We start from the raw sequence: 461,373 nt of genomic DNA, 5'->3' as shown, positions 1-461,373 counted from the left end.
CGCACACGATTGATCGACACCAACGGCCACCACCTGTGTTCGACTAGAGAGCATGCCGCGTTGTGGTGGAGCGGTCCACTGTTGATCACGCACCGCCAAGGCTTCGGCCATCACGCGAATATGTTCTGGCGTGGTACCGCAACAACCGCCGAGAACCCGCACACCCAGTTCAATCAAACGATCATGGCAGTTGGTCATCTGTTCGGGACTGGCAGGGAATACCGTTTCGCCATCGACTAAAATCGGCAAACCAGCATTGGCTTGAGCAATCAACGGCACTGAGCATACGGCACGCATCTGCTCAAGGATTTCGCACATCCCCTCAATACCGAGGCCACAATTAGTACCGATCACATCCACCTGTAATCCTGCTAAGGTGACCGCCGCTGCTGCGGGAGGCGTTCCTAGTACCGTGCGTCCGCCATCATCGAAGGTCATCATCGCCATAACGGGCAAATCGGAATACAAACGGCAAGCCATAATCGCTGCCTTTAACTCACGAATATCCAAAAATGTTTCGCAGGTAAGCAGATCGGCACCGCCATCAACCAGAGCGCGAACTTGTTCGCCAAAGATCTCCACCATCTCATCAAAACCGGCATCGCCAACGGGCTCCAAAAAACGACCAGTAGGGCCAATACTTCCGGCAACAAAATCGGTTTCAGGGTTCAATAACGATTGACGCACCAGTTCAACACCGCGCACATTGATCTCATGGACACGATCTTCTAAATCGTAATGCATCAGCTTACTGCGTGTGCCACCAAAGGTGTTGGTGACGACAATTCTCGCTCCCGCTTCGGCATATTCACGATGCACCCCCGCGACCACATCGGGCGCATCAAGATTCATCTGCTCAGGACAACCACCCGCTTTTAAACCACGCGCTTGAAGCATAGTCCCCATAGCGCCATCAAGAACGAGTACGTGCTGTTTTATCGCCGTTAAAAATCGACTCATTGTGGCTGATCTCCTGATGTTTGTGGGGCAACCTCAACAGCTTGCACCTCTGTTTCTTGACGAACCAATGAAAAATCGGCGACGATGGGCTGGCGCAGATCAACATGGCCGCGTAGCGTTGCAATGGCCTTGCCATCAACGCGGATCAATAGTTTACGAATATAGGGGAAATTTGCCGCAATGGTATTCACCAACGCATGAACGGTTAACAGTTCGGAGGTACTGCCACCAGGATGGTAGGAGATCAAAGACTGATTAAAATTCAGCTCGGCGGTGTCATCGACAATCTTTGCATCGAGCAATAACGCATGCTCTGGGAGCACTGGTACCAACTCCGAAGCTGGGCCAGAAATAAGTTCCTGCACCAACGCCATAACACACTCCTTATCGGTTGCGCATTCATCAATAAAGCGCACCTCCTGAACAAGGAATGAACTGGCAACATCACCAAAATAGAGTGTCACATCGCGTTGCACTGCGGTACTATCAATCACAACGTGAACAGGTTCAACCGTCTCTGGTGCCGAGGTTATGTTAAACGGGTTAAACACCACCGCCATGCCAGCAAAAAAAGCCAGCAAAGCCAGTACGCCAATCCAAATCATCATTTTTTTCATGCTACAGCCTCCTGGTTCACGGCGTTATATCGTCAACAAAATCCAAAGTCACTCGCTCAACATTCGGCAGTTCAGTTCCGAGAAAAGCCTCACCAACACGAATAAACCGATGCGGCACATCGGTGACATAAAACTGCCATCCCCCTTGGGTCTGATCATTTAACCAGCCGCGCTCAGCTAACAGATGAGCAACCGTTCGCGCGGTTTCCTCTGCGGAGTCCACCATCCGTATAGAATCGGGTAACAGCCGCGACAATGTTGGCTTCAATAAGGGATAATGGGTACAACCGAGCACCAAGGTATCTATCTTGCTCGCCAACAGCGGAGCTAAATACTCGCGCGCAGCTAACAGAGCCACCTCATGTTCAGCCCAGCCCTCCTCGGCTAACGGCACAAACAACGGACACGAAGCCGAAACCACCTCAACGCTCGGTTTAATATTTCGCAGAGCCTGCGGGTAAGCATCACTCGCTACCGTTCCTTCTGTACCAATAACGCCAACCACATCACACTGGGTTAAACTCATCGCTCGTTGCGCGCCGGGATCAATCACCCCAACGACAGGGACATCTAAGCGTTGCTGCAACAGCTCCAAAGCCACCGAAGAGGCGGTATTACACGCCACCACGACCATCTTCACCTGCTGTTGGATCAAAAAATTCGCCGCTTCAACGGCATACTTTCTCACGGTATCAGGGCTTTTGGTTCCATAAGGAACCCGAGCCGTATCACCCAGATAAACCAAGTTTTCACTGGGGAGCAAGTGCCGTACCTGCTGTAACACAGTTAAGCCACCAACACCTGAATCAAAAATACCAATTGCATGTTCGTTCACGGGAATCTTCTTCTATAAAAGTAACCCCATCACGTTAAACTGGGGATCAATGCTAATCTGACTTAAATAAACTACTCTTTCACTCAACAACAACCATCGTAGTACAAACTAGCGATAATAGGCATAAACACGCGATGAGTCAAGGTTTTCACACAATTTCACCCTTGTGTTTTTAGTGAAAAATGGTATGTTTTTCATTCGTATACTCGCTACCCACACATATTGCACCACTCATGGTTTAATGGTGTTCGCGATCAACAGAATTGGATACGGTTTATGGACGAGGCAACAGACTGGGCACAAGCGCTTCAAACACAGCAGATCATTGGTTATATCAACGATCTCGACCTGCTTCATAACCCGTGGTTTATCGCCGGGGCAGTTTTATTTGTTCTCATAAGCCTGTTTATGAAGTGGAGACTACTACTCACCGTCGCCATTAGCCTTGTAGCACTCATCACCCTCACCACTCTCGTCAGTGCACAAGGGACCGATGTCAGTAAATCATCGGACGGCATCTTCATATTCCTCGGCGGCGGCGCGGCCATTATGTTTTTTTTCATCTACATGCTATTTATGCGGGGCGATTGACCCCAGTAAGGAAACACGACCTGTGACAAAACGCGATATTATTACCCTAGCCATTGGCCTTGCCGTGGTTTTGTTTCTGCTGGCTGCGCCCGACGAGACAACTCCTCACCTGCCATCAGATGACACCCACGCTGAATTTCACATCCTGTTTCAAAAAGATGGCAAAAAAGCGGCAGAAAAATTTTGCAAAGATTGCCACGGTCAAGAGGGGATGGAATTCCCTAAGGACCATCCAGATCCCAACCGCTGCTTGTTTTGCCATAAAGCAAATCGTTAACGCTTAACAAATAGGCCCGACTCAATTTCAAACTGAGTCGGGCTTTTTTTTGCATCGCACGATAGTCTTTAATTTCTTCGGCACCGCCCTCCCCTCACCAATTCAAAACAAACTATTTGCCGCCTTAAATTAACATATCCTCTTGACAGCATTAACCGTGGCGCGGATAGTAAAAATCTCTTTGTTAGTTTTTTATGATTGTTTTGTTTTTATTGGGAGGTGCTTAGTGCGCTTAATTTTCGTTCACGGCTGGAGCGTTACCACCACCGAGACCTACGGCCAACTGCCTGAAGCCCTCGTTACTGCAACAGCCAACAGCCCTCTCCAACTCGACATCCACCATATCCAGCTCGGCAAATACGTGAGCTTTAACGACGAAGTCAACCTCGACGATATCGCTCGCGGCCTCAACCAAGCCCTGCTCGACCTTGACGACGATCACGATCAAATCCAGCCATTCTCCTGCATCACTCATTCGACAGGTGGCCCCGTCGTTCGCCATTGGATCGAGGAATTTTACGGTTCTGACAATCTCGATAAATTACCCCTTAAACACCTCGTCATGCTGGCACCTGCCAACCATGGCTCGGCACTGGCGGTACTGGGCAAAAAACGGGTCACCCGTATTACCTCATGGCTCAAAGGGGTGGAAGCAGGGCAACGAGTGCTCGATTGGTTATCCCTCGGTAGCCTCGGTCAGCGCAAACTCAACCGCAACGGGCTTGACTACCAGTATAGTGCCAACAACATCTATCCGTTCGTTCTCACGGGTCAAGGGATCGACAGAGAGTTATACGACTTCATCAACAGTTACTTAGTTGAGCCGGGTAGTGATGGTGTAGTTCGGGTCGCCGGTGCCAACATGAACTACCGCTTTTTTTCCCTAGAGCAAACCAATGAGGTTGTTCGCCAAGATCCGGCAACCACCCGCCTTGTTTATGACGATGACAACCACGTACAAATCGCCCCCAGTGTGCCCCTTGGCGTGTATCACCACTACAGCCATTCCGGTGACAAAATAGGGATTATGAAAAGCATTACCGCCGCCAAAGGGGAGTCTCAACCCGTGGTGGCCGATATTGTTAAATGCTTACAGGTTGACAACGAAGCCGACTATTTGCAGCGCGGCCACGAGTTAACTGAACTTACCGAAAACGAGCAACAACGTGCTCGCGCCATGCGCGGCACCGAACGCTACGCCATGCTTATTTTTCATATCCATGACGATCAAGGCAATCACCTCTCTTGTGATGATTACGACATCCTCCTCCTCGGTGGTAAGGACTACCAACCCTGCGATCTGCCCAAAGGTTTTTTCATCGATCGGCAGATGAACAGCTCTACCACTAACCTCGTTTATTACATCAATGTCGATCGCATGCATGACATCAAAGATGGCTTGTTTGGTATTCGCGTGTCAGCCCAGCCTGAGAGTGGTTTTGCTTATTACTGTATGGCTGAGTTTCGATCTGATGGGGTATCGATGGCTGATGTGGTGGTAGCGAATCAGACGACTTATGTGGATATTACTTTGACTCGTTGTGTGGATCGGAATGTGTTTCGGTTTGCGGATGCTGAGGAGCCTCGGGGCGAGTTTAGTGGGGTTGGGAGTGATGGGGGGCGGGTTGAGTAAACTTGGCTATTGTTTCGGCAATGTTAGCAAAAATGGGACTGTCCCCAGCTCCGTCGGGGGCTGTCCCGATCTTTTGCGGTATCAATAGCGATTAAGAAATTTAATACGGGGAGTGTCCCTAGTTTTCTTTGAAAAACTATATGACAGTGAACATATGTATTAAGAACACCAGCAATTTAAAGAAAATTTATCGAGTTTTCTTTAAGGAGGTACTATTAGGGTATTTATAGTTATATTTTTCTTTAGCTTTCTTTCTTTTATCCCAAGACTATCTAAATTACTTTCTCAATTTGGTGTACCACCCTTGTTTTCGTCTTTAGGTGCTTTCAGCATTTTGGGATTTATGATTTTCTGGCTAAATAAAGTTGAATACAAAGTTAAATTTAAACCAGAAGTTCAAACTGTTACGAACCTTCCAAAAGAGACACTTCTTAAATGTCCAGAATGTTCAATGGTCTGTAGTCGTGGTGATTTTACAGATGATTTTTGCCCCGATTGCGATAAGCCAATGTCCTAATTTGACAATAATTCGTAAGTGTCAACGACTTAGTTATCCGATACTTCTCAGGCTTACCGTATTGATGAGTATTTGTAGTTTTTGGGTGTAAAGATATAACCTGATCGGATTTAAACACTATCACATGCAAATTTTGTTCAATCTAGTTGTTAGTAATTACTAGAGAATGATAAAGGCTGAAACTTTCAATAACTTTAGATAGCTATAGCCCTAATTACTTCAACTTTGTAGTTAATTGGCAGTAACGACAAGAAAAAACACCAATTAAAATCGAGCAAATCGTGACGGCACTAACATTAAATGCTCAATTCATTCTGTCAAATTTTCAAGTCACGCTGCTAAAGAAAAAAATTCATTCAGTAACAACGTAATCAAGTGGGCGGTTGGGACATCTGCAATGGGGGCTGTATAGTTTGGTGGTTCTTATAGGTCGTCAAACCGCCGCTTATTCTGAATATTGAGGGGTAGAAATCATGAGAAAGCTAATAGCATACTTTTTCGGTTCGATTGGATTACTTATGCAAGGCGGTGCCTTTGGAATTCCTGTCTACGTGATATTTTTTAACGGGTCAGCATGGTGGAGTCCTGCTTTCTTTCTACTCGGATTTGCAGGCATGATACCTATAACGATAATGAATAAAATGCTCGAAGAAACTTCCAGTTAACCTCATGTATAATCTGGCCGGTGTAGTCGCGTAGTTGACTTTATAAGTATCAAACGTGTAAATGATCCTACACAAGCTTACAGTAGCAGGCCTAGCTTTACGCAACCCACTGCCCCCCCACCAGTAAACATATTCAGCAAAACCAAGGGTATATTCTATATCACCAACGTCAACTAAAATAATCCTCTCCGTAAAATCAGCAAGTTAAACATGTAGCCCTATTTTTTACATACTATTACTGCTATTTGGAAACCCCGAGGAGTCGCTGCTGACACAGTGGACAACTCCCCCATTTGCCGCAGCCGAACGCAATGAGCGTCAACGAGAAGGTTTCCGCTAACTGTTTGAACGAAGTGAGTTTTAGCGGATTCTCGTTGTAAGCGATTGGAGTGAGGGAACCCGAAGGGCAAGACAATTGCGGGTCATGTTTTGCCTACTTTTGGATGACGCTAAAAGTAGGGCGACGCCCGGGGGCACAACCCCGGTTTACTTCAGCCAACGAGAGTTATTATCCGCAGCCGGATATTGATCACGACCCACAAACCAAGTTCAAGTTCGCGGGTCTCGTCCCGCAGCCGACGTCCTTTTTTGGCTGGCCTCAAAAAAGTAAGCAAAAAACGGCCTTGAAGTTCACGCCTGCAGCGGGCAAAACTCTACCTACCATGAAGTTATTGCCCTCTTACATAGCATTGGCGGCTCGTCGGCCTCTCGACCTCCAAATCGGTTTTAATTCGTCATGTCGGTGTAGAGTATTTTGGATGTATGCGGCGCTCAACTTTTAGTGTGGAACCTAAATTTAGTGCGATTACGAAAACATTTGCAATGCAAGTGTTTGCCAGTGGTCGGTGACCACTTTTCGAAGCGTGGAAAAACTACCCAGCAACGCCGCCCCCCTCTTAATAACATACCAATTGACACTAGCACCAAAAAAGGTACAATAAAGCATGAATCAAACACCATTCAAGGTTAAATTTTTCAGGCAAACAAGCGGCAAAGAACCCGTTCGCGAATGGTTAAAAGAGCTTGACCAACTGGATAGGAAGTTACTCGGTGAAGACATCAAGACCGTTCAATGGGGTTGGCCGTTAGGGATGCCACTAGTTAGAAACCTCAAGGATGGACTATGGGAGGTTCGCACAACTCTCAACAACCGAATTGCCAGAGTGATTTTTTGTACAAAGGCTGGAAACATAGTTCTTTTGCACGGTTTTATAAAAAAGACGCAAAAGACACCGAAGGACGACATTGCCTTAGCCAAACAGCGCATGGCAAAACTGTGAGGATATTATGACAGACAAAAAAAATAAGCATATCGGCAGTGATTTTGATGATTTTTTAGAAGAGGAAGGGATTCTTCCTGAAGTTGAGCTTGTCGCGGTAAAACGCATTGTTGCTTTTCAAATTGCTGAACGGATGAAAGCCGAATCGATTTCTAAATCAGCTATGGCTGCAAAAATGCAAACAAGCAGGCCATCTCTTGAGCGTTTACTTGACCCAGAAAATCTCGGCGTTACGATTAAGACGATAGCAAAGGCTGCTGCAGTGCTTGGCAAACGGGTTCATATCTCTTTAAGCTGACCAATTCAGCACCAAACGCCCCCATTTGCCGCAGCCGAACGCAATGAGCGCCAACGAGAATGATACCCGTAAACTGTCTGAGCGCAGCGAGTTTTTACGGGTTTCTCGGCGGGCGCGATTGAAGTGAGGGAACCCGAAGGGCAAGACAATTGCGGGTCATGTTTTGCCTACTTTTGGATGACGCTAAAAGTAGGGCGACGACCGGGGGCGCAACCCCGGTTTACTTCAGCCAACGATGGTTATTATCAGCCGTTCAATGTTGATCACGACCACCCTCTTAAAACCAAAAAACCAAGTTCGCGAGTCTCGTCTCGCAACCGACGTACTTTTTTCACTGGCCAAAAAAAAGTAAGCAAAAAATGGCCTTAAAGTTCACGCCTGCAGCGGGCCACACCCTACCTACAATGAGTCCGTTTCCCTCTTACATAACATTGGCGGCTCATCGGCCTCTCGACCTCCAAATCGGTTTTAATTCGCTATGATGGTGTAGAATATTTTGATTGTATGCGGCGCTCAACTTTCGATTGCGGTTACAAATGAGATGATTACCAACCAGCTCATCGTAGTTACCGAAAACCGTAATTCTTATTGATTAAACATAGAACAATCAGGACTCCAGTTAACAATAAAACTAGATTGAATAGCACTACAGATCAAAGCATTTTCCAGCCATAAACCAGCGTCAACAGTACCGTGTAGCCGGTAACAGCGTAATACCAGCGACCAGCAAATTTAGGGGTCTTGATCGAAGCGACGTTGAGAGCAGCGAGAGCCATCAGTATCACGTAGATAACAGGGCCAAATACCGCAGGACTGAACAGCTCCTCGAAGAGGAACAAAAAGACCAGAATAATGACATTATTGTCGAGGGCTAACCCCCAATAGGTCGATTTATCCACCAGACCAAAAACATTAAAATAGCTCAGCCGGATCACGCCGATGGCGACAATGATAAAGGCTCCGGGGATGTACCATGGGCTGAAATGACCATAGCTTAGCAGGACAACAGCTGGACAAATTCCGAAGCTGACGATGTCAATCAGCGAGTCGAGCTGGCCGCCATACTCTCCCTGCTCTTTAGTTCGCCCTTTCATCCGCCGAGCAATAATGCCATCGCTCCAGTCGAAAAAAACCGCCCAAATCAAGCCAATCATCGCCGCTGGAAAATTGCCTAGGAAAGCATAATAGATTGCGAGTACTGCGCACAGCAGCCCGACCAACGAACAGAGGTTCGGCAGGTCTTTTGCGTAACAAAGTATGGCTTTCGGTGCTTCCGAGTTATTTGCTGATGCACTCATGACAAAGTTTCCGCGGCAACAATTGCCTTCAGCGCTTGCGCGACAAGGAGATTTTCAGCCTGGGTGCGGCTAGCAATACGGATGTAACGGTCGGACTCTGGCATGGTCTTGCCCTGACAGTGTTTGATGTAGATATTGTGATCGACAAACAACCTGCGGGCCACTTCGGGACCAGAAGCAGAGTGCTCAGGTAGACGACAGAAGATATAGTTGGCATCCGGCCGATAGACCGTTAATCCGTTGATGGCAGAGAGATCCTGATAAAATTGATCTCGATCGGCCCGTACCAGATCGCAACTGGCAAGGAACTCCTGTTGATATTCTGGAGCATGCACCAAAAAAGTTTCGGCAAAGCCGTTGAGGTTCCAGATATGCAGCCCTTGACGAACCTGATCGGCAAACAACGCATTAGCCGTCAACATATAGCCGATGCGCAACCCACAAATACCGTAGGCCTTGCTCATACTCTTGAAAATGGCAAGGTTCGGATAATTGGCGATATCCCCTTCTAGAGTTTCCTGATCACGATCCTGAGCAAAATCAATGAAAGATTCATCGACGATCAACATACAGTTATGCGCAGCCAGTTTGTCGAGCAGGCGTAAAAGATCGGCTTTAGGGACCAGCAGTGAGGTCGGGTTGTTCGGTGACACAACGACCGCCACGTCTGCCTTGTTGCGGATCGCTGCTGCCGCAAATTTATCGACGTCCAGCTGGAAGGATGGAGCTTCGAGGGCGAACTCAATGACGTTTTCAGTCGGCGCAGCATTCGCATATTCATTAAACGATGGTACTGGAACAATCAGCTTTTTGGCCAAATGCCCAGAGACAATCTTGATTAGCTCAGCCGCGCCATTACCGACCACAATCCGTTCAGCTGGTTGCGCAATCAAAGTCCCCACTAGCTCGGCCAATACATTCTGAGCCACCGGATAGTTGAGCACCAGTTCATGAATTTGACTGGTCAACTGCTGAAAGAAACGTTCAGGCGGGAAATAGAGATTATAGAGATAGGCGTGATCGATAAAATCATGCCGCCAATAGCCGCCATGAAGCTGTTCAATTTCATCAAATTGTTGCTGTTTGTCTATTACCTTGGTAACTGTTGTATTTTTCTGTGTCATATTTTATTTTCACTTTCTATCAAAACTTAAGTCGACAGGTGGCATTGATCAAAAAGACTGGTCACCAAGTCATTCTACTGCGTAACCATACCCAGGCTCACTCTCGAAAAGGTTGGCTTAACTCGGGGTCACCAGTGGTAATGGAAGAGGTAACGGGATAACTGCTTCTGCCACAAGCGGGACACTACCAATGCTCAACGCGTTCTTAGCACGGCTGCTGATCGCTTCGCGCAGGGGTAGCAATTTCTCATCCAAAACAGTCTTGATCCGGGAGGGCTCTGGAAACATTTTCTCTGCCGCACTGAGATCCTCTAAAGTATCAATCTCGTACCAACGGGCGGCATCAAAGAAGACCGGAGCAAAGGAGATAGTCCCTTCAGCGACCATTTCGGCGAAAACTTCTTCATAGTAACCGTTCACTTTTCCGGCAGAAATATATTGATCCAGACGTTCTTGAATCAATTTCCAAGTCTTGCGGGAAAAGTTATAGATATTCACTGTTTTATAGTGACTGGCATCATTGCGGCTTTTTGCTCCTAGGCACATCGCTTCCAGCTGCTTGGAACCATTAAGTGTCACCGTGGTACCGTTCATCCAAGGGAGCATTTTAGAAACAGCAATCCGATCAGGCTGTAGCATCGGCGTGAGGAGTTCCGGTTGAAAAACCAGATCGCTTTCAATCAACAGAAAAGGCTCATCGATCTCTTTGCCGGCCAACCACAAGGAGTAGATGTTGTTGGTGGTTTTATAGCGTGGGCTATCAATATAGGTGATTTCAATCCCCGAATAACAGCTACCAAGGTAAGCTTCAATCACTTCAGATAGGTGGCCAGTGACCACAAACAGACGCGTAAAACCATGACTGTGCAAGGAGCGCATCAACCTTTCAAGGATAGGGATTCTGTTAACTTCAACCAAACATTTCGGGGCTGAATCTGTCAATGGAGAGAGTCGACTCCCCATGCCAGCTGCCAACAACAAGGCAGTTTTAACCGAGGTACCATCATTTGAAAGGTTTCTGTGCATAAAACTCCAGTAAGCTAGTGATAGAGAAAGTAAATAAACGAAAACATTGATAGAAGTCTGGCCCAGCACGCGGTCCTTGTCTGTTTCGGTGCGCAAGCACGACAAAGAGCCTGCGCTTAGAGCAGACGTGTCAAAATGGGTAACGTGGGTCTTTTACGCAAGAACTAAAAAGAACCCGCGGTAAGAACTAAACAGCAAAAGTGTAGGTGTGTAGACGGGTTTTCTTCGCGAATGCGAGAAAAACCTAAGATGTAACCTGAAGGACTACAAGAATAGATATGTGTTATGGAAGGGGTCGTTGACGTTAATGAATACTCTATCCAGTGCATTCACGACAACCGGGACCAACTATTAAAATTATATCTATATTCGGCCAAAGTCAAGATCGATAATTTAATTTAATAAAACTACGGCACACAATAAACATTCAAAATACCTAAACTTCTCAATATATGAAGCCATTGAACGAACCCCAGAACCCCGAGGGGCCGTTGTTGACACAGTGCCCCCCATTTGCCGCAGCCGAAGATTGATCACGACCCACAACCACACAAACCAATAAACAAGTTCGCGAGTCTCGTCTCGCAGCCGACGTACTTTTTTAGTGTGGAGGCTATTGCAGTTACCGAATCTACTGCGAAAAAGACTGAATGGCCCATATTTCCGACAATCCTCAACAAATAGCCCTGCTATTCGCTCTCGAATTTTCGAAAATCTGGACTCACCCACCCTTCTTCTCGTGACGATCCGTTAACTTCAATACCCTCCATGCCAAAAAAAAGTAAGCAAAAAATGGCCTTGAAGTTCACGCCTCCAGCGGGCCGCACTCACCCTACAATGTTTCACCTTCCCTCTTACAACACATTGGCGGCTCGTCGGCCTCTCGACCTCCAAATCGGTTTTAATTCGTTATGATGGTGTCGATTATTTTAGTAGAGTTTGATTTTCTACTTTTAGGGTGGTACCTAAATTAATAGGGAAACCCCGAGGGGACGCTGCTGACACAGTGGACAAACTCCCCCATTTGCCGCAGCCGAACGCAATGAGCGTCAACGAGAAGGTTTTCCGCTAACTGTTTGAACGAAGTGAGTTTTAGCGGATTCTCGTTGTAAGCGATTGAAGTGAGGGAACCCGTAGGGCAAGACAATTGCGGGTCATGTTTTGCTTACTTTTGGATGACACTAAAAGTAAGGCGGCGGGCGGGGCCGCGTACCCCGCACTACTTCAGCCAATGAATGTTATTACCGCAGCCGAATATTGATCACGACCCACAATCACACAAACCAATAACCAAGGTCGCGGGCCGCACTTTACCTACAATGAGTCCCCTTCCCTCTTACAATACATCGGCAACTCGTCGGCAACTCGACCTCCAAATCGGTTTTAATTCGTTATGATGGTGTCGATTATTTTAGTAGAGTTTGATTTTCTACTTTTAGGGTGGTACCTAAATTAATAGGAATTACGAAAACTCAATCTATGTAGTCGTTTGCCAGTGGTCGGTGACCACTTTTCAGAGCAAGAAAAACACCCTCAGAAAGCAACCCTCAATGAACAAGCGAGATGACACCACCAAATCAACAACAGCAGAATCGCTCAATCAACAAGAGTGGGAAAACATCTGCAACCGCTGCGGTTTATGCTGCTTTGAAAAAATGCGCGACCATAGAGGGCTCGTCATCAGCACACCAATCCCGTGCCGCTATCTCGATCTCCATAGTCATGAATGTAAAGTCTATAACAAGAGATTTACCGTCGGCGAAAACTGCCAACAACTCACACCAGAGACCGTAACGACGGTGGCTTGGCTACCAGAGGAGTGTGCTTACCGTCAACGGCAATCACCTTTGCCACCCGTGAAGAAACAGACAGAGAAATTTAGGAGAAAGAAAGCGATCAGGCGAAAAGAGTCACCGTATTATCAAGACGACACCAATACGTAATCATTGATAACGCACGCAACACCGACAAAGGAGAGATGCTTATGAAAAAGATTTACCTCGCTGGCCCCGATGTTTTCGAACCAGATGCAATCGATGTTGGTGAAAAACTAAAAATACTCGCCTCGAAATATGGCTTTATTGGCCTATTTCCCCTCGACAACATGATCTCTAACCAAGGGACACCCCATGAAGTTGCCAGAGCTATCCGGGATGCCAATATCAAGCTGATAGAATCTGCTGATATTGTCATGGCAAACCTGAACCCTTTTCGCGGAATTGAACCCGACTCAGGAACCGTTTTTGAAGTTGGATACGCAACGGCACTGGGCAAGCCAGTGTACTGTTATTGCGAAGATTGCCGAGAGATGATCGTAAGAATCAGAGAAAAGCAGCAGCTCGATGCCAGTGCGTTACAGTGTCGAGACGGGAAAATCATTGAAGATTTTAAGCTTTCCCACAATTTAATGATGATTGATCAAGTGGTGGCAATGGATGCTGAATCGTGCTTGGCTTATATCAAAAAACAACAGGTTGAACATGATTAAGGGTGAAATCACGGTTCAAAGCGAGAGCTAACGCAACGCTGCTGACATAATGGGTCTGGAGTCAGGTCTTAAATTGACATATCTCCACCACTCTCCCCTATTTGCCGCAGCCGAACGCAATGAGCGTCAACGAGAACGTTTGCCCGTAAACTGTTTGAGTGCAACGAGTTTTTACGGGCTTCTCGGTGGTAGCGATTGAAGTGAGGAACCCCGAAGGGCAAGACAATTGTGGGTCATGTTTTGCTTACTTTTGGATGACACTAAAAGTAAGGCGGCGAGCGGGGCCGCGTACCCCGCATTACTTCACCCTATTTTTGTTGTTAGCAGTTGCTTAATGTTGACCGAATCCCACAAACTTCAAAACCAAAAAACAAGTTCGCGAGTCTCATCTCGCAGCCGACGTCCTTTTTTGCAAGGCCCCAAAAAAGTAAGCAAAAAATGGCCCTGAAGTTCACGCCTGAAGCGGGCCACACTCAACCTACAATGAATCCGTTTTCCTCTTACACAACATTGGCGGCTCGTCGGCCTCTCGACCTCCAAATCGGTTTTAATTCGTTATGATGGTATAGAGTATTTTAGTAGTGTTTGGTTTTCTACTTTTGGTGTGGAACCCAAATTGTTTTGATGAATGAAAAAACTTAGCCATGCAGGTGTTTGCCAGTGGTCGGCACCACTTTTCAGGACCAAAACAGTCGCCCTTAACAAACACGGTGATAGTTAACCGCAAAAAAATGGGACAGCCCCCGACGGAGCTATCCCATTTTTACACTCTATGCAGAATCAATATACCAGCAGACAAACCCACTCGTTTTATTCGGAATCGGTATCACAAAAAGAGATCTTGTACTTATCCCAAATATCAAGAGCAATCGCCATAGGTTTCATCATGGGAACAGTATAGGTATGGAACTTTTTACTGTACAAGTACTTGCGGCACTTTGATATGTATTCAGAAAAACCCCGTGGTGAAACGATCAGTGGTTTTTTCAATTCTGAACGGAGATCGGCAAGTTTTTCAGGCAGGTATTCTGTAAGGGTCGGCACCTGAAAGTAGATGGCACTGAGGATGATGTCGGTGTTGGGGTCTTCATCGATGATGCGTAACGTATCGATTAACCGCTCATCGCGGCAGTTGCCGAACAGGTCGATGGGATTGCCACCGATCCCCTGTAAAATATGCTCTTTATCAACGTGGTCTGCACTGCCCATATTGTCACTAATCAGTGCGCGCAATTTTTCTTGTGTTTGCGGGGCATAGCTTGCCAGCGGCAACCCGACGGACGTGACTTGGTCGGCTAATAAAATACCAGAACCACCACCAACACTAACGATGCCAACACGCTTGCCAGGCGCTAGAGGCTGAGTAGTTAGAATAGACAGAATGTTAACCAGTATCTTTGTATCTTCTGTTAACTCTTCGATAAGATACAGACCTGCTTGACGACACGCTGCGCGAAAGGCTTCATGGCTTCCGGCCAAGGTTGCAGTATGCGACAGCGTTGCCGCAGCCCCGCCACCAGAACCTCCTTTGACGACAAGGATCGGCTTCTTTTCAGCGACCTGTCGGGCGACATTCATGAATTCGTAACCGTTTTCAATGCCTTCAAGATAAATGGCGATAATTTTTATCCGCGGATCGTCACCCATGTGAGCAAGAATATTTGTCACGCTGACACTGCTGGCGTTACCGCATGAGACGCATTGGCCCAGATTGACTTCATCGGCCTTGAGCATCTCCTTTAATTCCAGGCTGACGCCGCCACTTTGGGAGATGATGCCGATGCCATTGGCTTCTTCAATGACGCTGGTTCGCTGTGCGGGGATATAAAAGGTATTAAGCCCGGTGAAATTGTCGATCACCCCCATACAGTTGGGGCCGATATAGGCCACATTGTATTTTTTGCTCAGAGAGACCAAGCGATCCTCAAGGTCGGTTCTTCCGGACTCGGCAAAACCGTCGCTAAAAATAATCGCCCCTTTACCTCCCATTTGGCAGAACTCTTCGAAACAGCGCACTGTTTCTTCCGCATTGATAGCAAAAACACCAACGTCTGGAACTTCAGGAAGGTCGCTCAGTGACGGATAGCAGGTTAGCCCTTGAATGGTTGTCAAGCGCGGATGAACCGGAAAAATCTTGTCAATTCGCATTGAGTTTTTCAAGATGATCCCACCCATTGTTCCGGGGCGCGATGCACCGACGATAGCCACCGATTTGGGCGAGAAAATGGCCTGAAGACTTTTAAGTTTTTCAGCTAAATGCTCACTTGGCTGAGGACGGAAGACGGGTTCTCCCTGAATGACCCGTGTATCGACAATGCTGACATCATTCTCATAAACGATGACGGGATTAAGGTCGAGTTCATGAATCTCAGGATGCTCGGCCATAAGACGGGAAATATTCATGGCCACAGTGATGATCGATTCTTTGTCGAACACGTCGCCGCGGTAGCCATCTAATATCTGACCTGCCTTGGTTTGGGACAGCATATCCAGCACATCTTCGCGGGTTAAAACTCCGACACCAATGGCAACATCAGCAAGCAATTCGACATTTTTCCCGCCGAGGCCAACCATAACGACTGGTCCGAAAGCCGGATCTTGCTTGGCGCCAACGAGTACTTCCAGACCGTTTTTAGCCATCGGCTGCACGAGAACACCATCCAGCTTTACGACTCCAACTTTTTGAACGTTAAACAATAGCTGTCCATAAGCCTTTTTTATTGCTTCTGAGTCTTGAAGGTTTAAAAAAACGCAACCAACATCGCTCTTGTGGATAATTTGAGAAGAGATCCCTTTCATGACAACAGGGAAACCTATTTTTTCTGCTGTTGCGAGGACCTCTTCAACGCTTTGCGCCATTTCTCCCGGCACAGAGATATGATAGCTGCTTAGTAGTTGTTTTGTTTCGTTGAAACCAATTTGATTTTGACTCATGTGCGCTCCTATTAACCATCAAATTTAAAAAAGTACATTTTTGGTATTTATAGCTGAATAGATCCATAAGATAAAGATTTAAAACGTGCTGATTTCATGAGGAAACTAACAGGACAATATTGCCTGTGGCCGGTGACCACATTTCAAAGCAGGAAAATAATTCACTTATTTCAAGCAACTCTTAACGACAACAGATATTGCCAGATCAAGATCACATTCCGGATCAAATACTGGCCCCAACAACTGAGCCAACCCAGGCCGAGTTTGCAGGCGATCATCCCAACATGCCGAATTACATAAGCGCCGCAACTCGGCGCAAATCCAATTGAAGTTTTCGCCGCGACTCAATTTGCATTCGGAACCAAGGGCCGTATAGTCGAGCATATCCTGACGCAGTACCATGGCGGGTAAATCTTGAACATAGAGATGGCAAAAAGGTTGGCGCTCAGAATCGACACTCTGGCTAGTACTGGTAACTTTCTTACGCATCATTAAGCCACCAGTAGCTAGTGCCCGACCGACAGCGAATTTTTTCGTGGTGATGGTCTCACATTGAACGGTATTGATAATTCCCGCGCCGCGCAGCAACAACACGATACTTGAGTAATTCAGCGTGAGTAGTTTTCCATTCTGATCCGACAGAATCAACCCTTCATCAGAAAAATTCAAGCGCTGAACAATAAACCGATTCTGATCATTTTCCAGCTCAATTGAATCAAGGCAAAGAGTATCAAAGCCCGCAGTACTCAAGTCTTTCGCACAATTAGCAGCGAGATCATCATTGGCAAAACTGGCCACTACGGCTGGGCCACCACTGGGAATATTAACCCGAGCGCGTGCTTCGTAAGGGGTAACACCCAGAACAGCGGCAAGTTCTTTCGCCCGCATAGCCATATCGCCCTGTATGTTATCGATCGCTATAATCTGCATAACTTCACCGTTATCGTTATCGTTAAAGAGTTCAGTCCCCTTAAATAAAGACACCATCGTCACCGACGATGAGTGTAACAGAATCCCCCTGTAGCAATCATCAACCAATAATTCAAAATGAACATTGCTAACGCAGACGACAGGCCCTCTATTTGCTATCGCAACGCAACAAGCTGTTTCGGGGCACATTCCACACTGTGCATCTACACAGCATCATTACGTGGATCATTAGCCGATCTTTTACGCGTCTAACTGTGGCCGAAGGTGAGTTGCTTTGTTAGAGTAACATCCATCAAGGCTTGTTGTGGCAGGCGAGACTTGATAAACCTCCTTTCTTCTTAGTTATAAAATAAACAAAGCCGATTCGGATGCCTCCCCGAATCGGCTTTGTTGCGTTTGATGAATAAATTTGTCCCATTTCAGACCAATTTAAATCAACCATAACAGTCTCAGCATCTCTTCCTCGTCGTGAAAAACCTAGCAGAACCAGCACTTCCGCAGACAAAAAACACCAAAAATAATCCTTTTAAATTGAACAGATAGCCATCAAGTTGATAAAGACTTTCATTTTCTTGTTGACACAGGCAGCGCACTTCTCTAGCTTAATGAAACCGATTATCAAAATCGTAATCATTCACAGTCTAGGAGTACAAACCATATGAGTCTCAGCGATCTTAGCCAAGGCCAAAAAGCCCGAATCAGCCATATCCCCGATGAAAATTTACGCACTCAATTACTCCGTTTTGGCATCACTACTGGCAGCGAAATCCGCTGCCATTGTCGTTTGCCCTTTGGCCCTGTGGTGGTGAAGTTTGCCGGCCAGGAGATCGCCCTCGGTCGCACCCTTGCTAACCAAGTCCACGTCGAACGCTAGTCAGGAGAACGACCCATGAATACAGCCCACAGCGCCGCCATCTTTGATGACCTAGCCGCCAAACGAAAAATTGTCTTGGTCGGCAACCCCAATGTCGGTAAATCAATCTTTTTCGGTTCCTGGAGTGGCATCTATGCTGATGTCTCCAATTTCCCCGGCACCACCGTCGAAATTCAGAGCAGCCAGATAGGCGACGATGCCCTGTTCGACACCCCCGGCGTCTACGGCGTATCGTCATTTAACGATGAGGAGCGTGTTGCTCGCGATGTCATCCTCGGTGCCGATGTGGTGGTCAACATCATCGATGCCACCCACCTAGAGCGCGATCTGTTCCTCACCTTACAGGTGATCGACATGCAGATCCCGATGGTGGTGGCATTGAACTTTTGCGACGAAGCGGAAGCCGCTGGTATTGAGATCGATATCCACGCTCTGGAACAGCAACTCGGTGTTCCTGTGATTGCTACCACCGCCATCAAGGGACAGGGAATTAAAGAGGTTTACGCGGCTCTTAATTTAGCGCGACCCGGTATCGCCAACGCTAAGATTGAAGAGCAAGTGGTACAACTTCTTAGCCGCGTTGATACCCGCCCCGAAGCGCTGCTAGTCCTTGAAGGTGACTGGAATGTCGCCCAACGCCACGGTGTCGAGCCATTGGCCGAGCGCGAGCAAAGCTACCTGTGGCGACGTCAACGTGCCGATGAGATCTTGACTGAGACGGTTAAACGTCCCGGTGAGCAACGTCAATTCCGTGATTTTCTTGGCCGCTGTTGCCTATCGCCATTGACCGGCATCCCCATTTTGTTTGCCGTATTGTGGGGCTGTTACGAATTGATCGGTGTTTTGGTGGCGGGCGAGATCGTCGGCCTCACCGAAGAGACCCTGATGCAAGGATACTGGGAACCGTGGATTCGTGATTTGGTTGGTGGTTGGGTCAGTGAGGGTTCGGTGCTCGGCCAGATTCTGATCGGCGAATTCGGCGTGTTGACCATGACCGTCACCTACCTACTCGGCCTGTTGCTGCCGTTGGTGCTCGGATTTTATGTCGCGCTATCGATCCTCGAAGACTCCGGTTATTTGCCACGACTGGCAACGCTGGTCGACCGACTGCTGAATACCATTGGCCTTAACGGTCGGGCGGTGATCCCAGTGATCCTCGGTTTTGGTTGCGTACAACTTGGCACCATCACCACGCGCATACTCGGCTCCAGCCGCGAACGTACCATCGCCACCGCGATTCTCAATTTCGTCATTCCGTGCAGTGCTCAACTCGGGGTGATCTTCGGCATGTTGGCCGCCGTCGGCATTCAGCTCAGTCTGGCTTATGCCGCGGTGATCTTTGTCTGCTTGGCGGTGATCGGCACCGTGCTCAACCACGTGCTCCCCGGTACCAGTTCGGCTCTGCTGATTGACCTACCACCGATGCGCCTGCCACGACTCGGCAATATCCTGCGTAAAACCAGCGTTCGTACCTACTTCTTCATGAAGGAAGCCTATGTCTGGTTCATCGTCGGTGCTCTCGGCGTTTCAACGTTACAAATAAGTGGTGGTTTAGCCCTATGGCAAAAACTGGTCGCACCACTCACTGTCAACTGGCTCCACCTGCCTGCTGAGGCCTCCACCGCCTTTGTTATGGGCATGGTCCGCCGTGACTTCGGCGCTGCCGGACTCACCGAACTGGCGCTGAGTCCGTGGCAAGTGGTGGTATCGCTGGTGGTTATTACGCTGTTTGTCCCCTGCATCGCCAGCTTGATGATCCTGTTCAAAGAGCGCGGCGTCAAAGAAGCTATGACCATCTGGCTCGGTGCTTGGGTCATTGCCTTTAGTGTCGGCGGCCTATTAGCACAACTGGTGCTGTAACAATTAGCCTCTTAACACACACCTAACTCTGTTGGAGGACAATGTAATGCTTAAACAAAATCAGCAAACCAGAACTGGCGCGGCGGCGACAAAAGCATGTCCCAACTGCGGCTGCGTGTTGGAGAACCATAGCTGGCGACACTGTCCGCGCTGCCAGCACGAACTGGCGGGATGCAGCGGCTGTGGTCAATGCCGCTGCGGCAAATAATTCTACTTTATATTTAGATACAGGAGGCACGCGTGATCAACCGAGCAACACTATTTATTGCAATGATAATGATTTTATCCCCATTCTGTCGTGCAGCATGGGCTGAACATCCCGACACCCAAACGGAAATCGCCAATCTAAAAAAACGGATTGAACAACTTGAGAAACATGATGTCGATCACCCACAACAAGCGTTTTCATTGATTAACGGCCAAAGCAGTCTCAGCATAACGGGGCTGGTGGAGATGGAAGGCAGTTACGAAAAAACCGAAGGTGGTGACGACAGCAGTGATCTGACCTTAGCCACCGTTGAACTGGGGGTCGAGGCCAGCCTCAACGAACAGGCACACGCCCACGTGCTCATGTTATGGGAAGATGGCGAACATGGTGTGACCATTGACGAGGCGGTGATCTCATTGACAGCGCCACAACCGATTCTTAACCATGAGTTAACGCTACACGCTGGCCGCCTCTACCTGCCCTTTGGCAACTTCAACACCAACATGATAAGCGATGGCTTAACCCTCAATCTGGCAGAAACCCGCGATTCAGCACTACTGCTTGAGTTCCACGGCGATAAAGTAACCTGCAAACTAGCGCTATTCAACGGTGATACTGACAGCGACGATAACAACGATCATGTTGATAGCTGGGTAGCAGCCATTGAATTCCATCCGCTCCCTGCCCTAACGCTTGGTGCCTCGTATATCAACGACCTTGCCGAAAGCGATATTGAACTGGTCGGCGACAGCTCACTCTACCGTCACGATGTTCCGGCCGCGGGTGCCTATGTCAACCTCGCCGTCGGCGAGTGGAGTTTCGATGCCGAAATCATCTCGGCGCTGCGCCACTTTGATGCGACCACGGTTGCTGGCGGTGAAGATCTCAGCGGTGACCAACCCTGCGCTTGGACCATCGAACTCGGTTGGCAGCCAACACGTGACCTTCTACTGGCAACCCGCTATGAACAAGCTGAAGATTTTCAGGATGATACAGTTCGTTATGGATTGACGGCGTCCTATGCGATTTTTGATCAAGTGATGCTAGCTGTGGAATATCTGCATAGTGATAGCAAAGGTGATGAGGGTGTACCGACTCATATTGGTACGGCGCAGTTGGCGTTGAGTTTTTAATGGCGTCGGCGTCGCGTGTCATTGCACCACACTGCCCCATTTGCCGCCGCCTAAATGCACTAAAGAAAAGGGGGCAAGCAGATCTTCTGCTTGCCCCCAGTGGTCATAGTTCTATGGCCGTAGTTCGACAGGATACTCTGGAACTGAGAAGTTGTGGATATAGAAAATCACCCCTAAAGCGTCATCAGCCGCCCTGACAAATTTGATCAAAGGCATTTCTGATGATGGCAACCACCAATCGCCTTCGAAAACATTCGTGTACATATTTACTGGAGTTATGAACCAATTTTGTGGGGGATCAATGTCTTCAGTTGGCTGGAGTAAATCTGTTTGATTTCCCACATCAGGTTTATCGTAAGCTGTTGAACGATCATAGCCGCAATCGACATAATCAAAATAACGCGTTAGATCAAAGACCTTTGCTGAAGGGCTATAAACCATACGATTAAGCCCTAATGCGGTATTGAGGGTAATGACTAGATCAGTATTAATATGGCTGGTTTTGTCGCCAGCACCAGCCACAAAGGATGCTGCCATCAAGAGATCCGCAGCGTCAGGTGGTGTTAGCTCGGCCCCACAAACCAGGTTAACTGGAAGCAACGCTTCAGCGCTTTTGTCCAGCCCTGTCAAGCAACCATCGCGCATGACGTACTGATATAAGGCGAGATTTTCGAGGGGAGCATCAATCGTTTTTACCACTTCAATATCGCCGCCAAATTCGTCTACTGCTGGTAGCGTCAATTGTAAACGACCGGCAGGGTCAAGTGCGATTGCCGTTGCTGAATTGATCGCTCCGATTGCCTCCCAATAGCGGGCATCGATAACTTCCTGAGTGCTACGGGCAATATTCAGCCGGCCCATATCGACCTCCATCACCTGATCATCCCAATCGAATAAATCCTGTGAAGCGTAGGCGTCGGGAATTTTCCCCTCGGTGGGATCCAAAGGGATCAGATAAACAGTGACAGAATCGCCATACGAATTAACATACTCAGTGTAGATGAATTGACCGTCTTCGTTTGGTCCGACAATGCCATCATTGGGAATATCGTCGCCAGCGTCGAAAGCGCTATCACCGACTAAGACCTCGGTGAAGCTTATTGGTTGGGCAAATCCTGTACCGACGCGATAGCCAATCGGATAGATTCCCACCGTGGGTTCAAAATCACCCTCGCCATTGTAAGCATCCTCAGGCCACACCCATTCAAAAAGAACGGGGTCGCCATCACAGCCAAGATTATCGTCCTCTGGTCTTACGGTTGGCCCTTCGCTGACATTTCGTACAACCACCCACAAGTCACCGAACAGATCACCTTGCTTGATCGCTTTGTCGTCATCATTTTTTCTACCGTGGTCCCCACTAGGTGCTGCAAAAGCGGTATCCACTTCTGGGCCGCCTATTAAACCAGAAAAACTCGTTACGACAACAGCCAGTAAGATCAGAATAAAAAAAGTCATCCCCGAAAAATGTTTGTTCTCTTTCATCCTCTTGCCCTCCATTAAGTGGTGTGATGCAACTCCCATTCGCATTCTATTAGGACTCAACACTAACAGAGTTCTTTAACAATGGAACCCCACCACAACTACCGCAACCTCTCGTTTTAGCAGCACTTTTAATTAAGAACGGGTACGGATGATGATTTAATTCAACCACTTTTATTTTTATTTTCAGGACCAACGGTATTTTTTTTGCCGTTGTAGTGTTCCACTTCTCAGAACGAAAAATGATAAAAAATCAACGATACGGGGGAGATATCTAGCATTGAGTCAATACAATGACGGGCGATCAAAGGTCAGTGGACAGTTGCTATCTCTGCAAGATTGGTAAATAGGGATAAATCGAAAGGATGAATTTTGAAATGGATTTTGATGCTCATGAGCCACCCAGATTAACAAGAACACATATTATAGTTTGCACGTTGAAACCGTAGGACTAATTAGACTAATCACGCCAGCGAGCAGTAAGTCGATAGAGTGCCCCGAGAGTTTGTGCTCTCGTTGCCATACCGCTACCATTCATAGATACTTTAATTTTGCGGCCACCTAGAGCCACGACAATGACTTAAAGGCAAGAGTCGCAGGGTACTTAACGCGCCATTGACTGCCGTTGAACCCAATACGCGTTAAAAGGCGAAAGTTGTCGCAATCCACCGACTAAAAAAAATAGTTAGACCCTACGCTCTCGTTTTATTGATTTATTCTTAGCTTAAATAGGATTACTATCAATCTGTTAATCGCGCATCACGTTCTGATCTCGTGACACGACAGGGACCTCTGATTCGGAATCCCATTCAACGGAGAGCAGCCATGTCAAACTCTTTGACTCCCCAAGGTTTTCATCACGCCCTACAACTTGACGGTTGTGGTGGTGCCCAGTCACTTGACTGGCAAGATGTTGCAGCAAATCCCCACACTCTGAATAGGCTTTGGGTTCACTGTAACTTTGAGGACAGTGCCATTCAACAATGGTTAAAAGATAAAACGCAACTTGATTCACTAGCGATTCAGGCACTCATTGATGAGGACACTCGCCCCCGCATTGCCAGTTTTGAAAAAGGGCTATTGCTCACCCTGCGTGGTGTGAATAAGAACATTGGTGAAGAACTTGAAGATATGGTGTCAATCCGAATTTGGTTAGAACCGGGACGGATGATCAGTGTCGCCAGAAAAAACTTAGCCTCTGTGAGTGACCTATGTGAGCAACTTCAGGCAAAACGTGGCGCTAAATCAACACCAGAACTACTGGTGGCACTCTGTGATCGCCTCGAATGGCATGTCAGCCAACTGATTGACGATTATGATGATGAAATAGAGAACATTGAAAACTGCAATTTAGAAAAAGAGCCGAAAATGTTACGCACAACTCTCTCAGCGTTGCGTCGGCGAGTTGTGATGCCACCTCTCGCCACAACGCGATGCCTTTTCACAACTGGCGGCCGAGGCTCCGGGATGGTTTGGTGACAGATCGGTGATGCGCTTACGCGAGGTACGCAACCGCCTGCAACGACATTTAGAAGATCTCGATGCGGTACGAGACCGCACCATTATCGTTCAAGAGGAGCTACAAGCGCACCTCTCTGACCAGCTTAATTCACGGATGTACGTGCTGAATATTGTTGCCGCAATCTTTTTACCGCTGTCATTTTTAACGGGTCTGTTCGGGATTAATGTCGGCGGAATTCCCGGGGCCAGTTACAACTATGCCTTCCCCCTGTTCAGCGGCATCACCCTGCTCATCGCTGTTGGTGTCTTGACCCTCTTCTACTGGAAGCGCTGGTTCTGATACCTGACGGGGCACGCCTGCCCACCCTTTCATCACATTATCAGCAACAGAATTAATATGCAGGTCGCGTTGTGGGAATGGGATGGTAATCCCCTCTGCGGCAAATCGCTTATAGATCGCCACCCCCAACTCACTCTTGGCACTGAGACCTTGATCAAAATTTGCCAGCCAAACGCGCAGTTGAAAATCGAGTGAACTTTCGCCAAAGCCAACAAACAGCGGTGACGGTTCTGGATATTTTAGTACCAAGGGGTGCTTCGCGGCCTCTTCGATAAGAATTTTCAAGATGCAGTCCATATCTTCGCCATAGGCAGCGCCAATATCGAGAACAATCCTCGCTCTGGGATTGGTGAGGGTCAGGTTAGTCACTTTTTCCGAAATCAATTGACTGTTTGGTACAATAATTTCAGCTTGATTATAGGTTTCAATCACCGTGGAACGCAGGCCAATTTTGCGCACAATAGCCCACTCACCATCAAGGATAATGCGATCACCAATTTTCACAGGGCGCTCAAAAAGCAAGATTAGGCCACTGATAAAATTATTGACAATGTTCTGCAAGCCAAAGCCGATACCAATACTTAGTGCCCCGGCAATTACGGCAAAGTTCTGCAAGCCAATCCCCGCAGCACCGAGGGTAAAAAGGAGACCGCATGAAATGATCATGTAATGCAGCAGAGTTTTGATGGAATCACGCACGCCACTATCCATATAGCGCGGGCCAACAATTTTAACATCCAGTGCTGAGCGCAATAACCACGACAACGTAAAAGCCAGATACATGACAACGATGACCATGATCAGGGTGTCAATGGTCAAAGACACCCCAGCCACGTTAACACCCATATCCTTTAATTTTAACCACGTGCTGGCAAAGTCATCACTACCACCCCAGATTTGAATGAGATAGAGTAACCCGTAGGAATACAGCAGCGCACGGAGCATGTGATTTAATCTCACCGCTAAGGAGTCACCGACTAATTGGATAAACTTCCAATTACGGCTGTTATGATGGGTTAACGAATAATCAACGCCGCCGCGCGCCAGGCGGTCAACCACGAGAATCATCAACACCAGAAAAACGGTTTTGATCGCTGAATCGATTAATTGAAATGACAGCGTACTAAAGCCACCCAACTGCGCGACCAAAGAGGTTAAAAGAAATAGGTTTCCACAGCGTAAAGCAAAGATAAGTTGCCACGAATCGCCATGACGACGCCCCAACACACACATCCAAGCGAGCAACGGCACACCCACAAGAGAGAGGCCAATCATATACAGTCGATAGATGGGCAACGGTAGCCCAGTGAGCTTAAAAAAAACGGATGAAAGATAGATTGCCGCCAGCAACCAAACCAATAGCTTGTGCCGCTTAGCTGTGACAATCTCCGAGATTAAGATACTGACACTGACAACACTGATGGCTAACAGATAAAAGGTCCATGATAGTGGCGGGGCTTTATACAGAGGACTCAAAATGGCAAAGGCGACAAACAACCCTGAAGCCCAAGGGTGGCGAAAGAGCACATTCCATTGTGAGGAATCATTTTTGGGCGAGCGATGGTTTCGTAAACGGGTCGCCAATGCGGCGAAAAAAGTGAGTTGAAGCAATAAAACCCACCAGTAATCCTTGAGATAGCTGCGGCGATACCATTCCACCAATTTGAAATTACTTTCAAGTTGAGCTCTTAGTTCAGAATTAAACTGAGAATAATATTCCGCATGGAAAAAGGACAAGGCTGATTTCTTAAAAATTTTGCCGCGCAACCCTTTTAGTCCGCCTTCGATTTGTCGCACCACAATTTGATTGCGATCCTGAACACCACGAACCTCTTGCTGGATGCTAACAATGGGGCCGCTCGCTTCATTGACCTGCTTTAAAATCGTGCTAAACAGTTGTGTTGCTTGCTCAACTTCAGTGCTGGGCAGCTCTTCCCCTTGGGCGCGCAGATATTCTTGCCAATCTAGCCAAAACTTCTTCTTTTGCTGCCACAAAACTCGCAACTCTTCAATTTTGGTCAATTGATCGGTAAGAGAAACGAAAATTGTGCCAAAATTATCATTTTGAATAGCGAGAACATTTTTATTCTCAAGCAAGCGTTCAAAGGACCACCCGTCTGGTTCGCCGAGCTCTTTTATCCTCTTTTCGAGAGCGTGTTGCCGATCTAAAAGTTTATCGAGATTGTCCTGAACCCGTTGCGTATCGGCAATATCTTCAAGTTGACTTTGGGTGTTCTCAACAAAGGTGGTCAGGTTTGCCAGCCGCGAGACAACTTCTGAGGCGCCAGGAAAGGTCACAGGGCTGTCGCCCACAACAGCAGGCTCGCTGGGAAGTTCAACCGCAAAAACGGGTTGACCGACAATTAAAGCCATTAAAAACAACGGGATAAATAGCAGAGATCTCATGACAACCCTCACGTTTCCACTGATAAGCAACCAGCAATAAAATGGCGAAAAACCCAGGTTAATGTCACACCAACACCATTAAACTCGTGTCGATGACGTTCGTTTCAGCCATTACGAACAAATCGGTACAGGGCTAGATAGCATTTGACTCGCCCGCAGTCCCGTCATCCTGCTGACCATAACTGGCAAACTTCTGTACTACCCGCTCCATCTCATCCGCCTCAACCAACACCGGCTTGCCAATCGACTGCGCCTGATAATAGATACGCGCCACCAGTTCAATCTCTTCAGCAACATTGAAGGCACTTTTCATATCGCCGCCAATGGCAACCAAACCATGATTCGCTAACAACAGGGCATTGTAACAACCGATATGGTCGGCAACACTGGTGGCTAATTCTTCGCTTCCAAAGGTGGCATAGGGAGCAAGGGGAACTTTATCCCCTGAAAATGCGACGAGGTAATGGACAGCGGGAATCTCCCAATTCAAACAGGCGATGGTGGTGGCATACACCGAATGAGTATGAACGACAGCGGTAATTTCGGGCCGTTGGCGATACAGGGCCAGATGGAAACTCAACTCACTGGAGGGCTTCCATTTGCCCTCAACAATTTGACCTTGGCGATCGACAATCACCACATCATCAACGCTGACATCGGCGTAATCGATACCACTTGGACCAATAGCGATGAGGTCACTTTCGGCATCAAGAATACTCAGGTTGCCACCACTGCCGGTGGTTAACCCTGATGTCACCATCTTCAAACCGTAATCGACAATGTGCTGCCGTACTGACATCAGCTTCATAGCTTAATGATCCCTTCAATATTGAGGAAAGCTAGCGTCGATGCCAAGGTGCGATTAACCACCTTATCAGGCGAGATTCCAGCTTGCTTCACCACATCGATGGCCGGAGCGACATCGCCGACAGCTTGGGCAATGTGAGCATCACTACCGATGGCAATCAATGCGCCGTGCTCGGCACAAAGTCGCGCAATCTCAACACAATTCGGCTTGCTTCCACAGCGGGCATTGGTAAACGATGAGCTATTGATCTCCAACGCGGTTCCCGTAGCGACCGCCTGCTTAACCACCGCTTCATAATCGATAGGGAATTCGGGATTACCCGGATGGGAGATAATATGCACCCGCGGATTCTCCATCACCTGCATCATCGTTTTAGTGTGATCGGCCTGGGTGGTTCCGGTATAACCGCAATCGGCATGAAACCCAGCCAGCACCACATCTAAATTACACAGGAACTCATCACCAAGATCAATCTGACCATTATCGAGGATATTGGATTCTACCCCTTTAAACACCCGAACACCGCCGAGAATTTCGGGGATAAAGCGCAACCCCATAAAGTGATAGTGATGAGGTGCTGCGGGCATGGATGGGCCGTGATCGGTCATCCCAACCCCTGTAATCCCTTTTTTCGCTGCCGCACGGGTGATCTCTTCAATCGTGCTATATGCATGCCCCGAAGCGACGGTATGAACATGGAGATCGACCTCGGGTTGCCGGATAAGTGTCGTCATTTTTGTGTTTGCCATACTCATTATCTTCCTTCTAAATCAGCTCCGACAGTGAAAGTGCTTGTCAGTGCCATTGCCACCATTGTAAGTTGTCCAATTACGATCATTTCAACTACGTATTTAGCCCACACAGGTTTAATTTAGACTTAAACCAACGTTGTGCGCTAATTTAACATGAACATCTCGAAAGACAACGAATGAATTCCTGTGATGCCCTGCTCCACGTAAATCGACCTGCTCGCTACCTTGGTGGTGAGGCGGGAACAATCATAAAAGATCAAGCCAATGTCGATGTCCGTTTTGCGCTAGCTTTTCCTGACACCTACGAGATCGGCATGAGCCACATCGGTTCAGCGATTTTGTACCATGTACTCAACCAGCCCGAGTGGCTGGCTGCCGAGCGCGCTTATTGCCCGTGGCCCGACATGGAAGAGTTGATGCGTGCCGACAACACCCCACTATCGAGCCTTGAAACCAGTACGCCTCTGGCCGATTTTGATATTGTCGGTTTCAGCTTACAGTACGAGCTTAGCTACACCAATGTTCTCAACATGCTTAACCTTGCTGGTATTCCGCAACAGCGTAGCGAGCGCGACGACAGTCACCCGCTGATCATTGTCGGTGGCCCGTGTGCCTTTAATCCTGAGCCTATTTCTGACTTTATTGATTGCGCCCTCATCGGTGACGGCGAAGAAGCGGTGATCGAACTAAGCACCGCTGTTCGCGATAGTCGCAAGGCCAACGAAACACGCGCGCAACTATTTGACCGCCTCCGCCAGATTGAGGGTATCTACCTGCCCCACCTGTTTGAAGTCAGTTACACCGAGCAGGGTCAAGTAGACCAGATCACCCCAGTGCGTGACGACTACACCAGCGTTAAGCGCCGCTTCGTTAAGGACCTTGATAAAGCCGCCTACCCAACCAAACCATTGGTGCCGTTCATGAATACCGTTCATGACCGAGTGGCGATGGAGATTGCGCGTGGCTGCACCCGTGGCTGCCGTTTCTGCCAAGCGGGTTACATCTACCGCCCGGTGCGTGAGCGCCAAGCGGCAACCATTACCGAGATTATCGATGCATCGCTGAAGGACAGCGGCTACGACGAGGTGTCGTTGCTCTCGCTCTCTACGGGTGACTACAGCGCCATAGAACCGTTATTGAAAAACTTGATGGATCGCTACGCCAATGAGCGGGTAGCGGTTTCATTACCGAGTTTACGTGTTGGCTCGCTCACCGATGAACTGATTGAGCAAGTGAAAAAAGTTCGCAAAACAGGCTTCACCCTCGCCCCCGAAGCGGGCACTGAACGCTTGCGTCAGGTGATCAACAAAGGGATTAAGGCCGAAGACCTGTTAACCACCAGCCGCACCATCTACACCCTCGGCTGGCGGATGGTCAAACTCTATTTCATGATGGGCCTGCCCACCGAAACCCGCGAAGACCTCGACGGCATTATCGACCTCGCAGTTCAGGTCAAGCGCAGCGCTAAAGGGACCGAAGGCGGCGGCGACGTCAATGTGTCGGTATCGACCTTTGTGCCTAAGCCACACACCCCGTTCCAATGGGACGCTCAACTCGACCTTGAACAAACCATCGAACGGCAAAAGTACCTGCGTAATGGGTTGCAAAAGAAAAAGCTACGTATGAAATGGCACGAAGCGAGCCTGTCGATTCTTGAGGGTGTGTTTGCCCGTGGCGACCGCCGCTTAGGTAAAGTGATCCAACGCGCGGTTGAACTCGGCTGCCGTTTCGATGGCTGGCGCGAACAGTTCAACTTCGAACTGTGGCAACAAGCGTTAACCGAATGTGGCCTTGACCCACTCTTTTATCTGCGCCAGCGGGAAGAAAATGAAACCCTACCGTGGGATCACATTGATTGCGGTATCCCCAAAGAATTTTTCATTGATGAGCGTAATAAGGCCCTAGAGTTACAATACACTCCCGATTGTCGCACTGGAGAATGTAGCCAGTGTGGGGTGTGTGATTTTGATCAACTTAAAATGCGCTACGCCGACGCGAAGCCACAGCTTGAAACGCCTGAGCCTGCGGCCAAACAGGGCGAAGAGCGCTACAAGCTGCGCTTGCAACTGCACAAAACAGGCAACGCCCGTTTTGTCAGTCATCTCGAATTTATGACGGTATTTCAACGCGCCCTTAAACGGATCGCCATCCCTTTGCGCTTTTCGCTAGGATACCACCCGCATCCACGGTTATCGTTCCCCGACGCACTGCCCACTGGCGTGCAGAGTCGCACCGAGATCGTCGACATTGAGCTATTCAGCCCATACGATGCCGAACTCGCCAAGCAGATGCTACACCAAGAACTCCCCGATGGCTTTGACGTCGGCGAAGTGAAGGCAGTGCATTGGCGCACTCCATCACCAGGAGCCAGCATCTTAAGCAGTGACTATCTGGTTCCACTCACCGATCAAGACCGTGAAGCACTGCAACTCAAGATCGATCAATTTTTGGCGGCGGAGCGGGTTGAACATCAGCGCCATAAAGGTGAAAAAATCACCATCATCGATCTACGCGGTGATGTCCAAGACTTGCAATTGAACGAGCAAGGGATGATGATGACCCTGACCAAAGGCAGCCCGATTGCCGTGGCCTCCCATCTATTAAATCTAGATGCCGATACGGTTCGAACTTTGGGAATTTGTAAAACCGATGTTTCGTTAAAAGAATTACCCGAAACCTACGAAGATTAACGACGGGGCGATCCCGATAAAGGAGTTCCATTATGGCCAAAAAACTGGTCATCAATAAAACGGCACACGAAACACGCATTGCGCTACAGGAAAACGGCCACATTGCCGAACTGTACATTGAGCGTACTCGCGAACTCGGCATTGTCGGCAACATATATAAGGGCAAGGTCATTCGGGTACTACCTGGCATGCAGGCCGCCTTTGTCGATATCGGCCTTGAGAAAGCGGGATTTCTTTACGTTGCCGATGTGATCGACCAGATGGAAGCAGTGGTCGACTACGTCGATGGCCGTCGCACCAGTGCGGACCCCAATGCTGAGATCAGCGAAGAACCACCACCGCTGCCACCCATTGAAGACCTCCTCCAAGAGGGACAAATTATTCTGGCCCAGATTGCTAAAGAACCCCTTGGCACCAAAGGCGCGCGCATCACTTCTAATATCTCCCTACCTGGGCGGCATCTCGTTTATATGCCCACCATCGATCATATCGGTATTTCACGGCGAATCGAAAATGAGGAGGAAAAAGAGCGCTTACGGGAAACGGTGGAGAGCATTCGCAAACCGGGCAGCGGTTTTATTGTCCGCACCGCCGCTGAAGGCAAGAGTGAAGACGATCTCAAAGCCGACATGCTCTACCTTGCCGAGCTGTGGAACGATATTGATGCCCGGCAAAATGAGATCGGAGCACCGGCTCTTATCCATTCGGATCTCGATGTGACCAGCAAGGTGCTGCGCGATATTTTGACCGAAGACATCGGTCATATTGTTGTAGATTCAGCCGTTGAACACGATAAGATCGTCAAATTTCTCAGCACATACATGCCCAAGCAAAAGTGTAATATCGAGCTATACACTAAAAAAGAAGCGCTATTTGATTCCTTTGGCCTCGAAATTGAGATTTCGCGCGCCCTTGGCAGCAAAGTGTGGCTCAAGAGTGGCGGCTATATCGTCATCGAACAGACCGAAGCCCTCACCGCTGTCGATGTCAACACCGGTCGCTTTGTCGGCAAACGCAACCTTGAAGATACGATCATCAAAACCAACCTTGAGGCGGTGAAAGAGGTCGCCTATCAACTACGGTTACGCAATATCGGCGGTCTCATCATCATCGACTTTATCGATATGGAAAAAGAGCTCCACCGCGAACAAGTGCACAGTACGCTTGAAGAGGCGCTGAAGAGCGATAAGAGCAAAACCAACATCCTCAAGATTTCCGAACTCGGTCTGGTGGAGATGACCCGTAAGCGGGTACGCGAAAGCTTGGGCCGCACCTTGAGTGAACCGTGTCCTTATTGCGACGGTAGCGGCTACGTTAAGAGCCGCACCACCATGGTGTTCGAAATTTCCCGTAAGCTTAAACGGGAGATTCAAACTTTCCAGGGTTACCGGGTCAACCTTCAGGTTCATCCCGATGTTGCGGCACTGCTGTACGATGAAGAGAGCTGTGTGATTGAGGAGATCGAAAAGAACTTCGAAAAGCAGATCACCATTATCGTCAGGCCTAATTTCCATATTGAACAATTTGAGATCGGCGAAGGCTAACATGGAGAGCAAGCCATTCGACACCGTCGGCACCTCAACGGAGGCGATCCTCGAAAGCATCTGTGATGGTGTTTTTACTGTTGATAGCGAATGGCGTATCACCTCCTTCAACCGTGCTGCCGAGCAGATCACTGGCACCAGCCGTGAACAGGCGATTGGTCAACGCTGCTCTGAAGTGTTCCGTTCGAGTATGTGTGAAGCCAACTGCGCGCTGCGTCAAACCCTTGAAAGCGGTCAGCCGATCATCAACCGTTCGGGCTATATCATCAGCGCTACGGGCAAAAAGGTACCAATCAGTATCTCCACTGCGGTACTGCGCGATAAAGAGGGCATAATTATCGGTGGCGCTGAAACCTTTCGTGACTTAAGCGAGGTCGAGGCACTACGCAAACAGCTCAAAGGGCGCTATCAACTCGGCGACTTGATTAGCCACAGCCCAACCATGCACGACATTTTCAACCTGATCGCGGCCGTCGCATCGAGCAATGACACCACGGTTCTTATTCAGGGAGAAACAGGAACGGGCAAAGAGCTGGTGGCGAAAGCGATCCACACCTTAAGTGCTCGAAAAAGTGAACCCTTTATCGCCCTCAACTGCGGCGCTTTGCCCGACAACTTGCTTGAATCAGAACTGTTTGGTCATAAAAAAGGGGCGTTTACTGGCGCGACAACAGACAAGCCGGGCCGTTTTTCCTTAGCGGGAAAAGGGACCCTTTTTCTCGACGAGATTGGCGAGATCAGCAGCGCGTTACAGGTACGACTGCTGCGTGTGTTGCAAGAACATAGCTATGAACCGCTTGGAGCCACCAAGTCACAAAAAAGCCACGCACGCATTATTGCTGCCACCAATCGTAACCTCACCGAGATGGTCAAAGCGGGAACATTTCGTCAAGATCTATTCTATCGAATTCAAGTGGTGCAAATCGACCTGCCCCCTCTGCGTGAGCGGATGGAAGATATCGCCCTATTGACTGAACATTTCATCAGCCACTTCAATCAATTACTCAACAAACAGATCACAGGACTCAGCCCTGAGGCGATGACGTGTCTCGTCGCTCATGATTGGCCGGGCAATGTGCGCGAGCTAGAAAACATCATCGAACGCGCTTTTGTTATCTGCCCCGATTCCGTTATCGCCAGACGCCACCTACCGGTGGCCCTACAAGCCGCTATCCCACGAGATGAACCTCACCTCGATATGCAAACCCACCGCGATAGTCACGAACGGCAACTTATCGTCAACGCCTTGGAACGCAATCATTACAACCGGACCGCTGCGGCCCGCGATCTCAATATTCACAAAACGACCCTCTACCGCAAAATCAACGCCCTCGCTATCCCTCTACCTGACACGGATGGCCGCCGAAAACCGTAGCACTAGCGCACCACTGCACCAGCCAACCGTCTCACTATCGCTACGTTCCGCAACATCTCCCCCATTCGCACCACCACAAAAAAACTTAAGATAACAGCATGTTACGAAAATTCGTCTCACATGGCACACTGGTTGCTATATCACTACATGTAACGCAGGGAGTCGCTCTGCAACCAATGCACCACTCATGTTGATGAAACGAAAGCAACACAATGAAAGCAGCCTTCACTATTTGGGACGGAAGAATCGCCCCAGTATTTGATGTCGCCGGACAGATCGTTGTAATCCAACGCTCTGATCCACACGGCATGCAGCAGTGCACCTGTTTGCCAACGGGATCAGCAACGGAGAAAATACGGTTTCTTCATCAACAGCAGATTGACGTTCTAGTGTGTGGCGCGATGACCCAATCGACACAGCGCGTTGCCGAGGCACACGGGATCGAAGTCCTACCTTTTATTGCCGGCTGCCAACAAAAGGTAATGGAGTGCTGGCTTAATGACCAGCCCTTTGAACAACACTTTGCCATGCCGGGCTGCAACGGCCGTTGTCGTCAGACACGACAGCGCTGTCGCCGCGGACGAGGTAAAATAAACCACTTCAAACAAGGAGAACCATAAAATGCCAAACAACGATAGAACAGGCCCAAACGGAATGGGATCGCAAACAGGGCGCGGTGCAGGATTATGTAACGATGGCGCAAATAGCGAGTCAAACAACAGCCTAAACGGGCAACGAATGGTTCGCCGCCAAGGAATGGGTCGCTGCCAAGGCGGACAAAAAGGTCAAAAAGGGCAAAGAATGGGAGGCGGTCAATTCAGAGGAATTAGCCAACTTGACAACAATCCGACAGCATCCGAACTGGGATTACAACAACAAATGAACGCGCTACAAAAACAACTCGAAACTCTTAGCGAAGCATTAGTTAAATAAATACAACCATCCCGTCGTCACGGATTGATGGCGACGGGGACACCATTGATAGGATTACATTATAATGAAAATTGCATTGACCACCACAGGTGACACTCTTGATGCCGACCTCGACCCCCGATTTGGCCGGGCGAGTCGGTTCTTAATTTACGATTGTGAACAGGAAAACTGGGTCACCATTGATAATAACCAAAACCTCAACGCTGCTCAGGGTGCAGGAATCCAAGCGGCGACAACCCTATGTAAAACCGGCGCAACAGTGCTGATAACAGGCCACTGTGGACCGAAAGCATTTAAGGTTCTCACTGCAGCTGGGGTAACAATTTATCCATGTAAAGCAAAGACCCTTACCGAGGCTTTGGAACAATTCAATAATCAAGAGTTAACTGAAACGAACGCAGCAACCAACGAAGGGCACTGGATTTAACCATGAAACTGTCCGCCCCGCAAACCACTGCTCAACCCATGAAACTCGCCATCGCATCGGGCAAAGGGGGCACAGGAAAAACAACGTTAGCGGTTGCTCTCGCTCAAGCGTGCTTAAGTCCTGTCCATCTTCTCGATTGCGATGTTGAAGAACCAAACAGTCACCTGTTTATTTCGCCTCACTTTGGCAAACAACAGCCAGTGACTGTCGCTGTCCCACAGATTGACGAATCGCTGTGTAGCCACTGTGGCCAATGCGCTGATTTTTGCCAATTTAATGCTATTGTCTCCCTGCCAAAACAGACGATTATTTTTTCGGAGTTGTGCCACAGTTGTGGCGGCTGCGTCCTAATTTGCCCAACCAAGGCTCTCACTGAAACAGATAAAAAGGTTGGTACCATTGAGCGCGGCCAAAGCGATCACATTACATTAGTTAAGGGAACCATGGATGTCGGCCAAGCGATGTCTCCTCCCGTGATTCGGGCAGTAAAAAAACAGTCCAACCCGAAATATTTGACGATCATCGATTGCCCACCGGGAACATCATGTCCAATGATTACCGCGGTACGAGATGCTGATTTTGTTCTGCTGGTCACTGAGCCGACCCCTTTTGGCTTGCATGATTTAACCTTGGCCGTGGAAACGCTACGCCAATTAAAACTCCCCTTTGGCGTTGTGCTCAATCGTTCCGACATTGGTGATCAAGGGGTGGTCAACTACTGCCGTGAGGAACCAATACCGATCATGCTACAGATTCCTGATGCACGGGAAGTTGCGGTCGCTTATTCGCGCGGCAAAGGATTACTTGATGCCCTGCCAGAATTAAGACCACAACTACAACGATTATTGAATACGATTTCCCAGCGCCAACAAGGAGGGCAAATATGAAAGAAATTGTCATCATTAGTGGCAAAGGGGGAACAGGAAAAACAAGCATCACCGCAGCATTTGCTGCTCTAGCCAATAAAGAGGCCATCCTCGCTGATTGTGATGTCGATGCGGCGGACATGCACTTGCTTCTCGCGCCAGTGCCACGCCAGACCCACTCTTTTTTTAGTGGTCATCGCGCCGAGATTGTCACCGAAACATGCAGCCAATGTGGAAAATGTGTACCACTGTGTCGGTTTGAAGCGATCACCAGCGAACCCAAAATTGAAATTATTCCATCGGCGTGCGAAGGCTGTGGCGTATGCGTACACATGTGCCCCGAACATGCCATCACCTTCGATGAGCAGCGCTGCGGAGAATGGTATCAATCGGACACCCGTTTTGGTTCACTGGTTCACGCCCGACTTGATATTGGTGCTGAAAACTCAGGAAAACTCGTCAGCCTCGTCCGTAAAGAGGCCCGCAACTTGGCGTTTAAGAATGGGTGCGAATTGATCCTCGTTGATGGCCCACCAGGGATCGGCTGCCCCGTTATCGCCAGCGTTACGGGTGCCGATGCTGTGTGCATCATTACCGAACCTACCTGTTCAGGTCAGCACGACCTGCAACGACTGCTAACGCTAACCAAGCATTTTGATATTCCCACATTTTTAACTGTCAACAAGTGGGATATCAACCCTGAAATGACCGCGACGATTCAACATGAAGCGCTCAAACAAGGGGTAAAATTATTAGGAATCATCCCTTACGACAACGAAGTGACCGCCGCGCAAGTAGCAGCACAAACCATTATTGAGCGAGACGAAAACTTTGCCGCAACAGCAATTACTGAGGTCTGGAACAACCTGTGTGACTACCTTAAATTAATCAATACCACTCTTTAACAACTCTGGAGAACCAAATGAAAATTGCAATTCCAACCGCTCAAGGAAAACTGGCCATGCATTTTGGCCACTGCGAAACATTTACCCTAATTAATGTCGACGACAAAAACATCACCACAACTGAAGAGGTTCAGGCTCCAGCCCACGAACCGGGACTGTTACCACGCTGGTTAGGTGAAAAAGGGGTGACCCACATCATTGCTGGCGGCATGGGTCAAAAAGCACAACAACTGTTTGGCAACCAAAACATCAATCTCATTATCGGTGCACCAGCCGAAGCAGCCAGCGAACTGGTGACACGCTACCTCGCTGGAAACTTAACCACAGGGATCAATCTCTGTGACCACTGATCTCCTCGCTGGTGTGCAGGAGGGAACAGGTCACGATCGCTGCCTAATGTGTGGAAACAATAACCCGCTGTCGTTCAAACTAGATTTTGATTGTGATGAGAACAACCGTGTCAGCGCGATCTTCCAAGGTCACGTGTGGTTGCAAGGCTACAGTGATATTTTGCACGGCGGGATTACCAGTGCACTGCTTGATGCTGCGATGACAAACTGTCTATTCAAACATAAGATTAAGGCAGTAACAGGCGACCTACGCATCCGTTTTTTGGCACCTATCCCTTGCGATGCCTGCGTTGAACTCACAGCGTTTTTAGAATCGCAAACACCACCGCTCTATGTCGTCAAAGCCGAACTCAGCTACAACGGTCAAGTGATGGCACGAGCGAAAGCAAAATTTATGAAATTTTCACCGCTATAAATTCACATCCATCAAACCTCAAATAGTGCAAGACAATTAACAGCGAGAAGACAAAAAGTACTTGACATAAACGTAATGGAACAGATAAAGTACGCCGTTACGAATAGAACGAAACATTTTGAGAGCGAGGTGAAAGCACATGTATGCGGTGATTATGACCGGAGGAAAGCAGTACAAAGTATCCGAAGGTGACACATTGAAAATTGAAAAAATCGCGGGTTCAGTCGGTGAAACGATTGAAATCAACGAGGTCCTCATGGTCGGCGGAGAAGAGGTTCAAATCGGAACACCTCTATTGCCTGGCGCAAAAGTAACTGCTCGTATTGTTGAGCAGGGTAAAGACAAGAAAATAATCGTCTTTAAATCTAAGCGTCGTCAAGGGTATCGCAAGACCTATGGACACCGTCAGACCATCACTCGTCTGAAAATTACAGGCATTGAAGCTTAAGGAGGCAACTCATGGCTCACAAAAAAGCAGGCGGCAGTTCCAAGAACGGCCGCGACAGTGCTGGTAAACGCCTTGGCGTGAAACGATTCGGTGGTGAAGATGTGACCGCTGGTTCAATTCTAGTACGCCAGCGCGGTACCACCTTCCATCCTGGCAACAACGTTGGCTGCGGTAAGGATTATACCCTTTTCGCACTCATTGACGGTGTTGTTAAGTTTGAACGTAAGGACAAGAAACGACAAAAAATTAGCATTTACGCTAACTAAGTCAACTCTTGCAGCACAAATTGGAAGGCCCGAAGTTCGTCGTTAGAACTTCGGGCCTTTCTGTGTTAAGTTTAACCCATCTAATTTAATTTTAGAATCACCCTACTTGGATACCCAGCACCATGCGATTTGTCGATCAAGTTAAAATAAATATCAAAGCAGGCGATGGTGGCAAAGGCTGTCTGTCGTTTCGTCGTGAAAAATTTATCCCTCTCGGTGGTCCCGATGGCGGCGATGGCGGCCATGGCGGCACAGTTTATCTGCTCACCGATTCGAGCCTAACCACCCTACTCGACTTCCGCTATAACGCTCACTATAAAGCGGGCAACGGTGTCCACGGCATGGGCAAACACAAGCATGGCAAAATGGGTGAGGATTTAGTAATTAAACTCCCCCCTGGAACCTTGGTCTACAACGCAGATACCGACGAACTCATCGTCGACCTAACTGAGACCAATCAAAAATACAAACTGATTGATGGCGGCATCGGAGGCCGTGGCAACGCTCGTTTTGCCACCAGCACCAACCGCGCCCCTCGCCATACGCAGCCAGGCTTTCCAGGTGAGCACATCACCTTGCGTCTTGAGCTGAAACTCATCGCCGATGTTGGTTTAGTTGGCATGCCAAATGCGGGCAAATCCACCCTAATTCGTGCGGTATCGTCAGCGCGACCCAAGGTCGCAGATTACCCCTTTACCACATTGGTACCGAATCTTGGCGTAGTGCGCTATGCCGGATTTAAATCCTTTGTTATGGCCGACATCCCTGGCCTTATCGAAGGTGCCAGCGAGGGCCACGGCTTAGGTACACGATTCTTACGGCATGTGGAGCGAACCGACTTCTTCCTCCACCTTGTTGATTTAACCACAGCACCAGAGGATGATTACCTGTGTCACTTTAACACCATCAACAATGAGTTGAAGCGTCACGATGAGACCATGCTCAAAAAACCACAGATTGTGATCCTGACCAAAAACGATGTCACGGAAGTTCGAGAACTCGCCAAAAAGGTGACGCCTCTATTCGAAGAACTAGGCTATCCTGTTTTTTCTGTTTCAGCCATTACCGGTGACGGCATTAAAGAACTGGTTGACACAATTGGCTCTCGCCTTGACCAACTCCGCGACACAGACGCATAGAACTAGGACGTTACAGCATGCGTAAAACGCTCATAGCACCAGCAAAACGGATCGTTATTAAGGTTGGCAGCGCCGTTATCACCAACCCTAACGGCCTCAATCGTCAACGAATGGAATCGCTATCTGAAGAGATCTGCGCCTTACGGTGTCGTGGCTACGAGGTAATTCTCGTGTCATCAGGTTCTGTTGCCGCGGGAAAAGGGGATCTTGGCATTGTCGGTCGGCCAAAATCGATCCCCCTTAAGCAGGCAGCAGCAGCCATCGGGCAAAGCCGTCTCATGCGCTGCTACCGCACGGCGTTTCGCGGCCGCGGTGAAAATGTTGCCCAGATTCTGCTAACACGTGATGACCTCGCCAACCGCCGCCGCTACCTCAATGCGCGCAATACGCTCATGACATTGCTTGAGTATGGCGTTGTACCGATTATCAATGAAAACGATACTGTTGTTGTTGACGAAATTCGCTTTGGCGACAACGACAACTTGTCATCAATGGTTACCAGTCTGACTGAATCGCATCTATTGGTCATCCTTTCTGATGTCGATGGTTTATTCAACAGTGATCCACACAACAATCCCGATGCGGTTCTCATCCACGAAGTGGAGCGGATTACCGAAGAGATCGAAGGCATGGCGGGACTCAGCAGTAACGATATCGGTACTGGCGGCATGTACACCAAAGTCCGAGCAGCAAAACGTGCGACGATGAACGGCTGTGGTGCGGCGATCATCAACGGCCTCGAACCTGGTAATCTTGCCCGTTTTTTTGACGGCGAAGATATTGGCACCTACTTCATTCCAAGCACTCATCCTATGGCCGCTAAAAAGCACTGGATCGCTTTTACTAAAAAACCGCGCGGAAAACTGTTCATTGACCAAGGTGGATTTAATGCCATCGTCAGCGATGGTCGCAGCTTACTCCCCGCTGGTGTCAAAGGTGTTGAGGGTGGTTTTGATCGCGGCGACGCGGTTCGATTATGTGATAGCGATGGCAACGAGTTTGCCAAAGGGGTGATCAACTACACCCTGGCTGAGCTATTACAAATCATGGGCAAAAAAACATCTGAAATTGAAACCGTTCTCGGCTATAAATATGGTGATGAAATCATTCACCGCGACAACTTGGTTTTGACCCAATCAGAAGATAAAGAATAACGAGACTAACAATCCATCCTGAATTTAAAAGGAGATGAGCGATGAGCGTCGCACAACATATTCAAGAACTTTCTTGTGAAGCAAAGCAGGCCGCAAACATTATGGCCAACCTATCCACGTCAGTGAAGAACGATCTCCTCTGCCGCATGGCTGACGCTCTAGAAAACGACGCGCCCCATCTCCAACAGGAAAACGAAAAAGACCTCAATGCAGCACGTGCAAACGGCCTAGCTCCTGCGATGATTGACCGTCTGGTTCTCAACGACGACCGTATTAAGGCGATGGCAGATGGCCTCCGTGAAGTGGCGAGCCTTCCTGACCCTGTCGGTGAGGTCAGTGGCATGTGGAAACGCCCGAACGGTATCCAAGTGGGACGTATGCGGATCCCTCTCGGAGTGATTGGCATCATCTTCGAATCACGGCCTAATGTTACTGCTGATGCCGCAGCACTTTGTCTTAAAAGTGGCAATGCGGTCATTTTACGTGGTGGTTCAGAAGCGATCCACTCAAATAGTGCCATCGGATCCATTCTCAAATCGCAGCTCACAGCTCTCGGTCTGCCATCAGGCGCGCTACAAGTGATCACCACAACGGATCGCAACGCTGTCAGAGAGCTACTCAAACGCGATGAAGAGATTGACCTCATCATCCCCCGTGGTGGAGAAAGCCTAATCCGCTTTGTCAGCGAGAACTCTCGCATCCCTGTCATCAAGCACTATAAGGGGGTTTGCCATACGTTTGTTGATGCCGATGCCGATGCGGACATGGCGAGTGAAATTTGCCTGAACGCAAAAGTGCAACGTCCAGGGGTGTGTAATGCAATGGAAACACTCTTGGTCCATAAGGACATAGCAGAGACATTTATTCCACGCATCGCTCACGAGATGCAACAAAACAAAGTGGAACTACGCGGCTGCCCTGTCACATGTTCCCTTGCTCCATCTGCAAAAGCAGCCACTGCCGCAGATTGGGACGAGGAATATCTTGACCTCATTTTAGCTGTGCGCGTTGTCGATAACTTAGATGAGGCGATTGAACATATTCGCCAACATACCTCACTGCACACCGAGGTAATTATCACCAATAGCTACGCCAACTCTCAAAAATTTGTCCGCAGCGTTAACTCAAGTGTCATCATGGTCAATGCTTCATCACGTTTTTCTGATGGTGGAGAACTCGGCCTTGGTGCTGAGATAGGAATCTCGACGACAAAGCTTCATTCATTTGGCCCAATGGGTCTTGAGGATCTCACCACACGTAAATTTATCGTTTTCGGTGATGGTCAGGTTCGCCCCTAGCGTGCGCAGCACCGCTAACGACGAGCTCGCAGCAAGCACTTAAGGTGACAGCAATGAGAACAGGGATCATGGGCGGTACATTTAACCCCATCCACAACGGCCATTTAAAGTGCGCGGAAGAACTGCTGTCCACCTGTGAGCTTGATCGAGTCATTTTTATTCCTGCGGCGCAGCCTCCCCACAAAAACAACAGCGACATTGACCCATTTAAACATCGTTTATCAATGACCAAACTGGCGGTATCTCCGTATCAACATTTTGAAGTGAGCGATGTCGAAGCCCAGCGCGACGGCAAAAGCTATACGGTTGAAACTCTTGCTATTCTGCATCAGCTCTATCCCGATGATCAGTTCTATTTTCTGATTGGAATGGACTCGCTTAACACCATCCACACTTGGCACAATTACTCACAACTGTTTGAGCTATGCCACCTTGTTGTCGCTCGTCGCCCTGGGGTGAAAATGCCAGCATCAGATACGGCGCTGCCCGTTGCTATCCGCCATCAGTTCTGTTATGATTCTGAACTTAAATCATTTTGTCACAGTAGTGGACAAAAATTGATCTTTCTTGAGCAGACATTTCTTGATATCTCCTCAACTCAGATCAGAGACAATGTAGCCAACAACCTATCGGTTAGCACACTGCTTCCCGCTACTGTTGCTGAATATATCAAAACGCACCATTTGTATGTGCGTCCAGAAAGGTAAAAACATTGGAATCAGATCGCCGCGCCCTTTTATGCGCCAAATATTGCCTCGACCGCAAAGCTCTCGACTTAAAGATTCTCAAAATCTCTGAGCTTTCGGCACTAACGGATTATATCGTTTTGGCATCAGGAACATCAGATCGTCAAGTTCAAGCGATTGCCGAATCGGTACGCTTAAGCTTCAAAGAGGAATACAACCTTGCCCCCCTTGCTGTTGAAGGGATGAACGAGGGCCGCTGGGTACTCCTCGACTACGGTGATGTCATGGTTCATGTTTTCCAACAAGATGTGCGCAAATTCTACGATTTAGATGGCCTGTGGATTGAAGCAACAGAGCTTGCCATCCCTGAAGAGCTCCACTAGAGGCCCAAGTGAAGATCACCCTCATTTGCGTCGGAAAACTCTCACTGCCCTTTATTAAACAAGGGGCAGAAGAGTACGAACAACGCCTCAAGCGATTTACACCTCTAAACATTATTGAATTAAAAGAGGAAAAAAGAGGCGGTAAAAAAGCGGATGTCAACTTTATCCGCCAAAGTGAAGCGGAACAGATCCTGGCAAAAGTTCCGAACGGTGCCTACCTAATCGGCTTAGACGAAATCGGTAAACAGGCCAGTTCAGAAAAATTTGCTAAAAAAATTGAGCAACACATGAACCAAGGCACAGCCAACATCTGCATCATCATTGGTGGGGCTTATGGGCTGACCGACAAACTCAGAAAACAATGTAACGAGCTACTTTCGCTATCTGAGATGACATTTACCCATCAGATGGCTCGATTGTTTTTACTTGAACAGATCTACCGGGGCTTCACGATTATACGCAACGAGCCCTATCACAATCGGTAATGAGGACGCAACACAAGCGCTTAATGCTTAAACATATGTTCGGCGAACGTGTCGACTACATTTTAATTTATCGGGTTTACACCCACTGGAGGACCGTATGACTCTCATGTCATTTCTTCTCGTTGTTATCATGTTTCTGGCGTTTTTTGTCTTTTTCTCGGGGATCAACCCGCAGGAGATGACCATTTTTTTCATGCCAGACAACTCTGTCACCTATCCGGTTACTGTCATTGTTATTGGCTGCGTTCTTGTTGGCCTTTTTATTGGTTACGGTTTCCACCTTTACGGTGCAGTCAGTTTTGGCTTGCGTTCATGGTTGCGTAGCCGGACGGAAAAAAAGTCCAAAGAGATCGATACGGTTTACCGTGATGGTGTTGGCCGCCTCCTCTCTGGCGACATTAAACGCGCTCATAGCCTGCTGCAAAAGGCCATTGATAAAAACCCCAACAAGGTCGAAAGCTACATTGCTCTCGCCAGTGTTTTCAGCCAAGAGGGTGACACACAAGGGGCCGTGGCTTTACTGCGTAAGGCAAAGAGCATCAACGGCAAAAGCCTTGAAGTTCTGTTTAAGTTAGCGGCTACGTACAAAACACTCGATCAAGATGATTCGGCGTGCAAAGAGTACGAAGAGATTCTTGAGCAGGAAAAAGACAACCGCAAGGCGATCCGAGCTCAACGCAATCTGCACATGAAGCACCAACGCTGGGAGGAAGCGCAAGAGCTACAAAAGCGCCTTCTTAAGGCAGGCCTAAGCGGCAACCGTATTCAAGAAGAAAAGGAGAAAATGCTCTCCATTCGCTACGAAGTGGCCAAGCAGAAAATGGCTAACGATGACAGCGAACAAGCGGTTGCAACACTCAAGCAAATCATTAAAGAGAGCCCTAACTTTGTTTCTGCTCGTGTCACCCTTGGTGATGCCTATCTGATGGCAGAAAACAATGATGAAGCAGCAAAGATATGGCAAGAAAGTTACAACAAGCTGGGCCGCAGCGTATTTCTTTCACGCCTTGAAAACCTTTACATTCAGCTTGAAGATCCAAAATCACTGCTTGAATTCTACAGCAACGCGCTGTCGGTGCGTTACAACGACCTCGTATTACGATTCTTTTATGGCAAATTGTGTTTACGACTTGAGATGGTAGATGAAGCGCTGGAGCACATTTATATTGTTGAAAGTTCGGCACCAGACTTCCCACAAATCCACTTCTTGCTTGCTGAAGCTCACCGTCGACGGAATCGTATCGATGAAGCGATTGCTGAGTACCAAAAAGCGTTGGGCGTAGACAATCAACTTAGCCTAGGATACGTGTGTGACGGCTGCGGGACAACTTCACAGGAGTGGATGAGTCGCTGTGACGATTGCGGAACTTGGGGTAGCTACAGCATCGCCTTCCGTACAATGATCGAGGATCGTGAAGTGATCTCTCCCATCGTCCCTCAGGCGGGAGCTTAATCATGAGCGCCCCAATGGAACGACATCACAAACCTGTCGTTCTCACCATCCTTGATGGCTGGGGCCTTAGCTCAAATACACGCGGTAATGCAGTCAAATTGGCCAACACCCCGTGCATCGACCACCTCTTCGAGAACTACCCACACTCAACCCTTCAGGCATCAGGTCTTGCTGTTGGCCTACCAGAAGGTCAGATGGGAAACTCAGAAGTGGGCCATCTCAATATTGGCGCAGGTCGAGTGATCTATCAAGATTTAACCCGTATCAGTAAAAGCATCGACGAGGGTGATTTTTTCACCAATACCACCCTTGTCGATGCTCTAAATAAAATCAAAATCAAAAACGGCAAACTTCATCTCATGGGTTTGCTTTCCGATGGCGGCGTTCACTCGCTCAATACTCACCTCTACGCACTCGTTAAGATGGCCGCGGATTTTGGTATCGACGAAATCTGCATCCACTCTTTCCTTGATGGCCGTGACACTCCGCCTCAAAGTGCAGCACTCTACCTTGAACAACTCGAACAGATGTTGACCTCCCTCAATGCAGGCCGAATTGTCACTCTTTGCGGCCGCTTTTATGCCATGGACCGAGACAACCGCTGGGAGCGGGTCGAAAAAGCCTACCGTGCCATGACGCTAAACGAGGGCACAGCCTTTGACAATAGCGCCAGCGCCATCGAAGCAGCGTACCTACACGGGCAAACGGATGAATTTGTTGAGCCGTGTATTATTGGCGAACCAGCACCGATCTGTGATGGTGACGGCATCATCTTTTTCAACTTTCGCGCCGACCGCGCCCGAGAGATCTCGCGCGCATTCACCACAACTAACTTCGATGGATTTGACCGAGAGAATATCCTTGAGCTCGCGGCATACGTTTGCATGACAGAGTATGATGAACAACTCAAGCTCCCCGTCGCCTTCCCCGCTGCCAGCTATGCCAATATCCTTGCTGAAGTTGTCGCTCAATCCGGATTAAAACAACTCCACATTGCCGAAACTGAGAAATACGCTCACGTTACCTTTTTCTTTAATGGTGGCAATGAAACAGCCCTTAATGGCGAAGATCGGATCCTTATCCCGTCACCACAAGACGTTAAAACATACGACGAAAAACCGGAGATGAGTGCTGATGAAGTCGCTGCTCGGGTGATTGAGCAAATCAATGACGCAAAACACGACCTCATCATCCTCAACTTTGCCAATCCCGACATGGTAGGACACACTGGAAACTTACCCGCTGCGATCAAAGCGATGGAAGCCGTTGATAGTAGCCTGAAAAAAGTTATTGATGCCACTCTCGCTCAAAATGGTGTGCTATTTATTACTGCGGACCATGGTAATTGTGAGCAGATGGAAGATGAACACGGTCAGCCACACACGGCCCACACCACAAACCCTGTCCCCCTTATCTATGTCGCCAATGATGCGGATCAATTTGCCCTCTGTGCAGGAAAACTTGCCGATATCGCACCAACGCTGCTAGCGACACTCGGCTTAACACAACCCGAAGAGATGACCGGCGACAACCTTCTTAATCTCGCCGAGTAATTGACAATGAGGTGGCCTTCCCCCATTAGCCATCCACGAATCAAACAACTATTTCAGCGCAGCCGTCAAGAACTACTCTGGCTTTCATACCAACTACTACCGCCACACTGCCCCCTGTGCAACGAGCCACTACAAACTAAACCTGACGGTTCCATTGCCACTCTCTGCCCCACTTGCACAGACCAGTGCCAACATCAAGCACTAGACTGCTGCCCACGCTGTCATGAGCCATATCAAGCCCAAAGCAGTACGCCACATCAATGCAGCCAATGCCTCAAGACACCGCCACCATTTACCTGGATCAAAACAGCAGGAATCTATACTGAAGTGATGGCCCAGGCTATGAACAAATTCAAATATCACGGTCGACCCACATTAGCCAGACCGCTCGCTCAGTGCATACTTGACCAACTGAGCGATGAGATCACCGCATACCAACCCGACATCATCATCCCCGTACCGTTACACCGAAAACGATTACGCGAACGGGGCTACAATCAGTCCTTGCTTCTTGCTCGACAGGTGGGAAAATCTCTAAACATTGACGTTTTGCCACAAGGGATGATACGCACCCGACCAACAAGCCCACAGTCACTGCTTAATGCGAATAAGCGGCAAAAAAACCTACACGGTGCATTCGAAATCAATTACAGTCTACCGTCACAACGGGTAATCTTGATTGACGATATCGTCACCACCACCACAACAGCCAGAGCATGTTCAGCGCTCCTTTCCCACCATGGTCATACCGTGGCTGTAGTTGCCCTAGGTAGAGCTAGCCTCAAATAATCACGAATCAGAATAAAGCCAAACACCTACAATAAAATATCCTTGCTAGCTTTACGCACGGTATGATAGACAATTTGATGGAGTTTTGCTCCACTAAACAAAATTAGAGATTCGGAGGATATACAACCATGGATATTCAGATTTTACCCGTCAACGAAACAAAACAACTCGTTAAGGACGAAAGCAATCTTGTTTTCGGTAAAGAATTTACCAACCGCATGTTTGTCATGGAATATGACACAGGTAAAGGCTGGCACTCTCCCCGGATCCAACAATACGGCCCATTCAGCCTTGACCCAGCGGCACTTGTTCTTCACTACGCCCAAGAGATCTTCGAAGGACTTAAAGCCTTTCGACGCTCCGATGGCGAGATTGCCTTATTTCGACCACGAGATAATTTTGAGCGATTCAATCTCAGCGCCGAACGCATGTGTATGCCAGAGCTCGATGTCGACTTTTGCCTTAAAGCACTCAATGAGCTCCTCAAGCTTGAGCAGGAATGGGTTCCACATAGCGAAGGAACTAGCCTGTATATCCGACCCACAATGATTGCAACAGAAGCTGTTCTCGGAATTAAACCTGCGGACAAATATCTGTTCTACATCATTTTATCACCCGTTGCAGCGTACTACTCTGGCGGATTAAGCCCAGTAAAAATCCTCGTATCAGATGAGTATTCGCGTGTCCCTGCTGGCGGCACAGGCGAAGCAAAAACTGGTGGCAACTACGCGTCAAGCCTCTATGCTTCAACTCTTGCCAGTAAAAAAGGTTATGACCAAGTACTCTGGCTCGACAGCGTAGAGCGCAAATACGTTGAAGAAGTTGGCAGTATGAATATTTGCTTCCTCTATGACGGCAAGATTGTGACATCACCACTAAAAGGTTCAATTCTCAACGGTATTACCCGCCGCTCAATTTTAACCTTAGTAAAAGAGTTTGGCTATGAGGTTGAAGAGCGGGCATTAACGATTGATGAGGTTCTCGAAGGGGCTAAGAACGGTCGCTTAACAGAAGCATTTGGCACCGGAACAGCTGCTGTGGTTTCACCCGTTGGCCAATTCACCTATCAAGACCAAGATGTCCTTCTCGGCAACGGCAGTGCAGGCGAACTGACAATGAAGCTGTACGATACACTCACAGGCATCCAATATGGCCGCTGTGAAGACAAACACAACTGGGTTAGCTTACTGTAAGAAGCACAGCCAAATTCAACGGTAGAACAGTACAATACTCTACAAACAAAAAACTCCCACCTCTCGTGGGAGTTTTTTTAGTTTGAGCAAAAAACGCTGACAGAGTACCCATATATCCGCCAACCTACTCACGTATACATCCACACCCCCCATCCTTCGCATTTCACCGTCAAAAATCCTCGCAAATACGCCGTTTTAACAAAATTAATTGCCTAACAAACAAGGCACAGTTATTGCTCAATAAAGATATCAACACGAAATTATAAAAACTAATGGAGGAAACTTACGAAATGTGTCGTATAGGTGCCATAAAGAGTAAAAATTACACTCACCCAAGTAAAGCCCTACTGTTAATGCAATCTCAACAAAAAGGGCACGACAATTCTGGCTTCGCCATGGTCATGCAAGACCTCGGTGGGATCTTTGAAGGTTACAAGCATCTGCCTACACTATCAATGGCATGCACCGACGAAGGACTAAACTTAGCCGAAAACATTTTGCACGAAGCCGGATTTCGTCGCATCCTGCAGTGGGTTCCTGAAACATTCCCCAGCGACGAACTTGATATCATCGCCATGCCTAACTACGTTTTCCAAACATTCTCATACCCAAAGAGCATTAAGAATGCCAGCCAAGAGGAGAAGGAAGAACTTCTACTTGATATGCGCTTAAAGATGCGTGCTGTTTTGGAGCCTGACGACCAAGGATATGTGTACTCATTCTGGCCCGACGTTGTCACCCTCAAGGAGATTGGCGATCCACGCGACATTGGCACCTTTTTCAACCTCTGGGAGCCAGATAAAAACTTTACCGCCAAAGTGATCACGGCCCAATGCCGTCAAAATACAAATTATGACATCGTTCGCTATGCAGCTCACCCATTCTTCCTGCAAGGCTACACCGGTCTCGCTAATGGGGAAAACACCTTCTATCAGAAGAATAAAGAGATGCAGAACAATCTCCACCGTGGCTACATTGGTTTTGAATCAGACTCACAATGCTTTTTATACAGCCTGCACTATGTCCATCGCCAACTCAAATGGCCGCTAAAGTACTTCAAACACGTGATCACCCCACTGCCGTTTGCAGAATTAAACGAACGTGAGGACTCCGAGCAGCTGATTGCTATTCGTCAATCGCTGGCAAACCTTGAGATCAACGGACCAAACACCATCATTGGCGTACTGCCTGACAACACCATGTTCACCTGCTGTGACGCTAAAAAATTGCGTCCTGTTGTTGTCGGTAGAACCGAGGACACCGTGGTAATTTCATCTGAAGTGTGTGGCATTAACGAGATACTACCTGATCGCGACTGGGCAACCGACATCTACCCAAATGAGCGTGAAATTGTTGTGATCAATGAAGAACTGGAGATTGCACGATGGAATCAGTAAAAATTAACGATATAACACCGAATGACCTTCCGTGGAAACTGCGCTACGACGCCAGTCGTTGCACCCTCTGCGGCTCCTGTGTTTCAGCGTGTTCATTCCGCGCCATTGAAGCTAAAATTGAGCGCCGGCGGATGATTTTCTCTGAAGGCGACCTACCTGATCCCCGTGCTCGGTTTTCTGCAGTTCCAGTCATTAAGCAGGTCAACTCACTGAAAAACTACTGCCGGGGTTGTGGTATTTGTGAAAAAGTATGCCCTAACGATGCCATTACCCCCGTACGCAATCCAGACACCCGCCACCCCATTGTTTCACGTTGTGCTGGCGGTGAGTCCATCAAACGTGGCGGGCGCAAAAACATATCTGGCAGCGCACGAACCCTTGACAAGCTCCGTGTCGGCCGCATCTCGCAAATGACTGACCCAAGTCTTGATGCACAGCGACACACATTCGACATGCTCGCCCCATTTGGCCGCACCCTGCCTGCCGACGAACTACCATTAAAGCTTGGCAGCGATGGCACATTGATCTCTTGTGGCCAAACACCTCCTGTTAGCTGGATCTATCCTGTCATCATCGGCGACATGTCCATCGGCGCACTATCCTGGCGAATGTGGGAAGGGATCGCAATGGCCGTTGCCTACCTCAATGAAGAGTGCGGACTTCCGGTACGCATGTGTTCTGGTGAAGGTGGCGTACCATCACGCCTACTCAAAAGCCGCTATATGAAATATATGATTCTTCAAGTAGCATCCGGCCACTTTGGCTGGAACCGAATCATCAAGGCGATGCCCGACATGATCGAAGACCCTGCTGGGATTTTGATTAAAATCGGTCAAGGGGCAAAACCGGGTGACGGTGGGATGCTTCAGGCCCAAAAAGTTGCTGAGCACATCATGGCCATCCGTGGTGTTCCCAAGACAGACCTCCTGAGTCCGCCGAACCATCAAGGATTATACTCCATTGAAGAGAGCGTTCAAAAAATGTTCCTCTCGTTTAATGCTGCGTTTAAGTTCCGCGTACCTGTTGCCATTAAAGTCGCCGCATCATCAACAAGCGTTTCAGTATTTAACAATCTCGTCCGCGACCCATACAATATTGTCGGCGGTTTCTTCCTCGACGGCATTGACGGTGGCACAGCGGCAGCCCACGAAGTATCTCTCGACCACACAGGGCACCCAATCGTCAGCAAGCTACGCGATTGCTACCTCGCGGCGGTCACTCAGGGTCGTCAAGGGCAAATTCCACTTTGGGCCGCTGGCGGACTCGGAAAAACAGGAGACCTCGCTGCTGACGCATTTAAGATGATGTGCCTCGGTGCGAGCGGTGTATTTACAGGCAAACTCATTTTACAAATGGCTGGCTGCGTAGGGAACGACCAAGGCCGCTGTAATGCCTGTAATACGGGTTTATGCCCCGCTGGAATCACCTCACAAATCCCTGCGTTAGCACACCGACTTGACCCTGAACGTGTTGCCGAGAACATCGTCAACTACTTCTTAGCCATGGATCAAGAACTGAAAAAACTCATGGCACCGATCGGCAACTCAACGCTACCAATCGGACGCTCAGATGCTCTTGTCGCCATGGATAAGGCTGTTGCTGATCGGTTACAAGTTCAGTATGTGTGTTAAGTAATTATTCGAAACCGCCCCGTTCATAGGGAAACGAATAGTTTTACAAGGAGATAAAAGAAATGGCTGCACAAATTAATGGATTTAACGCTGAAGGTCGGCGTATCTCCACCCAAATATTACTACAGCAGATCTACACTGAGCTTGACAATGGAGAGACTGAATTCGAAGTCCTCGCATCGGGTCATCACAACATTGGTGGACCGCTGTGGACCACAGACGGTAAACCTCTTAAATTCCGCGTCAAAAACCCTGGCCAACGTGTTGGTTCATTTGGCCTTGAAGGGACCGAAATCATTGTTGACGGCTCTGCCCCAGCTGATTCGGGCTGGCTCAACGCCGGTGCAACCCTAACAATTCTCGGCGACAGTGGTGACACCACTGCTCACTGTGCCGCCAGTGGTAAAATTTACATTGCAGGCCAAGTGGGCACCCGTAGTGGCTCACTAATGAAACATGACCCCGCCTTCGATGCACCTGAACTATGGGTACTGAAAAAAACGGGATCGTTCTCCTTCGAATTCATGGGTGGCGGAATCGGCGTCATCTGTGGTGTGGACTGTGAACACCTCGACTCGATCATGGGCGATCGCGCCTGTGCTGGCATGGTTGGCGGCACCCTCTATGTTCGTGGTCCTGTAGCAGGGATCTCAGACGACGTATGGCTACTCGATCTTGATGAAGCCGACCATCAATTTCTTGCAGCAGGATTACCTGAATTTTTAACTAAAATTCAGCGTAATGAATTACTCGACACCTTAAGCGACATGGGCCAGTGGAAGAAAATTGTTGCTAAGACCACTGAGGAGCGCAACGCCAAAGGGCGAATCTCCATGCACGAATTCCGCCTTGGCAAATGGGTTAAAGGGGGAATTTTCGGTGACATTGTTGACGATGATTACAGCCACGTTGCTGGTCTCGTTAACGCAGGAGATGACCGGTTAAAAATTCCTCGTTGGCTTGATAAGCGTTACGCGGCACCGTGCCAATCATCGTGCCCTTCGTTTATTCCAACGCAGGACCGGTTAAAACTGCTGCGCGAAGGCAAAGAGCAAGAAGCACTGGAACTGGTACTCCAATATTCACCATTCCCTGCCAGTGTGTGCGGCCAAGTGTGCCCGAACCTGTGTATGGATGCCTGTAGTCGCCGTTTTCTCGATTCAGCGGTATCAATGAAGCAACTTGGCTTAATGTCGATTGGTACTCCCGCTCCTCCAGTCGCCCCAGACACAGATAAAAAGATTGCCGTAATCGGTGGTGGCCCTGGCGGCCTTTCTGCAGCATGGCAACTCCGACTTAAAGGGCACGATGTTACCGTGTACGAGGCTGACAGCCGCCTCGGCGGCAAACTCTACCAAGCGATCCCTACCGAGCGACTACCGAGTGAGATTCTCGATGGCGAGATTCAACGGATGTTAGATGTCGGCATCAAAACAGAGCTCAACACCCGTGTCGATGCACCACTTTTTGAACAGTTACAACGGGAAAATCAGGCGGTAATTGTCGCAACAGGCGCTCATAATCCGGTGGTCATTCCATTCCCAGGACATCAACTTCTGGTTAAAGGACTCGACTTCCTCAAAAAAGTGAATGCCGGAGAAAAACCACCTGTGGGTAAAAAGGTGGTGGTCATCGGTGCTGGCAATGCAGGAATGGATGTCGCCCTAGGTGCCTACGCCATGGGCGCAACAAAAGTAACTGCCATAGACGTTCAGCGCCCTGCGGCGTTCAAAAAAGAGATTGATCATGTTGAAGCACTCGGTGGTTCAGTGCGCTGGCCAATCTACACCGACCACATTAGCGAAAAAGGTCTCCACACTAAGGACGGTGAGCTGATTGAAGCAGACATGGTCATCATCTCAATTGGTGAACGCCCTGACCTCTCCTACGTACCAAGTGAATGGCTTACCGATCGCGGTATGATGGATGTCAACGGCTGCTGGCAGGTCAACAAGTCTAAAAATGTGTTTGCTATTGGCGACACAACCAAGCCGGGGCTACTCACCCACGCCATCGGCCATGGACACGAAGCGGCTGACTTTTGCAATGATCTTCTCAATGGTCTAGAATTAATCGAACGTAAAAAGATGGAAGCGATCCCTCAGCATCGCCTAAGCAAAGAGCTGTTCCGGCCACGCAACCGAGGACGACTACAGGTGACAGATGCTCGTCAAGAGACCACTCGCTGTATCTCCTGTGGGACCTGCCGCGACTGCTCCATGTGCCTCGAAGCCTGCCCTGAAGCTGCGATACGCCGCGTTGAAAAAGAGGATGGCAGTTTTGATTACATCTCCGACGATCACATCTGCATTGGTTGCGGAATTTGCTCCGGCATCTGTCCGTGCGGTATCTGGACCATGGAGCAAGTGGTTTAATCATCACAGTTAAATATACGTGAGCCGTTCCAAACACGTCCAGGCAACAATAATTCGGGCTATATGACACTGTCATATAGCCCGTTATTTTACGCAAAACAGCACGTCATATCACCTAATCTAAACAGAAACAACTTCACAAAACAACGCAAAACAAACATAATCAACGCAAAAACAGGCAATTATAAAAACTGGCACAAATTGTGTTATACGCATATAAGAACATACAACTGTCAATATAACCTGACTCCATAAAAAACCATGGATGAAGGTACAATTAAAAACAGTGCTTTTAGCGTCGATTGTGGCGATACTGTCACATTGTCACAACCAATCGACTCGCAGTAGATGGTCTGCTGCACACCCGTTTACGTGGAACACCACGTTCCATACCAAACAAACGCACCACAAGGAGGCAACAACATGGTTAAAAGAACACTAGGCCTGATCTTGGCTGCTCTAATGCTCGTGCCTGCATGCGCATTTGCGGCACCTTCGACAGCCGATCTCGCGCGTCAAATTGAGATGCTGACGCAGCAACTCACTGTTCTTCAAGAGCAAGTTGCAGAAGTACAAGATGCTGCTGACGACAATGCTGACTCAGTTGAGCTACTCGAGGCTGGTTCAGAAAAATGGGACGAAGCGTCACGTTTTGAGTTCTTCGGTGACTACCGTTTCCGCATGGATTACAGTGATACAGACACCAAAGAGTACTGGGGCGCAATGGACGTTGCCAACGCGGTTAATGACATGAGTTATGTTATGTCGCAAGGCGGCACGCTACCAGCACCTAGCACTCAGGATCTTGTTGGCCTGATGAGTTCATTCTCAGCAGATGAGCGTAAAGGCATGATGGAAAATCTTCCTATGGCGCTGGCACAAATGGGTCTTGATCAACAACTGCAAGGAATGGGTTTAGTTCCTGGCACTGTTGCTTACGGTGACGCATTTAATACCTACTGGCAATCTGCAATTGATGGTGTTACAGGCTTAGGCGTAACTTCTGGCTACAACATGACACCTAAAAACAACTACAAGAACGACATCCTCTACACTAACCGCTTCCGTCTCGGCATGAAAGCACAAGTGTCTGAGAACATGACCTTCAAAGGTCGTCTGGCAATGTACAAATCTTGGGGAATGCAAGAAAACCCAACGACAAACGGCCCATACTTCATGAACAGTTTTTCACAGATGGACGGCGCCACAACTCGTCAGCCTGGCGACAGCGTCCTTCGTGTCGACCGTGCCTATATTAACTGGACTGCTATTGCTGATCTGCCAATCTGGTTCTCTGTTGGTCGTCGCCCTACTACCGATGGCCCACCAGCGCACCTTCGCCAAAACAGCAAGCGTATGGCTACCCCAACCAACTTCATGGACTATGCCTTTGATGGTGCTACAATCGGTGCCGTATTTGACAACCCATTCGACTTCATGGGCTACAGTAAGATCCGTTTCTGCTACGGCCGCGGCTTCGAAGCAGGCCCAACAGAAGACGGTAACAATCTTGACGACATGGACTTCGGTGGTTTGAACTGGGACATGATCAACAAGGGTGATCGTTTATTAAACGTTCAAGCCTTCTTGGCAGCAAACATTGTCAATGTACCTGCTGGCGTTGACTTCGCTAACCCTCTTGAACTCGCAATGGGTACAGGCAACGGAACTCTTGACACTGAGAACCTTGGCGACATCTATCACACCTCTTTCGTCTACATGGACAAATATGCTGACCTCAACTACTTCGTATCTGGTGGTTGGAGTCGTACTGATCCTGATGGCGTTGACGAGATGGGTTCTACCCTTCTTGGTTCATGGTGGGAAGATCCAGGCCAAAAAGATGGTTACATCGGCTATGTCGGTGTTCGCTACGACCTCGATGATAAAGGTCTAAAATTCGGTCTTGAGTACAACTATGGTACCAAAAACTGGATCTCCATGACTCCTGCTCACGACGACATGACTGCTGCCAAACTAGCGACTCGTGGTCAAGTTGGCGAAGTTTACATGGTATGGGATCTCCCTGTTGGCGACCTCATCAGCGACAAGTGCAATGCATTTATGCGCCTTGGCTACCAGCACTACGAATATGACTACACAGGTAGTGGTAACTGGTTAGGCGCTCCTGCTGACATCGATGAGCTTGACGATCCTTTGAATGCACAGTTCTTTGCACCAATCGAGAGCATGGACCAAGTTTACTTAACCATGGAAGCATCATTCTAGAGAATGACCATTCTGTTTCTACTTCCAATTTTCTGGGTGTGTGATATAGTCAATAAATTAGGAAAAAAGAGGCAAATGGCGAACATGGTTTATTTAATCAATTTACGTTAAGGAGAAAAACCAATGGCAAAGAAACTGATCGTATTACTTGCAGTAACCGCATTTATCGGCGGCATGAGCAGTGCAGCTCTTGCTAAAGCTTACAAAGGTACCGTTACCGCTGTTAAGGGCGACATGGTAACAGTTCAAGTTAAAGCTAAAGACGCTAAAAAAATCTCAGTTGGCGATTCTGCTAGCATGAAGATTAAAGGCGCTCCTGCTGCTGGTGGTGACGCTCTAACTGGCTGCTAATTTTTTTAGCACTCTGGTTTACTGATCCAATCTAGAAGCCCCTATTTTACAGTGGGGGCTTCTTTTCACGATTCCTGATAGGATATCCTTATGAAATACTTCAAAGTCATTAGCCTTACCGCTATTGCTCTGTGGTTAAGCGTCTCCATGGCGTTTGCTATTGGTGCTGGCGTAGGTCGTGACGGCACCATTGCCGCGACAAAAGGAAAAGCTGAAACCCTGCAACAGTTGATCGACATGTACGATTCAACAGGTTGTATCGATTGTCACGAAGAGATCCACGAAGACTGGGATGCTTCGCCACACGCTCGTTCAATCTATGGTACGGGTCGCGCTGCGGCTACCATGATTACAGCGATGAAAAATGGTTTCATGGCGTGGGAATATTCCGGCGTTGAAACGACAAAGGATGTAACCGTTGAGCATTTTATGGGTTGCATGAAATGTCACCTGCCTCAACTCGCAGACGCAACAGATGCTGTTGCGGTTGAACTCGCTGATACGTTGGTAGCTTGGCTTGCCGCTGCGAAAACAGCAGCTAAAGATCCTAGCGACGAAAAAGCCGTTGCAATTCGCGATCAACACCAAACCACCTTGACCAGCCTCAACATTAACTGCTTGGTATGCCACAACCGTATGGCAATCACCCACAAGTGGACCGATGGTTATCCTCAACACGACACCGTGTACGGATATAACACTGGCGAACACGAAGATGATACTTTCAACAAAATGAAAGTAAGTCCTATCATGGACGAGTCAATCTTCTGTGGCCAGTGTCACGGTCTGGGTCCCAACCTTGAGCTTGAAAACCCTACTCAGTGTGCTACCGCTTATGGTAGCTACATGTGGGCCTACAGAGCTGAAGGCGGCCAAGAAACTTGTCAAGAGTGTCACATGACAAAAAGTGGCCTCGGCCACAAGATCCTCAGCTACAGTGATGAGACTATGGCAGAGATGGCTGTTGACTTCCACGTTGAGAGCTATGTATCACAATGGCTTGACGGCAGCACTTTGCGGCCTAAAGCGGTTGTTAAAGTCAAAATGGTGAACCGCTCAGGCCACGCAATCCCTGATGGCTGACCGACCCCTAACCGACTGGTTCTGTCGGTAAAAGCGGAAACTGAAGAAGATGACGAGTTGTTTGAAGAAGAAATTATCTACATGGCAACACCTAAGTTAATGGCACGTGGCAACAACATGGGTCGTGGTCCCTACGAGAAGAGTTCAATTATCGAGGACACCGGCCTTGCTCCAGGTAAAGAAGTTGAAGAGCGTTTTGACATTTTCTACCCTGTCGTTGAGGGTGATGATGGCAAGCAAGTTGCTGAAGAGCGCGAGATGGACGTAACTGTTGAACTCTGGTACAAGCCTTTCGGCACTATGTCAGGTGCAGTACTATGGCGTGAGTGGGAACAAACGATTAGCATTGATAAAAAAGCTAAGCCGACCACTTACCGTTCAGGTAACGCAAAGTAACACGCTCCACAAGTAAGCTAAAAAGGGACAGTCTGAAAAGACTGTCCCTTTTTTTTGTGGAAATTCAAAGCACGTCACACTTCATCCCTTGCCATCTATTGATTAGTCGACAAACTGTTTGACAGAATTCAAACAACCGTTTAAATTACCCGTATGAATTACGTTAAGCTAACCAAATACAGCAAAACTCAAGAGACTATCCTCGACAGCGCCGAACATCTTTTTGCGTGCCATGGCCTCCACTCGACGACACTGCGCGCGATCACCAGTGCCGCTGACGTTAACCTAGCAGCCGTCAACTACCATTTTGGTACGAAAGAGCTGTTAATCCATGCGATATTGTTACGGCGCATGACCCCTTTAAATAATGAGAGACAGCAACAACTCGATACAGTATTAAGCGATGCTGTCGCTGAGGGACGACAAGCAAGTGTCGATGAGATTCTGCGCTCTTTTATCGAACCAACACTTAATTTTTCACTTAAAGATGGGCGACACAAAGATTTCATGTCAATCATCAGCACATTAATGATGAATCCAGACAATGAGTTCAGACAACTCTTCACCACGATCATGAAACCACTGATCTCCAAACTGTTCCAAGCACTCAGTGATGTACTACCGGCCTTGCCACCGGCTATCCTCCACATGCGCCTGCAATTTACACTCGGCACCATGGTTTTTGCCATGCGCGACATCGCTATACCAATCATCAATCATCATAAGACACTGGACATTGAATTAATGATCAACGAGGTTACTAAATTTGTCAGTGCTGGAATGGAACAGCCATGAAAACAACTCACCTATGGGTAGTCTTAATCGTGATGTTGACAGGCTGCAACACTCTGTCACCAAGCAAACCCCTTAATGTTGACCAACTAACAGATAGCCCATACCGCAACACGACAATCATAAGCCAAAAAGAAAACGGTTTATGGTGGCATCAGTTTCACAATAACCAACTCAACACGCTGGTTGAACAACTGCTCACCACGAATTTAACTCTGTTAACAGCGCAGGCGCGTTTAAAAGAGTCTCAAGCCAATCTATCAATAACCGAAGCAGCGCTGCTGCCGTGGCTAAACATATCGGCCACTGGCGAGCGCATACAAACACCTAGTGGCCTTCAAAACAGCACTGGAAATAACCTCTCAGTACAAGCGATGTTGGGCTACGAAGTTGACCTATGGGATAAATTAGACTTGCAACGCTCTGCTGCGCATGAGCAACAGCTTATTACAGATAACGAGATCGATGGGCTTTACCTCAGCTTAACAGCCCACTTAATCGGCCTCTACTTCAGCCACCAAGAGCAGCAACAACACAGCACTTTTGCCGAAAAGCAGCTAGCTATACGACGCAACTACCTCACCTTTATTCGCAATCGTTACAATCTTGGCTTAGAAAAGTCTCGAGCGATCTACATGGCCGAGCAAGCTGTTGACCTAGCACAAAATGCCGTACAAACGATTCAAATTAACCTAACCAGCACTGAACACTCCATCGCTCTACTCCTTGGAGTACGCCGCAACCAACTCAATCTAAAGCCATCGACACACTTTTTGGAAACAATGCTGGCTCCAAATATTGGTCTGCCTGCCGATCTACTGCTACAACGGCCCGACGTCATTGCAGCATGGCATCGGTTTGCTGCTGCAGACGCACAACATGCCGCAGCCATTGCAGAACGATTACCGACAATATCGCTCCAAGCAGGGGTAGGATTACTGCATAACACCCTTGGCTCGGCCTCAATCAATGATCTGTTTTGGTCATTAACAGCCAATGCTCTGCAACCGCTCATTGACGGCGGAAAACGACGCGCCGTGGTGCGTAAAAATGAAGCAATAGTTGAGCAACGCCGACATGAAGCTCAACAAACTCTGTTAAGTGCAGTCTATGAAGTGGAAGATCTTCTCGACAAGATGGCAGGAACAATCCTGATCATTAAACAGCTCGAGCACCGTAACCAACAGGCTGAATCCAACGCAACTCAAGTAGAGCAACAATATGGGTTAGGCCTTGCTGACGCTCTTCACTTTCTCGAAGCCGCCGATTCATCTCTAAGTACCCGACGACAACTCATTACGAGTCGTTATCAACTTTTATCCCTAACCATTCAACTCACCCGCGCAGTAGGTGGCGATTGGATGAACACCATTCGCTCTGAAAAGGAGCTATTATGAACCAGCCCATTAATGACAACGACAAGCAGAGATCTACATACAAAAAATGGATACCTGTACTCGTACTTATCCTCGCCGTTCTTATTACTGTAGTTTTGATTAAGTCACGAAAACCACCTGTTAAAAAGCCCTTCTTAGATCGCGGGACGTTAGTTGAGGTACAGCGGATATCAGCACAAGATATTGCCCTTAAAATTAACGCAACAGGGACCGTACAACCACGTCAGCAATTGCGTTTATCGCCCCAAGTCAGCGGTAAAGTGATCGCCCTACATCAAAACTTTCGTGTCGGCGGCGAGGTAAAAAAAGGGGACCTCCTTATCACTATCGACCCGAGGGACTATGCCTTGGCATTAACCAAAGCACAGAACACCCTAAGCGGTGCCATTCTAAATTATGAACAGGTTGCCAACTTAGCGCGAGTGGCTCGCAGCGAATGGCTAGTGATTAACGGCACAACACCGCCGCCACCCTTGGCAGCGTACGAACCACAACTCCAACAAGCTCAAGCAACAGTTAAAGCCGCTGAGGCAGATGTGGAACAATCCAAGTTGAACCTAGCTAGAACTAAAATTTATGCTCCATACAGCTGCCGAATCATCACCGAGAGCGTCGACTTAGGTCAAAACCTTACCACGGGGAGTGAGATAGCGATCCTCACCGGTACAGATCAATCTGAAGTGGTTATCCCAATTCCAATTGATGAGCTACCTTGGCTGCAATTCAAACACAGCAACAAGAGCAAGACAGCTCCAGCTACTGTTAGCATAACGACCTCAGCACAACATTTTACTTGGTTGGGGGAAGTAGATCGCATTCTCGCCAATGTCGATGAACAGGGGAGAATGAGCCGTATCGTTGTCACCATCAATGCGCCCTATTCCACCCACGCCGAGTTACCGTTACAACTCGGTATGTTTGTCGATGTTGAACTGCAAGGGATTACCATAAAAAATGTGTTTGCTGTTCCACGTAGTGCCATACGCGACGATAATGCCGTATGGCTCGTTGACAACAATTTCCGCTTGCACATGCAACCCATCACTGTGGTTCGTAAGGAATCACAACTGGTGGTCATAACAGGGATCACCAGCGAAGACAACGTAATCACGTCAGCGATAAGTGGCGCTGCAGAGGGGATGAAACTTCGTCTAATGAATCAACCCGCTTCGGGAGAGTTGCAGTGAAAAATGCCATAGCATGGATGACTAAAAATCATGTCGCGGCAAATTTGCTGATGCTGACCTTTGTTTTGGGTGGTTTGGTGATGAGCCTATCCCTTAAGCAAGAGGTATTCCCTGAAGTAAGTCTCGATATGATCTCTGTAGCAGTTGTTTATCCGGGTGCTGGGCCAGAAGAGATCGAAGAGGGAATTTTACTCAAGGTTGAAGATAACCTGACCGAGATTGATGGCATCAAGCAGCTAAAGTCGAGTGCTGTTGAGGGGCTGGGAACGGTACAAGCCGAACTGCGTAATGGCGCAGATCCTGATCTGATTTTACAAGAAATTAAAAGTGCTGTGGATCGGATCACCACCATCCCAGAAGATGCTGAAGAACCTATCATCACCAAAGTTCTTAACCGTCGCGAAGTGATCTCCTTAGTGATCTACGGTGATGCGCCCGAACGTAGTTTGCGTGAGCAAGCAGAAAATATCCGCGATGAGTTATTATTACTCCCCGATATCACTCAGGTTGATTTAAGCGGTGTGCGCCCTTATGAAATATCCATTGAGGTCGATGAAAACACCCTGCGTCGTTACAATTTAACTCTCGACAAAATTGCCAGTCGCATTCGTGAAGCATCGATAGATCTACCCGGTGGCTCCATTAAAGCAGCAGAAGGGGAGATTTTACTCCGCACCGTTGAGCGACGGCGCAACCAAATCGGCTATGAAAACATTGTCATCGTTAGTGAAACCGATGGCAGTCAAGTCAAGCTAGGCGATATTGCAACGGTAAAAGACACTTTTGCTGAGACGGACGAACACGCTCGATTTGATGGCCAGCCTGCTGCAATGATTCGCGTATATCGTGTATCAGATCAAAAACCGACGGAGATCTCCGTCGCGGTACAGAAATACATTCAAACAAAACAGCTAAGCTTGCCAACATCACTACAGCTTGCCGCATGGAATGACACCTCAGAGCTGTTAGATAGTCGCATGAACCTGCTCACCAAGAATGCGTGGCTCGGACTTATCTTAGTCTTTATCATCCTTAGCCTTTTCCTTGAAATTCGTCTGGCGCTCTGGGTAATGTTGGGAATTCCGATCTCATTTCTCGGTGCAATATTTATGGCCCCAACTCTTGGTGTTTCAATCAACATGATCTCGCTGTTTGCCTTTATTATGGCACTGGGAATCGTTGTCGACGATGCCATTGTGGTGGGTGAAAACATATACGAACAGCGCCAGCATCATTCTGATCGTCTCACGGCGGCCATCAAAGGGACACAAGATGTTGCTACCCCGGTGACCTTCTCTATTTTAACGTCGATCTGTGCCTTTACCCCGCTGTTACACATTAGTGGCAATATGGGTAAGTTCATGGGGGTGATCCCCGTTGTTGTTATCAGTATCCTCCTTGTATCATTGGTTGAATCACTGTTTGTCTTGCCCGCCCACCTTGCCTTGGGTAAAAAGTCGACCACGCCTGACCATCAAAAAAACCGCCTTGAACAATTACGCCTTCGTGTTGGCCACCAGCTCGAACGTTTTATTGATGGCCCATACCAGCGATGGCTGATTGCGTCCATGCACCATCGCTACTTAACCATCAGCATCTCAATCGCTATTTTGATGCTCTGTATTGGCCTTGTCGCTGGCGGTAAAATTAAATTCGTTTTCATGCCTGAGGTCGATTCCGATATCATCACCGTTACGCTACAAATGCCACAGGGAACCCCAGCGGCTGAAACCGCAAAACTCCTCCAACGCATTGTCACTTCTGGCAATCAAACAATTGAACAGATTGATGGTGAACAACCATCTCAACCAACCATCTTGCGCCATATTTACGCCCTTGCTGGTGGCACTCTTGCCGGGGGAGGCCCGACCGGCGGCAGTACCACCTCAGCACCCCACTTGGGCACCATTGCCATGCTATTGCAGCCGAGTGAGACACGTTCGATCACGGCTCCACAAATATCGGAACGCTGGCGGCAACAACTCGGCGAGATTGCCGGTGTCGATATGCTGACCTTCAAATCGAGCCTTGTCCACCTTGGTGCCAACATTGACGTCCAACTCTCTCACAACGATTTCACCGTTCTTGAAGATGCCTCCATCCGCCTCAAACAAGCGATTGAAGAGTATCCAGGTGTGAGTGATATTGAAGATAATTATGCCATTGGCAAAAAAGAGTTAAAAATCCGGCTGCGTCCAGAAGCTGAAACCCTCGGAATTACGGAACGAGACCTCGGCCGGCAAATTCGCGCAGCCTACTCAGGTTCAGAATCTCTCCGACTTCAACGTGGCCGCAACGAAGCAAAAGTGATGGTTCGTTACCCACAGCAGCAACGCTACCTCGCCAGCAGCCTTGACAATCTACGCATTCGTAGCCCACATGGCGGCGAGTTACCACTCAACCGCGCGGCTTTCATTGAAGAAGGGCGTGGCTTCAGCGAGATCAACCGCACTGACCGCCGCCGCGTCATCAATGTTCAAGCTCGCGTCGATAGTAGCAAGGGCAATGCAAAAGAGATTTTATCCGACATGGAAACATCGATTTTAGCCGAACTTTTAGCGGACTACCCGGGGCTAAGTTTTGATCTTGAGGGCGAAGAGAAAGAGCGCAAAGATTCGATGGCAAGCATGAAAAGTGGATTTTTGCTGGCATTGTTTGGAATCTATGCCCTACTTGCCATCCCGTTCCGCAGTTATAGCCAACCACTGCTGGTGATGGCAGCTATCCCCTTTGGTGTCGCCGGAGCGATTATTGGTCACCTACTCCTCGGCTTTGACCTAACCATCCTCAGTTTATTTGGTGTCGTGGCCTTATCAGGTGTGGTAGTAAACGATTCATTGCTATTGATCGACAAAGTGAACCAGGACCGTAAGAACGGTATGGAACAATTTCAAGCCATTGTTGACGCCGGCCGTCGACGTTTTCGGCCAATATTACTGACATCGTTGACAACCTTCTTCGGTCTAATCCCGATGATTTTAGAAACCAGCGTTCAAGCTCAGTTTCTCATCCCCATGGCGATTAGTTTAGCCTTCGGAATTTTATTTGCGACGGGGATCACCCTTATCTGCATCCCGTCGATGTATTTAATTTTAGAAGATTTACGCAGTGCAGTAGGGATCGCGCCGCGCAACTATGAACATCATTAATTACGCGACACCGAGTTCAAACAAACCATTAGTTTATCCACTTTTAGGGCAGCAATGAACGAGCAGAAAATTTTCAAACAGATGAAACGGTTAACGGGGCAAGCCATTGGTGACTTCGGCTTGATTGAGGACAACGACAGAATTTTAGTCGCTCTATCAGGCGGCAAAGACTCATGGGCGATGCTGTACCTTTTAACGGAACTATGTCGCCGCGCCCCCATTAACTACGAACTAATCCCCGTTACCATTGATTCAGGATTTGACGGCTTCGATACAACAGCCATCCTACACCACCTTGAACAAAACGGATTTTCTGGTCATATTGAGAAAACACGCAATAAAGAACGAATTGAACGCCACCTGAAATCTGGAACATCGTATTGTGCTTTTTGCGCACGCTTACGTCGTGGCGCCCTCTATGCAACAGCAACGAAGCTCGGCTGCAATAAGGTGGCTTTAGGCCATCACCTAGATGATCACATTGAAACACTGCTCCTCAATCAGTTTTATTCAGGAACCATTGCAGCAATGAGCCCCAAATTAAAAGCGGACAACGGTCTTCATACCGTTATCCGCCCTTTAGTTTACGTTGAGGAATCAATGATTGAGCAGTGGGCTCAAATAAAACACGTGCCACAAGTTGATTGCAGTTGCCCACAACTCGCACGACGTGATCAAAAAAGACAAAAAATGAAGAAATTGATTGCTGAATTACAGCAAGACAACCCATTATTGAAAAAAAGTTTACTTAAGGCGATGTCGTATGTTCAACCACGCCACTTGCTCGACCCAACAATTAGTTCTAGTCGAAATCAACCGAATTCTTAGTAGCTATAAACACGGGATATCAAGACAACAGCCCGCAAGAAACATAACAACAGCACATACCACACTTAATTTTGCAAAAAACATTCAACACTCCATGTAGAAAAAATTAAAAGATCGATTCACATCCCAGCGCAATTTCAAGAGCATTACTCAGAACAAAGATGTGAGTTAAAAATTGTCCGTATTTGTTCAGTAACCCGTTTATACTCAGTCATAAACTGGTCCTCGGGCAAAGAGGTCCCCCCCTGATAACCTAAGTGCTTAGCCAACTTGCGTAAATTAGCTTTATCCGTATCAACTTGATTAAACGATTGGTCATGAACCAAACGCAATTTATTCTCAAGACGACGTAAAAATTTATAGCCATCTGAAAGGTGGGCCACTTCATCATCAGGCAAAATATGTTGCGTCTTTAACGCATGTAACGCGCCCAGGGTATTGCATACGCGAATTTCGTGAACAGTCGCACCATGTAGTAGTTGAAAATATTGCACTAAAAATTCAACATCAACCATACCACCACGGCCCGTTTTGATATTAAACTGGTTCGACCCTTCGCGAGCAATCTCTTTTTCCATCCGCTGCCGCAGTCGATAAATTTCGGATTGCAACTCGGCTGGCAGCTCTTTTTCCCAGGTAATTCGTTCATTAATTCGATTAATGCGCTCGGTGATCTCTGGGCTACCAACAACAACTTGAGCCTTTGTTAGCGCTTGACGCTCCCACAGTTGCGCTGAAGATTGATGATAATTTTCGTAAGCCGCCAAGCTAGTAACTAATGGCCCTTGATTGCCCGACGGACGCAAGCGGGTATCAATTTCATAAACACGCCCCTCACGCGTAGCAAGGGATAGCACCGAGATAATTCGCTGCGCAAGCTTGGAAAAATACTCCTGATTACTCAGCTGCTTAAAGCGATCAGGATCAGTCCCCTTTACCTCTTTTGTTTTACCCTGACCGCTATACATGAAAATAATATCGAGATCTGAATGATAATTGATCTCCATGCCACCAAGTTTGCCCATACCTAACACCGCAAACTCCGCTTCGCTCCAACTTCCCGATGCGCTCTGGCAAAACGGCAGGCCAAAACGGGTGATCAATTCAGCGCGGGCAATATCTACCGCCGAGTCTAAACAAACCAAAGCTAAGTTGCTTAACTGCGTCAAGCTGCGCCCTTGCAACAGTTCGCCGCGCAGATCATTCAAAGCGATTCGCAAGAATTCTTCGTTACGGAAACGACGTAAGGTATCGAGCTGGTCTTCGTAATCGAGGGTATCAGCCATTTGTGCCGCCAGTTCATCGTGTAGCACCTCCGACGACTTGACACCAACCACATGACAGCTGGAGACTAATGAGTCCAAAATTTCAGGTCGCTGGATAAAAATTCGCGACAGAAACGTACTGGTACTGAATAATGAAATTAACAGCTGAATAATGTCAACGTTCTCAGCGAGAAGGGCATAGAGCGTTCCATGGCCACGCGCGCGTAACAAAAACTCTTCAAAATTATTAAACGCCATATCTGGCTCAGGCGAATCAATGATAGCCTGAATAATAAGTGGTTGAACGCGCACATAATAGCGCCGTACGCGCCGCGTCATATTGTTGCCAAATTTACCCTCACGAAAGCGTAACAGGGTTTCGTAGGCCGCATCAGGCTGGCGAAAGCCGTTCTCTTCTAAAACATCTTTGACAAGGTCGCCATCACTCTCTTCATCCAGTAAAAACCGAATGACGGGCTTAATCTCATCATCAGCTTCATCTTCACTGACATAAAATAAGCCGCGATAGATCCGGACCACCTGCTCTCGATGTTCGTCTAACACCTGCTTAAATGTTGGATAATCGTCAAAGCCACAACGGCGGGCAAGGCTAATCAACTCCGCGTCGTTGTTCGGTAAATTATGCGTTTGGCGTTCCTGAACCACTTGGATACGATGTTCAACAGTACGCAAAAATATATATGCTTGGCGTAGGGTTTGAGCATCTTCAGCGGGAACATGTCCTTCATCGCGTAGCAGACATAACGCACGTAACGTACTTCGTTCGCGGACCAGAGGGTTCTTCCCCGCATAAACGAGTTGCAGCGCCTGAGTGAAAAATTCAATCTCGCGAATGCCACCCTTACCGAGCTTCAGATTGTTTTCACACTCCTTTTGCTGCGCTTGATGACTATCGATCTTTTTCTTCATCTGCTTGAGATCATCGACCATACCGTAATCAAGATAGCGACGATAAATGAAGGGCTGCAAAGCTTTGAGCAGTTGTTCACCCAACTCAAGGCTGCCAGCAACAGGTCGCGCTTTCATCATCGCTGATCGTTCCCAGTTTTGCCCCCAACCCTCGTAATAGCCTTCGGCAGCGGCAAGGGAACACGCCATTTCGCCACTACGCCCCTCAGGGCGAAGATCTAAATCAACGCGGAAAACAAACCCATCAGCCGTTATTTGACCAATTGCGCGGGTCAAGCGTTCCCCGAGCTTGACAAAATAACTATGCAGTTCAATTTTGTTTTTTACCGTCCCCGTCGGGTCAGCAACGCCAGTGGTTGTTCCATGTGATGACGAATAAAAATAGATCAGATCAATATCAGATGAAAAGTTCAACTCCCAGCCACCAAATTTACCCATACCGAGAACAGTGAAGGTTGCTTGTTCAGGTGGCGAATCCTGTGGATTGTCCTCATCAACATCTACCAATGGCAAACCGTATTGAGCCTGCATCAACTGTTCACAGTGCTGGCAGGCGACCTGCAATGTTGCTGCCGCTAAACTTGACAGCTCGGCGGTCACTTCAACAAGGTCGGCAACATTACTTAGATCTCGTGCACTAATGCGCAACACTTCTCGGTATTTATAATGACGTAGACAGGTTTGCAGTTGTTCAAAATCAGCATCAGCAGGAAGTTGATCCTGCAATTCATCGTGCATGATCTCGGTATTTTTACAACGATCGACCTCACCCTTGCCAAACAACTCATAGAGGTAATTTGAATTACGGCAGAGGATACCTGTTAAAAAGCTTGAGGCACCGAGCATCAGCATCAATTGTCGGCAGTGGTTAGGATCATTTATACAGGAGAGGAATTGTGCCGGTTCAACCACATCGCTACAGCGCTCAAGATTATTGAGCGCCATATCTGGGTCGGAACAATCGAGGGCAACAGTTGCAAGCTCCACGACCAAAGCGGGATCATTTAGAGTTTCAACGAGCAGAGTTAAATTGGTCACGGTTTTACTCGGTTCATTGAAACCAAACTCTGCTAGCGCACGTTCAAAAGGGCCTTTTTGATCTGGATGACATGGAGTCAAAAAAGGGAGTAGAACCGTTCCAACCGCTACCATAGTTACCTCGTTGATCGTAAAAATCGTTATTGAGCGCCTTTTGCAACCAACTGGCGCAATTGGGTCAAATAATCCCCTTGGGCAATCCCTTGCTCTGTAATAATTGCCGTTACCAATCGCGCTGGAGTGACATCAAAGGCGGGATTGTAAACGCCAACACCAGCAGGGGCTAATTGTTGATCACCACAATGGGTAACTTCACGCGCATCGCGCTGCTCAATCGGGATCTGGCACCCATCGGTTAAGTTCAGATCAATGGTCGATAGTGGAGCCGCGACATAAAATGGGATACCGTGCTCTTTGGCCAAAACGGCAACGGTATAGGTGCCAATTTTATTGGCCACATCACCATTGGCAGTGATTCGATCCGCGCCAACGATTACCGCATCGATTTTACCCTGCTGCATTAAGTAGCCTGCCATATTATCGCAAATTACCGTCACCGGGATATCATCTTGCTGTAGCTCCCACGCGGTTAAGCGCGCGCCCTGCCAAAATGGCCGCGTTTCATCGGCATACACTTCGATCTTTTTACCTGCTTCAACAGCCGCGCGAATCACCCCCAATGCGGTACCGTAACCACCGGTGGCTAAGGCTCCAGCATTACAATGGGTCAAAATCTGCGCCTGTTGATCAAACAACACCTGACCATGCTGTCCCATTGCCTTATTGATCCGCACATCCTCAGCGGCAATTTCGATGGCTTCATCACGTAAACATTGCTGCAGTTGAGGCAGCGGCAGCTCGCGATGAGCACGAGCAACGCGCTTCATCCGATCCAAGGCCCAAAAAAGATTGACTGCGGTGGGCCTGGTGGCGGCAAGAACGTCACAGCACGGAATAAACTGCTGTTCAAAATCATCAAAGTCCGTTGCACTAATAGCACTAGCGGCAAAGGAAGCGCCAAACGCGGCGGCAACACCAATCGCTGGTGCTCCACGAACGACCATCGTTTGAATTGCCTCAGCAACACCTTGATAATCGGTGTAGTCGAGCCACACCTCTTGTGCCGGCAACAACCGTTGATCGATCATCCGACAGACGCCATCCTCATATAAAATTGGCTTGATCGCCATAGCTTCCCCTTTAAAAATTAACCGCGCAATTTTTTACACAATAACTCGTTAACCATGGCAGGATTCGCTTTGCCTTTACTGGCCTTCATCACTTGACCAACAAAGAAACCGAGCAGTTTATCTTTGCCTTCGCTAAATTCTTGAGCTTGATCAGGATTCGCTGTAATCACGTCATCGACCATCGCTTCAATAGCACCGGTATCCGTGACCTGCTTCAACCCTTTTTCATCAATAATGATATCCGCGGATTTACCACTGTTCCACATCTCATCGAAAACCGTTTTAGCGATTTTGCCTGAGATCGTTTTGTCAGCAATACGTGCCAACATGGCGGCGAGCATTTCGGGTGATACCGGCACTTGAGCAACAGCAAGGCCCTCATCATTACGACGACGTTGAATATCACCCATCACCCAGTTGGCACAGGCTTTGGCATCGCTATGTAAACCGGCGCAGGCATCAAAATAATCGGCCAATGCGTGCTCAGCAGTTAAAATCTCAGTATCGTGCGCTGCTAAGGCGTAATCGGACATAAAGCGCGCTTTTTTCGCTTCAGGTAATTCAGGCAAGCCAGCGCGTACGCGGTCGATCCACGGCTCATCAATCACCAACGGAACCAAGTCAGGATCTGGGAAGTAACGATAATCGTGAGCGTCCTCTTTACCACGCATAGAACGGGTTAAGCCGGAATTACTATCGTATAATCGCGTTTCCTGAACCACTTTGCCGCCATCTTCAATGAGGTCAATTTGACGGTCGATCTCAAACTCGATCCCCTCTTTGATAAAACGGAACGAGTTGATATTTTTCAATTCAGCGCGAGTACCCAACTCCTCTTGACCCCAAGGGCGAACCGAAACGTTGGCATCACAACGGAATGATCCCTCTTCAAGGTTGCCATCGCAAATACCGAGATACATGACAATTTGATGTAATTTTTTCAGATAGGCGATCGCTTCGTCACTGCTACGCATATCGGGTTCAGAAACCACTTCGAGCAATGGCGTACACGCACGATTTAAGTCAACCCGTGAGCCTGTTGCAGCATCATCGCTATGGAGCAGCTTACCAGCATCTTCCTCCATATGAATGCGGGTAATACCGATTCTTTGGGCACCGCGTCCTGTCGTTTCAACATCTAAAAAACCGTGCTCACAAATGGGCAATTCCATTTGTGAAATTTGATATCCCTTGGGAAGATCAGGGTAAAAATAATTTTTACGCGCAAAAATCGAGCGTGGCGCGATCTGGCAATTGGTCGCCAAACCTGCTTTGATGGCATTTTCCACCACCTGCCGATTGAGCACCGGTAACGCCCCCGGTAAACCTAAACATACAGGGCAGGTTTGCGAGTTCGGTGTATTGCCAAACTGAATAGAGCAACCACAGAAAATTTTGGTATTGGTGGTCAACTGGACATGAACTTCAAGTCCAATAACAACTTCGTATTTATCTCTCATTTTGTATCAACCTTTCAAACAGCGACTTATAGCTCTGGCTGTTGACTGTGCCAATCCGTTGCTTGCTCAAACGCATACGCAGTTTGCAACAGTTCTGCTTCACCAAATGCTTTACCCAATAATTGAACCCCAATAGGTAGCCCTTTTTGCGAGATACCACACGGCAAACTCATGCCGCAAATACCAGCTAAGTTGGCTGACAAGGTGAAAATATCACATAAATACATCTGTAATGGATCGGAAGTTTTATCGCCAAGGCCAAATGCTGCGGTCGGCGAAACAGGGGTCAAAATACAATCGACCTGCTCAAAGGCTTTGGTGAAATCTTGCTGAATCAAGGCCCGAACCTTTTGCGCCTTAATATAATAGGCATCGTAATAGCCCGATGACAGAACGTAGGTGCCAAGCATAATCCGCCGCTTGACCTCATCGCCAAAACCAGCCGCACGGGTTTGCGAATACATCTCGGCCAACCCATTGCCTTCATCAACACGATCACAATACCGGACGCCATCATAGCGTGCGAGGTTACTCGACGCTTCAGCCGTCGCAACCACGTAATAACAGGCCACAGCATATTTGGTATGCGGCAAACTGACTTCAACAATTTCAGCGCCGAGTTCCTTATACTTTGCCACGGTAGCATCAATCGCTTGTTTAACGTCGTCATCCAAACCATCAATAAAATACTCTTTGGGCAAGCCAATTTTTTTACCCGCAACGCCGTGGTCGATAGTGTCTAAATAATTGGGTACAGGCAGATCGACGGACGTTGAATCAGCAGAATCATAACCCGCAACGGCGCCAAGCATGATCGCACAATCACGGACATCGCGTGTTAATGGCCCAACTTGATCAAGGGATGACGCGTAGGCGATCACACCATAACGGGACACGCGGCCATAACTTGGCTTTAAACCGACAACGCCGCAATGGGAAGCTGGCTGGCGGATCGAACCACCCGTATCGGTGCCGAGAGTTGCGCCGGCTTGGCGCGCTGATACACAGGCTGCCGAACCGCCGGATGAACCACCGGGAACGCAATCGGTATTCCATGGGTTACGCACGGGTCCAAAGGCACTATTTTCATTGGAACTACCCATGGCAAACTCATCCATATTAAGCTTACCGACGATCACCGCACCCTGATCTTTCAGCTTGCGTACCGCTGTGCCATCATAAGGGGGAAGGTAATCACCCAATATTTTTGAAGCACAGGTGGTTCGAATGCCCTCGGTGACGAAAATATCTTTCAGGGCCACGGGAATTCCCGTTAGCGGTTGAACATTTCCTGCGGCGCGTTGCACATCGGCCTCACGGGCAGCGGCTAGTGCTTCCTGTTCACAAACCGTGATGAACGCATTGATCTGCTCATCAGTATCTTTGATCTGCTGTAGGAATGCTTCAGTCAGTGCCACAGCGGTAGTGGTACCAGCGGCTAACTGCTTTTGCATCTCATGAATGGTTAAATCAATTAAAGCCATTTCAACTCCACGTGCTGACCGTCTAAGGTCAGCTTAAATATAAAATAAACCCCTATCAATTTCGGGACGATTCCTACCGCCAAATCTCAAAGGATATTCTGCCTGTTATTATTCGATCACCGTAGGTACACCAAAGCAGCCATCGGCATTAATAGGCGCATTCGCTAAAGCTTTTTCAGCACCGAGTGATGGCGTTACCTCATCACAGCGAAAGGCATTTTCAAACGGAACAGCGTGAGCCATCGGTGTGATGTCATCGGTATTCAATTCGTTCAACTGCTCCACATGGCCTAAGATGGCATCCATCTGCCCAAGGATTGTTCCCATCTCCTCTTCACTCAGAGCCAAACGAGACAATCGTGCCACTTTTTCAACTTCAGCGCGGGTTATTTTCATCGATGTTCCTCCTGAAACATATTCAAAGCGATCACTGTCGCTAGCGTAGCGGGAATGCAATAACTAAAACGTTAAGATGACCCTGATAAATAACACATTTTAAGGGGTTGGTTCAACGCTATTGCTTATCAACAACAAAAGCCATGATCCTAAGACCATGGCTTTTGTTGTTAAATCACTAAATAAAAGACCGTACTCACTTCAAGAGAGGTTGAATCACCACCCAATCTGTGCCTGCACCTTTGCCTTTGCAGGGGAGAACACCCGTTGCTCAGCAGTTGCAATCCCGCTCGACTCTACTTTAAACTTGGCCAACATGCCGCGCAATTGCTCTGCTTGGCTCGATAACTCTTCGGCTGCGGCAGCACACTCTTCGGCGCTGGCAGTATTTTGTTGGGTGACTGTATCGATTTGGCTCAAGCCAATATTAACCTGAGAGATCCCTTCAGACTGCTCATTAGCTGAAGTGGAGATCTCCGAAACAAGATCAGACATCTTAGTAATAGAGGTCATGATCTCCTGTAGTGAACTCGATGTTCGTTCGGCAATCTTGGTACCGTTTTTCGCCTTAACAACCGAACCCTCAATCAGGGCTGCTGTCTCTTGAGCGGCCTTAGCACTTCGTGCAGCAAGATTACGCACCTCTTCAGCAACCACCGCAAACCCTTTGCCATGCTGACCAGCACGAGCTGCTTCGACTGCGGCGTTGAGAGCCAATAAGTTCGTTTGGAACGCGATCTCATCAATCACTTTAATGATTTTAGAGATCCCCTGCCCAGCGACATTGATCTCATCCATCGCTCCAACCATATCAGACATATTGCTATTGCCCTCTTCAGCGGAATGGATCGCATCCTTTGACAAGGTTAACGCAAAATTGGTGTTTTCAGCACTCTGCTTGGTTTGTGATTCAATCTGAGCCATCGAACTAGTAATCTCTTCCATGGATGCCGCTTGCTCCGTTGCGCCCTGAGAGAGCGACTGACTAACATCAGAGACCTGCGCCGAACCTGACACAATTTGACTACTTGCTTCGCTCACTTCATTAACAAGGCCACCCAGTTCGGTCACCATATGTTGTAACGCACCACCAAACTCATCATGATCAGAAGCGAGATTCACCTTTACAGTCAAATCTCCATCTGCAATCGCTTGAGCAAATGTCACGTTCTCGGCCAAGCTGTCGGTCATAGTGTTAAGCGCTCTAGATAGATCGCCCATCTCATCATCACGATAGACTTGCAGACGCTGACTCAAATCGCCCTCGGCAATGGCTGCCGTTGCCACGACAGCTTTTTGCAAAGGCGTAGTAAAAGAGCTAGTGACCACAAAAACAATACTACCGATAAGGATCAACAAGAACAATACACCGAGTAACGCATCGAGTTTCATCGTTTCAATCGACTGTTCACCAGTCGTTTGAATGCTGTGTAAACTAGCAAGAGTTTGCGTAACATCTTGCACCATCAGCAGAACCCCTACCTGCTTGCCCGAATAATCATTTATCGGGAATGCACTCACATACACATTATCAACCTGCTTAGATGATAGAGCTCTAGAACCCTGATCCAAAAATCCAGAATCAACAACAGGCTTGGTTACAGCGGCATCAGTTGTGGCACATAAAACATAACGACCATCTAGAACTGGGTACTTCAATGGATCTTGTAATTTTGTCGCAATGGGCAACAAATCTGCATTCATAAATACAGCGTAATTCTGTGTTTCAGATGTTTTTGAATTTTTTAGCAAATTATTAAAAGGCAACAGCACCTCTGCTGAGCCAAGGTGAGTCCCTTCACTGTCAGCAATAGCAGTCACACCTCGAATCGCAAAACCGCCACGGCCCACTTCAATACCCTTTAAAGGACGATGGTCCCCTTGATTGATCTCCACCACGGTATGGCGAAAACCGCGTAAATCATCGGATATATCAATTTTCTTTCCATCGCGCTTTGTTTGCCAACCATCACGCCATAACCGCGCAAGACTGCGTCCCGTAGGTAAATGGAAATGGAGTTTCAGTTCTTTAACCCCCATTGTTGACTTAAACGTGGCAATGAGAGGCTTAAACGTTTGCCGCAACTGTTGCCGTGCTTGCTGCGAGAAGGAATCATTTTCATCATTGAGCTGCCCTTGATGTGCCAAGCGGTACGCTTCGACGACACCTGGTATATTTGCCAAAACGACGGCTTCGCCTAACGCTCGATTGCTCATGCGCTGAATATTACCGTTAATCGCCTGCATCTTGGCAGCGGCACCTTCTTCTAGCCCACGGTTTAGTATCTCTTTAGTGGTCATCAGTTGATCGGTAACTAACGCGCTTACGCCACCGTTTAAAGCCCAAACTCCTAAGACAGAAGTAAGGATTAAAACAACAAAAACAGGTAACAATAATTTTGTCCTAATTTTTCTTATGTGCATAATCATACCCCCAACCTAATGGTGTTATATAAAGAATGGCAAACACAACTTAACTTGAATATTTGAATTTAATAAGCCTTCACAATCAGGAGATTAATCTATTTGTCAAAAACATTAAAGGCTAAAACATGATTCGATCTAGGATAAAACATCAGCGCCCAGCCCGTAAGGATTTACGGCTGGGCGCATTAAAGTAAAAACAATTCAATCTTTAACAAGTAGTTGATTTTATGCCACATATCCCCCTAAAATCACATGCCACGTATCACAATACAATCAACATACTCACCCGCAATCTCGGCAAAACGATCCATTACTTCCCCTGGATGAGGCAAACAATCTCTCATCTCCTCAGCCATCGCATGGAGAGGAACAAATTGTTGCAAAACCCAGCTCGGTTGTCCTGATAAAGTTTCACCAATTAATCGAATATCACCTTCCTCAACTAAACCAGGAGCACAGGTGGTACGAAACTCTACCTCAATGGTCGCCTGAATCAACAGATCGATGCTCTGTTGAACTAAAGCACCATCAATCGCAACAGTATGAAGCTCGCCATAACGCGGTAGCGCTGTTTTAATATCAAGACCAACAAAATCAACCAACTCATGCGCTAACAAATATGCCAACACCTTTGGTCGTAAACCATTGGTATCCAGCTTAACCTGCAAGCCCATTTGTTTAATCTGCGCCAAAAGCTGTGGCAGATCAGGATCAAGAGTCGGCTCGCCGCCAGAGATCACCACGCCATCTATAAAACCTTGGCGCGTTTTTAATTGTGCAAGAATATCAACGATTGACAGTTCAGGATACAAATGTGGTGTTTCAACCAACGAAGCATTGTGGCAATAAGGGCAGCGCAGATTGCAACCACCATAAAAAACAAGAGAGGCAACCCGCCCTGGAAAATCGAGCAGGCTGGTTCCCTGAAAACCTTTTATTGACATAAGAACTTACTTCTCAGTGTTACCATGATCAACAACATATTCACGGCGCTGGACAAACTCTTCCTGCTTACCTTTGTTCCATTGCTGAACAGGACGAAAGAATCCACATACACGGGAATATACTTCTGTTTTTTTCTGACATTTGCTCGACATGATTGATCTCCTTCAAAAGTTGACCTCTACAGCGAGAGGAATAATTAAAATCGAACCTACGCAGCCTTATCGCTATGATCGTAAGGACAGGAAAAATGTTCCCCGGCAATATAGCCATGCTCAGGACAAATGGTAAATGTGGGACTAAGGGTAAAATAGGGCAGACGGAAATTCTCGGCAATCCGGCGTACCAACAGCCGAGCACTCTGCCAGTCTTCAAGTTTTTCACCTAAAAAGCCATGAAACACAGTGCCGCCCGTATATTTAGTTTGCAGGCTATCCTGATGTTGGAGCGCTTGAAATATATCATCCGTGCTACCAACTGGCAGCTGGGTTGAATTAGTGTAAAAAGGTTGATCGTCTCCCGCAGTAATAATTTCAGGGAAACTTTGCCGATCCCGCTGAGCCAGCCGAAAACTTGTCCCCTCAGCAGGAGTAGCTTCTAAGTTGTACAATTGACCGCTCTCTTCCTGAAAAGCCTCGAGCTGCTTACGCATGAAGTCCAGGGTATCTTCAGCAAATTTCGCCCCTGCGAGAGTATCAATCCCTTCACCAATCAAATTCAAGGATGCTTCGTTCATCCCGATGAGACCGATGGTGGAGAAGTGGTTATCCCAATAACGACCACTACGCTGATGAATTGCACTCAAATAGTAACGACTATAGGGATACAGGCCTTCGTCAGTAAAACGTTCTAACTGCTTGCGCTTAATATCTAACGACTCCGCAGCGATCACCATCAACTCAGAGATTCTTGCATTGAAGCCCTCTTGATCCTCGGCAACATATGCCGCACGAGGAAGATTGATGGTCACTACCCCCGTTGAACCAGTCAGGGGATTTGAACCAAACAAACCGCCACCACGACGACGCAATTCACGATTATCGAGACGAAGACGACAACACATGGAGCGCGCATCTTCAGGGTCCATATCGGAATTAATAAAATTGCTAAAATAGGGGGTGCCGTATTTCGCTGTCATCTCCCAAACAAATTGCAAGCGATCACTCTCCCAATCGAGATCGGAGGTAATGTTATACGTTGGGATCGGAAAGGTGAAAATCCGACCTGATGAATCACCATCCATCATCACTTCACAGAACGCGCGATTAAACAGATCCATCTCTACCTGAAAATCACCGTAGCTTTCATCTTTTAGGACACCACCAATCACCACCGCTTCGTGGGCCACATTGCGTGGCGGCGTCAAATCGAGCGTAATATTGGTAAATGGCGTTTGGAAACCGACGCGAGTCGGCACGTTCATGCTAAAGATAAATTCCTGCATCGCCTGCTTCACCTCACCATAGCTGAGATTGTCATAGCGAATAAAAGGCGCTAACAAGGTATCAAAGCTTGCAAACGCTTGCGCACCAGCCGCTTCGCCCTGCAAGGTGTAGAAAAAATTAACGGCTTGGCCCAACGCAGTGCGAAAATGCTTAGCAGGAGCACTCTGCACTTTGCCGTAAGCGCCAGTAAACCCTTGCAGCAACAGATCTTTCAAGTCCCAACCACAGCAATACACCGACAACATACCGAGATCATGGATATGAAAATCACCATTTTTATGCGCCGCAGAAATTTTCTCGGGATAAATTTTATTCAACCAGTAATTACTGGTGATATTTGAAGCAATATGGTTATTCAATCCCTGTAACGAATAACCCATGTTGGCATTTTCTTTTACTCGCCAATCCTCTTGAGTTAGGTAAGAATCGATCGCGTCAATGGATTCCTGCATGAAAGAGCGTGTCTCACGCAACTGCTCATGTTGGCGACGATAAAGGATATACGCTTTAGCAGTTTGAGCATGGCCACTTTCAATGAGCTGTTTCTCGACAAGGTCTTGGACGTTTTCAACGGTCGGCACACGGTCACCTTTATAGATCACCTCAAGAATTCCCACCACCTGCCGAACAACGACATCAGCTCTATCCATATCCTGCCCATCAACAGCTTTGACAGATTTTTTTATCGCTTCAGCAATTTTTTTCTCTTCAAAGGCCACCAAACGACCATCACGCTTGCGAATATATTCCAACACGCTGTTCTCCCTTAATAAATCGGAATCGCCCTTAAAGTTCAACACGACTTCGATACGTCAACAATGATCTAAACCTACCACAGCAGCAAATCACCGGACAAGCGAAAACACCACATATAGACATTAGAATTCGAGACAGGCACTATATCTTGTTTAATGCCTGTGGTTAACTCTGTTGAAAAGTTTGGTAACCCTGCATAAAAAAAGGGCCGAGATAAATATCTCGGCCCACACCTAATCGGTATTAAATTGTCTTCAAAACACTACATATTTACATACTACTTCGGATAATAGTTCAAGCTCTATGGTCCTGATGCGTTGCTGGTGTATCTTTTTTTGAGAACAATCCCTTTATCAAACCTGCGCTGAGAATAACGCCTGGAATCAATTGTGACACCACAAACAGAGCAATAAATCCAACAAACAACCAGACCAACAACCCAGCACCAGTTCGTGTCGCAGAGGCTGCAGCAAAACCGTTGCTTGCAAATCCAAAACATAAAATAAATAATGAAAGCATTATCCGCTTCATAGTACCCCTCACTTTTATCTGCAACAGGTTGCGTCCCCCTATCGCTTGTCATTGATTCATGATAGGCCCCTTAGCGGCTATCCTATCTATATGTTTAATAATTAAAATGCACTATCGGTGCCAACTTATCTCCATGGGAGATTTAACTTCTTAAGCTACTGTTTTTAAATAACTAACAAAAAAAATACCTTAACCCATTCCAGATTAATACGATTTACAAACACGAACTGTATACAATTTATATTCAAAGATAGAGCGACAAGCGTCACCTCTGCTCTTTCGATACAGCTAACACCCCTAATCTACGGACTATTTCTGTCAAACCACTGATGTATAATTCTCCCATACACAGATTTTAAAATAAATATTTTCACCGACAAATCTGTCGGTTACGTTAAGACTATTGACAGAGGTTTGCGATTACGTGTTTATTTGATGAGGTAGCTCAACTTACGTGACAGCGTATCCGTCGTTTCGTGAATAAACTAAGGGGGTCATTTATTAATGTCTGACGATGAGACAACAACTCAACTGGCGGCAATCCGACGGAAGCGTTGGCAACTATGGCTTGTGTTCATCACCTACCTTCCAGCTATTGGTTTTGCATTAAGTGCAACAACAGGCAACACGTGGCCAGCAATCACCGCGGGGTGCTGGGTTGTTGCCGCAGGAATTGCTGGTGTTCGAGTTAGTCTGAGCCGTTGCCCCAATTGCGGCAACTTATTTCACATGCAAGGGGTCAGCACCTCATGGGGGAAAAAATGTCGCCATTGCAAGCTATCCCTCTAGCTTTAAAACACCCCAAGCAAGGTAAACCAGACAAAAAAATACCTGCTGAGGCAACGAACCAGCAGGTATTTTCTATTCTTATAAAATAAGCAGATCAAACTTAGCCAATATCATCGGCATCAACAACATCGCCTTTAGAACGAAATAGCTTTTTCATAATCGTGCGCTCGCGCCGGATAGCATCAGCAGAAAAACTTCTAATACTATAGTATTCAAGACCCAAGATAGTGACTCCCGCCACCAACACAGCCAATGAATTCACCCGCAAAGCATTCGACAACAAATAAAAGATATAAAACCCACTCAAGTAGCCGACATGCGCCCAACCACGATACACCTCGGTGCGATCAGACAGGCGTGATAGGGTTAAGATTAAAGCGGAGAAACTATATACAGCCAAAGCAATATTGATCATCTTCGGCGAAGGCGGCTTACCTAAAAAGTTTCTGGTCTCTTGTGAAACATTTGCCAGAAGATTGCTATCCTGAAAATAAACAGCAACCATGCTGATCAAAATAAAGACCAGCAACCCCCAAAGTCCCTGACGTGAAAGGATATGAAGGGAGTCAATATGTGCCTGCATCCTTGCCAGCCGCTGCTGGGAGCTTCGTGCATCACCTGAGTCTACATCAATATCTGACTTGTGGCCCAAAATGGTTCTCCATCTCGATACACGTACGCCAAGGCGGCGGCAGTGATCGCGCTATTTAAGCTCTTGTTTTTTAACTTTTGCAGCTAACTCCTTTACCGTTGAAGCAATATATTCTAATTCATAACTATCTTCAAGCTCTGGTTCAGCATAAATTCCACGTCGCAACTGCTTGGTGTAGCGGTAGAGTGCATCAATTGGCAGGAGAACATTCTTTTTCAAAATGGCTGCGACCAGTCCGATAGACAATAAAACAACCATAAACCAAAAGCCAACCAGCACCTTTATAATCCCATCCATATCATGAGACAACTGTTGCTGTGACATCCCTACATCAACAATACCCAGCAAAGATTTTTGCTCTTCCCCGACATGGCATTGCATCGTTGAACAACCTTCCTGCCGCGGAATTGGGTAAGATAAACCAAGTACTTGATGCTTATCCTCGCCCTCAAAAAAACGGATACGCTCTATACCGTCACCACTAAAAAGTGTTTCCTGATCAGTATGGCAAACATTGCAACTCTCAGCCTCATGATCAACGAGTTGACCAACCTCCTTGGGATCCTTTGAAAACCGAATGACCCCCTTTTTATCAAATACTCGCAGATGGACAACTCCCGGATTACTGCCAATATTTGACATAGCTTGCTTCAATGCTTCATGGTCATTTTGGAGCATGTCGTAGCTAATAGAGCGGACAATCGTTTTTGCCATACAGGCGACGCGCTTTGAACCAGCATCTTGCATCAACACCTGAATATAGGTGTACAGCAAAATAAAGCAGACGGTAATGAATGCTGCCATGATCACAGCAACAGGTACAATGGTTCGCGTTGTAATCCGTTTCGACATGATAAGATCCTCTAAAAAAGTAGCGAAGCACTCTCGCGCTTCGCTACATTGTATAACAAGTCAGTACAGATTAATGGTCAGAGTGATCTTCCCAGCCTGTCCACATTGGTTTGAAGTGAGCAAACGGTGTATGCCCCAAGGTTGCCAAATAAAAATGCGTAGGAATAAAGGCTCCTAAACCACAGGCAAGCAAAAAGTGCAACCCCGCCACAACGCGAACCCCGCCAACAAGAACAAGCACTTCACGTAACGGCTCTAGGTTCATCAAAACAAGCCCTGTCATGATCACCAACGGCACAAGGATCATCATAACCACCACATAAGCACCCTTTTGCATGGGGTTAAACTTGTTAGTAGGTGATTCTTCATGTGGATTACTCTTGGTGCCAGTAAAGAAATAGAAGAAATAATACAACGCCTGATTGATCACACCACCGGTGAGATCCTTCGTCGTTGGAATATAAAGCTTCACCATCATGCGCGCGATGACGACGTAATAAAATAACCACAACGCAAAGGATAACGCGACAACAATACCCGCTGTATGATGGAGACGAATAGCGGCCTTATACGTGCCAAAGATGTTAATATATTCAGGAAAACGGATCTGAGCGCCAGTCACACATAGCGTCACAATTCCTAGAGCATTAAGCCAATGCCAAATTCGAATCGGAGTCGGAGTTAGGTAAATTCTCTCTTGTACGTCCATGTTAGTGTTCCTTCCTTCTATTTTTACGTGTCAAAAAGCGCAAGCTGCCGTGACCGATTGGCATCGCTAATCCGCCAAGCAAAATGAGTAGACCAACGATACTCAAAGTCTTACTCCGTGTTGAACCAACCATATAAAAATCAGGGGTACCAAACAGAGCATCTAAGGTTGCGCCTTTTTCCATTGGTACACGTTGATAGGTGCCATTAGCGGTTGGGAAAGCCACAAAACTATTTTGCATTGAATCAGGACCCGCCGCGTGACAATAAGAACAATCCCAGCGGTTATCAAGAGTCTGGAAATTATGATCAACCTCTTCAGGTGTCATCATAGCCCATAAGCGAAAGCCTTTTTTATCCTTATCTGAATAAAAACCAGACAATTCATCAAGAGATACTTCACCACTTTGATCGAGATCAACAAGTGACGTTACGGATTGATCACCAATTTGCTGTTGCAGTTGTTGATAATTGACCAATTCATAATCGGCATAGGCGCGATTATCTTGGCGCTGAGTCACATACAACGTAATGACAAACTTATCTGACGAGATGTGACATGAGATACACGGTACCGAGCGAATATGGACATCAGCTTCTGGCAACCAGCGTGAGTGTGATTCCTCAACATCTGCCGATTCATGACACCCTTGACAGGATTCATTCATCTGCAAACCCGACAAGCTCGTTGGTGGTAACGCGTTATGAGCATTGTGGCAATCAGTACAGGCTGCGTTTTCTCCGTGAGCACTTGCAGCATAGGTTTCAGCAATAGTGTCATGACAGTCTTCACAACTTGCCGACATTGTTGGCGATTGCTCGTCGTCGGGATGGTCGTCGCTCACATCATGACAACCGGCACAACCTTCCTCAGCGTGTGAGGTTTGTGCAAACAAGGCACCATCAACGGCATTGCCTTCACCGACATCATCGGCACTGATATGGCACTCCATGCATTCATCGGTTTCCATTGCCCACACAGGGCTACCGACGGTGAGGCAGGCTAACATCGCAGCCAAAAATAAAATGTGTTTTTTCATTGTGTACTAAAGCTCCTTCTCCATGATTTTGCCAATTACATAACAATAAATTACAATCTAGCAGCCTAGATTGCGGTTTACACTCCCCAATTGTATACAATACAGTCACAAGCAGTTAGCATGCCAAGCTTCATAACCAGCTAAAACATCTAATATTTACGATTGGAGAGTCATAAAAGAGTACGCAAATCGAACTAAGATGTATACTATTTACATACAGATTATAGGTCAGATAATGAATTCACACAGTAGACACGCTCTAACCAGCCAAATTGTCAGCACAAAAGCACTGTATAGATTCGCTATGCAGCACAATTAGCACCATGCTGCATCTGTAGCAATATCGGACTTAACCGTAGCAATATCGGATTTAACCTTAAAGCTATTGGAAATCAACTAATAATTGAGCCATAGAATCAGTGCGAGAGCAGCCGGCAACCTTGACAACACTGTGCTGGTGGTATAAAAAGTGAAGTTGCTTTAAATTCTCAGCCTTTGGGCTGCCAGGAGGATAAGACCCATGTCCCAGCCGCGAATTCTAGTTGTTGACGACGAAGCTGTCATACGCCAAGCCGTTAAACGCATTCTCGAACAAGAAAACTATGAAGTTGTCACCGCGACCAGTGGCCACACGGCTTTAGAAAAGGTACAAAACAACAATTTTACCGTCGTCATCAGTGACCTAAAAATGCCCGGCATGGGTGGTATGGAAGTTCTAAAATCGATAAAGATTCTTCAACCCAATGTCCCAGTCATCATTATCACTGGCTACGCAACAGTTGAAACAGCCGTTGATGCAATCAAAAATGGGGCATTTGACTACCTTCCAAAACCGTTTAACCCACAACAGGTTAAACAGTTGGTCGAAAAAGCGATTGACCATCATCGGGTCAATACAGATCAAACAAACACCTACAACACCAAACAAGACCATCACGGATTCCATCGTTTTATCGGAGACAGTAAAGCGATGCAAAAAGTATATAGTCGGATTCTACAGGTCGCACCAACAGACAGTACTGTTCTCATTACTGGAGAAAGTGGCACAGGTAAAGAACTTGTTGCTCGCGCCATTCATGAAAACAGCTCACGCAAAGATATGCCATTTGTCGCTATCGACTGTACAGCGCTCGCCGAAAGTCTTTTGGAAAGCGAACTATTTGGCCATGAAAAAGGGTCCTTTACTGGTGCGACTCATACCAAAGTTGGTCTGTTTAAGGTTGCCAATGGCGGCACTCTTTTTCTCGATGAGATATCAAATATCAGCATGAGCTCACAGGCGAAACTCCTGCGAGTAGTTCAAGAACGCGTGGTCACACCACTCGGTGGCACTAAACCACAACCCATCGACATTCGCCTCATATCAGCGACGAATAAAAACCTACGCGACCTTTCTAGCGAAGGGAAATTTAGGGAAGACCTTTATTTCCGACTCAATACCATTCCGATCGACATGCCACCCTTACGCGAGCGTAGCGGTGACCTGCCTCTACTCGTCGGGTTTTTCTTACGTAAGTTCTCAGATGAGATTAGCAAAGAGATCAAAGGCGTTAGCCCTGCAGTGATGAACTTGTTAGAGGAATACGATTTCCCCGGCAACGTTCGCGAATTGGAGCATATGATCGAACGCGCCGTAGTTCTCGCAGCAGAAGATATGATCCAACCGGTCGACTTGGGTTTATGTGACGAAGAGATTTTGGCCCGCTGTGGCGATGAGAGCTATGTGCCCTCGACAACAGAAGAGCTGAAGGAGGTCAAGCGTCGCTTACGCGAAGAGGCTGTTATCCCCATAGAAAAGAGTTTTGTCCTTGAAGCACTCAAGCGTAATGATTGGAATATTACTCGCGCTGCGGGCGATGTAGGGATGCTACGGCCAAACTTTCAAGCATTGATGAAGAAACTTCAGGTCTCAGCTCGCGATCGCAAACTAGACTCGTAACAGATCAAGCAACAGATCAAGCAAACTAAATGCCGAGGCGATTACGCCTCGGCATTTTTGTTGTCATTTTCAAGAGGCAGACTTACCGTGAATGCTGTCCCCTTCTCAACGCTACTTTCAACGCGAATATCGCCACCGTGATTCTCTACGATCCCGTAAGAAACTGACAAGCCAAGCCCTGTTCCTTGCTGGTCTTTGGTGGTAAAGAATGGATCAAAAATCCGTTCAAGGTTCTCACCTGGGATTCCACAACCCGTGTCAGAGACGGTCACCATCACCCAAGGATCTTCGCGCCAACTACGTATGGACAATTCTCCGCCTGTTGGCATCGCCTGAGCGCCATTAATAAAAATATTCATAAACACTTGCTCAAGTTGATTCGGGTCGACCTCAAGATCAGGTAAATCATAGTCGTAATCGCGAATCACATTAACGTCCTGGAAGAGAGTCTGGTATTCAACCAAAGCCAAGGTCTTATCTAGGATCGAATTGACAGAGGTAAATGTCTTATGCGGTATTGATTCACGACCAAAATCAAGTAACCCCTTAACAATACCAGCGCAACGCTCTGTCTCGCGGGTAATGGTTGCCAGGTCGTCCTTAAGCTGTTGATCAATTCCTGATGTTTCGCCAGCCATAGATGAGAACATCAAGATCCCCGTTAGCGGATTATTGATTTCGTGAGCAATACCCGCAACAAGCTTACCCAGAGAAGCTAGACGTTCAGAGCGAGCCAGGGTACTTTGCATATTTTGGATCTGTTCAGTTCTCTCACCAACACGAGCCTCGAGGGTATTCGTCCAATTACGAATTTCATCCTGAGAAGCCTTGAGACTTCGCGTCATCTCATTGGCTCCACGGGCCAGCTCACCCAGCTCATCACGAGGGGTATCCTCAATACTACTGGTTAAATCTCCCGCCGAAATGCGCCGCTGATGTTCAAGGAGAACATTGACAGGAGTAATAATGAGTCGCTTCGTCAACAACAATAGAGCAACAAACAACAACACCAATAACACACAGGTCAAAACCACAAAGTAGTTTCGGAAAACATCGACCTGAGCCATCCGATTTTTCAGACTAATCTGAACATCGAGAATTCCATTGAGTTCACGATCTTGCGAATGGTAGTGACAATCGGCAGTGTAACAACTTGGATCGTTATAGATCGCCTTGGTAACACCGAGGAACATCTCGCCATTTTCGTCATAAAACGTCCGCCCACGGGCTGCGGTGGGTGCGTAAGCCAAAGGGGCTCCAGCATCTAAATGGCAAATACTACAGCCTTCAGAATTGTGTTGCAGAATCGTCCCGACCTCTTTCTTATCGGTCGAAAAATTAATCACACCATCTTTATTAAACAAGCGGATACGCCGAATACCTGGCATCGCGCCCACTTCATCAATCATCTGGTATAGCATCTCCCTATCATCTTCAAGCATTTGATAATAGGTTGAACGCAAAATGGTTTCACTGAAATAATCAGCTTCATGCAACGAGTTTTCTTGTGTTATCTGACGCTGAAAACGCACGTTCACCACAACAGAAATAAACATAGTTATCAATAATACCGCACTGATAACAGTCATAAATTTCACTAACAACGAGTGGCGTAACGACATAAAAACCCTTTAGATTTTTGAACTAGTGTTTCCATGAGGGCAAAGAAACGTACACAGACGAGGCATCCTCACACATATTTCGAAATTGATCAACGGCTTCGTGCGTAACGAGCGAGTAACACCCCTGTGAACACCAAGCACAAGCCGACACAAAAGAACAGATAGCCAAATGTTTTCGCATCGCCCCAACCAAACATCTCAATCCCCGATTTGAAGGCGATAAGGTAAACACCCCACAGAGTTGAAGCACCGCCAAGAGCATTTAAAACTAAACCAATGACACCAAATGAAACAGCAAACTTCTTCACGGCAACCTCCTAAAACCAAGCAGCAACTCGTTACACAATCAATAAAAAAGGGAGCTGCCGAAGCAACTCCCTTTTTATATCACAATTTACTTCACTGTGTTTAGTGAGTACCACCAATAATGGAGATAATCATTAACACCAGCAATGCAACACCAATGGCTACTGCAACAAATCCGAAGATTCTCAATGCAATACCATAGATTGGGCTAGATGGCTTCTCTTTGTAGAACTTTTCAGTAATACCCATCTGCTCATAACGCTTCCATTGATCGCCACGCTCTTCGACAAACTCCTCTTTGTGCATCTCGCCATTGAAGATAACGAAGTCCATTGGGAACTTCTCTGGGCGAAGGTGAGTATTGAAAAAGTGAACAGAGAAAATGAACCCTGTTGCCAACAACGCCTCGTCAGAGTGAACGATGGTCGCAACATTGAATACCCAGCCCGGCAAGAACAAGCCGAAGAACTCTGGGAACCATAGCATGAGACCTGAACCACCGATGGCAAACATACCCCAGAATACGGCGATGAAGTCAAATTTCTCCCAATAGTTCCAACGCTCAAATGTTGGCTTTGGACCTTTCCAGAGGAACCAACGAACCATACCCGTTACGTCTTTAATATCACGTAAGGTTGGCATCAATGAGTCTGGACCAAACAGACGCTGCAACCACATCCCTGGAATATCTTTGCGCAGGAAGAGGAAGTTGAAGCTAAGAGCCAGAGCCATACCAAAGTAAACAAATGTAATACATGCACCAATACGGTGGCCATACGCTGCATTAGCGGTACCGCCGTAGAAGTCCATCATCACTTGCGCCCAATGCTGGTTATAAAACTTCAGAGGGAGACCCGTAAGGGCCAAGATCAAGAAGCTGGTGACAACCAGTATGTGCATGAAAATATGGTAATTTTCAAAACGCTTATAAACACGATGGCCATCGGGAATTTCGATGTGCGCTTCACCCGCAGCAAGAGCTGCTTTTTTCTCTTTGTTCTCAGCAATACCACGGATCATCCATAGGATGGAGTGGAGCCAGAACACAGAGAAGGTACCAACAAGTAACGCTGTCATCGCCCAAAATGTTACCGCGAGAACAGGGTAGTTAGTAAAGTCAGAGTGATCGCCGTGAGAATAGAATTTACTAAACAAGCGAGTTGAACCATCGTGACACTTACCACAGGTATCCGCACGATTTTCAATATTTACCATTGATGCAGCATTGTCTTCAGGCATGATATCGTGGCTACCATGACAATCGGCACATGTTGCAGTAATTTCAGGATAACCTAAACGGAAACTCTTACCGTGATAGCTAGCAAGGTAGGTGTGAACAGCACCGCTGTACACATCGTTACGCTCCATCATCTCTTCGTTACCGTGGCAGGTAATACAGACTTCGGTGCGGAACATACGAGCTGTTTTCACATCACAAGTCGAAAGACTTACTATCTCATGCAGACCGTGACAGTCGGCACACGATGCACCATCTTGGTTGCCCGCAGCAACAGCAAGACCGTGACTTGATTCTGTATAACCGTCCATTTCGTGACAGTTTGTACAGCCATCAACAACCGATTGCTTGACATCAGCAGCAGGTGTTAGTGTATGAATTGAGGTGTGACACTCAGCGCAGCCAACTTCATTTTCAGCATGGACACTATTGCTATGTTCAGCCGCAACAGAATCATGACACCCTGCACAATCAACTGGCCCAGGAAGAACTCCATCATCTACGTGAGCATCCAGATTGTCGATACTGTGACAATCGAGACAGCCGATCTCGTTTTCACCATGAACTGATGACATAAATTCGTTAGCAACAATGACATCTTCATGACACTCAAGGCAGGTTTCCATATCTGCCAGAACACTCTGAGCACCCGTAAACAGCAACAACGCTGTCAGTGCGCTCAACAACATCCAATGCGATACCTTTTTCACCATCAAAAACTCCTTACTTCAGCAGATTGCTCGCTGACGATCTCTCTTACAGTGATCATCCACCAGCGCAAAAAAACGACCCCACACAGTTTCCTCTAAAACCGCGCAGTGCTGTATATTTTGAATATACAGTGCTACGCTTACTACCATGAACAATGGCCCAAGTCAAACAAACATTGTATACAATCGGCAACCATTAGAATGAATATTGATGCGTTAAAATGGGAGTTGTAATGAACTTGTACAGTGATGGATTTATTTACCTTGGTCCAGTTCAGCAACAAATTCAGCTAACGTTCGACACCGTCGTAAACGCTTAACCAAGCGTTGCAATGATGACTCAGCAAAGCACGACACCACCCCTTTTAGCTTGCCCAACACTTGCTGATCACCACAAAACAATTCCTGATAGGCAATCAAAACATGCTTCAAGTAGTCACACGCTTCTTGATTCTGCCGTTTTGCATCAACCCGTACTGGCGCACGACCACGCAATCGTTCAAAAATTAACGGATCAGCAATCGCCCCACGACCAATCATCAATCCTGCTGCGCCACTATCAGCCAAGAGTGCCAGTCCCTGTTTCGCCGTCACCACATCACCATTAGCAATAATTGGCATTGACGTTGCCGCCACCAATCTGCGGGTGATGGTATGATCGGCAATGCCTTCGTATTTTTGCACCACAGTACGCGGATGAAGAATCAAGAAATCGACACCTTCGGCCTCAAACATCGGCAATAATTCAAAAATCTGTTCGGGATTATCGTATCCCGCTCGAATTTTAACGGAAAAACTGCCGTTAACGACCTCACGAACCGCGCGCAGACATTCCGGCAACAGTTCGGGGACGCTCAGCATCGCGCCACCCGTCTTGCCCGAGGTGGTGCGACCAAAGGGACAGCCCATATTAATATTGATGTGTTGTACACCTTGATCTTGCACCATCTGCGCTGCATCAGCTAAAGACAATGCGGTGTGACCAATGAGTTGCACAACGAGTGGTGTATCTGAAATTTGTGCCGCAGATTCAAGGCGATCACTACGGGAGATTCGATGGTGAGTGGATTGTTTTATTCGCAGAAATTCAGTAAACAGGACATCGGGATGACCAATTTGATGCTGGACCGACCGCATAGCGCGATTTGTTAGTCCCTGCATCGGAGCAAGCATGAGGGGAACCTGCCCCTCAATCCATGGTAATTTCATAAATACTATAAATCGCTATTGGGCTTTAGAGGCGAAAATGTTTCTAAAAAAGTTGCCAACCTTGCTGCTTGATTGGTATCGAGTGAATCGAATTCGACACCACTACGTGACATACCGCTCTCATCGTCAACACAGTGTACAACTTCACCACCGAGCTCAACAATATTGTCACCAAGACCAACACTTAACATCAGTCTTTGCCCAATCGGCAATGGAACATGAGTTTGAATCAAAAGACCACGCTCACTCGCATCGAGTGTGCGTCCCATATTCTCGACCTCACCCTCCTCGCAGCCTTCAAGGGTATAATACACAAAGTTCAGCGTAGGAAACCGCTCACGTGATCGACGCTCATCTATATCCATATCAACTCCTCTGTGGACAAGCTGATATCAAATCAGCCTTGACACACTTCAAGATAATCAAACTATTCAAAGGTCTTAGTTGCCATAATAATATACACAGGGTTGCGCGCCTGAAACACCTTATAATCCGTATCACTATTGGTTCGAGCAATATTAAGTGTCGACACCTCAACTCGATATCCTGAATTTTCGAAATAATCGGTCGATGCTACAAGTGTATCCAATGTTGTCGCAGTGATTACCACCCGTCCTTCAGGGGCAAGGCGACCATCAACAGCGGCTAGGATTTCCCATAGGTTACCACCACTGCCGCCAATAAACACCCGATCTGGATCAGGAATATCTTCGAGACAAACAGGCGCTTCACCTTGAACAACTCGTACATTTCGCGTCTGGAAGGTATTCATATTGCGCCGCAACAACTCCAAGTACTCGTCATTGCGCTCAATGGCATAAATGCGCCCTTCGGGGAGCAAATAATCGGCCTCAATACTTACCGACCCACTTCCTGCGCCAATATCCCACAGAGTCATATCTCGTCGTAACTGTAACTTGGCTAAGGCAACAACGCGAACCTCTTCGCCAGTCATCTGCTTCTTTAGCGCCACAAACGCATCGTCGCTCAAGCCAAATACTCGCTGAGTTCCGCGAACATCGCCATCATAACTTTTAATGAGTATCAAAACATTCAACTCTGCCGCAGCCAGCGCAGGCAACTCTTGAATGTTCGTTTGAACAATCCGCTCCTGATCAGTACCAAGATCCTCGCACAAATATGCGGTGTAGCCATCGCGACCGCGCAGCATTAGTTCTGTAGCAATGGCCGCAGGTGTATGGATAGCATCGGTTAGAATTGCAGCTTTATTATTCGCCACCACCCGATCAATAATATCCGCCATCGAACGGCCTTCGGTTGAGATAAAAACCGCGTCATCCCAAGGCTCTTTAATTCGAGCAAAAGCAAACTGCACCGAACTGACATTCGGCACAAACTCTAATTTATCTTTCGGTAGGTTGCGTAGCAGGCTACGACCAATACTGAAAAAAAGCGGATCACCCGAGGTCAATACCACGGTGACACCCTCATGCTCTTTTACAACCGCCGACGGGTCGTCATGATCTTTAATGACCACTTTTTCAGCAGGCAACTCTGAGAACAGGTCGAGTAAACGCTGAGCACCATAGAGCACCTGCGCCTGACGCACTAATGTCAATGCCCGCGCACTAAAGCCCTCTTGACCCTCTACCCCCGCACCAACCACATAGACGACACCCATACAATAAACCCTTCTCTATTTAATTAAAGCACACCTGCACCTTAACCACTTCATCACTCATCGTCAAGTTCTGTTGAAGACGACTCTATCGCTACCTCGATCCGCTCCCAAACTTCATCACGACCATCCTTTGATAAGGCAGAGAACAACACAAAGGCATCTTCGGGCAAACCCGTTGCCTCAAGAATCGGCTCGATCTGTTTCTTACGCCGATTACGGCTCACTTTATCAATTTTAGTAATGACAGGGATGGTCGGAATATTAAATTCCTCAAGCCAATCCAGCATCTGCAAATCTTCATCACGTGGGACACGACGTACATCAAACAACATGACAACAACGCACAGGGTTTCTCGGGTTTCAAGATAAGTACGGATCATCGGCCCCCATTGCTTCTTAACCGACATCGGTACCTTGGCAAAACCATACCCAGGCAGATCGACCAGATATAACTCTTCATTCAGATCAAAAAAGTTAATCAACTGTGTTCGACCTGGGGTTGAAGAGGTGCGAACAAGGCTTTTACGATTGATCAAAACATTCAGCAACGAACTCTTACCAACATTACTGCGGCCGGCAAATGCAATTTCAAGCGGCCCTGCTTCAGGATAATTGCCCGGACGGGTCGCACTTTTAACAAAACTAGCGGATTTAATAATCACTTGAACACCCTTTGGATAATAACGTTTTTGGCCCCTGCTTATAGCACCGTTTAGCATGATACAAACATTGATCCGCTTTTCTTAATAATTGATCGTGCGATACTACCTCAGGATCTGGCAGGGACGCAATGCCATAACTTAACGACACAAATAGTTCACCACCGTCATGATCAACGGGAAGCCCGTGAAGGACTTCAGTCATTCGTCTCAATAACGCTCTCGCTTTGATTAAATCAGTTTCGGGCAAAATCAACACAAACTCATCACCAGCAAAACGGGCAACAAAATCACTTGACCGGCTTAACGCCTTAAGGTTTGTCGCAAGATGCTGCAACAACAGTCACCAACAGCATGACCATGGGTATCGTTAACGATCTTAAAGTCGTTGAGATCAATAAACACCACCGACAGTGGCACAGCATAACGAACGGCACGATTAAATTCACGTTGCAACGCTTGATCCATCACACGGCGATTAAACAACCCTGTCAACGGATCCAAACAAGCTAAGCCTTGCAATTTTTCATGCGCTGTCACATTTGACATGCAAATGGATACTTTCAATGCCAAGCGTTGCCAAGATCTTCAACTCAACCTGATAAAACTTTTCAGCTAACTGTTCATTCTCGCGAACTCGATCAAAAAGACTTTTATCGTGGCGGATGACACGCATCCTTCAGCATAAATAAAACCATCAAATATATCAGATAGTAAAATAAGCTGAATGCGTTACAGAAGCAAGAACCTCCATAGTATATTGAGATAAATTAACAACAAAGGGCCTAAATTGACAACAATTTAGACCCCTTGAACCATAATACTCACATAACACTAGCTGCTTGTTTCTGGCTACGGCTTGTAAGATCAAGCAAACGGCTAGGATTTAACTTTCACCTCAATCTGCTTCGGCTTCGCTTCCTCAGACTTTGGAATGGTTAGTTTAAGAATCCCATCCTTATATTCAGCCTCTACTTTTTCAGCCTTAACCGTTTGCGGCAAGGTAAAGCTTCGGATAAAAGATCCATATGAGCACTCTACTCGATGTTGTTTTTTATCCTCAACTTTGCTTTTCTTCTCGCCTTTAATCGTCAACACACCGTCATCAATTTTGACACTAACATCCTCTTTGTCAACCCCTGGCAACTCGGCCTTAACAAGATAAGCTTCCTTGTTCTCCTCAATATCGACAACGGGCATCCAATCGCCAACCTCAAAAATAGAATCACGGCTTTTAGTCAAATCTTTTCGTGATGATCGATTGTAACGATCAAGCAAATCTTCCATTTCGTGAAAGGGATCCCAAACTGATAAATTCATGCTATTCCTCCTAACAACAAGACAGTCACTATTAAACACCAACCCTACAAACAACTTCAATCGCTATGACACTGGAAACACCCCCTATTATCCATACAATTTGGCAACTAAACGCCATACTCATAAATGCTAACACTTAATTTCAACCTTGCAACAACGCTCAGAGAATTATGCCTATTAACAATATTATACCGAAAAACAGCCACTTATCATTTGCCAGCATCAGATTAATCATGTACGAATTATAAGATGGAAAACTGGTTGCAACAAACATTACTGACCCTGACCCACAGTACCAGCTATTACATTCTCATTGCAGCCATCGCTTGCGGAGAGGGGATTGCATTGGTTGGCTTAATTATCCCTGGCAGCGTGCTGTGTATCAGCGTCGGCCTTTTAGCGGCCAACGGCCACGGTGATTTCTGGTTCAGCTGTCTCGCCGCCATCGCCGGTGCCATCATTGGCGACCTCATCAGCTACCTTATCGGCAGTCGTAGTGGCCACCAACTTGTCAATCGGATACACTCAGCACGAGCCCTCAAAATACTGCGCCGTGCCGAACTATTCTTTGCTGCCCACGGCGGGAAAAGTTTACTGTTCGCCCGCTTCTTTGGCCCATTACGCGGGTTCGTTCCCTTCATTGCTGGCTCTCTGCGACTTGCGCCAAAAACCGTAATGTTTTATTCAATCAGCGGCGGAATTTTATGGGGGATCGGCTTTCCGGCTTTAGGCTATTACGGTGGACTGACATGGCAAAAAGTTCATCTCTCAGCCTATTCAGTAATCGGGATGATTGGTATTATTGTTGCGATGGTGGTTCTCTTTTGGCTTTGGCGCAAGGGGGGAGAAGAGTAGGACAATCCCAGCTTAAAAAAAACCTAGGATTGCCCCTTACCAATTACATGTCGCACACGCTTAAAAAAACTACTCTTTCTCTTTAGGATCCAAAAATGGCCGAATCATATCCATCGGTAATGGAAAGATAATGGTCGAATTTTTTTCGGTCGCGACTTCAGTTAATGTTTGTAAAAACCGCAACTGCAACGCTCCTGGCTGGGATGAAATATTACCTGCTGCTTCAGCAAGAGTAGACGACGCCTGCAACTCACCCTGTGCATGAATAACTTTCGCGCGTCGCTCACGCTCGGCTTCGGCTTGGCGAGCCATAACTCGCTGCATCTCGACGGGCAGGTCAACATGCTTGATCTCAACATTTGAGATCTTCACCCCCCACGGATCGGTCTGCCGATCTAAAATGGTCTGCAGTTTGGCGTTGATCTCATCTCGGTGGATCAATAATTCATCGAGTTCAGACTGACCAAGAATACTGCGCAGGGACGTTTGCGCTAACTGGCTCGTAGCATAAAGATAATTTTCCACCTCAATCAATGCTTTTTCCGGCTTTAGCACCCGAAAGTAAAGCACCGCATTAACCTTGATCGACACATTATCCTTGGTGATCACGTCCTGCGGTGGCACATCCATCGCTACAGTGCGCAGGCTGACTTTTTTCATTTTATCCACCACTGGGATAATAAAGCGCAAGCCCGGCCCCTTAACGGTTGAGAAACGGCCAAAGCGAAACACCACTCCGCGCTCATACTCGAACAAAATTCGAACAGCGCTGGCAATGACCATAATCACTGCAACAAGAATAACTACAAGACCGATAAATCCAGGTGGTATCATCATTTCCTCCTCCGTTCGGCTTACTTAAGTTAACGTTTCTTCTGTCTCGACCGGAACCGGCTGCACCCGTAATGTCAGTAACTCTGTCATCCCAACAACCTCGATTGAGTCACCTTCAGCCACTTTCTGGCTGGCAATAGCATCCCAATACTCGCCGTGGACAAACACCCGTCCTTGCAGATCTAATTCAGACAGAGCCACCCCCACCTCGCCAATCAATCCCTCTTCACCTGAAACTGGCCTTCGCCGTTGCGACTTCATCACAAATAGGATGACCAGCCCCATACAAGTGAGGATGGCGAGCACCGTCGCTCCGATCACCTCGATAGAGATGCGCAGCAGTGGATCGGGACTATCAACAAGCATTAATGATCCCAATATCAGCGCCAGCACACCGCCTACGGCAAGCATGCCGTAAGAGACAACAGTGACTTCGAGAATAAACAACACCATGGCGACAAGGATCAATAACATCCCTACGTAATTGATCGGCAAGGTCTGGAAGGCGAAAAAAGCAAGTAGCAAGCTGATCACTCCCACCACCCCCGGTAAGATTACCCCCGGCTGGGATATTTCGAAAAAAATCCCCATAAAACCGAGCATCAGAAGCAAATAGGCAACATCAGGTTGGCTCAACACATTGAGTAATCGCTCGCGTGGCGGCATCTCAACCTCGCTGAACACCACATCAGTACCATCAAAAACTAGCGGTTGGCCGTCGCGGAGGTAGGTGCTGCCATCGAGAACTTCCATCACCCGTTGTCGATCTGCAGCAATGGCATCGATCACCTTCAGACGTAACACATCTTCAGCAGTACTCGATAAGCTGTCGCGCACAATCTTTTCGGCCCAGTCGACATTGCGTCCGCGCTGCTCAGCAACCGAGCGTGCATAGGCCGCGGCATCATTGGTCACTTTTTCCATCATCGGCGTATCATCACCACCAGCCCCCCCAGCGCCAATACCGATGGCGACCGGATGAGCGGCACCAATATTGGTCCCTGGAGCCATGACGGCAAAATCCGCTGCCAGAGTAATTAACGCTCCCGCCGAGGCGGCACGCGCCCCCGATGGCGCAACATGAACGATGACTGGCACAGACGAGACGAGAATCGACTGGATGATGTTTCGCATGGCGGTATCCAATCCGCCGGGCGTATCCATCGATAACAAAATCGCCCGCTCGTTGCCGACATTCGCTTCAGTGATATTCTGACTGACAAATTCCGCAACAATAGGGTTGATCACCCCGTGAATAGGAATCACCCGCACCACCGCAGAACTGCTGGCATGAATTGCCGCAAGCGGAAAAAAAAGAACGCAGAAATATAAGAAGAATCGTAAGTATCGCATAGAATAACGATACCAAAGAGGTTGGAACTGTCAAATATGGGGTGGATAGATTGGTTGCTAAAGCATGATCTCCAGGCTAACAGTATTGGAGTTTCATTCCTCACTCGCAAACTAAAACTAATGACACTCCTGAAATTTAGTAGGCTTCCTTGTCATTTATTTTGACATATAAAGAACATAATCAACTCCATATCTCTGGATTGCGAGATATGGAGTTGATTTTCAGTCTATATCTCAATAAACGTGATATAACAGCAGTCACAATAGCCATATCTCACAAATGCGTGATATAGGAGAAAAATATGACTCGCAGTGGTGAATTCAAGAAAACAACAACAGGATACACAGCCTTCTATCCAACAAACCTACCGCCTCAACCACCAATCACGATTGACGGTGACCTACAGTTATTGCTTTCAGAAGCAGACCGTGCTTTGGGGGGATTAAATGTTGTCGTTACGGTATTACCTAATCCAGACCTTTTTGTCGGTATGTTCATTCAAAAAGAAGCTCTTCTCAGTTCACAAATTGAAGGGACACAATCCTCACTCGTGGATATTCTCGGTGCCGATGAGAGCCATGAACCGACAGCTGATGTTGGCGAGGTTGTCAATTATGTCAAAGCTATGCGGCACGGCTTAAAACGCCTCCATAACGATGATTTCCCAATGTCGCTTCGATTACTGCGTGAAATTCATGGTGTCTTAATGCAACAAGTACGAGGCGGAAAGCCCAATCTTACTCCAGGTGAGTTTCGTACAATGCAAAACTGGATAGGTGGTAGCAACCCTAGCAATGCGCGATTTGTACCTCCACCACCCGATGTTACCACTGAGTTGCTTAACGCCTTTGAGACTTATCTGCATGAAGATGACGATCTTCCACCACTCGTCAGGTGTGCACTCATCCACTATCAGTTTGAAACCATCCATCCATTTAACGATGGTAATGGCCGTATCGGGCGATTACTGATTGCATTATATTTAGTATGGCAAGGCGTACTTGAAGAACCAATGCTCTACCTGAGTGCCTACCTCAAAGCCCATCAACAGGAATACTATGACCGCCTCACCCAAGTAAGAACAAGTGGCAATTTTGAGGCTTGGATTCGCTTTTTTCTAGAGGGTGTCTGCGAAGTCTCACGAATGGTTCTTGAAACAACAAAGCGTGTTCAATCTCTAGAGCGAACAGATACAGATCGACTAATTTCTGAAGGTGAAGGGTCCCACGGTGTTTCTCTGTTAAGAGGATTACTATTGCAACCCGTGGTTATGGCAAAAGATGTCGCCACAATTGTTGGCGTGAGCTACACCAAGGCTAATTCTTTAATTGCAACTTGTGAGAAACTCGGGATTTTGAAACAGATTAATAAGGGGAAGAGAAATAGACGGTTTATCTACCAGAGCTATGTTGATATTCTTGCGGAAGGTACAGAGTTGGATATTGATTAAAACCAAGATATGATCGAATTTTTTCAACCATTGACACAAAGATCTAATACGGGTGGAGAGTTGTCCATGCTCAAAGATTCAAATATATCCACACCTAACAAACAACTTTCTAAAAATTTGTTACTCTCATTACCATAGCAAATGGAATCACTGCAGTTACAATATAAAAAGCAAGCTGAGGTAAGTATCTAAGAGCTAAAACCCAACAATACAAAGCAAGAAAGCAGAACATATTTTTTTTACGTTTGTCGTCTAATCTACTATTATTTTGACAAATAAATTGATAATAATCTAACCTACGATGATTATCATAACCATCGAGAATTTCAGCATAAGCAATAGAATATTTCTCTAAACTTTCAACATCAGAATGAAATTTCATATCATCTAATAATCTTGAAATCTTTCTACCTGATTCATAGTAGAGTACAGACTTTCTCTCTAGTTCACTTAAGTTAACCGCAAGACTTAAACATAAAATCACTAAAGATAAAAATATAGTAGCAAACTGACTCGCATCCAAACACTCAGGTTTAATTTTTCCCGAGTAGATAAGAATAGATAATATCGTCAAGTAGATTGATGAAAATAACAATGACCACCTAATGCATTTGGTCCAACTCTCAATCCTCTTTGCTGCATTAAAACGAGTAACGCTGGTTGACCAGAATTTACAATCAAGTGATTCTTTAATGCCCACAGTCATGTTGCTCCCATTTACTTAATAATATTGAGTAAAACTACTTACAGCAACTGGCCCCCTCAGGAAACATTAGACACGCCTCTTTGAAAAAAAATCAGAAGCAAAAACCCTGCGGTATAGATAACAAACACCCTTACCAAACGATAAGGATTCCCATAATGGGAGGAGGCCAGCATTTCAGTTCAAGAAATATCACCAATATCCTTTTCTAAATATTTCAAATTCTGCATTTTAATTTTCTCAAACAAGGTCGCAATCTCTTCAGCTGGATATATTAAATCAGGATTTAACAATCCTAACCGGTTAAGATATTTTATTTTGTCCTGCAAAGTTACATACCTATTGTAGTTATGGATATAGTTGCCATGAGCATTATATTTTGCTTCAAAATATGCCTTAGAAAGCCTCTTCAAATCAGCTGGAGGTCTATTGTCGAACTCAACCAATCTCGAAAAAAATGAATCGATTATTTTATCAATCTGATACAAAATAGGCATATCGTTAATTTCTAAGAAGTAAAAAAGCCAACCATATCTGCTAGTTTCACTAATCGCTCCAGTTATTTTTTCATTCAAGCTTTCAATAAATATTTGTTTTTTAGCCTCTTGATCCAACCACGCCTTACTTTTACTTGTTGAATGAAATTCATGTTTAAACGACGAAACCATCGATGCAATAGAATTTATAAAATTAACCTTGCTAGACTCACGAATTGTAATCTTAGGTAGATCAAACCTGTATCCAAGATATTCGAAGGTCCTATCCTCTTGTTTACAAATCGTCTTTTCCCATGCAAAGTAAGGCCAAGTTCACCAGCACAAGATTTAACTTTCAACCTCAAACAAGCCTTGGTCGGCCCCAAATTAAATAATATAATATCATCAACAAAACGATAATACTGAGCAGCCAAACCAGATAAACTTTCATCAAAATCACGCATATAAATATCAGCAAGTATATTTGAGATAGAAAGTCCTTGTGGCACACCAATGCTATTATTATTTTTCAGCTCAGTGCGTTTAGAGCCAAAACTAGTCGTCGGATTTTTTAACGCATTATAAACTAACCGTAAAAAGAAAGAGGATTCCACATTTGGACGTATTTTAGATAAGAGATGCTCATGCTCTATTGAATCATAAAACCGCCGAATGTCTGTCTTATAATAACAAAGCGTCTCATCAGAACCGTGCAATACAAAAAAGTCATTTATCTTTTTTATGTAGTTATTAGGCAACAGCCTATTGACTGACTCAGGAAATGCTTTTTGAAGAAGATCTTTTACAACGTGTAAAACAATTCTATCCCTAAGTGTTGCTATTGAGATAACCCTCGGCGACGCTCCCCTTCCTTTTAATTGCAACTTTTGAAGATATGGTGAGAATCGATAAGTACCATTACGACATTTTTTCTTTATTATTTCAAAATTTTCCTGTTTTTTTTCTGTAAATTTTTCAACAGTCGTACCATCTATGCCACGAGTTTTCTTTCGTGAAACAAACTCAAAGGCCTCTTCGAGGCTATGGTCATCAAATGCACCTTCCAACACTTCATTAGTTACAATTTGTGGTTTTATCAACAACTAGCCCCTCTCACAATGGTATGGGGGACTAGGGTACACCTAGACAACAAAAAGACAAGAGCTCTAATTAAATTATTGCCAACTCGCACAAATCAACTATAGTCCGTCACGTGACAAAAGCCTCTGACAACACTAGTCTCCACAGTCTTTTGCTTCAAGCGACGTCAACTTCGCCCCATATCCACCGCCACCAGGAGTCTCAATCCGCACTCTGTCACCGACCTGCACATCAACCATATTCTTGCCGCCCAAATCGCGCAACTCACCATCAGCAGCAATCAAGGTATTCACTCCACACGAACCAGCCTCACCGCCATCAACACCATAAGGTTTAAACACCCGTCGTTCAGAGAGAATCGCCGCTTGCAACGGTTGCAAAAACTCCAGCTCACGCACCAAACCATCACCACCGTTAAACTGGCCTCGGCCTCCCGATCCCATGCGCAAACCAAATTGACGCACTATGATCGGGTAGCGATTTTCCAACACCTCGACATCGGTAATACGGGTATTGGTCATGTGGGTATGTACCCCTGAACAACCGTGCCACGTTGGCCCTGCCCCCGCGCCTCCACCAATAGTTTCGTAATAACCAAAATGATCGTTGCCGAAGGTGAAGTTGTTCATACAACCTTGTGAGGCGGCGACGGTACCAAAAGCTTTAAAGATGACATCGACCACCCGTTGCGAAGTCAAGACATTACCACCCACAACTGCGGCATCAGCAGTGGGTGAAAGGATCGAACCTTCTGGCAATACCACTTCGACCGAGCGCAAACAGCCTTGATTCAGGGGGATATCCTCGGCAACGAGGCAGCGTAGACAGTACAGCACTGCCGACAGTGTCACCGCTTTCGGTGCGTTTAAGTTGCCCCAATGCTGCGGGCCAGATCCTGTAAAGTCAAAACGGGCCTCTCCTGCATGACTGAGATGAAGAGTGAGCGCGATAGGTGTACCATCATCGAGAAAATCTTTGGCCTCAACAGTCAGGGAACCATGACGTTGTTCAACCTGCCCAGCCAGTTGGCATAACCCTTGGCGTACCGCTTGCTCAGCGTGATCTTGCAGATAGCCCATATAAGCGTGAACGGTGGTCAAGCCGCTGGACGCAATCAGCTCCGTCAGTAAGCGAACACCACATTGATTCGCAGCGACCTGCGCTTTGAGGTCCGAGATATTATCGGCTAAACGGCGGCTGGCTGGAATCGACTGGCCCTGGTCATCAACGTTCGACTGACTGAGTATCGCCTCGATCTCGTGCTGTTGAAACGCCCCAGCTTGAACCAGCTTCATGCCGAGAATGGCGCAGCCTTCCTCTTTGAGCGAACGAGAAAACGGTGGCATCGAGCCGGGAGTGATGCCGCCAATATCGGCATGATGACCACGATTGGCCACCACCATCACCATTTGACCGCGCACCCATAGCGGGGTGATCACAGTGATATCGGGCAGATGACTGCCACCCGCTTGTGGATGGTTGCACAGCCACACATCTCCTTCAACCATGTCATCGCGGTAGCGCTCAAGCTGCTGACGCACCGCTTCACTCATCGCCCCAAGGTGAACGGGAGTGTGCGGCGCATTGGCAATCAGATCGCCCGTAGCACTAAACAGCGCACAGGAGAAATCGCAGCGCTCTTTGATATTGGTGGAGATCGCCGTGCGTTGCAACGTATAGCCCATCTGCTCGGCAACCGACATAAAACGGTGACTAAACAGGGCTAACTGAATTGGATCTAAGGCTGTCGTCATCGCTACGGACGCGGTTTCAACCTCAATCAACACATCACCCTGATCATTGATATTAGCGCAGCAATTCGGTTCGACCACAATGGTTGCAGTGTCTTGAATGACAATCGCTGGGCCAGCCACCTGAGAGCGCCGCGCTAGCAGCTCTAAACGATAAATCGGCACCTCACACCAACGCCCACCGAGGTGACAACGCGCTTCGGCAATCGGTTCGCCGTTCCGCTCACCAGACTCATCGCTAACATCAGTGATCGCTGAACCGCTATGGTAGCTAACACGGACCCGCACGTCATCGACCTCAATCGCGCTCGCAAGCTCAAAGCCAAATTCACGTCGATAGGCTTCAACAAAGGCGCGGCGGTAATCGCCATGTTCAGGACAACGCACCATCAAAGCAGTGTCGGTGCCAGCATAACGGAGGTTCAGGTAACGCTCGATCTCAACCTGAGTATCACCCGTTGCCGCGCAGCCTAACTCGGCGCAGGTTTGCTCAGTGAGTTGATCGAGATATTGATCGAAATACGATTGCCGTTCTGCCGTCAACTCACCGCTGGCCGCTTGTTGACGCTCGCGCACTTGACAGGCGATTCCCATGCCATAGGCGGATAAAATTCCCGCATGACGATGGATAAAGATGGTTTTCATCGCCAACTTTTGTGCCATGGCGCAGGCATGTTGCCCCCCTGCACCACCGAAACATGCCAGAGCATGAGCGCTTAAATCGTAACCGCGCTGCACTGATACCGCACGAATTGGCCGCGCCATCACCTCGTTGGCGACATCAATATAACCAGCGGCAATCGCTTCAACGGTCATCGGTTGGCGGCCCTTCTCGGTCAACCATTGATTGATTTCAGACGTCAATTCATCAAAGGCGCGTTTTGCACCATCAACATCAAGAGGTTGATCCTCATTGGGGCCGAAGATATGGGGGAAAAATTGTGGTTGCAAGCGACCCAAAACCACGTTGGCATCGGTGACGGTGAGATGACCATTTTTGCGATAACATACCGGCCCCGGATGGGAACCTGCCGACTCAGGGCCGACCTCAAACATGCCATGACGAAAAAACAACCGTGAACCACCGCCAGCGGCAACGGTTTCAATTTGTAATTGCGGTGCAGCAATGCGAACCCCTGCGACCACAGAACTCTGGGTTTGCTCATAAGTTCCCGCATATCGTGAGACATCGGTGGACGTACCTCCCATATCGAAGCCGATCACCGCCACATCGGGCAACGCTTGAGCGCAGGTTTGTGCATAACCAACCACGCCGCCAGCGGGGCCAGAGAGCAACGCACGGCACCCATCAAAAGCCACCTGCGGCACCAGACCACCATCAGAAGCCATAAACAACAGCTCCGTATTTTCCAAACCATCGACAAAACCCGCCGAAAAACTTTCTACATATCGTCGAATATGGGGCGTTAGATAGGCATTAACAACGGTAGTATCGCCACGAGGAACCATCCGTACCGTCGGCATCACGTGATGCGACAGCGAACAGTGATCAAAACCTACCTCGGCCACACATTGACCAATCAATTTCTCATGTTCAGGATAAGCATAACCATGCGCCAAGATCACCGCCACACTGGTGCAACCAAGCTCCTTCGCACGGCGAAGGTCAGTAATTAAAGCGGCTGATTGCAACGGTTCAACCACCACATAATCACGACCATTGGTGCCGATAATGGTATCAGTTTCTCCATCAAGGGCAGGTCGCACCCGTTCATCCACTTCAATCACATGGGAATAAAGCGGTTGTGGTCGTTGAATATTGAGATCAAACAGATCGGGACGCGTTTGATTGCCGATCTGTAACAGATTACTAAAACCACGGGTGATCACCAGCGCCGTTTTCGCCCCCTTACGCTCCAAGAGCGCATTGGTGGCAACGGTGGTTCCCATACGGATGGAGGTGATCATTTCAGCACTGAGTTGCTCGGCAGGCAGAGGTGAACCTTGTTCATGCTCAAGGATACGCCGTATCCCTTCACGTGGAGCATCGGGGTAGTTTGTTGGATCATCGGAAAGGAGTTTGAGTACCGCAGTACGGCCATTAGCAAATTCAGCGTAAATATCGGTGAAGGTGCCACCACGGTCGATTGAGAATTTAACGTTTGGCATTGTCATTGATGAACCTATTTTCACGGGTAATAACATATTGAAATCAGCAATGGTCCCCTTGTAAAGTGGTCACCGACCACTGGAGTAACCCTGAATGCCACGTGACTCGCAAAATGAAACAATTTAGGTGCCACTTAAAAACTAGAGAGGTACACATTACCAACACCCCCTACACCATCATAACGAATCAAAACTGAATTGGAGGTCGAGAGGCCGACGAGCCGCCATATTTGAGCAAGAGGGAAAAAGACTCACTGTGGGTAGAGTACGGCCCGCTGCAAGCGTGAACTTCAAGGCCATTTTTTGCTTACTTTTTTGGGGCCAGTCAAAAAAGTACGTCGCAGTGTGAGGGCGAGACCTCGCGAACTTGACCTTGGCTTTAAAGGGTGCGGAACCTGATCAACATTAAACGACTGATAACAACAATCACCGGCTGAAGTAAACTGGGGTTTCGCCCCCAGACCTCGCCGACGCTCATTGCGTTCGGCGTCGGCAAATGGGGGATCTTAGTGCAAATAAACACAGCTGTCTGGCTGTGCCCGACCTACCCTTGCTTCAACCCTTTACTCACCACCTCATACAAATCCGACGAAATCCCCACCGCAGAAAGCAACTCTTCCAACGCCTGCTTCATAGCAGCCGAACGCTGGGCATCATAACGCGGCCAACGCAGCAACGGCGTTACCAGTCGCGCCGAAATTTGTGGATTAAAGGTATCGAGTTGAGCAATCTGCTCTTGTAAAAAACGATAACCTGAACCATCCGCAGCGTGAAAGTTAACCAGATTACCGTGGCAAAACGCACCGATCAAGGAGCGAACCTTGTTGGGGTTTTTCAGATCGAAAGCCTCGGAATCGAGCAATTCACGCACTTGTTTTAAGCAATCGGAACGGCTTGAACGCGCTTGCATCGCCAACCACTTATCGACCACCAGAGGATCACACTGCCAGCGCTGATAAAACTCATCAAAAGCGGCTTGAGTTTTCGCACTCGGGATATCAGCCAAAATGGTTAACGCAGCGCTGACATCGGTCATATTATCGCCACGCTGATATTGCTCGTAAACCAGATCGAGCTTCGCCTCGTCATCAAGGCGACCCAAATAACTGAGGCAAACATTTTTCAAACTTCGCTGCCCAACAGCGAGTGGGTCAAGAGAATACTCACCATCAACATGGCAGCGTGCATAGCAAGCACTAAACTCCTGCTGCAAGGTACGAGCGAGGATCATCCGCATGAAGCTGCGCGCACCGTGAATCGCCAGCGGATCAATTTGCGCCATCTGTTCAGCGACATAACTCTCTAACGGCAACGTCAATGACAGCGCCAATAGGGATGGATCGCTGTTCTCATCTGTCAACAGCACCCGCACTGCTTCGATGTAATCGTTATCGAGGGCGAGAGGTCGATCGTTTTGAATATCGGCAATCAAATCCAGCATCAATTGCATGGCCAAACGCTGACCGGCATTCCAGCGGTTAAACGAATCGTTATCATGAGCCATCAAAAAGGCGAGATCACTAACACTTTGCTCCATCACCAATTTGACCGGTGCCGAGAAATCGCGCAACACTGAAGCCACCGCACCAGCGGGGATATCAACAAACGTGAAGCTCTGCTCGGCGGCGGTTAACTCTAACACCCGTTCCGTTGCCGAACTGCTGTCAGCGGCGTAGCGCAATGGTAGTGGTTGGCCATCGTTAGCGATCAAAGCGACCCGTACGGGGATATGGAATGGCTGCTTGTTCGTTTGCCCCGCCGTATCAGCACACTGCTGTTTCAGCGTTAGGGTCAAACTCGACTGCGCGGGATCATAACTCGATTCAACTTCGAGAGTTGGCGTCCCCGCCTGTGAGTACCAGCGTTTAAATTGCGTTAAGTTAACGCCTGATGAATCCTCCATCGCTGCGGCAAAGTGATCGGTGGTCACTGCTTGACCATCGTGGCGCTCAACATAGCAACCAATTCCGGCCATAAAGCGCTCGCGACCGAGCAAGGTTTGCATCATGCGGATCACTTCGGCACCTTTGTTGTACACGGTCATGGTGTAAAAGTTATTGATCTCAACGTAGGATTCAGGCCGTACCGGATGGGATAGCGGGCCTGAATCTTCGGCAAATTGATGAGTTTGCAGCAGGCGCACCTCTTCAATGCGCTTGACCGCGGCGGAGTTCATATCGGCAGAGAACTCTTGATCGCGAAACACCGTCAAGCCCTCTTTAAGGCTGATTTGAAACCAGTCTCGGCAGGTGATTCGATTGCCCGTCCAGTTATGGAAATACTCGTGACCGATCACCCCTTCAATATCGAGATAATCCATGTCGGTGGCGGTATCGGGACAGGCGAGGACATACTTGGAGTTAAAGACATTCAAGCCCTTATTCTCCATCGCCCCCATATTGAAATCATCGACAGCGACAACCATGTAGCGATCGAGATCGTATTCGAGTCCGAAGCGGTTTTCATCCCACTTCATCGCATTTTTTAGCGACAGCATAGCGTGGTCGCACTTAAGGCGATTGCGTTCTTCGACATAAATTTGCAACAGAATTTCGCGCCCGCTACAGGTGGTAAAACTATCGTCAATACAGATCAGATCACCGGCCACTAAAGCAAACAGATAGGACGGCTTCGGGAAGGGATCGTGCCACGTGGCAAAGTGACGGCCATCATCGAGATCACCGCTATCGATCAAATTTCCGTTGGAAAGCATCACGGGGAACTGCTGTTTATCGGCGCGAATGGTTGTGGTGTACAGGGCCATCACGTCGGGACGATCTTGAAAATAGGTGATGCGCCGGAACCCTTCTGGCTCGCACTGGGTACAGAAGTTACCACTTGAGAGATACAACCCTTCCAGTGCTTTGTTGGCCGCAGGATTAATCTGTGTCACCACGCGCAAGCAAAACTGTTGGGGCACGCTGTGAATCGTTAGACCACCATCGTTAACCTCGTAACGTGCTTCATCGAGTGTCACGCCATCTATTTGCAATTCGATAAGCTCTAAACCATCGCCGACGAGATTTAGTGCTGCACCTGAATCGGCCAGCGAGTCACGTTCCAAATAGGAGAGCGCTTCAACACGGGTTGTTTCAGGGGCGAGATCAAAATTTAACTCCACCCGTGACAAGGTATAAACTGGCCGTTGATATTCGTTCAGATAGATTGTTTTATGTTGTTTTGACATCAATTACTCCATTGGCAACAGCCAGCGTGAACGCTGATCCGTTTAGGCATAAGAAAACCCCGCTCCCGAGATAGGAACGGGGTCATCAGGACCACACTATTTTTTTACCACTTTAACGATGATCGCTATTCGATCAGAATCGCATCATTGTTATTATCATTGTTATTATCATTGTTATCATCGGTGTTATTATTACGTTGTTCGATTTGAGCAACATGATCGTGTGTTAGCAAGTTACCGTGTTGATCCATCACCCGATCATCATCAAGAATGATCAACCCCGTTTTATCAACCACATCTTTTTTGTATTTATATTGATATTCCATGCTCTTTTTACGCAAGCTATAGCTCATGAACATCCATACCAGACCGAGCACCACTCCAGCCACCAGTAACGCTGCCAAAGCGATCAGCAGATAGTAGGCCGTCCGTTCTCCAACATGGCCGATCACCGCTAAAATACCATCGAGTTTATACACAACCCCCGATAGCACCACCAACATCAACAAGCCCATGAGAAACGGCATTTGCCGAATCACATAGATAAAGGCATGAAATTTTTGCACCCGCCCCTGATGTTCCGAAGCAGAGAGGCCTAAGGAGCTCTCTGAACTTGACGGCTGGTGACCATAAAGGTAGCGATCAAAGCCCAGAACAATCACGCCGAGCAAAAAAGTGATGGTCAGCGGTACAACAAAGGCAGCAAAAAAATATGATTTCCATGGGAAGGGGGTATTTTCTGGGCCAAGCTGACTCAAAAAGCTGACAAAGAAGATAAACCCTTCAATCACACCGATTAGGATCAAATATTTAATAAACAGGTCTTTAAGTTCCTCTTTTTCAAACAGCGCCGCAATCCCTTTACGCGGAGCAGCTGTTGAAGTGGAACTCGACGCCTGAGAGTTTTGTGATGTTTTCTCACGCTCTGGCATGATGACAACTCCTGCAATGGTACGAACAACTCAATCGAACTGGGTTCTCACGTGAGATCCCTCAAACCGAATATTATAAAGCATTTTAAACTTGTTGTCTGTCGAAAATCGTTAGCACTGCGCTAACGCTTGATCAATATCGGCAATAATATCCTCAACACTCTCAATTCCGACAGATAAACGGATCAAATCGGGGGCAACGCCAGATTCAATCTGTTGCTCCTCTGTCAGCTGGCGGTGGGTAGTACTCGCCGGATGCAGGACACAACTACGCACATCACCAACATGAACCACCATAGCGATCAACTTTGTACTCTCCATGAAACGTCGCCCTGCTTCAACACCACCTTCGATACCAAAAGTGAGAACACCGCTGGCCCCTTTAGGTAGGTACTTGCAAGCTCTATCGTAACTTGGATGACTGTTCAATCCTGGATACGAAACCCATTTCACTTTAGGGTGAAGCTCTAACCTGCGGGCCACATCGAGGGCGTTAGAACAGTGACGGTCCATACGGACATGGAGTGTTTCTAGACCGTGATTGAACATAAAGGCGTTCAGCGGCCCTAAGCTGGCACCGATATCGCGCATTAGTTGCACTCGCGCCTTAACAATGTAAGCCATGCTGCCAAACTTTTCGGTATAGCGCAGACCATGATAACTTGAATCAGGTTCGGTCATCTCTGGGTATTTGCCATTGTTCCAATCAAAACGACCACTATCAACAATCACTCCGCCGACACTGGTTGCATGACCATCGATATATTTTGTCGCTGAGTGAATAACGATATCAGCGCCATGCTCAAAAGGGCGGCACAGATAAGGGGTCGGGAAGGTGTTATCAATAATCAGTGGCACCTGCATCTCATTGGCGACGGATGAAAACTTTTCAAAGTCGAGAACATTCAAGCCGGGGTTACCAATACTCTCAGCAAAGATCAGCCGAGTTTCAGGACGAAAGTGACTCTTAATCTCTTCGACGCTGGCTTCTGGATCAACAAAAGTGACCTCAATACCCATTTTCGGCAGAGTGTTGTAAAACAGTGAGTAGGTTCCACCATATAATGAATTTGCGGTAATAATATGTTGACCGCTGCTACAAATATTGAGAATCGACAACGTAGTTGCCGCTTGCCCTGATGAAGTTGCCAGTGCGGCAACACCACCCTCAAGGGCCGTCATCTTCGCTTCAAACGCAGCCCAAGTAGGATTACTGATCCGGGTGTACATGTGGTCGGCGCAGTCGAGATCGAACAGACTGGCAATGTGATCGGCATTATCATATTTGTAGGTTGTGCTTTGTACAATCGGCACAATACGGGGATCTGTTGCTTCAGGCTGGTAGCCACCTTGAATCACAAGAGTTTCTAAATTCCAATCGTTCTCCATAATCATCGGCTCCTTTTACTGTAACTTTATATATGATGTAAATTCATGACAAAACACGGTTACGCTTCAACGGCAGCGGATGTCAGCAGCCACTTTTACTAAGCAAGCGAGGCTACCGCTTTTTGGCTAAAATGTCGATAAACAATCGGCCCCATCAAGACAATGCCCACCGAATTGATTAAAAATCACAACCTTGGTCGATACAACAACCATTTTAGCAGCAATTTTCAGCGAAATATCGCTTATTCTGCGACAACTGACAGCTCCCTTGCGACAAAATTTTGATCATCACTTAACCACACGCAACGAAGTCACCCATCCGCCCACCTAAATGCAGTCTAAACACAGTCAAATGTTGATTTTTGCCCCATTTTCTGCTTTGATAAGCCACTCACAATTGACTCAATTGTGACCCAATGAAACACTTTTTGTTCGGCCACTGGCTGATATGATCTATTTTGATTTGTTGTTGGAGGAGGAAACCTTGATGAAGTCGATGAAACACACCCTACTGCTATGCTGTGCAGCCTTTGCCCTGCTAGGTCTTGCCCAACCTGCCCTTAGTTCAGAAACTCTTAGCGATGCTGACTGTGTTAAGTGTCACCTCGATGTGGTGAAAGATGTCGCTGACAACGGTGCTGCCCACAATGAGATGGATTGTCAGGATTGCCACCTTGAGCATGCTCCCCTTGGTGTTAACGTCATTCCAAAATGTAGCCTGTGCCACGCTGCCGATGAAACCCCTCACTACACCTTAGCTAATTGCGCAGGCTGCCACACCCCGCACCATCCCCTAATTATCGACTTTAGCGCATTAACTAACGTAAAATCAGCGTGCATTAGCTGTCATGATGACAAGGGCGAAGAGATGACCACTTATCCAAGTGCTCACTCTAGTCAAGACTGCAACGAATGCCATACGGGTCACGGTTTAGCAGAAGGACAATTTCTAAACTGCCTCGACTGCCACGAAGGGCACTCTGAGTCCATGACGCTTGCTGATTGCACCAAGTGCCACAAGCCTCACAGCCCAGTTGAAGTGACTTATAACGACCTGCCATCTGAGCTGTGCGCTAGTTGCCACGGTGAAATTGCCGCAACGCTAGCCCAATCGACTAAACTCCACGGCACGATGATGTGCTCTGAATGTCATGTTGATGAGCATATGACCATCACCACCTGTAATGATTGTCACGGTGAGCCACATGGAGTTATGCACCAAAAGTATCCCAATTGCGTCGAGTGCCACATTGACCCTCACGCACTCGCGGAGTAACACCCCTGCCTACCGAGAGTTACGCTCTCGGTAGGCATCTTTTATTTTTGCTCACAATGGTTGGTACGCATGATTCGCAACACCATCACATCAAAGTTGTCCCAAGCAATAGCCCGCCTCGCACCGTTGAGGTTACCGCTCGCGGTACGGCTGGCCCTGTTACTGCTATTCGTTATCGCTTCGCCAGCGTGGAGCGCGATTGAAGCACGTCCTCTTACTGACAGTGATTGCATTAAGTGTCATAAGCAACCCGTTGAGCAGCTCAGCAGCACTCAAGGGGGAAAACATAACAGTGAACTGAGCTGCCTTGAGTGTCACTCAGGACATCCGCCAGTCGGTGAAGCCCTCATTCCTGAATGTAGCGAGTGCCACAGTGACGGCGACTCAAACCACTTTGCTTTAGAAAACTGCAGTCAATGCCACCAGCCTCACGCACCTATTATCGATGATTTCACCACCATCGGTACCGTTAAAACAGGTTGTGTGAGCTGCCATGCTGACATTGATACGGCCATGAACACAGTACCGAGTCTTCATGCTGAGCAGGATTGCAGTGAATGTCACACACAACACGGTATCGATGAGGGTCAATTCCTCACCTGCCTTGAATGCCATGACGGCCACAGTGAAGAGATGACCTATCAGGACTGTCTGTCGTGCCATAATCCGCACCAACCAACAGCTTACCAATGGCAGGGTGATCCTTCTTCCAGCTTATGCCGTGCATGTCACAGTGAAACAGTTGATATGGTGATCAATCAAGGGGCGTCTCACGCAACAGAGCTAAGTTGTATTGAGTGCCACCAAAGTCATCCACCGCAAACAGAAGCGGTGATCCCAGAGTGTGCACAATGCCATCAAGCCGATGACAGTGATCACTTTAAGATTGAGGGCTGTGCAGCCTGTCACAACCCTCACGCTCCACTCAATATTGATCTAAGTGCGGTATCACCAATCAAACCGGTGTGCGTATCGTGCCATGCAAAACCAGGAAAACAACTCGACCAACACCCGAGTGCTCACACTGAGATGGATTGTAACGAGTGTCATCAGCAACACGGGGATGCCGTCGAATGCTTTGAGTGTCACAGTGGTCATTCCGACGACATGAACTACACTGATTGCCTGCGTTGCCACCAACCCCACCAACCGCTACAACTGCAATTTGGTAACAGGGGAGTGAAACAACACCTTTGCGGCAGTTGTCATCGAGTACAACTGACACAACTGAGTAACAACAGCAGCCTTCACGCTGAGCTAGAGTGCATTGTCTGCCATAAACGAACGCACAAAGTGATATTAACGTGCGACAATTGCCACGGTGAACCACACGATTCAAGAATTCACCAGCAATTTACCAATTGCTCAAAATGTCACAAGGGGCCACATAACTTACGCAATTAGCGACCTCACGCTGACTAAGGGATAGATGATGATTAACCAATCAACACTAAAAATAGCACTTACGGCATCCATTTTATTGATGAGTTTAAGTTCTATCGCGCTGGCAAATGAAGATGTTTTCGCTCAACCGATTGAACCACTCTCGACCATTGAGTGCGCCCGTTGCCATGAGGAGGTTTTTACCGACCTACGTGATTCAGGTGGCGCGCATAAGATGGTGTGCAGGGATTGCCATGACACGTTTCATAATTTCAAGCGAGGTTTAACTCTTGATGAGCGCCTACCCTCTTGCCAAGAGTGTCACGAACAGCCGCATGGTGACGATGAAGCAATTCTCGACTGCCTAAACTGTCACAGTAATGCGCACGCTCCGGTGGCCAGCCTGAATATTGATCACCTCGAACCTCTTTGCGCCAGCTGCCACAACGGCCCAGCTGAGCAATTGGCGCAACCGAGTTCCCATGCAGATATGAGCTGTAACGAGTGCCACCATGAGCAACATGGATATCTGCCAACATGCATCGAATGTCACGACGAGCCCCACTCAACATTTGAAAGCAGTGCCAGTTGCATGCAATGCCACCCCGTTCACAATGTCAGCATCATGCTTTATAGTGATGAGATCCCCAATCAACCCTGTGCCGGCTGTCACAGTGAAGCGTTTGACAAGCTTGCAAATGGGCACCTGGCTCACTCTGAACTCAACTGCACCTTTTGCCATGCCAACGAGCACGGCAACATACCCAGCTGTGAAGAGTGCCACGACACCCCGCACAACCCTGAAATGTTAGCGGAGTTTGACCAGTGTAGCGATTGCCACGGCAGTCCACATGATCTACTCCCCGGTGAGTAAGACCGTACAACTTTTTGCTGCATTGCGTGCGGCATGAACACCTAAAGAGGACAATGATCCGATGAGTTCGCGTAAAAAGATCATATTAAATATCGTATTATTTATCGGCTGCCTTTCTCTAGCCGGTGCCGCCATGCTCTACAACTACAACTATAAGTTGTGCTGGAAATGCTCAACCGTAGATTATTACGAGCGTGGTAAAGAGTTTGTTTGTCGCGATAAAGTGGAACTGCGCCAAACGGGTATCGACTTTCTCCGTTTAGCAGCCGATCAGGACAACACCGACGCGAAGATCCTCCTTGCAGAGTGCTATCTAGGTAAGCTGCCTGCTGGTTATATTAGCCGCGACGTAACAGCCTTCAACTGCCTCAACGATCAACTGCGGCCAAACCCAATAGCGGCTACGCAACTATTCAGTCAAGCTTTTACGCTACTAACCGATTCTGAATTGGTAGATCACCAACAGTTGTTTAACTTTGCTGTTCTAGTCGAGCAGGAGGTACTGAAGCGCTCCAACCCAGGTAAAGACGCGCACTCACTGTACCTTCAAGCTGCCAAGCACGGCAACATTATCGCTATGAACGCCCTCGGTTATGAATATCACCAGAAGTCGGATTACGTTGCCGCTAAAAAATGGTTACGCATGGCAGCCGAAGCCGGTAAAAGTGTTGAGCCCGCCCTAACCCTTGGTGACTATTTCTACTACGGAAAAGGGGAAACGATTAATTTCGAAAAAGCCATTCACTGGTATCGCATCGCCCTTAAAACGCAGCAAACCTTAACGGCAAAGCTGCCTGAACAACAACGTGTTGCCGCTCTCGATGCACCAAAGGCACGCATTGAGATGGCCATGCGCCAATTAAAAAAATCACGCATGACCGCCCCGATGTCGCTCCATTACCGTATTGCTGGCAACGCCACCCATTATGAGGTTCACACCGAAGACCGACCAGAGGGCGCCATTGGCACCGTCGACAAAACCTCCACAGGAGTTACGGCAAACATCGATGAAAGTATCACCCTTGCCCTGTCGATTCCAACGAGTAGAAAAACCTTTTCGTCCATGAACGACGGCATGGATTGGTTACTTCAATCTTATGCACGAAGTCGGTATGGCAGCTACACGCGCGTTAGTTTTTCCCTACAAAAATAATTAATCCTGCCATCGATCCCGATAATCACTAACGGGTTCGATGGTGGATAAATTCCCGACAATTTTTCCCATTGACAAAGCCCACCCTTCATACGAGAATGAACAATCATTCTTTCTATATATGGAGATACTATGAACAAGATACTTTCTGTCGTACTTTTTGTCGCGTTGATGATGACACCGCTTGTTGTTGCTGCCAGTAATGCTGCACCTGATGACCATAGAGCACTCGGTGGCCTGACCACCGGCAAAGTGGTGTTCGATGTCAATATCTCATCACCTGGCACCATGATTGTGTACTTAAATGTGGTGCAAAAAACCATTGCCACCCTAAAAGCTCAGGGCGTTACTCCCGATGTTATTTTAGCCTTCCGTGGCGGCGCGGTGTCGGTGATGAGTAAGAATTCGGAGCTGAACAACCAAGAGGAAGAGAACCAGTTGATTCACCGAGTACAGGAGCTAAAGAAAGCGGGAGCATATCTTGAAACCTGCAATGTCGCCGCTAAGATTTACGCGATCAACAAAGAGGATATCTTTCCGGGCCTTGTTCTCGTCGGCAACACCTTCGCATCGTTGACAGGCTACCAGAACAAGGGTTATGCCATGATTCCGTTGTACTAAGTTTCTATTTACCCGATAACAAAAATGCCCTGCACACAACCTGTGCAGGGCATTTTTAATTTACATGTTTATCGCTCATAACATCGGAGGCAACCAGCCCTCTTGATATCAGGAATTAAGTACGGGTCAGATCCCGATAACGGATGCGATGAGGTTGATCGGCATCACGGCCTAAGCGCTTATGGCGATCTTCATCGTATTCACTGTAATTACCTTCATACCACACCACTTGACTGTCGCCCTCAAAGGCGAGGATGTGGGTGGCAATTCGATCCAAGAACCAGCGATCATGACTGATGACGACGGCGCAACCAGCGAAGTTTTCTAACGCTTCTTCAAGGGCACGCATGGTATTAACATCAAGATCGTTGGTCGGCTCATCGAGGAGTAAAACATTCGCACCCTCAGTGAGAATTTTAGCCAGATGAACACGGTTACGCTCACCACCAGAGAGAGTACCCACTTTTTTCTGCTGATCACTGCCACCAAAGTTAAAGCGACCGACATAGGCCCGCGAGTTAACTTCCCGAGTTCCTAACGTCATCATCTCTTGACCACCACTGATCTCTTCCCAAACGGTCTTATCGCCATCGAGAACATCACGGCTCTGATCAACATAACCAAGCTTTACCGTGCTTCCGAGAGTCATGGTGCCGCTATCGGGTTGTTCTTGGCCGGTAAACATCCGCATCAGGGTTGTTTTACCCGCACCGTTAGGGCCAACCACGCCGACAATGCCACCGCGCGGCAGCATAAAATTCATATCTTCCATCAGCAAGCGGCCATCAAAGGCCTTTTGCACATGATCGGACTCAATGACCACAGCACCCAAACGCGGCCCTGCGGGGATAAAAATCTCCAACTCACGAGTCTGACTTTCACTCCCCTCACCAAGCAGTTTCTCGTATGAGCTAATCCGAGCCTTACTTTTAGCGTGGCGACCTTTTGGCGACATGCTAATCCACTCCAGCTCACGTTGCAGTGTGCGTTGACGAGCAGATTCAGACTTCTCTTCATTTTGAAGCCGCTTTTGCTTTTGATCCAACCATGAGGAATAATTTCCCTGCCATGGAATCCCGTGTCCACGATCAAGCTCAAGAATCCAACCGGCGACATTATCCAAGAAATAACGATCGTGAGTTACCGCAATAACAGTACCGTGGTAACGCTGTAGATGTTGCTCTAACCACGCCACGGTTTCCGCATCAAGATGGTTTGTCGGCTCATCAAGCAGCAGAATATCAGGTTTTTGCAGCAATAAACGACAGAGTGCCACACGACGACGTTCACCACCTGATAGCACTTTTACTTCGGCATCAGAAGGTGGACAACGTAAGGCATCCATGGCTAAGTCAAGGCGTGAATCGAGATCCCACGCATCAAGGGCATCGAGCTGGTCCTGCACTTTGGCTTGACGGTCACACAATTTAGCCATGGCGTCGTCATCCATCACTTCGCCAAAGGCCATATTGATCGCTTCGAACTCTTTGAGTAGATCAACGGTTTCCTGAACGCCCTCTTCGACAACTTGACGCACAGTTTTGCTGTCATCGAGCCGAGGTTCCTGTTCGAGATAACCAACACTGTAGCCATCAGATAAAACGGCTTCACCGTTAAACTCAGTATCGACACCGGCCATAATACGCAGCAAACTACTCTTACCTGAACCATTGAGGCCTAAAACGCCAATTTTAGCACCGTAATAATAAGACAATGAGATGTCCTTGATCACCGGTTGCTTGTTATAGCTCTTGCTGACGCGCATCATGCTGTAAATAATTTTTTTGGTATCTTCGCTCATCGGTACTCCTCTGCAATATGAATAGAACTCGTTATTCGATAAATAATTTATTGATAATTTAATGCGCAGTCATTGTACGGACTTTCCTCCGCTACGCCAATAGCCTATACTGCTTAGATGTCACTATTTTCCGCATCAAATTCACAATTCATCGCTTTCCTGGCCATTTTCGCTGGCATTGCTGCACTTTCGGTTATCGTGCTATGCGTGATCGCCTATCGCCATGCCCACCGTTTAACCTACTCAGCGCTTGAAAACCGGCATAGGCATTATGATAAACACCCCGAACTAGCACCCGCAACAGTCGGTCAACACTATCAACTCAACGCTCATCCACTCAGCTTGGTAACGCGTGATGGCCTCAATCTTTCGGCTCATTACACCCCCTCGCGCAATGGCGCGGCGATCATCCTAAGCCATGGCTATAAAATGAGCAGTAGCGAGATGATCCCTATTGCGGCCCTGTTTGCCCAAAATGGTTACGGAGTCCTGCTTCAAGACCAACGCGCTCACGGCATGAGTGCTGGCGAGCAGATCAGCTTTGGTCGCGATGAATGGTACGATCTCGACGCCGCTGTTAATTTTCTTGAGCAGCAGCTTGGCATCACCTCCATTGGGCTTTTTGGTAATTCAATGGGTGGAGCGCTGTCATTATGTTACGCCGCTCGTGATTTACGGGTTAAGGCCGTTATAGCCCAATCACCCTATGCATCGATTGGCCATAGTATTAAAAAAGGGGTGAAACAGTTTACGGGTTTACCACCATTCCCCTTCGCGCCACTGGTTCATTTCATGGCTCAACGAAAATTGAAAATCAACTCAAGCAAAATCGCGCCCCTCAACGCCATTGCTAAAATCCATCCTCGCCCTGTTCTATTAATGATGGGTGGACAGGACCACTATGTCGAGCCACAGGGAATATTTACCCTCCATGAGGCAGCAGGAGATAGTGCAGAATTGTGGTATGAGAACGATCTCGATCATGTCGAATTTTACGAAAAACACCCCGCAGAATTTGAGCGCCAAACTTTGGCCTTTTACGCTTGCCACCTACTTAAAACATCTCAACAAACCAACAAATAACTCATGAAGGCAATATGATCTTTATGATTCAAACCAATCTATGTTATGTATTCTGATTAGATAAAAAATATCACATTATCCCTATTTAAAAAGAAAGCTCACCTCAATGTTGCGAACCGTGTTCTCAATTCTATTTATGAGCTTAACTCTCCTCACAATTTTTCTGCCCGTCCAAACACTGCATGCCGCTAAGCTCGAATCGGTAAGCCTACAACTCGACTGGAAATATCAATTTGAATATGCGGGTTTTATTGTCGCCAAAGAAAAAGGCTTTTACGAGGCAGAGGGATTAGATGTCAGACTGTTAGAATATCAAGCGGGTATTGATATCGTATCAGACGTCCTTACGCAACAGACCAACTATGGCATTCACAATTCGAGCCTCGTCATCTCCAACAGGAGAATCGAACCGACAGTGTTGCTAGCAACCTATTTTCAACACTCACCATTGGTTTTCATCACACAAAAAGACATCACAAACCCAAGTGAATTAGTAGGTAAAACCATTATGGGGACAACCGATGAGCTGAAGTATAGTTCGCTCGCCCTGACACTAAAACATTTTGGTATCAATAACGAAAACAGTACCATCATCGAGCATAGCTTCAACATTCAAGATTTCATTGATGGTAACGTTGATGCCATGAGCGGTTTTCTATCCAACCAAATTTTTGAGTTAAATAAACGGGGCATTGAGTACAATATCATCCACCCTGCGCACTATGGTTTCTTTATGAGCGCAGTCAATTTATTCACCTCAAAAGAGGAGGTGAAAGAACACCCTCAACGAGTTCAACGCTTTCTCAAAGCAAGCAATGCAGGCTGGGAATACGCTCTCGATCATTCCGAAGAAACCATTCAACTTATTCATGACCATTATGCGCCCAATAAATCAATTGAATCCCTGACATTTGAAGCCAAAGTTACCGAAGAGATGTTTGTCCGCGGTCTTTACCCGATTGGCGCCGTCAATGACGAGCTCACCAGCCGAACCTACAAACAACTGTTAATGCATGGGATCGTTGATGAAGATGACCATCCTACCCCGTTTCTCCTTGATGAGATGATCGAAAATGAACAATCTTGGGCAGGGTTTAGTTACGAAGAGATTGAGTATCTGCTTAAAAAAGAAAAAATCACCATGTGCGTTGATCCAAACTGGATGCCCTTTGAAGGGATCAAAAATGGCACTCATTATGGCATTGCTGCGGACTACATGACTCTCTTCCAGCAAAAGCTTCCTGTACCAATTAAACTCATTGAAACATCATCATGGACAGAATCAATCATAAAAACACAACGGCGAGAGTGCGATATTTATTCCCTTGCGGCAAGTACACCTGCGCGGCGTAAATACATGGACTTCACCAGCCCCTACGTCACCCTACCGGTGGTGATTGCCACGACCAACGATAAAATCTACATCGAGAACGTCGAAGATATTCTCACTGAAAAGATCGGCATCGTTCAAGGTTACGCAATTGCCGAGAATCTTCGCATCAAATATCCTCAAGCGAACATTGTTGATGTTGCCTCGATCACGGATGGTCTAAAGAAGGTCGAGAGTGGTGAAATATACTGCTACATTGACAACTTGATGGTCATTGCCGAACAGATTCAGAAACAGTTCACAGGCACGATTAAAATTTCAGGCAGGATCAAAGATGAGGTCAGGCTTGCCATTGGCACTCGTAATGACGAACCATTACTCAATGGTATTTTTAACAAATTAATTCCTACGGTTACCCCGGATGAAAAACAAGCGATCTACAACAGATGGGTCTCAGTCAATCAGGAGATGGCCTTCGACTACCACCTATTTTGGACACTGTTTGGAGTTTTTACCCTCATCAGCGGATTTTACGCCGTCCACTCTTACCAATTGAACAAGTACAATCGGCTGCTACTTAAACTCTCGGAAACGGACAAACTCACCAATCTGTATAATCGCTGTAAACTTGACGAACTATTACTTGAAAAAGAACAGCTCTTCTACCGCTATCAGACAGCTTGCGGCGTCGCGATTCTTGACATTGACCACTTTAAGCACATTAACGATACCTACGGTCACCAAACAGGTGATTCGGTTTTGATTGAGTTGTCGGCCTTGATGACTGAAAATTTACGCTCTACAGATGTAATTGGTCGCTGGGGCGGGGAGGAATTTCTCATCATCGCGCCCAATAGTGCCACACAAGAAACGACGATTCTGGCTGAAAAAATGTTGGAACGAATTCGCTCGCACCGGTTTAAAAAAATTGGCGCCCTAACAGCCAGTTGCGGAGTTTGTTCATTTAATGACGGCAAAGATATTCAAAACACTCTGCGCCTTGCCGATGAAGCACTCTATAAAGCCAAAGCACTTGGCCGCGACCAGGTCGTCACCTCACTTTAATTCAATTTCGCTGAGTTGCTTCAACAACGCAGTGGCCTTTTTCTGTTGTTGTGGATAGCGTTGGGCATTTTCAAGAGCCTTTCGTGCTTGAGGCCACAACTTACCATTCCATGCGGCATAGCCTTGCATCAACCACGTCGATCCCGGTTTTTCCTCCAACTGTGCCAGCCGGCCAAACATCGCAACAGCTTCAGCGTAACGCTGAAGACTAAAAAGCAATTGGCCCTGTAGCATCAACAGCTTGACATCAACCGAATCACCCTGAGCTTGCTGCAACCAAAACAGTGCATCTTCAGGTTGATGCAAATTCAAACTGGCATGTGCCAAGCGGGCCAGAAGTTGTTCGTCATGAGGACGTTGTTGCTGCAATGTTTCATAATAGCGGATGGCCTCTTGCGGCACTCCCAATGTTAAATAGAGATCGGCCAACAGATGTTGCTCTTGCTCCGATAATGGCTGCAAGTAAGCTAATACCTTTAGAGCGACCAATCCTTTGCTATAGCGCCCCGCGTCGAGGTGAATAGAGGTCAACAACTTCCACCACAACGGTTCAAGACCATCAATTTTGGTATAGGCATCAACGGCGTGTAATGCCTTGTCGACCATTTTCAAAATCAAATAATGCTGAATTAACAGCTCACGCCAGCGCCGTTGGTCATCACCAAGAGTCGTATCCACTAAAAATTCGAGATGAGGCAACGCCAGTTGGAATTGACCTAAGCCATTATAGCCCTGCACAAGAGCCGCGCGCCACGGTACGCTATTTTGATCAGGAAAATCGATCACCAACTGCTTTAACAACGATACCGCTGCCGCAGGTTGTTCACCTTGCAGGTACGAAAGGGCAGCATTGTAACGCAGCTGAGACCTCGGCGGCGTGACGAGACGGTAGCTCTGTTCAAAGGCTTGTGCCGCGTCACCATAACGCTCTAACACATAATAGCACTGTGCCACATTGAGCCACGCGCCACGATACTCTGGCTGCTGCTTCACCACCGACTCATACCACTCAACTGCTTCAGAGTAACGTTCAGACAACAGGTAGATATTGCCAAGGGTAAAATCGACAAGATAATGTCGCTGCTCTCGTTGGCGTTGAGAATCAAGCACAGCCAATGCTTTCTCGTATTGGTGCTGATCCATCAACTGTTGGGCTTGAACAATCACTTTGCGAACGCGCAAGGGTAGCGTTTCACTGGCGTCAGACAATGTGGGACACCATATCAAGCTAAAAACCAACAGCGCCAAGAGCCAACAACGATTTATCACCATAGACCCCATTATGATTCCAACTCGAACCGGACCGTTGTCGTGACCCAGCTGCGTACAGGTTCACCATCGACAGTTCCCGGTGAAAAGCGCCACATCTTCACGCCACGCTTCACGGTCGATTCAAAGACATCCTTCGGCTGGGCATCGATCACAATCACCTGTTCCACATCCCCCTGTTTTGAGATCAACAACTTAATTCTGACCCAACCTTCAAGGCCTAACCGCTTTGCCCGCATGGGGTAGATAAAAGGAGATTGCGCCAACGGGGTTAACGGTTGATCTAATGCTGCACTATCAAACACTTCAGGCACCGGTGCAAGGCGAGCCAGCTGCACTTCAGGCAGAGAAACTGTACCTACAGCACGTGAAAATTCAGGCTGCAACATCAAGTCGAGTTTTAACTCTGGAGTTGGCTGTGCGGGTCGTGGTTGAGCCATCCGCGGCATCTGCTTAACAGGCTCAGGAGGTTTTTTATTCGCTTGCTGGCGTGGTGGCGGCTTAACGGGGGCCATTCGAACCACAGAAACAGCTGGCGCAAGAGTGCGAACGAGCAGGTCATCTTCCACCTGTGTCAAGTACGGCAATACCGAAAACAGCACCAGATTAAGCAGCACTGTTCCAATAATAGCAGCCAAAACTCTGACTAAGTTAGATTGATACATCTTCTGCCACACCACCAGTTAGTTTCCCCCAGCAGTCGGCACACCGGCAGCAATGGCAACATCCTCCGCCCCCGCTAGACGACAGGCATCCATCACTTGAATGGCAGTACCAGTACGGCTGGCACGATCAGCAACAATGACAACACTCCCTTCGGGATTTTCAGCTAACGCGCGCTCGACATAAATCCGCAATGCTCTAATATCAATCAAACTACGCTCAACATAAATTTGATCATCCGCGGTTACGGCAATTAATAACGTCGCCCGATCTTTACTCACCGCCGTCGTCGCACTTGGCCGTTGAACATCGACCCCTGTTTCCCGAACAAAGCTGGTGGTGACGAGGAAGAAAATCAGTAAGATAAAGACCATATCAATTAATGGCGCAATATTGAGTTCAAGCGATTGCCGACTCGCACGCCGTGCGGCGGTGATATTAATCATTTCCCCCCCTCTATCGATGCAGACAACGACCGCTTAAGGGCCATTGCCAATGAGACCACATCGTGCTTCACATTTTGTAGCCGCCGTTGAATAAAATTACGCATATACAACCCCGGAATCGCAATCAACAATCCCGTCTGAGTGGTAATCAGGGCCTGTGAAATACCACCCGCCATCGCTCTCGCGTTACCCGTGCCAAACAAAGTGATGGTATTAAAGGTATTGATCATGCCGAGAACCGTGCCGAGCAACCCCAGCAGTGGCGCAACCGCCGCCAACACACCGATTAACGTTAAGCCACGATCCAGCTTGCCATTCACCTCAGTCACCAATTCATCGACCACATAACCATCAAGGTCAGCATCACCCGTTCGCCGCTGACAAAAGATCGAGATTAACTGCATTGTTGCACTGGTGCACCCTTGACTGCGGGAGGTTAACTCCGTTGGGCTCCATTGGTCGATTTGGCTCGCAGTCATTCGGTCATTCGCACTGCCACGCAACGAGAGCAATTGCAACAGACAATACAAAACCATCCCCCACATCACCAACGATACAGCGACCAATGGCAACATAATCACCCCGCCACGCTGGAGATAATCTTCGAGCATATACCAGCCGACATCCATCATTTCACCGCCACTTTACCCAAACGCACCTGACAGACTAAATTAACAAAACGGATCGATTTCTCTTCAATTTGGGCAATGGATGTTTCAACACGGCGACTGAGTAGGCTATGACTCAACATGATTGGAATCGCCACACCAAGGCCTAACATGGTGGTAACAAGGGCTTCTGAGATCCCGCCCGACATCAAGCGTGGATCACTGGTGCCGTGAAAGGTGATCACTTGAAAGGTGTTGATCATCCCCGTTACGGTTCCCAACAGGCCGAGCAATGGAGCGATGGAAGCCAGCACTGCGAGGGTCGATAAAAAACGCTCCAATCGAGGAATTTCGGCTAAAATAGCTTCCTGCATGGCATTTTCGAGTTCTTCACGCTCTAAATTTCGAAACTTCAATCCCGCGCTCAACACCCGTGGCAATGCTTTTTTCTGGCCGACATGACACAATGCCTCACACTCTGGCCAGTTTTCAGCCATAATTCTAGGTTGCAACTCACGCATGAGAGAGGTGGCATCAAAGCGGTTTTGGCGTAAAAACCAGATCCGCTCAGCGATAAGAATGAGTGCAACCAGTGCAATAACAAGAATCGGCCAGACAATAAATCCACCCTGACTGAGCTGATCACCCACCGCCGTTTGGTAGGTCAGCTGTCTTAATGATGCACCGCGACCGACATCAACAGGCACACTTTCACTCTCACCATCTAAATAGCGTTCAATTTGACGTTGGTAGCGACCACTTGGTAAAACCGACAGGGCAAACAAACGACTACTGGGCTGAGAATAGAGCAAAAAACCTGTTTCATCATCCGTACGGTACGCGGCACTAAAGTCACCGAGAAGAACGGTTTCAGCGGAGGTAGATTCCCCTTGCCGGTCTAAAATCGACTGCTGAACAATTTGTACCTGTCCAGACTCTTGACATTGCGCCAACAGCAAATCGCGCAAAGCGCGAACATCATCCATCCCCGGAAAGCGTTGCTGTTCAAGCAAGGGCCGCAATACTTCGCCACGCTGCGGATTTAGGGCATTGAGCTGACTTTGGTGAATCAAACTATCCACGTCACGGGCAGCCATACGGATAAAGCCAACCAACTCTTGCAGTTGAGCGGTTCGTTTTGCCTTTTCAACCTCGAAGCGTTGATGTTGCGCAATCAGTTGTTTCTCTTGTTTCGCTAACGCTACAGTCTCGCGTGTCAAACGCTCGACATCGCCATGCGCCTGTTGTACAGCACGCTGCAGGGTCTGTTTATCCTTCGATACTTGCTGTTGGATTTCAGCGGCTTGAACCCGAGCAGTCGTTTCATCCTGCTGAGCCTGAGCCACGATTTGTTGTTGACGCTGTTGATAGTCTTGCGCACTCTGGCGCACATCTTCAGCAAAACTTAGAGAACAGGTGAGCGCAACAAAGCCAAGAGCGATTAAGGTAGTTCGTCGACAGATCATCGTGACACCACCTTGCCTAAAGGGAGCGTCAATAGATCGATAGGGCGATGTTTCTGGCCCATCTCTATGGCCCGCCCTAATTCCCGGTTGTACTGTGAGTCCAACAGTTGCCAACTCTGAAGTGCCCTATCATAGATGACGCTTTTCTCGCCGTCGAGAGATTGAGCAAACAGTGCCAAGCGGCCAATGCGCAATTGGTTCATCAACAGATCGCGACCGTCAATGGGCAACGACTGTTGAGCCACCTCAATATCAAGACCATATTCTGTTTCGACTCGCAAAACCTCCATCACACGGCGGAACTTTTCTCCGACAGCAATTTCCGGATCCGCCAACCCTTCACTGAGATGACGTAACCTCAATTGCCGCTCCTGTGGCAAAAAAGGTAGATCTTGTTCCACTTGTTGAGCAATCAAATCATAGGTTTCTGTTAGAAAAGGTGTCATCTCCCCCGTTAGCCGTTTAGATTCCGCTATAATGCGTGTGAGCTTCTCAATCGCTTTCAGTTCAGTATCAACACGAAGGGTCTGTACCGTTTTCTTTACCTCTAATTGCTGTTTCTGTTGCTGCAACCCCGCCAATTCAGCCACCAAACTGAGACGCTGAGCTTCCCAATCATCGGCTTGACGTTGACTGTGCTGCTGAACTGCGAGAGTATTTGCAACGGGTACTGTAACGTGTTCGGCAAAGGTCGCGGCCCAGCCACAGTTGACAGCTATAGCGAGAATTGTCACACTTAAACATATAGATCGTTTCAACATCATCTCCTAGGTGATACTTTTAACAAATATCTACACTTGATGGTCTCGGAAAAATGAAATAGATGGCTAAGCAAAAACTTCGTCCCCCAAGGCGCAGTGGTTGTTCAAGGGGGAAGGCATACATGTTGTATGTCGAAGTCTTGAACAAACGCTGCAACGCAGGTGGGCGGATTTTTTTCGCAACGCCATCACACTTAACTTTTTAGACTAACAAACCTGTTTGACTGATTCAAATGGATTCGTGCGAGTTCAAAACTGATGGTCTCGAAAAAACGAATTAGTTGGCTAAGCAAAAACTTCGTTCCCCAAGGCGTAGTGGTTGTTCAAGGGTGAAGGCATACATGTTGTATGTCGAAGTCTTGAACAAACGCTGCAACGCAGGTGGGCGGACTTTTTGCGACGCCATCAAAACTTACGTTCTACACAAAGGATAAAGATCAATGTCAACCACCCTCACACCAACAGGCCTTATCATCCAGATCCCCGGTCGCTCTGCCCTTGAATTACACCACTTAATTCTCGACTACAATGGTACCATTGCCTGTGACGGTCAGCTACTTCCTGAGCTAATCACACCACTCAATGAACTGGCACAACAGCTCACCATCCATGTTCTCACCGCTGACACCCATGGCAGTGTGGCAACTCAGGTGACACCGTTCCCCTGTACCCTAGCAATCATTGCCAAGGATAATCAAATTGTTGCCAAACAAAAATACCTACAACAGTACGCGGCACAAAACTGTGTAGCCGTAGGTAATGGTGCCAACGATCAACTGCTACTGAAAGATGCCGCGCTTGGTATCGCCGTAATACAACAGGAAGGGATTGCTATCCCCAGTTTAATGGCGGCCGATGTTGCTGTCACCAGTTGCCTTGCAGCTCTTGACCTTTTGCGCAGCCCACAAAGGGTCATTGCCACATTGCGCCAATAATCAACAGTATGTTACAAACAACCGAGAAATTCGAGTGACATCATCCATTTAATGTTGACAAAATCGCTCAACTTTCTATGATGTTGACTCGCGCGGCTAAAACAATGAAACGAACATACATTCTATAACTTTATTTTGGAGGACCATCTGTGAAATACACCCACCTCATCCTTATCGCCCTGTTAGCAACCAACTTAACAGCATGTAAAGAGAGCACGCCTGTAGATCAAGCTCCCGCACCTGAAGCAACAATAGGACAAACAGAACAAGCTCAAACACCTCCTGGCATGACACAACAGATGACAGGAAACGTTGTTGAAACAATGGACACCGCTGGCTACACCTATGTAAAAGTTCAAAGTGACGACAAAGTGATTTGGGCTGCGGCTCCCGAGTTTAAAGTTGCGGTTGGCGATTCAGTCATCATCCCCGAAGGGATGGCGATGCCTAACTACCACAGCAACACTCTCAATCGCGATTTTGATGTGCTCTATTTTGTTAGCAGCATCCTTGTTCCTGGTGGTGATATGGCTCTCAGCGCCGACGATGGTCACGGGGCAATGGGCGCTATGGGTTCAATGGCCGACGGCGCGGCGGGCCATCAAAAACCCGCAGCAGCAGCTATTGAGGTCGATTTTAGCGGGCTAACAAAAGCCGAAAACGGTTACACCGTTGCCGAAATTTTTACTCAACAAGCGGAACTCGCTACCCAAGAAGTTACCATTCGGGCAAAAGTGGTTAAGTTTAGTTCAAACATTATGAAAACAAACTGGATCCACCTTCAGGATGGCAGTGGCGCAGCAGGGACCAACGACCTGACCATCACCACCAGCGGTCAAGCTGCTCTCGGTGATACCGTTCTAGTTAAAGGGATCGTTGATCTCAATCAAGACTTTGGTTACGGCTACAAGTACGATGTAATTATTCAAGATGCTCAGGTTACCGTTGAGTAAAAAGCACTAGAACACGAACAAACTCTTTATAAATAAAAAAGCCTGCGGTAAAGACCGCAGGCTTTTTTGTATCCTATTCCGTTCAACTTAATCCGCTTGTGGATAAAAGTCATTACCACCATTTTCTTTCGCTTGATACATGGCACGATCAGCCGTAGCAATCAAGGTATCGGCACTGGTTCCATCATTTGGAAACAAACTGATACCAACACTCACACCAAGCACATGAGAAAGATGACCAAAAACAAACGGCTCCATGACAACGTCAATGATATTTTTTGCTAGCGTTCGCGCATCATCAGCACAGTTCAAGGCATTTAAAATAATGATAAACTCGTCACCACCCACCCGGGCCACAGTATCATCAGCGCGAAGAGATTTTTTCAACCTCGAACTAATTTCACACAGCGCTTTGTCACCAACCTCATGCCCCAAGGTATCATTCAGCGGTTTGAAATTATCTAAATCGAGATAAAGCAGCGCAAAGGTACGTCCGTGCCTAAGGCCATCAGATAACGCTTGTTCAATTCGATCAAAAAACAAATTGCGATTCGGTAGCCCCGTCAACGGGTCATGATGCGCAAGTTTCTTTAGCTTATTTTCAGCTTCCTTCATGGCGCGAATATCGTTAAAAACGCAAATGATCCCCTCAAGGTTTCCAGAATCATCGTACATGGCCGAGCCAGAGAAATGAGCAGGAAATGTCCCCCCTGAACAATGAGCACCACAAACCTCTACATCTTGTAGATCATGGACTTGTTTCATTTCATTGAAACACTCTTCAAGCTTCTCAGCATCATCATCACTATTTAAAATAAAATCGAGAGTTTTCCCTACTAACTCAGATTCCACATAACCAAAAAGGTGTGCGGCTTGAGTATTTATTTTGGTTATCGATCGCTCAGATGACAAAACCACTAAAGCACCAGACATGCTACGGACAATATTTTCAACATAGCGTTTCGATACGGTTGTTTGCTTTAATTGCTGGGTTAAATCCCAGAAAGATGACGAAAGCTGGCCAATCTCATCACCAGCACGAGCTTGCGGTGGTTTTTCAATTTCTATCCCGCGCTCAACCGACTTAAAGTCTCGTTGAAGTTTCACCAAAGGGCTCACTAGCAATCGCGCTGCAACACGGCCAACAATAAGAGTCACAAGCAATAAAACGACCAAAAATAGCGCAGCTAACACAACAATACTATGAATGCTGGTATTTCTATTACTCTCCATATCACTATCAAGAGCAACCTTTAGCCGATCAACAATCAGAACAACCTCAGCGAGCAACGCTTGTTGCTCCTGACCAAACTGCTGAATCTTTTTTTGCCCTTCAATAGAAAAATCACTATTAACACGATCAACATTCAACGTTTGCGCGACAGTTGAAAACTCCACATAACGCGCTTTGAATTTTCCAAGTTCCGGGATAGCGATCACATGTCTTACCGCTCCAACAGCCTGAATTAACAGATTAATTGACTCGACAACTTTCGGAGTTTCAGCGTTGGCCTGAACGAACAGTTCCTGTTCTCCAATAAGAAAGGCATCTTCGAACTCTTCAGCTTGCAACTCAAGATGTGTCTGGAGATCATGGCCCAGCATCACCAGTTCAAGGTGATCTTTTTGGAAATGAGACAAGCGTTGATACTGTGACACATTGGTATAAAAGCTCAGCAGCGTCGCGACAAAGTAGCCTAACAATGCGATGGAAACGCACAGCCAAACCTTTGAACGAACACTGGCAAAACGGGGAATCATGGCTTCACCTCAATCGCTTGAACACGCGGATCTAGCTCATCCGAATTCAAATAACTAATCGCATCGGGATGGCTTACCAAGTACTCTTTTACCTGTTCGTGTCCGTTAACGAAAACGGGTAACATGCTACGTCCACTGTATAGTTTTTTGCGCCAATAGGTTGAAACCTGACGCCAGCTACGGTGTAAATATTGCGCACTAAATGCTGTTTGAATATTTTTTTCATCATTGTACACAATGTTAACGACACTCCCGTCAGGCCACCTTTTCATTTTGCCAAGGAAGATACGCTCTACATCGTTAGCCGTAAGACTATTAATCATCTTGTTCGCATTGGCAACCACAACACACGGCTGCGCGAACACTTGAGCACAAACAACTAAGCTCAAGAACAGGAAGATTAAACAGATTGTCGTCGGCTTTTGCTTCAAATCAATCCCAATCAATTAAAACGACACAGAAAGTTTAACGGCCACATAGCTCCAATATCGAGCCACACCTTCGGGGTTCACCACACCAAGCTGCATCGCCGCGCCATCAATATAATGATATTCAGCTTTTAAATTACACATCTCGTTGAAATCATAGCGTGCTCCAACTGCCATATCTTTACGCCAACCCGATTCAGGCGCTGCCTTTGGCAAGCTATTACTGTGGTGGTCATGCTTCAAACGATAAAATTCATCATAAAGAAGTGAAAAGCTCCACGAATCATTTAAAGCATAACAAATCATGGCGTACCATGACTGAGAAGGGCCATCTAAAGTGACATGATCAAACATCGATGAAGTCCGGTCGGTTTGGCCATATTCGCCGACAAACATCCAGCTTTCAGTGGAATACTCTGCGGATAATACATACTTGCTGTTGATTGTCGCTTCACCAGCAGGGGTAGCTAAATCGTTTATTTTTATAATCGCTTTAGAGTGGAGCAATGTCGCCCCGAAACGCAACCCATCAATCATACCGTTAAAAACCACGGCTGCGCCGTACAGATCTTCACTTTCACGGTTAAATGAGGTGAGCTGACTGGGCATTTGCGGATCTCTTTTATTTAATGGGAGTTGGTTGTTGCGGGAAAGTAAAGATTCTACCGATTGCTCATTCTTGTAGGCCAGCATACTTTGGTCAGGATAGTCTGCTTCGCCGGTAAACAGGTGATAATCAATATCGCCTAGTCTTCCGAGGGAGATATTGCCATAGAGATCGGCACCGATAAATGCAAGATTCACATCGCGCCGACTCTCATCATAAATGCTTTGCGGCAAAAAGATCATCGGCTGCAAAAAAGACGAATCGCGCGTGTCATTATATAAACCGACAGGCAATTTGCACTTACCGACTCGCAGTCCAGCAGAATCAAACGGTTGATATTCTAAAATCGCCCAATCAACAACGACTTCATCTTCACTGTAATCACCAAGGTTACGGTAAAAGAGTTGTCCACCAATACGAAAATCTTGCCAGAGAGATACATTGGCATTGACAGCAACTTCAGTAAATTCTTCAGAGCCGGAACGGCTTGCGGCGAGAAAGTTATTATTTGAACTCTTGAGGTATCCCTGTGACAAAAAGCCATGAACTTGTACTTTTTGGCCAAAGCTTAAGGCAAAGACGGCGTGTGGGAGAGCAAGTAAAATCATCAATATACATAATGCAATCCAGCGCATAGTATTTGCCTACCTAGTTAGATAGTGAATTATTGGGCAAAATGAACATTCGATATACTTCTGTCATAATAGTATTAAAATTCATTAGTGGCAACCACAAACAGCCAAAAGAGTGTGACACACAGCTACTTAGCTATCACTGTCCTCTTCATGGAAATGGTGGTAAACGGACAATGCGGCGGACTCAGGCAAGCCAGGAACCTGACGTAGTGCATCAAGGCTCGACTGCTTAATTTTATTCACGCTGCCGCAATGCTTCAGCAAATTCTTCCTGCGCTCGGGGCCAATGCCATCAATTTTTTCTAACTCTGACTCAAGACTCGCCTTACTACGGATTTTACGATGATGAGTGATCGCGAAACGATGTGCCTCGTCACGCAATCGTTCAAGCATAAACAATGCTGGCGATCCTTGACGTAACACCACGGGATTTTTGCGAGCAGGTCGGAAAAATCGCTCCTCACTACGCTCCACAGCCTGACCGCGAACGTTGCGCTTAACGCGACTTTTGGCAATGGAGACAAGATCAATGCGCGACATCAACCCTAACGTGGTCATGACATCTTCAACCATCGACAATTGCCCTTTACCACCGTCGATGAGCACCATATCAGGCAGATCATTTTCCTCTAAGCCACGACTGAGACGACGGGTTAACACCTCGTGGAGTGAAGCATAATCATCAGAGCCTTCAACCGTTTTAATGCGATAGTGGCGATACGCAGCCTTATCCGGTTCCCCATCAATCGTCACCACCATGCTACCAACCGTATGCGTGCCCTGAACGTGGGAGATATCGTAGCACTCCATCCTGCTGGGCAACCGCTGCAAACCGAGGTGATTCCGGATCTCTTCAAGAACAGCATGACGAGCTTCACGTCGATCACCCCGTTCACGATAGCTATCGACGGCATTTTTGTTTGCCAGAGCCAGCATTTCAACCCGAGCACCGCGCTTCGGAACGTGCAAAGTGACTTTTTTCCCCAATCGATCGGTTAACCATTGCTGCAAGGCTTCGGAACTACTTGGCTCAAACGGCAACACAATTACCGGAGGGATGATGGTATCTTTGCCATAATATTGCTGAAGAAAACCTGCCAACAGCTCATCTTCATCTAACGACCAGCGGACAGCATAGCTGCGCCGCCCCACCAACCGACCACCACGGATAAACAACAGACACAATTCAACCTCGCCCCCTTCGCGATGCAGGCCGACAACATCGATATCAGCACTATCTTGACTGACCACTTTTTGCTGTTCTAACGTTTTCTCTATGGCATGAATTTGATCACGCAACCGCGCAGCTTCTTCAAAATTCGTCACCTTGGAGGCATCGCTCATCCGTTGACGCATCACCGTTAACACTTCGTCATGGCGACCCGACAAGAAGGAGATCACCGTATTGACCAAAGCGCGATAATCATCGCGAGAGATCTTATCGTGACACGGGGCACTGCATTGGCCAATTTGATAAAACAAACACGGTCGTTCACGCCGCCGACACTGCGACCAGCGATGATGGCGTAACGGAAAGATGCGGTAGAGCTCCTTCAGAGTCTCTTTCAGGGCCCCCGCCGAAGCATAGGGACCAAAATAAAGAGCGCCATCGCGGCGCACGCGCCGAACAATTTGAATACCGGGAAAATCTTCGTTCATGTCGATGCGCAGCGACACATACGTTTTATCGTCACGCAAATTGATATTATAGCGGGGCTTGTGTTTCTTAATCAGGGTGTTTTCGAGAATCAACGCCTCTTTTTCGGTGTCCGTGACAATGGTTTGAACTTGCACCACCCGGCGGAGCAAAAACTGGACATGAGCGCGGGTATCTTCACCACGAACATAGTTGCGCAATCGAGCACGTAAGTTTCGCGCCTTACCGACATACAGCACCTGCCCATCGGCACCAGACATTAAATAAACACCACTGGCTGTCGAAATTTTAGCGAGATCCAGATCTTGAATTTTTGTCGATTCCGTCGCCACAGTGGTCATCATTTTTCCTTACTAGCAGCCTGCTGCCCGCCTCAATAAAGTAAAAGACAGACAAAGAGTTGTTCATTTCATTGTTGCGACGTTAACAACGACCCGGTTGGCTGTCAATCATTGTCAGCTTCAACGCGAGGAACACAAATAGTTGGTCTCGCAAAACGAAATAGAATTGTCTGGTTTTGGTGCGCCATACTGTTATAATGAAAAATTAAGTATACATCATTATTTCAGATAGCCTGGTACAGGCTGGAGGCCGCTCAATGAACACGTTGTGGAACAATATTTTCCGTTCAAGTACCGAAGAGGAATCATTGGCAGGCTTTCTCGCCAAAGTTCCCGTATTTACTGAACTGGAAAAGCGCGATCTCGGCTACCTTGAAACGCTCATCCATGTCCGTAACTACACCGCCCAAGAAACCGTTTTCGAACAGAGCGACCCCGGTTCGGGGATGTATATCATCCGTACGGGCCACGTAGTGATATTCACCCGCGACAGCCATGAACTTGAAGAGGAGCTAGCGATTCTCGGCCCGGGTGATTTTTTTGGTGAGACCACCCTCGCCTCCCCCGCACCACGTACCGTTTCTGCTCGCACCACTGAAGGCACTGAACTTCTGGGCCTGTTCCGCTCTGACCTTTTAGCTACGGCAACCAAACACCCCGACATTGCCAACCGAATTTTATTTGGCTTAACAAAAATGATCAGTGAACGCCTTCAAACAGCCACCTTAGAGATTCGTGGGTTGCAACGAAAGCTGACAAAACAGCAACACTAAATTATCTTTAAATGGGCCAAAGTGAGCCATCAATGAACTTAAATAAAGCACAGTTTCTACTGTTTTACTTGACAATGACTGCAGCCATAGCCAGCGGCTTGGCGATCTTTTCATCGGCATCGACCATTACAGTTTTATTCCGTTCAGCGGTTTCAGGGCTATTCGTCCCACTACTGCTATCAATGGTCACTTCGTTTCTCCTCGACCCACTGGTCAGCTCACTTGAAAAGCGCCATATCCCCCGCACTCGTGCCATATTTGTCATGTTTTTTGTCGTCACAGCCCTTCTGTTCTTTACCGGAAGCTGGCTGATCCCCTACGGCCAAAATATGTGGAACTCATTATTAACCGATTTTCCCCGCTACAACTCACAACTGATCGCCTATCTGCGTGAAGCTCAAATCTCATGGCAAGCTCGGCTCCCCTTTCTAGAGCATTACGACTTAACAGGCACAGTGCGCAGCACTGCCGAACAAGCTCTGGCTTTCGTTCTCGTTGAGACACCGAAGTCGGCCCTTAAACTGGGCAGTTTGATGATCCTGTTACCCATATTCACCTTTTTCTTTCTCCGCGACGGTACCACCATCATGCGACGGCTCGTGGCCCTTGCGCCCAACCGTTATTTCGAGATGGCTCACGACCTGTCATTCTTAGTCAGTCGACAGATGGCGCATTTTATTCGCGGCCGCATCATTGAGGCCATGATTATAGGTGGTGTTGTCGCCGCAGGACTCAGTGTTACCGATATCCGTTATGCTCCCCTACTCGGTTTATTTGCTGGAATAACAAACCTGATTCCATATATTGGCCCATTGGTAGGGATGATTCCGGGCATTCTCATTGCCGCAGTCGACCTCGGTATTGGCGCTGAGTTTTGGTGGATTGTCATCCTTTACATTCTTATTGCTCAAGTGATTCTCGACAATTTCATCCTCATTCCAGTACTCATTTCACGGGTCGCTAATTTGCACCCATTATTAGTGATTTTAGCGATTGTTATGGGCGGCAAACTCTACGGAGTGATCGGCATGATTATTGGTGTTCCGATTGTCAGTGCATTTAAAATCGCCTTTATTGAAGTGCGTCATTATCGCCGCGCCTTCTCCTTGCCCGACACGGGTGGAGATCGCCATAGTTAAGCGACAATGAATTATTAAGCTTCATCTCAACACAAAGAAAGCAAAGCAGTTTCCTCTATGTCCCCATTCAAACGATTTAAAAATCAAAAACTGCGTGTGAAGATGTTGATCGTCGTATTACCGATGCTTATTATCCCGTTATTTCTCGTTGGTAGCATCGTCAGTTATAGTTCAGTTGAACAAGCGCGGCGCGGTATTAACCAAGCAATCATGAACGATTTAGAACATATGGCGACCTTTACTCGCCACCTGCTTGAAGCGCATCACCACCAATTTCAAGTCTATCAACAGCAACGTAAAGATGACTTTATCACTGAGTTAAAAACCTTGGCTAAAATTGCCGAGAACATGGTAGATGCCGAGAACAAGCTATATCAACAGGGGACAATCACTCTTGCCGAGGCCAAGAAACGGGCTCGCAAGATGCTGCAACAGGTGAGTATTGGCGAAACAGGCTACCTTTACACTCTGACCAGTGACGGAACACTTCAAATCCATCTGGCTCGCGAACAGGAGAATATCCTCAACGAACAAGATCGCGATGGCCGTTTTTTCATCCGCGAGATGATCGACACCGCCCAGCAAGCCCCATCAGGCGGATTAAACCTGATCCGTTATCCTTGGCGCAATGACACCCTCGGTGACACAATCTATCGCGAGAAACTGGCCGCGTATCTTTACTACCCCGAGTGGGATTGGGTTATTGCCGCCGCAGGGTACACCTCAGAGAGTTACTCCGATCTACTCTTTGAACAACAGGCCCTTAATGACCTGAAAGATAAAATCAAAGAGAAGAGTGTCGGTCAAACTGGCTACATCTTCTGTATGAACAGCAAGGGAACCTTCACGATTCATCCTGAGGATGAAGGGGAAAATTTCTACCAAATTCGTGACAATAACGGTCACGCCTTCATTCAGGAGATGTGCGAAGAGAAACGCGGTTGGATTCGCTACCCGTGGAACAACACTGGAGAGAGCGGTTCACGGATGAAAATTGTCCGTTACGACTACTTTGAACCGTGGGATTGGATCGTTGCCGTCAGTTGCTATGAAGACGAATTTTACCAAGCGGCGAATCTTATCAGCTGGAACAGCCTAAAGTTTACCGCGCTAATCACCCTGCTCACCTGCCTGGTGTCAATTTTACTGGTGAGCTATGGTTCAAAAGTACTGACCAAACCAATTCGCGATATGATCCGTGTTATCCGCCGCGTCAAATCGGGCCACCTCAATGAGAAGATGAAGATCAACAGCGATGATGAACTTGGTGAACTGGCACGAACCTTTAACCGGATGACCGAAATTATCGCCCAAAACCAAGAGATGGAAGCCAGCCTCGCCCAACAGGGAAAAATGGCATCGCTCGGCATACTATCCTCGGGCGTGGCCCATGAAATCAATAACCCTCTCGGCGTGATTCTTGGCTATGCGGGCTATCTTGAAAGCAAAATTGACGAAGATGACCCAAGTTACACCTATATCCACGAGATCAAACGGGAGAGCAAGCGCTGCCGCAAAATTGTTCAGGATCTGCTTAGTTATGCGCGCACCCCTCAATCGGTATTGGAGCAGACTGACATCAATCAACTCCTATCACAAATTGTTGATTTTGCCGCCAATCACACTGATATGCATCACGTAACGATCGATAAAAACTTTTCCGCTAACCTACCGATACTTAAAATCGATGGCGACCAAATGCGTCAAGTGGCCATCAATTTAATCCTTAATGCCGGTGGTGCAATACACGAAAAAGGCAAGCTGAGCATTGAAACAAAACTGGATGACGAACAAGTCCTCATCATTTTCCGCGATACGGGCGGTGGGATCGAAGAAGATATTTTAGAAAAGATTTTCGAACCGTTTTACACCACCAAAGAAAAAGGGACAGGTCTCGGTTTGGCGATCTCAAATCAAATTATTGAGCAGCATCATGGCAGCATCAGCATCACCAGTACCGTCGGCGTTGGCACAACGGTTACGGTTCGTCTACCCATTGAACGTGAGGACTACCTACTATGAGCGGAAAACGAATCTTACTGATCGACAATGAAGAGGGTTTATGTCGGATGATGGAAGCGGTCTTAACTGACAGCAACTATCAGGTCAAGTCGTACACACGCTCGTTTGAAGCGGTAGAAGACTTTCAATGCGGCGACTACGATCTGGTCATTAGTGACATCAAAATGCCCGGCATGGACGGCCTTGAAGTATTGCAACGGATCCGCCTCAAGGATCAAATTGTTCCAGTGATCATGATCACCGCCTACGCCACCGTTGAAACGTCAATTCAAGCACTGCGTAAAGGCGCTTACGATATGCTGACCAAGCCATTTGAGCCTGAGGAGCTACTCTACCGTGTCAAGAACGCTCTGAGTCACAACCAATTAGCGGAAGAGAACCGCGAGTTGAAAAAGGAACTCGCTGGTCAATTTTCATTTAAAAACATCATCGGCTCATCGTCGAGTCTTAAATCGATCCTTGAAACAGTGACTAAAGTGGCCGTACGCGACACCTCGGTACTCATTACTGGCGAATCGGGCACCGGCAAAGAACTCATCGCCCAAGCGATCCACCATAATTCGCCACGCAGCAAGCAACGCTTCATGGCGATAAACTGTGGCGCGTTGCCCGAATCGGTGCTTGAGAGCGAACTGTTCGGCTACAAAAAAGGGGCATTTACTGGAGCCAATGCTGACCGCAAAGGGATTTTAGAGTCCGCCGATGGCGGCACTCTTTTTCTCGACGAGATCGGCAACCTCCCCTTGACGGTACAGAAGACATTGCTTCGTTTTCTTCAAGAGCAAGAGTTTATGCGTATTGGTGACACCAAACCAATCAAAGTCGATGTGCGTATCATCTCAGCGACCAACGCCGACCTCACTCAAGAGATGACAGACGGAAATTATCGCGAAGACCTTTACTATCGCCTCAATGTAGTTAATATCCACCTACCACCTCTGCGTGAGCGCTCTGATGACCTACCGTTGCTCACCGCCCACTTTATTCGTCAACAAAACAAAAAATTTGGCACCTCGGTGGAAGGTCTCACACCTGAAGCGATGCAACTGTTGTGCGCCTACGACTGGCCAGGGAATATCCGTCAAATGGAAAACGTAATTGAAGCCTGCATGACAATGGAGAGTGCGGACCATATCGGACTGCCGGTATTGTCACAATTCATTACCGCTACCTCAACCATCGCCAGCAATTCAACGCAAAACGTCTCCCCTAGCGCAGCGGATTACGCCAAAGCCCTCGGCGACTTTGAAACGCGCTACCTCCTCGATCTACTCCGCTCTGCCGGTGGCAATGTCGAAGAAGCAGCAGGACTCGCTGGTATGAACATGGCCACCATTTACCGTAAATTAAAAAAATACCAGCTCTGCAAAGAAGACTACAGCTAATCACCTTGACAACCGCGTCCAGTTAAAAGTTCTGGGCGCGGTGAATCTTTTGCATTTATGCAATTTCCACACAGTATCCCCACCGCTTCACCCCCCTGAATGACCACACCTCCAAACATAACCTCGCGCAACACTACACACTTATAATTATTCATCAAAACTGGCACAAGATATGCTTTAAATAGCATTGAGTATTAACTACCTCAAAAGGTGCTACGCCATGAATACAAAAATCATCTGTCCTTTTTTTGCCAAAAATGAGGACGATTGCGATGTTGGCTGCGAATACATATCGAGCCACGATGTAAAAATGATTATTAGTTACTGCGCAAGCAACTGTACCGAATGCATCAAGTTCAAGGAGCTTGCGACCCGACACCCTGAAGTTCTACCCCCCGTGAAAGAGCTTCAAATTCATACTAAAGTAATGAACAAGGAGAACACCATGCAAAACATTTCCCTGAAGGACACCACTGGCAATCCCGCTCCACTTGGGCTTGTTGGCTTTGGCATGACCACAATTCTACTCAACCTGCACAACGCCGGCTATTTCCCCCTCGACGCCATGATTCTCGGCATGGGAATTTTTTATGGTGGCTTAGGACAAGTCATTGTCGGCATCATGGAGTGGAAAAAAAACAACACCTTTGCAGCGACAGCATTTACCTCATACGGCCTATTTTGGCTCACTCTTGTTGCCTTAGTGCTTCTCCCTAAAACGGGCGCAGTTGAAGCGTCTTCGCCGCTTGCAATGGGATTCTACCTCAGCTGCTGGGGTCTTTTTACTGGCGTCCTGTTTATCGCGACATTCAAACTCAACCGAGCTCTACAGGTTGTCTTTGGTTCACTCACCTTGCTGTTTTTCCTCCTCGCTGCTGGCGACTTTACTGGCAACCATGCGTTCAAAGTCATTGCAGGTTATGAGGGCATTTTCTGTGGCCTTTCAGCCATTTACACCGGACTGGCCCAGGTTCTGAACGAAGTGTTTAACCGTGAAGTTGCCCCCCTTGGTGTTATGAGTACAAACGAAGCAGTAGGTCAACTAGAGGAAGAAGAAGAAGACCTCGTGTTAAATTAAACAATTAGAATACTTGCAATTATGAACTTCTATGGTAAGGCTGTTTCGCATTCATGCAAAACAGCCTTATCTTAGTCTCTGCCAGCAGAACACTGGCCTTAAATGCAACAGATTGTCACAATCTGGAACACTCCAGCTGCACTATTCACTTTTTTTCGCATCCATGCAAAAAACCAATTTCATCGTGTCAAACAGTGCAGAGCATTCCACTAAAAATTAAACTCCAAAATTACAACCAGTTACACCATTAACATACAATACGCTGTCAACAATCAAACAATTGGCATACCCTCTGCAATTAAATAGGTTAATTAATCGCGGTCATCAACAACATCAAGCTAAATCCACGGCGACCCATACCAATCGCCTAAATTTAGTGTTGAAGATCTGCTGTTCTACCAAAACAGCGGCAAGCCGTTCAGCGTTATATGTAAAACCCATACCTATACCCATACCAAACCACATAACGCTATAATTACGAAAAGCCACCCGACACGGGTGGCTTTTTCGTTTTATCCATGACAATTGTTAGCCTGTGTGTTTAAATTATGACCCACTAAACAACAAGGAGTTCAATCTATGTATAGTTGTTCCGACCTGAAAAAAGGTCTTAAAATTTTGATTGATGGCGAACCACATGTCATTGCAGGTTTTGACTTCACCAAGCCCGGTAAAGGCCAATCCCTATATAAGTGCAAACTACGCAATATGATTACTGGCTCGCTCTTTGACCGCACCTACCGTAGTGGCGAAAACTTTACCCCGGCCCCACTTCAAGAACGCGAAATGCAGTATCTGTATCAAGATGATACAGGTTACGTATTCATGGACACCAAAACCTATGACCAAATTTCACTTAGCGCAGAGACCCTAGCCGACGATAAATATTTTCTCGTCGACAATATGGAAGTCAAGATCTTGATGTTTGACGAGTTAGGCATTGGTATTACCCTGCCTATTTTTGTTAATCTGCGCGTCACCCAATCAGAACCTTGGGTTAAAGGCGATACTGCTGCCGGCAACAACAAACCCGCAACAGTCGAAACAGGCTTCACCCTACAGGTACCATCATTTGTTGACGAGGGTGTTTTGATCCAAATTGACACCCGTACCGGTGACTACGTAACACGCGTCAAAGAGTAATATCAGCATGGCCGCGTACAACAATGGCCTTGCGTCAAAACAACAACGACTCATACAGAGAGCCCGAATTTTATCTGAAATTCGGGCTTTTTTTGTTCAACATCAGTTTCTTGAAGTGGAAACACCACACCGCATTCCATGCAACGCCCCCGAACTGTATATTGATCCAATCTCCAGCGGTGATCACAGCTTGCACACCTCACCAGAGTTGTGCATGAAACGCCTGCTCGCTGCGGGCTACCCACGAATATTTCAATTGTGCCATTGTTGGCGCTCAGCGGAACGGGGGCAAAAACATCTACCCGAATTCACCATGCTCGAATGGTATCGCGCCCATAGCGACTACAACGAATTGATGTTGGACTGTGAGGGTTTAATCCGTTCCCTTGTACCAACGAGAAAGTTCATCTATCAGGGCCAACATATTGATCTCAACGCCAGCTTTGAACGCTTAACTCTCAAACACGCTTTTTCACGTTATGCTCCAGTTTCACTACAGCAGGCGATTGAGTCAGACCGCTTTGAAGAGCACTACAGCGAACACGTTGAACCACAACTAGGCATCAACAAACCGACCATCATTTACGACTTCCCCACCAGCATGGCTGCGCTAGCCCGCATCAAAGACAATGATCCACTCCACGCCGAACGCTTTGAACTCTATATTGCTGGAGTTGAAATCGCCAATGCCTTCAGTGAACTCACCGATACTGAGGAGCAGCGTCTGCGCTTCACCGATGAGGAGCAGCAACGGCGCAACCTTGGCAAACCACCAACAGAGTTGCCCGAGCCATTCTTAACTGAACTGTCTGCTATGCCACCAGCGGCAGGCATTGCTCTTGGCATTGACCGCTTAGTAATGCTGCTAACCGATGCTAGCGCCATTGATCAGGTGGTCGCCTTTTGCCCTGAAGATCTTTAATCCTTCGCTCTAATTTAGTTTCCTCCACAGCTAAAGCCATATAAAATCATCATCAAGCTCACGATCATGTTATTCTGTTTTTCGCATTTCAGTCCAATAACACCATCGCCCTTCAACAGGAGATGCCGTGACCACACCGACTAAACCAACCGTAACAGACACTGCACCAGACGCCCTACCAACACGAGGTCGAGTACTGGTCAAAGCAGCAAAAGTATATGATGCGGTACAACCGTTTGTCACCTTAGGCCAAGAAGCACGCCTTAATAAATGGCTCGCACAGCAGGTCAAACTCCCCAAAGGAGCACAGGTACTTGACATCGGTTGCGGCACAGGACTACTCACCGTTCAAATTGCCGAAAGCGATAGCGATATTAACGTCATTGGTATTGATGCCTCAAAACCGATGATCGAGGTGGCGAACCGCAAGCGCAGCCGTGATAATTGCCATTTTCAACAGGCATTAGGTGAAGAACTCCCTTTTCCAGATAACCACTTCGACCTCGTTTCTTCAGCACTGTTTTTTCACCACGTTGATCAACAATTGAAGCATCAAACCCTAGAGGAGATTCGCCGCGTGCTGAAACCGAATGGCGAACTGCTTATTGCCGACATGGATAAACCTTACACCGCACTAGGCTGGGCGATGTCGTGGACCGCGTGGAAATTGCTGCGTCAACCTGAAATTAAAGAGAATATGGATGGCATATTGCGCCAAGAGATCGATGCTGTCGGCTTTGCCAACCTGACCGAACTCGCTCGTTTTTCAGGTTATATCCGCGTACTCCACGCGCGGAGGGGCGCATGAACAGTCGTGCCATAGAAACACCTGTGGCAACGCTGATAAATTGCCCACCATGGAAACGAGCGTTCACCATTCAGCAAAATACCGTGCGCCAATTCCACCAGTTATGCGCTGAATCGTTAGGAGATCGCTGTCCACTGCGACCACTAGACGATAAACACCTGACGGTGCAGCACAACCTGTTCTCAACCCTGTTTATCATGGCTGTCGAAGCTGCGGGAGTGCCCGCACAGCAACTACCGCTCTACGCACTGGTTAATCAATGCCTGAGGATACAGGTCACCGGCTGCGACAATATTCTCGACGATGAGTACAAAAGCGTTATCCCTTTCGCCTTAACAGGCAGCGGCACCCGTTTCCGCTCGGTATTAACCATCATGAGCGCCGACTCTGTGCTGGCACGAATTGTATTGGATGAAGTCGCATCAGGGCGAATGGATCTCTTTGAAGGCAAAAAATTGCTGAAGGCCGCGCTGGCCGTGTTGATTCCCAGCGGCATCGAAGAACACGAGGAGGAGTCGCTCAACAAAGAGACCATCCCCAGTGTTGATGTGATCCTGACTCAGATTCACCCACGTAAAACGGGGCTTCTATTTGAAGCACCAGTGCGTCTCGTTGAAATGATGAATATTGCCGACCCACAGCGCGCGCCAAAGGTTGCCCAAGCGTTAGGCGATTTCGGTGTCGGCTGCCAGATCTTGGATGACCTGAAAGATGTCGCCGACGATCTTGCCAATCAAAAATACAATGTGGTCATCTCGCAAGCCTTTCATGGCGACCACCCCGCTGAACAGCAGTTGATCAGCACAATCCAACAGCACACCATCACTCACACTGAAGCGGAAACAATTACCGCACAACTCAGTCAGGCTAAAGGTCAGTGCCTGACTCGCGCCATTAATTACTTTATCCGCGCAGAGAAAACCTTTAGCCAGTGTTTTCCAGACTTCGGCGCAGAACAGGCCGCAGCACTCGGCGCACTGGTTCACCATGCCATCTCATCGGAGCGTAACGACTCATGACCTTCTGGTTACGCTTTGCATTTCGTTCGGTACGCCGTCGATTACGGCGCACCTTAATTACGTTTATCTCGGTAGGGATGGGGGTAGCGATGCTGATCGTGCTCGGCGCAATCATGGTCGGTGTCAACGACACCATGATCAAAAATGCCGTAGCACTGCATTCAGGCAACCTGGTGGTCGAATCACCACCTCTACCGTTAAAGACAGCCATCGCCGAAGCAACCGCCTGGCAGCAGAGCATGCTACACCCTGCCATTGATACGTATGATACTACCGCTGCCATCGATGATCTCCTCACCCGCTACGCCTTGTCCCTCGTCATTCGCAACGGCGAACATGTTCAAGCGGTGCAACTGCAATTAGTTGATCCTGAAAATGAGCGCCGCCGCTCACCGTTGCCGGCAACCCTACAAGCTGGACAGTGGTTTAATGACCAACAAGGTCTCGTTATCGGCGATGCGGTGGCTAAAAATCTAGCCGTAACGGTAGGCGAAATGGTGACCATAGTCACCGCGAGCCAACGCTTCGAACTCCCCGTGGCAGGTATTTTTCATACCGGCGTTGCCGCCCTCGACAACCAACTGAGCTTACTGCCAACCCGCACAGCACAAGCGCTCAACCTTGAAGCTGCGGTGCGCCTCAATCTGGCCATCTTTACCAAAGCGGGTCACGATTCAACGGAGCTTAAACAACAGCTGCAACCACCTCTAGGCACCGCTGCCAAACTCTACACCTGGCAAGAGAAGCTGCCCGAAGTGGAACAGTTGATCAAATTAAACGAATTTTCGATGCAGATTATGATCCTGTTGGTCATTGCTATTCTGGCCTTTGGTGTTGCCAATTCACTACTCATCTCAGTGATGGATCGTTACCGCTACTATGGCATCCTTAAAGCTATCGGTGTGCCGCCACGCAATGTGGTCATTACCGTCATCGGCGAAGCGGTTATCATCTGCCTTGGCGCAGGGTTGATCGGCACAGCACTGGGGATCAGTGCCAGTCTAATTTGGGCTGAAATTGGCCTCGACATTAGCGCCTACACCTCCTACAACCCGCACTTCAGCATCAACGCCGTAATCTATCCGCGCCTTAAACCGTCGATGGTGTTACTACCGCAAGCATTGGCATTAATCACCGGAGTTCTGGCCTCACTATGGCCCGCGTTCATCGCCGCCCGCCGTCAAGTGAGTAGCAGCATGAGGGATCTATGAAAACACCCTTTATCCAACTCGATAGCGTGTCGCGCTGGTTTGGCCAAGGTCAAGCACAGGTGTGCGCACTCAGCGATATTTCACTGACATTGACCAAGGGGGTACAAACTGCCCTCGTTGGCCCGAGCGGTTCCGGCAAAACGACACTGCTAAACTTGATTGGTGCGCTGGATCGACCGACACAGGGAACGGTGATGATTGATGGAAAGGTGGTTTCAGCCTTTAACGAACGTCAAGCGTCAGAATATCGTCGTCATACGATAGGATTTGTATTTCAGGATGATGCGTTGATCCCCGAGCTAACCCTCGCTGAGAATGTTGAACTACCGCTAGTCCTTCTTGGCATTGACAAGCGCGAGCGTTATCAACGGGTGAATGAATTACTCGACACCCTCAATTTAACTAAGCGCCAATCGGCTTATCCGCCACTACTTTCAGGTGGTGAAAAGCAACGTGCTGCTGTTGCCCGCGCCGTGATCCATCGGCCCCACATTCTTCTTGCCGATGAACCTACAGCCAATCTCGACAGTGAATCAGCCGAGTTGGTATTACAGGTGATGCGCCAACTGGCAGAGCAAAACGATCTAACCGTACTCGTCTCTACCCACGATCCACGTGTGTACGAACAATTCGACCAGCTTGTGCGCCTTAAAGATGGCCGCCTAGACAGCACAACCAACTAATCTACTTGCGCAACAGCACCGTCCGCTGGCGCTTATGGGCGTAATCGACCTCGTGGGTTAACTTCCACACCACAACCAATTTACGCCACGACTTGCGCACAAAAACCAGCGCAACAATCGCTGCCGCAACCGCCCACAGTATCCCCGCTTGGCCTTGATAGGCAAAACGGAACTCACCCCACATCAGATTATCGCCTTCAGCCAACAAAAAGGTAAACAACGCGCCGAAAATTCCCGCTTTGAGCAGTTGACTCAGAATAATATCGTTGGAAATTTGCCCTGGAGTCGCTTTGTTTTTCAGCCATTTCCACCGGCTCAACAATAAGCCATGGAGGGAAAACAAAATCGCCAACAGGCTATCGACAGCACGCAGTATTAAATAGCCCGCTGCGGCGCCCCAGAAAAAGACGGCAATATTTAGTTCAATATTCAAGAGTGATCCTTTAGTTATGGAGTAGTTCAGGAATTAAATAGAGAAACGTAGTCACAAAGGTCTAACGCAGCAACCGGTTGAGCAGAACATCCTCAACATTTCGTCGGCAATCAAAAACAGATAAAACAAAAACAGTATCGCTCGATACGCGATACATCAATCTCCACGAATCGATAATTAACTCACGATATTGAACAACGCCATGAGCCTCTAACTCGGGAACAACACGCCCACGCAGCGCCTCATGATCTAGTTGCAGCGCTTTATCTTTTATTTTATATAAAACTTTCTTGGCGTTAGCTGGGCTATCGAGAGCAATATATTCAATAATTGCGGCCAAATCTCTATAGGCCGCTTTTGACCACACAACCTTTTTGTTATTAGCCATTATCGATTCAATAACTGTTCGAGATTGTCAAACACATCGCTCTGAGCGATAACCTCGCCATCTCTAACGTCGGTTTCACCTTGGGAGATTAACTTCAAAAGTCCAATAGCATTTCTCATATTTTCATAACTCTCAGGATCCTGAAGAACGGCCTTAGCTTCACCATTCTGAGTAATCACAACAGGTCGATGCGTCTCGTTGACCTGTTTGAGCATTTCAGCAGCATGAGATTTGAAATAGGTTACAGGCTTAATGTCATTTGCAATATTCATATTTGCACCTCCAGATCCTTATAACGTATCAAATTCAGTCCGAATGTCAAGCTGAGTTCGTTACTACACGAGCAAAGTGCTGGGCGAAGATATAACAACCTATGCGAAAGTGTATGATCGGTTCAGAGTAGCACTAATAATCAAGCGGACTACGCACACCCAGCCCCGGCTTGTTTAACACATGGGTATAGATCATCGTCGTTGATACATCGGCATGACCAAGCAGTTCTTGCACTGTGCGAATATCGTAACCAGCCTCCAATACGTGGGTAGCAAAAGAGTGACGCAAGGCATGGCTATTGACCCGTTTGACAATTCCAGCTTTCACTGCACAGCATTTAATCATCTTCTGCAAACCGGTTTCATGCAAATGGTGACGACGCTGCTCACCACTGCGCGGATCAGTAGAAATGCGCGAACTGGGGAACACATATTGCCAGCCCCATTCAGAAGGCACATTAGGATACTTTCGCGCCAACGCTTCGGGCACATAAACCCGACCTAAATCTTGAGACAAATCATCACCATGAATTTTCTTTACCTGCACAAGGTGTGCTTGCAACGGCTCAACAACCGTTTGCGGCAGTGGGACCACGCGGTCCTTATTCCCTTTGGCATTACGCACCACAATTTGGTTATAACCGTAATCAACATCCTGCACCCGCAAACGCACAACCTCCATCAAGCGCATGCCAGTACCGTACATCAACTGCGCCATCAAGCCAAAGGTTCCCTGCATAGCCCCAAGTAGCCGGCCCACTTCATCGCGCGATAACACAACGGGCAATCGGTGTGGCCGCTTCCCTCGGCTGAACACGCCCAGTTCACCTAAAGGCTGATCCAGAACGTTATCAAACCAAAAAACTAAGGCATTTAAAGCCTGATTCTGCGTACTACTCGCCACCTTGCGCTGCAATGCCAGAAATTCCAAAAAAGAGACCACCTCAGCGGGCCCCAACTTACTGGGTTGCTGATGATGACAATATGCAAGAAAACGGCACACCCAATCAACGTAACTCTGTTCAGTACGGTAAGCATAATGGCCGGTACGCATCACCTTAATCAGCGAATCGATAACCTCAGCATTTATTGTCCGTGCCTGCGCCAATGAGCCATGGCTGTAAACATCACCGCCAACGTTATCATTTGCCTCCATGGTCACAGGGCTATTATCACGCCCCACCGTCACATGATCAGCTTGCAGCTCGGTTGCACCGTTTTTCCAGTGATCCCAATCTATATCAAAGGCCCAATCAGGCTTAACCAGTTCACAAAACAAAATCTGTATAGCATGGACAGCCTGTTTGAATTGCCAGCTTTTTAGGTCATTTTTTCTGCCTAACGCATGAAGCCAACGCTCAACATCTTGACGACTATGCTGCTGTAATCGCTTACCCTCATAAAATTTTATGTACTCTTCAGCCCGAATCACATACCAGCGGTCAAACGGCTCCTTTACCTTATTGTGGCGCACGAGGGCGATAAACCTGTCCCAAAAACGTTCTACCATATCGGTATTTTTATCTTGCTCCATGATTGCCTCCGCTGTATTATCGTCAGCTATTAATAATAAACTAATTATCAAAAACATATCTTACTAGGCAGAATCCGTCAATATTGTAATAGGCGGATTTATTTCTGTCTAATACACTGTTAGGGGTAAAATGAATTGGCTTAGCAAAATAACTCATTCGTACAGATCTAATCCTGAACTTGCCGATGTGTTTGGAGTTGTCCTATACACCGACGAGCACCCCTATATAAAAAAAGTGCTCAGAGATCATGATTTCTGGGTAGCACTTGATGAACAATCTGGACCAGAATGGGCTATTTTTTCGGTGAAGCCCCAAAAGGGCACTTATGATTTCCCAAACTACAATTCGAAACCTGGCGTTTTATATCAAATGGTTGCAGTGTGGAAAGAACCAAGAGCGAACAAGGAACTCATAGATTATTTAGGCATCGATTCCACTAGCGACCTCCCATTATTGGTTTTATATACTCACACAGAAAATGGCGAGATATTAAGAATCAAATGGAGAATTGAAGAAACTTCACAGGAAGATGCCTACCAATCTCTATCGCAAGGAATAAAGATAATTCGCAAGGCCATAGACGGGGTCTTAGATGAAAACAAGAAATATGGTGAAGGCGTTTTTAGAGCCATTGAAATGGCAATAAGTAGTGAAGTTGAAATTCAAAGAATCAAAAAGGGAATTAATTTCTACGCTTATATAAAATCAATACTCCCCTAACAAACTAATAAACGCGGACGGAAGATACGTCTGCTACTTAATTCGAATAATTTGGTGGTATGCATAAGTCAGCCTGCCGCCGGTTATCAAAAACGTTAGGCATTAAGGGGAATAAATGACAGAAATTCAAGGCTTTATTCTTTCGCTGCTTTCGGCGGCAGGTGTTAGCGCCGCATTATCGGGTTTATTAATTTGGTTGGCCAGGAATTGGATTGGTGAAAGATTAAGAAATAGTATCAAACATGAATACGACCTCAAGCTCTCAGCTTTAAACAACGAGTTAAGGATTCAAGCCAATGCACAGGCAACGCAACTGAAGGCTTCCATTGAAAGTGAGGCAGAAAAGATCCGGTTCGCTACATCTTCTATTGGAGAGAGTCAAAAAGTCACCATTTCAAGAAAGCTAGATAGCATAGAAACACTTTGGGCGGGGGTCCTAAGTGCCCGAGAGAATGTGCCTATAGTTATGGGGTTCATTGACATTCTATCTGTAGATGAATACCTATCCATGGGCGACCATCCGCAATTCAAACAAATGGTCGGAGAATTCTCTCCTGAAAAATTAACAAAAATATTTATAGACAATATTGGCTCTCTTGAAAGAATTCGTCCCTATGTTGGCGAATATCTTTGGGCTATATATTCCACGTATCAAGCCCTAGTAACCCGAGTTGTTATGCTAATTCAGAAGGGCGAGAAAAATCCTCAGAAACTAAATTGGCACAAAGATAGTGGAGTGAGGCAACTTCTTGACTCGTCGCTTACAGAGCAAGAAGTTGAAAGGTTTGAATCCGCGCAAATCGGTAAATTTGGATGGCTTCAAAGAACCTATGAAACAAAAATACTACAAGCCATGCAAAAAGTTATAAGTGGGCAGGAGTTTGGCGAAGAAGCCTTAATGCAGGCACAGGAAATGGAAGCCAAAATACAAGAAATTAAACTAAATGCCTAACCATGCAATCAACCGGACGGTAAATACGTCTGCTACTTAATCCGAATAATTTGGTGGTGTGCAAACGTAAGTCTGCCGCCGGTTATAAAAACGTTAGGCAACTGGAGAACCCATGTCAACCGCAAAGCCCCTGTCCGTTCGATCCCCGACAACTCCCGGTTCTTGGTTAGTAAACGATAAGCGCTACTTCGAGAATGCGCATATGCTTCTCGCCGAGCTAGAGGTTCTGGTTGCAGAGGTCAACAAGGGATGGCCAAAGGCTCTCTCAGAAGCCGTCAAGGAAGACGAAACTACAAAAGCTCACTGGCGACTGGCGCGAAAGCGAGATCTGCTGTCGGATTCGGTGAAGGTCTTTTCGGCAATGTCGGTCGAAGCTTTCTTAAACTTTTATGGCGTTCTCCGTCTTGGACCTGTCCAATTTGATCGGAAGCTTGAGTTCCTTGGGCCAGTTGCCAAGCTAAAGAAGCTCTTCGAGCTCTGCGACGGAGTCACTCTCACAGACACCGATGCAATCGCTCAAGTTCTCGACAGGATCGCCAAACGCAGGAATCAACAAGTTCATCCTGTCGCGGTTGAGGTTACGGTGGCCCTGGCCTCCGAAGACCGCGAAGGAGACAAGATTCCTGACGTGGCAAGGGAAGCAGTCAGAGACATGGTTCATTTCTTCCAAGAGTTTGGGAAACGTCAACCCAATGTGGCACATCATCTGCCCGAGCCATATGTGGCAGATGCCTAACCCTTCCATCGAGGGTGCACAAAAGTTAGGCATTAAAATCAAAAAGAGGGAGCACTGAATGCAAAACATCATTGATATGCTTCAGGGTGCCATTGGCACCGAAACAGCTATTACTATCGTCTACAATGGCGGAAGTAATCCTGGCCAAGCACGCGAAATCATCCCTCTTTCCTTAAATGGTGAAAATTTATCGGCGCGTGAGCCTGCATCCAGAAGGGCAAAAACATTTAAGGTTCAAAAAATTGCTTCGGTAAACTTACTGAATGGCGAAACGGCAGAAAATTCAGAAGCATTACCTGCTCAAGCAAAAAAAGATTTGTCCCCTAAATTTAAGTCATTCGAAGAATACTCTTCCCATCTAAAAAAACTTTTGAAAAATTCAAACCTTAAGATAATTGAAGATGAGAATTATTTTGCAGTTTGTGAACTTTTCAAAAATGGAAAACCAAGAAAAACACCATCGGCATCAATTGAATATATTGACCGATCAATTGAAACAGTATTCAACATTGAAACTGGTGAATTTGAAGAAATAAAACGAGAACTAACGGGCAGAGAAAGACCTTGGCGTGTAGACAGTAAAAAGTTTAGTGAAGGAAAAACATTTTCACAACTACACAGCGCAATTGAATTGTTTCTTCAAGAAACTTCACTGGGAAAATTCTAAAAACATGCCTAACAATCAAATCAACGCGGACGGAATATACGGCTGCTATTTAATTCGAATAATTTGGTGGTACGCGTAAGCCTGACTGCCGCCGGTTATCAAAAACGTTAGCTACTGAAATATGAATTCAAAAATAATCATAATCACCATGGTAGCCATGATCATGCTGACTCATTTTACAAGCATTCAATGTTTTGCCGCCGAAACACCAAAAGAGGTAGTTGCTCGCTTTTGCAAACTTGACTTCGAAGGTAACCGATTAAGTTCTGCTTCATACCCCCAGATAGCTCCATTGGTTATGTATCCTGATGAGTCTGGCTGGGACACTGTTCTCGGTGTTAGTAAATATGTAATTAGAAACCAGACAATCGATGGCAATGCCGCAAAAGTAACGGTTCGCTACGAAATTGACCGTTCATGGCCACATGAAATTGAAATAGTAAATAAATTCAGTAATGAAACGTTCAACTTAAATCAAGAAAATGGTACTTGGAAAATTTCAAAATGTATTGGTTTACCTAGGGTTTCATCAGAGTATTTGTGCATTAAATATAAATACTGCTCAACGGGTAGCTAACCATGAAATCAACCGGACGGAAAATACGTCTGCTATTTAATTCGAATAACTCGGTGGTATGCGTAAGTCAGTCTGCCGCCGGTTATCAAAAACGTTAGGTCCCTAAATTGGATAAAATGTACATACTTGACATAGACAAGATAAAACCTGGCGATATTTTTCTTGTGTCAGGCAACCGCATAAGAAGTAAGTCAGTTCGGATTGCAACTGGTAGCAAGTATTCTCATGCGATCCTTTATGTCGGTGGTGGGAGCTATATTCACGCAGACGGAACTGGCGTTCACGCTCAAAACATCCAGCGGCTCTTGCTTGAAAATTCTTCCGAGTTAAAAGTATTAAGGCTCAAAGATCATATAAACAAAGAACACATCAATAAAACATGTGATTTTGCAAGAACCTTAATTGGAACGGAATACTCCGTTAAGGAAGCAATTACCACTAAATTTAAACCATCCGAAGCAATTAAAGAAAATAGGCAATTCTGCTCTCGACTTGTGGCTAAATCTTTCATGCATGCTGACATTCAATTGGTTGAGAACACTGACTACTGTTCTCCCGAAGAGTTGAACCAATCCGAAGAGCTTTCAGAGATATGCAATTGTTTACGGGTGGCGAACGAAGCCGAGGTTGCATTTTCGAAAGACGAAGCAAGAAACCCACTAAAAAAACAAGAAGAAGTCACAAATGACATTCTTCAACAGGCCAGAGACCTAACAAACAAAGACATTCAAACCTTTGAACAATTAACCCAGTTCGTACTCGACAACACTCAATATGACAAACAAATATGTGAGATCTTCGAACAGTCTGGCTACTTAAACCTGTGGGAACAAGACATAAATAATTGTCCATGGCGATATGAATTTTCTAAGTTCAAAGAAGCCTTTCCCGACCCAACAAAACGTTCAATGGTTGCCAAGGAATTCTTAGCTTCTGAGCAGGAGATACGTGAACGGTTCATGAAAATGTCTATTTTATATATGCAAATCCAGCATCTCGAACTTGGAAAATTACTACTTTGCCTCTACCAACACTTGTTAGATCTCAGCATTAGGCGAGAAGCCGTTTATAAAGTAGTTATACAAAATGCCTAACAATCAAATCAACCGGACGGAAAATACGTCTGCTATTTAATTCGAATAACTCGGTGGTGTTCGTAAGTTAGTCTGCCGCCGGTTATCAAAAACGTTAGCTTTCAAAATCATGGAGAAAATAATGATTGAACATCAAGAAAGATATGAAAGCTTCATCAAGGATAATGGTGTCGGCTCAAATGACAAAGTTGCAGATTCAGTGAAATCTTACATTTCTTACTTAAACAGTGTAGGCAAACATTTGAATGTAATCGTTGGTCCATCAATTTTAAGTAATGAGCACGACATACAAAATTTGTCGTTAAAGTTAAAACTAAAGAAAGTTGTTTCTGACAACACAATAAATAACTATAAATCGGCTATGGCGCATTATATCAGCATGGTTGAGAAATATTCTCTCAAATAAAGCTAACAAACTAATCAACGCGGACGGAAAATACGGCTGCTACTTAATCCGAATAATTTGGCGGTGTGCATAAGTCAGCCTGCCGCCGGTTATCAAAAACGTTAGCTTTCTAAAATTTTACGACACGTGGAGGGAAAATGATTTCCGACGAAATGATTGATGCAGCAAAAAAGAAAACGAACTACAGCCTGCCAAGCCCAACTCACGGACACAATGACAGTATTCGCATTGCCTACCAATGGCTCGACGCTCAGAAAAAAACTAAAAATAAAAGCAGCAGAGCATACGGCATCAAACACATGATTGAGAACTGGGCCGGAAGGTATGTTTCTACGTCAGACGTCGAAGTTGCTGCCGTCCTGCATCCAGAAATTCACGGTCAATACTCACGCTTCAACATCAGTACACGCCTAACAGAACCATCAACAGACAGACTAAAAGACATTTCAGAAGCGTTCAAGCACATGAACTACAGAGATAATTACGATTCTTCTGTTTATAAAATTCACGAATAAAAAGCTAACAATAAAATCAACGCGGACGGAATATACGTCTGCTATTTAATCCGAATAATTTGGTGGTAAGCGTAGGTCAGTCTGCCGCCGGTTATCAAAAACGTTAGGCATCTGAGGAAAAATATGAAGGAAATTTTAAAAAAACTATTCGATGGTTTCACTTACGGATTAGGCTTGTCTTTTGGCATTATAATTATAGTAGCTGGCACCTACCTATATGAACAAAGTCCCAAAGAAAGCGAACCCAATAAAACAAGGATCACATTTCCTGAAAACATGACAATTGAAAACCTCGAAAAAACTAGTGCCGCTGGAATGTTAAAAATAAAGGGAATAATCATAAATAATTCACAACGCGATTATGATTATCTTTCTGTCGCTGCATTAATTAAAGTTGGAAATGCAGATGTTGGCGTATGCACTTATGGAATAGATAATTTCAGAATTAATCAAAGCCGTAATTTTGAAATAACATGCGAAACAATAACAGCATCAGGTCTTCCTGATGGAATCGAATATTCATATTTAGTGAGACCTTATAATGCAACATATACAGAAAGGCCTAACAACTAAATCAACGCGGACGGAAGATACGTCTGCTACTTAATCCGAATAATTTGGTGGTGCGCATAAGTCAGCACGCCGCCCGTTATTAAAAACGTTATGTGCCTAAATAGCCCCTACTTTCATTGCCAATATCAAAGGTTAATCAAATTATGAAGCTAACGTTTACCAAGAGCTATGAAGAACTCTCGGAGATACTAAAAGATATCGGTGGCACATGGGACTCATCACAGCCAAGAAAAAAAGTACTGAGATATGAAGGTGGTATTTTAAATTGGTTTGAGACGACTGGAACTCTTTCGTTTCAAGGACCAGATGAAAAACGAAATATCCTAGAGGCAAAAGTTAAACACCTACTTTACCCTGAGGAATTCCCTGTATCACCAGAGGTAGTTGAACCTGAGCCGCAAGAAAAGCCGGTTCTTTCTGAGAGCTTCAGTTCCGCACCTAGCATCGGCGAACAATACTTAAAAGGAAACTTCAATGATTCGGAATTGGTTATTGGTATTGTAAGTGCGGTTGGTACGGAAACAAATCGGGTAATCACCCCACTTAAAGACCGTTTGTTGCGATTTGGATACACAGCAGTAGAAATTAAAGTGTCGTCGCTTCTTACAGGACAAGTCAACTCAGGTGAATACTGTCGCATAAAAAGCCTAATGGAAGCTGGTGATGATCTAAGACGGAGAACCAACAATAATGCCATATTGGCGTATGGTGTTTCCAAGCTGATTGGGGAAAAGCGTAAAGAGGTGTCAGGCAAAATAGCCTACATAGTTAATTCTTTAAAACACCCCGATGAAGTTCAAGTTCTAAGGAAAATTTATGGTCAAGGATTCTATCTGTTTGGCGTACATGCTGATAAAAAAAGAAGACTTCACTATTTAGAAAACGATAAAGGAATAAATGGTGCCCAGACGGCTGAGCTCACTGAAGTTGATGAAGATGAAAAACTAACTCATGGTCAACGAACTAGAGACACATATCATCTCGCTGACTTTTTTCTAAATTTCGGAAAAAATGACGATCAAATTAAGAACACTGTGCAGCGTTTTCTAGAGCTAATCTTCTCTCACCCTTTCAAGAACCCGACCTTCGATGAATTTTCAATGTTCATGGCATTTTCTAGCTCAGTTCGGTCGGGAGACCTTTCTAGACAAGTTGGTGCTGTCATTGCCAACAACCAACAAATAGTTGCTACTGGAGCCAACGAATGCCCCGCCTCAGGTGGTGGTCTTTATTGGGCACAAGTTGATAGCGAAAGCGGAATCGTTGAAGATGTGCCAGACGGGAAGGATTACACAAGGAATGAAGATTCAAATCGTGCAGAGCAGAATGAAATTATTAAAGGAATACTTTCAGGTATTAGCAACCTAGAAGGCATTCCCAGCACTGCTTTGCCAGAAATCGAGTCAGAGTTGCGAAAAAGTAGAATCAGCGATCTCACAGAGTTTGGCCGCGTTGTACATGCTGAAATGGAAGCAATCATCTCTTGCGCAAGGGGCGGAATAAGTTGCGTAGGTGCTACACTTTATTGCACTACATTCCCATGCCACAATTGCGCTAAACATATTATAGCGGCCGGAATTAAAAGGGTTGTGTACGTTGAACCTTACCCAAAAAGTAAAGCCCTAGATTTTCATTCAGAGGCACTAGAGCTGAAAACGACACTAGATGACAAAAAAGAATCCGAACAAGTAATCTTTGAGCCTTTCACTGGTGTAGGGGCTCGTCGCTTCTTGGACCTGTTTTCAATGAACTCGGGGCTCGGTGATAAGCTCAAACGTAAAAGCAAAGACGGAAACGCCGTTGTTTGGTCGCAGGACACAGCCCTGCCTAGGGTGGCCCTTCTTCCTGAGTCATACATCAATGTTGAGACTGCAGCCACAACGTTATTCAACCATGAAACCGGCACATAACCATAAAATAAACCGGACGGAATATACGGCTGCTACTTAATTCGAATAACTCGGTAGTATGCATAAGTCAGTCTGCCGCCGGTTATCAAAAACGTTAGAATGCGAAAATTATCAGGAGCCACAAAATGAATTTCATATTTTTCGGTGGTGTCATCTTCACCTTAGTTGCTCCACTGATCATCGGCATTCACTACGAAGATCCTTCAACAAGTTGGGTGGCAGCACTATGTGGAGCTTTCGTTATATTTATTGCAAAACTTGACAAAAGCAAACGGGGTCGGACCAAGCTAACTAGTTAAAATAATAATGATTAAGACCAAAACAAAGTAGTTTTTTGGTCTTAAACGCACCTTTTTATGGCTAAAAAACAAACTTTAAGGAAACTGATGTGGCTAGAGCTAATCGACATCATATACCTAGACAGGTCTGGCATATTACTCACCGGTGCCACAAAAGAGAGTTTTTGCTTAAGTTCTCAAAGGATAGAAGCCGTTGGATGCATTGGCTGTTTGAAGCGAAAAAACGCTACAAACTTCAAATTCTTAATTTTGCCGTGACTTCCAACCATATCCATTTACTGGTTGTCGACAGTGACAAGGATGTTATTCCAAACAGCCTTCAGTTAATTGCGGGCAGAACAGCTCAGGAGTTCAATAAACGAAAAAACCGTAAAGGTGCTTTTTGGGATGATCGTTACCATGCTACTGCAATCGAAACGGGTGAGCATTTACTGCGTTGCATTGTTTACATCGATTTGAATATGGTGAGAACCGGAGTTGTAGCACATCCATCACTATGGAAGCACGGCGGATACAATGAAATACAAGTAGCACCCGACCGCTATTCTTTACTTGATAGAGATAACCTCGTTGCTTTATCCGGCTGTAGTTCTGATGAGCAGTTCAGAATTCTACACAGACAACTGGTTGAAGAATCCATCCAATTGGAAAGTAAAGACCGACAACCAGAATGGAGTGAATCTGTGGCAGTTGGTGGTCAAGGTTATGTAGAGGGAATTAAAAAACAACTTAATCGTGGCTCATTTGGAAGAAAAACACTGTGTGGTGGCAAACGGGGTCGGACCAAGCTAACTAGTTAAACTAATAATAATTAAGACCAAAACAAAGTAGTTTTTTGGTCTTAAACGCACCTTTTTATGGCTAAAAAACAAACTTTAAGGAAACTGATGTGGCTAGAGCTAATCGACATCATATACCTAGACAGGTCTGGCATATTACTCACCGGTGCCACAAAAGAGAGTTTTTGCTTAAGTTCTCAAAGGATAGAAGCCGTTGGATGCATTGGCTGTTTGAAGCGAAAAAACGCTACAAACTTCAAATTCTTAATTTTGCCGTGACTTCCAACCATATCCATTTACTGGTTGTCGACAGTGACAAGGATGTTATTCCAAACAGCCTTCAGTTAATTGCGGGCAGAACAGCTCAGGAGTTCAATAAACGAAAAAACCGTAAAGGTGCTTTTTGGGATGATCGCTACCATGCTACTGCAATCGAAACGGGTGAGCATTTACTGCGTTGCATTGTTTACATCGATTTGAATATGGTGAGAACCGGAGTTGTCGCACATCCATCACTATGGCAGCACGGCGGATATAATGAAATACAAGGTGCCCCCGACCGATATTCTTTACTTGATAGAGATAAACTCGTTGATTTAACCGGCTGTAGTTCTGATGAGCAGTTCAGAATTCTACACAGGCAACTGGTTGAAGAATCCATCCAATCGGAAAGTGAAGACCGACAACCAGCATGGAGTGAATCTGTGGCAGTTGGTGGTCAAGGCTTTATAGAGGGAATTAAAAACCAACTTAACCGTGGCTCTTTTGGCAGAAAAACACTGGAGTGTGACGATTCTTTTATCCTTCGTGAATCATCAGTACCTTACAACTGTCATTTGGCCAATAAAAAGGGACTTTTAAACACTGAAAACAGCTATTATTTACCAATAAGAACTGTATGATTAGTAGATAGCTTGGTCCGACCTCTAATCGATCCCCAAGTAAACAGAAAGCAGCACTTACATTTTTTGAGAACCTACCAAATGGACAAACAACTCATTTTCAATTTTAAAACGGATATATCTAGGATCAATATCAACACAAAACTCAACAATCCATTTGCTGCATCTATTCCTGAAATTGCCATAGTAGCGACAACAGAATTTCAAGAATATATTGCCACCGAATCGATGAAGTGGAATCATGACTTTCATATTCAGAAAGGTAAAATGTTTGGAATTCTGGTGATTCAAAAAGAAGACTATAGTTATGGTTATTTAGGAACATACTCAGGTAAATTTCCTAAAAACATAAAAGGCCACAAATTCGTTCCTTCCGTCTTTGATGATTCTGTTGGTGATTTTTTCATTAATAAAGGGATGACTGAGCTGAGTGAAATTAGCAGTCAAATTAAAAATTCCGATAGTCCATCTGAAATCACATCACTAATAGAAACAAGAAAACAAAAATCGATTTCCTTGCAACAACGGCTTTTTGAGAATTATAATTTTCTGAATCTTTCAGGAAAGGAGAAAAGTCTATTGGAAATCTTTAAGATTTCATCACATGGGAAACCCCCAGTAGCAGCGGGTGAATGCGCAGCCCCAAAACTGCTGCAATATGCCATTGAACATCAATTAAAGCCCATCGCTTTATCTGAGTTTTGGTGGGGAAAATCGATTAAGAATAAAGAAAGAGAACACAGGGCATTCTACCCAGCCTGCAAAGATAGATGTCGTCCAATTTTAGAATACATGCTAGAAGATACGGAATTGTTTAACAGACGTGCACAATAAATTATGGACATCCCCCCCCTATTTATTGACTTTTAACCGTAACAATTCAACATTTCATCATGCCTAGAATAGCTCGCATCATCGCACCTCACTTTCCTCATCATGTAACTCAACGTGACAATAATCATGCTACAGATTTTTTGATGATGAAGAGAATAAGGCGATTAGTAAGGCAACTCAGACAGGACGACCATTTGACTCTGAGAAATTCATCGACAACATGGAGTTTCGCTTAAATCAAACACTGCGACCACGAAAACCAGATAGACCTAGAAAGAAATCAGGGGAGTGTCCCTAGTTTCTTAAAAACGTTAGCTTTCAGATCTAGTATTTTTAAAACAATGAAGGGGCAACATTCAAAATTATGAGAGGATATTTTGAGATAGGGATTTACCAAGGTAAAGATTGTTTAAATTTAGGCACCTTATGGAGATCGGCATATCAAATGGGAGCCTCAGGCATATTTACTATTGGAAGACAATACACTATACAAAAAACAGATACATATAACTCATGGAAACATATTCCTCTAAGACAGTTTGATGATTTTGAGCAGTTTAAAGCTTCAATACCGGATGATTGTACATTGATTGGAATTGAGTCTGGTGGTGAAAGGTTGACAGAGTTTAAACACCCCCAACGAGCAATTTATTTATTAGGATCTGAAGATAGGGGACTGCCAGATACGATCATAAAGCAGTGTAAAAATATCGTCAGCTTAGACGCTGTAAACAATAATAGCTACAATGTTGCGATTGCAGGTTCTGTCATCATGTATCACCGTCAGTACATCAAAACGGGCAATGTGTAATATGAGTTATTTAATCATATAATGAAGTGGACGAAAAATAGATGTGTGCGACCCGAAAGGAAAAAATTAGTGGTCCACGCAAGCTCGCGTCGCCGGCGCTTATCACTACCGTTAGGCAGCATAAAAAGGAAAGGATGAAACATGAGGTGGCTCCTTGCACTCACGATGGTCATAATTTCAAATTCCCCATTGCTTGCTGCTGAGACCAATCGATTCATCAAAACCACAGCACTCCCTTCAGGACAAACTGTTGTGATTGCAGAGGGTGATTTTGAAGCTCGATCTATTGGTAGTTTCAGTGTACGACTTTATGATGTGGCCCCACTCGAGGACAAAACGACCTTCTTCTCAACAGGTCTTATTCGTAGTCGCAATGGCACAGTTGAAAAGGTCGTACTCGCAGATGTCGATAATAACCAGGAACCTGAAGTCATTGTCATTGTGCGTAGTGTAGGGACAGGGGATTATCTCTCTGCCCACGCATTTTCGTTTGACAAGAAGAGTCTGAATTTCCTCGCGGTAGTAGAGGATCTACGACCGGACTCGGACCCAGTAGTCGCTCTGCGAAAATCTATAAGCCAGTCAAAGTAAATTACTGCCTAACAAAGTAATCAACCGAACGGAAAATACGTCTGCTATTTAATTCGAATAATTTGGTGGTGTGCGTAAGTCAGCACGCAGCCCGTTATCAAAAACGTTAGCAACTCGAAGAAAAAGGAAACAATGGTGGACGTTGAGGAAGTAAAAATTCGTAGAGCAATGCCGAGTGAGTTGGATGTCATTTATCAGCTAATCACTTGCAATGAAGAGTGGACTAAGTTTAATGGTCCATATTTCCCATACTCAAAACCATCATTAAATGAGTTTTCAAAAAGTACCTTCTCACGTTTATGTGATGGTTCAGATATCCAATTAATCACAGAAAATGACGTACCAGTTGGAACGGTTAGTTATTACTGGGAGTCTGAGGCGACTCGCTGGTTAGAAATGGGAATTGTGATTTACAATTCAAATTTCTGGGGCAAAAGCTTAGCTTATAGAGCGCTATCTCAATGGATTAGCCATTTATTTTCAGTTTTGGAAATCGAGCGAGTAGGTTTGACTACTTGGTCTGGAAACCCTCGCATGATGGCTTGTGCTGAGAAGTTAGGTTTTCAACAAGAAGCAAGGTTACGTAAGGTTCGTTACTATCAAGGTGAGTACTATGATTCTGTTAAATATGGTGTTCTTCGTAGTGAATGGGACAACGCAACGAACAAATTGCTTAAGACGGATTCCTAAACGCGTGCCATTTTTCGCTTTGCTCAAATTTGACACACATTTACTCACCACTTAGCGACACGTTAGCTGCAAAGAAAGAATAAATCCATGCCCCAAAAAGTTGATCTTGGCGAGATTCAATCGGCCATAAAAGAAAAGTACAAAAAGGTCTCTAACTCACCGGAAGGAAATTTCCGTTATCCAACGGGTAGAACTGGGGCGGAAACACTCGGATACGATCAAAACTTAATCAATTCAGCGCCAAAGGAATTAAGTGCCCTCTTTTGCGGCGTTGGCTGTCCATTCACAATAGGAAAAATTAAACGTGAAGAAACCGTACTCGATATCGGCTGTGGTGGTGGTTTTGACATGTTCTGCTCAAGTGAATTGGTCGGCCCAAAAGGGAAAGTTTTCGGCCTAGACTTATCCATTGAAATGTTAGAAAAAGCGAAAGAAAATCTAGCACTTGCTGGTGTTAGCAATGCCACATTCCAAACGGGAAGTTCAGAGAAGTTACCGTTTAAAAACAATACATTTGACGTTGTTACCTCAAATGGTGTTTTCAACCTTTCCCCAGAAAAAGAAAAAACCTATTCAGAAATATTTCGTGTATTGAAACCGGGTGGGCGTCTTCAGTTTGCAGATATGGTCTTAAAAGAAGGCTTGCCGCCGGGGGAATTAAGTGCAGAAGCATGGTCACATTGAATTGGCGGTGCGATCTCGGTTCGGGATCAAATCAAGTTAATTCAAAATGCCGGATTCATTGACGCTGAATGCGTGGACTACACAGAATTTAGCACGTCAAAGTTCACACTTGGCGCTTTGTTTTTTGCACGTAAAAGCAGCGAACCAACGAATCAACCGGACGGAATATACGGCTGCTAATTAATTCGAATCACTTGGTGGCGTGCAGTGGTCACCCTGCCGCTGGTTATCCAAACAGTTAGGTGTCAAAAGAATATGAATCATGTTTTATAAAGAAATTTTGAGTGCTATTGCCATTGTGATTACGCTTGTCGCGTTTTTGCCATATATCCGTTTGATCATTAAGAACAAAATTAAACCACACGTATTCACGTGGATTATTTGGGGAACTACAACATTTGTGGCTTTCCTTGCACAGCTCGAAGACAACGGTGGCGCTGGTGCTTGGCCAATAGGTGTCTCAGGAATTATCACACTATTTATCGGCCTATTGGCCTATTCAAAACGAGCAGATATTTCCATTACCAACACAGATTGGCTGTTTTTTTCCCTAGCAATGATGTCTTTACCATTCTGGTATTTCACCTCTGACCCACTGTGGGCTGTCGTCATTCTCACAACGGTAGATGTTCTCGGGTTCGGTCCAACATTCAGGAAGGCATATATAACACCTCGTTCTGAGTCCGTACTGTTTTTTTCGTTATTGACGGCGCGCAACCTCATCGCTATTGCAGCACTTGAGAATTACACGATAACAACAATATTGTTTCCCGCTGGGATTTCAGTTGCGTTTATTTTGTTAATTGCAATGGTTAGTTATCGAAGACGCCTAACACTTATCGAGGCTCTTGATGCGAAGGGTTGAGCTTTTGCTCAATCTCACTTCGCCACCTGGAAACACTTGCGTACCCTTATGCCGTCCCATTCAATAAATCGCGGTTCAGCAGTTTACGCTGACCAGAGTTAGTAGCGGGCTCGGGGACGGGGCAGAATCCGGCGCTGACCTCGTTGGATCATCGCGCGAATATGTTGGAGCGAGACGGACCTCAAATCAAAAAGACAGGATGAGGGCCATAAAGCATCGTAAGCGGTGGGTTTGCATTGTTCTCAAAGGATACAGGATGGTCCTGTCTCTGTGGAGGGGGCCTGCACGCGTATCATAAAATCAACGCGAGGAGAAAACTCGCCGAGTACATTTGAATGGAAAAAAATATGCCGTGGTTATATCTGATCGTCGCAGGTCTGTTTGAATGCGGATGGGCCATTGGGCTCAAATACACAGAAGGGTTTACCAAGCCTATTCCGTCCCTACTCACTGTTACTGCAATGGCAATTAGTTTGTGGATGCTATCTGTCGCGATGAGATCAATTCCAATCGGTACCGCGTATGCCATATGGACAGGAATTGGCGCTGTTGGGGTGGCGATAATGGGAATGGTGCTGTTCGATGAATCGCGAGATATCATGCGAGTCATGTGTTTGCTGTTAATCGTTGCAGGGATCGTGGGTCTTAAAGTGGTTTCTTCAGCGCAAGGCTCTGCCTAACCATCAAAACAATCTACGTGTTACAGAGTACGCAGGCATTCCGTTTGAGGCTGGAGACCACGCCTCGTAGGTGTGTCCATGATAGTGACAGTTGGTACAATCAACTAAGTTTTTATCTGGCGGTCTATCGTTAACGTGACACGACATACAGCTGTAGCGGCTATTGAATGAGTCATCTAAATCGGAGCGTACAGCATGATGCTGTGGCCGCAAGGAGGTACTGTGACAACGACAACAGAGCTGACGGGTATCTTTATCTCCCGGTGGTAACACTACTGGACCAGCGGGATAATTGGGATCACCATTTTTATCTGCCAGACCATTGACATAATTACGAATCAAAAAAGCGTTGGATGACCCATGTGGTTCGTGGCAATCGGTGCAAACGAGAGTATAGCTGCCAGCATAGTACGAGCTGTAAGGGGTTCTTAGGCCAACACTGCCCGCACTACCACCACCATGTTTTTCGGTATCCCAATCAAAAAGATAAAGGGAACGGTTGAGCGTGGTACTGGGAATTTCTGAAGTACCATTATGACATTCACCGCAAAACTCATTGTAATCGGGCGTTTTAAGAGCTTGTATGGCCCGACTACTGGTTCCACCATCGGGTTCATAGTTATTATTAACATCGTAAGGTTGTTGATATACGGCTGAATCCATCCGCTCTTGGGGTGCATCATCGCCCCATAATTGATCATGTTGGGACGGTTTTGAGATTGCGGCATAGGTTGGCTCACCGGGGTGGCGTTTATTGGCTTTAGCGATGTGAACATTGTGACACGCCGTGCAGGGACTCGTTGACAACTTGAAGGGTACGAACTCAAGGTTTGCACTGGTTTGCCCTGTTATATACTGCTGAATGTCATATAAGTTATGATAGGAGGCTTGGTTAAAGGCTTCGTAAATTCCTGTTGAAGTCGACGGTGCACCACCAAAGTTAACACTGTAATAATCATTGTCGATCCCTCCTGATTGAAGAGACCCCGTTGTGGCGTGACAAAGAAAACACACATTATCTTTTTGCTCATAAGGATTATAGCGCACGTTAGACTTAAACCCTGCACCGATTAATAGAGACGGGTCGGCACTCGCTTTGGGACAGATATTACCACTATCCATACTTGCATGCTGTTCGTGACAGTGGGCACAGTTACCTTCAACATAATGTGCAGAAAGTTCCTGGCGGAAAACCCCATCTTCAGGATCACCGTGAGCACTGGTTGAATACTTCACAGTCGCATGGACTAAACATGGCCAAGATAAAAACAGCACGCACCAAATCAAATTCTTCATCACATCTACATTCCAAATCGTACACGTATCGATTAACCACAACGCACAATTACATCACGATAAAAACACTCACATGAGCCTTTTACCCCACAATTTTCATCAGCAGGGCATAGCGGCCCAATATCAATTTAAAAAACACAGATTCATCACGCCACTTAATTAAGCAACAATCATGCTAACTCACGGCACAAAGAATCAATGAGGTAAATTCTAACAAAAACCCAACAGTGCATTAGTTTCCAAGTAATTCTAACGGTGAATTCAACTCCACAGTCAAAGCCATAAACGCTGGAGCAGAAGCGACCGTTTTTAGCAAAACAACTTGTGCAGCGGTATGTTTTCTAATACTCTTTCACCTCATCACAATCAATCTGATCTCAATGGCGAGCTCAACAACCTCCCCCCCCCCCTCACGCATGAAAGGACCCACCTCAAATGCCAACAGCTACTGAGCCCCAACTGAATGTTGAAATCGTTGATTCAAGTTTCGCCTACTCGGGTTTTTTAAGTATCTTGAAAGTCAGGTTACGCCATGAATTATTTAATGGAGGGATGTCTCCCGTTATCACCCGTGAACTGATGGAGCGCGGCCAAGCAGTCGCTGTGCTGCTCTATGATCAGCAGCGCGACACGGTCATTATGGTGGAACAATTCCGTATTGGCGCTATGAAAGATTCCGATGGAGCATGGTTATTAGAGCTAGTGGCGGGGATGATTGAGGAAGGGGAACAGCCCGAAGAGGTGGCGCGGCGCGAAAGCATGGAGGAGTCGGGCTGTGAAATAAAAAAACTCGAATTAATCGGTAATTATTATGTATCGCCCGGCGGCTGTAATGAACGGATCATGCTCTATTATGCATCGATTGACAGCCACGGACTAGATGGAACCATTGCAGGTGTTGATCATGAATCAGAAGATATTCGTGTGCGTGTATTGCCGTGGGCAAAAATAGAGGCAATGCTGACGGCGGGACAAATCAACAACGCTACGTCACTCATCGGCTTACAGTGGTTGCAGATACAAAAGCTCTCGCAAACATTATAGGTCGCTCGCTCCATAGCTCTTTGAGCAAATAATAAATAAGGCGCCGTGCATAACGCACGGCGCCTTATTGTCTTTGGCTTGCTGTTCACAATCGACTTAGCGTGGAGACGCTCCATGCCGATTATCAATAAAAAGCCAAAGGGATGTATCAGCCTCATCTTACCCCTGAAAAACTCAGGGGTAAGATGGGAAGAGAGGCAGATACAAAGTTTAGAACACCACCTGAATTTGGGCGGTTAAGCTGTCGAAATCTTCTGAAGTTGCTGTCTCGGTATCATACTCTACGGTTGAGTACTCAACTGTCAGCTTCAAGTTCTGACCACGCAGGTAATAATTGATGCCACCACCATACCAGTCAACGTCCTGATCGATCACACTATCAAGATTGGCAAACGACCAACTCTCGGCACGAGCAAAGAACTGCAACGGTGTGTTGGGTAGCATGTAAGCAATTTTGGTGTAACCACCATTTTTTTCACCGGTAATGCCAATAACGCCAGCATCAGGATTCGCGCCTTGATAGGCATCATCGAGATCATAATCGGCATAAGCTGTTGACACGGTAAAGGTACCGATATCTTCAAGTGGGTACTCGAAGAACAGATCAGCAGTCCACGCTTTGTAGTCCACGGCATCTGTTTGATCAACGGTGTTCGCATACGCGACATCTTCTTCTACCGAGTAAGCCGCCCCAATGGTCAGTACTTTTTTCTTACCCATGTAAGTTCCCTTGTAGCCATAGCCTTTTTCAGGATCTAGCAAGCTAACGTGAGCACGGGCAGTGTAGCGGAAATTTGAATCGGGTGCCGAAACAGAATCGTTACGACCATTCATAGCATCAACACGGTACTGAAACTTGTTATCGAACAGGTTGCCGAACACAGCGACACCTTTATCACGGGTTCCAACATAGGGAGCGCGAATCAGTACTGAACGATCAAGCGTCAGCGGTGCTTCGCATGCTTCGAGGTTTTCGCGAGTAAGGTTGTACTTCATCTTACCGGCACGTACCTGAACCGCATTGCTAAATTTATAGCGGATCTGGGCATCGAGCATTTGAAAGTTGTTGCCACTGCCGTCAGAAACAGAGAATGCTCCAACGTTGACATCTTCGGAATATTCGGTTTGAACATAGATACCCAACTTACCGTAAGCACCCATTAGTGCGATGCGGTTACGACGGAAGTTGAACTCTGTTGTATCGTTATCATCGGCACCAGCACCGTTATCGCGCCAATCGAGTTGGAACTGACCTTTGTACTCAAGCTTTAACAGACCTTCATCTTCAGGACCAAAGGTCCAAGTTGGACCAGCAAAAGCAACTGAACTGGTCAGCAAAACGGCACTAACACACAGCAGTAGTGAACGTAATTTCGTTAACTTCATTATCCGTTACCCCTTTTATTGCATCCCTTCCCCGTCCGCAGACGAGGAAGGGTCACATTCTAAATGTAATTAACAACCACCCGAGTAATCATCGCCACCAGCAGAAGGTGGAGTCGATGGAGCAATGGCAGATGCTGAGGAATCCTTATAGGCTTCGTCGGTATTCTCAATCTGATTCGCTGCTTCATCACTTGGGAACAGATTCAGCAGTTCAGCATCAGGGTTGAGAGATTCGATGCCATTGGTGTGATCAGCATTGTAGTTGATAATGCTCATGTAAAGACCATTGCCATCGATATCAACTGCATCAGCAGCCCAAGCGCTGAAATCATCATCAGCGGTAACAAGCAGTCCACCCTTAGCCGCATTGTCCGACATTTGACCCATTTGGCTCCAAGAACCATCGTAGATCATTGTAGGAACGTTGAGGATACCATCCATGATGAGGAAACCCGTTGAAGCTGCGTAGCCACTTGTGCAGTAGGTGATAGCAGGTGCGGCAAGAGTTAAACCATCAATATCAATACCAGCGGCTTCCATTTCAGCTTTGATTGCCGCAGCTGTTTTGAAGCTGCCGTCGGCGTTGACAGCGTTGCCACGACCGTAGAAGGCACCGTTGAGCAACGTACCTTCAAAGACAACAAAGGTACCATCAGCAGAATTGAGACCAGGAGTTGTACCAGTCGAGCTACCATCTCCACGGAAATCGATGGACACGCCACGGTCATCACGTGCAGCATCGAGAACTTCAGACAAGGTTGCACGTAAGTTGAGTTGAACACCCGCCAGATCAGCTACAGAAACTGAGCTTGCACCCGCCGCTGGCGCAGCAGCGTCAGTCAACATTGTTGCATAGGCGTGATTGTAACCGTTAAGCACCTTAATGCGCTCTTTAGGAAAGCCCCAGTAGCGTAGGTTGGTGTAAACACGGTTGGGGAAATAATTGTCAGCCATCTCAGAGGTGGTGATGACAACAGTGGTGTCTTCGTCGATACCGTGATTAGCGAACAGAGCATCCATCTTCTCAGCGGTTAGCAGCATGTTTTTGGTTTGAACCACACCGTCAAGGCGAGTCATACCGTTTTCGCTACCAATATCTAACCAACGAGCACCAGGGATATGGCTGTCAGTGAAGCTACTGCCCATTGATGCATCGAGAATAACGACGCGCTCGCCGGTTGTCTTGTTAACAAGAAGAGCATCTTGCCATTCTTTCAACTTCGCAGCACTGATGAGAACTTCTGGTGTTGCAGTAACACCAGCTGGGAGCATTACTGTGACATGCGCCGGAGCGGCTGCAAGGTCAGCAATTTCCATCTGACTTGCATTGATATCGGTAATGCCGTCAACATCAGAACTAAAAGGTGCAGCTTGAGCAGCGGCATCAATAACCAGTGTTTCAACTGGCAACGGAGTCGACTTAAGATAATCGATGTTGTAACGGTAGCCACCGTCAAGATCAAGGTACTGATCGCTCGACCAAGCTGAACCGACAGGCAATTCGCCTTTAGCACTGCCAACATCGGAGTACATGCCGAACTGAGTCCAAGAACCATCATACAGACGAACTTTACCGCCAAGAATGGTATCAACAGCAAAGAATAACGGTGTTGCCGAATAACCAGAAGTACAGTAGACAGTCGTTACCTTGTCCATGCTCCAGCCTTTAGCAACAAACAGTGCTTCAATATCAGCTTTGGTTTTGAAACGGTAATCACCATTTGCCGGATCGACAAACAGAGACACCCAAGAAAGAGTTTGTCCCCCTTCAGGGTGGCCATCATAAACAACCAAGTCACCATTGCTAGTGTATGCAGGGCTGGAACCAGCACCGGCATACGGACCAGGACGCGCATCGAGGACAACATCGGTATCAGAATCGAGATCAGCGACCAGACCAAGCATGTCACCAACTGACAGACGCAAGTCGCCTTGCAGCTCAGCATCTAAATCACCAACACTGAAATCAGATGCTTCAGGTGTTGGCACATCCATGGTCATCAACTCAGGATGGTCGGCAGCAAAAGCATCATTACCACCGTTGAGCAATTTCAGGTTTTCTTGAGGGAAACCCCAGTAACGGAACATCCAGTACGCACGGGTCGCGAAGTACATGCTGAACTCATCGTCGGTCCACTCTGGAATCCAACTATCCGTAGTGAAAACAATGGTGGTATCCGCATCGATGCCTAACCGTTTAATGACAGAATCAATCTGCTCACCGGTAGCTACCATTGGGAACGCTTCAGCAACACCCTCAACACGACGGGAGCGCAAATCGTTGTTATGAACTCGGCAAGCGCCTTTAATTCGCGCTGGGCCGTCTGCTGGGTTTTCTAAGTCATAAACGCCATAATCAAGGATCACAACCTTTTTATCAAAGGATGCTCCTGCGGCAACTTGACCATTATTAATCCAAGACGCTAAGGTGTCACTATCCACCAGCACACTACTGGCCGCACCATCAACAACGACACTGCTTGTGTCTGCTGGGGTGTCGTAGCTATCGCTACCGCCACCACCTGAGCCACAACCACCAATAACCAGGGCTGCACTCAATGACACAGCTGTCATCAACAACTGCATCTTACGATTAAACAACTTCCCTTTGCTCATGTTGCCTCCAAGTCTCTTACGGTTAAAAAGAGCTGCCCGTGGCCTTGCCATAAAATTTCTAATGACAACGAGCAGCAAAGGATTAAACGCATTGAACCTACATTAGACACTACGGGATCGAGTATCGGGAAAACCCTAATTCTTCCGAAGGAAAACCCTAGTTTTAATAAAGGCGTAAGAGAAGATAAAAACGCAGACGGAGGATGGAAAGTGACTTGGGTAATGACGTTCTTTTAGGATGGCACAGCTCGGTTTTAACGTCATGAAGACATCTTTGATTGTCATAAATAATTTAAACACGTCAGCGGTGACGGTGGAAATTACCCACAAGCAATGAGTGAACATTTAGATAAATTGGAGTAGAAAGTGGATGAGAGTCAGTCTAACCTAGGGATTACGGCAATAACAATCCCCAGCTTCTTAGCCTCTATTTATAAGGGAATCCCTTAATGTCGGTTATTTCATTTCTCAGCCGAGTGCATATCAACATGCTATTCTGACGTAGTCAGAGAGTTAATTCACCAACCAACACAGACGAAAAACGCACCTGCATTAAATTGAAAAGGCAAGTTGAGATGGCGTGGTGATATTTGGTTGTAGCTGGTCTGTTTGAGTGCGGATGGGCTATCGGGATCAAATACACAGATGGAGTTACCAAGTTTATCCCGTCCATGCTCACTGTGTCTGCAATGGCAATTAGCGTTTGGTTGCTGTCTGTCGCTATGAAATCAATCCCAATCGGCACAGTTTATGCCGTATGGACAGGAATTGGGGCTGTTGGGGTGGCGATAATGGGAATGGTGCTATTTGATGAATCGCGGGACATCATGCGAGTCATTTGCTTGCTGTTAATCGTGGCAGGCATCGTAGGGCTTAAATTAGTTTCTTCATTGCAAGGAACCACCTAACTATCAAAACAAGCAGAGGGGAAATAGCTCGGTGTTTCGCGAACACTAAATCAAACTGGTTTCGCATTGCATTTACATCGTGAATCCACCCTCTTTTTAAAACCATCAAACATATCAGCCATAGTGCGGTGACTCGCTCCACTTTATTCACCTAACGTAACAGCGAAAGCCTATTTTTGTACCGACAGGGACTCCTTAACAAGCAATTATTTTCAGCTAAAAAACTTATGCAACGGTATGTTTTCCAATACTCGTCCACCTCATCACAATCAATCTGATCTCAATGGCGAGCTCAACAACCTCCCCCCCCCCCCTCACGCATGAAAGGACCCACCTCAAATGCCAACAGCTACTGAGCCCCAACTGAATGTTGAAATCGTTGATTCAAGTTTCGCCTACTCGGGTTTTTTAAGTATCTTGAAAGTCAGGTTACGCCATGAATTATTTAGTGGAGGGATGTCTCCCGTTATCACCCGTGAACTGATGGAGCGCGGCCAAGCAGTCGCTGTGCTGCTCTATGATCAGCAGCGCGACACGGTCATTATGGTGGAACAATTCCGTATTGGCGCGATGAAAGATCCCGATGGAGCATGGTTATTAGAGCTAGTGGCGGGGATGATTGAGGAAGGGGAACAGCCCGAAGAGGTGGCGCGGCGCGAAAGCATGGAGGAGTCGGGCTGTGAAATAAAAAAACTCGAATTGATCGGTAATTATTATGTATCGCCCGGCGGCTGTAATGAACGGATCATGCTCTATTATGCATCGATTGACAGCCACGGACTAGATGGAACTATTGCAGGTGTCGATCATGAATCAGAAGATATTCGTGTGCGTGTATTACCGTGGGCAGAAATAGAGGCAATGCTGACGGCGGGACAAATCAACAACGCCACGTCACTAATCGGCTTACAGTGGTTGCAGATACAAAAGCTCTCGCAAAGTTTATAGAGCTATTTAGCGGGTCTGTTGGGTTGCAGTACATCCCACTTAATAGCCCTCTTTTACGACCATCATCGTTACGAGTAAAAGATCGCTAACCACACGGTCACAACGTTGGGATCGGTCCATGAGACTCGATGCTTGGTGTGTGCAGGGATATTGAGATAATCGCCCTCGTTAAGCTGAACCTGTCGATCCTCGGCAAAGACAACGGTTCCAGCCCCTTTTAACACCACCACCCACTCATTCTCATCCTGGTCATACCACTCATTTTTGCCAGAGCAGTGCCCCTTAGAGCAGATTCTCTCAATTCTTACGTTGTCGTTTTTAAACAGATCTTCAAATATCTCTTGATCAAGAGTGGTGGGGATTGCTGTGAAAAGATTGTTCATGGTTATGTGCCTCTCTACAATGGAATCAATCAAAGCTTCTTACTCTAGGAGTTTAGATTGTCCCTAAAGATTGGCCAACGGTGCAACACAACCTCTATAGATCTTGTGTTTTCCCTTCAAACCAATTCTGGTAGGCATCGTAGTTCCATTCTCTTCCTAAAAAACCTGTTATTGCTGCTTCGGAATCGGGACCGCAGTTTTCCAAAATATGGGTGCGGTAGCGCTCTCCCAGTTGTTGATCAAAGATCGATTCTGATGACGCTTCAAATAAACTCAAGATATCAACACTGATAACATCGCCAAGCACATATTGATAATAGCGTACATCGGTACTCGGGTTGACGAAATAGGCAACATCATAGAAAGGCTGAGAGGCACTAGAATAAGGAAAGGAGTACCGCTCCAAATTACTCTTTACGACTTCGGCAAGATCGCTCGGCAGACCACCTTGCCAAGCAGTCAGATCAATAGCCGTGGCACTTTTAGCCAGCCGAGAACGCTGAGACTCACAAAAGCGTACAGGAGACTCCCGTTCATATTGCCAAAGGGCTGCAAAGTCAGCGGGAAGTTGATCTAAAGGTTCATCTGGATTCGAGCTTAAAACAGCCTTCAAAAATTCAGGATGTTTCACTAGTTTTTCACAGAACATGGATGGAATTTCTGCAAAATCAGACTGATATGACGAGGCATCTGGTGCCAGCAACATAAAATGCAAGGCATGGCCAAGCTCGTGGCCAAAAGCTCTATAATCAAAAGTGGACATAGTGGTTGTGGCCGTTGTGGATTTAGTCAGGTTTAAGTTAACCACGACCACCGGAACCTGCCTTTCTCCTGAATCCAGCAGTCGTGACGACATAATTTTGCTGCAACTCGCAGAAGCACTAATGTCATCGATCTGATAAGGATCCACTAAAAAGGTGGCAACAGGAGCGTTGGTCATCTGGTCATAGACACGATATTCTACAACATCTGGATTCCAGCCATTCTCCAGCTGACCTGTCTTAACAAAGGACACGCCAACTATTTTCCCGACCAGATAAAGCATACGTTCAAAGGTGTCTGGAAAGATGAATAAATGCGGATTGACTAGTGGCGGAGTTAACAGTTGCGCTTTGACTGTGGAGTAGTAACGATCTCGATTCCAAGCAAAAACCGTTGTAGGAGCCACCCCTTCTGCAGTGGCTTGAGCATCGAGGTAGCGTTGCTCCAATCGCTCAAATGCAGGAGTCGTGATGGCATCAACTTCAGTAATCAAAGCTCTAACATTGGCAGAACTCAGTAGTATCGAATTTGACAATCTCATTGAGGCAAAATCATCATAACCAAACAACTCGACATACGATAATCGTTGTTGCTGAATCATTGGCCACAATAACGAGTTTTCTGCTGCTGCTTTTGAGGTATCTACAGCATGCAATCGTTCTCGAACCGTCTCATCGAGACAGGATCGTGCAAGGGTAAAATAAAGAGGGCTATTGGCATCGAAAATATAATTGCCTGAGGAGTCTGTTGGCAATTGAGCCAGTATCTCTTCAGACAAACAGCTAAACTCCTCAGCAGTAAAGGTTGCCAAAGCAGATTTGGTCACAGCATTGTTGTAGTAGACAAGAGAAACATTCGTTAAGTTTTCATTGGCATCTAATTGAGCCGCTTGTTCTGCTGGTGAATACTCACTGGTGAATATGGCAGACAGATAGTCGGCTGTAGCCTGCTGTCTGGGTGTAGTTGGCGTCAGTTGACTCAGTGCACGCTCAACGACCACCTTCAGCTCGGCGTCCAACGTTAGAGTTACGGTAAGTTGAGGGAATTGCACATAACCCACATAGGCCAGCGCGCGAACCTCAGGAACAGGACTTCGTGTCATAAGCTGCGCGTTATACGAAGTGGCAACCCTAAGATCCATAAGAAAATCATACAATGGAGTGAGGTCATGTTGCCAATCTGGCGATTGTGCGGTGGTAATTTGAACCCGCATCTGTTCTGCTCGTACCACAAAATCGGCAAACCATGCCTCAACCTCCTCAACCGTCGCTGGTGTGACGACTGTCGCGAAAACATTTGCCGGTTCGCTCGATGAATGGCTGCTATCGCTGCAGCCAGTAGCAAGAAGGGTGGATAATAAAAGAAAAAAAGTCAGTAGAGTGTTTTTTATCAATGTTGAAACGTAGCTCATAAAAGGTCCAATCGTTTTATTTAAAAGGCCACTAGCTGCCCTGACATTTTTCCCAAGGAAAGACGATTGATACACCATCACATATCACCGACAGACAGAACAGTCAAAAATTACCATTGCGGATAATCAATTATCGTCCCATCGGCTGCACGTAGTTGCGCCTGCTCGCCCAATTTCTGAACATAGTCGGGGGTGACAGGAACTTTACCGTTGCCACCGGGAAGGTCGACAATATAAGTGGGAACGGCTAACCCTGACAGCGGCCCACGCAATTGATCCATGATGGCGATGCCATCTTCTAAGCGGGTACGGAAATGACCGGTGCCGCAGGTTAAATCCATTTGGTGGAGATAATAGGGACGGACACGAAGACGGTGCAAAGAATAAAATAATTGATGGAGTACCGTAGCGTCGTCGTTGACACCGCGCAACAACACGGTTTGATTGACGACAGGAACACCTGCGTTAACAAGTTTGCGACAGGCATCAATGGCTTCGGCGGTTAATTCTGTTGGATGGTTAAAATGGGTGAGGAAATAGAGTGGTTGATAACGACCAAGAAGTTCACACAATGCTGGGGTGATCCGCTCGGGTAACACTACGGGAGCGCGGCTACCAATGCGTACCACTTCAACATGAGGGATACGCTGCAAGCGGTGAAGGATATCTTCGAGCAAGCGATCCGACATGGTGAGGGGATCACCGCCGGAGAGGATCACTTCGTTGACTTCAGAATGGTTGGCAATATAGTCGATCCCTTTGAGGATATCACCAAAGGAGACCACCATATCATCGCAGCCGACTTTGCGCTTACGGGTACAAAAACGGCAGTAACTAAAACAGCTTCCCGCAACCAGTAACAACACGCGATGGGGATAGCGATGAACCAGATGAGGAACAGGTGACAGCACCTCTTCATTGAGCGGATCGACAAGCTGGCCAGCGTCGTTCGCGAGTTCAGCAAGCTGAGGAATAAACTGCCGACCAAGAGGGTCGCTACTGGTGGAGATTCTTTCTAAAAGATAAGGGGTCAAACGCAAAGGGTAGCGCTGCGCCACTTGAGCCAACTCACTCGCTTCCAGACCAAAATGGTCGGCGAGTTGTTGTGGATCGGTGATCGAGTTTTTGTGCTGCGCTAACCACGGTTCCATCATGCTTGTACCTCTTGTTTATCAACAACATTATCAGGGGGTGTCAGCAACAGATAAAGGGAGAATGCTAACAGGGCAATGGCGCGTAATAGAGCCACTCCCACTGATGACCATGCTCCGGCGCTGGAACCAAAACAACCGCAATCAATCGACAGGCCGCGCACGGCAGCGGAAAGTAGAGCGAGACAAAACGCACTACACATCAAAATAGACAACCAGATTGCCGCTCGTTGCCACAGGCCCGATAACAACAACAGTGCCGTATAAATTTCAAGATAAGGCAATACCGCTGCAACAATAAAGTTTACCATTTGTGGCATGAGATCATAACGACCAATGGCTTGACTAAAGGCGTTCACGTCGAGAGCTTTGGTCATACCAGCGTAAAGAAAAACCGCTGCCAACAGCAGCCGTAAAACGGTTACCACACGTGTTGTCGTCATCACTCGTTCTCCCCCTGTTGCCAACCAGAAAAACCTGCTTCGTAGAGATAAATCTCGCTAAATCCAGCTACATATAGTGCCTCGCCAACGGTGAAAGAGTCGGTGCAATCAAAGCCACTGCAATAGACCACCACCTGTTGACGGTTCAAGCAGCAATCGACGAGAGCCTTCAACGCTTGGAGATCACCCGCGGCAACAGAATACGCTGTTGGGATATGAGCCAACTGGTACTCGTCATGTGAGCGCGCATCGACAATCAAATTGCCGTCATTCTGCCACTGTTGCACAAATCCACGTTCAACAGGTTGCGGCGCATACGCTTCAGCAGCATGAATTTCGGCACTATTCCACAGAATAAAAAGTGACGAGCCGTGCACAACAAGCCCCGTAATGACAGCCAAAGCTACAATCAATGCTATTTGATTTAAAAGTGATTTCATAACCAACGGTCCTATGCGTATGGGTGGGGAAAAAACCAACACAATTCCGGTAAACCACTCTTGCGAGAATTGCTCTTTAAGCCGTGCGGCATGGTAACAAACACCACCTCCATTGACAATCACGACTTGGTTAAGCCAAGTTTGCATGATATATTTATTTTTAACTTAAATAGAATCTACTTGGAGGAACTTATGCAACACTTTGCCTTAACCATCATTGGCCGAGATCGCCCCGGCATTGTTTCCAGTACCGCTGAAATTATCTACAAAATAGGCTGCAATGTTGCCGACTCAAGCAACAATATTCTTGGTGGTCAATTTGCCATGATCCTCATTTTATCTCACCCTGAGATTTCAAGCATTGAAGAGCTGGAGAAAGCCTTTCAACCTCTTGAGGAACAAGAGCTATCGGTATTTATCCGCGCGCTTAAACCTGGCGGAGAAACCCGCCCTGACCTTCCCGGCGAGCTATGCATGATCTCAGTCTATGGTTCAGACAAGCCCGGCATTGTCTATGAAGTAACCAAAGTTTTAAGCGACAACAGTATTAATATTCTCGACCTAAACACTAAACTCATCGGTTCGAAAGAACGCCCTGTATATGTCATGATGTGTGAAACAGTGTTACCTGAAAACCTTGATACGGATGACTTAAAAGCGATAATGAATACCTTGAAGGAGCAACTTCAGGTTGATATCTCGGTACGCACTGTCACCCCAGTGGAGTTGTAAACGATGGCTGAACGCGAAGTATTGGTTTACCCCGACCCGCGCTTAAAAGAGGTGTGTAGCCCCGCAATTATTGGCAGCAGTGATGCCAATGAGGCGATAACGGACTTAGCCGACACCATGTATGCTTCGGGTCATTCAGTTGGCATTGCGGCACCACAAATTGGTATCTGCTTGCGTGTTGCGGTGGTTGATGTATCGCATAACAAATTGGGCAAAAAACACAACCACGGTTTAATGGTACTGGTTAACCCTGAGATCATTGAAGCCAACGGCAGCAAAGTGATGCGCGAAGGGTGCATGAGCGTTCCGGACTATACTGGTAACGTGGAGCGCGCGCGTGAAATTGTGGTGCAATACAGTAATCAGGATGGTGAAAATCAGGTGGTGCGCTGTAAGGGTTTTGAAGCGGTGGCCATTCAGCATGAACTGGATCACTTAGATGGCTTGCTGTTTCTAGATCGTGTCAGTAACAGCAAAGAAGATATTTTTAAGCGAAAATAAGAACAATGACGAAACAAAAAATGGCAAATTGTCGAATCTGCATCTTAGTGCTCATCATCTTCACCTTGGGGAGCACTCCTGTCGAGGCGCTGCGACTACATAGTCGCAGTGGTGATGTTGACTTCAACCATGAAGAACATAAGATGTTTGTTGATTGTCAGGTGTGCCACCATAAAAAACGGGAGAGTTGCGCGAACTGTCACCCCAAAAGCAATGCTTTGGGCCGTTCGCGCATCTTCCATCTCCTCTGCCGCAGTTGCCACGCCCAAAAGAACAACGGGCCAACGCAATGCGATCAGTGCCATATCCCATGTACCCATAAAGAACTTGGTGACTGCTAACAGCGTTGTTGTAAGTACTCAACAAGCAGGCGAACACCAACTCCCGTTCCACCAGTGGGTTGCCCAGCTCGGCCTTTATCTTCCCAAGCGGTTCCAGCAATATCAAGATGCGCCCACGGCGTTTCACCGACAAATTTCTGCAAGAATGCCGCTGCGGTGATGGTTCCCGCTGGCCGACCACCAATATTTTTCACATCGGCAACACTACTTTTAATCTGCTCGGCATACTCTTCAAACAGTGGTAACGGCCACAGTCGTTCATCAACGCATTCACCCGCCTGCTGAAGATCATCAACCAAGGTCGAGTCGTTGCTGAGAATGGCACTGGTGTGATGACCAAGAGCAAGGATACAAGCTCCTGTCAGGGTGGCTAAGTCGATGATGAGTTCAGGATTTTTGTGTCCGACCCATGTTAATGCATCGGCCAAGATCAAACGCCCCTCAGCATCGGTATTGAGAATTTCGATGGTTTTCCCTGATAACGAGGTCACAATGTCGCCTGGCCGGGTCGCGCGGTCAGAAGGCATATTTTCAACGGCAGGAACCACACCGATTACATTGATGGGCAGCTCAAGACGGGCAATGGTCGCCATGGTGGCAATCACTGTTGCGCCACCGGCCATGTCCATCTTCATCTGATCCATTCCTTCACCGGGTTTCAGCGAGATACCACCACTATCAAAGGTGACCCCTTTGCCGACCAACGCAATAGGCTGCTCATCCGCTTCACCACCATGATATTCGAGAACAATCAAGCGTGGCGGGCAGATACTCCCTTTTGCTACCGCCAACAATGCGCCAAAGCCTTGACGTTCTAACTCCCTTTGACCAAGTACCGTACAGGTTAGATCTAGCGGCCCAGCTAAATTCCATGCCGTCTTGGCTAGAAACTCGGGAGTTTTAACATTGCCAGGTTCATTGACCAGATCGCGTGCCAACCACACACCGCGACTAATCATCTCTCGCTGGCTAAGCGCTTGTTGCACAAGGCTGACATCTTCATCGGCAACACCATTAAAGCTACACTGAATATCGCACGGTTTTTCCTTCGTTTCATCATCGGTTTTATAACGATCAAAACGATAAATTTCGAGTAAAGCACCATCCCACAACCAATCGACCAGGGTGGTCACATCTTGGGAACCAATACTCTGAAGGTCAAATGCCCACTTTGTCAATTTACGCTGACATAATTGCTGTGCCGCTAACGACGCTGCGCTACGGTAATGCTTGGCAGTGCGCTTTTCTTCCTCACCCAAACCAACAAACAATAATCGCCGACAGCGCTCATCGCCATGAACCAATAGAGTTTGCTTATATTTTCCTTCAAATTCACCATCGCTGCTGATTCGCGCTAAGAGGTCGGCATCAAGGTAAGGGAAATCTGTGCTCGCCAGAGTCGCCCAACTTTCCTGTGTCAGAGGGAAAATGACGCAATCGACAGAATCTGCCGCGAGTTCGTTACACATGCCGTTAACGGTTATATTCATAGTTTCCCCTTAGGAGTTTTTTTAAAACAACAACTCAAAACAGATGACTCTTAGCAGTGTTCACGTGTTTTATGAAAGACAATATCGGGCCACTGATCAATGGTGTGCTGTAAACGCCATTCGCTGGAAGCCAAAAAGGTTAAATTCTCTTCGGCATCGGTGCAGACTTGCATCCGGTTTTTCTTCACAAACTCATCAAGGTGCATCTTGTTTTCACAGCTCACCCAGCGTGCCGTTGCATAAGCTACCGCTTCATACACAGCATCAACATTATATTCTGCGCGTAAACGCGACATAATAACTTCAAACTGCAACACACCCACCGCGCCAAGGATATAATCGCTGCCACTAATCGGACGAAACAGTTGCACGGCACCCTCTTCCGCCAATTGGTTCAATCCTTTATCGAGTTGCTTGGTTCGCATTGGATCTTTTAAGCGCACGCGGCGAAAGTGATCTGGAGCAAAACTCGGGATACCAACAAATTTCAGCACCTCTTTTGAGGTAAAGGTATCACCGATTTTGATCGTGCCATGGTTGTGGATACCGATAATATCCCCAGCATAGGCATCTTCAACATGGCTGCGGTCTTGCGCCATAAAGATGGTAGCATTGGCCACAGTGATCTCTTTGCCGATACGGTGGTGACGCATCTTCATGCCACGTTGGAAATGCCCAGAACAGATGCGGAAAAATGCGATCCGGTCGCGGTGAGCAGGATCCATGTTGGCCTGTATTTTAAAGACAAAACCACTGAAATCCTCCTCGTAAGGGGAGACTTCACGGGTGGTTGTTTGACGTGAGATCGGTGTCGGTGCCAATTCAACAAAAGCATCGAGCATCTCTTGAACACCAAAGTTATTGACGGCACTACCAAAGAATACTGGCGTCTGACTGCCGCTAAGGTAATCTTCGAGACAGAATGGGTTTGCCGCCCCTTCGAGTAATTCGATATCTTCACGCAACTCATCGGCCTGATCGCCCAATAATTCATCAAGGCGAGGATCATCTAAGTCATCAATAACAATCCCTGCGCTGATGCGTTCATTACTGGATGCTGAGAACAGGTGGAGTTGCTTTTTAAACAGGTTATACGTCCCCTTAAACCGTTTCCCCATACCAATAGGCCACGATAACGGTGCACATTCGATCTGAAGGGTTTCCTCAATATCTGACAGAATATCCAGCGGCGCCAATCCTTCACGGTCTAATTTATTGACAAAAGTCAGGATGGGGGTGTTACGCATCCGGCACACCTCCATCAATTTACGCGTTTGTGCTTCAACGCCTTTCGCACTATCGATTACCATCAGGGCACTATCTACAGCGGTTAGAACACGATAGGTATCTTCAGAGAAATCTTGGTGACCAGGAGTATCAAGTAGATTAATTTCATAATCACGATAATTAAACTTCATGACCGAGGAGGTCACTGAGATCCCCCTCTCTTGCTCCATCGCCATCCAGTCGCTCGTGGCATGCCGCGAGGACTTACGCGCTTTAACCGCACCTGCCATCTGAATCGCACCACCATAAAGGAGCAACTTTTCAGTGAGGGTTGTTTTACCAGCATCAGGGTGACTGATGATTCCAAAAGTGCGACGCTTATCAACTTCTTGTTGAAAGTACTTCTGCATAAAGTAGCCTATCTAATATAGTTTACAAAAAAAACAAGAACGAGTATTCTGATTTTCAGTTCTATAGGTATTTTGTGGCAAAATAGCGCAACCATCTCAGCGGGTCAACCGTTTCACTCGATTCAACAGTTTACAGAACAGTTTCACCAGCAATCCCACGTAAACAAGACGAGCAAACGCATTTTCACCCTAGATACTCATTACATAAAAAATTTTAATAAGAACTACTAACTGGAGATTAAATTACCATGCTAAAATCGATGCAAATTGGCAGAAAACTACTTCTCTCTTTTCTATGCTTAATTGTTCTAACTCTTATTGTCGGCCAAATTGGCAAATCAGGCATGAAGAGTGGCAACATTAGCATGGGCGAGATTGAATCCGTAAACAGCCTTATTGTTGAATTTAATCAAGCACGTATCAATGAAAAGGACTATACCTTTTCTCCCACCGCCGAAATTGCCACAGAACTCCGTAATCACCTAACCAACCTACAAAACACAGCTCAAACCCTGCAAAACAATCTCACCGAAGAGGACGCCATCACCCGAGTTAAAGAGGCAAGTCGTCAAGCGACAGCATACAGTGATTCGTTTGACAGCTACGCCTTGATTAGCAGCCAGCGTCAACAAAGTATGCACGAGATGAAAGCAAGCTCGAATACAGCGTTTGCAGAAATTAAAGCTCTGAAGAGTACACTCGACGAAACCCTCGACACTGTGCTCACATCTCGTGACGAGTATGATGACGATGAAGATTACGAAGACGCTTTAACCGATGTGTTAGAGCAATTCACCTACACACAAAATATCAGCCTCTTGTTCATCAACGCGCGCAAATTTGAGAAAGAACATATCATCACGAAAGATGAGAAATTCCTCAAGCGAGCGCGCCTGAGCATACAAGCGGTTCTGAACCAAATAGAAGAACTTGCCGATACCTTTGATGATGATGCCTCGATTGAGCAAGCAGTTACAACAAAGGTGACCGTTGAGGGCTACCAACAAAGTTTTGAGAATCATGCATCACAGATGGCCGAGCAGCAACAGCTGAGCCTATCGATGAACCAAGATGCCATCCAAGCTCAGGAATCATGTACTAAGGCCTTATTAGCCATTCAGGAATCAAGTAATCAACAAATGGCCACTGCTGACAAGCAGCTATTGATCATCAGCATTATTTCCGTTCTCATCGGTTTAATTTTAGCGGTACGCATCTCTCGCAGCATTGCAAATCCATTGAATCAAACAGTCAAAATGATTGAAGCTATGCAACATGGCAAGCTCAGTGATCGTCTTCGTCTTGACCGCCAAGATGAGATTGGTCAACTCGGCAGCACCATGGACCGCTTTGCTGATAATTTGCAACAAGAAGTCGTTGAGCCACTAAATGCTCTCGCTTCAGGCAATTTAAATTTTGATGTCACACCACATAGCGATCAAGACACACTGCGTACTGCGCTGAAAACACTTGGCAACGATCTCAACGAAATTATGGTTGAGATTCAGGGCGCTGGAGAACAGATTGATTCTGGCGCAAGTCAAGTCTCAGATTCAAGCCAATCACTCTCGCAAGGGGCGACGGAGCAAGCCAGCTCCCTTGAAGAGATCAGCAGTTCATTGCAAGAGGTTGCCAGCCAAACGCGACGCAATGCCGACGATGCTCTTCAGGCCAGTAAAATGACCGAACAAATGCAACAAGATGCTGAAACCAGCAATAGCCAAATGGGCCTACTTAGTACCGCCATGGTAGATATTAACGATGCGAGCAAAAGCATTTCTAAAATCATCAAGGTTATTGATGAGATCGCGTTCCAAACTAATTTGCTGGCATTGAATGCAGCGGTCGAGGCTGCACGAGCAGGACAACACGGCAAAGGGTTTGCTGTCGTTGCTGAAGAGGTTCGTAACCTTGCCGCACGAAGCGCTAAAGCGGCACAAGAGACCACTCAACTGATTGAAGGGTCTGTTGCTAAGGCAAATGCTGGAGCTAAGATTGCTGAGCGCACCGCAGAATCCTTAGCAAAAATTGTCAGCGGTGTCACTGAGGCAACAAACCTCGCGTCAGAAATCGCTAAAGCCAGCAATGAACAAGCTCAGGGGATTTCACAAATTTCAATTGGCGTGTCACAAATTGATGAAGTGACTCAACAAAATACGGCGGCCTCGGAAGAGACTGCAGCTGCGGCTGAAGAACTACGCAGTCAAGCCGATATGCTGCAACAACTATTGCAACGATTCCAATTACGTAAATCTTCTGGAAGGGGAATGATTCGCAACCAAAATGTCTCGTCACCAGCGCCAAAACCCTATCGGCCACAGCCTGCAATTGCAGCACCTGTGAACAACGCTGCGAGCACGGATAACTGGGGCGGCCAAAACGATAACCCACAAATCTCTTTAGATGATGATGAGTTCGGTAAGTTCTAAACAATAGAGTCCCTGATTAGCACTGACCTTTCGCTATCAACAAAATTTCGAGACCCCCGCGAAGGCGGGAGTCTCGTTAAACCTCTGGATACGTGCCTTTTGGGTATGACGGATTTACAGAACAGAACCCCTGCACAAGGTTGATACTAATCAGGAAATAGACCAACAGAAAAGGCCCCACACCGAAACATCGGTGTGGGGCCTTTTTATTAAGTATATGCAGCGATAAAAAGGTTCTAAACGCTATTCACTCCGAGCAATAAAGGCCATAGCTTGGCGAGCTGTTTTTTGAGCATTGCTCACGCAATCATTCAAGCCAATGCCATCATACGCATTACCCGTTAAAAACAATCCGGGAGAAACTTCCAACTCACTGCGAATCTGTTTTACCAAGTTACCATGGCCACTAACATATTGAGGTATTGCGTGTTGATGACGAAAAATTCGCATAAATTCTGGATCAACCTTAATCCCCATAATGCGTGATAGATCAGCCTGAACCAACACCTGAACTTGATCATCAGTAAAACTTGCAGCACGGGGGTTTGTTGCCCCACCCATCATCGAACGCAACAACACTTTGCCTTCAGGTGCACGATGAGGGAAAATACTCGAATCCCATAATGTCCCTAAAACCGAACAGCCCTCTTTACGAGGAATGAGATAACCAAAACCATCTAAATCACACGCAAGTTTCTCGCGATCGTAACCCAAGCAAATAACATTCATCGCAGCATAAGGTATTTTGCTTAACAACGATGACGCCTCAGTACTTATTTTTTTGACGATACCAGACAAAGCGTTTGCCGGAGCAGCACTAATCACCACATCAGCATCCAGCTGACTGCCATCACTTAGCCCTAAAACATAATTGTCAAAATATTCAATACTTTCGACAGAAACTCCGCTACAAAATTTTGCCTTAAGGCGTTGTACTACGCCATCGGAGAGTTGCTGAATACCGCCATCAAACGAGGTTAAAACACCACCCGGACCAGCAGCACTAGCGACCTGCTTCCCCGCCTTACGTTCGCGGCTTTTTTGCCGTGCCATCTTAATCATCGCCTTAAGAAGGCCACCGTATTGCTCTTCCAACTGAGCAATACGCGGGAAGCAACTTTTAACACTCATGGTTTCGGGATCACCGGCAAAGATTCCCCCAGCCATCGGTGCAATCAACTTATCGAGGGCTTCCGCACCTAAACGACGACGGCCAAAGTCGGCCAACGTTTCGTCTCGATCACCCCGTTTTGCCGCCACTGCGAGTTCACCAACAAGGCGTAACTTTCCCGGCCAACTCAACAATTTTGACGAGAAAAACATCGGTCCATTTTCAGGGAGACGGTGTAGACTATTGTCACTAAAAATAAAACGCTTTCGAGCATTATCGTTTGACCGGAGCAACGTATTATCAATCTCAAGCTCAGAACACAGATCTAATGTAGCGGGCTTATTATCAAGAAATCCGTTTGGCCCCCACTCGCATAGGTAACCTTCTTCGTTACGACTCCATATTTTTCCACCACAGCGTGACTCTTTTTCAATAATGGTAACTTGAATTTCTCGTTGTTCAGCCTTAGCTGCTTGCTCTAATGCATAAGCAGTGGTAAGACCTGAAATACCCGCACCAATAATCACAATTCGCGTCATTCGTGTTACTCCTTATATAAAACAATCAACGTACCCTGATATGCTATAAACCTATGCTATGACTATATCATTATTTATTACATAAAGGACAAAATCTATCGCAACAGCTTGACGTTATCCCCTAGCATCCCTATATTACATCCGGTACCCAGCACCATTACAAACAGCAGAAACGGGAGTTTTCATGGCAACAGATTATTATGCAACCCTCGGTGTCGATAAATCGGCATCGGATCCAGAGATAAAGAAAGCGTACCGCAAGCTTGCAGTGAAATATCATCCTGATAAAAATGCTGGCGATAAAAAGGCAGAAGAGCGTTTTAAGGAGATCAGCGAGGCGTATGCGGTACTGAGCGACTCTGAAAAGAAACAACAATATGATCAATTTGGCGATAGCGGATTTCATCAACGTTATTCTCAAGAAGATATTTTCCGCGGCGCAGATTTTGGAGACATTTTCGGTGGCGGGGGGGGCGATGATATTTTCAGCCAACTGTTTGGCGGCGGCCGAGGTGGACAAAGACGGTCTAACTACCAGCGCCAACCCGCTAAAGGTCAAGATTATGTAATGCGCTTAAACATCCCATTTCGTCAGGCGGTAAGCGGTGGCGAACGGATGGTGAACTACCAGCACAATGGTCAAACAGAGAAAATTCAAGTTCGGATTCCTGTTGGCATTGAAACGGGACAAAAATTACGTGTATCAGGCAAAGGTGGCCCAAGCCAATCAGGCGGAAAAACGGGTGATCTGCTTTTAGAAATTACGGTAGACAAAGACCTTAACTTTACTCGCGACACCAACAATCTTACGGTACAAGTCGTTGTGCCATTCACTGGGCTATGCCTCGGTGCCAGTGCAAATGTCACCACCTTGGATGGCGAAAAACGAATTAAAATTCCTGCCGGAACAAAAAATGGCAGTAAAATTCGGCTTAAAGGCCACGGTGTTCCTAAGCATGGGAAACATGCCGCGGGTGACCTCTTTGCCCAAATCATTGTCGACATTCCCAAAGAGTTAGATGATGAACAACGGCAGCTTTTAGCACAACTTAAAGAGCTGGGGCTGTAACTAAAAAAGCCCTGTTTCACTTTGAAACAGGGCTTTTCCCGTATAAAATCAAGCAACTTAAATTTCGATCTCTTTCAGAGCAAAACGGTTTTTATCCTGCGCTTTCAAATAGGCTTCCTCTTCACTAATCAACTCTTGCTTCTGATAATCCATCAGCACATCATCCATCATCTGCATCCCCAGCTTTTTTCCGCCTTGGATAATATTACGGATATTACTAATATTATTTTCGCGAATGCTGGCAGAAAGACCTGTTGTACCAATCAAAATCTCATTGGCGGCAATGCGACCACCACCCTGTTTTTTGAGTAATAATTGAGCACAAATTCCACGCAAAGAATCGGCCAGCATTGTACGGGCCATCCCTTGTTGATCTGCAGGGAACACGTCAATAATTCGGTCGATGGTTTTTACCGCAGAATTGGTGTGTAGCGTACCAAACACTAGAGTACCCATCGATGCAGCAGACAGTGCCAACGAAATGGTTTCATAATCACGCATTTCACCAACCAAAATAACATCGCAATCCTGACGACAGGCAGTGTGTAGGCCTTCACCAAATGTGCGGACATCGTCACCCACTTCACGTTGACAAAAGACACTTTTCTTATTGGGATGAACGAACTCGATTGGCTCTTCAATGGTGAGAATATAACGCGAATAGTGATCGTTGATATAATCGATAATTGCGGCGAGGGTCGTCGATTTACCGCTACCCGTTGGCCCAGTAACAAGAACAAGGCCTGAACGCAGGGCAGCAAACGACTTGAGAACTTCGGGCAGATTCAGGTCTTCGAGGGTTAAAATTTTGGTCGGGATCACCCGAAATACCGCACCGAAACCATGTAATTGGCCATAGTAATTGGCGCGAAAACGGAAGGTTTCATCTTTTTCGTAGGCAAAATCTAGATCTTTGCGTTCTAGAAACTCTGTCCAACGCTCGGGAGCACAAATCTCCTTGAGATAAGCGGTCATCTCCTGTTCAGAGATACTTGCTTCGCCCGCTAAAGGAACCATCCGCCCATGTTCACGAATTTTCGGTGGCTGCCCCTGCAACAGGTGTAAATCAGAGGCTCCGCGCTCAAGCATGAGATCAAACAATCGATCAATCTTTGCCATTTCTATCCTCCACCATGACATTAGTGCTCTGTCACCGCTAAATCTTCGAGTCTGACTTCGCCTCGCACAGCCTCTGCTGCGTTCCAAAAACCTTGAAGTGGCGTTGCCATTCCTGCGCTTTTTGCGCCTTGCATTGACTGCACGATTCTGTGTCATACCCGAATTTTCAACAATGACAGAACACTAGTGCATCACGTTTAACACTGCATTAAATACTACAACCGATCTGTCGTCGCGGCCAGCGCATCGAAACGAACCTCAAACTCTTTGAAAGGCGATTTATTGGCGGCCTCATGCCAAGCCTCAACACCTTCAATCACATCGCTCTGTACCAGTTCCTGTAATGAATCTTCCAGTTGGCACATCCCTTTATCGCGATTAATCTGCATCATGGTTGGCAACTGAAACATCCGGTCTTCGCGAATTAAATTACCGATTGCAACATTATTGAACAACACTTCAAGGGCAAGAGCACGTCCTTCGCCATCTTTACGTGGGATCAACCGTTGACAAATAATCCCACGAATCGATTCACTAATCATCGAGCGAATTTGACCTTGTTGATCAGCAGGAAAGAAATCGAGAATACGACTAATGGTTTGCGCCGCCCCAGTAGTATGTAATGACGCAAACACTAAGTGGCCTGTTTCCGCCGCAGATATCGCCAATGTCGCCGTTTCACGGTCACGTAATTCACCGATCATCATGACATCGGGATCTTCGCGTAATGCGGCGCGCAACGCGGCGGAAAAGCTTTCGGTATGCGCTCCGACCTGACGCTGACTAATATGTGATTTCTCTGGAGTAAACACATATTCAATGGGGTCTTCCATCGTAATAATATGCTCTTCACGATTTTCATTAATCAATTGAATCATTGCCGCCATAGTCGTGGTTTTTCCGCAACCACTTGGCCCCGCAATGAGGACAAGCCCTTGATGATATTCGGTCAAAGACTTAATGTTTTCCGGTAATTGTAATGACTCAAAGCTTGGTACGTGTTGATCGACAATCCGAAATGACCCATCCCAACCACGACTTTGATGAGCAAAACAACTACGATAGCGCCCTAAGCCAGGGAGGTCACAACAGGTATCCAAAGACAACGTCTCACGTAAGTGTTCCTTTTGTTGGCCATTGAGTGCACTAAATATTAATGTTTCAGCCTGTTGAGCGGTGAGGGGCGGTTGATTTAACGGGATAAGTTGGCCGTTTTTGCGCAGCAACGGAGCAGAACCCGCGTTTATATGAAGATCCGATGCACCTTCGTTACGCGCATAACCAAGATACTGTTCTAGGGTGGTAAACTGTTCAGGGGAGTGCGTGCTGGTGGCAACCACATCCTTATCTGGTTTTCCCTCAGCCTCAGCTGGGGCGGTAGGTTGCTTAACGGCAGCGGCTAACGTTTCAGTTGCCTTAAATTTGTTGCGAATGATCTCGACCTGCTCAGGCTGCACCACATTGGCACGTATAAGAAGGTCAGCCAATTCAAGTTCAGGGTGACTGACTAAATACTTTTTTGCCTGTTGCAACAACTCGTCCGTTGCTAACTTGTTATGCAGAACAACTTTTTCAACGAACTGATCAAATGCTGCCATACCACTCTCCACCTGCATGATTAATCAATATCGAGATCAAGACCCAGATTCGCTTGCTCGGATTCTGCTTCAGCATCACGTTGTTGCTGTAAAAACCATGTGCCGAGACTACCGATATCGCACCCATCGCATCCCACTTCATCGGCAGGGAGAATGATTTCTATCTCATCGCGACTGACATTTATAAAGCCAGCATGGAGTAAATTATTGCCGCTTTGGCGTTCCCACACTTGGGCCGCAGCCACTGCAATAAATTGACGCGCTTCACACACCACGTCGGTAAGTCGCGTCCCCTTCTTCACGTAGACTTTACCCACTACGCGATAATTATGAGTTAAGATCACAACTTCCATCATAGTATTCGGTTCACGACCAACACTAAGGCTCATGCTACGTACCTCCTTTTATGGCTCTATCGAGCGTTCGACCAATTTCTGTAATGCTGTAATAAACAATACACGATCATTTAAGGCTGGAACGCGACCAAACCATGTAACACCATGTTCACTCGCGTGGTCACGAAATTCGACATCGACCTCTTCAAGGGTTTCGATATGATCGGAAACAAACGATACGGGAATAACCAATAACGCCCGCTGATTGGCTCCTGCCCCTGCGATTAAATCAAGGGTATCTGGCGACATCCATGTTACAGGGCCACTACGACTTTGAAAACCAATTTGATGCTCACCGCCACCAATACGCGCCATCACCCCAGCAACGGTTTCCTCAACATGGCGTTGATACGGGTCGCCACGGTCGATAAATTTTTGCGGTAGAGCATGGGCTGAAAAAAGCAGTGTCAAACGCTCGCGTTGGTCCGCAGGCACCGTATCGAGCCCTTGCTGGACGCAATCTGCCAACGCATCGAGATAAGCGGGCCAATCATGCCATTGCTCAATATAGTGGCAACGTAGTTGTGGGTAGTGTTGGGCCACGGCACGCTTAAAATCTTTGACACTACTGCCTGTCGTCGCCCCCGTATAATGAGGATAAAGGGTTAGCACTGTCGCTTCGATAATGCCATCACTTTTAAGCTGCTTAACCACCTCATCGGCACGTGGGTTCCAGTAGCGCATGGCAACATAACCACGCCATGAATCACCCAATTGCTCGGCGGTATTCTCTGCTTGCAAACGGCTCCAATGTAACAACGGCGATTTACCACCGATACGGCGATAATTTTCACGCACTGTTTTAGCGCGAAAATAGGAGATGAGCCGCGCAAACGGTTTCTGCAACAGTGCACCAAGAGGTAGCTGAATCAAATCGCGGTCTGAAAACAGATTATAGAGAAACGGTTCCACCGCTTCAATGGAATCAGGGCCGCCCATATTTAACAAAACCAATGCTTTTGTTTTTTGCTGTTCCATCTCTCATCTTCTCCAAAAAAAAGCGATGCCGTCAAGCATCGCTTTTTTATGTACACCTTTACCGTATCAACCGTCAGCCTACTTCTGGCTTAAGCGATGAACTGCATCAACCATAAAGATTGCATTTGCAGGTGGAACAGAAGGCGTAATACCGTGACCGAGGTTGAAGATAAAACCAGGACGATCGGCATTGGCATTTAAGATACGCTGGACTTCTTTTTCAATATAATCGTGCGGTGCGAACAAGACTGAGGGATCAAGATTACCTTGAACCGCCACATCATCGCCAAGAATATCGCGAGCCTTACCAAGATCAATATGCCAATCAAGACCGATTACGTCACTACCCGCCTCTTTAACCAACTCAAGCATGGTGCCTGAATTTTTAACAAAGTAGATGATCGGTACATCTTTGCGATTCAAACTGGCGATCAATTTTTTCGTGTAAGGGAGAACGAATTTCTCGAAATCGTGTGGCGCAACCAAGCCACCCCAAGTATCAAAAATTTGAATGGTTTGCGCACCCGCCTCAATTTGCATATTGAGATAACGGACACTCATCTCGGTGATCTTTTCCATCAAGGCATGATAGAGACCTGGATCGGTGTACATCATCTTCTTGAGTGCAGCAAAATCTTTACTGCCCTGACCTTCAACCATGTAGCACGCCAAGGTAAACGGAGCACCACCAAAACCAATGAGGGGAACACGCCCTTCAAAGGCTGTGCGTAAACGCTTAATAATGGCAGGAACATAAGAAACCGCTTCAGCCATATTTTCAGGAACAATCAACGCATCGACGTCGGCTTGAGTGCGAATCGGGTTGGCGAAAACAGGGCCAGGAACAAAATCAAGGGCCATCCCCATTGGCTCAATCGGGGTGAGGATGTCAGAGAACAAGATTGCCGCATCTGCATCGAGAATATCGATGGGCTGAATCGTTACCTCAGCGGCGCGCTCAGGATCTTTACACAGATCAAGAAACGTCCCTTCGCCGCGTGCGCGAACAGCACGGTATTGTGGTAAGTAACGGCCAGCTTGGCGCATAAGCCATACAGGGACACGGTCAACAGGTTGGCCCCAACAGGCTTTGATGAAATTGTATTCTGACATAGTGGTCAATTCCTTTATCGTTAAGTTGAAGTAATTTTATTTTGCGCTATTTTCAGCGGCTTCTTTTTCCATCCGCAAACGAGTTTTACGAGGGATATAGTTACAGAACGGCTCTTCAGCCATATAATCCCCATACACAGCATCGGCACGAGCACGACAGCCACCACAGACGTTAATAAATTCGCACTCGCCACATTTCCCTTTATACTTTTTGAAATCACGCAAGTCATTAAAAACTTTGGAGTTAAACCACAAATCCTTGAACGGAACTTGCTTAATGTTGCCCACCGATGAGTGGAAGTAGGAGCAAGGCTTGAGGTTACCGAAGCAATCGATGAGGCAGATGCTTTGCGCGGCAATACAACCCTTGCCGCCGCCAGTAGAAAAAGTGAGGCTGCGGCGTTTGAACTCAACCCCTTCAGCTTTGGCCATCTGTGGCACAATGCGGTAGTAATGTGGCGCACAGGTTGGGCGCATCAACAACTCATCCTCATTTTTTTCCTGCTGATAATGCCACGTCAGGATCTCTTCGTAATCGTCCTTTGAGACCAGCTCATCCATGATCTCTTCACCACGACCAGTGGGAACAATCATAAACATATACCAAGCGGTCGCACCCAATTCTTTAGCTACCCGAAAGGTATTGGCAATATCGTGCTGATTTCTTTTGGTAAAGGATGAGTTGATCAAAAACTTGATACCGTTGCGAGTCAAGGTTGCAGCAGCACGCTTAACCCCTTCAAACGCTCCGGGACATTGACGGAAATCATCGTGGATTTCAGCAGTAGAACCATCGAGGGATAACGAGACCATCTTAATATCCGCTGAGATCATCTCAGCGCACACCTCATCAGTAACCAATGTACCGTTGGTAGCGATACACATGCGCAAACCTTTTGAGGTGCCATAGCGGGCAATATCAAACAAATCAGGGCGCATCAAAGGTTCGCCGCCAGATAACACCATAACGGGCTTAGACACCTCGCAGATGTCATCGATCATCTTATAGGCCTCTTCAGTGGAAAAATCGCCCTTGGCAGCTTCCAAATCGGAGGAGCAGCGGCAGTGTACGCAACTCAAGTTACAGCGACGTGTACTTTCCCAAGCGATCCACTTGGGGATATATTTCTCTTCTTGATCAGCCATGCAGAAGTTCTCCTAACGAATTAAATACAACGTAGTATATAAACGAATTGTTCAACAAATTTCAGAGTAAATGACCCCACTTTTGTGTGTGGCCTATCGCAACGCCGTAGTTTAACCCAGATTGCCCGCGCTGACAAGGTGTGCAATTGATTCAGCTATCTGCTCTTGAGAGGCATGGCACCCCTCAATGGTAATGTCGGCATAGCGACGATAAAGGAGTAATCGTTCCTCAAATAACTCTTCAAACGTCTGATTTTCAGCGCAGGCTATTCCACGCGTATCAAAGTTATGGATGCGACGACAAATTTCATCAAAGGTGACATCGAGAAATACCACCGTTGAGATCGTTTTAAGATGATTCATCGCCTTCTCACTGTAGACTGCACTGCCACCTGTGGCAATCACTTGGTGATCAATATTGAGGCGTAAAATCTCCTCCTCTTCGATCTGGCGTAAGTTAAGATAACCTGTCTCATCTAAAATTTTTTGCAACGGTTGCTGACGGTTGATTTGAATCAATATATCGGTATCAACAAAACCCAGCGACATGTGTTTTGCCAAAATGATGCCGATGGTGCTTTTACCAGCGCCAGGCATTCCGATCAGAGTAATGTTTGTTTTCATCAAAGCTTCTTTCTCATCATTCAATTCGTATAAAATTAGCGCGGCCAGCTTATCCCACCACGAGAAAATTCAGCCCAAATCCAGCCATAGCCGCCCGCCGGTAAGCGTACATAATACCACCGTGGTGCCGTAGCAAGAACAATCAACACATCAGCGCGTGCCACATGATCGACCACAGGATGAAGGCGACTTGGGCCAGAACGCACATTCAAAACATCAACAGCAACGGTCACCTGCCCTAACGCATTGGCTGGGATAGCCGCAACATCGGGCTGCGGCTCAGGAGGCGCGCTAGGTGGAGGTTGTACCACCATATAACCTCGTGATACAGGGCGGTAATAAACATCATTATAGCGAGCATAGACCCGATTTCCAAAATAAAGATCGATGTAGCCTAGCGGCAACGAGGCAATCACTAAACCAACGGGTGGCCTAATAACCCGATACCCGCGATCAATATTTCGATAATAGATTCCGTGTGAGTAATAGTGAACACCATGGCGGCTATGCAATGTCCGGTGCCCACGTGGAAGCTCACGAACTACTTTGCCATAATTGGGTCGCGAGTGTCTTTTTTTTGCAAACACTGGACTCGCGGAAAATATAAGAACGCTAGAAACCAACAGGAGCAGACAAGAGAATAAACATCGAAGCAAAGAACGATTCAACATGATGAACTCCTTTTATAGAGAAAATATTCAACACCAATTGAAGCCTCCTTCCACTATAAACAAAAACAGCGGATCAGCAACCAAGCCGACCCGCTGTTTTTTATTCAGTTAACGGTGCCATTGTGCTACGTCTAATCAAATAACTCGGCAAATATATTGGCAACCGTTGTAATTTTATCGGACTTCCAAGCGTTCGTTCCGCAAAAGATCAAACCTGTTTCACGGTCACCGCGCTGGGCACGATCAAGCGCATGAACAATACAGAAGCGTTCCTTCTCTTTACGATAACTACATTTTTTCAAACAGCCAGAAGAACATCCTCGGTTTTGATCAACATCAAAGGCACGAATTTTATCAATATTGCCTTTAATCGCACGGCCAGGTAGCCCCGCAGGACTCATGACCAGGCCGATATCCTCTTGGGCACAATCAAGATATGCCTGTTTAAAAGCATCATCGGCATCGCATTCCTCGGTACAAACAAATCGACTCGCCATCTGAACGGCATCGGCACCTGAAGCTAACGCACATTCTAAATCGGCGCGATCCCACACACCACCAGCGGCGATAATAGGGATATCGAGTTGCCATGTTTCACGGAAGTACTCTTTAACTCCGCGAACCGTCGCGTACTGATCATAATCACCAGTGCCAATGTTCTCCAGCTTTTCACCGAGATGCCCGCCTGCGGTATCAGGATCTTCAACCACGACAGCATCAGGTAAACGATTGTAGGATTTGTGCCATTTACGCGCAATAAGTATTGCCGCCCTAACAGATGAAACAATCGGCACCAGTGCGACATCGGGATAATCGACAGTCAAACCAGGCAGATTAAGCGGCAAGCCCGCTCCGGTAACAAGGACTTTAGCGCCCCCTTCACAACTCGCACGAACGACATCATCGTAATTGGTGACGGCCACCATACAGTTGGTACCAATAACACCATCGGGTGCGATTTCGTAGGCTTTGCGTAGTTCATCTTTCAAAGCTAACAGGTCAGCTTCAAAATATTTATTCCCTTCACGGCGTTCGCTATTCAGAGCTAAACCCGCCGTAGCAATCAAACCAACGCCACCACACTTAGCTACAGCACCAGCAAGTTTGGCAGCAGAGACACGGACTCCCATACCACCTTGAATGATGGGATGAGCAACGGTATGCTTTCCTATTGTTAAAGGCACAATATTGCCTCCTTGTAGATCAGTATTATCGTAAGATATCGTAAAGAACTAGGCTGATCATGCTACCAGAACAACCCCCATTCTAATGTAATAGTTGTGTAAAATTCTGAAATCAGCAGCAACGTTACGCCCCGTAACGTGTGAGTTGCACCTTGTTTTCGCGCCCTGAACAGTGTACATATTTGTTATGAAGTTTCAACGTCGCGCCATCAATCCTTTACTCGCCTTTATTGCCATCCAATTTGCTTGGGTGATTGTCGTGGTGTTTTGGATTAATTGGTTTCTTGGTAGCCACCGCCGCTTGCGAAATATTGCAGAAAAGTACAGCCCCGAGCTTTTACAACCTGGGATCGACTGGGTCATTCTTAGCGAAGGGTTGCTTCTACTCGCAGTTATCCTTGCTGGGGTCTATATCATCTTTATCTATTGGCGACGCCAACTCTCCTTAAACCGTGAGCAAAAAAACTTTGTCTCTCAAGTCACTCACGAGCTTAAGTCCCCAGTCGCCTCGGTCCAACTTCACCTTGAAACCATCCGCCGCCATCACCCTGAAGCAGAACAGCTCGATAGCTTTATTGATACCATGCTGGCGGACACCGCACGACTCAACAACCTCATTAATAAAATGTTGACAGCTAACCGCCTAGAACAAAGTCGATGGCGCTTAACGTTGCGCCCCTATGATCTGTCACAATTCTTAACCGACTACCTCACCCTGTGGCGCAATGCTCAGGATAATCAGATCGAACTAACGACGTCAATTACACCAAATATCCAAGCAAAAATCGAACCCGACACCTTCGATATGATTTTACGCAATTTGCTTGAAAATGCTGTTCTGTATTCAAATTCACCTGTTAAAATTGATGTCACCCTGACGTCATCACGTGGATATTGCCACCTTCTTATACGGGATAACGGTCGAGGTATTGCCCCTAGCGATCACCACAAAGTATTTCGATTATTCTACCGACTGCAACACCACGATAGTCACATTAAGGGCTCAGGCTTAGGGCTTTTTATCGTTCGCGCTCTTGTAAAACGCCATAAAGGGAAGATCTCCCTTAAAAGTGAAGGGCCCAATCAAGGCACGACATTCCACATCACCTTACCTCAAATTATGGAGCCACTATCATGACGGAGGACAGTCCATGCATTCTCCTTGTTGAGGATGAGCAGCACATCGCCCAAGGTTTAATTTTCAACCTTCAACAAGAGGGTTACCAAGTCATCCACACGGTTACCGCTGAAGAAGCGATGGCACGTTTTGATCACTACCAATTTTCGTTGGCGATTCTTGACCGTATGTTGCCTGGCAAGATAAATGGACTTGAACTTTGCCGTCACATTCGGGCCTCAGACTCACAACTGCCCATTTTAATGCTAACAGCAATGAATCGCGATCAAGATCGCATCAAGGGCCTTGAAGAAGGTGCCGATGATTACATCGCCAAACCATTTATCCTCGATGAGCTACTCCTACGCGTGGCGGGCATGTTACGCCGTTCGGGCTGGTACCGCCCCGTACTGACAGAGAAAGATCAATACGGCTTTGGACCCTATACCATCAACCTTAAATCCGGTGAAGTCTCTGGCGCGCGCCAGCCCATTCAGCTCACAGAATTAGAGATTAAAATGCTGCGGGTATTTTTTAGTCACGAAGGAGAAACACTTTCACGCGCGTTCTTGCTCCAATCAGTGTGGGAGATTGACCCCGATACAGCAACCCGTACCCTCGACAATTTCATAGTTCGGTTGCGCAAATATTTTGAGCCCAACCCATCACAACCACTTCATTTTACCACCGTACGCGGTCAGGGTTACTGCTTTCACCGTCATCCCGCATAAAAAGAGACTCTTTTTTATTGCATCAATGGCGATGAACAGCGATAATCCGAAAATTCACACAGTGTTCTATTTTGTCACTCATATATTTTAATGTTATTTAAAAGGAGACGATCGCATGAAAGCTGTATTACTCGATGAATTTGGTGGTATTGACGTATTAAAAGTTGGTGAAATTGCCAAGCCTTCCCCAAAAGCAAATGAAGTGCTCATCAAAGTTGTGGCGACCAGCATCAACCGCCCAGACCTCGTTCAGCGGGCGGGAAACTATCCTGCACCAGCTGGCGACTCTGAAATTCTCGGCCTTGAAGTTTCTGGTGTCATTGAGGAACTTGGTAGCGATGCCAAAGGCTGGAACGTTGGCGACCGTGTTATTGCTCTTGTGGGCGGCGGCGGTTATGCTGAATACGCTGTCGCGTACGACAACCATGTTATGCCATTACCCGAAAGCATGAGCTTTGAAGAAGGCGCATGCGTATGTGAAAGCTATATCACCGCATTCCTCAACGTTTTTATGATTGGCGGCCTTGAAGATGGTCAAACCGCAATCTTCCACGGCGGCGGCGGCGGTGTTAATACCGCAGCAATCCAACTATCTAAAGCCCTGACTCCCAATACTAAAATGGTGATCACAGCGAGCCCTGCGAAACTTGAGCGCGTTAAAGCACTCGGCGCTGACTTGGTCATTGACTATACACAAACTCCCGACTTCTCTGGAGCTATCAAAGAATTTACCGGCAAAAAAGGGGTGGATGTGATCCTTGATCACGTTGGTGCGAAATACCTCGGACCGAACATGAAGTCACTCGGCTACAAAGGGAAACTGATCATTATCGGCATCATCAGCGGCATTAAAGCCGAGCTTAACCTTGCTTTGATGATGGTAAAACGTCAGCAGATCATTGGTTCAGTTCTGCGCTCACGCCCGGTGGCTGAAAAAGGCGACATCATTGCTGAGTTTACCCGGCGCGCATTGCCCAAGTTTGCTGACCGCACCATCGTGCCGATCATCGAAAAGGTATTCACCATTGATGAGGTCGTACAAGCACATCAAATGATGGAAGAAGATCAGCATTTCGGTAAGATCGTTATGAAGATTGGCGAAGCATAGATCCTCGCTTCGGTTATCGGTTTAATCTGCATATAATATAAAAGCGCCATCCACAATCAGTGGATGGCGCTTTTTTTTAATCATCTCCCGCTAAAACTCTCTGGTGTCATAGCATTTGGCAGTAGTAGCCACATCTGACCCTGCTGCTTCATCTTTTTGGCGTAGTGTCCCGCATCATCACCAACACCCCAAAAAAAATCAACTCGACCTCGGCCCTTTATTGCCCCACCCGTATCTTGTGCAATCATCAACCGCTGCAATGGCTTACTACTATTTGGCCATGAGGTTGACAAAAACACGGGTGCGCCTAGGGGAACAAAGCGAGGATCAACAGCAATGCTGCGCTGAGCAGTAAGCCCAACACCCAGCGCACCTGGCGGCATCAGGGTGTTCATCTTTAGTTGACGAAAAAACACATAACTAGGGTTTTCGCTGAGTAATTGGTGTAATTGGTGTGGATGATTACGCCACCATTGATCAATGTTAGGAGTTGGCTCTCCTCGCTCCAGAAGCAACTTACCAATGGAACGATAAGGATGGCCATTTTGATCGGCATAACTCACCATCACGTGAGAACCATCGTCAAGATTAATTCGACCGGAACCCTGTATTTGCAGGAAATACAAAGCAACAGGATCACGCACCCAAAACAGTTCACTGCCAAGCAGTGGTTGTTTTAACCCATCAATTTCATCCCGATCCCAATAAGGGACAACACGATTCCCTTCGAGTCTGCCGCGAAAACGGTAGTGACTAAGCTCAGGATAAACGGCAGAAACATCAATCGCCAGTAGATCATCAGGCTTACTATACAGAGGATAGCAATACTCATCACTCGCCTGCCGACTGCCCTCCAAGTCGGGGACATAGTAACCGGTAATCAACCCATTTTCACCACCATCCTCATTGAAAACCTGCCATGGCGTAAAATGATGCTGAAAGAAGTTTCGCGCCGCTCTCTTATTGTCACCAATATTGTCAGAAACACGACAAACATCCTGCCAATCGGGACGATATTTCAGCGAAGCACAACTAGCTTTGAATGCGGACAGAGAATTGCGTGGATCATCTTCGAGCCAACCGGGTAGATCCATCCACTGAACACGTTGAAACGTTGATTTTTGATCCACCAACACTGGCGGTTTCACATCGTCAGTGATCAGTTCTACTGGAGGGAGAACAGGCTGAGGAGTGCAACCCACGCTCACGGTGCAACAATATGCTACGACGAGAAGAACAAGAAAAAATTTCAGCTGTTGGGCCATGGTGACAAGCCTTATTTGGGTAGAACTTGACATAATTAACCCCTTACAAAGATACGATTAAATTATGATCTACTTATGCAAAGAGATGCTACAGCCTCAGTACTGCTAAAACAATACTGAAGGTTGATTAGCGCCTCTCGCCTTCGACGGCCTCTGCCAAACTGTTCAGATTAAGCTGGGAGATTATCGAAAGGGCCTAACCACACCGCACACAACTATTGAACAATCATAAGAATCAGTCCTCGAATATTTTCAACCAATCGCCATAGCCCTGTTCAGCCATCTCATCCTTCGGAATAAAACGCATGGACGCTGAATTGATACAATATCGCAACCCTGTCGGCTGTGGACCATCGGAAAACACATGGCCAAGATGTGAATCGGCCCAACGGCTACGAATCTCTGTGCGGACACTAAACAACCGACGATCCTTTTTTTCTGTGACGGCACTATCCTGTATCGGGCGGACAAAACTCGGCCACCCCGTTCCTGACTCAAACTTATCCTTCGAACTAAAAAGTGGTTCTCCTGAAACAACATCAACAAAAATCCCCGCCTCCTTGGTGGCGTTATAACGATTGTTAAAAGGTGGCTCGGTACCCTCCTCTTGAGTGACACGATACTCTAAATCAGACAACATCTCCTTGAGTTGGCTATTCGTCGGCTTAAGATACTCACAATCGTTCGCGTAAGTCGGATTTTGTTGTAAGTCGCCACCCACCCTGACTTGTTCATTTTTCACACCATGTTCATCCGACCAGATCTCGCCTAAAAATTGATCACGACCTGAATTTTTTCGATACGAATTGTAGCGTTGACTTGATTTACAGTAAAAATTTTGATGATAGCCTTCAGCAGAATAAAAGTTGGCAAACGGTTCGATCTCCGTAACAATCGGCGCTTGATAACGACCACTTTCATCTAATTTACGTTTTGATTGTTCCGCCATAAGCCGCTGCTGATCATCATGATAAAAAATAGCGCTCCGGTAGTGATCTCCACGATCGACAAACTGACCACCTTCATCCGTTGGATCAACTTGACGCCAAAACAGATCCAACAACTGTTGATAACTTACCTTTTGCGGATCATAAACAACCTGAACCGCTTCAAGATGTGATGTTTTTCCGGAAGCAACCTGCTCATAGGTCGGGTCTTTTTCCTGTCCACCACTGTAACCTGACACCACCTCTTCGACGCCTTCAATTGCGTCAAAAGGATGCTCCATACACCAAAAACAACCACCTGCAAACGTTGCTTTAGCACGCCTCGCTGCCGTTACGGGGGTTGGAAGTGGTAAAAGAACCAGCAGCAATATAATTAAACGACGATAAATTCGGCACATAATACCCTCCAAAAAAGCGTAGCCAAATTAATGACCAATCAAGTAAACAATTTCATAAACTATACACTAAAAAGCCCACAGAACAAGTCCTATGGGCTTTTTTATCATCGTATTTTTTTTGCGAGCAATGGCTGATAGAACCTATCGTTGCGATTCAAGGTCAGCAATAAACCGATCGGCCTCATCGACCGCCTTTTCTAACTCTTGCACCAAACGAGCAACATCATTTTGCACATCACTCAACTCGTTACGTAACGCAGCGACCGCACGCGCATTAAGATTATGCTTTAAGTACAAAACCTGATCGCGCAATGGTGACAACACGGGTTCAATTTTCTTTTCAGCGCGGCGCATACTTACCACCAACTGAGCGCAACGCCGCTTCGTATCGTTAAGTTGCTGCTCACTTGAACGGCGCATACTGGCACTGCTATACAGCTCCAGCTCATCTTGCCACTCATCAAACAACGCTTCAGCAACATCTTCCACAGCATTGATACGCTGATGAACTTCATCTGCCTTCTCTTCACTACGATCGAGGACTTCCTTGAGATCATTGTAGCGATCTTCAAGATCGCCACCATCAAATCCCGTTAACGCTGAAAACGCTTCTAGAGCGGACTGAAACTGCTCCTTGGTTTCCTGTTGGGCCTCGCGCGCATCTTCAACTCGATCAATCAAAATATCGCGTTTATGAATCCCAACTTTCTCCATAGCGGAGAAATACATACTTTGACACCCCACACACATTGAACACAGCAGGCTTAACACAATTATCTTTCGAACGACTGTCATAATTCCTCCATCAGTCACTACATCATCACGCAAATCAGCAATTCTTCGATTGCTTAATACTAAATAATCTCCGCAAATACTCAACAAAAAAATCGTATTGATATTTTCCACAAAAAAGCAACTAAATTTGAGCTGTTTTGTTTTCACACACAAATGGCCATGTTATAATTTCAGATCAATTTCAAGCTGATATTTAATACACTTAAGGAGTTTATAATGCCGAACGATCAACGCGTTAGCACTGGTTTTCCCGACATTGACAACATCCTCGACGGACTACGTATTGGTGACAATGTCGTATGGAAGGTTGATCGCATTGAAGACTACCAACATTTTGTCACACCATTTGTCAATGAAGCCTTAAAAAATAATAAAAATGTTGTCTATATGCGCTTCGGTCAACACCAACCGCTACTCCCTGAGCGCGACGGCATCACCATCTATGAGTTGGATGCCTATTGTGGCTTTGAATCCTTTGCCACCCGTGTACATCAAATTATTACTGATGAGGGCGTCGGGACTTTTTATGTATTCGATTGCTTAACAGATATCCTTTCGGCGTGGGCAACGGACCGCATGCTCGGCAATTTCTTTCGTATCACCTGCCCTTACCTGTTCGAACTCGACACCGTCGCCTATTTTTCATTTAAGCGTGAAAGTTTATCCCTCAAATCAGTCGCCAAAATTTTAAAAACAACCCAGCTACTCCTCAACATCCCCTACGAAGAGGGACAACTGCAATTCCAACCGATCAAAGTATGGCAACGTCATTCGCCAACCATGTTCCTACCTCACATTCGCCAAAATGACCACTTTGTTCCGGTAACTAACAGCAGCGAAGCTACCGACATGTTGCGCAAGCGCCGTGTTTCGACACCGAGCCGCCACCTTGATCACTGGCACCACCTGTTTATGCGCGCTGAAACATTATTAAACAGCAACCCAACTGATGCCGAAAAAGATGAAATGGTGCGCGAGCTGTGCCGCCACATCATCGGTCGTGAGCCACGCGTTCTAGAACTAGCCGAAAAATATTTCAGCCTAGAAGGTTTGTTGAAAATAAAATCACGAATTATCGGTACCGGCTATATTGGCGGTAAATCTGTCGGCATGTTACTCGCGCGAAAAATCCTCCAACACGACAACCAACGAAATTGGGATGAAAGTCTCGAACATCATGATTCATTTTATGTTGGATCAGACGTCTACTTCTCCCACCTGATCGATAACGGCTGGTGGAAACTGTTTATGGAGCAAAAAACAGACGAGGGTTACTATCGCTGCGGCGCTGAGCTCCATGACAAATTATTACATGGTGAATTCTCAGAAGAGACCAAAACTGAATTGAAGAAAATGCTCGACTATTATGGCCAATACCCCATCATTGTCCGCTCAAGTAGCCTTTTAGAGGATAGCTTTGGCAACGCTTTTGCCGGCAAATACGACAGCTTTTTCTGTGTCAATCAAGGCTCGCCGGAACAACGATACGAACAGCTCGAAAGTGCCATACGGCGGGTTTTTGCTAGTGCCATGAGTGAAGACGCGTTGATCTATCGTAAGCAACGCGGACTGGACAAAAAAGAGGAGCAGATGGCTCTGCTCATCATGCGTGTTTCAGGTTCCTACCGTGGTAAATACTACTTCCCTGAACTCGCCGGTGTTGGCGTTTCCCACAATACCTTTGTTTGGGATAAGGAGATGGACCCCACAGCGGGGATGTTGCGATTGGTTCTCGGCATGGGAACACGGGCCGTTGATCGTGTCGAAGGCGATTATCCACGTATCGTTGCCTTGGACTACCCACTGAAAAAACCGTACGCTGGCTTTGATGATGCCCGTCGCTTTGCTCAACGCGATGTTGACCTCCTCAACATCACTGACAACGCTCTGCAAACGATCTCACTGCTACAACTCAACCGTGAAATCGACGATATTCCAATGGAAAAATATGCCGTTCGCGATTACGAGACCATGCAACTCATGGAGCGACGCAGCAACAACAGACAGGATGCCTGGCTATTAACCTTTGACCAACTGCTCTCTGAAACACCTTTTAGTACCATGATGCAGCAGATATTAAAAACTCTGGAAAAAGCTTACGACTATCCCGTCGATATCGAATTCACCGTCAACATGGTGGATGAACAGCCTAAAATAAACATTGTTCAATGTCGACCACTACAAACCCAAGGGCACGACAAACGTGTCAACCTGCCCGAGAATGTTGATGACTCTGAGTTATTCCTGTCAACCAAGAGTAACTTTATGGGCGGTAACATCTCCCATAAACTCAATTGGCTGATATGGGTTGAACCTGAGGAGTATGTCAAACTTTCAACCAGCGCAAAACATGATATCGCTCGGCTTATTGGCCGTATCAATAAGCGGGTATGCGATCGCCAAGACAACCAAACACTACTCATGGGCCCAGGTCGGTGGGGGACATCGACACCTGAACTTGGCGTACCGATTAGCTTTGCCGAGATCAGCAACATCACTGCCTTATGCGAAGTCGCATTCACAACCGGCGGCCTCATGCCCGAGCTATCGTTTGGCTCGCACTTTTTTCAGGATTTAGTCGAAGCCGATATCTTTTATTTAGCCCTGTTTCCAGAAAAGAAAGGGATCCATTTCGATAAAGAGTGGCTTGACCAGCAGCGCAACAGTCTTGAGGGGATTTTACCCTCATATTCCAAATATAAACGGGTGGTTAAAGTGGTCAAACTTGACCAACCGCTGCAACTGATGTCAGATATTTTGAGCCAAAAACTGATCTGCCTCTACAAACACGACGACTAAACAAAGTCGCATTTTTTAGACACAAAAAAAGCCCGGGTTTCCCCGGGCTTTTCTGTATTCACAATGCAGCAAAAAGGTTTAGATAACACCCATTGCAACCATCGCCTTAGCAACCTTAATGAAACCAGCGCAGTTTGCACCGTTAACATAGTTACCAGGAGTACCAAACTCATCAGCTGTCTCGTAGCAAGACTGATGGATGTTTTGCATGATTTTTTGCAGACGCTCTTCTGTGTATTCGAAAGACCAAGAATCACGGCTGGCATTTTGTTGCATTTCAAGAGCCGAGGTTGCAACACCACCAGCATTCGCTGCTTTACCTGGACCGTATGCGATCTTAGCATCCAAGAAGATTTTAACACCTTCGGGAGTTGTAGGCATGTTTGCCCCCTCACCAACAGCGATACAACCATTTTCAACTAACATCTTCGCATCTTTACCGTTGATCTCATTTTGGGTTGCAGATGGCATGGCCACGTCACAAGGAACTTCCCAAATATTACCACCAGCAACATATTTAGCATCTTTGTGATAATTGACATAATCACTGATACGACGACGCTCAATCTCTTTCAGTTGCTTAACGAGATCAAGATCAATACCGCTTTCATGGTAGATGTAACCGTTTGAGTCAGAGCATGCAACCACTTTACCACCGAGCTGAACGATCTTCTCAGTTGTGTAAATTGAAACGTTACCTGAACCAGAAACAACACAGGTTTTGCCTTCAAGGCTGTCGTTGCGAACCTTGAGCATCTCGTGTACGAAGAATACCGCACCGTAACCTGTTGCCTCAGTACGAACCAACGAACCGCCCCAAGCCAGACCTTTACCTGTCAGTACGCCAGCTTCCCAGCGGTTAGTAATACGCTTATATTGACCAAACATATAACCGATTTCACGACCACCAACACCGATATCACCCGCAGGGACATCAGTGTGCTCGCCAATATGACGATACAACTCAGTCATAAAACTTTGGCAGAAACGCATCACTTCGCCGTCTGAACGACCTTTAGGATCAAAGTCAGAACCACCTTTACCGCCACCGATAGGTAGGCCAGTTAACGCATTCTTGAAAATCTGCTCAAAACCGAGAAATTTAACAATACCGAGATAAACAGAAGGGTGAAAACGTAGACCACCTTTATAGGGACCTAATGCACTATTGAACTCAACGCGGAAACCTCTGTTGATTTGAACACGATTGTTATCATCAACCCAGGGTACTCGAAAGATAATTTGACGCTCGGGCTCGCAAATACGTTGAATAATTTTTTGTTGACTAAACTCAGGATACTTAACCAAAACAGGCCCAAGAGACTCAAGAACTTCGAGTACGGCTTGATGGAATTCCACCTCACCAGGATTACGATTCAGAACTTCTTGATAAATAGGGGCAACTTTTTCGTCAATAACAGGTGACATTAGGCTCTCCTTTGAGCTTTCAGTTAAATAGATCATGCCAATAAATAAAACCTTCATTGCACACTACTGCAACGAATGAATCGGCAAAGAAATCGAAGGCTTACCTATTAAGCACTAAGCATACCAATTTTATTCAAACTAAAAAATCAACAGGTAAGCGACCGTTATGTCATGTTTTTATTATTTAAAGAAAGAAGTCCTTTGACGACGGGGCGACCAACACGCAAGCCACAAAACGGATATTGAGTACTCAATATCCGCACAAAAGTACTCACAAAGTAAAATCACATCATGTCAACGGGGTCGACATCTAAAACCAATGTCAAACGCGCATTAAGATACGTTTTCCACTGCGGAGCATAAGCGATCAAGCCACGCAGCGCCTTACGACTTTGTCCCTTAAGGAGAATTTGCATACGGTAGCGATTTCGCAAACGAAACAAGGGACACGGTGCAGGCCCTAACACTTCGACATCACCACACACTTCGGCCTGCGCTTCCAGCCCAACCACCAACGCTTCAGCAGCCTTCTCAACCTCATGACGATCAAGCCCCGACAGCACGAGGTTTGCAAGACAGCCAAAGGGGGGATAAGACAACAGTTGCCGCAAGGGCAATTCCTGCTTGGCAAAACGTAGGTAATCATGGTCAATGGCACACTGTAACACCGGGTTGTCAATCGAGTAGGTTTGCACAACAACACGACCAAGCAGATCAGCACGACCCGCACGGCCAGCCACCTGAGCCAACAGGGAAAAACTACGTTCAGCTGAACGAAAGTCGGGAAAATTCAAAGCGGCATCGGTATCAACGACACCAACCAACGTCACGGCGGCAAAATCATGCCCCTTAGCGATCATCTGCGTACCAACAAGGATATCTACGTCTCGCTGCTCCATACGTCCCACCAAGGCCTGCTGAGCGTTCTTAGCCGAAGTGGTATCGCGATCCATCCGCTCTATTCGAGCATCAGGGTAAAGCAGCTGTAGCTCATCGGCCAAACGCTCTGTCCCCATCCCTTCGGGGTCCATGGCAGCACCACCACACTGTGGGCATTCATCGGCGGGTGGCTGGTGGTAATCGCAATAATGGCAGCGCAGCTGACCCAGCTTGCGGTGCCACGTCAAGGTGATCTCGCAATTCGGACAACGATAACTAGCACCACAATCACCACAGAGAAGAAAAGGGGAGTAACCACGGCGATTCAACAACAGCAAGCACTGCTGTTTGCGCTCCAAGGTTTCCGTAATTGCCTCGCGCAGCTCGGCCGACAACCCACCTTCGACTTCGGCCTCTTTCATGTCAACCAACGCCACTTCGGGCAAGGGACGATCACCGACGCGTTGCGTTAACGATAAACGACGCAGTAACTGCACCTCGGCTCGTTGCCAACTACCCAATGACGGGGTTGCACTGCCCAACACCACGGCAACGCCCTCCATCTGTCCACGCATCAGAGCCAAATCGCGGCCTTGATAGCGAAAGCCTTCACTCTGTTTATAACTATCGTCATGCTCTTCGTCGACAACAATGATCCCCAAACGGGTCAACGGTGCAAAAACTGCCGAACGAGCACCAATAACAATATCGACCTCATCGCGTACGACAGCACGCCACATATCAAAACGTTCCGCAGCCGACATCCCTGAGTGAAGAACACCAACACAGATCTGTTGCTGCTCAAAGCGAGCGCGAAAACGACCAACGAGTTGTGGGGTTAAGGCGATTTCAGGTACCAACACCAACGCCTGTTTCTTAGCGGCCAGTACCGCACGAATCGCCTGCAAATAAACTTCAGTTTTCCCGCTTCCCGTCACACCATGCAACAAAAACGGCTCAAATTGTCCAGCCGTTGTCGCCGCTGTAATCTGGGCCACGGCCTCCGCTTGCTCATCATTTAGCGGCCAATCCTGATCGGCAACGACATCGATACCGACAAACGGATCGCGCTGGCACTCCTGCTGCTTACAAGAGATCAGTTCAAGAGCTTCTAAACGCTGCAAAACAGTATAGGGCGAGGGGAACTGCTGGCGCAATTCATCGAGATCAATTGGCCCATGATTTTCAATCCAAGCCAGAACCTCTTTTTGTGCCGAACCGCGTAAGGTCAACTGCATATCAGTACGGGAATAAACACGAACGTGCTTAACCTTGGGAGCTGCAGTCAACGAACCCAACCCCGCGGGAAGCGCTGTTTTGAGAGCTAAGCCAAGGGGAAAAGCATAATAGGCACTGGCGCGGCGAATAAACGTTAACAACTCAGACTGAAGCAGGGGTTCATCATCGAGCACCTCTGCGACAGGTTTCAACTTTGCAACATCTTCAAGTTCGATAGCTTCCAGCACCACACCCACCGCATACCGCCGCCCCAAAGGGACGCGTACACGGCGACCAACCATAACAAGATGGGTTTGAGCTTCAGCAACAAGATAATGTAACGGCTTAGGCAGTGGCGCTAAGACTGAGACAACAACAACTTTGGACACAAATACCCACTCCACTCACTAAAGCGTAACAAACAAAGATGACACCCCTGAAGAACCGATCAAAAAAAAGCACTCGGCACTGAGGACTAATTTATTGGCAAACTAAACATTTGCTTTCATCGTCGAAGAATCTAAATAATTCTGCAAGCCATCCAACTCGGCCATCAACACTTTAAAATCGGCCCCATCAAGACTCTGAGCCCCATCGCACAACGCCCGCGCTGGGTCGTGATGCACCTCAACCATTAAACCATGCGCTCCAGCAACCAACGCTGATTTTGCCATCACCGGGACCAACGACCGCACCCCCGTGGCATGACTTGGATCGACGATAATCGGCAAATGGCTCAATTGACGCACCAATGGAACAACGGAAAGATCGAGCGTGTTACGGGTGGCACGTTCAAACGTACGAATCCCGCGCTCACACAAAATCACCTGCGAGTTACCCTCGGCAAGAATATATTCAGCGGCAGCCAAGAACTCCTCAATCGTCGCACTCATACCACGCTTCAACAATACTGGAAAATTAAGCTTGCCAACCTCTTTCAGCAAATCGAAATTTTGCATATTGCGCGCACCAATCTGTAACAGATCGGCATAACGGCAAACATCGTCAAGCTGGCCGATTCGCATCACTTCGGTTACAACGGGCATCTGCATCGCATCACCTGCTTGGCGAAGCAGCCTTAAGCCATCAACACCCATCCCTTGAAAAGAGTGCGGTCCAGTCCGCGGCTTAAAGGCTCCACCGCGAAGGATTTGTGCGCCAGCCTGCTTAACAGCTTCGGCACTGGCCATCATCTGCACTTCACTCTCTACCGAACACGGCCCCGCCATCATCACCGCTGCATGACCGTCGCCAATACTAACCGCGCCAACCTTAACCACAGTCGGTTGAGGGTGAAAATCACGCGAAACCAATTTATAAGGTTTGCTCACATGGATCACCTCACGCACTCCCGACAGATTGCGAATGGTTGCATCATCAACATAGCCCTGATTGCCAAGAACACCAATCGCCGTACGTTCGCTACCCGGAATAGGTTCTGGTCGTAAGCCCATCGCACAGACCGCCAGCTTAACCTGTTCAACATCACAATCTTGAGCACTATGATCCATAACAATAAGCATGAAATGATTCTCCTTAAATATGAAAAAACAAACTGTAATTTTTATAAATTCAACAAACAGTACACACTAACGATGACACCAGATGAATTCAAGAGTATTCACCTTTCAAAATACACTTAAATGACATCCACGCCAATCAACCAATCACTTTGGTGCACCCTTTCCATCAAACTCGAATCATCATCATTCCACCACGCCCCAATTTCTTAGGCAGACGACACCCCGAACTTGCAAGGACACTGCACCCAGAATCATTGCCTTTCGCAAAAGGCCATGATAATGTCCCGCGTAATTCTGGCATACTATCTAACATATTTAGAATATGCCAACCGACCCACTGCATTAAACTGGACAACATCATGACTCAACGAAAAATCCAAATCCTTTCACCTACCTTTATTGACTCGGCAGACCTCCCCGCCGATCAAGATCTCAACCAACTCTTCCCAGAAGTGCAGCCCTTGGCACTGGAGATCGGTTGCGGCATTGGTGACTTCATTATTCAACGTGCAGCTCAACAACCTACGACCAATTTTCTTGCCATCGATATCTATAACAAGGGCTGCTATAAAACATGCCGCAGGGTTGACGAATGCGGGCTAACCAACGTTCGCGTAATGCGAATGGAAGCGCGCTACCTCCTTAGCCATTTTGGTTTTGCGGACATGTTGACGGCAATCTACATCAACTGCCCCGATCCATGGCCGAAGAAACGTCACCTAAACAGACGACTGGTTAACCACACTTTTTTGACGCAAATGCTTTACTACATCAAGCCAGAGGGCGATCTCTATTTTATTACCGACGTTGAAGACTACGCTCAACAGGTCGCAGAAACTTTCCCGACAATTGACGGCTACAGCAATCAATTGCCAAGCCCCTACACTCTTGAGCTTGCAGAATATCCGCAATCTAAATATATGCGTCGTTTTTTAGGACAAGGATTACCCATCCATTTCCAACACCAGCAACGCCATGCCAATTTCGTTCTTGAGACAGAAAAAGTTCCTGCAATTGAAATGGGTTTTCGCAACCGACATACCCTGGAGGGATAATGAGACCCTATCTAACTCGCGCATTTGCAGGAACTGCCGGAACCTTTAAAGATACACCAGAGGACTTTATCGTCGAAGAGATTCCCGCTTACGAACCATGCGGCACGGGAGAGCACCTATTCCTACGTGTTGAAAAACAGGGGATGAGCACTTTTGCCATGCTGCAACGCATCGCCAGCGCCCTGGGGATCAAAGAAAATGAACTTGGCTACGCGGGACTAAAGGATGCCCAAGCAATCACGCGACAATGGATCTCCCTCCCCCAGGTTGCTCAAAACAAAATTGATGCACTTGACCTTGATGACATCACCATCCTCTCCAGTAGTTATCACACCAACAAACTACGCATTGGCCATTTACGCGGCAACCGCTTCCACATCCGTATTCACAATGTGGTGGAAGATGCTGAGCAACGTGCCCTAGACACTCTTCACGTGCTTGAACATACCGGCGCACCAAATTTCTTCGGCGAGCAACGCTACGGCTCTCTGGCCTGCAACCACCTCATTGGTCGGGCGATCCTGCAAGAAGATTTTATACGAGCGGCAGAATTAATCATTGGTGACCCGGACAAGATCTCCAATGACCGCTGGCACATGGCCGCGACAGCCTACGCACAAGGAGATACAGAGGGAGCGCTCGCGGCTCTGCCCGGTCGCTTTCGGGACGAACGACGCCTACTTCACACCCTGCTGCGCGGCAAAGATCATCGTCAAGCAGTATTAGGCCTACCACGGAAGCTATTGCGCCTTTACTTATCGGCCTACCAATCGCATCTATTCGATTCCCAAGTTGCAATGCGACTTGACTCCATCGACACTATTTGGCCGGGTGACATCGCTTACATCCACAACAAAGGGGCTTGCTTCCGAGTTGAAGACCCCGAAATCGAACAGATTCGAGCAGATCGACTTGAGATTAGCCCATCTGGTTTACTGGCAGGGCACAAAGCAATGATTGCCACCGACCAAGCAGGTGTCATTGAACATTCGATCCTGGATAAAGAGAATCTTGACAGTGGTGCCTTCACCAAATTAACAGGTCTTAAATTGAGCGGCGAACGACGCCCCCTTAGAGTGCCCGTTGAACACATTCAATGTCACAGCCATAAAGTTAATGATGAAATGGCACTTGAACTTAGCTTTGAACTCCCAGCAGGGTGTTTTGCAACAACTGTGCTATATGAAGTAATGAAGAACTCGGCTCAATAAAACAGGAGGGGGTGTCTTTACGCGTCTAATTAAGCTAAAAAACGGACTGTTATATTTTCAAAATCAATCGTATACGCCTAAATACGACAGCTCACGCCCTTTAAGTAATTTAATAACTGATATTTTCACTTAACGACTTGACAGTTATAAAACAACATTCTATATTTCTGTAAAGAGTTCTTAAGCACGTACCAAATATGGTGAATACGTGAGGCTAACTCAACCGATAAAAGCGACGAAGTTTAAATAAAAATGCAACAAGCAGTGGCATGTGTTCATTTTTTATTTACAGCATATTTCGCAATATTTACCATCTGTACTTGACAAGAGAAAAACATTTCTATACATAGGCCAGCAGTCGTTTATTTAAGTTATCGGTCACACGCATTCGGGGAACATAAAAATGCCCGCCAAAAAAGACAAATCAGAATATATCATTCAAGCCGTATCGCATGCCTTGGACTTGTTAGAACAATTCCACGACGAAGTCGATGAACTCGGCGTTACCGAGTTGAGCAAACGGCTTAAACTTCATAAAAATAACGTATTTAGATTGCTTGCTACGTTAGAATCTCGTGGCTACATTGAACAGAACAAGGCAACTGAAAACTACCGCCTTGGCTTAAAATCACTGGAGCTCGGTCAAACCTTTATCAAACAAATGGGTTTACTACGCCAAGCAAAACTCACCCTAGAGACACTGGTTCATGAGTGTAATGAAACGGCGTATGTAGCGATCTTCAAGGAAAACCACGTCGTCTACCTTGATGTTGTCGAAACAGATATGACGGTACGTGTCGTCTCACGAGTCGGTTCACGCTTGCCAGCTTATTGCACGGCAGCTGGAAAGGTTCACCTTGCCAACCTTTCCGAGGAAGAACTCGACACCTTGCTGCAAAAAAACCTTGAAGGCTTTACCCCGAACACTCACACGACACTTGCTGGTCTCAAAAGTGACCTTGATGCGGTACGGGAACAAGGATATGCCTTTGACAACGAAGAACTGGACCCAGGTGTTCGCTGTATAGCCGCACCGATCCGTGACTACACCCGCCGTATCGTTGGCGCGATTAGCCTATCAGGACCATCTATGCGCTTCACAAACGAACGGATGGAAAAAGAGCTCACCCCATTAGTTATTGAAGCGGCGGCAACCCTATCAATACGCTTAGGCTATCGCCAATAAACTAATCTAAATTTTCAAGCTAAAAAAGGGCCTACGGATAACCGTAAGCCCTTTTTTTTATCCTCACACCTTGCACCTTACTCTGAGCACAACTCCCTATAGACATTATCGACTTGGCGCTGCAGGTCCAACAAACTTTTTGAATTATCAATTACATAGTCAGCACGGCGAGCTTTCTCATGTTGAGGCATCTGAGAATCAACTCGGTTCTTGGCCATTGCCACATCACATTGATCACGCTGACGTAAGCGTTTAAGTTGAACAGCAGAATCAACGATTACCGCTAAAACCTTGTCAACTCGTGATTCGGCACCCGCTTCATAAAGAAGCGGCGCCTCATATACGACCAACCCCCCCGAGGCCCCCTGCGTTTCCACTGCCTGGGCTAAACACTGTTGTGACAAAAGGGCAATAGCAGGATGCATCACACGTTCTAAATCTTTTCGTGCAACAGAATCGGTAAACACCTGATCACCTAATTTTTGTCGGTTTAACGCGCCATCGTCGTTTAATATCTCGGCACCAAAACGTTGAACCAACTTTATCAACACAGGGCTTCCCGGCTGAACAAGTTGTCGAGACAACTCATCGGCACTGACCACTATTGCACCTTTTTCAGCCAACATTTTAGCCACAGTACTCTTTCCCGTTGCAATACCACCTGTAACACCCAATATCATACCCAACTCCATAGCTAACCTACTAAAACTAGGGGACTATCCAACTCCAGCAGTATTGACATCGCATCTGAACCATGATAGCGTTCGTTGTTCTACTAAATACACATCAAGTAGTTTATCAACTTCAATTCGTTATCACCAATATGTCACTCAAGGAGAACCGATGAAACACGAACAGTCTAACACCTATTTTTCTCAGGCTAAACAGGTTATTCCCGGTGGAGTCAACAGCCCCGTTCGTGCCTTCAAGTCCGTTGGTTGCAACCCACTTTTCATCGAGAAAGCTGCGGGTTCACGCATCTACGATGCCGACAACCAATCTTATATTGACTATGTTGGCTCATGGGGGCCAATGATCTTGGGTCACTGTCACCCAAAAGTAGTTGAAGCCATTCAAAGTGCAGCGAGCAGCGGTGCTTCTTTTGGCGCTCCAACCTACAAAGAGATTGAGCTCGCTAACCTGGTCTGTGAAGCGTACCCAAACATTGAAAAAGTACGCATGGTTTCTTCAGGAACCGAGGCAACCATGAGCGCAATTCGGCTCGCGCGCGGCTGTACCGGTCGAGATAAGATTCTTAAATTTGATGGTTGCTATCATGGCCATGCAGATTCTTTGCTTGTTAAAGCTGGCAGTGGTGCTGCAACATTCGGCATACCGACCTCCCCAGGAATTCCAGCAGATGTGGCGAAACATACCCTTACAGCTACGTACAATGACCTCGCCGACGTAAAATCAATTGTCGCACTTAACAAAGATGAGATCGCGTGCATTATCGTAGAGCCAATCGCTGGCAATATGGGCTGCGTTCCACCAGCGGAAGGATTCCTTCAAGGACTTCGTGACCTTTGCACAGCTGAGGGGATCGTGTTAATCATTGACGAAGTTATGACAGGATTTCGTGTCGCCTACGGCGGCGCTCAAGAGCGTTTCAACGTTCGTGGTGACCTCGTTTGCTTAGGCAAAATAATTGGTGGCGGATTACCCGTTGGTGCTTTTGGTGGCAAAAAGGAACTAATGGACCAACTCTCACCCGAAGGTGGTATCTATCAAGCTGGCACACTTTCAGGAAACCCACTTGCAATGAGTGCAGGAATTGCCACACTAAAGCTTCTGAAAGAGGAAGGTTTCTACCAACAAATTGAGGAGAAAAGTGCATTCCTTGAAGCAGGACTACGTCAGGCAGCCACAGCGGCCGGCGCAACAACTTGCTTGCAACGTGTAGGTGGAATGTTCTGCACCTTTTTCTGCGCTGGCCCCGTCAACAACTTTGATGATGCACTAACCAGTGATACCGAAGCCTTCAGTCGCTATTTCCGTTCCATGCTTGAATCAGGAATCAATTTAGCCCCCTCTCAATTTGAAGCTGGTTTTATGAGTATTGCACACAGCCAAGAGGATCTCGAACAAACCATTGAGGCGGCAGCAAAAGCACTTACTTCCCTATAACTCCAGCTCGCCATTTAACGCTATTCGTGGTGTCTGTGGGGCATTTGACCAGAGGCACCACCTTTATCGAGAATTTATTTACAAATACAACAACAACAGTTAGAGTCGGAAAGTAGGAGCCCGCAGCATCAAGACTGGGCCACAGATTCTAACTCAAATGATTTGATTTGAACCTGTATCACCAAGCCACCCAACGGCACACTGATTCAGTGTTAAAGCCTACAGAGGCCTTATGGAAACAATTCTCAATCAAACTGCTGAAGATGCTTTAATTGGCCTCGCCAAGCTGTTAAAGAGCGTCAGCTATTATCCTGACGGACACCCTTCACTCAATGGTGCAATCAATCAATCATTAGAGTTGTTTTCAGCAGTTACTTCCGTCGATCAAACAGCTTTCACCCTAACGGTTTCCCGACAGGGCTTCTCATTCAAAGAATCACTTCTCGTATTTAAGAGCCCGCTACCCAAGACTCTAGCCGAGCGTTTATTTTTCCATAAAATTAAAACCATTACAATTCTACCTGACCTCATTGATCGCCACCTACTTACCTTTGCTCGAACCTTATGCAGTGAGCCTGTAACGGTTACAGCACAAGGTGGCATCCATGAAATCTTAGACCAGCACCGTGTTTCGACGATTGCGGTGAACGAATTGAACCTTACCTCAATTCTCAACCGTAAAAAAATCCTTGAACAACACAATAGCGGTAACGATAGAAATCTAAAGAACTACTCGGCAGAATCAAATTCAAGTTCTGAGATTTCTGCTCAGGAAATTTCATTAAATGAGTTGCTGCATCGACTTGATGAGATACTACAATCACCATCCAAAAAAAATGAAGGTCCATTTCTTCACGGGTTAAAACAGTTAATCCAAACAGTGCAACAGTCGTTGGCTCGAGCCGAACGACTACAGACATTACGCATAATCCAACACATTGATTCGTGGATACAAAATCCATCGTCACCAAAACGTTACGTTACGGTTCTCTCTCAAGCGATTGGTTCAATCAGCAAAAGACCAATTATCGACCTGCTCATTGATAATGCAACAGACACCAAGGGACAGATTCTTGCTCAACATATCATCCTCCACTTTGACGGCACACTACCAGTACTTCTAGTAAGCCGCTTAATAGAAGAGATCGACCATAAATTACGCAAATTTCTCAGCCAACAACTCATTGACCTTGGTGAGCAAGCCTTTCCAGCATTAATTGAAACCCTTGATGATGATCGATGGTTTGTCGTACGAAATTCCGTTGCGATCTTATCGGAAAGCCGCTGTGAACAACTCATACCAGCGTTTGTTTCCCACCTTAACCATCCAGATGGCCGAGTGGTTAATGAAGCAATTCGTGCCCTTGCGCGGATCAATGCACAAGAGTCAAGTCAAGCACTCATCAGTCACCTCAAATCAGGTTGCTGCGACTTCCCCAACCAGATCATCCTAGCGCTAGGAGCGTTGGGTAACAGCATAGCCACGCCTGAACTGTTACGAATCGCTGGCCAGCGCGACACGTTTCTACATGAGAAGGCGACAACAAAAGTGGCTATCGTGGCCCTGAGTGAGATTGCGGACCCTGACAGCACGCCAACGCTCATCCATCTGCTAAAAAAACTTAAGTTCATCAAAAGAAAAGAGTACAATGAAATTCGTTGCCAAGCAGCATTGGCACTTGGCCGTTTTGACGACGAGAAAAGCCTCGCAGTTCTTAAAAAACATGCTAATGCATCGCAACGTAATCTTTCATCGGCTGCGCGACAAGCATTACGCCTAAGAAATGAATCCCAATGAGGAACCTAAACCACTACGCTTTATTTCTCCATGCTTTCAACGGCGCACTGAACGGATTAAAACTTTATCCGCCACAACATCCTGCGTGCTTGAATCTTTACCAATCTCTCTGGGACAATTTGCAAAACATCCTCGTAGAGGAGCGAACAATGACACTTGGCATCGTCGATGACACTCTATTTATCGGCGACCACCTCTACACTGACGGCAATGCCGCTGCAAACCATATAGCCGAAAGACTTACCCAGTTAAACATTGAGGGGATTGAATTTTCAATTGGGTTACAGCAACAGCGTTTAAACCAATTTGTAGATCTTTTCAGTACGGGAGTGTTGCAAGGGGGGAATTTTAACAACAACGTTCAGCGGGCGAATATCACACATATACGCCACGTACAGCGTGACAACGGCGCCACGAGTGGCAGTACCGCCAAAAAAGCCTATGATGATGCAATTTCAGCAGTTCAGGAGCTATCAGAGGAGATTCTTAACGGAGAAATTCCTCAATCTGATAAAGTGATCACCTCTGTCGACAACATGATCCAACAAATGGTCAAAACGCCCTATGCTCTTCTTGCCCTAAACATGATCAAAGATTACGATGATTATACCTATGCTCATTCGGTCAATGTTTCCGTCATCGCCCTAACCATCGGACGAGTGTGCCAGTTAGATCCTGAGTCATTGAATATTCTTGGTGTAGGTAGCTTGCTACACGATTTAGGGAAGCTTAAAATTGATCCAAAAATCATAAAAAAAGCAGGACAACTTTCCTTTGTGGAATATGAGAAAATTAAGGATCACCCTGAGCTCGGTGCACAAATTGCTCGAGAAATGGACAATATAGATCCACGAGCCATTGATATCATATTGGGACATCATCTTCACTTTAACCACAGTGGATACCCACGTAGCGCACTAACCTCAATGGGTTCAGACACAACGCTCACTGATATCACCACCATCGCTGACACCTATGATGCCATCACCACATTAAGAGCCTACCGTCGCCCCAGCACTCCCCGCCAAGCTATTGCAATCATGAAAAAGCTCGCTGGAGTTCAGCTACACCCTAAATATTTACAACTCCTCGAACAAACACTTGGCTCATTTCCCGTTGGTAGCCTGGTTAGATTAGTTAACAATGAAATCGGCCTCATCGTCGATATGGATGCGCTTAATTTAGAGAACAGTACCATCCGTATCATCAAAGACAACAAAGGGCGTAATATCAGCTCCCCTTACGACTTCCAGTTAACCAACAGCAGTCTTAATATTGCTGGTGAAGTTGATCCAATCAGCCACAATATCGACTTAAAAACTCTCCTATAGTTTTACACAGAGATTATATATCTTATAATGGATGAAGCAAACCCAAGGCTTTCACTGCCGCCACCCTCACCTCTGCCCTGGGATCATCAATGTAACCACAAACACAATCCTCTGCTTGGATAAACCCAAGCTGGCCCAATGCTTCCAGCGATGCACAGAGCAATTCCGTATCAGCCTGACTGCAGATGGCTTGCAGATAAGGAACCAAACGCTCATCGTTATATTGCCCAAGCGCTCCCGCAGCATATACGGCAACAGAAGCACTCTCTACCTTTAGGCACTGAACCAGTAAAGGTAAAGCCTCTGGTAAACGCCTTGTCCCAGAAATTTGTATCGCAACCGCACGAACATCGTCATCATCATCCTTTAACGCCACCATTAACAAAGCATTCGATGCCGCACAATTCAAAGATTCCAATACGTACACCGCAGCAACTCGATCCTGTAGAAGACCAGACACCAAAACCTGCTCAAGGCGACCTAATCCTTCATACCGCTCTAGCAGTTCAAGCGATTCTGCCGCAACCTTCCGCACGCCATTGTCACTATCTTTTAGTGCTGCCAACAATACTTCTCTTCGACTTGATCGCATCACTTCCCCCTCAACTCGATCACTTTAAGTAGGTTTGTTGATCCGGGCTGCCACAAGGGTGCCCCTGCTGTCACAACAATGCGATCTTTTTCAGTTGCAATGTTTCGCGCCAAAACTTCTTGGCGAGCACGGTTGAACATCTCATCGGTATCATGACACGCTTCAATTAATACGGGCGTTACCCCCCAAAGTAAATTCATCTGCCGACAACTCAGCGCATCTGGAGTTAAGGCAACAATAGGACAAGTAGGCCTAAACCTCGACACACATGATGCGGTAAACCCTGATTGAGTGTAAGCTAAAATTGCCGAGGCCTGTAAGTCACGAGCCAACCATCCTGCTGAGCGGCCAACGGCCCATGACACAGAAGGGGGATCAACTTGATCTGTCTGTTTCATCTCTAAATCATGACCAACATGTGGCTCCGTTGCCCGAGCAATTCGATCTAAAACCCGTGCTGCTTCGACAGGATAATCACCCGACGCCGTCTCGTCTGACAACATCAAGGCATCCGTGCCATCATAAATTGCATTAGCAACATCGGTGGCCTCAGCACGAGTAGGACGCGGACTACTCACCATGCTAGAAAGCATTTGAGTCGCAGTAATCACACTGCGCCCCCTTAACCGCGCACTGCGAATAAGTTGTTTTTGCAAAACTGGAACCGTTTCAAGGGGCACCTCAACGCCAAGATCGCCGCGAGCAATCATCACCCCATCAACTAAATCCAAAATCTCATCGATATTTTCAACCGCTTCAGGTTTCTCAATTTTAGCAATGAGCTTAGGGCGAGATTCAGCGGTCGCCAACATGGCACGAATCTCTTTCAAGTCATCAGCCTTACGCACAAACGACAACGCTACAATATCAACGCCCTGTTCAAGGCCAAACATCAGATCAGCACGATCTTTATCCGTAAAAGCAGGGATACTTAAATCACTTGATAATAAATTAACCCCCTTGCGCGAATAAGCAACACCGCCTGTGATGACAACGCACTCCACTCGAACACCTACAATTGATGTCACCCGAAGTTCCATCAAACCATCGGCAATCATGATCGCATCACCAACATGAACATCTGCGTGCAACGATGAATAATCGACAGGCAAGGAGCCTTCAAGTTTCTGATCACTAGCACACAGAGTTAGAGATTCGCCTGGAACCAATTTAACACCTGACTCAGCAACCATACCGAGACGTATTTTGGGGCCACAGAGATCTTGTAAAATAGCAACAGGCTCTCCATATTCATTCGAAAAGTTCCGAATTGACTTGATCAGTTTGCCATGTGACGAATGATCACCGTGAGAAAAATTGAGTCGAGCGACATTCATTCCGGCTTTTATCATAGAGGACAACACATCATCGCTTGATGATGCTGGCCCGACTGTACATACAATTTTAGTCCGTCTCATACTATTTTCTCCACGACAACCATTGCAAAAAAAGAGCTCAACTAACTCACACTGAAATCAAGGGCAAAAAAGACTTCAACAAACAGTCACATGACAACAATATGCCATATTACGTTAAACTTTCACTGCATCTTCAAATAAAATCATGCTATAAATGAAATTGCTAATTTCTTAATACCGTTGGCGCTGATCTTATTAAATACGTCAAACGTTTACGAATCATCCTCTTACTGCAAAATAGGCGACTTACTGATGGCTCAACACCGCACCCTGAACCTTCTCGCAGCAATCATCTGGTATGTCGGCAGCATTATCCTGCTCATCAAGTCAGTTGATTTAATCTGTGCAGCACAACAACTTCGGCCTACGGAGTATTGCCACTGGCTCATCCCTAGCTTCGGTTTCCCTATCGGTGTCCTTAAGGGTTACACCTTCTTCTCCCGCACCTGCAGTAAGAACTTGACCCGCATTGCCCTGCTCACAAATCCTAAACCGTGGCAGTGCTACAGGCCCCGTTTTCTTTTGTTCCTAACACTAATGATTGCCCTCGGTGCCACACTCTCTCGCATATCACAAAACAATTACTGGTTACTGTGTGTTGTTGCAGCATTGGACATCAGCCTATCAACTGCATTGCTGACAAGTGGGCGAATGTTTTGGCAACGTAAGGCCGTCAACCATGAACCATCGCCACCATCAAACTCACTCACTCAACAATAAGTGAATAGCGGCCAGCACTTTGTGTCAGCGCCTGAAAAACCTCATCATTAAAGCAAACAAAAACAACTTGGATTACTGTATCACTGTAGCGGATGGCATTCCACACTTCCCGCATGGCAATTTCGGCGGCAATTTTGATAGGGAATCCATAAACACCACAACTCACTGCAGGGAACGCAATCGTTTCAATTCCACGAGCTATCGCATGCTTTAAACTTTCCCGATAACATGAAGAGAGTAACAATTCCTCATTGTTTTGCCCGCCACGCCAAACTGGCCCCACGGTATGAATAACAAAGGGGGCCGGTAATCGATACCCTTTTGTTAGTTTTGCGCAACCAACTTCACACCCCCCCAAGGTACGGCATTCTGCTAGAAGAGCTGGCCCTGCGGCTTGATGTATTGCACCATCGACTCCACCACCACCTAAAAGGCTTGGATTTGCTGCGTTAACAATGGCATCAACCGCAAGCTGAGTAATATCGCCTTTAACAATCTCTATCCTATTCATCATCGCCTTATCAGCTCAGGACTTCCAAGTTCAAGACCAGAGCTTCATCCTCTAGTTTAAACAGTTGAATAGAACTGCTTCATCCTCGGATGAAGCAGTTCTATCACAACCAGCAGCAACGTTACTTTACGTGACAACCACTACACTTCGTTGGACCGTTTTGGAGTTTATGACACCCTTTACACATAGTATGAGCTTTGCTCTTACCCAGATCAAAGGGCCCTGGTGTCGCGTCACCATGACAAGACTGACAACCATATTTCTCACCATGAACAGCATGTGTTAGAGTGACATTAGCCTTATTATTACTAATGACAATAATTGTTGTTACCGCCACTTCAGGTACCGCTACTTCAGGTACTGCTACTTCAGGTACTGCTACTTCAGGTACCGCCACTTCAGGTACCGCTACTTCAGGTACTGCTACTTCAGGTACCGCTACTTCAGGTACCGCTACTTCAGGAACTGTTACTTCTGGAACTGATACTTCTGGAACTGATACTTCTGGAACTGATACTTCTGGAACTGATACTTCTGCGGCCAGTTGCTTAACCGATGCATCAACAATCGTTGCAACGTGCTCGATCATTTTTTCTTTATCTTGCGTCTCTGACTTAACAACATCATCAATTCGTGCCGAAAGTTCTTCAATTACAACAACGCCTTCCCCTGCCGAACCCTCAACTGCTGGTACCTCAACTGCTGGTACCTCAACTGCTGGTGCCTCAACTGCTGGTGCCTCAACTGCTGGAGCCTGTTCCTTTTGTTGGCAACCCGACATCAATAATCCACATACAATAATAAAGCTAAGAAAAATTCTCATTGTTTCCTCCTTAAAAAATTAATTAAACAAAAAAGTCGCTTTTCCTATTAAAGAAAAAGCGACTTTATTAAAAAACGAGCCATTAACTATTTGTGCGAATCAACCTCATCGCTCATATGACCCATAGCTGAAGAAAGTGCATCACTGCCCTCTTTTTCTTTATCTGTGGCACTATCCATAAGATCATTCACCATATGAGAACCTTCTGCACTTACTTTTGCAGCAGCATCAGCAACTTGAGTTTCTGCCTGCTCAACAACTTCAGTCACAACTTCTGTCGCCTGCTCGACAACTTCAGTGGCAGCCTGTTGAGCCTGCTCTACTACCGATGCACTTTCGTGTGCAGTCTCTTTTACTTCAGTCGAGGTAGATACCTCATCTTTACAACCACCTAAAAATAAACCACACGCCAGGATTGTAATCAAAAATAATTTCACTCTTTCCTCCATTTTAATTTTGCTAGAAATGTTAAATAACAAAGTTTTATACAACACATGAATTTTCGGTAAGTTTAATCTCTTTAGTCGCAACTGTCTAGATACATAATCAAACATTAATACTCTCAACAGACAATATGAGTAAGGTGCATCTTAAACACAAAATCATTCAAGACAACCCGTATGGCAAGCCCCTGGTATTGTAGACACACTGATAGTGTTATGATCACAACATCAGGAGGGTTTTACTGGTTGCACAATCAGTCATATTGCGCCAAACACCTTAAATCGCCAAGTTGAAGTCGATAAACCAAATCAATCGCGGGTAACCGACTTCACTTATATTCGGACCCATGAAGGCTAGCCTTATCTGACGATGGTACTCGATCTATTCTCACGTCGAATCGTTGATTGGAGCATTAAAAACAGTATTTTCGGAAACTATTGAGTGTCTAGGATGATAGGGGCTTGCCAAGCACTGTGGATCACTTGGAATTTTCGTTGAGCAAATAACGGCGGAAGGTCAATGCTGGAATTGCATTGATAAGACGAGCCAGAGCCATGATCACGATAAGAGAAAAAATAAACCTGCCAACCAGTAACCCACTATAGTGCCCACCAAAGGCCATAACAAACAGCGTGTCTTCCAACAGACTATGACACAAGCACATAAAACAGACAGAAAGGAAAATATCCTTCTCAGACAAAGAACCTGAACGAGCCTCTTTGATGATCAGGGCGCCACCATAAGAAAGCCCCAGCATTACTCCCACCATTGTCATAGCGGTCGCTTTTTCTCCGATCCCCATAATTCTCAAAAAAGGAGATAAGACCTTTGCTATGAGTGGAGTAATCTTCAATACGTCAAGCATGTTCAATACGAACAACAACACAAGAATAATCCAAAAGATTGACAGAAGTGATTTGACACTACTTAGCGCCCATGGCAGCCAATCTTGTGGTGCTGGATGAATAGAAAGAAAAACAACTTCAGCCGGCTGTTGAAATTGCGTAACGCCTGCATAGAGGACAGATAGCAGCATTCCGTAACCGAGTGCGCAAACCAGACGCAGGCACGTTGTGAACAGAATACCAGCCCCTGCTTTCTGGGCAACTCTCAGCTCTATTGGCATAGAATGGGCAATTAATATCATGGAGCCAAGCACGGTTGCTTGAGCGACAGTCAAAGGGTGTTGCGGCAGCAGGGTGATCAAGGCCGCTGCTCCACCATAAATATTAACAACCATGGCAGTAACCCAGACAAAGCCCATCTCACCAGGAAGTCCAACCAACTGCATCACGGGAGAAATAACTCGTCCGAGCACCTCAATAACCCCAAATTCGACACACAGGCGTACCAATATCATCACAGGGACCATGATTTTAATCAGTTCCCAGTACAGAGAAATGGTGTCGCGCAACAATTTTTTAGTAGCGGGTACAATCCTGCTCATCCGAAATCTCCTAACAATGAAGTGAATGACACGATATGCTATTTTGCTCAGAATTTAGTTTTAAATATTGTGCTAATTTGAGATATAATTTTAAAAAACTGACACAAACGGAGGGAAATTGCGAATGGACGCAATTGACGGAAAGATTGTCGAAATACTACAACACGATGCAAGCTTAACCAACATTGAGTTGTCGGACCGAGTGAACTTATCTGCTTCAAGTTGCCTACGTCGGGTTCAACGTTTAAAAGATCAGGGGGTATTAGTTAAAACGGTCGCGTTGGCAGATCCCGACAAACTTAATCGTGGGCTCATGGCAATTGTCGATGTAACGCTAGAACGTCATGGAGCTGATGCTCGCCAGATATTTATAGATAAATTGATTTTGGAGCCCGCAGTGGGTCAAGCTTATGGTGTTACCGGAGAGACTGATATCGTACTGATCATGAACTTAACGGATATGAAAGAATATCGTGATATTTGTGATCGACTGTTTACCCATGACGCCAATATCGTCAAATTCCGCACTCTGTTTGCAATGGAGTGCCACAAATACGATACAGCTATTCCAGTCAATGCGACCTAACAGGCTGGTGGATTGATCCCGACGTATCGCGCGCGCAGCCGTATTGGTTAGTCTTGGCTGCATGGCTTCAAGACACGAGCGATCAAAACTGCACGTCACCCCCTGCAAAACAGGAGTGAAAAATGAACAACAGATGTAGCTGGTGTGGAAATGACCCATTATATACCGCCTACCATGATGAGGAATGGGGCATTCCTGTTCATGACGACCGCCTACTGTTTGAATTCCTGATTCTGGAAGGCGCTCAGGCTGGACTGAGTTGGCTGACAATCCTAAAAAAGAGAGTAAATTATAGGAAAGCATTTCACTCTTTTGATTGCCAAACAATTGCCAACTATAGCGAAACAGACGTGAAGCGCTTGCTTGCCGATTCCGGCATCGTACGCAATCGCCTTAAAATCCAATCAGCCATCAAGAATGCTCGGGGCGTTCTGAATATCCAAGAGGAGTTTGGCTCATTGGACGCATATCTTTGGCGCTATGTTGAAGGCGTAACGAAGCAAAACGAATGGAAATCCATGGCTGAAATTCCGGTAAAAACAGAACTATCGGAGATGATGAGCAAGGATCTAAAGAAGCGTGGACTGAACTTTGTCGGCCCCACGATCTGCTATGCCTTCATGCAAGCAGTGGGAATGGTAAACGATCACACCACTGATTGCTTTCGCCATGAGGAGATCAAGAGACTTGGCTGCCTGAAAGTTTAATCTGACCTCACCATTCCGAACACAGTATCGAACCTAATACATAAAAAAGCCCAACAGGCGCTCGGCCTGCTGGGCTTTTATTTACACTTTAAATACCTGGCCCCCTAAAACGGAATTTCATCATCAGGATTAAATGCCGGCTCTTCATACACAGGTGCTGGACGTTGTTGAACAGGCTGAGCAGGTTGAGGCGCAGCATAACCTTGATTCTGGTTCTGGCCGCCACTTTGTACAGGTTGAGCTTGCTGAGGCTGGGCAGGTTGAGCTTGACGCTGTTGACCGCCGCCATATCCACCAGCGTTATCGTGCTGACCGCCACCTTGGGAGTCATCACCAGCACGACCGAGCATTTGCATCTGATCAGCAACAACTTCTGTCGAATAGCGGTCATTGCCATCACGATCTTGCCACTTGCGCGTCTGTAGCTTGCCTTCAATATAGACTTGCTTGCCTTTGTGTAAATACTTGCCACAAATTTCAGCCAACTGACGCCAAACAACAATATTGTGCCACTCCGTTTTGCTCTGACGGTTTCCTTCGCGATCTTTATAACTTTCAGTTGTCGCGATAGAAAAATTAGCTACAGCAGCCCCAGCAGGTGTATATTTGAGCTCGGGGTCTTTGCCTAGGTTGCCAACGAGAATAACTTTATTCACTGACATCAGTATTCGTCCTCCATTCGGTAGGAAATAGTCGTAAACTATTGCTAGAAATCTATCGTACTTAACATGAACCTACTGCGAAACATCCGGACTTGGTCCATATCTCCGACTATTTTCGACAAATAGGTTAGCTATTCGCTCTCAAATAATCGAAAATCTGGCCTCAAGCCGAGTGTTTCTCGTTACGGTTCGTCAAGCTCGACAGACTCCTAAAAAAGTAATAGTAAAAAGTAAAAATTGATTGCGGCGATAATACATGCGTAACGGCTAAAGTTAAAGTCAATTCTGCGCTAAAATCAGTACTAATGGCACTGTTTGATATAACATTTGACTCACCGACAGCGCTCCAATACACTGCCGTCATTGACGGATCATTTATCATAATCACCAGATACCAACACACAATCTAGGACAGCCTCCTAACCCTACCATGCGAGTTCAATGTGACCTTTGAATCTGAACAACCTATCAACCCCGACCTGCTGCGTATTGTTGCGCTTGGCGGCCTCGGTGAAATAGGTATGAACATGATGGCAATTGAAGCAGAAGGTAAAATTCTATTGATCGATTGCGGCCTGATGTTTCCCGAAGCACACATGCTCGGAATCGATCTCGTTTTGCCCGACATCACCTCACTTGCTGAGCGCACTGCCGACATTTGTGCTCTGGTGCTGACTCACGGCCACGAGGATCATATCGGCGCTTTACCGTACCTCTACCAGCAACTTGGTTCACCGCCTATTTTTGCCAGCCGATTCACCTTAGGTCTGCTCAAAAAAAAGCTGGAAGAGTTTGATTTGAGTTTGAATAAACAACTCCACCAAATTGAAGCACGAACCACTTTTAGCGTTGGCCCATTCACCGTTGAACCTTTTAGGGTGGCCCATTCTGTCCCAGATGGCTTTGGCTTAGCGATCCGCACCCCTGCTGGTCTCATTATCCACAGTGGTGACTTTAAGCTCGACACGACACCTCTAGATGGTGAACGTACCGACCTTGCTCGGTTAGGACAACTCGGCGACGAAGGCGTTTTACTGCTGATGGCCGACTCGACCAACGTCGAAAGTTGTGGCTACTCGGGTTCAGAACGGCAGGTCGGCCCACGCTTTGTTGAGCTGATGAAGCAAAGTCGCGGCATGGTGTTTGTGGCAACATTTTCCTCAAACATCCACCGCATTCAACAAGCCGTTGATGCGGCTCGTGCCAGTGGCCGCAAGATCATCCTTCACGGTCGCAGCATACTTAACAATGCTTCTGTTGCAAGGCAACTCGACCAATTGACCATCCCTGAACATGAGATGATCGACATCACACAGCTTGATCACTATCCGCGCCACAAAATTGCCGTGATCACTACCGGTAGCCAAGGAGAGCCACGCAGCGCCCTGACGCGAATTGCGACGGATGAACACCCCGATTTTTCGATCACCAGTGATGATTGCGTGATTTTATCTTCGCGCTTTATCCCTGGAAACGAAAAAGCGATCACTGCGGTGATCAATCAGCTCTACCGCCGTGGGGCGACGGTACACTATCAACGCACCAGCGGCGTTCATGTCTCAGGTCACGCCTGCCGCGAAGAACTTAAGCAACTTCTGGCGCTGGTCAGACCAAAAAATTTCATTCCGATCCACGGTGAATACCGCCACCTTGCTCAACATGCACAACTGGCACACGAACAAGGCGTTGACAACAACCATACGGCTATTGTAGAAAACGGTCAGCCAGTGTTAATCTCACGCCACGGTATAAAACGCCTTGAGTCAGTTGCTAGCGGACGGATACTTGTCGACGGCAAAGGGGTGGGTGATGTTGGTGAAATTGAGTTACGCGATCGCCATCGCCTTGCACGCCACGGTACGGTTCTCGCGGTATTAGCGATACGCCAAAGTAGTGGAGCGATCCTACACGGGCCAGAGCTGTTTAGTCGCGGTTGTATCCCTGAGTTCGATCAAGACCATTGGCTGCAAGGTGCGACGCACAAAGTTGAGCAGATGCTTGAAGAACAGCATATTTCATCTAAAACAGATTGGGATGATCTGCGGATCGAGATCCGGCAAACGATTAGTCGCTTTTTTAAACGTTCTTTGCAACGTCGCCCCCTGATATTACCCATCATTATTCAACTGTAACGCTTACACCATTTATTTAAGGAAGATACTGCATGAACCTGCTCCACGCGATACTACTTGGACTTCTACAGGGAGCCACCGAATTTCTCCCCGTCTCATCATCGGGCCATCTCGCTATCGCCCAACATTTTATTGATGGTTTTTCTCAACCCGGGATCCTATTCGATGTTGTCCTCCACGTTGGGACCTTATGTGCGGTGACCATCTACTTTTGGAACGACATAGTAAATATTACCACTTCGCCGTGGTGCAAAAAGCCAGAAGGCCAAGATCATCGACATATGTTGCGGTTGATTCTACTTGGCTCAATCCCGACGGCGGTTATCGGTTTAACGTTCAAAGATTTCCTCACCGAGCAGTTTCACAATATCCCCCTTGTTTGCGCCATGTTGGTCGTTACAGGAATCCTACTTTTCAGTGCTGAACGTTGGCGCAGCAGAACGCGACCACAATCACAACTGACCATGGCCGATGCCCTCATTACCGGACTCGTTCAGGGACTTGCCATCCTGCCGGGGATTTCGCGTTCGGGATCAACGATCGCAACGCTGCTTTTTCGCGGCGTTGATGGGACAACCGCAGCACGGTTTTCTTTTTTACTCTCCATGCCAGCCGTCGGCGGTGCAGCGCTACTCTCGTTGCGCGACATCAATGGCTTAGCCGCAGATCAACTCCCTATTTACCTTGCCGGTGGCGCAACAGCATTTCTTAGTGGCTTGATATCAATCCACCTGCTGATGGCGGTGGTGCGCAATAAACGCCTCGCTGGCTTTGCCGTCTATTGCTGGGCTGTAGCCGCGCTCGTTTTTATGATATATTAGCTCAATTGAACGAATCGACTTTCAGCACTATCAACCGTTGATGGTCTCGAAAAAACGAATTAGCTGGCTAAGCAAAAACTTCGTCCCTCAAGGCGTAGTGGTTGTTCAAGGGTAAAGGCATACATGTTGTAAGTCGAAATCTTGAACAAACGCTGCAACGCAGGTGGGCGGATTTTTTTGCAACGCCATCAACTCTTAGGCTAGGAATGCCCTATGGATGTAGAACCAAAAAATACGCGTCGCGAACATCTAAAAAAAGAGATCTCTGCCCTATTCTGGCTGGCGTTCGGCACGTACTTACTTCTATGTCTTGTCTCATTTGATAATAACGATCCATCGTTTAACAATAACCTGCATCCACAACTGGTTAAAAACTACGGTGGTCCGCTTGGTGCACACCTGGCCGACCTCATGTATCAACTTTTCGGTCTATCAGCACTCATTTTACCACCCGCATGTTTTTTGTTTGCGTGGCGGTTGTTTCGTTTTCGCGATATCCACGTGCGCCTGTATAAACTTGGTGCATTTTTGACCATGCTATTTTCCCTTGATGGACTCATTGCTTTAAAACTTAACCACATCAATGTGTTTAGTCAAACATTGACTGAAGCGGGCGGAGCTATTGGCCGAATGCTTTCGACAACCCTTGTCAGCGCTTTAAATATTGGTGGAGCGGCACTGGTTCTCACTGTCTTTTTCTTAGTTTCAACCATGCTACTGACCCGTTTTTCGTTGGTTCTATTTCTTGAAGGGCTCAGCGTACGATTTGGCGCCCGCCTTGAGCGACGACGCGAACGACAACAACAAAAGAAAATTCAAGCAGGTAAACAGAAAACAGCTGGCCCCGTTATCGCGTCACCGCAGCAACCAATACAACCGGCACAGAAACCAGCCAAAGCTAGCCGCGCTCAAGCAAAAGCTAAAGCGAAGAAAGTAATTCCAGTTGAACAGGAATCGTTCGACTTCCTCGACATTAGTGGCAGCTACCAACTGCCACCATTATCTCTTTTAGATTACGATGCCGAACCGCCACAGCCGCCAGACCGTGACGCACTCATGGCCATGGCACGAATTCTTGAATCGAAACTGAAAGATTTTAACGTCGATGGTGAGGTGGTTGAAGTCAAACCTGGCCCCGTTGTTACCATGTTTGAGTTTGCTCCCGCACCAGGAATTAAAGTCAACAAGATCTCAAATTTATCCGATGACCTATCCATGGCCCTGCGCGCAACATCGATTCGGATCGTTGCCCCCATTCCAGGTCGCGGCGTTGTCGGCATCGAGATCCCCAACACTAAGCGCGAAATTGTTTACCTTAAAGACATTCTTGAATCGGAGCAATTCCGCAAAAGCGGCGGCCGTCTACCCATGGCATTGGGCGCAGATATTTTTGGTCAAACCCGCGTCAGCGACTTAGCAAAAATGCCCCACCTACTCGTCGCCGGTTCAACTGGCAGCGGTAAATCAGTTTCCATCAACACCATGATCCTGTCACTGCTCTATCGCGCCAACCCTGAAGATGTTCGCATCATCATGGTCGATCCGAAAATGCTTGAATTATCCATCTATGAGGGAATTCCCCATCTACTTCTCCCTGTTGTCACCGACCCTAAAAAAGCGTCACTGGCTCTCGGCTGGGCCGTGCGTGAAATGGAGCGCCGTTATCAACTGATGGCCAACAAAGGGGTGAGAAACATTGATGGCTACAATAAGAAGATCGCAAAAGAGGAGAAAGACAAAGAGCGTTTAGCTCGACTCGCCGCAGTAGAAGCATCAAATAAAGTCCAAGATGACGAGTTTGATGAAGAACCGATTGCCCCCGTTGATGTTCCACCAGCAACCGAAGCAGAGCTGGATCATGGCCACCTACCTTATATTGTGGTCATTGTCGATGAGCTTGCAGACTTGATGTTGGTGGCGGGACGTGAAATTGAGGAGCATATTGCCCGCTTAGCACAGATGGCGCGGGCCGCAGGAATCCACCTCATCCTGGCAACGCAGCGCCCCAGTGTCGATGTTATTACTGGGCTGATCAAAGCTAACTTCCCTACCCGTATTTCGTTTAAGGTATTTTCCCGTATCGACTCACGCACAATTTTGGATACCATGGGTGCTGAAAGCCTGCTCGGCATGGGCGACATGCTGTTTCTCCCCCCCGGCACCAGCAGCCTGAACCGTGTTCATGGTGCATTTGTATCAGAGCTAGAAGTACAAAAAGTGGTTGATTTCTTAACCAAACAGGGCTCACCAAGTTACGACAGCTCAATTCTTACCCCACCGCCAACTACTACGGGTGACAGTAACGATGACCAAGACTACGATGAACGTTACGATGAAGCCGTCGCCCTTGTCGCCCAGGCCCAACAGGCGTCAATCTCAATGGTTCAGCGTCGCTTACGCATTGGGTACAATCGTGCAGCACGAATCATCGAGAAAATGGAACAGGAGGGAATTGTTGGCCCTTCAGATGGCACAAGCAAGGGCCGCGAAGTATTGATTCAATCGGCAGATAACGAATTAAGATAGTTAAGCCCTCAGCGCTACTATCAATAAGTATAAAAGTGACCCGCCTCAACGTTCTTACGCTAGCGAGAATGGGTCACCAAGAATATACTTCCCTCTATATTGATCTCCTGCCCTACCTTCTGAGGCAAACTAGGAAAGCCTAACCTTTCCGCCAATCTCAATTATTCCGGCCACCTAAACCAGTTCTTTCGTATCATCCATCAAAAATAGAAAAACACACATTGACAGCTGATTAATAAAAAATTACTATCATTAATGTTTATCGGACAATTAAATCTTGTCTCATAGTTTAACTTAACTTAAAAACTGCAACACATTGAAATTCATTAAAAGGAAGCCAGATGTTTAAACGACTCAAAATTGCGACAAAAATTCTTTTACTTGCAGGATCGATCTTATTCTTGCTACTGGCCACACTCTTTTGTGGCGTCAACGGCCTAACTCATTCAGTGCGTAATGGTGAAGAGATGGCGGCAGGGAACGGTCTACGAGGGGAATTATTGGCTCGGGAGATTGATCACCTCAATTGGGCCAAGAATGTTTCGGTGTTCTTAACCGACGATAGCAACCAAGAACTATCCGCTCAGCTCGACCACACGCAATGTGCTTTGGGGCAATGGTTATACGGTGAAGGACGCAAACACGCCGAACAGCTGCTACCTCAACTTAGTGGCGATCTCGCTGCAATTGAGACGCCTCACCGCTTACTTCATGAATCGGCTCAAAACATCAAACGGGTCTTTAGAAATGCTGACCCTGAACTGCCACAATTCCTAACAGAAAAAGCACTCGACCACCTTGCGTGGGTAAATGCTATCCAAAGCGCAATCATCTCGAACGACACACAATTAACAATAGAATTCAACCACCAGCTATGTGGCTTTGGCCAGTTCCTTTACAGTGAACAAAGTCAAACTGCGGAACAAAACAACCCTGAGTTAGCCAGCATATTTTCTGAAATTAAATCACCGCACGAATCACTTCATCAACATGGAAAATTAATTTCTCAATTACTGGCGACAGGAAAGCAAGCCGAGGCTCGCAGCTACTTTACTACCAACATCATCCCAACGCTTAAAAAAACAACATCATTACTACAGCAAGCAGAACAGATCGCCAGCGAAGCGTTACAAGGTCAGAAGCAAGCCAACACTATTTTTTCAACACAGACACATCAGCACCTCCACGACGTGCAAATGCTGATGCACCACATGGAAAAGACTGCTTCAGAGCATATTATGTCGGACACTCAAATGATTGCCGAGGCGACAACAACACGGACCGAGATGGGCATCATCGGCGGGTTAGCTGTTGCACTGGCCCTCATTCTCTCTTACTTCATCTCATCAAGCATCACAAAACCACTCAAACGCGCCTTTACCGTCGTCGGCCAATATGGCAAAGGGGACACCAGCGATCAAGACCTGCCCATGGGTAAAAAAGTCAACTGCTCAGCTATTTTCAACTGCGGCGAAACCAACTGCCCAAGTTACGGCAAAGAAGATACTTGCTGGGTTGAAGCGGGAACATTTGGACCGACTCCCGTCTGCAAGTATTTAACCAACGGCACCCATAAAGATTGCCGTGACTGCAAAGCATTTCAAGCCAAAGATGAGATCACTGAACTCGGATCTGTGCTCGTCGGAATGGCAAAAAGCCTCCAATGCCGTAGTGAGCTGGCGGAAGCGATCGCTCAAGGTGATTTAACTCAGGATGTTGCCATCACCTCAGAAAAGGACCAACTCGGTCACGCCCTCAAAAAGATGCTCGATGGCTTGCGAGAAATGGTTGGCAGCATCCAAATATCTGGCGAACAGATCGCCGCAGGCTCTCATGAAGTTTCTGACGCGAGCCAGGCATTGTCTCAAGGGGCAACAGAGTCTGCCGCATCTCTTGAGGAGGTCACAGCATCCATGAACGAGATGGCAGGACGCGTTAGCTCAAGCGCCGACCATGCAACATCGGCCAATCAACTTTCCAGTGAATCGCAGCAGGCCGCCGAAAAAGGGGATCAACAGATGGGTGCGATGGTCTCAGCAATGGACGAGATCAACAATGCCAGCCAAAACATCTCTAAGATCATCAAAGTAATTGATGAGATTGCCTTCCAAACCAACTTACTCGCCCTCAATGCGGCCGTTGAAGCAGCTCGTGCTGGACAACACGGCAAAGGGTTTGCAGTGGTCGCGGAGGAGGTTCGCAACCTTGCAGCCCGCAGTGCAAAAGCAGCCGAGGAAACAGCGGAACTCATTGAAGGTTCTGTTGCCCTCAGTGATCGCGGCACTCAAATGGCTCAACAGACAGCTAAGGCTCTTAAAGATATTATGAGTGGAACAACTCAGGTTTCTGACTTGCTTGAAGAGATCGCCATAGCATCTAACGAACAGGCACAAGGTATTAATCAAGTGACAATCGGCCTCTCACAAATCGATACAGTCACCCAACAAAACACCGCCACAGCCGAAGAGAGTGCTGCTGCTGCAGAAGAGTTATCAAGTCAAGCGGCGCAAATGCAGCACATGTTGAAGCGATTTACCCTAAAGCAGAGGTAGCCTCAGCGCAACAGCGATCACTACGACCAGAACACGATCGTTACATTATAATTAGCTGAAACTACGAGTGCTCTTATTCACCCGATTTATCGTCCGCGGCACAATCCCGTTGATACTGTTTATGTGTGTCGTTTTGGCAGGATTTTCTGTGGCACATCTGTGCCACAGAAAGTTTCATCTTTTCGATCCGCAGCGGGATCAATACGTGATTAACGCCATCGGTAAAAGCCTCAACCTCAGCGTTATTGCCGAGGTGATTGAAACCTTAGATCAAACCAATTTCTTGACGCAAAAGGGCTGGGATGAGGGACAAGGCTCTCTCTACAGCCGCCATGTTTCGGCAAACAAGATTGAAGCAATGCTAAAAAACAACAGAACGAGTTAACCATTAGCCACCCTATACAAACCAGCTAAAACACGGTAGAATACCCGTTTGAATCATCCTATTCTGCCCTGAGGTGGCCATGGCACAACCAACAACCGCTGAAAAAAATATTATCCAAGCTATCATCGCCGTAGTGAAAGAGCGCCCCGGTCTTGATGCTGAATATATTATGAGCGACCCCAATTATGAGGCAGAACTATCGCCTATTTTTAGTGGCTCCTTACGCATCTTTGGCGAGTGGGGTAGCGTAGCACTACCGATATTTCTCGCTTGGCGCATCACGCCACAACAGGCGAAGTTGCTTATCTTTCAGCTTCAAGCATTCAAAGATCAACACCCGCTTCTATTGGCTGACTACGTACCTGAAAGCCTAGCAACTCAACTTCGCCAGCACCAACTCGACTACTTGGACACCATCGGCAATGGCGCCGTTTACGCATCGCCGTTGTTCTATGAGGTCAGTGGTAAACGGAAAAAAGCGCCTAAACTACTGACAAATCGTAGTCTGCAAGCTTCTGGTTCCAAGATCCTTTATCAACTGCTCAAAGATCATCAACTTTGCAATCAGCCTTATCGCACTATTTCTCAACGTGCCAATGTAGCGCTAGGTGCTGTTGGCCCAGTCATCAAAGAATTACAGACTAAAAAACTCCTGATCAACGACACACAAAAACAACGCCACGTCAGTCACCGCACGGCGCTACGCAACCTATGGGAAACCGCCTATCTCGGCCATTTGAGACCAAAGCTTGAATTTGAGCGCTGTGCCCTGAGTGCCCCATGGACACTGGACAACCTCCCATCACTGATCAAACAACAACACCTTGAAGACCAAGTGATTATCGGCGGCGAGCTCGCGGCTTCATTTTTTTGCGAAAACATTCGCCCCGAAACCGCAACACTGCACCTTGAAAAGGCAGCGGCGCTAAAGCTCATGCTACGCTTACGTCTTACCCCCTGTGACGATGGTCCAATAACTATTATTCACCAATTTGCCCACAACAATGCCTTTGATCAACGCTCCCCAGAAGGTCTACAACTCGCCGATCCACGTCTGGTGCGTTGCGAACTGCTCTATGGTGAACAGGCGGAGTCCGTCGCCATTGCTGGGGCCATCGAACAACTGTATCTGTTTACTGAAGAACACGAAATTGACAGCTCCGTTTAACAAAGGACTTCCATGAATAAAATCATTCTCTTTTTTGCAACCAATGCAGGCCTTGGTTATGCCCCTGTGGCCTCAGGCACCTTTGGCACACTCATGGGAATCCCTCTTTTCTATCTCATGGCTCCATTGTGCCCTGAACTTTTCGCTCTGACATGGTTAGCGATATTACTCCTGTCATTCTGGAGCGCTAGCGGCGCTGGTAAAATTTTCAAAGTGACCGACGACGGCCGCATTGTCATTGATGAGCTGATTGGCTATCTCACCACCATCGCCTTCTTACCCTTCAATTGGCCGATAGCCATTGTCGGATTTCTCCTGTTCCGATTTTTTGACATTGTCAAAATCTGGCCCGCATCATGGTTTGATACCAAGGTTAAAAATTGCGTTGGCGTGGTGATGGATGATGTCGTTGCTGGCGTTTATGCCGCAGTGTGCTTACGCTTGCTGATAAAATTTGCACCACAACTCTTTTAACCGTAACAATGAGGCCAGCAATGAAACTTGCAATTGTGACCATTGGCGATGAACTTCTCAATGGCGATGTCATTGACACCAACACCGCCGACATTGCTCAGGCGCTGCGCCGTAGGGGCTATGAGGTTGATCAAGCCTTAACCCTAAAAGACACTCCACAGCAGATAGCCGCCACCTTGCAACATCTCAACAAAAACAAGACCATTGCCATCGTCTGTGGTGGACTCGGCCCGACCCGTGACGACGTAACCGCGCGCGCTGCGGCCCAAGCCTATCACCTAACTTTAGCTCTCAATGATACCGCCCTCGGACAAATCAAAGAATTTTTCCAGCGTTCGGGTCGCACAATTCCTGCAGGCAATGAAAAACAAGCCCTTATTCCTCACAAAGCAAAAGTGCTAGAGAATCGTTGTGGCACGGCTCCTGGCTTTATCATTAGCCACAACAACTGCCCTGCTTTTTTTATGCCTGGGGTTCCCCATGAAATGCGCGAAATGCTCCACCGTCATGTGATTCCAACCCTTCAACACCTATTCAAACCATCTCTATATTGCGCGGAGCGAGTCCTTAAAGTATTTGGCCTGCCTGAAAGCAGCATTGAACGTGAACTGCCTGCTAACATTTTCCCCGCTGAGGTCTCGCTATCATTTCGCCTTGAGTTCCCATTGGTACTGGTGAAGTTAAACTCTAAGGGCCACGACGAAACACTTCTTGACCAAGCGGAGCAACTGGTTCGGCAAAAACTCGGCCAACATGTCGTCGCTCAAGGTGATGAGAGCTTGGCTGAAGTTGTCGCAAAAAAACTCATCGGTGCAGAAAAGAATCTCGCCCTTGCTGAGTCGTGTACCGGTGGACTGATTGCAAAACTACTCACCGATTGCGCCGGCAGCTCGGCTTTTTTTGAACGTGGTGCTGTGACCTACGCCAATTCAGCCAAACATGACATGTTGGGAGTCTCTGATCAATTATTGCTCGATAAAGGCGCGGTAAGCGCAGAATGTGCCCGAGCAATGGCGAACGGCATTCGTCAGCGCGCAAAAACAGACCTTGCCCTCGCGGTAACTGGCATTGCTGGTCCAGGCGGTGGTACCGTTGAAAAGCCCTGTGGTACCGTTTTTATTGCTCTAGCAAACCACCAAGAAACAGAGGTTCGAGAGTGCCATTTTAGTGGCGACCGCACACAGGTCCGAATTAAAACAGCCTACACCGCCCTCGACTGGTTACTTCGGAGTTTATAAGCACCACTGAATGTAAGAAAGTATTGAATTAATCACACTTTTCATGCTATCGATTAACGTTTAAGAAAAACAATAAAATACCTCACCAGTTTACAATAATGAAACAACGCTTAACCTGGCGAGTTCACCCATTATTTCTCATAGGAGAACGCATAACCATGGCGACAGACAACCGAAAACAAGCGCTTGACTTGGCAATGGGTCAAATCGAAAAACAGTTTGGCAAGGGCAGTATCATGCGCTTGGGTGAAGACAATATCATGCGCGATATCTCCACCATTCCAACTGGCTCTCTTGGTTTAGATGTCGCCCTCGGCATAGGTGGCGTTCCCCGTGGACGAATTGTTGAAATCTACGGCCCTGAATCATCAGGTAAAACAACGCTGGCCCTGCACATTATCGCTGAAGCGCAAAAAACAGGCGGCATTGCTGCGTTTGTCGATGCCGAGCATGCTCTTGATATGACCTATGGCCGTAAACTCGGTGTTAACGCTGATGATCTCCTCGTCTCGCAACCTGACACCGGTGAACAAGCTCTTGAGATTGTTGAAGTTCTTGTCCGCAGTGGCGCGATTGACGTACTCGTCGTCGACTCCGTTGCTGCTCTGGTTCCCCGCGCTGAGATCGAAGGCGAAATGGGCGATTCACACATGGGCCTTCAAGCCCGCCTAATGTCACAAGCGTTACGCAAGCTCACGGGAACCATTAGCAAATCGAACTGCTGCGTTATTTTCATCAACCAAATTCGGATGAAAATTGGCGTGATGTTTGGTAACCCTGAAACCACTACTGGCGGTAACGCGCTGAAATTTTACGCATCGGTACGGATGGATATTCGTAAAATCGCGACCCTTAAGCAGGGCCAAGATGTGATCGGCAACCGTACCCGCGTTAAAGTGGTTAAAAACAAAACCGCTCCCCCTTTTAAAGAAGCGGAATTTGACATCATGTTTGGTGAGGGGATCTCAAAAGTGGGTGAACTGGTTGACCTTGGTGTCGCTAACGATATTGTCACCAAAGCTGGTGCATGGTTTTCTTGCGGCGATGAGCGGATCGGTCAAGGACGTGAGAATTCAAAACAGTACCTTAAAGAGCATCCTGAACTGGCTAATAGTATTGAAGAACAAGTTCTCGAACTTTACGGTCTCTCTGATATTGATGAACCTGAAACTCAGGAGTAATCGAATATGGAACTAAATGACATCCTCGCTATGGCGATCAAAGCGAACGCATCGGATATACACCTCAAAGTGGGACTACCACCGGTATATCGAATTGACGGCTCACTGCGCCCTCTACCCAAAGCACCACGCTTAACTCCCGAAGAGATTCGCAAAATAGCCTATGCGATGATGAATGAGCAGCAACGTGAACGCTTTGAGCGCTCCAACGAACTGGACCTCGCTTATGGGGTTGCCGGGATGGGCCGTTTTCGTGTCAATATGTTTACCCAACGTGGCTCAATCTCGATGATTCTGCGGACCATACCTTTTAATGTGCAGACACTTGAAGAGTTAAGGATGCCCGCTGTCATCAAAAAGCTCACCCTAGAGCAGCGCGGCTTAATTCTCGTTACCGGAACCACAGGTTCGGGTAAGTCGACCACTTTAGCGAGTATGATTGACAGTATTAATGCCAACCGTACTGCTCACGTGATCACCATTGAGGACCCTATTGAGTTTTTGCATCGTGACAAAAAAAGTATCATCAACCAGCGTGAAGTGGGTGTCGATACCGAGACTTTTGCTGGTGCCTTAAAATCCGCCTTACGCCAAGACCCTGATGTCATTCTTGTCGGTGAGATGAGAGATTTTGAAACGATTGAAACCGCTTTAACGGCAGCCGAAACGGGTCACTTGGTTCTTTCAACCCTACACACCATTGATGCTCAAGAGAGTATCAACCGGATTGTCGGCGCCTTTCCACCGTTCCAGCAACGACAAATTCGCTTGCAATTGGCATCGATCCTCAAAGGGGTTGTGTCACAGCGGCTTGTCCCCTGTGCCGATGGCAAAGGGCGAGTTCCGGCAGTTGAAGTGATGGTTTCCACCGCTCGAATTCGTGAGTTGATTGACGATAAAGAGAAAACAAAAATGCTGCGTGACACCATTCAGCAAGGCTACGATACGTACGGTATGCAGACCTTTGACCAATCGTTAATGGGCTTACTTAAAGATGGCCTCATCACTTTTGATGAAGCGCTTCGCCAAAGTTCGAATCCTGATGATTTCAGGCTCAAGGTTTCGGGTATATCGTCCTCTTCCGACCTCAGCTGGGAACAGTTCGGCACCAATACTGAGCAGGAAGATGAAAACAACTAATCGTGTCGACACCTCCGAAGGCATACCCTCTTGCCCTGCGCTGGTTGACACTGCGCTCTCGTAGCGAAGCAGACCTGCGCCAACGGTTACAGCAAAAAGGCTGCGATCACGATGAGATAGAACACGCCTTGCAGCGCTGCTGTGAGCTTGGCTATATCGACGATCAACGTTACGCCATTGAGCGCGCAGGACAACTGATGCGCCGCGGTCGCGCCGTTGGTGTTCGACTGAAACATGAATTAAAAAAAGAGGGGATCAACGAACATCAGGCACTGCAAGCCATTGAGCTGTGCTGCCATGATCTCGACGAGGGGCAGATTCTTGCTGACCTCGTGCAACGGCGCTATGCGAACACCGACTTCACGCATCTCGACCAACGTGAACAGCGCCGAATCGTCAATTACTTACAACGCCGAGGGTTTCCCCTCGGCCTGATTTTGGATCATCTTAAAGAGAAAAAGGACACCCCATGCTAAGCGCTAACGACATTCGTGCCCGTTTTATCCAGTATTTTGAAAAACAAGGCCATCAGGCCGTTTCATCATCATCTTTGGTGCCACACAACGACCCCACCCTGCTTTTCACCAATGCGGGTATGAATCAATTCAAGGACCTTTTCCTTGGTGCTGAAACCCGCGACTATGTTCGCGCCACCTCATCACAAAAATGTGTTCGCGCTGGCGGTAAGCACAATGATCTAGAAAATGTTGGTCGTACTGCACGTCATCACACCTTTTTTGAGATGCTCGGCAATTTCTCCTTCGGTGACTATTTTAAAACCGACGCCATCCGTTTTGGCTGGGATTTCCTCACCAAAGAGATGGGACTGCCCATCGAACACTTGTGGGTTTCAGTCTTTGAAGATGATGACGAGGCATTCAACATCTGGCGCGATGAGATGGGTGTTCGTGAAGAACGCATTTTACGCTTGGGTGAAAAAGACAACTTCTGGGCGATGGGCGACACTGGACCATGCGGCCCCTGTAGTGAAATCCATATCGATCAAGGGGAAGAGATGACCTGCGGTCCTGATTGCGCTCTGGGTGTTTGCGATTGCGACCGCTATTTAGAGCTATGGAATCTGGTCTTTATGCAGTATGAGCGCGATGCTAGCGGTACCCTGACTCCTCTACCAAAACCATCTATCGATACCGGTATGGGACTTGAGCGCATCACTGCTGTCGTCCAAGGGGTAAAGAGTAACTATGATACCGACCTCTTTCGCGCCATTATTGGCAACATTGAGAAATTGGCTGGAAAAACATACGGTGACAACGAAGAGAACGATGTCTCGATGCGTGTCATGGCCGACCACAGTCGTGCTACCGCATTTTTGATCTCTGACGGCATCCTACCCAGCAATGAGGGCCGCGGTTATGTCCTGCGTCGGATCATGCGGCGGGCGGCTCGTCATGCCAAGATGATCGGTTTCGGCGAACCAGTACTATTCAAAACCTGCCGTTTCGTTATGGAACTGATGATGGATGCCTACCCTGAGTTGGAAGAGCGGCTTGACTATGTGGCTAAAGTGGTTAAAAACGAGGAGGATCGCTTCATCCAAACCCTCGACAACGGCCTACGGATTCTCAATGAGGAGATCGCTAGCCTCAAACAACAAGGGCAAAACATCATCCCCGGTGAAACAGTTTTCCGCCTGTATGACACCTTTGGCTTCCCAATTGACCTCACAGCAGACATCGTTGAGGGGGAAAAATTTACCCTCGATGAAGCAGGATTCCATGTTTGCATGGAGAAACAACGCAGCAATGCCCGCGCTAACTGGAAAGGTTCTGGCGAAGAGGGCATTGGCGCTATCTACAAGCAGCTCACCGAGCAAGGGATAAGCAGTGAATTTACCGGTTACGACAAGCTTGATGACTTTGGTACGGTTTTGGCGATCATTAAAGATGGTGCCAAGGTTGATAGTGCGACAGTAGGCGACTGCGTTGAAGTGATCACCAGCACCACACCATTTTATGGTGAGTCGGGCGGTCAAAGTGGTGACAGCGGTATCCTTGCAACGGATTCTGTTCAGGCTAGCGTCAGCAACACCCTGAAGCCATTGCCACAGTTACTGGTTCACACCACTACCATCACCCAGGGAACGCTCAACTGTGGTGACGCAGCAGAACTTCATGTCGATGCCCAAAGGCGACAAGCCTGTGCCATCAACCACAGTGCAACCCACGTATTGCAAGCAGTTTTATGTGACGTTCTCGGTGAGCACGTTGAACAGGCTGGTTCACAGGTTAGCCCTGAGCGGTTACGGTTCGATTTCATCCACTTTACAGCTATGACTGCCGATGAAGTTACTCACGTTGAAAATGAGGTCAACCGTCGCATTCGGGAAAACGCTCAGGTCAAAACTGAGGTGATGGACACCGATGCCGCCGTTGAAGCAGGTGCGACAGCGCTATTTGGTGAAAAATATGGCGATAACGTCCGCGTTGTCCGTATGGGTGAATTCAGCATGGAACTCTGCGGTGGCACCCACGCTGAAGCGACAGGCAACATTGGCTTGTTTAAAATCATTCAAGAGGCAGGAATTGCCGCGGGTGTTCGCCGTATTGAGGCCACCACAGGTGCCCAAGCGATCACAGCCGTGCAAGATCAAGAGCAAATGATCGGCAACCTCGCCGCACTGGTCAAGAGTGATCCAAGCCAACTTGAAACACGATTGAAAAAGTTGATGGAGCAACAAAAAGAGATGGAACGCGAAATCTCTACCCTGCAAGACCGTCTCGGTGCCGATCGTGCCAGCAGCTTAATTGAACAAGTGCAAACCGTTGGTGACATCAAACTGTTAGCCGTTCGTATCGACAACCTCGACGGCAAACAAGTGCGTGAGCAAGCCGATAAACTTCGTGATCAACTACAATCAGGCATTGTGGTGCTCGGCAGTGTCAGCGAAGGCAAAGTGGCGCTGCTGGTTGCGGTGACCAAAGATTTAACCAAACAAGTCAAGGCAGGCGATCTCATCAAACCACTCGCAGAAATCGTCGGTGGTAAAGGTGGGGGCCGTCCTGACATGGCGCAGGCAGGCGGTTCAAAGCCTGAGCAACTGGATGCCGCTATTGCAGCCGCCACAGACGTACTCAGCGCGGCATTATAGCCTTGAGCCACACATGGTCACATTAAACAGGAGAGATCATGAACGAACAACAAGCAACTGCTGCGATCATTCGTACCGCTGAGCAGCCAGAGTATCTCCACCCAGATCATACGTTGTTCTTTTTACGCGATGTGATCACGGCAGAGGTGAACCCTACGCTATCGCTTCACCGAGGTCGAATCGAACCCGATGGTGAAATAGTAAGTAAGCTTATTGAACGTACTGAAACCATTTACATACTCTCTGGCGATGCCTTATGTAAACTCGTTGGCAAAGAGTCGCGTCTTGGAGCGGGCAGCTGCATTGTGGTTCCGGCCCAAACCCACCTCAGTCTTAAAAACTGTGGTGAGCAACCCATCGAACTATTAATTGCCATGACACCACCACAACCGCAATCACATACGTGATCTACCATAACCAACTGAATCATGAATATACAGTCCCGTCGATTAGGCGAGGCTGTTTTTCTTTTTGCCTCTGCTCGATGCAGGTGGTATAAAAATAGTTTACTCTTGAGAATAAGTGCTCAATATCCAACCACATACTGAGTTTGCAGCTCTGGCTCAGGTAAGGATGATTAGATGTTTAAAGGTACTACGATTGTTTGCGTTCGCTGCCAAGATCAAGTCACGTTAGCAGGTGATGGTCAGGTGACCCTCGGTCACACGGTCATGAAACATGGCGCGTGTAAAATCCGCCGCATGCACAATGACCAGATCATTGCTGGTTTTGCTGGCAGTACCGCCGATGCGTTCACACTTTTTGAAAAATTTGAGGCGAAACTGCAAGAGTTTCGCGGCCAATTAGCGCGCGCGGCAGTGGCTTTAGCGAAAGACTGGCGCAGTGATCGCGTATTGCGTCGCCTTGAAGCACTGCTCATTGTGGCCGATGAAGATCAAACATTGGTGATCTCCGGTGCTGGCGATGTCATTGAAACAGATGACGGTGTTGCCGCGATTGGCTCAGGTGGTTCCTATGCTCAAGCTGCAGCACGGGCGCTGGTTCGCAACACCGATATCGCTTCGGATAAAATTGCCGAGCAATCGTTAAAAATTGCCGCTGAGATCTGCATCTACACCAATGATCACATCAGCATGGAAACTCTATCAAAATCAACAACAGGAACACCATCATGAACAACTTTACTCCACGTGAAATCGTTTCGGAGCTAGATCGTTATATCATCGGCCAAAACGGCGCTAAACGTGCTGTCGCTGTCGCCCTGCGCAACCGCTGGCGTCGCCAACAGGTTCCAGCTGAATTGCGCGATGAGATTTCACCTAAAAATATCATTATGATCGGCGCAACAGGTGTCGGTAAAACCGAAATCGCTCGGCGGTTAGCCAAGCTTGCTCAAGCTCCATTTATAAAGGTTGAAGCCAGCAAATTTACCGAAGTTGGCTACGTTGGCCGCGATGTTGAAAGTATGGTGCGTGATCTTGTTGAACTCGCCATCATCATGGTGCGCGAAGAGGAAGCAAAAAAAGTACGCATTAAAGCCGAAGAGCAAGCGGAAGAGAAACTTCTCGATCTGCTACTCCCCGGTGAGCGCGACACCCTCAACGACGATGATGATGCTGTCACACCAAGTAGCAGTTCTACGCGCGACAAACTGCGCCGCCTGCTACGCATGGGTGAACTCGATGAGCGCTTCGTTGAACTTGAAACCGAAGAGATCAACATCCCTGCCATGGAGGTCCTCACCCCTCCCGGTGCCGAGGATATGGGGATCAACATCAAAGAGATGTTTGGCAACATGTTCCCGAAGAAAAGTAAGCGCCGCCGGATCGCTGTCAGTGAGGCACGCCAAATCATTATTGATCAGGAAGCCGAAAAGTTGGTCGACATGGACAACGTGCAACAACTGGCGCGTGACCTAACAGAGCAGTGTGGCATTATCTTTATTGATGAGATCGATAAGGTCGCCAGTCGTGGTGGTGGCCAAGGACCAGAAGTATCACGCGAAGGGGTTCAACGTGACATTCTGCCGATTGTTGAAGGCAGCACGGTCAACACTAAGTATGGCTCGGTAAAAACCGACCATATCCTCTTTATCGCCGCGGGCGCCTTTCATGTTGCCAAGCCGTCAGACTTGATCCCCGAGCTTCAGGGTCGTTTTCCGATTCGTGTTGAACTCGACAGCCTTGGCGAAGAGGAGTTTGTCCGTATTTTAACGGAGCCGAGAAATGCGCTGGTCAACCAATATCAAGCGTTGATGAGAACCGAAAAGATCGAGCTACATTTCAGCGATGAGGCCATTGCCGAAATTGCCCGCACCGCAGCACAGGTCAACGAACAAACCGAAAATATCGGCGCACGACGACTGCACACCATTATGGAGAAACTGCTTGAGCAGATCTCGTTTGATGCACCCGAGCTCAACGAAAAGAGCATCAACATTGATGCCGATCAAGTGCGTAGCAGCCTTGCAGAGATTGTTGCCGACGAAGATCTTTCACGCTTTATTTTGTAAATTTGGCCACCAACCTTCACCCGTAACGCAAGGTGTGACAAAGGATCAAACAGATGCAAAAACTGATCGACAAAGCCAATATACTCATTGAAGCACTGCCATATATCCAGCGCTTTACCAATAAAACCATTGTCATCAAATATGGCGGTAATGCCATGGTTGATGAGCGCCTTAAAGAGAGTTTTGCCAACGATATTATTTTGCTCAAGTTGATCGGCATCAACCCTGTGATTGTTCACGGCGGCGGCCCACAAATTGGCAAAGTATTGGAAGAGATGGGCCGCAAAACCAATTTTATTCAGGGAATGCGTGTCACCGATTCTGAAACCATGAACGTTGTCGAAATGGTTCTAGGTGGTAAAGTCAATAAAGAGATTGTTGGTAATATCAATCACTTTGGTGGTAAAGCGGTAGGACTTTCAGGCAAAGATGGCAACCTCATCTTCGCTAAGAAGATGGAGATGAAACGGATCAACCCTGACACTCTGACACCTGAGATCATTGACGTCGGCATGGTTGGTGAGGTGGTTAAGATCAATCCTGCCGTACTGACAGCACTCGAAGAGAGCAGTTTTGTTCCTGTTATCGCTCCCGTTGGCGTTGGCGTCAATGGCGAGACATTTAACATCAACGCCGATCTCGTTGCTGGTCGTGTTGCTGGAGCCCTCAATGCCGAAAAGCTCATCTTACTGACGGATATTGAAGGGGTCAAAGATAAGCAAGGACAACTGATTTCAACCATAGACATTGACGAAGTGGCGGGATTAATTAACGATGAAACCATCAGTGGCGGTATGATCCCAAAAATAAATTGTTGCGTGGATGCCGTCAACGAAGGGGTTAAAAAAGCGCATATAATCGATGGTAGAATGGAACACGCCTGCCTATTAGAGATCTTCACTGATCTCGGAATTGGCACAGCTGTAGCGAGGTTTAAATCATGAGCACAACATCTGAACAATGGATCGAACGCGGAGATAAGCACATCGCGACCACCTATGGCCGTTATCCACTCGTTGCCGTAAAGGGCGAAGGCTGCTGGTTATGGGATGCTGAAGGGAAAAAATACCTCGATTTTCTCGCTGGTGTCGCCGTCAACAATCTCGGTCATTGCCATCCTAATGTGGTTAAGGCGTTACAGCAACAAGCTGAAACTCTGATCCATTGTTCCAACTATTACCATATCCCTAGCCAGATCGAACTAGCTGAGATCCTCTGCGACAACTCCTTTGGTGATCGGGTTTTCTTTTGCAACTCTGGAGCCGAAGCCAACGAAGCGGCGATGAAGTTAGTACGCAAACACAGTGCTGACACTCATGGTAAAGATCGTTTTGAAGTGATTACGGCTCTGGCCTCGTTCCATGGCCGCACCATCGGCACCATTAGCGCAACCGGGCAAGATGCGGTACGCAAAGGGTTCACCCCCGTGGTTCCAGGATTTAAATACGTCCCATTTGGCGATATCAATGCCATGGAGAACGCAGTCAGTGAAAAAACCTGCGCTGTAATGCTCGAACCTGTTCAAGGTGAGGGCGGTGTCAATGTTGCCCCTGCGGGTTACCTAAAGGCGGTTCGCGAATTATGCGACAAACACAACCTGCTGCTGGTGTTTGATGAAGTTCAGGTTGGCTGTGGCCGTACAGGTAAGTTGTTTGCTTACCAGCATGATGAAGGTGTTGCGCCCGACATTATGACTCTGGCAAAAGCGCTAGCGGGTGGTCCCCCGATTGGTGCAATGGTCGCCACGGAAAAGGTTGCAGCAACCTTTGTTCCCGGCACTCATGGCTCAACATTTGGTGGCAACCCACTGATGGCAACCGCTGCGGTAGCAGCGATGAAAACTCTCATTGGTGATGGTGTTCTGGACAACTGTGTTGCTATGGGAGCATATTTACGTGACAAACTTGAACAACTCAGCCAACGGTACTCGTTTGCAGGTGATGTTCGTGGGCGCGGCTTGATCCTCGGCATGAAACTCGATATCCCCGGTGCTGACATTGTCAAAGAGGCGATGTCCAAAGGGTTGCTAATCAACTGCACCGCTGGCAGTGTGTTACGCTTTGTACCACCGCTCATTGTCAGTCGCGAAGAGATCGACACAGCAATGGAGATTCTCGACGAGGTTCTCAGTGCTATTAACGTTGAAAACGGGTAAACTCAAAATCAAATATTAATTTTCAGGAGATGATAATGAAGCAACCAAAAGAGGTGATCATCCTTATCACTGTCATTATTGTTATCATGATTATTGCGATCGCCTGGACAATGACCCATAACAGTCGTGGCAAGTACCATGCACCCTATAAGTATTACGAGGGTGATCGCCCCAACTATAATCCAAGATAAGTAGGCCATCAGTTGCAACACACGGCCCTAAAATAGGAGTATTATTGTGAAAAAACATTTTCTCTGTTTATCCGACTGGTCGGTATCTGAACTCGATGCCATTTTAACCCTGACTACTGAATTGAAAGAGAAACAAAAACAAGGGATCGCCCACCCACTTCTTGCGGGTAAAACCCTCGGAATGATCTTCGAAAAAAGCTCAACCCGCACCCGCATCTCATTTGAAGTGGGCATGTACCAACTCGGCGGCCACGCACTGTTTCTTTCCTCACAGAACACCCAAATTGGCCGAGGCGAACCGATTAAGGATACTGCCCGCGTCATGTCGCGCTATGTCGATGGCATCATGATCCGCACCTATTCCCAAGCCGGGATTTCAGAGCTAGCGGAATATTCAGATGTCCCTGTCATCAACGCGCTGACCGACAGCTACCATCCTTGCCAAATCATGGCTGACCTGTTTACGGTGCTGGAACATAAAGGCAGCTATAAAGATCAGGTTTATTGCTGGATCGGTGATGGCAACAACATGGCCAATTCTTGGATCAATGCCGCTGCGGTATTTGGTTTTGAGTTGCGTATCGCCACACCTCGCGGCTACGAAGCCGATGCCTGGGTCATTGAACGAGCGCAACAACGCGGAGCGAAACTAATCTTCACCAACGATCCCCTCGAAGCAGCGGCCAACGCCGATGTGCTCAATACCGATGTTTGGGCAAGTATGGGTCAAGAGGAGGAGCAAGCAAAACGGGAACTTGATTTTGTTGGCTTCCAACTCAACTCTGATGTCGTTGCCGTTGCTAACAAGGACTGCCTTGTCCTCCATTGCCTACCTGCTCACCGCGGCGAGGAGATCACCGCCGAGGTGATTGAAGGGGAACATTCTGTTGTTTTCGATGAAGCGGAAAATCGCCTTCACGTACAAAAAGCAATTATGGCGACCCTGATGGCAAAAGGATAACCGATGAACATTTTATGCCCACACTGTCAATTCAGCAAAGAGGTCAGTGACGCTGCATTACCACCACTACCAAGCAAAGTAACCTGTCCTCAATGTTCGCAACAATTTACCCTTGAGGCACCACCAGAGGAACCACTTTCCTTCGCGACCGGTTCGAGTGAAGAGATCATTACCCCCGTAATTACTTCAACCGCTGCTACAGTGCAAATTGAGGATGAAGTGCCTGCTGGTTTTTGGCTAAGGGTTATTGCAGCCGTGATCGACAGCATCATCTGCAATGTCCTCGTCTTCGTTATGGGCTTCGGTGTTGGCTTCCTCATCGAAACCAATAACTACTCCTTCAACGAGATGGCACAATTACTCATTGTGGCAATGGGAATCATCGTTACTCTGTTTTATTATATCTTTTTTACAGGTTACGGTGGACAAACTCCGGGGAAAATGGCACTACAGATAAAAGTGATTCACAATGACGGCTCAGAGATCGGCTATGGTCAAGCTTTTGTGCGTGAAACCATTGGTAAAATGATCTCCTATCTATTATTGTGTATCGGTTACCTGATGGTCGGCTTTCGCCGTGACAAGCGAGGTTTGCACGACCTACTCGCTAGCACGAAAGTAATTCGACTTTAAACGCACCAACAAATTAATTCTAGCAACCCCAACAATCGATAATCGTGTGGGCAATGCCCACCGTATAATACGATCTGTCACAAGGAGACACTCATGCAAAAAAAAGGAACCATCAAAAAAGCAGTCCTCGCCTACTCTGGCGGCCTGGATACTTCAATCATCCTCAAATGGTTGGGGGAAGAATATGGTTGTGAAGTCATTGCTTTCGCTGCCGACCTCGGTCAAGGTGAAGAACTTGATTTTATCCCTGAAAAAGCAAAAAAAACTGGCGCGAGCAAGTGCTTTATCGAAGATCTACGTGAAGAGTTTGTCCGTGACTTCGTCTTCCCAATGTTCCGTGCTAACGCCATTTACGAGGGTCGTTATTTCCTCGGCACCTCAATTGCTCGTCCGCTTATCGCTAAAAAGCAGATGGAGATCGCTCTAGCTGAAGGGGCGGATGCCGTTTCTCATGGTGCGACAGGAAAAGGCAACGATCAAGTTCGCTTTGAACTCGGCTACTACCACTTTGACCCTAGCGTTACCGTCATTGCGCCATGGCGTGAGTGGGACCTTAACAGCCGTACCGCACTAGAAAACTATGCTAAGAAGCATGACATTCCAGTACCAACTAGCAAGAAGAACCCTTGGAGTAGTGACCGTAACCTGCTGCACATCTCGTTTGAAGGTGATGTTCTTGAAGATCCTTGGGCTGAAGCTCCTGAGCACATGTACGTAATGAGCGTTTCCCCTGAAGATGCACCTGATCAAGCTGAATATATTGAGATCGAGTTTAAAAACGGCGACCCTATTTCAGTCAACGGTGAAGAACTGTCACCTGCCAACTTACTCGCTAAGCTTAACGAGCTAGGTGGCAAGCACGGTATTGGCCGTGTTGACCTGATGGAAAATCGTTTTGTCGGTATGAAGAGTCGTGGAGTCTATGAAACACCAGGCGGCACCATTCTCGAAGAAGCGCATCGCGGCGTAGAGTCGATCACCATGGACCGTGAAGTGATGCACCTACGTGACTCACTGGTTCCTCGTTATGCTGAGATGGTTTACAACGGTTTCTGGTTCGCACCTGAGCGTGAGGCCCTGCAAACTCTTATCGACGATACTCAAAAAACCGTTAACGGCAAGGCTCGCGTCAAGCTGTATAAAGGCCACTGCCGCGTTGTTGGTCGTCATTCCGATACCAACAGCCTGTTCAATGTCGACTTTGCGACCTTTGAAGCAGACGAAGTGTACAACCAAGCTGATGCAGAAGGTTTTATCAAGCTCAACGCTCTACGCCTGCGTATCCGCACCATGATGAACAACAAGCGTTAAATCGCATTAGAGAACGACCCATAAATCATCGCTGGAGTTGTATGAATAGACTCCAGCGATGGTGTTCGTCAAACCCTGCGTTATTGCCCAACACCACAAGGTGGGCTTTATGGCTTATCCCCTACAAAAGCAGATCAAAACCTCCGTTGTTGCCTGCATCATCGATGGCCAACAACGTATCCTCCTCACTAAGCGCAGCATTCCGCCTTTTTTTGGTCAATGGGTGATGCCTGGCGGGAAAATTGACCACGGCGAAGCGATAAAACAAGCGTTATGCCGTGAAGTTGAAGAGGAGGTCGGCCTAACAGTAACCATTGATACTCTCGTTGATGTCTACGAACACCTCGCTATCGGCGACCACAACGATCACTACATCATCCTCTATTATCGCGCCACACCACTTACTTTCGAGCTCCAAACGAATCCCGATGAGCTCAGTGAAGCGGTGTGGTTTGCACCTGAAAAACTACCCGACCTCGACATACCGCCCGGTAGCCGCCATATTTTATCCCTCATCTACCCAGAACAAACATGGCCCCACCTCGAACCGCCCGGTGACGATGCCGAGTGTGAAATTCCTGGGGTGTGTTCACTGCCATGCGAGAGAGGGTAGCGGATGTTTCATATTGTCGATAAAAGGGTAACCCTCAACTATCTCCTTGGCCATCATCTCCATTGCATGATTAGCCAGATTCCTAATCATATTCGCTTTGATGATGAACAAGACCCCGAGTCCATTACTCAAAAGAAGTGGCTGTTGGTTCAATCAGTCCTTGATCTGGTTGCAACAGGATCTGGGAATCTGAAAAAACTTCATTTTTTACTATTCCCTGAATCAACCTTGCCCTGCTGCCACCTCGACGATGCCCTTGAATTGATTGACAGCCGATTTCGCGCCAACACGGTAACCATGTTGGGGATGGAACACATTGCCCTGCACCAATTTAAAACCATCGTTGAATGCTATCGTGCCGATAACGCCGAATTGCTCGAATCGATCACAACCGATCAGGATTGCGGCGATATCGAACACTTACGCGTTAATTGGGCTGTCATTGCCATAAAAGAGGGTGATGGAACATTACGCGTCTTTATCCAGGCCAAAAGTCACCCCTTTGCCGGCGAAGAGAGTCTCGATCATCGAGATCTGTACCATGGCAAGATTTTTCCGCTGTTTCATAGCCAACCCACTGGGTTTAACTTTATGGCGATGATCTGTTTTGACTACATCTACCGCACCATCTATCATTCTAATATCACCACCGTAATTCAGCGCGCCAACGAGTTATTTTTCAGTTCGCGCCAGCATCTTGATTTTTTGGCGATTCTTGAGTGCAACCCGAAGCCAGAACATGATACCTTTCGCGATGTCATCAACGGTTTTTATGGTGAGCACCTTGCGGCGGCACCCGGAGTACGCGAAACGATTACCACCTTTTGCAACAGTGCCAGCGAAACGCGCGAATCATTACCCCACAATGGTGACCAAGATACCTTTGGCCATTCGTCGGTTTTCATCCATAAAAACCATAAGATGACCGCAGGACAACTCGGCGAATTCACCATCGATGATTTTTCAGGACTTCCTGTCTGTCGCTTACGCTTTGGTGCAAAGTGCCGTTTATACTATTTTAATTTACCGGTATTTCACGAGTTCGACCCACGAACAACGCGAATGCCACTCAAAGTGCACACGATATTTAAACCTACAACGCAAAACGGCTGGCAATCGATCAACTTCAACCCCGATGCGTTATCACATTTGTAAGGAGCACAAACATGAGTAAAAAACTCTGGGGTGGTCGTTTCACCCAGCCAACCGATAAATTTGTTGAAGAATTCACGGCATCCATCGACTTTGACCAACGGATGTTCCGTTACGATATTCAAGGTTCTAAAGCCCACGCGCGGATGCTCGGCCGTCAGGAGATCATCAGCAGCGACGAGGCAGAGCAGATTTGCACTGGTCTTGATGACATTTTATTCGACATCGAAGCGGGGAAAATTGAGTTTTCAGTAGCTCTCGAAGATATCCACATGAACATCGAAGCCCGACTCATCGAGCGTATCGGTAGTGTTGGTGGCAAGCTGCATACGGGCCGCTCACGTAACGATCAAGTCGCAGTGGATATCCGTCTTTATCTACGTGATGAGATGAAAACCATCCTCGATTATCTAGATAAACTTCAGGGCGCACTGCTCAGTCAAGCAGAAGCCAACCTGACCACCATCATGCCGGGCTACACCCATTTGCAAACAGCGCAACCCGTCCTCTTTGCTCACCACATGCTCGCTTACTACGAGATGTTCGTTCGCGATAGCGGTCGCATGAAAGATTGCCTCACACGCATGAATGTACTCCCTCTGGGTGCTGGCGCGCTGGCTGGAACCACCTTCCCTATCGACCGGGAATCGGTTGCCGCTGATCTTGGTTTTGATGGCGTGACCCGTAACAGCCTCGATTCGGTATCTGATCGTGACTTCGCCCTCGAATTTTGTGGCGCTTCGGCAACATTAATGATGCACCTGTCACGCTTAAGTGAAGAGTTGGTACTCTGGTCGAGCGCTGATTTCTCATTCATCGAACTCACCGATGCTTTCTGCACCGGTAGCTCCATCATGCCGCAGAAAAAGAACCCTGACGTGCCAGAACTGGTGCGCGGCAAAACAGGTCGTGTGTACGGCAACCTCATCAGTCTACTGACCTTGATGAAGGCGCTACCACTGGCCTACAACAAAGATATGCAAGAAGATAAAGAGCCACTTTTCGATACCATTGACACCGTTAAGGGTAGCTTGAAAGTTTTCGCTGACATGATCGCTCAAATGAATGTCAAAGCCGAGAATATGCGCATCGCTGCGGCACGTGGCTTCTCAACCGCCACCGACGTTGCCGATTACTGCGTCACAAAGGGAATCCCTTTCCGTGATGCCCACGAAATTGTTGGTAAAACAGTGCGCTACTGCATTGAGAACAACAAAGATATTCCGGAACTCACCATCAATGAATTTAAGCAATTCAGCCCATCGATTGAAGAAGACATCTACGAATTTGTAACCCTTGAGGCCTCCGTTAATGCACGCCGCGCTACAGGCGGAACCGCTCGCTGTGCTGTCGAACGTGAGATCAAACGTGCACGTAGCCAACGTGAGGAGGGTTCATGATCCAGCGTACTGTCTCTCAAATTGCAGCTGTTTTGGCATTTGTACTTCTTGTGGCGTTAACGGGTTGCGGTAATGTTGGACCCGTTCAGCCACTGCTCAAAACCTTGCCAAAAGGGGCTGATTCGATCACCCTGGAGCAAAAAGGTAATGCCTTGCTGCTGTCGTGGAAAATTCCAACCCTGAATCAGGACGGCACAGCGTTAACGAACCTTGCAGGCTTTGCCATCTACAAATCGGATTACGACCTCGCTAAGGGTTGTCCCGAATGTCGGCCACCAAAAAATCTGTATCGTAAAATTGATTTGGCCTACTTTCGCAGCAACAACCGCAATAGCAATCGTATCCACCTATGGGACAACGCTGTTGAAGAGGAGATGGGCTTCCGCTACAAGATCGTCCCCTATACGACAGAGGGTCTCGATGGTGCCAGCACACTCGTTCATCGACCGTGTTTTACCCCACCCGATTCACCAGCGAATCTTGTTGGCACAGGTCTGGACCGCCAAGCCCGAATTACGTGGGATGCCGCGAGCGAAACTCGTCAAGGGGTGAAATTGATCGGCTACAACCTGTACCGTCGTAGTGGTAACACTTACTTTACCTCTACCTCCCTTAACAAGGCACCGCTCACCAGCCTAAGTTACGAAGATTCAACGGTTAAAAACGATATTGTTTACAGTTATGCGCTTCGCAGTGTGATTGCCATTGGCGAGCAACAGCTTGAGAGTTCCTTTTCAGCTGAAGTGAAGGTGGAGCCAAAACGCCCTTAGCAGAGAGCCAGCCACTTTACTTTAAACAAAAGTTATGCTATCAGCTTAAGATTGTATTTATTATTTCGCTACGTGTGGCTACTTCGCGACACGTTCGATGCTTTATACCGTGACTGGTTTGTCTTGAGGAGGACACAATGATTAGAGGATCAATGGTAGCCATTATTACCCCGTTTAACGAGGATGGCTCTGTAAATGAAGATAAATTCCGTCAATTAGTGGAGTTCCAAATTGAGAGCGGCACTGATGTCATTGTCCCTTGCGGCACCACGGGCGAGTCGGCAACACTGAACTACGATGAGCACGACCTTGTGGTTCGGGCCTGTATTGATCAAGTAAATGGCCGCGTTCCTGTTGTTGCTGGAACCGGGTCAAACTCAACAGCTGAAGCCGTTGAGATGAGCTTGCACGCTAAAGAGATGGGCGCAGATGGTCTTCTCCTTGTCAGTCCTTACTACAACAAACCTTCGCAAGAGGGCTTATATCAACACTATAAAACCATTGCTGAAGCGGTTGGACTCCCTCAGGTGCTGTATAACGTACCAGGGCGCACAGGGATGAACATGACTGCGGAAACCACCATCCGCCTCGCTGAAATCGACAACATTGTTGCCGTGAAAGAAGCTTCTGGCGATGTCACACAGGCGAGTGAAATCATCTCTAAAGCGGGCGATAAAATTGATGTGCTTTCTGGCGACGATTTTCTCACCTTACCGCTTATGGCCTGTGGCGCAAAAGGGATCATCTCTGTCACCGCCAACATCATGCCTAAAGAGGTCAAAGCGATGGTCACAGCCATCAACGAAGGCCGTTGGGATGATGCTCGTGCCATGCACTTAAAGATGCTCGATATCCATAATGCTATGTTTATCGAATCCAACCCTGTACCAGTTAAAACGGCTTTATCACTCATGGGTCGTTGCAGTGAAACGATTCGTCAACCATTGGTTGACCTGCAACCTGCAAGCCTAGAGGTACTTAAATCAGTCATGAAAACCTACGGCTTGATTTAACACGAACCACTATTTAATAAAGACACACTCTACCTATCCGAGTCCGTACGCGAACTCGGATAGGTTGTATTTAGCCACTTGGCGAAAGGGAAGATCATGTTGAAAATTGCTGTAATTGGAGCCGCTGGCCGCATGGGAGGTTTCCTAATTAAGGCAGTAACGGAAGCGGAAGGGATTACTCTCACCGCTGCCATTGAGCGCGCTGGCCACCCGATGGTCGGACAAGATGCTGGCCTCATCGCTGGTTGCGGTGCTCTCGACGTGATCATCGGTGACAAACTGGAGCAAGAACTTCTTGCTGCCGATATCCTAATCGATTTCACCTTCCCTGAAGTCACCCTAGCCAACGCCAAAGTGTGCGCTGAACTCGGCAAAATGATGGTGATCGGCTCAACAGGTTTCACCCCTGAGCAACGGCAACAGCTTGCTGATATCACCAGCAACATTGCAGTGATGCTGGCACCCAACATGAGTGTTGGAGTTAACGCCTGCTTTAAACTGCTCAAAGAGGCGGCCAATATTCTTGGTGAAGACTTCGACGTAGAAATTGTCGAGCTGCATCACAATAAGAAAAAAGATTCCCCTTCTGGCACTGCGGTACGCATGGGCGAAGTGGTTGCCGATGCCCTTGATCGCGACTACAACAAAGTGGCCAACTATCACCGCGAGGGGATGTGTGGCGAGCGTAGTCATGAAGAGATCGGCATGCAAACTGTTCGTGGTGGCGATATTGTCGGTGAGCACACCGTCTATTTCATCGGCATGGGCGAGCGGATTGAGATCACTCACCGCGCCATGAGCCGTGAGATGTTTTCCCGTGGTGCGGCCCGCGCGTGTCAGTGGATGCAAGGCAAAGAACCCGGCATGTACGACATGCAAGACGTTCTCGACCTGAAATAGGTCCATTTCGCACAGGGTAGAACAGAGGGGACGGTGAAAACAACACTCAGCGTGATCACACGCGTTAGTTCTAACTCTCATGTTCTCCGGCTGCAAAACATGGCAGGGATGAGGTCACGACGTTAGAGGACTAACCCGCTGGGGCTGCAGCGATTGCGCAACAGAGCAAAACGCCGTGCAAGTGAGCGACCCGCCCGCACAACCTGAACAACAAACAAAATAAATAAAATCATATAAATTTCGATTGTCACTTACTTTTATTGGAGGTCTTCGCACCATGGCTCGTTTAAACGATAACTATCTTAAGCTTCAAGCTGGCTACCTTTTCCCTGAAATTAGCCGCCGCGTCAACGAATTTGTTGCCGCCCACCCGAACGATCAAGTGATCCGTCTCGGTATTGGCGATGTCACCAAGCCCCTCGTTCCTGCGGTACTTAAGGCATTTCACGCTGGCGTTGACGACATGGCACAAGCCAGCTCATTTCACGGTTACGGCCCAGAGCAAGGCTACTCATGGTTAGCACAAACCATCATTGATAAATCCTATGCACCACTCGGTGTTGAGCTTAAAACCTCTGAGGTGTTCATCTCTGACGGTTCAAAATGCGATAGCTCAAACATTCTCGACATCTTTGATCTGAGCTGCAAAGTCGCTATCGGCGACCCTGTCTACCCTGTTTACAACGACACCAACGTTATGGTTGGTCGCACAGGTCAAGCTAACGAGCAAGGCTACTACGAAGGCCTCGTTTACATGCCATGCACCGAGGAGAACAACTTCTCCCCTGCTCTGCCCACTGAAAAAGTGGACATCATCTATCTGTGCTACCCCAACAACCCTACAGGCACTGTAGCAACCAAAGAGCAACTCAAAGTATGGGTCGATTACGCCCTGGCTAACGATGCAGTCATTCTATTTGATGCGGCATACGAAGCATTCATTACTGAAGCGCACATCCCTCATTCAATCTACGAGATCGAAGGCGCTAAACAGTGCGCTATCGAGTTCCGTAGCTTCTCAAAGACCGCTGGCTTCACTGGCGTACGTTGCGGCTTGACCGTGGTTCCTGAAACATTAATGGGCACCACCGAAAACGGCGAAAAGGTATCCCTCAATCAACTGTGGAACCGTCGTCAAGGCACAAAGTTTAACGGTGTATCGTACCCAGTACAAAAAGCAGCTGAAGCCGTTTACTCTGACGAAGGATGGGCACAAGTCAAAGAGATCATCGATTTCTACATGGCGAACGCTAAAATCATCCGTGAAGGCCTCGAAGCGGCTGGCATTACCTGCTACGGCGGCGTAAATGCCCCCTACATTTGGTTAAAAACTCCAGAAGGGATGACTAGCTGGGATTTCTTCGACAAACTCCTTAACGAGTGTTTTATTGTCGGCACACCAGGTAGTGGTTTTGGCCCAAGCGGTGAAGGTTACTTCCGTCTCAGCGCGTTTGGTGAGCGAGCAAATGTTGAAGAAGCGGTTAAGCGGATTGTGGAGAAATGGGGTAAGTAAACTCTATTTGTTTCTGTAATTTTAAAGCCCTCTGCCAAATTGGTAGAGGGCTTTTTTATTTGGTGAGAATTAAAAAATTGGGATGCTATAAATCCTACGGTGCTACCTTCCACTTGAAACGATTTTGACCACCAATTCTGATATTCAAAAGTAAAACAGGCTCCGCTGTTTCAGCAGGAATACAATACAAAACTAAAAAATCTCGCGCCCCAGCATTGAGCACATATTCTCGCACGGTGAGACTCTTGCCCTGAATCACCCTTCTTCGAGCAGGAGATATATCTTGGAAAGTGGTTATATTCTCCACCCTCTCAACATAGCTGTGCCGTAATCGCTCAACAAAACGGACAGCACCGAGTTCAGAATACTCATCTAAAAACTCTTGCAAATTACGTGAAAATAACGGTGTCGCGATAACATTACGCGCCATCAGCGCAACCCCTTTTCCACGTGTTTCGCCTTGGTAAGAGCACTATCGAACATGGAATCAATATCATCAGACGACACACGAACACCTGTCAGCTCATAATCCTCCCACGCTTTTAATGCCTGCGCTTCGAATTGGATATCCTCTTCAGCAGATTCAATCGCCTGGCCGGCCACAGCTTCTAACACGGAGGCCATCGACCGCCCTGTTCTTTTTGATAAACGTTCTAGTTTATTGGCAAACTCATCGTTTACCCGTAGGTTCAATTGTCGACTCATACGCTTCTCCTTTGGCAACAAAGCTCACTTCACAATGCTAGCATGTGCTAGCGCTGTATCAAACTGTCTAAATATGAGAAACAAAAGGATTACATCAAGAACAATGCATTGCACCCTGCTAAAATTTTAATATGGGAAGTGACCTGCTTTTGTATTCGGACCAGTTAATCACAGTAGCCTAAATGATTCTTATTCTTGTCACTGCTTTTATCTTGCCCAACTAATGCCACGGTTGTACTGTTGGACGTTATTAACGATTACTGTTAATTATACAAGCATATTTTACTAGATAGAAACTATTGATATGGTTTTAGACCGAAACCATATAATCAATTCCTGTCTAAAACACTTTATGTTCAATATGGAGCTATGTAAATGCCTGTAAAGATTTTCGGGAATAAAATATCAGATTGTGGCACTGGAATTGGCACCCCAGAAGATGCCAATGTTGAAATTGGAGCAAATGACATCACAAACTGCGGTACGGCAATCGAACTCCGAGACAGACCAAGCTTTATAGAAACTATCGGCCTTAATAAAGATACACCCATTGATAAAGTTGTTTCTGTATTGGAAGCTATATCAAACGGAGCTACGGAAAAAGAAGTCATAGAAGCAGAAGTTCGGAAAGCTGGACTTCTGGACTACCTGTCTGGTACCGCCAACGTAACTACCGTAGTGTCTGCTCTTTATCAATTATCAACTTCCTCGCTGGTTGAACAAGCGTTGGCATTGCTACTAAAATAAACATAACAATAAAATCAACCGGACGGAAGATACGGCTGCTATTTAATTCGAATAACTCGGTAGTATGCGTAAGTCAGTCTGCCGCCGGTTATCAAAAACGCTAGAGTGCGAAAACAATTATGGCACAAAAAACCAACGTAACCAGAGAACTAGCCAAGCTTCAGCAGTCAGTAGAAGCACTGCGCACAGAAAAAATAAGCGTACCAAAAGAGCCGCCAAGAACATTTCTCTCAAAAATGGGAAAATGGCTTGGTTTTCTAGCAAACATATCTTCATTGGGAATACCAATCATTACGATCTACTTGTCCTTTTCTAACTTTATATATGTTCCACCTACAGATTCCTTAATAGAAAACGACCCTCTTACCATTCCCTTTGTTATTGAAAATAATAGTTATGTTAATTTAAAAGACATCAAAATTATGGTTCAAATGCTTAACGTGAATGGAGAATCTCAAACTGGGACAAAAATTACCTATACAAATGTTGGGATAATAAATAATTTCCTCGAAAATATGACTTCCAACAGTAGTCATACTTTACTTTTTAAGCCAGACACGGTTATCGCACCCAAACTCACAAAAATTTATCAAGCCGATGTTCAAATAAATATTTCATATCGGGCATTCTTTTTTTCAAAATCATTCAACCAAAAATTTAGATTTGTTGCGTTGCCTTCGCAAGAAGGTTTTTATAGGTATTTTCCTATTCAAAGTACACTCTAACCATCAAATCAACCGGACGGAAAATACGTCTGCTACTTAATTCGAATAACTCGGTGGTGTACGTAAGTCAACCTGCCGCCGGTTATCAAAAACGTTGGCTGAAGGAAGAGAACCATGCCGTATAGATGGCGAGCGACTTATAATTTTGACTATCCATTGCTTGACAAACCCGTGAGTATTGGAGACATATGCTTTTATCCCGGGTCACCTGAGTTCGACAACAAGCCCCACGCGGTTCACTATTATGAATTTGAAACGTCAACAGTTGATAGGCAGGGCCAAGAAGAGGCAAAAACAAAATACAGTTCACGCCTAGAAGAGCTGCTTGAACTTAGCGTGCTTCTTCCATATTACACTGAAGTATCTTTTCATTCCGCCGTGTTGCTGAACAGTCAAGAGGAAACAGGCTTTCCCGCCAGTGGAATAAATTTTGAATTAGGGGGTGGTAAGCCATACATCCCTCCCGGTCAATCCCCAAAAAAATTTAGAGAAGAACTCGCTAATTCGGGTGGCGTTTTTTCAGATATCCAGTCGATGAGTAGTGACCGCAAGGAATCTTTTTCAAGGGCGCTCCGTTGGTTGTATCGCGCTAACGACTATCGTATATTTGGGGACGAAAAACTTATTTATAGATGGATCGCATTTAATAGCTTATATAATTTATACAATCAGATTTCAGGAAACAATAATAGAGGTGAAAAAGCTAGCGTAGTTGCATTTGAAGAGGAATTTAGGTTGGCAGTTGGTCAAGTGTCAGATCACACAAACCTTCTTGCCTCTTTTAACCTACAACTTGACCGGGGCCAAAACCGAGACGTGAGCGCTGAGCTACAGAATGCAATAAATTCTAGAGATGCGTCCTTAACGCAATGGGCATTAGTTTGTGTATATGCAGCCCGGTGCTCCTTGTTTCATGGAGAAGAAAAGCCGGTAACACATGTGTCAAATAGGATTATTAATGTTTCGGCGACGTACCTTGAGGGGTATCTAAAAAAGGTACTGCCAGAGTTCGTGAAATTTTGCATACAACACAGCTAACAAAACGCTCAAGCCGACGGCCAAAGGCGCGCGCGGTTTAGCGTAAGCGTTATAAGCCATGGGAGAGATTGGTTGACAAATATTGAAGACAGAAACCGTGTATTGATTAAATTCATGGACGAAAAGAATGTTGATACTTTCGTCAACGAAGGTCTTCTTTATATGAATACCATTCAATATTTTAGAGAAGATGAAGATGATGACCCCGCCCTGAGAGCGGACTCTAACGAGGGATTGTCCTCAAGTTTTATACCTGAAAATGTTGTATTAGAATTGAATGGTCATGTTATCACTGCCGCTGTAGACAAAATAGACATGAGAGAATGTCATAATGATGAGACAAATATCTACTGTATGACAATTATCAGTGATAAAAATATTCTTGATGCTGGGGAAGATGGTTTGTACTTATCTAGTAAATTCTCAAAATTCGGAAATAAAGCAGTATTTATTGGTGGTAACGATATCAATAAATTTTTTAATCGTATAAGTGATGCAATAAAAGGCCACCCTTCTATATATACCCTAGAAGAAAATTATATCGTAGGTAGAAAGGTTACATATCTAGATAGACGAGATCATCATAGTAGATTAAGTGTATTCAACAAATTCTCGGAGTATGAATGGCAACTCGAGTGGAGGCTAGCATTGAAACAGAATAATACTAGGCATGCATTTGAACTTAGGATTGGCGACTTATCCGATATTGCTCATATAGCTGATACTGAGTCTCTTGTAAGTGAGCCAATTAAGTTCATGGAAAATGGCTTATAACAATAAGCCCACCCGATTCGTCACCGCTGGCGGCTCCTCTCGGGTGAGCTTAGTCGTAATGCATCTAATAAGTTGCTTTGACGTTCATTGCGTTCGCGGCGGCAAATGGGTAACTTCGACGGTAAGTGACAAAAATAAAACCGTCGGACAGTGCACAACCTACCAAAAGTTACATACCATAGAAAAAATTGAGAGCCTCCCGAACAAAAAACCCTCTATACCAAAGCAACAAAAGGGCACCAACTTGGAGGCCTAAAGGCCGACAAACCACGATGCTATGTAAGCGGAAACAGATTCATTGTAAGTGTGAATGCGACCTGCGGAGGGAAGAGCTTTAATCCCATTTTTTGCATACTTTTTGGAGGCCAGCAAAAACACTATGTGATTTTGGTTGCGAGGATTTCAAGGTCAGCTTTTTCATGCTACGCCAGATATTCAGACAACGTAGTTGCTATGTGATTGATGTGCTCCGGTTTGTGCAAAAAAACCGGAGCACGATCTACCAATTAGAAATTAACGCAAGCGGGCATGATATTCTTGCAAGCTGCGCACTTCACCTTTGCTACTGAGACGCGCGGCGATCCCTTTGGCGGCGGCAATGGCTGCGGCCGTAGTGGTGATATAGGGAATACGGCTTTTTATCGCTGCCTTGCGGATGTAGGAATCATCGTGATTACTCAGCCGGCCTGATGGGGTGTTGACCACCAGTTGAATTTCACCATTGGTGATGGCATCGGCAATGTTAGGTCGTCCTTCATGCATTTTGCTGATGGTCTCACTGGCGATACCATGTATCGCGAGGTAGGCTGCCGTACCGGAAGTGGCGCGCAGGGAAAAACCAAGATCGGCAAAGCGGCGAGCGACCTCAAGAGCGCCAGCGCGGTCATGTTCGGCGACGGTGATTAATACGGTTCCCTGTTGTGGCAAGCTTGCGTTGGCCGCGTCTTGAGCTTTAAAGAAGGCCAGACCATAGTTATCGGCCAGACCCAGCACCTCACCGGTGGAACGCATTTCCGGTCCAAGGACCGGATCAACTTCTGGGAACATGTTGAACGGGAACACTGCTTCCTTGACACCAAAGTGGGGCACCGAGCGGCGCTGCAGTTTGAGGTCGGCCAGTTGTTGGCCGAGCATCATCTGGACCGCTAGCCGTGGCATGGGGATGTTACACACCTTGGAGACCAACGGCACAGTACGGCTGGCGCGTGGGTTGGCTTCAAGAATGTAAACCCGATCATCGGCAATCGCATACTGAATGTTCATCAGTCCGACCACGCCCATTTCAACAGCTATCTTGGCGGTGTACTCCTCAATGGTGTCGATGTGACGCTGAGGAATATTGACCGGCGGAATCACGCAGGCCGAATCACCGGAGTGAACCCCAGCCATTTCAATATGCTCCATCACTGCTGGGACAAAGGCGTCCTTGCCATCGCAGACAGCATCGGCTTCAGCTTCAATGGCATTTTCCAAAAAGCGGTCGATGAGGATCGGACGCTCAGGAGAAACATCCACGGCCTTTTGCAGATACAGGCGTAGGCTGGATTCATCGTAGACCACTTCCATAGCCCGACCACCGAGAACATAGGAGGGACGCACCATCAGTGGATAACCAATGCGCTTCGCGATCGCCAGAGCTTGATCCAACGTGCTGGCCATCCCTGATTCCGGCTGCGGGATGTTCAGTCTCTGCATTACTTCGTTAAAGCGTTCCCGGTCTTCGGCCAAATCAATGGTCTCTGGGCCGGTACCGATGATTTTGACTCCGGCTGCTTCCAATTCAGCGGCGATATTCAGCGGCGTCTGACCACCAAACTGTACGACCACCCCTTCCGGCTGTTCCTTGGCATAGATCGACAGCACATCCTCAACGGTCAGCGGTTCAAAATAGAGCTTGTCCGAGGTGTCGTAGTCGGTGGAGACCGTTTCGGGGTTGCAGTTAACCATGATGGTTTCATAGCCGGCGTCGCGTAGTGCCATGGCGGTATGAACGCAGCAATAGTCAAATTCAATCCCCTGCCCAATGCGGTTAGGTCCGCCACCGAGGACCATGATTTTTTTCCGGTCGCTGACGGCAACCGTATCGGCTGCGTTGTAGGTGGAGAAGTAATACGCGGCATCTTCAACGCCGCTGACTGGCACGGCCTCCCATGCTTCACCCAGACCAAGCGCCAACCGTTTTTCGCGGATTTCAACCTCGGTGAGTTCGAGAATTTTTGCGAGATATTTATCGGCAAAGCCGTCTTTTTTCGCTTGTAGTAGCAGCGCATCCGGTGGCAATTGGCCGCGATAGCCGAGCAACTGCTCTTCCAACTCAACCAGTTCCTTCATCTGTTGCAAAAACCACGGTTTGATATAGGTCTTCGCGTAGAGCACATCGATATCGGCCCCTTTTCGCAGTGCCTCGTAGAGGATAAACTGACGTTCACTGGACGGCTCAACCAACTGTTCCATCAGGCGTTCCAGGGTCTGACTATTGAAGTCGGCGGCAAAGCCCAAACCGTAACGGCCAATTTCCAGAGAGCGAATCGCTTTCTGTAGTGCCTCTTTATAGTTCTTACCGATGCTCATCACCTCGCCGACAGCTCGCATCTGGGTGCCTAGCTTGTCTTCCACCCCTTTAAACTTTTCAAAGGCCCAACGGGCAAATTTGACCACCACGTAGTCGCCGCTCGGCGTATATTTTTCCAAAGTACCGTCGCGCCAGTAGGGGATCTCATCTAAGGTGAGTCCAGCCGCCAGTTGGGCAGAAACCAGCGCAATGGGGAAGCCAGTAGCTTTACTGGCCAACGCCGAAGAGCGTGAGGTACGGGGATTTATTTCAATGACGATCACCCGGTCATCTTTAGGATTGTAAGCAAATTGGACGTTGGTGCCGCCAATCACCTCAATCGCATCGACGATATCGTATGAATAGTCCTGCAAGCGCTGCTGTAACGGTTTACTGATGGTCAGCATTGGCGCGGTGCAGAATGAGTCGCCAGTATGAACGCCAACGGCATCCACATTTTCAATAAAACAGACGGTGATCTTTTGTCCCTTGGCGTCACGTACCACTTCAAGTTCCAACTCTTCCCAGCCGAGTATTGATTCCTCTATCAATACTTGGGTCACCGGACTTAACGATAGCCCACGGCTGACGATGGCTTCCAACTCTTCCATGTTGTAGGCAAAACCTCCGCCGGTGCCGCCCATCGTATAGGCAGGACGGATCACTACTGGCAGGGCGATCTCTTTAATGATCTCTTTCGCTTCATCAAGGGTGTTGGCGATAGCACTACGTGCCATCTCGATGCCGAGACCTTCCATGGTCTGCTTGAAGATTTCACGATCTTCGCCGCGCTCGATCGCCTTAAGATTGACGCCAATAACTTTCACTGCGTACTTATTGAGGACACCGCGTCGCTCTAATTCCATGGCCAGATTAAGCGCCGTTTGACCACCGAGGTTCGGCAGTAAAGCATCAGGACGTTCTTTCTCGATAATCTCGGTGATGGTTTCCGGGGTCAAGGCTTCAATATAGGTGATATCAGCCATCTCAGGATCGGTCATGATGGTGGCGGGATTAGAGTTGACCAGTAAAATCTCGTAGCCTAGTTTGCGCAGGGCTTTGCAGGCTTGTGTGCCGGAATAATCAAATTCACAAGCTTGGCCAATAATGATTGGGCCGGAGCCGATGATTAATACTTTTTTGACATCGTCGCGTCTGGGCATGAATCTCTCCTTTGAGGGGTATAAACTACAACAAGGTGAAGCCATAGGTAGAGCTTCACAACACTATGCCAAAAAGAACAGCAACCGACAAGCAAGTGTGTGATATGGGTGCATTTTTTTTGGCATCCCTAGGCGAATTTTGTTCGAATTTTAAAAAAATATCTTCTCAAATGTCTCCAGTATTAAAATTATCCCTACAAATAATGATTTTACGGCTGAACCCATCACGTTTTCGTCTGCCAATGTAGCGTTCAGGAGATCGAATAAAAGCAGAGCCACGATGGCTTTTCCCGTTACCGATAAAAATCAACTCGCTCTATAAGAAAAAACTAGAAAGGCTTGATTTGCACGAGAAAGATAGCTCTCCGACTTCCAAGCAATATGCAGATCAAGATGGAGCCGAGGTGCAAAAGAAACAGGAACAACGTTGACTTCATCAACAACCACCATACGCAATAAGGTTGCCCCCCCTTCACCAACCAATGATCTCACCAAAGAGTACAGGTTTGTCTCAAAAACAACTTGGGTTTTCGTAGAGAGTTCCTGCTGCAAAGTCTGAATCAGCTCACGCATGTAATAGCCTTGCTTGAACGAGATTAACGGTTCAATCAAAAACTCTTGAACGGTAATACTTTCTCATTTAGTGAAGGGATGATCAGTGGCAACACTTGCGACAATCTCCTCATGTAATAAGCACCGAGAGTCAAAGCCCTCAGGAATACGACTGCCTGGGATGCCCCCCATATCGATACTTTCTGATCCAATCAGCTCTTGAATTCGGGCAGCACCATCACACCATCACACCATCACACCATCACACCATCACACCATCACACCATCACACCATCACACCATCACACCATCACACCATCACACCATCACACCATCACACCATCACACCATCACACCATCACACCATCACACCATCACACCATCACACCATCACACCATCACACCATCACACCATCACACCATCACACCACCACACCACCACATCTAAAGAGCCATCACCTTAACTGCAAATCAGTCGTGAACAAAATGAACAAAATAAACAAAAAAGAATCAATACTTTTTAAGTGCACAATATTTACAGTTAAGCTTGCAACCCCTTAAACTAGCGATAGAATTAATCAGAACAACGATTGTTCTTTCTTTCCGAGCTAGGGACACGCTGTCAACTAAGCTCTCGCACAAGATTCAGTAAACGCACCACAAGACAAACTGAGGAGGCTAGTATGTATTCAAGAAAAAAAATATCATCACTATTGGGAGCAGGAATGTTGTTGACATTGTTGCTGAGTTGGGGTTGTAGCAATACATCCAGAACGACAGACACAGTAACTGACCAGCCACCAGCCAAACAAGAGGCGTTGGCTGATTTTCACGTTGCGAATGGGAGTTGTCAAAGCTGCCATGGTACAGCGGTTGGGCCAACAAATGATAATCTAACCCATGAAAATTCTCAGTGTATTAGCTGTCATGGCACCATGGATCAGATGGCGACTATTGAGCGTCAAGGGATTGTTTCACCGCACAAGTCTCACCTCATCGGCGATATCGCCTGCACAACCTGCCACAAGGGGCATCAGAAATCAGTAACGTACTGCGATGCTTGCCACAGTTTTAAATACGAACTACCGTTTGCCGGCAAATGGCAGCGAGAATTCGTCCCTGTCGATGCAGATAAAGCGGCCCAAGATATTGCCATCGCTGCTGGACCAAGAGAATCTACCGATGTTGTCATTATTGGTTCAGGTGGTGCCGGACTATCAGCTGCAGTTTCTGCACGCGATGCTGGTGTTAACGTCATTTTGTTAGAAAAAGAACCAATTCCTGGTGGCAACACTAAACTGGCAGCCGGTGGTATGAATGCGGCGGCAACCAAATCACAAGCGGCACTTGGCATTGAAGATCAAGAACAAATTATGATCGACGACACTATGAAGGGCGGCCGCGGCATCAACAATCCTGCACTGGTTAAGGTTCTCGCCCACAATTCACCTGCTTCAATCGACTGGTTAACCAGCCTCGGCGCAGATATGACCGATGTTGGTCGCATGGGCGGTGCAAGTGTTAACCGTAGCCACCGTCCAACGGGTGGTGCTGGCGTTGGCGCACATGTAGCACAGGTATTGTGGGATAACGCGGTCAAGCGTGGAACCGATATCCGTTTCAACAGCCGGGTTGTCAGAGTATTAAAAGATGATTCAGGCCAGGCTGCAGGAGTTTTGGTCAAGGGCGAGACGACTGGGTACTATGTAATCAAGGCTGATGCCGTGATCATGGCAACCGGCGGCTTTGCTAGAAACAACGAACGCGTTGCCAAGTATGATCCGAATCTGAAAGGATTTAAAGCGACCAACCATCCCGGCGCAACAGGCGATGGCCTCGATGTAGCAGCTCTCGCTGGTGCTGCAACTCGCGACCTTAAGTACATTCAAGCCCATCCCACGTATTCCCCAGTGGGTGGCGTGATGGTCACTGAAGCGGTACGTGGCAATGGTGCAATTTTGGTCAATCGAGACGGTCAGCGGTTTGTGAACGAAATTACCACTCGCGACAAGGCTTCGGCAGCGATATTGGCGCAAAAAGGTGCCAGTGCCTACCTTATTTTCGACCAATCGGTTCGTGACAGCCTAAAGAAAATCGAAGGTTATATCAACCTACAGATTGTCAATGAGGGGCAAACAGTTGCTGAACTCGCCGCCACGTTTGGTGCCCCAGCAGCTGAACTGGAGAAAACACTGAACACCTACAACGGTTTTGTCGTTGCTGGCACAGACTCCCAGCTTGATCGTCCTAACATGCCTCGGCAACTGAACAAAGCTCCGTTCTACGCCATTGAGGTAACCCCGGCGGTTCACCACACAATGGGTGGCGTGGTTATTGATACCAAAACACAGGTAAAAGGACAGGATGCAGAAAACATTGACGGACTTTTCGCCGCAGGTGAAGTCACCGGTGGCGTCCATGGCGCCAACCGTCTTGGTGGTAACGCAATTTCTGACATTGTCACCTTTGGCCGCATTGCCGGCAACCAAGCTGCTCAATATGTAAAGAAACACAAGTAATTTAGAAAACTACCACAGTTGATTTCCGACTTAACAAGGGCGAAGTGATGTTGTTGCTCCGCTCTTGTTAAGTCACATCGGAACCTCAACAGACATTCTTTTTATTTTAAAGCGCAATGCTGGGGCCAGCATGTTTAATCCGCCCCCCAGCCAATGAAGCGATCAAGCCAGAGGTGCAAACGTTATCCTTGCGATACCACAGCAAAGGAATGAACATTCTTTCGATATCGCTTTGGCACCCCAACAAAAAGAGTGACACGAGGAGGGAATTGTTGGCAAAGAAGTTTGCCATCGAATTCAGTCAACAAACTTAAAGTAGAAATCACCCAGCACATTCAGGAGGTATTAACTCACATGAAGAAATTTTATAACAGTTGTTTTGTTTCTTTAGTGTTTGCTCTAGTGGCAATCGCATTTACGTCAATCCCAGCGGCAGCCTTTGACGGAATCACAAATCAGGACCAGCTGTCCTTGAAACTTAGAACCATTTATTTTGACCGCGACTACGAAAAAGATTCATTAGACGATACTACCTTGGCACAAGGGGTAGAGCTTAACTATGAGTCCGGATTTATCGCTAACATCATCAGTTTCGGTGCATCAGCGTACATGGTTCAAGATATCAACTCAAGCGGCAGCGCAGGAAACAACATTATGCCTAAAGGCGATGACGATGGTGGCATCGACAGGCACCTTTCGAAAATCGGTCAACTATTTGTCAATTTCAATTTGGCTGATCAAGGCAATGTGAAAGTTGGTGCCCAGCGAATTAAGTACATGCTGGTCAGCAGTTCCGGAACGCGGGCAATCCCCAACACCTACCGTGGCATAACGGCTAATTACACGTTAGATAAGTTCAAGTTTTATGGCTATGCTTTCGACGAATGGAGCCGCCGCCATGACGATAAATGGGAAATCTTCACCACCGAACTCGGTGAAGAGATTGATACGGTATGGGGGGTTGGAACCAGCTACAAACATGGCGGATTTAAAGGTGATATTGAATACTTAACCGCTCAAGATTACTTAGCGAAACTTGGTTTACGCGGCAGTTACACCTGGAACCTGGACGGCAGCAAACTGAAGTTGTCAGGTGGCTATTTCGCGTCACAAGACGATGGCAGCCTGTTTAAGTCGGGTGCTGAAAAAGATATCGATGGCAATGACGACAATGATGGCTCGGCCTATTATGTTGACGTGGAGTGGAAAGTAAACATGTTCACTCTCGGGGCTGCGTACACGCAAGTTTTTGATGCATGGATTGAAGATAACTTTTCTGGCGATCATGGCACCAACCCCTTCCCAACCCGCCACCTGATTGGCCCAGACTTCACCAACGAAAATGAAAAAGTATGGCTGGCACGTGTCGGCTTTGACTTAAATCAATTTGTTCCCGGTCTCTCGACTAACATCAGTTACATAAGCGGCACTGGTGCTGAAAACTCACTGACCGGCAAGACGGGCGGTGAAGCGGATGAACACTTTTTCGTTATTGATACCAAGTGGAAAATTCCATACGTAAAAGGTTTGAGTTTCCGTTGGTATTACACCGAGTACAACTCGGATGAAGTTGGTACGGTTGCCGGCGTAAAAGGCGACGAAAAAGATCATCGTCTCTATTTGGACTATGTCGTCAAGTTCTAATTAAGATCAATAGCAATGGTTTTGGTGTTCCGAGGACAGTATCGCTAATTTAAATTATTATGGATGCTTCACGCCGTAATAAAGGAACACCTTGCCAAAGAACACAAAACGCCTGTACTCCAACACGGAGTGCAGGCGTTTTTTTATATTGCCGCCAAATAAACAGGTCAATCACCGCTGACCAGAAGCTTAAAAAGCTAGGGACAGCCATGACAAGTAAAATCAACAACAAAACCTTCCGCCGCGACGCATCTGAGGAGATGGCATCTACCTCCGAAGAACTTAATAGCCAAGCAGAACATTTACAACAGAGTATTGCTTTTTTCAGCATCACCTCGCGTACATAGTAAGTCTTCAATAAAAAACCTACGAATTAAACCAGAGGCACTGTCGGTTATGCCGTTGCCTCTGGTTTTACAGCACTATTTTTTTTAGAATACACGCATGCACTTACAACTTTAATCCTCCGGTAACCACCTTGTCACTCAATGTCACAACCTATCGTAGTCGTCATTGACAGGTCTCGTTTCCATGTTAGATTTAATCAATATGGTGCTGCTGCAGCACGTTAAGTGGTGACACCAATCTGAACGTCGGTCAGCTCTTTAATCTGGAGCTGATCGCTACGTCAAACATGATGCGCAATGGAGGCAAGCCGATGAAAAAAACCGTATTTTACCTTTTGCTCGTGCTGATTACAGGATTGGGAGTTACTGGGTGTAAAGCTGAGAAAGTGGTGCCACAGGTTTCTGGAGCAGATTACTATCAGTACATTACCCAGACGGATGATTACAAATCGTGGGCAATGTGGCCGGGAAAAAATGAATTATATCCAGGTACACAACCTCATGGTGCGTTTCTGACCACCTATGTCAATGGGATTGCCCTCAAGGCGATTGAACAACAGGCAGGCACACTACCTGATGGAGCCATTGTCGTTAAAGAGAATTTTTCGCCCGATAAAAAGTTAGCCGCCATTACGATCATGGTTAAAAAAAGCGGATATAATCCTGCGGCTGGTGACTATTTCTGGGTAAAATATGCTCCTGACGGCACAGTGTTAAAAGAGGGAGCACCTAATGGCTGCATTGGTTGCCATACCGCTGTAGCAGAAAACGATTGGTTGTTTACCGGTAATCTTCGTAAGGCCAAAAAGAGCGGATATGACTATTGATTGACGATTGAAGAAGCAAAGCGGATCGTGAATAAATGGCAGAAACAAGCCCACATTTATTTCACCGATACTTGAAGCCTTCTGCTAATTTGCAGAGGGCTTTTTTATTGGACTATTGAGCGGATAATGGCAGAAATTTCGCCACATACTTCAGCCAATAATTGTTACCATTACCTACTTAAATGTCCTGAATCAATCGACAGACGGCTGTTGCCGGTTACAGGAATAGTAAAAAGCCACCACCACCACAATACTGGTAAAAAAAGCAAAGAAACCACATGCCAACATGAGTGCATTACCCCAATTTGACCTATCACCCACCCAACCATTAACGGAAACAGCGCGGTAAATATCACATAAACCAGAAACATCCGTACCGACAACACCGTGGCACGGATATCTGACGTAGTGTGATCGTTGATGTAATTTTTCAAGATTGGAGTGGCCAAGCCGCGAACGCAGTAAAAGAGAAACATTAACGCAATGGTCAGAGAGGTAGGGGCGTAACCGAGTGGCTAATTCCTAGAGTATAGGCGAGAATTTGTATTGGAGTACAAATTCCAAGTTGAGAAGGTAATAAGTCAAATAGTCGGTATTTAGTTTTATCGTTGCGAGCAAACCTCTTTTGAAAACATTTAAGGTGTAGCATATCCACATATCGTAAGTATAATAATTATATGGCTTGATCTATTTTAATGGTGAGAGATTAACGACTGCTTTCATAGCTAAAAAACGTTCAATTTTGGTAAATTAAATGCCGAACACCACTTTAATATAGAGCGGGCCAAGCACACATGAGAAATAGTCAAACGCACGGTTGACTTGAACACCTCAAGAAGATGCCATCAAAGCGACTTTGCTGGATTGGTACGGTGGCCTATATCGGCGTCGACGCTCCACCGAAGATTGCCAAAGAACCGCATGAACAGGGCGCATCGCAACATGAGCAACGAGATACGCGAGGTTGTCGCAACACGCCCTGATTAAGGACAACAATGATGAGCAAGCACATTTATCCAGAAAATAACCGCCAGATGACCAGCCTGTTTGAACGCTACCTGACCATCTGGATTGGATTATGTATTATCGCCGGAATACTCCTCGGTAAAATTGCCCCTGATCTAGCCCAAACATTGGACGGCATGGCTATCCACGTCAATGGAGCGCCCGTCGTTTCCATCCCTATTGCCATCTGCCTCTTTTTTATGATGTATCCGATCATGGTTAAAATAGACTTTGCCACGGTTGTCAAAGCGGGCAAGAGCGGCAAACCTGTTTTTTTAACCCTGTTCATCAACTGGTGCATCAAACCGTTTACCATGTATGCGATTGCCTTGCTATTTTTGGGGTTTTTATTCAAGGGGTTGATTGGCATTGAGGCGATAGATGTCGTAAAGATGCCGTTCGGCCTTGATTTGCCGGTAGGATCGGAGCACGGAGTTGGAACGGTTGTGCTTCAGGACGGGATAAAAATGCTTCAGATCCCCTTATGGCGCAGTTATTTTGCGGGTTGCATTCTACTCGGTATCGCTCCCTGTACCGCCATGGTGCTGGTGTGGGGATATTTGGCGCGGGGCAATGATGGATTGACACTTGTCATGGTGGCGTTAAACTCTTTAACGATGCTCGTTCTCTACGGCGTTCTGGGCGGGTACCTGCTTGGAGTCGGCAGACTTCCGGTGCCATGGCAGGCATTGGTGCTCTCTGTTGCGATCTATGTGGCGCTACCGATGGTGGCGGGATACTGGTCACGCAAATGGATCATCGGTCATAAAGGGGAACAATGGTTCAAAGAAAAGTTTTTGCACCTACTGACACCAATCACCATCAGCGCACTGCTGTTGACTCTGATTCTGCTGTTCAGCTTTAAAGGTGAAACTATTCTGGCAAATCCGCTCACCATCCTCTGGATATCGATCCCGCTCTTTATCCAGACCGTTTTCATTTTTGGCCTAGGTTACGTCGCGGCAAAGGTGATGAAACTAAAGTATGAGGATGCTGCACCTGTCGCCTTGATCGGAGCTTCTAATCATTTCGAAGTGGCCATCGCCACTGCCGTTATGCTCTTCGGCCTCTCCTCTGGGGCGGCACTGGCGACCGTAGTCGGAGTATTGATCGAGGTTCCCTTGATGCTAATGCTCGTTGGTCTCTGCAAGCGCACTACCGGTTGGTTTGAAAATTAACAAAAAAACATGGCCCCCTGTCGAAACAGGGGGCCAGCACATATCACCCGCATCATCGCACTGTATAACCAGTTAGATGTGGAGGCAGGAAGAACGGCTAATCAGTAACGCATTGCCGGTGCATCAATCTGCACGCATCGCTTAGAAAATCACCTGAAGCTGAGCAGTAATGGTGGCGAAATCTTCGACCAATGCTGTTTCAGTGCCAAACTCGACAGCTGAATACTCAACAGTCAATTTCAAGTTCTGACCACGGAAGTAGTAGTTAACACCACCACCATACCAATCAACTTCTTGGTCGTAAACGCCGTCTAACTGAGCAAAAGACCAGTTTTCAGCACGAACAAAGAATTGTAATGGTGTATTTGGCATCATGTAGGCAAGCTTAGTGTAACCACCATTCTTCTCGCCGTTAAGGCCGATGACGTTATCATCAGGATCGATCCCTTTGTACGCATCATCCAAGTCATACTCAACATAAGCGGTAGAGAAGGTAAAGGTACCGATATCCTCGACTGGATACTCAGCAAAGAGGTCAACAGTCCACCCTTTGTAATCCACAGCATCAGACTTACCTGCGTAATCAGCATAAGCAACATCTTGCTCCATCTGATAGGCACCGCCAAGGGTGATCACTTTTTTCTTGCCCTGATACGTACCTTTGTAGCCATAGCCTTTTTCGCCATCTAACAAAGTAACGTGAGCACGTGCACCATAACGGAAGTTAGAATCAGGTGAAGAAACTGAATCGTTACGACCATTCATGGCATCGAGACGATACTGGAAGAGGCCATCAAAAAGGTTCCCCCAAAGAGTGACCCCTTTGTCGCGAGTTGCAACAAATGGCGCACGAATCATCAGTGAGCGATCCAAGGTCAATGGTGCTTCACACGCTTCGAGGTTTTCACGGGTAAAGTTATACTTATACTTACCTAAGCGAAACTGAAGGGCGTCGTTGAACTTGTAACGGATCTGAGCATCGATCACGCGGAAGTTACCATCGGCGCCATCATTAACAGAGAAGCTGTTGATGTTGTTATCTTCGTTGTACTCGGTTTGAAAATAAAGCCCTAAGCCGTTGTACGCAGCCATCAAAGCCACACGGTTACGACGAAAGCTAAACTCCGAAGTATCGGCATCACCCTGTGCGCCAGCACCAGTATCACGGTAGTCTAACTGAAATTGGCCTTTGTACTCCAGTTTCATCAAGCCTTCATCTTCAGGGCCGAATGTCCATGTTGGGCCAGCAAAAGCTGTTGATGCCATTAAAACCAAACCAGCAGCAGCAGTTGCCAGCACACCTATTTTAAGTTTGAACATATATATCTCCTTTATTTTATTACTTAATCAGTTAAGTCGTGCGATTAACAACCACCACCAGCAGGAACGAAGGCAGTAGGAGCATCACTGCCACTGGATGTTCCAGTACCCGGAACATAAGCTTCATCTTGGCTGCTGATTTCGTTGCCGTCGCCAGCGTAATCTGGGTAGGTCTTGAAGGAAGGCCAATCCGTTGCGCTGTTATAGGTGATGGTGCTGAAAAGGCTAGTAGGCGCAACGACTGAGCTATTTAAGCTTGCAGTCGGACGGAACATGACATGGTCAGAACGAGTGATGGTGTCCCAAGTGACATTACCGTCTAATCCACCACCAGCGACGATATCAGTGTTTATAACTGCACCAGTGCGGGTATCGACAAACTGATCTGAAGTTACATCGTACTCAAAATAATTATTCATTCCAGCAAACACTGGAACTTTAGGAGATCCTGCAGGGTAAGCAGGAAAAACGTTATAATCATCAGTCATGACGTATTTGGTTGTCGCTGGTTCAAAGGCTGTTAAGCTGGCCCATTCCTGCCAAGAGCCATCATACATAAGTACAGCGGAGAAACCGCAGACCTCTTTGAGAACATAGTAGTAAATTGCGGCTAAAGCCCCTGAGTTACAGTAGGTGATAATCGGCTTTGTACCGTCGATACCAGCTGTGGCAAACAATGGCAAAAGTTGTTCTTGAGTTTTGTAGCTACCGTCTGCATTGGTAAACGTTGGGATTGTGATGTTGAGAGTAGGGGTCTTGGTGATCTTAGCGCCTTTGATAGTTCCTTCAAAGGCTGCTGGCTTAGCACCCAAAGGAATAGCAATTGGACCTATTACAGGAGCGGCATTGATACCGAAATATAGACCGGCCAGATCAACTGGTGGATTTGCCATCTTAAATTCTTGGTTCAGGTAGTCAGCACCGAAAACAAATTCACTCAGAGTGATATGAGTTGTTCCGTTAGAAAAATCTTTTGTTGTCGCGTCGTAGCTATAACCATCGGCAACAGCTTCAAAGACCTCCGGGATACCATTGGCATTGCCATCTTTAAAGAATAAAGCGGCTGGCGGTTGACGAGCGTCAAGTACAATCACTTGATTGGGGTCAGTATCAGGCAGTACGGTTCGACCTGAATCGACCAACGAGATCAACTCACCAAGGCCAATACGCGTATCAAGAAAACGTTTCCCTAAATCGGTAGGACAGAATGTCGATGGGATGATGGTTGGTAAAGTCACACCGGTTTGCAACGTGCCACCCGCATTAACATACGCTTTATTGCCACCATTTAAGACCAACAGGTGGTCGCGAGCAATGCCCCAATAACGTAAAGTCCACCACAGGCGTGCTGGACAAAAGCCAGGATAATCGAGTCGCGACGTGGTGAAAACGAGGACATCATCTTTGGTAATACCAGAATCTTGGATCATCTGATCAATCAAGCTTCCAGTACCAACTTCATGATCCGCCAGAATTGGACCGTCATTGCGCGCGGTGACTTCATAGCCTTCATGTGAGACATTGATAATGGCTCCAGGAATATGACCGAGGTAACCAGCACCATTCAGCATATCGATCATTTTGTATTGCGGAGCAGTTGTTCCACCATACTGGGCCGCCATATTAACTTTAATCTTACCGACATCGCCGGCAAACCATGAATCCATATCAGAGTTAGGAAAGACTCCGGCCGGGTTTGGTACGCAGTCGATCACAACAACACGTTGACCACTTTCGGTCATCATACCATTTTCTACCCACGACTTAACTGTGGCAGCATCAATCGTCGTGCTGCCAGAAGCATCATTGGCGTAATACTCAGCTTGTGGATCACTATAACTGTCTGACGAACCACCAGAGCCAGTACCACAGCCACACAGCAATATCGCGCTCATCAAGCATGCACCTAACGCATACCAACTACTAAGGCTTTTCCTCGGTCTTACTTCCATCAATACCTCCACTGATTTGTTCGCAAAAATAGGGACTTCTAACTTTTAATCCTAAATAACCATTGCAAAGTACCGCGGGAAAACCTTATAAATAAAGTGAAACGAATTCATACTCACTATGCGCATCACGCATACCGTACGTATACAATAAGGAGTGATTCTAAATGGATCTTCTCAATCTCAAAACACTGATTGAAGTTGCCGCAATAGGAAACATCTCAAAAGCGGCATCAAAGCTGTGCGTCACCCAGTCGGCGGTGTCACGGCGGATTAAATCACTCGAAGATCACTGCGGAAAACAACTATTAGACCGAAGTGGGTCAAAACTCACCTTGACCGAAAATGGTCGTGTGGTCCTAGAAAAAGCGCAGCGCATGCTGGCCATGGAAAAGGAACTGCTCAGCAGTCTTAAAGATGTGGAAGAGAAAGACAGTTTTTCTTTTGGCTGCACTCCGGCTTTTGCCATTGCTCATCTTCCCAATATCATGAAAGATTTCATGCTGCAAAGTGGCCATGTTTCAGGTTTGGAATTTATGTTTGATATTCCCGAAGCGATTCTTGAGGGATTGAAGAGAGACAACTTCGATTTAGCGATCATCGAGCACTGTCAGTGTCTGGATCTTTCTGAATTTATCACTGAGGAGTTGCCTGGCGATGACATTGTTTTTATTAGCTCACCCAAGCTGGGGCTACCAACAGGGAAAATCAGCATTGATGACCTCACCAGCCTAACCCTGTATGGCCGTCAGGAAGGATGCTGCTCGCGAATTTTTCTCGACAAAAATCTGTCGTTTATTGGCAGGGATTTTTCTGAATTTAAACGTTTCATTGTCTACGACGACATCCACTTAATTATCAACGCTGTTATTAACGGCGATGGCATCGCCTTTATCTCTTCGGACGTTATCGCTGAGCAACTAAGATCAGGTCAACTCCAAAAGAATACGGTGCAAGGGTTTCAGCACGCCAGGCAGCGCACCTTGGTACAAACCAACCCTAACGCCACCAAGGAAGCACTCCTCATGTTTCGCCAAGGGATTTCGGCATATTTTGACTGTTTAAACACTGGGGCAAGTTCGTGTGAATAACCTATAGATAATCAAAAAGATGGTTTAGCCCGCCGGGTTGGTGAGTTAGCCGGGAAACACTCTGCCGTTGGCGGGCGGTGCGAATCACGGCATCACCCGCCAATCATATGGAGAGGAAAAGACAAATAATGCTCCACCTAGCCAGCCGTATTGTCGTTTACATTATGAATGCAAGCCCCGCTACTGTCTTTTGTGTTTATTCTTAAACGCACAATCACGAGATAAATCAAACCAAGGTCCGCCACGAGGATGCTGCTAACTCGGTAAACTTCCCAGTTTCCACACGACCCTACTCAGCCTCTGCCCCTTGTGCCCTCTGTACACAGTAAAATACAACCACCGCAATACTTGTAAAAAAAGCAAAAATAGTCCCCGCCAATATCAACGCATTACCCCAATTCGATAGCTCTCCCACCCAACCCATTAACGGAAACAGCGCGGCAAATATCACATAAACCAGAAACATCCGTACCGACAACACCGTGGCACGGATATCTGACGTAGTGTGATCGTTGATGTAATTTTTCAAGATTGGAGTGGCCAAGCCACGAACGCAGTAAAAGAGAAACAGTAGCGCAATGGCCAGATAGGTAGGGGCGTAACCGAGGCCAATAAAGCTTAACGAGACCACGAAACCAATGATTGCCATAAAAACCAAACGATTGATTTTACGTTCCAAGCGATAGGCATAAGCCGAGAACAGTGCCGCGCTCAGATTTAGGGCGCTCCAGAACAATCCTAACTCGAGTGCTGAGGATTGCACGGTTTCGTTATACCAATACGGGATTGATTTCGCCATGGTGTAGGTTCCGCCACCAATCAATGATGAAAAGCCAACCAGCAACAGCAGCTTGCCATCCAACAACAATGACTTTTTCAACGCTGGCAGCAAGTTTGCCGAACGACCTTGGGCCGACAACTCCCCTTGCGGTTCAACTAAGGTCAACGCAGCAGGCACAGCGATAAGCGCAACGACGGCTTGAGCAATAAAGGGGTAGCGTAAACTCATCACGGCAAGCAATCCACCTAACGGCGCACCGATGGTTTCCATTAAACTACCAAAGGCGATCACTCGCCCTTCGTATCGAGAGTACTCCCCCGCTTTTTTCATCGACATCAGAGTCTCATAAAGCATGGCTGAGTCCGAGCCAGAGATCAGGCTTTGGCCTAAGCCAAGAGTAACCAGTGCCAACAAAAAACCAACAAAGCTGAAGGAAAGTGAATAGATGACATAACCCAAAGCGCCTAGCATAGAACCAATTACCAACGTCCTCTTGCGGCCAATGGCATCAGCAAGATAGCCAGAGGGGATTTCAAAAACGATAATCGACATGGCATGGATCGCTGCCAACAAACCATAGCTGGCTTTATCAATACCGTTGTCCCCCATGAATAAAGGAAGATAAGGGGTGGTCAACATCAACCAGCGTGCCGTTTTAATCAGATAGATCTTAGTGATATTATGTTCAATTTTATTCATTTAGGCAGGCAATCTAATGCAGGGACAAAGAGTTATGGTATTCAGTTCGCTTAGGTTGACGATGTAGATTAAATTAAAACTTCGAGCTAGAGGCCTTTAGACGACTTCACCTTCTGTCATAATTTTCTTTAAACTTAAAATTTATTGATAATCGAGTGAAGATTCAATGCTATCATTCCACTGATTAAAAAATTGAATTATGACAAAAAAGAACTGCCAGAACCAAACCAAGCCTTATACGACAATCGCTAAGATGGCTAGGAAGAATTTACCATGAACTCAGTAGATCAAAACAGCACCATCGCGCATATTGAGCAAATCATTCACGATTTCTGGGCCAGTTCCCCAACCAATAGTTTACATCTCTATGATGATGAACAAGCGTGGTGCAAACCACATGTTGCCATTGCCGCAGGGAACGATCCGCTGTTTGCTACGCTAAAAGAACAGATCGGCCCATTTCTTTGGACCCCCCAAGAAGCTTATGCGCTGGCGTTTCCCGATACCCCAGTATCAGCCGCTGAACTGCGAGTGATCAGTTACGTACTGCCGCAAACCGAAGCGACTCGCAACGACCAGCGACAGGAAAAAGAATTTCCTGCCAAACGCTGGGCAAAATCTCGCTTTTATGGCGAGGAGTTCAACTGCGCGCTGCGCTCACATCTGGCCAAAACTCTCACGACCTCAGGTTATCCAGCGCTAGCGCCAGAGCGCCTACCTGACTTCGGCACCCATAACTCAAAGAACTTTGGTATCGCTTCTAATTGGTCGGAGCGTCACGTTGCTTTCATCGCCGGACATGGCACCTTCGGCCTCTCGGATGGCTTGATCACCCGCTGGGGCAAAGCGGTTCGCTTCGGTTCAGTGGTGGTGAAAGCCGACCTGCCACCGTCAAAACGGGACTACGGCGACAACCATCACGCTTGGTGTCTATGGTACGCTAAAGGCAAATGTGGAGCCTGTATTTCTCGGTGCCCAGCCGCTGCGATTACCACCGATGGCGGCCATGATAAATCAGCATGCTTCAACTACATTCGTGAGGTAACCGCCCCGTACGCGACAAAAACTTACGCCACTGGCGCTACCCCTTGCGGGCTGTGTCAGGTAAAGATTCCATGTGAAGCTCAAATTCCGCCCGTACTGCTAGCGTAGTGGTCCAAAGCAACCAGCTCAACCCATGGCATTGATTAAACTCCATTTTTTCATACGGTAAATTTATACAATGAGGTTAACTTTTATGAAATTCATACTAAAAATAGTTTTATTTTTACTGAGTCCACTACTACTTCAAGGATGCTCTACTCATAACTTCCTCAATCTAGTAGGGCTATCAGGTCTAGCAGCCAATGAACAGTTAGCAGAGGTTGACCAGCTGTCGCTACTTGAAGGTAAAGTAAAAAACAACCTCGGCGGCGAAGGACCTATTGTGCTGTTAGTCATCGCCCTTGATGAAACAGGGAAGAAACCCAAATCAATTGTCGGTGAGCGTTTGATTTATGGTGACGGTTCATTTCGCTTTAGGCAGGCGAGCGGAAACTTTTTCCTCTTCGCATTCCAAGATGAAAATGAAGATATGGAGTTCCAATCTACCGAGCTTGTTGGCTGGAATGGCGATGCAAGGATGACAAGAGTCACCGCTGGAGTAGATATTCTCGATCTTCTGATAGAGATGCGCCCGATTGAAGTCTCGCGTAAAGAGCTGCCTCAACTCTACATTCCACACCTTGAGCCACTACCCGTTAAGATTCCACAAATGGTTTTTGGCGAAGTGGTGACTCTCGATGATCCGCGCTTTACTGCCGAAAATGGCAGCCTCGGCATGTGGAAACCGAGCAAATTCATGAAAACCATCGAGTCAGGAATCTATTTTCTCGAACCCTACAATCCCGACAAGATTCCAGTGCTGTTTGTGCATGGTGTGGGCGGAAACCCCAGTGAATGGCGCACGTTAGCGCAAGGACTTGACCGCGAGAAATTTCAGCCATGGTTTTATTATTACCCATCAGGATTACGCTTGCAGGCGCTTGGTGAAGTGCTCAGTGAAGAGCTACAATATATACAAGAGGAATATGAATTTACCCAGATGGCGGTTATCGCTCACAGTATGGGCGGGCTGGTCTCGCGCGCAGCGATTAACGACCTGGTCTATGAGGAGCGCAGCGATTTCATCCACTATTATTTAACGATTTCGACACCGTGGATGGGTCACGACATGGCTAGCAAGGGAGTGGAGTACTCTCCAGTCATTATCCCCTGCTGGTACGACATGGCCCCCGGAAGCCCTTTTTTACAGCAGTTATTCACTAAATCTCTGCCACGGGAGCTTCCTTACCACCTTTTGTTCAGCTACGGTGGTGAGCAAAGTATGTTTATTAACGAGAGTAGTGATGGTGTCATTGCATTACGCAGTCAACTACGCACCGAGGCGCAGAATGCTGCCGTCGACATTCGCGGATTTAACGCCGATCATGTCGGAATTCTTCATGATGCTGAGGTGGTAGCGCAATTAAACGGGGTATTGTCGAACCAAAAGTGATGGGATAAGTATAATTACTCAGCAATGATGCAAAAAGTTCGGCCCAATCCAAATAATTTCAAAAAGTAAAATACAATTTTGAATATTCATGCGCCTAAATAAATCAAATCATTTTATCGGTATCTGCAGAACGGATACCGATAAAATGCAACACAGCTATAATAAAGTATTTATCTCGGTAAAGAACTCAGTCACTATTTTTATCGGCAGCTACGGATTCAACCGTTCCAACTACATCACTTCACAAACACCCTACTTTTACTTAAGTAATTCAAAGTTAAAAACACCTACAAAACCCCTTAAATCCACAACACAAAAATCGACACGACAAAACAACATCGACGACAGATATCACTTAGTTAGCAATCGAAACAGCAGAAAAACAGTTACAAACAAACCTCAATTTACACAGATCATCGGTGGCTTAATTTTAGAGTAAAATCAAAACAAATAAAAATTGACCCGCCCTCTTCTCCCACACGTACAACACCATCTATTTCAGAAAATTAGATAAAAATTGACATTTAAAGCGAAACATAAAATTATATCTAATCAATTAAACTAAAAACATTATATTCTCAATTTTATAAAAATATTCACAAAATTGCTTTTTTGCGTTAAAAACCGCACTTTTCGCCAAAAGAACCCCCAATTTTAATCTTTCTGAGCAAAAACACCCAATCGAATTCCTTATACCTTCATGGATAATACTTATACCCCCTCTAATGAAGCGCAAACAGGCGTATGAGAATTACATACACCGAACTGGCACGCTCAATGCAAAAAGGTTGAATGAACGTTCGATTTCCAACAGATTTCAAACTTTGTTCTGATATTGCTGCTAACTCACCTTATGGGAAGGAGAGCATCTGAACGAAGTGCTTCACGGGGCAGCAATCTTTCAGTTGTGTACCACCGAAGAAGAGGAGTAAGTAGATGAAACGAACTAAAAACTTAATTTCAACAGCGGTTGCTATTGGAGTCGCTCTCGGCACCATGGCAACATTTAATGCCGCCGAAGCATCTCAGGTTACGGGATGGGATATGGACGCTGTTGAGATTGGGCCTGCCACCAACGTTACAAACCCTGCTTTTGTTTTTGATCAGTACAATTACATTCCCGAAGGGTCTTTGGTTGATCCGACTACAGGTTCCGTAGCAACCGGCGGTTTCATGCCAAGCGGTTATGATAAATACGGTGTTGGCACGAACTTCTTCACCAATGGTGCGATGACCTGGAAAGAGCGCGACACTCAAGGCCCCGGGCTAAGCGTTGTCAATAACGATGACTCAACTGGCGAAAACTGCATTATGTCAGCAGGATGGAACCCAGATTCAACTCCTACCGCCACCGAGATGAGCGACTGGTGGGGCGTTGACCTCAAGCAATGTTCTGATCCTTGGCAGTCAAGCAAGCGTTTTAAAATGGTCAGCTATGTTATTGATGGCCCAGTTGATTTAACTTTTAACGTTTCCGATACAGGCAGTGAAGATATCTACCGCATTTTGCAAAAATATGGCAATCAAACAACTGAGCGCATGACAGGCTACACCACTCAACTCGGTTTTGTTGATGCCAACGGCAACTTCGTTGAAGCGCAATCGGGTCAAGGACTCGCCTTTGGTCTGCGCGACGGCACCAAGTTCTCCAACAGCGCTCCGACAGCGAGCAGCATGGCTAACCAAGGTGAGCTCGACTCGCTGATGGCTCACGGCCTATTTGGCGCTCCTGACAAGCACCACGCAACGGCAGGATACTTCTACCCATACGCCCGCGCATCATTTGGTCTTCTTGCTGGTGAAACCAACATCGTTACAACAGGCTTAAGTCAAGTCCACCGCGATCTATTCGGCGAGTGGCTCCCTTCAAACCAAATGAAGGGTGGCTATTTCTTCGACATGGACGGCATCTCCTACACTGACAACTCTCTCATGGCGAGTTGCGATGGTGCTTTTGACGAAGAAGCCGCTCTAGCTGGTGCAGCGAATGCTGGCTGCGACGGCACATGGGTAACCTATCGTGAGTCTCTTGATGTCGTTGATAATGGTGACGGCACATGGACCATTCCACCATCCGTTGGTACGGACATTCGCCAGCCAGTTGCTGTTGACGCAGCAACACTCGCAGCATGGGCAGCAAACCCACTCTGGGGCCCTGCCGATATCGACGACCTCGGTAACGTTAACATCAACACCTACATCACTGTTGGCAGCACAAATGATTGGCCAACCAGCGATGGCAACGGCAATGCAACATTCACTCTACGCATGACTCCAATCTTTGATGCGGCTGCCGCCCAGGCTGAGCCTGGCACAACTGATGCGCAGGACTTTATTGTCACCGTTACCGCACCTACAACGGTCATACAGTAACGGCCACGACGGTCACTGAAACTTAAAACGTATCGAACCTTGGAGGATAGAATGAAATTGTCAAAAGTACTACTTTTTGCGCTGGTATTCGCATTAGCAATGGGCACCATGGCACACGCTGGAAGCCAAGTTCAACTCAACCAAGCAGCACTGGTTAAAGCGGCCATTCAGAACACAACTAACACCAACGTTAGCGCTGCGGTGAAGCTGACGGGCTATGACGATGTGGGCACTATCATCGGCCACCTATGTCAAGAGACCTATCTCGGTGCAAATAGCACTCAAAGCCTAAGCTTCAACTGGCAAGCACCAAGTTATGCTACCGGTATTTACTGGTCACCGAAGGTTGTTGTCGGCGGCAGCTGCGAGACTCAAGATGTTAGCTATGATCGTGACAGCGACAGCGACAGCGATAGTGATGGCGACAGCCATTAAGGTTCCAAGATTAACATCGGCCCTTGTCGCCACCATTGCGGCAAGGGTCTTTTTACCCTCAACATGGAGCACACATGAATTCAACAAAAGAGTCCGTCACCCCATACGCTTTATTCATTTTGCTTATGACCTCTTTTGCTGTGATTGCCGTGCAATTTCCAACACTGTATATCTGGCTTACCTACGAAGATCTTTTCGGCGAGTGGTGCCAATTTTACTTGTTTGCCATCGCCCTTATCATCAGTGCACGACTGGCATTCTCGCGTTCAGAGTTTGGAATTTTCTTTGCGCTTCTCGCCGTTTCCTGTTTTTACGTTTGCGGCGAGGAGATCTCATGGGGACAACGATTATTCAATCTTGAAACACCGCAGTTTTTCCAACAACACAACCTGCAACAAGAGACTAATCTGCATAATTTCATTACTGGCCCTTACGACACTGGACTCAAACGAACAATTGAAACCGTTCTCGCACTCGGGCTGATCGGTTTCGGTGCTATTTATCCGCAACAGTGGACCAATGTTTGGCGCCCAGTTCGGCTACTAAAAAAATTCATCCCGCCTGCTCCCATCTATTTATGGCCTTTTTTCTGTGTGGGTGCGTTACTTGAGTTGCGTTTACTGCATTTCAATGAGGCTGAATTGGCTGAAATTCTCATCTCGCTTGCCCTCGCCCTTTATGCACAACATTATTGGATGCTCCATAAACAGCAACAGGTAAAAACGTATCGCGCCACAAGCAACAAAACTATCATCGCCACAACAGCCATCGCTCTCACATGTGCCGCACTAACCAGTACCGCACTTTTTTCTAGCCCAAACTTTCGCCCCCAAATAGACAACCGTATCAATAAAGGGATGAGTAAGTTTGCTGAGCGCTATCAACGCTACAATCAATGGCAACACAGTCAGTTTTTGTATGTCGAGCTGCTAAAAAAGAAACCCAAATCAGTCTCATTATTACGCAAACTTGCCCTAACGCAGCACCAACTGGGCCACGTAGACCAAAGTCAAACAACACTGACAACAGCCATCCGCCTTGACATGATTAAGTACTCTAAAGACCCCAGCAACACTCCGCTCAATCTCTCCCTCGCACGCAGCTTTAAGCAGGCGAACAATGAGGAGCGTGTTGCATTTCACCTACAAAAAGCCATCGATAGCAGCCTACGCATAACCAACCTCCAGCCTGACAATGCCAACGCAATGTACTGGCTCGGCCGTGCCCACCTACAGGCGGGTGATAGCGCAGCAGCAATCAAATACTATGAACGGGCGTGTCACCTCAAACCAAGCACTCCGCGCTACTTAAGAGCCCTGTATAAGGTGCGCAACTCGTAACCTGTACAAAATTACTTCCCAACAAAAAGGGGCAATTGCGCGCAAAAAAGCCCGCCACTGAAAAGTGACGGGCTTTTTTCTAACAAGAGGAATAACAGTATCTAAAAGTGGTGCACAAAACGGATATTATAGCGCTCACCTTCGGTTCTATTTTCAGCACCAGATTCAAAATACGAATTAAAAAATAGATGATTATTCTGATCTAAATGCCACACCAAACCGGGGCCAACGGCAAAGACCTTTTCACCGGTACTTGGCACATTGTGCCCATTAGCTTTAGAGCTGCCAATTTGCTTGAAATAGTAACCGTTGATACCAATACGTAACGCATGAGGAATCACCTCATAGGCGACAGCAAAATTTGCGTGAGCCGCTTCACCGGCCTGAGTATCGTCAGCACCAGAAACAACAAACGGATCGTCATTCTCTCCATTCCACAAATAATGGATACGCCATGTTGCCGTCAACTTGGGGGTCACAAACAACGTTGCCGCCCAATAGGGATTAAACGCCCAAGCGTTACTTCCCGGATTTAAGACTTTATCATCGTCGTATTTACCCGTAGGGAGTATGGTCTGCAATTCGATGCGGTGCATAAACACAGGACCATTTTCACCCATAATCGGATCCCACTGAATAAATGGTCCAATGAGAAGGTCACCAACACCGGCGTTATTGTCTGGAATAAATTGCGATGGATCACTTTCCAAACCCACCACAGGGACAATCACATCAAGACCCCATTTCCCACCAAACAGCACGGGAGTGTCGGATTGATAGATCAACTGATTAAGGCTGACCCACGCCTCAATATCAGCATCGGTTAGGCCAGTGTCGGCAAAACGATCCGCTTGATAGTATTGAATATATTCCGTAAAATACAGACCAGGGCCAGCAGGAGGTCCACCATCAACGAAGCTAGTAAAACCAAGGTTAACGGATGGTTGATCGTAAGACCACGCTGGTGTCGTCATCACTCCAAGTAGACAGATCAACACCAAACAAAAACCAGAACAACATAAGCGCATAGAACATCCCCCAAATTATAATTCAATTCTAAACGTCATCAATAAATGTTGGATAGAGCCGCCAAGGCAGATGGTTATGTCAATCTGTTTTACTGCTACAATATTACTGAAGCACAAGTTCCACCCCTGGATTTCCTGTCTCCACAGCAGCCGTTGGTCGGCACAGCAACACCTGTGCGGCCTCAACTCCACCTTCTAACAACAACTCTTTGACCATCACAGCACGCTGGTCAGCAAGCTCTCTCCGCATTTTTCGAACCAGTTCAACATCGCTCTCTTCCAACATGAACACCTTATGATCGGACTCAGTAAAAACACCACAGGTTGAAATAGATAATTGTGGCCGCTCATTCAACAGAGTCGTGATGTTCGCCAAGTAGTCCCTTGACGTCGTTATGATGACAGCCGTACCCGGTTCAAACACCACTCGTTCAAAATTGAGAGCATTACCAATACCAAGCAGATTACCCGCCTTAGTTACAATTCCCAAAGGAGCAAGGGGAAGCATGACGGTATTATGCAGAGTATGGATGATTGCAGAACGAACGATTGACCCAATACGGATACTCGGATCATTAATTTTTCCATGAACAGGCAGGTGCAAATCAATATCACCACTGCGATCACGTAGCAGAGACAATGCAAGATTGACGGGCAAGCCAATATTTTGTGAGGCTTTCATTTCGTCTTCAGCGGAAAGAGCTTCGAGGCGGAGCTGCTTAAAATTAATATCACTTTCGAGGGCCATTATTCCATTTTCAATCGGCAAAGTGAAATCAAGATTCATCTGCCCTTGCTTAAGCTGATAGCCAATACTTTTTTCGCTGTAGGGTGAAATCGTTGCCAGATTGAACTCACGCAATGTACCCATAAGTTCAAGGCCAAGAGGTTGCATAAACGGCTTAACATGACCGTTAACTGCAATACTCGAGTAATTCCCTAATTTCGATGAAAAGACGACAGAACTCTGCTGCTGTGGCGTATTGCTGTCGAGATCATTGATTTGCAGCAACACGTTATTTAGGGTCACAGGGATCGGCGGGTTCATGGTTGAATCGACGAGGCGCACTTGGCTGTTTTGATCAATTTTAATTTCATCAATCCGAACAGCAAAGGGTGACTCAGTCTTTTCCTGCGGCTCAACCTGCGGCTCAACCTGCGGCTCAACCTGCGGCTTACTGACGTCATCTTCTGCCGCTGGTGAAAACCACTCCTGTAGATCAAGCGCACCATTAACGGTACGCTTCAGACCAACCCGTAGCCCAGCAAGATGGAGGGCAGACACATGAAGTTGATCCATTTCAGCCAGTGCCAGAGTAGAGAGAGAAGTCCGCTCAATCGCCACACTGTGCGATGAGTCTGCTTCAGCTCCACGCTGCAAGGCCTGAATACCTTGCGCAACAATAGTGCCGATATTTATTTGCTCTAGACCATCAATTGACAGTCCGCTTAGATCAAGTTTCTTAAGCGAGAAAAGCTGACGCTGTTTGGCTAAATCCGTAACTGAACTCTCTGTCAAACTCAGATCGGCAGACAAAGTTAGTTTGTCGCCAACGACTGCTCCCTTTCCTCGCCAAGTAACATGCGGTTGTTCAATTTTCAGTCCCGAAGCAACCAAATCAAGATCAACATCAGCGAGAGAGAGAGCACCATCAAACGTCAATTCAGGCGTTGTTGCTAGATCCACGGTGACATCACCCGCCCAATGACTGCTAAGTCGATAGAGAAACGCCTGAGGTGTTCCAGCGCGTAAATCTGTCGCCTGAATCTCGCCAGAGATCGCAAGGCTCACAGTCCGTGCCTCATCATTTGAGTTTGATACGGTCAGCTGCAAAGCACACGCAACAGCTCCAGCGGCCTCACTTAACCCCGAATGATCGAGCGTTTTAGCGATAGTATTGAGGTTAAAGCCCGTCAAACCGATAGAGGTATCCACTAGAACATCAGCCGCAAAAGGTGAAATCGCCCCCTCAAGCTTAAGCGCGCCACCATTAACTACTAAATCAGCACTAATCTGGCTAGCGAGGTCACTGCGCCAACTGACAACAGGCGCTACAGAAAGCTGATTAACAACAACGTTCAGTTCGGTAGTCGGTGTTTGATAGCGTAGTTGGAAGTTATGTGCCGAAACGTGACCACTATGAATTCCCCATTCAGGAGTTTCTGCTGCCGCTGAGGTGTCTGGCAACACCGCAGGTTCTTGCGTTGAACCATCGGCTAAAGAAAAACCTGCAATAACCAGTTGTGCGTCGTGTTCTTGAGTTAGGTAAAGGACCCCCTCATCAACGACGACCTGTTCAACATACAATCTTCGCTGCAACATCGGCCACCAGCTGATTTGAACCTTCATCTTTTTGGCCGCAAAAACGCGCTGCTGAAGATGATAGATCTCAAAATCTTCTAACTGAACTGTGCCGTTAAAGAAGTTTAGATCAACATCGCCAAGCTGGGCGCTCATATCGGGTTGTTCATTCAACCAATACTCGCCACCAAGGCGTAAACCAATCGGCAGCGCGCACAGCAACACGGCCAACAACGCTATCAACCACAGCAATAATCGCAACCAGCGGCGATCACGAAGCAACACGTTCGCCGGTGGCACTATCCCTGACATCGGATAGCACCAGCGGATTCAGTACCGCCCTTTTGCTGATCAAATTCATGCCCCCACTCGCACATCAAATTGAGGATAGGGATCACACTGCGACCTAGGTCTGTCAGGGAATACTCAACCCGTGGTGGTACTTCAGCGTAAACTTTCCGATGCACTAAGCCGTCTCGCTCCAAATCTCGCAGCTGCTGGGTAAGCATCTTTTGTGTCACTCGCGTCAAACGCCGCTGAAGCTGACTAAAACGCAACGTTTTCTCCCGCAAATGCCACAAGACAAGGCTCTTCCATTTGCCACCAATCACCTCTAATGTCACCGCGACAGTACAACGGTACTCCTCAACTTCACTCATAATCCCTCGCTATTCTCCATTAGTATCTTTTTCGACACTACAATCCTTAACAACGACTACTTTCTTTCAATCTACATTCATCAGGATAGATTTGCAACGATGCCGACGGCATCAATTCGCTATATTAAATTAATTATGACACCTCGACACTGACAATATATAAGCGGGACCCAAGCAATGCCTTGCTTTTCAACCGCTACGATTATAGAATTCTAGTAATGTATATGGTAGCCACACTGCCTTGCGTTAACAAAGCCAAAGGAACTAGGAGCGCCCATGCCACTAGCACCCACGTCAACAGCACACAACAGCCCAGCCACTGAACTCACTTCACGCCGTGAGCGCACGCGGCTGATCGTTGGGGTTCGCACCCAAATCCTTAGTGCAGTGGTCCTTTTTTGTATCACATCAGGGCTATTATTATTCAATAGTGATTCCAGCTTTCACCTCAGCATTCTACAACTATCCCTACTGCTTGGCACCCTGTCTACGGTCAGCCTATACAATCTTGTCTATCGTTTTTATTACCACCGCATTGAACATTTTCTCTATATCGACCACATCCATATCCTCTTAGATATCATCGTTATTACGGTGCTTATCCACTTCACAGGCGGTGGTTCAAGTTGGCTGTGGCCACTCTATATGGTTACCACCATTGAAGCTGCGATTCTACTTGAGAACCGCCGCGATGTACTCGGTATTGGTGCTCTCAATGCCCTATTTTATGGTTGGGTACTCATTGCTGGCTATTATGACATTCTGCCCTATATCTACCGGCCGATTTCTGCTGAGACAGGTAGCCAAGATTCAATCTTCTTATTACTGCTGTGGTTTTGGGTCAGTTTTATCAACACCACGGTTGCCTTCATTTGTACCTTTTTGATGCAAGCATTGCGTCGCCACTCAAACGAAGCGAACCAGTGGGCAAATCAATTAAACAATTTTCTCGACAATGCCAACGATCTCATTTTTAGCTTTAGTGCCGATGGCTCCCTCAAATACGCCAATCAAGCCTGCAAAAATGCACTCAATCTAAATAAAAGCAACGCCCAGTTAAACATTCATCAACTCATCGACAACAATCACCTCGTCCGTTGGAAAGACCACCTAAACAACCTTGAGGACAAAGGTCTCTTTGAATTGGGTGAATTTTCACTTACACCATCCGAGCAGCAACATCACGTACACATTCTCGGCAGCGTCACTCAGGACAACTCGGAAGAATCTACTTTACTGTGGGGGATATTCCGTGATGTCACTGAAACTAATAAAGCGCAGCAACAACTCGACAAGCTTAACAACTTTGATCACCTCACTGGCACAGCAAACCGCAATAGTTTTATAGAACGTGCCAGCCAAGCGACGCTGATGGCTAAACGCGATAAACGTAATATAGGTTTTGCCGTCATCAATATTGACCGCTTTAAAATGATTAACGATACCCTTGGCACAGCGATAGGTGACTTGGTGCTAAAACTCTTTGCTCATCGACTCATGCGCAATGTACGTGAAGTTGATGTTGTCGGTCGCCTTGCAGGAGATGAATTTATTGTGATGCTTGTCAATGTTGACAGCGTATTGATTGTTGATCAGTTGGCCAACAACTTAAGCAAAGTACTCGCTGCCCCCATGCAGATCGAGAATCACGAACTCTATTTAACATCGAGTGTTGGCCTTTCGCTATTCCCCCATGACAGCAACGATCCTGAAATTCTCATCAAAATGGCTTCTCTGGCCCTTTATCATGTCAAAACAAGCGGTCGAAACAATATTCAATTTTACACCGATAGTATGGATCAAAAACGTGACAACCACCTACAGCTACTCAATGCCCTTCATCACGCCCTCGACAACGATGAGCTAGAGGTTTTTTATCAGCCAAAGGTCAATATTCAAAGCGGCAAGATCAACTCGGTTGAGGCTCTTTTACGCTGGCAACACCCACAACTTGGACAAATTATGCCGGGCGATTTCATCCCGCTCGCTGAAGAGTCTGGATTAATCAATGTCATTGGTGAATGGGTATTGCGCCAAGCATGCCGACAAAGTGTTGCATGGGAAAAAGCGGAGTTACCGGGCATAAGAGTGGCAGTCAATGTTTCAGGCTACCAACTACAATTCCACAGTTTCTTAGCAACGGTGACCAACATTCTTGCTGAGACAGGGCTGGATGCTGATCTACTTGAACTAGAAGTGACGGAAACTGTGGTGATGCAGAATCCTGAATCGGCACACAACATCCTAACGGCCATTCAAAAATTAGGTGTCCACTTGGCGATTGATGACTTTGGCACAGGCTACTCATCATTAGCGCACTTAAAGCGGTTCCCAATTTCCTCGCTTAAAATTGACCGTTCTTTTGTGATTGATATCGAAACAAACAGCCAAGATGCTGCCATCGCATCAGCGATCATCGACATGGGGAAGACGCTTGAACTGAATATCATAGTTGAAGGGGTCGAAACCTCGGGGCAACTACACTTCTTTAAAGAACGGCAGTGCCATGAGATCCAAGGTTTTCTCTACAGCGCGCCCGTTTCGGCAGATCGATTAACTGACCTGCTCGAAAACGGGTTCAAAGCACAAACATCTTAATACCACAAACACCAACGGGGGCTATTTGAGACGAATCTGTTGATCTTCGAGGACAATCAAGCCCTCCTTGTACAGAGCGCCAACGGCTCGTTTAAACGCTTTTTTGCTTAAACCAAGTAACGCCTCAATTTCCCCGGGCGAACTTTTATCGGTCAAAGCCACAACGCCACCTTCACTCTGCAAATATTCGAGTAAAAATTGGCGCGCATCCTCTCGACCTGCCTTGCCAACTTTTTTCAAAGTTACATCAATCAGGTAATCTTCACGAACACGTTTTATATAGCCCTTAACGGTAATGCCACGGCCCATATCTTTGGTTAATTCATCGCGATAGAGTAAGCCACCATAACGATTATTGATGATCACTTTAGCGCCAAGATCCGTTAACTTCCACAACAGCAGATCAACCTCTTGGCCGACAGTTAAATCAAGATGTTCGATTTCCAAATGGCGATCAATTCGAGCACTGCCGATCAAACGTCCGGTATTATCTATGCAGACGCGCACCAAATAATAGCGGTCAATGCTCATTCGATCAGGTTGTTCGCTAAAGGGAACAAGCAATTCCTTATCGAGGCCCCAATCTAAAAAGGCACCAAAGTTATTGGCCTGACTGACCCGCAACATCGCAAATTCACCAACCTGAGCAGCTGGCGGGGTAAGGGTCCCGACGAGACGGTCTTGACGACCGCGATAAACAAAGACGTCCAACTCCTGACCAACATGCATCGTTGGCAATACTTCGCGGTGCGGCAACAACAGCATCTCATCGCCAAAAGGCAAATGGGCTCCACTTTCGTCGATTTGACTAATCGGTAACGTATGAACGCGGCCAATTTCTAACATAAATAATCTCCACAGCTAAACAGCAGCAAGCATATCAAAGTGATGTCATTTTATTTATACGAACACACATATTCGGTAACACCATCGCTGACTTCAATTTCAAAATAAGAGTTTGCTGGCACATCAAACCAATTATCATCTTCAAAACCGATCCACTCTCCTTGCCCAGCAATCTTTACGCGACAGGAGCCAGCGATAATTTCCATTCGCTCGGCGGCATCAGTATCAAATTTATACGTTCCCGGAAAAATAATTCCGAGGGTTTTTTTTTGCCCATCAGCGCAAACCACACTGCGGCTAACCACTTTACCATCGAAATAAAGATTCGCTTTACAGGTAACAACGACATTTTCAAATTGGTGCGGCGAACAATAATCCATTTAACAACCCTCCAAATTAAAGCTATTCCCAATCCATATTCGTATTTCCATCTTTTATTGACTTCTGCTTTGGTAGCACAACTTCCTGCAACTTCACAAGATATTTTGGTACAGCCGAGAAGTAACGGCTCACCTCTAGATTTTCACCATCTCATGCGCTAACCGCCCAAGAAGAGCTACCCCTTGCGCTAAACGATCATCCCACACCCCATTACAACTAATACGGATAAAATTGGCGTATTTTTCTTGCGTGGTGAAAATTGGCCCCGGTGCAATACCAATCCCGTTTTCCCGTGCACGGTAAAAATATTCAGTTGCATCAACGCTATCGGGCAACTCTAACCACAATACGCCACCACCGCCAGGCCGAGTAACCTTGGTTCCAATCGGAAAATGGCGGCTCAATTCCAGCTGCATGGTTCTCATTTGCTGTTGTAATGCATGACGTAAGGTTCGCAGCTGTCGCGTGTAATAACCACCATCGAGATAGGCTGCTACGGCTTTTTGGGTTGGCGTAGCACAACACACGTTGGTGGTATATTTCACTTCGAGGGCTTTATTATAATAGCGCCCTGGCAGCATCCAACCAAGACGATAACCTGGAGCCAGTGTTTTTGAGAACGAGTTACAGTGAATGACACCATTGTGCCGATCAAACTGCTTGAGTGTTGTCGGTCTATGGTCGGTGAAATGAAGGTCGCCGCCAACATCATCTTCAACCAAGGGCACATCATAATTTGCCAAGAGTTCAACAACCTGCTGCTTGCTTGCATCATCCAACTGACTGCCATCAGGGTTATTGAAATTTGCGGCAAGAATACACGCCTTAACCTCATGACGTTGAAGTATTTTTTCAAGCTGTCCTGGACAAATCCCCCGTTGCGGGTCACTGGGTAATTCAACGGCGCGCAAGCCACAGTTTTCAAGCAGTTGTAAAAAACAGTGGTACACTGGTGATGCAATGACAACGGTATCACCGGGACGGGTCAAGGTGCGTAAAGCAATGAACACAGCTTCCATAGCACCACAGGTAATAATCACCTCATCAGCATTGACCTGTATTCCTATTGATAGAGCATGTAGAGCGATTTGTTGCCGCAAATAAGTATCGCCACTAATGCCGCTATAGGCAATCCCCTCGGCATCGTTGGCACGCAATTGCTGGGTCATTAAACGGGTTAACATTTTAGCAGGCAACAGCGATGCATCGGGGCAAATTACCCCCAGTGGCAAAAGATCATGTTGACCTAAAGTATCCAGAACTTCGCGCGTTAATTGATGGCGATTGCTCATCCTCGGTTGCAAATCTAAGATCGCTGGTCCTTGCGGTTCAGGCAACTGTGGCTGTGTAGGCAAGAGATAAAATCCCGACCGATCTCGTGCCTGAATAATACCACGCCGCTCCAACTCGACATACGCCTGACTTACAGTTGAAATAGATACCTGTAATCGCTGACTTAATTGGCGTAATGACGGCAATTTTCCATCAACGCTAATCGTACGGTTTTCAACCATCTGCAAGATATAGTGTTCCACATGTTGATAACGAAACCGTTCCTCTTTCATCGCCCCTCCTAGAAAACTGTACTGCTTGATTTTTAAAGTATCTGCATCTGTTTTGCAAACAGATTTTGTAGTTGAATCTCTGCAACGCAATTAAAAGGGGTAATCTAATTCTTGCTTTAGGGAGGGGGAACAAACATGAAAGGAATATGGATCGTATTACTATTGATCTTAATGGTGTGCCTCAGCTGCCAATTGAACATGGAGCAGCAAGAGAACAACACAAGCAACCGCTCTGTTGAGGAGCTCAAGCTCGCACCACTATAAGATCGCGACAACCACCAGATAACGGCCGAGTTTGCCCACGGTGACTAACGCCATAAACAACCAAAGAGGCGTTCGCATCCCACCAGCAATAACAGTTAGCGGATCACCGATCACGGGAACCCACGCCAACAATAAGCTCACACTACCATAACGATTAAAACGATCACGAGCCTGTATAAGCTCTCGATCTGAAAGTTTCAGCCAGCGCTGCAACACAGGCTGACTGGCCCACCAGCCGAGAGCATAGCAGGTCAGTGAGCCAAGCACGTTGCCAACTGTTGCCACGGTAACCACTAAAACAGGATCGGCACCATTGGCCACTAATAGGCCCAGCATAAATTCAGAGCTTAATGGTAGGACTGTGGCGGCTAGAAATGCCGCAAAAAACAAACCGATCACACCGTAATCGAGCAACCATTCCACTCTGAACCTCTTTTTCTGTATAACGAGATAAATCAACATAACGCAACAAAGCCGATTCGGAGGAGGTATCCGAATCGGCTTTGTTTAATATACTATTAGGAAGAAAGGAGGTATCAAAACTTGCCTGCCACGCCAAGCTTTGATGGTCGTGACTCTAGCAAAGCAAATCAACAACGAACACCGTCACTTTCGCATTTATCCGATGGTCGAGCCACATCGTGAGACTGTGCTGATGCACAGCTTAACCTCAATATAACCCTTAACGCTCCAACGGAAAGCCGTTTCGCCGCCACGTCATCATATGACCATCCAAAAGTTGAACCGGCTTTTTACCCACCAAAGACAGCAACCCTCTTGCCAGCACTGCACGACTACCCGATTCACAATAGATCACAGCGGGCGATTTCTCAGAGGTGACAATCTGTTGGCGCCGCAGAATCACAGCCCAAAATGGGATATGGACAGCACCAGGGATATGGCCATTTTGATACTCTCCCTGACTGCGAACATCAATAATCATTGGAGTATTTTTTTGCTTTAATTGTGTCTTCAATCTTTTTGATGAAACCTGATCACTACACCCCGTTACGGCAAATAACATCAACAATGAACAACTTACCAACGGACGATTTAAGTGTTGACATCCAACCATAAAAGATTCTCCAAATCGAAAGTAGGATCGATCGGTTATTGCAAAAGAACAGTTAATAGGTCATCGTAGTGAGCTGGTTATAACGAATTGAAACAAAAGATGCAACAAGGAGCTCACAATGGACCTGTTTGAACGTTTGACTCAATCAATCATTGAAGAATATGACAATGGTGAACTGCCCCTTAACCTCGTTGCCCCGCTACAGCAGGTAGCGAACAATTCTGATCAATTCAGCGATAAACTTAGTATTGTTGAACTCCTCCTCAAGCAGGTTAATGCGTTTGAGCCTTATTGTGATTGCGGCTGCTTCGCCGAAGGGTTCAATGCCAAAGATGTACTTAAAACATTATCACAACTTGGAATCAATCCAGAGCTTTAGACCGCCCGAAATCGCAACGCCGTTACAACCAGTAAGGACTTTCTTGCGAGTGGCCACTGCCCTCGTCAACGGTCTGCCATACCTGTTGCACCATATCGACCACGGCGCGAATACGCGACTGGCTGGCATTCTTGCTTGACCACGCAATCCCCAGCGGTAAAGTCAGCCAGCCGGGCTCCCAAATTTTCACCCGCCCCCGCTTTACCAACGGCAGTGCTTCATCTTCACGCATCATTGCAACACCCTGACCATCAGCAACCAGCTCACGAACGATCTGCTCGTCGACAGCGATAATTCGCCGATGTGGCATCAACTGTTGCCGCTCTAAGCGCTCCATTAGCATGGTATAAAATGGGCAATCGTTGCCGACCCATATCCACGGTAGATCAGCAAGTCCTGACCAATCAAGTTGGCTCATATCGGCAACCATCCGCGTGGGAACCACCACACACACACGCACCTGAGCCACCACTTGATGAACAATATCGCCCTCATTCATTCGACCATAACAAAATCCAACATCAATTTGACCATCACGTAACATCTGGGCGGTGTTGATCGTTTGACTAATTTGAAACACCGGCTGTACTTCACCATGCAGTTGGCCCAACCGGCGGCTAATATCGGCAATACGCAAAAAGGCGGGGCTGGCGTTTAGGCCCAAAGTCACCATCTCACCGGCTTGATGATGTAATGATTGCGCCTGCTCCCTCAACTCGCGCACAGAAGCTAACACCGTCGTCGCATGTTCAAGAATCTGCTCCCCCTGCAGAGTCAAACGCATTCCGCGAGCGCCGCGTTTAAACAATACCATCCCTAAATCCTCTTCCAATGCTTTGAGCTGACTGGATAAGGCCGACTGGCTTAAATTAAGAGTTTTCGCCGCCCGCGTTAGGTTTTGAGTCTGAGCAATAACAACAAAAGATTGCAATTGATAGAGTTCCATCGTTTAATCGTTCGAAAATATCGAACGCTCCATTCGAAAGGTTCAATTGGATAATTTATCAAAATTCCTATATAAAATAAGAAGATACAACGTTTGACAGTTTTCTGTAAACACAAATCACCACAATCGTCAATCAATTACAAGGATGACTAAAATGCTTGGACTCGAAGGCACAATGGTTCCTCTCGGACTTATTTTAACACTGGCAAGCACCATCGTCTGTGTGATCTATGGTATTCGAAACTGGAACAAAGGCTATATCACCAAGGAAGAGTTGGCGCGTGAAGCACAGTGGGATAAAGAGCAAGCCGAAGTCGAAAAACAACTCTAATCGTTCAACATCAACCTGCCTGGATCTGATTTTATATAAACGACCACTGCACCACGGAGAACAAAACATGAGCATCCCTTTACTCACCAGCGTTGTTGTTGTCTATCTCGCCATTATTGGCTTTTTATCGCTACGCGCATGGCGCACCACCACCAGCACGTCGGACTACCTTATCGCGGGCCGAGAGATCCACCCGTTTGTGATGGCAATATCATACGGCGCAACCTTTGTCAGCACATCTGCCATCATCGGTTTTGGTGGTGCCGCAGCGGTATTTGGTATGAGCCTACAATGGCTCACCTTTCTGACGATCATTATCGGTATATTTATCGCCTTTGTATTCTTCGGCCGGCGAACTCGGATTATGGGCCTCAATCTTAACGCCCACACCTTTCCCGAATTAGTCGGTATGCGCTTTCAATCCACCCGCCTTCAGGGTGCGATGGCAACTCTAATCTTTATCGCCATGCCACTTTATGCCAGCGTGGTGCTGATGGGCGGGGCAAAATTTGTCGCCCAAATCCTTGCCATTGACTATAATATCGCCCTGTTTTTTCTCACCATCATTATCGCCATCTACGTCATTATGGGCGGCCTCAAAGCGGTGATGTACACCGATGCTTTTCAGGGAAGTATCATGTTTTTAGGCATGGTAACTCTGCTCTGCGTCACCTATTACAAACTAGGCGGCATCATCACAGCTCATGAAAAATTGACGAGCATGAAAGAGATCGCCATCACCATCTTTGGCGCCAAAGGACATACTGGCTGGACCAACTTTCCCGCCTTCGGCTCGGAATATTGGCTAGTTGTGGTCACCACCATCATTCTTGGGGTGGGCATCGGTGTCTTGGCCCAACCGCAACTTATTGTCCGCTTCATGACAGTTAAAAGTAATCGCGAACTCAACCGCGCAGTGTTGATTGGTGGAATTTTCATCTTGGTTGTCGTCGGTGTTTCATTTGTCATCGGCCCGCTATCAAACGTATTCTTCTACTATGAGAACCCCGACACTTTAGGCAAAATCTCTCTCATCGCCGCAGACAAAAATGTGGCGCAAATCATTCCGCTCTATATTAGTGCGGCCATGCCACAATGGTTTACCGCCTTGTTCATGATCACCCTCCTTTCGGCAGCCATGAGCACCTTGAGTTCACAATTTCATGCCATGGGCGCAGCTCTTGGCCGCGACATCTACGAAAAAGCTCTCGGCCAAACAGGTAACACCATCGTCCTAACTAAAGTGGGTATCCTGTTTGCAATTTTAATCAGCTACATTTTAGCTTGGGCGTTACCAACATTTTTTGAGGGTGGAACAGCAATTATTGCTCGCGGTACGGCCATCTTCTTCGGTATCTGCGCCGCAGCATTTCTCCCCATGTACTTTGGTGCGCTATACTGTAAGAACATGACACGCCGCAGTGCTTGGGCGGGATTCTTCACGGGCACCCTCGTCAGTGTCTTCTGGCTATTCTTTATCCACATTAAAGAGTCAAAACCGTTACTTCTTTGCCGCAACCTATTTGGTGTCGATTCCCTTGCCGAAGGAACCCTGTGGACAGTGGTTGATCCTCTGGTGATTGCCCTGCCCGCGGCAATTATTGTCACGGTTCTTTTTAATATCAACCAACAGACAGAGTGCAGCAAAGCACACATTGATGCCTGCTTCGACAAGATAAAATAATGCACCAAAACGGGGACAGCACCCTGCTGTCCCCGAGCAAATCTGCTGATTCGACCTTAAACGGTTGCCGGCATCGACCACCTCACCTATACTACCTGATGATCTCTCACCCTTGATCTGAGGATATTATGGAACAACTTCATCCGTGGTTTAATCTCGTCTTTTTCGGTATCAGCGTTAAACAATACGCCCTCGCTGGTGCCATTTTACTGATCTGCCTAATCTTCAAGAAACTACTCAGTGGCCTCCTGTCGCGCGTCATTTTCCCATTCGTTGATCGCACCGAAAATACCTTTGATGATCTATTACTGCAAAGCATTCGCCGTCCCCTTGAACTACTAGTACTCATCAGCGGCCTCTTTATCGCCTTGCAAGTATTACAATTGCCGACGGAACCCATCAATCTTCAGCAGCTGGGGCAATCTCTGGTCAAAGGGTTATTCACCTTCAATATCGCCTGGGTGCTATTTAATGCCGTCGACATCCTTGAACAAACCACAGCGCGCTGGGCAAGAAGAACAGGCTCGCCACTGGATGAGCACCTACTGCCATTTATTCGCAAAACAACGCGCGGCTTCATCGTCGTACTGGCGATTATTCTCGTTATTCAAAACCTCGGCTATTCGATCTCGGGACTCCTTGCTTCGCTTGGGATTGGTGGCTTAGCCGTCGCTTTGGCGGCCAAAGACACCCTATCGAACATTTTCGGTTCGATCATGATTCTCCTCGATCGACCATTTCGTGTCGGCGATTGGGTTAAAACAGGCGACCTTGAAGGGGTTGTTGAAGAGATCGGCTTTCGCTCGACAAAAATCCGCACCTTCGCCAAAACCATGATCACCGTACCCAACAATATTATTGCGACCACGGCAGTCAACAACTTCAGCCGTATGCCAAAGCGACGCATCAAAATGACCATTGGCGTATCCTATGACAGCAGCCCGCAACAGATGCGTGATGCCGTGACGGCCATCCGCACCATGCTTGAACAGAACCCCACCATCAACCAAGACTTTATGTTGGTCAACTTCACCGCTTTCAGTGCCTCGACTCTTGACATACTTGTTTATTGTTTCACCTCAACCACCAATTGGGGCGAATACCTCCAAGCGCGTCAAGATGTTTGTCTAAAAATCATGGATATAGTCGCCGACCTCAAAATGGAACTGGCCTTCCCAAGCCAGAGCCTCTATCTACACGATATGGGATCAGCAGATGAAACACGTGAGCCGAGCCAACAGCAACAGGAGAGATTGACACCATGAAGAACGAGCAGATCAAAGGACGATTAATTAAAGCGATGGTCGGTTTTTTTGAGCACGACTACCGCCGAATTAACCATGCCATTGAAGTGCTGAAATATGCCGAGCAAACGGTTGAGAACACTCCTGAAGCCGATGAAGAGATCATGATTGCCAGCGCCATCTTACATGATGTTGGTATCAAGCCATCTGAATCAGAACTCGGCTACAACAATGGCAAAACACAAGAACAGTATGGCCCGCCGATTGCGACAACACTGTTAGAAGAGAACGATTTCCCTGCTGAGAAGATCGAAAAGGTTGCGCAGATTATCAGCAACCATCACTCAGTCTCACGCTACGATTATGTTGAACTTGAAATTTTAAAAATAGCGGATCGGATCGTCAACAACCTCGATGCCGAACAACAGGCGTAACGCTATAGAGACCGAAATGAAAACCTTGACCAACCAAATTGAAGCAAACAAAACCCCAGACCTTGCCGAATTAAACGCTCTCAAGCTCGAAGACCGAGAAGATTACGATCTCGCAGTGACGTGTTAAAGAGAGTCAGAAAAGACGAGGAGGAGATTCTTTCATCGGCTGAGTTAAGGAGGTCTCCCGACCTGAGCGACTGAATACACCAAAATAGTGGCACATCGTACTGTGCAACCACACAGAAACGATGCGTTAATTAGGTGTCAAACTTATACGGGTGTGACCGTAGGCGAAGATAATTTGGTTTGTTAAAGTAACAACCATCAAGGCTTGTTGTGGCAGGCGAGACTTGATAAACCTCCTTTCTTCCTAGTTATAAATAAAACAAAGCCGATTTGGACGCCTCCTCCGAATCGGCTTTGTTGCGTTAAAAATAAAAATCATAAGATAAAATGGACCAGACAATGAAAGGCTGATAGCCTTGCAGGCTAAATTGGCCCAGCACAAAGGAACATCCATGCTAGCAACCATCACCTTTCTTTTTCCACTGTGGGCACTGCTCTGTTCGGCTCTCGCCTTCTTTGCCCCACACTATTTTATCGCTCTTAAGCCCTACATCATCCCCCTGTTGACCTTTATCATGTTCTCGATGGGGATCACCCTGACACCCAGTGATTTAGTGCGCGCGCTGACTCGGCCCAAAGCAATTATCCTCGGCGTTAGCTTACAATATTTAATTATGCCTGCCACGGCCTACCTCATATCACGTCTTCTTGGACTCCCCACCGAACTGATGGCTGGAATGGTCCTCGTTGGCAGCGTGGCTGGCGGTACAGCATCAAATGTCATCACCTTTCTAGCCAAGGGAGATGTTGCCTTATCCATCACAATGACCCTAACCTCAACACTACTTTCCGTACTAGCAACGCCATACCTCACCCTACTTTACGTCGGTCAAACGGTTCCCGTTCCAGCAACAGCAATGTTAATCAGCATCGCCAAGATGGTCCTCATCCCTCTGCTTTTTGGTGTGCTATTCAACAGAGTACTCGGTGAAAAACGTCAGCGAGTTGAACCCTGGATTCCTCTTTCCTCCATGATTGCAATCGTTACCATCATCGCCATCGTTGTCGCTTTAAATCGAACAAACCTCGTTACCGTTGGCGTCCTCGTTTTTGTCGCCGTCATCCTCCACAATGGTATCGGTTTGTGTATCGGCTACAGCGCAGCCCGGTTAATGAAGTTTGACAAAAAGGTCGCACGTACCATCGCCATCGAGGTCGGCATGCAAAATTCCGGTTTAGGTGTCGCGCTGGCGAGCAAATATTTTGCCCCACTGTCAGCTCTCCCCGGAGCGGTATTTAGTGTCTGGCATAACATTTCAGGATCACTGCTAGCGGGTTACTGGAGCAAACGAATTTAAGTTAAAACACCACCCGCTGCCGCCACAGCAAAAAAATCTATTGCACTCGCCCTATCATTTTATCTATTATACTTGATTATAATTTTTCACATTCACTGCACTGTATACAGTGCGGATAAATTTAATACTAAAAGGAGATCAACCCATGCCCATGTCTGAGGGTTTTAAACAACGTCTATTTAAAGCACTACCTGAAATTGCTGCACACTACGGCACCCCTTTTCACATTTACGATGAGCAAGGTATTCGTGAGACTGGCGAGCACCTAAAGCAAGTTTTTTCTGGCATTGACGGTTTTCGCGAGTACTTTGCCGTTAAAGCTCTGCCTAATAAGCGCATTTTAGAAATCATGAAAGAGATGGGCTTCGGTTTTGATTGCAGTTCGATCCCTGAGCTAATTATGAGCCGTGAACTCAACGCAGGGTTGGAGGAGATCATGTTCACCTCCAACAACACCAGTGATGAGGAATTTGCTTTTGCTGAACAAGGTGAGGGCTGTATCCTCAATCTTGACGATATTTCACTGATCGACAAAGTTCCTAATTTTCCTGAGCTGATCTGCTTCCGCTACAATCCAGGGCCACGCCGTACCGGTAACGTGATCATCGGCAACCCTGTTGAAGCAAAATATGGCGTTAGTCACGAACAGGTTGTTGAAGCCTACCGTAAGGCGCAACAACGTGGTGCAACCCGTTTTGGTCTGCATACCATGGTCGCTTCAAACGAGTTAGACTACAGCTACATGGTGGAAACATCACGTATGGTTCTCTCTCTTGCTGAGCTGGTGAAGAGCGAGTTAGGCATTGAGTTTGAATTTGTCAACATCGGTGGCGGCTTCGGTATCCCTTACCAGCCTGAGCAAAGCGCTTTGGATATTGACACCATGGCTCAAGAGATCACCGCTTTGTTTGATGCGTTTAAAGCTGAGCACGGTTTTGCCCCGCGCATGTACATGGAGAGCGGTCGCTTTATGACTGGACCTCATGGCTGCTTGGTCACTAAGGCGATCAACTTTAAAGATACCTATCGCCAGTATGTGGGCGTCGATGCCTGCATGTCAGCGTTAATGCGGCCAGCACTGTATGAGGCGTATCATCACATTGATGTGGTCGGCAAAGAGGATCAAGCTGCTGACACCACCTATGATGTTGTCGGCTCACTGTGTGAGAACAACGATAAGTTTGCCGTTCAGCGTCAACTACCAAAAATTGATGAGGGCGATCTGCTTGCTATCCACGATACCGGCGCACACGGGCACGCTATGGGCTTCCAATACAATGGCCGCTTACGTCCACAAGAGTTGCTACTGCGCAGCAACGGTAGCGTTGAACTGATCCGTCGTGCTGAAACAGAGGCGGACTACTTTGCTACACAGAACTTTACTAGCAACGAGTTTTCTCCTGCTAAGTAATTGAGAATACATACAGTTGACCAGTGCCCCCTTTGAGGCGCTGGTTAACGTATTGAAACACCTCTGAATGAAATGAGTGATATCCCATGACCACGTTTGAAGTGCATTATCAAAAAGGAACTGAATACGGCGAGGCACTGGTTGAGGCTGAATACCCCGAACAGGCACGCCAAAAATTCCTCATCGAGACTGAAGAGAAAGACCTCATCGTTCTGTGTGTCCTGCGGCACCAACTTCCCTACTAAGACGAGGAGAGAACAATGGTTCTCCACCCATTTCACACGTCAGTTAATCACGTTTTTGATAAAATAGAACACGCCTTTGAAGGGGTCAAAGGTCAGCGCAATGTTGGCAACCTACTTGTTCTTGTCTTCATCTTCGGCCTTGCAGGGATTCAACTCAACCGCTTCAACATGTTACCTGAAGCCGTTGCCGCGCTCACGCCAACCAATCACCTCGAAGCCATCGAACTGGTGTTCACAGTATTACTTGCCTTTGAGGTTCTTAGCTTACTATTTAGCCTTGTTTATTCCGTCTCAATCTCGGTGGGTAAACAGGTAGAAATTCTATCGCTGGTATTGTTGCGCAATATTTTCAAAGAGATTTCAACACTCCACGAACCGATCATTTGGAGCGAAGTGTCCCTTTTTATGGTCGACATCGGCGCTCTTGCTCTGGGGTCGTTACTCATTTTCATCATATTAAGCTTTTACTATCGCCAAATTGAACAAAAACCCCTTAACAATGACGAACGAGATACAGCAACATTTATTATCATAAAAAAGTTAATTGCCTTAGTGATGCTCGCTGGCTTCTTAGTTATCTTAGGAATGAATTGGTGGTCTTCTCTGTTCTATGGTCTACCAAACAAGACCTTTGAGTCATTCTACACCCTACTTATTTTCAGCGATATCCTCATCATGCTGATCTCAATGCGCTATGGTTCATGTTACCGCGTCGCTTTTCGCAATAGTGGCTTCGCCATTGCCACCCTTATTATTCGGGTCGCATTGATTTCACCACCCCTTTACAGCGCTATTATTGGTGTCGGTAGTGCCTTGTTCGTACTCGGCATCCGCATGGCATACAATAAATACATCCCCTCAGACTATCAACAGCAACGTGAAGACCGCCGTCGCACAAAATGCCATGGGCCCAACTAAGGAGTTAATTCAATGAATCAAACACCCGACAATAGCAACGCTCCAACAGCTGAAGGTTTTTTCGGTAACTATGGCGGTCAAGAGATTCCACCAGAGCTCAAGCAGGTAATGGATGAGATCTATCAATCTTATAACGAGATTAAAGATTCTGACGAATTCAAACAGGAATTACACGATCTACAACGTCATTATGTTGGTCGCCCCAGCCCTGTTTACTTCTGTCGCCGCCTCAGTGCTCAACTCGGTGGTGCTGAGATCTACCTGAAACGGGAAGATCTAAATCATACTGGCGCGCATAAAATCAACCATTGTCTTGGTGAAGCACTTTTAGCTAAAAAGATGGGTAAAACTAAAATACTCGCCGAAACAGGTGCAGGCCAACATGGTGTTGCCCTCTCGGCAGCCTGTGCACTGGTAGGCATTGACTGCGAGATCCATATGGGCGCGGTAGATGTTGCCAAGCAAGCTCCCAATGTGACTCGCATGAAAATCATGGGCGCAAAGGTGATCTCCGTCGAACGCGGAACAAAAACCCTCAAAGATGCCGTAGATAGCGCCTTTGAAGAGTACCTAAGAGATCCACAACACTTTTTCTACGCTATTGGTTCAGTCGTTGGTCCTCACCCCTTCCCACAGATGGTTCGTGACTTTCAGCAAATTGTCGGCATTGAAGCGCGTCAGCAATTTCAAGAGATGACTGGCGAGCTACCCGACACCCTCGTTGCGTGCGTGGGTGGCGGCAGTAACGCAATTGGTCTCTTCACGGCATTTCTTGACGATGAGGTTGAGTTGGTTGGCGTTGAACCAGCAGGCTTAGGACTCGACACCCCTGATCACGCGGCAACCATGGCCCTTGGCTCTCCAGGCGTACTGCACGGCATGCGCTGCTATGTATTACAAGATGATGCGGGTGAACCCCTGCCTGTCTATTCCATTGCCTCGGGTCTTGACTACCCCGGCGTTGGCCCACAACACAGCCACCTAAAAGATATCGGTCGCGTTAATTACCACAGCGCTACAGATACCGAGTGCATCGAAGCCTTTTTAGCCTTATCGCGCACAGAAGGAATTATCCCGGCCCTTGAAAGTGCTCATGCTGTCGCCTACGCCATGCGTGTTGCGCCACAGATGCCCGGGAAGAGAATCCTGATCAACTTAAGTGGTCGCGGTGACAAAGATATCGATTTTGTTGCTAAAAAATTAAATCTGTAGATGCTATCTATTTCGGGATGGTGGCGGCACTGGCGACTGCGCCGCTCAGGTAAAGAGTTGATTTTAACGGGGCAATGCCGCCAATGTGGTGCGTGTTGCCGTCGATTACAACTCCAATCAGGCAAAAACTGGCTTCGTTCTAAGCGCGACTTTAAAGCATTAGTAAAAAGCCATCCAGAATTTAGCCGTTTTGAAATCAGTGGCCGCGACCCGCAGCGGCTCTTGGTCTTCAACTGCACCAAACTTGGCAGCGACAACCGATGTCAAGACTACGAAAACCGACCGCAACTATGTCGCGACTTCCCCAACAAGGCCATCTTCTTTTGCGGTGGCGCGTTGCCCGAGGGCTGCGGTTACACACTAAGCGAAGGAATTCCATTTAGCACCCTGCTCGATGAAAAGCAACAACAGTATCAGCCTGACACTACCCGTTAAATCCCACCAACCATCGCGTTTGCCATTTGACACAAATTAGGCTTTACTATAGCGTTATTAATAACTTTGTGGCCCTTTTAATTGGTAGCACTTATGACACAGTCACATGACGTAATAGATAAAAATCTCCAGCCTGACCTAACAGGTGATTTGCGTGGTGCAGTCCTCAATGGTATGGACTTGCGGCAGGTGAACCTTGCCGGTCGCGACCTCAGTGGAGCGCAATTTTTTCAGGCCGATCTTCGTGGCGCGAACTTTCAGGATGCTAACCTTGAAGGAGCAGAGCTTTCAGCTACCAACCTAGAGGGAGCTAACTTCGATGGTGCAAACTGCCGCCGGGCGGGATTTGGTCGCGCGAACCTAAACAACGCGAGTCTTTTCCAAACCAATCTTGAGGAGGCCAGTTTTTCACAAGCCAGCCTTATTGGTGCCAATCTCCATTGTGTTAATTTAAACCATAGCCGCTTACGTGAAGCCGATCTGTCTCACGCGGACCTATCAGAATCTGATCTTCGTTACGCCGACATCTCCATGTCGAAAGTGGTTAACACTACCTTCCGTAACGCAGATTTGCGCCATTTGCGCTTGAGAATGATCCGTGGTTTTAAATCAGCCGATTGGATTGGTGTCGATATCCGTGATATTAATTTTGCGGGTGGTTATATGGTACGCCAAGAAATTATCGACCAAAATTTCATTATGGAATTTCGCTCTTACAGTAAAGTATCCAGCCTAGTCTATTACCCATGGTGTATTACCTGTGACTGTGGTCGGAGCATGTTTCGTTGGTGTTGCTGTATCGGCTTCCTACTGGTTGTCTTTTCTTACCTGTACACCTTGGTTGGCATCGACTATGGCCCCTATACCACAGCGATCTCGCCGCTTTACTTTAGTGTTGTCACCATGACCACCCTTGGCTTTGGCGATGCCGTACCAAAAAGTTTAGCGGGGCAAATTTTGACTATGATTGAAGTCTCAACGGGCTATATTATGCTCGGCGGATTGCTTTCAATTTTTTCTAATAAGCTGGCACGCCGCGGCGACTGATAGGGTCCTGATGTTTGGTTTTAATAAAAAAAAGAAGTCCGATGCGTTGTTGGCACAATACGACATCCCGACGTTCCCCTCTACGGTGCTCAATATTCTCAGCAAATTGCGTGATCCTGAGGTTTCAATCAACGAACTGGCCTCATCGTTAGAAATTGATCCGGGTTTACATGTTCGGGTACTAAAAACGGTTAATTCCGTTGCTTTTGGACTGTCTCACAAGGTCAATAACATTAGCCACGCTGTGAATCTTCTCGGTCGAGGTCGACTTGAATCTTTAGTCCTCTCGGTGGCAGTAAAAGATGGGCTAACAAAAAGCAATCAGGCTCAATGGCTGGACATGTCAAAATTTTGGGCCATTTCGGCACGGCGTGCCGCTATGGCTCGTGGCTTGTCAAACATTCTTCATCCGAATGTTCAAAGTGATGTGTTTACCATCGGCCTACTCCAAGATATGGCGGTGCCCGTACTGGCCAATTCAGGTGGAGACCGCTATCGCGACATCTACCAGAGTTGGCTCGGCTGCACTCAGTGTGACCTGACAGAACAAGAACAGGATCAGCTCCAGATGAACCATGCTCACCTTGGTGCTCAGATGGCTGAATATTGGGAGTTCCCTCAACCTCTGATCGATGCAATCAAGGGCCACCATGAGCTATCGGACGAAGCACCGCTATCGGTACGCATCGCAGCACTGATTAAGGGTTCTTCTGAAAACGATACCAGTGAGATCATCGTAGAGAAAGCACAACAAATGTTTCATATCGGCTCAGCCATCACAACAGAGATGGTTGATGAAATATTAAATGAAAGTAGCGCCCTCGCTGCAGCCCTCAACTGAGATGGTCTCGCAAAAACGAAATATATGGCTAAGAAAAAACTTCGTCCACAAAGGCGTAGTGGTTGTTCAAGGGTGAAGGCATACCTGTTGTATGTCAAAGTCTTGAACAAACGCTGCAACGCAGGTGGGCGGACTTTTTGCGACGCCATCAACTAACACCTGAAGGATAGGGGTATAGAGATGAATAAATCAACAATTCTAGATCAGATAGGCAACACGCCACTTATCCGTTTACAAGCGATGGAAACAGAAAACAGTGCCGCAATATGGGCAAAACTTGAAAGTGCTAACCCCGGAGGTAGCGTTAAAGATCGTATCGCTCTCGGAATGATCGAACAAGCCGAAGAGGATGGCCTTCTTTCTCCTGGGGCAACGATCGTCGAACCAACCAGTGGCAATACGGGTATCGGCCTCGCATTGGTCAGTGCCGTCAAAGGCTACCGCGTTGTCCTAGTCATGCCCGACAGCATGAGTGTCGAACGACGACAACTATTACACGTCTATGGCGCTGAGCTCATCTTAACCCCTGGCAGTAAAGGGATGGCGGGCGCTATTGCCAAAGCGGAACAGCTCAGTGCGGAAAACGGCTATTTTTTAATCCACCAGTTCTCAAATCCAGCAAACCCCGCCACCCACCAACGCACCACTGGCCCTGAAATTCACCGACAACTAGGTGGCAAAGTAGATGCATTTGTCACAGGAGTTGGCACAGGTGGAACCATCACGGGGGTTGGTCATTATCTGCGGCAACAAAACAAAGAGGTCCGAATCGTTGCAGTAGAGCCTGAGGCTTCAGCCGTTCTGTCTGGCAATCCTCCTGCGCCCCATCTGATTCAAGGTATTGGTGCAGGATTCATCCCAGACGTTCTCGACACAACCATCTACAATGACATCATAAAAGTCAGTAACGACGATGCGATTTCAACGACTATCACTCTGGCGAAGAAAGGTGTTTTTTGTGGTATTTCCAGTGGCGCAAATATTTTTGCGGCACAACAAGTTGCCGAGCAACTAGGTTCAGGGAAACAGGTAGTAACCACGATCTGCGACACGGGTGAACGTTATCTTTCTACTGGGCATTTTGGCTCATGCTAACCAACGATAGTCGCTCCCCCATATACAGTGCTGCACTTAGCATAGCGCTAGTGCTTCTAGTCATTGCGCCAACACTACTTTGGGCCAACGGACAACACGCCAGGCAGGGACGGGTCACATGGGTCAACGATGGGGATACAATTCAGGTTCAAGGGATTGGCACCATTCGCCTCATTGGTGTTGATTGTCCTGAAAAAGAGCCAACCGACCGCGACTGGAAATACCTGCGTCACGGCTGCAGTAACCAAGATCACTTGCGCCTCAGTGCCGCATCAACCCTGAAACGGGTAATCCATCTATGTAAAGGGAAGCAGGTTAAAATTCAGGTTGGCGGTGACAAACGCGACCGTTACGGACGGACACTTGCCTATGTGTGGCTGCCCGATGGACGCATGTTGAATCAACTGCTACTTGAGGAGGGGCGAGCCATGGTCTATCGCCGCTTTGACTTTAACCATAAAAAAGAGTTTATCCGCCTTGAAGCAACTGCGAAGCGAAGCCGCGCTGGGATCTGGCAATAAACTACCGACCAGATTATTTCTGACCATGACCCGTCAAATCCGGCAGTCATCTAGGCAAATAATAATGATCCAATAAGAATCGGGCGATGCTGCGCTTTGATGGCAACGATGGGAGATCATCGCGTGAGAACCAGCGCGCATCCTCAAGTTCATCGGTATCTACTTGCAGTTCTCCGCCAGCATATTCGGCGACAAAGCCAGTCATGATTTGGCTGGGAAACGGCCACGCCTGACTGCCAACATAGCGGATATTTTCAACTTCGATGCCCGTCTCCTCTTTCACCTCACGAACAAGAGTCTCCTCTAAACATTCACCCGGCTCAACAAATCCCGCCACCAAACCGTAACGGCCTGCGACCCAATGTGGCGCTCGTGTCAACAGCACTTCATCACCGCGCGTAATCAACACAATAATACACGGATGGATATGCGGATAATGCTGTCTTCCGCACGTACCGCACTCACGACCCCATTGACCTGTCAAATAGGACATTGGGCCACCACACGCCGAACAGTGTTGACTACTCTTTTGCCAACGCACCATCTGCTGACCAAGGGCGGCAAGGGATAACAATGCGAGGGTTATATCTGGGTTTTCGGCCATTAAATCAATGGGCACCAAACCAGTAGGTGTTGATGACGTGAAGGATAATGTCACAACACGGCACGCTTTTTCTTGCCATAAGCCGATAAAAACAGGGGCAGAGCTTTCCTGTTCTGGCCGTTTTGATGGCATCGATCGCGTTGATTCATCAACGAGCAAACACCCCTCTTGAAATACCAGCCACAGGTCATCTGTTGAAATCGCTGGATCACGATTGGGTGTGAGAAATTCAAACTCGTCTTTCAGACTTTGCGCGTTAAAGGGCAGATAGAGCGTTGACTCATAGGATTCAGGATACATGAAATTTAAATCTCCGTCGGCTTGGGAACATTGATCCCAGTCCAAAGTTCTTAGTTATCTTTTGATCGCCGCAGCATATCACCAACCTGTGCCCCAGCAGGCAACACCATCCACACTTGAGCATTGGGTTGAATTACCGCGAGCGGTTGATCATTTTTATCGACACAGGCGGGTGCGGTAAAGGAAACCTGCCACATCTTTGGCCCGATTAATTCGATAGGGTCGCCGACAAAAAAGCGATTACGCCCTTCAACACGGGCAAGATTGCACTCATCGATCTCACGAACAATACCGATAAAATCATACGTTCGGATATAACTTGAATCCTGTGCGTGTACAGCGGCATCGGCGACAGGGAGAAAGTCAGTGGCGTAAGGGCGATGGCTGACTTTTTCTAGTTCCTCGCGCCAAAGGGGATCACATTGATAGTTCTGCGGATCAGCAAGGTAGCCATCTATGGCAGCACGATACACCCGCGTGACTGCAGCAACATAATAGAGTGTTTTCATGCGCCCTTCGATCTTTAAACTATTCACTCCTGAATCGATCAATTGCGGCACCTGCTCGAGTAAACACAGATCCCGGCTGTTCATAATATAGGTTCCGTGCTCATCCTCCTCGATGGGAAACTGTTGTTCGGGGCGCTTCTCTTCGACAAGATGATAATTCCATCGGCAAGGTTGCGCACAGGCGCCTTCATTAGCGCTGCGGGCGGTCAAAGCCGTCGAAAGCAGGCAGCGCCCTGAGTAGGCGACACACATTGCACCATGAACAAACACTTCTAGCTCAATATCGGTTTCGTCACGGATAGAGGAAATATCGGCCAAATCCAATTCTCGCGCCAAATTAACTCGCTGAACACCTTGCTGCATCCAAAACTGACACGCTGAAGCATTAATGGTATTGGCCTGAGTCGAGAGATGAATCTCCCGGTGAGGGTCTTTGTTCTTGATGCGACTCAACACACCGGGATCGGAAACAATATAACCATCGATCGCTAGAGGGGATAACTGGTCGAGATAGAGATCTAAGGCGTAAAATTCGTTTGGCTTCACATAGGCATTCAGGGTCAAAAAAATCTTTTTACCAACACAATGCACTTCCTCAACCGCTTGCTGCAAGCGTTCTAAACTGAAATTACCGGCACTGGCACGCAAGCCAAATTGATCACCACCGACATACACGGCATCGGCGCCGAAACGTAATGCCACCCTTAATTTATCCATATCGCCCGCAGGGACGAGCAATTCAACCTTTTGCATTAATTTTCACCCTTTCAACACCAATTGAAGCCCATTAAGTTGTTCACAACCAACGGCCGTACTATATACTATGCGTGCATTGACTTCGACCTTGATATTTTAAAGACGAAATGGTTACGCCTACCTAGGTCGCTACAATCACGGTTTCGTCCTTGACAAGGTTAGAAAAAGACTATAAAAATTAGAATGTTTTGCATTATACAGGCAGACTGTCGGACTTAACATGGACCTACTGTTAAATAGCCTGACTTGGCCCATATTGCCGATAATTTTCGACAAATAGGCGAACTAATCGCTCTCAATTTCTCGCTACGGCCCGTCAAATCCGACAGCGACTAGCCAGAGATCGACGGCCGGCAGTAGTCATTAATTCAATCCATTATCCCCATCAAATTGCGGGATTTTCATCTATTCCATTTAGCGGGAAGGCATGCTTCATGCGTTGCACGGTACTAATCCTCACTTGTTTATTCGTTACCCTGTTCGCTGGTTGCGCACCCACCACTGCTCCATCACGAAGCGTGGTTGCATCATCGCGCCCACTTGAACAAAAAGTGATGGCCCAAGAAAAGCAACTTGTCGCTCTTGATACAACGGTTCAGCAACTCTCCACAGCCCTAGAAACCACTCAAAATGAGCTAACAGAGTTACGCCGTGAAGTTTCTTTATTAAAAAAGCACCCCACGACACCGTTACAAAACGAGCAATGTCTCCCCCCTGTAACCGTCACTTCAGGTACTGGCAGCACTCAACCGTCGGCAACCGACACATATTTGCAAGCGTTCTCAGCCTATACTGCCGCAGACTATAGCGCAGCAACTCAAGGCTTCAGTACATTTATTCAACGCTATCCACGTAACCCCTATATTTCCAATGCTTATTTTTGGAATGGTGAGGCCCTACTCGCCCAAAACAACTTAGAACAGGCCGTTGAAGCATTTTCAGCCGTTGTAACGGAATACCCCGAAGCGCACAAAGCACCGGATGCGCTGGTTAAGTTGGCACAAATCTACGCCCAGATCGGCCAAAAATCTCAAGCGCAACAATTACTACGTCAACTTGAGCTGAAGTACCCAAAAAGTGCGGCACGCAAACGGATTCCTCAAACATTACTTGATACGTTAGCGCAGTAAATTCTTTCGAAATACACAGTCTCCGCGAGACTGAAACAGACAAATACCACGCTGTCTGTGAACAAAAAAAGGAGATCACCATGAGTTTACGCAAACTGATTATTTTAGCCTGCTTAGTGATTTTACCCTCTGTAGCCAGTGCTAAAGAAAATCCCCGTATTTACACCATCCAAAAGGGGGATACCTTATGGGGGATCTCACAGCGATTTATTACCGATCCGTTATATTGGCCAAACCTGTGGGCTAACAACCCCTTCATTCGTAACCCGCATCTGATCTATCCCGGCCAAAAAGTTGCCATCTATGATGGCAGACTTGAGCTACTTCCCAAATATCAACAACAGGAAGAAGCCGTCGCAGCTATAGAGCAGCCAAAAGAAAAGCTCCCCGTCCCCGAAGAAGTTCTTACTTTTAAGGCTTACGGTGACATCAATAGTTTTATCAGTATCGACGCACTCGAAAACGCAGGCAGAATTGTTGACACCGTTGATAATCGCATCATGATGACCCAAGGGGATGAGGTGTTTATTCAGATGACGGACAACACCGCTGAAGTCGGCTCTGAATACAGTGTTTTTTCAGTTGGAAAGATGATCACTCATCCACAAACAAATGAAAAACTTGGACACCAAGTCACATGGCGTGGTCAAGCTCAACTTACCGCTGCCCATGAGCAGGTTTACTCTGGAACCATCACCCGCGCAGTAGGCGAAATTACTCGCGGCACCATTTTATTAGCCGTCCCTGAGCAACAAACAACCATCGTCCTGCAACGCGCACAGCAGCCTCTTGATGGTTACATTATTGCCGCCCACCCTGAAAAGCTGACGTTCGCTCAACACGACATTTGCTATATTGATAAGGGCAGTGATGATGGCTTAGAGGTTGGCAACATGCTGACGATTGTTCGCCCACGTAACGCCAGTGCCCTTGCGCTTCAGGATCGCAATATTGTTCTGCCTGACACCTTACTCGGGCGCGCTGTAGTTATCAAAACAGATCGCAGCGTCGCAGCGGCTCTGATACTTAAATCGTCAGAACCAATCCACCGTGGCGACCTGATCTATACTGAAATGAATTAAGTTACACGCAATACGCTTCACCATAAGAAAAGGATTGGACAACCGTTCAATCCTTTTCTTTTCAACTTAACATTAGCAAAAACCAACCGGAGGTGGCAATGAAGATACAACAACAGAAAGACTGGCTACGTCTCCACCTCACGAAAGGGGTCGGTCGGGTCGGAATCATCAAGCTCATTAAAGCCTTTGGTGATGCCAATACCGCGCTGGCTAAATCTCGTCAAGATTGGCATCATTGCGCAGGGTTAAAATCATTACGAATCGGATCACCACCCGCAGAAGAAGACAAGCAATTCATTGCCGCATGGGACAAGTTGATCGCACTCCAAGGTCAGATTATCAGCGTATGGGACGATCATTACCCAAGCCAACTACGCACCATCCACGACCCACCGGCACTCCTTTATGTGTGCGGCACCATTCAGGAAACGCTACGCATTGCCATTGTCGGCTCGCGTAAGTCAACAGCAGAAGGCAGAAGGCTGGCCAACGAAACAGCCACCACCTTATCTAATTACGGTGTTACTGTGGTCAGTGGATTAGCACGTGGAATTGATACCGCCGCCCACTCGGGTGCCGTTTCAGGGCAAGGATCAACCATCGCGGTTCTTGGCGGTGGGATTGACATCATCTATCCTCCAGAGAATTACGCCCTATTCGAACAAATTAAAACCCAAGGCGCAATTATATCTGAGTACCCACCAGGGACAGAACCCCTTCCCGGACACTTTCCTGCACGCAATCGTATCATCAGCGGCCTGAGTCACGGGGTATTTATTGCTGAGGCAACCCTTGCCAGCGGCTCCCTGATCACCGCTGATTTCGCATTAGAACAAGGGCGTGATGTTTATGCCGCACCAGGGTCTGTTTTCAGTAAGTACTGCCAAGGAAACCTTCAACTTCTTAAACAGGGGGCAATATTAACGACCGAAGCAGAAGATATTTTAAACTTTTGCCACATCGACACCTACCCTCAGCACATAAAACAACCACCGAAGCATGATCAAACAAAACTCACTGCGGAACAAAACAAGGTATTCGACTTACTCCATGCAACACCACTCCATCTCGACCAGCTCGCTCAGGAAAGTGGCTTGACAGCTATGGAGGTTTCGGCTATCGTGCTGCACTTAGAGCTAGAAGGACTGGCTTCATCACAACCTGGAGGCCGCTACATACGTGGTTCTGCGGCTTAAACATAGGGTCTACAGCACGATGTTCGACCTAACGATCGTAGGTATATTTTGAACGAACGAGTACTGATTATTGTTGGAATTATTGCTCAATATTTCATGAATGAGCATGATTTTTCCAATGAACGTGAAATTGTTGAAGAACTTCTCGGTGCAGGATTTAAAGAGGAGGAGATCAATGAGGCGTTCACGTGGATGGAGACAATAACGCTCAACCCCAGCCATCCGCTGCTAAAACAACTCAGAACACCCCAATTGAGAGTTTTTTCCCCCTTAGAACAAAAAAAACTCTCAATTGAAGCACAAGGTTTTCTGACTGACCTACGCATGAAAGGGATCCTCCCCAGTGACATTGAAGAGGAGATCATTATTAGAGCGTGTCAGGATGATGAAGGTCAAAACAGCTTGGAAGAGATCAAATCGATCACAATCCTAGCGCTATTTGCAAGCATACAGCATGATCACTCTCGCGAGATTGACTGCATCTTCGAAGACAAACTCGACAAACTATATCATTAAGCTCGTCGTTCTGCTGGTACTGCCAGCAGTTTTTTGTCCAGCTTAAATTGTTGTGCAACGACCCTTTGCACTGACTAACCACTCAAGGACCAATTCATGGCACGCTCACTGGTAATTGTGGAATCACCGGCAAAATCGAAAACCATCGAAAAATTTCTCGGCGAAGGCTATAAAGTCCTGGCCTCCTATGGCCACGTGCGCGCCTTACCTAGCAAACAAGGTTCGGTTGATGTTGACGCAGGGTTTGTCCCCAACTACCAGATTATGCCTGAAAGCAAAAAGCATATTGATCTACTTAAAAAAGAAGTAGCTGAATGTGAAGAACTGCTTCTCGCAACTGACCTCGACCGCGAAGGTGAAGCCATTGCATGGCATCTTCTCGAAGCGCTTGGTGTCTCGGAAAAAGGGAAAAAACCCGTTGTAAAACGGGTAACGTTTCACGAGATCACTAAGCCTGCTATTCTCGAAGCCGTTGCTAACCCACACAAAATTTCTCACGAACTGGTTGATGCTCAACAGGCCCGAGTTATTCTTGACTACCTTGTCGGCTTTACACTGTCACCATTTCTATGGAAAAAAATACGCTATGGTCTCTCTGCCGGTCGCGTGCAATCAGTGGCATTACGCCTAATTTGTGAACGTGAAAAAGAGATCAGCGCATTTAAGTCGCGTGAGTATTGGAGCATTGAGAGTCAGCTTGCCAATAACCTTGGTAAGGGGTTTGAAGCCAAACTACAATCAGTAGACGGCGATAAGCTAACCAAATATGCGATTCCCGATAGCGATTCGGCTCAAGCACTTGTTGATGCAATTAATGGCCACCCACTTCATGTTGAGTCAGTCGTCTGTAAAGAGAAAAAACGCACCCCGGCAGCACCTTTTACCACCAGTACGCTGCAACAGGAGGCGAGCCGCAAACTTGGATTCTCAGCGCGAAAAACCATGACGATAGCGCAAAAGCTTTATGAAGGAATCAACATTGGTGACGGCGCAGTCGGTTTAATTACCTATATGCGTACCGACTCGGTCGCCCTTTCTACTCAGGCTACAGACGAAGCACGTGAGGTGATCACTGCAATGTACGGTGAGGAATATTCCACCGCTAAACCGCGTGTGTTTAAAAGCCGGGCAAAAAATGCCCAAGAGGCGCATGAGGCAGTACGACCTACTGGCATTGCCAACCATCCTGAAAAAATCAAATCTTCTCTGAGCTCGGACCAATACAAGCTCTACCGTCTTATTTGGATGCGTACTGTTGCGTCACAGATGGCACTCGCTCGCCTTGATGCTACAAGCGTCGATATCATTACCCAAGGTGCCGACAAAGTTTATAGTTTTCGTGCCACAGGTCAAATTATCCGCTTCGCTGGATTTATGAAGCTCTACATTGAAGGAACGGATGACGAAGACCAAGAGGACGAAGAGGGAATGCTGCCCGCCTTGGAAGAAAACGAGGAGATCTCGTGCCAAGAACTGTGTCCGAACCAACACTTTACCCAGCCGCCACCACGTTACACTGAGGCAAGTTTAGTGAAAAACCTTGAGATACATGGCATTGGCCGGCCATCAACCTATGCCTCAATCATGAATACTCTCGTTACCCGTAAATATGTCCGCCTCGAAAAGCGTGCATTTTATGCCGAAGATATTGGTATCGTTGTCAGCGATTTACTCAGTAACCACTTTGCCAAATATGTAGATTACGATTTCACCGCGAAATTCGAAGAAGATCTCGATGCGGTCTCTCGTGGTGAGAAAAAATGGAAACCGCTACTTAAAGAATACTGGGAACCATTTGTCGCCTTGCTACAACAAAAAGACAAAGAGATTAACAAGGCAGATATTACCACCGAAAAAACAGATAAAATTTGCCCAGAGTGCAATAAAGAACTGGTCATTAAACTTGGTCGCTCTGGCAAATTCTTAGCCTGCAGTGGTTTCCCCGATTGCCGCCATACTGAGCCACTCGATGGTGCCGAACAAGAGGAACCAGAGATTTCAGATCAAAAGTGTGAAAAATGTGACGCACCGATGCTGATTAAAATGGGCCGTTATGGCAAATTTCTCGCATGTTCAGGATATCCAGCGTGCAAAAACATACAGCCATTGGTTAAACCTAAAGCACTCGGCATCAACTGCCCCAATTGCGATGATGGCGAACTGATGGAGAAAAAAAGCCGTTATGGCAAAATATTCTTCTCCTGTAATCAATATCCAAAATGCAAATTTGCTTTATGGGATCAACCATTAGAGCAACCTTGCCCTAAGTGTTCTTTCCCGCTGACGGTTGAAAAAACAACCAAACGCTTTGGCACGGTCCATAAGTGTCAACAGGAGGAATGCGATTGGGAGGTTGTGATCGTTGAGCCGGTGAAAAAGCCAACCAAAGCAGCAGCCAAAAAAGCTCCGGCGAAAAAGGCAGCGGCGAAAAAAACACCCGTTAAAAAGGCTCCTGCTAAAAAAACAGTGGCTAAAAAAGCTCCTGCTAAAAAAGCACCCGCTAAAAAAGCTCCGGCTAAAAAAACAGCCAAAGCCAAAACAACTGAAGAGTAGTTCAATCCCTCTCGTTTCGGATTAACGTCAACGTGTGTGTCTTTACAACAAAGACACACACGTTTTTTTGTTGTACAACGTTACTATGAGCACTCAAGATAAAACCTGGATAAGGAACTATCGATGCAAAAATTAACCATTATTGGCGCAGGACTCGCGGGGTGCGAAGCCGCATGGCAAGCCGCACAACTTGGGATCTTCGTGACCCTCATTGAGATGAAACCTGAGCATTATTCTGAAGCCCATGAACTTCCCGGACTTGCTGAACTCGTTTGTTCTAACAGTCTACGCGGTATGGGGATGAATAATGCTGTAGGGTGCCTTAAGGAGGAACTGCGTCGCGCGAACAGCTTATTCATGCAGGCTGCCGATGCCACAGCTGTTCCCGCAGGTGGTGCTCTAGCGGTTGATCGCGCTGCTTTTAGCGACTATGTCAGCCAACGCATCGAAGAGTGTCCGCTGATTGAAGTCATTCATCAACAGGCCTGTCGCATCCCAGATGAGGGACCAGTCATTGTCGCCAGCGGTCCGCTCACCTCAGCTCCCCTTGCCCAGCACATTGCTGAACTGACGGGTGACGAGGATCTCTATTTTTATGACGCTATTGCCCCGATCGTTAGTGCCGACTCAATTGACCACAGTGTGATTTGGCGTGCTTCACGCTACGACAAAGGGGATGCTGATTATCTCAATTGCCCCCTTGATGAGCAGCAATACAAACAGTTTGTCGCTGAACTCTGCGCAGCAGAAAAAGTCCCTGCGCGTAATTTTGAAAAGATGATCCACTTTGAAGGCTGTATGCCCATTGAGGAGATGGCCGAGCGTGGCGAACAAACGCTAGCCTTTGGCCCGATGAAACCTGTCGGCCTACCCGATCCACGCACAGGAAAAGTTCCCCATGCGGTGATTCAACTACGCCAAGACAACCACCATGCCACCAGTTACAATATCGTTGGCTTCCAAACAAAGTTGACCTATCCAGAACAACGACGCATCTTTCGTACGATTCCTGGACTCGAACAGGCCGAATTTGAACGCCTTGGCAGCGTCCACCGCAACACCTTTATCAATGCCCCGCATTGCCTCAATGGTCGACTACAACTCAACAGCGACCCACGGATCTATTTTGCCGGTCAAATAACAGGAGTCGAGGGTTATGTTGAATCTGCGGCCTGTGGTTTTCTCGCTGGACTCATTGCCAGTTATGACCTGCTGGAACGTGAGCTGCCGTTACCTCCGGCGGTAACAGCCTGCGGTGCCCTGCTGAACCACTTGAGCAACAAAGATCAACCCAAGGGCACCTTTCAACCACAAAATGTTAACTACGGCCTCTTCCCGCCACTTGAAGGGGGCAAAATGAAACGGGCACTCCGTCGGCTAGCTATGGCCGATCGCGCCCTTGACGCGTGGGACAACTGGCGCGCTACCCTCACACAGGAGAACGATCATGCCTAATCAATACCCGCAAATTGTCCTTGCTTCAGCATCGCCTCGCCGTCGTGAACTACTGGCTAGCGTCGGCATTCAATTTCAAATCATTCCAAGCAATATTGATGAGATACAACAGCCCGATGAAAAACCTGAAGACTTTGTCTTGCGCTTAAGTCAGGAAAAAGCTGCTGAAGTCGCACAACGATCAACAGTTTCTGGCCGCTGGTTTATCGGTAGCGATACGATTGTGAAATGCGATGATCAGATTCTCGGCAAACCAGACTCCCGTGAAGATTCTGCCACCATGTTGCGCATGCTGTCTGGCCGCAGCCATCAAGTGATTTCTGGCTATGCGATCCTTGATCGCAACACCAACCAGTGGCTGAGCCGCAGTATCACCACCGATGTCACGTTCCGAACATTGACAGACCATGAAATTGATGGGTACATTGCCAGCGGTGAACCCGCAGATAAAGCAGGTTCGTATGCCATTCAGGGACTAGGGGCGTTCATGGTAACAACGATCAACGGTAGCTACAGCAGCGTGGTCGGCCTGCCTTTAGCGCAAATATTAGATGACCTACAACAACTTGATGCCTTTGATCTGTTCGCCAAATAAGATCAACGGGAACCCCATTAGCGAGTACTGTTATGCCAATTGATATCGCCACCAATCTCCGCACCATTCAACAACGCATTGATCATGCGTGCCAGCGCAGTGGTCGTGACCCACAACTGGTCTCCCTCATTGCGGTATCAAAAAAGAAACCTGCGGACTTGGTTATTCAAGCTGCCACGGCTGGACAACCACTGTTTGGTGAAAGCTACGTGCAAGAATTTGTCGATAAGCACCAGCAGATCTCAACTCCAGTACGCTGGCACTTCATCGGTGCACTGCAAAGCAACAAAGTTAAATACCTGCGTGGCACAACAGAACTGATTCATTCCGTCGATCGTTACTCACTCGCCAAAGAGATCAATAAACAGTGGGCAGCCATCGAGCAAACGGCCAACATCCTCATTCAGATCAATGTCGGCGCAGAACAAAGTAAAGCCGGCGCGACACCTGATAATGCAGAGGAGCTGGTTCGGCGTATTGCAACACTGCCAAACGTAAGAATTCAAGGGCTCATGGCCCTGCCGCCATACCATGACGACCTGGAGCAGGTACGGCCATGGTTTCGCCAGCTGCGCCAACTTGCTCAGCAGATTGATGATCTACACATCCCAAATGTATGTATGGAGACATTGTCGATGGGGATGAGTCACGATTTCGAAGTCGCTATTGAAGAGGGGGCCACCCTCATTCGCGTCGGGACAGCTATCTTCGGTGAACGGGAGTAAAAAATGACTCAATCGACCACTAACCGGCCAATGTGGGGTTCACGACTCGGATTCATTCTAGCTGCGGCAGGAAGTGCTGTCGGCCTAGGTAATATTTGGAAGTTTCCTTATATCGCCGGCGAAAATGGTGGCGGTGCGTTCGTTTTAGTTTACCTCATCTGTATTGTCGTTGTCGGCCTACCCATCATGATTGCCGAGCTAATGATTGGCCGTCACACGCGCAAAGATGCCATCGGTGCCTTCATCGCCTTAGAGCACAAAAATTCGTGGTGGCAAACCCCAGGTTGGATTAGTGTCGGCGCCGCCTTTATCATCAGCTCCTACTATTCAGTCGTCGCAGGCTGGACACTCGATTACATCTATCGCTCGCTTATTGGTAGTTTTAATAATAAGAGTACGGTCGTCATTGAAGGGATGTTTGACTCACTCATTGCCGATGGTGGGCGGCAAACACTGTGGCATTTTATCTTCATCATCCTATGCTTAGCGATTGTTATCAGCGGCATTCAAAAAGGGATTGAGCGCTGGAGCAAGATCCTTATGCCCGTTTTGTTGCTCTTGCTTACCTTACTGTTCGTCAATGGCATGATGAGTCCTGGCGCGCAACAAGGTCTAGCGTTTATGTTTCGACCTGATTTTGCCAAACTCACGCCAAGTTCCATTCTCGAAGCGATGGGTCACTCATTTTTCACCCTATCCCTTGGTATGGCAGCGATGATCACCTACGGCTCCTACCTGAAAAGTGATGAGGACCTATTTGCCGTTGGCATACGCGTTGCCGGCCTTGATACTCTCATCGCCATCATGGCGGGACTGGCCATCTTCCCAATCGTTTTTGCCGTCGGCATGGAACCCGCTGCGGGGCCCGGCTTAATCTTCAAAACCATCCCGGTGGTTTTCTCGCAAATCCCAGGTGGCTCAATCTTAGCAATCCTGTTCTTTCTCTTACTTGCTTTTGCGGCACTCACCAGTAATATTTCCCTTATCGAAGGGCAGGTTGCCTACCTAATTGATGAGCGCAAGTGGAGCCGAAAACGCGCCACCTGTACCATTGCATCCCTTGCCTTTGTCGTCGGTATCCCGACGGCGTTATCATACAATTATTTTTCAGGTTGGACCCCCATCGGCGATCTGTCGTTTTTTGATTCAGCCGATCTCATTGCATCAAACTACCTCCTGCCCATTGCCGGACTACTGACCGCTATCTATGTCGGCTGGTTTTGGCGTGGCGGTGAAGAAAAAGAGGAGTTAATGGCCGGTGGTGCGGGCTGGGTTTATCCCTTATGGCACTGGCTTATTCGCTTTGTCGCCCCTATTGCCGTCACCATCGTTCTTTATTACAAAATTCAAGAAACAGGATTATTCAGCTACTTCGCTGGGTTGTTCTCCTAACATGGATATTCACGCTTTTTTATTTGATCTCGATGGCACCTTAATCGATTCGGCACACGACTTAGCCAGTGGCGTGAATCGCTTACGTCAGCACCTCGACCTGCCACCACTTGATCAAAACACAGCATTAAGTTTTGTTGGCGATGGCGCCACAAAACTGGTGCAACGTGCCCTGCCTGAAGGGATGTATCACCCTAAACATCTAGCTCTTTTTTTACACTTATATGAGCAACATCTCGTTGAGCACAGTGCTTGTTATCCCGGCATCCGTGAGTTTTTGCACCATCACCGCGCACTGCCCCTTGCGGTAGTTAGTAACAAGCCACACCATCTCGCCGTGGCACTGCTTGAACAACTTGACCTGATCAAGCCGTTTTCACTGATCATCGGTGGCGATAGCCTGAGCGAGAAAAAGCCGCACCCGCTGCCGATTCTGTACGCAGCAAAGCAACTCAATGTTAAGCCACAACACTGTGTCATGATCGGTGACCATCATACTGATCTCTATAGTGCTCAGGCTGCAGGGTGTGCCAGTTGTTATTGCCATTACGGCTTTGGTCAACCAGCGGATGCCCCGATGACATGGAGCGTGAATAAGGCTGATGAATTATTGACGTTGTTCCCATGAACAACACACCAACAAAGCCCACCATCACGTTAGCAGAGATCAGTATCTTTTTCTTTCCACTACTGCTCAATATTCAACTGATGAGCGTTTCCCACTCAATCATCAATGCCGCGCTCGCCCGTGTTGATGATTACGTCCTCGCCCTCGCTTCATTTTCAGTGGCGATGGTCGTTCACCTACTGTTTGCGTCGCCATCCTATCAAAACCACACCATCACCATCGCTATTGTCCGTGGCAAACGCTCGCTACGCGGCATGGTGATTTGCGTTGTCCTTATCGCCTGCTATGTTTCAATCATGCTCAACCTGATCGCCTACACCTTTGTCGGTGACATCCTGTTACAAACAATTCTCGGTGTATCTGAACCTGTCGCCAAAGGGGCACAACGCGTATTAATGCTACTAGGACTCCTGCCATTTTTCACTGGATTTCGTGGATTATTTCAAGGATTAGTCATTAAAGCACGACGAACCAACCTTGTTTCCATTGCCACAGCAGTACGAATTGTAGCCCTACTTGGTTGGCTCTATGCTGGACAACGCTGGTTTAACGGCCCAGAATTGGGAGCCTTTGCACTATTGATGTGCATCATTGTTGAAACAAGCTTGATGGGATTGTTTGCCTGGCGCTATCATATTCTCCCCAGCGAAAACACAGCCGTCGATGAAAAATCGACTGGCGAAATTCTACGCTTTGCCCTACCCGTTGCATTTTCGTCAGGACTACAACAAACAATTCCTGTGGTTATTAATGCCATCATAAGCCGCCTACCCGATGCCAATTTAGCTTTAGCATCGTTTGGTATAATTCGGGCGCTACTGTTTATGCTTTCAGGCCCAATGCGTAATTTACAGCAAGTGTACTTGACTCTTATTGAAACTGCTGAAGACTACCGCGTTCTGTTCCGTTTTTTCCTGTGGACCAGCTTAGGCATGGCTGTATTAACCATCGCCATCGCCGTACCAGGAAATCAACTTATTTTCGAACGTGTTTTTGGCTTAGCTGATGAGTTACGCCACTACATTGTTCTACCATTGAGTCTGTGTGCGATCTATCCACTCATTTATGGTGGCACTAACTTACTGCGTGCTTATTTTACCGCAAATCATCACACTGTTATTTTAGGCCAAGCAACCCTAGTAAAATTCGGCTATCTTCTTTTTTGCTGGCTGGCAAGCCTCATTATATCAGTCCCTATTTCAGGGATTATTCTCGCAATATTTCTCCTTATTAGTAGTGAAATTGCTGAAGGATGTTTTTTGCGAGCAAAACGGTTTAAATATCTGACCCGTTAACCATTGCTCTCATGCCAACAATTCCGTATAATGATAGGATCATTGATTATTAGTTTTCGTCGCGTGGAAATGAAATATAAAGAGTTCTTATATGATCAAAAAAATCCTTAATTCTCATAAAATAGAGTCGATTTCAAGCGCACGATTTCTAATCATGATTTTCATCGTCATTTCTTTATTTGTCACTCTCACGGGAGGGCTGTTTTACCAATACCAAAAACAGGCCACCATCACAGCGGCACGAACAAATCTTATCATGCTCGCCGACCTTAAAGCGCGACAAATTAGTCATTGGCGCCAGCAACGAATTTCACTTGCACGACTACTTACATCAAATTCCTCCATTAACGACCAAATCGTACGTTACTTGAATGAGCCTACGGTTGAGATAAAAGAAACAATCAGCAACGCTCTTTGGCCGACGTTAAACGAATCAGAGGGACACACGATCTTCTTGGTTGACAACGAAGGTAACGTTCAACTTAATATTGGTGATGTGTACAACGAGGGAGAACATATTGATCACCAGCAACTGACTCTAGCCCTTCAACAACATCAAATTGGATTTGGTAAAATCTACCATTCTCATGAAAATCCAAATGATATGGCGGCGAATCACGACAATCATTTACATATGAACCTGATTGCTCCCATCTATCTCAATAACAATCAAAACAATCCCTCTGTCGGGGCATTAATTATCGTCATTAATCCTAACCACTTTCTGCTGCCCCTCATGACATCGTGGCCAGTGCCAAGTGAAAGCGCCGAGTCTGTTCTTGTGCGCAAAGCAGGAGACCAGATTCAACGCCTTACCCCTGTACGCGGCATGCCAAACGAGGAAGCTCTTAACACACGCCAGCCACCAGAAGGGGTAGCCTCTCCAGGAAAGTATCTCAGGGAGGACAAAGAGGGCTTTTTGGAAGGTTACGACTATCGGCGCGTTGCTGTTTTTGCGGTGATCAAGAAAGTGGCCGACTCACCATGGATTCTAGTCGCGAAGGTGGCACAAAGCGAAACAACCAAGCCTCTTAAAACGTTACAACTGATCATCTTTGTTGTCACGGCGATCATTCTATCAATTACCGCCATCATTTTAAGATTATGGTGGCTGCAACAGCAGGCTGAAAACCAAGCAGCCTATTACCAAAATGAGTTACAGAACCGCACGATCATCAGCCGCTTTAACAATCTTACCCGCTTTGCCAACGATATTATTCTCCTGTGCGATGAAGAGGGGACCATTATTGAAGCAAACGAGCGTGCAATTGAAGCGTATGGCCAAACGCTTGACGAACTACGACAAAAAAAATTGCGCTCCATCTGTGATATGGGCGATGAAGAGTGTAGTTTACTGTGGCACCAATTAGCTCATAACACAGAGATTAAATTCCAATCCATCCAGTTTCGCGGTGACAATTCAACCTTTCCCGTTGAGGTCAATGCCAACTGGATCGAGATCGAAGATCGAAAACTTTTACAAGCGATCATACGCGACGTATCAGAGCGTGAGCTGGCGCAAGAGCGCTTAACTCACCAAGCGGAGCACGACCACCTTACCGGGCTACCAAACCGCACCTTGATTACTGCGTTGATCAAGCAAGCTCTGGCAAAAGGGGTTCGCAACAACACTAAAACAGGTTTGTTACTGCTTGACATTGATCGCTTCAAAAACATTAACGACACCCTTGGTCACACCATTGGCGATAAACTGCTGACAACGCTGTCCGAGCGCATAAGTAAGACCTTACGCGACACAGACACTGTGGCACGTTTTGGTGGTGATGAGTTTGTGGTAATGGTTGAAAACATTCAAGAAATTTCTAATCTGGCCCTCTTGGCTACGAAACTTTTAAAAGTGATCTGCAGTCCTATTTTTATCGACGATCAAGAGATGTATGTTACCACGAGTATTGGTATTAGTGTCGCACCAGACGACGCAACGCGTTCAGACCGATTGATACAATTTGCCGATACAGCGATGTCTCGTGCAAAGGAATTGGGCCGCAATAATTTTCAATTTTTCACCTCTGACATGAATGCCCACACCCAAGAGCGATTACAACTTGAAACAAGCTTGCGCAAAGCTCTCGACCGCAATGAGTTTGTTGTCTATTACCAACCTCAGTTTGACCTGAATACTCAACAGATTCTCGGTAGTGAAGCACTCATTCGCTGGCAACATCCTGAGCGGGGCCTTGTGCCCCCCAACGACTTTATTCCCCTTGCTGAAGAGACAGGATTAATCGATCAAATTGGTCAATGGGTTCTCGAACAAGCATGCAAGCAGAATAAAATCTGGCAACAAGAGGGATTTACAGAACTAACGGTTGCAGTCAATCTTTCTGCACGGCAATTCTTAAATAAAAACCTATCAAGTGATGTATTTAGTACACTGGTTGAAACGGGGTTAGCCCCCCAATATTTAGAATTAGAACTTACTGAAAGCCTGTTGATGTACGATGTGGAATCATCCATCCGGCTGATGAAAATTCTCAGCGACAAAGGGGTCACTCTTGCCATTGATGATTTTGGTACCGGCTACTCATCCCTGAGTTATCTCCATCGTTTCCCCATTGATAAACTAAAGATTGATCGCTCATTTGTTAGCCCTATTGGCGAAAACGACGACACCATTATTGCCCGAACGATCATTGCTCTCGCTCAAGAGATGCAACTCAAAATTATCGCTGAGGGCATTGAAACTGAAGAGCAATTAAATTTTTTGCGTCAATTTGATTGCCATACTGGCCAGGGTTACCTCTTTAGTCGTCCCGTTCCAGCCCGTGAGTTTACAGCGTTGTTACAAAAACAAAAAATACTGTCTGAACCATAATACTTATCAGCACTTCGACCGATAAGTACACTAGGCGCTTCCATACACTATATTTGCTCAAATCAGGACCAATTAATGGCAGAAACCTCTGAATCAGACAACAATACATTCCCACCAGCTTCGGGCAATATTGTTTACGAAGAAGATCTGAAAGAATATAAGGTTCAACTCGTCATCAGTGATGATGAGATGTCTGCCAGCTTAAGTCTCTATCCCGACAAATCAAACAAAGCACTTATTGACGCTCAGGGCGTTATCAATATCCTCGATAAAAATGGTGTTGTCGATGGCTACCAGATTGAAGAGATTAACAAGTTTTGCGCTTTTGCCTGTAAAGGCAAAAAACAAAACAACATCATTCTTGCCGCCACCTACCCTCCTGTCCCAGGGGAAGATGGCTGGATTGAACCACTGATACGTACAGACGAAGATGCTGCTTCTGAGTTTACTGAAAAAGAGGATGGCAAGCTTGACCTCTATACCCTAGACCTATTCACCTGTGTTGAACCTGAACAATCAATAGCGATCCTCCATCCACCAGAGATTGGCGAGGGATCAAGCACCGTCACAGGGAAAGTTCTTGCACCATTGCTTGGTAAAGAACTTGAGGTCCGCCTAGGTATTGGTGTTCGAATTGGCGGTGACGGATGCACATTTATTTCAGAAATTTCAGGTCGTGCCGATCTAAGCGAAAATACACTATCTGTCAGTGAAGACTACATCGTTCACGGTGATGTTGATCTACATATTGGCAACATTAAGTTTCCCGGATTTACTCAAATCAGTGGCGATGTGCTGGATAACTTTGATATCTGCGCCCTTAAGGGGATAGAAGTGACAGGAACCGTTGGCAGTTGTCACCTGATATCAGATGGCGACATTACCCTCGGCAGCATGACAGGCAATGGTGACGGCTTGATTCGTTGCGGCGGCAACCTGACAGCAAACTACCTCAACGGCGTCACCGTAGAATGTATGGGCACGGTTACGATTAAATATGAAGTACGTAACTGTATTATTAAATCAGCAGAAAAGATTATTGTTGAAAATGGCGTCATAAGTGGTGGCCAAGCCATTGCTTTACAGGGAATTGAAGCAAAAGATATTGGTGCCGAAGCAGGCGTAGCAACGCTATTACAATCAGGAATATATTTTCCCGAAGAAGATCAGCTGCAAAGGCTCAAAATTCAGCAAAAAAGTATAGCAATCCAAAACCAATTCATCAAAAAAAGCCTTGGCCCGCTGAACAACCAATCAAAAAAAGATACCTCCCTAACTGGTGCTATAGAAAAACGGCTTGAGATCCTCCAAAATCGCCTCGAACTCCTCATCGTTATGCAAAAAGAGGTCAAAGACAAGCTCAATGGCTTTGTTTTTGGTGAGCATGAGGGTAACGCCAAAATCAATGTGCACCGCCGTTTAAAAGAGAAGGTGACGATCTCGTTAGATATGGTTACTGAAGAAATCCGCCTTGAGCATCAGGGGCCACTTTCTGTCGTTGCTGATTCAACAAATGGTATCCTGCGCTTTTGTGACATGACGGCGTTAACGGTCAATGCTGAAGAGATGGAACTCGATGAGCTGGAGAGTGCCGCAGAACCTGAGCCCTCTGAATTCATATAATAACGTACGGTACATTGTCGCGCTGCGGCCCGCATGGCAAACCGCAACGCTAAAGAATCAACCTAACTCTCGTGAGCGTTTAGCGGAGCAATGAACCGCTTCGATCAGTGCGGCGCGTACACCGCCCTGCTCTAACGCCCTAACCGCAGCAATTGTGGTCCCCGCTGGGCTACAAACTCGATCGCGTAACACGGCGGGATGATCATCACCATCCAAGACCATCTGTGCCGCGCCAGCAACGGTTTGAGCCGCAAGCATCAACGCGGTGTCACGTGGCAGTCCTTCAAGAACTCCACCATCGGCCAATGCTTCAATCATCAAATATACATAGGCTGGACCTGAGCCTGAAAGCCCCGTTACAGCATCAAGCAACGATTCTTTAACGACCTGAGCAACACCAACACATTCGAACAGTGCACATGCCGCAGATAGATCATCAACACTGGCATTCGCCCCCGCGCAAAGCCCAGCAGCTCCCGCACCAATAAGCGCTGGAGTATTTGGCATAACGCGAATCACTCGCGCACCCACACCAAGAATCGCTTCAATCTTCGCTGTTGATACTCCAGCAAGAATAGAGATTAAACATTTATCGTCACCTAGAAGTGCTGCAATTGGTTGCAATGCGGCATCAAGAACCTGAGGTTTTACCGCCAGAATGATTGCTGAATGTTCAGCAACTACATCACGGCTACTTTCTGTTGTGACGACACCATAGGTATGCTCTAAAAATAAACGGCGCTGTGGCATCAACTCAGCAACAGTAATACGGGAAGCGGAAACACCACTGGCAACTAAGCCACGAATAAGGGCTTCTGCCATGTTCCCTCCGCCGATAAAACCAATTTCCTCAATTTTTTGCATTACAATGATCCTTTCACCGTCTATGATTTTAGCTAAATCAACGTGTTCTGCAATTGTACTAACGACTGAACTAGTGTGACCATTCAATAAAGCCAACAAAATGTCAAGTTCTAGCGTCTATCAACGCTAAATCTTAGAAATAAACATAGCCCCCTATCGAACCTATTCGCGAAAACCCTTGATGTAGTGTGTCACTGCTGGGTGTTGTGTGCCTTTAATTGACGATATCGTTCTTTGTCTGAGCCAAATTATTAACATCGTCAGGACACTGTCTTGAATATCTAAAATATAAGGTTGAGGTTTCGATAATTTTACGGCATAAGTTGATGACAACGCATTACACAACCGTTCAGCAAAGGATAATGATAATGGAACTTTGGTATACTGAAAAACATTCTGAAAATGTCGGCATCACCATGAAAGTGAGTCGTAGTCTATTTTCCGGTAAAAGTGAATTTCAACAACTCGAAATTGTTGAAACCCTTGAGTACGGAAAAATGATGCTCCTCGATGGCCTAGTCATGGTGACTGAGCGCGATGAATTTATTTATCACGACATGATCGTTCACCCCGCGTTGTTCACCCATCCGAGTCCTAAAAATGTTTTGGTTATCGGCGGTGGTGATGGTGGCAGTATCCGTGAAATAATGAAACATCCTGAAGTCGAGCAAGCAGTTTTATGCGAAATTGATGGATTAGTGATCGAAAAATCAATCGAATTCTTACCCACCATGGCCAGTGAAATTGATGGCAACAACCCACGGGTTAAGCTCCATGTTGATGACGGTCTCGCTTATATTCGTGACCATCAAAATGAGTTTGACGTGATTCTTGTCGATTCCACCGACCCCATCGGCCCAGCAGTTGGCCTCTTTGAAGAGGATTTCTATCGTCTTGTTTACGGTGCATTAAAAGAAGATGGCATTATGGTCGCACAAAGTGAATCCCCTTTTTATCATGCAAAAATTCAACAATCGATGTACACAAACTTGCGTAATGTATTTCCTATTGTTGAGATGTACCAAGCGTTCATTCCAACCTACCCCAGTGGCTTTTGGAGTTTCGCCTTTGCCAGCAAGCGCTACCATCCGGTAACTGATTTTGATGCACAACGCGCCGCTCAGCGAGATTTTTATACCAAATACTATAATGAGCAGCTCCACCTTGGCGCATTTATGTTGCCAACATTTGCCCGCGAAAATATTGCTCAGTAACCACCCCCCTTTCCCCCTACCAAGGCAGAGATGGCCCATGAATAAAAAGCGTATTAACAATTGGTCTCTTGATGACTCTGCTGAACTGTATGGCGTGCATCACTGGGGTATGGGGTTATTTGGTTTAAATGAGCAAGGTGACCTTACGGTTCAAATACCTGCCAACACCGACACCATAAGCACGAAAGACACACCCGCTGTATCACTTATGGATATCGTCGAGGGGATAGAATTACGTGGCCACGATATGCCGGTATTACTGCGCATTCAAAATTTCCTCGATACCCGCATCGCCTTGCTCCACAACACCTTTCGCTCAGCAATTGAGCAAGGAGGTTATGACGGCAGTTATCTCGGCGTTTTCCCCGTTAAGGTAAATCAGCAATGCCAAGTGATCGAAGAGATCACCCGCTTTGGTGCCCCCTTCAACCATGGCCTTGAGGCGGGTAGCAAAGCCGAACTTCTCCTTGCGCTGGCTCACATAAAAAACGATGGGTTACTGATCCTAAACGGCTACAAGGATTCCGAATTTATCGATTTAGGCTTATGGGCAACCAAATTAGGCCATCGTTGTTTCTTTGTTATTGAATCCCCTGCGGAATTAGCCTTACTCATTGAGCGTAGTGTAAAGCTGGATATCAGGCCTAATATTGGTGCCAGGATTAAAGTCAGTGCCAAGGTCAGTGGCTTATGGACAGAAACCAGCGGTGACCGCAGTAGCTTTGGCCTCAACAGCAGTCAATTGCTGGCTATGACCAACACATTACGTGAACACAAAATGCTTGATTGCTTGCAACTTCTTCATTGCCACCTCGGCTCACAAATCCCCTGTATAGAGGATATCAGCACCGGTGTTCGCGAAGCATGTCGCTACTACACCAGCCTCCTTAGCGAAGGTGCTGCGATGCAATATCTCGATTTAGGTGGTGGTTTGGCCGTTGACTACAGTGGTGTACGCAGTGGCGCTGAACATTCACGAAACTATTCCCTCAAAGAATATTGCCAGGCCATCGTCAATCAAGTTCGGTCCGTTGTTGATCCCCTTAACATCCCACATCCGCACATCATCACCGAATCAGGCCGGGCTACTGTCGCCTATGCCAGCATGCTATTATTTGACATTTTAGATGTAATGAAATTTGATGCGGTGACACTGCCGCAACAACTAGAGAAGGATGCCCCCACTGTTCTACAGCAGCAATTCGCTCTGTATCACGACAACAAGCAACCCGTTCAACAGCGCCATCAACAGGCCCAACTCTATCGAGAGCAAGTACGTCAAAGCTTTGAAGCGGGGCAGCTAACGCTTCAACAACGGGCACTAGGAGAAGAGATTTATCTCGCCACGGCGCAGGACATTGTTGATCACCTAAGTGATGACAACCACCTTGAAACGCCACCACAACTCGAAGGGCTAAGGGATAGTTTAGCCGATATCTATTACGGTAACTTTAGTGTTTTTCAGTCACTACCAGACACGTGGGCTATCGGTCAACGATACCCCATTGCCCCCCTGCATCGCCACCTTGAAGCACCATCGTGTGATGCAATCATCTCGGACTTAACTTGTGACTGCGATGGGCAGCTTGACCAATTTATTGTTAAAGGGCGCGAAAGTAAAACGTTGCCGCTGCACCCGTTCAAAACGGATGAGAAGTATTATTTAGGTGTGTTTTTGATCGGAGCGTATCAAGAGACTCTCGGTGATATCCATAATCTATTTGGCGATACCCATGTGATAAGCGTGCGAATTAATCCAGATGGCGGTTTTGATATTCTAAAAGAGATTGCCGGTGATAGTATCGGCGATGTCCTAGGTTATGTGCAACATCAGCCTCAAGCGCTCATTGAAAGTATTCGCAATAAAGCCGAAGGAGCAGTACGCAACAACGTCATCACCATCCAAGAGCGGCAGCAGATTCTTAATTCTTTTTCTGACACCCTCGACGGTTATACCTATTACAAACAAAAACAGCCAAGGCTCTGAATCTACAGCCTTGGCTATCGTCGAATCTCTTGCATTTACGGGCAGAGCTAGGCCACACTACTTAGTGATGCTCTCAGCCCATGCTACGGCCTCCCAATAGGACTCAACAATCACTTCACGGTCATAACCACAGGCATCCACTTCAGCCCAGTTGGCTTGTTCATAGTTTTGCACACAACCAAGAACTTCACCGAAACATCCAGTGCCATGCAGTAAAGCTTGGTTAATCTCATCTGACAATGGCAATTCTTCGAGAATCTGCTCCATAGGAGAATCAAGGATACTTTCAAGCAATGAAAACAAACCAACGGTAAAACTACTGGTTTCATCTCCACAGTGGCTTTGTCGTGCTAGCAATTCGCACATTTTCCCGCGCACTAACGCCATGGTCATCAACTCGTCAGGCTTATCACTTACACTGCCCATAATCATGACACTGGCCCAGGCGCGAATATGTTGTAACCCAACTCGTACGATCGCCTGACGAATTGAAGTCACTTCGCTAATCAAACTATAATAACTTGAATTAACTTGGCGCAATAACTTTACACTGAGATTTACATCAGCCTGAATAATTTGTTCAATACGCTCCATACTCACATCAGGTTGTTGCAACTCAGCCATCAATTGCACCATTGCAAGTCGCGCAGGGGGCATCTTTTTACCCGTAACAACCACAGGCTTACTGAAAAAATAACCCTGAAAATAATCAAAGCCCAGCGCAAGGCATTGTTCATACTCTTCGCGTGTTTCAACTTTTTCAGCTAAAAGCTTTAACGGCTTAACCGATTTAAGTATTTTGACTTGCTCGGCAACTTTCTCCATGCCGAGTTCCATCACATCAATCTTAATCAGATCCGCCAGTTCAACTAACGGCCGCAAAGCTTCACTGTAAACAAAGTCATCCAAAGCAATCAGGTGACCGCGTTCAGAATAGCCACGCACAGCATTAATGATCGCATCTTCAGCCTCTACGCTTTCCAATACCTCGATCACCAATTGATCCGCAGCAAAGGTCAAATCTTTCTCTTCGAGAAGAAAACCCCGAGTGAAATTACAAAATGCTTTATGTTCACCAACAAGACTGTTCAAGCCAATCTCTAGTAGTAGATTGACCAATACCGTACCGCTCGCAGCATCATCATCGTCAATCACAGCATGATTGACAAGCCCATGTCGGTACAACAGTTCATAAGCATAAACGTTTAAATCACGATCTAAAATCGGCTGTCGACCGATAAAGGCATCTTGCTGCATAGAATGGAACTCCATATCAGGTAGAACTTAACAACTCGTTCTCGAGGTCATATCTGAACATAGAACAGATAACTAAATACTTATTTTAATGTGAATTATAGCATCATTAACACTGGGTGAACACTCAAATTAACCCGCTAGCGCCAGGTAGTTTCACGAATGTAGATAATATGTTCATTGCCTTGATAGATACCGAAGGTGGCTCTGGAGGTTGGGTTTTCGTTGCCAGCACCTTGCCAATCAAACTGCAGATAAGCCGGTACGGTTAATTCAACATCGACCCAACCGTCACCACCTAACCCCGGTGCACTAAACTCCATATCACCATCACCGTCAATCAAAGGTTTACTACCAATCGTTGCAGAAGTCGTCACAACACCTTTCACCCTGATCGTGTTTGTCCCAGATATACCCGTTTGCTCGGCGCTATCTAAGGTTAAATCGGACTCCGTTAGTAACGTACACAAATCATCACTGTTTAAACTGAAAGCAGAACCCGTCCAATATTCACCGGACATCAACATCGGTAAATCAAGCATTTCTGAGCCATGGGCATTATCTAACCGCAATCTTCCATAACGTAAGACAGTCGCATTCGCAACCTGAGTGTGGTCCATCACCGTATCAGTATTGGCATCAAGATCAGGAGTGGTGATTTCAACGCCATCGCCATCTTGTATATAAACACCAAATCGCGCATCGTCAAAAGGACCGTCTGGAGCCGTATCACGAGAAACATTGAGATTAACACTAAAGGTCGCTACACCAGCAGCCCAACCATTTGTTTTGCTTGCGTCAATATTAGAGATATCAGGAAGGCGGGAGCTTAATTCAGTAGTTGGCGTACCGAGAGGATCATTCACAGCACAAACGGTGTATGTTCCACCAGAACCGTACTTAACCGCTCCCAGACCTGTAAACTTGGCAAAATCATCGACATAGTTAGTAGTAGCTACTCCTGAACTATTTTTTGCCGTCAATAGATAGTTGAATTGCAGGTCTTCACCGAGATAGGTAAAACCAGAGGGGGATGAACAACTACTATCAACACGATTCGTTATCACCCCTTGAGTGAGTTGAAAATGATCGGGATAAAACCGGCCAATAAACGGTGAGCACACTGAAACGCTTTTTTCGAGAAAATCATTCATTCCATTCTGCTCAAGCTGAACAATTCCTACTTGGTCATAGGTAATATTAGCTACAGAAACAGTCGTTACCTTTGTGGGGATGATGATATTACCATCACCATAAGTCCACGTTCCTGAATCGCCACCGGAGGGCTTTTCGAGAGAGACCGTAGGTTGACCAAGCTCCCATTGTGGAACCCGTGCATAGCCAGAACTGGGATCAGAAAGTGATGAACTACCACAACTATCCCACAGCCCATCGTTATTGCCATCTCTAGCAGCAGTCCATGCCAAACTTTTAAAACTCAAACTGAAATTCTCGCCCGTTTTTTTATACGCTTCGCCACTGCCATCCATAGCGTTCTTATTGCCAACGGCTTCGGCAAACACAGCCAAAGGGCGTACAACAAAGGCATTAGAAATATCACTAACATAGAAGGTTTCACCCGTTGGGACCCCTCCATCATTGGTGAGTTGATTACCATCAGAATCGGTAACAAGGATCTCCATTGCTACCTTCAATTGATATTTCCCTGCATCAACCGAGGTCAGCCAAAAGGCTGCTGCACCATCCCCGTTAAAATCAAGCTCTAACTCTTTCGTACTACCAACGCTATTTAACATCTCACTTTCAATATTCGATGTCAGCGTTATGCTGTTATCATCTAAACCATTATCGGCCTCGGGCACCAAATAACTAAACAGAGCATTCGAATTATCAACAAGAGACGCAATACACGCACCGCTATTGTCATCTGTTCGCAGTACGCGTACCTGAAAAATCTGGGCAACAGGGAAAACATTCGAGGGTTTTCCTGCTATCTGAGTTCCGATATCACTATCGCTCGTGCTCGCATCAGAATCTCCATCAATAAAAATTCCAGTATTGTAAAAAACGATGGAGCAATCGCCCTCCACACCATCTTCGTAGCAACGGGTCACATTGGTCGCCACTGGGGATAATGCTGTTAAACCTAGATCCAAAGTTGCTAGGGTGGTCTGCTGAAGCATGACATCGCTATGGCCAATAAATGTTCGGGTATCGCCACCAATCCAATTCGGTGGATTTGATGTTGGTGGGGTCAGAGTTGCGGTGACCGACTCACCATATTCTTCCGAGCAATCATCATTGGCACAAGCACGTAACGTTACGGTAGAAACCTGACAGGTAATTCCTGTCGAACTATGTTCAATGCGATAGTGATCAACACTTGGAGTACTCGTCTTTGGGGTAATAATTATTTCATCCCAACTAAAATCGTCATACTCAGGAGACCACCAAGATCCTTGCCGTGTGGAAATCACTTTTAATTGATGTAGCCCTGCCGGCCAGTTGCCATCAACACCTAAGTTATAAGGGTCATCCGTTAAATCAACGCTGTCTCCGCCCTCAAAAATTGTTCCAACTTGAGTATTATCAATCGCAATAGAGTTACTAAAATCCAAAGATCTTAACCGATAAAAATCAATATTTAAGTGTGTTGTTGCGGCGGCTAACCTGAACCCTATTGTTACCGATGTACCATCTATTTCATCGGGATAATAAGGAGTACTATCTGTCAGGTCATAGCCATCTGAACTATCGTTATTATCACCAAGATGATATTTTTGAATAAAATGCCGAGCATCCGATGTTTGGCTGGGGTCAACAGTATTTAAAACAATCTCGTGAAAAGTAAAATCATCTTCGTCAACATCAACTGTAGAAACCGTATCTATACAAATAATTGTTTCAAAGCTTGACACATTATACCTTTGCCAACTAATTGCCCATTCTGACTCAGTCATGTTGACGTATAGCGTATCAGAACCGATACCACCATTCACTGAACTCGATATCTGACCATCAATTTGGAGAACATCATTACCTCTCCCCATATCAATTCCAGCACCAGAAACGTTACCGTGAACATATAATTGATCGTTACCTTTACCCATTTCAATGCGTGAATTATTGTTACCTAAGACTTCCATGGCATCCGTGCCACCATTTAATTCAACGGGCGCCTTAACATCTCCTTTAATTTTCACAACATCGTCTTGATTCCCTCCTGACAGGGTTCCACTGTTCACATTTCCGTCAATCTGGCACTGATTGTTATTATTGCCCAACCCTAACGGTGAATTTTTGTCACCCGCAATGCGAATAATATCATCACCATTACCTAAATTAATGGCATAAACATTATTAGTTGAACCATGAATATAAAGACGATCCGCTCTATTTCTCAGATCAATTCCTCTATTCGTATTACCTGTTATCTCAATTCCGTCGCTTTGATTTGTGCCAATATAAGTCGTATTTAAATCGCCCGTGATTAAATCTGTTACAGGATCAACAAAGCGTTCGGGCAAATCATCAATAGAAATATTTGCAGAGCTACCCATCCCTGAACATGGGGTCAAGATACCATTATCATAACAGCTTCCCCGCAATGAAAGGGTATGTAGCCCTGCGGCAAGAGAAAGGTTAACTGCTACCGAGGCACTACCCTGACTTCCTGTTCCAACCTTTACATCATCAATAAAAAATACAAGAGACGAGTCGGGTTCTAATCCAGAAACGTTATTGAGATCGATCGAGGATAAAGAGACATCAGAGCTCAACGAAAAATAAAACGGTGACGTACGCAATTGATCATAAGTCACAGTAAGGTTGGAGTTATCTCCTAGTTGCTGAAACCCAGACAATGAGACATCGGCCCTGCCATTAACAGGGCAAGCTACAAAAAGAAAAGTAAACAGAAATATCAAGCCAAACAGAGGATTCTTATCCTTTATTTTAATCATGAATCGTCACCTCCACGGTGCGAGAAACATAGTCAGGACTATCGATATCAGCAAAGGTGGCAACAGCAGTTAAATTATAGATATAAATATCATCACCACCTTCGTTGAATGGCCCTGAGCGACGACATGAGGTGTTAACGGTATAGCCATCGACCAACCACGTGGAATCAGCAAAACAAGCTGCAGCATCAACCACCTGTTTAATTCCCCACTCGACACCACTACGCCCCGCTTGATAGGCCCGTGCTTGCAACACAGCCTGAGTGGTGGTGCTTTGCTGCACAGTACTCAGCTTAACCATATAGGTGCCCAGCAGAGCCAATACCACGAGGATAAAGATCGCTTGGACGATGGTGAAACCATTTTGATTGTTTATATTCATCGCAACCTACCGTGATTGATTTTCAATTGGCCGTCGTTCCTACGGAGCATTATCAACATGTACCTGATGGAGTAGGGTAATTCGTTCCCCCGCTTTTTCCAAGGCTAGTTGCATTCGAACCAAACCACTACGGCTTGCCGTTCCGGCATCGTAAGCAAATTGACTGGCGGCTAAAACAATATGGCTGGCAACCAAATCTCCTGGCGCTGCCCCGGGATCAAATTGAGTGGTATTGGAGGCATAACCAGTGTGGCGAGTTAGTTCACCGTCGCGCAGCCGATAGGTGATAGCAGTATCAACAATAAAAAAACGTTGCAAGGGAGATGCATAGGGAAACTGCTTTGAAATGATTAAATTGCTCGCTGTTGAACCAACGTCAACAGGTGTCGAATTGTCTCCAGTATAGGCGTTAGCGGCTGTTCCTGTCGCCGAGAGGTTGTAGATCACCACGAGATCTCCGAGCGTTACTTCACTAAAATGCTCTACCCCTCCCAATACATCGAACCCTGTATCAACCGCAGAAAAATCAAGCATATCGCCAACTCCCCCACGACGATAACGACCACCAGCAACCACATGTAACATTTCAAGACGCTTGCCATCAGCACTAATGCGAACACTATTCGGTAACGCCGCACGAATATCACGCTGCATACGCCGAAGAGCCATCTCCGCTTGATCCACCAACTCGGTTCGGCGCTCTAAATCGATATAGCCTTCAATCGGCTGACTGATAAACATGCCGCCGAGAGAGGAGAGGATGCCGATAATGACAATGGTCACCACCAACTCAACCAGAGTAAAACCTCTATGTCGTAGGATAGGATCAATCATAATCAGTCCGATATCCTGTTAAGGTGAGATCCATTTCGGTTCCACGCTGTACGCGAACGGTAACCTTACGTGCTTGCACCACACTTCCTGCTGGACCAAAATCGGCTGGGTCAGAGACGATAACAGTTACCGTATAATTTTCGAGGCCCGCAATCGCATTACCGTTTTGATCTTTCGCACCAGAATCATTCATTCCGTTGTAATCAAACACATCATCAAACAGGTTTCTCGTTGTTCCGGTGTAGCCTCCAGGAGGATTATTGTAGCGTTGCAGAACAATCTCTTCCATATAAGACTCAGCAATAGCAATAGCTTGATGTTGAATCATCGGGTCAGCACTATGACTCACGGTAAAGTTCATCACCATCAACACACCACCTAAGGCGATACTGATAATCACCATCGACACAATTAACTCAACTAATGTTAACCCGCGCTGACATCGAGTGAATTTATGACATGATTTCGCTATTGAGTAACGCATCCAGTCTCTCCATCGATAGCAATTGCCAAACCAGCAACATTGGTGAAATCACTAATTGCGTAACTTTCATTACGAGTGCGACCTAGAGCATCAAAGGCCAAAGTAGCGGGTGTCAATATTACGGGGGATTCAGCGGTAAAATCTCCGCCACTGGGGTGGGTTAAAACAACGGTGGCTGGAGGGAGGGTGTTACAGCTCGCCGTATTCTCATGACGATAGAGGGTGAAATCTGTGGCGGTGATACCAACACGAACGGCGCAACCGCTAGCCACAGCTCGTTTTTGGGCGTAGCGCAAGGCGGAGACGAGCTCATCCTTAAAAGCGCGTTCATGATATGACTGTTGATCGAAAAACTTCGGCGCGGCAACAGCCGAAAGGATGCCGAGAATGACAATCACAACGATCAATTCAACTAAGGTGAAGCCTTTTTGTTGGTTGAGCGTTCTGATCATGACTCTCTTCTTTCAATAAGAACTCAACGTTTGTTGATGTGCGTTGATCTGCATAATGGTTTCATTATACAGATCAACACATTTACAAAACGACTAATATTCCCACGTATAGTCATAAGAAGTTGTCGGAATCAGCTCCAAACCAACAACCTCACCATTATCAACAACCGTTTCGATCCGATGAATAATCATGGTGTTGCCATTGTAACCACCTGTAATAATATCTTCGTTCTTTAAATTATACATCAACCAATGACCAACGCTTCTATCAAACCAAGCACCGTCGCCGGTTTGATTTGCAGCAAAAACACCTAAATAAGATTCTGGTTTGTTGGACAAAAGATCGTTCATTGGATCAAGCGGTGCCGTTCCATTGTACGCAAGAGTCGCTAAATCTTCACTGTCGACCAAAGCACGAGCCACTCGTAATGATAACGCACTGCGAACATTCCCCAGCACCTTTTTAACCGTCGCTGCCTCAGCTTGCTTTTGTAGGTCAATAAACTTAGGTACGGCAACAGCCGATAACAGAGCAACGATAACCATCACCACCACTAATTCGATGAGGGTAAAGCCTTTTTGTCCTCTTAAACTTGTTTTCATACATTCTCCTCGATTCAACCTGTATAGGCACGGCAAGCCGTGTCCATACGCGATTGATTATTCAAAATTCCATTGATGCAATGTTGCTGGTTGTAATACCAAACCAATTAGTTGCTTTTGTTGCGATTGCCGCTCGTCATAAATGACGGAGATATGCCAACGCACTTTTTTAGGTGAGCTATCAATTCCATTAACGATCTCATCATTTCGTACGACATACACCAACTCATGCGTTTTTTTATCATCGTACCAACTGCCGCATTGGTTACTATCTTCTACAATTCCAAGATAGTTTTCAGGCTGTTCAAGTAACAAATCGTGCATGGGATATAATGCCTGTAGGCCATCATGCGCCCACGCAGCTAAATCATCCCCTTGATACAAACCACGCGCCATCTGTAAGCTTAAGGCACTGCGAAGTTGGCCAATCATCCCCTGTGTACTTAATGCTTCAGCACGTAGGGTCATACGATAAAACCTAGGCAAAGCAACGCTAGCCAGTATTGCCACCACGGCGACCACCACGATCAATTCTAATAGGGTGAACCCGTTGTGGTTTCGCATGGCGTTGGCCTTTGCTGTGTGCGATAGATAAAATCGGCGGACAATGCCCGCCCTACCTGCTCACGTAGGATGCCGGTGAACGTAGTGAACCGCATCATTTTTGTACGTCAGATAAGAACGATGCGGTTCGTTGACCTCACCGCATCCTACCTAGCTATCAAGGACTTACCAGTGAGACTGCTGGCACTGCATCAGCGACACCATCTGTATTAGCATCAACAGCCGGCGTATAAGTAAAAGAGTATGCTCCATATGTTACAACCAAATCAGTTCCAGACAATTCCGCTTTAAATTCATCAACTGTCGTATCATCAGCGACAGTAAACCCATCTAAATCAACTAAATCAGACAGATTCGCTGTCGTTGCATCAGGATATGCTAAATTAACTTCGACATCAGATCCTTCGACATTAATAGTACTATCCCCGATAACATTAGACACTAAACACTTACCATGTGCCATCATAACAGCAGACTTAAAAGACCCGCGAATACCTTCTAATACAGCCTTTTTTGCCTCACCTTGCATATCAACAAACTTAGGCACAGCCACCGCCGACAAAATACCCAAAATTACGATCACTACGATTAACTCAATGAGGGTAAAACCTTTTTGATTGTTCATGTGTTACTCCTTTGTGTTGGTTAAATAATGTTGCATTATTTAGTTAATAAAACAGACTTCGTTATTTCTCGCGCCCGTGCGCTACGCTTACTTAAGCCGCAAAGAGCGCAAAGTAAAATCTAACGCTTTGTTTTTGACCTTAAACCTTGGCGTTCTTTGCGCCTTGGCGCGATAAGGCCCTTATACTTATCGACCTAAACTTCTGAACTCTTTACCCTACTTCATCATACTGCCTAAATTCCACATGGGTAAGAATACACCCAAAGCTAACACCAGCACCATGCCACCAATTACCACAATCAGAATCGGCTCAATGGCACTGGTTAAGTTTTTCAACTCATACTGCACTTCGCGCTCGTAAAATCCAGCCACCTCAAGCAGCATGCTATCAACGGAACCTGTCTCTTCACCAACAGCGAGCATCTGTAATACCAGCGGGGTGAAAATCTCCAACGACGCCGCACTACGGGTGAGTGTTTCACCGCGCTCTAGGTGATTACGCATCTCATCGAGTTTACCACCAAGGTACGCATTCTCTATCGCCCTAGCGGTAAAGCCAAGGGCTTGAACAAGAGGCACACCGCTACCGTAGCCCATTGAAAATGAGCGGGCAAAACGGGCTAATGTTGAACGCAATAGTATTGACCCGACAATGGGAATCTTGAGTTTGTAGCGATCCCACTGCAAAGTTCCCCGTTCGGTACGTAAATAGCGGCGCACAGCAAAAATCGTAGCGATAAGCGCAGCAAGGATATGGGGCCAATACGCAACAGAGAACTGTGAAATTCCCATAATAATTCGCGTTGGCAGCGGCAAATCGGCACCAAAACCGGCAAACACTTTTTCGAATGTTGGAATAACAAATAAGCTCAGTATTGCCATAGCAATAGCGATAGCAATGATAACAAAGCTAGGGTAACGCATCGCCGCTTTGATCTGCTCGCGAGTCATTTTTTCAAATTCAAGATAATCGGCAAGTTGTTCAAACGATTGCTCTAAATTACCACTGTTTTCCCCAACCTGAACCATCCGAGTCATGAGATTTGGAAACACGTCAGGATATGACGCCATGGCTCCGGACAGGTCGCGGCCTGATTCGAGGTTTTCGATCACGCCACGTAAGGCTTCTTGCAATGAGGGGTTTTGCGACGACTCGATGAGACCTTGAAGTGAGCGCATCATTGGCACACCAGAGCGGGTCAAGGCAAACATCTGGCGGCAAAACAGCACCAGATCGTCGAGGCCAACCTTTTTTTTCCGTTTTGCGAAGCTAAAGGAAAGACTTTTGCCCTTTTTAGCCGCAGTGCTCACCCCTTGCTGAATACGGATAGGAATTAAGCCATTTTCTGCCAATTGCGCCGCAACCGCGTCACTCGAAGCCAATTCGAGTTCGCCGTTTACTTGTTCACCGCTAGGGCGACGAGCGGTGTAAATAAAATTTGGCATAGTTTAAATCTCCTACTCGCTCTGGCCTGAAACGCGAATCACCTCTTCGATACTGGTGACTCCCTGTTTCGCATAGTCGTATGCACAATCAGCCAAAGAGACAAACTCCTCCTGTTGCCGGGCCAAACGAGCAAAATCAGCACTATCGTTACGCCGTAACGCATCAGCTAGATCAACATCAATTTGCAGTAATTCAAAGATACCAATTCGGCCATGATAACCAGTGTTGTTGCACTGGGTGCAGCCTTGACCGCGTTTGTAACCCTGCACCGGCTGATCGTCACCTAAATAACCGTGCAGCCAACTCAGGCTTTGCGGATCAAGGGGATCATCAACTCGACAGCTATCACAAATTCGGCGCACTAATCGCTGGGCTAAAACAGCTTGTAGCGAACTGGCCACGACATAACCCTCTGCGCCCATATCTAACAGACGCAAGGCGGTGCTGATGGAATCGTTAGTGTGCAAGGTTGACAGCACTAGGTGACCGGTCATCGCCGCACGTAAGCCGATCTCTGCGGTTTCTTGATCACGCATCTCGCCAACCATAACGACATCCGGATCTTGGCGCAGGGCGGTACGTAACACGCCAGCAAAGGTCAAACCGACCTTAGTATTCACCTGAACTTGATTGATGCGTGGTAAGCGATACTCGACGGGATCTTCGACAGTAATAATCTTTTTTTCAGGGCTGTTCATCTCATTGAGAGCGCCATACAGAGTGGTTGTTTTACCACTACCTGTTGGGCCTGTAACGAGAACGATACCGTGCGGTTGATGAATAAACTTACGAAAGCGCGCTAAAATATCTGCTGGCATACCAATATGATCGAGCTTCAACAACCCACCAGATTGGTCCAACAAACGCATAACAACGGACTCGCCATATTGTAACGGCATGGTAGAAAGTCGAATATCGATACTCTTGTTTTTAACACGGATATTAAAGCGGCCATCTTGCGGCAAGCGGCGTTCCGAAATATCGAGACCACTCATCAACTTTAAACGTGACACCAACGCGCCAGCGATCCGTTTCTCCTTCATCACCTGCTCATGCAGTACACCGTCGATTCGTTGACGAATCCGCAAAACATTTTCATCTGGCTCAATATGGATATCCGATGCGCCAACCTGCACCGCATCTTCAAACAGTGTCTGGAGCAAACGGACAACGGGTGCATCTTCGAGCTGGCTATCGGGTAGAAGCTCAGACAAATTAAAGTCAGTTTGCGCGAGCTCTTCGCCAAGCTCTTCGGCAATATTTTCGATCTCGTCGGTACGACGGTAGACATTATCAAGGGAACGCAGCAGGTCCGATTCGCGAACAACGGCAGGAACAATCGGTTCGCCAATGAGTGATTCCAACTTATCTTGAGCAAATATGTCGGTGGGGTCAGCCATGCCAATTAAAATAGCACCCGCTTCACGCGTTAACACAATGACTCGAAAACGGCGAGCTAGGGTCTCAGGAATGAGCCTAACGTATTGCGGATCGAACTTAAAATGGCGCAAATCAACCAGTGAGATTTGTAGCTGTTTTGACAAAAACTCTAACATCTGGTCTTCGGTAAGATAGCCAAGCTCAATCAAGGTATGGCCAAGTTTGCCACCCGTCGATTTTTGTGCTTTCAACGCGTGCATTAACTGGTCTTCGATGATAATCCCCTCAGAGACGAGCAGGTCACCGATCCGTATTTTTTTGCGTAGTGCCATAAATCTACCCTTTACCCAGACGCGTTAATTGCTGTACGGCAAATTGCTTAAGTTGAGGATTAAGCTGGCGACAGCTTATTGCCTGTTGATAACAGGCCATGGCTTGCTGTGGTGATCCAAGCTGATCGGCACAGATAGCGCGACCAATCCACCAATCTCCTTGGTGCGGATAGGTCGTTGTCAGCAACAGATACTGCTCAGCCGCCTCATCAAATCGATTAAGTTGTTGCAGGACACTCGCCAGCAAAGCGTAATAATCACTTGATGCTTCAATCGTTGGTAACGCCCCAGTTTGCAGTACGACTAACGCTGAACCGTGTTCGCCAGATTCAACCATTAACCGCGCTCGATAAACTCGTAAACCGACATCCGTTGGATACACTTCACAGCCACGTGTTGCAACATCCATAGCAGAAGCAAGATCACCAGCTTGCACCCAAATCCGAACAAGTTCTTGCCATGGTTGGGCGCTGGAATGATCAATTTGTATCGCCTGATTGAGCAGTTTTGCACCAGCCTGATAACGTTGTTGCTCAACAAGAGCCCGACCTTCGATGCGGAGATGTTGTACTTGCTCGGCTAAACTTGGCGGCTTAATCACCATGCGAACGGGTAACGATGACACGCCCTCTAACGCCACGGCAAAAGCCGTCTCATCTCGCCGATTAGAACTTTCAGCAGGGATGTTCGCAGCAGGAGTCTCCGCCAGAGCTACGGCTACATCAGGTAGTACTGGCGCCATAACCGGCGCCGAAAGTTCTTGTACGACAGAGGATTCAAGCCGAGGAGCAACCTGCTCTTCGAGTGTGATAGGTTCCTCAACAACGGTTTCAATCTCCACAACTGCTTGCGGCTCTACCGCAACAGGCGCACCATTTACGGGTGATTGAGTCAGCGCTGAAAGCTGAGGCGTTGCCACGGTGCGTGGATTAAAAAACCACCACCCACCTAGTGCACTCACTGCCAACACAACAACCAGCGCAACAATGACAGGCAGGAAACGAAAGCGTTTAGGCGTGTGGTAAACAACGACCTCCACTTCTTGTCCACCATGGTTTGGCCCTTGCTGCTTACGCGCGTCTAAATCTTTCAACATCTGATTAATCAGACTCATCGTTGCTCTACCCTCCCATCATGGGAGTAAACAACAGTCCCGCAAAAAAAAGAGTCATGAGCAATCCGATTAGCACAATGCTAAATACCCAGTTATGTGGCTGCGCAATGCCATCGGTATCAATAATGGCCGCCTTGACTTGACTGGCACCAACGTGATGCAAGCCACAGCCATAACTGACCATCAATGCCTTGTGGGCTAAAATATTGACTAAGCGCGGCACACCTTTAGCGGCTTTGAATAATTTACGCTGTGCCGCAACAGTAAACAGTGGCACACCTTGATAACCTGCCATTTGAAGTCGATGGGATAAATAGCCCTGAAATCCATTAAAATCAAGGGGGCCAAGGGCATAAGAGAAGCTGATTCGCTGGCGTAATTGGCGCAATTCGGTCTGTGCCAGCCGTTCGTTTAGTTCCGGTTGGCCAAATAATACGATCTGAAGTAATTTTCTTTTTTCTGTTTCTACATTACTCAATAACCGCAACGCTTCAAGGGTTTGCGTTGGCATCGATTGCGCTTCGTCAACACACACGACAACATTCCGGCCTGATGCACTAAGGTTAATCAACCGAGTATTGAGTTGATTCAATAGATCGGCAACAGAAACATCCGTAGCCGAATCAAGACCAAGTTCCTGAGCGACGGCACGGTAAAGCTGCTGCGCTTCCATTAATGGGTTGGGCAAATAAACGGTAAGCATCTGATCGGGAAGATCATTGAGCAGTTTGCGACACATGAGTGTCTTGCCTGTCCCCACTTCGCCGGTTATTTTAACAATCCCCTCACCGTTATTTAAGGCAACAAGAACCACGTTCATCGCCTCCTGACAGCTAAAGTTATTGTAGTAATAACTGGTATCTGGCGTGAGAGAAAAAGGACGATCATTCAGATGAAAATAGTCCAGATACATGAAGTTCCCCTACAACAACTGCTGCATGCGCTGACGCGATTGATCAATATCATTAGCCCAGTCTTGATCTTGATTCACCACTTGTGGCCGTAATAAGATGATCAGCTCGCTCTTCCGTGTCGTTTCCTGTTGATGACGAAAAAGATAGCCGACGCCGGGAAGATCACCCAAAAGAGGAACTCCGGCGGTCTCTTGACCTTCAGAATTTTTCATCAAACCGCCGATTACAACTACTTGACCATTGCGAGCACTAACAATCGTATCAGACTCGCGCACACTGCTAAACGCCAAGGGAAGTGACTGTTCTTGACCATTGACGGTGATCACTTTTGTCTGATCTTCAACCTCGCTGACCGTCGGATGGATATGTAATGTCACTCGACCATTTTCACTGATTTGCGGTGTCACGTCCAAGGCGATTCCAGAGAAGAATGGTGTTAAGGTAATATCGGCAGTTGCGGTATCCGTTTCAGTATCGGTATCACTTGACACCTCGGTAACGAAAAACTCATCAGTTCCAACCTTAATGACTGCTTTTTGATTGTTAAGCGTCGAAATACGCGGACTGGAAAGTACCTGCACGTCGCCTTGCGTTTTAACCGCTTCAACAAAGGCTTGAAAATCATCAAACTCTACTGCCGCCGAAAACACTCCGCCAAAAGCAGAGGAGATCAAACCGTTAATTGGTGTTGCGTCACCTGGGTTTAGATTCCCATAGTTACCCGAGATTTCACTTGAATTATTACTTAGGCTGGTGCCACCGCCCACTTGACCTATTCGCGCCAAATTAGTGCCATTATGGATAAGAGATCCCCAGTTGATCCCTGTTTGAAACCCATCATTAAGTTGAACCTCAATAATTTTAGCTTCCAGAATCACTTGGCGTTGCAAGGAGCCTTCCGTTCTCTGCAAATAGTTGGCGACAATATCCAACTCATAAGGGAGTGCACGGACAACAACTAATCCAGCATGAGGTTGTATGATAACCTTACGACCATCTTCTGTGCCAATGAGAGCCTCAAGTGCCTTTTGAAAGGCTGGCCAAAAATCGGTTGTCGAAGTGGTCTCAATTTGACTGCCAGTTCCACTCTCATTACCTGAAGAGCCTCCTCCTGAACTGTTACTACTATTACTACGATTACTGCTACTGTTCGATGAGTTACTCCCATCAGTTACTTGCCCCGAACTCACTCTCATGGAGGAGGTTCCGCTGCGCTGTAATGTCAAGTAATCAACTTCGTAAATCCTCGTTTGAAGATTATTTGGTAAAATCTGGTACCCACCTGCAATGGAGCGAAAATGGTAGCCATATACCTCCTGAACGATATTCATCACCTCGGACAAGGTGACATTTTTGAGGCGTAAACTAACCTTTCCCGTAACCTGAGGGTGCACCACCATGTTGGTAGTTGTCCCTTCAACGAGGCCGGAAAAAAATGCGCTGGCATCAACCTCCTCCGCAGCAACATCAAAACGGTGCTCCTCTTCAGCCGATCGACCCTGCTGTTCAGAACTAAAGAGAGATGGCATAAGAGCCTGCTGAATCGCCGCAGGTAACGGTTGCGCTGCCTCAGCGTCCAGCGCGGGGCGTTGCATTTGCTCAAGGATAAGGGCTGATGGCGATGATGGTAATGGTGTGGAAACAGAGTCTTTTGCCACGGTTGCACTGCAACCCGACATAAAAAGTACGCCACTAAATATCAACAGGCTTGCTATGTTCCGTAATTTCACCATCTATTCCACTCCACGTAGGTGATGCAACAATCCACTCGCTGCATCCGTTCGCGTTTTAATTATCGGTTGCAAGGTCAATGAGGTCTTCTTGCCTTGTTGCGCCAACACCACACATCCTTCGTCAATCGAGGTAACGAAATGCCCTTGATACCGGTCACCAACGCTAACGGTTAACCCATCAATGATTGCAACCCGGCGCTGGGCTGAAACCATGGTTGCTTCAAGATGAAATTCAGTCTTTTCTACCGCTACGGAATCAGCAGCGAAACGTTCAACCTGAGGCCGCATCGGGTCATGTACGCCTGCACGACTCGGTGTCGCGATCATCAACCCAATAACAACGATGGCCAGAGGTAATATAACGCCACGACATTCAAACTTCGTTCTCTTTTCTCGATTAACCACCAATCCAGCCTTCCTGAAAACTCAAGGTATACACATTGAGCATAACTCGCGCACTTGGATAGCGATCAGACATCTCAATGTCAACACTCTCCCAAAACAGCCGCTGTGAGAGCCCCTGCAACTGATGTAAATAATTCAAGGTATCAAGGTAACTTCCCGTCAACTGCAACTCCATGACATGTTGATACAATACCGGCGCTGTTTTCTGACTAAGAGAAAGCTCTTCGCCCCCAGAGGTATCTTTACTGCTCGCGGCAGAAGGTGTAACGACTGCAACCAGAGCCGAAGGGACACGATTTTTTAGTGACATAAGGGTCAACCCTTTATGCTGGGACAACATACCACGCAGCATTGCCGACATCTGCTGTGGTGGCACTAACCCAGAAAGGTTGCGCTGCAACGATTGATCAAACAAAGTAATTTCCTCGCGCAACAAGGCGAGCTGATCTCGCTTGCCTTGATCAGGATCATTATTTAGCGCATTTTCTAACTCAAGCAACTGTCGTTGCAACGACACAACATCTTGTTGTGCAGTTTGATATTGTGTCGTTAATCGTTTTTGTTCCTTTTGAGCGGGGAAAAACACCAACTCAGCAAACAAATAAATAGGGACCAAAAACAACGCAATAAGAACAATGATACGTTCCCTCTTACTCAGAGCAGAAAACAAATCATTTAACTTCGCGAATGTTTTACTTTCCAACGCCATCGTTGCCTCCCCTCTGTGTCGAGAGTAAGAATTGATATAAGCCATTCTCCTGCCGTTCAAGCTCTAATTGCGAAAATTGCTGGTGACGGAAAACTTCCTGCGAAGAGAAACCCTCGATTAATGTCGGTATATTTTGTGCGTGGGGCGTAAGTCCGTGCAACTGAATGGTTGCCCCTGAATTCATGAGCAAAATCCGGCTAAACCATAACTGCTTAAGGGGCTTTGCAGCTAAGGCATCAAGGCTCTGAGGGATGGTGTTTTCCTGTGCCATGGCGTGGTCCAATGCCACACGGAGTGGTTGTCGCTGCACCAACTCAGCCCGAAGCAATTGTAAGTCACGTCTTAAAGACTCACTCGGCACCCGTGCCGACAGCCGTTGCTGGAGCAGATCCACCGATTCAACCAACTGTTGCTGTTGCGCCAGTTCACGATCTAAGCGAAGTTTAACCTTCTGAACCGTCTGCTTTTGACTCCAACTGACAACGGCCATCACCGCCAACAGCAAGAAAAAGCTTGCAGCAAAGATAAGCACCCACGGAATTTCACGTTGTGGCTTAAATTGATCCTGATAGAGATTGATTTGCTGCATGATCAATTCCAATCACTGCGTAATGCAGCGCCAATAGCAGCAATGCAGCGGGACTGTTCAGACTCAACAACAGAACAATTGCCGAGCCAACGACTCAAATCGAGCTCTTGGACATCGGGAGTTAAATAGGTATCGAGATAAGACTGTAACCCCGGCACAGGAGCGGCCAGTGGTGCCAACAGAACGGCGGCAACAGGTTGGCGCGACACACTGCTTTCGTAATAGTCCAGCGAGCGCTGAATCTCCAACACAACACTATCAAGAATATTTTGCTGCGCCTGAGAAATCTCCACACCATCGACAGCGTCCATATCAGCAGCGGCAACCAGTTCCTGGACGCCGAGATTGATCCGTCGGGCCATACACAGTTCACCATTACGAACGATGGTCACCAGACCGTTATCACGCCATAAGCTCAACAAGGCAACCCCACGATCCGACTCAAACGAACGATCTATAACATTACGCAAAGCTAGTTCAGGGATATCAATCACTTTGACATCCAAATGAGACTGCTGCATGACATCGACCACATAACGGATATTTTCTTCCGCAGCAGCCACAGCAAAGTTCATCGGACTACCACCCGCACCCAAGGTGGAGAATAGATCAATGACGGCATGGTCTGCGGGAAAATCAAGTAGATCTTTGACTTGCCACCGTACCGCATCGCGCAATTCAGCTTCAGGAACATCGGGCTGATCAATTTGAATCAGATTATAGGTTCCTCGTGCTAAGACAGCACAACACGGCGCGCGTTGTAATTGGTGACGCTGCACAAGTTCAGCCAGAACCTCAGCATGATTGGTACGGCCACAGTCGACGCTTTCAGCGACGCGCAAAGAGACATCACCTTCAGCGGAGGTTTCAAGCTGGACCAATGCAAGGCCATCCGAAAAAAAAGTCAGACCGACTACCCCTTTATGGATGGAACTTTTTCTTTTAAACAACGCCAGTTTCGCCTCCTGCTGATCAGCAAACAACAAAAATTAAGCGAAACCAAATAATCGGCCATTCGCTAATGAGACTCATAGTTCATTCAAACAAAAAGCATACACATTTACAACCACTTTCGCCATTCATTAGTCCAATAAGTCCTTAATTCCGCTAAAAAAGTCGCTTGCCATCGCCTCTTTCTCTGAGGGTGATGCCTCAACAGCCATCGCTCCTTCTTTTTCGATCAGTTCCTCTGGTATCTCAAGCAAAAAGCGACTCGGATCTTTCGGCTGCAATCGACCATATTTTTTACGCCGCGCAGCACCCAACATCACTAGTTTTTGCCGCGCTCGGGTCATACCGACATAACACAAACGACGCTCTTCAGCAATATCGCCACCCTCGTCAACAATTTTATTATGAGGCAAAAAACCCTCTTCCATGCCGACCAAAAAAACACAGGGGAATTCCAGCCCTTTACTCGAATGAAGACTCATCATCACCACAGCATCTTGCTTGAGCTTTTCCTCTTTACTGCCACGAGCTGGCTCGTCTCGATCCAACAGTGAGACCTTTTCAAGAAAACCACCGAGGGTTGGCACCGGCTCGCGTTCGACATAAGTAGAGAGGGAGTTAATCACCTCATGAAGATTTTCAACCCGACGGCGCGCCTTAACGGGGTCATCGGCCTGACGAAACAACTCCTCTTCGAGTTTCAACTCACGAAACAGATCCTGAACAATCGCCACCATCTGCTGAGGTTGACGAAATTCACGCTGATAACGCTCAAGCAACAGCACAAACGCTTCGATTGAGCCAATGGCTTTCTCACCCAACTCAGGAATGTGCCGTGCCTGTTGCAGAATCTCCCATAACGGTTGATCCTTCTCGATGGATGACTGGATAATCTTTTCTGCGCTGGTTTCACCAATTCCCCGTTTCGGATAATTGAGAATGCGCAACAAATTGACTTCGTCGTGCGGATTGGCCAACACCTTTAAATATCCCAAGGCATCCTTAACTTCCTTGCGGTCAAAAAATTGCTGGCCACCGATGATGACATAGGGGATATTTTCATAGCGTAACTGCTCTTCAAAAGCGCGCGACTGGCCATTGGTGCGGTAGAGAATTGCAAAATCACGATACTCTAACTTGCGACTAAAGCGCTCTTTATGGATCGTTTCAACGACCGCCATCGCTTCATCTTCACCATCATCACAACAGCGGTAATGAACCGGATCGCCCTCTTCACCATCGGTCCACAGCCGTTTACCGTGACGTTCAGTGTTGTGTAGAATCAGGGCATTTGCTGCCGCAAGAATACGCCCCGTTGAGCGATAGTTCTGCTCAAGCTTAATCACCTTTGAATCGGCTTTGTCTTTGCCAAAATCGAGGATATTGCCGGGTTCAGCACCTCGCCACCCATAAATTGACTGGTCATCATCACCCACAACACAGAGGTTATGGTGATACGAACTCAGAAAATGGAGCATTGTCGACTGAACCACATTGGTGTCCTGATACTCATCAACCATGATGTAACGGAAGCGCTGACGATATTGATCTAGAACAACGGGAAACTCGTTAAACAGCTGGATCGTTAACTGAAGAATGTCATCAAAGTCAATAGCATTGCAGGCCTTGAGCATCCGCTGATATCGGGGATAGGTGTGCGCAGCGATCAGGTCATAATCATCGTGTGGATTAGCCTGATAGTTTTCCGCCGTAACCAGTCGATTCTTTGCCTGCGAGATCAGCCACAGCACGCGATCAGGATCAACCTTTGTCCCCTCAATGTGATTCCCCTGAACCAGATCGCGAACAAGACGCAATTGGTCCGAAGCGGAATAAATTGAAAAGTTTTTTTTATAACCAAGGCGCTGAATCTCTTCACGTAAAATCCGCACACCAAGCGAGTGAAAGGTGGAAACAATTAAACCTTTGGCTTTTTTACGCCCCACCTCTTCGATGACGCGGTCACGCATCTCTTTCGCCGCTTTATTGGTAAAGGTGAGCGCAACAATCTGATCGGCACTAATGCTGCGGAGCAAATAGGCAATGCGGCAGGTAATAACGCGCGTTTTACCAGACCCAGCCCCAGCTAATACCAGCAGTGAGCCCTCGGTATGTAACACCGCTTCACGTTGCGGCTCATTTAATAGTGATAGATCCATTATTTATTCCATTCAAGCAAGAGCACGCTATCGAACGTTTGCTAAATACTTGTCTTGATTTTAATGATAAAGGTCGTGTATGGTACCCGCCATGTCACGATATTTCATTATAGTAGTCAGTATTTTATGGGCATCAATGGTCTTTATTTCATGGGACGGTGTTGCTGAAACAGCAACAGCACAAACACTCCAAGACGTAGAAATCACCATCCACTAGAATCCTCTTTTAGCAGCATTTCAGCGTATGTGTTGGTGTACCCAGACCACAGCAAACCATCCTTAACACTCATCGTCCAGCTGCAACCCGCTAAACGCAACCCTTTCAGCAGTTAAAAACGGCAGTGACTTCCCTGCACCGTTCCCCTTTTGGCCATTTCATCCTCTATGGCATTGAGTACTTCCCATTTTTTTAGCGACCAGCGTGGGGCCAATAAAATATCGCGTGGGCCATCACCAGTTAAACGTTGAATTAACGTATCAGGGTGTATTCGTTCTAAAAAATCGACCGCTAACTGCACATAGGCTTCACGTGAAAGAATTTCGAATTCTCCCCGTTGGTAACGTTCGCCCAAAGCCGTATCTTGCAATACATGTAACAGATGAATTTTAATTCCATCCACCTTTAAACGCGCCATCTCATCGGCAGTGGCCAGCATATCCTCATGGCTCTCTCCTGGCACTCCTAAAATAACATGCGCGCAAACACGTATGTCACGCTCCTTAGCCGCCGCATAAGCACTGAGGAAGCTCGCATAATCATGGCCTCGACGCAGGTACTTGAGGGTTTTATCGTGACAACTTTGAACCCCAATCTCCAACCACAGATCGGTACTCTGGTGATATTCATGCAGAAGATCAAGAACTTCAATCGGCAAGCAATCCGGTCGGGTGCCAATGGCTAAACCAACGACATCACTGACTGCCAGCGCTTCATCATAAAGGGCGCGTAGTTTTTCAACAGGAGCATAGGTGTTCGAAAAAGGTTGAAAATAGGCAATAAAGTACTTGGCTTTATATTTGCGAATCATCACCTCTTTGCCATGTTCCACCTGCCCTGTCACAGATAGGCGGCGGGCAATCGCGAATGATCCTGAACCATTTGGTTCACAGAACAGACAGCCTGGGTTGGTTCGCGACGCACCACGATTAGGGCATGAAAAACCTGCATCAATCGAGATTTTATGTACACGACCACCAAAGCGCTGTTTAAGATATTGAGAATAAACAAGATAGGGTTTTGACATGGCGTGACTATGACATTGCAAAGGTGGCGGTGCAAGGGTTAAGCACTAAAAACGACATGGGCGAAGTATTAAGCATCGAGCGTCTCTAAGTGATTCAAATATTCCTGCCACTCACTTGGCAACAGGTCTTGTTTTTTACTATTACAGGCCTTACATGCAGGGACACAATTCCCTCTGGCTGTCTTACCGCCACGCACCAGTGGAACAACATGGTCGAGGGTTAACTCTTTGGCCGCAAACGTTCCAGCACAATAGTGGCACGCACCCAAGGCAATCCGGTTTTTCCACCAACCACTTTTACGTAGCTCTCGTGCTTTGGCGCGCTCCTTGCGCAACACCTCTTCGGGAACATCCACATACATCATCATTTTTCTCCGTATTTTTCACAAAAAGTGGTCTACCGCTGCGCAAAAACGATGAACCGCCCCTTGCAGATTATCGAAATTTATGCCAAAGATAGCACGTTTAAACCTTAATATGGTATCGACGTCATTCTGGCAAACGATCAAGGCTGTCGGAAGCTACGACACAATAGCAGATTGTCGGAATTGACGGGCCGTAGCGAGAAATAGACTGCTTGAGACCAGATTTTCGATAATTTGAGAGCGAATAGCTGGACTATTTGTCGAAAATTATCGGAAATATGGGCCACGCAGGCTGTTTTGCAGTAGGTCCATGTGAAGTCCAACAGTCTGCTAGTTGCTAGCACGATATTGTAACTATTTTGGAGTACCGCATACTTTATGAAAATACTTATCGTTGGAGCAGGACAAGTTGGTTTTTTCCTGTGTGAACGGCTATCTCAAGAGGGTCACGAAGTCACCCTTATTGATCGAGATGAAACCCACCTACGAAAAGCTCAGGATCGCCTGAATGTTATGGGTCTTCCAGGTAATGGTGCCAGTGCTGAAATTTTAGAGCAAGCGGATATTAAGAACACAGATATCTTCATCGCCGTAACAAATATGGACGAAGTCAATATCCTCGCCTGCCTTCTTGCGCGTGAATACGATGTTAAAACACGCATAGCGCGAGTCAAAAGTATTGAATATCGAAGTCACGGTGCCATCCTTTCAAAAGAGAAGCTTGGCATTGATCTGCTCATCAATCCAGACGATGAGGTTGCCGATGAGATGGTCAAAATCTCTTGTCGCAGTGGCGCGTTTGATGTTGCAGAATTTGTTGAGGGGAAGATACAGTTTCTCGGCTACCGCATCGACAGTGAAAGTCCACTATGCGGCATGACCTTACGCGAACTTGGCGAGCTGCGCGGAATGTACCATTTTGTGGTTACTGCGATCACTCGCGACAAAACGACCATCATCCCCCGTGGTGAAGACCGCATTGAAAACGGTGACAGCATCTTCCTGTTTGCTCACAAAAAAGACTTGCCCGCAATCCAATATTTGCTGCGCCCGAAGGAAAAGAAAAAAAAGATGCCCCGCGTCTTTATTCTCGGTGGTAGCAAAATTGGGGTTCGTATTGCAGCACAGCTAGAAAATCGACATTTCGATGTCCGCCTCGTTGACCGCGATGAACAACGCTGCCGCAAAGTTTCGGCGAAATTAAAAAAAACCATGGTTATCAATGTTGAAGGCACGGACATTCATGCCTTAGTTGAAGAGGGGATCAACAACGCCGATGTATTTATCTCAGTAACGGAGAAGGATGAGACCAATATCCTTTGTGCGCTATTGGCCAAACAGCATGGAGCAAGTCGAACGCTGGCGCTTATCAACAAACCAGAGCTACTCAACCTTGCTCCGTCACTCGGTATCGATGCCTGTGTTTCGCCACGATTATCAGCAGCCGGAGCAATCCTTAAATATGTCCGCCGCGGTGGCGTTATCTCGCTGGCAACCATTGAGGGTAGTAATTCCGAAGTGCTTGAATTTGAGGTCCAACAAAACAGTGAAATTATCGGTACCCCCCTCAAGGAGATCAATTTTCCAAACGGGGCGATTATTGGTGTTATTGTTCACGGGTCAAGCTATGAAATCGCGACAGGGGAATCAGTTCTGGCTGCAGGAGACAGGGTGGTTGTTTTTGCCCTGCCAGACTCATTGACCAAAATTGAAAAGTTTTTCGAATAGATGAAAATTACTTTTATTCTTCATATTCTCGGCGCACTGCTCGTATGCCTATCGCTGGCGCTACTCACGCCATTGCCATTTGCTTTTTACGAGCATCAGGGCACCGTCACCGCCTTCACCCTCTCATCAGCGATCTGCCTGATCACCGGCTTAGCGCTAATAAAAATATTTAAAAACAAAAAGGAGCTCTCAGTGCGTGAAGGGTTTGCCGTCGTCACTTTCGGCTGGCTGACCTTTGCTGTATTCGGCGCACTGCCCTACCTTCTGTCTGGTGCGATCAGTTCCCCCCTTGATGCCTTATTTGAAACGATGAGCGGCTTCACTACCACAGGCTCAACCATTCTCGCCGACATCGAGAGTCTGCCGCGCAGCATCCTTTTTTGGCGTTCACTGACCCACTGGCTTGGTGGCATGGGGATCATCGTCCTATCGTTGGCCATCCTACCCATGCTTGGCGTAGGTGGTATGCAGCTATTTCAAGCTGAAGTTCCTGGACCGACGGCCGACCGACTTAAGCCTCGAATTCAAGATACCGCCAAGCTACTCTGGGGTGTCTATGTAATCTTTACAGTCCTCGAAACATTACTATTAATGGCTGGCAACATGTCGTTTTATGATGCCATCTGTCACTCTTTTGCAACCTTAGCAACGGGTGGATTCTCAACCCGCAATGCTTCAATTGCCGCCTACGATAGCGCCTATATTGACTGGGTAATTACTCTGTTTATGTTTTTAGCAGGCGTCAACTTTTCCCTCCACTACTACGCCCTAAAAGGGCGCATTGGTGAATATTTCCGCAACGAGGAGTTTCGCTTCTACCTCCTCATTACCTTTAGCGCTGTTGCTATTTTGATGTGGATGAACCAAGGGACAGTTTACGATTCTGTCGTTGACAACCTCCGCTACAGCGCCTTCCAAACGGCATCGATCTTAACAACTACTGGATTTGCCACAGCCGACTTTGAACTGTGGCCTGTTTTAACCCAATATATTTTATTGTTTTTGATGTTTATTGGTGGTTGCGCAGGATCAACGGGTGGCGGAATGAAAGTGGCGCGGATTTTATTGCTACTTAAACACGGCACCGTCCAGCTTTACCACCTCATCCACCCTCGGGCGATACGTTTAGTTAAGCTCGGCAATAACCCTGTTGACCAAGATGTGATGCAAGCGATCCTCGGCTTTTTTGCGCTCTTTATGGGGGTCTTTGTTACCGCATCATTTCTGATGGCGGCCAGCGGCATGGATCTCATCTCAGGTGCAGCGGCGGTTATTGCAACCTTAGGAAACATTGGCCCAGGACTCGGAAGTATCGGCCCCGTCGATAACTTTGCTCATGTTTCAGCCTTTGGCAAAAGTGTTCTCATTTTCTGCATGCTGCTTGGCCGGCTCGAACTTTTCACCGTTCTCGTCCTCTTTTTACCCTCATTTTGGCGTAAATAGATTCCACCTATGGGTTAAGCGCGATTTTTATAATACTTTGGTGATTCAATGCCTTGTGCTGTTGCCTCAGCCGGCTCACTGATTCAAGTTGCAGTTCACAAAACAACAAAGGGAGGCTCGAAAGCCTCCCTTTGTTGTTCTAATCTCAATTTTGATTCAATCGTTAATCGTTATCGTTAAACATGATAAAACCAAGTTGCCGTCCTGTTTGGCCTTCATCACGGCGATACGAGAAAAACAACTCGCGCTGCTTCCATGTACAGAAATGACTCATTTCACGCTGTTTGCCAACAATACCAGCAGCGGCCAATTGAAGATCAATACTTCGCTGGATATCAAGCTTCCACTGTCCAAGCTCAACCTCTTCTGCGATATCGTTCCAATTGCCTTGTCCGGTGCGAAAAGCATCACGAACATCTTTACCAACCTGATAATGATCAGCACTGATTCCTGGGCCAACCATCGCTTTAATCTCTTTTACATCGCAACCAAACTCTTCGACCATCGCGGCAATAGCTTTGCCAACAATCCCCTGAGAAGCTCCGCGCCAGCCAACATGGATAGCCGCTGAAACCTTTTTAACCGGATCAAACAAAAGTACGGGAAAACAATCGGCAACCAGAATACCGATCATCAAATTAGGCTGATTGGTAACAATGGCATCGGCGGCGACATCTTGAAAATGGCTCACGTCATGGTTTTTACTATCGACAACGAGGACATCGGCTCCATGAACTTGTTTTACCAACAAAAAATGGTGCGTTGACACACCAAATGCATTGAGAAATGTCGAGCGATTGCCCTCAACATTATACTCTGGATCATCGGTATTGGTACTCAAGTTGAGCGAGTTATATGGTGGACGACTCAGGCCGCCATTTCGTGTTGAAACACCTGCAACAACAGAACCCTCTTGCGACCAACCCGCCTGTAAACAGGTTATCTTTCCACATTTGACCAAATCCATGGTTTGCTTTGCTCCGATACTATTTTCGTTAAACGTGATTTTCATCATTCAATGGGACATGAGAAAAAGAGAGTGGCTCAATATCATACTTTTCATCCAAAACGCAAAGAATACTTGCCATATCGTCTGGAATTGGCGAGGTAAACTGCATATACTCACCACTTCGAGGATGAATAAAACCAAGTAAACGAGCATGAAGTGCTTGCCGTTTCAGGTGTTGAATCTGTTGCCGAATTTCCGGATCATTCATCCCGTTAGCGCGTGACCGATTGCCATAAAGAGGATCGCCAATAATCGGTAAGTTGAGCTCAGAGAAATGAACACGTATTTGATGTGTTCTCCCCGTCTCTAATCGTAATTCGACCAACGTCAAGCGGTCTGACTCATAGCGACGTAGCACCTTCCAGTGGGTTACGGCATGTCGACCATTGCGACATTGTGAACTCATTTTTTTGCGCAGGGTTGGATGGCGGCCAATGGGCTGATCAACCGTGCCTCGATTGTCATCAATGAGTCCGTGAACCAATGCAACGTAACGGCGATTCACCGTGTGAGCTTTAAATTGTGCCGCTAAACTAGTGTGACTCATGTCGTTTTTAGTTGCGACCATCACCCCCGAGGTATCCATATCAAGGCGATGCACGATACCAGGTCGTAGTTCACCACCAATCCCAGAGAGATCTTGGCAATGATACAGCAAGGCATTAACAAGCGTCCCACTCGCGTGACCACAGGCGGGGTGAACAACCATCCCTGCCGCTTTATTGATCACGATCAGATCAGAATCCTCATAGAGCACCTCAATAGGAATCTGCTCTGCAACGGCTTCAATCTCTTCCGCGGGTGGAATGACAACGACAACTTTTTCGCCACCACGTAGACGCAGGCCTGCCTTTACCGCCTCACCGTTGACAACAATTTGCTGTTGATCAACCAGTTTCTTAAGCTGGGATCGACTCATCTCAGGTAGTTCATGAGACAAAAACCGGTCCAAACGTTCAACGCTTTGGCCCGGTTCGAAGTATAACTCTATTGTTTTATCCATTTACCAAATAGAACTCTCAATTTTTCCAGCTTGCTTAATCATGACATCAACAATGGCACGATCATAAATTTGATTACGCTCAGTCATCGTATCAGCAGTTCGTTCTGCAAAGTGATCACGCCCCTCTTGCAACTCATCAGACAATAGATCGAAAATGTTATCATTCTTGACCCCTTCGCTGACTTTATCTGCATTGTAAAGCGCAATATCAGAAACAATTGCTCGGGCTAACCGAAAAGCGAGTTCAGGATCATCTACTTGTCGTGCCATCAATATCTCCTGTGTTGGGGGCAAATGTCATCAGTATAAAGAGAGGATTATCCTACACTTTTAGTGTCGCAAAGGTTAACGAAAAAGTACTATTTTGTCAAACACATCAATGATCACTGCTTGTTAATCCGCAGCCTCTAATTGATCTATAAAGTGATACAGATCTAAATGACTACCACGGTAGTCGGCAATAAAGGTACTTTCACGATCAATCATCCATGTCTCAACTAAAAATGTAGTGACACCTAACTGTGAGGCACTTAGGTCATGTTCAGTGTCGTTACCGACCATCAAAACACTTTTCGGGTCGCAAGATAATTCATCAAATATGGATGTAAAGTAGCGTGGATTGGGCTTACAGTAACAACTATTTTCGAAACTTGTAATAAAGCGATAGTTAATGTCACCCACGCCAGCCCACTGCAAGCGGGCATCGACAACAGGGCGAGGAAAAACTGGATTGGTAGCGATAACAACATCGAAACCAAGTGATTGGCAGCGCTCAATCAGCTTTCGCGCTAAAGGAAAAGATGTTACCAGCGGTTCTAGTTGACCGAGATAATCACGATAAAAACGTTGCAGTCCAGCACCGAACTGGGTCGATGTAATACCTAAATCAGACCAAACAATTTTACGATAAAAATCTTCGTTTGTTTGCGAACCATCATCACTGGCCAATAGTTCCATGGTACGCGAGATCATCGTTTCAACAAATTTCTTGCGATCCAATTCAGGGTCGATGCTCTGGGCCAACCCGTTAAGATATGCAGGGATAAACTGCTGCATATCAACATCGAGTAGCGTACCATCAAGATCAAACAAGACTGTTTTAATTTGTGTTTGTGCCATCAATAATTCCACGATAAAGATAAACGTTGTTGCAAACGAAAAAAGGGAGGTAGCATCGGCTACCTCCCTTTAAATTCTTTTCAAACGATATAGCTACTTACTATGGCACGTCGCGCATGCTTCCATATCTTCCACTTGATCGTGGCAGGTACCACATAAACCGTGACCAGCGGACATGCTAGAGACATCAATTTTTGCAGGTTCGCCGTCATGACAGCTACTGCAATCTTGATCTAACATTTCATTGTGCATATTGTGATCGAATTTAACAAAGCCCTTGCTTGCGCCTTCGTATTTATACACGCCCTGCTCTAATACTTCTACTTTTGTGATCGGAGAGGTCGTTCCATCTTGCTGCGCCAGAAATACAGGCACAAAAGCAAACACAACAGCCAAAACCGCAAACATCAGATTTTTCATCTACTTAACTCCTTCGGTCAAACATCCATAACAATTCATTTAAACTTCCAGCCTCCTTTTCTACATCGAACCTCAACCGATGTCAATTCACATTTAACCAGAATGGCCCATCAAAGTAAAAAAACGACTAAAAACATCCAGATAACAGCATTTTTCTGTATACAATCATCACTTTTCACCTTTCCCACACCCTGCTGTGCGAGTATACTAAAGAATTAAAATAAGGAAAATATCCATCCCAATCGATTTTATTCATTTGAGCATAAAAATATTGGGACACCATCTTCGCTTTAAGCATCGGATTCTTTTTATGGAAAACATTCGAGATGAGGTCAAAGAGTTTCAAATTGGCATGAAGATTCGTACCTTACGCCAAGAACGGAGGATGACCCTACAAGACCTTGCTAACTTAACAGCACTCTCTAAGCCGCTCTTGTCACAGATTGAAAACAATCAAGTTATTCCCCCCCTAGCTACTCTACTGCGTATTGCTAAATCATTTCAGGTGCCACTAAACTGTTTTTTTGACGATGAACGCAACGACACAAAATGCTTGCTGGTTCGTGCGGGAGAACAACATGCACGACAACTGCGGTCAGCACATGACCACGGCAGTCAATCATACACTTATAATTCACGTGCCTTTGGCAAAACACATCATCATATGGAGCCATTTGATGTCGAATTCTTTGCAGACAACTGGACCGATGATCTAATGGTTCGCCACGAAGGTGAAGAGTTTCTCTATCTTCTTGATGGCCAACTAGAGTTCCGCCACGGTGATCAAGTGATCTATCTCGAACCAGGCGATTCAGTTTATTACGATTCGACAGAGCCCCATGGTTACATTGCTCGTGGCACAATCAGGCCTCGGGCGATTGCTGTGCTTTATCAAAATCCAAATAGAATTTAAAGAGAATAGGAGTAAACTGTTATGGTGAAAGTTGGTGTAATTCTCTCAGGATGTGGTGTTTACGATGGCAGTGAAATCCATGAAGCTGTTATCACATTGCTGGCATTAAGCCGCGCTGGGGTTGAAGCGGTCTGTATGGCGCCAAATATTGATCAAATGCATGTCGTCAACCACTTAACAGGTGAAGTGGCCGAATCTGAGCGACGTAATGTTCTCGTTGAATCGGCTCGTATTGCTCGGGGTGAGGTGAAGGACATCAGCTCCCTCAGCGCCAATGACTTTGACGCGCTTATCATCCCTGGTGGGTTTGGTGCTGCTAAAAACCTCTGTGACTTTGCCGTTAATGGCTCGGATTGTACGGTAAATAGCGACGTTGCACGACTCGTCAACGAGATGGTCGCGGCAAAAAAACCTTTTGCTGCACTCTGTATTGCACCGGCAGTTATTGCAAAAATTCTTGGCAATAATTCACCCGCTCCTCAGCTTACAATTGGCAACGATTCAGGCACCGCTCAAGCTATTGAACAAATGGGTGCGCAACACATCAATTGCCCCGTATCTGAAATTGTCATCGATGAAGAACTCAGCTTTGTCTCCACCCCTGCTTACATGCTTGCCGGATCCATACGAGAAGCGGCAGAGGGAATTGAGAAAACAGTTCAAGCATTACTAAACCTCATATAGGAGAGTTTTTAAGTTCATGCCTATTCCTGATCCGAACAAATCTGGCTTAATTCCCGAAGAGCGCGATGCGTGCGCGATTATCGGTTTTTTTAATAAAAACGGTTACCCTAGTCACAGTAATGTTCAGCGTACCATTGATGCGCTGATCAAGATGGGCCATCGTGCTGGTGAAATTGGCGGTGAAGGTGATGGCTGTGGAATTTTAACGGACATTCCACGCCAACTGTGGCGAGAGATCCTTGAAAAAGAGGGCAAAGAGGCTGCGCTGGCCGACCAAACGAGTTTTGCCATCGCCCATATTCTGGTCCCTCGTGAAGAACTTATCAAAGACGAGCAACTGTTAACTCGAATTCTCACCCTGTGCGGTCGCCACGGTGCCCAGTTGTTAGTCGAGCGTCACGGTCAAGTGCGTAGCGACGCGCTCTCGACTATGGCCAAAGCTGGTGAACCTCTTTTTGTTCAATTGGCCCTGCACTTTGACGATGGTAAAAACTGTGGTCGCACGCTGTATGAATTAAATGTCGCCATTGAGGAAAAATTTCCTGTCCATGTCGCCTCGCTGTCTAATACCGTTACAGCCTACAAGGTTCATGGCGCACCCGAAATTTTAAGCCTGTATTATCCAGAATTGAAACGGAGAGAGTTTCAATCCTCGGCGACCATCGGTCACAGCCGTTTTTCTACCAATACCCTGCCCACCGTGCTACGCGCTCAACCTTTCAGCCTGTTAGGCCATAATGGTGAGATCAACACCATTGCCCGATTACGTGAAGAGGCACGGATGCTCGGATTATCGCTCCCCCTTGGTGGCAGTGACTCACAAGATCTCAATCGCACCCTTGAAGGGCTGATTCAGGTACACGGTTTGAGTCTGTATGAGGCGATGGAGGTTTGTTTCCCACCGATCTTTACCGAAGCGGCAAAGTTACCCGTCAATCAACAGCAGATGTACACGCTGTTACGACAATTTTTCACCGCCAGCGCTCAAGGTCCAGCAGCTGTCATCACCCGCTGGCAGGATCAATGTGTATTTAGTGTTGATGCTATGGGACTTCGCCCACTATGGTTTGGCGAAACCAACAAGTTCTATTTTGCCTCGTCTGAAGCTGGTGTTGTCGCTCAGGAAGAAATTCTCTGCGATCCAAAAGTGCTGGCTCCTGGGGAAAAACTTGCCCTTCAGCTCCATCCACAACACGGGATCGATGTTTACCCTCACGATGAATTGCGTGAACTGGTGTATCAACGCATGAGCAAACGAGCAAAACTTGGACGCTACACCGAGCACCTATCGGATGGTGCTCAACTGCCAAACGCAGCCATTAAAGAGACCGAACTGTTTCAAAAAATGGCCAACTTCAAACTGGACAACCTGTTGTCTGGGTTTGCTTGGAAACGCAGCGATCTGCTCAACATCAAGGAGATCACCAAGTCGGGCCAAGACCCTATTGCGTCCCTTGGTTATGATGGCCCCCTTGCCGCGCTAGCAACGACCCATCAAAACATTGCCGACTACTTTAAAGAGCAGGTGGCCGTGGTGACCAACCCCGCCATCGACCGTGAGCGAGAGACTGAGCATTTTTCATCTCAAGTTTTCATTGGACCTCGACCCCATTTTTCCGGACGAGTTGCTTCAACCACCAGCCTAGCTGCACCATTGTTAACAGGCGGGCTGCGTATTGTCGCTAAAACGGACCAGAATAAAACAGCTCAGCAGTTTGGCATCTGTTCAATTGAAACCCTTCTCGGCCAATATCAACCCGGTAGTGGCAAACGCTACAAAACAATTTCGTGTACTTTAAAGCGGGATGAATCAATCGAGAGTGCACTGGCTCGGCTTGAAGAGGATGCCCTTCAAGCCGTTCGTCGCGGCACGCAACTTCTATTTCTAGATGACAGTCGTGCCTTTACTCCGACACAAAGCTTTCTTGATCCAGCACTGGTTGTCAGCAACCTCCATAAAGCGCTTAAAGCTGAACGTAGCAAAAATGGCCAGAGTTTACGTCGTTCAACAGCAATGGTGTTGCGTTCGGGCGCATTACGAAACCTTCACGACATTCTATTTTGTGTTGCCATGGGCGCAGATGCCGTTTGCCCCTACATGCTGTGGGAGCTTGCCGATCAAGTGCCAAGCAATGAAACCGATAGCGGACTAACAAACGTGCTTAACGTGATCACTCGTGGTATTGAAAAAGTGATGTCAACCATGGGGACGCACGAGATCGGTGGCTACGGTAAATATTTTTCCTCCATCGGCTTGAGTCCCGAGATCGTTGATATCTTTGAAACGCCAAACTTTTGCGGTTCAAGTCAACGCGGTTTAAATTTTAGCCGCCAAGAGGAGAACAACCGCAGCCGAACGGCTATTGTCCGCAGCAAAGAACTACAAGCCGTGCCAGCACAGTTTCGTCTTTATCCTAAAATCTGGAAAAAGGTTGGGGCCGTTGCTAAAATGGAGGAAAGTTACAACGATCTATCCCGGTTAATTCGCGAATATGAGATCGACCACCCATTGGCTATTCGCCACCTCCTCGATTTCAAATTTGAAAATGAGCTGAGCGTTGACCCGCAAGAGGTTGACACCTCAATCGGTAATCACGATTTTCCATTCTTGATCTCAGCCATGAGCTTTGGTTCTCAAGGGGAAACCGCTTTTAGAATCTATGCTGAAGCGGCAAAAAAACTCAACATCATCTGCATGAACGGCGAGGGGGGAGAGATCCCCGACATGTTGGGAAAATATCGTAAGAACCGTGGCCAGCAGATTGCTTCTGGCCGCTTTGGTGTCCATATGGATCTGCTCAACTCTGCCGATTTTCTTGAGATTAAAGCGGGACAAGGTGCTAAGCCCGGCGAGGGTGGACATCTACCTGGCTTTAAGGTGACTGCAAAAATAGCCGCCGCACGAAATTCAAGTGTGGGTGTCACCCTGATCTCGCCATCCAACAACCACGATATCTATTCAATTGAAGATTTAGCACAAATCATCGAAGAACTGCGCACCGCCAATCCACAGGCGCGAATCTCAGTTAAAGTACCTGCCGTAGCAGGAATTGGTACCATCTCAATGGGGATCGCCAAGGCTGGCGCCGATATTATCACGATCAGTGGTTACGATGGCGGCACTGGCGCGGCACGTAAACATGCGATTAAATTCGTTGGTTTACCCGCTGAAATCGGTGTGCGAGAAGCCCACCGCGCCCTCTCCTGTTGTGGCCTACGCGATAAAGTTGAGATTTGGGCCGACGGTGGTGCTCGAACAGGACGTGACGTTGTGAAGCTGATGCTCCTCGGTGCGAACAGAGTTGGCTTTGGTACCTTACCAATGGTTGTCATCGGCTGCACTGCATGCCGTAATTGCCACCTCGGAACCTGCCATGTTGGTATCGCGACTCAAATTGAAAGCGAGCAAGAAGCACACAACAAAGGGATTAAACGCTTCATCCCCCGGGTTCTTGAAAACGGCATCATCTATGAAACCACGTTCTTCCGCGCCATTGGCGAGGAGATTCGCAACATCACCGCTAAACTCGGTTATACCCGCACTCAGGACCTTGTCGGACAATCGTGCTTACTTGAACAAACCCACGGTCTTGAAGTACTAGAGCTCGATGAGTTGTTACGCATCGAATCGTGCGAAATAGGTCAAATCGGCAAAGATTCAACACGATTGATTCGTAAACCACTCAACTACTTGACCTCATTACTGTCAACATTGGTGACCGATGCCTTTGATGAAGGGGAAGAGCGGGTACGCTTTGTCGATGACGGTGTCAATAGTTGTGACCGCTCCATCGGTACTCGACTGGCTGGAGCGATGACGCAAGCCTATCGAGATGGACGTTATCCAGCAGGAAAACAAGCACACCTCCATTTTCGCCGCGATTCAATTCCTGGTAACGGCTTAGGCGCATTCAATATTGACGGCATTAATATCAGTGTCGAAGGAGGTGCTCAGGATGGTGTCGGTAAGGGGGCACTCGGCGGTCGAATTGTTATCTTAAAAGGTGAGAATATTGACGGCAAACGGGTCGGTGGTTCCGTCGGCAAAGGGCTTGCATATGGCGCTCAGGGTGGTTTATTTATCATCCAAGGTGATGCTGACAGTCGCGCATGTATTCGCCTTTCAGGGGCCGATGTGGTTCTTGGTGCTCGCATTCTTGAACCGCGTAAAGATACCCTGGCCAATATTGCTGGCCACGCGAACCTCAAAGGGTTTGCTTTTGAATACATGACATCCGGCCGTGTCGTAGTTCTAGGCGACCCTGGTCCATGGATCTGTTCGGGTATGACAGGCGGAACAGTCTACTGCTATTTAGACCCCGAAATGAATATGGATCGACCTGCCATTCGCCAGCGGTTAGCATGGGGCGCTAAAGTTGAATTGAATGATGTCGATGATAACGATATTGAACAAATTGATGAGCTCCTAATGGAATACCACAAAGAACTACTTCATTCTAATCAGCACGATGAGGCTCAATTAGTTGGCCAAATCATGGCTCACAGTAGTGATCAATTTGTCAAAATAATCGCCAAAGAGGAAGAAAATTAACAATTATGACAGATACAAAAGATAAGACAGCAGACTCAACACATCAGTCACAGCAACAAATCAATATCGAAGACATCGGCTTTGAATACATTGCTGAGAATCTTTTTGACAGTATTTACCTCGTCGACACCAACCGAATCATCCGCTACTGGAATAAAGCCGCAGAATTACTTACGGGTTTCGAGGCCAGCGAGGTTATTGGCATGAGCTGTTCAGATGGGCTTTTATGTCATGTGAATGAAAATGGGTCCAATTTATGCAAAATAGCCTGTCCGCTGGCCGCGACGCTAAACGATGACCGAATGCACCATGCAAATGTTTTTCTTCATCACAAAAAGGGCCACCGCATCGAGGTCCTCGTACGAACCATCCCAATCAAAAACTCGGCAGGTGAGACAATTGGTGCCACTGAATGCTTTGTTGATAACAACTCCCAGAGTGCCAATCAGCAGCGGATAAAGGAACTCGAAAGATTGGCATTGCTCGACACCCTAACGCAACTGCCTAATCGTAACTACTTAGAGCGAGAGCTTACAAGCATCATTGATGAGCATCTGCGCAACAAGGTCCCATTTGGACTCTTTTTCATCGACATCGATCACTTTAAACAGGTCAACGACACCTTTGGCCATATCATCGGCGATGAGGTTCTTCGATTTGTCTCCAAAACACTGGCCCACAACTCGCGCCAATTTGACATTTATGGACGCTGGGGAGGCGAAGAGTTTATCGGTATCATTCGCAATGTCGAACTCAACATGTTACTAAAACTTGGTGAGAGAATGCGCATGCTCATCGATAGCTGTTACATCAAAACCGCTGTGGAACCAATCCATGTCACGGTCACCATTGGCGTAACAATGCTCCAAGAGGGTGACACGATTACAACATTGATCGACCGCGCAGACACCCTGATGTATAAGGGGAAAAGTAACGGTCGCAATCGAGTCGAATGTGAGGAATAAAATTCGATCACATCGAAACTACTTCACATAAAGTTTCAAATTATTCCTTAAAACTAATCGCTCCATGTGGACACGCTGGGATACACAAACCATCAAAATCACACAGATCATGGTCAATGTTCGCGACACCACCAATTAGGGTTATCGCACTTTGTGGACATACCAAAAGACATTCACCCGATGCCGTACATTTTTCTGAATCAACCAACATTTTCATTATTTAAAACCTCCCAGACAGTTCAAGTTATTGAACTACTACCGCAAAGATATCTACTTTGCGGTAAAAAAAACTGCAATTTGTTCAGGCTTCAACAACTTCCCCTGAGAGACTAACGTCCCGTCAACCACAAGTCCTGGTGTTGTCATACAACCGTACGTCATAATCTGATTGAGATCAGTGATCTTGTCAATACTCACTTCCATATCCCGATCAGCAGCGGCCTGTTTTACATTCTCCACCAAGTCATTACACTTTTTGCATCCTGTTCCTAAGACTAAAACTTCCATAATTCCACCCCTTATCTATGGTTAATCATTTCCAAAAGGTTCCATAAATCAAACCACTCATGGTCGCCATCACAATAACTAAGCAAACAAAAACAACTGTTTTCTTTGTCCCCATCACACTGCGAATCACCAGCATATTTGGCAAAGAAAGCGCTGGCCCAGCTAGAAGTAAAGCCAACGCTGGCCCCTTACCCATCCCAGCTCCCATCAATCCCTGCAAAATAGGTACCTCAGTCAATGTAGCAAAATACATAAATGCGCCCAACACCGAAGCCATCAAGTTCGCCGACAACCCATTACCGCCAACGAGCGTTGAAATCCACGCTGTTGGAATGATTCCTTCATGCCCAGGCCGGCCCAAAAGGACCCCCGCAATTAACACTCCGTAAAACAACAATGGTAAGATCTTTTTAGCAAAATCCCATGAATTTTCAAACCACTCTTGAAGTTCCTCATTATCTTTTCGTGTTGTTAAGATAAGGCTTAAGCCAAAAATACCAACTACAAAAGCAATGACTGGCTGCGCAGAAAACATAAAGGCCAAGAACAACACTGGAATTGCAATCGCATAGATCGCACTAGCCGCCACACGAAACCACAACACTAAGCACAAGCCCAACAGTGTGGCAAACCCACCCGTAATTAACCACTTACTAGCCCATATTTCATGCCATAGCCCTTGAGAACTTTGTGGTTGTCCCCAATTGGCAAACACCAAAATTCCAACCATGCTGAAAAAGTAGATTGAAACCTTCCATAATGGCCGTGTCACCTCGGGTTCAGGCATAGCAGCCGCAGCGAGTACTTTTTCCATCTCCTCTTTTCTAAAGAAAAAATGCATCAATACGCCAATCACAACACTAAAAACGATCGCACCTACTGCGCGGGCTATCCCCATTTCAGGACCCAGTACCGTCGCAGTCAAAATGATCGCTAAAATATTAATAGCTGGGCCTGAGTAGAGAAAAGCACTCGCAGGACCAAGGCCTGCCCCCATGCGATAAATACCCGCAAACAAAGGTAAAATTGTACAAGAACACACCGCTAGTATTGTTCCTGAAACCGAAGCAACCCCATAGGCCAAAATTTTATTCGCTTTAGGACCGAGATATTTCATCACCGCAGCTTGGCTAACAAAAACACCTACCGCACCAGCAATAAAGAATGCTGGAACAAGGCACAGCACCACATGCTCTTGGGCATACCAACGAACAAGATACAACGCTTCCCATAGCGGGCTAGAAGGCCAGACAGCTGCTTCAATTTGTTCGACTGGCAACGTATAGCACACAACAAAAGCACTCAATATTACTAAAAATGTTTTCCATTCACGATTCCACTGCATTGTTCCTCACACCCTTTTTCTATAAAAATAATGATCAAGTATTTATTATTTCTTTGGTACTTGCCGAAGCGAAGTGTTCGCCCCAATGGCCAACGATTGTTGCGCATGTTGCTGAGTAAGTACGGTTTCAATACAACCAAAAAAATTCGAGATGCACGGAACGGTCAAGCGATAAAACACTTGATTCCCCCGCTTCTCATCAATAACAATTCCAGCATGTTTAAGTACCGCAAGATGTTTTGAAACCGTTGACACATCCGCCTCAATCATTGCAGTAAGGGAGTTGACGCTGTTCTCGCCTTTCTCAATTTCCTCAATAATAAATAGCCGCGTCGGATGTGCCAGCGCTTTAAGAACCTTGGCGCGTGCTTCTAAGTGCAATTTTTTTTCTGACAACATCATAAACCTCGCTGCAAGTGTTTGCCTATTTGGTAGTTTAGCCAAATAGGCAAATAAGTCAAGTGTTCAATCTATATTGATAGCAATGAGAAAATACGTTCTCACGAGAACGTGGAATTACAATCAAGACAGCTGATCACCTATAGCCGCTGATGGCTTGGGTTTACCAATAAAATAGCCTTGAGAATAATCGATACCCATCTCTTCGGCTCTCTGCTGTAACGATTCATCGCTAACATATTCAGCAATCGTTTCAATCTCTAACTCTTTGGCAAAATGGATAATCGCTTCGACAATTGTCTTAGAACGATCAGAGTTATTCAATTGCTCAATAAGGCCACCATCGATCTTGATATAATCGACATCCAAATGGGAGATATGATCAAAATTAGAATAGCCAGTACCAAAATCATCGATCGCTACGCGTACACCATAAACGCGAACCTGATCAATGAATGACTTGATCACATCGTAATTATCAATCCCCTCCGACTCAACAATCTCAAAAATAAGCTTCGAACGCCCGCTGTCCTTGCGAATCCGATCAACAATTCGCTGTCGACTCTCTTCAACGACAATATCTTCGTTAAGCAGGTTTACAGTACAAGACACATCGTTCTCATCAATAAAGGCCAGCGCCGCATCAATAACAATAAGTGTTAGCTGACTATAAACTCGCGAACGACGTGCAGCCTCCATAAAAAAGGTGGGTCCAACAACTGTACCATCCTCCTCAACGAGTCGAATTAACGTCTCGTAATGACTGATTTTGTGCTGCCTATTATCATGGATAGGTTGAAAATAAGCGACAATCCGATTGCCGTCGATGGCATCCTTTAATTTAGAAGTCCAAAGCAAATTAGCTTGGCTATGTTGAACTGTATGTAAATAAGAGGAATAATGTTTGTACGGTTTCAAAACCCGCTTTGCCTCTTTTAATGCCAAGTCAGCATGTTCAATTAACTGCGTTGTCCCCTGTGCCACACCTGCGGTAACAGAGAGGCGAAACTCTGTATCATCAATCTCAATACGCTGTTCATTAATTCTCGATATGAGGTAATCAACAGAGATACTTCGTGGTGACGATTCACACAACAACGCATATTCGTCACCGTCGAGTTTGTACAATCGTGTTCCTGCTGGAATAAGTGACTTTAGACAGCGGCCAACACGGACCAGCAATTGATCGCCAATATGAATTCCATAATAGTGATTAATATCTTTAAAGCCATCAATATCAACTAAAATTAACTGCGGTAAGCGACACGAAGAAAGGTCTTTTTTCAAGCGAGCGCGATTTGGTAACCCGGTTAATTCATGGGTATATAATTGACAAAGCAGCGGCCAAACAAAGAGAGCTGTCAGCGGGAAAGAGAGTAACAATAAAATGGAACATTGAATCAGGGCGCGCTGAAACGTAGCGGCAACAGCACTGTTGACATCATCAACGTCAATATCGGCACCAACGAGATAGCGGCTTCCACTCGCTGTCACACAAGGTATCAATACTGAGCGGCACTTACCCTTGTCATCAGAAGCATCAAAATATCGTGGTTCTGCACCACGGTGTGCAGCTAGGCCCTCTGCTACTGATTTCGTATAACGAGCAATACGAGGGCCCTGCTCTACTCGGCAGCCTTCGTCTCCGTATCGGCTCGACAAAGTGAGGTAGAGCTCACCCTCCGACTCAACCAAAGTATATAGATGTTTCAGCCCTAATTCAGTGACAAGTTGCTTCAGTGTCGCTGTAATCTGAGAACAATTTCTCAGCGCTGATCCTTGTAGAATCAATGTTTGATCATGATACGAATCGCCTACTGCATAACGCAGGGCTGTTGCCCCGGCAAAGAGGCGTTGATCAACTGTTTCAATCACCTTTGAACGATTTTCGTAATAGTGATACGCCGTCAATACCGTGAGCACCAACATTAATACAACCATTCCGCCTGCGAACAATCGCAACCGGTGACCATTTATCATTTTACATGGCAAGCTACGCATTGATTTTCAATACCGATCTCTGTGCATTGACCACCTTGGGTGGCTCAGCAACCTCCACACGATTTCTGCCATTTTCTTTTGCACGATAAAGTGCCTTATCCGCTCGCGCCATCATAGTGCCGACATCCTCAACACTTGAGCACAGACAACTTACACCAATGCTGATCGTGATAGAGATCAATGAATCACCGCTTTCAGCCATTGAACGAGCACCAACCCAGTCACAAAGTCGCTGACCAAGGACCTGTGCCCCTTCACAGTTCGTATAGGGCATCATAACGGCAATCTCTTCCCCCCCATAACGAAAAACTCGATCAAAATCACGAACACTGCCCTTAATCATTTGGGCTAAGGACTGAAGAACCTCATCGCCAACACTATGACCATAGGTGTCGTTGATCTTTTTGAAAAAGTCGACATCGATCATCATCACAGAAAAATCTAACCCGTAGCGCTTCGCCTTTTCCCCCTCCTGTTTTAAACAACGGTCCATATAGCGACGGTTATAAATTCCCATCAAGGGGTCTGTTACATTTTCATGTTCTAAATGGCACAAACGGGTCACATCATCGGCAGTCTTAGACGATAGGCAACAGACAACGAAAACAAACACAGCACCAAAAAAGAAGATCGCTGGAACAACCATATCGGACCAATGGTGCATAAGCCCCCAGAACAAGTAGGCATACACAATATAACCGATAAAGAAGAAAACAATCAGCACCGATAAGAACATCCACGATTTCCGACAACGACCACTCGGGAGGCGACGGCGCAGTTGATTTACTGGGTACAGGGCGACAACCAGAGTCACAGCACCAAGAAGAACTAAAATATTTGCAAACATTTCCACAATAAAAACCCTATCAGCCATTGGTACTCAATAGTCATTTAACGACGTTAGAACACGTAGGCATATTTTCTATAATTACACAGTCGTAATAAATGAAATCAATTATCATTAAAACTTCAACAACTTAGCAACAATGCTTAATTTATCTAGCTGTCAAAAAACTCATATATTAACCACTATTTCAGCGATTCTTATTCATGCAAAATAAAGTCCAAAAAAAACAGCAGTATAGTCACTTAATCTACGATAAAATATCTCTTTGATTAAAAAACAACCTTGAACATCTCTGAGGAGACAAATAAATGTTCCATAAAGTACCGCTCGCTGAATTAGAACAGCGTCTATCCAGACTACGCGAACGCATGAACAATGACTGTCCCGACTGGCAATTCATTGCTATTTTCAGTAAAATAAACCAATTCTATTTCACAGGGACCATGCAGGATGGTGTTGTACTCATTCCACGCGACAAACCCGCCACGTACTGGGTACGGCGCAGTCTACAACGCGCCCATGATGAATCAGAATTTTCTGATATCAGATCGATGAACAGTTTTCGTGATGCGGCAACGGCGATGACCGCGCTACCGTCAACCGTTCACCTTGAGACAGAACGAGTACCATTAGCAATGTACCACCGGTTCAATAAGCATTTTAACTTTTCTCAAATAGAGTCTGCTGATTTTTCAATCGCTGCAGTTCGAGCGATTAAGAGCCCTTACGAACTTGAGAGGATGGAACAATCAGGAATAATCCACAACGATATTCTCGTCAATAAACTGCCAGCACTACTTCGTAAAGGGATGTCAGAAGCCGACTTAGGTGGAGAACTCTACTCCTTGATGGTTAGGGAGGGACACCATGGAATCGCCCGATTTAGTATGTACGACACCGAGATCCTCCTCGGACATATTTGCTTCGGTGAAAGCTCAATTTATCCAACATCCTTCGATGGCCCGGGGGGAAATTACGGCATGAGTCCTGCCGTTCCTTTGCTTGGTAGCCGGGAAAGAACGCTCAAACAAGGCGATTTGGTTTTTGTCGATATTGGTTGTGGTATTGATGGCTACCACACAGATAAGACCATGACCTACGTCTACAAGGGGCAACTGCCTGATCAAGCCATTGCAATCCACAACCGCTGTGTTCAGATTCAAAACGACACAGCCGCCCTACTCAAGCCCGGTGCAATTCCATCAGAGATTTATGCCTCGATCACAGCAGAGCTAGATGCCGAATTTCTCGCTGGCTTTATGGGATTTGGTGACCGCCAAGCACGTTTTCTCGGCCACGGCATTGGACTCCACATTGACGAGTGGCCAGTGTTAGCCAAAGGATTTGACGAGCCACTTCAAGAAAATATGGTGCTGGCCATTGAACCAAAAAAAGGGATTGCCGGAATCGGCATGGTGGGAACTGAGAACACATTTATCGTAACCGCTCAAGGTGGTCGCTGCATCACCGGCAACCACCCAGGATTAATTCAGGTAGACTAATTGAGAAAACAACTAACGCACGGATTGCTGATAATTCTCAGGTGACAACCCTGTAATCCGTGCGCGGGCAATCAAAACAATCTCCACTGCGCCAAGAAAGCTCTCCCTCCGATTTTCAAACGAGTTCACTTTTATCAATAAACATATCCAACAAAATCACTAGACCACAAACGTTCACCACACATGAACAACCAACAAAGAGTGGACATGACTGTAATAAAACTAAAAAAGCTACAGGCCTATTTTCAGTATCGTTCGTTATTTCACCTGACAATAATGCCAAAAATTTCTAAGAGAACTCACAAAAAACACAATAAGCGACCACCCTGAGGGGTGGTCGCTCATAAAAAAAGATCACTAAACACAAGCCATTTAACTATCGAACAAACGACAATACCGTGTAGGCATAATGTAATTTAAAACTACCTTGCGCTTCGTTGCTCACCTTTTTTACCACGGCGCTTTGGGGCCATTACTTGCTTAAGTTTTTTAGCCTTTTCTCGCTGTTCCGGGGTCATCACAGCAAAAACAGCCTGACGCATTTGTACTCGCATCACCATCATATCAGTCTTCTTTGCGGCAACCTGTCCTGCTGCAGCTCGAAATGCCACCTCGTCAAAGCGTTCATTCTCCATCAGCTGATGAAGTTGTTGCCGCCCTTGGTGTAGTTGTTGACGCAGAATCCTCTTTTTCTCACGGTTTACAGCGGCAATCTCTTTGACCTGCGCATTCTGCGCATCGGTAAAGTCCAATGCGACAGCGAGCATTACAAGGTGCTGCATACCACCACGCATCTCCCGTCTAGCAGATTCGCGTCCTTCACCTCTTGCTCCAGCCATATCACCCATTGTCATCATGTCACCATTGGACCCCAATGGACATTCGATGGCGTGAACACTAACTAAACCAATGGATAACAACACAATAAGGGTCAGTGGAACCAATACGTAATTCATTTTTTTTGTCTTCATTGTTCTTCTCCTATTTATAGGGCTAATAAATTCTTTCGTTGAAAAAATATATCAAAGTTACCAGCCAAGTAGGGTTAAGAGCTGTGAAATTCAGGTAAAGTTTTGTAAACAAAAAACGCCCACTGATCAGTAAAAATCAATGGGCGTTTAGGACTCAATTATAAACAGAGCATGTTGTTATTCGGAACTTAAACTCGCATCAATAATACCGATCCACACATCCTCAGATAAAAAGCCATCCCCCCACTTTTGCCACTGTTCTGAAAGCCCTTCGAACTGCATCTCTTCAAGATCCATCCCAGCTGCTTTCATCTTGCTTACCTCGGCCACGGTACCGATCAACATCGCATAAAAATCTTCTAGATCGCTTTTTTTAGATAACGGGCCATGACCGGGAATCAAGATTGTTTTCTCATCAATCAATGGCAAAATGGCTTTAACATTCTCGGCCATGCGCAGCACATTGCCACCGTTTTGGACATCAACAAAAGGGAAAAACCCAGCAAACAAATGATCGCCCATGTGGACAACATTGGCCTTCTTAAAAAACACCACCGAATCACCATCAGTATGGCCATTAGCATAATGAACCAACTTCACTTGTTCGTCGTTAATATGCAGGGTGATCACTTCGCTATAGGTGATTGCTGGCAGCGCTACCTTTGGATACGGTTGCGAAACCACCTTGAACAGCGCCACTTCTTGAGAGGTAAGCAGCCGAGCACGCACGTTATCGTGGGCAACAATCAACGCGTGCTCGCCTAAGGCCATGTTCCCCTGAGTATGATCGCCATGCCAATGGGTGTTAATGAGGTAGGTCAGGGCATCTAATCCACCGTGTTTGCCCACTTCCTCTTTAAGGGCAGCTGACATCTCTTTATAGTCGGCATCGACCATAAGCGACCCTTGGTCACCCGTTAACAGGGCGATATTGCCCCCTTTACCCTGCAACATCCAAATATGATCAGTAACCTGAGTGGTGGTAAACGATAGCGATGGTGCGTGATGGTCCTCCTCTGCGCACAAAAGGCACGGCGCGAGCAGCATCACGACAACAGCGAAAACAACCTGCAGTTTTATTTTTTTCATTGCGACCTCCAGCATGGATTGATGTGTTTTATTTAACTTCTATACACATCACAACAGCCATAATGGCGCAACAGAAAAGCAACAGCCCTTAACACACAGAATATTAAGGGCTGCCTTTCATAATGCGTTGACGCTAGAACTAAGGTTCATAACGCCGTGGTGACATATGATGCTGACCACGGAAGTCTTCAACAACCATATAGAGTACAGGGACCAAGATAAGGGCAATCAAGGTCGCGAACAAAATACCAAAACCGAGAGAGATTGCCATGGGAATCAAGAATCGTGCTTGGCGCGATGTTTCAAAAATCATCGGCCCTAAACCACAAAAGGTGGTGAGGGTGGTGAGCAGAATTGGCCGAAAACGTTGAATCCCTGCCGCCAAAATCGCATCGTGCGGTGTCATCCCTTCACGGCGACGGCGATTAGCAAAATCAATCATCACCAACGAGTCATTCACGACGACACCCGACAGCGCTACCACACCAAATAAACTCATGATGCTCAGGCTATAACCCATCATCACATGACCGATGATGGCACCGATCATACCAAAGGGGATACTGACCATGATGATCGTCGGCTGAATATAGCTACGAAACGGGATGGCTAACAACAGATAGATAAGCATCATCGCCAACAACAACCCCATAGCAAGACCACGCATACTTTCAGCTAAATCGGCCTGACGCCCCTCATAACTTACTGTCAAACCGTGATAACGCTCCTTGATTTGCGGCAGAACCTCCTCTTCAAGAGAGCTGATCACTTGGCCCGCCTGAGCGCGTGGGGTGACATCGGCAGAAAGAGTGACCACGCGCCGACCATTACGACGGTCGATGGAGATATAGGCGCGCCCCCGTTTAATGTTCACCGCCTCACTCAGGGGTATTTCAATCCCGCTCGGTGCGCGTAAAATCATCTGCTCTAGATCAAATTCAGAGATACGTTCTGTTTCAGGCAGACGGACAACAACCGTTACTTCGTTACGACCGCGCTGCTGGCGAAGCACATTGATGCCGTCATAGGCATAACGCACTTGCCGCGCTACATCGCGCGAGGTTAAACCAAGACTGCGCGCGCGCTCGGTGAGGGTAAAATCGAGCTGCTGTTTTCCTGGGGCAAAACCGTCATCGATATCGCTAACACGCGGATAAAAACGCAGTGCCTCAGCAAGTTCAGCACTGGCTAATTCCAACACATTCAGATCACGGTGACTCAGTTCAATAGTGAGTGCTGAGCCTGAGCCAGGGCCGCCCGAATCGGAGGCAAAACGGATAAATTCAATCCCCGTAATTTCGCCAGTTTCCTTACGCCACTCTTTGACAAATTGATCGGTAGAGATCGGTCGAATCTCTGGATCGGTGAGGTAGATGCGCAATTTCGCGATATGGCTACCTTTCTTGCCAACCTCTACAAAATCACCGATCACCAACGACTCTTCACCGTGACGACGGGCAACTTTACCAGCCGTTGCGAGTAATTGCTTACTAATTGCCTCAGTTTTTTCAACTGGCGAACCATACGGTAAAGTCAAATTCACTTCGGCAAAATCTGATTCCACTTTGGGAAACATGGTCATCCCCATGCGGCCACTTTGAACATAAGCGACAGCAATAAACAGCGTCGCCACAGCGATAGCAATGGTGATATAGCGGGTATCGAGCACCCGATTGAGAAACGGGCCATAATAATTTTCAACCAGCCGTTTAAATCCAGCACTAAAGCGTTGCTGGAAGCGATGTAAACTTGCCATCGGCCCTTTGCGCTCGCCCTTCTCTTTTAAATGAGCAAGGTGAGCAGGGAGGACAAACAATGATTCAACCAACGAGATAGTAAAAACGCTAATGACCACTACCGGGATTACCATAAAAATTTTGCCCATGGTCCCGGGGACAAAATAAAGTGGTAAAAACGCCACAATATTAGTGAGAACACTAAACGTTACAGGGACAGCGACTTCGCGCACCCCTTTCACCGCAGCCTGATGAAAATTCATCCCCTGCTGGCGAAACTTATAAATATTTTCACCGACGACAATGGCATCATCAACGACAATACCCAGCGAGATGATGAAAGCGAACATCGACACCATATTGATGCTCACCCCCGCTAACGAGATGAGGAAAAATGCGCCAAGAAAGGAGATGGGAATGCCCATGGTGACCCAAAAAGCTAACCGCGCCTCAAGAAAAATACTGAGTAGAATCAGCACCAACGCCAACCCTAAATAGGCATTTCGTAACAACAGGTCAGCACGTTGGGTATAAACAACGGAACGATCATTTAAAATAGTCAGATCAACACCCGGTGGCATTGATACCGTGCGCCACTGCTCCATCTGTTCTCTAACAGCCGCCGCTACGCCTGTTGGTGTTTGCTCACCAATACGATAAACACTTAACATCACCCCGGGCTGACCATTATACAAAGCGCGATAATCACTATCTTCAAAACCATCAATGACAGTCGCCACATCATCAATGAGAACCTGACTGCCATCATTTTTGCTAATTAACGGGATCGCCGCGAACTGTTCACCGGTATCACGCCGTTCGGTCATCCGTACTAATACTTCGCCTGATTCTGTTTTTATTCCACCACCGGGCAACTCAATCGCCGTGCTCGCCATGCGACTCGCAACCTCTTCCAAGGTCACCCCATAACGGCGTAATTGCGCTTGAGGAACTTCAACGGCAATCTCTAGATCGCGGGTTCCGGTCAGTTCAACCTGAGTAATCTCTTTATTTTGTAATAACGAATCGCGAAACTGTTCGGCTAAATTGCGTAAAACCATCTCACTTTGGTCGCCATGCAGCACCAGCGTCACCACCTCGCGCTTGCGACTGACCACGTTCACTTCAGGTTCTTCAGCATCTTCAGGGAAAGTGGTGATTCGGTCCACTTCGCTTTCGATATCACGCGCCAATTGTTGCAGATCGGCACCAAGAAGCAGCTCGACAGTTACCTGACCTACCCCCTCTTGCGAACTAGAGATCACCTCATCAACACCGTCAATCCCTTGCACGGCATCTTCAATGGATAAGATAATCCCCTGCTCCACCTCCTCAGGACTCGCCCCAGGGTAGACGACAGTCACCGTAACCAGGTCGAGATCAAACTCAGGAAAAACTTCCTGTTTCAAATTGCTGCCGACAAAAATGCCACCGACCAACAACAACAGCATCAGCAAATTTGCCGCGACAGAGTTTCCTGCCATCCATGAAATGGCCCCGCGTGAGGTTGATTCTGTTTCGTTTTTCATCACTGCGCCTCAATAGAAGAGGCAACGGGACTATCGACACGAATCTCCATCCCCTCGACCGCCGCAGAAAGATCGGAGACAATCACCTGATCTCCCGCTTGCAAGCCATCTTCACCGTCACCATCACCACCAATATAAATTTGCGTGCGGTCTTTCCATAAAATTTCAACCGTACGGATAGTTAAGGTGTTATCGGCCTGAGCCACCCACACCTGATTGCCATCATGCACCGCATTACGAGATAACACGATGACATCATTGAGATCACGGCCATCCAACACCACATCAACATAATCACCCAGCAGCAACGGCTGACGTTGTCCCAGTGGTTTATTCTTATCGAGAGGATCAATGATGGCAATAAGCAGCCGTGCCATCCGCCCGCCCTCTTCTAAATTACCTAATAGGCGAACAACGCGCCCGCTACGCGGATGACTAAGACTGGGGGTGGTCACCTGGGCTGAGGCACCAACGGAACTGTTGACACCGGGCAATTTCAACCACGACAATTGAGCGACAGGGACAGACACCTCAAGCCAAAAAGTGTCCGTTGCCACCAATGTTGCCACAGCACCTTGAGCAACCAACTGGGCACCAAGATCTACTTCTTTACTTAACACCAGAGCATCAAACGGCAGCGTGATTGCCGTACGTTGCAACGCCAACAGGGCTTGATCTAAAACAGCTTGAGCCGCAGCAACCTCAGCCTCAGCCTGACGCAAATAGGGTTCACGTAGCGCCAATGCCGCCGACAGGGAGGAGGTCTCATTATTCTGTTGGTACATCTGCCATTCGTGCCTGGCAACCCCTTGCTGACCTTGCTCTAACGCTAACGTGGCCTGAGCTTTTTTAAGCGCCGCTTGCTGGCGATTGATATCAAGCTGATAATCGCGCGGATCAATGTGTAAAACAGTCGTTGCCATCGGCAAACAAGCGCCGACATCAAATTTCGGATTGAGATCAACCACTTGCCCAGAGACTTGACTCTTGAGAACCACCGTTCGCGCCGCAATCACGGTACCATAGCTATAGACCTGTGATCGCGCATCCTCACGAACCACCTGCTGAACGTTGACCAACTGAGCTTGTCTAACGGGGGCAACTTTCTTGGCGTGGGGAGCCGTTTTTTTCAAAAACACGGCGACACCAACACCCACAGCAAGGATGATGACTATAATTAGAACCCGTAAGGGTACGTTCTTTTTAACTGGTATATTTTGCGCGCTTTGATTTTGATTCGACATACAGAATTACCCTTCTGGATTTTCTTTTAAGGTCACACTCTCTTGATGGGCAACGATCACCCGTCCACCTAAGGCTCGATGCAGTGCCGTGCGCGCCAACAACAGATCGCGTTGTTGTTGCAGCTGTTGCTGCTTGAGCAACGTCAACGCTTGTTCGACACCAAGTAGAGACAAGTAACTATCATCCCCTTGCAGATATCGTTGCCGCTGTTGTTCGCACACCACTTGCTGTTGCGCTATCTGATCGCTGATCGCAGCCAATTCATTTGAGCGTTTATCCTCTTGCATTAATGCCGTTTCAACTTCACTCATTGCTGTCAAAACTGCTTTTTTATAGCTTGCCAAGCGTTCTGCCACCACCGCGTTAGTACGCTTCACTTCGGCCGCACGACGATGTCCATCAAATATCGGTCCAGTAACGCTAGCGGCAAGGTTCGCCAACCAGTTATCGAATAGATCAGCCACATGGGCACTATCGGTATTGGCACCCGCACTCAACCGTAGCGCGGGTAAACGGTCTGCTCGAGCAGCACTCACACTCCACTCAGCAGATTGAAGCCGCAGCCCTGCAGCGCGAACATCGGGGCGTTGAGCCAAAAGATCTGCGGGAAGGCCCAGGGCTGCAAGTTCTGGCAACTGTGGCAACTGGTTTTGCACCGGTTGCCAGCGCCATGAGGGCAACTCGCCCAACAGCAGAGCCAGATCATAATTAAGTTGTTGCTCCCGCTCTTCAAGGGGTAACAGTGCAGCACGATATTCCGCCACGCGACGTTGCTGTTCAGCAACGGCAACCCCTGTCACCATCCCCTGTCGATAACGCAATTGGAGCAATTCCAACTGTTGCTGCGAGCGCTGCCAGCGCTCCTGCGCTAACGGAACAAGGTGATGCTGAGTAATAAGTTGAATCCATGTATCGGCAATTTGAGCGGCAATCGTCACCTGTGCCGTCATCCAGTCCGCTCGACTTGCTTCAGCAGTCAAACGATCAGAAGAGACCTCCGCGGCCACGCGTCCCCATAAATCCACCTCATAACTACTTGCTAACGACAGGGCAAAACTTTGTCCAGTAACAATCTGTGTATCATTACCGACCTGTTGACCGCGACGATTGTGGCTGGCATCACCGCCGTAACTTAAATCAGGATACTGACTTGCCCGACTCTTCTGCACCAGTGCTTGAGATTGTTGGAGCCGCGCCCAGGTTTCATGCAGGGTGAGATTTTGTGCTAACCCTTTTTCGACTAATTGATCAAGGTCTTGCCAGCCAAAATCGTACCACCAATTTTCACTTCCAGCCTGATGCGCACTGTAGAGGGAATAACTTTCAGGTAATGAAACAGCCTGTTCAGCACGAGGAGTTGGGGCAAAAGGGTGACAGGAGCTCAGCACCAACAGCGTTAACACCGAAAGGGCAACACCAATTTCCCTAAATTTTTGAGATATTTCCATCACCAACTGTTTTCCTTTTTAAGCGGATAAATTAAAGAGATTAACCCTCGCTAAACCGAGAATATCTTAGTTTAGCATGACCTTCGTGCCATTTTCTCTAAAGAAGTATTAAGAGCAACACGACTCTTTTACATTTCTTAACCCTATTAAAAAGGATTTCCATTACAATTACGTTAGAGACAATCGAATAATTCTTAAGCACAGGACGAGGGCAGCATGAACCATATACTCTTAATTGACGATGATACCGAGCTGTGCGATCTGCTCACCGAATATCTGCAAGGGGAAAATTTCACCCTAAGCGCGATACACGATGGCCAACAGGGTGCAGACTTAGCGATGAATGATTACGATCTTGTTATTCTAGACGTCATGTTACCCAACCTCAATGGCCTTGAAGTCCTCAAACAGATCCGCCTTAATTCGCAGATTCCTGTGTTGATGTTAACCGCACGTGGTGATGACATTGATCGAATTGTCGGCCTTGAACTCGGTGCCGATGACTACCTTGCTAAACCCTTTAATCCACGTGAACTCCTCGCTCGCATCCGTGCGATTCAGCGGCGCACCGCAACCAACACCGCAGCACCAGCAAACAACCATATTAATGTCGGCGACATCACTCTTTCCCTTGCCGCTCGGCAGTGCTACCTCAATCAAGATGCGCTCAAGCTCACCTCCGTCGAATTTTCGCTATTAGAAGCATTGCTGCTCAAAGCGGGCCAAGTGATCAACCGTGAAGATCTGGTTATCCAAGTGTTAGGCCGTGACCTATCACCCTATGATCGCAGTATTGACGTTCATATTAGCAATCTACGTAAAAAACTCGGCCACCATAGCGACAACTCTGAACGGATTAAAACCGTGCGCAGCATTGGCTACCTCTATACCGTAGCCCAAGATATAGAGGCCCACCATGCGTAGTCTGTTTGTCAGAATATTCCTCGCATTTGGTAGCATCATTCTGCTCTCTGTTGCCATTGGTGCGATCTTCACCTACTACAACAAACCTGAGGGCATACCTTACAGCCTTAAAAACTTTGCTGGCGCGGCGATTCACCAATACACAGATCAAGCAGCTCAAACGTTACGTACCGGCGGCGATGAGGCACTACAACTGTACATCGAGGACCTTCATGCCCAAAGCGGCATCCGTTTATTTCTCTTGTTTGAATCGCAACATTCAACCAACCTACCGCCACAAATTCGTAAGACCATGCGCCGCGCTATCAATCGGGGCAAACTTGTTCGTTCAAATAAAATGGATCGTCCAAACATTGCCATCCCTTTAGCGCCCTCATTTCGTCCTATTATTGCAGCTGCCGTACAGTTGCCACCATTTAATCCTGCTCATCATCCACGACCACTATTTCTTAATCCACGCTTTATGGCACCAAGGCTATTGAGCTTAATCGTTATCGCGAGCCTTATCTGCTACCTGCTTACACGCTCGCTTACTTCACCCATTCGTCAATTACGCACCGCCACCCAAAATTTTGCGTCTGGTGATTTAACTACTCGCGTCGATACCTCAACGGGTGGCAGTTCAGAGATTAATCAACTCGGCGATGATTTTAATGCGATGGCAGAGCAGATTGAAGACCTTGTTGTGTCGCAACAACGGTTACAACGCGATATTTCCCATGAGCTGCGCTCGCCTCTCGCCCGCCTCAATATTGCCCTTGAATTAGCTCGCCAGCGTGCAGGTGATAACGCAACAGCAGAGCTTAATCGCATTGAACTCGAATCAGAACGACTCAATGAGATGATCGGCCAACTGTTAAGCCTCAATCAAATTGATTCACAACCCGTTGACATAACCACCCAGGTTGATTTATCAACGCTACTGACACGATTAGCGGCCGATGCAAATTTTGAAGCACAGCAGCAGGCAAAAGTCACTCTTGAACAGCCAGCGTCATTACGGGTCAACGGTTCAGAAGAATTACTGGCTCGTGCCATTGAAAACATTATCCGTAATGCAGTTCACTACAGCCCCGAGGGGGGAACCGTAGCCGTTGAGGTCGAACCACAAAACGATGGTGGTGCGCTGATTCGTATCAGCGATGAGGGAGGTGGCGTTCCACAGCAGCAGCTCGAAAAGATTTTTGAACCGTTCTTTCGCGTGGCCGATGCACGTGATCGTCGTTCAGGAGGAACGGGAATTGGCTTAGCGATCAGTCAACGCTCGATCAAGCGGCACCATGGCACTCTAAGCGCACGTAATCGCCATGAAGGAGGTCTTGAGATCACGATCTCTTTGCCATCGCTTTAAGAAAAGCAACCATCGCAAGAAATGGGCGCTGGTTGTTATTGCAAATCAAGCAATAATACGCTATTCAGTAGCACTATGACACCTACAGAACCCACCATCATTCAGCCGGACCCAAAAGATTTTATCGACCTTTACACCACCCGTATGCCGTATGGTAAATACGAAGGCTACCGCCTTGTTGATCTACCCGAGCCTTATGTGGTGTGGCTCGCCAATCAGGGCTTTCCCCACGGCAAACTTGGAGAAATGCTGCAAAGCGTCCATGCCATTAAAGTAAACGGCCTTGAATATCTATTTGATCCACTCCGAAATAAATAGACTGTCCATCTTTAAACCAAGCAAGGTTTTCCCCTTATAAAACTCAGGGTTACCCCGATATTTTTAATTACCAACCAATGCTAAACTACACCATCGATATAAATCAAAATGATGGTGGTCACAATTACTAAAATTTTGGCCCTAATTCCAACTCAGGAAGTTACGCATGAATCTATATTCATCAGCACTCAAACTAGAGCCAGCAGTACCCGCCCCTCTCACCGTAGCAAAACAGATGACAACGCAACCACTAAAAAACGGCGCATGCCCTAACTGCGCGACTACGTCGTTTATCATCATTGCTCGAGTTGACCGATTGGGAACCTATTTAGAAAAAATAGGTGGAGCACGCGTTGCGTACTGTGAAACTTGCGAACAAAAGGTTCAGCTTGGTTGAACAAAAAAATAGCCCCCTAGTTAACAGATTAGGAGGCCATCTTACAATATTTGTCTTCGCTATGATCAGAGAGTAGTCAACCCTTCACGAATCGCATACTTAGTCAGCTCAGCGACACTATGGGTGTTCAGCTTTCTCATAATTTGTGCGCGATGCGCTTCAATGGTTTTGACACTGAGGAAAAGCTTTTCAGCAATGTCGCGAGTGGAATGACCTTCGGCAAATAATTGCAGCACTTCACGTTCTCGCGGCGTGAGGGTCATCGCTTTTGCGGCAGGATTTTTTTGTCCCTGTGCGCGATAATCATCGACAAGAATACTCGCGACTTCAGGGCTCAGGTACGTTTTCCCCTCGCACACCAAATGAATCGCCTTAACCAAGTCATCGTAAACACAGTCCTTCAGTAGATAAGCCGAGGCCCCCGCCTGTAGCATCTCGACGACAAAGCGTTGATCCGAATGCATCGACAAGGCAATAATATGTGCATCAGGGTACTTGCTCATAATTTGCCGTGTCGCGTCAATGCCATTAAGATTAGGCATAGTAATATCCATCACCAGTACATCGGGCTGCAATATCTCGTTCATCTGAATCATTTCGCGACCATCGTTAGCCTCACCCACCACATCGATATCGGGTTCACGGCTCAAGAGTGTTTGAATCCCCTCCCGAATAATACGATGATCATCTGCCAATAACACTCGAATAGCCATAACTTCTCCTTACGATTGCCCATCAAGAGGGATCTGCAATGCTACAATCGTTCCGTGATTGGGCTGCGACATAATTTTGAATTCGCCACCCAAATAGGTGATTCGTTCGTTAATACTCATAAGACCAAAACCGCTAGCTGATTTGGAAGATCGATCAACAGTCACATCAGGCATCCCGATACCATCATCGTGGATAGTGAGGTAAAGTGTCGTGTCGGTGTAATTCAAATCGATTTGGACATAACCAGCCTGTGAATGCTTAACACTGTTTACCAGTAATTCGCGCACTGTTTTAAACAGCAGAACTTTGGTGTTTTCAGGCAAGACAACACTTTTACCGCTACTGACCACCTTATGCTGAATCCCATTGACTACAAAAATACGATCGGCCAGCCACTTTATTGCAGCAACAAAACTCAAATCGTACAAAACTGGCGGACTCATCTCAGCTGTTAGCGAACGCGTTGAGTGAATGGCTTCAGTCAAAAAAACCTTAATTTCACCTAAAGCCTGCTGGCAACTTTGCCCGCCATGAGCCGCAGCCATCGAACACAAGCGTATTTTTGCCAACGCCAAGTTTTGCCCGAGATTATCATGGAGCAACTCAGACAAACGGCGGCGCTCTTTCTCTTCAGCTAGCGTTAATGCCATTGACAGTAAACGTAATTGATCATTTTTTTCTGAGATCTCGCGCGTTTTTTTTTCGACTTGATAACGAGCAAACAGCGAAAACCCGATTAAGGAGAGTACAATGGCGACCACCATCACAGCAACTTCAACTAACCAACTAGGTAACCCCGATTTCATGCTCTGACTGAACCAATGGTCCCAACTGCGATAATAGATCGAGCTGCGGTCGCCCTTCATCTCGTCAACATAGTGATCGAGTACCAGCAACAACGAAGATTCCTTACTTTTTGAACTACCAAAATAGCTGGTTATTGGATTAAGCAAGATAGGAGTTTTGACAATATCATCGCCCAACGTCGGCATATTGTTATAAAAACGACCAAGGACAATCGCATCGACCTCGCCCCGACGCAGTGCTTGCAATCCTTTCGAGGTCACATCAAAAGCAACGAAGTCAATGTTAACATTGAACCGATCAGCAAGATCTTTAATCCCACCGATGCCATCATAAAAGATGCAAGAACTCTCAACTGCCACGCGCTTACCGTCTAAATCGAGAATCGTTTGAATCTGTTCGGGGTTTAAACTATACACCTGGCCCCAATCGAGAAGAACGGGAGAACGTGATAAGGCAATACGATGATGAGCTTTTATTTCTGGATAAACGGATGGCAGCAGGTCAATATCACCATCTTGTAGCTGCGGAATCAGTTCACACCACGAACCAGAAACATATTCGAGCTGCCAGTCTTGTTGCTCGGCAACATAGGTCAGGATATCAGCAAAAAAGCCCTTCACCTCACCCTGTTCATCCATCCACAATATCGGTGGGTCTTGCGTGATCCCCACCCGCACAGCGATGGGCTTGGCCCAGCACAAAGGACTGAACAAGGTAAGCAGCAAAATGACGCTCACCGCCACAACAGCTATAACGTTTCGATCAGGAGATATCTTTATTTTAAAAATAGATCGCATCATAAAACCATTATGGCGCAACGCCCCTCATTAAGCCATAGGGGAAACCCCTATTTTTTAACCATTGAACAGCGAAGAAACAGCACCTTACGTTAAAAACCAAGGCGGTTAAGATTGGGAACCAAACGCAAATAATCGTTATAGGTCAAGTCGGTTTGCCAATGCCCTGTTGCCATTCCCAAACCAACACCACCCACATAGAGGCCAATGACTAATAAGGGAAAAACCCAACCCGGCATGGGCCGAACCCACCAAGAGAGTGTCATGTGCAACGCATCATCTCGGCACTGATCGACACAGCTCAAACAGCCCGTACATTCAGGACTGTGAATCGTCCGTTTTGTATCGACAGGCAAAGAGGATGGACAGGCTTTACGGCAGCGTTGACATTGGGTGCAAAGAGAAAGATCGCGGCGAATTTTCATCGGACTTACCATGCTCACCAACCCAAGCAGCGCACCATATGGGCACAGATAACGACACCAAAAGTTCTTAATAAACACCGATATAATCGCGATTACTGCTACAACGGCAAAGGTTTCAAACGAAATATCGGTGAAAAAGTGCAACATCTTCACATCACTCATTGCCCAATAGTCTGATTTTAAAAAGCGACCAAGAGCCTGACTCGGCATATCGAGCAATAATATTTTACAAAAAAACAGCAGCAACAGATATTTAGCGCTGCGTAGTAGCACATCAAGCCACCGCCAAATTTTGAGGTTGTTGCCCATCAACCAATGCCCCGCTTTCCACAGTAACTCGGAAACGGTGCCGACAGGACACAGCCATGAGCAAAATGATTTTTTGGCTAACATGCTCATCAGCAAAAAGGTGATCAACAACACCAAAGCCGCGGGGTGAACGACATTGAACTCACCGCTTAACACCAAATGACGCAAACTCGCCAATGCACCAATAGGTAAGAAACCTTCCACCCCAGGTGGTCGTGAATAGTATGCGCTGACACCCCCCATCTCAAAATGGTGGACAAACAAACCAAACTGAATACCAATTGCGACGATCCAGGCAAAAAAGCACCATTGCACAATCAATCGCCACACACGGGGTGTTGTTTTACTTAACGGGAACAACATTGAGCTATTTCATCCTAATTAGAGGGAGCGCTATTATCACTGACAGCATGAACTAGAGAGATTAACTGCCAGTCGGCTTGCGGTGTAAACTGCTGGTCAGGGCCAAAAACATGAAGACCCCCCTTACTGTCGATGGCAAACAATGCAACACCCTGACGCTGTTGCTGCTGTTGCTGCCACTGTTCGTAATTGAAAGAATTGCTGAGGTTTGTCGTTTTGATCTGACCACCACGATCAAGAATATCTCCTAACGCAGCGTAGGTGACATGGCCACCGAAGAGCATCTGTCCGCGATCTTTTTCAGCCACCTTCCACTTTTCGGCAATCTGATCTTCGGCGTGAATTTGCAGGGAAAACACCTTCTCTGCGCCGATATCGAGACGATAGTGAAGTACGGCATTAACATTATGCTCCTGTCGCCGCGACATGGCGAACATGTGACCGATACCGACCAGATCGAGATGGCGGTCAGCGTGGTCAGAAATGGGGTTACCAAAGTAAGTCGGCAAGCCATCCATACGTGATTTAGAGATATTCTCCCAACCGGCATCGGCGAGAAGCACACGAAAATCATGATCTTGCAACGACTTAGCAATCGCCCGCGCAACATGGTTAGCACCGACAAACAGTATCCCTCGCGGCTCAGGTTCAGCAACCCCCAACCACAGGGCAATTGGCCGTGCCGTAGCACTTTGTAGCAATACTGTGCCAATAATGATTAAAAATGTCAGCGGCACCAGTGAGCTCGCACCAGCAATCCCCGCTTGCTCCAGCTGCATGGCAAAGAGTGCGGCAACGGCTGCGGCAACAATACCACGCGGAGCAATCCACGCCAGCAGATGACGTTCCGGCCATGAGAGCGATGAACCGCGGGCTGAAATCATAATATTCAGTGGTCGCGCCAAGAACTGAATGGCTAAGAAGATCATCACCGCTGGCCAACCGAGCTGAGTAAACTCAACAAAATCAAGGCGTGAAGCAAGGATAATAAACAGCAGCGAAATCAGCAACACACTTAGGCTCTCCTTAAAATCAAGGATCTCCTCCATATCCACCCCAGGCATATTCGCCAACCACATCCCTAAGACCGTAACCGTGACCAATCCCGATTCGGCTTGCAACAAATTCGACAGGGCAAAGGTGCCAAACACCAACGCTAAGGCACTCAGGTTGTGCAAATATTCGGGAATAATATGACGCCGCAGAGCAATACCGAACAGATAACCACCTAAGGCTCCGACAACAAAACCGATCAGCACAATCAAACCAAAGGTTTGTACCGTCGAACCAATGGCACCACGACCACCGCCAGCAATAATGAACTCATAAACCAAAACTGCTAACGACGCACCGATGGGATCGATGACAATCCCCTCCCAGTGCAAAATTTTGGCAATCGAAGCTTTCGGTCTCACAGTACGTAGCATCGGCGCAATCACCGTTGGACCTGTGACCACCGAGATAGCACCAAACAGAAAGCACAGTTCCCAATCCAAGCCCAACGCCCAGCGGGTGGCAAGAGTGGTGATCGCCCATGTCACGCACAAACCAATGGTAAGCATATTACGCAGCACCGTTTGCATACCGCAAATGTCACGATATTTAAGGGTTAAACTACCCTCAAATAAGATCACCGCAACAGATAACGACACAAACGGAAACAGCAGATCACCCATAATTTCATCAGGTGAAACAAGCTGCAGCACTGGCCCAGCGACAATCCCCGTCAGCAACAAAAATATAATTGCGGGTAACTTCACCCGCCACGCAAACCATTGGCACAGGCTGCTTATCACAAAAATCGCAGCAAACAGGGCAACCGTTTGTTCAATACCGCCATGCTCCATTACGATTGGTTCCAATCTTTATAGGGATGTTCGATTAAGTTCGAATTAAAATAGCGGTGATCATGAGTTACCTCATGACCTAACCAAAGGGGACGAAAGAACTCTTCATCTTCACTCGTCAATTCCACTTCGGCAACAAGGAGCCCAGCGTTATCACCAAGAAACTCATCGATCTCCCACAAGTGCCCTTTAAATTCGATGCGATACCGCCATTTATCGATAATGGGCTGCTCACAGAGCTGATCCAACATCTGGTGCGCTTCAGCAACAGGGATCTCATATTCAAACTCGGCGCGGCTGGCACCCAAGTTCTTCCCTTTAATCGTCAACCAACCGCGTTCATCGGCCACACGTACACGGACGGTACGTTCCGGAGCGAGAGATAAATAACCTTGAGTAAATTTTGATTTAGATAGCACCTGTTCGCGCCATTGGTCATCAACTAATAAAAACTTTCGCTCTATTTCTACCGCCATATTAACCTCATTGAATATTAAATCAGACTAGCAAAATTTACACCGGCCAGCACCACACAAGCAACTATCATTCAACATCGTATCACGCCTCATTTCTTAAACAATGACCGCTTCAAATTATACCACCGCCAGCACTGAGCGACAAACAGTCTCCTAACTTTCCCTTGACAGCGCACAGCAAACTGAACGAAGGTTTAGCAGACTATTTCTCGCTACGGCCCGTCAAGTCCGACAGCCTTCTAGCAACCTTTCAACACTCCATGGACTTAATTATGCCAGTAGATAAAATCGGCAATAGCGGTGACTGTCAGTCACTCGACATTCCAATGTTTCTCGAATCCGTTGCGGCGGGATTTCCTAGCCCAGCTTCCGATTATTGCGAGCGCACTCTTGATTTAAACGAGCTATGCATCCAAAAGCCAGCGGCGACCTATTTTGTCCGCGCTCAAGGTGATTCGATGATTGATGTTGGCATCTTCCCCGGCGATGTAATTGTCGTCGACCGCTCTCTGACAGCGCGTCACGGCGATATCGTTATCGCCTCGTTTAACGGTGAACTGACGGTAAAAAAGCTCGAACTTCAGCCACAAACACGCCTCGTCGCCATGAACAGTAACTATGCCGACATTAGTATTCCCGAAGGGGCCGACCTTGAGATCTTTGGCGTCGCCACCAATGTCGTCCACTCACTGCGCAAGCCATGAAACCAATTTATGCCCTCGTCGATTGCAACAACTTCTACGCCAGTTGTGAACGACTGTTTCAGCCCCAGTTGAACCATCAACCTGTTGTCGTGCTGTCGAACAACGATGGCTGCGTTGTAGCGCGCAGCAAGGAATCAAAGGCGCTGGGTGTGCCGATGGCGGCGCCGCTATTCAAAGTACGTCCGCTACTCGAAAAACATAACGTCCACATATTTTCCTCCAACTACACCCTGTATGCCGACATCTCTTCACGGGTAATGCGCACCCTTGAAGAGCTGTGCCCTGTTGTCGAAATCTACTCTATCGACGAGGCATTTTTAAATCTTGCAGGGATGGAAGAGGGTCGCCCTTTGGCTGAAATTGGCCAAAACATGCGCAACACAGTATTTAAACATGTTGGCGTGCCGGTCTGTGTGGGGATTGCGCCGACAAAAACCCTCGCCAAACTGGCCAATCATGGTGCAAAATCTTATCCTGCCACCAACGGTGTGGTCGATCTGATGGATGAGAAAAGACAAAAGCGCTTACTGGAGATCACCGATGTCGGTGAAATTTGGGGGGTGGGAAAACGAACCGCAGAGAAGTTGCGCAATCAAGGGATAACCACCGCGTTGCAACTCTCGATGCTCGATCCACAACGGATGCAGCGGCGCTATTCAGTGCTGTTGAACCGAATCATTCGTGAATTGAACGGTGAGCCGTGCATCACCCTCGACGAAAACCCTCCGAGCCGCCAACAACTGATCTGCTCACGCTCCTTTGGCGAAAAAATCGAAGATTATGATTCTCTGCGCGAAACCGTATGTGAATTTGCCGCCCGCGCCAGTGAAAAACTACGCACCGGTCAACAGGTTGCACGCCATATTCAAGTTTTTATCCGCACCAGCCCTTTTGATCCACGAGACATCTGCTACAGCAACTCGGCCAGCGGCGTGCTGCCTATTGCCAGTCACGATACGCGCGACATTCTCCACATGGCGACAAAGTTATTTGATCAAATTTGGAAATCAGGCTACCGTTACGCCAAAGCAGGGGTGATGCTCGGCGACCTATCACCCGCCTACAACCGCCAGCCTGGCCTGTTTGATGCCGAGCACAGCTCACCGCATAGCAAAGAGCTGATGCAAGCAATGGATCAGATCAACCACAGTGGTCGCGGCCATGTATGGCTCGGCTCACAGCGTCCCGACAAAGATTGGTTTATGACCCGCAGTCATCTATCCCCCGCCTACACCACGCGCTGGGATTGTCTGCCCCTCGTAAAATAGAATAAAAGTGAGGATCCGATGAAAAAAAGCTCGTTATGGCAACTGATTCGCACCACCCCCCTCGGCGCATGGCGTAACCTGCTCACCAAATTTCGCCTCTATAAAGCACTGTTCTTTGCCGCCACCACACCACTGCACGTCAAAGGGTTGATGGTGTTTTCAGTGCTCTATTTGCTCATGCCCCTCGACTTTATCCCCGACACCATCCCCCTACTGGGCGTGATGGATGATATAGCGATCATCAGCATTGTTTTAAGCTATGCCGACCAATTTATCACCGCTGAGATTCGCCAGCAGGTTGAGTCCTCCCCCAAGTAGCAGCCATAAAAAATGGCGGCCTCAAGGGCCGCCATCATATTATTCAATCTCTTCTGTATTCTCTTCAGTGTGCTCTTTTTCTTTGTCTTGCGGCGGTATTTCAAAGCTTATTTTACCTAACTTAGCGCCACGGATCTCTCGCAACAACGTCTCCGCGGCCCGCACCATGTCCACGGTGCCACCACCGACTAGACATCCACGGCGACGACCAATCTCCTCAAGCACCACATCGGGATCATCGCTTAATTCTGTGAGCTTATAACGCTCCATCAAACGCTCACCATAATACTTCACCATAAAGTTCGTCGCGAAACGACCGATATCAACGGGATCAATGGCCTTGTAACCAATCGCACCACTGACCGATAACCGATAGGCGCTACGTTGATCTTCAATCTTGGGCCATAACAACCCCGGCGTATCAAACAAACGGATACCGTTGTGCAACTCAATCTGCTGTGCACAGGTGGTTACTGCTGGGCGATCACCCGTTTTAGCAATCTTGCGCCCGGTCATGGTATTGATCAGTGTCGATTTCCCCGCATTCGGTATTCCCACCACGAGGGCGCGAATCTCCTTACTCGGTCCACCACGCTTTGGCAACAAGTTGCGACACAACTTCAAAATTTTCTCAACATCGCGCTTATTGGTCGCCTCAATGGGTAACGCTTTCACTCCTGCAGTTTTCTGCAGATAGTTCACCCACGCCTTGGTTATCTTTGGGTCAGCCATATCGTTTTTATTCAATAATTTAATACACGGCTTCGTACCACGGATCGATTTAAACAAAGGATTCGCACTCGATTGCGGCAAACGCGCATCAAGAACTTCAATCACAATGTCAATATTTGGCATCATTTCATTCAGAAGCTTATGCGTTTTACGCATATGCCCCGGAAACCAGTTAATATTACTCATGTTGTCCCTACTCTTTTCTTGTTACTTAAATCCAAGGAGATGGTTCTTCTATTGCTGCCCACGATAAGTTTTGAGCGCAGATTTTGTCAATGTAGCGTTACCGAAGGGGATAAACAATCTTATTTTATAAATAGGACGAAAGGGAGCAAAGGGAACAATCAAAAACACTCTCAATTTGCCTCTGCATTAAAAGGACATCTTTATTAGATTTCTTAAGTAAAGTACGTTACGCTATTTCTCTAGCGGACGGCTAGAGAACCTCTCTCTCAATCACATTCACCATAAAGGTTTAACATGGAACATGAAGGATTGATTCGACTCACATGTTTTGTGACAGTCTTTGCGCTAGTGGCTTACGCTGAAACCGTTACACCACGCCGCGCTCTTTGTGTTTCAAAGGGCGAACGCTGGTTTAATAATCTGGGCATAATTGCGCTCGGCAGCATCATGATTAAGGGGATATTCCCCCTCGCGGCAACAGGCGTTGCCATGGCCGCCGAAGCAAAGGGCTGGGGCTTATTCACTCTGCTTCAATGGCCACTATGGTGCAGAGTTATTGTTGCCATCTTAATTTTAGATTTGGTGGTCTATCTACAACACTTAATGTTTCATGCTGTACCGCTACTATGGCGGCTGCACATGGTACATCATGCTGATCTCGATCTTGATGTCAGTAGCGGATTACGCTTTCATCCGCTTGAAATCGCGATTTCGATGGTGATTAAGATGACAGTGGTCGCAGCCCTCGGTGTGCCAGTTATCGCCGTGCTACTGTTCGAGATCACCCTTAACGCCACGGCGATGTTTAATCACGGCAATCTCCATCTGCCACAACGAGTGGATCGTATGTTACGCTGGATTACCGTCACCCCAGATATGCACCGCGTCCACCATTCGGTATTGATTCGTGAAACCAACAGCAACTTCGGCTTTAATTTTCCATGGTGGGATCGACTGTTTGGCACCTATCGCGCGCAACCCGCAGCAGGACACACAGGGATGAATATCGGTATCGGGCCGTTTCGCGAGCCACAACAGGTCACTTTGCCGCGCTTACTGATTCTCCCCTTTGGCAAAGACGAAGGCCGTTATTCGCTTAAATATATCGGCGCTGACCCACCCTCCGCTAGCGACAACGACTGAGTATGATATTATTTCAGGTACACGAATTCAAAGGAGGGGCGTATGAAACGTTGGGCAGTACTGACCATTGTTCTTTATGTTGTTTTACTGACGATTCTCATCGTTCCGCTATTTTTAGTTGCCGCAGATCAAGGGGAACAAGTTAATCTACTCAAAGGGTTTTATACCCTGTTTGTCCCCGTTTTCATCCTGATTCAATTCGCGCTACTGCTGTTACCGACCAATGTTGTCAGCGGTAGGCCCATCACACGGCGCAGAGTTTTATTTTCAGCGGTCATCGGCGCCATCCCCATGGCGGCACTCACCGTGGGTTTTTTCGGTTCCATTGCCCTGATGATTTGGGGTGAGAATCGGCACCACGACCAAATATACAGCTGGTCAATGATTGCGATTCCCACGATCTCTTGGTGTGTTTGGGCCCTCATCTTTCACAGAAACTATTCCGACACCAACACCAAAGCGATGATACCAACCATTACCCGCTGGTTATTGCGGGCCAGCATCCTTGAACTGATTGTTGCTATCCCCAGCCACATTATAGCTCGTCAGCGTGATGAATGCTGTGCGCCACACTTCACTCTACTTGCCATCGCCACGGGATTATCCATCGCCTTAGCCTCATTTGGGCCGGGTATATTTTTTCTGTTCATCAAAAAAGTTAAAGAAAAAAAGGCCCGCCGAATGAAGGTAGAAAAGTAACTCTACCCACTAAATCCCTTGACGATATGAAGCATTAGTGGTGTGCTTCACCACCCGCTCAAGTTCCTGTTTCACCCCACTGTCACCGGCCAATAACGTTTCAAAAAGTTCAATGAGATCCGCTTGATTCACCGACACAGTGGTTTCATTTGCAACAGGACTCAAGTCGATCAAAAATCCTGAAAAAAGTTTCGGCAGATCGCTGACAATATCGCTATTTAAGAAGTGGTGTGAATGATAGAGGCTCGGGTAATTCCCTTTGCTGTTCTGAACAACCAGGGTGTCTTGTTTCTCATTGGTGATTGTCGCCGTCCGGGTGCAGTTTTGGTGGCAATCATCATCCATCCGGTTTTTTTCGCAACCATCAACCTGGTGCAGCAAACATTGACGACTGGTGAGTAACATCAACGGGTGATACAGGCTGTAGTGGAGATCAAAATTGTCGGGTTTGGCGATCATGGCGATTTGCTCACGACTCAATTCACTGGAGATAAACGCTCCAGCGCAATTAAAGCGCTCTTTCAAACAGTACAGAGTGTAAGAGTTGATGCTGTTCAGATACGGCCCAGCTAACCAAGAAATACCTCGTTTATACGCCTCATAGGCGATGCCACTATTGTTGGTAACAATCTGCTCAGGGTGCAACTGTACCAACAAATCAACTGCGGCAGAATAATGTTCACCGATCAACAGGGATGGAAACCATGGGACAAGTCGATTATTTTGACGAAAAATATCGACAAAATGGGCTAAATCATGCTGAAAACAGCTCGGCAATTGAAAATAGAGCGTTGCCGTCGAATCACCACAGGCGGCAAGTTGTTCAACGGAAGAGATCATCACGGCCAACTTTGGCTGGGTCGCGACCTCCCGCTTTGCAGTCAAACGAGGCAACTCAACGGGAGCGATATTTTTTTGTTCGCCAACTAAGCGCGACAGAATCTTTTTAGTGATCACCGTCATCTCTTTAAACGGCAGAAACAACTGCGGCTCTAGCTCGGTTAAATCGAGTTTTTGCAGCTGAAAACGGATCTCGTCGAGAGTTTCAAAGCGTTGACGTAAACTCGCGTGATCAAGACCGTTTGGCCGAGGTTTGTGCTGTGGCGGCTCGGTAGAAACTTTGTCCACAAGGCAAAGACGACCCTTTGACCACAGACGGAAGGCCTTATCACCAGCGACCACTGCAACCTGTAATAGCTCACCATTACGCCCTGCCAGCTTAATACTCAGCGGAACCCTTTCAAAGGTGAGTGTTTCAATCTGCGCTCGCACATCCTCCATGATGACGGTTCTGGCATCGTAAAGATCGCGCTTCGCCCCCTTAAGACCATCATCTGCATTGCCAGTACTATTTTTCTCCGAAAAATGGAGTGCCGAGCTATCGCGTGGATTATCAATAAACATGTTTTTATTGATATCACCAGTCAGAAAGCCGTTGGTAAAGGTGCGATTAAACACCCGATAGAGAGCGGTATCATCACTGCGCGCATTCCCCGTTGCATAAAATTGATTGAGCAACTTTCGCCACGAATCCACTACGGTGTAGACGTAATGAAACTTCTTCATCCGCCCCTCTATTTTCAGCGAATCCACCCCCGCTTGCGCCAATTGGTGCAAATCGTTAAATGCCGAATTATCTCTGAGGTTAAGCGGATAGCTCATCCCCTGAGCTGTTGGCTGGTAGGCATCGCGGCAATGTTGACTACACCGACCACGATTACCTGATTTCCCTTCGAGGGCAGAACTAAGGTAACAAATCCCAGAAAAGCCGATGCAATAGGAGCCATGAACGAAAACCTCAGTGGAAATCCCCCGCTGATGACCAATGTCGACCAGTTCTTTGATCTCAACAATATTCAGTTCACGGCACAGGTTGACCCGCTCTACATCCAACTGATCTAAGAATTTAATTTGTCCGGCATTGTGGGTGGTGAGTTGGGTTGAGGCGTGAACCTCAAGGGTTGTAAAATGGGTCGCAAGAAGATGAAACAAGCCTAAATCCTGAACAATAACACCATCGAGAGTGGTATTAACCAGCTTGTTGAGTAAGTTGATGAGAGATTTGAACTCATTTTCGATGATGAGAATATTGATGGTTAAAAACACCTTGGACTGGTTTGCATGTGCAAGGTGTAACACCTGATTCAGGTCGCCAATTTCAATATTGGTGGCACGATTACGGGCGTTAAAATGATTCAGACCACAATAAACAGCATCGGCACCCGCTACAATAGCGGCCCTTATTGATTCAATGTCGCCACCTGGGGCGAGTAGTTCAAACGTGTGTATTTTAGCCATCTAATCCGTAACTCTCGACTGCTTTACCGTCATTTCATCAATATCTAGACGAAAAACAGCTGTCTTTTCGATCATATGATCGGGGAAGGAAAAAACTTCATCGCTGTAATGGGTCATAAAAATTTCCAGACCACGCCGTTTATCGTCCAAATTATCAAACAAGGTCAACGCCCCAGAGCCAACGACAGACTGAAAACGGGTAGTCCACGTGCAGCCACTCTGGCCTTTGATTAAACCCAAATTACGCACCACGGTAAAAGCAACGGTTTGAGTCGATTGCATCAGCTCAATTTTCCGCCCCTCATTCGCTGAATGGAAATAAAGCGCCCCTTGGTGGTACGCATAGTTAAGTGACACCAAGTAAGGGACGGGTTGATCAGAAAAGGCCAGCTGGCAAACGGTTCCTGCCGCAAAAATCGCCGCTATCACTTCGACTTGCGTTACCGCTTTATCACTGCGTCGCATAGTATGCTCCAAATTTGCTAATGATTTATCCCCATGTCCATGTTAAGAACAACAGATCTTAAACGCAATCTACACCAAAAGGAGAATTTATGTTTATCGTTTCTCTCAACTATATCCAACCAATTGAAGAGGTCGAACGACACCTCGAAGCGCATGTTGACTACTTGAAGCAACACTATGAAAAAAAAAGCTTTATTGCCTCGGGGCGTAAAGTTCCCAGAACGGGTGGGGTAATTTTATCAAACCTAGAATCTAAAACTGAATTAGAGCAGATATTAGCGCAAGATCCATTCAGTTTAAACAAAGTGGCTGAATTTGAGATTATCGAATTTGTCCCCAGCATGACTCTGCCACAGTTTTCAAACCTGTTACCTGAATAAAGACCTTACAGGTTCATTCCTTCAAACAAAAAAACGGCGACCTAAATAGGTCGCCGTTGGCATTTCATCACATAAAATTAAATCAATATCAAACAGTTAACTCGCGCCAAATATCGGCGCAATGCGCGACCATACTGGTGTTTTCTGTTTTTCGCTGGCTTCACGCGCGCACTCTAAAACCAACTTCAATTCGTGACTATCCTCTTCACCTTCAGGGGGCAGCGCATGATAAAAGATGCCTGCGGCTCGTGCCTGACGTAAGAAACCGACGGAGGTGGTGTCAGCGAGAAGGATAATTTTTAACCCTTTACGCAGATGCTTAAATACTGGGATCAGATCCAACACTTGGCCGCGATCAAAATCTTCACTTAATAATAGAATTGGTGCTTGTTCCTCACGCAGGATATCGATGGCATCTGAAAAAGTCTGAACCTGCTTGGGATCACAGCCAGCATTATCCACAATCGTCTGTAGCAAAGTATTCCCTGCTCCGGTTGGATGTGCGATAAGTACTTGCATGATGTCCTCCAAAATTGAAATACTGACCTGAAACCAGTTAGTTTCAGGTCAGCGTTATGTGTTATTAGTGTTTTTTTTGTTGAGCGAGCTCTTTAGGACTGGCAACCGCTTTCACAATGCCAAGCATTACCATTAGTGCAGGAACCAGTTGAGCGACAACAATTAATGCACAAAAGCCAAGGAAGGCCCAAACGATGAAGCCACTGTTATCGACCCGACCTGCAGTTGATGCTAAAGCAGGTGAAGAAGCCATAAGGGTAAACAGTGCAGTGAGGACGATGTTTTTAAGTGCTTTCATGGTGTGTTCCTTCCAAGTGTTTTAAGTAATATATGCGATTAGTACCGATTTTAATAATTAGGCGTGTTGATTTGCATCAGCAGGGCTGAATACCCCTTTTGCAATTCCGATTGCCATAACACACGCTGGAATCAGTTGACCGACAACAACCAAACCACAGAAACCAAGAAACAACCAAGAGAGTAGACCACTGTTACCAGCTTGTTCTGCTGCGAATGCTGGAGATACCGCTAATAGTGTAACCAGTGTGCTCAAGGCGATGTTTTTAATAAGTGCTTTCATGATTTCCTCCTGTTTTATAATTATTTGTTGCGTTCAATTCGTTGTCGTTTTGTTTGTCTCTTGCCTTAGCTATATAGCGAGAGGCGTGCCAGTTTAAGAAAAATAATTTCATTTCTAGCTAACCATCTGTTTTATAACGTTTTTATTTATAAACCCTACCTTGATGAATCAATGACTCGCGTACCCAGGTGTATAAATCAGCTATGCACTTCCCTACCGAACTCCCATTAAATAAAGCCATACTAGCAACAGTTAACCTACCGATTTTACGACAGAAAATAGGCTGTATTTAAAAGTGATACGTTCAACAATATTTTTAAAGGTCATTGTATAAAGCAACTATTCACACAAACATGTTGCATATCTCACGGGTTTTCCCTATATTGATAATCACTTTCATTATCACAAAGGCACAACAACAGAGTCTGAAACAAATATCGACATTGGTTCAGCGGTTCTTTACTGCCAGTGCCATGTATTGCTTATGTCTCAGCACATCAACCAATTGATAATAAAAATCAAATTCACCGAATAGGTTTAACTGGAGGATCCATGCCAACACCATTACCGCTACTCTGCCCATGCGCAGAATCGCCACACAGCAAAAATGCACACCAACTGTGCCAGCGAACATCATGGAGAGAGGTTGCAGGTCAGTACCCTGAACCGCGACACTGCTTAGCGGCCTTTTTAACCCTCGGTACAGCGGAAGTTCTCGCCGGTGTGAAACCAGCGAACTTACTGCGAATCAGTAATCGCCGTTATCCCTGTGGGCGGAATATGTATCACCTATGGCAACGCTACGGGAAACAACTGTTAGAAACGTCATCAATCGTTGCCGCCACCATGCGCAGCGATGAGAGCGGTGTTTTACTCCTTATCTACTCGCCTACACTCTTACAGCGCCGACTTAATAGTCGTAGTGCTCGCACGTTCTTACGGTCATTGCACTACCGCAAACCACTCCATATTGCGACAACTCTCGAAGACCTGACCAGCCACTTTATTGATGAAGAATTCCCACATGAGATCGGCCTGTTCCTCGGCTATCCCTTAAAGGATGTCAACGCTTTCATGGGCCGGACTCAGCTCAAAGCCACAGCGCAACGGTTATGGAAAATATATGGTCATGGACGGCGCAGCCATGCCCTTGCCGACCTCTATCAACACCAGCATCAACGTGTTGCCACTCTTTTGCGTAGTAATCGCAACAGTACATTTCAACTATTAAAAGGTGGCGCACTGCAACATGGCTAACGAACCAAGAAAAACCCATTTAACACGATGATTAATTAAGGAGGCACAGTGACCACCGCTATCGCACCTATTTTTTTAGATTTAGCTGCTCGGGAATTAACGATTATTGATGCGAAAACAGAAGAAGGGCATCACAACAAAGCCTGTAAATGCGCTGGGAAGTGCCGCGTTTGCCGCTGCCAAGAGAAGAAAAGTATTGTGGTGGGATAGTCATGAAGAATCGCTCCTACAGACCACAGGGGAACCGTAGGAGCGCTGTTCGTAAAGAGAGGTTATAAATGCTTACCCTTGACATTGACCGTCTGCGTTGTTTTCCCCTCAGCGGGGCCATGAGAATAGCCAATCACATCAAAATCTTTACCGATCTTGTTGACCAACTCAGCGTAACCAGGATACTTGCCGCGCATACAGGTTGAAACATGGATCACCTGAACGCCAGCTTCCTTCATTTTAGCTAATTTAGAATCCAGTTCACCGCCACTGTGGAAAAAACCACACAGTTCAACGTCTCTATCTTGGTAAATCTCAAAGCCCTCTTTTTTAGCAAAAAAGGCATTTAAACACCCCTTGCCAGTACAGCGCAATGCGGTCTCTTCACGCATCAGTATTGCAATCTTAATGGCAGATTTATTGGCATCCATTTTGAACTCCTTCATATCTCTAGTTACTATATCAATTCTAATATGACTACGTTAAACAACAATACAGACTCTGTCGATCTGAGTTTTCAATTTTTTTGATGCCAATCAAGTTTTAGCTATTTATCCCTTCTGTTCACCTCAATCTGGGGGAAATACTCAAACTATTTGCGACTGCGCTCCTGCGACGGGAGCGATGTGCGGCTTCGTGATGATATTGCCCGACAGCGCTGTTTCAATCCACGCTCCCGCGAAGGGAGCGACGCGTATAGCTGCGTCATCACCACTCCCCATTATCGTTTCAATCCACGCTCCCGTGAAGGGAGCGACCTCAACGTGGCTATCAGACATTGTCCAAGGTACTGTTTCAATCCACGCTCCCGTGAAGGGAGCGACCCCCGTAAGCGGGCGGCTCAAACTCTTTGGTGGTGTTTCAATCCACGCTCCCGTGAAGGGAGCGACCGAGTTCTTTGCCGGTGCGGAGTGCGGCTTCTTTGTTTCAATCCACGCTCCCGTGAAGGGAGCGACTCATTGCCATCACGATCTTGCCGCTTTCTTGTTTGTTTCAATCCACGCTCCCGTGAAGGGAGCGACTGGTTATGGTAGTCAACTATCATTGCAAGCGTAGTGTTTCAATCCACGCTCCCGTGAAGGGAGCGACCGATGGTTATGGTAGTCAGCTAGCAGCTGGTTGGGTTTCAATCCACGCTCCCGTGAAGGGAGCGACTACTGAAGGGCGCTAGATATGACACGCGAACAAGTGTTTCAATCCACGCTCCCGTGAAGGGAGCGACCGCCACCGGTGAGCCATTTGACGCGGGAGCTTGAGTTTCAATCCACGCTCCCGTGAAGGGAGCGACGATTTACCGTTGCGGCCGATGCCGTGCCATGCAAAGTTTCAATCCACGCTCCCGTGAAGGGAGCGACAGTAAAGCTAAAGGCGGCAAGCCTGTCGAAAAATGTTTCAATCCACGCTCCCGTGAAGGGAGCGACCACCCGCTGACGGGTCCATATCATCAGCGGTCGACACGTTTCAATCCACGCTCCCGTGAAGGGAGCGACGCTCGATGCCTGTTGATGCACCGCCACCACCGGCGTTTCAATCCACGCTCCCGTGAAGGGAGCGACAATCACGGTTCGCTGTCGATATACCGAGATCGATAGTTTCAATCCACGCTCCCGTGAAGGGAGCGACACGCTGCCACCAACAACACCTGTGGCCGCCAGCCTGTTTCAATCCACGCTCCCGTGAAGGGAGCGACCCACACAAACAGGCAGATCAACCGAGGCATAGGCCGTTTCAATCCACGCTCCCGTGAAGGGAGCGACCTAAAACAGTAGCTATCGACGTTGCTCATTACAAGTTTCAATCCACGCTCCCGTGAAGGGAGCGACTGTTACTTTTTAACCAACTTGAATCATTAAGGTATTTCTACCCTTATTGCGAACCTCTTATGATCGACACTCAATCAACATGTCAAAATAATTATCAGTGACGAGAGTTCCTTAAACTATAACTGGTTACTGAAGTGGTCTACTAAAGCCGGACACAACTTAAGGTGGTATATTGAGCCATCAACAAGGAGTGTTCATAGCTATGGGAAGACGATCATTTACGAAAGAGTTTAAACGAGAAGCCGCCAACTTGGTTATCAATGAGGGCTACTCTGTTACTGAAGCCAGCCGTGCGATGGATGTTGGTACTACCGCCATCAGCCGTTGGGTTAACCAACTCGAACAAGAATATGGTGGCGGAACTCCTAAAGCTGCAGCGTTAACGCCAGAGCAGCAACGTATTCAACAACTGGAAAAACGAATCAAAGAGTTAGAGACCGATAAAATGATACTAAAAAAGGCTACCGCTCTCTTGATGTCGGACGATATAAAACGTTCAGGTTGATCACCCAATTAAGAGAGCATAGCAATGTTCGCAAACTTTGCGCACTATTTTCAGTACCACGTTCAAGCTACTATGATCATCTACAGCGACGAACAAGGATAGATATTACAAGGTTACGTCTTCGAGCCAAAGCAACGGAAATATTCAATGCCAGTCGCCAATCAGCGGGCAGTCGGAGCATCGTCACCAAATTACGTGAACAGGGTGAAATCATTGGTCGGTTTAAAGTTCGTCGCTTGATGAAGGAAGCCGGTTTAGTTAGTAAACAACCCAAACCACCCGCATACAAAGTAGCAAAGGTGGAGCGACCAGACATACCGAATCATTTAGACCGTCAGTTCGATGTGAAACGACCGAATCAATTATGGTGCGGCGATATTACCTATATTTGGGCACACGGACGATGGATGTATCTTGCCGTCGTTTTGGATCTTTGTAGGCGCCGAGTTGTTGGTTGGAGTGTATCTGAAAAAGTCGATGCTGATTTAGCCATTGCAGCACTTGATCATGCATATCAACTACGAGGAAAACCACAGGGTGTGATGTTCCACTCAGATCAAGGCAGCCAATACAGCAGCAAAACCTTTCGTCAGAGATTATGGCGTTACCAGATAAAGCAAAGCATGAGTCGGCGAGGAAATTGTTGGGACAATGCCCCAATGGAACGCGTATTTCGTAGCTACAAAAGTGAATGGATGCCATCAAAAGGTTATTTGAGCTTCAGCGAAGCAAAGAAAGACATTGGTAAATACTTGATGGATTACTACAACTGGCAACGGCCACATCAGAGAAATGATGGGCTTGCACCAGCTGTTGCAGAAAAAGAACCTAACGTACTGTCCGAAATTAGTTGACCACTACATACCAATTCTGCGAACCTCCCCGCTTTTTAGCAAACACTTAGGGTTCGCTAAAGAATCAGTGGCCCTTCTTGATCTATCCCCTCTTTAGCCCCAACATGCTCAATTCTTTTATGCCAATTGGAGCCGAGAAAATAAAATCGCAAGCTATCACGTTCTTCATTAATGGCATCGATTAGTTGCTCTCTCATCTTAACCCACTGCCCAGGATCAACGATACATTCAAACACCGAATATTGTACGCGCTGACCATGGTTAGTACAAACTTTTGCAACCCGCCTTAGTCGGCGAGAACCACCAGAGTCAGATGTTGCGACATCGTAACTGACTAAAACCATCATCGCGTCACCTCCAAATATAGGGTGGGTAGTCGTCGATATCCCCGCGTAAAAATCGACTAAGTAGCTGCGCTTGAGCAAATAATAACATCCCTAATGGCATTTTTTCTTGTAAATAGGGGTGCTCGATTTCTGTCTGTTTTCGTTTTTGATATTCAACCAGAAGCGTTTTGCGCGTGGCATCACTCATAGTTACTGCACCCGATTCAGTAATGGTAAACCCCTTCTTTTTAACCTGACCACGATTAATCAATGATAAAGCGAGCCTATCGGCAAGAATGGGGCGAAACTCTTCCATCAAATCTAAGGCTAAACTTAAACGACCGGGTCGATCTCGATGCAAAAAACCGACGGCGGGGTCTAATCCAACTGATTCAAGGGCTGATCGAGCATCGTGATAGAGCAGTGAGTATAAAAATGATAACAGGCAATTCACCCGATCAAGGGGTGGCCGTCGATTACGCCCTTGAAAGGTAAAATCATCTTTTTTTGAAACAATCAGGTGATCAAACACATTAAAATAGTCGTTGGCGGCTTTGCCTTCGACCCCACGAACCACATCGAGGTCATCCTCTTTTAACAGCCGCCGAACATGAGCTGAAAGATCATCACACCGACGGCGTAATATAGCGGTATCAAGTTTATCGCCATGATCGCGCATCGCTCGACTAACAACAGTGCGGCTATTAGTGATTTTGCCCGCGATAAACATTTTAGCAATTTGTGCCGAAGCATTCTGGTCATCGGCTAATCGGTATTGCGTTCGGCGTAATAGAACATTGCCCGCTACGGGGCCCTGAACTCGCGCTAAAAACTTGCCATATTCGGTCATGAAGCTGATCGAAACGTCGTTGTTAACACAGTGGCCGAGCAAAAAAGGGCTACATAATACATTACCAAAGCACACAATCGAGCCCAGTGTGTGCACTGGCAAACGGATCTTAACCTCACGATCAACCTTAACAACGACGGTTTCACCCTCTTTGTGCAAATAGGTTCCTTGGGTCGTCACGTACAGAGTATTGAGCATTTTTCTCATAATTGACCTTCCAGCATGCGCTGCATATAGCGTTTAACAGAGCGCCCCTTAGCACAGCTTTTTGGCAAACAGATACGTAACAGAGAACACTGATCACATTTAGGTTCGTAACGTGCTGAGGGGGTCACGCCGTCGATCAACAGGTGATGTACGTGATGGATAACCTGCTCCGTCAACTGACGCAGTTCATCATCGAATGCAATAACGGTTCTACGGCGGCGTTTACCATAGAATAATGCGCCTTCGTCTATTTGAAGGGACAGCATCTCCTCTAGACACATGGCTTGAGCGCACAATTGGACTTCATCGCAGCGATTTTGCTTCGGCTTGCCGCGCTTATACTCAACGGGGAAAACCGTTCCGTCATCATGAAATTCAACCACGTCGGCCTGTCCGCTCACCCCTAAGCGATGTGAGCAAAGTGGCAAGGTACGAACAATGCGCACATCACCAGCAGTATCACTTTTGTTGCTATCCACCCGTTCATGCAACACCTGACCCTCGGCGGTGTAGCGATTTTCGGCCCATTGTTGTTCAAGATGGATCAGTGCGCATTGCCGCGGGCAGAATAGATAGTGCTGTAAGGCCGAGAGCATGATGAAATCAGATTCGGGGATCATCAATCGTTCCTTAGCCGTTTTTGTTTTTCCGTTATCTCAAGGAAGTTATCGTTTGATACCACTTTGCGCCCCGATTTTTCTTCCAATTGCTGTCGTGCATCGCCAGCAACCGTACCCCCTTTATGCGCAGCATCTCGATTTTCATCAAACCCTTGGGCGTCGTGCGCTTTAGTGATCTCCGTTGTGGCAGCTTCGCCAAGCATGGAAAAAATCAACTCAAGATCACCCATATGGTCACGCAGGTTTTCCCGATCTAACCCTTTTAGCTGTTTATATTCAGATGGCGTGACTCCAAATGCCGCTTTAGATATTTCAGCCGTGAGGATGGCATATTCTCGACTTTCACCGACCTCACGGTTTTTCCACTCCTCAGTTAATTCAACCCGAACCGCAATACCACGCATCCGTTTTTCAATCCATGCATCAGAATAACCCTTTGCCTGATATAGCTCTCGCGTCCGCTTGGTTGCCAGCTCAGGATCTTCAATCTCCTGAACACGCTCGTAACCCACTTTAGCTAACCAGCGTTTAAAGGGTTCGGCTTTGGGTGATGGAATCGATTGAATAATACGGAATATGCCTTCCGTGTTGGCACAGTTAAGCTTCTGTTTACCGCCTGAAGTTTGAATTGAAAGGGGGGTGGCAATTTTCCCCCACCCTTTCGCTAACTCCTTGTCTCGTCTACGCATATCCTTAATATAACCTGCGGGATTAACCGAATCAGTTAATGCCGCGACAACATCTACGATCACAAACCACCACACATTATTATGTAAAGTACGTCGAATTTCTTTACCTTTAAAGATTGCCAGTTTGTCAGTCATCATCCTTCTTCTTTCCATTTATTGCAGGGTACAATTTGTACCCTGCTTGACAATACTTACAACTTTTCAATTATTTCAACACCAGATGGAGCCACTCCAACAGTTACTTCATAGTCATTTTTAAATGAACGCGCTGGCCCTTCAGACCCCTCTTTACGCTCAATATTCACTAGATCAAAAAGCGTATGTGCCGGAGCATTACCGAGCTTATTGTCATGCTTAAAAACAAACAGCTTACGGCTACTCATCATTCCACGAGCAGCTGAACGGTCATGCTCAAACATATTGATCAACGCATCCCACAATAGCTCTAAATCATCCTCACTAAAGCCTGTTTTAGCCGCCAATGGTGCTGAAATAAATCCGTGCGCCACATATAAACCATACGGCACAATATATTTACGCCCCATGGTGCGCTCTTTTTCTAAATCCTTTTCGTTGGTAACAGCCATACGGGTAATGGTCACTTCTTGGGGCACAATCGGTTCAACACTCTTGGCAAAAGCGAGTTGGATTGGCCCACGCACTTGACCGCAATTGACCTCTGTTGTCATCACCGCACCAAAGGCACGAATATCGTAAAAGTTGGAGCACATCCAACCTGTCACCCGTTGGGCATCTTCGATATTTTTAGGGAGCTTTTTGGCCACTGGTTTCAGATCGAACTCTTTGTAGGCCAGTTCATTAGTTCGATTGAGAACCGCTTTTTCCTGAACGTAAATATTGAAGCCTTCTTCCGCTTCTTTAGCCAACGCCACATGGTTACGGATTTTGCGCTTTAAGCACACATCGGTTACTAAACCATGACCTGTTTCAGGGTCAATACGTGGCATGTTTCCCGCATCAGGGTCACCATTTGGATTGCCATTTTCAACATCAAAAAGAAGAACAAACTCGTAACGATTAGTAATAGCTGGCATGGATTAAACCTCCTGATTTTTTTTAGTGAAAAATGCTTTTCGCTGATGATAATAGCCAATCATAAACAACCCCTGCTGCTCAGCAGATTGTGTTTTAGGGAAGGTATGAAAGCCATCAACAATTTCCTGAATCATTATCTCGTAGTGGATTGCCTGACCTTTGCGTTCTGGGTCCTTACGAAGTTTGCCAATATGGTTAGCTGAATTTTTTAATAGCAGATGAAAAACCTGCCCCGGTGTTGCCGAAGCTGAACCAATATAACGATCTTTGATCGTTGCATTGGTTCCCGGAATTGCATCTTCCTGCGCTTTTTCTAAGGTGGCAAACAGCCGCCCGAGTAAATAAGGTGAATCTTTACGTTGCGTATCAAGTGACATGGAAACCTCCATTTGGTCGTTATTGCGAACGAGAAATGCCTTTAAAAGTGCGGCCCTAAAATAGGTCACATCATGTTCAGCACGAATACGACCCAATACTGCCGATAGCAAACTTTGCGGATATGGTGCGCCCGTTAGCATAGCCCGCGCTAAACCTCCGGCCAATACAGGTGAGATATTTTCACTTTTACCAAGGGTTGCCGTTTGACACAGCAATCGCCACATGGGGGGGAATTCAGGTTCGTTATCAAACTGGCGCACAATCGAAAGGTCATCAAAATAACGACCAATCTTTTTTAATAGATCACCAAGTGAATTAGATTCCCAAAAACGAATAGATAACCGTGCGGCATTGGGTGCTAACCCTAAAAGGTAAAATTGTACTGATTCATCTAGGTCGGGAACAATATCTTCAACCCGCTTACCATCGCGTACCGCCGTTAATAAGCTATGAATTTTTTGGGTTGTTTGTTGGTCATCTTCACTGGTTATTTTCTTATCAGTAACGGATGGGGGGTCAAATAGGTCGGCAAGTAAATCTTCAGCAGGACTTGCAGATTCAGCCCAAAATGCGATGGTTGTTCCACCGATGGTGATTTTTTGTTTATTCTTCCCTGACAACAATGCATTTAACGCTGTAGTGTAAGCAAAGGAAGATGTTTCAGCGATATCGACCTTGTCTTTTCCGTACGAGGTAAATGCCGTAGCATTAAATGAAACGAGATACCCGCCAGAGGTTTGACCGCCAAGCACCCCTTTAATCGGAGTATGAACCAGTGCTTGCGACAAATTCTCCGCGCCTGTAATTAAGCATTGAACTTTGGGAGCGGTATCTTGTGTTTCACCGTATGCGGTCCAAGCATTCTGAATCGGCACACGGTTATGGATAAAGCCCTTTGTCCCATCCAGTCTAAAAACGAGATTTGCATTGCAGAGATCGGCCCATGGTTGAAATTGAGACGTAACCTCTTCCGAATTTTGGCAATTGTAGTTATGTAGAAACTTCAACACCGCTTGTAACGCGGGATCGGCTAAATCTAATCCGACATCTTCAAGCATTGCTATAAACGCATCAAATTTTTTTCGGTTTGACTCTGTTGCACCAGAATCATCTGCACCGAGTACGTAAGCAGCCTTATCCCATAAAAAATTAGCCTTAACTCCTGATGTTCGAGTTACCGCTGCGGGAACAGCCAATTTACAGGGGCGTAATTTTTTACCTTCTAGGGCACGCAAGTCCTCAATATCCTGCAACTCACCATCATCATTAATTACAAGGGCAAACGAGATATTTTCAATACTGGTTCCGTAAGGTGGCATTCCAGAGTTCGGATCATCGAGCATACGGTGATAATAACGATTGAGTGCTTGCAAGATCATGCGTGAACCTCCTTCGAGAACCTGGAAGGGGGTGAAATAATACCATTTTCCATTGTTGCTCTAAAAAATATTGGCGTCATGTTGTTATCAAAATCAATATCGAGCAACATATAACCAAGTTCTTTCGATTGACCGACATAATGTGATGGTGGAATCTCTTGCTGGCAGGGTTCAAATGAAACAGGGAATTCACGACAACCAAAACAGGGTTGATGGAAGAACTGCCCATTACGCGCGCGGCGATTAAAAATATCCAGGTGCTTGCCCACACTATCCTCCGAACTCGCCTTTTCTGTCATTTCAAAATGAGCCTCAATGACATACTCAACATCACGCAACAAGGTTGTTGCCCGTTGCTGGCGGTTTTTCCCTTCATCGACAAGGAAAAAGAGTGGTTTGTTGTTTGCCATAACCGTTTTAGGGTTAGGTTTGGAAATTTTCGAACTGACTTCATTACGCCGCACATTATCGAATTTAATCGGTCGTTGAACGTGAATTTTATCAATAACCCAACGGATTGCGGGCTTCCAGTGGATCGCCTCCAATATGCCCCGCGCCGCAGAAGGGGTCATTACATCATACGAGACACGTTCAACTTTCATTTCAGGGCGGGTAAAACAGGCGTAATCGCCCCAAACCCGCAGTTTGATACCAAATGCCATAAATTCCTCCATTTTAACCTATTAATCATTCGGATCCCACACGCCACTCACATCAACACATAAGCCCACCCTTTCATCATAAGCAGATTGATTACTTAGCAACGGAAACTGTCCATCTATTAACTCAATTGCTCCAGATTTTGTTAATTCCTGATATTCTCGCGACCGCACGCTTACGGTGTATTGCTGTAATTTCCTTAAAATAGATCGTGGATGATCGGCGTAGCGCAATTGTTGCACCAATTTTTGCGCGTCACCCTCAATTGCTACAATCACCCCCGTGCTATCATCCTCAATAAACTTGAAATGGTTGGCGACCTCTTTAAATGGTAAAAGCAGTTCGGAGCCAAGGGGCCGATTTAACCTCGACATAATCTCTTTTTTATCTAACTCTTGAATATCGTAGAGCAATTCAAAGTAACGGCGCATCGCACCGAGCCCTATGGGATCAGCATTAGGAAGCGTTCGTAGCGTTTCGCTAGCGCGGGTAATGCACCTCTTCATCCACGGAACGGACGGTGGCTTTTCTGTTTCAAAAACTATCACTTTTCCGAGTTGACCTAGTTGCCCTTCTCGATTACAACGGCCTGCGGCTTGGGCAATAGAATCCAACCCTGCCATGGCGCGATAGACAACTGGAAAGTCGAGATCCACCCCTGCTTCGACCAGTGAGGTGGAAACGACACGACAAACCTCTCCTGCTTTCAAGCACTTTCTTATTGCCGTGAGAACCTCTCGGCGATGATTGGGATACATATTTGTGGAAAGGTGAAAGACCCCATCTTGCTGTGCTAATTGTGTAAAAACGGCTCGCGCTTGTGGTTTTGTTGAAACAATGCACAGCACTTGTTTTTTACTCTCTAGCTGTTGCGCCAAACATTCATCTGTTAATGTGCCAACAAAGGAGACTTCTGTTCTCTTAAGTTGTTGATATAAGAGAGTTGGTTCGTGAATGATCTCTTTAACCTTTGGCAGTGCCATTCGGAGGGAACTTTTATCGTCAAGAGCGGGCTGTGTTGCCGTACACAAAACAATCGTGCATTGGTAATGCTCAACTAATTCCCGCAAGGCAGCTAAGCAAGGCTCTAAATAATCGGTGGGAATGGCCTGAGCCTCATCCAGCACAATGACGCTGCGAGCAATGTTATGTAATTTACGACAGCGTGATGATTTATGAGCAAACAAAGATTCAAAGAATTGTACGTTTGTTGTCACCACAACGGGCGCATCCCAATTCTCACTGGCGAGCCCCCGCTTGCGATCGTAAACGTCTTCTTCACTTTTATCTTTCTCTTTGTAATTGCAGTGATGCTCGATCACATTTTCACGACCCAATATGGATTGAAACACTTGAGCATTCTGCTCAATAATTGAAGTGAACGGGATAGCGTAAATAATACGATCCAAGCCATGTTCAACCGCGTGATTAAGGGCAAACGAGAGCGAAGAAAGTGTTTTCCCACCTCCCGTAGGAACGGTAAGAGAGAAAAAACCAGCAGGTAATGTTGCTGCGGTACGGCACTGCGATAAAACTTGTTGTCGGATGGAATTGACGGGCGTTGTTTCAGAATTGCGTTGCAATGTCGTTAAGTGTTGATCTATCAAGCCCTGCAACTGTAGCAAGATTTGATCATGATCCTGTACGGGACGATCATCGGCTTTTTCTGGTGAACAAAACGCTTCGGTATCTAAGAAATCTGCATCGGTCAAACAGGAAAAGATCATACGGGTAAAAAATGCGAGACAGAACCCTGCTGACTCTCTAGTAATTTTAAAAGGTAACTTTACGTGTGAAAGGTCACCGACCATTGATAATAATTTTACATCAGGCGGAACTTTATCGTGTTTAAGGCGAAAATGGAGCTGTGTCTCCTGTGCACCACCATCTGGCAAGCCACCATGATGACCGGCAATCACATAGGCTAAAAGAAGGCCAAGTTTTCCCGCTGATTGCTGTGCATGATGAGCACCATAGGTTGAATGATTCACCCGTTTTGGACTGCCTTCCAAGCGCTCGATAAACTGCTGCGTCGCTTTACCCGCATCGTGAAGCAAACCTGCATTACGCCCCCACTCTCCTGCTCCAAAGACACTGGAAAATTCCTCTGCCAGCTTCGCCACCCCTTCCAAATGCTCCTCAAGTGTTTGCCAATCGGTTTTATCAGGGTTATCTGTCGAATGAGCATAAAATTGATCCATAAATCCTCCACACAACAAGCTACTCTCATTAGTCAGCGCATTCAATATTTTTAATAAACATTAGTCAATCAACCAACAACCTAGCAACACGCCAATCATCAGGCCTGCCACCTGCTTAGTCGTTGACTGTGGTGGCACCTCACCGCGCTGCATGGAATGGCGTGACCAACGTTGCATCCAGTATTCAACGGTTGGGTTTTGCTCTAATACTGTGGGGAGCTGCCAGTGACAACTGCTGGCTATAAAGTAGATGGGAATAAGTGCCAGCCACAGCAGTAGGCCGAGAACAAACATGATAATAACAATAGCGATACCATGAACAAGGGCCATCACCATGCCAAGGGGGATTCCGAACATCGTGCCGTTGATGAGTCCATAGTGATGGATGCTCCATCCGATACTGGCGATAGTGACAATTAAAGCATAGGGTGTAATCAATTGCTCGAGGACATCGAAAAAGCAGACCACTTGAGCGAGGAGTGTTTCGAATAATCGGCTGATGAGGGTCAGCGCCAATGGAGCTGATGGCGCGGCTGGATTAGCGGTATGACAGTTTGGCATGATGGCTCTCCTGTGTTGGCAATGTGTCTGTATTAAGAGACTAAGACACTGCCGTGACAAAACATGTCACCCCACAGGAGTTTTTTTCATTTAGCGGTAGTTATTTGTCATTTTATCGATTTCTGTAATCACCTTTTGGCGTAGCTCAAGGGGTTCAAGCACTTCAACTTCACTGCCGTGCTGAAGAATTTTCATAATAATTTCACGATGATCGGCAACAGGAATGGTGAGTTGCAGGCGGCCATCTTCTAACAACTGGTGCTGTTGCCCATCGCACCAATGTTGTTCTCTCACAAACGGTGCCCGCCTGGCGCTGAACAACAATTTAACCAATTGGCGCTGGCCGTCTTGAAAAATACCGCACGCGCCCTCTATTTTATGCTGCCATGTTGTCGGGTCTTGATAATCGAAGGTTTCACCACACAGATGCAGATCGTGGATACGGGAGATCTGAAACGTCCGCCATGCTTGACGTTCCTGACACCAACCAAGCAGATACCAACTACCATTGTAATGTTGTAGGTGATGGGGATGAACAGTGCGGGTAGTGGCTGTGATTTGGGTTGGCGCATGATAGCTAAAGTAGACTTTATGGCGAGTAAGCAGTGCTTCACCAAGGCGTTGGAACACCTCTTCATCGACAGGGATATAAGCGTTCCAATTGGCTGAAAAACAACTGGCTAGATGCTGTTGATCGATGCCGCATTGCTCAAGGTTGTTAAACATCTTTTCGCAGAGGGCATTCAGCTCATTGCTCAACGGCGTTGAACTGGTGCCAGCTAGAAGTTGGCGTAAAATGAGAATGGCCATCATCTCTTGATGAGAGAAGCGCGTCCAACTGAGGCTGTAGCTGTCATCGCTATAACGGTAGCCACGGCGAGTGGCGTTATATTCGAGGGGTGCGCCAACGGTGGTGATCATCGCTTGAATATCGCGCTTGGCGGTACGCTCACTAATATCGAAGTGGCTGGCCAGTTTCGGCGAATTGGGATAGTTCTTTTGCCGTATTTGATGATCGAACCAAAAAAAACGCTCTATTCGTGGCAACATACGTCGTTATTCCCTCGATTAAATCTCGTTCAATTATAGGTTATGTCCTTAATCCAAATCGATCTCAACCACATCACCGACAATGCTCTCATCGCCAACGGTTATGTAGAGAGTTTTATCACTGTTGGTGAACTGCCAATTCACGCTGCGGCTGAGCTGAGCAACAAGGGGTTCAATCAGTTCATCACTGAGATAAAATAGGCGGAAGTTTTTCATGCCGGCCAGTTGTGTTTTGCTCGCCGCCAACCAGCGCTCAAAGGCTGAACCATAAGCGAACAAGGTCACCTGCTCACAATGGTTCCCCGCTTTAACAAGTCGTTTCGCATCAGGCAGACCAACTTCAATCCATTCCAGCAAACGGCCATCAAGGCTTTTAATCCACAGATCGGGTTCATCAGGCTCACAAATACCACGAGTAAAAGCAATATCCTCGTGATAACTCAACGCATACGCAATGAGCCGAGCGATAAGACGTTCAGCGGTTTCTGACGGGTGGCGCGCAGCGGTTGTACTAATTGATGCATAACGGTTTTGATCAACATCAGATAGTTCAATCGAGACGCGGTGAATCGTTGCGGGCAAAGCCATAAAGGTATCTTTTTCTTAAGGGATAAAGTGATGGCCAACATAGCACAGCCATCACCGTTTGCGATATCGCCATCCTTCAATCTTGATGGTCTCGCAAAAACGAATTAGATGGCTAAGCCATCAATCGTGGCAACACGAACTTTTACTGCCACCAAAACGGGTTACAACATATAACACCAACAGCACCAACGCAGAGAGCGTGCCGAGTATTGAACTGTGTTCCTCTGCACTGCCAATTTTCCAATCCATGGTCATATTGGTCAGTGAATAAAGTGCATCAACGCCGATACCTAATGCAAATGAACACATTAGGATACCAGCGAGATAGATCAACATTGATCGCTTTCCCAATATTTTGCTAATCACCGCCAGAGCCGCAGCATTGGTTGCGGGGCCAACGAGCAAAAACACCAACGCCGCCCCAGGGTTTAATCCTTTAAGGACCAGCGCTGCCGCAATGGGAGTTGAGGCTGTTGCGCAAACATATAATGGTGTGGCCACTGCTAACATGGCGACCATGGCAACCAAGGGATTACCCAACCATGCCTCCATCAAATCAGCTGTAACAAAAGTACCGATCAATCCCGCCAATAATGTACCGACAAAAAACCAGCTGGCAATATCAGCGAACAGGTCACCAAAGGCAAAGCGAAGCCCCCCTTTTAGGCGAGCAGCCAATGGCTCCTGTTGCGCGACACTAGCTTCACAACTGCCGCCACAACATGAACCTTGTTCACTCACCTGGGGTTGTAACCCCACCTCAGCACCATTTGACGTGTCAGGATCAAACATTCGCACTAACTGACCAGTAACCAGCGCCGTAATAAATGCTGAAAAAGGGCGCAATATCGCCATCAACGGATCAAGCAAGGCCCAACTCACGGCAATGGAATCAACCCCAGTTTCAGGTGTCGAGATCAAAAAAGCCGTCGTCGCTCCTTTGCTTGCCCCCTGCTTCCGTATGCCTGCTGCTGCGGGTAACACGCCACAACTACACAACGGAATCGGCACACCAAATAGTGCGGCCTTAAACAGATTGGTTGCACTATCTTTTCCGAGATGTCGGGCAATAAAGTCATCGGGGACCAGTGCTTTAAGTAAACCAGCCACCAGAAAGCCAAACAACATCAGCGGTGCGGAAAGGGTCAGCACATGCCAGCTTTCAATAAGAATTTGTTTTAGTAAGTCCATTATAAACACCTCAACACGTGAGTTTTATACGTTTCAGTTTAAATAATGCAACACCGTCTACTCTTTTACGTGCTCCAAGCCTTGCTTTAGCAATGTAACAACATGGTCATCAGCTAAGAAATAGATGACGTTTTTGCCCTCTTTGCGGTAGCGGACAATTTTTTGTCCGCGCAATACCCGTAATTGATGGCTTACCGCCGAAGAACTCATACCAAGTAATGCAGCGAGATCACACACACATAACTCTGAAAAAGAGAGCGCGTGAAGAATTCGTACCCGAGTTGAATCGCCCAAAGCCTTAAACAGATCCGCTAAACAAAACAGCACTTCATCGGCTTCCATATCCGAACGTACGAGATTAACCACCTGAGAATGATCGCACTCGCTATGACACATATCTTTCATCGGCACACCTTTCATGTTATCAATTGAACAACTGTTCACATGTTAATATGTCAGTCCTCTTCGCACCTGTCAACGGTTTAAACTTCTCAAGTAAAATAAACGAAAACAATATACAAAAAATATCTTTGCTGCATGTGTTTAGCATACACAGGCTAACTATTTGTTATTACACAACTATACCAAATTACGGTTTGTCACAATTATCCCTTAGTCACCATAAGTGCATAACTTATATATGCGCTTCACAACAAATCACCATCAACAACAAGACAATCGACAGCACAATAATCCCAATAATTGCAGATAGATACGCGATAAATAAAAATAATTTCCAGAGTTGGCACGACTCTCGCTACATAAGGAAGACAAATAACAAAGAAAAACAAATAGATGACAGACACAGGAGGACGCCATGAAAAACTTCAAAAAAATCGCCATCAGCCTTTGGATCGTAATTCTTGCCGCAGCACCTGCTTTCGCGGGTCAACATACAGAGAACAGCGGCTTACTTGCATGGGTTTTCATTGGCTTCTGTGGATTGATCGTTATCTGCCAACTTATCCCCGCATTGGTCCTAGGGTTCGGCATGATCAAAGGCGCTGTAACACACGCCCATCACCATTAAACAAAATGGTCATAGTCAACAGACTTTATACTCATAATTGAATCAGGAGGCACACCATGAAAGCACTCAAAAACATCACCTTAACCGCCCTTATCACCCTTGTTGCTGCATCACCTGCTTTAGCATCCAGCGCAGCACGCGTCGATAACAGTGGTTTCATCGTTTGGGCTTTTCTCGGATTTTGTGCCCTCATCGTTGTGGCTCAATTAGTCCCTGCAGTAATGGTTATGATGGGTATTGTTAAAGCGATTGCTAGCCCTAAAGAACAAACTGAGCAATAACAACCAATCACATCAATAGAAAAAGCCGCCCTTAGCAAGATAATGCTAGGGCGGCTTTTTTGCGTCTAATCGGTTTGACTAGCAATGAGTAACTATCTGCTACCCATTGTAAACATAAAAACCTTAATAACACTGATCTTCAACCAGTACCGAAAAGATCGTCTCTCCCGCGAAGGCGGGTATGAGGCAAGAACCCAATGCGAACAATTGATATTAATCAGGCAAAAAAAATGCCCTCAACCGGAGGAACCGAATTGAGGGCCAGGAAAACTAGGGTAAACTGTTAAACTTAACGTTCTATGCGAAGCCGACTGCTAAACGTGCAGCGGCTGGGGGATTAAGACAGGCATCAATCGCATCGAAATCCAGTTCAGTTTCCGATAGCGTTTGCAAGTAACTAATCTTCTCGACATCCTTCGCGGTGATCTTCGACACATCATCAGTGATCGATAAAAATGTCTCCGCCGTTGTTCCGTGGGTACGGAAATACGGGATACCGCTATCATCGAGAAGCTGCTGAGTAATTTTCGACATCTTAGTACTGCCGGAGATCACTAATCCCGCTATTTTCTTACGGTACTCTTCTAAATGGTACAGAGATGACAACATAACCAGCAACTCTTCGCGGCTACTGGTAACAATCAACAACGTTGAATCCTGTAATAGATCGACAACCCGTTGCGATGAGGCCGCCCCCAACTGTACGGTGTTGATAATCCGATTGATCTGCTGCGAATCGCCCTGAAGTTCGGCACCAAGCAAACGCGAAATCCGCCCCATTGTTGGATTTGCCAGAATCGGTGAAAAATTAAAGCCACCAGCAACTTGCATCGGATAACTAGCAAAAGCCTGTTGCAAGTAACCCAAAGTTTCCTCGCGCTTTTCCGCAATCAACTTATTGGTCAGCAACATTTTAACGTCCACCCCTTCACGCTCATACAGAGCAAGGTTAAGACTAACGTTATCAATCACATTACCAATACCACCACCAGCGACCATCAACACTGGCGCATCAAGAATCCTCGCCACCGTCGCATTATTTAAGCCAACCACCGAACCCACGCCGCCATGTCCTGCACCTTCGATAATCAGAAAGTCACAACGCTTTTCCAGCTCACGGGTTGCGGCAATCATCTGCTCACGCAGAGAATCAGCACTAATTTCGCCACTTAAAACACTCTTGGTATTGCCACGTTGAAGCACAATCGGCGACATATATTCTAAATCTTCATCTAGACCGCAAACTTGAGCCGTTAGCGCAGCATCCTTATCCATAATACGACCCTGATAGGTGATCGCCTTCGGACCAAGCGGTTTAATAAAACCAACACGCTGGTAACGCTTTGCCGCCAAATGCATCAACGACAGACTAATAGTTGTCTTGCCGCAATGCTGACCTGTTGCTGCGATGAATATTTTTTTACACATAATGACAGCCACTTTCCTAAACATAGGGCAATCGTTAACTGCTACGTTATTAACCTTGCAACGTTGCGGCCAATTTGTATAAAAAAACGTCATTCTTTTAAAAGATCAATAATATAAGACACTTAAAAGAGGATAAAGATAAAAAGGAAGTGTAACTGTTCCAAAAGAGTAAAACAGCAGAAGACAGAATGGGACAGGATTGTATCAATATAGCGCAGCAACCAACAACCAAGGTAGTTGCCGAACGGAACATGTCACTATTTAGGACGGTGGCACACCATACACTCCATCTTATGAGGATGTGACGACGGTAACGCAGCAATTTCGTGGCACTCAGCGCACCCCTTCTCTAACTCAATACGGCTGCCACCCTGCTGCAATTGCTGATAAAAAACGTGGTGTTCCTCAGTTTCAGGGACATCGCTGCCAAGCTTCTTCAGCGTACCAACATATAAAAAGGCACCAACAGCGAACAACACGCCACCAACGATCCAATCTTTTTTAGATAACTTCATACACTACAGCTCTCATGAGGAATTGAAGCCAGCGTTAAAATGGCCAACATAAATAAACTCGCACAACAAGCCTATCACAGTAACAGATCGGTAAGGATAGCTTTAAGCGCGTTAAACTGGTCGTTTCGATTTAGGCAGGCCCTGCACCACTAAACTATACGAACCATCAATCATCGACAAAATATCCACATCGGCAGAGAGCCATCAAGAACCACCGAATTTCAATGGCACTTATCCATATGGTAGCCCCGCACAATAGCCGGGTGTATATTCCGATGCTTTAATAGACTCCTATGCTTGAATAGTCCTTTTTTTATTCAGAGCAGATGTATTAAAAAGGAGAATTATAGCTAACTCAACACATTATAAAAATAACTATTACTTTATATTAGTACACTGCACTGGAAAGAGATTTCATGTCCACCTTGTAAAACTCAAGGGACGGACACAGCGTCAAATAAAATCTGGATCTGAATAAATGGATAAGATATACTTAATTGAGCATAATTAGCCCTTACTTCCTTCAGCAAATCTTGACTTTATGTTCTATTAGATATATTTTCCTTTTAAACCTAATTCAATATATGGCTCGGAGACAAAATCATGCACAAAGCCATCTCACCCAAAATTCTAGGTCAGTTGCTCAAATCTACCAGAAGACAAAAAGGACTGACCCAAGAGCAAGCAGGAAACCTTGTCGGGATTACTCAGGCTATGATCTCGCGCATTGAGCGTGGAGAATCCAATGCCCGCGTTGATACCCTGTTTCGCCTGCTGGCTGCTCTGGAATTGGAGATGACGTTGCAGCCACGAATGGATGATATCGACAGCGAAGGAGACAACTGGTAAATGGGGCGCAAACGTCAAAGAGCAGAGCTGTTCGCCTACATGAACGGAGAAAAGGTTGGCACCCTAACACGCTCAGCCAATGGCAAACTAGAATTCAGCTACGCGCTATCCTGGCTCGGAAGCAGTTCAGGGCGGCCACTATCCCTCTCGCTTCCTTTTACCGAACAGATCTACGCTGGTGATAGAGTCGAAAACTATTTCGACAACCTACTCCCCGATAGCCAGCCGATTCGTAACCGAATCCAGAAACAATTCGAGACCACCTCAAACAATGGCTTCGATCTTTTGTGGCATATTGGCAGGGACTGTGTCGGCGCGCTCCAACTCCTCCCCGAAGACCACCAGACCGATGTTCGTAAAATCGACGCTGAACCGCTCAGCAATGCAGAGATCGCCTCAATCCTAAAAAGCGACCAAACCATGCCATTGGGAATGTGTAAGGATAAAGATTTCCGCATCTCGATTTCTGGAACCCAGGAAAAAACTGCCCTGCTCAAACTTACCGACCAATGGCACCTGCCACTGGGAGCCACGCCCACCAGCCATATTTTCAAACTACCAATCGGCCAGATCGAACACAGCAGCATCGATCTTACTGACAGTGTGGAAAACGAGTGGCTTTGTCATGCCATCCTCAAAGCCTTCGGACTTCCTGTTGCCAACACGGAAATGCTCACCTTCGAGGACACAAAAGCCTTAGTTGTTGAGCGCTTCGACCGGCGCTGGTCGAGGGACGAATCCTGGCTGATCCGCCTGCCGCAGGAAGACATGTGTCAGGCGCTAAATGTACCGCCAGCACTAAAATATGAGAGCGATGGTGGCCCAGGTTTCAGGCAGGTTATGGAACTACTACTAGGATCAGCAGACAGCTTGGCTGATAGACGGCTATTTATGACTGCGAATTTTATCTTCTGGCTACTGGGTGCTATTGATGGACATGCTAAGAACTTCAGCATCTTCCTGCTTGCAGGCGGAGGCTTCAAACTGACCCCACTCTACGATGTGATGTCGGCATTTCCCCTGATTGCAAAAAAACAACTTGACCAGCGCCGACTAAAAATGGCCATAGCGCTAATGGGCAACAACCGACACCACGAGTGGCATATGCTTTATCGTCACTGGCTCTCCACGGCAAAGGCGTGCCACTTCCCTGTAGATGAAATGGAATCGATCATCGCTGAGACTTTAGACCGCTTGGATCAGGTAATAGACGAAGTCAGCACCCAACTACCAGAAGCATTCCCCGAGTCTGTCGCTGGGCCGATTTTCAACGGAATGAAAACGACACGAGATAAATTAATTCGATCAAGACTGCCAAAAGAAGACTGGCCCCCTGTTTTATCCTAACAAGCTAAACAGGGCGTTTCGATTTCGGCAGGCCTTGCACCACCAGAGCATACGACTCATCAATCATCGCCCAAATATCCGCATCAGGCAGAGAGCCATCAAGCACCACCGTATTCCAGTGGCGCTTATTCATATGGTAGCCCGGCACAATCGCCGGATGCAATTCGCGCAGCACTTCAGCCTTATCAGGGTCGCACTTGAGGTTGATTCGTAACGGGTCGTTGTTGATCCCCACCAAGGCAAACATCTTGCCGCTGACTTTTATCACCTGAGTTACGTCATCAAAGGGGAATGATTCAACGGCGGCGGGTTTTGCTAGAAGGTAGGTGCGTAAGGTTTCGAAATTCATTGGGTTTCATTCTTCCTTTAGCAGCTAAGGGATCAAAATTCTGAGGTTACCGATGCGGTTCATCCTACGAATTTTACAACACGCGTAGGATGCCGTGAATGAAGTGAAACCGCATAAACTGTCAAAAAACCTATTCCGCATCATCCTTCAGTTCCAGCTGTCTAATCAGCAGGTCGAAATCGCTTTCGAATAGTCCGTCCTGAACAATGCGATATTTTTCAAATTCACTCTCGGCATGGGATTTAGCCAGCTCTGCTGTCACTTTCCCTGCATCCTGAAGGGTTTCTCGATCCCAAAGTTGCAAAAAGCCCGTTAACCGTTTTTCCCAGTCATCCATAGTCATGGGTATTTTACGCATGGCTTGCAACTCAGCCATGTCAAGGTAGGCAGAGACTATGCGCTGTATCTGTGCCAATTCGAATTCAGATAGATAGTTCTTAGCGATAGAGACATCGTATTTGTGAATTTTCCCCTGAGGAGCACCTTCCCAATGTGTCAGCCCCATGCTTTCCTTACTGTGGTCTGCGCGACCCACAATGACTTCCGCTGCGGTCTGTCCGTGGATAGCGTAGTGCATCTTATTCTGCATGGCAGCAAAAAACCGCTTTGTAGTGGTGGCGCTCGGGTCGTAATCGAGTGCGCTGGCATAGATGTCGGTGATCTTCTGGTAGAACTTGCGCTCTGAAAGGCGGATTTCCCGAATTTTGTCCAGCTGACGTTCAAAGAACTCATCAGTCAGATTACCACCGTGTTTCAGGCGCTCCACATCCATCGTCCAGCCCTGAATGGTGTAATCCTTAACAATCTGGTTGGCCCATTTGCGGAACTGCACGGCACGTTCGTTTTCGATTTTGAACCCGACAGCGATGATCGCCTGCAAACTGTAGTGTTCCACTTCGCGTCGTACTTGTCTTTTACCCTCAGTTTGAACTATTAAGTAGGACTTAACAGTTGCTCCGTGCTCCAACTCATTGTCGGCGAAAATACGTTTCAAGTGTTGGTTGATAGCGGGCACCGAAACAGCGTAAAGGGTTGCCATCATTTTTTGCGTTAACCACAGATTTTCGTCCTCGTAGCGCATTTCCACGCTAGCTTCTGAGCTACCCCCTGCCGCGATAAATGTCAGATATTCAGCAGCCGATGACCGGATAATGGATATACCGTTCTTTTCAGATTTCAGCTTACTTTTGTCTTTATCGTTCTTCATTCAGTACCTGCTCCAGATTGTAAATTTCCCAATCGCCATCTATTCGCATCAACTACCGATGCGGTTCGTTTTACTCACCACACCCTACTGTTCTTTTGGCCGCAGCAAATCAAACACCACTCGCGAAAAGCCCTTCGCGACTTCTGGGTTAGATAAAATCTGTAGCATCTGATTCTGATGCGCGTCACTACTGTCCATCACGGCATCATCGATCGCTTTGAGGAAATCACCTAACATCGCCTGTTCAGGGCTATTGTTTTCAATTTGATTCATCACACGACTGTTTTCACTTATCTTGTCGCGAATGGTGTAAGCATAGCTGATCAGATCTTTATCGCTGAGTTGATCAACAATAAACAGCTCATTCAGGCGTTCCAAAATTTGCGACAGAAACTCCTCTTTCTTATCTTTTGCCTTGGCGCTGCCCACTTCATTTCCCGGCTCTAACCCGTACTCGGCTTCTGTTTCTAACACCAAATCCTGATGACGTAGCACCGACAAGCGATAATGACTCAGGGCAACATTACTCAGATCGACATCATCTTCATCGGTCACTTTTTCGCGCAACATGGGGCGTAAGTGGCGTGCATAGAGACTGAGTTTTTCCAAATCCTTGTTATCATAATCGACAATCTGCGACATGAACTCATAGAAACGGGTATAGCTGCCGAGATCTTTTTTGAAGATCTCCAACCGATCCTTTTCCTGCTGGCAGTCTTTGAAGCTCTTTTCAGCATTGGCAAATAATACAGGGTCGCCCGTATGCTTGGTGCGCTCAAACATCACTTTCGCCAATTTTAACGCATCGACTGCTGATTTATAGCGCACCTGCCAACGTTGAACCGCTGGTTTGCAAATATTACTGATGGCCGCATTGCTGTTATTTTTAGCAAAGAAGGCGACAACAAACTGCTCAACCTCCTGCGTAGTGAAAATGTTCTCACTGCGCAATTTATCAAACAGATCAAAAACCTGATTCGGATCAGATACATCAGTCAATTCAGCCGTTTGATAATAGGGCTGAAACGCATCAAGGATATCTTGCGGATCATTGAAGAAATCGAGGACAAAGGTGCCACTTTCATCCTTGCCAGGATAAGTGCGATTCAAACGCGATAAGGTTTGCACACAATCGACGCCACCGAGCTTTTTGTCCACATACATGGCGCACAATTTAGGCTGATCAAAACCAGTCTGAAACTTATTCGCCACCAGCATTATCTGATAATCATCCGAATCAAAGGCCTTACGCATATCGCGCCCCTTCAACGCTGGATTCATATTCTTTTCGGTGAACTTATCGCCTATCAACGCCGTGGCATTTGGATCGCCGTCGTTAAATTCCACCTCACCAGAAAAAGCCACCATCGCCCGAATCGAATCGTAGCCCTTATTCGCCACGTATTTATCAAACTCTTGCTTATAACGCACCGCCTCCTTGCGCGAACCAGTGACCACCATCGCTTTAGCTTGACCACCAAGTAAACCCAGAACGTTATCCTTAAAGTGCTCAACAATCACCAACACCTTTTGGGCAATATTGTAGTCGTGCAGTCGCACCCACTGGCCTAGCTTCACCTTGGCTTTCTTGCTATCAACCTCTTCATCTTGAGCCTGAATCCGCTGCGCCAACTGATAGGCCACCTTGTAATTGGTGTAGTTCTTAAGCACATCGAGGATAAAACCCTCCTCAATGGCCTGACGCATGGTGTAAACGTGGTAGGCAACAGGTTTGTTTTGTTTCGATGCTGGCAATTCAGGGTTCGGCACTCGACCAAACAACTCCAGCGTTTTGGCCTTAGGGGTCGCGGTAAACGCAAAGTAACTAAGATTCGCACTATTGCGCCGCGCCGCCACCGTCGCATCAAGAATATCTTCTGCTGATAATTCCACATCATCGGCAGAATTCTCCACCATCAACACCTCTTTCAACTTGCTGGCGGTAGATCCCGTCTGAGAGGAATGAGCCTCATCGGCGATAATCGCATAGCGCCGCTCTTTCAAGCTCAAACTGTTTTCAATGGCATCTAAAACAAAAGGAAATGTCTGAATGGTAACAATAATGATCGGTTGTGACTGTTCCAGCGCTTGCGCCAGCTTTTCCGACTTCGACCCATCGCCCTCTTTATTGTTGATGCGACCGACAACGCCATCAGCATGTTCAAACTGATGAATCGTATCCTGCAACTGATCATCCAACACCGTACGATCGGTAACAACGATGACAGAATGGAACTGCTTGTTGCCCTCGGTATCATAAAGCGACGACAGTTGATGCGCCGTCCAAGCAATGGAGTTCGACTTACCCGAACCGGCACTGTGTTGAATCAAGTACCGTTGCCCAGCACCCTCACTGCGCGCCGCAGTCAACAGCCGATTGACCACATCCCACTGATGATAGCGGGGAAAAATAAGCGACTCTTTCTTTGATTTCTTTCCCTGCCAATCTTCGATCTCTTCGATCTGTAGATGCGCATAACGCGCAAGAATATTGAGCAGATTATCGGGCAGCAGCACCTCATTCCACAAGTAACCGCTGGAGTAATCCTCTTGATTCTCAGGAATATCGTTGCCAGCGCCGCCCTCTTTCGTTCCCTTGTTAAAGGGGAGAAAAAAGGTATCGCCGCCGGCCAACTTGGTGGTCATGTAAACCTCGTACTGACTCACAGCAAAATGGACCAAGGCGCCACGTTTAAAGGTCAATAGCGGTTCTAGCTTCTTCGTCACCGGGTCTTTTGGTGGGCGGGTGTACTTATATTGCTTTATGGCATTTTCAACCGCCTGTTTAAATTCCGACTTCAACTCCAGCGTCGCAATAGGCAGGCCATTAACAAACAACACCAGATCAATGCGCCACTTTTTCGCCTGCTTCCCCGTTTCAGCCAAATGCTCATCCGTAGCATAAGGGCTATAGACCAACTCTGGCACAAGACGTAAGCGGTTGTTCTGGTAACGACTTAACGTATCGGGATTGAGATCATGCTCTGGTTTAAACTGACACAGCTTGAAGCGCGCGCCGCGATCACGCAGTTCATGGCGCAGCACACCCAAGGTACCAAAGGTGCGCAACTCACGGTTTGCAGCGTTAGAATCAACTTTATTAAGCTGATTGGCGACCCTTTCGAGAAAATGTTTTTCAGGATTTTGTGGATAGAGTTTGTAGTACTTTTGCCACTCTTGAGGCTGAGTGTCTTGAACAAAGCCGAGCACGTCTTCCTCGTATAAAGCGAGTTCACGGTTATAGCCTGTCGGTGAACCTAACAGCCAGCCGTTAGCGATCATCTGCTTGATGATGTCATTTTGAAAGGTAAGCTCATTCGATTTGTTCTTCAAAGTCAACACCCCCAACAACCAAGAAAGCTCTCTTCCGGCTGCGATGAAATAAAATTACGCATAAATATCAAATAGTTACACTGGCCTCATTACCCCTAAGCAGGTTCCGGTGAAATAAGATTTTCACAGACACGCTCATTCCTTGCCCTTTTTCTGTTCCAACTGCTGCGCTAATGTCTCCAGCTCCTGCATATCATCGGCATCGGCGGCGGCCTTTTCAGCGCTCCGACGCTGGGAATCAAAGGCTTCGTAGCGTGTATGCACAATCGACTGCATCTTCTTGTGACTGACGGAACCAGCTCCCAATAATAGTGGAAGGTCATTAAATTCCAACGTCCGATCAACGTTATTGCGCCAAAAATCGAGGGTGAGTTGCTGACGCCCCTTAACCCGTAATTCCGCCTGTTCAAGAAAGATCACCACCAGACGGTTGAGAGAATCGATCTCATCTTGCGTGAGGTAGTTTTTGGCGACAATCACATCCTGTTTGCGCACACGGCCACCACCCCAACTGCAGAGATTCATATTGGGTGCGTCCTCATCGGCACGCTCCACCACGATTTCTGCAGCGGATTTATGAGCGACAGCGTAGAGCAACTTATTCTGTACCTCGGCAAAGAAACGGTGTGCCGCTTGCTCATCATTGTGATAATCGACGCTCAAGGAAAACAGTTCTCGAACCTTTTGATAAAAGCGTTGTTCCGATGCCCGTATCTCGCGGATGCGGGCGAGGAGTTCGTCAAAGTAGTCCCATCCGCCCGGATTTTTGAGGCGTTCGTCATCCATTACGAAGCCCTTGACTAGGTATTCGGTTAGATGCCGCGTAGCCCATTGACGAAACTGGGTCCCACGGGGAGAACGAACGCGATAACCCACTGCCAGAATAATCTCTAGGTTGTAGAGTGAAATCTTACGCTTAACCGCCCGCGTACCTTCACTTTGAACTGTCAAGTAATCCTTGACAGTTGCCGCCTCACTCAACTCCCCTTCTTTGTAGATGTTTCTGACATGCAGGCTGACATTCTGCTTCGTCGTCGCAAATAACTCCGCCATCTCTAACTGGCTCAACCATACCGAGCCATCAATAGCCTTAAGCTGAACCTCTGATCGACCATCATCGGAGCCGTAAAGGATGAACTCCCCTTGTTCTCGATTGTCACTCATGCGCGTGACTCCTTGCGGGGTTCAGTTTGATCGGATTGCCAGTTGCGGACGTCGATTTTGCCGGTGACGGCAGCGGAGATGAGGGCGGTGCGGCGCTCCTGCATAAGCTCAATTGACTGGGAAGCTTTTGTTGTCAAGTCGTCAAAACGCTTTTTTTGTTTACTCACATACTCGACGATATATTTTTCCTCGACGAGCGGAGGGAATGCTATTGGGATGTTCTGCAATATAGGTACACTAATATTTTTCTGTGCACTTCCCCAGCCAAGCAGTTCAAAATAAGACTTCCCTGTATGAGAGTTGAGATATTCAGACAAAAACTCTGGGACATGGCTTTTAAGGGGCGTTGCTATTAAATTCGTGAAGCACTGCGACTTATTCAAACTCTCAGGGATGACTGAACTGATACCAGGAAAACCAGTTCTAACAGTTACCACGTCTTTGGCATATAGATATTTACTTTTGTTTTGTTCGGCAAAAGCTTCCTTAATGTACAAAAGATCTGATGTTCTCAACCCATCTTCACCAATATTTGTCGAACGAATAATAGGAACTCCCGAGTCAGCATAAGCGTGAGTCGCCGCTTCAGCGATACCAACAACTACTCGCGATGCACAAAACTTGTATTTCGCGACAACCCAATGCTCCGGCACCTCGCCCAACCACTCAACACCGGAATCTTTCATCGATGCATCGGGATTAAGTCCTTTGGTGACGGCATGGCTGATCACTGCCTGCCGCTTTTCTTTCAGCAATTTGATCAGTTGTTGTTGCTTGGCGATCAGGGTGTCGATTTTGGCGGTTTCGTGGTCGAGAAAGTTGGCGATCACCTCTCTTTCACATTCCAATGGCAAGGCAACCAACTGGGCGTGTATATTGTTTCTATCTAATGTTCCAACGACAGATCCCGCACTGAGACGTTTGGGACTTAGTGCCAGCAACAAATAATATAAAAACTTTGGTGGTGACCCCTTAAATTCCTTCAGATAAAGTGCTGTATTATGAGCCCAGTAGTCCTCTTGGACGTAATTCACCTCACCAACGCTCCCGCTCCTGCCAACAGTCACAGATGGCGCTTTTGTATTAAAAATGTTGTGCATACCAATGACACCGTTTGAGCCGTAGACAGGGAAATCTCCATTAACCATTTTATCCGAAGAGAGGTCATGTCCACGTTGAAGTAAAAAGCAGTGTTTTGCTTGCATTAAAACCCAATGCGCTGGAACGACACCCAACCATACTTCGCCAGAGTTTATATATTCTGAATACACAAGATATCTGCCAGCCATCAGCTATGCACCTCCCGAAGAAGGTCCATTATTTCCGAACTCACCAAATCTAAATCCCGATCAATCTCCTCCAATGAACGCGGCGGAGTATAAACATAAAAATGGCGATTAAATGGAATTTCGTAGCCGACAATCCCTAACTCACCATCCTTATCATCGCGTTTGTTGGCATCAATCCAAGCATCCGGCACATGGGGCGCAACCTCTTTGAGAAAATAGATCTCGACGGTTTCGCTGACACTTTGCGACGGATCGAGGGGAATATTTTCGTTATCGCGCAAATCGCCATCAGCCTGAAACTCAACCACCTTGCCATCGACGGCAAACAGGCCGTAGAGAGGGGTGCTGATCACCCCTTGTCCTTTATGAATCTTCTTAATCACCCGCTCGGCCGCTGGATTCTTCCAACTCACGGCATCGAGTAGTTGTTTTTTCTCTTTTGTCTCAAGTTTTAAATCACTGCTTTTCAGTGCCTGTTTCAATTGCTCATCAAAGTGGTTGAAATCATCGCAGGGGCTATCAACAATGGCAGCAGCACCCATCTGCTTGGCTAAGGCGGTTTGCAATGCTAGACCTTTCTCCAACAACTGCTTTTGAAAGCACCACAGTTTGCTATTGAGCAACTCTTTAATCTGTTTCTCTTTTAGCTCTTTAAAGTTCGCCTTAATGTGCGCCCGAACTTCGACGGCAACAGCTGAAAGATCACCATAGCTTTCATTGATCCAGCTGTGGCCAAACTGCTGATAGGCCCATTTCATCACCGCATTAAATGGTTTCGGCGCAAAGCGTAGTTCATTGATCCGTTGGTTGGTGAACTGAACCGATAAGCGCAAGGGTCGTTCAACGGTAATGCGCCGATAACCAAAATCGGTGGTGGCAAAAATCTTACTAGCAAAGGTTTTGGCTGCTACAGCCTTCGGGTTGGCAGACTGCCGCCCGCGGTTACTCTTAACCTCAGCAGGTTTATCGAGTTCGACGGTATCTACTTTTTCGAACTGGCCAAAGCTACGGGTGATGGTGGCAATATCCTGTTCTGACATGACATGGCGTTTGGAACCAAGGGATTTACGCATTTTGCCACACAGGTTGACACCGTTGATAAGCTGTACTTTATCTTTACGTTCTTTCGATTTTTTGTTGGACAGCACCCACACATAAGTGGCAATGCCGGTGTTGTAGAACATATCGGTCGGCAAAGCGACGATGGCTTCGAGCAGATCAGCTTCGAGAATATAACGGCGGATTTCACTTTCGCCACTGCCTGCGCCACCGGTAAATAGAGGTGAACCGTTGAGGATGATACCAATGCGGCCACCGCCGTCCTTGGCATCACGCAACTTGCTAATCAGGTGCATTAAAAACAGCAGTGAGCCGTCGGAAACACGCGGCAAGCCGGGGCCGAAGCGGCCAGCAAAGCCTTTGAGGCTATGTTCATCCTTGATAGTCCCTTCGACCTTTTTCCAATCGACGCCGAACGGTGGGTTGGAGAGCATGTAATCGAACGGTTCGCCATATAGTTGATCGTTACTGAGGGTGTTTCCGAGTTTGATGCGATCGACCTCTTGCCCCTTAATCAGCATATCGGCTTTACAGATGGCGTAAGATTCGGGATTGAGTTCCTGACCGAAGGCACGCATTACCGCATTGGGATTAAGTTCGTAAACATATTCCATACCGCTGGAGAGAAAGCCGCCAGTTCCCGCTGTGGGGTCATAAATGGTGCGAATGATCCCTTGCTGAGTGAGGGCGTCGTCATCTTCCATAAACACCAATGAGGTGGTTAGGCGAACAATATCACGCGGGGTAAAGTGCTCCCCTGCTGTTTCGTTAGAACTCTCGGCAAAACGGCGAATCAACTCTTCGAACACTAAGCCCATCTCGTAGTTAGAAATATTCTCGGGGCTAAGATCGGTGTTGGCAAACTTTTGCACCACCTTGTAGAGCAGATTGGCGTCACTGAGTTGAGCGATAAACTCGGTAAACTTGAAGTGCTCGAAGATCTCACGGGCGTCCTTGGAGAACGACTGAATGTAGGTTTCAAGGTTGTCCTTGATTCCCGCTTCGCCAAGCTTAGAAAGGTCCATTGCAGAGGTGTTGAAAAACTTTGCCGAGGTTGAACGCATGATAAGCTTCTCGATAGCTTCATCAGGCAGATCCATACTGCTAACTTCGGCAGCTTTGGCCAGCACAGCGGCCTTGTCTTTTTGTAGGACACACTCAAGGCGACGTAATAAGGTGAATGGCAGGATAATACGGCCATACTGGCTTTGTTTGAAATCGCCGCGCAGCAGGTCAGCGACGGCCCAAATGAAGGCAGCGGTTTGTGTGAAATTGGTGGTCATATTAGATAACAGGCTTTCTTATAGGTTGTAGTTAAATGCGATTATCGGTTAAGCCACAACCCCATTTGATTATTGTACTGACGGTAGGTTGCCGGCGAACAGAGTGAACCGCATCATTCATCTATTGGTAACGGAGACCGGTGCGGTTCGTTGGCCTCACCGCATCCTACGTGCTCCACATAAAACAGTTAAACACCTTACACCGCGAGTTAATTTCTGTAAATAAATCTAACCATTTAGAGTGGCTCACCAAACGACAACAATCACACCACTTGCATCCCCGCCCGACCCTGATATCGTTATTAAACATCCATCAATCATTTTCAGGGAGGTTTGCCATGATCTTGAAGGAAAAGCTCGAAGCCATTGCTACAGATTTTGCTGCTCAGGTTGATCCAGTTCAAATGGCGACAATGCAAACTGCGTCGCAGCAGTTGCTTAACTCGGGCATTTTGGCGCGCGCGCTTAAACCGGGCGATAAGGCCCCAGAATTCACCTTGCATGATGGTTACGGGTTGGAATTTAATTCGGCTCAGTTGCGCGCCAACGGCCCGCTGCTAATCCATTTTTACCGCGGTGGTTGGTGACCGTTTTGCCTCGCGGAGCTGGACGCTCTGCAACAAGCATTACCGGCAATTCAGGCAACAGGTGCGACATTAGTGGCGATTTCACCAATGTTGACTGAATATGCAAAACCGCTGGTCGATCAATATCAGCTCGGCTTTCCACTGTTATGTGATCCGGGCAATCAGCTTGCAGCACAGTTTGGCCTGAGCTATGCTCTGGCACCAGAGTTACACGATATTTATATGAAATTTGGCCTCGACGTACCGCGCTACAATGGTGACAACTCATGGCAGATACCGATGCCGAGTTGCATCATTATTGATACCAACGGTGTGATCCGCGAAACGGAGATCCACCTTGATCACTCCACCCGCACAGCACCGGAGAAAACCATCGTCATGCTTAAGGAATTAACCGCACACTAGCAGTCTGCGGGCTTGGTGAATCGTAGCGAGAAATTGGCTGATCGAGAGCAGAATTTCGAACATTTGAAGGCGAATAGCTAGCCTATTTGTCGAAAATGTGAGGGAATATGCGCCGATCAGATAATTTCGCAGTAGATTCTTGCTAAGTCCGACAGTCTGCTAGACAAGGAGCGAAACAATTAGTGATCAACGGTACCCTGAATTTAACCAGCTGAAGTGTAGAGCTAATAAGATATTCAAATATGTCACATTGTCGTGTCTTATGTGTGCGACAGCACTAGTGTTGCCGTGTTACGCCAGCGACTCAGCCTCAGTGGTAATAATCGACAATTTCGATCACGGACTGAGCCCACAGTGGCAGGCAAAGGAATTTAACGGTCAAACTCGCTACACCACGGCCACTGAACCAACGGGGGAGGTACTACAGGCCGAGAGCCACGCCGCAGCTTCAGCGCTGATTTACGAAAAGCGCTATAGCTTGCACGACTACCCGCTGCTGAGTTGGCGCTGGAAAGTGAGCGATGTGATCGCCAACGGCGATGCCAGCCATAAAGCTGGTGATGACTATGCGGCACGACTCTACGTAGTTTTTCCCCATTGGTTTTTCCCGATGACACGTAGCATCAACTACATTTGGGCCAATAAACTGCCAATCGGCACCCATATTCCCAGCACCTACACTAGCCGTTCGATGATGTTGGCAGTGCAAAGTGGCCGCGAGAATATCGGCAGCTGGCACGTTGAGAAGCGCAATGTGCTGGAAGACTATCGCCGTTTGTTTGGCGAAGAACCGCCTATGGTAGGAGCGATTGCCATTATGACCGATACCGACAACACCAAGGGCAGCGCCTTGTCATGGTATGACGATATTCGTATTGAATCAGCGCCCGCCCCCATAACGATAAAGGAGTAGGCCTATGTTTAGATATTTTTTTTCAACAAACAATGACACCAGCAGCCTGATACTGCGTGTCACCCTCGGTGTTGTGATGCTACCCCACGGATTACAGAAAACTCTGGGCTTGTTTGGTGGCCACGGCCTAACTAACACCATGGCTTTTTTTACCGATAAAATGGACGTACCGATGGAGGCGGCTATTTTAGTGATCTGTGCCGAATCACTTGGTGCGCTGGGGTTGATCTTTGGCTTCTTAACGCGCCTGTGTGCGTTAGGCATTGCAGCGGTTATGACTGGCGCCATTGTTATGGTGCATACCCAATACGGCTTTTTCATGAACTGGCAGGGTACGCAAGCGGGGGAAGGCTTTGAGTACCACCTCCTAGCCATCGGTATTGCCCTCGCCCTGATGATCAAAGGTGGCGGTGCGGTGTCGATTGATCGAGCGATAAGCAACCAACAGTAGGAGAGTAAATCTAACCGTTACTCACGCTCAACCTTCCCTACCGGAGCGAGATACAGGGTAAACTCTTCCTCGCCATCCACCCCAATCAACGCATCCATTTCCGTTTGATCATAAGCAGCGATGGCGCAGGTTCCTGCGCCAATCGCTGCACAGGCTAAATAGAGGTTTTGACACACATGACCGACATCCATGCCAATGACGCGGTGAGCAGCTTGGGCGTAGCGCCACTCCATACGATAGGGGATGACGCTCCAAACGATGGTCAGTGGTGCTTGGCTCACAAAGTGTTGATTAAGGGCGGCGGCGCTAAGTTGGTTGGGGAAATCGTCACCTAACCGTTCACAGACTAAGGCATGTTGTAAGGGTAAGTAACGGTATAGCCCCGCTTCGAGTCCTTCGACATTTGCAACAACGAGATAGCTTTCAAAAGCATGGCGGCAGCCCGCAGAGGGCACGGTACGCAGGGCGCAGCCATCGTTGATGGTTTGACGAATACCTTGAGTGGCCCAAAGGAGCAAGCCAACTTCGGCAACAGAGAGTGGTTCGACTGTGTAGTGACGGTGACTTTGGCGTTGTTCGATGGCATCGAGTAGATCCGTGCCAGCAAAGGCGGCTCGGCTGTCGGCAGCGGGAAGTTCAATCACTGTTTGCTCAGGTCGAGGTGGCCGTTGCACTGGCGGCGGCATCACACCGCGGTTTTGATCGGTGAGGTAAAAGTCGATCTGCTGACGTAGGTGATCTTTCAAAAAATCACGTTGCTGTTCTATGCTTGGTAACGTCATGACATCTCCTGTTATCGATTGTCCATCATAGCAATTATGTATGTCGGCCACCGACCGATGAGTTTTGATTGTACGCTGAAGGATCTACAAATGTTATTTAGGGTTAGTGTCCTCTGCGTTGGCGGACAATGCCCGCCCTACCAGACTTTTTCCCTCATCTTGAACTACCGAGGAATCCTCGGTAATTCCCTCAATATCAAGCCCACCCTCTTTATAAATATTACGAACATGTAACCCTATCGTATCAGGATTTTTATCAAACAGCTCGGCCATCTACTTTTGAGATAACCAGACAGTTATGTAGGTCGGGCACTGTCCGACGAGTTTTGATTGTACGCTGAATTGGGGTTAGTGTTGGCGGACAATGACTGCCCTACCTGATCTAACCTGTTTAGTTATACCTGTAACGGCAAGCCAATTTCCCCTAACAACAACTTGAAATGATCTTCCGTCGGCACCTTTTTGTAACGACGCAATGCGGGCAGTAATTCGTCTCGCTGCGGAACCGTGATCCATTGTTGAATGATCTCGGCGAGTTTTGTTCCCCACAACAAACCTGCCACCAGTGAGGTCACATTATTCGGATGGCGTTGATCACTGCTGTGACTAAAGTCGATGAGGGTCAACTGCTCGCCATCGACAAAGGCGTGTTCACTTACGCAGCGCAGCGCACCATGATCGATCCCCGCTTGATCGAGGCGAAACCCTTGCCAAAATAAGCGATTTAGAATGATCTTTAATTGTGGAATTTGACTGGAGTTGAGTTGTTCGAGCCAGCGACCCATAGGCAGACCAGTTAATCGCTGCATGATGATGATATCACCCTGATGACAATAGAGTTGCGGGCCGATACCTAAATCGTTAGCACGTTGGAGTAAGCGTGCCTCATTATCGAGGTTAGCTTGTTGGCAACTGCTGCGGCGCACTTTAATGGCGGCACTGTGTTGCTGCCAACTACCAGCGAGCACCACACCACAGTAGCCGACACCAAGCACAGCAAAGCCTTGGTGGTGAACTTCCCCTTGTGGCAGAAGATAATCCACACCCAACTGATCCAGTTGATGGACTAACCGTTGCTGACCGTCGCCCTGTTGCGTATCAGCGAGCAGACGGTGATACGGATCTGGCTGATTAAGGAAGATTCGACACATAGATACCGCTTTCAGAGTTATGGAATGAGTTATGGCTATAAAGTGTAATCTCGCAGATGAACAAACTGCGGTCAAGTGTCACGAAAGCTTTCCCTAACGGGTTGGCTTCACGTATAGTAGCTGACAGGTTAACCTTTTCTAGTCCACTAACAATGATCCTGTAATGAAACGAGTATTGCCATGTCAAAAATGAATACCGATGCTGCTATGCCCATTGCCTTGACCCTAGAGCCAGGAACCTACTCACGCTGCACCTGTGGCTCATCACAAAATTTACCCTTTTGCGATGGCAACCACCCTTCTGGTTCGCCATTACCGATTCAATTTGAGATCAAAGAGAAACAAAAGGTTTATATCTGTAGTTGTGGAAAAAGTGAAAACCAACCCTTTTGTGACAGTACTTGTGGCGTTAATCTGCCTGAGTAATAACATGTTCAACGGCGAGCAGGCTGTTTGACGTGACAAAAGCCGATTTGCTGTGTAAGCGAATCGGCTTTTTTTATTGCCCCTAAATCCAACTCTTAACGCTTCAACATCAATGAATATGTAAAATATATTTAGCGTATATTTTATCTATTACTACTTAACCTACTGATAAAATTGAGCTTTCCTCTTTTTCCACTCTTTGTTTGTACTCTTTCTTATAATCTTCTGAATAATTTTTTCATACGTTTAGCACACTCACCACTGACTAGACCGGCTCAAGAATCCTATGAAAAACTGTAGAATATCAGTTAGTTAACTTTTTATTTATCGATAAATCATTTCTTGGCACAACTCTCGCTATATAAGAAAGACAACAACGCAACAACGAAGCATCAAACACATATTTCGGAGGACGCCATGAAATCACTTACTAAGATTACCACAAGCCTATTAATTCTCGCTCTTACTGCAGCTCCAGCATTCGCAGGTCAACAGGGTGAAAGCAGTGGTTTAATCACATGGTTGTTCCTTGGCTTCTGCGGCTTGATCGTTGTAGCCCAACTGGTACCAGCCTTTATTCTTGGATTTGGAATGCTCAAGGGTGTATTTGGTCACGCTGAAAACCACTAAATTATTTAATTGAACGATTCATACTCATATTTTCTTAAACAACTTGAAAGGGACCACAACCATGAAAGCTCTTAAAAACATCACCTTAACTGCTCTGTTTACTCTTTTCGCTGCTTCTCCTGCATTGGCTTCAACTGCAGGCCGTGTTGACAACAGCGGATTCATCGTTTGGGCTTTCTTAGGTTTCTGTGCACTGATCGTGGTAGCGCAACTGGTTCCTGCAGTGATGGTTATGATGGGTATTGTTAAAGCGGTTGCCAGCCCAAAAGAGCTTGCTGAGCAAAAGAAATAACTCAGAAACTCGTTAACTTTCATCCCCTGGTCATGAGTCAACGCTTTTGACTAGGGGAGTTCTTTTAAGATAGGAGGAGCGCTATGTTCCCAGTCATGATTGCTTACAATACAGAACATGATAAGTCGTCGTCATCGTTATTACATAACGCGGTGCGTAATGCTGACTGCACACCCTATCAGGTTAACAGCGTGTCTGAGTCGATTGAGGTGTTACGTCAGCAAAAACCGGCAATCTTGATTGTTGGTGCCACCTTTGATGGCAGTAACGTTCTCGATGTGATCCCGATCTTTCGTCATTTGCAGAAAAATATCAAAATCATCTTGCTCGCCGATTCGGCTTCAGAAGGGTTTTTACGTCAGGCACGGGCGGCGGGAATCTTTTATCACGCTCTTGAACCACGCGACACCGAGGATTCTGAAGAGTTGCAACTCGCCCTGCAATGCGCCAAAGAGGCCAGTTTGAAGAGGTCACAAGGGGTATGGCAGCGACTGACACCGATGTTTGGGGTAAGATAGCTTACTTTATTCACTTAAATATTTTGAAATGACTTTGTGCGGCGACCTTGATTTAGGTCGCCGTTTTTTTATGGCGCTACGATTGAATCCTTGCTGGTACAAATAAGAGAGAAGAGGTCGATCAGTGAAGGCTGCGGGTTTGCTTCTGTTCTGCTTCATCTAAACTTTTATACCCTTTTTGCTGCACAAGTATTTTATAGACCTCTTCGGACATGCTCCGTCCCGAATTCCTGAGGTCTTCGGTATCGAGGAACAGGCCGCGAAGCGTTTTTTCAGAGTAGCTTTCTAGTTCACAACACAAATAATTTTTAAAGGAACCCCAGTCAGTGCCAGAATCTCCCCCAGAGAGTGAGCGACCTCCGGACATGATTCGTGGGTATTTATCTATGAACTCTTGCTGCCACTGAAGCAGTATTTCGGCAATCTTATCAATATAGATGCTGTTATTTTCACAGGGAATAAGGTTATCCATCCTAGCGTATTTATACGTCATAAGGTTTCGTCTCGTATTGCGCGCTGCATTGATATCATCTAAATAACTGACCAAGGTTCTCTCTGACCATGCCATGAGTGTTGCGATTCTGTGAATCTTGAATTCCTCTGGAAAGTCTCGGCAGGTGGGCTGGCCCTGGGTTAAAGGATCTGAATCAGCCATGGCGTTGACGCAAGAAAACATCTCCCACTCACCTGCTACTATCCTTTTTACGGTCTCATCCTTAGCCGGCAGATTCATTGTTACTCCCCTCGGGTTGTTTTTAAATTCCTGATCCTTGATTCGGGCCAGGATAGATGGAGCGTGATCCGTTAAAAAGGGAACCTTTTGATCGCTAAGGCCAAGATCTTGGAGTTTAGAACTAACTTTTTGACAAATAAGCGCCATGGTGGCCTGCTGCTGTTTCCAGCCGCTCGGCCCAGAAGTCGTTTCATCTTGTCCGGTCAGAACCTTTTCAATCAGAGGGGCAATTTCTGCGCCCAGAATCGGTAACTGACCAACGCCCTTTAACAGCCATTTATAAAAAGGGGCATAAACTTTGTTCAACAGATAAATCAGTTGCATGATCTCTGTGCAAAATTTCACCTTGGCGGCGTTGATGACATACGGGTCGTTTCTTAAAATCCCCCGCTGCCAATTGTATTGACCGGCTTGCCCTGCATGCATGCAGCAGTCGGCTATTTTCTTCAATCGTAGGCTTTCGGGATAAAAATTAAGCAGAGCCGTTCGCCATTGGGAAAATTCTCCCAGCGGGTCAGAAAAAACCTTGCCGTTGGTACACAGAGCTAAGTTCTCGGATGAAATGTTCCAATCCTCGATGGAGTTCGGTGCGCTCGTTAAACCTGTATAGTGACCGTAAAAACTGCTGATCTCCATAACGCCAACACGACCCTCTTCACCCGGGCTCACCACCCGCGGACCAAAGCCTAAATACTCTTTTGGCAGCGCATCATAGCAAGCTTGAAGTTCCTTACCATAGCGCTGAAAGTCCTCCCGGGTTACCCAGAGGCAAAAGGAGGGCCCCCAATCATGATCACGTGAGAATTCATCATCAAAGCCGAAACACTCGGAACCAGGACCAACGAGACCAATCGCAACCCGTTCCATTAGAGCTTTAAAGGTGTTTTCGAAAATCTCTTTTCCGCATCCATTGTAAAATGATTCACTAAGATTAAGTCCGGTCATAATAGTCTTTATCCTTGTTTTAGGAGCGAAAGAGATCGTTTCGAACGAGTCTATTCATTCCCAACCAGCCTAAACCGTATAACTCAATTAGCTCAAGTTACCGGTCGGCTAGTCATCAATGCTAGCAGGCCGTCGGATAGTGCTTATTTCAAAAATGCATAGGCAATATCGGCAAACTTATCAGGATCGATGAGACTGTCTTCAATGTAAAATTTTGGTTCTTCATCGCCATGAACAATTGCACCATATTTGGTGAAAAATTCAAGTTTTCTGTCATGATGTGTTAACAAGTTGAACAGTTTTTCAAAACACTTCCATGTGGAAAAATCATTCTGGGTGAACTGAAAATCCTCATCGTTGAAACGGCTTTTCCACCTTGAGCCTTGGCCACACTTGCAGAGTGCTTGAGCTGACCCCGCGTTGTTGCGGTACTCGTCAATCTCAACGCCATGCCAACATTCATTCATTACTTTTGTTAAAAACTTATCTCTGTCGATGTTCATGGTTATCTCCATGTTTTAGAGTTGTAGCCGTTGTTTCCAAGCAACGAATCATTGGAAAACAACGACAAGATTTAAACTTATTGCTGTTTAAAATCCGTGCTGCAAAATGTGTACGGATAGCTTAAGTGGTCGCTATAAGTGCCCTCAAGAATACCGACAACGTCCTCGGTAAACACCAGCTCCTCATCGGTGGGGATGACGAAGACTTTGATCGTAGAATCTGCCGTGCTAATCAGGGTTTCCCCACTCTTACTGAAGGTTTTTTTGTTCTTTTCAATGTCAAGTTCGACACCCATGAACTCAAGACCTTCGAGAGCCTTCTCACGAATCAGACTGGCATTTTCACCAACTCCAGCAGTGAAGACAATGGCATCAACACCACCCAGTGCCGTGGCATAAGAGCCGATATATTTTTTCAAACGGTAGCCTTCGATCTCCAGCGCCAACTGGCACCGCTTATCGCCATTTTCGGCCCCTTCAATGACATCGCGGCGGTCGGTGTACTGGCCAGTGATGCCTAAAACGCCTGAGCGATTATTCAGTACGGTATCAATATCGCTGGGAGTTAGACCCTCACGTTCCATGATGAATCCGGGAATCGCAGCATCGATATCGCCACAGCGAGTGCCCATTATCGATCCTTCGAGGGGGGTCAGACCCATGGACGTGTCGATGGAGATACCGCCCTTAACGGCGCAGTGCGAAACGCCATTACCGATATGCATGGTGATGATGTTGCACTCTTTCGATTCTTTGCCGAGCAATGCCGCCGCACGCTTGGAAACATATAGATGACTGGTGCCATGGAAGCCGTACCGGCGTACACCGTGGTTTTCGTACCACTCGTACGGCACCGCGTATGTGTAAGCATGTTCAGGCATACTTTGGTGGAAAGCGGTATCGAAAATCGCTACATGAGGGACATCGGGAAGATTGACCTTAGCCGCCTCAATGCCAGAGATATTCGCCGCATTATGCAGCGGTGCCAAATGTTGAACCTCTCTGATCGCCTCAATGACTGAATCGTCGATAAGCACCGAACCGGTGAATTTCTCACCACCATGGACAACACGATGACCAACGGCCGAAATCTGAGACATGTCCTTGACGACACCGTGATCGGCGTTGGTGAGAGTTCGCATGATCAGAGCAACGGCGACCTTGTGATCGGGGCATGCAAACGCTTCACGATAGGTCTCGCGGCCAGGTACATCATGAATGATGTAAGAGCCGCCAATGGTAACTCGCTCGACCATCCCCTTGGCGATGACTTGTTTCTTCTCCCAATCGAATAGCTGGTACTTGAGTGAAGAGCTGCCGCAGTTTAAAGCTAAAATATCCATGAAATTGATACTCCTCGGTGTGAAACAAATTAATGGTTAAGTAGTGTTTTTTATTTATTGTTTATGCTTTAGCGGGCCCTGATCCGGTAATATCTCAGATCCCTTTAGGCCGCCAAGCCACCGCAAAAGGCTCGTAGCAACCATCTAAAAGGTAGGGGCGCGGCCATTCCGGCCCCTATCTTTTTTGTCACTTATGCAGCACCTCATCACCAAGGACGAGGTTTTCTAGAAGTACAAGAACGCTGCGACTTCTAGCAATTTGGTATCTTCAAGATCGCCGCCTGCTTCCCAAGCGTCGCCTGCCTTTGCGTAGCCAAATACAGCGGTCAACCAAAGGTGATCATTCACAGCGTAATCCGCATAGATGTTAACTTCGTCAGCAAAATCGTCACCGAAGCCAGCTTCTTCATCGAGTTTAAATTCGTAGTAGATCGCACCAATAGAAAGACTGTCGGTTGGTTGCAGGTTTAGCTTAACCATGTGGGTTTTCTGATTCGAGTTGAACAACCAGTACTCACCAACGATTTCACCCATGAAGTGAGAACCCCAGCCGCGAGAAAAGCCGTAAAATAGAGGATCAAACGCTTCGTCATCAGTGGTGTCTGCTTCGTCTCCACTAAAGAATGCGTACTTGTAAGTTAAGGTTGGAGTCCAAGGAAGAGCAGAAATGGTGTAGCCAGCTTCTGCGTACCAACCGGTAGCATCCTTCTCAGCGCTATCACCTTCGAGTTCTTTGACATACTCAAAAGAGAGGAACAGATCGGCTAAACCCATGCCAGCGAATGGAGTACCTTGACCGCGAATGCTATAAACATCCATGCCGTCGCGATTTTCGTAGTAACCATAACCATCTTGATTGGCATCACTAACGCTCATCCACGTCGCACCGATCGTGCCTAGAGTGTCGTTGATGTGCTCAACATTGACACCGTAGAGTTCGGTATCGTTGTAATCGTTGTCAGACTTGAGATAGAAGAAGTCAGCACGAACGGGCTTGGTGTTCAAACGAACAATGGCAGAGTTGTCGAACGCCTTGTGAGGAGCGGTCCAGTACGCACCGTACTGACCGTCGAATTCAGCATCATAAACAAGGAAACCGTCGCCGATGTGAAACTCTTGCTCACCGAATGAGATATCGATAAGGTCTTCGCCGAGGGAGAAAAGCTGACCAGATTTCCAGCCAACATAACCTTGTTCAGACTTGATCTCTTCAGTGTTTCCTTCCCACATCCCCCACGCGCCGTCATCGCCAAAGCTGGCACTGGCCACGTAGCTGAGTCCGCCGTAGAAGCTTCCAACTGATTCTGTGGCATAGCCAACAGTCACAACAGGCTTTATGAAACCATCGAAGTAACCTTTGTCTTCTTCAGCATCCCAATGGGCATTCTGGATAGAGAACACGCCCGCAGCCATCTCTAGGGAGATATCAGCGGTGAAGCCATTTTTGGCGTAAAGAGAATATGCCATAGCGTTCGTTGATGTAACGACGATAGAAACTGCGAATAAACAAAGAATCAAAAATCGTACTGATTTTACCTTTTGCATCATTGCCTCCTGATAAGGATCGTGCTCTTTATTATCTTATGGGTGGACAAGGGCTTAGCCCCTGACCTCGAAATAAGTCATGCTCTTTTCTAACTCGAATCAAACCTTCTATTCTAAGTGGGAGCGCTCTCCTTTCTCATTTAGAGAAGTCCACAATCTTTCGGATCATCATTCCAAAAGGCTTCCTATAGAAAAACAGCTTACGTAAGTGTTGCCTTACAACAACTGTGCTTTGAGATCGTCACTTGGCGATGGAATCACTACGTGACTCAGGACAGGTCCAGACTCTCCCACCCCTTCGATTCCGGCGGCTACCGCAGCGTTCACCGAGCCAACGTCACCGGTCATAGTGACGAAAGACTTGCCAGCCAAACCAGCTGCAAAACGGATCTCGATGAGGTCTATTTCGGCGGCCTTAGCAGCAGCGTCAGCGGCGAGAATGCAAGCAGCCACGGTAAATGTCTCAATGACACCCAACGCATTAATGCTGTCACAGGTTGTGGTTCCAGACAGAGCTGGGAGCACTGTGGGGTGAACGCTGGGAATGACAAGCCAATCCACCACCACTTCACCAGCCAACTCGCAACCCACTTCTACTGAGTTTTTAACGGAACCCGTGTCACCGGCCACCATCACAAAGTAACGACCGGGGCAAATAGTTCGAGCAAACACCAATTGCACGCTGGCTGCCTTGCTCATTTCATCTGCGATCTGCATGCCTAGGGCGATACTGGTAAATTCGATAACACCGATTGTTTTGTAATTCATACTCGCACCTCTTTTTGCTAAAGCCGGATCTTCCGGCAAATTCCTTTACATAAAACGACTGATGTCGCACTAGCAGCCTGGCAGACTTAACATGGACCTACTGCGAAATAGCCTGACTTGGCCCATATCCCCGATAATTTTCGACAAATAGGCCAGCTATTCGCTCTAAAATTCTCGAAAATCTGATCTCAAGCAGTCTATTTCTCGCTACGGCCCGTCAAGCCCGCCAGACTGCTAACCTCGTGAAATCTTGACCACACCACCGTCAACATCGGTGACCACACCGTCGATGCTAGCGTGAATACGTGCGCCAAGAGCGCCGTCAGGAATCTCGCCGATAAGATCACCCTTAGCGACCCGATCGCCCGCTTTCACTAGACACAGCGCCGGAGCGCCGATGTGCTGGGAAAGTGAGATGGCAACACGTTGGGGAACAAAAATTTTTTGTGCTAACCCAGGGTGGGTGTCATACTTGACCACGTTCAGACGCTGCATCAGTCGGGCAGTGGGCACGGAGCGTATGTCACGCATGGGGTGGTTGGTTGGTTCTTCACCGCTAGCGGTCCAACGAATGCCCTCTTGCATCAACTCTTTCTTGATCAGCACGTTCACCTCACGCGGGGAAATACCCATGGGGCAAGCAAACTTTTCACAGATGCCACATTCACAGCACAACAGTGCTTCCATGCGCGCCTTAGGATCATCGACCAAGGAGGACAGGGAGCGCATAAGTTTGTGCGGGTGGATCTGGTGGCCGAGAAGCATGCGCGGACAGAGTTCTGTACAATGGGTACATTGGCAGCACACGGTGCTAGTGATACGCTTAATGACCGCCGGATCCTTGATCTTTCCCGTCACGATGTTGTGGTCAGGATCAAGAACGATTAGACCGCTGGTCACCTTGGTTACTGGCTGATCGGTGCTTTCTAGGACACGACCCATCATCGGACCGCCATCGACAACTCGGTAATCGGTAAGTTTTGCACCACCAGCAAATTCAAGCAGGTCAGAAACGATGGTTCCCACGGGAACCTTCACCACCATGTCGTTGACAATTTCACCGGTGACGGTGACATAACGTTCGGTAAGAGGAATGCCATTCATCGCCTTGGCGACGTTGTAAAGGGTCTCAACATTACTGACCACCACACCCACCTGAAGAGGGATACCCGCCTCAGGAACTGTGCGACCAGTGACCTCTTTAACCAGAACGTGCTCGTCACCAGCAGGATAGAAATCTCGCAGTTCAAAGACCTCTAAACGTCCACTGGTGTCGTTGGCGAGCGCATCTTGAACTGATTTGAGCGCATGTTTGTGTTTGCTCTTGAGGCAAATGACACCCCTTTGAGCTCCGGTAGCATCGAGAACAGCGTTGAGACCGTCGATCAAAATCTCAACCTCATGCTCCATAATGTAGGGGTCGCTCATCAAAAGAGGTTCGCAGGAGGCACCGTTGACCAGAACCGTGTCCACTGTGGCGTTGATCTTTACGTGCGTCGGGAATCCAGCACCACCAGCGCCGACAACTCCAGCCTGTCGTACCTTCTCTATAATTTGATCTTTCATATCGACCCTCACTTTATTTTTTGCTTGCACCGTTAACGACATGTCGCTTTTCAGTGCTTCGTCTAATACGCTTTACGCAGCAACTCCGTAAGATCCCTTTGTGAGGGACGTCGCGGGTTAGTGGCCGTGCACCGATCGTCCATGGCGTTGTTGGCCATAACGTCTAAAGAGCTGTTAAACTCGTCCTCATCAATCCCCAGATCGCGTATTCTGTTGGGGATATCCATCTGGCTGTTGAGCCAGCGTACGGCTTCAATTAAACTTTCATTGCCCTGCTCCACACTGTCACAAGGCAGATCGAGTTCGCTAGCGATGGTGCGGTAGCGATCACGCACATCAAAGCTGTTAAAGCGAATCACGTAAGGGAGCAGTACGGCATTGGCCTTGCCATGGGGGATATGGAAAATTCCGCCCAAGGTGTGAGCGATACTGTGTGCCACGCCAAGGCCGCTGTTATTAAAGGCCATGCCCGCCATACACGAGGCGAGCAGCATGTTCTGGCGCGCTTCCATATCGTCGCCATTGCGGTAGCACCGTAATAGGTAGCGAAAGACATACTTTATGGCATGCACCGCATAGAGATCGGTAAACGCATTGGCGGGGGTAGAAACATAGGCTTCCAAAGCATGAACAAGAACATCCATACCCGTCATAGCGGTTACCGCTGGTGGTACCGAGCGGGTAAAGCGCGCGTCGAGTACAGCCATGTCGGGCAGGAGCAGATCATCGATGAGGGGAATCTTCACCTGGCGTTCGGTATCGGTAATGACGCTGAAAGCCGTCACTTCGGAACCGGTGCCACTGGTTGTTGGGATCACCACTAACGTCGGCTTCCCTTTAGCAGGTTCGGCCTGGTAGGCGAAGTACATCATCGCCTTGGCCGCGTCGATAGCTGAACCGCCGCCCAAAGCAATAATGAGATCCGCACCAGCGGCAAGTAGCTTGACAGTCCCTTTTTGCACGGTTTCGAGGGATGGGTTGGGCTCCACCTCGGAAAATATGCTATGGGTGATCTCTGCGCGTTCAAGACAACTGATCACACGATCGGTAAATCCCATCTTCACCATCAAAGGATCGGTGACGATAAAGGCGTGGTTGCCCGTCAATTTGTCCAGATTGCCGATGGCGTTTTCGCCGTAGCAAATTTTGGTGTGACCGTTAAATTGAGTCAAGAGAAGTTCCTCCAGTGACAGTTCGTCCCCGTTACGGGATTGAAAACGTTCAAAAGGTTAGTGAGTTAAAGAGTGGCCGGCAGCGCAAAGCACTCATGCTACCGGCCAAAAAACGTTATACTTCTCTTTTTTTAGGAAGAATAAGTTCCACTTCTGATTGTGGGCGGGGGATCACGTGAACACTAACGAGCTCACCCACACGGCTAGCAGAAGCTGCGCCAGCGTCAGTAGCAGCTTTAACAGCGCCAACGTCGCCACGAACCATTACCGTTACAAGACCAGAACCAACCTGCTCACGGCCAACTAACTCAACGTTAGCGGCTTTTAGCATGGCATCTGCTGCTTCAATAGCACCTACAAGACCTTTAGTTTCAATCATTCCTAATGCGCTCATCGTGTGTATCTCCTTTTAAAAAATAGTGGTTCTGCTGTGTATTCAGGCAGAGTGGCAACAGTCACCAAAGCTACCTAAAAAAAACTATGCTTCTCTCTTCTGGGGAAGAATACGTTCCACATCCGATTGAGGGCGGGGGATCACGTGAACACTTACAAGCTCACCAACACGCCCAGCAGCGGCTGAACCAGCTTCGGTGGCAGCCTTAACAGCGCCAACGTCGCCACGAACCATTACCGTTACCAGACCGGAACCAACCTGCTCACGGCCAACCAACTCAACGTTAGCGGCTTTTAGCATGGCATCTGCTGCTTCAATAGCACCTACAAGACCTTTAGTTTCAATCATTCCCAATGCGCTCATCGTGTGTATCTCCTTTTTTAATAGTAGTGATTGTGCTTTTAAAAAATTAAGCGTTGCTGTTACTCAGATAGGCTATTTTTTTTCGAACGGTTCACCAGCGCGTTGACCACCGAAGGGTCGGGAGAGGCAATGACAACCGCCTCTAGCAGGTCTTTGCCAAGAACCTCCCTTACCGCCGCAACGGACTCTTCTACGGAAGCGATATCACCGGTGATCACAAAGTACGATTTGCCGTTGATACCTTGGCCAGTCACAATGTGCGCTAACTGGATAACCGACCGCTTTACAGCGTGATCAGCGGCGACGATCCCTGATGAAGCCGTGCGGCACTCCACCACGCCAATTGCGCCACGTTCGCTGACGACTGACACTCGGTTCAGGGCGTCAACGACCTGCTTGGAGACACCGCCAATGGTGTAACTTCCCAGCAAACGATAGTTGGTCGCTTCGGCAGCGTTCACCGCGGTGGCCACAGATGCCCGGTCCCCTGATACATAAATCATGTAACGGCCGGAGCAAATGGTTCCCGCCTTGACCAGCGTTACGCCAGCGGCTTTTACCATGATGTCAGCCAGCGCCGCTCCTGCTGCGATGCTCTTGCTTTCTACTATGCCCAGTGAGTCCAACATCTATCCTCCTGCCTGAACCTCGACCTCGTCGATGATTCCAACGATGGTGGCATCTACGGGTGTATCGAGGCTGTTTCCTGCATAACGTGCAGAACTACCGCTAGACACAAGAACTCGGTCACCGATGCCTGCGCCGATAAAATCGACGGCCACCAATGTGTCCAGTTCCTCATTTGTGGAAGGGTGAACCTGTTGAACGATCATCAGTTTCATCCCTTTTAGGCCCTCTTCTTTGCGCGTGGCCCACACGTTGCCGATCACTTTGCCAACTATCATCTTCGTCACCTCGTTAGGTTTAGTAGGAAAAGCCTGCTAAGGCCGCTCCGATTATCCCCGGGAAATAGTCATCCCGAGTTCTCTGGCACCTTCAACAGCAAGAGGCGTTATCAGAGCATCCGCAGGGATCAACAACTCAAGTGCATCCCTTTGAGCGGCTTCAGTGACATCCGCTGCTGTTACCAGCGCTTTTCTGATCCTGACGGTGTCACGCTTGGTCATATCCAGTGCAGTCAGACCGTATGAAACGAGCGCTGCTTGCTGGCCTTCGAACAACCTCATCAGCCCTTCGGAGGCGGTGTCGACATAGCGCTTATATTCAAACTCCATCACCTCTACTGGCTGACCAGCCAGCAAAGCACCGAGGACCTTCTCCATCAACGGCCCTTCGGCTTTGCCGATAGCGAGATCGGCCATGTGACGGATGGAAAGGTAAGGGACGATGCGGCGTAGTGCCACATCGGTACCTGGGTGCTCATCGGGGTAGAGGAAACGAACTCCTTGGCCCAGCTTCTTTTCAGTTGCTTGGCATTTTCCGCAGCCCTTCTCGCCGATGATCAGTACAGAAGGTTTTTCCTCCATACCGTCCACTTGCTTAAAAACCTCTGCAGCAATCGCTTTAACTAGTGCTTCCACATCCATGGTGTTTCTCCTATTCGCCTTGATTTACAGAGCTCAAAGCAATGCCCATGGGGGTGACAAGAAAAGGGTTGGCCGGCTTGTAGACCGGGATTCCGAGCTCTTGTTCGAACACAGTCTCCATATCGGTCAAGCAGCAGGTACCCCCAACGAGGTAGACAGCTGAAATGTTGCGCCCCTCGATGTGTTTTTTAACGATGGTGGCCATCTTTTGAACCACAGCCCGAACAACGGGGAAAATCTCTTTATGGCGCGAGTTGTCTTTCTTCATCAACTCGGCCTCTTCAAAGCTGACCTTGTAAGCCCCGGAGAGCACAAGTGACAGATGCGTTCCACCTGTCGCTTCATCGGCCACATAGATAACCTTGCCGTCTTCGAGAATAGAGAGGCCAGTGGTTCCACCGCCAATATCGACGATGACCCCATTTTCAACTCCAAGAACGGCATTCGCCGCCGTCGGTTCATCCAACAGGTTGGTTACTTCCATCCCTGCGCCTTCAACCACATAACTATGGGTCTTGCAGTCCGACTCGCTGGTACCGGGAGGTACGGCGATGGCCGCCTTCTCTAACTCCCGTCCGAGACGTTCTTCCAGCTGAGCCTTTAATCGGCTCACTGTCTGCATCGCCCCCATGTAATCCACTACCAAGCCGTCTTTAACAACTTGGGCAAATTCCATAGCACACGCCACAGGCTCTCTGTTGCCGTTCATCACCACCAGTACGATGTAAGCGGTACCGAGGTCGACGCCAACGAGCAATTCTTCGCTGGAAGTGACTTCCCGAGTGGTTTCAAGGCACATTTCTAGGTCGGCAATCAGCCGATCAACGGATGAAAAGTCCAAATCACGCCTCCTGAGCTACATCCATAATTCTGCCCTGAGCGTTTTTGCCCAGACCGCAGCTGTTACCTTCATCAAAATCGATGTGCATGGCCAGGCGGTAATCCTTATTAACCCTGACGACGACATCCTTAAACACCGTGGGACGTTCACCGTCCATGTGGACTTGTACTTTTTGGTTATCGAAAACGCCGTATTTCGCCGCATCATCTGGCGACATGTGGATATGACGAGCGGCGACGATAACGCCCTCAGTCAATCCTGCTAAACCATTACCGGAAGTGAGAACAATACCGGGAGTTCCCGCTACGTCACCTGACTGTCGGACTGGCGCTTTAATCCCTAAAATACGGGCATCAGTGAGAGAAAGTTCAATTTGAGATTTAGGTCGGGCAGGTCCAAGAACCGCCACGTTATCGATGACGCCACTGGGGCCGACGAGGCGAACTCGCTCCTTGCAAAGGTACTGACCCGGTTGGGAGAGTTCCTTGGCATAGTTCAGGGGCGCGCCGAAGAGCTCCATAATGTCCTCTTCACAAAGATGGACATGGCGACCGGAGAGTTCAACAGGGATAGCGTCATTGCACGATGCCGCCTCTACCGTTTCAAGCTCCCCCATCTGGCCCATAACCTTTTTGATAATATCTTCAACAGTTGTCTGATCCATCTGATCTCCTACTTATAGATACTGCCTATTTCTTTGAGCATCATGATGTAAAGGGCACTGCTCATAGGGAGGGGGGGCAGGTACAGCCCCCTCCAGTTTAAAAGTTCAGGATTGAACTATTTGAAAAGTTAACCAAATAGGATCATCCTATAACCTTCATGGCTTATTCCAATTAAACTTTAGGAAGAATAAGCTCCACGTCGCTATGAGGACGAGGAATAACGTGAACACTGACCAGCTCGCCCACTCGGTTTGCAGCTGCTGCACCAGCGTCCGTGGCAGCCTTAACAGCACCGACATCACCGCGAACCATTACGGTCACAAGACCAGAACCAACCTGCTCACGTCCAACTAGCTCAACATTGGCTGCTTTAACCATGGCATCTGCTGCTTCAATAGCGCCGACGAGACCATTTGTTTCGATCATTCCAAGAGCATTTTGTGAACCCATATCGTTTCTCCTTATTGTGTTTTATTACTGTTTCTAAATTTAAAAGTGATTGCGTTGAATCACTTTAGTGGCCTCCCTTGAGGAGAACACCATTCTTTTAAATAGTTCCGCTCATCTGTTTAAGATGTTGCATGATCAAGTTAGTTACCGCCTGAACATCAACACTTTCACTCGGAGTTGACAACGAGGTAGCTGCCGCATCATCGAGCCCATAAGCCATACGACGAATGTTAAAAAGTTGCTGAGGACCGACGTTCTCAGAAGTTGCGCTGCCGCCGACGGTGCCGCATCCCAAAGTAAAGGAGGGAGGCATGTTGGTGGAGATCCCCACAGAACCTTGAGTGGTAGGAGTGTTGACCATAAAACGTGATACGGGCTTTTTCATGGCAAACTCACGAATGACCGTCTCGTTTCGGGAGTGAATACCCATGGTGTGACCGAGGCCACCGTTGTGCAGAAGTTTGTGGCAAAGCTCGCACGCTTCCTGCCAATCGTTAACGACATAAAAGCCGAGCAGTGCAGTAAGCTTCTCTTTAGAAAATGGGAATTTTGGACCCACGCCCTCCTCTTCACAAAGAAGTATGGTGGTTCCCTCAGGTACCTCAATATCGGCAATCTTGGCGATATCCATGGCACAACGGCCAACAACAGCGGGATTCATGCCGCCGTTTGGACGCTCCATGACACGCTTGACCTTGTCGAGTTTCTCCCCTTCGAGGAAGTAACCGCCCTGAGCAATAACACTGGCTTTAACTTTGCCTGCGATGCACGCTTCAGTAACAATGGCCTGCTCAGAAGCACAGATGGTGCCGTTGTCGAAGGTCTTGGAGCTAAAGATTTTCTGTACTGAGATGTCGATATCGGCGCTACGCTCGATGAAAACCGGAACGTTGCCAGGGCCAACGCCGAGAGCAGGGGTGCCGGAGCTGTAAGCTGCCTTCACCATTGCTTCGCCACCAGTTGCAAGGATCATGTCTGAGATCTTCATCAGCTCATCAGTGCCCTGCAAAGTAGGAACGCTAATAACACCGACGAGATCTTCACAATGACCCATGGCTTTCAGAACCCCTTTGATCATGTTGACGGTAGCAGTGATGCACTTCACCGCTGTGGGGTGGGGGCTAAATACGATGGCATTACCACTTTTCAGGGAGATAATCGCCTTGTAAAGGGTGGTGCTCGTTGGGTTAGTAGAAGGGATTAAACCGGCGATAACACCCATTGGGGTGGCGATTTCAACGATTTTCTTATCTGTATCTTCGTTGATGATCCCCATTGTTTTCATGTCTTTGTAGTAGCTGACCAGTTTTTCAGACGCGAGGATGTTCTTTTGTGCCTTGTCCTGCCACTTGCCAAAACCGGTCTCTTCGCTGGCCATCTTGCCCAGCTCTTCAGCCATCTCGACACCTACTTTGGCAATCGCTTCCACAAGGGCGTCTACACGCTCTTGACCAATCGTTCCGAATTCAGGCTGCGCCGCGCGAGCGGCTCGAACCAATGCTCGTGTTTCCTGAATTGATAGTAAATCCTTGTCGACCATCTTACGTCCTCTCTTATTTTTCTAGAGTATTCATGTATTGAGTAAACGCCTCGAGGAGATCTTTCTTCCTGGCATACTTGATCTCACCTACCGCAATGGTAAAGGTGGGAAGTTGCCGAGCAAGACGCCTCAACTTGGTTACTCTCAATTTTTTAAGTTCTTCTATGTCAAAGCCTAAAACGTTTCCGTCCTCGGTTTTAAAAACGTCTTCGCACTCCGGTTCACAACCCTTGAGATCAGATTCTTCAGGTTGAACCGCAGCGGGGGGAACTGGTGTGCTCTGCTCTTGGACCTCTTCAGACCTTTTAGGCTCTGGAGAACAAGCAGGCGGTGTGCCTCCTTCAATCAAAATCCCGTCAAGACCTTCAGCACTGCGAGCAATGACTGTTACCGAATGTACTTGACCTAAACGTTTGGCAGCGGCGCTAGCAGCATCGATAGCGGCCTTGACAGCGGACACATCGCCCGTTATCAGAATAGAGACGAGACCACCACCCACCGCCTGAGAACCAAGAAGAGTGACATCGGCAGTTTTCAACGCCACATCTCCAGCTTCCACAGCGGGTACTAAGCCCACAGTCTCAATCATTCCTAAAGCCTTGCCGTTCATAATGACCTCCAAAGGTTAGTCATTTACGGGGGTTTCAGACTCAGAGCAGCTCAGCTGTTTATTTAACTCTGTGCAAAACTCAGTCAAAAGACCCTTGCTCTGTACAACCTGAAGTGCAGAGTAAATTAGCTCGCTGCTGACGTGATCCTCACAGGAATCTGCTCCGCAAGGCGTATCAGTGCACTCAGTTTTTCCGACACAAATTTCCAACTTTGCGGCCCTTGCGGCATCTTTAGCCGAAGGAGTTAAGATCGTACCCGTTTCAATACAAAGTGTTTTTTCACCCTGCTTGATGAGCGCTTCAATATCTTCCGCACAAATCAATTTCTTCATGCATCCACCCTCTTTCAGTTAGTTAATTGGCGTTTCCCCGATCGATACAATCTCAGCCTTCGGGGTTTCACCCACCCTTCCCTGCTGGTGGTCATCAATGTCTGATAACGGCAACCGGGAAGTTGTATTTTTTTATCAAATTTTCGAGTCGATCTAGATCGTCATCACTCAAACTCGGATCCCCTTCGATGGGGTAATCCCAGCCCAACTGTTCGTATTTGTTAACACCCATTTTGTGATAAGGGAGTAGATCTATCCCTTTAAAGTGCTTGGAATCGCGGAACGGAGTCAGAAATTCAATTAACTGAGCAATTTCTTCCTCACTGTCATTGGCATTTTTCAACAGGGGTAGCCTGACTTTCACATTGTGTCTGTTTTCAAGAAGCATCTTCAGATTCCTCAAAATCAACTCATTGCGAACCCCTGTCAGTTCATAATGACGATCAGAATCCATGTGCTTGATATCATAGAGAAATAGATCGGTGAACTCGGCAACTTTCATCACCTCTTCAGGTTTTGCATAACCGCATGTTTCGATGGCGGTATTGATACCTGCTTGCTTGCAAACCATCAGCAAATTCGCTGCGGCTTCCGGTTGAGCCAAGGCCTCACCGCCGCCCAGTGTCACGCCGCCGCCGGACATCTCGTAAAAGGAACGGTCCTCTTCGATAATTTCCATAAGTTCCGAAATACTTTTCATTTCACCAACAATGGACAGTGCAGATGGCAAACACGCCTCTTCACATTTGCGACAGCCGATACAGGCACTGCCTTCGACAAATTCATGAGTCTGAGTTAGCGCTGACATTTTATGAACGCCAACAGGACAGGCACTGACGCAGGCGCCGCAATTAACACACAGCTCCTTTTTGAACATCACTTGGTATATTCTCTTTTGGCTTTCAGGATTTGAACACCACTTGCAGCGCAGCGGACAGCCCTTAAAAAACACGAGTGTTCTTAGGCCTGGGCCGTCATACATATTGTATTTCTGTATGTTGAAAATGCGTGCTTTTCGTTCGATCATGGCGTCCCCTATACTGTTCAGAGTGTTCAAATCCCTCATCACCTGCCTAAACTCAGGCAAAAACCCTACGACTTCTCAGTCCTACTTTAGCTATAATTTTTCCAGCATGGTTCTGCTGATGATCTCATCCTGAACGTCCTTACACAGCTCAACAAAGAAAGCGCTGTACCCTGCAACACGGACCACGAGGTCACGATATTTTTCAGGATTCGCCTGAGCATCAAGCATTGTCTGATTATCAAGGTAGTTGAACTGCATCTCGCCGTTGCCCATCACTGAAGCGGTACGGATAAGCGTGATGAGGCCCGCTTCACCTTCTGGAGTGTCGAGAAGACCCTTCATCAACTTGAAGTTGTGAACCATGCCAATGGGCATGCTGTCGGCAGACATTTTTGATACCGATTTGATGATGGCGGTTGGTCCCTTAAAGTCGGCGCCCTGTGTTGGGCTAATACCGTCGGAGAGAGGCATCCACGCATCACGACCATTGGCTGAAGCACCAAGAAGCTGGCCGAACGGGGTGTTATTGGAAATTGACAGGGTACCGTGACTCAACACAGAGTAAAGCGTCTTGAATTTGCGGTGCTCGCGCTCGGTAAAGTTGATGAGATCATTGACGATAAGGTCAGCGTAGTCATCATCATTGCCATACTTTGGCGCGCCAAGACAATCAGCCTTGATCTGATCGTAGCCCTTAAACTCAGCCTTCAAGGCTTCGTTGAGCTGGGATAAGGTGTACTTTTTATCGTCATAGACCAACTTTTTGATCGCTGCCATGGAGTCGGCATGTGTAGCCAGACCACTCCAGATAACACCAGGGCCAAAGTTATACATGGCGCCACCAGCAGAAACGTCTAAACCAGACTCCATGCACCCTTCGTACATCATCGACATCAACGGCTTGGGAGCCAGATCGCGGTGGATGCGTTGAGAGATAACGGTACCGACACTGGACCATTTGGTGATGTGTTTGATCAGTTCCTTAACGGCACCATCAAACTTTTCGTAGGTGTCGAAAGACTCCAAAGGACCCATATCAGGACAAACTTGCTTCTCATACCAAAGCGGCACACCGTGGTTGAGAGCCATCTCAATGCAGATGGGCCATTGGGTATAAGCAGTGGAGGTCCACTGGTAAAGACGACCGGACTTCTGCGGCTCGACGCAACCCATGAGGCAGTAATCGCGGGCATCTTCAATGGAAAGGCCCTTGGCTAGCATAATCTTGATGTGGGCGTCGTCGAAGTGAATGGCTGGGAAGCCCATACCGGCACGAATGACGTCAACAATCTTCTTCAAATATTTCTGCGGAGACTTGTTGTGCACGCGGGTCGCAACAGAAGGCTGATAGGTCTTGACGTGGCGAACCGCGTCCATGATCAGGTAGGTAAGATCGTTGGTCGCATCACTACCCTCACGGGTCACCCCACCTAGGCACATGTTGACGAAAGGCTGGTAGCCTGCGAAGAATTTTGATGCCCCTTCACTGGTGATCCACATCATTTCGGAACACTTAACAAGCAGACAACCGGTAAGGTCGAAGGCCTCATACTCAGTCATACGGCCAGCGTCGATATCTGCCTTGAAGAAGGGGTACATGTACTGGTCAACACGACCGATAGACATGCCAGTTTGGTTCTCTTCAACAATGAGAAGCGACTCGATGGTCCACACCGACTGGATTGCTTCCCAGTAGGTCTCTGGCTTATGAGCAGGAACGCGGGCATTAATTGCTGAAATTTTCTCAAGCTCTGCTTTACGCTTAGGGTTGGTCTCCTTAGCGGCCAACTCGCAGGCATAATCAGAGAGGCGCTTAGCGTAGATCATCACGCCTTCGGCGGTGTCGATGAGGGACTTATAGAAGTAGATCTTGTCTAAGTCAGTGGGATTTTCGTAATCCAACTTGGCAAGGGCCTCTTGAGCTTCCTTGACGATATCGAGCATCCCTTTTTTCATCAGGATCACGTCGTAGCCAGGGTTGGAGTCGCCGCCACCGTTTTGAGCGTGGTAGGAGCAATCGGTGACATAAGACTCACCTGAGAGTTCCCACATACCCGCTTCACGGTACTGCTGCTCGCAATACTCATCGACAGACTGCCCTTCCCAGAACGGGAAGAGTTCTTCACGCATCACCTTCTTGTCTTCTTCGGAGATGTAGAAAGGATCTTGAGGACGGGTGCTAATAGTCTCAATCTCATCTTGCATCCAACGCCAAGCGATGTCTGGTGAGAAAGCGCCCGCGCGAGGAGCGCCGCAAGGAGAACCGACGATGAGTTCATTGTCCTGAATCACCAATGGTGCCGTCTCACAGCAATACTTGAAGCTCTTGCCACGCAAAATCGCCTTCGGTAGACCGGGGTTTTCCTTGGCAATTTTGGTGATAGCACGTGCACGGTGGATGGTAACGGTCGGCACGTGGGTGAGGAATTTCTCCTTCAGTTTTAAGTGACGCTCGGTGGGGCCATTGGGAATGCCATCGCACGGCGGTGCCATGGTCGCAAGTTCAACAGACGTACCATTTGCAATGTCTGAAGAGATCCCCTCAAACATCTTTTTTAAAGATGTACGCTCTTCGGGGCTTAGGTTTTTTGTCGCTTGTGCAAGCTGATTTGAAAATTCACGGATATCCAAAGGTACTACCTCCTTACGGTTAATAGTGCTTTTTGTCATATATTTTAAGAACTACCGAGGACACCAATCGCTTCTTTTAAAATGCGCTGGATGGTCTCAATATTCCCGACATCACTGACGCTCTTCTGGGTTGAATTCTCCCGAGAAGAGGTCGCTTGGTTTGTTATATCGATGCCAATGGCATCCACTTTCCGTACTCCGTAACCGACCTTACGGGTGTAAATAAGATTCAGCGGCGACACATTGTCTGAAGTGAAGCCATAGCCAGCTGATCCGCTGCCGAGAGTCATGGAAGGAAAGAGATTTGTCGTTGCGCCCATACCGCCAAATGCTGCTGGGGTATTGACAAGAATTCTGCCCACAGGTTTTTTCAATGCGAACTGGGCGATGACATCTTCATCTTTTGAATGAATCACCAGCGTGTGGCCGTTTTTATCGTTGAGAAGCAACTCGATACACTTTTCACAGGCATCCATCCAGTCGTCTTCAACGTAGTACGTCAAAACAGGGCAAAGCATTTCGCGTAAGAAAGGATCTGTCTGCGACACGTACTTTCGTTCCGCAATTAATACGGTTACGTCAGGCGCAACAGAAAAGCCGGCTCGTTTGGCCAGAGTTTTAGCGCAAACTCCAACCATCTGTGGGTTGAGTTGGCCGTCAGGTAGGAAGTACAGTGCTGCAAATTTCTGCGCCTGTTCTGCCGTCATAAAGTGGCCGCCACAGCTCTCCATCTCACGCTTAACGTCTTTTGCAATACAGCCGTCAACCACAACTGACTGCTCTGCTGAGGAGGCAATGCCATGATCAAATGTTTTACTGGTGACAATATCTCTCACCGCTTGCTTGATATCAGCGCTACGCTCGATAAACGCAGGACCGTTGCCTGTGCCACCGTAAATCACTGGTTTTCCCGCTGCATACGCTGCCTGAAGCATGGCTGGAACCCCGGTATTCAAAATTAAAGCTGTCGATTTATGCCCGATAAGCTCAACGGTTCCACTGGGTGTTACTGTATGTAAATAGGCAAGGGAACCTTCTGGAAGGCCACTGGATTCAGCGACCTCAATTACAATATCGAGAACTTTGCCGATCACTTTTCTTGCCCGCGGATGGGGTGAGAAGATGACGGCATTTCCAGATTTTATCGCAATCAGGGCTTTATATATGGTTGTTGAAACAGGACTAGTTGCTGGACATAAAGCGACAATCACACCAACAGGAACCCCAATATCCATGATCTGGTTCTGCCGATCCTCATCGATGATGCCGACGCAACGCATGCCCCGCAATTTTCTGCGCGCAGCGCCACAGACAAATTTATTCTTGATG

General features: G+C 47.1%; 420 protein-coding genes, 6 pseudogenes and 1 CRISPR repeat array (2 of these 427 cut by a window edge). Of the genes and pseudogenes, 220 read left to right on the top strand and 206 right to left on the bottom strand.

The window, feature by feature from the left end; all coding sequences use genetic code 11:
• The 3 genes in view from ACZ5KY_RS06155 to murI are tightly spaced (at most 16 nt apart) and all read right to left on the bottom strand, a layout consistent with a single transcriptional unit that may run on beyond the window.
• Positions 1-960, bottom strand: partial view of a homocysteine S-methyltransferase family protein gene (locus ACZ5KY_RS06155; RefSeq protein ID WP_464243022.1) — the start only. 1,455 nt of this gene lie to the left of the window's left edge; the window shows 960 of its 2,415 coding nt (coding positions 1-960); the start codon lies at positions 958-960; its stop codon lies off the left edge, out of view.
• Positions 957-1,577 (bottom strand): GerMN domain-containing protein, encoded by a 621-nt coding sequence (locus ACZ5KY_RS06150; RefSeq protein ID WP_464243021.1) that lies wholly within the window; start codon positions 1,575-1,577, stop codon positions 957-959. The genes ACZ5KY_RS06155 and ACZ5KY_RS06150 overlap by 4 nt, the downstream gene beginning before the upstream one ends.
• A gap of 16 nt (positions 1,578-1,593) precedes the next feature.
• A complete protein-coding gene (murI, locus tag ACZ5KY_RS06145; protein WP_464243020.1) occupies positions 1,594-2,412 on the bottom strand; it encodes a glutamate racemase in 819 nt (272 codons plus the stop codon).
• Between the two features lie 276 nt (positions 2,413-2,688).
• Between murI and ACZ5KY_RS06140 the strand changes: the two genes are divergently transcribed.
• From ACZ5KY_RS06140 to ACZ5KY_RS06120, 5 genes are all read left to right on the top strand, one after another.
• Entirely contained in the window at positions 2,689-3,003 is a 315-nt protein-coding gene (locus tag ACZ5KY_RS06140; protein WP_464243019.1) for a hypothetical protein, read from the top strand.
• Between the two features lie 22 nt (positions 3,004-3,025).
• Entirely contained in the window at positions 3,026-3,280 is a 255-nt protein-coding gene (locus ACZ5KY_RS06135) for a cytochrome c (protein ID WP_464243018.1), read from the top strand.
• A gap of 226 nt (positions 3,281-3,506) precedes the next feature.
• Positions 3,507-4,913: a lipase family protein gene (locus tag ACZ5KY_RS06130; protein ID WP_464243017.1), complete on the top strand. Its 1,407-nt coding sequence runs from the start codon at positions 3,507-3,509 to the stop codon at positions 4,911-4,913.
• A 2,126-nt stretch (positions 4,914-7,039) separates the two neighbouring features.
• Positions 7,040-7,375 carry a type II toxin-antitoxin system RelE/ParE family toxin gene (locus ACZ5KY_RS06125; RefSeq protein ID WP_464243016.1) on the top strand — a complete coding sequence of 112 codons (336 nt, stop codon included), beginning with the start codon at positions 7,040-7,042 and terminating at the stop codon, positions 7,373-7,375.
• Between the two features lie 7 nt (positions 7,376-7,382).
• A complete protein-coding gene (locus ACZ5KY_RS06120; RefSeq protein ID WP_464243015.1) occupies positions 7,383-7,673 on the top strand; it encodes an XRE family transcriptional regulator in 291 nt (96 codons plus the stop codon).
• A gap of 653 nt (positions 7,674-8,326) precedes the next feature.
• Here ACZ5KY_RS06120 and ACZ5KY_RS06115 read toward each other — a convergent pair.
• The 3 genes from ACZ5KY_RS06115 to ACZ5KY_RS06105 form a co-directional block, all read right to left on the bottom strand.
• Entirely contained in the window at positions 8,327-8,971 is a 645-nt protein-coding gene (locus tag ACZ5KY_RS06115; RefSeq protein WP_464243014.1) for a CDP-alcohol phosphatidyltransferase family protein, read from the bottom strand.
• Positions 8,968-10,095, bottom strand: coding sequence for a pyridoxal phosphate-dependent aminotransferase (locus tag ACZ5KY_RS06110; protein ID WP_464243013.1), 1,128 nt, complete (start codon positions 10,093-10,095; stop codon positions 8,968-8,970). The genes ACZ5KY_RS06115 and ACZ5KY_RS06110 overlap by 4 nt, the downstream gene beginning before the upstream one ends.
• Positions 10,096-10,212: 117 nt before the next feature.
• The gene (locus ACZ5KY_RS06105) at positions 10,213-11,121 is read right to left on the bottom strand and encodes a phosphocholine cytidylyltransferase family protein (protein ID WP_464243012.1); all 909 of its coding nucleotides are present in this window, start codon (positions 11,119-11,121) and stop codon (positions 10,213-10,215) included.
• 1,550 nt (positions 11,122-12,671) lie between these two features.
• Here ACZ5KY_RS06105 and ACZ5KY_RS06100 point away from each other — a divergent pair.
• Together ACZ5KY_RS06100 and ACZ5KY_RS06095 are read left to right on the top strand one after the other, a co-directional pair.
• Positions 12,672-13,064, top strand: a complete 393-nt coding sequence (locus ACZ5KY_RS06100; RefSeq protein ID WP_464243011.1) for a CxxCxxCC domain-containing protein — start codon at positions 12,672-12,674, stop codon at positions 13,062-13,064.
• Positions 13,065-13,105: 41 nt separating this feature from the next.
• Positions 13,106-13,609, top strand: a complete 504-nt coding sequence (locus ACZ5KY_RS06095) for a nucleoside 2-deoxyribosyltransferase (protein ID WP_464243010.1) — start codon at positions 13,106-13,108, stop codon at positions 13,607-13,609.
• An 810-nt stretch (positions 13,610-14,419) separates the two neighbouring features.
• Here the strand turns inward: ACZ5KY_RS06095 and ACZ5KY_RS06090 are convergent.
• Both ACZ5KY_RS06090 and ACZ5KY_RS06085 read right to left on the bottom strand, forming a co-directional pair.
• The gene (locus tag ACZ5KY_RS06090) at positions 14,420-16,543 is read right to left on the bottom strand and encodes an acetate--CoA ligase family protein (protein ID WP_464243009.1); all 2,124 of its coding nucleotides are present in this window, start codon (positions 16,541-16,543) and stop codon (positions 14,420-14,422) included.
• A 165-nt stretch (positions 16,544-16,708) separates the two neighbouring features.
• Positions 16,709-17,527, bottom strand: a complete 819-nt coding sequence (locus ACZ5KY_RS06085) for a hypothetical protein (protein WP_464243008.1) — start codon at positions 17,525-17,527, stop codon at positions 16,709-16,711.
• 604 nt (positions 17,528-18,131) lie between these two features.
• Between ACZ5KY_RS06085 and ACZ5KY_RS06080 the strand changes: the two genes are divergently transcribed.
• Complete coding sequence (locus tag ACZ5KY_RS06080) at positions 18,132-18,347, top strand: FeoA family protein (protein WP_464243007.1); 216 nt, start codon at positions 18,132-18,134, stop codon at positions 18,345-18,347.
• On the opposite strand, the gene ACZ5KY_RS06075 is transcribed toward ACZ5KY_RS06080, so the two are convergent.
• Entirely contained in the window at positions 18,344-18,478 is a 135-nt protein-coding gene (locus ACZ5KY_RS06075) for a hypothetical protein (protein WP_464244677.1), read from the bottom strand. The genes ACZ5KY_RS06080 and ACZ5KY_RS06075 overlap by 4 nt on opposite strands.
• Between ACZ5KY_RS06075 and feoB the strand changes: the two genes are divergently transcribed.
• From feoB to ACZ5KY_RS06060, 3 genes are read left to right on the top strand one after another with little or no spacing between them, the layout of a single operon-like run.
• Complete coding sequence (gene feoB, locus ACZ5KY_RS06070; RefSeq protein ID WP_464244640.1) at positions 18,423-20,207, top strand: ferrous iron transport protein B; 1,785 nt, start codon at positions 18,423-18,425, stop codon at positions 20,205-20,207. The genes ACZ5KY_RS06075 and feoB overlap by 56 nt on opposite strands.
• 46 nt (positions 20,208-20,253) lie before the next feature.
• Positions 20,254-20,415 (top strand): hypothetical protein, encoded by a 162-nt coding sequence (locus ACZ5KY_RS06065; protein ID WP_464243006.1) that lies wholly within the window; start codon positions 20,254-20,256, stop codon positions 20,413-20,415.
• Between the two features lie 32 nt (positions 20,416-20,447).
• On the top strand, positions 20,448-21,548 hold the full coding sequence (locus ACZ5KY_RS06060) for an LbtU family siderophore porin (RefSeq protein ID WP_464243005.1): 1,101 nt from the start codon (positions 20,448-20,450) through the stop codon (positions 21,546-21,548).
• Positions 21,549-21,659: 111 nt separating this feature from the next.
• On the opposite strand, the gene ACZ5KY_RS06055 is transcribed toward ACZ5KY_RS06060, so the two are convergent.
• Positions 21,660-23,033: a hypothetical protein gene (locus ACZ5KY_RS06055; protein WP_464243004.1), complete on the bottom strand. Its 1,374-nt coding sequence runs from the start codon at positions 23,031-23,033 to the stop codon at positions 21,660-21,662.
• Between the two features lie 822 nt (positions 23,034-23,855).
• Between ACZ5KY_RS06055 and ACZ5KY_RS06050 the strand changes: the two genes are divergently transcribed.
• Both ACZ5KY_RS06050 and ACZ5KY_RS06045 read left to right on the top strand, forming a co-directional pair.
• Positions 23,856-24,509, top strand: a complete 654-nt coding sequence (locus tag ACZ5KY_RS06050; protein WP_464243003.1) for a CorA family divalent cation transporter — start codon at positions 23,856-23,858, stop codon at positions 24,507-24,509.
• A pseudogene (locus ACZ5KY_RS06045) lies at positions 24,478-24,750 on the top strand (CorA family divalent cation transporter); the annotation flags it as partial. The gene ACZ5KY_RS06050 and the pseudogene ACZ5KY_RS06045, both read left to right, overlap by 32 nt.
• On the opposite strand, the gene ACZ5KY_RS06040 reads toward ACZ5KY_RS06045, so the two are convergent.
• The 3 genes from ACZ5KY_RS06040 to ACZ5KY_RS06030 all read right to left on the bottom strand — a co-directional run bounded on the left by ACZ5KY_RS06040 (position 24,694) and on the right by ACZ5KY_RS06030 (position 28,794).
• Positions 24,694-25,497 carry a mechanosensitive ion channel family protein gene (locus ACZ5KY_RS06040; protein WP_464244639.1) on the bottom strand — a complete coding sequence of 268 codons (804 nt, stop codon included), beginning with the start codon at positions 25,495-25,497 and terminating at the stop codon, positions 24,694-24,696. The pseudogene ACZ5KY_RS06045 and the gene ACZ5KY_RS06040 overlap by 57 nt on opposite strands.
• Positions 25,498-27,370: 1,873 nt before the next feature.
• Positions 27,371-28,045, bottom strand: a complete 675-nt coding sequence (locus tag ACZ5KY_RS06035; RefSeq protein ID WP_464243002.1) for an L-fuculose-phosphate aldolase — start codon at positions 28,043-28,045, stop codon at positions 27,371-27,373.
• Entirely contained in the window at positions 28,042-28,794 is a 753-nt protein-coding gene (locus tag ACZ5KY_RS06030; protein ID WP_464243001.1) for a phosphatase, read from the bottom strand. Before ACZ5KY_RS06030 ends, ACZ5KY_RS06035 begins: the two co-directional genes overlap by 4 nt.
• Positions 28,795-28,973: 179 nt before the next feature.
• Here ACZ5KY_RS06030 and ACZ5KY_RS06025 point away from each other — a divergent pair, with 179 nt between their 5' ends.
• The 33 genes from ACZ5KY_RS06025 to ttcA all read left to right on the top strand — a co-directional run bounded on the left by ACZ5KY_RS06025 (position 28,974) and on the right by ttcA (position 65,964).
• On the top strand, positions 28,974-31,487 hold the full coding sequence (locus ACZ5KY_RS06025) for a TIGR03960 family B12-binding radical SAM protein (protein ID WP_464243000.1): 2,514 nt from the start codon (positions 28,974-28,976) through the stop codon (positions 31,485-31,487).
• A gap of 32 nt (positions 31,488-31,519) precedes the next feature.
• Positions 31,520-33,031, top strand: a complete 1,512-nt coding sequence (locus ACZ5KY_RS06020; protein WP_464242999.1) for an Rne/Rng family ribonuclease — start codon at positions 31,520-31,522, stop codon at positions 33,029-33,031.
• Between the two features lies 1 nt (position 33,032).
• Positions 33,033-34,406 (top strand): sigma-54 interaction domain-containing protein, encoded by a 1,374-nt coding sequence (locus ACZ5KY_RS06015; RefSeq protein ID WP_464242998.1) that lies wholly within the window; start codon positions 33,033-33,035, stop codon positions 34,404-34,406.
• Positions 34,407-34,618: 212 nt separating this feature from the next.
• The gene (locus ACZ5KY_RS06010; protein WP_464242997.1) at positions 34,619-35,026 is read left to right on the top strand and encodes a NifB/NifX family molybdenum-iron cluster-binding protein; all 408 of its coding nucleotides are present in this window, start codon (positions 34,619-34,621) and stop codon (positions 35,024-35,026) included.
• 1 nt (position 35,027) lies between these two features.
• Positions 35,028-35,339 carry a DUF5320 domain-containing protein gene (locus ACZ5KY_RS06005; protein ID WP_464242996.1) on the top strand — a complete coding sequence of 104 codons (312 nt, stop codon included), beginning with the start codon at positions 35,028-35,030 and terminating at the stop codon, positions 35,337-35,339.
• A 64-nt stretch (positions 35,340-35,403) separates the two neighbouring features.
• A complete protein-coding gene (locus tag ACZ5KY_RS06000) occupies positions 35,404-35,766 on the top strand; it encodes a NifB/NifX family molybdenum-iron cluster-binding protein (protein WP_464242995.1) in 363 nt (120 codons plus the stop codon).
• A gap of 2 nt (positions 35,767-35,768) precedes the next feature.
• Positions 35,769-36,653, top strand: coding sequence for an ATP-binding protein (locus ACZ5KY_RS05995; protein WP_464242994.1), 885 nt, complete (start codon positions 35,769-35,771; stop codon positions 36,651-36,653).
• Positions 36,650-37,537 carry an ATP-binding protein gene (locus ACZ5KY_RS05990; protein ID WP_464242993.1) on the top strand — a complete coding sequence of 296 codons (888 nt, stop codon included), beginning with the start codon at positions 36,650-36,652 and terminating at the stop codon, positions 37,535-37,537. The genes ACZ5KY_RS05995 and ACZ5KY_RS05990 overlap by 4 nt, the downstream gene beginning before the upstream one ends.
• Before the next feature lie 17 nt (positions 37,538-37,554).
• Entirely contained in the window at positions 37,555-37,887 is a 333-nt protein-coding gene (locus ACZ5KY_RS05985; protein ID WP_464242992.1) for a NifB/NifX family molybdenum-iron cluster-binding protein, read from the top strand.
• Positions 37,877-38,302 carry a PaaI family thioesterase gene (locus ACZ5KY_RS05980; RefSeq protein WP_464242991.1) on the top strand — a complete coding sequence of 142 codons (426 nt, stop codon included), beginning with the start codon at positions 37,877-37,879 and terminating at the stop codon, positions 38,300-38,302. The genes ACZ5KY_RS05985 and ACZ5KY_RS05980 overlap by 11 nt, the downstream gene beginning before the upstream one ends.
• Positions 38,303-38,441: 139 nt before the next feature.
• Positions 38,442-38,750: a 50S ribosomal protein L21 gene (gene rplU, locus ACZ5KY_RS05975; protein ID WP_464242990.1), complete on the top strand. Its 309-nt coding sequence runs from the start codon at positions 38,442-38,444 to the stop codon at positions 38,748-38,750.
• 11 nt (positions 38,751-38,761) lie between these two features.
• Positions 38,762-39,016: a 50S ribosomal protein L27 gene (gene rpmA / locus ACZ5KY_RS05970; RefSeq protein ID WP_464242989.1), complete on the top strand. Its 255-nt coding sequence runs from the start codon at positions 38,762-38,764 to the stop codon at positions 39,014-39,016.
• Positions 39,017-39,138: 122 nt separating this feature from the next.
• The gene (gene obgE / locus ACZ5KY_RS05965; RefSeq protein ID WP_464242988.1) at positions 39,139-40,155 is read left to right on the top strand and encodes a GTPase ObgE; all 1,017 of its coding nucleotides are present in this window, start codon (positions 39,139-39,141) and stop codon (positions 40,153-40,155) included.
• A gap of 17 nt (positions 40,156-40,172) precedes the next feature.
• Positions 40,173-41,309 (top strand): glutamate 5-kinase, encoded by a 1,137-nt coding sequence (gene proB, locus ACZ5KY_RS05960; RefSeq protein ID WP_464242987.1) that lies wholly within the window; start codon positions 40,173-40,175, stop codon positions 41,307-41,309.
• Between the two features lie 41 nt (positions 41,310-41,350).
• Positions 41,351-42,607 carry a glutamate-5-semialdehyde dehydrogenase gene (locus ACZ5KY_RS05955; protein ID WP_464242986.1) on the top strand — a complete coding sequence of 419 codons (1,257 nt, stop codon included), beginning with the start codon at positions 41,351-41,353 and terminating at the stop codon, positions 42,605-42,607.
• Positions 42,608-42,660: 53 nt separating this feature from the next.
• Complete coding sequence (gene nadD / locus ACZ5KY_RS05950; RefSeq protein ID WP_464242985.1) at positions 42,661-43,314, top strand: nicotinate-nucleotide adenylyltransferase; 654 nt, start codon at positions 42,661-42,663, stop codon at positions 43,312-43,314.
• A 5-nt stretch (positions 43,315-43,319) separates the two neighbouring features.
• Positions 43,320-43,676 (top strand): ribosome silencing factor, encoded by a 357-nt coding sequence (rsfS, locus tag ACZ5KY_RS05945; RefSeq protein ID WP_464242984.1) that lies wholly within the window; start codon positions 43,320-43,322, stop codon positions 43,674-43,676.
• Positions 43,677-43,684: 8 nt separating this feature from the next.
• Entirely contained in the window at positions 43,685-44,161 is a 477-nt protein-coding gene (rlmH, locus tag ACZ5KY_RS05940; protein WP_464242983.1) for a 23S rRNA (pseudouridine(1915)-N(3))-methyltransferase RlmH, read from the top strand.
• 97 nt (positions 44,162-44,258) lie between these two features.
• The gene (locus ACZ5KY_RS05935) at positions 44,259-45,614 is read left to right on the top strand and encodes a tetratricopeptide repeat protein (RefSeq protein ID WP_464242982.1); all 1,356 of its coding nucleotides are present in this window, start codon (positions 44,259-44,261) and stop codon (positions 45,612-45,614) included.
• A 2-nt stretch (positions 45,615-45,616) separates the two neighbouring features.
• Positions 45,617-47,167 carry a 2,3-bisphosphoglycerate-independent phosphoglycerate mutase gene (gene gpmI / locus ACZ5KY_RS05930; protein WP_464242981.1) on the top strand — a complete coding sequence of 517 codons (1,551 nt, stop codon included), beginning with the start codon at positions 45,617-45,619 and terminating at the stop codon, positions 47,165-47,167.
• A gap of 6 nt (positions 47,168-47,173) precedes the next feature.
• Positions 47,174-47,956 (top strand): ComF family protein, encoded by a 783-nt coding sequence (locus ACZ5KY_RS05925; RefSeq protein WP_464242980.1) that lies wholly within the window; start codon positions 47,174-47,176, stop codon positions 47,954-47,956.
• A gap of 128 nt (positions 47,957-48,084) precedes the next feature.
• Positions 48,085-49,149 (top strand): branched-chain amino acid aminotransferase, encoded by a 1,065-nt coding sequence (locus ACZ5KY_RS05920; RefSeq protein ID WP_464242979.1) that lies wholly within the window; start codon positions 48,085-48,087, stop codon positions 49,147-49,149.
• Between the two features lie 290 nt (positions 49,150-49,439).
• The gene (locus ACZ5KY_RS05915) at positions 49,440-50,546 is read left to right on the top strand and encodes a class II glutamine amidotransferase (protein ID WP_464242978.1); all 1,107 of its coding nucleotides are present in this window, start codon (positions 49,440-49,442) and stop codon (positions 50,544-50,546) included.
• Positions 50,534-52,177 carry a glutamate synthase-related protein gene (locus ACZ5KY_RS05910; RefSeq protein ID WP_464242977.1) on the top strand — a complete coding sequence of 548 codons (1,644 nt, stop codon included), beginning with the start codon at positions 50,534-50,536 and terminating at the stop codon, positions 52,175-52,177. Before ACZ5KY_RS05915 ends, ACZ5KY_RS05910 begins: the two co-directional genes overlap by 13 nt.
• 62 nt (positions 52,178-52,239) lie before the next feature.
• The gene (locus ACZ5KY_RS05905; RefSeq protein ID WP_464242976.1) at positions 52,240-54,552 is read left to right on the top strand and encodes an FAD-dependent oxidoreductase; all 2,313 of its coding nucleotides are present in this window, start codon (positions 52,240-52,242) and stop codon (positions 54,550-54,552) included.
• 423 nt (positions 54,553-54,975) lie between these two features.
• Positions 54,976-56,781: a DUF3373 family protein gene (locus ACZ5KY_RS05900; protein WP_464242975.1), complete on the top strand. Its 1,806-nt coding sequence runs from the start codon at positions 54,976-54,978 to the stop codon at positions 56,779-56,781.
• A gap of 123 nt (positions 56,782-56,904) precedes the next feature.
• On the top strand, positions 56,905-57,132 hold the full coding sequence (gene extJ / locus ACZ5KY_RS05895) for a selenite/tellurite reduction operon protein ExtJ (RefSeq protein ID WP_464242974.1): 228 nt from the start codon (positions 56,905-56,907) through the stop codon (positions 57,130-57,132).
• A 90-nt stretch (positions 57,133-57,222) separates the two neighbouring features.
• On the top strand, positions 57,223-58,611 hold the full coding sequence (gene extKL / locus ACZ5KY_RS05890; protein WP_464242973.1) for a multiheme c-type cytochrome (seleno)protein ExtKL: 1,389 nt from the start codon (positions 57,223-57,225) through the stop codon (positions 58,609-58,611).
• A 153-nt stretch (positions 58,612-58,764) separates the two neighbouring features.
• Positions 58,765-59,406 (top strand): TetR/AcrR family transcriptional regulator, encoded by a 642-nt coding sequence (locus ACZ5KY_RS05885; protein ID WP_464242972.1) that lies wholly within the window; start codon positions 58,765-58,767, stop codon positions 59,404-59,406.
• The gene (locus ACZ5KY_RS05880) at positions 59,403-60,800 is read left to right on the top strand and encodes an efflux transporter outer membrane subunit (RefSeq protein ID WP_464242971.1); all 1,398 of its coding nucleotides are present in this window, start codon (positions 59,403-59,405) and stop codon (positions 60,798-60,800) included. Before ACZ5KY_RS05885 ends, ACZ5KY_RS05880 begins: the two co-directional genes overlap by 4 nt.
• Positions 60,797-61,987, top strand: a complete 1,191-nt coding sequence (locus ACZ5KY_RS05875) for an efflux RND transporter periplasmic adaptor subunit (RefSeq protein ID WP_464242970.1) — start codon at positions 60,797-60,799, stop codon at positions 61,985-61,987. Before ACZ5KY_RS05880 ends, ACZ5KY_RS05875 begins: the two co-directional genes overlap by 4 nt.
• Entirely contained in the window at positions 61,984-65,136 is a 3,153-nt protein-coding gene (locus ACZ5KY_RS05870; protein WP_464242969.1) for an efflux RND transporter permease subunit, read from the top strand. The genes ACZ5KY_RS05875 and ACZ5KY_RS05870 overlap by 4 nt, the downstream gene beginning before the upstream one ends.
• Before the next feature lie 54 nt (positions 65,137-65,190).
• Positions 65,191-65,964: a tRNA 2-thiocytidine(32) synthetase TtcA gene (gene ttcA, locus ACZ5KY_RS05865; protein WP_464242968.1), complete on the top strand. Its 774-nt coding sequence runs from the start codon at positions 65,191-65,193 to the stop codon at positions 65,962-65,964.
• A gap of 146 nt (positions 65,965-66,110) precedes the next feature.
• Here the strand turns inward: ttcA and glnE are convergent, their stop codons facing one another.
• From glnE to ACZ5KY_RS05820, 9 genes and pseudogenes are all read right to left on the bottom strand, one after another.
• On the bottom strand, positions 66,111-69,311 hold the full coding sequence (glnE, locus tag ACZ5KY_RS05860) for a bifunctional [glutamate--ammonia ligase]-adenylyl-L-tyrosine phosphorylase/[glutamate--ammonia-ligase] adenylyltransferase (protein ID WP_464242967.1): 3,201 nt from the start codon (positions 69,309-69,311) through the stop codon (positions 66,111-66,113).
• Between the two features lie 26 nt (positions 69,312-69,337).
• On the bottom strand, positions 69,338-70,387 hold the full coding sequence (mtnA, locus tag ACZ5KY_RS05855) for an S-methyl-5-thioribose-1-phosphate isomerase (RefSeq protein WP_464242966.1): 1,050 nt from the start codon (positions 70,385-70,387) through the stop codon (positions 69,338-69,340).
• 17 nt (positions 70,388-70,404) lie between these two features.
• Complete coding sequence (gene gatB, locus ACZ5KY_RS05850) at positions 70,405-71,847, bottom strand: Asp-tRNA(Asn)/Glu-tRNA(Gln) amidotransferase subunit GatB (protein ID WP_464242965.1); 1,443 nt, start codon at positions 71,845-71,847, stop codon at positions 70,405-70,407.
• A gap of 26 nt (positions 71,848-71,873) precedes the next feature.
• On the bottom strand, positions 71,874-73,331 hold the full coding sequence (gene gatA / locus ACZ5KY_RS05845; RefSeq protein ID WP_464242964.1) for an Asp-tRNA(Asn)/Glu-tRNA(Gln) amidotransferase subunit GatA: 1,458 nt from the start codon (positions 73,329-73,331) through the stop codon (positions 71,874-71,876).
• A gap of 108 nt (positions 73,332-73,439) precedes the next feature.
• Entirely contained in the window at positions 73,440-73,727 is a 288-nt protein-coding gene (gene gatC, locus ACZ5KY_RS05840; RefSeq protein WP_464242963.1) for an Asp-tRNA(Asn)/Glu-tRNA(Gln) amidotransferase subunit GatC, read from the bottom strand.
• Between the two features lie 216 nt (positions 73,728-73,943).
• Entirely contained in the window at positions 73,944-76,151 is a 2,208-nt protein-coding gene (locus ACZ5KY_RS05835; protein ID WP_464242962.1) for a methyl-accepting chemotaxis protein, read from the bottom strand.
• A gap of 251 nt (positions 76,152-76,402) precedes the next feature.
• Complete coding sequence (locus ACZ5KY_RS05830) at positions 76,403-77,098, bottom strand: anaerobic ribonucleoside-triphosphate reductase activating protein (RefSeq protein WP_464242961.1); 696 nt, start codon at positions 77,096-77,098, stop codon at positions 76,403-76,405.
• A 6-nt stretch (positions 77,099-77,104) separates the two neighbouring features.
• A pseudogene (locus ACZ5KY_RS05825) lies at positions 77,105-79,296 on the bottom strand (ribonucleoside triphosphate reductase).
• Positions 79,297-79,591: 295 nt separating this feature from the next.
• Positions 79,592-79,828 (bottom strand): hypothetical protein, encoded by a 237-nt coding sequence (locus tag ACZ5KY_RS05820; RefSeq protein WP_464242960.1) that lies wholly within the window; start codon positions 79,826-79,828, stop codon positions 79,592-79,594.
• A gap of 504 nt (positions 79,829-80,332) precedes the next feature.
• Between ACZ5KY_RS05820 and ACZ5KY_RS05815 the strand changes: the two genes are divergently transcribed.
• The gene (locus tag ACZ5KY_RS05815; protein ID WP_464242959.1) at positions 80,333-80,617 is read left to right on the top strand and encodes a hypothetical protein; all 285 of its coding nucleotides are present in this window, start codon (positions 80,333-80,335) and stop codon (positions 80,615-80,617) included.
• A gap of 100 nt (positions 80,618-80,717) precedes the next feature.
• Here ACZ5KY_RS05815 and ACZ5KY_RS05810 read toward each other — a convergent pair whose 3' ends face one another.
• The 4 genes from ACZ5KY_RS05810 to ACZ5KY_RS05795 all read right to left on the bottom strand — a co-directional run bounded on the left by ACZ5KY_RS05810 (position 80,718) and on the right by ACZ5KY_RS05795 (position 83,869).
• Positions 80,718-81,269, bottom strand: a complete 552-nt coding sequence (locus tag ACZ5KY_RS05810; protein ID WP_464242958.1) for a menaquinol oxidoreductase — start codon at positions 81,267-81,269, stop codon at positions 80,718-80,720.
• A gap of 51 nt (positions 81,270-81,320) precedes the next feature.
• On the bottom strand, positions 81,321-82,121 hold the full coding sequence (locus ACZ5KY_RS05805) for a hypothetical protein (RefSeq protein WP_464242957.1): 801 nt from the start codon (positions 82,119-82,121) through the stop codon (positions 81,321-81,323).
• Positions 82,122-82,191: 70 nt separating this feature from the next.
• Positions 82,192-82,830, bottom strand: coding sequence for a cytochrome b/b6 domain-containing protein (locus ACZ5KY_RS05800; RefSeq protein ID WP_464242956.1), 639 nt, complete (start codon positions 82,828-82,830; stop codon positions 82,192-82,194).
• A gap of 1 nt (position 82,831) precedes the next feature.
• Positions 82,832-83,869: a cytochrome c3 family protein gene (locus ACZ5KY_RS05795; protein WP_464242955.1), complete on the bottom strand. Its 1,038-nt coding sequence runs from the start codon at positions 83,867-83,869 to the stop codon at positions 82,832-82,834.
• Positions 83,870-84,389: 520 nt separating this feature from the next.
• Between ACZ5KY_RS05795 and ACZ5KY_RS05790 the strand changes: the two genes are divergently transcribed.
• Positions 84,390-85,808 (top strand): sigma-54-dependent transcriptional regulator, encoded by a 1,419-nt coding sequence (locus tag ACZ5KY_RS05790; protein WP_464242954.1) that lies wholly within the window; start codon positions 84,390-84,392, stop codon positions 85,806-85,808.
• A 41-nt stretch (positions 85,809-85,849) separates the two neighbouring features.
• Here ACZ5KY_RS05790 and ACZ5KY_RS05785 read toward each other — a convergent pair whose 3' ends face one another.
• From ACZ5KY_RS05785 to ACZ5KY_RS05745, 9 genes and pseudogenes are all read right to left on the bottom strand, one after another.
• Positions 85,850-87,430, bottom strand: a complete 1,581-nt coding sequence (locus ACZ5KY_RS05785) for a sensor histidine kinase (protein ID WP_464242953.1) — start codon at positions 87,428-87,430, stop codon at positions 85,850-85,852.
• Positions 87,431-87,519: 89 nt separating this feature from the next.
• Entirely contained in the window at positions 87,520-87,738 is a 219-nt protein-coding gene (locus tag ACZ5KY_RS05780) for a hypothetical protein (protein ID WP_464242952.1), read from the bottom strand.
• Between the two features lie 100 nt (positions 87,739-87,838).
• On the bottom strand, positions 87,839-89,686 hold the full coding sequence (locus ACZ5KY_RS05775) for a cytochrome C (RefSeq protein WP_464242951.1): 1,848 nt from the start codon (positions 89,684-89,686) through the stop codon (positions 87,839-87,841).
• Positions 89,687-89,938: 252 nt separating this feature from the next.
• Entirely contained in the window at positions 89,939-90,892 is a 954-nt protein-coding gene (locus ACZ5KY_RS05770; protein WP_464242950.1) for a tRNA dihydrouridine synthase, read from the bottom strand.
• Between the two features lie 5 nt (positions 90,893-90,897).
• Positions 90,898-91,257, bottom strand: a complete 360-nt coding sequence (locus tag ACZ5KY_RS05765; protein ID WP_464242949.1) for a PilZ domain-containing protein — start codon at positions 91,255-91,257, stop codon at positions 90,898-90,900.
• Positions 91,258-91,319: 62 nt separating this feature from the next.
• On the bottom strand, positions 91,320-92,534 hold the full coding sequence (gene cbiE, locus ACZ5KY_RS05760) for a precorrin-6y C5,15-methyltransferase (decarboxylating) subunit CbiE (RefSeq protein WP_464242948.1): 1,215 nt from the start codon (positions 92,532-92,534) through the stop codon (positions 91,320-91,322).
• A 53-nt stretch (positions 92,535-92,587) separates the two neighbouring features.
• Positions 92,588-93,196, bottom strand: a complete 609-nt coding sequence (gene yihA, locus ACZ5KY_RS05755; protein ID WP_464242947.1) for a ribosome biogenesis GTP-binding protein YihA/YsxC — start codon at positions 93,194-93,196, stop codon at positions 92,588-92,590.
• Positions 93,186-93,661, bottom strand: a pseudogene (locus tag ACZ5KY_RS05750) (GGDEF domain-containing protein). Before ACZ5KY_RS05750 ends, yihA begins: the two are co-directional and overlap by 11 nt.
• 411 nt (positions 93,662-94,072) lie before the next feature.
• Positions 94,073-94,513 (bottom strand): Hsp20/alpha crystallin family protein, encoded by a 441-nt coding sequence (locus ACZ5KY_RS05745; protein WP_464242946.1) that lies wholly within the window; start codon positions 94,511-94,513, stop codon positions 94,073-94,075.
• 249 nt (positions 94,514-94,762) lie between these two features.
• On the opposite strand from ACZ5KY_RS05745, the gene ACZ5KY_RS05740 reads away from it, so the two are divergent.
• Entirely contained in the window at positions 94,763-95,368 is a 606-nt protein-coding gene (locus ACZ5KY_RS05740; protein WP_464242945.1) for a DedA family protein, read from the top strand.
• Between the two features lie 69 nt (positions 95,369-95,437).
• Here ACZ5KY_RS05740 and ACZ5KY_RS05735 read toward each other — a convergent pair whose 3' ends face one another.
• Positions 95,438-96,205 (bottom strand): slipin family protein, encoded by a 768-nt coding sequence (locus ACZ5KY_RS05735; protein ID WP_464242944.1) that lies wholly within the window; start codon positions 96,203-96,205, stop codon positions 95,438-95,440.
• 21 nt (positions 96,206-96,226) lie between these two features.
• Positions 96,227-97,555 carry an NfeD family protein gene (locus tag ACZ5KY_RS05730; protein ID WP_464242943.1) on the bottom strand — a complete coding sequence of 443 codons (1,329 nt, stop codon included), beginning with the start codon at positions 97,553-97,555 and terminating at the stop codon, positions 96,227-96,229.
• 302 nt (positions 97,556-97,857) lie between these two features.
• On the opposite strand from ACZ5KY_RS05730, the gene ACZ5KY_RS05725 reads away from it, so the two are divergent.
• Complete coding sequence (locus tag ACZ5KY_RS05725; protein WP_464242942.1) at positions 97,858-99,006, top strand: Fic family protein; 1,149 nt, start codon at positions 97,858-97,860, stop codon at positions 99,004-99,006.
• Between the two features lie 109 nt (positions 99,007-99,115).
• Here the strand turns inward: ACZ5KY_RS05725 and ACZ5KY_RS05720 are convergent, their stop codons facing one another.
• From ACZ5KY_RS05720 to ACZ5KY_RS05690, 7 genes are all read right to left on the bottom strand, one after another.
• Positions 99,116-99,706, bottom strand: a complete 591-nt coding sequence (locus ACZ5KY_RS05720) for an SLATT domain-containing protein (protein ID WP_464242941.1) — start codon at positions 99,704-99,706, stop codon at positions 99,116-99,118.
• Positions 99,707-99,891: 185 nt separating this feature from the next.
• Positions 99,892-100,323 carry a hypothetical protein gene (locus ACZ5KY_RS05715; protein ID WP_464242940.1) on the bottom strand — a complete coding sequence of 144 codons (432 nt, stop codon included), beginning with the start codon at positions 100,321-100,323 and terminating at the stop codon, positions 99,892-99,894.
• A 68-nt stretch (positions 100,324-100,391) separates the two neighbouring features.
• On the bottom strand, positions 100,392-101,288 hold the full coding sequence (locus tag ACZ5KY_RS05710) for a reverse transcriptase domain-containing protein (RefSeq protein ID WP_464242939.1): 897 nt from the start codon (positions 101,286-101,288) through the stop codon (positions 100,392-100,394).
• Between the two features lie 132 nt (positions 101,289-101,420).
• Positions 101,421-105,167, bottom strand: coding sequence for a hydantoinase B/oxoprolinase family protein (locus ACZ5KY_RS05705; protein ID WP_464242938.1), 3,747 nt, complete (start codon positions 105,165-105,167; stop codon positions 101,421-101,423).
• 544 nt (positions 105,168-105,711) lie between these two features.
• Positions 105,712-108,354 (bottom strand): aminopeptidase N, encoded by a 2,643-nt coding sequence (gene pepN, locus ACZ5KY_RS05700; RefSeq protein ID WP_464242937.1) that lies wholly within the window; start codon positions 108,352-108,354, stop codon positions 105,712-105,714.
• A 125-nt stretch (positions 108,355-108,479) separates the two neighbouring features.
• Positions 108,480-109,286: a hypothetical protein gene (locus tag ACZ5KY_RS05695; RefSeq protein ID WP_464242936.1), complete on the bottom strand. Its 807-nt coding sequence runs from the start codon at positions 109,284-109,286 to the stop codon at positions 108,480-108,482.
• Positions 109,287-109,397: 111 nt separating this feature from the next.
• On the bottom strand, positions 109,398-110,675 hold the full coding sequence (locus tag ACZ5KY_RS05690) for an O-acetylhomoserine aminocarboxypropyltransferase/cysteine synthase family protein (RefSeq protein ID WP_464242935.1): 1,278 nt from the start codon (positions 110,673-110,675) through the stop codon (positions 109,398-109,400).
• Between the two features lie 487 nt (positions 110,676-111,162).
• On the opposite strand from ACZ5KY_RS05690, the gene ACZ5KY_RS05685 reads away from it, so the two are divergent.
• The 5 genes from ACZ5KY_RS05685 to ACZ5KY_RS05665 all read left to right on the top strand — a co-directional run bounded on the left by ACZ5KY_RS05685 (position 111,163) and on the right by ACZ5KY_RS05665 (position 115,982).
• Positions 111,163-111,951, top strand: coding sequence for a cytochrome c3 family protein (locus ACZ5KY_RS05685; protein WP_464242934.1), 789 nt, complete (start codon positions 111,163-111,165; stop codon positions 111,949-111,951).
• Between the two features lie 69 nt (positions 111,952-112,020).
• Entirely contained in the window at positions 112,021-113,355 is a 1,335-nt protein-coding gene (locus ACZ5KY_RS05680; protein ID WP_464242933.1) for a cytochrome c3 family protein, read from the top strand.
• Between the two features lie 25 nt (positions 113,356-113,380).
• Positions 113,381-114,208 (top strand): cytochrome C, encoded by an 828-nt coding sequence (locus tag ACZ5KY_RS05675; protein ID WP_464242932.1) that lies wholly within the window; start codon positions 113,381-113,383, stop codon positions 114,206-114,208.
• A 61-nt stretch (positions 114,209-114,269) separates the two neighbouring features.
• Complete coding sequence (locus ACZ5KY_RS05670; protein ID WP_464242931.1) at positions 114,270-115,361, top strand: tetratricopeptide repeat protein; 1,092 nt, start codon at positions 114,270-114,272, stop codon at positions 115,359-115,361.
• A 132-nt stretch (positions 115,362-115,493) separates the two neighbouring features.
• Complete coding sequence (locus tag ACZ5KY_RS05665) at positions 115,494-115,982, top strand: DsrE family protein (RefSeq protein WP_464242930.1); 489 nt, start codon at positions 115,494-115,496, stop codon at positions 115,980-115,982.
• A gap of 115 nt (positions 115,983-116,097) precedes the next feature.
• Here the strand turns inward: ACZ5KY_RS05665 and ettA are convergent, their stop codons facing one another.
• Positions 116,098-117,783 carry an energy-dependent translational throttle protein EttA gene (gene ettA, locus ACZ5KY_RS05660; RefSeq protein ID WP_464242929.1) on the bottom strand — a complete coding sequence of 562 codons (1,686 nt, stop codon included), beginning with the start codon at positions 117,781-117,783 and terminating at the stop codon, positions 116,098-116,100.
• A gap of 117 nt (positions 117,784-117,900) precedes the next feature.
• On the opposite strand from ettA, the gene ACZ5KY_RS05655 reads away from it, so the two are divergent.
• Together ACZ5KY_RS05655 and ACZ5KY_RS05650 are read left to right on the top strand one after the other, a co-directional pair.
• Complete coding sequence (locus tag ACZ5KY_RS05655) at positions 117,901-118,866, top strand: alpha/beta hydrolase (RefSeq protein ID WP_464242928.1); 966 nt, start codon at positions 117,901-117,903, stop codon at positions 118,864-118,866.
• Positions 118,867-118,972: 106 nt separating this feature from the next.
• Positions 118,973-121,261, top strand: coding sequence for a diguanylate cyclase (locus ACZ5KY_RS05650; protein ID WP_464242927.1), 2,289 nt, complete (start codon positions 118,973-118,975; stop codon positions 121,259-121,261).
• On the opposite strand, the gene ACZ5KY_RS05645 is transcribed toward ACZ5KY_RS05650, so the two are convergent.
• The 6 genes from ACZ5KY_RS05645 to ACZ5KY_RS05620 form a co-directional block, all read right to left on the bottom strand.
• Positions 121,253-122,470 carry a tetratricopeptide repeat protein gene (locus tag ACZ5KY_RS05645; protein WP_464242926.1) on the bottom strand — a complete coding sequence of 406 codons (1,218 nt, stop codon included), beginning with the start codon at positions 122,468-122,470 and terminating at the stop codon, positions 121,253-121,255. The genes ACZ5KY_RS05650 and ACZ5KY_RS05645 overlap by 9 nt on opposite strands.
• A 71-nt stretch (positions 122,471-122,541) precedes the next feature.
• Positions 122,542-123,195: an energy transducer TonB gene (locus tag ACZ5KY_RS05640; protein WP_464242925.1), complete on the bottom strand. Its 654-nt coding sequence runs from the start codon at positions 123,193-123,195 to the stop codon at positions 122,542-122,544.
• Between the two features lie 18 nt (positions 123,196-123,213).
• On the bottom strand, positions 123,214-123,639 hold the full coding sequence (locus tag ACZ5KY_RS05635; RefSeq protein WP_464242924.1) for an ExbD/TolR family protein: 426 nt from the start codon (positions 123,637-123,639) through the stop codon (positions 123,214-123,216).
• A complete protein-coding gene (locus ACZ5KY_RS05630) occupies positions 123,636-124,271 on the bottom strand; it encodes a MotA/TolQ/ExbB proton channel family protein (protein ID WP_464242923.1) in 636 nt (211 codons plus the stop codon). The genes ACZ5KY_RS05635 and ACZ5KY_RS05630 overlap by 4 nt, the downstream gene beginning before the upstream one ends.
• Complete coding sequence (locus ACZ5KY_RS05625) at positions 124,268-125,713, bottom strand: MotA/TolQ/ExbB proton channel family protein (protein WP_464242922.1); 1,446 nt, start codon at positions 125,711-125,713, stop codon at positions 124,268-124,270. The genes ACZ5KY_RS05630 and ACZ5KY_RS05625 overlap by 4 nt, the downstream gene beginning before the upstream one ends.
• Entirely contained in the window at positions 125,710-126,471 is a 762-nt protein-coding gene (locus ACZ5KY_RS05620) for a DUF3450 domain-containing protein (protein WP_464242921.1), read from the bottom strand. Before ACZ5KY_RS05620 ends, ACZ5KY_RS05625 begins: the two co-directional genes overlap by 4 nt.
• 443 nt (positions 126,472-126,914) lie before the next feature.
• Between ACZ5KY_RS05620 and ACZ5KY_RS05615 the strand changes: the two genes are divergently transcribed.
• Positions 126,915-127,409, top strand: a complete 495-nt coding sequence (locus tag ACZ5KY_RS05615; protein WP_464242920.1) for an HAD family hydrolase — start codon at positions 126,915-126,917, stop codon at positions 127,407-127,409.
• Between the two features lie 149 nt (positions 127,410-127,558).
• On the top strand, positions 127,559-128,362 hold the full coding sequence (locus ACZ5KY_RS05610; RefSeq protein ID WP_464242919.1) for a DNA-binding protein: 804 nt from the start codon (positions 127,559-127,561) through the stop codon (positions 128,360-128,362).
• Positions 128,363-128,449: 87 nt separating this feature from the next.
• On the opposite strand, the gene ACZ5KY_RS05605 is transcribed toward ACZ5KY_RS05610, so the two are convergent.
• The 4 genes from ACZ5KY_RS05605 to uvrC form a co-directional block, all read right to left on the bottom strand.
• The gene (locus tag ACZ5KY_RS05605) at positions 128,450-130,123 is read right to left on the bottom strand and encodes a diguanylate cyclase domain-containing protein (protein WP_464242918.1); all 1,674 of its coding nucleotides are present in this window, start codon (positions 130,121-130,123) and stop codon (positions 128,450-128,452) included.
• Entirely contained in the window at positions 130,120-130,554 is a 435-nt protein-coding gene (locus ACZ5KY_RS05600; protein WP_464242917.1) for a type 2 periplasmic-binding domain-containing protein, read from the bottom strand. The genes ACZ5KY_RS05605 and ACZ5KY_RS05600 overlap by 4 nt, the downstream gene beginning before the upstream one ends.
• A gap of 15 nt (positions 130,555-130,569) precedes the next feature.
• Complete coding sequence (locus tag ACZ5KY_RS05595; RefSeq protein WP_464242916.1) at positions 130,570-131,793, bottom strand: hypothetical protein; 1,224 nt, start codon at positions 131,791-131,793, stop codon at positions 130,570-130,572.
• A gap of 129 nt (positions 131,794-131,922) precedes the next feature.
• Positions 131,923-133,791 carry an excinuclease ABC subunit UvrC gene (gene uvrC, locus ACZ5KY_RS05590; RefSeq protein ID WP_464244638.1) on the bottom strand — a complete coding sequence of 623 codons (1,869 nt, stop codon included), beginning with the start codon at positions 133,789-133,791 and terminating at the stop codon, positions 131,923-131,925.
• A 257-nt stretch (positions 133,792-134,048) separates the two neighbouring features.
• On the opposite strand from uvrC, the gene ACZ5KY_RS05585 reads away from it, so the two are divergent.
• From ACZ5KY_RS05585 to ACZ5KY_RS05535, 11 genes are all read left to right on the top strand, one after another.
• Entirely contained in the window at positions 134,049-134,564 is a 516-nt protein-coding gene (locus ACZ5KY_RS05585; protein WP_464242915.1) for a cyclic nucleotide-binding domain-containing protein, read from the top strand.
• A 32-nt stretch (positions 134,565-134,596) separates the two neighbouring features.
• Positions 134,597-135,703: an AI-2E family transporter gene (locus ACZ5KY_RS05580; RefSeq protein WP_464242914.1), complete on the top strand. Its 1,107-nt coding sequence runs from the start codon at positions 134,597-134,599 to the stop codon at positions 135,701-135,703.
• A gap of 57 nt (positions 135,704-135,760) precedes the next feature.
• Positions 135,761-137,725 (top strand): cache domain-containing protein, encoded by a 1,965-nt coding sequence (locus tag ACZ5KY_RS05575; protein ID WP_464242913.1) that lies wholly within the window; start codon positions 135,761-135,763, stop codon positions 137,723-137,725.
• Positions 137,722-139,110 carry a sigma-54-dependent transcriptional regulator gene (locus tag ACZ5KY_RS05570; protein WP_464242912.1) on the top strand — a complete coding sequence of 463 codons (1,389 nt, stop codon included), beginning with the start codon at positions 137,722-137,724 and terminating at the stop codon, positions 139,108-139,110. The genes ACZ5KY_RS05575 and ACZ5KY_RS05570 overlap by 4 nt, the downstream gene beginning before the upstream one ends.
• A 427-nt stretch (positions 139,111-139,537) precedes the next feature.
• Positions 139,538-140,188: an acetate uptake transporter gene (locus ACZ5KY_RS05565; protein WP_464244637.1), complete on the top strand. Its 651-nt coding sequence runs from the start codon at positions 139,538-139,540 to the stop codon at positions 140,186-140,188.
• A gap of 579 nt (positions 140,189-140,767) precedes the next feature.
• A complete protein-coding gene (efp, locus tag ACZ5KY_RS05560; RefSeq protein ID WP_464242911.1) occupies positions 140,768-141,331 on the top strand; it encodes an elongation factor P in 564 nt (187 codons plus the stop codon).
• A 7-nt stretch (positions 141,332-141,338) separates the two neighbouring features.
• Positions 141,339-142,253 (top strand): EF-P lysine aminoacylase EpmA, encoded by a 915-nt coding sequence (gene epmA, locus ACZ5KY_RS05555; protein WP_464242910.1) that lies wholly within the window; start codon positions 141,339-141,341, stop codon positions 142,251-142,253.
• A gap of 127 nt (positions 142,254-142,380) precedes the next feature.
• Entirely contained in the window at positions 142,381-143,061 is a 681-nt protein-coding gene (locus ACZ5KY_RS05550) for a class I SAM-dependent methyltransferase (RefSeq protein WP_464242909.1), read from the top strand.
• Positions 143,058-144,080, top strand: coding sequence for a polyprenyl synthetase family protein (locus ACZ5KY_RS05545; RefSeq protein ID WP_464242908.1), 1,023 nt, complete (start codon positions 143,058-143,060; stop codon positions 144,078-144,080). The genes ACZ5KY_RS05550 and ACZ5KY_RS05545 overlap by 4 nt, the downstream gene beginning before the upstream one ends.
• Positions 144,077-145,291 (top strand): ABC transporter permease, encoded by a 1,215-nt coding sequence (locus ACZ5KY_RS05540; RefSeq protein ID WP_464242907.1) that lies wholly within the window; start codon positions 144,077-144,079, stop codon positions 145,289-145,291. Before ACZ5KY_RS05545 ends, ACZ5KY_RS05540 begins: the two co-directional genes overlap by 4 nt.
• A complete protein-coding gene (locus tag ACZ5KY_RS05535; RefSeq protein ID WP_464242906.1) occupies positions 145,288-145,974 on the top strand; it encodes an ABC transporter ATP-binding protein in 687 nt (228 codons plus the stop codon). The genes ACZ5KY_RS05540 and ACZ5KY_RS05535 overlap by 4 nt, the downstream gene beginning before the upstream one ends.
• A gap of 1 nt (position 145,975) precedes the next feature.
• Here ACZ5KY_RS05535 and ACZ5KY_RS05530 read toward each other — a convergent pair whose 3' ends face one another.
• The 4 genes from ACZ5KY_RS05530 to ACZ5KY_RS05515 all read right to left on the bottom strand — a co-directional run bounded on the left by ACZ5KY_RS05530 (position 145,976) and on the right by ACZ5KY_RS05515 (position 148,601).
• Entirely contained in the window at positions 145,976-146,407 is a 432-nt protein-coding gene (locus tag ACZ5KY_RS05530; protein WP_464242905.1) for a hypothetical protein, read from the bottom strand.
• Positions 146,408-146,468: 61 nt separating this feature from the next.
• On the bottom strand, positions 146,469-146,795 hold the full coding sequence (locus tag ACZ5KY_RS05525) for a type II toxin-antitoxin system RelE/ParE family toxin (RefSeq protein ID WP_464242904.1): 327 nt from the start codon (positions 146,793-146,795) through the stop codon (positions 146,469-146,471).
• Complete coding sequence (locus ACZ5KY_RS05520) at positions 146,795-147,067, bottom strand: type II toxin-antitoxin system Phd/YefM family antitoxin (RefSeq protein ID WP_464242903.1); 273 nt, start codon at positions 147,065-147,067, stop codon at positions 146,795-146,797. Before ACZ5KY_RS05520 ends, ACZ5KY_RS05525 begins: the two co-directional genes overlap by 1 nt.
• A 133-nt stretch (positions 147,068-147,200) precedes the next feature.
• Positions 147,201-148,601, bottom strand: a complete 1,401-nt coding sequence (locus ACZ5KY_RS05515; protein ID WP_464242902.1) for an integron integrase — start codon at positions 148,599-148,601, stop codon at positions 147,201-147,203.
• 130 nt (positions 148,602-148,731) lie between these two features.
• On the opposite strand from ACZ5KY_RS05515, the gene ACZ5KY_RS05510 reads away from it, so the two are divergent.
• The 19 genes from ACZ5KY_RS05510 (at position 148,732) to sugE (ACZ5KY_RS05420) (ending at position 163,887) form a co-directional block, all read left to right on the top strand.
• Complete coding sequence (locus ACZ5KY_RS05510; protein WP_464242901.1) at positions 148,732-149,322, top strand: hypothetical protein; 591 nt, start codon at positions 148,732-148,734, stop codon at positions 149,320-149,322.
• A 115-nt stretch (positions 149,323-149,437) separates the two neighbouring features.
• Positions 149,438-150,274: a hypothetical protein gene (locus ACZ5KY_RS05505; protein WP_464242900.1), complete on the top strand. Its 837-nt coding sequence runs from the start codon at positions 149,438-149,440 to the stop codon at positions 150,272-150,274.
• Between the two features lie 112 nt (positions 150,275-150,386).
• Positions 150,387-151,010, top strand: coding sequence for a hypothetical protein (locus tag ACZ5KY_RS05500; RefSeq protein ID WP_464242899.1), 624 nt, complete (start codon positions 150,387-150,389; stop codon positions 151,008-151,010).
• Between the two features lie 58 nt (positions 151,011-151,068).
• Positions 151,069-151,677: a hypothetical protein gene (locus ACZ5KY_RS05495; protein ID WP_464242898.1), complete on the top strand. Its 609-nt coding sequence runs from the start codon at positions 151,069-151,071 to the stop codon at positions 151,675-151,677.
• A 121-nt stretch (positions 151,678-151,798) separates the two neighbouring features.
• Positions 151,799-152,254: a nuclear transport factor 2 family protein gene (locus ACZ5KY_RS05490; RefSeq protein ID WP_464242897.1), complete on the top strand. Its 456-nt coding sequence runs from the start codon at positions 151,799-151,801 to the stop codon at positions 152,252-152,254.
• A 116-nt stretch (positions 152,255-152,370) separates the two neighbouring features.
• Positions 152,371-153,348 (top strand): YiiX/YebB-like N1pC/P60 family cysteine hydrolase, encoded by a 978-nt coding sequence (locus ACZ5KY_RS05485; RefSeq protein ID WP_464242896.1) that lies wholly within the window; start codon positions 152,371-152,373, stop codon positions 153,346-153,348.
• 121 nt (positions 153,349-153,469) lie between these two features.
• Positions 153,470-153,754: a hypothetical protein gene (locus ACZ5KY_RS05480; RefSeq protein ID WP_464242895.1), complete on the top strand. Its 285-nt coding sequence runs from the start codon at positions 153,470-153,472 to the stop codon at positions 153,752-153,754.
• A gap of 137 nt (positions 153,755-153,891) precedes the next feature.
• The gene (locus ACZ5KY_RS05475) at positions 153,892-154,269 is read left to right on the top strand and encodes a hypothetical protein (protein ID WP_464242894.1); all 378 of its coding nucleotides are present in this window, start codon (positions 153,892-153,894) and stop codon (positions 154,267-154,269) included.
• Positions 154,270-154,392: 123 nt separating this feature from the next.
• Positions 154,393-154,842, top strand: a complete 450-nt coding sequence (locus ACZ5KY_RS05470; protein WP_464242893.1) for a hypothetical protein — start codon at positions 154,393-154,395, stop codon at positions 154,840-154,842.
• A 143-nt stretch (positions 154,843-154,985) separates the two neighbouring features.
• A complete protein-coding gene (locus ACZ5KY_RS05465; protein ID WP_464242892.1) occupies positions 154,986-156,752 on the top strand; it encodes an anti-phage dCTP deaminase in 1,767 nt (588 codons plus the stop codon).
• Between the two features lie 388 nt (positions 156,753-157,140).
• Complete coding sequence (locus tag ACZ5KY_RS05460) at positions 157,141-157,851, top strand: transposase (protein WP_464242891.1); 711 nt, start codon at positions 157,141-157,143, stop codon at positions 157,849-157,851.
• An 89-nt stretch (positions 157,852-157,940) separates the two neighbouring features.
• Positions 157,941-158,732, top strand: coding sequence for a transposase (locus ACZ5KY_RS05455; RefSeq protein ID WP_464242890.1), 792 nt, complete (start codon positions 157,941-157,943; stop codon positions 158,730-158,732).
• Between the two features lie 81 nt (positions 158,733-158,813).
• Positions 158,814-159,566 carry a pseudouridylate synthase gene (locus tag ACZ5KY_RS05450; protein ID WP_464242889.1) on the top strand — a complete coding sequence of 251 codons (753 nt, stop codon included), beginning with the start codon at positions 158,814-158,816 and terminating at the stop codon, positions 159,564-159,566.
• A 364-nt stretch (positions 159,567-159,930) separates the two neighbouring features.
• Positions 159,931-160,377 (top strand): RNA methyltransferase, encoded by a 447-nt coding sequence (locus ACZ5KY_RS05445; protein WP_464242888.1) that lies wholly within the window; start codon positions 159,931-159,933, stop codon positions 160,375-160,377.
• Between the two features lie 141 nt (positions 160,378-160,518).
• On the top strand, positions 160,519-160,968 hold the full coding sequence (locus ACZ5KY_RS05440) for a PliI family lysozyme inhibitor of I-type lysozyme (RefSeq protein ID WP_464242887.1): 450 nt from the start codon (positions 160,519-160,521) through the stop codon (positions 160,966-160,968).
• A 132-nt stretch (positions 160,969-161,100) separates the two neighbouring features.
• The gene (locus tag ACZ5KY_RS05435) at positions 161,101-161,658 is read left to right on the top strand and encodes a GNAT family N-acetyltransferase (RefSeq protein ID WP_464242886.1); all 558 of its coding nucleotides are present in this window, start codon (positions 161,101-161,103) and stop codon (positions 161,656-161,658) included.
• 87 nt (positions 161,659-161,745) lie between these two features.
• Positions 161,746-162,522 (top strand): methyltransferase domain-containing protein, encoded by a 777-nt coding sequence (locus ACZ5KY_RS05430; RefSeq protein WP_464242885.1) that lies wholly within the window; start codon positions 161,746-161,748, stop codon positions 162,520-162,522.
• Between the two features lie 82 nt (positions 162,523-162,604).
• Positions 162,605-163,207: a hypothetical protein gene (locus ACZ5KY_RS05425; RefSeq protein WP_464242884.1), complete on the top strand. Its 603-nt coding sequence runs from the start codon at positions 162,605-162,607 to the stop codon at positions 163,205-163,207.
• 347 nt (positions 163,208-163,554) lie between these two features.
• Positions 163,555-163,887: a quaternary ammonium compound efflux SMR transporter SugE gene (gene sugE / locus ACZ5KY_RS05420; RefSeq protein WP_464242883.1), complete on the top strand. Its 333-nt coding sequence runs from the start codon at positions 163,555-163,557 to the stop codon at positions 163,885-163,887.
• Between the two features lie 3 nt (positions 163,888-163,890).
• Here the strand turns inward: sugE (ACZ5KY_RS05420) and ACZ5KY_RS05415 are convergent, their stop codons facing one another.
• On the bottom strand, positions 163,891-165,183 hold the full coding sequence (locus ACZ5KY_RS05415; protein ID WP_464242882.1) for a cytochrome c3 family protein: 1,293 nt from the start codon (positions 165,181-165,183) through the stop codon (positions 163,891-163,893).
• A 435-nt stretch (positions 165,184-165,618) separates the two neighbouring features.
• Here ACZ5KY_RS05415 and ACZ5KY_RS05410 point away from each other — a divergent pair, with 435 nt between their 5' ends.
• A complete protein-coding gene (locus ACZ5KY_RS05410) occupies positions 165,619-166,227 on the top strand; it encodes an NUDIX domain-containing protein (RefSeq protein WP_464242881.1) in 609 nt (202 codons plus the stop codon).
• A 210-nt stretch (positions 166,228-166,437) separates the two neighbouring features.
• Here ACZ5KY_RS05410 and extI (ACZ5KY_RS05405) read toward each other — a convergent pair whose 3' ends face one another.
• Together extI (ACZ5KY_RS05405) and extH are read right to left on the bottom strand one after the other, a co-directional pair.
• The gene (gene extI / locus ACZ5KY_RS05405) at positions 166,438-167,616 is read right to left on the bottom strand and encodes a selenite/tellurite reduction operon porin ExtI (RefSeq protein ID WP_464244636.1); all 1,179 of its coding nucleotides are present in this window, start codon (positions 167,614-167,616) and stop codon (positions 166,438-166,440) included.
• A 66-nt stretch (positions 167,617-167,682) separates the two neighbouring features.
• Positions 167,683-170,229, bottom strand: coding sequence for a selenite/tellurite reduction operon rhodanese-like protein ExtH (extH, locus tag ACZ5KY_RS05400; protein ID WP_464242880.1), 2,547 nt, complete (start codon positions 170,227-170,229; stop codon positions 167,683-167,685).
• A gap of 590 nt (positions 170,230-170,819) precedes the next feature.
• Here extH and sugE (ACZ5KY_RS05395) point away from each other — a divergent pair.
• On the top strand, positions 170,820-171,137 hold the full coding sequence (gene sugE, locus ACZ5KY_RS05395; protein ID WP_464242879.1) for a quaternary ammonium compound efflux SMR transporter SugE: 318 nt from the start codon (positions 170,820-170,822) through the stop codon (positions 171,135-171,137).
• Positions 171,138-171,476: 339 nt separating this feature from the next.
• Positions 171,477-172,085, top strand: coding sequence for an NUDIX domain-containing protein (locus ACZ5KY_RS05390; protein WP_464242878.1), 609 nt, complete (start codon positions 171,477-171,479; stop codon positions 172,083-172,085).
• Between the two features lie 68 nt (positions 172,086-172,153).
• Here ACZ5KY_RS05390 and ACZ5KY_RS05385 read toward each other — a convergent pair whose 3' ends face one another.
• From ACZ5KY_RS05385 to ACZ5KY_RS05365, 5 genes are all read right to left on the bottom strand, one after another.
• Complete coding sequence (locus ACZ5KY_RS05385; RefSeq protein ID WP_464242877.1) at positions 172,154-172,468, bottom strand: cupin domain-containing protein; 315 nt, start codon at positions 172,466-172,468, stop codon at positions 172,154-172,156.
• 94 nt (positions 172,469-172,562) lie between these two features.
• The gene (locus ACZ5KY_RS05380) at positions 172,563-174,641 is read right to left on the bottom strand and encodes a M3 family metallopeptidase (RefSeq protein WP_464242876.1); all 2,079 of its coding nucleotides are present in this window, start codon (positions 174,639-174,641) and stop codon (positions 172,563-172,565) included.
• Positions 174,642-174,751: 110 nt separating this feature from the next.
• Complete coding sequence (locus ACZ5KY_RS05375) at positions 174,752-175,795, bottom strand: KamA family radical SAM protein (RefSeq protein WP_464242875.1); 1,044 nt, start codon at positions 175,793-175,795, stop codon at positions 174,752-174,754.
• Positions 175,792-176,235 (bottom strand): MauE/DoxX family redox-associated membrane protein, encoded by a 444-nt coding sequence (locus tag ACZ5KY_RS05370; protein ID WP_464242874.1) that lies wholly within the window; start codon positions 176,233-176,235, stop codon positions 175,792-175,794. Before ACZ5KY_RS05370 ends, ACZ5KY_RS05375 begins: the two co-directional genes overlap by 4 nt.
• Complete coding sequence (locus ACZ5KY_RS05365; RefSeq protein WP_464242873.1) at positions 176,235-176,675, bottom strand: rhodanese-like domain-containing protein; 441 nt, start codon at positions 176,673-176,675, stop codon at positions 176,235-176,237. The genes ACZ5KY_RS05370 and ACZ5KY_RS05365 overlap by 1 nt, the downstream gene beginning before the upstream one ends.
• Positions 176,676-176,867: 192 nt before the next feature.
• On the opposite strand from ACZ5KY_RS05365, the gene ACZ5KY_RS05360 reads away from it, so the two are divergent.
• Genes ACZ5KY_RS05360 through ACZ5KY_RS05350 form a run of 3 tightly spaced genes read left to right on the top strand, consistent with a single transcriptional unit; the run spans position 176,868 to position 178,249 of the window.
• The gene (locus ACZ5KY_RS05360; protein WP_464242872.1) at positions 176,868-177,407 is read left to right on the top strand and encodes a glycine cleavage system transcriptional repressor; all 540 of its coding nucleotides are present in this window, start codon (positions 176,868-176,870) and stop codon (positions 177,405-177,407) included.
• A 3-nt stretch (positions 177,408-177,410) separates the two neighbouring features.
• A complete protein-coding gene (gene def / locus ACZ5KY_RS05355; RefSeq protein ID WP_464242871.1) occupies positions 177,411-177,908 on the top strand; it encodes a peptide deformylase in 498 nt (165 codons plus the stop codon).
• A 20-nt stretch (positions 177,909-177,928) separates the two neighbouring features.
• Positions 177,929-178,249, top strand: a complete 321-nt coding sequence (locus ACZ5KY_RS05350; RefSeq protein WP_464242870.1) for a cytochrome c3 family protein — start codon at positions 177,929-177,931, stop codon at positions 178,247-178,249.
• On the opposite strand, the gene ACZ5KY_RS05345 is transcribed toward ACZ5KY_RS05350, so the two are convergent.
• Positions 178,246-179,739 (bottom strand): leucyl aminopeptidase, encoded by a 1,494-nt coding sequence (locus tag ACZ5KY_RS05345; RefSeq protein ID WP_464242869.1) that lies wholly within the window; start codon positions 179,737-179,739, stop codon positions 178,246-178,248. The two genes, ACZ5KY_RS05350 and ACZ5KY_RS05345, sit on opposite strands and share 4 nt — an antisense overlap.
• Before the next feature lie 50 nt (positions 179,740-179,789).
• Positions 179,790-181,376 carry a peptide chain release factor 3 gene (locus ACZ5KY_RS05340; protein ID WP_464242868.1) on the bottom strand — a complete coding sequence of 529 codons (1,587 nt, stop codon included), beginning with the start codon at positions 181,374-181,376 and terminating at the stop codon, positions 179,790-179,792.
• A 248-nt stretch (positions 181,377-181,624) separates the two neighbouring features.
• Between ACZ5KY_RS05340 and ACZ5KY_RS05335 the strand changes: the two genes are divergently transcribed.
• A complete protein-coding gene (locus ACZ5KY_RS05335) occupies positions 181,625-183,805 on the top strand; it encodes a methyl-accepting chemotaxis protein (protein WP_464242867.1) in 2,181 nt (726 codons plus the stop codon).
• A gap of 243 nt (positions 183,806-184,048) precedes the next feature.
• On the opposite strand, the gene hemG is transcribed toward ACZ5KY_RS05335, so the two are convergent.
• Positions 184,049-185,455 (bottom strand): protoporphyrinogen oxidase, encoded by a 1,407-nt coding sequence (gene hemG / locus ACZ5KY_RS05330; RefSeq protein ID WP_464242866.1) that lies wholly within the window; start codon positions 185,453-185,455, stop codon positions 184,049-184,051.
• A gap of 184 nt (positions 185,456-185,639) precedes the next feature.
• Between hemG and ACZ5KY_RS05325 the strand changes: the two genes are divergently transcribed.
• The gene (locus ACZ5KY_RS05325; RefSeq protein WP_464242865.1) at positions 185,640-186,524 is read left to right on the top strand and encodes a DnaJ C-terminal domain-containing protein; all 885 of its coding nucleotides are present in this window, start codon (positions 185,640-185,642) and stop codon (positions 186,522-186,524) included.
• Positions 186,525-186,581: 57 nt separating this feature from the next.
• On the opposite strand, the gene ACZ5KY_RS05320 is transcribed toward ACZ5KY_RS05325, so the two are convergent.
• From ACZ5KY_RS05320 to ACZ5KY_RS05280, 9 genes are all read right to left on the bottom strand, one after another.
• Positions 186,582-187,643, bottom strand: coding sequence for a type IV pilus twitching motility protein PilT (locus ACZ5KY_RS05320; RefSeq protein ID WP_464242864.1), 1,062 nt, complete (start codon positions 187,641-187,643; stop codon positions 186,582-186,584).
• A 215-nt stretch (positions 187,644-187,858) separates the two neighbouring features.
• A complete protein-coding gene (locus tag ACZ5KY_RS05315; protein ID WP_464242863.1) occupies positions 187,859-189,241 on the bottom strand; it encodes a type IV pilus twitching motility protein PilT in 1,383 nt (460 codons plus the stop codon).
• A 20-nt stretch (positions 189,242-189,261) separates the two neighbouring features.
• Positions 189,262-189,630 (bottom strand): DUF6812 domain-containing protein, encoded by a 369-nt coding sequence (locus tag ACZ5KY_RS05310; protein ID WP_464242862.1) that lies wholly within the window; start codon positions 189,628-189,630, stop codon positions 189,262-189,264.
• A gap of 15 nt (positions 189,631-189,645) precedes the next feature.
• Entirely contained in the window at positions 189,646-190,614 is a 969-nt protein-coding gene (gene hemH / locus ACZ5KY_RS05305) for a ferrochelatase (RefSeq protein WP_464242861.1), read from the bottom strand.
• A gap of 78 nt (positions 190,615-190,692) precedes the next feature.
• The gene (gene hemE / locus ACZ5KY_RS05300) at positions 190,693-191,727 is read right to left on the bottom strand and encodes a uroporphyrinogen decarboxylase (protein ID WP_464242860.1); all 1,035 of its coding nucleotides are present in this window, start codon (positions 191,725-191,727) and stop codon (positions 190,693-190,695) included.
• 36 nt (positions 191,728-191,763) lie between these two features.
• Complete coding sequence (locus ACZ5KY_RS05295; protein WP_464242859.1) at positions 191,764-192,873, bottom strand: radical SAM protein; 1,110 nt, start codon at positions 192,871-192,873, stop codon at positions 191,764-191,766.
• Positions 192,874-192,984: 111 nt separating this feature from the next.
• Complete coding sequence (locus tag ACZ5KY_RS05290) at positions 192,985-193,497, bottom strand: shikimate kinase (RefSeq protein ID WP_464242858.1); 513 nt, start codon at positions 193,495-193,497, stop codon at positions 192,985-192,987.
• Between the two features lie 35 nt (positions 193,498-193,532).
• Complete coding sequence (locus tag ACZ5KY_RS05285) at positions 193,533-194,168, bottom strand: DUF6515 family protein (protein ID WP_464242857.1); 636 nt, start codon at positions 194,166-194,168, stop codon at positions 193,533-193,535.
• Between the two features lie 131 nt (positions 194,169-194,299).
• Positions 194,300-195,355: an NAD(P)H-dependent flavin oxidoreductase gene (locus tag ACZ5KY_RS05280; protein ID WP_464244635.1), complete on the bottom strand. Its 1,056-nt coding sequence runs from the start codon at positions 195,353-195,355 to the stop codon at positions 194,300-194,302.
• Between the two features lie 184 nt (positions 195,356-195,539).
• Between ACZ5KY_RS05280 and ACZ5KY_RS05275 the strand changes: the two genes are divergently transcribed.
• From ACZ5KY_RS05275 to ACZ5KY_RS05265, 3 genes are all read left to right on the top strand, one after another.
• Entirely contained in the window at positions 195,540-196,490 is a 951-nt protein-coding gene (locus ACZ5KY_RS05275; protein WP_464242856.1) for a sensor histidine kinase, read from the top strand.
• Entirely contained in the window at positions 196,487-197,200 is a 714-nt protein-coding gene (locus ACZ5KY_RS05270; protein WP_464242855.1) for a response regulator transcription factor, read from the top strand. Before ACZ5KY_RS05275 ends, ACZ5KY_RS05270 begins: the two co-directional genes overlap by 4 nt.
• A gap of 115 nt (positions 197,201-197,315) precedes the next feature.
• Entirely contained in the window at positions 197,316-198,308 is a 993-nt protein-coding gene (locus tag ACZ5KY_RS05265) for an NAD(P)H-quinone oxidoreductase (protein WP_464242854.1), read from the top strand.
• Positions 198,309-198,388: 80 nt separating this feature from the next.
• On the opposite strand, the gene mltA is transcribed toward ACZ5KY_RS05265, so the two are convergent.
• The 3 genes from mltA to ACZ5KY_RS05250 all read right to left on the bottom strand — a co-directional run bounded on the left by mltA (position 198,389) and on the right by ACZ5KY_RS05250 (position 201,713).
• Positions 198,389-199,606, bottom strand: a complete 1,218-nt coding sequence (gene mltA / locus ACZ5KY_RS05260) for a murein transglycosylase A (RefSeq protein ID WP_464242853.1) — start codon at positions 199,604-199,606, stop codon at positions 198,389-198,391.
• A gap of 202 nt (positions 199,607-199,808) precedes the next feature.
• Positions 199,809-200,918 (bottom strand): peptide-methionine (S)-S-oxide reductase MsrA, encoded by a 1,110-nt coding sequence (gene msrA, locus ACZ5KY_RS05255; RefSeq protein WP_464242852.1) that lies wholly within the window; start codon positions 200,916-200,918, stop codon positions 199,809-199,811.
• A 141-nt stretch (positions 200,919-201,059) separates the two neighbouring features.
• Complete coding sequence (locus ACZ5KY_RS05250) at positions 201,060-201,713, bottom strand: DUF2959 domain-containing protein (protein WP_464242851.1); 654 nt, start codon at positions 201,711-201,713, stop codon at positions 201,060-201,062.
• A gap of 216 nt (positions 201,714-201,929) precedes the next feature.
• Between ACZ5KY_RS05250 and ACZ5KY_RS05245 the strand changes: the two genes are divergently transcribed.
• Entirely contained in the window at positions 201,930-204,512 is a 2,583-nt protein-coding gene (locus ACZ5KY_RS05245) for a PEP/pyruvate-binding domain-containing protein (RefSeq protein WP_464242850.1), read from the top strand.
• 78 nt (positions 204,513-204,590) lie between these two features.
• Here ACZ5KY_RS05245 and gdhA read toward each other — a convergent pair whose 3' ends face one another.
• The 3 genes from gdhA to aroF all read right to left on the bottom strand — a co-directional run bounded on the left by gdhA (position 204,591) and on the right by aroF (position 209,560).
• Positions 204,591-205,940, bottom strand: a complete 1,350-nt coding sequence (gene gdhA / locus ACZ5KY_RS05240; protein WP_464242849.1) for an NADP-specific glutamate dehydrogenase — start codon at positions 205,938-205,940, stop codon at positions 204,591-204,593.
• A 284-nt stretch (positions 205,941-206,224) separates the two neighbouring features.
• A complete protein-coding gene (priA, locus tag ACZ5KY_RS05235; protein ID WP_464242848.1) occupies positions 206,225-208,426 on the bottom strand; it encodes a replication restart helicase PriA in 2,202 nt (733 codons plus the stop codon).
• Between the two features lie 102 nt (positions 208,427-208,528).
• Positions 208,529-209,560, bottom strand: coding sequence for a 3-deoxy-7-phosphoheptulonate synthase (aroF, locus tag ACZ5KY_RS05230; protein ID WP_464242847.1), 1,032 nt, complete (start codon positions 209,558-209,560; stop codon positions 208,529-208,531).
• A 359-nt stretch (positions 209,561-209,919) separates the two neighbouring features.
• Here aroF and trmB point away from each other — a divergent pair, with 359 nt between their 5' ends.
• From trmB to ACZ5KY_RS05215, 3 genes are all read left to right on the top strand, one after another.
• A complete protein-coding gene (gene trmB, locus ACZ5KY_RS05225; RefSeq protein ID WP_464242846.1) occupies positions 209,920-210,615 on the top strand; it encodes a tRNA (guanosine(46)-N7)-methyltransferase TrmB in 696 nt (231 codons plus the stop codon).
• Positions 210,615-211,826 (top strand): tRNA pseudouridine(13) synthase TruD, encoded by a 1,212-nt coding sequence (gene truD, locus ACZ5KY_RS05220; protein ID WP_464242845.1) that lies wholly within the window; start codon positions 210,615-210,617, stop codon positions 211,824-211,826. Before trmB ends, truD begins: the two co-directional genes overlap by 1 nt.
• 403 nt (positions 211,827-212,229) lie before the next feature.
• Positions 212,230-213,012 (top strand): IclR family transcriptional regulator, encoded by a 783-nt coding sequence (locus tag ACZ5KY_RS05215; RefSeq protein ID WP_464242844.1) that lies wholly within the window; start codon positions 212,230-212,232, stop codon positions 213,010-213,012.
• Positions 213,013-213,089: 77 nt separating this feature from the next.
• Here ACZ5KY_RS05215 and coaE read toward each other — a convergent pair whose 3' ends face one another.
• Positions 213,090-213,692 (bottom strand): dephospho-CoA kinase, encoded by a 603-nt coding sequence (coaE, locus tag ACZ5KY_RS05210; RefSeq protein WP_464242843.1) that lies wholly within the window; start codon positions 213,690-213,692, stop codon positions 213,090-213,092.
• Positions 213,693-213,855: 163 nt separating this feature from the next.
• Here coaE and hemL point away from each other — a divergent pair, with 163 nt between their 5' ends.
• The 3 genes from hemL (at position 213,856) to ACZ5KY_RS05195 (ending at position 218,268) form a co-directional block, all read left to right on the top strand.
• Positions 213,856-215,139 (top strand): glutamate-1-semialdehyde 2,1-aminomutase, encoded by a 1,284-nt coding sequence (hemL, locus tag ACZ5KY_RS05205; protein WP_464242842.1) that lies wholly within the window; start codon positions 213,856-213,858, stop codon positions 215,137-215,139.
• A gap of 232 nt (positions 215,140-215,371) precedes the next feature.
• Entirely contained in the window at positions 215,372-216,937 is a 1,566-nt protein-coding gene (locus ACZ5KY_RS05200; RefSeq protein WP_464242841.1) for a HEAT repeat domain-containing protein, read from the top strand.
• Positions 216,938-217,086: 149 nt separating this feature from the next.
• Positions 217,087-218,268: an HD-GYP domain-containing protein gene (locus tag ACZ5KY_RS05195; RefSeq protein WP_464242840.1), complete on the top strand. Its 1,182-nt coding sequence runs from the start codon at positions 217,087-217,089 to the stop codon at positions 218,266-218,268.
• A gap of 22 nt (positions 218,269-218,290) precedes the next feature.
• Here the strand turns inward: ACZ5KY_RS05195 and ACZ5KY_RS05190 are convergent, their stop codons facing one another.
• Together ACZ5KY_RS05190 and pyk are read right to left on the bottom strand one after the other, a co-directional pair.
• Entirely contained in the window at positions 218,291-218,860 is a 570-nt protein-coding gene (locus tag ACZ5KY_RS05190) for a HEAT repeat domain-containing protein (protein ID WP_464242839.1), read from the bottom strand.
• Complete coding sequence (gene pyk / locus ACZ5KY_RS05185) at positions 218,860-220,278, bottom strand: pyruvate kinase (protein ID WP_464242838.1); 1,419 nt, start codon at positions 220,276-220,278, stop codon at positions 218,860-218,862. Before pyk ends, ACZ5KY_RS05190 begins: the two co-directional genes overlap by 1 nt.
• A 252-nt stretch (positions 220,279-220,530) precedes the next feature.
• On the opposite strand from pyk, the gene ACZ5KY_RS05180 reads away from it, so the two are divergent.
• The gene (locus ACZ5KY_RS05180; RefSeq protein WP_464242837.1) at positions 220,531-220,998 is read left to right on the top strand and encodes a hypothetical protein; all 468 of its coding nucleotides are present in this window, start codon (positions 220,531-220,533) and stop codon (positions 220,996-220,998) included.
• Here ACZ5KY_RS05180 and ACZ5KY_RS05175 read toward each other — a convergent pair.
• The 3 genes from ACZ5KY_RS05175 to ACZ5KY_RS05165 form a co-directional block, all read right to left on the bottom strand.
• On the bottom strand, positions 220,985-221,509 hold the full coding sequence (locus ACZ5KY_RS05175) for an O-acetyl-ADP-ribose deacetylase (RefSeq protein WP_464244634.1): 525 nt from the start codon (positions 221,507-221,509) through the stop codon (positions 220,985-220,987). The genes ACZ5KY_RS05180 and ACZ5KY_RS05175 overlap by 14 nt on opposite strands.
• Positions 221,510-221,630: 121 nt before the next feature.
• Positions 221,631-222,332: a cytochrome c3 family protein gene (locus ACZ5KY_RS05170; protein WP_464242836.1), complete on the bottom strand. Its 702-nt coding sequence runs from the start codon at positions 222,330-222,332 to the stop codon at positions 221,631-221,633.
• 86 nt (positions 222,333-222,418) lie between these two features.
• Positions 222,419-222,769 (bottom strand): hypothetical protein, encoded by a 351-nt coding sequence (locus ACZ5KY_RS05165; protein WP_464242835.1) that lies wholly within the window; start codon positions 222,767-222,769, stop codon positions 222,419-222,421.
• A gap of 244 nt (positions 222,770-223,013) precedes the next feature.
• On the opposite strand from ACZ5KY_RS05165, the pseudogene ACZ5KY_RS05160 reads away from it, so the two are divergent.
• Positions 223,014-223,199: pseudogene (locus tag ACZ5KY_RS05160) on the top strand (DDE-type integrase/transposase/recombinase); the annotation flags it as partial.
• Between the two features lie 55 nt (positions 223,200-223,254).
• Here ACZ5KY_RS05160 and ACZ5KY_RS05155 read toward each other — a convergent pair.
• Positions 223,255-224,223 carry a nucleoside recognition domain-containing protein gene (locus ACZ5KY_RS05155; protein ID WP_464242834.1) on the bottom strand — a complete coding sequence of 323 codons (969 nt, stop codon included), beginning with the start codon at positions 224,221-224,223 and terminating at the stop codon, positions 223,255-223,257.
• A 124-nt stretch (positions 224,224-224,347) separates the two neighbouring features.
• On the opposite strand from ACZ5KY_RS05155, the gene ACZ5KY_RS05150 reads away from it, so the two are divergent.
• Both ACZ5KY_RS05150 and ACZ5KY_RS05145 read left to right on the top strand, forming a co-directional pair.
• Positions 224,348-224,809, top strand: coding sequence for an Lrp/AsnC family transcriptional regulator (locus ACZ5KY_RS05150; RefSeq protein WP_464242833.1), 462 nt, complete (start codon positions 224,348-224,350; stop codon positions 224,807-224,809).
• A gap of 122 nt (positions 224,810-224,931) precedes the next feature.
• Complete coding sequence (locus ACZ5KY_RS05145; RefSeq protein WP_464242832.1) at positions 224,932-225,516, top strand: DNA-3-methyladenine glycosylase I; 585 nt, start codon at positions 224,932-224,934, stop codon at positions 225,514-225,516.
• A gap of 104 nt (positions 225,517-225,620) precedes the next feature.
• Here ACZ5KY_RS05145 and ACZ5KY_RS05140 read toward each other — a convergent pair whose 3' ends face one another.
• Positions 225,621-226,178 carry a single-stranded DNA-binding protein gene (locus tag ACZ5KY_RS05140; protein ID WP_464242831.1) on the bottom strand — a complete coding sequence of 186 codons (558 nt, stop codon included), beginning with the start codon at positions 226,176-226,178 and terminating at the stop codon, positions 225,621-225,623.
• Between the two features lie 443 nt (positions 226,179-226,621).
• On the opposite strand from ACZ5KY_RS05140, the gene ACZ5KY_RS05135 reads away from it, so the two are divergent.
• The 28 genes from ACZ5KY_RS05135 to ACZ5KY_RS05000 all read left to right on the top strand — a co-directional run bounded on the left by ACZ5KY_RS05135 (position 226,622) and on the right by ACZ5KY_RS05000 (position 257,992).
• Positions 226,622-228,310 (top strand): ribonuclease J, encoded by a 1,689-nt coding sequence (locus ACZ5KY_RS05135; protein WP_464242830.1) that lies wholly within the window; start codon positions 226,622-226,624, stop codon positions 228,308-228,310.
• Positions 228,311-228,342: 32 nt separating this feature from the next.
• Positions 228,343-229,131 (top strand): undecaprenyl-diphosphate phosphatase, encoded by a 789-nt coding sequence (locus ACZ5KY_RS05130; RefSeq protein ID WP_464242829.1) that lies wholly within the window; start codon positions 228,343-228,345, stop codon positions 229,129-229,131.
• Positions 229,132-229,344: 213 nt separating this feature from the next.
• Positions 229,345-231,657, top strand: coding sequence for a DNA translocase FtsK (locus ACZ5KY_RS05125; protein WP_464242828.1), 2,313 nt, complete (start codon positions 229,345-229,347; stop codon positions 231,655-231,657).
• A gap of 341 nt (positions 231,658-231,998) precedes the next feature.
• Positions 231,999-234,209, top strand: coding sequence for a methyl-accepting chemotaxis protein (locus tag ACZ5KY_RS05120; protein WP_464242827.1), 2,211 nt, complete (start codon positions 231,999-232,001; stop codon positions 234,207-234,209).
• A gap of 148 nt (positions 234,210-234,357) precedes the next feature.
• Positions 234,358-234,594 (top strand): hypothetical protein, encoded by a 237-nt coding sequence (locus ACZ5KY_RS05115; RefSeq protein WP_464242826.1) that lies wholly within the window; start codon positions 234,358-234,360, stop codon positions 234,592-234,594.
• Between the two features lie 79 nt (positions 234,595-234,673).
• Positions 234,674-235,762, top strand: a complete 1,089-nt coding sequence (locus tag ACZ5KY_RS05110; protein ID WP_464242825.1) for a type IV toxin-antitoxin system AbiEi family antitoxin — start codon at positions 234,674-234,676, stop codon at positions 235,760-235,762.
• Positions 235,763-235,774: 12 nt separating this feature from the next.
• Positions 235,775-236,236, top strand: a complete 462-nt coding sequence (locus tag ACZ5KY_RS05105) for a phosphatidylglycerophosphatase A family protein (protein ID WP_464242824.1) — start codon at positions 235,775-235,777, stop codon at positions 236,234-236,236.
• Between the two features lie 20 nt (positions 236,237-236,256).
• Complete coding sequence (locus ACZ5KY_RS05100) at positions 236,257-237,474, top strand: CinA family nicotinamide mononucleotide deamidase-related protein (RefSeq protein ID WP_464242823.1); 1,218 nt, start codon at positions 236,257-236,259, stop codon at positions 237,472-237,474.
• Positions 237,475-237,632: 158 nt separating this feature from the next.
• Positions 237,633-238,655, top strand: coding sequence for a recombinase RecA (recA, locus tag ACZ5KY_RS05095; RefSeq protein WP_464242822.1), 1,023 nt, complete (start codon positions 237,633-237,635; stop codon positions 238,653-238,655).
• 6 nt (positions 238,656-238,661) lie between these two features.
• Positions 238,662-239,795: a type IV pilus twitching motility protein PilT gene (locus ACZ5KY_RS05090; RefSeq protein ID WP_464242821.1), complete on the top strand. Its 1,134-nt coding sequence runs from the start codon at positions 238,662-238,664 to the stop codon at positions 239,793-239,795.
• Between the two features lie 2 nt (positions 239,796-239,797).
• A complete protein-coding gene (locus ACZ5KY_RS05085) occupies positions 239,798-240,271 on the top strand; it encodes a regulatory protein RecX (protein ID WP_464242820.1) in 474 nt (157 codons plus the stop codon).
• Positions 240,265-242,907 (top strand): alanine--tRNA ligase, encoded by a 2,643-nt coding sequence (gene alaS / locus ACZ5KY_RS05080; RefSeq protein ID WP_464242819.1) that lies wholly within the window; start codon positions 240,265-240,267, stop codon positions 242,905-242,907. The genes ACZ5KY_RS05085 and alaS overlap by 7 nt, the downstream gene beginning before the upstream one ends.
• A 38-nt stretch (positions 242,908-242,945) precedes the next feature.
• Complete coding sequence (locus ACZ5KY_RS05075) at positions 242,946-243,314, top strand: cupin domain-containing protein (protein ID WP_464242818.1); 369 nt, start codon at positions 242,946-242,948, stop codon at positions 243,312-243,314.
• A 174-nt stretch (positions 243,315-243,488) separates the two neighbouring features.
• The gene (gene hslV, locus ACZ5KY_RS05070; protein WP_464242817.1) at positions 243,489-244,043 is read left to right on the top strand and encodes an ATP-dependent protease subunit HslV; all 555 of its coding nucleotides are present in this window, start codon (positions 243,489-243,491) and stop codon (positions 244,041-244,043) included.
• Positions 244,040-245,380 (top strand): ATP-dependent protease ATPase subunit HslU, encoded by a 1,341-nt coding sequence (gene hslU, locus ACZ5KY_RS05065; RefSeq protein ID WP_464242816.1) that lies wholly within the window; start codon positions 244,040-244,042, stop codon positions 245,378-245,380. Before hslV ends, hslU begins: the two co-directional genes overlap by 4 nt.
• Before the next feature lie 53 nt (positions 245,381-245,433).
• The gene (argB, locus tag ACZ5KY_RS05060; RefSeq protein WP_464242815.1) at positions 245,434-246,324 is read left to right on the top strand and encodes an acetylglutamate kinase; all 891 of its coding nucleotides are present in this window, start codon (positions 245,434-245,436) and stop codon (positions 246,322-246,324) included.
• Complete coding sequence (locus ACZ5KY_RS05055) at positions 246,321-247,535, top strand: acetylornithine transaminase (protein WP_464242814.1); 1,215 nt, start codon at positions 246,321-246,323, stop codon at positions 247,533-247,535. The genes argB and ACZ5KY_RS05055 overlap by 4 nt, the downstream gene beginning before the upstream one ends.
• 35 nt (positions 247,536-247,570) lie before the next feature.
• Positions 247,571-247,726 carry a hypothetical protein gene (locus ACZ5KY_RS05050; protein WP_464242813.1) on the top strand — a complete coding sequence of 52 codons (156 nt, stop codon included), beginning with the start codon at positions 247,571-247,573 and terminating at the stop codon, positions 247,724-247,726.
• A gap of 46 nt (positions 247,727-247,772) precedes the next feature.
• Entirely contained in the window at positions 247,773-248,687 is a 915-nt protein-coding gene (gene argF / locus ACZ5KY_RS05045) for an ornithine carbamoyltransferase (protein WP_464242812.1), read from the top strand.
• 3 nt (positions 248,688-248,690) lie between these two features.
• Complete coding sequence (locus ACZ5KY_RS05040; protein WP_464242811.1) at positions 248,691-249,320, top strand: RDD family protein; 630 nt, start codon at positions 248,691-248,693, stop codon at positions 249,318-249,320.
• 93 nt (positions 249,321-249,413) lie between these two features.
• Positions 249,414-250,631, top strand: a complete 1,218-nt coding sequence (locus tag ACZ5KY_RS05035; protein WP_464242810.1) for an argininosuccinate synthase — start codon at positions 249,414-249,416, stop codon at positions 250,629-250,631.
• 109 nt (positions 250,632-250,740) lie between these two features.
• Positions 250,741-251,244 (top strand): NUDIX domain-containing protein, encoded by a 504-nt coding sequence (locus tag ACZ5KY_RS05030; protein ID WP_464242809.1) that lies wholly within the window; start codon positions 250,741-250,743, stop codon positions 251,242-251,244.
• A 3-nt stretch (positions 251,245-251,247) separates the two neighbouring features.
• A complete protein-coding gene (locus ACZ5KY_RS05025; protein ID WP_464242808.1) occupies positions 251,248-252,399 on the top strand; it encodes a hypothetical protein in 1,152 nt (383 codons plus the stop codon).
• Positions 252,400-252,410: 11 nt separating this feature from the next.
• A complete protein-coding gene (argH, locus tag ACZ5KY_RS05020) occupies positions 252,411-253,796 on the top strand; it encodes an argininosuccinate lyase (RefSeq protein WP_464242807.1) in 1,386 nt (461 codons plus the stop codon).
• Positions 253,793-254,566 (top strand): hypothetical protein, encoded by a 774-nt coding sequence (locus ACZ5KY_RS05015; protein WP_464242806.1) that lies wholly within the window; start codon positions 253,793-253,795, stop codon positions 254,564-254,566. The genes argH and ACZ5KY_RS05015 overlap by 4 nt, the downstream gene beginning before the upstream one ends.
• A 137-nt stretch (positions 254,567-254,703) precedes the next feature.
• Positions 254,704-255,579 carry a 4-hydroxy-tetrahydrodipicolinate synthase gene (gene dapA, locus ACZ5KY_RS05010; protein WP_464242805.1) on the top strand — a complete coding sequence of 292 codons (876 nt, stop codon included), beginning with the start codon at positions 254,704-254,706 and terminating at the stop codon, positions 255,577-255,579.
• 96 nt (positions 255,580-255,675) lie between these two features.
• Positions 255,676-256,479, top strand: a complete 804-nt coding sequence (dapB, locus tag ACZ5KY_RS05005) for a 4-hydroxy-tetrahydrodipicolinate reductase (RefSeq protein WP_464242804.1) — start codon at positions 255,676-255,678, stop codon at positions 256,477-256,479.
• A 277-nt stretch (positions 256,480-256,756) separates the two neighbouring features.
• On the top strand, positions 256,757-257,992 hold the full coding sequence (locus tag ACZ5KY_RS05000) for an LL-diaminopimelate aminotransferase (RefSeq protein ID WP_464242803.1): 1,236 nt from the start codon (positions 256,757-256,759) through the stop codon (positions 257,990-257,992).
• 94 nt (positions 257,993-258,086) lie between these two features.
• Here the strand turns inward: ACZ5KY_RS05000 and ACZ5KY_RS04995 are convergent, their stop codons facing one another.
• Together ACZ5KY_RS04995 and ACZ5KY_RS04990 are read right to left on the bottom strand one after the other, a co-directional pair.
• Positions 258,087-258,422: a hypothetical protein gene (locus ACZ5KY_RS04995; RefSeq protein WP_464242802.1), complete on the bottom strand. Its 336-nt coding sequence runs from the start codon at positions 258,420-258,422 to the stop codon at positions 258,087-258,089.
• Positions 258,422-258,697 carry a hypothetical protein gene (locus tag ACZ5KY_RS04990; RefSeq protein ID WP_464242801.1) on the bottom strand — a complete coding sequence of 92 codons (276 nt, stop codon included), beginning with the start codon at positions 258,695-258,697 and terminating at the stop codon, positions 258,422-258,424. Before ACZ5KY_RS04990 ends, ACZ5KY_RS04995 begins: the two co-directional genes overlap by 1 nt.
• A gap of 375 nt (positions 258,698-259,072) precedes the next feature.
• On the opposite strand from ACZ5KY_RS04990, the gene ACZ5KY_RS04985 reads away from it, so the two are divergent.
• The 4 genes from ACZ5KY_RS04985 to ACZ5KY_RS04970 all read left to right on the top strand — a co-directional run bounded on the left by ACZ5KY_RS04985 (position 259,073) and on the right by ACZ5KY_RS04970 (position 261,981).
• Positions 259,073-259,444, top strand: a complete 372-nt coding sequence (locus ACZ5KY_RS04985) for a hypothetical protein (protein WP_464242800.1) — start codon at positions 259,073-259,075, stop codon at positions 259,442-259,444.
• Positions 259,445-259,563: 119 nt separating this feature from the next.
• Positions 259,564-260,169 (top strand): hypothetical protein, encoded by a 606-nt coding sequence (locus ACZ5KY_RS04980; protein WP_464242799.1) that lies wholly within the window; start codon positions 259,564-259,566, stop codon positions 260,167-260,169.
• A 114-nt stretch (positions 260,170-260,283) separates the two neighbouring features.
• Positions 260,284-261,207: a hypothetical protein gene (locus tag ACZ5KY_RS04975; protein WP_464242798.1), complete on the top strand. Its 924-nt coding sequence runs from the start codon at positions 260,284-260,286 to the stop codon at positions 261,205-261,207.
• A 72-nt stretch (positions 261,208-261,279) separates the two neighbouring features.
• Positions 261,280-261,981 (top strand): hypothetical protein, encoded by a 702-nt coding sequence (locus tag ACZ5KY_RS04970; RefSeq protein ID WP_464242797.1) that lies wholly within the window; start codon positions 261,280-261,282, stop codon positions 261,979-261,981.
• A 513-nt stretch (positions 261,982-262,494) separates the two neighbouring features.
• Here the strand turns inward: ACZ5KY_RS04970 and carB are convergent.
• Positions 262,495-265,695 carry a carbamoyl-phosphate synthase large subunit gene (carB, locus tag ACZ5KY_RS04965; protein WP_464242796.1) on the bottom strand — a complete coding sequence of 1,067 codons (3,201 nt, stop codon included), beginning with the start codon at positions 265,693-265,695 and terminating at the stop codon, positions 262,495-262,497.
• 306 nt (positions 265,696-266,001) lie between these two features.
• Positions 266,002-266,325, bottom strand: a complete 324-nt coding sequence (locus tag ACZ5KY_RS04960; protein ID WP_464244633.1) for a LysR family transcriptional regulator substrate-binding protein — start codon at positions 266,323-266,325, stop codon at positions 266,002-266,004.
• A gap of 725 nt (positions 266,326-267,050) precedes the next feature.
• Between ACZ5KY_RS04960 and ACZ5KY_RS04955 the strand changes: the two are divergent.
• The 6 genes and pseudogenes from ACZ5KY_RS04955 to arsB form a co-directional block, all read left to right on the top strand.
• Positions 267,051-268,766, top strand: a pseudogene (locus ACZ5KY_RS04955) (flavocytochrome c); the annotation flags it as partial.
• 354 nt (positions 268,767-269,120) lie between these two features.
• Positions 269,121-270,410, top strand: coding sequence for an OprD family outer membrane porin (locus tag ACZ5KY_RS04950; protein ID WP_464242795.1), 1,290 nt, complete (start codon positions 269,121-269,123; stop codon positions 270,408-270,410).
• 209 nt (positions 270,411-270,619) lie between these two features.
• Positions 270,620-270,757 carry a hypothetical protein gene (locus ACZ5KY_RS04945; protein ID WP_464244676.1) on the top strand — a complete coding sequence of 46 codons (138 nt, stop codon included), beginning with the start codon at positions 270,620-270,622 and terminating at the stop codon, positions 270,755-270,757.
• A gap of 311 nt (positions 270,758-271,068) precedes the next feature.
• On the top strand, positions 271,069-271,584 hold the full coding sequence (locus tag ACZ5KY_RS04940; RefSeq protein WP_464242794.1) for a cytochrome P460 family protein: 516 nt from the start codon (positions 271,069-271,071) through the stop codon (positions 271,582-271,584).
• An 839-nt stretch (positions 271,585-272,423) separates the two neighbouring features.
• Positions 272,424-272,567 (top strand): hypothetical protein, encoded by a 144-nt coding sequence (locus tag ACZ5KY_RS04935; protein WP_464242793.1) that lies wholly within the window; start codon positions 272,424-272,426, stop codon positions 272,565-272,567.
• 15 nt (positions 272,568-272,582) lie between these two features.
• On the top strand, positions 272,583-273,767 hold the full coding sequence (gene arsB / locus ACZ5KY_RS04930; RefSeq protein ID WP_464244632.1) for an ACR3 family arsenite efflux transporter: 1,185 nt from the start codon (positions 272,583-272,585) through the stop codon (positions 273,765-273,767).
• A gap of 141 nt (positions 273,768-273,908) precedes the next feature.
• Here the strand turns inward: arsB and extI (ACZ5KY_RS04925) are convergent, their stop codons facing one another.
• Both extI (ACZ5KY_RS04925) and ACZ5KY_RS04920 read right to left on the bottom strand, forming a co-directional pair.
• Complete coding sequence (extI, locus tag ACZ5KY_RS04925) at positions 273,909-275,087, bottom strand: selenite/tellurite reduction operon porin ExtI (protein WP_464242792.1); 1,179 nt, start codon at positions 275,085-275,087, stop codon at positions 273,909-273,911.
• Between the two features lie 44 nt (positions 275,088-275,131).
• Complete coding sequence (locus ACZ5KY_RS04920) at positions 275,132-277,039, bottom strand: sulfurtransferase (protein ID WP_464242791.1); 1,908 nt, start codon at positions 277,037-277,039, stop codon at positions 275,132-275,134.
• 164 nt (positions 277,040-277,203) lie between these two features.
• Between ACZ5KY_RS04920 and ACZ5KY_RS04915 the strand changes: the two genes are divergently transcribed.
• Complete coding sequence (locus ACZ5KY_RS04915) at positions 277,204-278,127, top strand: multiheme cytochrome-associated LysR family transcriptional regulator (protein WP_464242790.1); 924 nt, start codon at positions 277,204-277,206, stop codon at positions 278,125-278,127.
• Positions 278,128-278,416: 289 nt separating this feature from the next.
• On the opposite strand, the gene ACZ5KY_RS04910 is transcribed toward ACZ5KY_RS04915, so the two are convergent.
• A complete protein-coding gene (locus ACZ5KY_RS04910; RefSeq protein ID WP_464242789.1) occupies positions 278,417-279,607 on the bottom strand; it encodes an MFS transporter in 1,191 nt (396 codons plus the stop codon).
• A gap of 273 nt (positions 279,608-279,880) precedes the next feature.
• Between ACZ5KY_RS04910 and ACZ5KY_RS04905 the strand changes: the two genes are divergently transcribed.
• The 5 genes from ACZ5KY_RS04905 (at position 279,881) to ACZ5KY_RS04885 (ending at position 286,291) form a co-directional block, all read left to right on the top strand.
• The gene (locus ACZ5KY_RS04905) at positions 279,881-280,759 is read left to right on the top strand and encodes a 4Fe-4S ferredoxin (protein WP_464242788.1); all 879 of its coding nucleotides are present in this window, start codon (positions 279,881-279,883) and stop codon (positions 280,757-280,759) included.
• Between the two features lie 85 nt (positions 280,760-280,844).
• Positions 280,845-282,143 carry a lipase family alpha/beta hydrolase gene (locus ACZ5KY_RS04900; protein ID WP_464242787.1) on the top strand — a complete coding sequence of 433 codons (1,299 nt, stop codon included), beginning with the start codon at positions 280,845-280,847 and terminating at the stop codon, positions 282,141-282,143.
• A 936-nt stretch (positions 282,144-283,079) separates the two neighbouring features.
• Positions 283,080-284,516: a choice-of-anchor F family protein gene (locus ACZ5KY_RS04895; protein ID WP_464242786.1), complete on the top strand. Its 1,437-nt coding sequence runs from the start codon at positions 283,080-283,082 to the stop codon at positions 284,514-284,516.
• A gap of 51 nt (positions 284,517-284,567) precedes the next feature.
• Positions 284,568-284,951, top strand: a complete 384-nt coding sequence (locus tag ACZ5KY_RS04890; RefSeq protein WP_464242785.1) for a hypothetical protein — start codon at positions 284,568-284,570, stop codon at positions 284,949-284,951.
• A 74-nt stretch (positions 284,952-285,025) separates the two neighbouring features.
• The gene (locus ACZ5KY_RS04885) at positions 285,026-286,291 is read left to right on the top strand and encodes a tetratricopeptide repeat protein (protein ID WP_464242784.1); all 1,266 of its coding nucleotides are present in this window, start codon (positions 285,026-285,028) and stop codon (positions 286,289-286,291) included.
• Between the two features lie 101 nt (positions 286,292-286,392).
• Here the strand turns inward: ACZ5KY_RS04885 and ACZ5KY_RS04880 are convergent, their stop codons facing one another.
• The 3 genes from ACZ5KY_RS04880 to ACZ5KY_RS04870 all read right to left on the bottom strand — a co-directional run bounded on the left by ACZ5KY_RS04880 (position 286,393) and on the right by ACZ5KY_RS04870 (position 290,280).
• Positions 286,393-287,319, bottom strand: coding sequence for a SphA family protein (locus tag ACZ5KY_RS04880; protein ID WP_464242783.1), 927 nt, complete (start codon positions 287,317-287,319; stop codon positions 286,393-286,395).
• Positions 287,320-287,422: 103 nt separating this feature from the next.
• Positions 287,423-289,933: a DUF748 domain-containing protein gene (locus ACZ5KY_RS04875; RefSeq protein WP_464242782.1), complete on the bottom strand. Its 2,511-nt coding sequence runs from the start codon at positions 289,931-289,933 to the stop codon at positions 287,423-287,425.
• On the bottom strand, positions 289,921-290,280 hold the full coding sequence (locus ACZ5KY_RS04870; protein ID WP_464242781.1) for a winged helix-turn-helix transcriptional regulator: 360 nt from the start codon (positions 290,278-290,280) through the stop codon (positions 289,921-289,923). The genes ACZ5KY_RS04875 and ACZ5KY_RS04870 overlap by 13 nt, the downstream gene beginning before the upstream one ends.
• Positions 290,281-290,556: 276 nt before the next feature.
• Between ACZ5KY_RS04870 and ACZ5KY_RS04865 the strand changes: the two genes are divergently transcribed.
• Positions 290,557-292,878: a putative bifunctional diguanylate cyclase/phosphodiesterase gene (locus ACZ5KY_RS04865; RefSeq protein WP_464242780.1), complete on the top strand. Its 2,322-nt coding sequence runs from the start codon at positions 290,557-290,559 to the stop codon at positions 292,876-292,878.
• Between the two features lie 21 nt (positions 292,879-292,899).
• Here ACZ5KY_RS04865 and ACZ5KY_RS04860 read toward each other — a convergent pair whose 3' ends face one another.
• The 3 genes from ACZ5KY_RS04860 to ACZ5KY_RS04850 form a co-directional block, all read right to left on the bottom strand.
• The gene (locus tag ACZ5KY_RS04860) at positions 292,900-293,724 is read right to left on the bottom strand and encodes a CvfB family protein (protein ID WP_464242779.1); all 825 of its coding nucleotides are present in this window, start codon (positions 293,722-293,724) and stop codon (positions 292,900-292,902) included.
• 50 nt (positions 293,725-293,774) lie between these two features.
• On the bottom strand, positions 293,775-294,104 hold the full coding sequence (ppnP, locus tag ACZ5KY_RS04855; protein ID WP_464242778.1) for a pyrimidine/purine nucleoside phosphorylase: 330 nt from the start codon (positions 294,102-294,104) through the stop codon (positions 293,775-293,777).
• 135 nt (positions 294,105-294,239) lie between these two features.
• Positions 294,240-295,670 carry an aminotransferase-like domain-containing protein gene (locus ACZ5KY_RS04850; protein WP_464242777.1) on the bottom strand — a complete coding sequence of 477 codons (1,431 nt, stop codon included), beginning with the start codon at positions 295,668-295,670 and terminating at the stop codon, positions 294,240-294,242.
• Between the two features lie 135 nt (positions 295,671-295,805).
• Here ACZ5KY_RS04850 and ACZ5KY_RS04845 point away from each other — a divergent pair, with 135 nt between their 5' ends.
• Positions 295,806-295,934 (top strand): hypothetical protein, encoded by a 129-nt coding sequence (locus ACZ5KY_RS04845; RefSeq protein ID WP_464242776.1) that lies wholly within the window; start codon positions 295,806-295,808, stop codon positions 295,932-295,934.
• Here ACZ5KY_RS04845 and ACZ5KY_RS04840 read toward each other — a convergent pair.
• Positions 295,929-296,357, bottom strand: a complete 429-nt coding sequence (locus tag ACZ5KY_RS04840; protein ID WP_464242775.1) for a YqaA family protein — start codon at positions 296,355-296,357, stop codon at positions 295,929-295,931. The genes ACZ5KY_RS04845 and ACZ5KY_RS04840 overlap by 6 nt on opposite strands.
• Positions 296,358-296,616: 259 nt before the next feature.
• Positions 296,617-297,009: a rhodanese-like domain-containing protein gene (locus tag ACZ5KY_RS04835; protein ID WP_464242774.1), complete on the bottom strand. Its 393-nt coding sequence runs from the start codon at positions 297,007-297,009 to the stop codon at positions 296,617-296,619.
• A 118-nt stretch (positions 297,010-297,127) separates the two neighbouring features.
• On the opposite strand from ACZ5KY_RS04835, the gene ACZ5KY_RS04830 reads away from it, so the two are divergent.
• Positions 297,128-297,388: a GSU3529 family protein gene (locus ACZ5KY_RS04830; protein ID WP_464242773.1), complete on the top strand. Its 261-nt coding sequence runs from the start codon at positions 297,128-297,130 to the stop codon at positions 297,386-297,388.
• 22 nt (positions 297,389-297,410) lie between these two features.
• Here ACZ5KY_RS04830 and ACZ5KY_RS04825 read toward each other — a convergent pair whose 3' ends face one another.
• Entirely contained in the window at positions 297,411-298,334 is a 924-nt protein-coding gene (locus ACZ5KY_RS04825) for a LysR family transcriptional regulator (protein WP_464242772.1), read from the bottom strand.
• A 154-nt stretch (positions 298,335-298,488) separates the two neighbouring features.
• Between ACZ5KY_RS04825 and ACZ5KY_RS04820 the strand changes: the two genes are divergently transcribed.
• From ACZ5KY_RS04820 to ACZ5KY_RS04755, 14 genes are all read left to right on the top strand, one after another.
• Positions 298,489-298,665 carry a symporter small accessory protein gene (locus ACZ5KY_RS04820; RefSeq protein WP_464242771.1) on the top strand — a complete coding sequence of 59 codons (177 nt, stop codon included), beginning with the start codon at positions 298,489-298,491 and terminating at the stop codon, positions 298,663-298,665.
• A 67-nt stretch (positions 298,666-298,732) separates the two neighbouring features.
• Positions 298,733-300,349 carry a sodium:solute symporter family protein gene (locus tag ACZ5KY_RS04815; RefSeq protein ID WP_464242770.1) on the top strand — a complete coding sequence of 539 codons (1,617 nt, stop codon included), beginning with the start codon at positions 298,733-298,735 and terminating at the stop codon, positions 300,347-300,349.
• Positions 300,350-300,477: 128 nt separating this feature from the next.
• Positions 300,478-301,614 carry a mechanosensitive ion channel family protein gene (locus ACZ5KY_RS04810; protein ID WP_464242769.1) on the top strand — a complete coding sequence of 379 codons (1,137 nt, stop codon included), beginning with the start codon at positions 300,478-300,480 and terminating at the stop codon, positions 301,612-301,614.
• Positions 301,611-302,027, top strand: a complete 417-nt coding sequence (locus tag ACZ5KY_RS04805; RefSeq protein WP_464242768.1) for an HD domain-containing protein — start codon at positions 301,611-301,613, stop codon at positions 302,025-302,027. Before ACZ5KY_RS04810 ends, ACZ5KY_RS04805 begins: the two co-directional genes overlap by 4 nt.
• A 518-nt stretch (positions 302,028-302,545) precedes the next feature.
• On the top strand, positions 302,546-303,451 hold the full coding sequence (locus ACZ5KY_RS04800) for a bile acid:sodium symporter family protein (protein WP_464242767.1): 906 nt from the start codon (positions 302,546-302,548) through the stop codon (positions 303,449-303,451).
• Between the two features lie 145 nt (positions 303,452-303,596).
• Positions 303,597-304,862, top strand: coding sequence for a diaminopimelate decarboxylase (gene lysA, locus ACZ5KY_RS04795; RefSeq protein WP_464242766.1), 1,266 nt, complete (start codon positions 303,597-303,599; stop codon positions 304,860-304,862).
• 86 nt (positions 304,863-304,948) lie between these two features.
• Positions 304,949-305,107 carry a hypothetical protein gene (locus ACZ5KY_RS04790; RefSeq protein ID WP_464242765.1) on the top strand — a complete coding sequence of 53 codons (159 nt, stop codon included), beginning with the start codon at positions 304,949-304,951 and terminating at the stop codon, positions 305,105-305,107.
• Positions 305,108-305,122: 15 nt separating this feature from the next.
• The gene (locus tag ACZ5KY_RS04785; RefSeq protein WP_464242764.1) at positions 305,123-306,025 is read left to right on the top strand and encodes a hypothetical protein; all 903 of its coding nucleotides are present in this window, start codon (positions 305,123-305,125) and stop codon (positions 306,023-306,025) included.
• A 12-nt stretch (positions 306,026-306,037) separates the two neighbouring features.
• On the top strand, positions 306,038-307,237 hold the full coding sequence (gene trpB, locus ACZ5KY_RS04780; protein ID WP_464242763.1) for a tryptophan synthase subunit beta: 1,200 nt from the start codon (positions 306,038-306,040) through the stop codon (positions 307,235-307,237).
• Positions 307,238-307,672, top strand: a complete 435-nt coding sequence (locus ACZ5KY_RS04775; protein WP_464242762.1) for a YkgJ family cysteine cluster protein — start codon at positions 307,238-307,240, stop codon at positions 307,670-307,672.
• A gap of 93 nt (positions 307,673-307,765) precedes the next feature.
• Positions 307,766-308,719 (top strand): pentapeptide repeat-containing protein, encoded by a 954-nt coding sequence (locus ACZ5KY_RS04770; protein ID WP_464242761.1) that lies wholly within the window; start codon positions 307,766-307,768, stop codon positions 308,717-308,719.
• Between the two features lie 10 nt (positions 308,720-308,729).
• Positions 308,730-309,560 carry an HDOD domain-containing protein gene (locus ACZ5KY_RS04765; protein ID WP_464242759.1) on the top strand — a complete coding sequence of 277 codons (831 nt, stop codon included), beginning with the start codon at positions 308,730-308,732 and terminating at the stop codon, positions 309,558-309,560.
• Positions 309,561-309,740: 180 nt separating this feature from the next.
• A complete protein-coding gene (cysK, locus tag ACZ5KY_RS04760) occupies positions 309,741-310,655 on the top strand; it encodes a cysteine synthase A (RefSeq protein WP_464242758.1) in 915 nt (304 codons plus the stop codon).
• Complete coding sequence (locus tag ACZ5KY_RS04755) at positions 310,649-311,176, top strand: thermonuclease family protein (RefSeq protein ID WP_464242757.1); 528 nt, start codon at positions 310,649-310,651, stop codon at positions 311,174-311,176. Before cysK ends, ACZ5KY_RS04755 begins: the two co-directional genes overlap by 7 nt.
• A 46-nt stretch (positions 311,177-311,222) precedes the next feature.
• On the opposite strand, the gene nudC is transcribed toward ACZ5KY_RS04755, so the two are convergent.
• Together nudC and ACZ5KY_RS04745 are read right to left on the bottom strand one after the other, a co-directional pair.
• The gene (gene nudC, locus ACZ5KY_RS04750) at positions 311,223-312,080 is read right to left on the bottom strand and encodes an NAD(+) diphosphatase (protein ID WP_464242756.1); all 858 of its coding nucleotides are present in this window, start codon (positions 312,078-312,080) and stop codon (positions 311,223-311,225) included.
• 50 nt (positions 312,081-312,130) lie between these two features.
• Positions 312,131-313,342 carry a peptidase U32 family protein gene (locus ACZ5KY_RS04745; RefSeq protein ID WP_464242755.1) on the bottom strand — a complete coding sequence of 404 codons (1,212 nt, stop codon included), beginning with the start codon at positions 313,340-313,342 and terminating at the stop codon, positions 312,131-312,133.
• A 437-nt stretch (positions 313,343-313,779) separates the two neighbouring features.
• On the opposite strand from ACZ5KY_RS04745, the gene ybgF reads away from it, so the two are divergent.
• The 13 genes from ybgF to ACZ5KY_RS04680 all read left to right on the top strand — a co-directional run bounded on the left by ybgF (position 313,780) and on the right by ACZ5KY_RS04680 (position 330,371).
• A complete protein-coding gene (ybgF, locus tag ACZ5KY_RS04740) occupies positions 313,780-314,475 on the top strand; it encodes a tol-pal system protein YbgF (protein ID WP_464242754.1) in 696 nt (231 codons plus the stop codon).
• 80 nt (positions 314,476-314,555) lie between these two features.
• A complete protein-coding gene (locus ACZ5KY_RS04735) occupies positions 314,556-315,557 on the top strand; it encodes a LysM peptidoglycan-binding domain-containing protein (protein WP_464242753.1) in 1,002 nt (333 codons plus the stop codon).
• A gap of 98 nt (positions 315,558-315,655) precedes the next feature.
• Positions 315,656-316,753, top strand: coding sequence for a DNA-processing protein DprA (gene dprA / locus ACZ5KY_RS04730; protein WP_464242752.1), 1,098 nt, complete (start codon positions 315,656-315,658; stop codon positions 316,751-316,753).
• Between the two features lie 48 nt (positions 316,754-316,801).
• The gene (locus ACZ5KY_RS04725) at positions 316,802-317,269 is read left to right on the top strand and encodes a DUF494 family protein (protein ID WP_464242751.1); all 468 of its coding nucleotides are present in this window, start codon (positions 316,802-316,804) and stop codon (positions 317,267-317,269) included.
• 96 nt (positions 317,270-317,365) lie between these two features.
• The gene (topA, locus tag ACZ5KY_RS04720; protein ID WP_464242750.1) at positions 317,366-319,822 is read left to right on the top strand and encodes a type I DNA topoisomerase; all 2,457 of its coding nucleotides are present in this window, start codon (positions 317,366-317,368) and stop codon (positions 319,820-319,822) included.
• Positions 319,823-319,945: 123 nt separating this feature from the next.
• Entirely contained in the window at positions 319,946-321,277 is a 1,332-nt protein-coding gene (gene trmFO / locus ACZ5KY_RS04715) for a methylenetetrahydrofolate--tRNA-(uracil(54)-C(5))-methyltransferase (FADH(2)-oxidizing) TrmFO (protein WP_464242749.1), read from the top strand.
• A complete protein-coding gene (locus ACZ5KY_RS04710) occupies positions 321,270-321,872 on the top strand; it encodes a Maf family protein (RefSeq protein WP_464242748.1) in 603 nt (200 codons plus the stop codon). Before trmFO ends, ACZ5KY_RS04710 begins: the two co-directional genes overlap by 8 nt.
• Before the next feature lie 38 nt (positions 321,873-321,910).
• Positions 321,911-322,597: a YggS family pyridoxal phosphate-dependent enzyme gene (locus tag ACZ5KY_RS04705; protein WP_464244631.1), complete on the top strand. Its 687-nt coding sequence runs from the start codon at positions 321,911-321,913 to the stop codon at positions 322,595-322,597.
• A gap of 3 nt (positions 322,598-322,600) precedes the next feature.
• Positions 322,601-323,989: a sodium-dependent transporter gene (locus tag ACZ5KY_RS04700; protein WP_464242747.1), complete on the top strand. Its 1,389-nt coding sequence runs from the start codon at positions 322,601-322,603 to the stop codon at positions 323,987-323,989.
• Position 323,990: 1 nt separating this feature from the next.
• Positions 323,991-324,617 carry an HAD-IA family hydrolase gene (locus ACZ5KY_RS04695; protein WP_464242746.1) on the top strand — a complete coding sequence of 209 codons (627 nt, stop codon included), beginning with the start codon at positions 323,991-323,993 and terminating at the stop codon, positions 324,615-324,617.
• Complete coding sequence (locus ACZ5KY_RS04690; RefSeq protein ID WP_464242745.1) at positions 324,614-325,912, top strand: hypothetical protein; 1,299 nt, start codon at positions 324,614-324,616, stop codon at positions 325,910-325,912. Before ACZ5KY_RS04695 ends, ACZ5KY_RS04690 begins: the two co-directional genes overlap by 4 nt.
• 91 nt (positions 325,913-326,003) lie before the next feature.
• Positions 326,004-328,748: a bifunctional diguanylate cyclase/phosphodiesterase gene (locus tag ACZ5KY_RS04685; protein ID WP_464242744.1), complete on the top strand. Its 2,745-nt coding sequence runs from the start codon at positions 326,004-326,006 to the stop codon at positions 328,746-328,748.
• Between the two features lie 75 nt (positions 328,749-328,823).
• Entirely contained in the window at positions 328,824-330,371 is a 1,548-nt protein-coding gene (locus tag ACZ5KY_RS04680; RefSeq protein ID WP_464242743.1) for a DUF342 domain-containing protein, read from the top strand.
• A 57-nt stretch (positions 330,372-330,428) separates the two neighbouring features.
• Here ACZ5KY_RS04680 and proC read toward each other — a convergent pair whose 3' ends face one another.
• A complete protein-coding gene (proC, locus tag ACZ5KY_RS04675; RefSeq protein ID WP_464242742.1) occupies positions 330,429-331,235 on the bottom strand; it encodes a pyrroline-5-carboxylate reductase in 807 nt (268 codons plus the stop codon).
• Between the two features lie 368 nt (positions 331,236-331,603).
• On the opposite strand from proC, the gene speE reads away from it, so the two are divergent.
• Together speE and speA are read left to right on the top strand one after the other, a co-directional pair.
• Positions 331,604-332,449, top strand: coding sequence for a polyamine aminopropyltransferase (gene speE / locus ACZ5KY_RS04670; protein ID WP_464242741.1), 846 nt, complete (start codon positions 331,604-331,606; stop codon positions 332,447-332,449).
• 37 nt (positions 332,450-332,486) lie between these two features.
• Positions 332,487-334,436 carry a biosynthetic arginine decarboxylase gene (gene speA, locus ACZ5KY_RS04665; RefSeq protein ID WP_464242740.1) on the top strand — a complete coding sequence of 650 codons (1,950 nt, stop codon included), beginning with the start codon at positions 332,487-332,489 and terminating at the stop codon, positions 334,434-334,436.
• 57 nt (positions 334,437-334,493) lie between these two features.
• On the opposite strand, the gene ACZ5KY_RS04660 is transcribed toward speA, so the two are convergent.
• The 19 genes from ACZ5KY_RS04660 to ACZ5KY_RS04570 form a co-directional block, all read right to left on the bottom strand.
• Positions 334,494-335,693, bottom strand: coding sequence for an EAL and HDOD domain-containing protein (locus ACZ5KY_RS04660; protein WP_464242739.1), 1,200 nt, complete (start codon positions 335,691-335,693; stop codon positions 334,494-334,496).
• Between the two features lie 137 nt (positions 335,694-335,830).
• On the bottom strand, positions 335,831-339,613 hold the full coding sequence (locus ACZ5KY_RS04655; RefSeq protein WP_464242738.1) for a DUF6701 domain-containing protein: 3,783 nt from the start codon (positions 339,611-339,613) through the stop codon (positions 335,831-335,833).
• The gene (locus ACZ5KY_RS04650; RefSeq protein ID WP_464242737.1) at positions 339,606-339,995 is read right to left on the bottom strand and encodes a pilus assembly protein MshP; all 390 of its coding nucleotides are present in this window, start codon (positions 339,993-339,995) and stop codon (positions 339,606-339,608) included. Before ACZ5KY_RS04650 ends, ACZ5KY_RS04655 begins: the two co-directional genes overlap by 8 nt.
• 39 nt (positions 339,996-340,034) lie before the next feature.
• Positions 340,035-340,829: a PulJ/GspJ family protein gene (locus ACZ5KY_RS04645; protein WP_464242736.1), complete on the bottom strand. Its 795-nt coding sequence runs from the start codon at positions 340,827-340,829 to the stop codon at positions 340,035-340,037.
• Positions 340,822-341,313: a type IV pilus modification PilV family protein gene (locus ACZ5KY_RS04640; protein ID WP_464242735.1), complete on the bottom strand. Its 492-nt coding sequence runs from the start codon at positions 341,311-341,313 to the stop codon at positions 340,822-340,824. Before ACZ5KY_RS04640 ends, ACZ5KY_RS04645 begins: the two co-directional genes overlap by 8 nt.
• Positions 341,298-341,765: a prepilin-type N-terminal cleavage/methylation domain-containing protein gene (locus tag ACZ5KY_RS04635; RefSeq protein WP_464242734.1), complete on the bottom strand. Its 468-nt coding sequence runs from the start codon at positions 341,763-341,765 to the stop codon at positions 341,298-341,300. Before ACZ5KY_RS04635 ends, ACZ5KY_RS04640 begins: the two co-directional genes overlap by 16 nt.
• Before the next feature lie 93 nt (positions 341,766-341,858).
• Positions 341,859-342,368, bottom strand: coding sequence for a type II secretion system protein (locus ACZ5KY_RS04630; RefSeq protein WP_464242733.1), 510 nt, complete (start codon positions 342,366-342,368; stop codon positions 341,859-341,861).
• A gap of 57 nt (positions 342,369-342,425) precedes the next feature.
• Positions 342,426-342,932, bottom strand: a complete 507-nt coding sequence (locus ACZ5KY_RS04625) for a prepilin-type N-terminal cleavage/methylation domain-containing protein (protein WP_464242732.1) — start codon at positions 342,930-342,932, stop codon at positions 342,426-342,428.
• Positions 342,933-343,089: 157 nt separating this feature from the next.
• The gene (locus ACZ5KY_RS04620) at positions 343,090-343,557 is read right to left on the bottom strand and encodes a prepilin-type N-terminal cleavage/methylation domain-containing protein (RefSeq protein ID WP_464242731.1); all 468 of its coding nucleotides are present in this window, start codon (positions 343,555-343,557) and stop codon (positions 343,090-343,092) included.
• 216 nt (positions 343,558-343,773) lie between these two features.
• The gene (locus tag ACZ5KY_RS04615; RefSeq protein ID WP_464242730.1) at positions 343,774-345,003 is read right to left on the bottom strand and encodes a type II secretion system F family protein; all 1,230 of its coding nucleotides are present in this window, start codon (positions 345,001-345,003) and stop codon (positions 343,774-343,776) included.
• A 12-nt stretch (positions 345,004-345,015) separates the two neighbouring features.
• A complete protein-coding gene (locus ACZ5KY_RS04610; RefSeq protein ID WP_464242729.1) occupies positions 345,016-346,716 on the bottom strand; it encodes a GspE/PulE family protein in 1,701 nt (566 codons plus the stop codon).
• A 4-nt stretch (positions 346,717-346,720) separates the two neighbouring features.
• Positions 346,721-347,830: a tetratricopeptide repeat protein gene (locus ACZ5KY_RS04605; RefSeq protein ID WP_464242728.1), complete on the bottom strand. Its 1,110-nt coding sequence runs from the start codon at positions 347,828-347,830 to the stop codon at positions 346,721-346,723.
• A 7-nt stretch (positions 347,831-347,837) separates the two neighbouring features.
• The gene (locus tag ACZ5KY_RS04600) at positions 347,838-348,743 is read right to left on the bottom strand and encodes an ExeA family protein (protein WP_464242727.1); all 906 of its coding nucleotides are present in this window, start codon (positions 348,741-348,743) and stop codon (positions 347,838-347,840) included.
• Positions 348,744-348,752: 9 nt separating this feature from the next.
• A complete protein-coding gene (gene mshL, locus ACZ5KY_RS04595) occupies positions 348,753-350,477 on the bottom strand; it encodes a pilus (MSHA type) biogenesis protein MshL (RefSeq protein WP_464242726.1) in 1,725 nt (574 codons plus the stop codon).
• The gene (locus tag ACZ5KY_RS04590; RefSeq protein ID WP_464242725.1) at positions 350,478-350,885 is read right to left on the bottom strand and encodes a hypothetical protein; all 408 of its coding nucleotides are present in this window, start codon (positions 350,883-350,885) and stop codon (positions 350,478-350,480) included.
• A complete protein-coding gene (locus tag ACZ5KY_RS04585; protein WP_464242724.1) occupies positions 350,875-351,591 on the bottom strand; it encodes a hypothetical protein in 717 nt (238 codons plus the stop codon). Before ACZ5KY_RS04585 ends, ACZ5KY_RS04590 begins: the two co-directional genes overlap by 11 nt.
• Complete coding sequence (locus tag ACZ5KY_RS04580) at positions 351,575-352,180, bottom strand: hypothetical protein (protein WP_464242723.1); 606 nt, start codon at positions 352,178-352,180, stop codon at positions 351,575-351,577. The genes ACZ5KY_RS04585 and ACZ5KY_RS04580 overlap by 17 nt, the downstream gene beginning before the upstream one ends.
• Positions 352,181-352,182: 2 nt before the next feature.
• Positions 352,183-353,130, bottom strand: coding sequence for a pilus assembly protein PilM (gene pilM / locus ACZ5KY_RS04575; RefSeq protein WP_464242722.1), 948 nt, complete (start codon positions 353,128-353,130; stop codon positions 352,183-352,185).
• A 132-nt stretch (positions 353,131-353,262) separates the two neighbouring features.
• Entirely contained in the window at positions 353,263-355,290 is a 2,028-nt protein-coding gene (locus tag ACZ5KY_RS04570) for an ATP-dependent helicase (RefSeq protein WP_464242721.1), read from the bottom strand.
• 91 nt (positions 355,291-355,381) lie between these two features.
• On the opposite strand from ACZ5KY_RS04570, the gene ACZ5KY_RS04565 reads away from it, so the two are divergent.
• Positions 355,382-355,507 carry a hypothetical protein gene (locus ACZ5KY_RS04565; protein ID WP_464242720.1) on the top strand — a complete coding sequence of 42 codons (126 nt, stop codon included), beginning with the start codon at positions 355,382-355,384 and terminating at the stop codon, positions 355,505-355,507.
• Between the two features lie 112 nt (positions 355,508-355,619).
• On the opposite strand, the gene mnmL is transcribed toward ACZ5KY_RS04565, so the two are convergent.
• Entirely contained in the window at positions 355,620-356,534 is a 915-nt protein-coding gene (gene mnmL / locus ACZ5KY_RS04560) for a tRNA modification radical SAM protein MnmL/YtqA (protein WP_464242719.1), read from the bottom strand.
• Positions 356,535-356,602: 68 nt separating this feature from the next.
• Positions 356,603-356,902, bottom strand: a complete 300-nt coding sequence (locus ACZ5KY_RS04555; protein WP_464242718.1) for an HNH endonuclease — start codon at positions 356,900-356,902, stop codon at positions 356,603-356,605.
• A gap of 375 nt (positions 356,903-357,277) precedes the next feature.
• On the opposite strand from ACZ5KY_RS04555, the gene trkA reads away from it, so the two are divergent.
• Complete coding sequence (gene trkA, locus ACZ5KY_RS04550; protein WP_464242717.1) at positions 357,278-358,627, top strand: Trk system potassium transporter TrkA; 1,350 nt, start codon at positions 357,278-357,280, stop codon at positions 358,625-358,627.
• On the top strand, positions 358,628-360,070 hold the full coding sequence (locus ACZ5KY_RS04545; protein WP_464242716.1) for a TrkH family potassium uptake protein: 1,443 nt from the start codon (positions 358,628-358,630) through the stop codon (positions 360,068-360,070).
• A 163-nt stretch (positions 360,071-360,233) separates the two neighbouring features.
• Here the strand turns inward: ACZ5KY_RS04545 and pgeF are convergent, their stop codons facing one another.
• The 5 genes from pgeF to ACZ5KY_RS04520 all read right to left on the bottom strand — a co-directional run bounded on the left by pgeF (position 360,234) and on the right by ACZ5KY_RS04520 (position 363,621).
• Positions 360,234-361,037 carry a peptidoglycan editing factor PgeF gene (pgeF, locus tag ACZ5KY_RS04540; RefSeq protein WP_464242715.1) on the bottom strand — a complete coding sequence of 268 codons (804 nt, stop codon included), beginning with the start codon at positions 361,035-361,037 and terminating at the stop codon, positions 360,234-360,236.
• A 28-nt stretch (positions 361,038-361,065) separates the two neighbouring features.
• Positions 361,066-362,082, bottom strand: a complete 1,017-nt coding sequence (locus ACZ5KY_RS04535) for an RluA family pseudouridine synthase (RefSeq protein ID WP_464242714.1) — start codon at positions 362,080-362,082, stop codon at positions 361,066-361,068.
• Positions 362,083-362,352 carry a hypothetical protein gene (locus tag ACZ5KY_RS04530; RefSeq protein ID WP_464242713.1) on the bottom strand — a complete coding sequence of 90 codons (270 nt, stop codon included), beginning with the start codon at positions 362,350-362,352 and terminating at the stop codon, positions 362,083-362,085.
• Between the two features lie 123 nt (positions 362,353-362,475).
• Positions 362,476-363,201 carry an HAD family hydrolase gene (locus ACZ5KY_RS04525; RefSeq protein WP_464242712.1) on the bottom strand — a complete coding sequence of 242 codons (726 nt, stop codon included), beginning with the start codon at positions 363,199-363,201 and terminating at the stop codon, positions 362,476-362,478.
• A 93-nt stretch (positions 363,202-363,294) separates the two neighbouring features.
• Entirely contained in the window at positions 363,295-363,621 is a 327-nt protein-coding gene (locus ACZ5KY_RS04520; protein ID WP_464242711.1) for a cytochrome c3 family protein, read from the bottom strand.
• 310 nt (positions 363,622-363,931) lie between these two features.
• On the opposite strand from ACZ5KY_RS04520, the gene ACZ5KY_RS04515 reads away from it, so the two are divergent.
• From ACZ5KY_RS04515 to ACZ5KY_RS04500, 4 genes are read left to right on the top strand one after another with little or no spacing between them, the layout of a single operon-like run.
• On the top strand, positions 363,932-364,534 hold the full coding sequence (locus ACZ5KY_RS04515; RefSeq protein WP_464242710.1) for a helix-turn-helix domain-containing protein: 603 nt from the start codon (positions 363,932-363,934) through the stop codon (positions 364,532-364,534).
• Positions 364,535-364,555: 21 nt separating this feature from the next.
• Positions 364,556-365,218: an isoprenoid biosynthesis glyoxalase ElbB gene (gene elbB / locus ACZ5KY_RS04510; protein ID WP_464242709.1), complete on the top strand. Its 663-nt coding sequence runs from the start codon at positions 364,556-364,558 to the stop codon at positions 365,216-365,218.
• A gap of 16 nt (positions 365,219-365,234) precedes the next feature.
• A complete protein-coding gene (locus ACZ5KY_RS04505; protein WP_464242708.1) occupies positions 365,235-369,770 on the top strand; it encodes a glutamate synthase-related protein in 4,536 nt (1,511 codons plus the stop codon).
• A gap of 5 nt (positions 369,771-369,775) precedes the next feature.
• A complete protein-coding gene (locus ACZ5KY_RS04500) occupies positions 369,776-370,735 on the top strand; it encodes a GGDEF domain-containing protein (RefSeq protein WP_464242707.1) in 960 nt (319 codons plus the stop codon).
• A 40-nt stretch (positions 370,736-370,775) separates the two neighbouring features.
• On the opposite strand, the gene ACZ5KY_RS04495 is transcribed toward ACZ5KY_RS04500, so the two are convergent.
• The 6 genes from ACZ5KY_RS04495 to ACZ5KY_RS04470 all read right to left on the bottom strand — a co-directional run bounded on the left by ACZ5KY_RS04495 (position 370,776) and on the right by ACZ5KY_RS04470 (position 375,861).
• Positions 370,776-370,952, bottom strand: a complete 177-nt coding sequence (locus tag ACZ5KY_RS04495; protein ID WP_464242706.1) for a DUF362 domain-containing protein — start codon at positions 370,950-370,952, stop codon at positions 370,776-370,778.
• 53 nt (positions 370,953-371,005) lie between these two features.
• Positions 371,006-371,242: a thioredoxin family protein gene (locus ACZ5KY_RS04490; RefSeq protein ID WP_464242705.1), complete on the bottom strand. Its 237-nt coding sequence runs from the start codon at positions 371,240-371,242 to the stop codon at positions 371,006-371,008.
• A 25-nt stretch (positions 371,243-371,267) separates the two neighbouring features.
• Positions 371,268-372,587, bottom strand: a complete 1,320-nt coding sequence (locus tag ACZ5KY_RS04485) for a permease (protein ID WP_464242704.1) — start codon at positions 372,585-372,587, stop codon at positions 371,268-371,270.
• A gap of 45 nt (positions 372,588-372,632) precedes the next feature.
• Positions 372,633-372,989, bottom strand: a complete 357-nt coding sequence (locus ACZ5KY_RS04480; protein ID WP_464242703.1) for an ArsR/SmtB family transcription factor — start codon at positions 372,987-372,989, stop codon at positions 372,633-372,635.
• Between the two features lie 120 nt (positions 372,990-373,109).
• A complete protein-coding gene (locus tag ACZ5KY_RS04475; protein WP_464242702.1) occupies positions 373,110-374,927 on the bottom strand; it encodes an EAL domain-containing protein in 1,818 nt (605 codons plus the stop codon).
• A 52-nt stretch (positions 374,928-374,979) separates the two neighbouring features.
• A complete protein-coding gene (locus ACZ5KY_RS04470) occupies positions 374,980-375,861 on the bottom strand; it encodes a GGDEF domain-containing protein (protein WP_464242701.1) in 882 nt (293 codons plus the stop codon).
• 281 nt (positions 375,862-376,142) lie between these two features.
• On the opposite strand from ACZ5KY_RS04470, the gene ACZ5KY_RS04465 reads away from it, so the two are divergent.
• Positions 376,143-377,336: a M24 family metallopeptidase gene (locus ACZ5KY_RS04465; protein WP_464242700.1), complete on the top strand. Its 1,194-nt coding sequence runs from the start codon at positions 376,143-376,145 to the stop codon at positions 377,334-377,336.
• A gap of 422 nt (positions 377,337-377,758) precedes the next feature.
• Here ACZ5KY_RS04465 and ACZ5KY_RS04460 read toward each other — a convergent pair whose 3' ends face one another.
• The 5 genes from ACZ5KY_RS04460 to ACZ5KY_RS04440 all read right to left on the bottom strand — a co-directional run bounded on the left by ACZ5KY_RS04460 (position 377,759) and on the right by ACZ5KY_RS04440 (position 385,354).
• Complete coding sequence (locus tag ACZ5KY_RS04460) at positions 377,759-378,307, bottom strand: Spy/CpxP family protein refolding chaperone (RefSeq protein ID WP_464242699.1); 549 nt, start codon at positions 378,305-378,307, stop codon at positions 377,759-377,761.
• A 177-nt stretch (positions 378,308-378,484) separates the two neighbouring features.
• Positions 378,485-379,396: an MBL fold metallo-hydrolase gene (locus ACZ5KY_RS04455; RefSeq protein ID WP_464242698.1), complete on the bottom strand. Its 912-nt coding sequence runs from the start codon at positions 379,394-379,396 to the stop codon at positions 378,485-378,487.
• Between the two features lie 139 nt (positions 379,397-379,535).
• Positions 379,536-382,661 carry an efflux RND transporter permease subunit gene (locus ACZ5KY_RS04450; protein WP_464242697.1) on the bottom strand — a complete coding sequence of 1,042 codons (3,126 nt, stop codon included), beginning with the start codon at positions 382,659-382,661 and terminating at the stop codon, positions 379,536-379,538.
• Entirely contained in the window at positions 382,661-383,905 is a 1,245-nt protein-coding gene (locus ACZ5KY_RS04445; RefSeq protein WP_464242696.1) for an efflux RND transporter periplasmic adaptor subunit, read from the bottom strand. Before ACZ5KY_RS04445 ends, ACZ5KY_RS04450 begins: the two co-directional genes overlap by 1 nt.
• Positions 383,906-383,911: 6 nt before the next feature.
• Positions 383,912-385,354, bottom strand: coding sequence for an efflux transporter outer membrane subunit (locus tag ACZ5KY_RS04440; protein ID WP_464244630.1), 1,443 nt, complete (start codon positions 385,352-385,354; stop codon positions 383,912-383,914).
• A gap of 216 nt (positions 385,355-385,570) precedes the next feature.
• Between ACZ5KY_RS04440 and ACZ5KY_RS04435 the strand changes: the two genes are divergently transcribed.
• From ACZ5KY_RS04435 to ACZ5KY_RS04420, 4 genes are all read left to right on the top strand, one after another.
• Complete coding sequence (locus ACZ5KY_RS04435) at positions 385,571-386,278, top strand: response regulator (RefSeq protein ID WP_464242695.1); 708 nt, start codon at positions 385,571-385,573, stop codon at positions 386,276-386,278.
• Positions 386,271-387,629 carry an ATP-binding protein gene (locus tag ACZ5KY_RS04430; RefSeq protein WP_464242694.1) on the top strand — a complete coding sequence of 453 codons (1,359 nt, stop codon included), beginning with the start codon at positions 386,271-386,273 and terminating at the stop codon, positions 387,627-387,629. The genes ACZ5KY_RS04435 and ACZ5KY_RS04430 overlap by 8 nt, the downstream gene beginning before the upstream one ends.
• 75 nt (positions 387,630-387,704) lie before the next feature.
• Positions 387,705-387,947, top strand: a complete 243-nt coding sequence (locus tag ACZ5KY_RS04425) for a DUF3820 family protein (protein WP_464242693.1) — start codon at positions 387,705-387,707, stop codon at positions 387,945-387,947.
• Positions 387,948-388,113: 166 nt separating this feature from the next.
• Complete coding sequence (locus ACZ5KY_RS04420) at positions 388,114-388,344, top strand: hypothetical protein (protein WP_464242692.1); 231 nt, start codon at positions 388,114-388,116, stop codon at positions 388,342-388,344.
• A 65-nt stretch (positions 388,345-388,409) separates the two neighbouring features.
• Here ACZ5KY_RS04420 and ACZ5KY_RS04415 read toward each other — a convergent pair whose 3' ends face one another.
• The 5 genes from ACZ5KY_RS04415 to ACZ5KY_RS04395 all read right to left on the bottom strand — a co-directional run bounded on the left by ACZ5KY_RS04415 (position 388,410) and on the right by ACZ5KY_RS04395 (position 394,082).
• A complete protein-coding gene (locus ACZ5KY_RS04415) occupies positions 388,410-389,057 on the bottom strand; it encodes a response regulator (RefSeq protein WP_464242691.1) in 648 nt (215 codons plus the stop codon).
• A gap of 9 nt (positions 389,058-389,066) precedes the next feature.
• The gene (locus tag ACZ5KY_RS04410) at positions 389,067-390,665 is read right to left on the bottom strand and encodes an ATP-binding protein (protein WP_464242690.1); all 1,599 of its coding nucleotides are present in this window, start codon (positions 390,663-390,665) and stop codon (positions 389,067-389,069) included.
• An 89-nt stretch (positions 390,666-390,754) separates the two neighbouring features.
• Positions 390,755-391,759 (bottom strand): 4Fe-4S binding protein, encoded by a 1,005-nt coding sequence (locus ACZ5KY_RS04405; protein WP_464242689.1) that lies wholly within the window; start codon positions 391,757-391,759, stop codon positions 390,755-390,757.
• Positions 391,760-391,773: 14 nt separating this feature from the next.
• Positions 391,774-393,606: a cation:proton antiporter gene (locus ACZ5KY_RS04400; protein WP_464242688.1), complete on the bottom strand. Its 1,833-nt coding sequence runs from the start codon at positions 393,604-393,606 to the stop codon at positions 391,774-391,776.
• Positions 393,606-394,082, bottom strand: coding sequence for a CYTH domain-containing protein (locus ACZ5KY_RS04395; RefSeq protein WP_464242687.1), 477 nt, complete (start codon positions 394,080-394,082; stop codon positions 393,606-393,608). The genes ACZ5KY_RS04400 and ACZ5KY_RS04395 overlap by 1 nt, the downstream gene beginning before the upstream one ends.
• Positions 394,083-394,354: 272 nt before the next feature.
• Here ACZ5KY_RS04395 and umuD point away from each other — a divergent pair, with 272 nt between their 5' ends.
• The 3 genes from umuD to ACZ5KY_RS04380 are packed head-to-tail and all read left to right on the top strand — an operon-like array spanning position 394,355 to position 396,372.
• The gene (umuD, locus tag ACZ5KY_RS04390; RefSeq protein ID WP_464242686.1) at positions 394,355-394,786 is read left to right on the top strand and encodes a translesion error-prone DNA polymerase V autoproteolytic subunit; all 432 of its coding nucleotides are present in this window, start codon (positions 394,355-394,357) and stop codon (positions 394,784-394,786) included.
• Entirely contained in the window at positions 394,783-396,054 is a 1,272-nt protein-coding gene (gene umuC / locus ACZ5KY_RS04385) for a translesion error-prone DNA polymerase V subunit UmuC (protein WP_464242685.1), read from the top strand. The genes umuD and umuC overlap by 4 nt, the downstream gene beginning before the upstream one ends.
• Before the next feature lie 18 nt (positions 396,055-396,072).
• On the top strand, positions 396,073-396,372 hold the full coding sequence (locus tag ACZ5KY_RS04380; RefSeq protein ID WP_464242684.1) for a YkvA family protein: 300 nt from the start codon (positions 396,073-396,075) through the stop codon (positions 396,370-396,372).
• A 39-nt stretch (positions 396,373-396,411) separates the two neighbouring features.
• On the opposite strand, the gene ylqF is transcribed toward ACZ5KY_RS04380, so the two are convergent.
• Positions 396,412-397,290, bottom strand: a complete 879-nt coding sequence (ylqF, locus tag ACZ5KY_RS04375; RefSeq protein ID WP_464242683.1) for a ribosome biogenesis GTPase YlqF — start codon at positions 397,288-397,290, stop codon at positions 396,412-396,414.
• Between the two features lie 294 nt (positions 397,291-397,584).
• Here ylqF and ACZ5KY_RS04370 point away from each other — a divergent pair, with 294 nt between their 5' ends.
• Both ACZ5KY_RS04370 and ACZ5KY_RS04365 read left to right on the top strand, forming a co-directional pair.
• Positions 397,585-398,433, top strand: coding sequence for a sterol desaturase family protein (locus ACZ5KY_RS04370; RefSeq protein ID WP_464242682.1), 849 nt, complete (start codon positions 397,585-397,587; stop codon positions 398,431-398,433).
• A 42-nt stretch (positions 398,434-398,475) separates the two neighbouring features.
• Positions 398,476-399,132 carry a hypothetical protein gene (locus ACZ5KY_RS04365; RefSeq protein ID WP_464242681.1) on the top strand — a complete coding sequence of 219 codons (657 nt, stop codon included), beginning with the start codon at positions 398,476-398,478 and terminating at the stop codon, positions 399,130-399,132.
• 9 nt (positions 399,133-399,141) lie between these two features.
• Here ACZ5KY_RS04365 and ACZ5KY_RS04360 read toward each other — a convergent pair whose 3' ends face one another.
• Positions 399,142-401,430, bottom strand: coding sequence for a peptidase U32 family protein (locus ACZ5KY_RS04360; RefSeq protein ID WP_464242680.1), 2,289 nt, complete (start codon positions 401,428-401,430; stop codon positions 399,142-399,144).
• Positions 401,431-401,895 (bottom strand): pyridoxamine 5'-phosphate oxidase family protein, encoded by a 465-nt coding sequence (locus tag ACZ5KY_RS04355; RefSeq protein WP_464242679.1) that lies wholly within the window; start codon positions 401,893-401,895, stop codon positions 401,431-401,433.
• An 89-nt stretch (positions 401,896-401,984) separates the two neighbouring features.
• On the opposite strand from ACZ5KY_RS04355, the gene ACZ5KY_RS04350 reads away from it, so the two are divergent.
• Positions 401,985-402,275 carry a YciI family protein gene (locus ACZ5KY_RS04350; protein WP_464242678.1) on the top strand — a complete coding sequence of 97 codons (291 nt, stop codon included), beginning with the start codon at positions 401,985-401,987 and terminating at the stop codon, positions 402,273-402,275.
• Positions 402,276-402,371: 96 nt separating this feature from the next.
• Here the strand turns inward: ACZ5KY_RS04350 and ACZ5KY_RS04345 are convergent, their stop codons facing one another.
• The 3 genes from ACZ5KY_RS04345 to ACZ5KY_RS04335 all read right to left on the bottom strand — a co-directional run bounded on the left by ACZ5KY_RS04345 (position 402,372) and on the right by ACZ5KY_RS04335 (position 403,374).
• Positions 402,372-402,794, bottom strand: coding sequence for a response regulator receiver protein (locus ACZ5KY_RS04345; protein WP_464242677.1), 423 nt, complete (start codon positions 402,792-402,794; stop codon positions 402,372-402,374).
• Between the two features lie 64 nt (positions 402,795-402,858).
• Positions 402,859-403,092, bottom strand: a complete 234-nt coding sequence (locus ACZ5KY_RS04340) for a hypothetical protein (protein WP_464242676.1) — start codon at positions 403,090-403,092, stop codon at positions 402,859-402,861.
• A 57-nt stretch (positions 403,093-403,149) separates the two neighbouring features.
• Entirely contained in the window at positions 403,150-403,374 is a 225-nt protein-coding gene (locus tag ACZ5KY_RS04335) for a hypothetical protein (protein ID WP_464242675.1), read from the bottom strand.
• A 552-nt stretch (positions 403,375-403,926) separates the two neighbouring features.
• Between ACZ5KY_RS04335 and ACZ5KY_RS04330 the strand changes: the two genes are divergently transcribed.
• Positions 403,927-404,631 carry a DUF3793 family protein gene (locus tag ACZ5KY_RS04330; protein WP_464242674.1) on the top strand — a complete coding sequence of 235 codons (705 nt, stop codon included), beginning with the start codon at positions 403,927-403,929 and terminating at the stop codon, positions 404,629-404,631.
• Between the two features lie 48 nt (positions 404,632-404,679).
• Positions 404,680-404,841 carry a hypothetical protein gene (locus tag ACZ5KY_RS04325; protein WP_464242673.1) on the top strand — a complete coding sequence of 54 codons (162 nt, stop codon included), beginning with the start codon at positions 404,680-404,682 and terminating at the stop codon, positions 404,839-404,841.
• Between the two features lie 62 nt (positions 404,842-404,903).
• Here the strand turns inward: ACZ5KY_RS04325 and ACZ5KY_RS04320 are convergent, their stop codons facing one another.
• Complete coding sequence (locus ACZ5KY_RS04320; protein ID WP_464242672.1) at positions 404,904-405,272, bottom strand: CGGC domain-containing protein; 369 nt, start codon at positions 405,270-405,272, stop codon at positions 404,904-404,906.
• A gap of 229 nt (positions 405,273-405,501) precedes the next feature.
• Positions 405,502-406,664: direct repeats of the CRISPR family, unit length 32 nt; unit sequence GTTTCAATCCACGCTCCCGTGAAGGGAGCGAC.
• A 202-nt stretch (positions 406,665-406,866) separates the two neighbouring features.
• Here ACZ5KY_RS04320 and ACZ5KY_RS04315 point away from each other — a divergent pair.
• A protein-coding gene (locus ACZ5KY_RS04315; protein WP_464242671.1) for an IS3 family transposase occupies positions 406,867-408,023 on the top strand; the annotation gives its coding sequence in 2 pieces (ribosomal slippage) (positions 406,867-407,116 and positions 407,116-408,023; 1,158 coding nt in all).
• 56 nt (positions 408,024-408,079) lie between these two features.
• Here ACZ5KY_RS04315 and cas2 read toward each other — a convergent pair.
• The 13 genes from cas2 to ACZ5KY_RS04250 all read right to left on the bottom strand — a co-directional run bounded on the left by cas2 (position 408,080) and on the right by ACZ5KY_RS04250 (position 420,184).
• A complete protein-coding gene (gene cas2, locus ACZ5KY_RS04310) occupies positions 408,080-408,370 on the bottom strand; it encodes a CRISPR-associated endonuclease Cas2 (protein ID WP_464242670.1) in 291 nt (96 codons plus the stop codon).
• 4 nt (positions 408,371-408,374) lie between these two features.
• Positions 408,375-409,406, bottom strand: a complete 1,032-nt coding sequence (gene cas1c, locus ACZ5KY_RS04305) for a type I-C CRISPR-associated endonuclease Cas1c (RefSeq protein ID WP_464242669.1) — start codon at positions 409,404-409,406, stop codon at positions 408,375-408,377.
• Positions 409,403-410,023, bottom strand: coding sequence for a CRISPR-associated protein Cas4 (cas4, locus tag ACZ5KY_RS04300; protein WP_464244629.1), 621 nt, complete (start codon positions 410,021-410,023; stop codon positions 409,403-409,405). The genes cas1c and cas4 overlap by 4 nt, the downstream gene beginning before the upstream one ends.
• Before the next feature lie 2 nt (positions 410,024-410,025).
• Positions 410,026-410,850: a BRO-N domain-containing protein gene (locus ACZ5KY_RS04295; protein ID WP_464244628.1), complete on the bottom strand. Its 825-nt coding sequence runs from the start codon at positions 410,848-410,850 to the stop codon at positions 410,026-410,028.
• A 56-nt stretch (positions 410,851-410,906) separates the two neighbouring features.
• Positions 410,907-411,770: a type I-C CRISPR-associated protein Cas7/Csd2 gene (gene cas7c / locus ACZ5KY_RS04290; protein ID WP_464242668.1), complete on the bottom strand. Its 864-nt coding sequence runs from the start codon at positions 411,768-411,770 to the stop codon at positions 410,907-410,909.
• 3 nt (positions 411,771-411,773) lie between these two features.
• Positions 411,774-413,528, bottom strand: a complete 1,755-nt coding sequence (cas8c, locus tag ACZ5KY_RS04285) for a type I-C CRISPR-associated protein Cas8c/Csd1 (protein ID WP_464242667.1) — start codon at positions 413,526-413,528, stop codon at positions 411,774-411,776.
• Positions 413,525-414,190: a type I-C CRISPR-associated protein Cas5c gene (gene cas5c, locus ACZ5KY_RS04280; protein ID WP_464242666.1), complete on the bottom strand. Its 666-nt coding sequence runs from the start codon at positions 414,188-414,190 to the stop codon at positions 413,525-413,527. The genes cas8c and cas5c overlap by 4 nt, the downstream gene beginning before the upstream one ends.
• A 21-nt stretch (positions 414,191-414,211) precedes the next feature.
• Positions 414,212-416,389: a CRISPR-associated helicase Cas3' gene (cas3, locus tag ACZ5KY_RS04275; protein ID WP_464242665.1), complete on the bottom strand. Its 2,178-nt coding sequence runs from the start codon at positions 416,387-416,389 to the stop codon at positions 414,212-414,214.
• Between the two features lie 60 nt (positions 416,390-416,449).
• Positions 416,450-416,950 (bottom strand): hypothetical protein, encoded by a 501-nt coding sequence (locus ACZ5KY_RS04270; protein ID WP_464242664.1) that lies wholly within the window; start codon positions 416,948-416,950, stop codon positions 416,450-416,452.
• Positions 416,951-417,040: 90 nt separating this feature from the next.
• The gene (locus tag ACZ5KY_RS04265; RefSeq protein ID WP_464242663.1) at positions 417,041-418,000 is read right to left on the bottom strand and encodes a helix-turn-helix transcriptional regulator; all 960 of its coding nucleotides are present in this window, start codon (positions 417,998-418,000) and stop codon (positions 417,041-417,043) included.
• A 48-nt stretch (positions 418,001-418,048) separates the two neighbouring features.
• Entirely contained in the window at positions 418,049-418,588 is a 540-nt protein-coding gene (locus tag ACZ5KY_RS04260) for a YaeQ family protein (protein ID WP_464242662.1), read from the bottom strand.
• Positions 418,589-418,708: 120 nt separating this feature from the next.
• Positions 418,709-419,779 (bottom strand): SO_0444 family Cu/Zn efflux transporter, encoded by a 1,071-nt coding sequence (locus ACZ5KY_RS04255; RefSeq protein WP_464242661.1) that lies wholly within the window; start codon positions 419,777-419,779, stop codon positions 418,709-418,711.
• A 57-nt stretch (positions 419,780-419,836) separates the two neighbouring features.
• The gene (locus ACZ5KY_RS04250; RefSeq protein WP_464242660.1) at positions 419,837-420,184 is read right to left on the bottom strand and encodes an ArsR/SmtB family transcription factor; all 348 of its coding nucleotides are present in this window, start codon (positions 420,182-420,184) and stop codon (positions 419,837-419,839) included.
• Between the two features lie 412 nt (positions 420,185-420,596).
• Here ACZ5KY_RS04250 and ACZ5KY_RS04245 point away from each other — a divergent pair, with 412 nt between their 5' ends.
• Positions 420,597-420,809 carry a hypothetical protein gene (locus tag ACZ5KY_RS04245; RefSeq protein WP_464242659.1) on the top strand — a complete coding sequence of 71 codons (213 nt, stop codon included), beginning with the start codon at positions 420,597-420,599 and terminating at the stop codon, positions 420,807-420,809.
• A 56-nt stretch (positions 420,810-420,865) separates the two neighbouring features.
• Complete coding sequence (locus ACZ5KY_RS04240; RefSeq protein ID WP_464242658.1) at positions 420,866-421,090, top strand: hypothetical protein; 225 nt, start codon at positions 420,866-420,868, stop codon at positions 421,088-421,090.
• Positions 421,091-421,387: 297 nt separating this feature from the next.
• On the opposite strand, the gene ACZ5KY_RS04235 is transcribed toward ACZ5KY_RS04240, so the two are convergent.
• Complete coding sequence (locus ACZ5KY_RS04235; RefSeq protein WP_464242657.1) at positions 421,388-422,518, bottom strand: AAA family ATPase; 1,131 nt, start codon at positions 422,516-422,518, stop codon at positions 421,388-421,390.
• Positions 422,519-422,775: 257 nt separating this feature from the next.
• Positions 422,776-423,033: a hypothetical protein gene (locus ACZ5KY_RS04230; RefSeq protein WP_464242656.1), complete on the bottom strand. Its 258-nt coding sequence runs from the start codon at positions 423,031-423,033 to the stop codon at positions 422,776-422,778.
• A 603-nt stretch (positions 423,034-423,636) separates the two neighbouring features.
• On the opposite strand from ACZ5KY_RS04230, the gene ACZ5KY_RS04225 reads away from it, so the two are divergent.
• The gene (locus tag ACZ5KY_RS04225) at positions 423,637-423,882 is read left to right on the top strand and encodes a helix-turn-helix domain-containing protein (protein ID WP_464242655.1); all 246 of its coding nucleotides are present in this window, start codon (positions 423,637-423,639) and stop codon (positions 423,880-423,882) included.
• Positions 423,883-425,229 carry a type II toxin-antitoxin system HipA family toxin gene (locus ACZ5KY_RS04220; RefSeq protein ID WP_464242654.1) on the top strand — a complete coding sequence of 449 codons (1,347 nt, stop codon included), beginning with the start codon at positions 423,883-423,885 and terminating at the stop codon, positions 425,227-425,229. It abuts the gene before it with no gap.
• Between the two features lie 4 nt (positions 425,230-425,233).
• Here ACZ5KY_RS04220 and ACZ5KY_RS04215 read toward each other — a convergent pair whose 3' ends face one another.
• The 6 genes from ACZ5KY_RS04215 to ACZ5KY_RS04190 form a co-directional block, all read right to left on the bottom strand.
• Positions 425,234-425,578, bottom strand: coding sequence for an MmcQ/YjbR family DNA-binding protein (locus tag ACZ5KY_RS04215; RefSeq protein ID WP_464242653.1), 345 nt, complete (start codon positions 425,576-425,578; stop codon positions 425,234-425,236).
• Positions 425,579-425,708: 130 nt separating this feature from the next.
• Positions 425,709-426,785 carry a virulence RhuM family protein gene (locus tag ACZ5KY_RS04210; protein ID WP_464242652.1) on the bottom strand — a complete coding sequence of 359 codons (1,077 nt, stop codon included), beginning with the start codon at positions 426,783-426,785 and terminating at the stop codon, positions 425,709-425,711.
• An 84-nt stretch (positions 426,786-426,869) separates the two neighbouring features.
• On the bottom strand, positions 426,870-430,067 hold the full coding sequence (locus ACZ5KY_RS04205; RefSeq protein WP_464244627.1) for a type I restriction endonuclease subunit R: 3,198 nt from the start codon (positions 430,065-430,067) through the stop codon (positions 426,870-426,872).
• 186 nt (positions 430,068-430,253) lie between these two features.
• Positions 430,254-431,282 (bottom strand): virulence RhuM family protein, encoded by a 1,029-nt coding sequence (locus ACZ5KY_RS04200; RefSeq protein ID WP_464242651.1) that lies wholly within the window; start codon positions 431,280-431,282, stop codon positions 430,254-430,256.
• Complete coding sequence (locus ACZ5KY_RS04195) at positions 431,279-432,571, bottom strand: restriction endonuclease subunit S (protein ID WP_464242650.1); 1,293 nt, start codon at positions 432,569-432,571, stop codon at positions 431,279-431,281. The genes ACZ5KY_RS04200 and ACZ5KY_RS04195 overlap by 4 nt, the downstream gene beginning before the upstream one ends.
• On the bottom strand, positions 432,571-434,913 hold the full coding sequence (locus tag ACZ5KY_RS04190; protein ID WP_464242649.1) for a type I restriction-modification system subunit M: 2,343 nt from the start codon (positions 434,911-434,913) through the stop codon (positions 432,571-432,573). The genes ACZ5KY_RS04195 and ACZ5KY_RS04190 overlap by 1 nt, the downstream gene beginning before the upstream one ends.
• Positions 434,914-435,251: 338 nt before the next feature.
• Here ACZ5KY_RS04190 and ACZ5KY_RS04185 point away from each other — a divergent pair, with 338 nt between their 5' ends.
• The 4 genes and pseudogenes from ACZ5KY_RS04185 to ACZ5KY_RS04170 all read left to right on the top strand — a co-directional run bounded on the left by ACZ5KY_RS04185 (position 435,252) and on the right by ACZ5KY_RS04170 (position 437,269).
• Positions 435,252-435,500, top strand: a complete 249-nt coding sequence (locus ACZ5KY_RS04185) for a hypothetical protein (RefSeq protein WP_464242648.1) — start codon at positions 435,252-435,254, stop codon at positions 435,498-435,500.
• 12 nt (positions 435,501-435,512) lie between these two features.
• A pseudogene (locus tag ACZ5KY_RS04180) lies at positions 435,513-435,905 on the top strand (redoxin domain-containing protein); the annotation flags it as partial.
• 313 nt (positions 435,906-436,218) lie between these two features.
• On the top strand, positions 436,219-436,818 hold the full coding sequence (locus ACZ5KY_RS04175; RefSeq protein ID WP_464242647.1) for a DUF3047 domain-containing protein: 600 nt from the start codon (positions 436,219-436,221) through the stop codon (positions 436,816-436,818).
• Between the two features lie 4 nt (positions 436,819-436,822).
• On the top strand, positions 436,823-437,269 hold the full coding sequence (locus tag ACZ5KY_RS04170; RefSeq protein WP_464242646.1) for a DoxX family protein: 447 nt from the start codon (positions 436,823-436,825) through the stop codon (positions 437,267-437,269).
• Positions 437,270-437,286: 17 nt separating this feature from the next.
• Here the strand turns inward: ACZ5KY_RS04170 and ACZ5KY_RS04165 are convergent, their stop codons facing one another.
• The 3 genes from ACZ5KY_RS04165 to ACZ5KY_RS04155 all read right to left on the bottom strand — a co-directional run bounded on the left by ACZ5KY_RS04165 (position 437,287) and on the right by ACZ5KY_RS04155 (position 439,202).
• Complete coding sequence (locus ACZ5KY_RS04165; RefSeq protein WP_464242645.1) at positions 437,287-438,051, bottom strand: SagB/ThcOx family dehydrogenase; 765 nt, start codon at positions 438,049-438,051, stop codon at positions 437,287-437,289.
• Positions 438,052-438,144: 93 nt separating this feature from the next.
• Entirely contained in the window at positions 438,145-438,324 is a 180-nt protein-coding gene (locus tag ACZ5KY_RS04160) for a hypothetical protein (protein ID WP_464242644.1), read from the bottom strand.
• A gap of 122 nt (positions 438,325-438,446) precedes the next feature.
• Positions 438,447-439,202 (bottom strand): hypothetical protein, encoded by a 756-nt coding sequence (locus tag ACZ5KY_RS04155; protein WP_464242643.1) that lies wholly within the window; start codon positions 439,200-439,202, stop codon positions 438,447-438,449.
• A gap of 180 nt (positions 439,203-439,382) precedes the next feature.
• Here ACZ5KY_RS04155 and ACZ5KY_RS04150 point away from each other — a divergent pair, with 180 nt between their 5' ends.
• The 4 genes from ACZ5KY_RS04150 (at position 439,383) to ACZ5KY_RS04135 (ending at position 441,068) form a co-directional block, all read left to right on the top strand.
• Positions 439,383-439,628 (top strand): CDGSH iron-sulfur domain-containing protein, encoded by a 246-nt coding sequence (locus tag ACZ5KY_RS04150; protein WP_464242642.1) that lies wholly within the window; start codon positions 439,383-439,385, stop codon positions 439,626-439,628.
• Positions 439,629-440,045: 417 nt separating this feature from the next.
• A complete protein-coding gene (locus ACZ5KY_RS04145) occupies positions 440,046-440,258 on the top strand; it encodes a hypothetical protein (RefSeq protein WP_464242641.1) in 213 nt (70 codons plus the stop codon).
• A gap of 61 nt (positions 440,259-440,319) precedes the next feature.
• On the top strand, positions 440,320-440,550 hold the full coding sequence (locus ACZ5KY_RS04140; protein ID WP_464242640.1) for a hypothetical protein: 231 nt from the start codon (positions 440,320-440,322) through the stop codon (positions 440,548-440,550).
• An 83-nt stretch (positions 440,551-440,633) separates the two neighbouring features.
• A complete protein-coding gene (locus ACZ5KY_RS04135; RefSeq protein WP_464242639.1) occupies positions 440,634-441,068 on the top strand; it encodes a response regulator receiver protein in 435 nt (144 codons plus the stop codon).
• A gap of 121 nt (positions 441,069-441,189) precedes the next feature.
• Here ACZ5KY_RS04135 and ACZ5KY_RS04130 read toward each other — a convergent pair whose 3' ends face one another.
• From ACZ5KY_RS04130 to ACZ5KY_RS04030, 21 genes are all read right to left on the bottom strand, one after another.
• On the bottom strand, positions 441,190-442,746 hold the full coding sequence (locus ACZ5KY_RS04130) for a DUF4125 family protein (RefSeq protein WP_464242638.1): 1,557 nt from the start codon (positions 442,744-442,746) through the stop codon (positions 441,190-441,192).
• 143 nt (positions 442,747-442,889) lie between these two features.
• Positions 442,890-443,249, bottom strand: a complete 360-nt coding sequence (locus tag ACZ5KY_RS04125) for a hypothetical protein (protein ID WP_464242637.1) — start codon at positions 443,247-443,249, stop codon at positions 442,890-442,892.
• 77 nt (positions 443,250-443,326) lie between these two features.
• A complete protein-coding gene (locus ACZ5KY_RS04120) occupies positions 443,327-444,592 on the bottom strand; it encodes an acetate kinase (RefSeq protein ID WP_464242636.1) in 1,266 nt (421 codons plus the stop codon).
• Positions 444,593-444,817: 225 nt separating this feature from the next.
• Positions 444,818-446,137: an alginate export family protein gene (locus ACZ5KY_RS04115; protein WP_464242635.1), complete on the bottom strand. Its 1,320-nt coding sequence runs from the start codon at positions 446,135-446,137 to the stop codon at positions 444,818-444,820.
• 216 nt (positions 446,138-446,353) lie between these two features.
• Positions 446,354-446,905 carry a BMC domain-containing protein gene (locus ACZ5KY_RS04110; protein WP_464242634.1) on the bottom strand — a complete coding sequence of 184 codons (552 nt, stop codon included), beginning with the start codon at positions 446,903-446,905 and terminating at the stop codon, positions 446,354-446,356.
• Positions 446,906-447,139: 234 nt separating this feature from the next.
• The gene (locus ACZ5KY_RS04105) at positions 447,140-448,471 is read right to left on the bottom strand and encodes a 4Fe-4S dicluster domain-containing protein (RefSeq protein ID WP_464242633.1); all 1,332 of its coding nucleotides are present in this window, start codon (positions 448,469-448,471) and stop codon (positions 447,140-447,142) included.
• Between the two features lie 62 nt (positions 448,472-448,533).
• On the bottom strand, positions 448,534-449,643 hold the full coding sequence (locus tag ACZ5KY_RS04100) for a 1-propanol dehydrogenase PduQ (protein WP_464242632.1): 1,110 nt from the start codon (positions 449,641-449,643) through the stop codon (positions 448,534-448,536).
• A 115-nt stretch (positions 449,644-449,758) separates the two neighbouring features.
• Entirely contained in the window at positions 449,759-450,037 is a 279-nt protein-coding gene (locus tag ACZ5KY_RS04095; RefSeq protein WP_464242631.1) for a BMC domain-containing protein, read from the bottom strand.
• A gap of 84 nt (positions 450,038-450,121) precedes the next feature.
• Entirely contained in the window at positions 450,122-450,400 is a 279-nt protein-coding gene (locus ACZ5KY_RS04090; RefSeq protein ID WP_464242630.1) for a BMC domain-containing protein, read from the bottom strand.
• 59 nt (positions 450,401-450,459) lie between these two features.
• On the bottom strand, positions 450,460-451,029 hold the full coding sequence (locus tag ACZ5KY_RS04085) for a BMC domain-containing protein (RefSeq protein ID WP_464242629.1): 570 nt from the start codon (positions 451,027-451,029) through the stop codon (positions 450,460-450,462).
• A complete protein-coding gene (locus ACZ5KY_RS04080; protein ID WP_464242628.1) occupies positions 451,030-451,305 on the bottom strand; it encodes a EutN/CcmL family microcompartment protein in 276 nt (91 codons plus the stop codon).
• A gap of 51 nt (positions 451,306-451,356) precedes the next feature.
• Positions 451,357-451,947, bottom strand: a complete 591-nt coding sequence (locus ACZ5KY_RS04075) for a hypothetical protein (RefSeq protein ID WP_464242627.1) — start codon at positions 451,945-451,947, stop codon at positions 451,357-451,359.
• Positions 451,948-451,957: 10 nt separating this feature from the next.
• Positions 451,958-452,788 carry an ethanolamine utilization protein EutJ gene (gene eutJ, locus ACZ5KY_RS04070; RefSeq protein ID WP_464242626.1) on the bottom strand — a complete coding sequence of 277 codons (831 nt, stop codon included), beginning with the start codon at positions 452,786-452,788 and terminating at the stop codon, positions 451,958-451,960.
• A 1-nt stretch (position 452,789) separates the two neighbouring features.
• Positions 452,790-453,452, bottom strand: coding sequence for a phosphate propanoyltransferase (locus tag ACZ5KY_RS04065; protein WP_464242625.1), 663 nt, complete (start codon positions 453,450-453,452; stop codon positions 452,790-452,792).
• A gap of 172 nt (positions 453,453-453,624) precedes the next feature.
• The gene (gene eutM, locus ACZ5KY_RS04060) at positions 453,625-453,903 is read right to left on the bottom strand and encodes an ethanolamine utilization microcompartment protein EutM (RefSeq protein ID WP_464242624.1); all 279 of its coding nucleotides are present in this window, start codon (positions 453,901-453,903) and stop codon (positions 453,625-453,627) included.
• A 97-nt stretch (positions 453,904-454,000) separates the two neighbouring features.
• On the bottom strand, positions 454,001-455,443 hold the full coding sequence (locus tag ACZ5KY_RS04055; protein ID WP_464242623.1) for an acetaldehyde dehydrogenase (acetylating): 1,443 nt from the start codon (positions 455,441-455,443) through the stop codon (positions 454,001-454,003).
• A 13-nt stretch (positions 455,444-455,456) separates the two neighbouring features.
• Positions 455,457-456,053, bottom strand: a complete 597-nt coding sequence (locus ACZ5KY_RS04050) for a BMC domain-containing protein (RefSeq protein WP_464242622.1) — start codon at positions 456,051-456,053, stop codon at positions 455,457-455,459.
• Between the two features lie 15 nt (positions 456,054-456,068).
• Positions 456,069-456,386 (bottom strand): hypothetical protein, encoded by a 318-nt coding sequence (locus ACZ5KY_RS04045; protein ID WP_464242621.1) that lies wholly within the window; start codon positions 456,384-456,386, stop codon positions 456,069-456,071.
• A gap of 94 nt (positions 456,387-456,480) precedes the next feature.
• Complete coding sequence (gene cutD, locus ACZ5KY_RS04040) at positions 456,481-457,413, bottom strand: choline TMA-lyase-activating enzyme (RefSeq protein ID WP_464242620.1); 933 nt, start codon at positions 457,411-457,413, stop codon at positions 456,481-456,483.
• 90 nt (positions 457,414-457,503) lie between these two features.
• On the bottom strand, positions 457,504-460,044 hold the full coding sequence (gene cutC / locus ACZ5KY_RS04035) for a choline trimethylamine-lyase (protein WP_464242619.1): 2,541 nt from the start codon (positions 460,042-460,044) through the stop codon (positions 457,504-457,506).
• Positions 460,045-460,088: 44 nt separating this feature from the next.
• Positions 460,089-461,373: the 3' portion of an aldehyde dehydrogenase family protein gene (locus ACZ5KY_RS04030; protein ID WP_464242618.1), read on the bottom strand. The gene runs 212 nt beyond the window's last position; 1,285 of the gene's 1,497 nt are visible here — the last part of the coding sequence; its start codon lies beyond the right edge, outside the window; its stop codon occupies positions 460,089-460,091.

The sequence above is a fragment of the Desulfuromonas svalbardensis genome (assembly GCF_055389415.1).
This window is presented reverse-complemented; position numbering and strand designations above follow the sequence as displayed.

Coding starts and splice junctions, on each gene's coding strand:
- ACZ5KY_RS05440 (WP_464242887.1), top strand. CDS start 160,519: ATGAGGTGGCTCCTTGCACTCACGATGGTCATAATTTCAAATTCCCCA.
- ACZ5KY_RS04200 (WP_464242651.1), bottom strand. CDS start 431,282: ATGAGTGACAATCGAGAACAAGGGGAGTTCATCCTTTACGGCTCCGAT.
- ACZ5KY_RS04055 (WP_464242623.1), bottom strand. CDS start 455,443: ATGGTCGACAAGGATTTACTATCAATTCAGGAAACACGAGCATTGGTT.
- ACZ5KY_RS05315 (WP_464242863.1), bottom strand. CDS start 189,241: ATGGCAGCATTTGATCAGTTCGTTGAAAAAGTTGTTCTGCATAACAAG.
- ACZ5KY_RS05675 (WP_464242932.1), top strand. CDS start 113,381: ATGATGATTAACCAATCAACACTAAAAATAGCACTTACGGCATCCATT.
- ACZ5KY_RS05470 (WP_464242893.1), top strand. CDS start 154,393: ATGAAGGAAATTTTAAAAAAACTATTCGATGGTTTCACTTACGGATTA.
- ACZ5KY_RS04635 (WP_464242734.1), bottom strand. CDS start 341,765: ATGATCAGAACGCTCAACCAACAAAAAGGCTTCACCTTAGTTGAATTG.
- argB (WP_464242815.1), top strand. CDS start 245,434: ATGCAAAAACTGATCGACAAAGCCAATATACTCATTGAAGCACTGCCA.
- ACZ5KY_RS05625 (WP_464242922.1), bottom strand. CDS start 125,713: ATGATCTGTCGACGAACTACCTTAATCGCTCTTGGCTTTGTTGCGCTC.
- rplU (WP_464242990.1), top strand. CDS start 38,442: ATGTATGCGGTGATTATGACCGGAGGAAAGCAGTACAAAGTATCCGAA.
- ACZ5KY_RS05745 (WP_464242946.1), bottom strand. CDS start 94,513: ATGAATTTATCAGTTTGGGATCCCTTTCACGAAATGGAAGATTTGCTT.
- ACZ5KY_RS05465 (WP_464242892.1), top strand. CDS start 154,986: ATGAAGCTAACGTTTACCAAGAGCTATGAAGAACTCTCGGAGATACTA.
- ACZ5KY_RS05385 (WP_464242877.1), bottom strand. CDS start 172,468: ATGAACAATCTTTTCACAGCAATCCCCACCACTCTTGATCAAGAGATA.
- ACZ5KY_RS06035 (WP_464243002.1), bottom strand. CDS start 28,045: ATGAAGCTGATGTCAGTACGGCAGCACATTGTCGATTACGGTTTGAAG.
- ACZ5KY_RS06095 (WP_464243010.1), top strand. CDS start 13,106: ATGAAAAAGATTTACCTCGCTGGCCCCGATGTTTTCGAACCAGATGCA.
- ACZ5KY_RS06110 (WP_464243013.1), bottom strand. CDS start 10,095: ATGACACAGAAAAATACAACAGTTACCAAGGTAATAGACAAACAGCAA.
- ACZ5KY_RS06120 (WP_464243015.1), top strand. CDS start 7,383: ATGACAGACAAAAAAAATAAGCATATCGGCAGTGATTTTGATGATTTT.
- ACZ5KY_RS05130 (WP_464242829.1), top strand. CDS start 228,343: ATGAACCTGCTCCACGCGATACTACTTGGACTTCTACAGGGAGCCACC.
- ACZ5KY_RS04210 (WP_464242652.1), bottom strand. CDS start 426,785: ATGAAGAACGATAAAGACAAAAGTAAGCTGAAATCTGAAAAGAACGGT.
- ACZ5KY_RS04230 (WP_464242656.1), bottom strand. CDS start 423,033: ATGAAGTTATCTAAAAAAGATTGGATCGTTGGTGGCGTGTTGTTCGCT.
- ACZ5KY_RS04415 (WP_464242691.1), bottom strand. CDS start 389,057: ATGGCTATTCGAGTGTTATTGGCAGATGATCATCGTATTATTCGGGAG.
- ACZ5KY_RS04190 (WP_464242649.1), bottom strand. CDS start 434,913: ATGACCACCAATTTCACACAAACCGCTGCCTTCATTTGGGCCGTCGCT.
- cas7c (WP_464242668.1), bottom strand. CDS start 411,770: ATGCCAGCTATTACTAATCGTTACGAGTTTGTTCTTCTTTTTGATGTT.
- ACZ5KY_RS05730 (WP_464242943.1), bottom strand. CDS start 97,555: ATGCGATACTTACGATTCTTCTTATATTTCTGCGTTCTTTTTTTTCCG.
- ACZ5KY_RS05075 (WP_464242818.1), top strand. CDS start 242,946: ATGAACGAACAACAAGCAACTGCTGCGATCATTCGTACCGCTGAGCAG.
- ACZ5KY_RS05320 (WP_464242864.1), bottom strand. CDS start 187,643: ATGGCAAAGATTGATCGATTGTTTGATCTCATGCTTGAGCGCGGAGCC.
- ACZ5KY_RS04650 (WP_464242737.1), bottom strand. CDS start 339,995: ATGAATATAAACAATCAAAATGGTTTCACCATCGTCCAAGCGATCTTT.
- ACZ5KY_RS04185 (WP_464242648.1), top strand. CDS start 435,252: ATGATCTTGAAGGAAAAGCTCGAAGCCATTGCTACAGATTTTGCTGCT.
- ACZ5KY_RS04330 (WP_464242674.1), top strand. CDS start 403,927: ATGCCAACACCATTACCGCTACTCTGCCCATGCGCAGAATCGCCACAC.
- ACZ5KY_RS04990 (WP_464242801.1), bottom strand. CDS start 258,697: ATGAGTCGACAATTGAACCTACGGGTAAACGATGAGTTTGCCAATAAA.
- speE (WP_464242741.1), top strand. CDS start 331,604: ATGGAACTTTGGTATACTGAAAAACATTCTGAAAATGTCGGCATCACC.
- ACZ5KY_RS05725 (WP_464242942.1), top strand. CDS start 97,858: ATGACTCGCAGTGGTGAATTCAAGAAAACAACAACAGGATACACAGCC.
- argH (WP_464242807.1), top strand. CDS start 252,411: ATGAGTAAAAAACTCTGGGGTGGTCGTTTCACCCAGCCAACCGATAAA.
- ACZ5KY_RS04350 (WP_464242678.1), top strand. CDS start 401,985: ATGTTTATCGTTTCTCTCAACTATATCCAACCAATTGAAGAGGTCGAA.
- ACZ5KY_RS04630 (WP_464242733.1), bottom strand. CDS start 342,368: ATGAAAACAAGTTTAAGAGGACAAAAAGGCTTTACCCTCATCGAATTA.
- ACZ5KY_RS05415 (WP_464242882.1), bottom strand. CDS start 165,183: ATGAAGAATTTGATTTGGTGCGTGCTGTTTTTATCTTGGCCATGTTTA.
- extH (WP_464242880.1), bottom strand. CDS start 170,229: ATGAGCAAAGGGAAGTTGTTTAATCGTAAGATGCAGTTGTTGATGACA.
- ACZ5KY_RS05090 (WP_464242821.1), top strand. CDS start 238,662: ATGGAACTAAATGACATCCTCGCTATGGCGATCAAAGCGAACGCATCG.
- ACZ5KY_RS05325 (WP_464242865.1), top strand. CDS start 185,640: ATGGCAACAGATTATTATGCAACCCTCGGTGTCGATAAATCGGCATCG.
- ACZ5KY_RS04225 (WP_464242655.1), top strand. CDS start 423,637: ATGCACAAAGCCATCTCACCCAAAATTCTAGGTCAGTTGCTCAAATCT.
- ACZ5KY_RS04435 (WP_464242695.1), top strand. CDS start 385,571: ATGAACCATATACTCTTAATTGACGATGATACCGAGCTGTGCGATCTG.
- proC (WP_464242742.1), bottom strand. CDS start 331,235: ATGCAAAAAATTGAGGAAATTGGTTTTATCGGCGGAGGGAACATGGCA.
- ACZ5KY_RS05155 (WP_464242834.1), bottom strand. CDS start 224,223: ATGAGCAGGATTGTACCCGCTACTAAAAAATTGTTGCGCGACACCATT.
- ACZ5KY_RS05025 (WP_464242808.1), top strand. CDS start 251,248: ATGTTTCATATTGTCGATAAAAGGGTAACCCTCAACTATCTCCTTGGC.
- ttcA (WP_464242968.1), top strand. CDS start 65,191: ATGAACGAGCAGAAAATTTTCAAACAGATGAAACGGTTAACGGGGCAA.
- ACZ5KY_RS05665 (WP_464242930.1), top strand. CDS start 115,494: ATGAACAAGATACTTTCTGTCGTACTTTTTGTCGCGTTGATGATGACA.
- ACZ5KY_RS04805 (WP_464242768.1), top strand. CDS start 301,611: ATGAAGAACGAGCAGATCAAAGGACGATTAATTAAAGCGATGGTCGGT.
- ACZ5KY_RS05830 (WP_464242961.1), bottom strand. CDS start 77,098: ATGTCAATAAAAGGTTTTCAGGGAACCAGCCTGCTCGATTTTCCAGGG.
- ACZ5KY_RS05040 (WP_464242811.1), top strand. CDS start 248,691: ATGAACATTTTATGCCCACACTGTCAATTCAGCAAAGAGGTCAGTGAC.
- ACZ5KY_RS05145 (WP_464242832.1), top strand. CDS start 224,932: ATGAACAACAGATGTAGCTGGTGTGGAAATGACCCATTATATACCGCC.
- ACZ5KY_RS05055 (WP_464242814.1), top strand. CDS start 246,321: ATGAGCACAACATCTGAACAATGGATCGAACGCGGAGATAAGCACATC.
- ACZ5KY_RS05050 (WP_464242813.1), top strand. CDS start 247,571: ATGAAGCAACCAAAAGAGGTGATCATCCTTATCACTGTCATTATTGTT.
- ACZ5KY_RS05490 (WP_464242897.1), top strand. CDS start 151,799: ATGAATTCAAAAATAATCATAATCACCATGGTAGCCATGATCATGCTG.
- ACZ5KY_RS05580 (WP_464242914.1), top strand. CDS start 134,597: ATGAACTTAAATAAAGCACAGTTTCTACTGTTTTACTTGACAATGACT.
- obgE (WP_464242988.1), top strand. CDS start 39,139: ATGCGATTTGTCGATCAAGTTAAAATAAATATCAAAGCAGGCGATGGT.
- ACZ5KY_RS04845 (WP_464242776.1), top strand. CDS start 295,806: ATGAAAGGAATATGGATCGTATTACTATTGATCTTAATGGTGTGCCTC.
- ACZ5KY_RS04565 (WP_464242720.1), top strand. CDS start 355,382: ATGTCACGATATTTCATTATAGTAGTCAGTATTTTATGGGCATCAATG.
- ACZ5KY_RS05120 (WP_464242827.1), top strand. CDS start 231,999: ATGTTTAAACGACTCAAAATTGCGACAAAAATTCTTTTACTTGCAGGA.
- ACZ5KY_RS04115 (WP_464242635.1), bottom strand. CDS start 446,137: ATGCAAAAGGTAAAATCAGTACGATTTTTGATTCTTTGTTTATTCGCA.
- ACZ5KY_RS05195 (WP_464242840.1), top strand. CDS start 217,087: ATGACACTTGGCATCGTCGATGACACTCTATTTATCGGCGACCACCTC.
- ACZ5KY_RS05785 (WP_464242953.1), bottom strand. CDS start 87,430: ATGTCGTTACGCCACTCGTTGTTAGTGAAATTTATGACTGTTATCAGT.
- mltA (WP_464242853.1), bottom strand. CDS start 199,606: ATGTCAAGTTCTACCCAAATAAGGCTTGTCACCATGGCCCAACAGCTG.
- mnmL (WP_464242719.1), bottom strand. CDS start 356,534: ATGTCAAAACCCTATCTTGTTTATTCTCAATATCTTAAACAGCGCTTT.
- ACZ5KY_RS05175 (WP_464244634.1), bottom strand. CDS start 221,509: ATGAATAGGATAGAGATTGTTAAAGGCGATATTACTCAGCTTGCGGTT.
- ACZ5KY_RS04585 (WP_464242724.1), bottom strand. CDS start 351,591: ATGGCGTTGGAAAGTAAAACATTCGCGAAGTTAAATGATTTGTTTTCT.
- ACZ5KY_RS04895 (WP_464242786.1), top strand. CDS start 283,080: ATGAAACGAACTAAAAACTTAATTTCAACAGCGGTTGCTATTGGAGTC.
- ACZ5KY_RS04135 (WP_464242639.1), top strand. CDS start 440,634: ATGTTCCCAGTCATGATTGCTTACAATACAGAACATGATAAGTCGTCG.
- ACZ5KY_RS04885 (WP_464242784.1), top strand. CDS start 285,026: ATGAATTCAACAAAAGAGTCCGTCACCCCATACGCTTTATTCATTTTG.
- ACZ5KY_RS06025 (WP_464243000.1), top strand. CDS start 28,974: ATGAATTCCTGTGATGCCCTGCTCCACGTAAATCGACCTGCTCGCTAC.
- ACZ5KY_RS05805 (WP_464242957.1), bottom strand. CDS start 82,121: ATGTCGAAACGGATTACAACGCGAACCATTGTACCTGTTGCTGTGATC.
- ACZ5KY_RS04165 (WP_464242645.1), bottom strand. CDS start 438,051: ATGACGTTACCAAGCATAGAACAGCAACGTGATTTTTTGAAAGATCAC.
- ACZ5KY_RS04775 (WP_464242762.1), top strand. CDS start 307,238: ATGCTATCTATTTCGGGATGGTGGCGGCACTGGCGACTGCGCCGCTCA.
- ACZ5KY_RS05380 (WP_464242876.1), bottom strand. CDS start 174,641: ATGAGCTACGTTTCAACATTGATAAAAAACACTCTACTGACTTTTTTT.
- arsB (WP_464244632.1), top strand. CDS start 272,583: ATGAGCAAGCACATTTATCCAGAAAATAACCGCCAGATGACCAGCCTG.
- ACZ5KY_RS04880 (WP_464242783.1), bottom strand. CDS start 287,319: ATGCGCTTATGTTGTTCTGGTTTTTGTTTGGTGTTGATCTGTCTACTT.
- ACZ5KY_RS06115 (WP_464243014.1), bottom strand. CDS start 8,971: ATGAGTGCATCAGCAAATAACTCGGAAGCACCGAAAGCCATACTTTGT.
- ACZ5KY_RS04555 (WP_464242718.1), bottom strand. CDS start 356,902: ATGATGATGTATGTGGATGTTCCCGAAGAGGTGTTGCGCAAGGAGCGC.
- ACZ5KY_RS04610 (WP_464242729.1), bottom strand. CDS start 346,716: ATGGCACTACGCAAAAAAATACGGATCGGTGACCTGCTCGTCTCTGAG.
- ACZ5KY_RS04440 (WP_464244630.1), bottom strand. CDS start 385,354: ATGGAAATATCTCAAAAATTTAGGGAAATTGGTGTTGCCCTTTCGGTG.
- ACZ5KY_RS06040 (WP_464244639.1), bottom strand. CDS start 25,497: ATGATCATTTCATGCGGTCTCCTTTTTACCCTCGGTGCTGCGGGGATT.
- ACZ5KY_RS04370 (WP_464242682.1), top strand. CDS start 397,585: ATGGAACATGAAGGATTGATTCGACTCACATGTTTTGTGACAGTCTTT.
- lysA (WP_464242766.1), top strand. CDS start 303,597: ATGCCCATGTCTGAGGGTTTTAAACAACGTCTATTTAAAGCACTACCT.
- ACZ5KY_RS04400 (WP_464242688.1), bottom strand. CDS start 393,606: ATGGAGCATGGCGGTATTGAACAAACGGTTGCCCTGTTTGCTGCGATT.
- ACZ5KY_RS05650 (WP_464242927.1), top strand. CDS start 118,973: ATGTTGCGAACCGTGTTCTCAATTCTATTTATGAGCTTAACTCTCCTC.
- ACZ5KY_RS04470 (WP_464242701.1), bottom strand. CDS start 375,861: ATGGCTGATAGGGTTTTTATTGTGGAAATGTTTGCAAATATTTTAGTT.
- ACZ5KY_RS05615 (WP_464242920.1), top strand. CDS start 126,915: ATGTCAACCACCCTCACACCAACAGGCCTTATCATCCAGATCCCCGGT.
- ACZ5KY_RS06080 (WP_464243007.1), top strand. CDS start 18,132: ATGAGTCTCAGCGATCTTAGCCAAGGCCAAAAAGCCCGAATCAGCCAT.
- ACZ5KY_RS04860 (WP_464242779.1), bottom strand. CDS start 293,724: ATGTTAGAAATTGGCCGCGTTCATACGTTACCGATTAGTCAAATCGAC.
- ACZ5KY_RS04615 (WP_464242730.1), bottom strand. CDS start 345,003: ATGCCAAATTTTATTTACACCGCTCGTCGCCCTAGCGGTGAACAAGTA.
- ACZ5KY_RS05880 (WP_464242971.1), top strand. CDS start 59,403: ATGAAAACAACTCACCTATGGGTAGTCTTAATCGTGATGTTGACAGGC.
- ACZ5KY_RS04625 (WP_464242732.1), bottom strand. CDS start 342,932: ATGCGAAACCACAACGGGTTCACCCTATTAGAATTGATCGTGGTGGTC.
- dapB (WP_464242804.1), top strand. CDS start 255,676: ATGTTGAAAATTGCTGTAATTGGAGCCGCTGGCCGCATGGGAGGTTTC.
- ACZ5KY_RS04080 (WP_464242628.1), bottom strand. CDS start 451,305: ATGATAGTTGGCAAAGTGATCGGCAACGTGTGGGCCACGCGCAAAGAA.
- ACZ5KY_RS04940 (WP_464242794.1), top strand. CDS start 271,069: ATGAAAAAAACCGTATTTTACCTTTTGCTCGTGCTGATTACAGGATTG.
- ybgF (WP_464242754.1), top strand. CDS start 313,780: ATGCGTTGCACGGTACTAATCCTCACTTGTTTATTCGTTACCCTGTTC.
- ACZ5KY_RS05505 (WP_464242900.1), top strand. CDS start 149,438: ATGACAGAAATTCAAGGCTTTATTCTTTCGCTGCTTTCGGCGGCAGGT.
- ACZ5KY_RS04420 (WP_464242692.1), top strand. CDS start 388,114: ATGAATCTATATTCATCAGCACTCAAACTAGAGCCAGCAGTACCCGCC.
- gatA (WP_464242964.1), bottom strand. CDS start 73,331: ATGGCTTTAATTGATTTAACCATTCATGAGATGCAAAAGCAGTTAGCC.
- ACZ5KY_RS05790 (WP_464242954.1), top strand. CDS start 84,390: ATGTCCCAGCCGCGAATTCTAGTTGTTGACGACGAAGCTGTCATACGC.
- ACZ5KY_RS06100 (WP_464243011.1), top strand. CDS start 12,672: ATGAACAAGCGAGATGACACCACCAAATCAACAACAGCAGAATCGCTC.
- ettA (WP_464242929.1), bottom strand. CDS start 117,783: ATGAGCGAAGATACCAAAAAAATTATTTACAGCATGATGCGCGTCAGC.
- ACZ5KY_RS04245 (WP_464242659.1), top strand. CDS start 420,597: ATGAAAAACTTCAAAAAAATCGCCATCAGCCTTTGGATCGTAATTCTT.
- ACZ5KY_RS05740 (WP_464242945.1), top strand. CDS start 94,763: ATGGAAAACTGGTTGCAACAAACATTACTGACCCTGACCCACAGTACC.
- ACZ5KY_RS05435 (WP_464242886.1), top strand. CDS start 161,101: ATGGTGGACGTTGAGGAAGTAAAAATTCGTAGAGCAATGCCGAGTGAG.
- def (WP_464242871.1), top strand. CDS start 177,411: ATGGCTGAACGCGAAGTATTGGTTTACCCCGACCCGCGCTTAAAAGAG.
- hslV (WP_464242817.1), top strand. CDS start 243,489: ATGTTTAAAGGTACTACGATTGTTTGCGTTCGCTGCCAAGATCAAGTC.
- ACZ5KY_RS04810 (WP_464242769.1), top strand. CDS start 300,478: ATGGAACAACTTCATCCGTGGTTTAATCTCGTCTTTTTCGGTATCAGC.
- ACZ5KY_RS05140 (WP_464242831.1), bottom strand. CDS start 226,178: ATGTCAGTGAATAAAGTTATTCTCGTTGGCAACCTAGGCAAAGACCCC.
- ACZ5KY_RS04735 (WP_464242753.1), top strand. CDS start 314,556: ATGAGTTTACGCAAACTGATTATTTTAGCCTGCTTAGTGATTTTACCC.
- ACZ5KY_RS04145 (WP_464242641.1), top strand. CDS start 440,046: ATGAAATCACTTACTAAGATTACCACAAGCCTATTAATTCTCGCTCTT.
- trmFO (WP_464242749.1), top strand. CDS start 319,946: ATGCAAAAATTAACCATTATTGGCGCAGGACTCGCGGGGTGCGAAGCC.
- ACZ5KY_RS05920 (WP_464242979.1), top strand. CDS start 48,085: ATGGATATTCAGATTTTACCCGTCAACGAAACAAAACAACTCGTTAAG.
- ACZ5KY_RS04995 (WP_464242802.1), bottom strand. CDS start 258,422: ATGGCGCGTAATGTTATCGCGACACCGTTATTTTCACGTAATTTGCAA.
- hemH (WP_464242861.1), bottom strand. CDS start 190,614: ATGGAACAGCAAAAAACAAAAGCATTGGTTTTGTTAAATATGGGCGGC.
- ACZ5KY_RS04150 (WP_464242642.1), top strand. CDS start 439,383: ATGTCAAAAATGAATACCGATGCTGCTATGCCCATTGCCTTGACCCTA.
- ACZ5KY_RS05245 (WP_464242850.1), top strand. CDS start 201,930: ATGCCGAACGATCAACGCGTTAGCACTGGTTTTCCCGACATTGACAAC.
- ACZ5KY_RS04475 (WP_464242702.1), bottom strand. CDS start 374,927: ATGGTTGTATTAATGTTGGTGCTCACGGTATTGACGGCGTATCACTAT.
- ACZ5KY_RS05570 (WP_464242912.1), top strand. CDS start 137,722: ATGAGCGGAAAACGAATCTTACTGATCGACAATGAAGAGGGTTTATGT.
- ACZ5KY_RS05795 (WP_464242955.1), bottom strand. CDS start 83,869: ATGAAAAAACACATTTTATTTTTGGCTGCGATGTTAGCCTGCCTCACC.
- glnE (WP_464242967.1), bottom strand. CDS start 69,311: ATGGTAGCGGTTGGAACGGTTCTACTCCCTTTTTTGACTCCATGTCAT.
- ACZ5KY_RS05525 (WP_464242904.1), bottom strand. CDS start 146,795: ATGGCTAATAACAAAAAGGTTGTGTGGTCAAAAGCGGCCTATAGAGAT.
- ACZ5KY_RS05670 (WP_464242931.1), top strand. CDS start 114,270: ATGAGTTCGCGTAAAAAGATCATATTAAATATCGTATTATTTATCGGC.
- ACZ5KY_RS04090 (WP_464242630.1), bottom strand. CDS start 450,400: ATGAGCGCATTGGGAATGATTGAAACTAAAGGTCTTGTAGGTGCTATT.
- extJ (WP_464242974.1), top strand. CDS start 56,905: ATGGCAAAGAAACTGATCGTATTACTTGCAGTAACCGCATTTATCGGC.
- gpmI (WP_464242981.1), top strand. CDS start 45,617: ATGAGCGCCCCAATGGAACGACATCACAAACCTGTCGTTCTCACCATC.
- ACZ5KY_RS05375 (WP_464242875.1), bottom strand. CDS start 175,795: ATGATGGAACCGTGGTTAGCGCAGCACAAAAACTCGATCACCGATCCA.
- ACZ5KY_RS04770 (WP_464242761.1), top strand. CDS start 307,766: ATGACACAGTCACATGACGTAATAGATAAAAATCTCCAGCCTGACCTA.
- hemG (WP_464242866.1), bottom strand. CDS start 185,455: ATGACGCGAATTGTGATTATTGGTGCGGGTATTTCAGGTCTTACCACT.
- ACZ5KY_RS06075 (WP_464244677.1), bottom strand. CDS start 18,478: ATGCCACTCCAGGAACCGAAAAAGATTGATTTACCGACATTGGGGTTG.
- ACZ5KY_RS04710 (WP_464242748.1), top strand. CDS start 321,270: ATGCCTAATCAATACCCGCAAATTGTCCTTGCTTCAGCATCGCCTCGC.
- elbB (WP_464242709.1), top strand. CDS start 364,556: ATGGTGAAAGTTGGTGTAATTCTCTCAGGATGTGGTGTTTACGATGGC.
- ACZ5KY_RS05360 (WP_464242872.1), top strand. CDS start 176,868: ATGCAACACTTTGCCTTAACCATCATTGGCCGAGATCGCCCCGGCATT.
- umuD (WP_464242686.1), top strand. CDS start 394,355: ATGCCAGTAGATAAAATCGGCAATAGCGGTGACTGTCAGTCACTCGAC.
- ACZ5KY_RS04465 (WP_464242700.1), top strand. CDS start 376,143: ATGTTCCATAAAGTACCGCTCGCTGAATTAGAACAGCGTCTATCCAGA.
- truD (WP_464242845.1), top strand. CDS start 210,615: ATGAGACCCTATCTAACTCGCGCATTTGCAGGAACTGCCGGAACCTTT.
- ACZ5KY_RS04815 (WP_464242770.1), top strand. CDS start 298,733: ATGAGCATCCCTTTACTCACCAGCGTTGTTGTTGTCTATCTCGCCATT.
- ppnP (WP_464242778.1), bottom strand. CDS start 294,104: ATGGATTATTGTTCGCCGCACCAATTTGAAAATGTCGTTGTTACCTGT.
- hemE (WP_464242860.1), bottom strand. CDS start 191,727: ATGTCAGAATACAATTTCATCAAAGCCTGTTGGGGCCAACCTGTTGAC.
- ACZ5KY_RS04495 (WP_464242706.1), bottom strand. CDS start 370,952: ATGAAAATGTTGGTTGATTCAGAAAAATGTACGGCATCGGGTGAATGT.
- ACZ5KY_RS05775 (WP_464242951.1), bottom strand. CDS start 89,686: ATGGTGAAAAAGGTATCGCATTGGATGTTGTTGAGCGCACTGACAGCG.
- ACZ5KY_RS04355 (WP_464242679.1), bottom strand. CDS start 401,895: ATGCGACGCAGTGATAAAGCGGTAACGCAAGTCGAAGTGATAGCGGCG.
- ACZ5KY_RS06055 (WP_464243004.1), bottom strand. CDS start 23,033: ATGAAAGAGAACAAACATTTTTCGGGGATGACTTTTTTTATTCTGATC.
- ACZ5KY_RS05290 (WP_464242858.1), bottom strand. CDS start 193,497: ATGAAAACAAACATTACTCTGATCGGAATGCCTGGCGCTGGTAAAAGC.
- speA (WP_464242740.1), top strand. CDS start 332,487: ATGAATAAAAAGCGTATTAACAATTGGTCTCTTGATGACTCTGCTGAA.
- msrA (WP_464242852.1), bottom strand. CDS start 200,918: ATGTGCCGAATTTATCGTCGTTTAATTATATTGCTGCTGGTTCTTTTA.
- ACZ5KY_RS04785 (WP_464242764.1), top strand. CDS start 305,123: ATGGTTCTCCACCCATTTCACACGTCAGTTAATCACGTTTTTGATAAA.
- ACZ5KY_RS04075 (WP_464242627.1), bottom strand. CDS start 451,947: ATGGATGTGGAAGCACTAGTTAAAGCGATTGCTGCAGAGGTTTTTAAG.
- ACZ5KY_RS06125 (WP_464243016.1), top strand. CDS start 7,040: ATGAATCAAACACCATTCAAGGTTAAATTTTTCAGGCAAACAAGCGGC.
- ACZ5KY_RS05540 (WP_464242907.1), top strand. CDS start 144,077: ATGACCTTCTGGTTACGCTTTGCATTTCGTTCGGTACGCCGTCGATTA.
- ACZ5KY_RS05915 (WP_464242978.1), top strand. CDS start 49,440: ATGTGTCGTATAGGTGCCATAAAGAGTAAAAATTACACTCACCCAAGT.
- ACZ5KY_RS05985 (WP_464242992.1), top strand. CDS start 37,555: ATGAAAATTGCAATTCCAACCGCTCAAGGAAAACTGGCCATGCATTTT.
- eutM (WP_464242624.1), bottom strand. CDS start 453,903: ATGGGTTCACAAAATGCTCTTGGAATGATCGAAACAAATGGTCTCGTC.
- ACZ5KY_RS05565 (WP_464244637.1), top strand. CDS start 139,538: ATGAACAAGGAGAACACCATGCAAAACATTTCCCTGAAGGACACCACT.
- ACZ5KY_RS05335 (WP_464242867.1), top strand. CDS start 181,625: ATGCTAAAATCGATGCAAATTGGCAGAAAACTACTTCTCTCTTTTCTA.
- ACZ5KY_RS04545 (WP_464242716.1), top strand. CDS start 358,628: ATGAAAATTACTTTTATTCTTCATATTCTCGGCGCACTGCTCGTATGC.
- cas3 (WP_464242665.1), bottom strand. CDS start 416,389: ATGGATCAATTTTATGCTCATTCGACAGATAACCCTGATAAAACCGAT.
- ACZ5KY_RS06090 (WP_464243009.1), bottom strand. CDS start 16,543: ATGAGTCAAAATCAAATTGGTTTCAACGAAACAAAACAACTACTAAGC.
- ACZ5KY_RS06030 (WP_464243001.1), bottom strand. CDS start 28,794: ATGGCAAACACAAAAATGACGACACTTATCCGGCAACCCGAGGTCGAT.
- ACZ5KY_RS05635 (WP_464242924.1), bottom strand. CDS start 123,639: ATGATTAATATCACCGCCGCACGGCGTGCGAGTCGGCAATCGCTTGAA.
- ACZ5KY_RS05475 (WP_464242894.1), top strand. CDS start 153,892: ATGATTTCCGACGAAATGATTGATGCAGCAAAAAAGAAAACGAACTAC.
- ACZ5KY_RS04835 (WP_464242774.1), bottom strand. CDS start 297,009: ATGGTTGGATGTCAACACTTAAATCGTCCGTTGGTAAGTTGTTCATTG.
- ACZ5KY_RS05265 (WP_464242854.1), top strand. CDS start 197,316: ATGAAAGCTGTATTACTCGATGAATTTGGTGGTATTGACGTATTAAAA.
- ACZ5KY_RS05535 (WP_464242906.1), top strand. CDS start 145,288: ATGAAAACACCCTTTATCCAACTCGATAGCGTGTCGCGCTGGTTTGGC.
- ACZ5KY_RS04605 (WP_464242728.1), bottom strand. CDS start 347,830: ATGAGTCTGATTAATCAGATGTTGAAAGATTTAGACGCGCGTAAGCAG.
- umuC (WP_464242685.1), top strand. CDS start 394,783: ATGAAACCAATTTATGCCCTCGTCGATTGCAACAACTTCTACGCCAGT.
- ACZ5KY_RS04755 (WP_464242757.1), top strand. CDS start 310,649: ATGCTAACCAACGATAGTCGCTCCCCCATATACAGTGCTGCACTTAGC.
- ACZ5KY_RS04295 (WP_464244628.1), bottom strand. CDS start 410,850: ATGACTGACAAACTGGCAATCTTTAAAGGTAAAGAAATTCGACGTACT.
- ACZ5KY_RS04850 (WP_464242777.1), bottom strand. CDS start 295,670: ATGAAAGAGGAACGGTTTCGTTATCAACATGTGGAACACTATATCTTG.
- ACZ5KY_RS05105 (WP_464242824.1), top strand. CDS start 235,775: ATGAATAAAATCATTCTCTTTTTTGCAACCAATGCAGGCCTTGGTTAT.
- ACZ5KY_RS05035 (WP_464242810.1), top strand. CDS start 249,414: ATGCAAAAAAAAGGAACCATCAAAAAAGCAGTCCTCGCCTACTCTGGC.
- topA (WP_464242750.1), top strand. CDS start 317,366: ATGGCACGCTCACTGGTAATTGTGGAATCACCGGCAAAATCGAAAACC.
- pyk (WP_464242838.1), bottom strand. CDS start 220,278: ATGAGACGGACTAAAATTGTATGTACAGTCGGGCCAGCATCATCAAGC.
- cas5c (WP_464242666.1), bottom strand. CDS start 414,190: ATGGCATTTGGTATCAAACTGCGGGTTTGGGGCGATTACGCCTGTTTT.
- ACZ5KY_RS05190 (WP_464242839.1), bottom strand. CDS start 218,860: ATGCGATCAAGTCGAAGAGAAGTATTGTTGGCAGCACTAAAAGATAGT.
- ACZ5KY_RS04110 (WP_464242634.1), bottom strand. CDS start 446,905: ATGAATTACAAAACAATCGGTGTTATCGAATTTACCAGTATCGCCCTA.
- ACZ5KY_RS05180 (WP_464242837.1), top strand. CDS start 220,531: ATGGCTCAACACCGCACCCTGAACCTTCTCGCAGCAATCATCTGGTAT.
- ACZ5KY_RS04335 (WP_464242675.1), bottom strand. CDS start 403,374: ATGAAAGCACTTATTAAAAACATCGCCTTGAGCACACTGGTTACACTA.
- ACZ5KY_RS04345 (WP_464242677.1), bottom strand. CDS start 402,794: ATGCAAGTACTTATCGCACATCCAACCGGAGCAGGGAATACTTTGCTA.
- ACZ5KY_RS04530 (WP_464242713.1), bottom strand. CDS start 362,352: ATGGCACGACAAGTAGATGATCCTGAACTCGCTTTTCGGTTAGCCCGA.
- ACZ5KY_RS04105 (WP_464242633.1), bottom strand. CDS start 448,471: ATGAAAGATCAAATTATAGAGAAGGTACGACAGGCTGGAGTTGTCGGC.
- ACZ5KY_RS04520 (WP_464242711.1), bottom strand. CDS start 363,621: ATGAAAAATCTGATGTTTGCGGTTTTGGCTGTTGTGTTTGCTTTTGTG.
- ACZ5KY_RS04425 (WP_464242693.1), top strand. CDS start 387,705: ATGACACCTACAGAACCCACCATCATTCAGCCGGACCCAAAAGATTTT.
- ACZ5KY_RS05655 (WP_464242928.1), top strand. CDS start 117,901: ATGTCACTATTTTCCGCATCAAATTCACAATTCATCGCTTTCCTGGCC.
- ACZ5KY_RS04170 (WP_464242646.1), top strand. CDS start 436,823: ATGTTTAGATATTTTTTTTCAACAAACAATGACACCAGCAGCCTGATA.
- ACZ5KY_RS05100 (WP_464242823.1), top strand. CDS start 236,257: ATGAAACTTGCAATTGTGACCATTGGCGATGAACTTCTCAATGGCGAT.
- ACZ5KY_RS04600 (WP_464242727.1), bottom strand. CDS start 348,743: ATGTATCTGGACTATTTTCATCTGAATGATCGTCCTTTTTCTCTCACG.
- ACZ5KY_RS04155 (WP_464242643.1), bottom strand. CDS start 439,202: ATGTGTCGAATCTTCCTTAATCAGCCAGATCCGTATCACCGTCTGCTC.
- ACZ5KY_RS04430 (WP_464242694.1), top strand. CDS start 386,271: ATGCGTAGTCTGTTTGTCAGAATATTCCTCGCATTTGGTAGCATCATT.
- ACZ5KY_RS05295 (WP_464242859.1), bottom strand. CDS start 192,873: ATGGCTGATCAAGAAGAGAAATATATCCCCAAGTGGATCGCTTGGGAA.
- ACZ5KY_RS05250 (WP_464242851.1), bottom strand. CDS start 201,713: ATGACAGTCGTTCGAAAGATAATTGTGTTAAGCCTGCTGTGTTCAATG.
- ACZ5KY_RS04405 (WP_464242689.1), bottom strand. CDS start 391,759: ATGTTGTTCCCGTTAAGTAAAACAACACCCCGTGTGTGGCGATTGATT.
- cas1c (WP_464242669.1), bottom strand. CDS start 409,406: ATGAGAAAAATGCTCAATACTCTGTACGTGACGACCCAAGGAACCTAT.
- ACZ5KY_RS06105 (WP_464243012.1), bottom strand. CDS start 11,121: ATGCACAGAAACCTTTCAAATGATGGTACCTCGGTTAAAACTGCCTTG.
- ACZ5KY_RS04875 (WP_464242782.1), bottom strand. CDS start 289,933: ATGTCAGGGATAGTGCCACCGGCGAACGTGTTGCTTCGTGATCGCCGC.
- ACZ5KY_RS05030 (WP_464242809.1), top strand. CDS start 250,741: ATGGCTTATCCCCTACAAAAGCAGATCAAAACCTCCGTTGTTGCCTGC.
- cysK (WP_464242758.1), top strand. CDS start 309,741: ATGAATAAATCAACAATTCTAGATCAGATAGGCAACACGCCACTTATC.
- ACZ5KY_RS05685 (WP_464242934.1), top strand. CDS start 111,163: ATGAAGTCGATGAAACACACCCTACTGCTATGCTGTGCAGCCTTTGCC.
- ACZ5KY_RS05925 (WP_464242980.1), top strand. CDS start 47,174: ATGAGGTGGCCTTCCCCCATTAGCCATCCACGAATCAAACAACTATTT.
- cutD (WP_464242620.1), bottom strand. CDS start 457,413: ATGATCGAACGAAAAGCACGCATTTTCAACATACAGAAATACAATATG.
- ACZ5KY_RS05545 (WP_464242908.1), top strand. CDS start 143,058: ATGAACAGTCGTGCCATAGAAACACCTGTGGCAACGCTGATAAATTGC.
- ACZ5KY_RS05885 (WP_464242972.1), top strand. CDS start 58,765: ATGAATTACGTTAAGCTAACCAAATACAGCAAAACTCAAGAGACTATC.
- recA (WP_464242822.1), top strand. CDS start 237,633: ATGGCGACAGACAACCGAAAACAAGCGCTTGACTTGGCAATGGGTCAA.
- ACZ5KY_RS04950 (WP_464242795.1), top strand. CDS start 269,121: ATGAAGAAATTTTATAACAGTTGTTTTGTTTCTTTAGTGTTTGCTCTA.
- ACZ5KY_RS05015 (WP_464242806.1), top strand. CDS start 253,793: ATGATCCAGCGTACTGTCTCTCAAATTGCAGCTGTTTTGGCATTTGTA.
- ACZ5KY_RS05350 (WP_464242870.1), top strand. CDS start 177,929: ATGGCAAATTGTCGAATCTGCATCTTAGTGCTCATCATCTTCACCTTG.
- ACZ5KY_RS05910 (WP_464242977.1), top strand. CDS start 50,534: ATGGAATCAGTAAAAATTAACGATATAACACCGAATGACCTTCCGTGG.
- ACZ5KY_RS05735 (WP_464242944.1), bottom strand. CDS start 96,205: ATGATGATACCACCTGGATTTATCGGTCTTGTAGTTATTCTTGTTGCA.
- ACZ5KY_RS05110 (WP_464242825.1), top strand. CDS start 234,674: ATGGCACAACCAACAACCGCTGAAAAAAATATTATCCAAGCTATCATC.
- ACZ5KY_RS05450 (WP_464242889.1), top strand. CDS start 158,814: ATGGACAAACAACTCATTTTCAATTTTAAAACGGATATATCTAGGATC.
- ACZ5KY_RS05605 (WP_464242918.1), bottom strand. CDS start 130,123: ATGATTCCCCGTTTTGCCAGTGTTCGTTCAAAGGTTTGGCTGTGCGTT.
- pepN (WP_464242937.1), bottom strand. CDS start 108,354: ATGTCAAAACAACATAAAACAATCTATCTGAACGAATATCAACGGCCA.
- ACZ5KY_RS04270 (WP_464242664.1), bottom strand. CDS start 416,950: ATGCCAAACTGTCATACCGCTAATCCAGCCGCGCCATCAGCTCCATTG.
- ACZ5KY_RS05520 (WP_464242903.1), bottom strand. CDS start 147,067: ATGAATATTGCAAATGACATTAAGCCTGTAACCTATTTCAAATCTCAT.
- pgeF (WP_464242715.1), bottom strand. CDS start 361,037: ATGGATTTGGTCAAATGTGGAAAGATAACCTGTTTACAGGCGGGTTGG.
- ACZ5KY_RS04915 (WP_464242790.1), top strand. CDS start 277,204: ATGGATCTTCTCAATCTCAAAACACTGATTGAAGTTGCCGCAATAGGA.
- ACZ5KY_RS05425 (WP_464242884.1), top strand. CDS start 162,605: ATGTTTTATAAAGAAATTTTGAGTGCTATTGCCATTGTGATTACGCTT.
- ACZ5KY_RS04320 (WP_464242672.1), bottom strand. CDS start 405,272: ATGGATGCCAATAAATCTGCCATTAAGATTGCAATACTGATGCGTGAA.
- ACZ5KY_RS04125 (WP_464242637.1), bottom strand. CDS start 443,249: ATGAACATCGACAGAGATAAGTTTTTAACAAAAGTAATGAATGAATGT.
- ACZ5KY_RS05000 (WP_464242803.1), top strand. CDS start 256,757: ATGGCTCGTTTAAACGATAACTATCTTAAGCTTCAAGCTGGCTACCTT.
- ACZ5KY_RS04450 (WP_464242697.1), bottom strand. CDS start 382,661: ATGAAAAACGAAACAGAATCAACCTCACGCGGGGCCATTTCATGGATG.
- ACZ5KY_RS05770 (WP_464242950.1), bottom strand. CDS start 90,892: ATGAAATTACCATGGATTGAGGGGCAGGTTCCCCTCATGCTTGCTCCG.
- ACZ5KY_RS04160 (WP_464242644.1), bottom strand. CDS start 438,324: ATGGCCGAGCTGTTTGATAAAAATCCTGATACGATAGGGTTACATGTT.
- efp (WP_464242911.1), top strand. CDS start 140,768: ATGTATAGTTGTTCCGACCTGAAAAAAGGTCTTAAAATTTTGATTGAT.
- ACZ5KY_RS04445 (WP_464242696.1), bottom strand. CDS start 383,905: ATGTCGAATCAAAATCAAAGCGCGCAAAATATACCAGTTAAAAAGAAC.
- hslU (WP_464242816.1), top strand. CDS start 244,040: ATGAACAACTTTACTCCACGTGAAATCGTTTCGGAGCTAGATCGTTAT.
- ACZ5KY_RS05480 (WP_464242895.1), top strand. CDS start 153,470: ATGATTGAACATCAAGAAAGATATGAAAGCTTCATCAAGGATAATGGT.
- ACZ5KY_RS04410 (WP_464242690.1), bottom strand. CDS start 390,665: ATGATGCGATCTATTTTTAAAATAAAGATATCTCCTGATCGAAACGTT.
- ACZ5KY_RS04580 (WP_464242723.1), bottom strand. CDS start 352,180: ATGCAGCAAATCAATCTCTATCAGGATCAATTTAAGCCACAACGTGAA.
- uvrC (WP_464244638.1), bottom strand. CDS start 133,791: ATGACCACTGTGGCGACGGAATCGACAAAAATTCAAGATCTGGATCTC.
- ACZ5KY_RS04695 (WP_464242746.1), top strand. CDS start 323,991: ATGGATATTCACGCTTTTTTATTTGATCTCGATGGCACCTTAATCGAT.
- ACZ5KY_RS05955 (WP_464242986.1), top strand. CDS start 41,351: ATGAGCGTCGCACAACATATTCAAGAACTTTCTTGTGAAGCAAAGCAG.
- ACZ5KY_RS04140 (WP_464242640.1), top strand. CDS start 440,320: ATGAAAGCTCTTAAAAACATCACCTTAACTGCTCTGTTTACTCTTTTC.
- ACZ5KY_RS04980 (WP_464242799.1), top strand. CDS start 259,564: ATGGCACAAAAAACCAACGTAACCAGAGAACTAGCCAAGCTTCAGCAG.
- ACZ5KY_RS06000 (WP_464242995.1), top strand. CDS start 35,404: ATGAAAATTGCATTGACCACCACAGGTGACACTCTTGATGCCGACCTC.
- ACZ5KY_RS05680 (WP_464242933.1), top strand. CDS start 112,021: ATGATTCGCAACACCATCACATCAAAGTTGTCCCAAGCAATAGCCCGC.
- ACZ5KY_RS05905 (WP_464242976.1), top strand. CDS start 52,240: ATGGCTGCACAAATTAATGGATTTAACGCTGAAGGTCGGCGTATCTCC.
- ACZ5KY_RS06010 (WP_464242997.1), top strand. CDS start 34,619: ATGAAAGCAGCCTTCACTATTTGGGACGGAAGAATCGCCCCAGTATTT.
- ACZ5KY_RS05835 (WP_464242962.1), bottom strand. CDS start 76,151: ATGCACATAAGAAAAATTAGGACAAAATTATTGTTACCTGTTTTTGTT.
- ACZ5KY_RS05765 (WP_464242949.1), bottom strand. CDS start 91,257: ATGGATATAGATGAGCGTCGATCACGTGAGCGGTTTCCTACGCTGAAC.
- ACZ5KY_RS06005 (WP_464242996.1), top strand. CDS start 35,028: ATGCCAAACAACGATAGAACAGGCCCAAACGGAATGGGATCGCAAACA.
- ACZ5KY_RS05345 (WP_464242869.1), bottom strand. CDS start 179,739: ATGAATATAACCGTTAACGGCATGTGTAACGAACTCGCGGCAGATTCT.
- ACZ5KY_RS06140 (WP_464243019.1), top strand. CDS start 2,689: ATGGACGAGGCAACAGACTGGGCACAAGCGCTTCAAACACAGCAGATC.
- ACZ5KY_RS04900 (WP_464242787.1), top strand. CDS start 280,845: ATGAAATTCATACTAAAAATAGTTTTATTTTTACTGAGTCCACTACTA.
- ACZ5KY_RS05215 (WP_464242844.1), top strand. CDS start 212,230: ATGCCCGCCAAAAAAGACAAATCAGAATATATCATTCAAGCCGTATCG.
- ACZ5KY_RS05695 (WP_464242936.1), bottom strand. CDS start 109,286: ATGCCAGAGCGTGAGAAAACATCACAAAACTCTCAGGCGTCGAGTTCC.
- ACZ5KY_RS04455 (WP_464242698.1), bottom strand. CDS start 379,396: ATGAAAAAAATAAAACTGCAGGTTGTTTTCGCTGTTGTCGTGATGCTG.
- ACZ5KY_RS05800 (WP_464242956.1), bottom strand. CDS start 82,830: ATGGACGTACAAGAGAGAATTTACCTAACTCCGACTCCGATTCGAATT.
- ACZ5KY_RS05585 (WP_464242915.1), top strand. CDS start 134,049: ATGAACACGTTGTGGAACAATATTTTCCGTTCAAGTACCGAAGAGGAA.
- coaE (WP_464242843.1), bottom strand. CDS start 213,692: ATGATATTGGGTGTTACAGGTGGTATTGCAACGGGAAAGAGTACTGTG.
- ACZ5KY_RS05285 (WP_464242857.1), bottom strand. CDS start 194,168: ATGTTGAATCGTTCTTTGCTTCGATGTTTATTCTCTTGTCTGCTCCTG.
- ACZ5KY_RS05995 (WP_464242994.1), top strand. CDS start 35,769: ATGAAACTGTCCGCCCCGCAAACCACTGCTCAACCCATGAAACTCGCC.
- ACZ5KY_RS05390 (WP_464242878.1), top strand. CDS start 171,477: ATGCCAACAGCTACTGAGCCCCAACTGAATGTTGAAATCGTTGATTCA.
- ACZ5KY_RS04570 (WP_464242721.1), bottom strand. CDS start 355,290: ATGGATCTATCACTATTAAATGAGCCGCAACGTGAAGCGGTGTTACAT.
- ACZ5KY_RS06015 (WP_464242998.1), top strand. CDS start 33,033: ATGGAGAGCAAGCCATTCGACACCGTCGGCACCTCAACGGAGGCGATC.
- ACZ5KY_RS04065 (WP_464242625.1), bottom strand. CDS start 453,452: ATGGATCAGACAACTGTTGAAGATATTATCAAAAAGGTTATGGGCCAG.
- ACZ5KY_RS05515 (WP_464242902.1), bottom strand. CDS start 148,601: ATGGAGCAAGATAAAAATACCGATATGGTAGAACGTTTTTGGGACAGG.
- ACZ5KY_RS04660 (WP_464242739.1), bottom strand. CDS start 335,693: ATGCAGCAAGATGCCTTTATCGGTCGACAGCCGATTTTAGATCGTGAT.
- dapA (WP_464242805.1), top strand. CDS start 254,704: ATGATTAGAGGATCAATGGTAGCCATTATTACCCCGTTTAACGAGGAT.
- ACZ5KY_RS05640 (WP_464242925.1), bottom strand. CDS start 123,195: ATGTATCAATCTAACTTAGTCAGAGTTTTGGCTGCTATTATTGGAACA.
- ACZ5KY_RS04490 (WP_464242705.1), bottom strand. CDS start 371,242: ATGGAAGTTTTAGTCTTAGGAACAGGATGCAAAAAGTGTAATGACTTG.
- ACZ5KY_RS05485 (WP_464242896.1), top strand. CDS start 152,371: ATGTACATACTTGACATAGACAAGATAAAACCTGGCGATATTTTTCTT.
- ACZ5KY_RS04945 (WP_464244676.1), top strand. CDS start 270,620: ATGACAAGTAAAATCAACAACAAAACCTTCCGCCGCGACGCATCTGAG.
- mshL (WP_464242726.1), bottom strand. CDS start 350,477: ATGGTGAAATTACGGAACATAGCAAGCCTGTTGATATTTAGTGGCGTA.
- ACZ5KY_RS04500 (WP_464242707.1), top strand. CDS start 369,776: ATGACAGATACAAAAGATAAGACAGCAGACTCAACACATCAGTCACAG.
- ACZ5KY_RS04460 (WP_464242699.1), bottom strand. CDS start 378,307: ATGAAGACAAAAAAAATGAATTACGTATTGGTTCCACTGACCCTTATT.
- ACZ5KY_RS04095 (WP_464242631.1), bottom strand. CDS start 450,037: ATGAGCGCATTAGGAATGATTGAAACTAAAGGTCTTGTAGGTGCTATT.
- ACZ5KY_RS04255 (WP_464242661.1), bottom strand. CDS start 419,779: ATGGACTTACTAAAACAAATTCTTATTGAAAGCTGGCATGTGCTGACC.
- ACZ5KY_RS05630 (WP_464242923.1), bottom strand. CDS start 124,271: ATGATGGATGTCGGCTGGTATATGCTCGAAGATTATCTCCAGCGTGGC.
- ACZ5KY_RS05365 (WP_464242873.1), bottom strand. CDS start 176,675: ATGAAATCACTTTTAAATCAAATAGCATTGATTGTAGCTTTGGCTGTC.
- mtnA (WP_464242966.1), bottom strand. CDS start 70,387: ATGGCGATCAAGCCAATTTTATATGAGGATGGCGTCTGTCGGATGATC.
- ACZ5KY_RS04505 (WP_464242708.1), top strand. CDS start 365,235: ATGCCTATTCCTGATCCGAACAAATCTGGCTTAATTCCCGAAGAGCGC.
- gatC (WP_464242963.1), bottom strand. CDS start 73,727: ATGAAAATAACCCGCGCTGAAGTTGAAAAAGTGGCACGATTGTCTCGT.
- ACZ5KY_RS05815 (WP_464242959.1), top strand. CDS start 80,333: ATGTCTGACGATGAGACAACAACTCAACTGGCGGCAATCCGACGGAAG.
- ACZ5KY_RS05690 (WP_464242935.1), bottom strand. CDS start 110,675: ATGGAGAACGATTGGAATTTAGAAACTCTTGTGATTCAAGGTGGCTAC.
- ACZ5KY_RS04130 (WP_464242638.1), bottom strand. CDS start 442,746: ATGACCGGACTTAATCTTAGTGAATCATTTTACAATGGATGCGGAAAA.
- ACZ5KY_RS04240 (WP_464242658.1), top strand. CDS start 420,866: ATGAAAGCACTCAAAAACATCACCTTAACCGCCCTTATCACCCTTGTT.
- nudC (WP_464242756.1), bottom strand. CDS start 312,080: ATGTATCCTGAATCCTATGAGTCAACGCTCTATCTGCCCTTTAACGCG.
- ACZ5KY_RS05935 (WP_464242982.1), top strand. CDS start 44,259: ATGACTCTCATGTCATTTCTTCTCGTTGTTATCATGTTTCTGGCGTTT.
- ACZ5KY_RS04645 (WP_464242736.1), bottom strand. CDS start 340,829: ATGATTGATCCTATCCTACGACATAGAGGTTTTACTCTGGTTGAGTTG.
- aroF (WP_464242847.1), bottom strand. CDS start 209,560: ATGCTTATTGTTATGGATCATAGTGCTCAAGATTGTGATGTTGAACAG.
- ACZ5KY_RS04480 (WP_464242703.1), bottom strand. CDS start 372,989: ATGATGTTGTCAGAAAAAAAATTGCACTTAGAAGCACGCGCCAAGGTT.
- gdhA (WP_464242849.1), bottom strand. CDS start 205,940: ATGTCACCTGTTATTGACGAAAAAGTTGCCCCTATTTATCAAGAAGTT.
- dprA (WP_464242752.1), top strand. CDS start 315,656: ATGAAGATACAACAACAGAAAGACTGGCTACGTCTCCACCTCACGAAA.
- ACZ5KY_RS05200 (WP_464242841.1), top strand. CDS start 215,372: ATGGAAACAATTCTCAATCAAACTGCTGAAGATGCTTTAATTGGCCTC.
- trmB (WP_464242846.1), top strand. CDS start 209,920: ATGACTCAACGAAAAATCCAAATCCTTTCACCTACCTTTATTGACTCG.
- ACZ5KY_RS05820 (WP_464242960.1), bottom strand. CDS start 79,828: ATGAAGCGGATAATGCTTTCATTATTTATTTTATGTTTTGGATTTGCA.
- ACZ5KY_RS04380 (WP_464242684.1), top strand. CDS start 396,073: ATGAAAAAAAGCTCGTTATGGCAACTGATTCGCACCACCCCCCTCGGC.
- ACZ5KY_RS06150 (WP_464243021.1), bottom strand. CDS start 1,577: ATGAAAAAAATGATGATTTGGATTGGCGTACTGGCTTTGCTGGCTTTT.
- epmA (WP_464242910.1), top strand. CDS start 141,339: ATGGCCGCGTACAACAATGGCCTTGCGTCAAAACAACAACGACTCATA.
- cas8c (WP_464242667.1), bottom strand. CDS start 413,528: ATGATCTTGCAAGCACTCAATCGTTATTATCACCGTATGCTCGATGAT.
- sugE (WP_464242883.1), top strand. CDS start 163,555: ATGCCGTGGTTATATCTGATCGTCGCAGGTCTGTTTGAATGCGGATGG.
- ACZ5KY_RS04800 (WP_464242767.1), top strand. CDS start 302,546: ATGCTAGCAACCATCACCTTTCTTTTTCCACTGTGGGCACTGCTCTGT.
- ACZ5KY_RS04655 (WP_464242738.1), bottom strand. CDS start 339,613: ATGATTAAAATAAAGGATAAGAATCCTCTGTTTGGCTTGATATTTCTG.
- ACZ5KY_RS04340 (WP_464242676.1), bottom strand. CDS start 403,092: ATGAAAGCACTTAAAAACATCGTCCTCACTGCACTGTTTACCCTTATG.
- ACZ5KY_RS05125 (WP_464242828.1), top strand. CDS start 229,345: ATGGATGTAGAACCAAAAAATACGCGTCGCGAACATCTAAAAAAAGAG.
- ACZ5KY_RS05310 (WP_464242862.1), bottom strand. CDS start 189,630: ATGAGCCTTAGTGTTGGTCGTGAACCGAATACTATGATGGAAGTTGTG.
- proB (WP_464242987.1), top strand. CDS start 40,173: ATGCGTAAAACGCTCATAGCACCAGCAAAACGGATCGTTATTAAGGTT.
- ACZ5KY_RS04620 (WP_464242731.1), bottom strand. CDS start 343,557: ATGAACAATCAAAAAGGTTTTACCCTCATTGAGTTAATCGTAGTGATC.
- ACZ5KY_RS04205 (WP_464244627.1), bottom strand. CDS start 430,067: ATGATCGCTAACGGCTGGCTGTTAGGTTCACCGACAGGCTATAACCGT.
- ACZ5KY_RS04765 (WP_464242759.1), top strand. CDS start 308,730: ATGTTTGGTTTTAATAAAAAAAAGAAGTCCGATGCGTTGTTGGCACAA.
- ACZ5KY_RS05340 (WP_464242868.1), bottom strand. CDS start 181,376: ATGCAGAAGTACTTTCAACAAGAAGTTGATAAGCGTCGCACTTTTGGA.
- ACZ5KY_RS04085 (WP_464242629.1), bottom strand. CDS start 451,029: ATGTTGGACTCACTGGGCATAGTAGAAAGCAAGAGCATCGCAGCAGGA.
- ACZ5KY_RS05410 (WP_464242881.1), top strand. CDS start 165,619: ATGCCAACAGCTACTGAGCCCCAACTGAATGTTGAAATCGTTGATTCA.
- ACZ5KY_RS04865 (WP_464242780.1), top strand. CDS start 290,557: ATGCCACTAGCACCCACGTCAACAGCACACAACAGCCCAGCCACTGAA.
- ACZ5KY_RS05445 (WP_464242888.1), top strand. CDS start 159,931: ATGAGAGGATATTTTGAGATAGGGATTTACCAAGGTAAAGATTGTTTA.
- ACZ5KY_RS06050 (WP_464243003.1), top strand. CDS start 23,856: ATGTCAAACTCTTTGACTCCCCAAGGTTTTCATCACGCCCTACAACTT.
- rpmA (WP_464242989.1), top strand. CDS start 38,762: ATGGCTCACAAAAAAGCAGGCGGCAGTTCCAAGAACGGCCGCGACAGT.
- ACZ5KY_RS04685 (WP_464242744.1), top strand. CDS start 326,004: ATGATCAAAAAAATCCTTAATTCTCATAAAATAGAGTCGATTTCAAGC.
- ACZ5KY_RS05990 (WP_464242993.1), top strand. CDS start 36,650: ATGAAAGAAATTGTCATCATTAGTGGCAAAGGGGGAACAGGAAAAACA.
- ACZ5KY_RS04515 (WP_464242710.1), top strand. CDS start 363,932: ATGGAAAACATTCGAGATGAGGTCAAAGAGTTTCAAATTGGCATGAAG.
- gatB (WP_464242965.1), bottom strand. CDS start 71,847: ATGAGAGATAAATACGAAGTTGTTATTGGACTTGAAGTTCATGTCCAG.
- trkA (WP_464242717.1), top strand. CDS start 357,278: ATGAAAATACTTATCGTTGGAGCAGGACAAGTTGGTTTTTTCCTGTGT.
- ACZ5KY_RS04250 (WP_464242660.1), bottom strand. CDS start 420,184: ATGAAAGATATGTGTCATAGCGAGTGCGATCATTCTCAGGTGGTTAAT.
- ACZ5KY_RS05270 (WP_464242855.1), top strand. CDS start 196,487: ATGACGGAGGACAGTCCATGCATTCTCCTTGTTGAGGATGAGCAGCAC.
- ACZ5KY_RS05495 (WP_464242898.1), top strand. CDS start 151,069: ATGCAAAACATCATTGATATGCTTCAGGGTGCCATTGGCACCGAAACA.
- alaS (WP_464242819.1), top strand. CDS start 240,265: ATGCTAAGCGCTAACGACATTCGTGCCCGTTTTATCCAGTATTTTGAA.
- ACZ5KY_RS04045 (WP_464242621.1), bottom strand. CDS start 456,386: ATGAAGAAATTGATTTGTGCGGAAGATATTGAAGCGCTCATCAAGCAG.
- ACZ5KY_RS04905 (WP_464242788.1), top strand. CDS start 279,881: ATGAACTCAGTAGATCAAAACAGCACCATCGCGCATATTGAGCAAATC.
- ACZ5KY_RS04745 (WP_464242755.1), bottom strand. CDS start 313,342: ATGCAAAAGGTTGAATTGCTCGTCCCTGCGGGCGATATGGATAAATTA.
- carB (WP_464242796.1), bottom strand. CDS start 265,695: ATGCCCAGACGCGACGATGTCAAAAAAGTATTAATCATCGGCTCCGGC.
- ACZ5KY_RS04395 (WP_464242687.1), bottom strand. CDS start 394,082: ATGGCGGTAGAAATAGAGCGAAAGTTTTTATTAGTTGATGACCAATGG.
- ACZ5KY_RS04985 (WP_464242800.1), top strand. CDS start 259,073: ATGCCTGTAAAGATTTTCGGGAATAAAATATCAGATTGTGGCACTGGA.
- extI (WP_464242792.1), bottom strand. CDS start 275,087: ATGTTCAAACTTAAAATAGGTGTGCTGGCAACTGCTGCTGCTGGTTTG.
- ACZ5KY_RS04485 (WP_464242704.1), bottom strand. CDS start 372,587: ATGCAGTGGAATCGTGAATGGAAAACATTTTTAGTAATATTGAGTGCT.
- ACZ5KY_RS04260 (WP_464242662.1), bottom strand. CDS start 418,588: ATGGCTTTGCCCGCAACGATTCACCGCGTCTCGATTGAACTATCTGAT.
- ACZ5KY_RS04360 (WP_464242680.1), bottom strand. CDS start 401,430: ATGGCTAAAATACACACGTTTGAACTACTCGCCCCAGGTGGCGACATT.
- ACZ5KY_RS04525 (WP_464242712.1), bottom strand. CDS start 363,201: ATGGCACAAACACAAATTAAAACAGTCTTGTTTGATCTTGATGGTACG.
- ACZ5KY_RS05510 (WP_464242901.1), top strand. CDS start 148,732: ATGAATTGGCTTAGCAAAATAACTCATTCGTACAGATCTAATCCTGAA.
- ACZ5KY_RS04975 (WP_464242798.1), top strand. CDS start 260,284: ATGCCGTATAGATGGCGAGCGACTTATAATTTTGACTATCCATTGCTT.
- ACZ5KY_RS05575 (WP_464242913.1), top strand. CDS start 135,761: ATGTCCCCATTCAAACGATTTAAAAATCAAAAACTGCGTGTGAAGATG.
- ACZ5KY_RS05370 (WP_464242874.1), bottom strand. CDS start 176,235: ATGACGACAACACGTGTGGTAACCGTTTTACGGCTGCTGTTGGCAGCG.
- ACZ5KY_RS04215 (WP_464242653.1), bottom strand. CDS start 425,578: ATGAATTTCGAAACCTTACGCACCTACCTTCTAGCAAAACCCGCCGCC.
- ACZ5KY_RS04220 (WP_464242654.1), top strand. CDS start 423,883: ATGGGGCGCAAACGTCAAAGAGCAGAGCTGTTCGCCTACATGAACGGA.
- ACZ5KY_RS04830 (WP_464242773.1), top strand. CDS start 297,128: ATGGACCTGTTTGAACGTTTGACTCAATCAATCATTGAAGAATATGAC.
- ACZ5KY_RS04265 (WP_464242663.1), bottom strand. CDS start 418,000: ATGTTGCCACGAATAGAGCGTTTTTTTTGGTTCGATCATCAAATACGG.
- cbiE (WP_464242948.1), bottom strand. CDS start 92,534: ATGGGTGTCGTCTATGTGGTTGGTGCGGGGGTAGAGGGTCAAGAGGGC.
- ACZ5KY_RS06065 (WP_464243006.1), top strand. CDS start 20,254: ATGCTTAAACAAAATCAGCAAACCAGAACTGGCGCGGCGGCGACAAAA.
- ACZ5KY_RS05500 (WP_464242899.1), top strand. CDS start 150,387: ATGTCAACCGCAAAGCCCCTGTCCGTTCGATCCCCGACAACTCCCGGT.
- ACZ5KY_RS04820 (WP_464242771.1), top strand. CDS start 298,489: ATGCTTGGACTCGAAGGCACAATGGTTCCTCTCGGACTTATTTTAACA.
- ACZ5KY_RS04050 (WP_464242622.1), bottom strand. CDS start 456,053: ATGAACGGCAAGGCTTTAGGAATGATTGAGACTGTGGGCTTAGTACCC.
- ACZ5KY_RS04920 (WP_464242791.1), bottom strand. CDS start 277,039: ATGGAAGTAAGACCGAGGAAAAGCCTTAGTAGTTGGTATGCGTTAGGT.
- ACZ5KY_RS05705 (WP_464242938.1), bottom strand. CDS start 105,167: ATGCCAAACGTTAAATTCTCAATCGACCGTGGTGGCACCTTCACCGAT.
- nadD (WP_464242985.1), top strand. CDS start 42,661: ATGAGAACAGGGATCATGGGCGGTACATTTAACCCCATCCACAACGGC.
- ACZ5KY_RS04690 (WP_464242745.1), top strand. CDS start 324,614: ATGAACAACACACCAACAAAGCCCACCATCACGTTAGCAGAGATCAGT.
- ACZ5KY_RS05275 (WP_464242856.1), top strand. CDS start 195,540: ATGAAGTTTCAACGTCGCGCCATCAATCCTTTACTCGCCTTTATTGCC.
- ACZ5KY_RS04790 (WP_464242765.1), top strand. CDS start 304,949: ATGACCACGTTTGAAGTGCATTATCAAAAAGGAACTGAATACGGCGAG.
- ACZ5KY_RS04910 (WP_464242789.1), bottom strand. CDS start 279,607: ATGAATAAAATTGAACATAATATCACTAAGATCTATCTGATTAAAACG.
- ACZ5KY_RS04365 (WP_464242681.1), top strand. CDS start 398,476: ATGAAACGTTGGGCAGTACTGACCATTGTTCTTTATGTTGTTTTACTG.
- ACZ5KY_RS04640 (WP_464242735.1), bottom strand. CDS start 341,313: ATGCGTTACTCAATAGCGAAATCATGTCATAAATTCACTCGATGTCAG.
- ACZ5KY_RS04195 (WP_464242650.1), bottom strand. CDS start 432,571: ATGGCTGGCAGATATCTTGTGTATTCAGAATATATAAACTCTGGCGAA.
- ACZ5KY_RS04680 (WP_464242743.1), top strand. CDS start 328,824: ATGGCAGAAACCTCTGAATCAGACAACAATACATTCCCACCAGCTTCG.
- ACZ5KY_RS05595 (WP_464242916.1), bottom strand. CDS start 131,793: ATGCGCTGGATTGCATTATGTATATTGATGATTTTACTTGCTCTCCCA.
- cas2 (WP_464242670.1), bottom strand. CDS start 408,370: ATGATGGTTTTAGTCAGTTACGATGTCGCAACATCTGACTCTGGTGGT.
- ACZ5KY_RS05170 (WP_464242836.1), bottom strand. CDS start 222,332: ATGAGAATTTTTCTTAGCTTTATTATTGTATGTGGATTATTGATGTCG.
- ACZ5KY_RS04890 (WP_464242785.1), top strand. CDS start 284,568: ATGAAATTGTCAAAAGTACTACTTTTTGCGCTGGTATTCGCATTAGCA.
- trpB (WP_464242763.1), top strand. CDS start 306,038: ATGAATCAAACACCCGACAATAGCAACGCTCCAACAGCTGAAGGTTTT.
- ACZ5KY_RS04700 (WP_464242747.1), top strand. CDS start 322,601: ATGACTCAATCGACCACTAACCGGCCAATGTGGGGTTCACGACTCGGA.
- ylqF (WP_464242683.1), bottom strand. CDS start 397,290: ATGAGTAATATTAACTGGTTTCCGGGGCATATGCGTAAAACGCATAAG.
- ACZ5KY_RS06020 (WP_464242999.1), top strand. CDS start 31,520: ATGGCCAAAAAACTGGTCATCAATAAAACGGCACACGAAACACGCATT.
- ACZ5KY_RS04535 (WP_464242714.1), bottom strand. CDS start 362,082: ATGGATAAAACAATAGAGTTATACTTCGAACCGGGCCAAAGCGTTGAA.
- ACZ5KY_RS04935 (WP_464242793.1), top strand. CDS start 272,424: ATGCCATCAAAGCGACTTTGCTGGATTGGTACGGTGGCCTATATCGGC.
- ACZ5KY_RS05900 (WP_464242975.1), top strand. CDS start 54,976: ATGGTTAAAAGAACACTAGGCCTGATCTTGGCTGCTCTAATGCTCGTG.
- ACZ5KY_RS04825 (WP_464242772.1), bottom strand. CDS start 298,334: ATGGAACTCTATCAATTGCAATCTTTTGTTGTTATTGCTCAGACTCAA.
- ACZ5KY_RS05150 (WP_464242833.1), top strand. CDS start 224,348: ATGGACGCAATTGACGGAAAGATTGTCGAAATACTACAACACGATGCA.
- ACZ5KY_RS04235 (WP_464242657.1), bottom strand. CDS start 422,518: ATGTGTAAAAAAATATTCATCGCAGCAACAGGTCAGCATTGCGGCAAG.
- hemL (WP_464242842.1), top strand. CDS start 213,856: ATGAAACACGAACAGTCTAACACCTATTTTTCTCAGGCTAAACAGGTT.
- ACZ5KY_RS04870 (WP_464242781.1), bottom strand. CDS start 290,280: ATGAGTGAAGTTGAGGAGTACCGTTGTACTGTCGCGGTGACATTAGAG.
- ACZ5KY_RS05875 (WP_464242970.1), top strand. CDS start 60,797: ATGAACCAGCCCATTAATGACAACGACAAGCAGAGATCTACATACAAA.
- ACZ5KY_RS04120 (WP_464242636.1), bottom strand. CDS start 444,592: ATGGATATTTTAGCTTTAAACTGCGGCAGCTCTTCACTCAAGTACCAG.